This is a genomic window from Xanthomonas sp. NCPPB 1068, assembly GCF_041479385.2.
In the GTDB taxonomy this organism is placed as follows: Bacteria; Pseudomonadota; Gammaproteobacteria; order Xanthomonadales; family Xanthomonadaceae; genus Xanthomonas; species Xanthomonas cannabis.
Genome location: NZ_CM192986.1, coordinates 3152730 through 3614102 on the forward strand (window position 1 = coordinate 3152730; position 461373 = coordinate 3614102).

The window sequence follows — 461373 nt, forward strand, 5'->3', positions numbered from 1 at the left end:
GCCCGATCACCGCACCGATGCCGCCGTAATTGAGCGCCGGATCGGCCTTGGGATCGAAGAACGGCGGCTGCAGGATGGCGGCGGGAAACACGATCTCGTTGCGGGTGGCGTTGTAGTACGCATTCACCGTCTGCGGCGTCATGTGCCACTCGCGCTTGTCCACCGGCTTGCCGATCTTGTCGAGCATGTAGCGATAGTTGAACGCCTGCGCGGCCTGCATGTTGGACAGGAAACCATCGCCGCGCGTCTGCAGCCCGGACCAGTCACGCCATTGATCCGGGTAACCGATCTTGGGCGTGAAACTGGCCCACTTCTCCAGCGCGCGCTGCTTGGTCTCGGCGCTCATCCAGTCGAGCCTTTCCAGGCGCGCCTTCAACGCGGCCGACAGGTTCTGCACCAGTTGCTGCATCTGCTCCTTCGACTCGGCGGAAAATGCAGACTGCACGTAGAGCTGGCCCAGCGCCTCGCCCATGGCCTCGTTGACCGCGTTCAAGGTGCGCTTCCAGCGCGGCAGCATGTCCTGCTGACCGCGCAGCGTCCTGGAATAGAAATCGAAGTTGGCCTGCTCGAACGGCTTGGCCAGGTACGGCGCCGCCTCGTCCACGCTGTGGAAGCGCAGATACGCCTTCCAGGTGTCCACCGGGGTGTCGGCGAGCATCGCATCGAGCTCGGCAAAGTACCCGGGCTGGCTGAGCGAAAAAGTGCCGGCCGGCACCTTGAGCGCGCCGAAGAACGCCTGCCAGTCGAAGTGCGGCGTCACCGCATTGGCGCCGGCCACATCGACCGGGTTGTAACGCTTGGCCGGGTCGCGCAGTTCGATCCGCGACAACGAGGAGGCGGCCAGCCGCGTCTCGAACGCCATGACCGCCTTGGCCTGGGTCGCCGCCTGTGCGGCCGGAATGCCGGACAGCTCCAGCACGCGTGCGATGTAGGCCACGTACTGTTCGCGGATCTTGGCTTGCGCCGGATCGGTGTAGTAGCCCTTCTCGGGCAGGCCCAGGCCGCCCTGCCCCGCATAGGCGATCATCTGCTCGGAATTCTTGTAGTCGGCATTGGCGCCGAACGAGAACATGAAGCCCTGGCCCTTGGCATAGCTGTCGCGCAGCCACGCGGCGATGGACGGCGCATCGGTCAGCGCATCGATCGCTTTCAACTGCGGTTGCAGCGGGGTGATGCCGGCGGTGTCGATGGCCGCCTCGTCCGACCCGGTGCGCCACAGGTCGGCGATCTTGGCGTCCACCGAACCAGCCGAAAGATTGCCGCGCGCCAGCTGCTCCACCAGCGCGTGCTGGATGGTCAGCGAGCGCTCGGCCAGCACTTCGAAGCTGCCCCAGCTGGTGCGATCGGACGGCACCGGGTTGGCCTTGAGCCACTTGGCGTTGACGAAGCCGTTGAGGTCCTGGCACGCGTTGATGGCAGGATCCAGATCGCCGCTGCCGAACGCCACGATCGGCGCGTCGAGCTTGGACACATCGACCTTGGTCGGTGCAGCCTGCGGGGTGGTGGACGTCCCCTTGGCCGTGTCGTCGGAGGCGCCGCATGCAGACAACGCGACCACGATGGCCACCGCAAGCGATAACGGGGCGAACTTGCTCAACTTCATTGAATTCTCCAAGGCATGACCGCGCATGCGCAGTCGAAAAAAGTCGGCAGCCCGTCGGGAGCCTCCGGCGAATCGCAGCGCATCAGGCGGCGCGCGCTCCTTCGTCAGTCGCTCTGCAACCGGCCACACCAGATCACTGCAGCGGCACCGCAACACCCTAACGTCCGTTGCCGCGCTTTATAGAAACGTCATTGCAACGACAGGCCGCTGGCGCGTCTGCCACTGACGCCGCGACCGTCTGCTTCACCCAACCCTGCATCCCGGCGCAACGCGCCGTCGCAGGCAGTCACCGACGCGCGTAGAACGGCGCCATCACCACGTACACCGGATACGCCAACACCATCAGCACCAGGGCGACCTCATGCCCGGACGCCGCATCGGCCCACGCTTCCATCCGCCGTACCGGTCCGAACAGACCCATCGCCAGCAACACCGCACCGAGCACGCAGATCAGCAAGGCCAGTGCCAGCCCGGGGCCGGAGATGCTGGCGCCGGTCAACACCGCAACTGCACCGCTTGCACCGGCCAACAACGGCCCTACGGTCACCAGATACGCGCGACAGTACGTGGCAGTCATCTGCTGGGTTCTACGTTTGCCGGACATCATGTCTCGCCTGCACTAGCGCGGCGCGTGCGCGATTCACGCCCACGCGCCGTTTCCATTCACCACGGCCCACAGCCTCCTGCAGCCGCACACCACACACGACAGGCGCTGCGCGCGAGCACGCAGCGCTTGAACGCCAGCAGCGATTACTTCGCCTTGCCCTGGTTGGCTACGGCTTCGGCCGCGCGCTTGGCCGCTTCCGGGTCGCCCAGGTAACGGAAGCTGCTCACCTGCAGGTTGTCGTCCAGCTCGAACAGCAGCGGGATGCCGGTGGGAATGTTGAGCTCCAGGATCTGCTCGTTGGAGACGTCGTTGAGGTACTTGTACAGTGCGCGCAACGAGTTGCCGTGCGCGGTCACCAGCACGGTCTGCCCGGCCTTCAACTGCGGCGCAATCGCGTCGTGCCAGTACGGCAGCACGCGCACCAGCGTGGTTGCCAGCGACTCGGTCCCCGGCAATGCATTGCGGTCGAGCGTGGCGTAACGACGGTCGTGACACGGGTGGCCCGGGTCGGCAACGTCCATCGCCGGCGGCGGGATGTCGTAGGAACGGCGCCAGATCTTGACCTGCTCCTCGCCATGCTTGGCCGCGGTTTCGGCCTTGTCCAGGCCTTGCAGGCCACCGTAGTGGCGCTCGTTGAGGCGCCAGCTCTTGGACACCGGCAGCCAGTCCTGGTCGAGCTCCTTCAACGCGCCCTGCAGCGTGTGGATGGCGCGCTTGAGGACCGAGGTGTGGGCAACATCGAACTGCAGCCCTTCGTCCTTCATCAGCTTGCCGGCCGCCGTCGCTTCCTGGCGGCCCTGCTCGGTGAGTTCCACATCCACCCAGCCGGTGAAACGGTTGTCCAGGTTCCATTGGCTCTGGCCATGGCGCAGCAGTACGAGTTTGCGGGTCACTACGGTTCTCCGATTGGGGGCCGATCAGCCTGCGATTGTAGCTGCAGCGCGTGCATCGCAGGCGTGCACGAGATCGCCACGGCCCGCACGCGATGCTGTGGCCATGCACACCAATGACCCCGTCTTCGCCGGTTGGGACGGCAGCACGACCCAGGCGCGACAGTTGCAACAGCAACTGGCACAGCGCGTGGTGCTACAGGATGAGGTGAGCGCAACGCCGCAGCTGCTTGCAGGCTTCGACGTCGGGTTCGAAGACGACGGCCAGACGACGCGTGCGGCCGCGGTGTTGCTGGATGCGCACACGCTGCTGCCACTGGAAACGCATGTCGCACGCGTGCCGACCTCGATGCCGTACGTGCCCGGCCTGCTCAGTTTTCGCGAACTGCCGGCATTGCTGCAGGCCCTGGCGCTGCTGTCGCGCACGCCGGACCTGGTCTTCATCGATGGCCAGGGCATTGCGCATCCACGCAAGCTCGGCATCGCGGCGCACTTCGGCGTGGTGACCGGCCTGCCCTGCATCGGCGTGGCCAAGCAACGCCTGGCCGGCAGCTTCAGCGAACCCGGCCCCGAACGCGGCGATCACAGCCCGATCCTGCTTGCAGGTGCACAGATCGGCTGGGCGCTGCGCAGCAAGCCGCGCTGCAACCCCTTGATCGTTTCGCCCGGCCATCGCGTCTCCATGCACGGCGCCCTCGACTGGACGATGCGCACCTTGCGCGCCTATCGCCTGCCCGAACCCACACGCCTGGCCGACCGCATCGCCTCGCGTCGTGGCGAGGTGGAGCTGCCTACGCAGACGCGCCTGCTATAGGGCACGCCTGATAGGTGATCACCACCTCGCGCGCGGCGCTCAGCGACATCACCTGCATACGGAACATTCCATCTTGGCCGATGCGCTGCACAGCGCCTGACGTGCATGCGACGCTTTGGCTCCCAGTCCGTCACGAGCCACCGCCATGACCACTCTGATCGCCCCACGCGTACATGACATCGGCGGGCTGGAAGTGCGCCGCGCCGTGCCCACCTTGCAGGCGCGCAGCGTGGGGCCGTTCGTCTTCGTCGACCACATGGGCCCGGCGGTGCTCGAACCGGAGCACGGCATCGATGTCCGCCCGCACCCGCATATCGGCCTGGCCACGGTCACCTTCCTGTGGGCCGGCGAGATCGGGCACCGCGACACGCTGGGCTCGGATCAGGTGATCCGCCCCGGCGACGTCAACTGGATGACCGCCGGTCGCGGTATCGCCCATTCCGAACGCACGCCCGGCCCCGAGCGTGCACGCCAGCACGCACTGCACGGCATGCAGACCTGGATCGCACTACCGCGCTCGGCCGAAGAAACCGCGCCGGCCTTCCATCACCACGCCGCCTCCAGCCTGCCGCAGCAGCGCCGCGATGGCGTCTGGTTGCGCGTGATCGCCGGGCGCGCCTATGGCGAGGAATCGCCGGTGCAGGTGTTCAGCGGCACGCTCAATGTGGCGCTGGACCTGGCACCGGACGCGGAGATCGACCTGGATGCCGGCCACGCCGAGCGTGCCCTGTACATCCTGGAAGGCGAGGCGCAGCTGGATGGCGCCGATATACCGGCGCGCCACCTGATCGTGCCCTCGCCCGGCGCCCGCGGCCGCCTGCGTGCCAGGACGCCGCTCAAGGCGATGCTGCTCGGCGGCGAGCCGCTGGATGGGCCGCGCCACCTGTGGTGGAACTTCGTGTCCAGCTCCAAGGAACGCATCGAGCAGGCCAAGGACGACTGGCAGGCCGGTCGCTTCGGCAGCATTCCCGGCGACGACAAGGAGTTCATTCCGCTGCCGGAAACCCCGGCCCCGAAGCCGGTTAATTACCCTTGAAACCGTGCGCAGCGAACGGTGCGCTTCGCCGCCGGTCACCAGGTCTCGCAATGGGAGTGCCCTGCCGCACAGGCCATGCCACACCAACATGCGACATGGCTTGAGCCAGCTCGCAAAACTGTGGTAGTGATGCAGACGTAGGCGCACGTCGAGTGGACGGCATGCCCAGGCGGGGAGCCTGAGGCGATGCAGCGGCACGGGGTCGACGTCGCTCCGTCTCATCATCCACTGCCCGGGGAACCTTGCATGAAGTCTGCATCCTGCCTAGTCGGCCTGAGCCTGCTGCTGGCCGCCGCGACCACCCACGCCCAGACCTCGCCGGTCTGCCCACCGCTGCCGCCCGCCTCGGGCCTGCAGTGGAACGAGCTGGCAGGTGCCGACTATCTGGTCTGCAAGGCAGTGACGGCCGACGGTCGCCAGGTGGTGGGCGTGATGCTCACCACCCGCGACCCGGCCATGACGCTGGCACGCGACCGCCGCGCCGAAAAGGGCCAGATCCAGCAGGAAGATTTCTACTGGTACAAGCTCGATCTGGGCGGCCGCGAGATGCCTGGCATGGAATCGCGCCGCGTCACCGTGGTGGAGCTGGGCAAGAAACGGTATGCGCAGCTGTGGATCGACGGCGCCAGCACCGAGGAACTGGCCTCGATGCAGTCGTTGGTGCAGTCGATGGATCTGCAGCCGGCCAGTCTTGCGTTGCAGCGCTGAGGCAGCGCGTCGCCGCATTGCTGGCTGTCGATGCAGCAAGCTTGCAGCGCGCCGGTTTGCCCGGCGCGCTGTAGGTCACATCAGGTGGCCTGCTGCAGCCGGCCTTGCCGCCGCGAATCGCCCCACGTGCCCGCATCTTCGCGCCAGCGTCATCCCGGCGCGAGCGAAAACCTACCCGCTGCAGCCCTGAGCCAAGGCGTCGACTGGCGATCGGCACCAGCGTCGCGATCGCGCGTTCCATTCCGATCGCGTCACCGCGTCCCCCGGGCGACTGGCAAGCGTTTGTCAGCCTGCCAGCGTCGTTGCTTGGTCACCCATGCCGGCCGCCTGCAGCTGGCTGTCGATGCGTACTTCGCCAGTCAGCAGGCGATGGATCGGGCACTTGTCGGCCACCTCCAGCAAGCGTGCGCGCTGGTCGTCATCCAGTGCACCGTCGAGCACGATCTCGCGGGTGATCGCCGTGCCGGCGGCACCGCGCTGGGTGTAATGCAGATGCACATGCACCTCCGTCAGCGGCCACTGCTTGCGTGTGGCCACCATCGACAGCGTGATCGCCGTGCAGGCACCCAGGGCGCCGAGCACCTGCGATTCCGGATCCGGCCCGGCATCGGCGCCGCCATTGGCCGGCTGGGTATCGCCGAGCCAGCGGTGCTGGCCGTCGTGGATGGTGACGGTATATGGCACCGCAGTGGTGCCGACGCTGACCGGGCGATCACTCATGTCCCTCTCCTGCGCTGGATGAGGTGGCCGGGCTCAAAACCGGCCTTCCTGGAAATCGACGAACGCCTGCATCAATTCCTGCTTGGTGTTCATCACGAACGGCCCGTGCCGCATCACCGGCTCGTTGAGCGGGCGGCCGGCCACCACGATCAGTTGCGCGCCCTGTGCCCCTGCGCGCAGCGTCAGCCGCTCGCCGCCGCCCAGCACCGCCAGTTCCTGCGCAGGCAAGGGGCGCGACGCGTCGCCCTCGCCCACGACCACCGCGCCCTCGAACGCATACGCAAACGCGTTGTGTCCGCTGGGAAGCAGGTAATCCCACTCCACATTTGGCTCCAAGGCGATATCCAGATACACCGGGCTGGTCGCAGGCTGCACGATCGGGCCGACGACATCGCCCACCGCTCCGGCAATCACCTTGACCGTGACGCCGGACGCCGGATGCGCCACCGGAATGTGGTCCGGCGCGTATTCCTGGTACCTGGGGTCGGTCATCTTGTCGCGCGCCGGCAGGTTCACCCACAGCTGGAAGCCGCGCATGCGCCCGGATTCCTGTTCGGGCATTTCCGAATGGATCAGGCCGCGCCCGGCGGTCATCCACTGCACGCTGCCCGGGGTCAGCAGGCCTTCGTTGCCGTGGTTGTCCTTGTGCCGCATACGCCCGTCGAGCATGTAGGTCACCGTCTCGAAGCCGCGATGCGGGTGGCTGGGGAAGCCGCCGATGTAGTCCTCGGCCTTTTCGGTACCGAACTCGTCCAGCATCAGAAACGGGTCCAGCTCCGGCAGCTGCTGGGTGCCGATGACGCGGGTCAGCTTGACGCCGGCGCCGTCGGAGGTCGGTTGGCCGCGGATGGTGCGCAGCACATGCGCCGCGGTGGTGGTGGTGGTAGTGCTCATGGCAGTGTCCCTGTGCAAGGTGTCGTGCGCCCATCATGGGTGCGCGGGATGCGGCGCCCAACCGCGACCGTTGCAACCGATCGTTCCAAACGCCTGTCCCGCTGGCGCCGCCAGCGCAGCATGCAGGCAATCACTCTACGACCAAAGTTTTACCCCGCCACTGACCCCTGCCATTGACCGCAGGCGGGCACGGGGGGACCCTTGAGTGAATCGTTCCTGAGGGGCATGCATGAAAGGGTTCTCGAAGCTGGCCTGGGGCGCGCTGGCGCTGCTGGCCGCGTTCTGTCTGGGCACCGTGGCGCTACGCCGCGGCGAACACATCAACGCGCTGTGGATCGTGGTGGCGGCGGTGTCGATCTATCTGATCGCCTACCGGTTCTACAGCCTGTTCATCGCCGACAAGGTGATGCAGCTGGACGTCACCCGCGCCACGCCCGCGGTGGCCAACAACGACGGCCTGGACTACGTGCCCACCAACAAGCACGTGCTGTTCGGCCATCATTTCGCCGCGATCGCCGGTGCCGGGCCGTTGGTCGGCCCGGTGCTTGCCGCACAGATGGGCTACCTGCCCGGCCTGCTGTGGCTGGTGGTCGGCGTGGTGTTTGCCGGCGCGGTGCAGGACTTTGTGGTGCTGTTCCTGTCCAGCCGCCGCAACGGCCGCTCGCTGGGCGATCTGGTGCGCGAGGAAATGGGCCAGGTGCCCGGCACCATCGCCTTGTTCGGCGCCTTCCTGATCATGATCATCATCCTGGCGGTGCTGGCGATGGTGGTGGTCAAGGCGCTGGCGGAAAGCCCGTGGGGCATGTTCACCGTCATCGCCACGATGCCGATCGCGCTGATGATGGGCGTGTACATGCGCTACATCCGGGTCGGCAAGATCGGCGAGATCTCGGTGGTCGGCCTGATCCTGCTGCTGGGCGCGATCTGGCTGGGCGGCAAGGTCGCCGCCGACCCGACCTGGGGCCCGGCATTCACCTTCACCGCCAAGCAGATCACCTGGATGCTGATCGGCTACGGCTTCGTCGCGTCGGTGTTGCCGGTATGGCTGCTGCTGGCGCCGCGCGATTACCTGTCCACCTTCCTCAAGATCGGCACGATTCTGGCGCTGGCGATCGGCATCCTGGTGGTCATGCCGGATCTGAAGATGCCGGCACTGACCCAGTTCGCCTCCACCGGCGACGGCCCGGTGTGGAAGGGCGGCATCTTCCCGTTCCTGTTCATCACCATCGCCTGCGGTGCAGTGTCCGGCTTCCATGCCCTGATCGCCTCCGGCACCACGCCCAAGCTGCTCGCCAACGAGGGCCACATGCGCTACATCGGCTACGGCGGCATGTTGATGGAATCGTTCGTGGCCATCATGGCGCTGGTGGCCGCCTCGATCATCGAGCCGGGCATCTACTTCGCGATGAACAGCCCGGCCTCGCTGGTCGGCACCGACACGGTTGCGGTCGCGGCCAAGGTGTCCGAATGGGGCTTTGCGATCACTCCCGAAGTGCTGGAGGCCACCGCGCGCGATATCGGCGAGCACAGCATCCTGGCGCGTGCCGGCGGTGCACCCACGCTGGCCGTTGGCATCGCGCAGATCCTGCATCAACTGCTGCCGGGCGAAGACACCATGGCGTTCTGGTACCACTTCGCCATCCTGTTCGAAGCCTTGTTCATCCTGACCGCAGTGGATGCCGGTACCCGCGCAGGCCGCTTCATGCTGCAGGACCTGCTGGGCAACTTCATCCCGGCGCTGAAAAAGACCGAATCGTGGACCGCCAACATCATCGCCACCGCCGGGTGCGTGGCACTGTGGGGCTATCTGCTTTACACCGGGGTGATCGATCCGTTCGGCGGCATCCAGACGCTGTGGCCGTTGTTTGGCATCTCCAACCAGATGCTGGCCGGCATCGCGCTGATGCTGGGCACGGTGGTGCTGTTCAAGATGAAGCGCGACCGCTATGCCTGGGTCACCATCGTGCCGGCGCTGTGGCTGCTGCTGTGCACGACCTACGCGGGGCTGATCAAGATCTTCGACAGCAACCCGGCGCAGGGTTTCCTGGCGCAGGCGCACAAGTTCCAGGCCGCCATCGCCAGCAACACCATCACCGCACCGGCCAAAACGGTGCCGCAGATGCAGCAGATCGTCACCAACGCCTACGTCAACACCGGGCTGACGGTGCTGTTCCTGTTCGTGGTGGCTTCGATCCTTGTGTACGCAATCAAGACGATCATCGCCGCACGCCGCAATCCGCAGCGGAGCGACCGTGAAACGCCGTACGTGGCCTTGCAGCCACACCAGATGGCGGATCTGTAATGGGCACCCAACTCGTTCTGGCCAGCCAATATCAGGTGCACCGCCGCATCTGGCGGCGCCTGATCCAGACCGCGCGCTTGTGCTGCGGCATTCCCGACTACGACAACTACGTGCGCCACATGCTGGAAAAACATCCGGACAAGCCGGTAATGGACTATCCCGCCTTCTTCCGCGAGCGACAGGATGCACGCTACGGCGGCAAGAGCGGGTTTCGCTGTTGCTGATTGGTGATTGATCGATTCGTGATCGGTTGACCGGTCAAACAAGACGTTGAAAAGCAACAGGGCGCGATGCAAATCGCGCCCTGTTGCTTTGTTGGAGATGCGAGAGTGCCTGGTTTTTGGCGCGCTTGGGTCGCGCGGCAGGTCGGTTGCAGGGCGCTCTCGAAGCTGCGGCTTTGCTGCAGGGCCCGTGCCCGCCCACCATCGCGGAGCACACGGATTCACGGCGTGTCCTGCAAGCGATGAGGGCACCGCGCCCTCGACGCTGTGACTTGGCTGCAGGGCCCTTGCCCGCCCACCATCGCAGGACACGCTGCAAGTACGTCCATGTAGCTCCGTGGCGGCATCCATGCCGCCAAGGGTCCCGCGACGGTGGGCGGGCAAGGACCAGTCGAGTTGGTCGGTGTGCATGGATTTCAACAGCAACTAGCAAGCTGCGACGCGGTGTCTTTGCTTTTCAACAAAACCACCGGCCAACTGTCTGGCGTGGTGTCCTCGCCGATTGCGGGACCGTGTGGCGGCATGGATGCCGCCACCGAGCCCCCATGGTGAAGTGACCCCCAAAAGTTGGACAGTTGGGCAATCAGACGGCCAGCGCGGCTTGTTGCCGGTACTTGACCGGGTTCAGGCCCTTCAACTTCAGCTTGATCCGGTCTTCGTTGTAGTACCGGATGTACTCCACCAGTCCCGCTTCCAGGCTGGCGATGCTGTCAAAGCGGTTGAGGTAGAAAAATTCCGACTTCAGCGTTCCGAAAAAGCTTTCCATGGCCGCGTTGTCCAAGCAGTTGCCGCGGCGGGACATGCTTTGTGTCAGAGAGTGCTGTTCGAGCTGATGCCGGTAGGTCTCGTGCTGGTAGTGCCATCCTTGGTCAGAGTGGATCATTGGCCGAACGTCGGGCGACAGCTTCTTGATTGCCTGATCCAGCATCTGACCCACCAGGTCGAACACCGGCCGGCGTTTCATCTGGTAGGCCACAATTTCGCCGTTGTACAAATCCATGATCGGTGAAAGATAGAGCGTCATGCCCTGCACCTTGAACTCGGTAACATCGGTCACCCACTTCTGATGCGGCATCTGGGCGTCAAACTGGCGGTCTAGTACGTTGGGAACCACGCCGTTGGCGGCGCCCTTGAATGCGCGGTAGCGCTTGATGCGTACCCGCGATTGCAGGCCCAGTGTGGCCATCAGACGCTGCACCCGCTTGTGGTTGATCGCCTCACCCTGATTGGCCAGTTCCAGTGTGATGCGGCGGTAGCCATAGCGTCCTTGGTGTTCATCGTAAATCGCGCGAATGCGCTCACACAGCGCGACCTCGCCCGTATCGGGATGGGCCTGGGCATGCATCTGGTAATAGAACGTGCTGCGCGATAGCGCGGCCGCTTCGAGCAACAGCGGTAGCGCGTGGCTCTGCCTCAATCCTTGGACGGCGCGCGCTTTGCGCGCTGCGCCGCCTGCTCTTGCTGGATCAAGGCATCGAGTTTTTTTAGGTAGGCCGTCTCCGCACGCAGGTAGGCCACTTCCTTGAGCAGCTCATCGCGGCTCATGTCCTCGGCGGGCTTGGACGAGCGGGTCTTTTTCATCGGCTTCTGAGGCGGCAATGGAGGTGGCGCCAACGCCTGGGCGCCACCGTCAGCATACAGCCGTTGCCACTGCGCCACCGCGCCGGCACTGCCGATCTGGAAGTAAGTCGTGGCCTGGCGCGCAGACATGCCCTCCTGGCGCATCTTTTCAAGAACGTCCAGCTTGAACGGCAGATCGTAGGACCGGGCCTTGCGGTGGAAGCCACGCCACCCATGCAGCCGGTAGGTCGCGGCCCAACGCCTGACCGTAGAGAAATCCAGACCATGGCCACGGGCCACGGCCTTGACCGAGATAGAGGTCTTGCAGGCCTCCTTGGCGACCTGAAGTTTGAAGCGTACGTCGTATTTAGTCATGAAATCCTCGGAGTTGGACGGGGTGTCCAACTTCCGGGGGTCACTTCATGGACGGGTTGACGGCGTGTCCCGCGAGCGGTGAGGGCACCGCGCACTCGACCAGATTTGAAGACAGCCAAGTGATCGCAATATGCACAGTGAAGGCGTCTCGACCTGATTGCTCAATACGGACAAATCAGGCGCAAAGCGGATGATCTTTGCCTCTGCTGCAGGGTCCTTGCCCGCCCACCATCGCAGGAAACGCTGCAAGTACGTCCATGTAGCTCCTTGGCGGCATCCATGCCGCCAAGGGTCCCGCGACGGTGGGCGGACAAGGACCAGTCGAGTTGGTCGGTGTGCATGGATTTCAACAGCAACTAGCAAGCTGCGACGCGGTGTCTTTGCTTTTCAACAAAACCACCGGCCAACTGTCTGGCGTGGTGCCCTCGCCGATTGCGGGACCGTGTGGCGGCATGGATGCCGCCACCGAGCCCCCATGGACGGGTCTACGGCGTGTCCCGCGAGCGGTGAGGGCACCGCGCCCTCGACCAGACGTGAAGACAGCCAAGTGATCGCAATACGCACAGTGCAGGAGTCTTGACCTGATTGCTCGATACCGGCAGATCAGGTACAGAGCAGCATGTCAGCTGCAGAGTGCAACGTTGCGCGTTGCCTGCGCCCTACTCACCAAGCCTTTCCCTCAACCAGCGCGCCGTTGCGCCAGCCGTGCGAACAACGCAGGCAAATGACGCATCTCGTCGAACACTTCAAGCACACCGACGCGGCGCAAGGTGTCGCCATGGCCAGGCGGAATGTGGCTGGCACCGATAAACCCAAGTACCTGCATGCCTGCCGCCACGGCCGCCGTGGCACCGGTGGGGCTGTCTTCGATCACCAGGCAGCGCTCCGGCGCCACCCCTGCCGTACGTGCTGCCAGCAGATAGACATCCGGTGCCGGCTTGGGCCGCTCCACCATGTCGGCACTGAACACGCGCCCCGCCGCACGCGCGGTCAGCCCGGCCCGTTCCACCGATGCGATCACGTTGTGGCGGCGGCTGTTGGACGCTACTGCCAACGGCAGCGGAATCTGTTCCAGCGCCTCGCGCACACCGGGTATCGGCTGCACCTCCGCCTGGATCAGTGCCTCGCTGCGCGCCTGGATCTGCGCCAGCAAGGTCTCCGGCAACTGCAGCGCAAAGCGTTCTTCCACGCGCCGCAATACCTCGCGCGTGGTTTGCCCGAACGTGCTCTCCAGCAGATGTTCCAGCGGCTCGGCCGGCACGAATGCTGCCAGCGCCTCGCGCATCACCCGGTCGGCCAGTATCTCGCTGTCGACAAGAACCCCATCGCAATCACTGATCAGTAGCTCGTAGACCATTGCACCCATCTGCTCGCAAAGCGCCATTATGCGGGCCGTGGCGTGACCGCCGGCTGTGGCGCCATGCACGTGCATGTGACGGCAGCAATCGCACGACTGCGACAAAGGCAAACGTATGACCAAGCAGACTGGACCGCCCATGCACGGCCCCAGCCATGTCACGAAATCTTACCGCGCCCGATTTTCGCAGCTGGTAGGATCGGCCGCGCTGCAGCGGGACGTGCTGCGGCGCCACCAGGAATGCGATCAGGACAAGGAGATTTCGATGAAGACGCGATTCCCCACCCTGCTCGTTCTTGCGACCTCGTTTTTCGCGGTCTCATGCACCGCCTCACCCGGTGCCAAGGAGCAAACCACCATGTCAGCTACGCTGCAGGACCATACCGTCGCCTTCCGCGACCCAGCCCTGACCGACATCGCCAACGCCATCGCGCAGGGCGACGTCGCTCGCATCAAGGCACTCGCCCCCACCGTCGATCTGGCCGCACACGGCGATCAACAGGTGACCCTGCTGGAATGGGCGATCTGGAACGAACAACCGCGCGCACTGCATGCCCTGCTCGACGCAGGCGCGGACCCATCGCTGCCGGGCATGGACCAGGAAACGGTCGTGCACATGGCTGCCATGGCCAAGGACCCGGACTATCTGAAGATTCTGCTGCAGCACAAGGCACCGATCGACGTGGTCAGTGCACGTGCCGGCTGGACGCCGCTGTTCCGTGCGGTGCAGAGCAAGCGCGATGCGCAGATCGGCCTGCTGCTGGACGCCGGCGCCGACGTCCAGCGCGTCGACCATACCGGCAATAGCCTGCTGCACCTGGCCGCCCAGAGCGGCGCCGCCAGCCCGGCCGTGCTGCAGCTGCTCAAGGCCGGCGTGGACCCCACGCTGCGCAATGCACAGCAAAAAACCTTCCAGGCATATTTTTTCACCACGCCGGATCGTTTGCTCAATGCCAGCGGCCAACAGGTCAGATCGGACGTGCGCGCGTGGTTGAGCGCCCACGATATTCCCGTGGAAAGCAGCCGCTAAGCGCGCTTTCCGTACGACGAACGCAAGGAGCCGCGCATGAGCCCGTCAGAATCCACATCTTCCACCGCTGCAATCACTCCCTTCGCAGAGTCGATGCGCGGTCAACAACCGCAGCCGCAAGACCGCCAGTTTCCGGAGCTGCTGCAAGATCTCTACAGCACCGCCAATCAGCGCCGCGAAGGCGGCGCCGAAACCTTCGCCCCGCTGGCCAATGGCTGGTCGCGCATGGACGACAGCGCGCTGCAGCAGGCCGGTATCGACCCGGCGCTGCTGCACGATGCCAAGAGCGGCTTCGATGCCGCGTTCTATCGCAACGATCAGGGCCAGGTCGTGCTCGGCTTTTGCGGCACCGACGAAGGCAAGGACTGGAAGCACAACATCGGCCAGGGCCTGGGCTTTGACGATGCGCAGTATGCCTCGGCGATCCAGCTGGGCAGCCAGGCCAGGCAGGCATTCGGCGACCAGGTGGTCATCGCAGGGCATTCACTGGGCGGCGGACTGGCCGCGGCGTCGGCCATGGTCAACGACATTCCCGCAGTGACGTACAACGCCGCCGGCGTCAACGACCGCACGCTCGAACGCGCGGGCCTGGATGCGTCGGCAGCCAAGGATTACGCCAGCAGCGAGTTGATCCGCGGCTATCACGTCAAGAACGAAATCCTGACCCACCTGCAGGAAGACAGCATTCCGCTGAAGTGGACGATGCCCGACGCGGCCGGCCACCAGATCGAGTTGCCGGAACCGGACCCGCTATCGTTCGGCCAGCGTCTGGTGCCCGGCTTGATGCTCAAGCATCGCCTGGATCTGCACGGCATGGACTCGGTGATCAAGGCGCAGGACATGCAGGCGCCCGACCAGGCACGGGCCGCATCGCTGCAGCCCGGCAGTCAGCTGTTCAACGACGCGGTGGTGCAGCTGGATGGCCAACGCGACCGGCTGGGGCTACGCGATGACACGGCGTTTATCAACACGGCCGCTAGTGTGGCTGCACGCGCAGGCAGCGACGGCCTGCAGCGCATCGACCATCTGGTGCCCAACCGCAATGGCGATAGCCTGATCGCGGTGCAGGGGCGCATGGACGACCCGACGCATTTGCGTAGCCATGTCCAGACCGCCTCGGCCGCACACGAACCCGCGCACGGCAATGTCAGTCAGCTGCAGCAGCAAAACCAGCAACATGCCCATCCGCCTGCGCAACAGCAGGAAGAACAGCGCCGCGTCACTCAGCAGTAATCGGCGCCCGCCTTACCGCAGGCGGCACACAGCCGCCTGCGGTGCAGACAACGGCAGTGGCATGCAGAGAGATCGCCATGTCGCATGCGCTGACCCTGCCACGCTGGGCCGGCCGGACCACCGGCCGATCCCCCGCTACCCTGCCCCGGCCATCGCTCGCAGCGTGATACCGACCAGGTACGCCAGGTAAGTGCCGGTGGCGTAGCCCATCGTGCCCAGCAAGACGCCCACCGGCGCCAGCGCGGGATGGAAGGCGGCGGCCACCACCGGCGCCGAAGCCGGACCGCCGATGTTGGACTGCGAACCGATCGCAAAATAAAAGAACGGCACCCGCAGCCAGCGGCCCAGGCCCCACAGCAGTGCGATGTGGACGGCGATCCAGATCAGGCCGAGCAGGAACAGCCAGGGGCGATCCAGTAGCGCCAGCAGATCCATCTGCATGCCGATGCAGGCGATCAGGAAATACAGCAGCAGCGAACCGATCTTGGACGCACCGGCGCCCTCCAGGTTGCGTGCGCGGGTGAAGCTCAACGACAACCCCACACTGGTGGCCAGAACCACCACCCAGACAAAGGGCGTGTCCAGACTGAACTGGCTGGCCCAGCTCAGGTGCGCCTTGCACCACGCCGCCAGCGGGTTGGCCAGCGCATGCGCCAGGCCGACCCCACCGAACGCCACCGCCACGATCACCATCAAGTCGGTCAGGCTGGGAATACGCGCATGCTCGGCCTGAAAGCGCGCCATGCGTTCCTGCAAGGCATCCAGCGCGCGCGTGTCCGCCCCGCTGCGCGCATCGATGGTCCGGGCGCGCCCGGCCAGAAAGATCAGCGCCGCCATCCAGACATACCCGACACCGACATCGACCACCGCGAACTGGCCGAAGGTGGTGGCGTCCACGTTGAACACTTCCCGCATCGCCAGCATGTTGGCGCCCCCGCCGATCCAGCTGCCGGCCAGCGCCGCCATGCCGGCCCAGGTATCGCCGGCCACGGTGGCCGGGTGCAGCCAGCCCATGACCCAGAACGCCACCACTGCGCCCAGCATGATGCTCAGCGACGCGCCCAGATACATGGCGACCAGCTTGGGCCCCAGCCCCAGGATCGCGCGCAGGTCGATGCTCAGGGTGAGCAGGATCAACGCCGCCGGCAGCAACACGTCGCGGGCGATGGGGTTGTAGAGCCGCGTCGTGGCGCCGTCGATCAGGCCCACGGTGTTGTAGATGCCCGGTAGCAGATAGCACAGCAACAACGCCGGTACGACGGAATAGAACCGTCGCCACGGGCCCTGCTCGCGCGACGACGTCCAGAACACCGCGCCAAGCGTGGCGGCGATCAAACCAAAGACGACGATATCGTTTTGAATCAGGGCAGAAGCAGGCGCAGTCACCGCAGGCAGGTATCCGGACAAGGGGCCGCCAATGCGGATCGAACCGGGAGCGGCCGATGACGACGAATCTAGCCGACCATGGCGGTCGCGCAAACCCTGCGGATCAGATCGGGCGCATGACCGCGGTGATCAGCCATGCGATTCCGTGGCGGTCAACGCGGCGGGTGCCCCACGGCGGCCAAGGGCAGCGCCCGGATCCGCAACGACGTTGATCAGCACACCGGCGACGCCATCGCCGACGGCGGCCACCGCCGGCTCTGGCGGCAATCGCGGTGGCGACCCACTGCAGCTGCCGCGGATGGCACCCGGCGAACAGGCCGGCAACGACGAGCGCTGCAGACCTGCGGTTGGAACCTCAGCCGTAACGTCGCACCAGGCGCTCGCCGTCGGCCGTGTTCAACACCACGCCGCTCGGCTGGCCGGTGGTCAGGCAATGCAGTTTGGCCATCAGTTCGGCGTTTTCCAGCGCGCCCTGCTCGCGCAGGTAGCGCAGCGGCGACCACTGCGGGCGGGTGACCCACCAACCGCCCTGCTCGGGATGAATGCGTACGACATAACGGGACTCGTCCATGTGGCCTCCGGCCGGTAGGTGCTGCGCTGGAACAGTGGTGCACTGCAGCGCATCAAGGCGCCCGGCACCGACATCGGGGACGTCGTACGGCTGCGATCACGCCAACATGCCCTTACTCAAGGGGCCGCGGGAGAGTGGCCGAGGGCCCCGCGTTTGGCATAGGCAGCATGCAGGTTTGGGAATGACGGCACTGTCAGGCGGACACTGGCACCCGGGTAGGAAAATTCTCACGTGACACCGGTGACGCCCGCCGCTACATTCCGCCAAAAGCAGTGAGGACGTCGTCACAGCCCGTCACCAGGGCGCGGGCGATGCAGCAGGAGTTGCAGGGGCGCTTGGACACATCCTTGGGGAAGGGGTTGACATGTATCTGCTCAGAAAATTCCAGTTTCCGGTCAAGACCGCGATGGTGCTGGGCTATGTCCTGGTGATCAGGGAAGCGTTGGTGCTGTGGTCCTGAGGCGGCGACGACCATCGGCCCGGTGCGTCGCAGGCTGACCGATCGCGCCAGGCGATACCCGTCATCGCGTCTCACTCCCGGTCGATCCAACCCCGTTGCTGTGCGGCGACCAGATCGACCGGGGTGTCCACATCCAGCGCCAGCGCCGGGGCGCTGACGCAGCCAAGCGCTTGCGCATCCAGACCCGCAAACAGGCCACGCAAGCCGGTGTCGGCCTGCAGTGGCACATCGGCCCAGGCCGCGTGGGTCACCACCGCGGGAATGCCGCGCACGCCGGCGTAGCCACTGGTGGCGCAGCCCGAGGTCGCTCGGTCGGCCTCTTCCAGCAGCGCGCGCAGGTGCGGTGCGTCCAGCGCCGGTTGATCGCACCCCAGAATCAGGCTGCGGCGCACGTCGGGGTCGCCCTGCACATGCCGGCGCAGCGCCGCCAGGCTGGAACCCATGCCGGCGGCCCACCCGGCGTGCACCAGCACGTCCACCTCCAGCCCCTGCAGCACGTCGGCAAGTGCTTCCGCATCCGCACCCAACACCACCACGCAGCGGCGTGGCGCGGTCTGCAGCGCGATGCGTGCGGCGCGACGCAGCAACGGTTCGCCATCGCGCCGCAGCAACTGCTTGGAGCGTCCCAGCCGGCTGCCTGCCCCGGCCGCCAATACCAATGCGGCGTGATCGCCGCTCATGGGCTCACGCTCGGTGTTGCGCACGACCCGCGAGATGGACGTGCTTGCACCAGGGTGATCGACGCGGCGGCGCGTGCGCGGGAGGCATGGGCATGCGGCGGCCGGAACGGTGCAGCATCGATCCTGTTGCGCAATGCGTCGTCATAACGAGGAGCTGGTGACATGGCGACGTCGTACGGAGTGGAGACGACCCCAGCGTAGAAGCCGGACCGTGCGTGCGAAGTGACTGCGTGCTGTGCGCGCGCTGTTTGCTGCGGCATTGGCCGCGTCGATTGCCCCACGCATCGACGCAGCTCGTGCCTGGCCGATCAAGCGCGCGTGGTGTTCAGGCGGTCGCCGGTGATGGGATCGAGGAGCGCTCATCCGCCAGGTGCAGGATCTGCAATAGGGGGACATGTGATCCATGGATCGTGCACAACCACGGTTGGCCGCCAGGCCCGGTCGCCCGACGCGTCGAAGCGCAACAAGTTACCCCGCCACCACATTCGCCTGCACATCCGCCACCGCCTGCGTGGCCTCGGCGATGATGCCCAGCGCAATGGTGTGCGGCGAGGAGCGACCCATGCGCCAGCCAGCAGGCAGGCGCAGGCGTGCCAGCGCTGCGTCATCGTGCCCAAGTGCGCGCAATGCCTGCAGACGCTGTTCGCGCTTGTGTCGACTGCCCAGGATGCCGATGCACGCCACCTCCGATGCCAGGCCACGGCTGGCCACCTGCACATCGATCGCGCTGTCGTGCGCAAGGCTGTACAAGGCAGTGCTTGTGTCCAGCTGGACGTCGTTCAAGGCATCGCCGAGCGCACGGCGGTCGTAGTGCTCGGCCGCCAGGCCGGGGGGCGGCTCGCCCGGGCCGTGCGGTCGCAGCACACGCAGCTCGATACCCATCTGGCTGGCCAGTGTTATCAACACCAGCAACGCCGGATCCGCACCGACCACCACCAGCCGTAACGGCGGGCGATGCATGCGCAGGAACTCGCCGGGACGTACCTCGTGCGCAGTGGCGGGATAGCGCACTGCCCCGCTGGTGCGATCCAGCGCGACATGGAATGCCCGACGATGCTGACGCGCGTTACGCCAGCGCGCCAGATGCTCGGCAAGATCGGGCACCGGCCAGACCAGTACACCGATACGGCCACCGCAGCTGAGCTGGATGTCCAGCACCTCACTGCCCTCGCCATAATCCAGCCAGCGTGGCTGCCCGTCGCGCAGGGCCGCCATCGCCTCGTGCGCCACTGCCGCCTCCACGCATCCACCCGACACATACCCGGCAACCCGGCCATCGGCACCGATCGCCATCTCGCTGCCCAGCGGGCGCGGCGAGGAGCCTTGCACGTCGATCAGCGTGGCGATCGCCACGCGCTGCCCGGCGCGATGCCAGGCGGTCAACACCGGTAAAAGATCGTCGTGCAGTGCATAGCCCGGCCACGCCGGCCACGCCGATTCGGCCGGCGTGACATGCGTGACCGGAGCGACGACTGCGCTCACGCGCGCAGCAACGCGGGCAGATGCGGCAGCAACTTGTCCAGCGTGACCGGGTAATCACGCACCCGCACGCCGGTGGCGTTGTAGACCGCGTTGGCGATCGCCGCTGCCACGCCGCAGATCCCCAGCTCACCCACGCCCTTGGCTTTCATGGGTGACGACATCGGGTCGCTCTCTTCCAGGAACACTACGTCCTGGTGCGGGATGTCCGCATGCACCGGGACTTCATAGCCGGCCAGGTCGTGGTTGACGAAGAAGCCGAAGCGCTTGTCCACCGCCAGCTCTTCCATCAATGCCGCACCCGCGCCCATGGTCATGCCGCCGATCACCTGGCTGCGCGCAGACTTGGGATTGAGGATGCGTCCGGCTGCGCATACCGCGAGCATGCGCCGGATGCGCACTTCGGCGGTGGCGACATCCACGCCCACCTCGACAAAGTGCGCGCCGAACGTGGACAGCTGCTGCTGCTTGGCCAGGTCGCCGAACTCGATCTTGTCCTCCACCACCAACGCACCGTTGGCAGCGGCATCGCCGAGCGCGATGCGTTTGCCGCCGGCACGCACGTGGCCATCGGCAAACTCGGCCTTGGCCGGGTCCAGGCCCAGTCGCGCGGCGATGGCCTCGCGCAGCCTGACGGCGGCCGCGTAGACGCCGGCGGTGGAACTGTTTGCGCCCCACTGGCCGCCGGAACCGGCCGATGCCGGGAAGCTGGAATCGCCCAAGCGCACGTCCACCCAGTTCAGCGGCACGCCGAGCATTTCCGCGGCGGTCTGCGCAATGATGGTGTAGGAGCCTGTACCGATATCGGTCATGTCGGTTTCCACCACCACGCGGCCGCCCTGCTCCAGCCGCATGCGCGCGCCCGAGGTCATGACCGGCGCATTGCGAAACGCCGCGGCCACGCCCATGCCGACCAACCAGCGCCCGTCACGGGTAGCAGCCGGTTTGGCCTTGCGCCTGGACCAATCGAACCGCTTGGCACCGTCCTCCAGGCACTTCACCAGCTGCCGCTGCGAGAACGGGCGCTGCGGATTTTCCGGGTCCACCTGGGTGTCGTTGACGACGCGGAAGGTAACCGGGTCCATCTCCAGCTTCTCGGCCATTTCATCCATGGCAATTTCCAGCACCATCAAGCCAGGCGCCTCGCCAGGGGCACGCATCGCGTTGCCTTCGGGCAGGTCGAGCACCGCCAGCCGGGTGGTGATCAGGCGATTGGCACCCGCGTACAGCAGCTGCGTCTGCGCCGCGGCGATTTCCGGCTCGCCATCGGGAAGGTCGCCAGACCAGCTGTCGTGGCCGATTGCAGTGATCTTGCCGTTGCGCTCGGCGCCGATGCGGATGCGCTGCACCGTGGCCGGGCGATGGGTCGTGTTGTTGGCGATCAACGGCCGCGGCAGCATCACCTTGACCGGGCGGCCGACCTCGCGTGCCGCCAGCGATGCCAGCAATGCGTCGGCGCGCAGGAACAACTTGCCGCCAAACCCGCCGCCGACATAAGGCGACATGATGCGCACGTTTTCCCGCGGGATACCGAGCGTGGTGGCCAGATCGCCGGCGCCCCAGTTGATCATCTGGTTGGAGGTCCACACGCTGAGCTTGTCACCTTCCCACATCGCGATCGAGGCGTGCGGTTCCATCATCGCGTGCGAGTGGTCCGGCGTGGTGTATTCGGCATCCAGTTGCACCGGCGCAGCGGCGAACGCGCCGTTGAAGTCGCCGACATCGCTGTTCGGCGCGCCGCCGGCCTTGGTGACCTTTGCGCTGTCGCGTGCCTTGTCCAGATCGTACACACCGACATGGCGGCCGTAGTCCACCTTGATCAGCTGGCCGGCGGCGCGTGCCTGCTCGAAGGTTTCCGCCACCACCACTGCAATCGCCTGGTGGTAGTGCTGAATCTCCGGCCCGCCCAGCAGCTTGGCCGTGTTGCGCTTGCCCTTCTGCAGCTTGCCGGCGTTCTGCGCGGTAATGATGCCAAGCACGCCCGGGGCCGCCCGTGCAGCGCTCAGATCGATGCTGCGGATGGTGCCCTTGGCAATTCCGGCGCCCACCACGTGCCCGTAGGCGGCATGTCCGGGCAGGTCGTGGTGCTCGTACGCATACGGCGCCTGGCCGGTGGTCTTGAGTGGCCCGTCGATGCGGTCGACGGGCTTGCCGACGAGCTTGAGTTGATCGATGGGGTTGGTACCGGCGGGAGTGTCAAATTTCATATCAGGCCCTCGTGTCGGCCAGGATCGCGGTCAGGGTGCGCTCGACTAGCGGCACCTTGAAGGCGTTGTGTTCGGTGGGCTGTGCGCCGTCCAGCAGCACAGCGGCGATGGCACGTGCGCCCTGCCGCGACTGCGCCTCGGCCGCCTCGCTGCGCCAGGGCTTGTGCGCCACGCCGCCCACGCCAACGCGGGCGCTGCCGTCGCGCTGCACGACAGCGGCCACCGAAACCAGCGCGAATGCATACGAGGCGCGGTCACGCACCTTGCGATACACATGCGTTCCACCCAGCGGCTTGGGCAGGGTCACCGCGGTGATCAGTTCGCCGCGCTCCAGGACGGTTTCCAGATGCGGTGTGGTGCCCGGGGCGCGATAGAAATCGGCCAGCGGCACCGCGCGCGTCTGTCCATCCGGACGGACCGTCTCCACCACCGCGTCCAGCACGCGCATGGCAATGGCCATGTCGCTGGGATGGGTGGCGATGCAGGCCTCGCTGGCACCGATCACGGCCAACTGCCGGTTGAAGCCGCCGATGGCCGCGCACCCGCTGCCGGGCAAACGCTTGTTGCACGGTTGATTGGTGTCGTAGAAATACGGGCAGCGCGTGCGCTGCAACAGGTTGCCGGCCGTGGTGGCGCGATTGCGCAACTGGCCCGACGCGCCCGCCAGCAACGCACGCGACAACACCGCGTAATCGCGGCGCACACGTGCATCGGCGGCCAGGTCGGTATTGCGCACCAGGGCCCCGATGCGCAAGCCGCCATCGGGCGTGGCCTCGATGGTGTCCAGGCTCAAGCCGTTGACATCGATCAGATGCGACGGCGTTTCGATCTGCAGCTTCATCAGATCCAGCAGGTTGGTGCCGCCGGCGATGAACTTCGCACCGGGCTGCCGCGCCGCCTTGGCGGCCGCATCCGCAGGCGAGGTGGCGCGCTCGTAACTGAAAGCCTTCATGCGCGGTCTCCTGCAACATCGTTGATCGCATCGACGATGTTGGAATACGCACCGCAGCGGCAGATGTTGCCGCTCATGCGTTCCTGCAGTTCCGGCGTGGTCAGCCGGGTCCTGGCGGTCAGGTCTTCAGTGACATGGCTGGGGATGCCGCGCTTCACTTCGTCGAGCACGGCAACTGCCGAGCAGATCTGGCCGGGTGTGCAATAGCCGCATTGGTAGCCGTCGTGCTTGACGAAGGCCGCCTGCATCGGATGCAGCTTGTCCGGTGTGCCCAGGCCTTCGATGGTGGTGACCTTGGCGCCCTGATGCATCACCGCCAGCGACAGGCAGGAATTCATGCGCTGCCCATCGACGATGACCGTACAGGCGCCGCACTGGCCGTGATCGCAGCCTTTCTTGGTGCCGGTCAGCTGCAGATGCTCACGCAGTGCGTCCAGCAACGTGGTGCGGTTATCCAGGGTCAGTGTCACCGGCTTGCCGTTGACTTCGAAGGCAACCTGGCTGGAGGCGTTGGCCGGCTCGACTGCCTTCCGCTGCGACATGGCAGTGGCAGCAGTGGCGGCCATCGACTGGGTTGCGGCAACGCTGGCTGCCGACGCCGTGCCAGCGATCAGTACCTCGCGACGGGTCATCTTGATATCTCTCATGGCTGGCATCTCCAACAATGCTGGCTTATTCAGTTCTTTATCAATGTGCAGCGCCGCCGGTCACAAGCGCGTGAGTACCGACGCCTGTTGCTCACACCTTGGGGAACGACCGGTCCAGTGCCGGCACATACAAACTGCAGTGATGTTGCGTCTGCATACATCCATGGAACGTGCTCATCACGGCGCAGCGCCAGCGCATGCGCGGATGCAGTGTCTTGCATGCAACGATGAAGCAGCGTCATTCAGCGTCGACGGCGTTGGAGCTATCGACGCGGGCTGCTGCAGCACCGCAGACATTCTTCGCTACGCATCGCGGTCCTGATGCTGTGATGCAATTTGCAGTGTGCGTTTTATCAGCGTGCCGGCTCCGCGGTCAGTGAGCCGGCATCGCCGGGTGGGCCAAGGCGTCAGAACTCCAGCACGATCTTGCCCAGATGGCCTCCGGACTTCTGCAAGGCGAATGCTTCGCCGATGTCGTCGAGTGCGTAGGCCCGGTCGATCACCGGACGCAGCGGCAAGCTGTCGAGCGCCCGCACCAGCGCCTGCTGATGCCGGCGGCTGCCCACGACCAGCCCCTGCAGACGTTGCTGGCGGCCCATCATCTCCGCTGTCGGCACCGGCCCGGCGGCGCCGGTCAGTACGCCGATCAAGGCGATGTGCCCGCCCACACGCGCCGCGCGGATCGACTGCGCGAGCGTGCCAGGCCCACCGACCTCGACCACATGGTCCACACCACGCCCGTCGGTGATCTCCAGCACCTGCTTCGACCATTCGGCATGCTGGCGATAATTGATCAGATGGTCGGCGCCCAGCGCCCGCAGCTTGTCCAGCTTCTCGTCCGACGACGAGGTGGCGATCACGGTCGCGCCCATGGCCTTGGCGAGCTGCAGCGCAAAGATCGATACGCCGCCGGTGCCCAGCACCAGCACCGTGTCGCCCGCCTTCAGGCCACCATTGGCCACCAGGGCGCGCCAGGCGGTGACGCCGGCCGTGGTCAGGGTGGCGGCTTCGGCATGACTGTAGCCGGCCGGCGCATGGGTGAACGCGTGCGCAGCGGTGACCACCGCCGAGCGCGCGTATCCATCGACCCCGTCGCCCGGGGTGGTGGCGAAGCCCGCATGCAGCGGCTCGCCGTCCAGCCAGGACGGGAAGAAGGTGGACACCACGTGGTCACCCACCGCGAACTCGCTGACGTCCGGGCCGACCGCTTCGATCACCCCGGCGCCATCGGACATGGGGATGCGTCCGTCCGCCGTCGGCATCTGGCCAAGCACGATGCCCAGATCGTGGAAGTTGAGCGAACTGGCATGCAGACGCACACGGATCTGTCCGCGTGCGGGCTGCCCCGGGTCGGCCACATCGACCGACTGCAATGCATCCAGACCGCCGGGTTGCGAGAGACGAATGGCGCGCATGAGAGCTCCTCGGATAACGAATCGACTCCCGGAATACCACGCACAACGTGATGCGGATGCAGTCGAGCTGGCTTGCATCGCGACAGCGGTCACGCCGGACGCTGATGCAGTACCGCCGCGCGACGGCCGCACGCGGCAAGCGGGCTGCAGCGCAGCAGTGCGCTGCCAATCACAGATCGGCACTGTGGCTGCGCGGCTGCACACGGTTGCCACTGCGGCCACGCGTAGGCTGGCACACCGGTTGCATCGCCCTGGTGTCCATACAGGTAGCCACAGTGACGTCAACAACCAAGCGGTGGCGCCAACGTGCACAACGCATCGCGTTGCACTTCGTGCTGACCATTTCGTGGCTACTGCTGCTCGGTTCGGAGTACTGGTCCATCCACGAGGAACGCGCGAGCGCCCTGCGCAGCGCCGAGGCGCAGTCGTTGAATCTGGCCAATTCGCTGGCCCAGCATGCCAGCGACACCCTGTCCATCGCCGACGCGGTGCTGTCGGGCCTGGTCTCGCGGGTCGAACACGATCAAGGCAACAACGGCGCGCACTCGGCGATGCACGAGTTTCTGGTCCGTGAGGCCAGGCGCTCGGACCGCCTGCATGGCATCTTCATCTATGCGGCCGATGGCAGCTGGGTCAGCTCATCGCTGGACAGCACGCCCCGCACCCACAACAACGCCGACCGCGCCTATTTCAGATATCACCGCGACCACCGCGATGCATTGTCGCTGGTGGGCCCACCCGTGCGGAGCCGTTCCGATGGCAGCTGGGTGATGACCCTCAGTCGCCGGCTCAACGACAGCGATGGCGAATTTGCCGGTGTGGTGCTGGTGACGCTGCAGCTGAAGTATTTCCAGCATTACTACAGCACCTTCGAAGTCGGCCCGAACGGCACCATCGGCATGACCAACGACGATGGCATCGTGCTGGTACGCCGGCCCGACAAACAGGACGTCATCGGCACCTCGATCGCGGGCACCTCGATCTACGTCACCATGCGCGCACGCAAGCACGGCACTGCGACCTATCGTTCGCCGATCGACGGCGTGGAGCGCATCTCCAGCTTCGCTCCGGCGCGCCCGTATCCGTTGACCGTGCTGACCGGTGTGTCGGTGGACGATGCGCTGGCCAATTGGCGGCAGGCAGCAAGCCAGCGGATCGTGATTGCCGCACTCGGCTGCATCGTGCTGCTGGGCGTGGGCATCTGGCTGGACCTGCAACTGCGCCGCATGCATCGCAACGAGGCCAAGCTCAGCTCCGAAGCCTGGGTGGATGCGCTGACCGGCATCGCCAACCGGCGCGCGTTCGACTACCGCCTGTCGCAAGCATTGCGCGAAGCCGTGCACCTGCAGTCGCCGTTATCGGTGCTGATGATCGATGTGGACCACTTCAAGCTCTACAACGACACCTATGGCCATGTGAATGGCGATGCCTGCCTGCGCCTGATTGCCGGCGCCATCGCGGCCTGCTCGCGCCGCAGCGAGGACGTGGCGGCACGCTACGGTGGCGAAGAGTTCGGCATGATCCTGCCGCATACCGATGCCGCCGGCGCGTTGCGCCTGGCCGATGCCGTACGCAGCGCCGTGGCCGGTCTGGGCCTGATGCATCTGTCCAGCCCAACCAGCGCGCATGTCACCGTCAGCGTGGGCGCCGCGACCTTCGAACCGGGCGAAACACCGCAGACGCCGGATGCCATCGTGCACGACGCCGATTCGGCGCTCTACCGCGCCAAGCAAAGCGGGCGGGATCGCACATCGGCGTAGTCAGGCGCCAGTCCGGTCGCTGTCTCGCCGACAACGTCATCCGCTGCTGGACAGCGAGCCATCCCGCCAGCCGGTGACGCCCGGTCCCCGATGACACTGAATGCAGAAGGCCCGCACATGGCGGGCCTTCCGGATGACGAGGGCGACAACGCGGCTCAGAACGGGATGTCGTCGTCGGCGAAATCGTCCATCGGCGGCGCCGATTGCTGCTGGGCCGGCTGCTGACGACGCGGCGCGTAATCCTGCCCGCCGCCCTGCCCGCCGCCGTATCCGCCACCGCCCTGCCCGCCACCGCCTTGCTGCTGACGCGGGGCCTGCGAGCGCTGCGGACGATCTCCGCCCATGCCGCCGCCGCCACCTTCACCACGGCCGCCGAGCATCTGCATCTCGTTGGCGACGATGTCGGTGCTGTACTTTTCCACGCCGTCCTGCCCGGTGTACTTGTCGTAGCGCAGCTCGCCTTCGACATACACCTGCGAGCCCTTGCGCAGGTACTCGCCGGCGATTTCACCCAGCTTTCCAAAAAAGACCACGCGGTGCCACTCGGTGCGTTCCTGGTTGTTGCCGTCGCGGTCCTTGCGCACGCTGGTGGTGGCAAGGCTCACGCGGGTGATGGCCATGCCGGCCTGGGTGTACTTGGTGTCGGGATCGTTGCCGAGGTTGCCGACGAGGATGACTTTGTTGATGCCGCGGGCCATAGGTGCTTCCGAGATGATGCGCTGGCGCCGGGAGCGCGCAACGATGAATGTCTGTGCGGCAATGTTACCGCACCTGCCTGTCGGCGGTCGTGGCGGGTTGCCGCGCGGCGCTGCCGGGCAAGCGCCCTGCCGGGGGTCGGGAATCCAGCCCACGCAGGCCTTTGCGGGGCCCGGCCCGGCCCCGCGGGCCGCAAATGTGAAGCCACCGGTTGGGTCCGGCGGGACGGATCCGGCCCGGGCACCTATAATCGACGCACATCACGAACGCCTGCGCATGACCATCGCCGAAGACCTCCCCACCGTGCTGGGCCTGCCCCAGATCCAGTCCCTCGCCGCGCCAGACATGGCCGCGGTCGATGCACTGATCCGTCGCCGCCTGGCCTCGGACGTCGTGCTGATCAACCAGATCGCCGATCACATCATCTCCGCTGGCGGCAAACGCCTGCGTCCGATGCTGGTGATGCTGGCCGGCCACGCCGCCGGCGGCTCCGGCCCGGAGCACCACCAACTGGCGGCGATCATCGAATTCATCCACACCTCCACGCTGCTGCACGACGACGTGGTGGACGAGTCGGACCTGCGCCGCGGCCGCAGCACCGCCAACGCGCTGTGGGGCAACGCGCCCAGCGTGCTGGTCGGCGACTTCCTGTACTCGCGCAGCTTCCAGTTGATGGTGGAGCTGGACCGCATGGAGGTGATGCAGATCCTGGCCGACACCACCAACCGCATCGCCGAAGGCGAGGTGCTGCAGCTGCTGCACGTGCACAACCCCGACACCGACGAAGCCGCCTACCTGCGGGTGATCGAGCGCAAGACCGCAGTGCTGTTCGCTGCCGGCACGCGCCTGGGCGCACTGGCCTCCGGTGCGGACGCCGCGGTGCAGCAGCAGCTGTACGACTACGGCATGCAGCTGGGCTTTGCGTTCCAGATTGCCGACGACGTGCTGGACTACGCCGCGGAGGCAGCCGACCTGGGCAAGAACCTGGGCGACGACCTGGCCGAAGGCAAGGCCACGCTGCCGCTGATCCACGCCATGGCGCATTCGGACGCGCCCACCCGGCAGCGCCTGCGCACCATCGTCGAACAAGGCGATGCAGCGGCGATGCCCGAGGTGCTGGCCGCCATCCAGGCCACCGGTGGCCTGGATTACAGCCGCGCGCGCGCTGCCGAATATGCCGCCGCCGCCGAACGCGCGCTGGACAGCCTGCCGCACAGCCCGGCGGTGGCCGCCTTGCGTGGACTGGCACGTTACGCGGTCGAACGTACGCATTGATCGGGCGCGCTGCGCGCGCCGGACGGGCTTCGGGATTCGGGATTCGGGATTCGAAACGGCGGCTTGGCCGCACGTTGACGAATCCCGGCACCCGATGGCACAGCGCGGTTCAACACAGGCCCCTGAGTACAACCTCACGGGAAGATTCGAAGGAAGGGACCACGCTTTTGCGAATCCCAAATCCCGAATCTCCAATCTCCGCTATCGACCAAACCGCTCCTCAAAGAAATCGCCCAGCATGCGGTAGGCACGTTTGGCCGCGCGCGGGTTGTACAGGCAGCCCGGCGGGCTGTTGGCATCGGCTTCGGCAAAGCAATGCACCGCCCCGCTGAAATTGACGAACTGCCAATCGGCGCCGGCGCCATTCATCTCGGTTTCGAACGCCGCAATATCCGCCTTGGTCACGCTCTTGTCGTCGGCGCCATTGAGCACCAGCAGCGGTGTTTTGGCCGAACCGGCAGCGGCAGGAGCGGGCGTGGCGATGCCGCCGTGCAGGCTGACCACGCCGGCCAGCTGCGCGCCGGCGCGGACCAGCTCCAGCACCGTGGTGCCGCCGAAACAGAAGCCCACCGCGCCGATCCGTGACGCGTCCAGCGGCGCCTTGCCGGCCTGCGCCTTGAGCACATCCACCGCCTTGAGCGCACGTGCCTGCAAGGTGGGCCGGTCATCGCGCAGCTTCTTGGCCTGGGCACCGGCTTCGGTGTCGTCCTTGGGGCGGATGCCCTTGCCGTACACGTCGGCCACCAGCACCACGTAATCGTCGCCAGCCAGCTGTTTGGCCTTGGTCACCGCCGAGTCGTTCACGCCGCGCCAGTTGGGCACCATCACCAGGCCGGGGCGCGTGGCAGCGCCGGCATCGTCGTAGACCAGCACGCCGCTAAAGGTGTCCTTGCCGATCTTCCATTCCAGCGGCTTGGCCTGCATCGCCGCCATCGCCGGAAATGTCAACGACGCCAGAACGCCGACCAGACCCACACCGCTCCACGACCATTGCTTGTGCATGCGCTTGCTCCGGGGATTTGCCGCGAGTGTAGGCCCAGCCGCCGTGCAGGCGTGGTCGCGATGCGCGCCGGCAGCGGAATCGCCTGCCCGATCACCGGCTGGTCGTGAACCGGCTAACGGTTCGCGCCGATACCGATGGGCGGGTTGGCCGCAGACACCAGGGCAACGCGCTTCACTGCACACCGCCTGGAAGTGCGCAGGCATGGACTCGCTGACCTCAGTCAGCTGCGCGACGAGTCGGCCGCACTGCCACCTGACCGCAAGCGATGCGGTGGCGCGGGCAGGCGAACAACGTCCTTACTGCACGCCCAGGCCCGGGATCGCGCTGATCGCCGCAGGGTCGAACCCCGCCAGCTGGGCAAAATGCCGGCCACGCGCCACGTAATCGCTGTAGGCGCCGAAGCTGGGCGCGCCGGGCGACAGCAGCACCACGCCGCCCTGCTCGCCCAGTGCATCGCGCGCCAGCTGCATGGCGTGTTCCAGGTCGGCGGCGGCATGCAGGCCGAACCGTCCCGTCCCGGCCAGTGGCGCCAGCAGCGCATGGATGCGCGGGCCATTGGCACCCATGGTGACGATCTCCAGCGGCGCCTGGTGCGCCATGTGCGCGGCAAACTCCTGCCAGTCCAGCCCGCGGTCATGCCCGCCAACCAGCAACGCAACGCGACGCTGCGCAAAACAGGCCAGCGCAGCCAGCGACGCATGCGGGGTGGTGCTGATCGAGTCGTTGACGTAACTGATGCCATCCACACTGCCGAGCAGCTGCAGGCGATTGGGCAACGGACGAAAGCTCCGCGCCGCCGGCGCCAGCGCGGCGGCATCCAGGCCGAGCGCTTCCACCGCAGCCAGCACCGCGCACAGGTTGCGTCGATTGTGCTCGCCGGGCAGCGGCACATCGGCGGTATCGAACACCGCCTGCGCGCCGCGGTAGACCATATCGCCGCGCAGATGCCAGCCATCGGGATGGTTGAACCAGCGCACCTCGCTGTCGGGCAGTTGCAGTCCGCGCAGCAGCGGGTCGGCGGCATTGAGCAACGCGATCCGCGGCCGGCCTTCGGTCACCAGCGACAGCTTGTCGCGCACGTAGCGCGCTTCATCGCCGTGCCAGTCCAGATGTTCGGGAAACAGGTTCAGCACCACCGCCAGTTGCGGACGTGCGCCGCTGCGCCCGACCTCGCCAGTCTGGTAGCTGGACAGTTCGATCGCCCAGTACGCCGGCGGCGGCTGCGGTGCCAGCACTTCCAGCAGGGGTTGGCCGATATTGCCGACCAGGGCGGTGCGATGCCCGGCGCAACGCAGCAGATGCGCCAGCAACGCGGTGGTGGTGCTTTTACCCTTGGTGCCGGTGACGCAGATGGCGCCCGTCACGGCGCCGTCGGCCTGCGCATGTTCGGCAAACCACAGCGCGGTGCCGCCGATGAACTGCGTGCCGTGCGCGGCTGCAGCGGTGAGCGCCTCGGGGCGGTACGGGCTGATTCCCGGCGACTTCACCACGATCTCGAACCGGCCCAACGCCTGCGCGCTGGCGTCGGTCTCCACCTGCAGCGCCGCGTCGGCCAGCGCAGCCAGCTCACGTGCTTCTTCGGTGGTGCAGAACACCGTCAGCGGCTGGGTGGGCAAGGCACTCCGCAGCGCGCGATAGGCGGCGCGCCCCTCGCGCCCCCAACCCCACAACGCAACCGCCCTGCCCTCAAGCTGCGAAATTCGCACGCACGCGCTCCCACAGCGCCGAAGGAATGCGGTGCTCGCCATCGATGGCCATCAACGGCTCCATCTGCAAGGCCTGCGCATCCAGCTGCGGCTGGATCTCACGGATGAAGCGCATCACCAGCGCGTCTTCCTTCCACTCCGCGCGCGTTGCCAGCAGCGCCATCGCCGCACGCGATTCGCGGCCTTCGCCGACGCATTCGAACGGCTTGTGATCCTGGAATTCCAGCAGCGCATCGTAGCCGCCGGCCTGGCTGGCATCGTCGAGCAGGTTGCGCCCGAAGATCTTGACCAGACGCGTCTTGGGCATGAACGGTGCCAGCGCCAGAAAGACGAAATGGCACTTGGGGCACACGCCGCACCAGCGATGCACCGGCCGCTCGCCCATGATGTGGAAGTTGCGGTTGCAGCTGGAAAAATGCGCGTCGTAGTGATCGGTCTTGGCGAACTGCCGCGCCACCGCCAGCTCCGACAACGGTCGCAGCAACGAGTAGTAACGCAGGTCGGCCGCCACGTGCCGTTGCACGTAATCGCCGAAGGCCTGCTCGAACGCCCAGCCCTTGGACCACTGGTGGTTGACCTCGCCGGTGCCGGGAATCTGGCTGCCATAGCTGGCCGAGCGTTCGTTGGAGAACACCACCTGATCCACGCCGGTCAGCAGCGCCGACAGCACCAGGATGGCCGAATTCACCGCGGTCACCGGGATGTGCCCATTCCAGGCGCCCTGGCGATTGAGCTCGAACAATTCCGGCGCCAGCACACGGCCGATGTTGAGCACCGGCAAACCGGTGCGCTCGGCGCAGGCGCGGATCAGTTGCGAGCCGCCGATCCAGCTGACGGTCTGCTCCACGCCGGCGTGGCGCAGGGCCTCGATGCTGACCAGCGAATCCTTGCCGCCACCGATGGCCACCAGCGCATGCTCGCGCAGGCCGAGCGCAGGCGCATCGGCAGGCGCGTGTGCTGCGACCGGGAAATTGATCTTGCCGTGCAGGTTCAGGCCGTTGCGGTAGGCAAACTCGCCCAGGCCATGCAGATAGACGCTTTCCACCAGCGCAGCGGTGCCGGCATCGATGCTGTAGCTGTCGATGGCGATGGCCGGCGGCACCGCGGCCTTGTAGTAACTCACGCCGGCGATCAGGTGCAGCAGCTGCAGCGCCTGCTGCACGGCGGCAGCGCGCGCGCCGTCCAGCACGAACGGTGCGCCCGGCACGGCCACCGTCTCCACCAGCTCCGGGCCCTGGTCGAAGGCATACACCAGCGTCGCCACGCCGGTCTGCGCGTCGAGCGCGCAGCGCACGAAACGGAAAGTGGATACCTGATGTTTGTCGAAAGCGCTCATGGACACCCTGCAAGACCCCGTTGACGGCGTAGATAACGCCGGCACAAGGCATATTCAATCATGGAAAACGGCACCGCCGCCCACAGCAACGGCAGGCAGCCGATCAGGAACAACAGCAGCATCACGTCCGCACGGATCGCCTTCGCATCGCCGGTGACCAGCAGCGCGACCAGCAAGTACAGCAGCAATGCCGGCAGATAGCCGAGTGCGCTCAACAGCACCGTGCGCAGCGCCATGCCACCGGCGTGCTGCGCCAGCGAGCGGTCCTGGCGGCGTCGCTGCCAGCGCGCCGCACCCCACGCACCGAGGCCGGCAGCGAGCAATGCAGGCAGCAGCCACTTCAGGCTGTCGGTCCACGGCGCCGGCTGCCCGGCCATGTCGATGGCGGTGGAAAACACCATCGCCACACCACCGGCCAGCGTGCTGAGCGCCACGAACTCAGCCAGCGGGCGCATCGATCACCTCTTCGCGCGGCAATTCGCGCTGGTTGTAGGTGCTGGCCATCGAATAGCCGTACGCACCGGCGTCGGCCACCAGCACCACATCGCCCGGCGCGGTGGCCGCCGGCAGACGGCGGCGCTTGCCGAACACATCCGACGATTCGCAGATCGGCCCGACGATATCGAAGCTGCCATCGGCCGGCGCATGGAGCCGGCTGAGGTTTTCGATGTCGTGCCAGGCGTCGTACAACGCCGGGCGGATCAAGGTATTCATGCCCGCATCCAGGCCCACGCGCTGCACGCCGTCCTTTTCGATCACCTGGGTCACCTGCGCCAGCAACACGCCGGCCTCGGCCACCAGGTAACGGCCCGGCTCGATCGCCAGGCGATAGCCCGGATGCACGGCCTTGACCTCGGCCAGGCCCCTGGCCCACACCTCCAGGTCGAACGGCTCGTCCTCGGCGCTGTACGGAATCGGCAGACCACCGCCGATATCGATGGTTTCCACGGTGCCGATGCGCCGTGCAAAACCGGCCAGTTCGTCGTACATCATCCGCCAGTGCTCGCCGGTTTCCACGCCACTGCCCAGGTGCGCGTGCACGCCGGTGATGGTGACCTCCAGCGTGCGCGCCGCCTCCACGAATTCATCCACGCGCGTGGACGACAGGCCGAACTTGGACGCCTTGCCGCCGGTATTGACCTTCTCGTGATGGCCATCGCCATGACCCAGGTCGATGCGCAGCCACACGTTGCGGCCGCGAAACGCCTCCGGCCAGTTGCGCAGCGCTTCGACGTTGTCCACGGTCACCGTCACACCCAGCGCGAATGCCGCTTCGTACTCGGCCCTGGGCGCAAAGCTCGGCGTGAACAACACGCGGCGCGGCGACAACTCCGGCAGCGTCTGGAACACACGGCGCAATTCGCCATGCGAGACGCATTCCAGACCGAAACCGGCCTGCTCCAGCGCCATCAGGATGGCCGGATGCGCATTGGCCTTGATCGCGTAATAGCGCTGGTCCACCGCCGCGATCTGCGCCAGCGCCTGCGCCCGCGCACGCACCGTGGGCAGGTGATAGACGTAACGCGGCGTGCCGGCGCTGGACAGCGACAACAGATGCGCGCGCTCGGCATGCCACCACGGCGTGGGGCGCGGACGCACCGAGCCGATGATCTCGCGCCAACGTGGGCCGAACACGTCGCCTTCGCTCACCGGCATCGCGCCGCTGTCGATCAACTCGGCATGCAGGATCGGCAGCAAACCATCGGCATCGGCCTCGTCGATGACGAAGGTCAGGTTCAAGTCGTTGGACGATTGCGAAATCATGTGCACGCGCTCCTGCCCGAACGTGGCCCACACGTCGGACAGCTTGTGCAGCAGCGAACGCATGCCGCGCCCGACCAGGGTGATGGCCGCGCAGGGAACAATGATCTTGACCTTGCAGATCTGCGACAGGTCCGCCGACAACGCCGCCAGCACATCGGTGTTGACCAGGTTCTCCGACGGATCCAGCGACACGGTGACGTTGGTTTCGGCCGAGCCGATCAGGTCCACCGACAGGCCATGCTTCTTGAACAGCGTGAACACATCAGCGAGGAAGCCGACCTGCTGCCACATGCCGATGCCTTCCATCGACACCAGCACGATGCCGTTGCGGCGGCTGATCGCCTTCACGCCCAGCACCGGCTCGGCATTGCCGTCGATGCTGGTGCCGGGCAGATCGGGGCGCTCGGTGTCCAGGATCGCCATCGGCACGCCGGAATCGCGGCAGGGCTTGATCGAGCGCGGATGCAGCACCTTGGCGCCGGTGGTGGCGATTTCCTGCGCTTCGTAATAGTCCAGACGGGTCAGCAGGCGCGCGTCCGGCACTTCCTTTGGATTGGCGCTGAACATACCGGGCACGTCGGTCCAGATTTCAACCCGGCTGGCACCCAGCAACGCGCCGAAGTACGCCGCCGAGGTATCCGAACCGCCGCGCCCCAGAATGGCGGTACCGCCATCTGCGTGCCGCGAAATGAAGCCCTGGGTGATCAGCAAGCGCGTGGGCTGCGCATCGAAGCGCGTGCGCCAATCGGCATCGGACTGCCACTGGCACGACACCGACAGGCGCTTGGACCACTCGCTCTGATTGGGTTGCGGCGGCAGTGCCGACAACCACTGGCGCGCATCCAGCCAGCCCATGTCCAGGCCGCTGGCATGCAGATACGCCGCGCCGATGGTGGAGGACAGCAACTCGCCCTGCCCCAGCACCTCGGCCTGCCAGTCGAGCGTGCGCGCGGCAGCGCGTGCATCGCCCACCAGCGCATGCAACGCGGCCAGACGCTCGCCCAGCACCGCATCGGCGTCGAGCTCCAGCTCGGCCAGGAAGTCGCGATGGCGTTGTTCCAGCGCTGCCACGCGCTGCACGCTGTCGGCGGCGCCATCGGCAATGGCGGTGAGCTCGTTGGTCACGCCCGACAGTGCAGACACCACCACCAGCACGCGGCCGCCGGTTTCGTTCGCCCGTTTGCCCGCCAGTTTTCCAATCGTGTCCCAGCGATGACGACGCGACACCGAGGTGCCGCCGAACTTGAGGACGATCCAACGATCGGTAGTGTGGGGAGCTGACATGGGGTAGGCGTTTAAGATGGGGGAAAAGCCGGTATGCCGGGCGGAACCCCCGATTCTACTGCCAATACCGCCCGCATGACCCCGTGCCTGGTCGCAGTCCGCAGCGCGTTGCATCTTGCGGCAACGGTTTGCGCTGCAACCATCCGCACCTCTTCCCACCACCGAGTCCGCATCGATCATGAGCAAGCATCGCTATCTGCAACTGGACGTCTTCGCAAGCCGCACCGGCGGCGGCAATCCACTGGGCGTGGTGTTCGATGCAGGCACATTGTCCGGCGAACAGATGCAGCAGATCGCCGCATGGCTGAACCTGTCGGAGACGATTTTTTTCGTGCCCGTGAGCGTGCCCGACGCCGACTATCACATCCGTATCTTCACCCCGCGCGCGGAACTGCCGTTTGCCGGCCACCCCAGCGTGGGTGCGGCGTGGGCCGCAGCGACCCATGGACTCACCAGCTACAAGGCCGACGGCCGGCTGCGTCAGCAATGCGCGGCCGGCGTGCTGCCGGTGGATGTATTCGACCGCCACGGCAGCGTGCAGGTGCGACTGCGCGCACCGCGTGCCCGCGTCATCGCAACCGGTGACACCCACGCGGCAGCGCTGCAGGCAGCCGCTGCCGGCCTGCGCACCGCCCCTGACCTGGCAGCGCTCTGGAACAATGGCCCGAACTGGTGGCTGCTGGAACTGGCCGATGCGGCGGCGGTGCGCCAGGCAGTGCCCGATCTTGCCGCCATCACCCGCCTGACCCAGGCCAGCGCCGCCACCGGGCTGGCGATTTACGCGCCCGCAGACGGCGGCGGCGAAGACCTGGTGGTGCGTGCGTTCTGCCCTGGCGATGGCATCCCGGAAGACCCGGTCACCGGCAGCGCCAACGCGTGCATTGCCGCACGCCTGCACGGCGAAAACCGCCTGCCGGGCGCGGGGCTGCACTATGTCGCCAGCCAGGGCCGCGAGGTCGGCCGCGATGGCCGCATCCATATCGAAGTGGACGCTGCAGGCGAGGTCTGGATCGGCGGAACGACCCTGCAGGTGATCGACGGACGCATCGATTGGTAAGCTGCCGCGCCCTGTCCGCGGATCCGCCCTCATGACCACCCGCCGTTTCCTGCAACTGGATGTGTTCTCCGCCCGCCCCGGCAGCGGCAATCCGCTGGCGGTGGTGCTGGATGCGCAGGGCCTGGACGATGTGGCCATGCAGGCGATTGCGCGCTGGACCAAGCTGCCGGAGACCACCTTTGTGTTCCCCGCGGCTGACGCGCACAGCAGCTACCGGCTGCGCATGTTTTCCCCGCACAAGGAGGTGCCGTTCGCCGGCCACCCCAGCGTGGGCACGGCGCATGCAGTGCTCGAGGCCGGCCTGGCCGCGCCCGACGACGGCGTACTGGTGCAGGACGGCATCGCCGGCCAGTTGCCGCTGCGCGTGGAGCAGATCGATGGCCACCGCAGCATCGCCATCCGCACCCCGCGCGCGCGCGTCGCCGAGCAGGTGCAGGCCGATGACCCGCGCCTGCGAGATGCACTGCATGGCTGGTCGTTGGGTGCCCTGCCGCCCGCACTGATGGACGGCGGCCGCACCTGGTGGGTGGTGGAACTGGCCAGCGAGGCCGCGCTGCGCGGCCTGCAGCCGGAGTGGGAGGCGATCGCCGCGTTGGCCGAATCCACCGGCAGCATGGGTGTGTTTGCGTATGCGCGCGCCGCCACCGCCGGTGCCTACGATCTGGCCGTGCGCGCCTTTGTCGGCAACGGCCGGCGTTTTGAAGATGCCGCCTCTGGCGCGGCCAATGCCGTGCTCGCCGCCTGGCTGGACAGCCGCCACGCACTGCCCGGCAAGGACCGCCGCTACGTGGTCAGCCAGGGGCGCGAAATCGGCTTCGATGCCCTGCTGGAACTGCGCATCGACGGCGACGGTGCCGTGTGGTCGGGCGGCCAGGTCCAGACGGTGATTCGCGGCACCCTGGACTGGGCCTGAGCGCGGCCGACGCTGGGCGGGCGACGGAGCCGTGTGCCGCTGCGGCGAGCGTCGCCACGCCGGGAAGAAGGCTCGACGCGTCGCGTTGCACACGATCGCCGCTGCATCGTCCGCAAGCAGACGTGCGAGATTCGACAGGATCGAACGTCGCCTGCGAGGAGGAAGCGGGATCTGCGCTCCCTGGCACCTCGCAGGAATAAAAAAACGCTGCGGTCTCCCGCAGCGTTCTCGCATTCGCCACATCGCACGGCGTCAGTCGGGGCGCACATCCACGCGCACGCGGATCCGGTCGCCCGGGTTGTAATCGCTGCGGGTGTGGTACGTGCGGCCGGCATATTCATAGGTCACGTCATACCCGTCCACGCGCTCGCGGGTGGTGCGGTACGACACCGGCTCGCATACGCTGACATTGCCCTGATAGGTGCGGTGGTTGGCCTCGTAGATCGAACGCCCCGCCGCAACACCGGCCATGGTGCCCACGGCAGTGCCGACCAGGCGACCGTTGCCGCCGCCCACCTGGCTGCCGAGCACCGCACCGGCAATACCGCCGATCACGCTGGCGACGCCGCGGTTGGACGCATTCGGCCCGCCGTAGCTACCGCCATCGCGGTAGTAGCCGTCATTGCTGGTGTAGTAGCCGTCGGACGGCCGGTTGTAGCAGCGTTCGCTGCTGCGTTCGTTATAGGAATCGGACACGATGATCGGGTCCACGCGCACCACGCGCGCGTATTCGTAACGACCGTCCTCGTAGCCGCCGCGATAGGTGTCGCGGTAGCCGCTGTCGTAGCGCTGCGCTGTGGCGTTGCCCGCCACGGCCAGACCCATTACCAGAGCACCAAGCACAAGAGTTTTCATTGCGGCAGCTTCACAGGGAGGACACGCTGCCGATGCTCGGCCTGCTGCGGTGAAACCGCCCTGAACCGACCCGGGTGGCGAAAGCCCTATTCAGGTCGCCGCCAGCTGCGTGCGCCGGCACGTCGTACCGGCGCCGCGCAGCCTGCTGCCGGTCAGTTGGAAAACTCGCTTTCCAGGCTGATCGGCACCGCACTCAACGCCTTGGAAACCGGGCAATTCTTCTTGGCGGTATCGGCCAGCTCGCGGAACTTGGCTTCGTCGATGCCCGGTACCACGGCAGTGAGCTTGAGGCGGATCTGCGACAGCTGCGGGCCGCCTTCCATCGACAGGTCGACGTCGGCGCGGGTATCCAGCGAGGTGGGCGGAAAGCCCGCTTCGGTCAGCTGCGCCGACAGTGCCATGGTGAAACACCCGGCATGCGCTGCGGCGATGAGCTCTTCCGGGTTGGTGCCCTTCTCGTCACCGAAGCGGCTGCTGAAGGCATAGCGGGTGTTGTCCATCAAGCCGCTCTGCGGCGTGCTGAGCTGGCCCTTGCCGGTCTTGAGGTCGCCTTCCCAGTGAGCGGTGGCGTGACGCGAAATACCCATTGCGGTCTCCTGCGATGAAAGGGACCGCCACGATAGGCGAGCGGGTGTTATGGCGTGGTGCTCGCATTCGGGATTCGGGATTCGGGATTCGGGAATCGGGAATCGGGAATCGGGAATCGGGAATCGGGAATCGTAAGAGCGGACTGCGGAGCGCACTTGGTGGCAAGACTCTGTCTGTTTGCCATGACGACTTCACACGCCGGACGCGACCGCGCTGGCTGGCGGCCGCGTTGCCGGTAACGCTTAACCGAGCAGGGTTTCCAATACCGCCATGCGGACGGCGACGCCGTTGGCGACCTGGCGCAGCACGCACGATTGCGCGCCGTCGGCGACGTCGTCGGTGATTTCGACGCCGCGGTTGATCGGGCCCGGGTGCAGCACGGCAGCATCGCGGCCGGCGCGCGCCAGGCGCTCGCGGGTCAGGCCGTATTGGCTGTGGTAGTGCTCAAGCGATGGCACCAGGCCCTCTTCCATGCGCTCGCGCTGCAGGCGCAGCATCATCAGCGCATCGGCGCCTTCGAGCATGGCATCGAAATCCTGACCAACCACGCAGCCGTCCAGCATGTCGTCATCGGGCAACAGGCTGGCCGGGCCGCACACGCGGATCTCGCCGGCGCCCAGGGTGCGCAGTGCATGCAGGTCCGAGCGCGCCACGCGCGAATGCTTCACATCGCCGACGATGACCACCTTGAGCTTGGAAAAGTCGGTGCCCTTGGCCTGGCGTAGGGTGAGCATGTCGAGCAGGCCCTGGGTGGGGTGCGCGCTGCGGCCGTCGCCGGCGTTGATCAATGCAGTTCCCTCGCCCGCCGCGGCGGCCAGCGCTTCCACCGCGCCATCGTCAGGGTGGCGCACCACAAACCCGCGCACGCCCATCGCCTCGAGATTCTTCAAGGTGTCGCGCGCGGTCTCGCCCTTGCGGGTGGAGGACGTGGACGCATCGAAGTTGAGCACGTCCGCGCCCAGCCGCTGTGCAGCGAGATGGAACGAGCTGCGCGTGCGCGTGGACGGTTCGAAAAACAGGGTGCATACCGCCGTGCCGGCCAGCACGCTGCGCTTGCCGACGCGGCCGACCGCGGCATCGCGGATCTGACCTGCGCGGTCGAGCAGTTGCAGCAATGTCGCGCGCGGCAGTCCTTCCAGGGTGAGCAGGTGACGCAGGCGTCCGTCCGAATCGAGTTGCATGATGGTCATCGCAGGTCGGGAATCAAGGGAGAAGAGTGGCTTGGTCAGGCGCGGCCAACCAGCGTTCGACGATCACGGCGGCGGCCATGGCATCCAGCGCCTCGGCATCGCGGCGGCGCTTGCGCCCGTCGGCACGTTCGCGGGCGAACCGCTGCGCGGCTTCGACCGAGCTGGAGCGTTCGTCGATCAGCACGACCGGCAGCGCGTAGCGCTCGCGCAATTCGCGGGCGAAGGCATGCGCCCGCTTGCGTGCAGGCTGGTCCTTGTCGTCCAGCGTGAGCGGGTCGCCAACCACCAGACCGTCGGGCCGCCATTCCTTGTGCACGCGATCCAGCGCCGCCCAGTCCGGGCCGCTGGCATGCACCTGGACGACGGCGACCGCGCGCGCACCGGCGCCGAGCGCGGTACCGACCGCCACGCCAATCCGGCGCGACCCTACGTCGAAGCCCAGCACCGTGCCATCGGGGCGGATGGTGCCCGCCTCAGGCATGCCCGGAGTAATCCGTCAGCCGGAACAGGTCCACGCCGATGCGACCGGCCGCGGTCTGCCAGCGATCCTCCAGTGCAGTGGCGAACAGCACGTTGGCGTCCGACGGCGCGGTGAGCCAGCTGTTCTCGCCCAGTTCGAACTCCAGCTGCCCCGCGCCCCACCCTGCGCAGCCCAGCGCCACCAGCGCATTGCGCGGGCCTTCGCCGGCCGCCATCGCTTCGAGGATGTCCCGCGAGGTGGTCAGGAACACGCCCTGCCCCACTTCCAGGCTGGAATCCCATTCGCGCGCGTCGTCGTGGATGACAAACCCGCGCTCCGGGTGCACCGGGCCGCCACTGAGCACGATCTGCTCGCACAGCTGCGCATCTTCGGTCGCGATGCCCATCTGCGACAGCACCTCGCCCAGGGTGTACTCGGAGGGGCGGTTGACCAGCACCCCCATCGCGCCGTTTTCGTCGTGCTGACAGATCAGCGCGACGCTGCGCGAAAAGGTAGGGTCCGACAGCGCCGGAAGCGCGATCAGCAGTTGGTTGGCAAGCGGCGTGGGAACAACGGACATGCCCGCATTCTAGCCGTTCGCTCCGCCGCGCGCAGAGCCGCTGCCATACTTGGCCCCGGACGTGACCCCGGAGCGCGAATGCAGACCACACCTACCGCCAGTTGCTGCCCCGCGGGCAGGCGCCCGCCGCGCCAGGCCCGCATGCTCAGCGTGACCGCGCGCCTCCCTGCAGTGAACGCCAGCCGTCGCGGTGCAACCGGGCCGCTGGCGGGCCAACGGCGTCGCCCGCTGCCGGCACGGGCCCCCGCTGCCGAAGCGGTCCACGCGCGGCCGCGCTCCGGCCTGCGCGCGCGCCCACGGGCAACCATATGAGCGGCTACTGCAGCATCGCCCCGGGCCATCCGGTGCACGGCCATTACCACGACCACGAATACGGCTTTCCACAACGCGACGAGCGCGAGCTGTTCGAGCGCCTGGTGCTGGAAATCAACCAGGCCGGTCTGAGCTGGGAGACCATCCTGCGCAAGCGCCGCAATTTCCAGCGGGCCTATGCCGGCTTCGACGTAGATACGGTCGCGGCCTATGGCGAGGCGGACATCGCTCGCCTGATGAACGATGCCGGCATCATCCGCAATCGTCTGAAGATCCTGGCAGCCATCCACAACGCCCAGGTCATCCAGACGCTGCGCCGCACGCATGGCAGCTTTGCACAATGGCTGGATGCACAGCATCCGCTCGACAAGCCGGCCTGGGTCAAATTGTTCAAGAAGACTTTCCGGTTTACCGGTGGCGAAATCACCGGCGAATTCCTGATGAGCCTGGGTTACCTGCCCGGCGCGCATCACCCCGATTGCCCGGTGTTTGCACAGATCCAGGCGCTGTCGCCGCCATGGGCGCAGACGCCCTCACCCGCGCGCACGGTCCAGCGCGGCTAGACGCCTCCTCCACGGCACAGACGAAATGCTGGGTGCATGGCTATCCGCATCGGCATTTCCGGCTGGCGCTACCCGCGTTGGCGCGGCACCTTCTATCCCAGCGGCCTGGCGCAGCGGCGCGAGCTCGAATACGCGGCGCGCTGCTTCCCAAGCGTGGAAATCAACGGCTCGTTCTATTCGCTGCAGCGGCCGGACAGCTTCCAGGCCTGGCACGACGAGACGCCGGGCGACTTCGTGTTTTCGGTCAAGGGCCCGCGCTTCATCACCCACATGAAGCGCCTGCGCGACTGCGAGCAGGCGCTGGCCAATTTCTTTGCCTCCGGCGTGCTGCGACTGGGCTCCAAGCTGGGGCCGATCCTGTGGCAGCTGCCGCCGACATTGCGCTTCGATGCCGCGTTGCTCGATGGGTTTCTCGCCAGCCTGCCGCGCGACAGCGAGGCCGCACTGGCGTTGGCGCGCAAACGCGACAGCGCGCTGATGCACGGGCGCAGTGCGCTTGCGATCGATCGCAAGCGGCCGATCCGTCATGCGCTGGAGGTGCGCCACGCCAGTTTCTGCGATCCCGCCTGCATGCGCCTGCTACGCCGTCACAAGGTGGCGGTGGTGGTGGCCGACACCGCGGGCAAGTTCCCCTATCTGGAAGACGTGAGTGCGGACTTCGTCTACCTGCGCCTGCATGGCGATGCGCAGCTCTATGCCAGCGGCTACAGCGACAGCGCGCTGGACCGCTGGGCCGCGCGCATCGACGCCTGGGCGCATGGCAGCGAGCCGGACGATGCAGTCCGTGCAGGCCCGCGCGCGCTCAAGCGCGCCACGCGCGATGTGTATTGCTACTTCGACAACGACATGAAGGTACACGCTCCCTTCGACGCGCGCGGGCTGCTGCAACGCCTGCACCTGCCGACCGATTGCCCGGCGCGCGCGGGCGGCGTCTGACGCGTGCGCCAATCACACGCCCATGTAGCGATGCGGGCGATGGTTGAACATCAGCACCAGACTGAGCATCAAGGCGCCCAGGGCCGAATACAGCACCTTGTCCGGGGTGAGGATGGCAAATGCCACCAGCATCAACATCGCATCGAAGCTCATCTGCACCTTGCCCGCGCTCCAGCCACGCTCGCGCTGCAGGTACACGGCCAGGATGCCGATTCCGCCCAGGCTGCCGCGGTGACGGATGAAGAACAGGATGCCCAGCCCGGACAGGGCGCCGCCAACGATCGCCGAAAACGCCGTACTCATGTACGCGTAGTCGGCCCAGCGCGGCAACAGGTTGGTCAGCGCGCCGCAGGCGCCGACCGCCGCGAAGGTCTTCAAGGTGAATTCCCAGCCCATGCGACGCACGCTCAGCCAGTAGAACGGCAGGTTGACCAGCACGAACACCAGGCCGAAATTCCAGTGCAGGGCGTAGTGCAGCAGGAACGCCACACCGGCCATGCCGCCGATCATCAGCCCGCCCTTGGCAAAGATCGCCAGGCCCAGCGACGCGACAAGCGTCGCCAGCACCATGCCCTGGGCATCTTCGGCCACCGAGTGGTGATACGCCTGGTCGTCGGCGACGGTCCCGGCCGAATCCGGCGGTGGCGTCAGCGGGCCGGATGTGACCACGGCACCGTCATCGGGCAACGGTTCTTGCTCCGGACGCAGATCGGAATCGGGAAGGCTCACGGGCTTGGGCACTGCAGTGGGGTGCGTTATTAGACACTATCGGCTGGCGCGGTTACATCTGAAACCGCAGTGCCCGACGCGCGCGGCATCCAGCGTCGCCGATCGGCGCGCTTACCGTGGCCGCTGGCGTGCGCCACATCCCTCAGTCATCACGCGCGTGCCGTCGCGGCAGCACTGCACTGGCGGTGCCGGGCGCGCCCGGCGGGCCGCCACTGGCGTTCGACGTGCGTGCGCATCGGCACGCCCTCCGCCTTGCCTCAGCGAACTTCGGCGATCTCCACGCCATCCAGGCCCTGGGCCAGGGTCTTGGCATCGCCGCCCTGCGACAGCTTGATGCGCAAACGCACCTCGTTTTGCGAATCGGCGTAGCGCAAGGCGTCTTCGTAGCTGATCTCGCCGGCCTGGTAGAGCTCGAACAGGCTCTGATCGAAGGTGCGCATGCCCAGGTTGGTGGACTCCTTCATGATCTCCTTGAGCTTGTGGATCTCGCCGTCGCGGATGTAGTCCTGCACCAGCGGCGTGCCCAGCATGATCTCCATCGCCACGCGCCGGCCGCGACCATCCGGGGTCGGAATCAGCTGCTGCGCGACCACGCCCTTGAGATTGAGCGACAGATCCATCAACAGCTGGTTGCGCCGGTCTTCCGGGAAGAAGTTGATGATGCGGTCCATCGCCTGGTTGGCGTTGTTTGCGTGCAGGGTGCACAGCACCAGGTGGCCGGTTTCGGCAAAGGCCACGGCGTGATCCATGCCCTCGCGGGTACGCACCTCGCCGATCATGATCACGTCCGGCGCCTGGCGCAGGGTGTTTTTCAGCGCGTTTTCCCAGCTGTCGGTATCGATGCCCACTTCGCGCTGGGTGATGATGCAGCCCTCGTGCTTGTGCACGAATTCGATCGGGTCCTCGATGGTGATGATGTGCCCGGTGGAATTCTGGTTGCGGTAGCCGATCATCGCCGCCAGCGAGGTCGATTTACCGGTACCGGTGGCACCGACGAAGATGATGATGCCGCGCTTGGTCATCGCCAGCGTCTTGATCACCGGCGGCAGGCTCAGCTCTTCCACGGTGGGAATGCGCGTCTCGATCCGGCGCAGCACCATGCCCACCTGGTTGCGCTGGTAGAAGCAGCTCACACGGAAACGCCCGACCCCGGATACGCCGATGGCGAAGTTGCACTCGTGGGTCTTTTCGAACTCTTCGCGCTGCGACGGCGTCATCACGTTCAACACCAGGTCGCGGCTTTGTTGCGCGGTCAACGGTGTCTGCGTGATCGGGCTGATCTTGCCATGCACCTTGATCGCCGGCGGCATCCCGGAGGTGATGAACAGGTCCGACGCCTTCTGATGCGCCATCAGCTTGAGGAAGGAGGTGAAGTCGATGGTGCTCATGGCGTGCTCCTTCGGAGCCGGGAATGGGGAATCGAGAATCGGGAATTGGAGAAGCCGGGCAACGGACTCGGTGACGGGAACGCGCTTTTACGATTCCCGATTCCCGATTCCCTATTCCCGTATCACTCGAATATCCGCTTGTCCTTGGCGTACTCACGCGCCTGGTTGCGCGTGATCAGGCTGCGCTTGACCAGGTCCTGCAGATGCTGGTCCAGCGTCTGCATGCCGTACTGCTGGCCGGTCTGGATCGCCGAATACATCTGCGCCACCTTGTCCTCGCGGATCAGGTTACGGATGGCCGGGGTGCCGACCATGATTTCCCAGGCCGCCGTACGGCCGCCGCCCACCTTCTTCAGCAGCGCCTGCGAAATGACCGCGCGCAGCGACTCGGACAGCATCGAGCGCACCATCGGCTTCTCGCCGGCCGGGAAAACGTCGATGATGCGGTCGATGGTCTTGGCCGCCGAGCTGGTGTGCAGGGTGCCGAACACCAGGTGGCCGGTTTCCGCGGCGGTGAGCGCCAGGCGGATGGTCTCCAGGTCGCGCAATTCGCCCACCAGGATGATGTCCGGGTCTTCGCGCAACGCCGAGCGCAGCGCCTCGTTGAAGCCGTGCGTGTCGCGGTGCACTTCGCGCTGGTTGATCAGGCACTTCTGTGAGGTGTGCACGAATTCGATCGGGTCCTCGACAGTGAGGATGTGGCCGTATTCGTTCTTGTTGATGTAGTCGATCATGCCGGCCAGCGTGGTCGACTTGCCCGACCCGGTGGGGCCGGTGACCAGGATCAGGCCCTGCGGCTGGTCGATCAGCTGGCGGAAGATCGGCGGGCAGCCCAGGTCTTCCAGCGTCAGCACTTCGGAGGGAATGGTACGGAACACCGCACCGGCGCCGCGGTTCTGGTTGAACGCATTGACGCGGAAGCGCGCCAGCGACGGAATCTCGAACGAGAAGTCGACCTCGAGGAATTCTTCGTAATCGCGGCGCTGCTTGTCCGACATGATGTCGTAGACCAGCGCATGCACCTGCTTGTGGTCCAGCGCCGGAATATTGATGCGGCGGACATCGCCATCGACACGGATCATCGGCGGCAGCCCTGCAGACAGGTGCAGGTCCGATGCCTTGTTCTTGACAGAAAACGCCAATAGTTCAGCGATATCCATGCGCTGCTTTTCCCCTAGGCTGCGATTGGAAGGTACTCCCCGGCCGGCAGTATAGCGTTCTGGATGCCAGCGGGGAGCGCCCCGCCACCGGTTCAGGTCGGCACGGCCGCGCAGGGCTGAAGGCGTTGTCTTTCGGGCATGGGCGGTCCCGGCGCCGGCTTGCGAACGGCTTGCCCGGCCTGGCCAACCCCGCTGCCACGCACGTCGCCTCGGCTGCGGGAACAGACCTGCGCGCCGGCCTGAGCTGCACGTGCCAGGCACGCAACGCGCTGGAAGGAAGCCAGCCGCGTCGGCACACTAGCGCTCCCGTCCTTTCTGGAATGCCACGTGCCGGTTTCGTCGCTGCAGCAGATCCTCGATGCCATCCACGCCGCGGCAGCCGCGCATGCGCGCTCCGATGTCCGTCTGCTTGCGGTGTCCAAGACCAAACCTGCCGAAGCGGTGGCCGCACTGGCTGCTCAGGGGCAGCGCGCCTTCGGCGAAAACTACGTGCAGGAGGCGCAGACCAAGATTGCTGCCCTGCGCGAGCTGGGCCTGGAATGGCATCTCATCGGCCACCTGCAATCCAACAAGGCCGATGTCGCCAGTCAGTGTTTCGACTGGGTGCAGACGGTGGATCGCCCTAAGCTGATTCCGCTGCTGGCGCGCCACCGCCCGGACGATCGCGCGCCGTTGAAGGTGCTGATCCAGGTCAATATCGACGATGAGGACAGCAAATACGGCTGCGCCCCCGAGGCGATCGACGCCCTGGCCGAGGCCATTGCGCTGCAACCGCGTCTGCAGCTACGCGGGCTGATGGCAATCCCGGCGCCGTTCCCGGAGCAGGCGCGGCGTGCCGACGCGTTTGCGCGTATGCAGTCCCTGTTCGCACAGCTGCGGCAGGCGCACCGGCAGGTGGACACCTTGTCGATGGGCATGAGCGCCGACTTCGCCGAAGCGATCGCGGCCGGTGCCACCATGGTGCGCGTCGGCACGGCGCTGTTCGGTACGCGGGCGCCGCTGACCGACACCGCCGCCTGATCTGCGCAACGCCACACCTATTCTTATGACCGGAGTGACCACGATGCCCCTGCCCGTTTCGCCTGCGCCATCGTCCACCCACGCCGCGCCCATCGCGTTCATCGGCGGCGGCAACATGGCACGCAGCCTGATCGCCGGACTGATCCGGCAAGGCACACCGGCAGCCGACATCCGCGTCGCCGAGCCGGTCGCCGACCTGCGTGCCGCGCTGTCGCGTGATTTCGGCGTGGCGGTGGTCGCCGACGCAGAGGCGGCGGCCGACGGCGCAGCCACCTGGGTGCTCGCGGTCAAGCCACAGGTCATGCCGGCCGTGTGTGCGCAACTGGCCGACCTCGCGCAAGCACAGCAGCCGCTGTTGCTGTCGATCGCCGCCGGCATCACCGCCACGCAGCTGCAGCGCTGGTCCGGTGGCGATGTGGCCGTGGTGCGCGCAATGCCCAACACGCCCGCACTGCTTGGCGCCGGCGTCACCGGCCTGTACGCCACCGCGCGCGTGTCCGATGCGCAGCGTGCGCACGCGACCGGCCTGCTGGAAAGCGCCGGCGTCACCGTGTGGATCGACGACGAAGCACAGATGGATGCAGTGACGGCGGTTTCCGGCAGCGGGCCGGCCTACGTGTTTCTGCTGGCCGAAGCCATGGAGGCCGCAGCGCAGGCGCAGGGCCTGCCGGCCGACACCGCACGCACGCTGGTGCTGCAAACCCTGCTCGGCGCATCGCGCATGCTCACCGAATCGGGCGAAGCACCGGAGCTGCTCCGCCGCCGCGTGACCTCGCCCAACGGCACCACGCAAGCGGCCATCGAGACCTTCCAGGCAGGCGGTTTCGAAGCGTTGACTGCCAAAGCGATCGCGGCGGCGACCGAGCGCGGCCGCAGCTTGTCGGCTGCCAACGACTAGTCACATAACAGGCGCACGACGGCATCGACCGCTGCGATGCCGCCGCGCGATCCGCCGGTGACGCCAACGGCAGCGACTCGCCGGCCGCCACCAGGACAGCGTCGCGCCAGGCGCATCCAGCATCGACACGGCATCGATGCCGGTTGCGGGCCTTCAACGCACATGCCGTGCACCGTCCTTGCAATCGATGCCAATGGACATTGCGCAGCACGCACGCAAGGCCACTTCGCCATCGCTCGTTGCAGCGCATGCCACCCAATGCCGACCGAAGCGCAATCGATGCGTGCTTCCCATGCGCGCAAACGCGCACACCTGCCTGCGCAAACCACCTGCTGCCCTGCATCAGATGCCGCACCCACGCGTGCGCCGTGCGTGTCGAGCACTGCGTTTCTGTCGGCGTTTTGCGCCGCCGGTGAACGAATCCCCGTCGAAAGACGCTTTTTTCGTGTTGTTTCATGGTTTGCCTATTGGCGGCGCGCAGCAGTTGCCCTACATTTCGCGTTGCCGACTGGGTCGGCAGACCCAACACCACCAACGAATACGGAACGTATACCTCATGGCAAAAACCGCCGCTAAGAAGGCTGCCCCCAAGAAGGCAGTGAAAAAGGTCGCCGCCACCAAGACTGCGAAGCCGGCCAAGGCCGCTACGTCGGCCGCGCCGAAGCCGATCAAGGAAGCCCTGAGCAAGACCGGCCTGGTCGCCCACATCGCCGAATCCACCCAGCTGGCTCCGAAGGACGTGCGCGCCGTGCTGGCGTCGCTGGAAGCCGCTGCGCATTCCTCGTTGAACAAGAAGGGCGTCGGCAGCTTCACCCTGCCGGGCATGCTCAAGATCACCTCGGTCAACGTGCCGGCCAAGCCGAAGCGCAAGGGCATCAACCCCTTCACCAAGGAAGAGCAGATCTTTGCTGCCAAGGCCGCAACCCGTAAGGTCAAGGTTCGCCCCCTGAAGAAGCTGAAAGACGCCGCGCTCTGATCCAGCGCGCATCCGGTGTCATCGGGACGGCCTTCGGGCCGTCTTTTTTTTTGCGCACGTCATGACGTCAATGCAGTGCCGCACCCACCACACACCTCGCTCATCGCCGCTCCCCTACCCTGGCCGGCGTCCCTGCAAGCAGCATCTTTCGTGACCTCAGCCACTCCAAGCTCCAGCCCCGCACGCCGGCTTCGCCGCTTCTTGCTGTGGATCGCCGTGCTGTGTGTCCTGGCAGTCGCCGCACGTTGGGCGTGGCAATTGCCGATCGCAACACAACTGCGCACTACCTGGGAATTGTCGCGGATGCCACCGCCGGAGCGCCTGGCCATCCCGGTCAAGGACGTGCGTGCGCGACAGATTGCTGACACCTTTGGTGCACCGCGTGGCCGCGACCGTACGCATGCGGGCGTGGATATCTTCGCGCCACGCGGTACACCGGTGGTGGCGGCAACGCGCGGCGTGGTCAGCGCCATCCGCGACCAGGGCCTGGGCGGCAAGCAGGTCTGGCTGCTCGGCCCGGCGATGGAGCGGCACTATTACGCGCATCTAGACGATTGGGCGGCAGGCCTGGCGGTGGGCGATGTGGTCGAGCCTGGCACACAGCTGGGCATGGTCGGCACCACCGGCAATGCGCGCGGCACGCCGCCGCATCTGCACTTTGGTGTCTATGGACGCAACGGTGCGTACGATCCACTGCCGCTGCTGCGTCAAACCCCATCGCCGCCTGCCGACTGAGCGCGCTGGAACACTGCGTCATGGTCCGCACTCTCGAGCGCGCGGCGGCCTGCCCCTATGGTGGCGTCAGTCCAGGAGTGACGCGACCACCATGTCCCGAAAACGCTACCGCATTACGGTCACGCCCATCGAAAACGACGGACGCCCGTGCGACGACCGCTGCACCATCGAGTTCGAACAGCGCTCGCGGGCGGACTGGATGCGCCTGCTCGAAGAACTGCACCTGCGCCGCGACCTGAGCAGCGACGAATGCGCCGCGTTGACGGTGGGCTCGCAGCTGCTGGAGGACCTGGCCGCCCGCCCGCGCACCCAACCCAGCGACGCGCTCGACGCGTTGCGACCAAAGCTGCAGCTCCTGCTCGAACGCCTGCAACGCGTACAGCCAGGCGTCTGAGCACCTGCGCGGTGCACTGCGCAGCTACACTGCGCGTATCGGGGATGGGGACGCGCCATGCGCTGGATTGCAATCGTCATGTCAGTGGCCGCACTTGCCGGCTGCAGTTGTCAGCGCACCGCAGAGCAGGAAACCGCGGCCACTCCACCAGCCTCGCACCAGGCCGATGCCATGGAGCAGGCAGCCATCCACGCCGCGCCGGGCACTCCAGCGCCCACGCCCGCCGAAGATCCCGATGATGCGCAGGCACGCGCCGCGTTCGCCGAAGCAAGCGCCACCGTGCAACGTTACCTGGGCGCGCTGCCCGGTGCGGCACGCGCCGATGCCGATGCGCTGTGGACGGGCGGGCGCCCGGCGCCGGTGCCCGACGATGCGGTCCTGCGCGGTATGAGCGACATCCAGTCGATGCGCATCATGAACGACCCGCCGCTGCCGCTGGATCAGCAGCATCCGCCACGACAGATCGAGGTCCCCGTGCGCATCACCGTCCGCACCCGGTCCGGCACGCAACAATTGGTCGGCGCGTACCGCTTGCAACCACGTGCCGGCAGCGACCGCTGGGAAATCTACTCGGCCACGCTACAGCCGGTGCTGCGCTAACCCGTGGTTCACCGGCGCTGACTAAGGTTGTGTCACCTGTTGCCGGAGTCACTCGATGAAACTGCGTTCGCTTACCGGATCCGTGCTCGCTCTTGCCTTGGCACTTCCCGCCACCGGTGCCTGGGCGGCGCCGCAGATCCAGGGCCGTCAGATCAGCGTGCAGGCCAGCGACTTGCAGCAGTATCTCGGCGGCCGCTTTCCGCAGACGCACGACACGCTCGGCGGCCTGGTCGAAATGACGGTCAGCAATCCCGCGCTGTCACTGCCGCCCGGCGACCGGCTCAAGATGGCATTCGATCTGGCGGTTGCCACTGCAGGCGGGGCGCCGTCGCCGGTGGGTAACGTGACCCTGACCAGCGCGCTGCGCTACGACGTCGCCAAGCAAGGCTTCTATCTCGACCAGCCCAGCATCGACGATTTCCGTCCGGCCCATGCCGGCGCAAAACTCGACCACAGCACCCGTCAGCTGCTCAACACCTGGCTGGCGGACTACGCGCGCAAGGAACCGATTTACCGCATCGACCCGTCGATCGCGGCGGTGATGGGCGCCGTCCAGGTGGAATCGGTCGGCATCCAGAACGGGCGGGTCGCCGTCAACTTCAATCAGAACATCGAGCAGCTGGTGCCGGCGGCGGCACTGTCGGGCAAATAAGCCGCACGCTGCGCCGTGCAGTGCCGATCGACTCGCCATGCGCAACGCAGGCGTCCACACAAAGGCCCGACGCATCAGCGTCGGGCCTTTATATGCGTGCTGCCACCGGCAACGCGCGCGCCCTTATGCGGATAGCGCCTTGGCGACGGCGGCGCTGAACGCCGGAATGTCGTCCGGCTTGCGGCTGGTGATCAACTGCCCGTCCACCACCACTTCAGCGTCCTGCCAGCGCGCGCCGGCATTGGTCAGATCGGTCTTGACCGACGGCCAGGAGGTGACGTTGCGGTCGCGTACCAGGTCGCTCTCCAGCAACAGCCATGGACCATGGCAGATCGCGGCCACTGGCTTGTGCGCCGTGGCGAAGGCGCGAATGAAGGCAATCGCCTGCGCATCGGTGCGCAGCGTATCGGGATTGAGCACGCCGCCGGGCAGCACCAGGGCGTCGTAGCTGTTCGGCGTTGCCTGTGCGAGCGACCCGTCGACGGCGACCGAATCGCCCCAATCGGTATGGTTCCAGGCCCGAATCGTGGCGCTGTCGCCTGGCGCGATCACATCGACCTTGGCGCCCCAGGACTCCAGCAGGCGCTTGGGCTCCGTCAGCTCGGATTGTTCAAAACCATCGGTCGCCAGTACGGCCACGGTTTTGCCAGAGAGCGAATACGACATGGGTGGGCTCCTCTTCAAAGAAGCCCGCACCCTAGGCAGCGCGCCGTTGCGCACCTGTGAACCGATGTATGCGGCGCGTCAGCGCGCGGCGTTCGCCTACGGTCAGCGCTTGGGCTGCAGCATCGTGCCGGTGCAGTTCTTGGAGCCGCAGCGGCATTCCCAGATCTTCTTCAGACGCGGGGTGTGGCGCTCGCTCAAGGTGATGCCGTAGTTGTAGGTGAGTTCCTCGCCGGCCTTGATGGCGCGCTTGGCCTCGATGAAAATCTTGTCCTTGCGACGGTCGTCGCCTTCGGCTTCCTCGATCACCGCTTCGCAATTGGGATTGCAGCTGTGGTTGATCCAGCGTGCGACGTTGCCTTCGTAGTTGGCGTCCAGCACGTAATCGTCGCTGAGCGTGAACAGGAAGGTGTGGCCGCTTTCCACATCGCCGGTATCGTCTGCATCCACTTCGGCATGCGTGCGCAGGCGTCCCTTGTATTGAATGATGCGCTCGCCCTTGCGGAGCGGGGCGAGGGCGAACATGCCATTGCCGTGGATACGTGACTTGCGGGCGGCAACTTTGCGCGACATGTAAGGGTCCGGTGAGGGGGCCGCTCATTGTGACCGCAGCGCGCCCATGCGCCAAGCACAAGCGCACCCACTGCCGCAACGCCGGGTGCTTGCCGGGGGCTGAACCGGGCAGTTGGCCCTGCCCGCGCCAAAAGAGTACAATTTCGGTCCGCTTTAAGGTGCTTCGTCTTTCATGTTGCGCGTCACCAAACTCACCGATTACGCCACTGTCGTGCTGACCGTGCTTGCCGCCCGGTGTGGCGAGGTCCTCAGCGCCAGCGAGCTGGCCGAACAGTCGGGCCTGGAAGCGCCGACCGTGAGCAAGATCCTCAAGCCGTTGTCGCAGGCCGGTCTGGTCGAAGGCCTGCGAGGCGTGCATGGCGGTTACCGACTGGCGCGCGCGGCCAGCCAGATCACCCTGGTGGAAATCGTCGAGGCCATGGAAGGTCCGTTGGCGATTACCGAATGCAGCCAGGACCATAGCCAGTGCGGCATCGCGCAGACCTGCGGGGTGCGCTCCAACTGGCGCCTGATCAACGACGTGGTCGGCGACGCCTTGCGTCGGGTCACGCTCGCGCAGATGTTGCAGCCCCTTTCTCTCCCTGGCGACAGCCGTCGGCGTTCCATCGCCGCACGCGTCGCGACCACCTGACCTGTAGGCAGCCCGATGGCCACCGAACTAGCTCCCCCGCAGAATGCACAGATCCTCGAACGGCTGGGCCGACGTTACGACGCCGGCTTCATCACCGCGATCGAGTCCGATTCGCTCCCGCCCGGCCTGGACGAAGACACCATCATTGCGCTGTCGGCCAAGAAGGACGAGCCGCAATGGATGACCGACTGGCGGCTGGGGGCGTACCGCCACTGGCTGAAGATGCCGATGCCGGAGTGGGCGAAGTTGAACATCGCGCCGATCGATTTCCAGGCATTGAGCTATTACTCCGCGCCCAAGGGCCCGAAGTACGCGTCGCTGGACGAGGTGCCCAAGGAACTGCTCGACACCTACGACAAGCTCGGGGTACCGCTGCACGAGCGTGCCAAGCTGGCCGGCGTTGCAGTGGACGCAGTGTTCGATTCGGTCTCGGTCGGCACCACGTTCCGCAAGGAGCTGGCCGAAAAGGGCGTGATCTTCTGCTCGATGTCCGAGGCCATCAAGGAACATCCGGAGATCGTCCGGCAGTATCTGGGCAGCGTGGTGCCGGTGGGCGACAACTACTTCGCCGCGCTGAACTCGGCCGTGTTTTCCGATGGCAGCTTTGTGTTCATTCCCAAGGGCGTGCGTTGCCCGATGGAGCTGAGCACCTATTTCCGTATCAATGCCGGCCACACCGGCCAATTCGAGCGCACCTTGATCGTGTGCGAAGACAAGGCCTACGTGTCGTACCTGGAAGGCTGCACCGCGCCGATGCGCGATGAAAACCAGCTGCATGCGGCCGTGGTGGAGCTGGTGACGCTGGAAGATGCCGAGATCAAGTATTCGACGGTGCAGAACTGGTATCCGGGTGACGAGAATGGCGTTGGCGGCATCTACAACTTCGTGACCAAGCGTGCCGAATGCCGTGGCGCGCGCAGCAAGGTGACCTGGACCCAGGTCGAAACCGGCTCGGCGATCACCTGGAAGTACCCGTCGTGCGTGCTGCTTGGCGACGATTCGGTGGGCGAGTTCCATTCGGTCGCGCTGACGCACCACCGTCAGCAGGCCGATACCGGCACCAAGATGATCCACATCGGCAAGCGCACCAAGAGCAAGATTGTCAGCAAGGGCATCAGCGCCGGGCGCGGGCAAAACACCTATCGCGGCCTGGTCAAGGTGGACCGCAACGCCGATGGCGCACGCAACTACACCCAGTGCGATTCGCTATTGATCGGCAAGCAATGCGGCGCGCACACCTTCCCCTATATCGAGGTGAAGAACCCGGGCGCCACGGTCGAGCACGAGGCCACCACGTCCAAGATCAGCGACGACCAGCTGTTCTATTGCCGTGCGCGCGGCATCAGCCAGGAAGACGCGGTGTCGTTGATCGTCGACGGCTTCTGCAAGCAGGTGTTCCGCGAGCTGCCGATGGAGTTCGCGGTGGAAGCCAAGAAGCTGCTGGAAGTCTCCCTGGAAGGCAGCGTCGGCTGACACTTATTTCCTTCTCCCTCCGGGAGAAGGTGGCGCGCAGCGCCGGATGAGGGGCGCCAAGAAGATCCTCGAAAGATTGACCATGACAAACGCGTCGCCACGCGCCAGCCAGGGTGAATTGTCGAAGAGCTTCGGACGCTCACTTCAATGGCGCGTGGCGACGCGTTCATTAGTCGCTGAGGCTTTCAAGTTGCTTGCGGCGCCCCCTCACCCCAACCCTCTCCCGACGGGAGAGGGGCTCAATCACTGGATTACGACTATGCTCAACATTCAAAACCTCCACGCCAGCATCGCCGGCAAAGACATCCTCAAGGGCCTGTCGCTGGACATCCAGCCGGGCCAGGTGCACGCCATCATGGGGCCCAACGGCGCGGGTAAATCCACGCTGGGCAACGTGCTGGCCGGGCGCGACGGCTATGAGGTCAGCGCCGGCAGCGTGCAGTTCGAAGGCAAGGACCTGCTCGACCTGCCGCCGGAAGAACGCGCCGCCGCCGGCCTGTTTCTGGCCTTCCAGTACCCGGTGGAGATCCCCGGCGTCAACAACACCTACTTCCTGCGCGCCGCACTCAATGCGCAGCGCAAGGCACGTGGCGAGGACGAGCTGGATTCGATGCAGTTCCTCAAGCTGGTGCGCCAGAAGCTCGCCGTACTGCATCTGAAGGACGAGCTGCTGCATCGCGGCGTCAACGAAGGGTTCTCCGGTGGCGAAAAGAAGCGCAACGAGATCTTCCAGCTGGCGGTGCTCGAACCCAAGCTCGCCATCCTGGACGAGACCGACTCCGGCCTGGACATCGATGCGCTCAAGAGCGTGGCCGACGGCGTCAATGCATTGCGCTCGCCGGAGCGCTCGTTCCTGGTGATCACCCACTACCAGCGTCTGCTCGACTACATCAAGCCGGACGTGGTGCATGTGCTGGCCGAAGGCCGCATCGTGCAGAGCGGCGGCCCGGAGCTGGCGCTGGAGCTGGAAAAACACGGTTATCACTTCCTCAAGGACCGTGTCGTGCCCGAGGTTGCCGCCTGATGAGCGCCCTGCTCGACTCCCTGGCACGCGGCTTCTGCGGTGACGATGCGCGCCGCGCCGAGCTGGATGCCGCGCTGCAGTCCGGCCTGCCCGGCCCGCGCGCCGAAGCCTGGAAGTACACCTCGCTGCGGCAGCTGGAACGACGCAGCTTCCACCCGGCGCCACTGGTACCGACCTTGGTCGATGCCGCCGCGCTGGACGACATTCCGACGCCGCGGCTGGTGTTCGTCAATGGACGGCCATCGGCGGCGCTCAGTGATGTGGCGAGCCTGCCGGACGGTGTACAGCTGGACACCCTGTCCGCCTCGATCGCCGCAGGCGATGACGCGCAGCATCTGCTCGGCCGTCGTTTCGAGGGCAGCGACGAGATCTTCGCCCGCCTCAATGCCGCGCTGGCCGACGAAGGCGTGCTGGTGCGTGTGCGCGACGGCGCGCAGATCGCGCTGCCGCTGCACCTTGTCTTTGTCAGCGTGGCCGGCGAGCACGATCTGTCCTGGCATCACCGCCATCTGATCGAACTGCGGGCCGGCGCAGCACTGAGCGTGGTCGAGCACCATCTGCACGTCGGCGACGCGGCGCACCTGGACAACAGCGTGATGCATGTGCACCTGGGTCAGGACGCGGCGCTGTCGCATGCCCGCGTGCAAGCCGACAGCGCGCAAGCGACCTCGCTGCTGCGCACCGATGCCGTGCTCGCACGCGATGCACGCTACCAGCGCGTGGATCTGGAACTGGGCGCCGGCCTGTCGCGGCACGAGCTCAACGTGCGCCTGGAAGGCAACAATGCACGGCTCACCGCCAACGGCGTGTTGCTGGGCAACGGCCGCCGCCATGTCGATACGCGCCTGGGCATCGACCATATCGCCCGCGATACCGCCTGCGAGCTGGTGTGGCGGGGTGTCGGCGCCGACCGCAGCCGCCTGGTGTTTCATGGCGGCATCCATATCCGGCCCGGCGCCGACGGCACCGACGCGCGGCTGTCCAACAAGAACCTGTTGCTGTCTGCCAACGCCGAGATCGACACCCAGCCGGTGCTGGTGATCGATGCCGATGAAGTGCAGGCTGCGCATGGCGCCACGGTCGGCCAGCTCGACGAAAACGCCTTGTTCTATCTGCGCTCCCGCGGCCTGCCGCAGGCCGAGGCACAGCGCCTGCTCAGCGCCGCGTTTTGCCACGAGCCGCTGCGGGTGCTGCCCACGGCGTTGAGCGCCGTGCTGGCCTTGCAGCTGGACCGCGCCCTGAATTCGGCGGGTGTGGCATGAACGCGCCTGCCGTCGCTGCGGGTAGCGCCCCGGAGTGGGAGCGCGTCCGTTCCGACTTCCCGCTCCTGATGCGGCAGGTGCACGGCAAGCCGCTGATCTACTTCGACAACGCCAACACCGGGCAAAAGCCGCTGCAGGTCATCGCGGCCACCGATGAGTTCTATCGCCGTCAGAACGCCAACGTCAGCCGCGCGGTGCATGCGCTGGGCAGCGAAGCCACTGACGCGTTCGAGGGCGCCCGCAGCAAGCTGGCGCGCTTTCTCAACGTGCGCGCCGACGAGCTGGTGCTGTGCAGCGGCACGACCTTCGCGATCAATCTGGTCGCTTATTCCTGGGCCTTGCCGCGACTGGGCGCCGGCGATGTGATCCTGATCTCGCGCATGGAACACCATGCCAACATCGTGCCGTGGCAGCTGGTGGCCCAGCGCACCGGGGCTACTATCCGTGTTGCCGAAATCACCCCCGATGGCGCGCTGGATCTGGACGCCTTGCGCAAGGCGATGACGCCCGAGGTCAAGTTGCTGGCGATCACCCATGTGTCCAATGTGCTGGGCACGGTCAATCCGGTGCGCGAGATCTGCCGCGAGGCACGCAAGCGCGGCATTGTCAGCGTGGTGGACGGCTCACAGGCGGCGCCGCATCGGCGTATCGATGTGGCCGGCATCGGCTGCGATTTCTATGCCATCACCGGCCACAAGATGTGCGGCCCCACCGGTACCGGCGCGTTGTGGGCACGCCGCGAACATCTGCAGGCCATGCCGCCATTTCTGGGCGGCGGCGAGATGATCAAGGAAGTGAGCTTCGAGAACACCGTTTTCAACGATGCCCCGCACAAGTTCGAAGCCGGCACACCCAACATCGCCGGTTTCATCGGCCTGGGCGCGGCCGTGGATTATCTGGAGTCGATCGGTCTGGACCACGTGGAAGCGCGCGAAGCCGAACTGCTGGCGCACTTCACCGAAGAGCTGCACCGGATCGACGGCCTGCGTATCTTCGGCACCACGCCGGACAAGGCGGCCGTGGTGTCGTTCCTGATCGACGGCGCACATTCGCACGACCTGGCCACCCTGCTCGACCTGGAAGGCGTCGCGGTCCGCTCCGGCCAGCACTGCGCGCATCCGCTGCTGCAGTACTACGGTGTTGCGGCCACCTGCCGCGCCTCGCTGGCGTTCTACAACACGCACGACGAGATCGAGCGCTTTGTTGCGGCATTGAAGAAGGTGCGGACGTTGCTTGGGTGAGTAGTAGACCCGTCACTTCTGTGCGCCGTTCCTTCTCCCATCGGGAGAAGGTGCCCCGAAGGGGCGGATGAGGGTACGTGCGACGCCTGGCGTTGTTCGACTGCACGAGCGCTTCGCTCCGTACCCTCACCCCAACCCGTCTCCCGGGGGGAGAGGGGCTCGCTTCTGCTTCCTCCGGCTTTGCCTGCACTGGCTGCGGATGGCCCAGCAGATCCTGCGTGCATTGCGGGGGCTGCCATACATGTCTACATGCAACAGACCAAGCACCAGCGAATCCCGAATCCCGAATCACCCATTCCCGATTCCCGCTAAACTGCCCTGCATGCAGACCACCACTTTCCGCACCGCCACCGTCGATGACATCGACGCCCTTGTCCAGTTGGTGACCTCGGCCTATCGCGGCGACAGCAGCCGCGTGGGCTGGACCACGGAGGCCGACATTCTCGACGGCGCGCGTATCGATCCTGCAGTGCTGCGGCAGGACATCCTGCGCGAACGCAGCCTGGTGTTGCTGGTCGAGCAGGATGGCCGGCTGGTGGCGTGTGCCCACATCGCCGACGATGAGGGCGCCGGGTATTTCGGCATGTTCGCGGTCGACCCGACACTGCAGGGGAGCGGCCTCGGCAAGACATTGCTGGCCGAGGGCGAGCGCATCGCTGCCACCGAATGGCAACTGCCGGTCATGCGCATGACCGTGATCGATGTGCGCAACGAACTCATTGCCTTTTATGAGCGCCGCGGCTATCGGCGCACCGGCATCCTCAAGCCGTTTCCGTACGGCGACGAACGCTTCGGCGTGCCGCTGCGCCAGGATCTGCGCTTCGAAGTGCTGGAAAAACCGCTGGACGGCGCATCCCCGTGAGCGAGACCTGGACCTTTGTCTGCGCCAGCGCAGCCTTGCTGCCCGGCGAACTGCAAACCGTGTGGGATGAAGTGACCGACGCACCCATCGTGGTGTTCAACCTCGACGGCGAGCTGTACGCGCTGGAAGACCGCTGCAGCCATGAAGATTACGAACTGTCGCCCGGCAGCTTCGACCCGGTGACCGGTACCATCGAGTGCCAGCTGCATAGTGCGCGCTTCGATATCCGCGATGGCCGCCCACTGTGTGCACCCGCGTACACCGCCGTGCCCAAGTTTCCGGTCAAGCGCGAGCACGACGGCATCTGGACCCGCGACGACCGCTGAGGCGACCATCGCCCAGCCCGCAACCCCACGCTAACGCCCGCCATCGACGGGCAGCGTGCGTCGTCGATCGGCGAAGATTGCAAAGAAGAATGATTTGCATTTAAGATCGCAGCCCTTCAGGTCTTCTTAACATCTGACCTGCCTGCGATCCCATGCGCCCTGCCCTGCCCGACACCTCTGATCCGCTTGTTACCGGCCTGCGCTTTTCAGCGCCGCGCCGCCGCGCGCGTGGTGGCAGCCGGCGGGTCGCGGTGGGCTAGCGGCGGCGTTCGACCCTTCCCGCATCCGCCGAGCCATCGCCAGGCTGGAGCATCGCTTTCCTTTTCGAGACATCTCATGACTCCCAGGATTTCCCCGCTCACCTCGGCCGTGCTGTTGACCCTGTCCGCTCCCGCCCTTGCCCAACCTGGCGACGCGCCGGCCCCTCCGGGTGCGGTGGATCTGGATGCCATCCGGGTGCAGCAGGAACGTGCGCAGAAGCCGTCCTCGCCCAAGTACACCGAAGCCCTGCGCGATACGCCGCAGACCATCACCGTGGTCACCAAGCAGACCATGGACCAGCAGAATCTGCTGTCCTTGCGCGATGTGCTGAGCACCCTGCCCGGCATCACCTTCGGCGCGGGCGAAGGCGGCGGCGGCTATGGCGACAGCATCAACCTGCGCGGTTTCACGGCAAGCAGCGACATCACCACCGACGGCGTACGCGACAGTGCGCAATACAGCCGCAGCGACACCTTCAACCTGGAAGCGGTGGAGCTGATCAACGGCGCCAATTCGGCCATGTCCGGTGCCGGCTCGGTCGGCGGCAACATCAATCTGGTGACCAAGACGGCTGGCCAGGGCGACTTCACCAACGTGCTGATCGGTGGCGGCAGCGACCGCTACGGCCGCCTCACCGTCGACAGCAACTACGACTTCGACAACGGCACCGCCGTGCGACTGAACGCGATGGGCCACACCCAGGACGTGCCGGGCCGCGATGAAGAATTCCGTCATCGCTGGGGCTTTGCGCCGTCGGTGGCCTTCGGCCTGGGCTCGGACACCCGCTTCACCCTGAGCTACCTGCACCAGCACGACAACAACCTGCCGCAGTACGGCGTGCCGTTTGCGCTCAGCCCGTTCAACGACGGCCCACTGCCGGGCGTGGACCGCGAAACCTATTACGGCTATCGCAACACCTCGCGTCAGGAGATCGACGTCGACATGCTCACCGGCGTGCTGGACATGGACTTCAGTGACACCTTCAAGCTGCGCAGCCTGGCGCGTCTGCAGCGGGTGGACCAGAGCCTCAATGCCACCGCGCTGCAGGGCACCTGGTGCCTGCCCGATGGCACCGACCCGTACACAGGTCGCGCCTGCGTCGGCCAGCCGCCCGCCACCTGGAACCCGAACAGCGGCCCGCGCGGCCTGGTGCGCGAGACCGAGAATTTCATTGCGCACAGCCAGACCGATCTGACCGCCACGCTGCGTACCGGCGCCATCGAGCATCGCATCGTCGCCGGCGTGGCCTTCAGCAAGGAAGACTTCGAGCTGGACAGCGGTACGACCTTCCGCAATGCCGACGGCTCCACCACGGGCATCACCTACCCGCTGCAGAGCTTCGACAAACCGTACAACATCTGGACCGGCCCGCAGAACTATTTCCGCACCGCTCACAGCAAGGGCAGCCTGACCAACCAGGCGATCTACCTGTTCGATACGCTGCAGTTCAACGAGCAGTGGATGCTCAATGTCGGCGGGCGCTACGAGCACAACGAAGGCGATAGCACCACCTACACCGTCAACGCCGCCGGTGGCATCACCGGCGTTGCCGCAGGTTTCCCGGCCGGCAACGAAGAAGACCTGTTCTCCTACCGCGCCGGCCTGGTGTTCAAGCCGGCCGATAACGCCAGCCTGTATCTGTCCTACGCCAACAGCAAGACGCCCTCCAAGGCGTCGGTCAACGGCTCGTGCACGCCGATCGCCAGCGCCACCGCCGGTGCCAACTGCAATGTCGCCCCGGAAACGGCCGTCAACATCGAACTCGGCGGTAAATGGGACGTACTCGATGAGCGCCTGGCGCTGACCGCGGCGGTGTTCCGCAACGAACGTGAGAACTACAAGGTCAACAGCGGCGACCCGCTGATTCCCGAGCAGGTGCTGGACGGCAAGGCACGCGTGGACGGCATCGCGCTGGGTGCGGCCGGCTACCTGACCGACCGCTGGTCGATCTTCGCCAATTACACCTTCCTGGACAGCGAAGTGCTGCAGAGCGTGTCCAATCGCACCGCCAGCCTCACCGGCGATCCGGTCGCCGGACGCGAACTGGTGCAGACCCCGCGCAATGCCGGCAACATCTGGACCACCTATTCGCTCAACCAGTGGACCTTTGGTTATGGCGTCACCTATCAGGGCGGCTTCTATCCGAACAATGCGTCGGGCGCGGCCTACATCAAGACCGACGATTACTGGGTGCACCGGGCGATGGTCGGCCTGCGCGTCAACGACTGGCTCAGCCTGCAGTTGAACGTCAACAACCTGTTCGACAAGGAGTACTACACCAGCGTGCGCAACAACCTGACCGTCAATGCCGCAGGCACCGTCACCGCCGGAAACGGCTGGGCATTGCCGGGCGACGGCCGCTCGGCAGTATTGAACGCCACCTTTAGTTTCTGACCCCCGGCACGCCGCCCGGCTGGCACGGGCGGCGTGGAGAACACCGCATGTTGCTGCCCATTCCCGATGTGTTGACGCCCGCGCAGCTGCACACGTTGCGCGCGCGACTGGACGCGGCCGATTGGGCAGACGGCCGCATCACCGCCGGCCATCAATCGGCGCAGGCCAAGGACAATGCGCAGCTGCCCGAAGACAGCGCGGTGGCGCGCGACGCCAGTGCGCTGGTGCTGGACGCACTGGCGCGCAGCAGCACGTTCTTTTCGGCGGCATTGCCACGCCGGATCTATCCGCCGTTGTTCAACCGCTACAGCGGCGGGCAGTCGTTCGGCTATCACGTCGACAACGCGGTGCGGTACGACCGCAGTCGCGGTGGCGCCGAACCGGTACGTACCGATGTGTCGGGCACGCTGTTTCTCAGCGACCCGGATAGTTACGACGGTGGCGAGCTGGTGATCGAAGACACCTACGGCACCCAGTCGGTCAAATTGCCGGCCGGGCACCTGGTGATCTACCCCGGCACCAGCCTGCACAAGGTGATGCCCGTGACACGCGGTACGCGGGTGGCATCGTTCTTCTGGACCCAGAGCATGCTGCGCGACGATGCGCAGCGCCGCCTGTTGTTCGAACTGGATGTCTCGATCAGGCGCCTCACACAAGACACGCCCGGCCATCCGTCGCTGGTCCAGCTCACCGGCGTCTATCACAACCTGTTGCGGCAATGGGCCGATGTCTGAGCCTGCGCTGGACCCTGCGCAGTGGATCGGCCTGCTGCGCACGCAGCCGGACCAGGCCATTGCGTTGCTACGCAGGGCCGCGGCCGGTCACGATCCGAATGCACAACTGCTGCTCGCCCAGATCTATGCCGAAGGGCGCGGCATCGCCGCAGACCCGGCCCTGGCAATGCTGTGGTACGAAGTGGCCGCCAATGGCGGGCATCCGGAGGCGATGAATCAACTGGGCCGCTGCCATGAGCTGGGGTTTGGCACTGCCTCCAACGAGACGCTGGCGGCCTTGTGGTACCGCCGCGCCGCCGAGCACGATCTGGTGTGGGGCATGTACAACCTGGCGCATCTGTACGCCTCCGGGCGGGGTGTGGCGCAGGACCACGCGCAGGCCCTGGCGCTGTATCGCCGCGCGGCCGAGCGTGGCCACGCCAAGTCGATGAACTTTCTGGCGCGTTATCTCGACCAGGGCCTGGCCTGCAGCCCCGATCCGCTGGCCGCGCGCCACTGGTATCGCCGCTCCGCCGAAGCCGGCGATTTCCGTGGCCAGGCAAGCTATGCCACCTTGCTGGCAGACAGTGGCGAACTGGACCTGGCCGAACAGTGGATGCGTCGCGCCATCGCCGGAGGACACGCCGGCTTCCTGCGTCAGCTCACGCCGCTGCTGGCCAATGCACCGCAGCCGCGCCTGCGCGCACTGCTGGGCCAGGTGGCCCTGCGGCAGGCGCACCTGCAGCCGTCCGCTCCTGCGGACGTGGCATAGACCCGTATGTCCACTTCGAACGACGCCGTCGCCAACGCCCAGCAACGCCGCGGGTTCTGGCTGCGCATGCTGCATCAGTGGCACTGGATCAGTTCGGCGTTGTGCCTGATCGGCATGCTGCTGTTTACGCTCACCGGGCTGACCCTGAATCACGCTGTACGCATCGAAGCCAGCCCATCGACCGAGCAGCGCGCACTGACCCTGCCGCCTGCGCTGCTGACCACCCTGGGCGACAGGCAAGAGGGCGACGCACCACTGCCGCCACGCGTGGCGCATTGGCTGGAGCGCGAACTGGACATCGGCATCGGCGCGCGCAGCGGCGAGTGGTCCGCGGACGAGGTGTATGTGGCCCTGCCCCGCCCAGGCGGCGATGCCTGGTTGAGCCTGGACCGCCACACCGGCGCGATCGAATACGAATCCACCACGCGTGGCGCGATCGCCTACCTCAACGACCTGCACAAGGGCCGCAACGCAGGGCCTGCCTGGGGGTGGTTCATCGACGTGTTCGCCATCGCCTGCCTGGTGTTCTGCATCACCGGCCTGTTCCTGCTGCACCTGCATGCCCGTCAGCGCAGCATGACCTGGCCGCTGGTCGGCCTCGGTTTACTGGTGCCGCTACTGCTTGCCTTGCTGTTGATCCACTGACCCCTCGTTACCGGAGACGATCATGCGCGCCACCCTGACCATCGCCCTGAGCGGCCTGCTCGCCATGCCGGCGTATGCGGCCACGCTCGACATCAACGTCGAAATCCCCAAGCTCAATGTCGCCGAATATCACCGCCCTTATGTGGCGATCTGGCTGGAAGGCGCCGATCAGAAAGTCGCGGCCAACCTGGCGGTCTGGTACCAGTCCAAGGACACCGCGGAAGGCCACGGCACCAAGTGGCTGCCGGACCTGCGCCAGTGGTGGCGCAAGAGCGGCCGCACCCTGACCGTGCCGGTGGATGGCGTGACCGGCCCCACCCGCCCGGCCGGCGCGCACGCGCTGTCGTTCTCCGACACCAAGGGCGCGCTGAAGGCGCTGCCGGCCGGTCAATACACGCTGGTGGTGGAGGCCGCGCGCGAAGTGGGCGGGCGTGAGTTGGTCAAGGTGCCTTTCACCTGGCCGGCCACGTCTGCGCAATCCGCCAAGGCCAGCGGCAGCAGCGAGCTGGGCACGGTCAGCCTGACTGCCAAACCGTGACGCGCGAGCGCACCGCGGCCAGGCATGCAGCGGCGCGCAGGACGCACGCGGTTTCCTCGCAGCAAACACGCTCTACTTCGCCGGGCCTATTGCCCCCGCAGCGCCGCAGCGTGCTGCTCAACCACGCGCCCCCTCGACCTTATCGTCTTCAAGGAGTTGTCATGACACGTTCGCTCGCCCTGATCGCCATGCTTGCCGCACTTCCTGTCAGCGCGCTGGCCCACAAGGCCTGGCTGCTGCCGTCGCAGACCGTGCTGGCCGGGGAAGCCCCGTGGATCACCGTCGATGCGGCGGTCTCCAACGACCTGTTCTACTTCAATCACGTGCCGCTGCGCCTGGACAACCTGAGCATCACTGCGCCGGACGGCAGCACGCTCAAGCCGGAAAATCCGGCAACCGGCAAATACCGCAGCGTGTTCGACCTGCAACTCACCCAGCCGGGCACCTACAAGCTCGGCATCGTCAACGCCGGCCTGTTCGCCAGCTGGAAGGAAGACGGCAAGCCCAAGCGCTGGCGTGGCAACGAAGCCAGCTTCGCCACCGAAGTGCCGAAAAATGCGCAGGAGCTGCAGGTCTCGCAATCGCTCAACCGCGTAGAGACCTTCGTCACCCGCGGCGCTCCCACCACCACCGTATTCAAGCCCACCGGCAAGGGCATCGAGTTGCTACCGGTCACCCACCCCAACGACCTGGTGGCCGGCGAAGCGGCGCTGTTCTCTCTGCAGCTGGATGGCAAGCCGGCAGCCGGCCTCGAGATCGAAATCGTGCGTGGCGGCACCCGCTATCGCGATGCGCAACATGAAATCAAGCTCAAGACCGACGCCAAGGGCAACTTCAGCGTGACCTGGCCGGAAGCGGGCATGTACTGGCTGGAGACCACCAGCGAAGACACCAGGACCTCGCTGCCGCAGGCCAAGCAGCGTCGCCTGGGCTATGTGGCAACGCTGGAAGTGCTGCCGCAATAAGAGCGGCTGACACCATTGCTGCGCACCATCCGGCAGACGCGGTCGGTGCTCGGCATCTGTCTGTCCTCGTGCACTTTCGGCTCCTGTGCAGCGTCGATGCCCAACTGGCCACTGCTTGCCATCTGTCTTGGCCGCAGTGACGGCAGCGCGCGCAACGGTTCTGGTGACATACCAGGACCGTGCACGAGGGAGCCTTTCGCCCCCCGCTACCGTCCGCGTCGCAACGGTCCACGCGGGGATGCTGGGATGCTGCGCACAGCAGAGGGCATTGATCGCCGAACCGCCAACATACGGATGCAATCGGCTGCGCCGCACCTCACCATGGCGTTCCTGCCGCAGCGCCCGCCCACCAGTCCACGTATGAACTCACCGACTCCCGCAGACGCAACGCTTGCCACCCTGGGCGGCCGCAGCATGGGCACCACCTGGAGCGTGAAGCTGGTGGCGCCACGCACGCGCGACCTGCATCCCCTGCATGCAGGCATCCAGACTGCGCTCGACCGGGTGGTGGCGCAGATGAGCACCTGGGAAGCGGGCTCGGACATCAGCCGCTACAACCGCGCTTCTGCGGGAGGCTGGCATCCCTTGCCGGAGGATTTCCAGCGCGTGCTGCACGCCGCACTGCAGATCGCGCAGGCCAGCGGTGGCGCGTTCGACCCGACCATCGGGCCGCTGGTCGAACTGTGGGGCTTTGGCCCTTCCGGCGGCCGGCGACGCGTGCCCTCCCCCGAGCAGATCGCATTGGCCAGCCTGCGTTGCGGGTGGCAGCGGCTGGAGCTGGATGGCCAGCGGCTGCTACAGCCAGGTGCCGTGTCGCTGGACCTGTCCGGCATCGCAAAGGGATTCGGCGTGGACTGTGTGCACCACGCGCTGATCAAGGCCGATATCGCCAGCGCCCTGATCGAGGTCGGCGGCGAGTTGTTCGGCTATGGACGCAAGCCCGATGGCAGCGCCTGGCGCGTGCTGGTCGAATCCGCGCCCGATGAAGAGGCTGGCGCTGCACTGCCGCCCCGCGTAGTCGCCCTGGACGGACTGGCCGTGGCCACTTCCGGCGATCGCTGGCACCGTTTCGACGCCGAGGGAACGCGCTACACGCACACGCTGGACCCGCGCACGGGTTCCCCGATCGCGCATGCGCCCGCTGCCGTGACCGTGCTCGCGCGCGATGCGATGCATGCCGATGCCTGGGCCACTGCGATGACCGTCCTCGGCGCCGATGCCGGGCTGGCCTACGCACGCAACGCCGACCTGGCCGTGCGCTTTCTGACCCGACAGGACGGCGCCCTGAGCGAAGCGATGAGCCCCGCGTTCGAGCGGCACCTGGCGGCGTCATGAGCGGCGCACCTGCCCGCATCTGGTTTGGCAATGGCGCGCTGCTGCTCGCCCTGGCCGCACTGGGTGCATGGTTTGCCAGCCTGCATGCTGGCATATGGTGGAGCGCGCCCACTCCGCATCGCTGGCAGTGGGCCGGCCTTGGCGTGGCGAGCTACGCAGGATTGTGCACCGCCATCTTCCTCCGCCGCCGCACGCGGACCGGTGCGCCGCACGGACGCGGCAGCAGCCTGCTGATCGCGTGGGCAAGCCAGACCGGGTTCGCACGCGAGCTTGCCGAACGCAGCGCAGCGGCATTCCAGTTGGCAGGCATTGGCGCCCACGCGTTGCCGCTGGAGGCGGTCAGTGCAGAGCAACTGGCGCGCGTACCGCGGTTGCTGTGCATCGTCAGCACCACCGGCGAGGGCGATGCGCCGGATCACGCACAGGTAGTGGAGCGCGACTGGCTCAGCGACGACGGGCTGGCAGCCGTGCAGTACGCGGTACTGGCGCTGGGCGATCGGCGATACGCGCAGTTCTGCGCGTTCGGTCGTCGCCTCGATCATCGCCTGCAGGCGCGTGGCGGCGTCCGTCTGTTCGAGCGCATCGAGGTCGACAATGCCGACCCGCAAGCGCTGAAACGGTGGCAGCACCAGCTGGCAGCACTCACACCTGCGCTCGATGCGCAGCCGAACTGGAGCCTGCCGACCTATGCCGCCTGGCAGCTGCGCGACCGTTGCCACGTCAATCCCGGCAGTGCCGGCGCACCGGTCCATCGGCTTCGGCTCACGCCCTGCGAGGGACCGCTGCCGCATTGGCAGGCTGGCGACATCGCCGAGATCGCCCCGCAAAACCCGCCGGAGCAGGTGGAGGCCTGGCTGCAGCAGCACCAATACGATGGCGCGCGGATGATCGACGGCCGCTCGCTGCGCGACTGGCTCAGCGGCGCGCGTTTGCCAGAAGATGCCGATGCCGATGCCGCGATATTCAATGCAGACCTCGACGTGTTGGTGCACAACCTGGTTGCGTTGCCGCATCGCGAGTATTCGCTGGCATCGATCCCCGAGGAAGGACACGCCGAACTGCTGATCCGCGAACACCGGCAGGCCGATGGACGCCCAGGCGTCGGCAGCGGCTGGCTTTGCCTGCATGCGCCGATCGGTGCGCACATCGCGTTGCGTGTGCGCAGCAATCCGGGCTTTCATCCACCTGCACCGGAGCACCCCATGCTGCTGATCGGCAATGGCACCGGCATCGCCGGGTTGCGCGCGCACCTGGTCGCACGCATTGCAGCGGGCGCGCGCGACAACTGGTTGATCTTCGGCGAACGCAATGCCGCATACGACGCGCTCTACGCCGAAGAATTGCAGCAGTGGCGCCGTGAGGGCTGGATCGCCCGTCTCGATCTGGTGTACTCGCGCGACCAAAACGCCGCGCCGCGCTACGTACAACACGTACTCACCGCCGCTGCCGACACCTTGCGCCACTGGGTCGACCGCGGCGCCTGCCTCTATCTGTGCGGCAGCCTGCGCGGCATGGCACCCGATGTCGATCGCGCACTCGACACCGTTTTAGGAGCCGAACTCAGACAGGCGCTGCTGGACAGCGGCCGCTACCGCCGCGACGTGTACTGAACCTGTGGCCTACTCGGCCGCTCCCGGATACGGGCTCACCCGAATTGCCAGCAACTCGCCACCGCCATCCAGCACGTAGCGACTGCGTGCCGCGGCGCTCAGCCAGGCGGTATCGCCGGCCGCCAACGGCGGCAGCGCACTATCGCGGCCAAAACTGGCCTGACCGGTCAGCAAATGGATCGCCCAGGCGCTGGAAGGGTCGGCGAAAAACAGCATGGTGCCGACCAGGGGCCGATGCAGCAGCTCGGTCCGCACCAGATCGCGCCGCCACATCAGGTTGAAGTCCTGCGTCGGCCCGTCGAGCAGTTCGGCACTCACCGTCTCTTCGCCCGCAAATCGGACGCGCTGGTAAGGCGGCAGCAACGCCACACGACGGCCCGCACGAGAGGCGGCCACGCCAGTAGCCGCGTTGATCAGAAGGTCGCCGCTCTGACCCGTATCTCTACCTGCATCTGCATCTGCCCCTGCAGCATCGCCATGGCCGGCATCACCATCGGCGGCGTGCTCGCCGTTGCCAAACTTCAGCCGCATGCCGTTACCGTGCAGCAGCACCAGTTCGCGGTCGACGCCCGGAAACGCAGAAAACGCAGCGTCCTGCTCGATCTCGGCGATCGACAGGCGTAGCGCCCAGTGCTCGGCGTTCCCAAGCCGCAGGATCTCGCGCGTCCACCCCAATTGATTGCGCCAGCGCTCGCGGCGGTAGTCGGTGGCCGGAATCACCCGGCTGCTCAGGTCTGTCAGCTGCATCGGCGCATTGTGCCCGAAGCCCTGCCGTCACAGCGTCACCCGCCCTCGATGGCCGGGCACGCAGACATCACCGCTGCCCTGCCCCGCCTGCCCGGCACGGCCCTCGCTCATGGAGTGGACCAGTTTCCGCGGAGCCACCAGTTCCGCCTGCCCCAACGAAAAACGCCCGGCTGCACATCCAAGTGCAACACCGGGCGATTCCACGTCCTTGTCGGCTTCCAGCCATCCCCCAGACATCCTGTCCAGTTAGGTTGCGGCCACGCATCCTCGCGTCGAACCGTATCTCGGATCCCTTCCCCTTAACGCCGTCCCACCGGTTTCACCGCCGCCCCCTTGGCAGCCTTCTTGGCGGGAGCCATCGTGGCTCCTACCTCGATCAGGTCGCGATTCCGTTCGACCGTCTTGAGTCCGATGCCCTTGACCAGTGCCAGTTCCTCGGCACTTTTGAAGGGACCGTTTGCCTGACGGTGCTCGACGATTGCCTCGGCTTTTGATCGCCCGACATTCGTCAGCACCTTGTCCAATTCCTCAGCAGACGCGGTGTTGATATCGACCTTCTCAAGCGCGTACGCATTCGAGGACAACAGCAACGCCAGTAGCAGGGACTTCAGGACTACGGTAAATGACTTCATTGCAACGCTCCTTGTGGCTTGGGTGATGGTCCTAGCCAGCATTCCTGCCGGCGGAGCCAGTGTCCCGCGCCACATGCAGCAATCCTATCGCCAACGAACTTTTCACACAGCCGGTGAACTGCGCGCCGCCTTGTAGGGAAATCCCTACCCCATGTCACCGGCGTAGAATGTGCTGCTACGTCACGCATTCGGAGCCTCCATGGACAGCGCCAAGATCGACCAATTCATCAGCGACACCTGGGACCGCGAGATCGTCCCCCAGCTGGTCGATTACATCCGTATCCCCAACAAGTCGCCGATGTTCGACACCGATTGGGTGGTCAACGGATACATGGAGCAGGCCGTCACCCTGATGGAAAGCTGGGCGCGGGCACAGGCGATCGACGGCATGCATGTCGAGGTAGTGCGTCTGGAAGGCCGCACGCCGTTGATCTTCATCGAGATCCCGGCCACCGGCCCGGAATCGGGCGACGACACCGTGTTGCTGTACGGGCACCTGGACAAGCAGCCGGAAATGACCGGCTGGGATGCCGACCTTGGCCCCTGGGAGCCGGTGCTGCGCGACGACAAGTTGTACGGCCGCGGTGGCGCCGACGACGGCTACGCCATCTACGGCTCGCTGGCGGCCATCCTGGCACTGCGCACGCAGGGCCTGCCGCATGCGCGTTGCGTGGTGCTGATCGAGGCCTGCGAAGAGTCCGGCAGCTACGACCTGCCGGCCTACGTGGACCACCTGGCACAGCGCATCGGCAAGCCGTCGCTGGTGGTCTGCCTGGACTCGGGCTGCGGCAATTACGAGCAGCTGTGGTGCACCACCTCGTTGCGCGGCCTGACCGGCGGCAACCTTACGGTGAAGGTACTGGAAGAAGGTGTGCACTCCGGCGATGCGTCTGGCGTGGTGCCGTCCAGCTTCCGGCTGTTGCGTCAGCTGCTCTCGCGCATCGAAGACGAAACCAGCGGCCGCATCCTGCTGGACGGCTTGCATGTCGAGGTGCCGGCGGAACGGCTGACCCAGGCCAAGGCTGCAGCGGCAACGCTGGATACTGCCATTTTCGATAAGTTTCCGATGGTGGATGGCCTGGTGCCGATGCATGAGGACCTCACCGAGCTGGTGTTGAACCGCACCTGGCGCCCGGCGCTGTCGATCACCGGTGTGGACGGCATGCCGCCGCTGGCCTCGGCCGGCAACGTGCTGCGTCCGCAGACGGCGGTGAAGCTGTCGCTGCGGCTACCGCCGACGGCCGACGGCAAGGCCTGCGGCGAGTTGCTCAAGGAAGCGCTGCTGCGCGATCCGCCCAACGGCGCCCAGGTGACGCTGGAGCTGGAGAAGGCCTCGTCCGGCTGGAATGCACCGGCCATGGCGCCGTGGCTGGAAAAGGCCATCGACGACGCCAGCCAGGCGTTTTTCGACAAGCCGGCGATGTACATGGGCGAAGGCGGCTCTATTCCGTTCATGGGCATGCTGGGCGAGAAGTTCCCCGGCGCGCAGTTCATGATCACCGGCGTGCTGGGCCCCCACTCCAACGCACACGGTCCGAACGAGTTCCTGCATATCCCGATGGGCAAGCGCGTCACCGCCTGCGTATCGAAGGTGATCGCCGACCATCACGCGGCCTGTCTGCGAGGCGAAACCAGTGGCTCGCCGGTGGCAGCCGACAGCGGCACCCGGCATGGGGGTCACGGTTGCTGTTGAGTTAGCGGTTGAACCGATACATGCGGTTGGCTTGCATCGGTTGATGGGAAAGCTGAGTGGCGATTCGTGCGGGTGCTTGCCTGTGGTGGTCTGGCTGGCTGGTTGGCGATCAGGCTCCTGGTGCGACTTGGCCGCCTGACGTCACGCGTCGCCTGGCTCCGTACCCTCACCCCACCCCCTTTCCCGATGGGAGAGGGGCTTAGGATCTGCTCGTCGGGGAGGATTTGGCAGTGGCTGGCCGATGCAGAGCCGTTGTTTTCCCCCTGAAGCGTCGCCTGCGATGCCGTTAGGTTTGCAAACTTCATCCGCGACATTTTTCAGCGGACATATCTCCTGGGAGGCGACTGGTCGGGGAGATGGCTTCGCACGAAATCAAGAGCGCACAGCGGCAGAAGCCGATCCCTATGCTCTCTGAAGCCGTTGCATCGGCGCGGTCGCTCCTGCGCCCGCTGCGCCCGCTGCGCCAGGTGGCGACATCCGAAATGCTAGGCTGCCGATCCCGTCCACTCGCGGTGCTGCGATGAACAATCTGTTTGGTAGCGATAGCTGGCTCTACATCCTGCTGGTCGGTTTTGTGGTCGGGCTGCTGGCGCGTTTCATCACGCCCGGTACCCAGCGCCTGGGCTGCCTGCTGACCATCGTGCTCGGGATCGCCGGCGCAGTGGTTGCCAGCTGGTTTGGGCGCTACATGGGGTGGTACCGCGCAGGCGAGCCGGCCGGTTTCCTTGGCGCATTGCTCGGTGCCATCGCCATCCTCGCGCTGCTGCGGTTGTTCAGCGGCAGCAAACGCTGAGCGCTGCCCGCGCGCCTGACCCACCACGACACGACAGCTCAGAACACATGACGTCATCACCTTCGGACACTGCACGCGACGCGCTGCGCCTGCACTGGGCGCGCCAGGCCCTCAACGATCCACACGCCACGCTGCAGCGCGCATCCATGGACGCCGGGTTTCGCAGTTACTGGCGCACGCAGGGCAGTGGCGTCGATCGGATCGTGATGGACGCGCCACCAGCGCTGGAAAATGTAGCGCCGTGGTTGCGCATGCACGGCGTGCTGCGTGAGCACGGCGTGCGCGTGCCGCAGGTGCTGGCGCAGGAGTTGGAGAGCGGATTCCTGCTGCTGGAGGATCTGGGCGTGCCGACGTTGGCGCAGGTGTTGACCGACGCCAACGCCGATGACCTGATCGATGGTGCCATCGCGCAGTTGCTGTTGCTGCAGCAGATTCCGCCGCCTGCCGACAGCGGAGTGTTCGGCGAGGCGCTGCTGCAACGCGATGCGGGACTGTTCGAGGAATGGTTTCTGGGACGCCATCTCGGCGTGCAGCTGGACTGTGGCCATGCCGAGCAACTGCAGTTGGTACAGCGCCGTTTGATGGACAACGCCCTGGCGCAGCCACGCGTGTTCACCCATCGCGATTTCATGCCGCGCAATCTGATGCCGGTGGCCGATGGCCCGGCAGTGCTGGACTTTCAGGATTGCGTGATCGGCCCGATCGCCTACGACCCGATCAGCCTGTTCAAGGACACCTCGGTGAGCTGGCCGATTGCCCGCGTGGACGGTTGGCTGCAGCGCTACCACGCGCGCGCAGGTGCAGCCGGATTGCCGGTTCCGGCGCTGGCGCAATTTCTGCGCGATGCGGACTGGATGGGTGTGCAACGGCATTTGAAGAATCTGGGTATTTTTTCGCGGCTGAGCCATCGCGATGGCAAGCATTGGTATCTGGAGAACGTGCCGCGTTTCATCACGTATCTCGACGAGGTACTGCCTCGCTACACCGAGCTTGCGCCGTTGCTCGGCCTGCTGGACGAGGTGATCAAGCCCGCACTGGCTGCACGCGCGCAGCAGGTCACGGCATGAAAGCGCTGATCTTTGCCGCCGGATTCGGCGAGCGCATGCGCCCGCTCACCGAGCGCACGCCCAAGCCGCTGCTTTCGGTCGGCGGCACGCCGTTGATCGTGTGGCATTTACGCAAATTGGCGGCACTGGGCGTGGACGAGGTGGTGATCAACACCTCGTGGCTGGCCGAGCAGTTTCCCCAGGTATTGGGCGACGGCAGCACGTTCGGTCTACGGCTGACCTATTCCTACGAAGGTGCGACGCCACTGGAAACCGGCGGCGGCATGCTGCATGCGCTGCCGCTGCTGGGCGATGCACCATTTCTGCTGGTCAATGGCGACATCTGGACCGATTTCGATTTTGCCCGCCTGTCGCGTGCGCCGGAGGGATTGGCGCAGCTGGTGCTGGTCGACCAACCTGCATATGCAGCGCGTGCGGATTTCGCGCTGGACGCCGATGGCAAGGTACGCGCCGATCTCCCTGCGACGCATACCTACGCCGGCATCGGTGTCTATCGGCCGGCGTTGCTACGCGATTGGCCATCAGTGATTGGCCCGCTGCCAGCACAGGGCAGCACGGCGCCGCGGTTTGCGCTGGCGCCGATCCTGCGCGCGCAGATGGCAGCAGGCTTGGTCGTTGGCATCCACCATGCCGGGCGCTGGACCGATGTCGGCACGCCGCAACGATTGGCGGCGCTGGATGCGCAGTTGCTGCACGACGGCGGCTGATCGCAACCACACCGCTACAACGCCCGGCCGCGCACTGCGCATTGCGTGAATCACCCACATCGATCATCTCGATGGGCCTTGCAGCCAGCCCGAGGGCCGTCGCACCTACTCTTATCCATGCGCACCGACCATCCCGACGGGCCCTTGCCCGCCCACCGTCGCGGGATCTTGAGCGGCATGGATGCCGCGCCAGAGCCCTCAAGGACGTACTTGCGGCGTGTCCCGCGATGATGGGCGGGCAAGGGCCTTGCAGCAGAGTCCCAGACCCTACGCTCTGTAAGCTCTAGGCGTTGTGCCTCAAACGCCTGGACACTGCCATAGATATGCTGATGGGAATCGCGAAGCAGCTCGGGCCTGCGTAGCGGTGAGCGTGGTAACTCTGTCAGCCGCTCTAAGCCCCACGATCCTCAAGCACCCGCCGCAGGAAGGGCACCGTGATGCGGCGCTTGGCGGCCAGCGATTCGCGATCCAGCCGATCCAGCAAGGCCACCAGGCCGGCCAGTTCGCGCTCGCTATGGGTCAGCAGCCAATCGATCGCCGCCTCGTCCAGAGCCAGGCCGCGCCGCTGCGCGCGGTCGCGCAGCACCGCCGCGCGCGCGGCATCGTCGAGTACCGGCAAGCCGATGCGGATGCATTGCGACAGGCGCGAGCGCAGGTCCGGCAGGACCAGGGCCAGGCCATCGGGCATCTGCCGGGCGGTGTAGAGCAGGCTGATGCCGGCCGCGCGCGCACGGTTGTGGAAATCGAACAGCGCCACTTCGTCATCGCGCTGCCCGGCAATGCTGTCCACGCCATCCAGTGCGACCAGGCTGCGCCCTTCCAACGCTTCGAGCGCGTCGCGCAGCCGTCCAGCGGCCGCATGCAGGGGCAGATACGCCGTTGCGCGCCCGGCCTGCTCGGCCGCAGCGCACACCGCCAGTGCCAGATGCGTCTTGCCGGTACCGGCAGGACCGGCCAGGTACAGCCAGTCGCTCACCTGCCCGGCGGCCAGCGCCTGCAACTGCGCAAGCAGGCCGTCGGGCGCGGCGATGTAACTGTCGAAACGCTGGTCGGATGGCGCGCGCAACGCCAATGGCAACTGCGGCACGCTCACGACCGATCTGCGTCCTTGCTCGGGTCGATGATGATGCTGCGCTCGGGCGTGGACTGCAGCACGATGCCGGCCCGCTCGCCTGCATACAGGTCGCTGCGGGTGTACTGCTCATGCGCATAGCGCAGCAGCACATTGGCCACCGCCGCCACCGGCAATGCCAGCAACATGCCGAGGAAGCCGAACAACTGGCCGCCGGCCATCACCGCAAAGATCACTGCGACCGGATGCAGGCCGATCTTGTCGCCGACGATGCGCGGGGTGAGCACGTAGCTTTCCAGCAACTGGCCAACGGTGAACACCACGCCCACGCCGATCAGCAGCTTCAGGTCCAGGCCCTGCGCCTGCACGATGGCCGCCAGCAGCGCGAGCACGATGCCGGTGGTCGCGCCCAGGTACGGAATGAAGCTGATGAAACCGGCGATGATGCCGATCAACAACCCCAGGTTGAGCCCGATGATGGACAGGCCGGTGGCATAGATCGCGCCCAACGCCAGCATCACCAGGAACTGGCCGCGAATGAAGCCGCCCAGTACGTCGTTGGATTCCAGCGCCAACCGGCTCACCGTGCCGATGTAGGCACGCGGTATCACCGCCGCCACGCGCTCGACCAGCCGGTCCCAGTCACGCAGGAAGTAGAACGCCAGGATCGGCAGCAATGCCAGGTTGATCACCCAGGTCACCATCGCAAAGCCCGAGCGCGACACGTAGCCGAAGAAGGTCTTGGCGGCACCGCCGGCCTGTTCCCAATGGCTGCGGATCCAGTCGATCAGCCGCTCCGGGTCCAGCCAGCCCATCAGCTCCACGCCGGTCTTGGCTTCCAGCCACGGGATGGCGGTGCTGATCGCCCAGGCGCGCATTTGCGGCAGTGCATCGATCAGGGTCATGATCTGGCGTTCGATCATCGGTACCAGGATCATCAGCGCCAGCACGAACAACAGCGTGGCCAGCACGAACACCAGGGCCACCGCCACATTGCGCGAACGCCCGGCGCGCTCGATGCGGTCCACCAGCGGGTCGCCCAGCCACGCAAGCAGCAGGGCCAGCACGAAGGGCGTCAGGATCGGCGCCAGCAGCGAGATCACCCACAGCACACCGACGATCACCGCCGCCCATTTGAGGCGACGCAGGAATAAGGCGATCTCGGCTTCGGGAGTCAAAGTCATTTCAGGCGGTACTCGGCGTGCTCGTTTTCGAGAATGATCGGGCCCTCGGTCGGGACCGACACCGAGACCAGGGGACTGTTGTCGCCGAGCATACGGTTGAGCCCGGAAATGCCCGTGAGCAATTCCAGATCCACTTCGATTCGGTCGCCATTGGCGCTGACCGGGCGGATGCTGCGCACCACCGACACGCCCTGCAGCGCAGCGGCAACCCGCAGGTAATCGTCGGCGCTATGGATGCCGGTGATCACCGCGCGGTATACGCCCGGCACCCCCGAGTCCACGCGCTTGGCATAGCGCTTGACCAGTGCATCGGCCGCGCCGTCGGCACCGGCCGCCATCGCACGCCGCGCATCGCCATCGCTGCTGGTCCAGCTGGACAACACATTGCCGTTGTCCACGAACACCCAGTCGGCGGTCCAGCCGGCGGCATTGCGGTAGAGCTTGCCGATCAGTTGCATCGGCGGGCTGTACTTGGCCGAGGCGCGCGACACCGCGGCGGTGTCCTTGCGCCAGATCGCACCGGCCAGTACCTGCTCGGCAGCGGCGCCGCCCGGCAGGCCGAGCCGGTAGCCACGCTCAATGGCGCGGTCGAGCACGCTGCGGGCGGCGTTGGCCTGGGCAACCCCGACCAGGCGCGGACCGCTGCCGTCATCGATGGCCAACCACAGCACCGGCTTGGGCCGCGGCAGCGGCCAGACCGGCAGACCCAGCGCCGCGATCAGTCCATCGACATCGGACTGCCGAAACCGTGCCACCAGGGTGGTGCGGAAGGTCGGCGCACCGGAGCGCGAAGTGCCCTGATCCTGGCGGTAGTCGTAGTGCTCGACGTAATTGGGCGCATTGCGCAGCGCCTGCGGCACCCCCGGGCGGCTCATCACCGCGCGATCGCCGGAGACCTTGCCCAGCACCGCGCCCAGCGCGCGCGCCAGGGCACCGGGGCGATCGGATTCGCTCTGGCTGTTGACCGGCACTTCGGCATCGTAGGCGCTCTGCGCTTTGGCGACGTCGCCTTCGGTACGCAGATCGGCCTGCGCAAAGGCCGGAACGGCGGGCATGGCGACCACGAGGGCGAGAAAGAAAGCAAGACTGCGGCGCATCGACGGTTCCATGGCGTAGGCGTATCCGGGTGAATTGTTGCCCGAATGGGGCGCTAGCGCCAACGTGGCTGTTAAAATCGCCGCCTTTACTGCCGAGCCACCCACGCCCGTGACCAGCCCAACGCCTTCTACTCCCTCGCCCATGACCTACCGCGACGCAGGCGTCGACATCGATGCCGGCAACGCCCTGGTCGAACGCATCAAGCCGCTGGTCAAGCGCAGCTTCCGGCCGGAGGTGATGGGTGGCCTGGGCGGCTTTGGCGCGCTGTTCGACCTGTCCGGCAAGTACAAGGAGCCGGTGCTGGTCTCCGGCACCGACGGCGTGGGCACCAAGCTCAAGCTGGCACAGCAACTGGGCCGCCACGACACCATCGGCATCGACCTGGTCGGCATGTGCGTCAACGACGTGCTGGTGCAGGGCGCCGAACCGCTGTTCTTCCTGGACTACTTCGCCACCGGCAAGCTGGATGTGGACACTGCGGCTGCGGTGGTGGGCGGCATTGCACGCGGTTGCGAGCTGTCCGGTTGCGCCTTGATCGGCGGCGAAACCGCCGAAATGCCCGACATGTACCCGCCCGGCGAATACGACCTGGCCGGCTTCACCGTCGGTGCGGTGGAAAAGTCGCAGTTGCTGGACGGCGCACAGGTACGCGCCGGCGACGTGCTGATCGGCATCGCGTCTTCCGGCCCGCATTCCAACGGCTATTCGTTGATCCGCAAGATCTACGAGCGTGCCGGCGCGCCGGCCGAACACGTACTGGACGATGGCACCAGGTTGATCGACGCATTGATGGCGCCCACCGCGCTGTACGTCAAGCCGGTGCTGGCGCTGCTGAAATCGCATGGCGAATCGATCCACGCCATGGCGCACATCACCGGCGGCGGGCTGACCGAAAACATCATTCGCGTGATTCCGGATGGCCTGGGCCTGGAGATCGATGCCAAGGCGTGGACGCTGCCGCCGGTCTTCGCCTGGCTGCAGCGCGAAGGCGCGGTGGCCGATGCCGAAATGTGGCGCACCTTCAACTGCGGGATCGGGTTCGTGCTGGTCGCATCGCCCGATCAGGCGGCGGCGCTGGAACAGGCGCTGGATGGCCAGTCGCTCGCCCACTGGCGGATCGGCCAGGTGGTCGCCGCGCACGGCGACGAACGCGTGCAGATCGGCTGACCAGGAACCTCGCATGGACGCTTCCCCACCCCTGCCGGCTCCGTCGGCCAGCGCCGACGACCTGCAGCATCTCAAGCTGCTGTCGATCTTTCATTACGTGCTGGCCGGCATCACCGGGCTGTTTTCGCTGTTCCCGCTGATCCATCTGGTCATGGGGCTGGCCATTGTCACCGGGCAGTTGCCGATGCAGGGCAGCAATGGGGAACCCGCACCTGCCGAGATGCGCCTGTTCGGCTGGATCTTCGTGGTGTTCGCGGCCGCCCTGATCACCGGCGGCCTGACCCTGGCCGGGTTCATGGCCTATGCCGGGCGCTGCATCGCCCAGCGCCGGTGGCATCTGCTCTGTCTGATCGTGGCGGGCATCTCCTGCAGCTTCATGCCGTTCGGGACCGTGCTTGGAGTCTTCACGCTGGTCACCTTGCTGCGCCCCCAGGTCAAGGCACTGTTCGGCGCTGCGCCTGCCGCAGGTTGAAATGAAGGCGAGCCCACGCGCCATGCGCCGTCCGAAGCTGGCCGCGTTGGTCGCCACGCTGGCAGTGTTTGCAGCAAGCTGGCTCGCCCCGCTGTGGCCGCTCGAGCAGGCGCTGCACAGTACGTTGACCGTGGCCGGGCTGATTGCGCTGGTAGGTGTCGACCGTCGCTGGCCGATGGACACCGGTGCCTTTGCAGCGATCTGCATATTCATCTGCATGCACTGCATCGGCGCACGCTGGCTGTATTCCAACGTGCCCTACGAACACTGGAGCCGGCAGCTGCTGCACTGGTCGCCTGCTGCGGCGTTCGGCTGGACGCGCAATCATTTCGACCGGCTGATCCATTTGCTGTTCGGGCTGTGCTTTACCCCGGCCGTGATGCAGCTGGCGCTGCGGCGATGGCCGCGATTGACGCGGCGGCAGGCCTTCGCGCTGACGGTGATGAGCATCATGTGCGTCAGCCTGATTTACGAGTGGTTCGAATGGGGCATTGCGCTGCTGCTGTCGCCGCAGGCCGCCGAAGCCTACAACGGCCAGCAGGGCGACCCCTGGGACGCGCATACCGACATGCTGCTGGCCACCCTCGGCAGCCTGGCGGCCTACCCCGTGGTGAGGACATTGCTCAATGCACGCAACTGACGCCCCGCTCCGCCTGGCCGTACTGGCCTCCGGCCGCGGCAGCAACCTGCAGGCCATGCTCGATGCCATCGCCAGCGGGCGCCTGCACGCAACCGTGGTCGGGGTGTTCTCCGATCGCCCGCAGGCGCCGGCCCTGCAGAAGGTGGAGGCGGCACGGCGCTGGAGCGCCAGCCCGCGCGCGTTTGCCGATAGGGACGCGTTCGATGCTGCGCTGGGCGATGCGATCGCCGCCGTGCAGCCGGACTGGATCGTCTGCGCCGGCTACATGCGCATCCTCGGCGAGCCGCTGGTGCGCCGCTTTGCCGGCCGCATGCTCAATATCCACCCGTCGCTGCTGCCCAAGTATCGCGGCCTGCACACCCATGCGCGCGCGCTTGAAGCCGGCGATGCCGAGCATGGCGCCAGCGTGCATCTGGTGGTGCCCGAGCTGGATGCCGGCAGCGTGATCGCACAGGCCCGCGTGCCGGTGCTGCCTGGCGACAGTGCCGACCAGCTGGCTGCGCGTGTACTGGCCCGCGAGCATCCGCTGCTGCTTGCCACCCTCGACCTGCTGGCCAGTGGGCGTGTGCAGATCCACGGCGATGCGGTCCACCTCGACGGTCAGTGCCTGTTTACGCCACTACGACTAGAGTCCGCTGACACCGCATTCGCCTGAATGCGCCAGACGCCCCCCTCATCCTGCCTCGGACATCCTTGTGGGCCCTGTGCCCCAATCAGCGCATGAACGTCCTTCCGATCGCCGCCGCGCTGTTGACCACCGCCCTGCTCACCCAGGCCGGCCCCGGCCGCGCGCAACAGGCCATCCAAGTCCCCGCGCCCGCCCAGCCAACGCCAGTGCCCCCTGCTGCGGCGGCACCGGCATCTGCCGCCACCCTGCCCGCCAGCACCTGGACGCCGCCACCGCTGGAGCCGTTCGTGGCGACCTACCAGGCGTTCTATCGCGGCAAGGAAGCGGGCGACGCCACGATGCAGGTCAGCCACGGCGACGGCAGCCAGTGGCGCATCGACATGTCGGTACGCGGCCGTAAAGGCTTCGCCAGCATCCTGGGCCTGAACCTGGAGCAGAGCACGGTGTTCCGTGTCGACGGTGACACCTACGTGCCGCTCAGCCAGAGCACCGTGCGCAAGGCGGTGTTCTTCGGCAAGAAGGTCACCGGCGTCTACAACTGGCAGGCCGGCACCGCGCAATGGGATGGCGATCTGAAGAAGGAACGCCAACAACCGATTCCGCTGCAGCGCGGCGACCAGAGCGCGCTCTCCCTGAACCTGTCGCTGATGCGCGACGCGCAGCCCGGCCGCAGCCTGAGCTATCGCTATGTCGATGTGGGCAAGGTGCGCAAGTACGACTACCGCGCCGCCGACACCACCGAGGTGGTGCAGGTCGGCGACCTGAGCTACGACGCGTTGCGCGTGTATCGCGTCAACGGCGGCGACAACGAAACCATCCTCTGGATCGCCAACGGGGTTCCGACCCCGGTGCGCATCCTGCAACGTGACAAAGGTGAGGATCAGGTCGATCTCCGCCTGGTCGAATACCAAGGAGCCTGACCATGACATTCTCTTTCCGCCCCAGCGCATTGATCGCCGCCGCCGCCCTGGCCGTGGCCAGCCTGCCAGCGTTTGCCGTGCAGCCCTTCCAGGCCGACTACTCGGCCAATTACATGGGCATGCAGGCCAACGGCACCATGACCCTGGCCGCGGCCGGTTCCAACCAGTGGCGCTACACGCTCACCATCCAGAACCAGCTGGCCAACCTCACCCAGAGCACGGTATTCGAAGAGGCCAACGGCCAACTGCGCCCGGTGAGCAGCAACGACACCTCGTCGATGATGGTCAAGCGCCGCAACGTCACCGCCAATTACGACTGGAAAACCAGCCAGGCCACCTGGGGCGGCGACATCAAGCCGGACCGTCGCGGTCCGGTCAAGCTGCAGCCTGGCGATATGGACGCATTGCTGATCAACCTGGCAATCACCCGCGATCTAGCCGCCGGCAAGCCGCTCAACTACCGCATGGTGGACGAAGGCCGCATCAAGCCGATGAGCTACAAGGTGGTCGGCAAGGAAACCATCACCGTCAACGGCAAACAGGAACAGGCCACCAAGGTCTCGCGCGTGGACGGCGACAAGGAACTGATCGCCTGGGTGGTCAAGGACCTGCCGGTACCGGCGCGCCTGCTGCAGAAGGAAAAGGGCCAGGACGCGCTGGACCTGACCATCAAGTCGCTGCTGCGCTGAGCGCTCTGCGCTTATCCGACCATTTCGACTGGTCCTTGCCCGCCCACCGTCGCGGAACCTTGAGCGGCATGGATGCCGCGCCAGAGCTTACACGGACGTACTTGCAGCGCGTCCCGCAATGGTGGGCGGGCAAGGGCCCTGCAGCAAGGCGCAGCGTCGAGTGTGCGGTGCCCTCACCGCTCGCGGGACACGCCGTTAACCCATCCATGGGGGCTCGGTGGCGGCATCCATTCCGCCAACGGTCCCGCAATCGGTAAGGACACCGCACCAGATAGTTGGCTGATGGTTTGGGTGAAAAGCGACAACACCAAGTCGCGCGGTTCGCTGGCTGCTTATTGAAACCTTGCACACCAGCCATCTCGACTGGTCCTTGCCCGCGCACCATTGCGGGACCCTGAGCGGCATGGATGTCGCGCCAGGGCTACAAGGACGTACTTACAGCGTGTCCTGCAATGGTGGGCGGGCAAGGACCATCCAGCGGCTCCGCAATCACTCTTTCAACCAAGGCCGAGCGCTTCTCAAGGCTTGCCGGCAGCCTTGTCGTCGCCGGTCGTAAATACGGTGCGGCAGTCCACCCGGATCTGCTCATCCGTGCCGCGCCAATAGAACAGGTCGCAATGGCGCTTGCCTTCGACGGTCTTTTTTACCGCCACTGCATAGAACGATTGCGCGATCTCGTTGCGGCTGGCGGTGCCGTCGCCGTTCCAGTCCATGTCCTTGAACTCGACGCCCTGGGTGATGGCCATGCCCACGCTCCATGCGTAGGCCAGCCACGCCAGGATCAGCACGATCACGCCCAGCAGGATCTTGCGCCGGGTGGTGAAGCGTCCGCGCAGGATCATGCGCTGCGCCGGATGGTCGCGCCCAGCGCCCCCAGCTTCTCCTCGATGTTTTCGTAGCCACGGTCCAGGTGGTAGATGCGATCGATGGTGGTGTCGCCGTCGGCCACCAGGCCGGCCAGGATCAACGATGCCGACGCGCGCAGATCGGTCGCCATCACCGGCGCGCCGCTCAGGCGTTCGGCACCGCGCACGATGGCGGTATGGCCTTCGACCTGGATGTCCGCGCCCAGGCGCAGCAGCTCGTTGACGTGCATGAAGCGGTTTTCGAAGATGGTTTCGTTGATCACGCCTACGCCGTCTGCCACGCAGTTGAGCGCCATGAATTGCGCCTGCATGTCGGTGGGAAACGCCGGGTATGGCGCGGTGGTCAGGTTGACCGCACGCGGGCGCTTGCCGTGCATGTCCAGGGTGATGCTGTCGGCGGTGGTGGTGATGGTGGCGCCGGCTTCGGTGAGCTTGTCCAGCACCGCATCCAGGGTGTCCGGGCGCGCACGGCGCACAGTGACGCTGCCACCGGTCATGGCTGCAGCGACCAGGAAGGTGCCGGTTTCGATGCGGTCCGGCAGCACCGCATGGTGCCCGCCGCCCAGACGCTCGACGCCCTGCACCACGATGCGCGGGGTACCGGCGCCTTCGATCTGCGCACCGAGCGCGATCAGGCAATCGGCCAGGTCGGTCACTTCCGGCTCCATCGCCGCGTTTTCCAGCACCGTGGTGCCTTCGGCCAGCACGGCGGCCATCAGTACGTTCTCGGTGCCGGTGACGCTGACCATGTCGAACACGTAGCGGCCGCCCTTCAGGCGCCCGTTGCTGGTGGCCTTGATGTAGCCGTTCTCCACGCTAATCTCGGCGCCCAGCGCCTGCAGGCCCTTGATGTGCTGGTCCACCGGGCGCGAGCCGATCGCGCAGCCGCCGGGCAGCGAGACTTCGGCGGTGCCGTAGCGCGCCAGCAGCGGGCCCAGCACCAGGATCGAAGCGCGCATGGTCTTGACCAGCTCGTACGGGGCGATTTGATGGGTGACCGAACGCGGGTCGACCAGGATCGAGCGGCCCTTGGCCAGCGTGCCTTCATCGATGGTGACCTCGGCGCCCAGCTCACCGAGCAGCTTCACCGTGGTGATCACGTCATGCAGGTGCGGCACGTTGCTGATTTCCACCGGCGCGTCGGCCAGCAGGGTGGCGCACAGGATCGGCAGCACGGCGTTCTTGGCGCCGGAAATATTGACTTCGCCGTGCAGCGCTTGGCCGCCGGTCACTACGATTTTTGCCATGGGAATCTGAGAAGTCCGAAGTAAGGGTATGTCGGGGGAAGGACGTGCGGCCGGACGGCCTTTAGGCGAACGGCGCTGAGACGGGAAACCGAGCGCCACGCTGGGCATTGCCCGGGACGCGCTGGACACCGGCACGAGGTGATCGTGGACCCAAGCCAGGGAGCCGAGGATGCAGCTGCATGCCGATTCCCGTCCCGGCCCGGGCCGCCTGGCGGCGAGCGCGGTTGCCGGGCTCAGCCTTCCTCGGGGGTCAGCGTCTTGAGCTGCAGCGCGTGGATCGCCCCGCCCATCAGCTCGCCCAGGGTCGCATAGACCATGCGGTGGCGCGCCAGCGGGGCCTTGCCCGCAAATGCGGGGCTGACCACGGTGGCCTCGAAGTGCACGCCATCGTCGCCGTGCACGTCGACGCGGGCTTCGGGCAAGCCGGATTCGATGAGTTTACGGATGGTTTCGGCGTCCAAAGGGCGTTTCCTCATAAAATGAGCGCACATTCTACTCTTCACCCGAGTCCTGCATGGCTGTCTCGCCCCTGCCCATCGCCACCGTCAGCGACGCCAGCCTGGTCGCCAGCGGCCAGCGCGTGCTCCAGATCGAGCAGGACGCACTGGCCAGCGTGGGCGAGCGGATCGGCAGCGACTTTGCTGCCGCCTGCCGGCTGGTGCTGGCCTCGCGCGGGCGCGTGGTGGCTACCGGCATGGGCAAGTCCGGACATATCGCACGCAAGATCGCCGCCACCCTGGCATCGACCGGCACCCCGGCGTTCTTCGTACATCCTGGCGAGGCCGGCCACGGCGACCTGGGCATGATCACCGAGGCCGACATCGTGCTGGCGCTATCGTATTCAGGCGAATCGGACGAAGTGCGCATGCTGCTGCCGGTGCTCAAGCGCCAGGGCAACCCGATCATCGCCATGACCGGGCGCGCAGGTTCCACCCTGGCCCAGGCCGCCAACGTGCACCTGGATGTCAGCGTCTCCGCCGAAGCCTGCCCGCTGCACCTGGCCCCAACCTCCAGCACCACCGCCTCGCTCGCCATGGGCGATGCGCTGGCCGTGGCACTGCTCGACGCCCGCGGCTTCACCGCCGACGACTTTGCGCGCTCGCACCCGGCCGGCAGCCTGGGCCGGCGCCTGCTGCTGCACATCACCGACGTGATGCACGCCGGCGACGACCTGCCGCGCGTGCGCGAGGACGCCAGCCTGAGCGAGGCGTTGATGGAAATGAGCCGCAAGCGCCTCGGCATGACCGCCGTGGTCGATGGCCAGGACCGCCTGATCGGCCTGTTCACCGATGGCGACCTGCGCCGCGCCCTGGACAGCGATATCGATGTGCGCAATGCCGGCATCGCCGAGGTGATGACGCGCAACCCGCGCACCATCGGCGCCGACCAGCTCGCCGCCGAGGCCGCGCGGCTGATGGAGGACTACAAGATCAACGGCCTGATCGTGGTGGACGCACAACAGCGCGCGGTCGGCGCATTGAACATTCACGACCTGTTGCGCGCCAAGGTGGTTTAACAGGTTCAGTTTTCAACCGCCGGACCCCGTTCTTACCGATTCGTGCCGATGCCCTACTCTCCCTTGCAGCACCTTCCCGCCGACCTGATCGACCGCGCCGCGCGGATCCGCCTGGCCTGTTTCGACGTCGACGGCACCCTGACCGACGGGCGCCTGTACTACGACCACGCCGGCAACGAGAGCAAGGCGTTCAACGTGCTGGACGGCCAGGGCCTCAAGCAACTCGAGCATGCCGGCATCCATGTGGCACTGATCACTGCACGTGCCAGCCTGTCGGCGGAAAAACGTGGCCAGGACCTCGGCCTGCATGTGCAGATCGGGGTCAGGAACAAGCGACTGGCGGTCCTGGCGCTGTGCCAGGAACATGGCCTGTCGCTGGACCAGGTGCTGTTCATGGGCGATGACCTGCCCGATCTGCCCGCCCTGCTGGCGGTCGGCCTGCCGGTGGCCCCGGCCAACGCACACCCCTGGATTGCCGAGCGCGTGCAGTGGCACACCCGCGCCCGTGGCGGCGAAGGCGCGGCCCGCGAAGTCTGCGACGTGGTGCTGGCCGCGCAGGGCCAGGTCGAGAGCATCATCGAAAGGTTTTCCGCATGAACTGGAACTGGAGAACCACCCTGGGCGTGGTGCTGTTCGCCGCCGCCGTGATCTCCGGCTGGTCGGCCTGGCAGCAGCGCGCGCGCCCGGTCGCGGCGGCAGTGGACGAGTCGAAGGCGGACTACGTACTGCGCGACTTCGAGCTGATCGCGCTGGACAAGCAGACCGGCAAGGAATCGATGACGCTGCGCGCGCCGGAAATGCACCGCAACCGCGCCGACCAGACCTCGGACATCACCACACCGGTGTTCCTGCTGCCCGACAACGCCAACCAGCCGTGGACGCTGCGCGCCAAGACCGGCTGGGTCAGCCCCAAGGGCGACGAACTGCGCCTGCGCGGCAGTGTCGAAGGCGACAGCCCCACCACCGGCACTACCCCGCCAACCACTTTCCGCACCGAAAGCCTGGACGTGTTCCCGCAGCAGAATCTCGCCAAGACCGCAGCGCCGGTGAGCATGAGCCGGCCGGGTATCATGCAGAGCGGGGTCGGCTTCGAGGCCGATCTCAAATCACGCCAGTACAAGCTCCTTTCTCAGGTCAAGACCCGCTATGAACCGAATGCTGCCCGCTAAACTGGCGTTTGCCGCGCTGCTGTTGCCCGCGATGGCCATGGCCAAGACCAGCGATCGCAATCAGCCGATGGCGATCGACTCCAATGCCAACGATTGCAACATGCTCGACGACAGCGGCAGGTGCCGTTTCAGCGGCAATGTGGTGATCACCCAGGGCACGCTGGAAATCCATGCCGACACCGCCGACATCTTCCAGAAGAACGGGCAGACCGACCGCGTGGTGCTCACCGGCAAGCAGGCCACGCTCAAGCAGCAGATGGACGACGGCGCGATGATGAACGGCCAGGCCGACAACATCGAATACCAGGTCGCCAACGAAGTCATCGTCCTGACCGGCAACTACAAGGTCGACTCGCCCAAGGGCACCAACGCCGGCCAGCGCATGGTCTACAACACCAAGACCGGCAACATGCAGAGCGGTGGCGATGGCAGCCGCGTGCGCACCATCATCCAGCCGAAGACCGCTGCGCCTGCCGCAGCCACGCCGGCGCCGGCCGCCAAGCCCGCGGCCAAGCCGCAGGGGAAGAAGTAATGCTGGTCGCCACCGGTCTGCGCAAGAAGTACAAGCAGCGCGAAGTGGTCAAGGAGTTCGGCCTGACGCTGGAAGCCGGCGAAGTGGTCGGCCTGCTCGGCCCCAACGGCGCCGGCAAGACCACCTGCTTCTACATGATCGTGGGTCTGGTCGAGGCCGATGCCGGGCGCATCGAGCTGGACGGCCGCGACCTCACCGCCGAGCCGATGTACGCACGCGCCAAACTCGGCGTGGGCTACCTGCCGCAGGAGCCGTCGATCTTCCGCAAGCTCACCGTGGCCGACAATATCCGCCTGGTGCTGGAACTGCGCGAGGAGCTGGACAACGCCGGCCGTGAGAAGGAGCTGGTTTCGCTGCTGGACGAATTGCAGATCACCCACGTCGCCGATCAGCTCGGTGCGAGCCTGTCCGGCGGCGAGCGTCGTCGGTGTGAGATCGCGCGTGCGCTGGCGGCCAAGCCGCGCATGATGCTGCTGGACGAACCGTTCGCCGGCGTCGATCCGATTTCGGTCGGCGAGATCCAGCGCATCATCATCCACCTCAAGGAACGCAGCATCGGCGTGCTGATCACCGATCACAACGTGCGCGAGACCTTGGGAATCTGTGACCGCGCGTATATCCTCGCCGAGGGGGGCGTGCTGGCGCAGGGGGCACCGGACGCGCTGCTAGCCAATCCCGACGTCCGTCGCGTGTATCTGGGGGAAACCTTCCGCCTTTGAGCGCGTCGCCGCGCCAACGCTTTTTTCAGTCAGTGCCCGCATGAAAGCCCGGCTCCAGACATCGCTAGGACAACAGTTGGTCATGACGCCGCAGTTGCGTCAGGCGATCAAGCTATTGCAGATGTCCACCACGGAGCTGGAAGTGGAGATCGCCGAAGCAGTGGAAACCAATCCACTGCTGGAATGGGCCGATGAAGCGGCGCATGCGGCCAACGAGCCGGCGCCCGAGGCGAGCGCATCGTCGTCCAGCGAAGAACCGCAGCGCGAAGATCCGGCCCCTGCCGAACGCGACGACGACTGGTCGCAGGACGAACTGCAGTGGAGCGGCTCGGGCAGCGGCGGCAGTTTCGACGACGACGAGTCCGGCGACGCCGCCGAACGTGTGGCCGAGTCCGAGACGCTGGCCGACCATCTGTTATGGCAGCTGCACCTGTCGCCGCTGTCGCCGCGCGACCGCCAGATCGGCGCGATGCTGATCGACGCGCTGGACGAGGACGGCTATCTGCGCGAGCCGCTGTCGGCCATTCTGGAGACGCTGGCGCTGGGCGCGGCGGTGGACGAGGCCGAAGTGCTCACCGTGCTGCACCAGATCCAGCGCTTCGATCCGGTCGGCGTGGGTGCACGTACCCTGGGCGAATGCCTGGCGTTGCAGTTGGCCGTGCTCGACCCCGCCACTCCCGGGCGCGAGCTGGCCCAGCAGATCGTCGCCGGCCCGCTGGAACGGCTGCCGCGCAGCGGCGTGGCCGGGCTGGCACACGAACTCAAACGCTCCACCGCCGATGTCGAGCAGGCGGTGCAGTTGGTGCGCTCGCTGGACCCGCGCCCGGGCAAGCAGATCGGCGAACTGGCGCAGGACACCTATGTGGTGCCCGATTGCGTGATCTGGCGCCAGCGCGGGGTCTGGCGGGCCTCGCTGGCTGGCCGTGCGCAGCCCAAGGTCACCATCCACCGCGGCTACGAGAACCTGATCCGCAGCTGCGGCGAGTCCGACGCCGGCTACCTGCGCGGGCAGCTGCAGGAAGCGCGCTGGCTGCTCAAGAGCCTGGAAGCACGCGGCGAGACCTTGCTGCGGGTGGTGCGCTGCCTGCTGCACCACCAGGCCGGGTTCCTGGAATTCGGTGCGCAGGCGCTGCGGCCGTTGACCCTGCGCGAGATCGCCGGCGAGCTCGGCCTGCACGAGTCGACCATTTCCCGCGCCATTGCGCGCAAGTACGTGCGCACCCCGCGCGGCACCATCCCGTTGCGCTCGTTCTTTGCCTCCGGCATCGACACCGACAGCGGCGGCGAGGCCTCCAGCACCGCCATCCAGGCCATGATCCGGCGCCTGATCGAGGCGGAAAACCCGCGCAAGCCGCTATCCGACGCCAAGTTGGCCGATCTGCTGAAAACCTCCGGCGTCCCAGTGGCGCGGCGCACCGTTGCGAAGTATCGTGAGGCCATGAACATTTCCGCCTCCCACGAACGCGTCCGCATCGCCTGACGTTGCAACCACCGCAACGCCGGCCTGCGCCGGGTTTGTCGGATCACCGGAACGGTTCATTGGCCCACCGACCAATGGAGGTATCCGATGCGCATCGAGACGTATGGCCACCAGCTTGAAGTGACCCCCGCCCTGCGGGAGTACGTGGCAAGCAAGCTGCAGCGACTGCAGCGCCATTTCGACCAGCACTGTGAAGTCCGAACGCAGCTGGCCGTCCGCAAGCCGGACCACCACGTGGTCGCCACCGTCAACCTTCCCGGTCGCACGCTGCACGCAGATGCCAGCGGCTCCACCATGTACGCCGCCATCGACCTGCTGGTCGACAAGCTCGACCGCCTGGTGCTCAAGCACAAAGAAAAGAAATGTAACCACCATGCACGCGAGGTGCGCGACAATCCCGCATGACGCTTCCCGCTTGATGCCCTCATGCCTTTAACCGATCTGATGGCGGCCGTGCGCACCGTGGTGTCGCCGGCCGCCGATCGCGACACCGTCCTGCACACCGCCGCCGATCTGCTGTCCTGCCGCCAGGCCGGCGCAGACGAGCTCTACGCCAACCTGTGCGAGCGCGAGGCCCTGGGCAGTACCGCCATCGGCCACGGCATCGCCATTCCGCATGGGCGCTGCCCCAATCTGACCGAACCCCGCGGCGCCTTGCTGCGGCTGGACACGCCGGTGGGCTTTGGCGGCGACGAGCCGGTGGACCTGATCTTTGCGATGGCCGTGCCTGCGCACTACACCCACCAGCATCTGATGCTGTTGTCGGAACTGGCCGAGCGCTTTTCCGATGCCGACTTCCGCCAGCAATTGCGCGCAGCGCCCAATGCCGATGCCCTGCTCGCGTTGCTGACCGAGGTCCCGCCACCACAGGCCAGCGCGGCATGAATACCAGCATCACCGCACGCGAGTTGTTCGACCAGCAGCGCGACAAGCTGGCGCTGCGCTGGGTCGCCGGGCAGAAGGGCGAGCACCGCGAGATCCAGGCCGGCAGCAACAATGCGCGGCGCCCGTCGCTGGCCGGGTATCTCAACGTGATCTACCCCAACAAGGTGCAGATCCTGGGCACCGAGGAACTGGCCTGGCTGGATTCGCTGGATGCGCGGCAGCGCTGGGAAACCATCGAGAAGATCATCCAGGTACAGCCGCTGGCGCTGGCGATCAGCAAGAACCAGTCCTGCCCGGAAGACCTGCGCGCGGCGGCCGACGAATCCAATACGCCGCTGTGGATCTCGCCCAAGCGCGGCCACGAACTGCTCAACCACCTGTCCTACCACCTGGCGCGCACGCTGGCGCCGCGGGTCACGTTGCATGGTGTGTTCATGGAGATCTATTCGATCGGCGTGCTGATCACCGGTGAAGCCGGCTCGGGTAAGAGCGAGCTGGCGCTGGAACTGCTCAGCCGTGGTCACCGGCTGGTGGCCGACGACGCGCCGGAGTTCACCCAGATCGCCCCCGACGTGCTCGACGGCACCTGCCCGGAACTGCTGCAGGACCTGCTGGAAGTGCGCGGCCTGGGCGTGTTGAACGTGCGCGACATGTTCGGCGACACCGCGGTGAAGAAGAACAAGTACCTGCGCCTGATCGTGCACCTGACCCGGCCGATGACCGAGCCCACGCCGTCCGGCTACGAGCGCCTGACCGGCGATTCCGGCAGCCGCCACGTACTGGATCTGGACGTGCCGTTGATCACCCTGCCGGTGATGCCCGGCCGCAACCTGGCCGTGCTCACCGAGGCGGCCACCCGGCTGCATATCCTGCGCACCAAGGGCATCGACCCGGCGGCGATGTTCATCGCCCGCCACAGCAACCTGCTGGAGCGACGCACGCCATGAGTATCGCGCCCTCCACGCTGATGATCGTGAGCGGGCTGTCCGGCTCGGGCAAATCGGTCGCGCTGAAGACCTTCGAGGATCTGGACTATTACTGCTCGGACAACCTGCCGGTGGAGTTGCTGCCGGACTTCGTCAAGAGCCGCCTGCGTGGCAACCCGCTCGGCGACCAGCGGCTGGCGGTGGGCATCGACGTACGCAGCCGCAGCGACCTGACCCAGCTGGCGCAATGGCGCCAGGCCGCGCAGGAATACGGCATCGAGGCGCGGCTGCTGTTTTTCGAGGCCAGCGACGAGGCGTTGATCAAGCGCTACGCCGACACCCGGCGCCGCCATCCCTTGAGCCATCTTGGCCTGGCCTTGCCGGAAGCGATCACCCGCGAGCGCCAGTTGACCGAACCGCTGCGACTGCAGGCCGATGCCATCATCGACACCAGTACGCTCAACGTGCATCAGCTGCGCCGCCGTGTGGTGACCGAGTTTGCGCTCGGCTCCAATGATCGCCTGTCGCTGTTGTTCGAATCGTTCGCCTACAAGCGCGGCGTACCCGCCGAAGCCGACTTCGTGTTCGATGCGCGCGTGCTGCCCAATCCGCACTGGGACCCGGAGCTGCGCCCGCTCACCGGCCGCGATGCCGCGGTGCGCGAGTATCTGGACAAGGAAGCCGACGTGCAGCGTTACAGCGCGCAGATCGTGGACCTGCTCGACACCTGGCTGCCGCGCTTGCGCAACGACACCCGCAGCTACGTGACCATCGCCTTCGGCTGTACCGGTGGCAAGCACCGCTCGGTCTACATGGCCGAACGCATGGCCCGGCATGCGCGCGAGCAGGGTTGGCCGGAAGTGGCGACGTTTCATCGCGAGCAGGACTGAAATTCCGGGATTCGGGATTCGGGATTCGGGAATCGGGAATCGTTACAGCGGCATTCTGCGAACTGTGTGTGCTGCAGCCACGTTGAGAGAGTGCTTTTTGCAGTGCCTTAGTGTGGGGTGCGATTGCGTGCGGATGGCTTGCGGCTGATGGGCGCTATGCCGGGCGACAACGTTGCACCTGACGCGACTGACTCAGCGACGTCCCAACGCCGCGTGCCGTGTCTGTTCAATCCCCACGCAACACGGCACGACGAACGCGGCGGCGGCGTGTCGGACTGCATGACCACACCGCTGCCGGTCGCCGCGGCAACAGCAGCGCCCGCTTGTGCAGTTGGCCATATTGCTGGCGCTGTGCATGTCGCGGAGCAGTGCCGCACGTTGCGACGCGCTCACGGTATCGGTGCAGCGGAGTCGCTGCAGCGGTCCTAAACGGCTATTCAGTTCGCAACACATCGGTGCGGGCAAACGCTATCGCGCGGTCATGCTGACCTGTTAACGTTTCGGCATGGCCTGTGGCATTCTCCTCATTACCCATCCCGGCATCGGCGCGGCGTTGTTGAACGTGGCGACGGGGCTGTTGCGGCATTTGCCGCTGAAGACCGAAGCGTTCGATGTGCCGTTCGATGCAGACCTGGACGCGTTGTTGCCCCAGGCCTCGGCGGCGATGCGCCGGGTCGACGGCGGCGACGGCGTGCTGGTCATGACCGACCTGTATGGCGCCAGCCCCAGCAATCTCGCCAGCCGGTTGGCCAAGCTGGGCACGCCGGTTCGCCGCGTGTCCGCGTTGAGCCTGCCGATGCTGCTGCGGGTGATGAATTACCCCGAACAAGGTTTGCAGGAGCTGCCCGCCACTGCGGCGGCCGGTACCCGCAACGGAGCGATCATCGACGATGCTTGAACGCGAACTCATTGTGTCCAACCGACTCGGACTGCATGCGCGGGCAACCGCCAAGCTGGTGCAGACGCTGTCGTCCTATCGCAGCAACGCCACGCTGGCGGCCAAGGGCCGCGAAGTGAATGCCAAGAGCATCATGGGCGTGATGCTGCTCGCCGCCGGGCAAGGCACCAGCGTGGTGGTGCGGCTGGATGGCGAAGACGAAGCGCAGGCCTTGCAGGCGCTGGTGGAGTTGTTCGAGCGTCGTTTCGACGAGGACAGCTGAGCATGCGCGGCGTCGGTGCGGTTGCAGCCGACACGGCGCCAGCGCGCCAGGCACGCGCATGAGCCTGCGTTTGCGCGGACACGGCGCCTCGCGCGGCAATGCACTCGGGCGTGCGCGCGTGCGCCAGAGCCACACCCTGGAAGTGGCCGAACAACGCGTGCCTGCCAACCAGGTGGAAACGCAGTTGCAGCGCCTGCACACGGCCATCGAATCGGCACGGGTCGAGATGCAGCAACTGCGCGACCGCCTGCACGGCGCGCTGGCGCGCGAGGTAGGTGAATTTCTCGAGCTGCATGCCTTGTTGCTGGACGACCCGGAGCTGCTGCAGGGGCTGGACGAGCTGATCCGCACGCACCGCTATAGCGCCGACTATGCCTTGCGCGTGCAACGCGACCGCCTGGCGGCGGTGTTCGACGGCATGGAGGATGCCTACCTCAAGAGCCGCATGGACGACCTGGATCACGTCATCGGCCGCATCCATGCATTCCTGCACAAGCGTGCCCCCGACCTCAAAGGCGTGGCCGGCGAGATCCTGGTCTGCGACAACGTGGCGCCGTCCGAACTGGCACAGCTGCAGGCCCAGGGCGTGGTCGGCATCGTCACCACCGCCGGTAGCGCGCTGTCGCATAGCGCGATCCTGGCGCGCAGCCTGCACCTGCCGCTGGTGGTGGGAGTCAGCGACGCCGTCCAGCGCATCGACGATGGCGATGTGTTGATCGTCGATGCCGGCTCCGGCCAGGTGATCGTCGACCCCACCCCCGAGCATCTGCGCGATTACCGCGAGCGGCTGCGCGCGTTGGCCAAGGAGCAACGCGAACTCGGGCGGCTGCGCTCCAAGCCCACGCGCACCCGCGACAACGTCGATATCACCCTGCTGGCCAATGCAGAATCGCTGGAAGACGTCGCGCGTGCGCATGCGCTGGGCGCCAGCGGGCTGGGGCTGTATCGCACCGAATTCCTGTTCCTGCAGCGCAACGAGCTGCCGGACGAAGACGAACAGTTCCAGACCTATCGCGACACGGTACTGGGCATGAGCGGCCGCCCGGTCACCATCCGCACGCTGGACCTGGGCGCCGACAAGGCCGACCGCACCGGGCTGACCCTGAGCGACGAGGACAACCCGGCGCTGGGCCTGCGCGGCGTGCGGCTGTCGCTGGCCCGCCCTGCGGTGGCGCAGGCGCAGCTGCGCGCGATCCTGCGTGCGTCCGGCTACGGGCAGGTGCGCATCCTGGTGCCAATGGTCAGCGGCCGCGAAGAAATCCAGTTGCTGCGCAAGCAACTGAAAAAGCTCGCCGCGCAGCTGCGCGATGAGGGCCACGAGATTGCCGAGCACATTCCGCTGGGCGCGATGATCGAAGTACCGGCAGCGGCGTTGGCGCTGGACTGCTTCATCGACGACATCGATTTCCTGTCGATCGGCACCAACGATCTGGTGCAGTACCTGCTGGCGGTGGATCGCAACAACGAAGCCCTGGGCGAACTGTATTCGCCGCTGCACCCGGCGGTGCTGCGGCTGATTGCGCAGGTCATCGCCACCGGGCGCGCCTACGGCAAGCCGGTGGCGGTGTGCGGTGAAATCGCCGGCGACCCGCGTTTCGTGCCGATGTTGCTGGCGTTGGGACTGACCGAATTCAGCCTGCATCCGGCCACCTTGCTGGAAGTGCGCCGCGCGGTACGCGACATCCATCTGGGCGAGCTGCGCGTGCATGGCGAGAAATTGCTGCGCGCGCGCGACCGCAAGAGCATCGAGAAGTGGCTGGCCGTCATCGCACAGGGCGGCAGCTGCAAAAGCAGCTAGACCAGCGCTGCTGCACGTCCTTCTCCCGCGTGCGGGGGAAGGTGCCCGCAGCGCGGATGTGGGCGCTGCGCCGATCATCGACCTGGCAATCAATCACCGGTCAATGCTGACAGCCAACTCGGGTTCGTCGTGGCTGCACGCAGCGTTTGCCAAGCGCACCAGCAAGCCGGCAGCGCCGATCGACCGTCCGCAAGCGCGCCGGCACTGTATGTTTCGTCACCATGCGCAAGCGATAATGCCGTGCTGACCCAGCACCGCGTCTTCCACTGACGGCGCGTCCACTCTTCCGGGGAGCCGCGCATGGCCGAAGCCGTCCGCCACGACAAGACTGCGCGCCAGCTGCGATTGCTGTCCGACGCGCTGGACAGCGGGCGCCTGGGACCAGTGCGCCGGCTGGTCAATACGCTGGCGCCGGCGGAGATCGGCAACCTGCTCGAATCGCTGCCGCCCGGCAAGCGTGAAGTGGTGTGGGGGCTGGTCGACCCGGAGGACGATGGCGAGGTGCTGCTGCACGTCGGCGACGAAGTCCGCGAGAGCCTGCTGGCCGACATGGACCCGGACGAGATCGTGGCCGCGGTCGAAGACCTGGACATCGACGATCTGGCCAACCTGGTCGAGGATCTGCCCGACACCGTCATCGACGAAGTGCTCAAGTCGATGGACCGCGAGAACCGCGAACGGCTGGAGCAGGTGCTGTCGTATCCGGAAGACACCGCCGGCCGCCTGATGAACCCGGACGTGGTCACGGTGCGCGCCGACGTCAATGTCGATGTGGTGCTGCGCTACCTGCGCCTGCGCGGCGAGCTGCCCGACCACACCGATCACCTGTATGTGGTGAGCCGGCGCCACCAGTACCTGGGCCGCGTACCGCTGGCCGCGCTGGTGACCCACGAAGACAGCACGCCGGTCAACCGGCTGATCGACGACGAGCAGCCGGCCATCGATGTGGGCGATGGCGCCGAAGAAGTCGCGCGGCGCTTCTCCGACCACGACTGGATCTCTGCGCCGGTGGTGGACGACAACAACATCCTGCTTGGCCGCATCACCATCGATGACGTGGTCGACATCATCCGCGAGCAGGCCGAACACCAGGCCATGAGTGCGGCCGGTCTGGACGAAGACGAGGACATGTTCAGCCCGGCGCGGCGTGCGTTTCGCCGCCGCCTGATCTGGCTGGGCATCAATCTGTGCACCGCGTTCCTGGCCTCCAGCGTGGTCAGCCGCTTCGAGGGCACCATCGAAAAACTGGTGGCGCTGGCGGCGCTGATGCCGATCGTGGCCGGCATGGGCGGCAACGCCGGCACCCAGGTCCTGGCACTGATGGTGCGCGGCCTGGCGCTTGGCCAGATCGGCTCGTCCAACGTAATGACCCTGCTCAAGAAGGAACTCACCGTCGCATTGATCAACGGCCTGTGCCTGGGCGTGGGGCTTGGATTGATCGTGCTGGCCTGGTTCCGGCAACCGATGCTGTCGCTGGTGATCGGCACCGCGCTGACCGCGAACATGCTCACCGCTGCGTTCGGCGGCGTGCTGGTGCCGGTGACGCTCAAACGCCTGGGCTTCGATCCGGCATTGGCCGGTGGCGTGATCCTGACCACCCTGACCGATGTGATGGGCTTCCTGAGCTTTCTCGGCCTGGCCACGTTGGTGCTGCTGCCGTGAGCGCAGGCACGTGAGCACGTGCGCGTGACGCCTGGACGCCGGTCGCCGGTCGCCGGTCGCCGGTCGCCGCAGCGCGACGTGCCAGTGCGGATGCATGCGGTGATACTGCAGCACTGTGATCGATGGGGAGTAGTGCGTGATCGTTCGTTGCCTGGTGGTGGGAATCCTGGCGCTGGTGCTTGCCGGCTGCTCCAGCATGGCTGAGCGCCGGCATGACGGCCGGCGCGGCCACTTCGTCACCCGCACCTTGCAGCTGGAGGGCCGGCTGTATCGCTACCAGGTGTTCGTGCCGGCGGCCAGCGCGCCGCAGCCGCGGCCGATCGTGTTGTTCCTGCACGGCTCGGGCGAACGCGGCGACAACGGCCGCGACCAGGCCGAGGTGGGCCTGGGCCCGTACCTGAGCGAACACGGCGCCGACTTCCCTGCGCTGGTGGTGTTGCCGCAGGTGCCCGAAAACGAAGAATGGCTGGGCATCAACGCGCGCATGGCGATCGCGGCACTCGATGCAGCCAGCACCGAGTTCGCTGCCGACCCGCAACGCACCTACCTCACCGGCATTTCGATGGGCGGCTATGGCGCCTGGGAAATCGGGCTGATGCAGCCGCAGCGGTTTGCCGCAATCGTGCCGATCTGCGGCGCGCTCAAGGCGCCGCGCGATGAGCGCCGCACGCTGTACGTCAGCCTGGTGCTCAAGGAAGCCGACCCGTACACGGCGGCAGTCAGCCAGCTCAGGCACGTGCCGATCTGGACCTTCCATGGCGCCAAGGACACCGCCGTGCCGCCGCACGACGACCGCGCCCTGTATCGCGCGGCCAAGGGCATCGGCGCCAACCTGCGCTACAGCGAATATCCCGAAGGCAGCCACAACGTGTGGGACACGACCTACGCCGACCCGGCCATGTGGACGTGGATGTTCGCGCAGCGGCTGCGCTGAACACCGCTGCATGTGAGCCTGGCGCAGGCCGGCGCTGGCCGATCACCCTGCGCCGCCGCGCATGCAAACCGCTCGCCCCGTGGTGTGCGCGGCGCCTGTGACCAGGGATGCGCACGGCCCGCACGCACGGCGTCGAGCGCAGGCAATCAATGGTGGTAGCCGGTGTCGGCGGTGATCTTGCCGCGGAACACGCGATACGACCACACCGTGTAGCCCAGCACCAGCGGCAGCAGCATGACCAGCCCTACCATGGCGAACAGCTGCGATGACGGCGGCGCGGCGGCCTGCCAGAGGGTGTAGACCGGCGGCACCAGGTACGGCCACATGCCCAGCACCAGGCCCAGGAAGCCGAGCACGAACAGGCCCATGGCCAGCAGGAACGGCGGCGTGTCCGCACGCCCGGCATCGCATGAGCGCCACAGCGCATACCCCACCACGGCCACCAGCACCGGCACCGGCAGCAACCACAGGTAATGCGCGCCGGCGAACCAGCGCTCCATCACATGCGACTGCAACGACGGCAGCCAGGCGCTGACCAGGCCGATGAAGACCAGCACGCTGATGGTCAACGGCCGGGTGAGCTGACGCGCGAGCTGCTGCACGTGGCCTTCGGTCTTGAGGATCAGCCAGGTGCTGCCGAGCAAGGCATAGCCGAACACCAGCGCCGCGCCGGTCAGCATCGCGAACGGGCTGAACCAGCCCCAGATGCCGCCGACATAGCGGTCGTTCTCGATCGGCAAGCCCTGCACCAGCGCGCCGAGGATCACACCCTGGGCGAAGGCGGCCAGGATCGAGCCACCCGCAAAGGCATTGCTCCACAACCGCCGCGACCGCTGCGCCTTGAAGCGGAACTCGAACGCCACGCCGCGGAATACCAGTGCCATCACCATCAGCAACACCGGCAGGTACAGCGCCGACAGGATCACCGCGTACGCCTTCGGAAACGCCGCCAGCAGCCCTGCCCCGCCCAGCACCAGCCAGGTTTCGTTGCCGTCCCAGATCGGCGCGGCGGTGTTCATCATCAGGTCCAGCTGCTGCTCGTCGCGGCGAAACGGCGCCAGGATGCCGATGCCGAGCACGAAGCCGTCCAGCACCACGTACATCAGCACGCCGAAGCCGATCACCGCAAACCAGGCCACCGGCAACACGGTCGTCATGTCCATCATGCAGCTCCGTCGATTGGTGCATCGGCCGCCGACAGCGGGCGCGCCGGCGTGTGTTCGCCATGGTCCAGGTGCGGTGCGTCGGCGTGCGGCGTGGGGCCCTGCTTGCCGATCTTGACCAGGTACCAGATGCCCCAGCCGAACACGAACGCGTACCCGGCCACATACACCGCCAACGAGATCGCGGTCATCCAGGCGGACTGCGGGCCGACCGCATCGGCAGTGCGCAGCAGCCCGTAGACCACATACGGCTGCCGCCCGATCTCGGTGACGAACCAGCCCGAGATCAGCGCGATGAAGCCGCTTGGCAACATCCAGCGCCAGGTCGCCAGCAACCAGCGCCACTGCACCAGCTTGCCGCGCCACCAGGCGAAGGCCGACACCCAGGCCACCAGCAGCATCAACGAGCCGATCCCGACCATGATGCGGAAGGCGAAGAACACCGGCGTCACCGGCGGGCGCTCGCTCGCCGGCACCGACGTCAGCGGTGCGATGCTGCCGTCCAGGCTATGGGTGAGAATCACACTGCCCAGGCGCGGAATCGCCAGCTCGTAGTCGTTGCGCTCGGCCTGCGCATTGGGCAGCGCAAACACCACCAGCGGGACGCCCTCGCCCGCTTCTTCGGCGTGCCAGTGCGCTTCCATCGCCGCGATCTTCATCGGCTGGTGCTTGAGCGTATTCAAGCCGTGCATGTCGCCGACGAAGATCTGCAGCGGCACGGTGATGGCGGCAAACGCCACCGCCAGCTTGAGCATGCGCAGCCCGGCGTCGCGATGCACGCCGCGATGCAGGTACCACGCCCCCACCGCGCCCACCACGAAGCAGGTGGTGATGAACGAGCCCAGCGCCATATGCGCCAAGCGGTACGGAAACGACGGATTGAAGATGATCTTCACCCAGTCCGCCGGATGCACGATGCCGTTGATCACCTCGTAGCCGGCCGGCGTCTGCAACCAGCTGTTGGAGGAAAGAATCCAGAACGTAGAGATCAAGGTGCCCAGCGCCACCATGCAGGTGGCGAAGAAATGCAGGCGCTCGGACACGCGCCCCCATCCGAACATCATCACGCCCAGGAAGCTGGCTTCGAGAAAGAACGCGGTGAGCACTTCGTAGCTCAACAGCGGGCCGATCACCCCGCCGGCAATGCGGCTCAGCTCCGGCCAGTTGGCGCCGAACTGGAACGCCATCACGATGCCGCTGACCACGCCCATGCCGAACGACACGGCGAAGATCTTCTGCCAGAAAAAATACAGCTCGCGCCACACCGGCCGGCGGGTACGCAGCCAGCGCCATTCCAGAAATGCCAGCAGGCTGGAGAGCCCGATGGTGAAGGCCGGAAACAGCACGTGGAACGCGATGACGAACCCGAACTGGATCCGCGACAACAGCAGAGCGTCCATGGAGAGCCCTCCAGGAAAGTGGGGTTAACCGTCAGCGTGCAGGTCGCACATCGATCGCCGGTAGACGCTGCGGTGGTCGATGTGGCGCTGCTGCGCTACGTGATAATGATAGGGACGGTCGGGCCCGTTCCCGATGCGACACGGCGTCGCATCTGCGGCAAAACGTCGCTTGTGCGCTTTGGAGCGTCTGACAAATTACGTTATGCCGGTCTGCTGTGGGCCGGCTGATCTGCGGCTTGGCTGAGGGACGCTGATCCGCGGCTTGGCTGCAGGGCCCTTGCCCGCCCACCATCGCAGGACACGCCGTGAATCCGTCCCTGGAGGCTCTGGCGCGGCATCCATGCCGCTCAAGGTCCTGCGACGGTGGGCGGGCAAGGACCAGTGGAGATGGTCGGCGTGCATGGTTTTCAACGAGTAACCGGCAAGCTGCGACGCACGCCTCGCTCTTCAACAAAACCGCCAGCCAACTATCTGGTGCGGTGTCCTTACCGATTGCGGGACCGTTGGCGGCATGGATGCCGCCACCGAGCCCCCATGGATGGGTTAACGGCGTGTCCCGCGAGCGGTGAGGGCACCGCGCCCTCGACCGACGCTGCACGTTTGCTGCAGGGCCCTTGCCCGCCTACCATCGCAGGACACGCCGTGAATCCGTCCCTGGAGGCTCTGGCGCGGCATCCATGCCGCTCAAGGTCCCGCGACGGTGGGCGGGCAAGGACCAGTCGAAATGGTCGGTGTGCATGGTTTTCAACGAGCAACCGGCAAGCCACGACGCGCTCTTCGTTCTTCAATAGACCACCAGCAAGCTGTCTGATGCGGCCTCCTTGCCGATTGCGGGGTGGGCTTACGGCCTGTCCCGCAAGCGGTGAGAGCACTGCGCGCTCATTCACTCAGCGTTCGACGCTGGACCTACCCGCGCCGCGCCATCGCGCGCCAGCGCGCTGCAACTAAACGGTATGGCTGTTTAGTGCTGGCGACGGATCCGCCGTGCGAGCTCGCTGACCAACGCAATCGCTACGGTCAAACCGACCATCGACAGGAACTGCGCGCGGGTGTCGGGCGAGCTGGCCAGCAGCACGAAGAGCACGGCCAGAATCACCAGGGCCAGCACCGTCAGAGCCGGATAGCCGCGCATGCGGAACGGCAGCGCGATGCCGTCGCGATCGGCGCGCGCGCGCAGGATCAGTTGCGACACCAGCGAAATCGTCCACACCAGCAGGCAGGTCGCGCCGACGATGTTGAGCAGCATCGGCAGCACCTTGTTCGGATACAGCATTTCCAGCGCGGCTGCGGCAAAGCCGAACAGCACACTGGCGATCACCGCCACCAGCGGCACCTGCTCGCCACTGGTCCTGGCGAGCAGGCGCGGCGCTTCGCCGCGCTGCGCCAGCGAGAAGATCATGCGCGAGGCGCCGTACAGGTTGGCATTGAGCGCCGACAGCAGCGCCACCACGGCCACCAAGGTGATGGCGGTGGCCGCACCGGGGATGCGCGCCACTTCCAGCACCGCCGCAAACGGCGAGCTCAGCGCCGTGCTGGTCCACGGCACCACCGCCACGATCACGCTGATCGAGCCGATGTAGAACACCAGGATGCGCCAGGCCACGGTGCGAATCGTGCGTGCCAGGCTGCGCCCCGGGTCGGCCGTCTCCGCCGCCGCCACGGCCACGATCTCGGTGCCGCCGAACGCGAACACCACCACCAGCAAGGCCGCACCCACACCCGCCAGGCCCTTGGGCGCAAATCCACCGTTCTGGGTGAAATTGGACAGCCCCGGCGAGGCCACACCGGGCAACCAGCCCGCCAGCAAGGCCATGCCGATCAGCAGGAACACCACGATCGCCACGACCTTGAGGATGGCGAACCAGAATTCGAACTCACCAAAATTGCGCACGCCCAACAGATTGATCGCGGTGAACGTGGCCATGAACAGCGAGGCCAGCAGTGGCACCGGCAGGGACGGCCAGACCGTCGCCAGCAAGCCCGCTGCGCCAACCGCTTCTGCCGCGATCACCACCACGATCTGCAACCACCACAGCCAGCCCACCGTGGCGCCGGCGGTCGGGCCCATCGCATCGGCCGCATAGACCGAAAAAGCGCCGCTGGCCGGCTTGGCGGCCGCCATCTCGCCCAGCGCATTCATCACGATGATCACCAGCGCCCCGGCAATCAGGTAGGACACCAGTACCGCCGGCCCCGCCGCATGGATGCCGACCCCCGAACCCAGAAACAGCCCGGCGCCGATTGCCGTGCCCAGGCCCATCATCATCAATTGCCGGGGTTTGAGCGCATGGCGCAGGGCAGGCGCGGCGGTCGAAGCGTTCTGGGCAACAGGATCGTTCGGAAGCGACATGGACGGGATTTGAGAAGTGGCAGCGCGACACGATACCGCGTCGCGACGCCTGCCGCGCCTCTTGACGGCATGCCAGCGACCGGGGTGCGGGGCGCTGCTGCACTGCAGCTTGCAGCGACGTCCCGACCGGAACCACGCGGGATCGGGGAACCGGCGCCTCACCGGCACGCGCTACGCGCCCATGACCTGAGCCCGGTCATGGCACGGCGGACGGCGGCGTTGCACAGACAAATCCCCGGGCAGGCCGGGGATCTGTCACTGCAGTACCGCGCGAACGTTACTCCGCCAGATTCTTGCCTGCGCCGGCGGTGGCAATCACCTTGGCCTTGACCTGTGCGGCCGGGGTGACGGTGTAGATGTAGCCCAGCGATTCCGGGAACACCTTGGAGCTGACCCAGTTGGTGGCATTGGCGTACGGCTTGCTGCCGTCCGGGGTGCCCCAGGTGATGCCGCTGCCGACGTAGTTGTTGATCAGGTCCCAGTAGCCGATCTCGCTGCTGTCGCGCGAGGTGACCGGGTTCTTGATGTTCTCGAAGTAGTTGGATTCGATCTTGGCCACGCCACCCATGCGCACGTTGATGCCGGACGTGAACACGTTGTTGAAGTAGTTGTTGTAGATGTGGCTCAAGCCGCGGCGCTGCAGCGGCACGCGCGACTCGACGTTTTCGAAGCGGTTGTGGTGGTAGGTGGTACGTGCGGCCGAGTTCTTGGTGTCGCTGTCGCTGTAGCCGTTGAGCGCGACCTTTTGATAGTTGTAGACGTAGTTGTAGGACACGGTGACGTGGTGCACGCCCTTCTTCATGTCGATGCCGCCATCGAAGGAGGCATCGCCGGCGCCCGAGCACTTGGTCAACGAGGCGAACACGGTGTTGTGGTCGACCCAGATCCTGGACGGCTCGCCGCTGGAGTTGCCTTCCAGCGAAATCGAATCGGCATCTTCGCCCCCTTGCAGCAGGCCGATGGTCATGTTCTGGATGATCACGTTGTGCGCGTTGCCCACCACGCGCAAGCCGAAGTTCGCTGCCGAGCCGTTCGCACCCTTGATGGTGACATCGCTCTTGTCCTTGATCTGCACGGTCTTGGCTGGCAGCTTCCACTGCGCACAGACGTCCTTGATGGTGCCGAAGTCGAACTTGCCGGTGTAGTTGAGTACCAGCCCGCCGCTGCCGGAGTAACTGTCGATGGCCGCCTGCATCGCCTCGAAGGTAGCGACATTGACCGGTGTCTTGTTGCCGCCGCCGGTGGTGGCGGCACCGTACCCGACCGGGCCGGCGATGGCGCCTGCTGCGCACGTGGACAGCGCAAGCGCGAGTGCGCCCTGGAGCATCTTGCTAATCATGCAGCCTCTCCCAAAGAAGTCGATAAGCGATGCGTGCCGTCTGCGCAGTGGCGACGACGACGACAAAGCGGGCGTGGGGGCCGCATTCTTCGCGCGATTTAAAACATAAAACAATTATCCATCTTTGAAAGTTTGACGCACCACGGTGTTCTCTTTGCAGGACATGCAAAAGAGACAGCGAGGGACAGGCAGGACAGGACACCGCTGCAGCAACGGCTGCGGTAACGCGAGCGATTGACTGCAGCGCTTATCGGCAGTGCAGATGCGACTGCAGCTTCATCAACAGCTGAAGCTGGCGCAGCTGGCAACACGGCCGGCGCACACCGCGTTGCTGCACTGCCGCGCAACCTTCACCAGCACGCACGTCGATGGATGTGCCATGCAGCCGGCGTGGATGCGTTCGACATCACCAGATCCAATCGGTGACGATGCATGAGGACCGCTTTTTTGCGACAGGCGCGCGGGACAGTGTGAGTCCGGCACCACCGCTGTGGAGCTGTCGGCATGAGGCTGCACCGGACGAGGGACGCGGACGGCCGGCGCTCGATCCGAACCGCGTTCAATCATGCACACAGCCGCTGGGGCGCAGGCCGCAGCATCAGGCAGCCCGGATACGGCCCGACCGCCAGAGGTCGGGTGGCACCCGGACTGGAATCTTGATCGGTAAAGGTGCGCGCGTTGCAGGTGGCGTGATCACTGCAGCGTCAAGCGCAGCGCAACCAGCGAACGCCCAAGGCCGCCGATCCGCCGCTGACTGATGCACTTGTGTCAGGCGCACCACGCGATTGACACCAGATGCCAGCGACACAGGTTGGATGCCAACGCCATGTTTGCGGCCGCGCACCGACGCCGACGGCGCCGTTTACCGTGCTGCCCACCAACAGGCACGCCAATGGTTGGCGCAGCCACTCACACCGCGCGACTGGCCAGCGCCGGCACGTGGGCAAGTTCGCCACCCGGCCAGGGCGTATGGTCCTCAAGGAAATCGCCCACCAGGCGCATGCAGGCGATGCGTTCTTCCACATGCGGCATGTGGCTGGAGTTGGCGAATACATGCCAGCGCGCATCGGGAATCAGGCGCGCATACGGTTCGACGGTTTCCGGCGTGGCCTCGTCATACCTGCCCGACAGCACCAGCGTCGGCACCGTGATGCGATGCAGGCGCTCGATGATGCTCCAGTTGCGCAAGCTGCCCACCACGTGGAATTCGGTCGGGCCGTTCATGGCGTGGTACACCGTCGGGTCGGCATCGATGGCGGCAAAGGTGCGCGCCACCTCGTCGGGCCACGGGACGATGCGGCACACATGCTGCGCGTAGAACACCTGGCTGGCCGCGCGGTAGGCCGGATGATCCAGCGTGCCGGCGGCTTCATGTTCGTCCAGCGCGGCCTGGACCTGCTCCGGCAAGCCGGCGCGCAGGCGCAGGGCCGCCGCACGCCACAGGCCCATCGATGCCGGCGAATTGGCGATCACCAATGCACGCAACCCACCGGGACGACGCACCGCATGTTCGGCGGCCAGCATGCCGCCCCACGACTGGCCCAGCAAGGCGTATTGCGACAGCCCCAGGTGGTCGATCAGCATTTGCAATTCATCCAGAAACAGCCCCACGCTCCAGAATCCCGGGTCGGCATTGGGCAGGTGCGTCGAACGGCCGTTGCCGAGCTGGTCGTAATGAATCACCGCGCGGCCGCCGGTGGCCAGGTCCTTGAAGCTGTCGACGTAGTCGTGCGTGCAGCCGGGCCCACCGTGAGCGATCACCAATGGGCAGGCATCGCTGCGCAGGTCACCGGTGATGCGGTACCAGGTGCGATAGCCGCGAAATTCGACATAACCTTCGGTGGACTGCATGACCTGCGCCTGCTTACGGCAATGATGAGCGCCGAGCCTAGCGAGCGGCACGGCCCGCGTTAACTGGCAAATCTCACAGGTTTGTGCGGTCGTGCCACCTCGCAGCCAGGCGGGCACGCGCCAGGTGGGCAGATGGGCAGATGGGCAGATGGGCAGGCTACAGAGACCGGAGCCGGGAGCGGCGATGCAGCCTGGCGATTGCGCGCGTCGATCGGCCAGCGTGCGTTCTGCATAAGCAGCAATCGCCGCGTGGTGCTCCACAAGTGCGGATATGCGCCTCGCGCCAGCTGCCTGGGGGCCGCCGCTCGCCACACGGCAGCTGAGCCTGGCGCTGCGCACGTGGGCCAATGTAGGCCAGCTGCGCTGCGCACGCCCGCGTGCATCGATCAGAGGACTTTGCGCTGCCGCATTCAGCCGGCACGCCGTACGCATCCGCTCATCCGCTCAGGGCTCCAGCAACCGATAGTGCATGCCGCGTACCACCGCCTCGACGCGGTTGCGCGCACCCAGCTTGCGCGCGGCCGAGTTCAGATGCAGGTTCACCGTCGCCGTGGAGCGATTGAGCGCAGCGGCGATGCTCTTGGCCGTCAGCCCCCTGGCCGAATACTGCAGGCACTCGCGCTCGCGCCGGGTCAGTGCGATGTGGTGGCAGCGGCGCTCCTGCGGGTCCAGCAACTCCTGCGCGCGCGCCTGGAAGGCATGGGCCAGCAACAGGAAGGGTGACAGCTGCGCCTCTGCCAGGCGTGGCGCTTCGGCGGCCACCGCATCCACCGCACCACTGAAGGTCGCAAATGCGCCACCAGGCAGGTGCAGTGGCACGGTGACACCGGTTGCCATGCCGCTATCGCACAGGTAACGCGTGACCTGGCGGTGCTGCGCGCCAACGTATTCAACCCCGTCCCTGTCGCCATCGGTGCGATACGACCACACGAACGGCGTGGTACGTCGCGTGGCACGCTGCTGGACCGGGTCATGCTGGTAGTAGCCGTGTTCGCACCACACGTGCTGCATGTCGCCCGGCGCATTGCGCTGCATGAACACCGTCGGGATGATCAGCGCGCCTTCCATGCTGAGCGGCACTGGCGCGTAGTCGTACACCAGCGACTGGAATCCCAGCGCGCAGACGTCGCTGAACACCCGGTCCAGACAGGCGTTGAGCGTGTGCAGTGCCTGCAGGTCACGGCCCAGGCTGGCCAGAGTGTCGAACATGGGGGTCCTTCGAAGCGAGTGACGCCACTGGATGACATCCAGCACGGAAAACCTAGCACTTTTACCAATGGATGGGCTTGCCGGCCACATTATCGTCACAATGCCGGTCACACGGCTGCAGTGCCGCAGCGACATCGCCGTGCCCTCGCCTGCACCCAACGGCCCTCTCCTAGCGGACATCTGCATGACCGACTCACCCCGCCGCGACGATGCAGCCACGCTGGAACGCTTCGGCTACGCCCAGGAACTCAAACGCCAGCTCACGCTGAAGGATCTGCTGATCTACGGCCTGGTGTTCATGGTGCCGACAGCGCCGTTCTCGATCTTCGGCGGGGTGTTCGACATCAGCGCGGGCATGGTGCCGCTGACGTACCTGGTCGGCTTCGTGGCGATGCTGTTCACCGCGTTGAGTTATCAGCAGATGTCGCAGGCGTTTCCGGTGGCCGGCTCGGTGTACGCCTATGTCGGCCGAGGCTTGCACAGCGGCATGGGCTTTCTGGCCGGCTGGGCGATCCTGCTGGATTACCTGCTGGTGCCGACGCTGCTTTACGTGGTCGGTGCCAATGCGATGCACACTGTGCTGCCGGCGGTGCCGCAGCCGGCCTGGATCGCGTTCTTTGTCGTGCTCAATACCGTGGTCAACCTGCGCGGGATCGAAACCACCGCGCGCGCCAACCGGTTTTTCCTGTTGGCGCAGCTGGTGGTGCTGGCGATTTTCGTGGTGCTGGCCACGCTCGCCATCCAGCGTGGTGTCAACGGCGCGCACTGGAATCTGCGCCCGTTCTACAACCCGCAGGCCTTTTCGCCGCAACTGATCTTCAGCGCGTTATCGGTGGCGGTGGTGTCGTTTCTCGGCTTCGATGCGATCTCCACCTTGTCGGAGGAAGCCCGCGGTGGCCATCGCGTGGTCGGCCGTGCCACGCTGCTGGCGCTGGTATTGGTCGCGGGCCTGTTCGTGCTGCAGACCTGGCTGGCCGCGCTGCTGCAGCCTCACCTGCAGCGCTATCCCAGCGTACAGGCGTCCAACGATGCGTTCTTCGAGATCGGACGGCTGGTTGCCGGGCCATGGCTGCAGATCGTCATCGCGCTGACAGTGGCCATCAGTGCCGCGATCGCCAACTCACTGGTGGCGCAGGCGGCAACCTCGCGGTTGTTGTTTGCGATGGCGCGCGACCGCCAGTTGCCGGCGTTCCTGCGCTATATCCACCCCCGCACCGGCGTGCCGCAGCGCGCCATCGTGTTGGTGGCGGCACTGAGCATGGTCTTGGGCGAAGTGTTCGTCGGCCAGATCGCGCTGCTGTCGTCGTTGTGCAACGTCGGCGCGTTGACCGCATTCGTGCTGCTGCATGTCGCGGTGCTCTGGCACTTTCGTCAGCAAGGCAGGCGTGTGCTGCACGGAGCGGTGCCGTTGATCGGTATCGTGATCCTGGCGTACGTACTGATCAACGCCGACCATCACGCGCAACTTGGCGGCACCGCGTGGATGGTAGTGGGGCTGACGGTTCTGGCCTTTCTGAAAATCAGCGGTCGCTCGACCGAATTCCGCGCCAGCGACGCGCTGGAATAACGGCCGCTGCGCTGCGGCGCTGATGCACCGGCTCGCTGACGTGGTGCCGTGCGTTGCGCACCCCCGATGCGCAGGAGCGCCGGCAAAACCATCGTGGCGTTGCCTGCGCCCAGCTCGCATTTGCTGCGCTGCGGGCGTGCTGCGTGCGTGTTGCTGCACGAAACGAGACGACACCATGCGTGTGCAAGTGCAGGCGCACTGCATCGCCTTGCAAGCATGATGATCCACTTTCGCTGGAGCAGCCACGCGCGAAGCCGATACGCGTGCGCCCACTCGCTTGAGTGCCACGCGCACAACGTGTGCGCTGCGCCCGTTCGCTGCATGCAAACGCGATGCTATTTTTATTGACTGTCGATCTCCGAACGAGATTTTCAGCACATATTCAGTTTTAAACATTCGCTAGTCTCGTTCCGCGCCACCGATGGCGCCGCAGCTGCCGGCCCCCGCCGTCGCCTGCCGTTCCCTGACGAGAAGGACTACCCATGATTCGCAAGAATGCGTTGTATCTCGCGCTGCTCTCTGCCGTTTCCGGCGCCGCGCTGGCCGCGCCGCCCACCGAGATGGATGCCGCACCGGTCAGCACTGCGCCGCAGGCCGCCAAGCTCGGCGCAGCCACGCTGCAGTCGGCAGGCCTGCGCGGCGGCATCCTGCCCACACAGGTGGCGCAGCTGGCCGCACCCAGCAGCAAGGAACTCGGCAGCGTGCGTGAACGACGCATTGCGCAGGTCAAACACGGCCAACCGCTGCAGATCGGCTTTTCGCGCGCGGTTGCACAGCCGCTGGTAAACCTGGCCAAGCTCGATTGGCAGATGGCCGGCGACGGCTCACGCGTGGCAACCCTGAAGCTCGGCTCTGCACAGGCCGCCTCGCTGCGCGCGGCACTGGTCTTGGGTGGTGCCGGTGCAACGCCGGGGGATCCTTCCCGGGTGACGCTGCGCTTTGCCGGCGACGATGGCCGCGTGTTCGAGCAATCCGGCGCCAGCTTCACCGGCACCGGCGATGCCATCGGCTGGTCGCCGACCGTGAGCGGCGAACACCTGCTGGTGGAGCTGTCATTGCCGGCCGGCCTGTATCCGGAAAACTTCAGCCTGAGCATTCCGCAGCTGTCGCATCTGGACATCAGCCCCACCGCCAGCCCGCGCGACATGATGACCATTGCCATTGGCGAGAGCGACTCCTGCCAGAACGACATCGTGTGCCGCGCCAACCCCACCACGGGCTTCACCAGCGCCGCCAAAGCGGTGGCGCGCATGGTGTTCACCACCAGCCAGGGTTCGTTCCTGTGCACCGGCACCCTGCTCAACAACACCAATACGCCCAAGCGCAACCTGTTCTGGACCGCCGCGCATTGCATCAGCACCCAGACCGTGGCCAATACGCTGCAGACCTACTGGTTCTACGACGCGGCCAGCTGCAACGGCAACACCGCCAGTTCGCAGGCCACCACGCTGACCGGCGGCGCGTTCCTGCGCCATGCCAACACCACGCGCGATACCGCGCTGCTGGAGCTGAAGACTGCACCGCCCAGCGGCGCGTTCTACGCAGCCTGGAACAGCGCGGCGATCGGCGCGACCGGGACCTCGATCGTGGGCATCCACCACCCCTCCGGCGACGTCAAGAAGTATTCACTGGGCACGGTCACCGGGTTGAACACGTCCATCGACGGCCAGAGCCCGTTCTATCGCGTTGCCTGGAACGATGGTGTCACCGAAGGCGGCTCGTCCGGCTCGGGTCTGTTCACCATCGCCAGCGGCGGTGCGTATCAGCTGCGCGGCGGCCTGTATGGCGGCTATTCGTACTGCACCGCGCAGACCGATCCTGATTACTACTCGCGCTTCTCGGACGTGTACTCGTCGATCTCCACCTTCTTCGGGCAGTAAGCACGCGCGATGCGTGGCAGGCGCCGTGCCGCCTGCCACGTTGGTCCACATGCACCCCTGGCTGGCGCATGTCAGCACGCGAGCACGATGCATCCTGCGGCCCCATTGCCGACGGTAGCCAGCGGGGCATCCCGGCCTGCAGCGTCGTCACTGCGCGACGGTGATCCATCGCGCCTGCGGTGCAGCATCTCGAAACCGGCTGCACTCTCTACAACGCATGCGGCCCTCTTCCCCGGCCGTTCGGTCACCGGGCACTGCGATCCAGCGGGAAAGCGCGCTCACCGGGATGGTGCACAGACCAGGCCTGTCCCCCCGGCGATGCCGTCAGCATCGCGATCAATGGGCAGCACGGCGGCTGCGCTGCGGGTTGCCGAGCGTGCGGCTATACGTGCGTCATGGCGGCGGCGGCATTGGTGGCGCTGCCCGATGCGCAACGCGGTCACGTGCGGCACGCGGCCTCAGCGCGATGCACCGCTGCAACAGGCCATCAGGTTCGGGCAGACTTGGGGTTTGTTCGCGGAGAGATGCCCCATGCCGTTTCATCGTCATCGCCACGTGGTGTGGATCGCTGCACTGGCAGCACTGACATTGCAGGGCAACGCACTGGCCGCAGGCAAACCGGCCAACCCGGACGAGGTCAAGGCCTATGCATTGCAGCGCTGCCTGGACACCAACTACGTGCGCAGCGGCAAGTATGCGCAGGACCAGTTGCGCGACCGCTCGTACCTGCTGACCACCTACGCAATGGACAATGCCAAGGCCGGGGCGACCGATCGCCTGCATCGATTCGTGGATGCCAGCACCGCAGAGTTCGATCGCAGCGAAGTACCGATGAAGGACGAAGCACGCCGCGGCCCGTTCAACGCCATCTTTGCGCGTTGCATGGGCTTTTACCGCTCACCGGCACTGGCCGACTTCATCGCTCGCCAGCTGTGAAGCGAGTCGCCGTGGTGCATCGCACAGCGTAAGGCCCCGCTGGCCCGCGTTGCTGCAGCCAGACCGCCCGCCGGCCCGCATCACCCAGGGCCGCCCGCTTGCGCCCACGGCGTGTTGCATCTGCTGTAGTGGCACGGCCACGCTGCTGTCCAGGTGGGCGCACCGCGATGGCGGCGCGGCACCACTCCCGGCACACTCACCCCTCCGGCGCCCAAGGAGTGTCATGTCTAAGCCTCTTCCGCATTGCTCCCGTCGCGCGGTGCTGCAGCTGACACTGTCCGCAGGGCTGTTGACCGCCGTCGGCCCGCTCGCGGCGGCGTCCACATCCGGCGCCAGCCACGCGCCCGCCAGCGGCAGTACGGCAGCCCCCGTGCCGTTTCCGGCCAAGGGCAGCGTGCTGGTGTTGTTGGGCACCAAGGGCGGGCCAACACCATCGTCACTGCGCGCAGCGGCGGCCAATGCGCTGGTGATCGACGGGCAGCCCTACCTCATCGATTGCGGCAATGGCGTAGCGCAGCAATTGGCCAAGGCCGGCATCCGGCTACCGGCATTGCGCGATGTCTTTCTCACCCACCATCACTCCGATCACAACGCCGATCTGCTCAACGTGGTGTGGCTGGCCTGGGCCAGCGGCCTGCAGACACCGGTGCATCTCTACGGGCCGCCGGGAATCGCCAGGATGGTGGATGCGTTTGTCGAGATGAACGCCATCGACATCGACGCGCGCATCCGCGAGGAAGGCCGCCCACCGTTCAAGCAGCTCATCCATGTGCACGAGTTCGATCAGCCCGGCACGGTGTTGCAGAACGACCAGGTCACCGTGACCGCCACCCTGGTGGACCATTACACGCTCAAGCCGGCCTTTGCCTACCGCTTCGCCGCGCGCGACCGCACGGTGGTGTTCTCCGGCGACACGCGTTACCTGCCTGCGCTGGCGGCGTTTGCCGAGAACACCGACATCCTGGTGCACGAGGTGATGTACCTGCCCGCACTGGAAAGGATGCTCAAGACCAACGACAACGCGCCCAGCTTGCTCGAACATCTGCTCAAGAGCCATTCCACCAGCGAAGAGGTCGGAAAGATCGCCGCGGCCGCCCGTGCACGGCAGCTGGTGCTCACACACTTCGTGCCCGGCGGCGACCCGACCATCACCGATGCGATGTGGAGCGAGGGCGCGCGCAAGCACTACAGCGGGCCGATCGTGGTGGGCACCGACCTGATGCGGCTGTAGCGCAACGGTGACCTGGCAATCGGCAGGCCACGCGCTGCACGACGCGGGCTAGGCGATGGCCGGCTTGCGCGCTCCCCAGACCTCCGGCCTGGCCTGGCAATAGCGTTCGATGAAGGCCTGCTGCGAAGGGAACTGATCCACCGCATGCCGGATCGGCTGCGCGATGCCGTTGAGCAGGCCTTGCAGATCCCGGTCGGAAAACGCGCGCGTCAGCGGATGGTGCTGTTCCGGCATCAGGCCCTGACCCATGAGCACATGCGTCCAGGAATCGACGCGGAACAGTTCATCTGCGGCCTGCCAGGCATGCGCACTTTCGCGCCATGCGCGCAGGCGCAGTGCCAGCGACTCGGGCAGTTCCATCTCCCGGCATTGCTGCCATAGCGGCTCGTCGCGCCGGGTGGCGTGGTAGTGCAAGGTGACGAAGTCGCGCACGTGCTCCATCTCGGCGCGGCTGACGTCGTTGAACAACTGCACCTGCGATGGCGCGATGCCCTCTGCCGGAAACAGCGTCAGCAGCCGCACCACCGCAGAGATGGTGAGGTGGATGCTGGTCGACTCCAGCGGCTCGATGAAGCCGCTGGCCAGGCCCAGCGATACCACGTTCTTGTTCCATGCCTTGAGCCGACGGCCGGTGCGGAACGGCACCATCCAGGGGTCTTTCACCGCCGGGGCGGCAACATCGCGCAGCAACTTGGCGTGGGCCTCGTCGTCGGACAGGTGGCGGCTGGAGAACACCAGGCCGTTGCCGACCCGGTGCTGCAACGGGATATGCCAGCGCCAGCCGGCTTCGTGCGCAATGGCGCGGGTGTACGGTACCGGCGGGCCGAGCGCTTCGGTCTGCACCGCCACGGCGCGGTCGCACGGCAGCCAATGGCTCCAGTCTTCGTAGCCGGTATGCAGCGTCTGCTCGATCAACAGCCCCCGGAACCCGCTGCAGTCGATGAATAAATCGCCAGCAATCGCCTGGCCGTCTTCCAGCACCAGGCTGGCGACATCGCCACTGTCCGGATGTTGCGTCACCTGCTGGATCCTGCCTTCGATCCGCTGCACGCCGCAGGCCTCGCTGCGGGTGCGCAGGAAGCGCGCGTACAGCGCCGCATCCAGGTGATAGGCGTAATTGACCGCCGGCTCGCGCGGCAACGCAAACCGGTCTTCGCGCGAGGCCACGGTCTCCAGGCAGTAGTCGCCAAAGCTGCCGCGCATGCCGCGGCGCTGGCTTTCCAGCCACAGATGATGGAATGCGCACACCAGGGTGCTCTGCCCGGTGATGCCGAACGGGTGGATGTACCGCTCGCCCTGGCGCAGCCAATGTTCGAAAGAGATCGACAACTTGAAGGTGCCGGCCACCTCGCGCAGAAATTCCTGTTCGTCGATCTGCAGGAAGCGATGGAAGGTACGGATCGGCGGCACCGTCGATTCGCCCACGCCGACGGTGCCGATCTGCTCGGACTCGATCAGGGTGATGTCGAGCAGGTTGCGGAACTGATGCGACAGCGCACATGCAGCGATCCAGCCGGCGGTACCGCCGCCGGCGATGACGACCTTGCGAATTTGAGCCTGGGTCACTGCGAACTCCCGTAGATGGATAAGAGGTGGCTGAAGCGATGCAGGGCATCAAGGCGGCTGAAGCAGCCGGTGCGTAGGCCGCTGACGCAGGGTCCAGCACGGGCGTGCGATGCTGCCTGCTCTCCCGGCAGGACGACCGATTGCCTGACCACCTGCATGCAGGACGCGCCGCCCGTCAGCGGTTGAGCCTGCCGATCAGCATGGCGCGCAATTGGCGCGCCAGGATCGGATCGATGGGCCCCAGCGCCTGCCGCGCCTGCTCGGGCAGATGCGCACCGGCACGTTCCGCAGGCCCGAACACGTAGTAATCGAACAGCGCGCGCCATGCGTCCTTTTCCGCGGCCGGCCGGTCGCGGATGGCCCACAGCGCGTGGTACAGCGCCGGCATCGCGGCGGGCAGCTGCGCGGGCGCGCTGCTCCACCAGTAATTGACCAGCACATTGAATGGCTGCAGCGATTGCACGTGATGCCACCACATGCCGGGAATGAACAGGGCATCGCCCGGTTCCAGCACCGCGGTGCGCGCATGCGCCAGCGCCTGCGCGAAGCGTGGATAGCGCTGCAGATCCGGGTTGGCGACATCCACCATGCTCACCACCTGGCCGCCGGGCGTGGGCTCGAGCGGCCCCGGGTACAGGTTGGCGACCTGCTCTGGCGGAAACAGGGTGAAGCGGCGCTGCCCCACCGCGCAGCAGGCCAGGTTGTCGGGCGCGTCGTAATGGCAGGAGGCAATGACGCGATTGCCGATCCAGATGCTCGGCTGCACGGCGATGCCGCCGGCGGCAACCGCCAGGTCGTTGTGCGCGCGCAGGCCGGGCAGGTGGGCGTCGATGGGCAGCGAGGCCAGGTAGTACGTAGGCGGCTGCGGGTCATCGCGATGCGCGGCAATGGCATCCAGCAAGGCGCTGATGCTGCCGCGCCTTACCTCGAAGTTCAGTGCGCTGCAGTCGTCGGTGTAGAACGGCCGGCCGGCAATCTCCGGTCCGCCGTAGGAGTACTGCAAGGTGCGTCCGTCATCGTGCGCGCGCAGTTGCGCCATGGCCTGCTCCGGGCTGCGCAGGCCGGCCTGCACCAGCGACCAGTCGCGTGCGAGGCCACGCAATACCACCGGCTCGGCTGCTGCGCAGAGCGCGGCTAGCGGCAAGGCGTCGGGCCGGCAGTCGTTGCGCTCGGCAATGCCGGCGATCGCTGCAGCGGGCGGATGCAAGACAGCGGCGGCCATGCGATCAGGCGTATGCAGCTGCAGGCGCGGCGTGCGCCTGCAGCAGACGGCGCTGCTTCTCGGCCATCAGCCGACGCAGGTTGTACTGCGATGCCAGCATCAGGAACGCGCCCTCCAGATAGCCGGCCTGGTGCAGCTGTTGCAGCGCCTGCGCATCGAGCGCGGCAAGCCGCTCGCGGTCGATGGCAAACAGGCCTTCCAGCTGCGCGGCGTGGGTCGCGTCCAGCGCCACGTCCAGGCGCACCGGCTGGATCAGACCGAGCGCGTCGAACGCGGCGGCCATGGCCTGCCCGGCGTCCACGCCCTCGCGGATGCCGCGCAGCACGCCGATGATGTGGTCCAGGTAGGGGCTGTGGCCGCCCTGTGGCAGGAACACCGCTTCGCCTTCGCTGCGGCTGACGCGCGGATGTTCCAGGTCGATGTGGATCACCGGCTCCTGCACCAGCGCACCGTCGATGCGCTGCTCCTGGAAGCCGATCAGAAACGGGCCCTTGGCCACGATGCCGGGCAGATAGCTGGCGTTCCAGCGCCCTTCCTGCAGGAACAGGTTTTCGTCTTGGGTAAAGCCCAGCAAGGCCACGGACTGGTAGCCGCTGCCGGCGGGGTCCTTGCGGAAAAACAGCGGGTACTCGCGCTGCAGGTCGGCGTATTCGGTCACGAACGCGGGCACCAGGCCAATGGCATCACCGAACTCGGGGCCGAAGCGCAGGATGACGCGCAGGTCGTGATGCGTCACGTTGTTGAGTACGGCGTATCGCGTCATCTGGTACTCCGGCAGGCATCCATCGGCGCACTGCAGTGGGAAAGGGATCGATCGCACGCCCGGCGCGCCTGCGAACGCCGAGCATTGCCAAAAACAAGGAGGCCGGCAAGCCGCAGGGCAGCATGCGCGATGCGCGAGCGAATGCCCGCGCATCGCGTTGGGGCTGCTTGCATCCGCCGTGCAGCCACACGACTGCGGCCGCACGACGAACGCAGGCAGGCGAACCCCGCCGCAGTCACCCGGTCGCGGCCGCCATCCGAACAGGACGGCCACCCCGAGCTGCCGGTGCGCGCCTGCGACGCGGTGTCAGAACGCGTAACGCACACCCAGGGTGTAGCGCGGCTGCTGATCGATCAGACGCACGATCTGCTTCTCCGACCGACCATGCCAACGCACGTCTTCGCCGGTGAGGTTGATCGCCTCAAAGCCCACCGACAGCTGCTTGTTGAGCGCATAGCTGACGCTCAGATCGAACTGCTGGTACGCCTCGACGTAGTACGGGTTGCGGTTGGAGGCATCCTGGTTGGCCGCGATCAGGTACTCGTCGCGCCAGTTCCAGGCCAGGCGCGCGCTCCAGCCGTACTTCTCGAACATCAGCATCACGTTGGCGGTATCGCTCAGGCCCAGCAACGCGAACTGGTCGCGGTCGATGACGTTGTTGTCGAAGGCCACATCGCCTTCGACGATGGTGTAGTTGGCATAGATACCGAAGCCGGTGCTGCCGAAGAAGTACTGCCCGCCCAGTTCCCAGCCGTGGATGTTGGCCTTGTTCTGGTTGATCGGACGCGACACGTCGAACTGATACAGCGGGTCGGCCGCAGTGCCGACCAGGTCGTAGGCGTTTTCCAGGGCGAGGCTCTGCGCAGAGCTGCCGTTGTAGGCGCCCAGGCCACCGGTGGCCGCGGCGTTGCGCAGCAGGGCCGTAGCGGCGAACAGGGAGGTGTCGTTGGCCGAGCAGGCCGCCGCCACGTCATTGCCGGCCGCGCCGACCTGCGCGGCGCAGGCACCGCTTTGCAGGAAGGCCAGTGCCGCCTGCGCATCCGGGCCCGAGGTGGGGTCGGTCAGCCCGTACAGGGTCTCGCGCGAGACGGTGGTGCCGATGAAGTTGCTGACGCGCTTGTTCCAGAAGGTCGCCGACACGTAACTGGCATCGGCGAAATACCATTCCAGCGCCAGGTCGAGGTTGTCCGATTCCAGCGGGTCCAGCGTCGGCGTCTGCGAATCGCCGCTGGCGCGGTTGGACGGGTTGATCAGGATCGAGCCGGCCGGCGTATTGGGCGTCGGCCCGGCGAGCAGGTTGTTGTACGGTGCGCGCGCAATGGTCTGGCCAAACGACGCACGGCCCTTCAGCTGGTCGGTGATGTCCAGGCTGAAATCCAGATTCGGCAGGATGTAGTTGTAGCTGGTCTTCTCGCTGAAGGGCTGCTGCTCGGTGGAGCGCAGCAGCTGGAAGTCGTTGTTGGCCTGCCATTGCAGCGCCGTGGGCGTGGCAACCTGCGAGGTGGATTCCACATCGGTGCGCTCGTAACGCAGGCCCAGGCGGGTGTTGGCGGTCATGCCGGCGATATCGCCGGTCAATTCCAGTTGCACGTAGGCGGCACGGGTCTTTTCTTCGACCTGGTTGTTGGCGCTGTACAGCGGGTTGTAGCGCGTCTGCGCGCCGTACTGGCTGCCACCCCACAACGCCAGCTGGCTGGCATCGCCGCGCCAGGCATTGCGCGCGGCGCCGTTGGCATTGAAGTCGTCGAACATGCCCACGATGCTCACCGGCTGCAGCAACGCGACCATGCCCGGCTCGTTGCCGGCATTGGCCACGCCCCAGTCGCCCAGCGTGGAGTAGTTGTCGCTGGTCAGGCGGTGCATGGTGGTGTTGGACGAGCTCACGCCGAACTGGAAGCGCCCGTCATCGAAATCGAACTTGCCGTCCAGGCGGCCTTCCTTGGTTTCGGTGACCTGCTTTTGATAGTAGATGCGTTGCACCTGCGAGCCGAGATTGTTGGGCGTGAAATCCGGATTGACCACGCCGTTGGTGCCGGCCAGCGAATCGGCGACGGTGGGATACCACGTGCGCGCGCCGATCGGCAGCGAATTGTTGAACCACAGCTCCTGCCCCCACTGGCCGCCGCACGAAGGACCGTTGACGCAGTTGTTGGTGCCGGCAAAGCTGAAATAGGTCGCGCTGCCTCCGGTGACCGGATCGTTGGGCAGGCTCTGGGTCTTGGAGTTGTGCGCATCGAAGGTCAGCTGGAAGCGGTCGCTCACCTGCCAGTCCGCATTGAAGCCGAGCGAGCCGAGCGTGTACTTCTGCTCGTTGCGCTGCTGCTCCATGCCGAAGTCCTTGGCACCGTTGGGCACATCGCGCAGGTACACCGGCGTGGCCACGGTCTGGCCGGTATCGAAGGTGAGGTTGGTGAAGCTGTTGGCGCGTTGCAGCCAGATGCCCTGCTCGCCGCGTTCTTCGCGGATTTCGTTGGCCGAATAGGTGTAGTCCAGGGTCAGCGTCAGGCTGTCGGTCGGTGCGAACTGCATCACCGCCTGGCCGTTCATGCGCTCGCGCTGGAAATCGGCAAACGCGTAACGGATGTCGTTGGGCATGCCGTAGAGCTGGCCGATCGCCGGTGCGTTGGTCACCACGGTGTCCGGCCGCAATGCCGGGTCGGTGCCGGTCCAGCGCTGGATGTTCCAGCGGTTTTCGGTGGCCTGCACCGAACCGCCGTGACGCTTCTGGTAACTGGCGCTCAAGCCGATGCCGAAGGTCTTGTCAGGGTTGGTGTAGCTGAAGATGCCCGACACTTCCGGGGTGAGCGAGTCGCCGAACGGCTGCGAGCGGTCGGACACCATCTTGGCGCCTGCATTGGCCACCACGCCCTCGTGATTGAACGGCTTGTCGGTCTGGATGTTGATCGTCGCGCCGATACCGCCGCTGGGCGCGGTGGCGCGGCTGGTCTTGAACACCTCGATGCCGGTGATGGCTTCGGAGGCGAGCTGGGCGAAGTTGAACGCACGCGTGCCCACGTCCACGCCGCCGATCGGGGTCTGCCCGGGCGCGCCGAATGCGTCGGCGCCGGGGATCAGGCGGCCGTTGAGGGTGACGGTATTGAACTGCGGCCCAAAGCCGCGCGCGGTGACCTGCGCGCCTTCGCCATCGCGGCGTTCGATCGAGATACCGGTGATGCGTTGCAACGACTCGGCCAGGTTGGTGTCCGGAAACTTGCCGATGTCTTCGGCGCTGATCGCATCCACCACACCGGCGGCATCGCGCTTGATGCCCATCGACTGATCCAGGCTGCTGCGGATGCCGGTGACGTTGACGGTGTCGAGCGTGGTGGCGGCATCGCTGCTGGACTGCGGCGCGGGCGTCGGCGGAGCGACATCCTGCGCAAACGCGGGATTGATGACCAACAGGCCACCAACGAAGGTGAACATGGCCTTCGACTTGAAGCTGTTCAACGTACGACGCATCGATGTGTCCTCGGGAGTGGAGTCCAACCGCCTACGGCCGATGTCGCGGCATGCGACACGGCAGTGTCATGACCACTGCCCGACGGGGCAGTGGCGAACAGTACTGCTTTGAATAAGGTCCCCTGACGCGCATGCCGGCGATCGCCCCTTCGATCGTCGCCCTGCGTTGTGCGGTGCATGCTGCGGGCGTCACCCACCCCATGGTGTCGGCGGCGCATCCGCGATGCATGCCCTGCACTGCATGCCAGCCAGTGATAGCGCTAACACGCCGCGCAGCCTAGTCAGGCGATAAAGGCCTTGTCACCGTGCGTTGCAGCATAGTGATTGGCCTGCACGGTTACAGCCGATACGGTAGCCGCTTGAGTCCGCAAGCCGTTTTCAATGGCGGCGCGGCTGTAAGCGTTATCAACGGATTGCGCAAAAACCGACGACAGACACGGCGAACTTTGCACAATGCAACGGCCTTGGCGCAGCGCGACGCAGCGACTGCGCAAATGTCGAAAAGGCCTGCGGCAGCGACGCCCGCGTTCGCATGGCTGCGGTGGCGCGCACGCGGTGGACGCGATGCCATCGCCATCGACAGGCGCAGGCGTGCAACGGCGCAGCGTGGTCCATCGCGTTGGTGAGAACGGCAGCCACGTCGCAATCGATTGCGGGCCACGGGGTGCGTGCAGCGCCTGGTGGCAACAGGCGTTGCCGACCGGGATCGGCAACGCCTGTCCCTGCCGGCAACGCATGCTGGCGACGATCAGCCGATCACATCCACGCGATCGTCGCTGCGATCGGCATCGGGCACTGCGTGATCCGGATCCAGGGTGACGTGCAGGACTTTCTGGGTGGTGGGCAGCGTCAGCGTCGGCGTGGTGGTCTGCAGCCAGCTCTCCACCGGCACGCGACGGTCCAGATGGCTGCCATCGGCCAGATCCACGCGCACGGTGACCGGCATCACCAGCGGCTGCCGGCTGCGCAGGGTGAGTTGCAATCCCTTGGCCGGGTCGTGATCGATGTACTGTGCCCTGGCGATGCCCATGTCCAGCTGCCAGTTGTTGAAATACCAGCCGCGCCACCACCAGCTCAGGTCTTCGCCGCTTTCGCTTTCCATCAGCCGGAAGAAGTCCGACGGGGTCGGATGCTTGTAGGCCCAGGTGGCGATGTATTTGCGAAACGCCGGGTCGAACCGTTCCGGGCCCAGGATCTGCTCGCGCAACAACACCAGGCCCAGCGCGCCCTTGAAGTAGGTCAGCGGGTGGCGGTAGGTTTCGCTGGTGGCATCGGCGATATCCATCAAGGTCGGTGCCCTGCGGTCGGCCAGCAACGGCAGGATCTCCTCCACCGGGTTACCGCCCTTGGGCGCATATTCCGAATCGCGTTTGGGCGCGTACTCGCCCTTGTTGAAGGCGTCCGATGCATAGACATCGATGAAGGTGTTGAAGCCTTCGTCCATGAACGCATGCCGGCGTTCGTTGGAGCCCACGATCATCGGGAACCAGGTGTGGCCGATCTCGTGCGCGGTAATCCAGAACAGGTCCTTGCCGCCATCTTCGAAGCCATCGAAGACGATGCCCGGATATTCCATGCCCGCACCGTAACCGCCCAGGTTGATCGCCGCCGGCCACGGGTAGGGATACCACTGCGAGAAATGTTCGATCGCGCCCTTGACGTACTCGGTGGAGCGGTTCCACTTGTCCGCGCCCACGCCTTCCACCGGATACACCGACATCGCCAGCGATTGCTTGCCGCCCGGCAGGTTGATGCGCGCCGCATCCCAGACGAACGCCGGCGATGCGGCAAACGCCACGTCGCGAGTGTGCTCCATATGGAAGCGCCAGGTGCGCGTGCCCTTGCCCGCCCGTGGAGCGGCCTGTGCGGCCACCTCCGATGGCGTGCGGATCAGCACCGTGCGGTCGCTGTTGCTGGCCTGCTGCAGGCGCTGTTGCTGGGCGCGGCTGAGCACCTGCTCCGGGTTGGTCAACGCACCGGAGCCGGCCACCACAAACCCGTCCGGCACGGTCACCGCGTAATCGAAGTTGCCGTATTCCAGATAGAACTCCGAGCCCAGGTACGGTTGCGTATCCCAGCCGCGCAGGTCGTCGTAGACCGCCATGCGCGGGTACCACTGCGCCATCTCGTAGATCTCGCCGTGCTTGCTGGCACTGTAGGCAGTGCGCCCGCCCCAGGTGCCGGGAATGCGGTAGCGGTAGCGGATATGCAGGGTCAGTGCCTTGCCCTGCCCGGCCAGCGGTTGCGGCAGATCCACCCGCATGCGGGTGTCGTCGACGATGAAGTGCGCGGCCGTGCGACGGCCGCCGGTGTCGATCTCCACACCGGCGATCTGCATGCCATCGCTGAACTCGGTGCGCCGCGAAGGACGGCTGGCGGCCGCGCGCGCGTCGGCGCGATACATGTTCTGGTCCAGCTGCAGCCACAGCACGTCCAGTGCGTCCGGGCTGTGGTTGGTGTAGTGGATGGCGGCCTCGCCAGTGAGCGTGTGGCCGGCCGGGTCGATGGTGGCCTCCAGCTGGTAATCGGCGCGGTTCTGCCAGAACAGCGGCCCCGGCACGCCACTGCCGCTGCGGTAGGCGGTGGGCGCATCCGGCAATTGCAGCGGTGCGAACAACGCCAGCGGGTCGAACGTGCCTGACGGCGCGGCGGCATCTGGCACGGCAACCGCAAGCGGGGGTGCGCTGGCACACGCCAGCGATACGGCAACGGTGAGCAAACGGCGCATGGTGGGGAACATGCTCGGGTCCTGCGACGGGGGGACACCCATCCTACGGCGCCGCTCGCCGGGCACGGCACTGCCATTGGTCCCGGTTGGCGGCATGCGAGGTGGCGGGCCGGCCATGACACGGAGAACCCGCGCGCGATGGGGCGCCGAGGCGCGTTGATGACGGCGCCAGCGCCCTTCAGGCGCTTGATGCAGGCGGCCATCGCCTGGCATCGCTGCGATCGACGGCGGTGATCGACACGCGACCGCCCGATCATCAATTCATCACCACACCGATGCGGACGAGGTACGCGTAGTGCTGAGGTCGATGGAAGACATGCGCAGCGCGGGCAGACACAGAAGGCAGGCGTGCCGATTGCGGCCATCGCTCCTGCCGCACGGCAGCACCACGCTGCCGCGCGCCCGGCTAGCCCGGCGTCAGGCTACCCAGTCGTAACGCGCCATCGCCATCGTCGCCCAGTGCATCGTCGGGATTGCTCAAGCGACAGCGGCGCAGCGACAGGCAGCCACAGCCGATGCAATCGGTGAGCTGGTCGCGCAAGGCCTGCAGCTCGCTGATGCGCGCATCCAGCTGGCCGCGCCAGCGCGCGGACATGCGCGCCCATTCCGCCCGCGTGGGCGTGCGCTGATCGGGCAGCACCGAAAACGCGTCCAGCACCTGCTGCAGCGGCACGCCCAGCCGTTGCGCAACCCGGATCACCGCAATCCGCCGCAGCACATCGCGCGCATAACGGCGCTGATTGCCCGCGGTCCGCAGGCTGCGGATCAGCCCCTTGCGCTCATAGAAATGCAGCGCCGACACCGCCACACCGCTGCGCCTGGCCACTTCGCCCACGGACAACTCACGCTGCATTGCCTTGACCTCAACCTTGGTTGAGGCAGGATGCTGCGCGGCCGTGACCGACGCAAGCGCTTCGGGTCACGCCCATGCTCACTCGCTCTGGATGTTCGATGCCCACCGATACCGCCTTGCCCGCCGCCCCCCGCGACGACGCGCCGCCCACCTCGATCCTGGCAGCCCCTTATCGCGCTGCCACGCTGGGCATGGTTGCGCTGGTCTCGCTCAACGCTTTCGAATCGTTGGCCGTCGCCGCCGCCATGCCGACCGTGGCGCGCGAGTTGAACGGCTTGCCGCTCTACGCCCTGGCCTTCGGCGGGACGCTGGCCACCAGCGTGGTGGGCATGACCGCGGCCGGCCGCTGGAGCGACCGCCACGGCCCCGCCGCTGCCCTGGGCAGCGGCCTGCTGTGCTTTGTGATCGGCCTGTTGATCGCCGGCCTGGCGCCGGACATGCACTGGCTGATCGCCGGGCGCCTGCTGCAGGGGCTGGGCGCCGGTGCGTATTCGGTGGCCCTGTACGTGATTGTCGGGCGGCTGTATCCGGAAGCGTTGCGGCCACGCGTGTTTGCCGCGTTCTCTGCCGGGTGGGTGGTGCCCTCGTTGATCGGCCCGGGCATCAGCGGGTTGATCGTGCAGCACATCGGCTGGCGCTGGGTGTTCCTCTCGGTGCCGCTGCTGGCGATTCCGGCCGGGTTGATGCTATGGCCGGCGCTGCGTGGGCGGCGCTGGTCCGGCGCGCGGTCCAGCCAGTCCGGCGCACTGCTGGGCTGGGCCATCGGCGCGGCACTGGGCGTGCTGGGCGTGTACCTGGGCGGCCAGCTGCATGGCCTGCCGGCGCTGATGGCGATGGTGCCGGCGCTGGTGCTCACCGTGGCATGTGCCTGGCGCCTGCTGCCCGCCGGCACGCTGACGCTGGCACGCGGGCTGCCCAGCGTGATCGCACTGCGCGGCATCGCGGCGGCGGCGTTCTTCGGCTTCGAGGCGTTCCTGCCGCTGCTGCTGTCGCGCGAGCGCGGGCTGTCGCCGCTGCTGGCCGGGATCGCGTTGAGCGTGGGCGCGTTGGGGTGGTTCAGCGGCTCGTGGTACCAGGGCCATAGCCGCGCCGGCTGGTCGCGCCCGCGCCTGCTCAAGACCGGCGCCTTGCTGATGATGCTCGGCATCGCGATCAGCGCGGGCGCGGTCTGGCCGGTGATTCCGGTGCCGGTGGCCGTGGCCGGCTGGGCGTTGACCGGCCTGGGCATGGGGCTGCTGTATCCCAGCCTGTCGGTGCTGACGCTCTCGTTGTCGCCGCCCGCGCAGCAAGGCGCCAACAGCTCGGCACTGCAGTTGAGCGAGGCGATCGCGGTGGCCGGCATGCTGGCCCTGGCCGGCGCGCTGTTTGCCGCGTTGCTGGCTTCGGCAACGCCGGCTGCTTATCTCAGCGTCTTCGCACTGGCCTGGTTACTGGCGGTAGCGAGCTTCGTGGTGGCGCGGCGGGTGTGATCACCGCAGCGCTGCTGCACGTGGTGTGTGGCCGTGCCCACGCGTGTGGAGATGGTGGCGGTGTGCGGCAGGGCTGGACGGAAACAGCGCGCGGTTCGCAGAGCTGCCATGCCTGGCTGGCGCAGCGCACCGCTGCGACCCCGGGTGCGCCTCGCAGGACTTTGCCGATTCTGCCGGGATCGCTGCGAAAACCACGGCCAATCGTTCCATGCGAACGACTGGTCATTTTTTCGCCACCCATCTTGACAGCGTTGCAGGCCGGGGCCTGCACGCAGTTGTCCACAGCCTTGTGCAAGTTCCATCCACAGGGGGTGTGGAAAAGATGCAGCGCCCTGCAGCCAACCGAGGCCTTGCGCAACGCCGGCGCCTGTGTCACGCACGATACGCACGGCCTGCGCCGCTGGGTGACATGCACTGGCAGCAGTCCTCGCCAACCTCCGGCACACCGGGGTCCGGTGCACCACACAAGACGATGGATCACGCACGTCACACCGCCACCTGGCAGTGGCGATGCCCGCGCAGCTGCCGGTCAATCGACGATGACGTGCGGCACGAAGCGGGAGGTGTCGCGGGTGATCGGGCCATCGTCGTCGCGCATGCCCAGCCCGGCCGGGCGATCGGCCACCACCCAACTGCCCACCAGTGCATGGCGGCCGTCGAACACCGGCAACGGATGGTGCGCCTGCAGGATCGCCGGGCCATCCACATACGGGCCGTCGGTCTGCGCGGCGTCGCCCTGTGCCGTGACCAGCGCGATGTTGGCGCCCTCGCGCGACAGCAGCGGCTTGCGCACCCACCCCGCAGCCGGCGCTTCGCCGGCCTGCGCAAAACGCGCCGCCAGCAGGTTCGGGTGCCCTTGGTGGCGCTCCCACAGCAGCGGCAGGATGCCCTTGTTGCTCAGCACCGATTTCCATGCCGGTTCGATCAGCCGCACGCGGTTGGCGATCAACGCCGGGCCGAAGCGTTCTTCCATCATGAATTCCAGCGGATACAGCTTGAACAAGGTCTGGATCACCCGGTCCTGCTCATCGGTGAACCAGCCCTCGGCACTCAGGCCGATGTCCTCGATGGCCACTTCTTCCGTCGCGATGCCGACCTGATGCGCGCAATCGCGCAGGTAACGCACGGTGGCGCGATCTTCCAGCGAATCGCGGACCGCAGCGAAATGCATCTGCGCCCCGATGGCGCCATCTACCGCCAGCGCGCCCAGCGTCTCGCATAGCAGGTCCTGGATCAGGTTGTACTGATCGGTACCCCTGGGTAGCACACCGCTGGCGATCTGCTGCTCCAGCCACAGCCACTGGAAATACGCGGCCTCATACAGCGAGGTCGGCGTGTCGTAATTGAGCTCGTACAACTTGGCCGGGCCATTGCCCGAATAGGCCAGATCCATGCGCCCGTACAGGTGCGGGTCGCGGTTCTTCCACGAGGTGGCGATCCAGTCCCAGTAAAACGGCGGAATGGCCAGCTGGGTCAGCAGCTGCTCGGAGCCCACCACCTCGTCCACCAGCTGCATCGCCATGTCGTGCAGGTCCTGGGTGGGCGCTTCGATGTCCTCTTCGATCTGCTGCAATGAAAACGCGTAGTAGGCGCTCTCGTCCCAATACGGCGCGCCGTCGATGGTGTGGAAGTGGAAGCCCAGCGATTCGGCCTGCGTGCGCCAGTCCGCGCGTTCGGGGATCAGGATGCGTTGCATGTCAGCCGCCGTACCCGGAGCTGCGCCCACCGCTACCGAACGAACTGCGTGCCGCCGCGCTGGAGCCAAAGCCCGAGCGCGACACGGTGATGGCGCGCGTCGGCATGTCGATCGCACCGCTGCGCCCGCGCACGGTGCCGATGCGGTTGCTGGCCAGATCGCCATTGGGCTTGTAGAAACCGCCACTGCGGTAATCGCGATACAGCGGAATCGCACCGCCATAGCGATAGCCGCCACCGCCGGTCATGTTGCCCAGCGCATAGCCCAGCAAGAACCCGCCCATCGGCGGAATCCAGCTCTGCTGACCCTGCGGGTTCTGGACGGCCGTGCAACTGCCGAACTGCTCATCGCACTCGTAGCGCGTGTTGAAGCGCGGCGCGGCCTGCTGATGCTTGGTCACCGCCTCGTCATACGCCTTGAGGCATTGCTGGATGTCGCTCTGTTCCTGCTTGACCTGGTAGCAGTCGGACGCCGACTGCAACACCACGCCGGTTTCCGGCTCCGAGCCGCAGCCGGTGACCAGGGCCGCCGGCAAGGCGGCCATCAGGGTCAATTTGAGATTGCGTGATCGCTTCATGGCGCAGGCTCCGTTACGGCGTGATCGCCGCGGCGTTGATCAGGCCCACGGCGATCGACACGCCCGCAGAAAAGATGCCCGCAGCGGTGACGTTGTCGGTGATCTGGCGCGAGATGCGCCCGGCGACCAGATTGGCCAGCAGATACGCCACCACCTGGATGCCGCAGGCCACCAGGCCCCAGATCAAGGCATCGACCAGGCTCACCGAGTGGGTGATGGCCGAATGCAGCGGCAGTGCCACGCCGATCAGGTTGCCGGCCAGCGACGTGGCAGCGGCCACGTTGCCCTGCCGCAGCAGGGTGAAGTCCTTGTGCGGCGTCACCAGGGTCACCAGTACCACCGAGACGATCAACACGCCCAGGCCGGTGCCGAAATACGAAAGAAACGCGAGAAAACTCTGCAGGTTGATCGGGTTCATGACAGGACCGGTTGAGTGAAGGGCGAGCGCACGCTCAGGTGATATCCAGATCGGCGACGGTGACATCGATGCCGACTGCGTAGGTCACGCAGAATTCGTTGGGGCCGGAATCTTCGCCGGTGACCAGCAGAAACTCCTCGCGCTGCAGCTCGGGCACCTCGCGGCTATAGAGCATGGCGTAGTGGGTCAGGTCGCCATCGCGACGTGGCGGCTGGTAGCGGTACAGCACTTCGTCGTAGGCGATGGGCGGGATGCGCGCGGTGTCGTCGGTGGATTGCGTGGCGCGTTGCCAGCGCTTGCCGGCGTAGTCGATCTGCGCCGCGCCCAGGTGGGGGTGCTGCATCACGAACTCCTGAAACGCCTGCTTGCTGGGCGGGTTCACCGTCTCGCAGTACACGAACGCCTTCATCGCTTCCAGATCGCCGCCCACGGTGGTGACCTGCAGGAACGCATCGTCATCCAGATAGAAGCGGTGCAGCGAATACCCATCGCCCAGATTGACGTGGCCGTAGCACGGAATGCCCTGGTGACCGCCCGGCAGCTCGGCGGTCATGGCGTCCGGCGCCATGCGGTACAGCGTGGTGTCGATCTCGACCTGCCCGCCCACGCGCAGGCCCAACGGCAGCGCGTGCCCGATCGCACCGGTGCCGGAGGTCGGCAGCGGCGGCGGTTGCGGTTGGCCAAACAACTTGCTGAAAAAACTCATCGTCAGACACCTCGTGGCGATGCGGAAATGGGGGATTCGGCGCGCAGCGCGGCCCACGCGATGGCCTGTGCAGGCACACGCTGCTCGGCCAGGTAGTACAGCATGGCACCGGCGGCGACAGCGGTGCGTGCTGGCGGGTTCAAGCGCAGCGCGCCGTCGGGCGCGCGCAGGCCCAGCAGCAGGGCGCCGCGCTGGCTGAAGTCGGCCGCGAGCCGGCTGTAGTCCAGCGTCTCGACAGTGGCGGGCACGGCAAGACTGAACTGGGTGGGGCCATCGTCCACCGACAGCAGCTCGGCGGTGATTGCGGCGCTGCCCGGGTCCTGCGCGGCGCGGGCCAGGATCTCGGCGGTCATCGGGCGCGTGCACTCGATGGCCGGGTAATGGCAGTTGACCAGGCGTGCGGCGCTGGCCGAATCGAAATGCGCCACCACATGCGCAGCCGGCGCATGCGCCATCAACGCAAAGACCGCGGCCAGGGTCTGGTCGTCGGACGGCGGGTTGACGATCACCCGCGCGGCACCCGCGATGCCGGCTCGCAGATAGACCTCGGTGTGGGTGTAAGACTCGGCCGCCACGAAGCGCATGTGGTCGGGCATCGGGTTTTCGCTGATGCCTTCGGCGATCAGCACCACGCCTTCATCGTCGGTGGCGGTATCGGACAGCAGCAGGTCCAGCAGGCGGCTGGACGCGGCGCCCTGCCAACCGATCAGGATGGTGTGCCCGCGCAACGCGTCGTAGGCCATCTTGCCCATGTAGTGACGCCTCCAGAAGGTGATGAGCACCGCACTGGTCTTGGCCAGCACCGTGGCAAACAACGCCACCGCGCCCGGCATCAACACGAACGCGGCGATATAGCGCCCGGCCACCGAGCCCGGCGACAGGTCGCCGTAGCCGATCGTGGTGGCGGTGGTCATGTAGTAATACGGAAACGCGTCCAGGCCGACGAGCTTGTGCTCGCCGGCCAACCGCAACAGTGCCCAGCTCAGGCCCATGTGGGCCAGCAGCGCGAGCGCCACCATGCCCCAGCTGACGCGGCGCACATGCCGCCGCAAGACCCGGTACAACCGGCCGACAATGATCATGGCGCGTCCTGTGCCGTGGCGCTGCGGTCAGCTGTCGCTACGCGGAACCTGCTGCACGTCGCGCACCTGGCCGATCAATGGCGCCGTGCCGCTGGTGGTGTCGTGGCCCAGCTGCGCGGCGGGCTTCTTGAAGCGCGCCAGCACGGCGGCCGCGTTGGACTCGCCTTCCATCAGCCCGGCCGCGGCCAGACGCCGATTCAGATCGCCGTCGCCGCTGGACGCTTCGAGTTCTTCGGCCGATTCGATGCGCGCCGAGGTTTCGGCCTGCCGCGCCTTGATGCGCTCCAGCGATTCCAGTGCCGAGCCCATCTTGCTGCTGGCGCCGGAATGCCGCGCGGCGATCGCCGCCTGCGCCTTCTGCACCGCATCGGTGGCCTTGACCGTGTCGATCTGCTGGCGCATGCCGCGCAGCTGGTTTTCGGTCTTCTGGATGGTGGCCTTGAGCGTCACCACCGACTGGTCCAGCGATGTCTTGGAGGCCTTGTCGCCGGCGTCTTCGCTTTCCAGCGCGGCCAGCTTGACCGCCACGTCGTGCGCCAGCGCTTCATCGTTCTTGGCCAGCGCACCTTCGATATAGCGCGTGTACTCGGCCATCTTGCCGGCGCGCGCGTCGATCTTCTGCTGGGCCAGCTTGCTTTGCGCCATCAGCTTGGTCAGTTCTTCGCGCGAGCGCGTGAGCTGGGCGCCGGCATCGCGCATTTCCTGGTCCAGGATGCGCAATGCATTGGCATCGACCGCCTTCTGGCCGGTCTCGTGTGCGGTGCCACGCAGCAGCGTGATCAGTTTGGAAAAAATACTCATGACAACACGCCTTTAGGAAAAGAACGGCTTGAGAGATTCGGCGGCATCCAGCGTATTGGCCGCCAGGGTCTGGATTTCCTCATCGATCTGGTCGAGCGTGGACGACGCCGACAGCTCGCCGAAGACCACGTAGCTGTCCTTGCCGTCGACCTGCACCAGACCCAGGTTGGACAGGGGATTGAGCGGATTGAGCCGCAGGCAGGCGTCGTTGAACGCGGCGCGGTCGTTGACCTGATCGGCATTGGCCAGCAGCGTGGACACGAATACCTGCGAGCCCGAGGCGGCCACCTGGATCTGCATGTCGCCGTGGTCGGCCAGGGTGAGGTTGATCGCCGGCTCCAGCCCGTCGATGAGTTCGACCTCGATCGGCTGGCCGCGGTAGCGCTCGGCCAACAGGCCGTGCAATTCGACAGTGGTGTACTGCGTCATACGATGTCCTGTCCTTTGGAAACAGTGGTCAAGCAATGGGCGGACATACTACAGACTGTTCGCGACCGGCAGAACGTGCCGTTCGGCACCGGTCAGGCGGCATCAAGTGCCGGCGTTCGACCGCTGGCACCGCCCGGGTGCGCCCCGTTCCGGCGCATGCCGCATAGCGCTGCGCCGCGTGGCCGCTGCACACGCCGCCGCGCGTGCCGGCCCTGCCAGGCGAACGCATTGGGTGCGGCAGCGGCCCCCGGCACCGCCGCGCCAACGATGCGGCCGCCAGCGTGCGCGCCGCCGCGTCGGGCGGGCGTTACGGGTAGAGCATCCGCTTGGTCCAGTGGCTGGCCGCATCGGCCTCGTACCGCCAACGCTCGTGCAGGCGGAACTTGGCGCCGTACCAGAACTCGAACGCCTGCGGCACCACCCGGAAGCCGCCCCAGCCATCCGGCCGTGGCACCTGCCGCCCGTCGAAGGTGGCCTCGACCTTGGCGATCGCCGCGTCGAACTCGGCGCGCGAGCCGAGCGTCTGCGATTGCAGCGAAGCCCAGGCGCCGATCTGGCTCATGCGCGGGCGTGACGCGAAGTAGGCATCGGCTTCGTCTGCGCTGACCAGCTGCACGCCGCCCTCGATGCGCACCTGGATGCCGGCCTCGCGCAGGCTGCGCCACAGGAACAGCAGTGCCGCCTGCGGATGGGTCTGCAGGTCCCGCCCTTTGGCGCTGTCCAGATGCGTGTAGAACACGAATCCGCGCGCATCGAAGGCCTTGAGCAGTACGGTGCGCGCGCTCGGCCGCCCATCCACGGTGGCGGTGGCCACGGTCATGGCGCTGGCTTCCAGCTCGGCGCTGTCCTGCGCCTCGGCATACAGCGCGGTAAAGGTGGCAAGGGCTTCTGCGTACAGATCGGGCATGGCGGTGCGTGGCGGCAGGAGGGGGCGTCCATTGTGGGCGCATCGCCGGCACTTGTCCTACGCCCGGCTGTCGCAGCCGGCGTGGCTGGCCCAGGGCACGGGCGCGCGACATGCGGCGTTGCAGGGCTACCGCACCGCGCGGCGTGCTGGCGGCCGCGATGGATTCGGCGCGCGTCAACCGGCCCGGTGCGCAAGCGTGAATGCTAGGATCCCTGCGCATGAACCCCGCTCCCAATCTCGTGATGGTCGGCCCGATGGGCGCCGGAAAAAGCTGTATCGGCCGACGCCTGGCCGAGCGCTTCGGGCTGGATTTCGTCGATGTGGATCAGGCCATCGTCGACCACGTGGGCAGCAGCATCGCGGCCATCTTCGAGCAACACGGCGAAGCACGCTTTCGCGAGCATGAGGCGCAGACCCTGCAGGCGCTGCTGCAGCAGGACAACAAGCTCATTTCCACCGGTGGCGGCGCGGTGCTGGATCCGCTCAACCGCGAGCGTATTCGCGCGCGCGGATTCGTGGTGTATCTGCACGTGAGCGTGCCGGCGCAACTGACCCGCCTGGCGCGCGACCGCAACCGCCCGCTGCTGCAGCGCGCCGACCGCGAGCAGGTGCTGCACACGATGGCCGCGCATCGCACCCCGCTGTACCAGGAAGTGGCCGACCTCACCCTGGAAACCGATCACTTTTCCCCCGCCGAAGCCACCGCGCAGCTGGTGCTGCGCCTGGCCGCGCAATGGCGCATGTCGAGTACCCCTGCATGACACTCCCCCGCTCCAGCCGCAGCGTCGATGTCGACGGTGCACAGCCTTACACCATCACCATCGCGCCCGGCCTGCTGGCCGACGGTGCACGCTTGGCCAGCCATGTGCGCGGTCGCCACGTGCTGGTGCTCAGCGACACCCAGGTGGCACCGCACTACGCCGCCGGCGTGCGCAGCGCGCTGCTGCAGGCGCGCCCGGACCTGCAGCTGGGCGAGCTGGTGATCGCCGCCGGCGAAGCCTCCAAGACGCTGGACAACTTTGGCGCTGCGATTGCCGCACTGGCCGAGCTCGGCGCTACCCGCGACGCCTGTGTGTTCGCACTCGGTGGCGGCGTGGTCGGCGACCTGGCCGGCTTCGCCGCGGCCTGCTGGATGCGCGGGGTGGACTGCGTGCAGCTGCCCACCAGCCTGCTGGCGATGGTGGATTCGTCGGTCGGCGGCAAGACCGCGGTGGATATCCCGCAGGGCAAGAACCTGGTCGGCGCCTTCCACCCGCCACGCGCGGTGATTGCCGATACCGACACCCTGCACACCCTGCCCGCGCGCGAGCTGCGCGCCGGCCTGGCCGAGGTGATCAAGTACGGCGCCATCCGCGACCCGCTGTTCTTCCAATGGCTGCATGCCGAACGCCGGGCGTTGCTGGAAGGCGATGCCGACGCCCTCGCACAGGCGATCGCACGCAGCTGCGAACACAAGGCCGACATCGTGGCGCGCGACCCGCTGGAAAAGGGCGAGCGCGCCCTGCTCAACCTGGGCCACACCTTCGGCCATGCGATCGAGACCGAACAAGGCTACGGCGCGCCCGGCAACGACAACCTCAACCATGGCGAAGCAGTCGCGGTGGGCATGGTGCTGGCCGCGCGACTGTCGGCCGCGCTGGGCATGAGCGATGTGCAGGACACCGAGGCGCTGCGCGCCCTGCTGCAGGAGTTCGAGCTACCGACCGAGATCCCGCCCGGCCTGGCGCCGCACGCCCTGTTGGGCCGCATGCGGCTGGACAAGAAGAACGTCGCCGGCCGCCTGCGCCTGGTGCTCTGGCGCGGCATCGGCAAGGCCGAAGTGGTGCCGGACGTGGACGAGGCTGCGGTGCTGGAGATCCTGGCCGGCTGAGGCCCGCCGGCCAGGCAGGCACGCAACGCTGCATGGCCGCACGCAACTGCCGTCGACCGCCCCGACGCCCGCTCCTTGTAGGAGCGCACCTAGGCAATCCCTGCTTGCCAGCGCTCCCGGCGCAACCCGGCGTGCCCACTGCCTCCCAGCCTTCAGCAGCGCCCGGCTACAATCGGTGACATGCGCATCCTCCTGCAACACGATTCCGGCGGCAACGAGCCGCTCCGCTATGTCCAGCTGACCCTGCAACCGGATCTGTTCGGGGGCTGGGAACTGCTGCGCGAGAGCGGCCAGATCGGTGGACGCACGCAACTCCGGCGCGACCAGTACCTGCTGCAGGACGAGGCAGACCGGGCCTTCGAAAAGGCCCGCGACACCCAGCTCAAGCGCGGCTTCCAACTCATCACCGGCGGCGCCGACGCGCCGCGCTGAGGACACACCTTCCCATGCTCAAGAACGATCGTCTGCTGCGCGCCCTCAACCGCCAGCCCGTGGACCGCACCCCCGTATGGTTGATGCGCCAGGCCGGCCGCTACTTGCCGGAGTACCGCGCCACCCGCGCGCGCGCCGGCAGCTTCCTGGGCATGGCCAAGAACCCGGACATCGCCTGCGAAGTGACCCTACAGCCGCTGCAGCGCTTCCCGCTGGATGCGGCAATCCTGTTCTCCGACATCCTGACCATCCCCGATGCGATGGGCCTGGAGCTGTACTTCGTCGAAGGCGAAGGCCCCAAGTTTCGTCACCCGGTGCGCGATGCCGCCGCGATCCATCGCCTGGGCGTGCCGGATATGGAAACCGAACTGCGCTACGTGATGGACGCGGTGCGCGTGATCCGCCGCGAGCTGGACGGGTCCGTGCCGCTGATCGGCTTCTCCGGCAGCCCGTGGACGCTGGCCTGCTACATGATCGAAGGCGGCGGCAGCAAGGAGTACGCGCGCATCAAGGCCATGGCCTTCAACGCGCCGGACCTGCTGCACCACCTGCTCGGCACCGTCACCGATGCGGTCATCGCCTACCTGTCCGCGCAGCGCGCGGCCGGTGCGCAGGCATTGCAGGTGTTCGACACCTGGGGCGGCGTGCTGTCGCCGGCGATGTACCGCGAATTCTCGCTGCCCTACCTCACCCGCATCGCGCGTGAGCTGGAACGCGGCGATGGCGCCGAGCGCACCCCGCTGGTGCTGTTCGGCAAGGGCAACGGTGCCTATGTGGCCGATCTGGCCGCCAGCGGCGCCGAAGCGGTGGGCGTGGACTGGACCATCTCGCTGGCCGATGCCGCGCAGCGCGCCGACGGCCGCGTCGCCGTGCAGGGCAACCTGGACCCGGCCACCCTGTACGGCTCGCCCGACGCGATCCGCGCCGAGGTCGGCAAGACCCTGGACAGCTACGCCCAAGGCAACGGCGGCTCGCGCGAAGGCCACGTCTTCAACCTTGGCCACGGCATGTCGCCAGACATGAATCCGGAACACGTAGGCGTGCTGGTCGAGGCAGTGCAGAGCTTGAGCAAGCGCTGACGGGCCCCTGCAACCAACGGCACCGCGCGTGCTGTCGGTTGCCGCAAAATCAGGCCGGAACACGTTCGTGTGCTGGCCGAGTAATGCAGCATCCAGTACGCGCTGACGGGCCGACACCGCCCGCGTCGGACGCTGTCTTCATCACCAGCATCGGGTCGTCGTAACGCCGCGCATCAACGCCGATGCGTCAGCCTTCTGGACTCGCTCCCGCCGACGCCGCGGCGTCGGTCGTGGCATCCCACCCATGCCAAGCGCTGCCCACACGCGCATGCCAGGCGATACCGCAGGCCAGGGCAGGCAGCCCACAGCCGGCCTCTGCATACGCGTACCGATTTGTGACGGCGCTCATGCTGTCAGTCGATGCGCTGCGGCTGCAGCGTCACAGCCGATTCGTCTGATCTCTCACCAGCGGCACGTAGTGCGGCTGGCGCAAGACAGCGCAACGCGAAGCCCGCTGGCAGCCGGCCCAGACGATGCACGTCCTCGCGCATTTCGCTGGGTGTTTTTGTAAACCCGGTTGCGATTTGCCGATGAATTCACCGCACCGCGTTCCAGATCGCATCGCCCCCTCGCCTGCCGCTCTCAAGCCGGTTCGGCTTCACGTCGATAACCCCGGCATTGCCGTCGTTTGCGCCAATTCTTCGAAAGCACAGCGATCTACTGTTGCTCCACGGTGATGCGGTGCCACCGCAACACATCTCCAGCCAGGCAGGCCGCCTGCACAACCTCGACACCGTCACGTTTGTTCCAGCGCTTCAATCATCCGTACATCAGGGAGAAAAGCATGGCCTTTCCAACTGCCGTCAACGACCAGATCACCGACTCCGTCACACAAGCCAATACCAAGGTGCTGGGCGATGCCCCTGCCATCGCCATGGGCAATCTTTACCAGGCCACTGCACAAGCGCTGGCCAATGCCGCCCATAACGCGACCAACGCGCAGCAGCAGAGCTATGTCACCGCGCAGTCTTCAACCACGATGGGGGTCGCCACCCTGTACTCCATCGATACCGCCACCACCGGAGTGGCGACCAAGCAGGTTCTGAGCACTGGCGTGAAGGGCCTGGGCTAAGCCAATCGTGATTTCTGGCACATAAGGAGCAAGCAATGGCATTTCCAACCGCAGTCAATAATCAGATCACCGATTCCGTTACCCAGGTAAATACGAAGGTCCTGGGTGATGCACCGGCGATCGCGATGGGCAATCTGTATCAGGCAACCGCGCAAGCGTTGGCCAATGCTGCCCACAACGCAACCAACGCGCAGCAGCAGAGCTATGTCACTGCGCAATCGGCTACCACGATGGGAGTGGCCACGTTGTACTCCATCGATACCGCGACCACCGGCGTCGTTACCAAGCAGATCCTGGGCGTCTGAAGGCCCGGCTAACGCCAAGGACATCCACCAATGGCATTTCCCACCGCCGTCAACGACCAGATCACCGACTCGGTTACCCAGGCCAACCTGCAGGTGCTGGGAAGCTCGCCCGCCGCAGCCATGGGCAATCTGTACCAGGCCACCGCGCAGGCGCTGGCAAACGCGGCCCACAACGCCACGCTCGCGCAACAGCAGATGTATGTCACCGCACAGGCAGCGACCACCATGGGCGTTTCGCTGCTGTATTCGCTCGATACCGGCACCACCGGTGCCGCCACCAAGAAGATTCTCGGCTAACCGCTAACGCCGCAGCGTCTTCGTTCTTTCACTACCTCAAGGAGCTATCACCATGGCCTTTCCGACCGCCGTCAACAGCCAGATCACCGATTCCGTTTCCCAGGTCAACACCAAGGTCCTCGGCGATGCGCCGGCGATTGCAATGGGCAACCTGTTCGTCGCCACCAGCCAGGCGCTGTCCAACGCCGCGCACAACGCCACCAACAACCAGCAGCAGTCCTACGTGACGATGCAGGCATCGACCACCCAGGGCGTGTCCACCCTGTACTCGATCGATACCGCGTCCGATGGCGTCGCCACCCGGGAAATCCTGAGCGCCGGGCTCAGGTAATCGGCAGCCAGGCGCCGCTGCCACAGGGTGAGCGGCGCCTGGTTCGATATGCCAGACCCATAAAACTCACACGCAGTTCGCCGGCCGAATCGAGAAAGGACGCCCCATGCTGCAACTACGTCATATCCCCACGTCCAACACCCTGGACGTCTTCGTCAGACTGATCAGGGGCCGCACCATCGTGGCGACCTTCGCGCCGCACCAGAAGGCAGTGATGAACGTCGAGTTCGACGGAATTCTTCCACTGATTCCCGGTGTGCAGCCGCTGGTGTATCGCCAGAAGCTGGACGGCGTGATCGATGTGCCGCACGGCAATTTTGCCTTCCTGGAATCCGTGCGCAATGGCGTTGCCCTGCAATACGCAGGCAAGCACGAGCCACAAAACACCGTGCTGTTCTCGGCGTCGGCTGGCATTGAACAGCGCAGGCCGTCGTTGGCCTAGAGTGCAGGGCTAGTGCCCCGTCATGCAGCCAAGCGCGCGTGCCGCAAGCGTCGCCAGCCTGGTCGGCCCTGCCGTCGGCAAAGCGCCAAGCGTGCATTCGGCTCTTGATCGAACGCTCCCCTCGCCCGCACTCGGTCGTTCCCCCTCATGTGAGACGACGCTCGCTTGCGGTGACAGGTCCGGCGACAGGCGCAAAAAGATTTCGCCAGCAACGCAACCACTTGGTGCAAGCCAGATCTGGCATTAGCACGCGCCCGCCGTCCGTTCCCGATGATTCGTGGCATCCGGCTTGCCCGCGATTGGATTGAGTGAGGTGCGTCTCACTCGCCGCGAATGGGGCCAGGCGCGCTGCGGCGGACTCAAGCAGCGCGGCAGTACAGCGTGTTGCAACGCTCTGCACGCGCGCGCGGAGATAATGCGCTGCCCTCCCGATAGCGATGCCCATGCCCTCTTCCGCCCCTGCCGTGCGCGCCTACGCCGAGGTCAAGCCGTTGCTGTGGCTGGTGTCGCTGGCGATCTTCATGCAGATGCTGGATGCGACCATCGTCAACACGGCGTTGCCGTCGATGGCGCGCAGCCTGCGTGAAAGCCCGCTGCAGATGCAGTCGGTGGTGTTCAGCTATGCGCTGGCGGTAGCGATGTTCATCCCGGCCTCGGGCTGGATTGCCGACCGCTTCGGCACGCGGCGTACCTTTCTTGCCGCGATCATCGTGTTCACCTTGGGCTCGCTGCTATGCGCCGCTGCGCAACAGCTGCCGCAGTTGGTGGCCGCGCGCGTGGTGCAAGGCATCGGCGGGGCGATGTTGCTGCCGGTCGGGCGGTTGGCGGTACTCAAGACGGTGGCGCGCGAAGACTTCCTGCGTGCAATGAGCTTTATCGCGATCCCCGCGCTGATCGGCCCGCTGATCGGCCCGACCTTGGGTGGCTGGCTGGTCGAAGTCGCCTCGTGGCATTGGGTGTTTCTGATCAACCTGCCGATCGGCATCATCGGTTTTATCGCTGCATTGAAGATCATGCCGGACCATTACGGCGATGCACGCCGGCGCTTCGATCTGGTCGGCTATCTGATGCTGGCGTTTGGCATGGTGGCGTTGTCGTTGGCGCTGGATGGCATCGCCGAACCGGGCATGCGCCATGCCTTCGTGATGTTGCTGGCGATCGGCGGGCTGGCCGCGCTTGCCGGTTACTGGTTGCATGCCGGTACGGCCGCCAATGCGTTGTTTCCGTTGGCGTTGTTCAAGGTGGCAAGCTACCGCATCGGCATTCTCGGCAACCTGTTCGCACGCATCGGCAGTGGCTCGATGCCGTTTCTGATCCCGTTGTTGCTGCAGGTCGGCATGGGGATGAGCCCGATGCGCGCCGGGCTGATGATGGTGCCGGTAGCGCTGGCCGGCATGGCCGCCAAACGCGCCGCGGTGAAACTGGTGGGGCGCTTTGGCTACCGCAACACGCTGATGGTCAACACCGTGCTGGTAGGCCTGGCGATGGCCAGCTTTGCACTGATCGAGGCCGGCCAGCCGCTGTGGCTGCGCCTGCTGCAACTGGCTTGCTTTGGCGGGGTCAATTCGTTGCAGTTTACCGTCATGAATACCGTGACCCTGCGCGATCTGGACCGCGAGCAAGCCAGCCCCGGCAACAGCTTGTTGTCGATGGTGATGATGCTGGCGACCGGATTCGGCGCCGCAGCAGCCGGCAGCCTGCTGGCCGCGTTCAACACGCATCTGGGCGATACGCACGGCGCCACCGCCGCGCTGCATGCCACCTTCCTGTGCGTGGGCGGCATCACCCTGACCTCTACGCTGATCTTCTGGCAGCTGGCCGAGACCCGGCCGCATCCCAGGGACGTGGAGGCAGTGGCGGAGTAGACACCGCCACCGTGGCTGGTGCGGGCAGCGGGACGCGGTGTGTTCGCAAGTCACTGCCCGACTGGCGCAGTGGTCACGGCCTTGCACGAGGATGGCCGACGGCTTGTTCAAGACCCGGTGCAATCAACGCCGGCCTGCACCGATGCCGGCTCGCCCATCGCTCGCCACCCATGGCCCATCACCCATCAACAGGACGCTGCCGTGCTGCATCACCGCCGTTGTCAATCGTTGAGCGGCCAACTAGATCTCGTCGCGCGTACGCACACGCCGCAGCGCCTCGGCAATGGTGTCGGCGAGCAAGTCGCCAGTCAGCGGCTTGCGCAGGAAACTGTCGAAGCCGGCCTCCCTGGCCGCGGGTTCGGCCGCCTCATCCGAACGCGCGGTCACCGCAATCAACGGCATCTCGTAACCGAACACGCGCAGTTGCTGCGCCAGGGCGAAGCCGTCCAATCCGGGCAGATCCAGATCTAGCAGGGCCAGGTCGAAGGCGTTGTCCGCGGCCTCGGTGAGCGCGGCCAGGCCATGCGGTGCGTGCACCACCGAATGCCCCTGCGAGCGCAGCAAGCCGACGATGACCTCGGCGATGGTCAGGTCGTCCTCCACCAGCAGGATGCGTTGTGGCGGGACCAGTGCACTGGCACGCGTCACCTCGCCGCTCAGTGTGGCATTGGAGGCCACCCAGCGCAGCGGCAGGTCGACCACGAAGCGGGTGCCCAGCCCAAGACGGCTGATCACCTCGATATGCCCGCCCATCGCCAGCGCCAGTTCCTGGCAGATCGCCAGGCCCAGGCCACTGCCGCCATAGCGCGAGGTGGTCTTGGCACCATCGCCCTGTTCGAAGCGCTGGAACAGACGCGCCTTCTGGTCGGCATTGATGCCGGGGCCGGTGTCGGCCACTTCGAAGCGCAAGCCTTGGTACGAGCCCAACGTGGTCAGCTTGAGCCCTACCACGCCGCGCTCGGTGAACTTGATCGCGTTGTTGAGCAGGTTGAGCAGGATCTGCCGGATGCGGGTGGGGTCGCCGCTGGCGGTGATGTCGCCCAGCAAACCCACTTCCAGGCTGAAACGCAGTCCGCGCTCCTGCGCCAGCGGTGCCATCAGGCCTTCGACCTCGGCAACCAGCTGGCGTACCGAGAACGGCTGCAAATCCAGCTCCAGCCGCCCGGATTCGATGCGTGCCAGATCCAGCGCGTCGTTGACCAGCCGCAGCAGGTGCGCGCCGGCACGGCGGATGGATTCGGTGTAGCTGCGTTGCTTGGTATCCAGCGTGGTCTTGAGCAGCAATTCGCTCATGCCCAGCACGCCGGTCATCGGCGTGCGCACTTCGTGGCCCAGTGTCGCGAGAAAACGCGTCTTGGCCAGCGACGCCTGCTCGGCCAGTTCCTGCTTGTGCACCGCCAATTGCCACGCGTTCAAGCGGCGCAGGCGACGGCGGTAGAGCAGCACCGATGCGATCACAATGCTGAGCGCGAGCAGGCCAAACAGGGTCATGCCCCAGGGCGACCACCACCACGCCGGCAACACCTGAAACCGCAGCTGCTGGCTTTCCGACCAGATGCCGTCGGCGGTACGCCCCTGCACTTCCAGTGTGTAGTGTCCGGCGGGCAGGCGCGAAAACAGGCGCTCGCCGCTGGAGCCGACATCGATCCAGTCCGGGTCGTAGCCGCTCAAGCGAAAGCGGTAGCTGGTGGACTCGGGATTGGTGAAGGTGGGCATGCGCGCGACGATGTGCAGGTCGCGGTCGCCGTCCTGCATCTGCAGCGGCGTGGTGCCGGTGACATCCAGGCTGCGTTCGCCACGCCGCAGGCCCACACGTTCGATCAGCAGCTGCGGCCGGCGTACGTTCGGCCGCATCGTGGACGGATCGAACACCACGACCCCATCGGAGGTGCCACCCAGTATCTGCCCGGTGCGGGCCTGCACCAGCGTGGCGATCTGCATGGGCGAGCTGGGCAGGCCGTCGTGCACGTCGTACACGCGTACCAGCCTGCTGGCAGGGTCGACGCGAATCAGCCCACGGTGACTGGACACCCAGGCCACCCCACCGGCGTCGATCACCATGCCGGTCGGTGCCACCTTCGGGAACTCCTGCTCCCTTCCTGCGGTATCCAGGTGCTTGAGCTGGGCGCCATTCCATAGATACCGCCGCAATTCGCCGGCCAGCCCCACCCAGACGATGCCGCCATCTCCCAGGCGGAACACATACGTTGGCAGGGCAGCCGCGCCGGGCACCGCAACGAAGCGGTCCGCCTTCGGGTCCCAGCGCCACAGGCCGGCCTTGTTGCTCAGCCAGACCTGTCCATCGGGCCCGATCCGCATGTCCAGCACGGTCAGCGCCTTCAGCCCATGGGTTCCGTAGTCGATCGTCCTGAGCAGTTGCCCCGCGTCGCTCCACTGCTGGATGCCCTGCGTCATCAGCGCCACCCAGATGCGTCCCTGTGCATCTTCGACCATCTTGCCCGGCCTGCCCGCATTGTCGGGGTCGACCGTGGGATCGATATCCTGCAGCAGCGGCCAACGCTTGACCTGACGCGTGCGCGGGTCGTAGCGCATCAGGCTTTCCTGTACGCCGATCCAGACCATCCCCTGCCTGCTTTCGAAGACGGTATCGGGGACGCGCGTTGGATCGATCTTGGCCACATGCCGCGTCACCTTTCCGCTCAGCGGATCGAAGTACTCCAGCACGCCTCGCGTCCCCGCCATCCAGACACCGCCCGACGCCGAAGGCGCCATCGCAGCGATCGACGGATTGGAGAGCGACTGCGGATCATCCTCATGATGCGAGAACACCGCGAAGGTGTCCCACCGCGGCGGCAGATGCCACAGCCCGCCCTCGAGGCTGGCAAACCACAGCCCCCCTTCCCGGTCCTGATAGGAGGCGATCCAGTTCCGGTTGACCAGCCCGTGCGCCGAGGCACTGTAGATCGGCACTTTTTTGATGGGCGCGTCGCCACTGCTGATGCCCAGACCAGCACTGGTGTCCAACCAGTAACGCCCGCGCGTGTCGCGCAGCAAGACACCTCTTACCTGCGGCCCGGTGGCAGCGATCTGCCACGGACGCGATGTGGCGTGCGTGGCGGTGTCCAGCCGGAACGTGTTGCCCAGCAGATCGGCGACCCATAGCACCCTTCCGCCCGATTCCAGGTAGATCCTGTTGACGGACTGGTCCGCGACCGGGAGCGGCACGCGCTGCATGCGTTCGCCGTCCCACCGCACGAGTCCGCCCCAGGTGCCGATCCATAGCGTGTCGGACGCAACCTCCAAATTGACGATGCTGTCGGACGGCAAGCTGTTGGGATCGGCACCGGTGGCGGCAAAATGCTGCATGCGCCCGTCCGCCCGATAGCGGTACACCCCCTGCTTGCCGGTCCCGATCCAGAGGTCGCCGTTCGGTGTCTGCGCCAATGCCCACACCATGGCATCGCGCAGTTCCGGAAACTGCGGATCTTCCAGCCGCTTGAAGGTGCGTGTGGTTGCTTCCAGGAAGCCGACGCCGCCATCCTCGAAGCCCATCCACACCCGGTCCCTGGCATCCACATGGACGGCCCAGACCACGTTGCTGGGCAGGCCATCTTCCATTCGCCAGATGCGGTAATTGCGGCCATCGAATCTGGCCAACCCGTCATCGCTGGCTAGCCACAGATAGCCTTGCTTGTCCTCGGCGAAGTCATTGACCGTGTCGGACGGCAGCCCGTCGGCAACCGTCAACTGCACGGGCGCCGGTGTAGCCGGCATGCGCGCCTGTGCCGGAAGCACAATCAGCCACAGGCACAAGCAAAGCGCAGCATGCAGCCGATAGGCGAAGCGGGATGAGAGGCGCACCGGAAGAGTTTCACGACAAGTCGGCGCATAGTGGGGGCCACGCGCGGTACGGGCAAGCCCGCGCATGCGCGTGTGCGACTCATCCCTCTGTTTCGGGGCGGCACGCACAGGGCTGACCGCTGCCCTTGGTCAGTGCTGCAACGCTCCGCAGCCAGGCGTGCAAGGCGACTGCTGCCTGAACAGGGCCGATGCCTGGCGAAATAATCGCCACATCGCATCGATGCTAAACCGTCGTGTCACTCACTCACCCCGCCGCAGGCTTCCCGCAGCGCTGTCGTGCGGGTGGACTAGCGGGCGCCATCGTACGGCCGCGCCTTTCGCAACGCGTCTGCAATGGTGTCGGCCAGCATGTCGCCGGTCAGCGGCTTGCGCAGGAAACTCTCGAACCCGGCCTCCCTGGCCGCAGGTTCGGCCGCCTCGTCCGAGCGCGCGGTCACCGCGATCAACGGCATCTGGTAACCGAACACGCGCAGTTGCCGCGCCAGTGCAAACCCGTCCAATCCGGGCAGATCCAGATCCAGCAGCGCCAGGTCGAAGGTGTTGTCCGCGGCCTCGGTGAGCGCGGCCAGGCTATGCGGTGCATGCACCACCGAATGCCCCTGCGAGCGCAGCAGACCAACGATGACCTCGGCAATCGTGGGGTCGTCTTCCACCAGCAGGATGCGCTGCGGGGCGACCGCAGCGCTGGCGCGCGGCACTTCGCCGCCCAGCGATGCATTGGAGGCTACCCAGCGCAGTGGCAGGTCCACGACGAATCGCGTGCCAGACCCGAGCCGGCTGATCACTTCGATATGCCCGCCCATCGCCAGCGCCAGTTCCTGGCAGATCGCCAGGCCCAGGCCACTGCCGCCATAGCGCGAGGTGGTCTTGGCACCATCGCCCTGCTCGAAGCGCTGGAACAGACGCGCCTTCTGGTCGGCATTGATGCCGGGGCCGGTGTCGGCCACTTCGAAGCGCAAGCCCTGGTACGAGCCCAACGTGGTCAGCTTGAGTCCCACCACACCGCGCTCGGTGAACTTGATCGCGTTGTTGAGCAGGTTGAGCAGGATCTGCCGGATGCGGGTCGGGTCGCCGCTGGCGGTGATGTCGCCCAGCAAGCCCACTTCCAGACTGAAACGCAGCCCGCGCTCCTGCGCCAGCGGTGCCATCAGGCCTTCGACCTCGGCAACCAGCTGGCGTACCGAGAACGGCTGCAAATCCAGCTCCAGCCGCCCCGATTCGATGCGTGCCAGATCCAGCGCGTCGTTGACCAACCGCAGCAGGTGCGCGCCGGCACGGCGGATGGATTCGGTGTAGCTGCGTTGCTTGGTATCCAGCGTGGTCTTGAGCAGCAATTCGCTCATACCCAGCACGCCGGTCATCGGCGTGCGCACTTCGTGGCCCAGTGTGGCCAGAAAACGCGTCTTGGCCAGCGATGCCTGCTCGGCCAGTTCCTGCTTGTGCACCGCCAATTGCCACGCGTTCAAGCGGCGCAGGCGACGGCGGTAGAGCAACACCGCGGCGGCGATGATGCAGAGCAGCAGCAACCCCAGCGCGGTCAGACCCCAGGGTGACAGCCACCACGGCGGCATGACGCGGAAGCGCAGCGTCTGACTTTCCGACCAGATGCCATCGGCGGTGCGTCCCTGCACTTCCAGCGTGTAGTCCCCGGCGGGCAGGCGTGAGAACAGGCGCTCACCGCTGGGACCGACGTCGATCCAGTCCGGGTCGTAGCCGCTGAGGCGGAAGCGGTAGCTATTGGATTCTGAATCGGCAAAGCTCAGCAGGCGCGCCACGATATGCAGGTCGCGATCGCCGTCCTGCACCAGCAACGGCTGGACATGACTGACATCCAGCCCGCTCTCGCCGCGTCGCAGCCCTACCCGCTCGATCACCAGCGGAACGCGGTGCTCGTTGGGCTTGAGCTCGCGGGGATCGAAGATCACCAACCCGTCGGGGGTGGCACCGACAATCATGCCCTTGGAAGATTGCACCAGCGAACGCGCCACGAACTGCGGGTTGGGCAACCCGTCATGCACGCCGAAGACGCGCACGCCACGTGTGGCCGGATCGACGCGGATCAGGCCACGCATGCTCGACAACCAGGCCACTCCGTCGGCATCGATCACCAGACCTTGCGGTGCCAGTGCCGGAAACTGCTGCTCGGCACCGACCGTATCCAGGTGCTGCAGGCGGCCGTCCTTCCACAGGTAACGCTGCAGCTTGCCCAGGCCGGCCAGCCAGGCGACCCCACTGTCGCTGAAGCGAAAGGTAAAGATCTGCTCTTCAGGCGCACCGACGATCGCCTCGAAGCGGTCGCTGGCCGCATTCCAGCGCTGCAGGCCCCGGCTTCCGGCCAGCCACAGCACGCCGTCGGGGCCGTTCTGCAGATCGTGCACCACCACGTCGTAGTCCAGGCCATGGCTGCCGCGCCGCAATTGACGCAGCACGCGTCCCTCCTCGTCGCGTTCCTGCAGCCCGGTCGTGGTGCGCACCCAGATGTGTCCATCGGCGGTCTGCTGCAGCGCTTCCATCGCTGCATCCGGTGTTTCATCCTCGTCGTCGCCCTGCGATTGCTCGTCGGCCATCTTCCAGCGCCGCAGCGCGCCGCTGGACGGGTCGTACCGGACCAGTTCTCCAAAATGGCCAACCCAGACCCGGCCCTTGCGATCTTCGAGCACGCTGTAGGACCAGCTGCTCACTCCCAAGGTTGGCAACACGCGCTCCATCTTGCCCACCGCAGGATCGACCCGCTCGAGCACGCCGGAGGTTCCTACCAGCCAGAACCGCCCATCGCTGGATTTGGCTGCGGCCTGGATAGCCAGGTTGCCGCCATGGTTGCCGTCTTCCTTGGAATTGAACACCACCGCGAATCGGCGCCAGTTCGAGGGTAAATGCCAGAGCCCGCCGTTGGGACTGGCGAACCACACGCCGCCTTCGCGATCCTGATAGGCCGACTCCCAGTTGGGACGGATGCGACCATGCGCCGCCAGGCTGTACAACGGCACGTTGCTCACCTCCTCGCCGATGGCGTGGCCAAGCCCATCCATGGTGTCGAGCCAGTAACTGCCGTCGTGGTCACGCAGCAGCAGGCCGAGCACCGGAAATTTGGCGGACACCTTCCACTGATGCGAATGCAGGGAGCCCTCGGCGTCGCGTCGAAACAGCTGGTCGTCACCGGTTCCTATCCACACGCTGCCGTCGGTGTCGGCAGTGAGCCGGGTGATGATCTGCGACGTGCCGCGCGGAACCGCCTGCCGCTCGAAATCCGTGCCGGTCCAGTGCGCAGCGCCGTCAGCGGTTCCCACCCACAGCACGCCGCGGGTGTCGACCTCGAGCCGGTAGATGGCGTTGTCGGGCAAGCTGCGTGGATCGTCGGCGCGATGCACGAAGTGGTCCAGCGCCCCGTCCGGCCGCAGCCGATACAACCCGTTGCTTTCAGTTCCGAACCAGATGCTGCCGTCGTCGGTGGACTTGATGTTCCAGATCGCTGCGCCGCGCAGTGCGGGGTAGCGCGTGCCGTCGTAGAAGGTGAACCGGTGCCGCGACGGGTCCAGCATGGCCAGGCCCGCCATCCCGGTGCCGACCCAGACGCGGTTGTGCCTGTCGACGTGCACCGCCCACACCTGGTTGTCGCGCAGCCCATCTTCGATTCGCCAGATGCGGAAGTTGCGGCCGTCATAGCGCGCCAGTCCATCGCTGCTGGCCAGCCACAAATAGCCGTTGGCATCCTCGTCGAAGCCATACACCACGTTGGATGGCAGACCGTCGGCCACCGTCAATTGACGCGGCTGCGGCAATACCGGGACACCGCCCAATGCACGTACCGGCCATGCGCACACCGCCACCAGGCACAACAGCAGCATGCATCGCGTCATCAGCGAGGCCGGCAGCACGCGACAGGGAAGGCAGTTGGGGGGCGACATGCGGTTGTTGTTTCCTTTGGGCCCATAGTGCGGACAGCGCACCATGCTGGCAACACGCGACCGGCTAGATGTACGGTCGCGATGCAGGGCCCCGCATGGCCCGCGTTGGGGCCCCTTGCCGGTCCTGCGTCAGCGCCAGCACCATGCGCGACGGCAGCCCCTCGGCCGGACCGAACCGGCGCATGCGTGGCGTCTCGATCTGGGTCACCGCCGCCGCGTCCATGCCGATCAACAGCACCATCGCCGCAAGCACGAACAGCACTCCCTTCTTCATCGTCATCCCTGTCCCGGCCATTCGCACGGTTGCGCGCACTCCCGCGCCGGACTGCACTGTACCTGCTCTGCCGCCTCTGGCGGTCTAACCGCGAGTGTCGCCGCCCTGCGCATCCTCGGCGTCGGCGAGCGCGCGCGCCAATGCCGTGGCCAGCAACTCACCGGTCACCGGCTTGCGCAGGAAGCCATTGCACCCGGCCGCCATCGCCTGCGGCTCCGCATCGGCATCGGCACGCGCGGTGACGGCCACGATCGGAAAGCGCACTCCGCGCGCGCGCAACTGCGCCACCAGCGCCGCGCCATCGATGCCAGGCAGGTCCAGGTCGCACACGCCGGCGTCGAAGCTGCGGGTGCTCACCTCGGCCAACGCGGCCAGACCGTGCAGCACATGGGTCACCTGGTGCCCGCGCGTCTGCAGCAGGCCGATCATCACCTGCGCCACGGTCGGGTCGTCTTCGACCAGCAGCAGGTGCAACGGTGCCTGCTCGCTGGCCGGCACCGCACGTGCCGCCGCTGCCGCCACCGGCAATGCGGCCACCCAACGCAGTGGCAGCTCCACCACGAAACACGCGCCCTGCCCCAGTTCGCTGCTGACGCTCACCGCACCGCCCATGGCCGCCGCCAACTCACGGCAGATCGCCAAGCCCAACCCGCTGCCGCCGTGCCGGGCCAGGGTCAATGCGCCTTCGGCCTGCTCGAATCGCTGAAACAGCCGCCCGCGCTGCTCCGCGCTCATGCCAGGGCCGGTGTCGCGCACCTCGACCCGAATTCCCTGGCCAGGACTGTGCGGCACCGCCAGCACGCGCAGGCGCACGCTGCCACGCTCGGTGAATTTGACCGCGTTGAACAACAGGTTGAGCAGGATCTGCTGCACCCGGCTGGCATCGCCGTGCAGGGCCGGCGGCAGCGCGTCGTCTAGGTCGCACTCGAACGCCAGCTGCTTCTGCTCGGCACTGGGGCGCACCAGCTCCACCACCTGCCGGATCAACTGCCGCAGATCGAAATCGCGGTAATCCAGCGGCAGCTTGCCGGCCTCGATGCGGGCCAGGTCCAGGGCATCGTTGACCAATCGCAGCAGATGCTTGCCAGCGGACTGGATCGCCCCGGCATAGCCCTGCTGGCGCGCGTCCAGCGGCGTCTGCAAGAGCAGCTCGCTCATCCCCAGCACCCCGGTCATCGGGGTGCGGACCTCGTGGCCCAAGGTGGCCAGGAACCGCGTCTTGGCCAGCGAGGCCTGCTCGGCCAGCTCGCGCTTGTGCTGCGCCAGCTGCCATTGCGCGCGCATGCGCACGCGATGCCGATAGGCCGCGGCCAGCAGCGCACCGAGCAACAAACCCAGCATGCAGATCAACGCAATGCCCACCTCGCTGCGCCACCAGGGCGGCAACACCGTAAACCGCAGCGATTGCACCTGCGAAGCATTGCCGAGCGGATCGATTCCCTGCATCTCCAGATCGTAGTTGCCCGGCGGCAATGATGAGAACTCGCGCATGCCCGCAGCGCCAAGCTCAACCCACTCGGTGTCGAAGCCCTGCAGCCGGGTGCGGTAGTGATTTGCCATCGGATCGACGAACGACAACAGCCTTAGGTTAATGCGCAACTGACGATCGTCTGGCGCCAGCGAGAAGCCACCACCGATCGGCAACGCACGACGTCTGTCGGCCTGCAAGACGCTTACTGCCTCCAGACGCATCTGCGGCGTGAACGAGGGAATGTCAGGCGCCTTGGTATCGATCAACAAGGTAAACCCGTCCGCGGTCCCACCGACCAGGACACCGTCATTGGACATCAACAAACAGCGACGACTGAACTCCTGGCTCGTCAGTCCATCGCGCGCACCGAAACTGCGAATCTTGGCGCGTGCCGTTCGCGGATCGATACGCCACAGGCCACGCGCGCCGGCCAGCCACACGCGACCGTACATATCCAGTTCAAGACCATACGCGTCCATGGCCGGAAAGCCTTCGGCAGCAGGTATGCGACGGACCCGTGTCCAGCTTCCGCCACGAAGCTCCCAGTGCTCGATGCTTCCCGGGATGTAAAGCCAGACGTGATTCTGATCCTGGACGACAAAGCGCTGAATGAAATCGCTATCCAGTCCTGGCAGCCGCGTAAATCGATGGCTTCTCGTGTCCCAGGCACGGAGTCCGCCACTTCCGCTGATCCAGACGCGTCCATCGGGCCCGGTGCCGATCTGGTAATGAACCGCCTCCTGCAGACCATGCAGATCCGTTTGAGAAATGGTCTCCAGAACACGCCCTGTTGCCAGGTCACGCCGCTGTATCACCTGCTCGAAAGCGGCCCAGATAGAGCCGTCACCGGGCTCTCCAAGCCAGAGCACAGCCTCGCCTGGCCCATCGCTGCTGAAATGGGTCAGCTCGCCGCTGGTCAGGTCCAGTCGCGACAACGCATGGCGCCCGTTACCGAGCCATAGCTGTCCGCGGCTGTCTTCCAGCGCTGATGAAACCTCCATATCGCCCAGGTCATCATGCTGGATACCGGTCTGTATCAGTGCACCGGACGAGGTGTCGTAACGCAGCAGCCGCCCGTTTTTATCGAACTGCCACAGCCCGCCAGAACGATTGGCTGGCGCAAGACTGCAACTGATCCCCTTGCCTTGATCGTTCACCTGCTTGAAGACTGCCGTACGACGCCAATCTTCACGCAGGTAGGCAAGGCCGCGACCATGCAACGGCACCCAGATGCCACCATGCGGACTGCGCCAGATGGTGGCGACATGTCGATTGGATACCAACGGGTCGTCGCCGTTGTTCACCGGCATCGGTGGATGACCGGGTCGGGTATGCCAAAGCCCCTGCTCGGTGCCCAGCCAGAATTCGCCATCCCCTGCATCGGCCACGGTCCAGACACGGTTGCCCGTCGCAAACATCGATGCCCAGCTCGGCGTATGCCAAGCGCTGGAGGCATCCATATAGCGCAATCCCGAATCCATGGAGGCCCACAGTCGTTGCCCGACCCACTGCAGTGCATTGATACCGCTGGCATCCCCATCTGGCCAAACGCGGTGCACCGCCTGCCCGTCGTGATACGCCAGACCGGCGAGCGTGCCGATCCACATGCGTTCACGTTCGTCCAGCGTCAGGGCATAGACCGGACTGGGCTCCAGCGGATGGTCCATCTTCGACAGATCGAGCGAGCTGAAATTTCCCTTGGCATCCAGCCGCAAGACGTTGCCGGTCGACATGCCAAGCCAGATCTCATCCCCCCGCCCGGCGATGGCGTAGATGTCCCCCTGCGACAGTGCAGGCACGTCGTCAGGCAGATAGGCGGTCAGCTTGCTGCGGTCGGCGCTCAACATCGCCAGCCCGGCGCCGGCCAGCGCCAGCCAGATACGGTCCTGATCGTCGATATACATCGCTTGCAGAACATTGCTCCGCAGCGAATAACGGTCGGTCGGATTGTTGCGCCATACCTTGAAGTCGGCGCCGTCATAGCGCACCAGCCCATCGGAGGTCGTCATCCACAGATAGCCGGCACGGTCTTGTGCAATTGCGGTAATCATGGTCGAGGGCAGGCCCTCGGCGGCACCCACGATCCGGAAACGTGGGATAGCCGGAACTCCCGCAAGCACCGGGAACGCCGTCAGCAGCAAGACCAGCACCAGCAACACACCACGCATGCAGGAATCCCTTCCTCGTCCAGCCGGCATGCTCGCAATGGATCGTTGCAAGCGCAAGCCGCGCGCGTGCCGCCGGGATGTGTCTAGAATCCGCCCATGACGCCTCTTGCCCGCCTGCTGCTCCTTCCCGCCCTGGCATTGACCAGCCTGGCCGCTACCGCCGCGCCGGTGCGTTATGCACTGGACCCCGTGCACACCCGGGTGCTGTTCGCGGTCGAACATGCCGGGTTTTCCAAGGCGTTGGGCACCGTGTCCGGTAGTAGCGGCACGCTGGTGTTCGACCCCGAAGACTGGGCGTCGGCGCGGCTGGACGTCACTGTGCCGCTGCAGCGCGCCGACCTGGGCGATGCCAAATGGAACCAGGCCACCCTGGCACGCAACCTACTCGATGCCGAGCGGTTCCCCGACGCGCATTTCGTCTCCACGCACGTGGAAACCAGCGGCGAGAACCGTGCCAGGGTCACCGGCAACCTGACCTTGCGCGGCGTCACCCGCCCCGTGACCCTGGACGTCACCCTCAATGCGCTCAAACGCCACCCGCTGCCACCGTTCCGCCGCACCGCCGGTTTCTCGGCCACGGCCACGCTGAGCCGTGCGGCGTTCGGCGTGGATGCGTGGAAATCGATGATCGGCGACACGGTCGAACTGCGCATCGAAGCCGAAGCCGTCCGCGAAGGCCGCGCCGACGATGACGCGGCCCCACCGCCAGCCACCTCCCCAGCACCGCCCGCCAGCCAGGAATCCGGCACATGAGCCTGAAGAACATCGAACGCTGGGGCGGCATCAGCCAGACCCTGCACTGGTTGATCGCAGGTCTGATCCTGGTCCTGGGCATCGTTGGCCTGAGCATGGGCGAGCTGCCCAAGACACCGAAATATTTCTGGGTCTACACCGCGCACAAGTCGCTCGGACTGACCGTGCTGGCACTGGTGATCGTACGGCTGGGCTGGCGGCTCCATGCGGGGGCGCCGCCACCGGTGGCAGGCACGCCGCGCTGGCAGGAGCGCATCGCCGGGCTGACCCACTGGCTGCTGTACGCCATGATCTTCGCCCTGCCGCTGTCCGGCTGGCTATACGACTCCAGCAGCGGCCTGCGTCCGTTCCGGTGGTTCGGCCTGTTCCCGGTGCCCAAGCTCAGCGCGCCGGACGAGCAACTACGCGCCACCTCCCACGCCATCCACGAGTGGGGCTTCTGGCTGCTGATTGCCGTGGTGCTGGCGCACGCCGGCGCTGCGCTGTACCACCATCTGTTCCAGCGTGATGCCACCCTGTCGCGGATGCTGCCGCGCGGTTGGCTCTCCCCCAAATCCTGAGGAATTCCCATGACGTCCAAGCTGTTCGCCTCTCCCTTGCTGGTCGCCGCGTCGCTGGTCGCCACCTTCGCCAGCGTGCCGGTGCTGGCGGCCGACTATGTCCAGGCCCCTGGCTCGACCCTGGTATTCGCCAGCAAGTACGACGGGGAAGTGTTTACCGGCAAATTTCCCGGCTTCGACACCACGCTGAGTTTCGATCCGGCCAATCTCGCCGGTGCCAAGCTCGATGTGCGCATTCCGCTGGCCGGCGCGATCAGCGGCAACAACGACCGCGACTCGACCCTGCAGGGGCCGGATTTCTTCAATGTCGCCAAGTTCGCCACCGCACGCTATCGCGCCGACAAGTTCCGCGCCCTGGGCGGCAATCAGTACGCCGCCGACGGCACCCTTGAACTGCGCGGCGTCAGCAAGCCGGTCACGCTCACCTTCACCTGGACCCCCGGCGCGCAGCCGGTGCTGGCCGGCAAGGCGGTGGTCAAGCGGCTGGACTTCGGCGTGGGCGGCGGCGACTGGGCCGACACCAAGACCATCCCCAACGAGACTGCGATCAGCACCAAGGTCGTGTTGAAGGCGAAGTAACGCCGCAGGCCGCAACCGGACGCGGCCACTGAGCGGCGGGCCACTCGTCGGGTCCGCCGCTTTTTTTGCCCATACGTTGGATGACACCGTAAGACAGCTAGACTCGGCCACCACTTCAGGACGCCGACGATGCGCACCCACGGAACCTTGACCCGCTGGAATACCGACCGTGGGTTCGGCTTCATCACGCCCGCCCACGCCGGGGATGACGTGTTCGTGCATGTCTCCGCATTCCCACGCAGCCCGGAGCCGCCGCGCGTGGGCGAGTTGATCTCCTTCGAAACGGAACCGGGTCCCGACGGCCGCCGCCGCGCAGTGCGCATCATGCGCGCCGCTGGGCATGGCGCCGGACCCGTCCGCTCCGCGCCACGCGCGGCCTCGCCCGCCAATCCCGCACAAGGACTGAGCCTGGGCAAGGTGCTGCTGCTCATGCTGCTGGTCGGTGGCGGCGCAGTGGCCTATCAGCAGCGCGATCGGCTGGCCGACCTGGTTGCACCAACAGCGGTCCCCGACCAGACACCCGCACCGTCACGCGTACCAGCGACCGCCGCTGCGGCATCGCCGCAGTTCAGCTGCGCAGGACGCACGCATTGCTCGCAGATGAACTCCTGCGCCGATGCCAGGTACGTACTGCAGCATTGCCCCGACACCCGGATGGATGGCGACGGCGACGGCGTGCCTTGCGAAGACCAGTGGTGCCGCTGACGCGAGCAGACTGGCCGGCCTCGCCGTCAACCAGCTTCGCCGTCGCCCCTTGCGCTGCCACCTGCAGATCGTTGAGGCGCCGGATCGGCTGGCTCAGCTGCCGGCGCCCTGCAGCCACGCCCGTAGCGTGGGTACATCGAACGGCCACGCCAGCTCGCGTCCGCGGGCATCGCGCAGCACCGGCACCCGCGCACCGTAAGCGGACTCCAGCGCCACATCGTCGTCGATGAACACGCTGCCGAACTCGCCCGCGCGCGCCTGCGCCAGCACTTCCACCGCCTGGTCGCATAGATGGCAATCGTCGCGCTGGTACAGGGTCAGAGCCACCGGACAGGTCTCATGTTGCGCTGCAGCCGTGCCGCAATCGTCGAGCGACTAGAATAGCCGGCTTTACGCTCACCTCTCCGGCACGCATGGCTGTCAGCACGTTCGACCTGTTCAAGATCGGTATCGGTCCGAGTTCCTCTCACACCGTGGGGCCGATGCGTGCCGCCGAGCGCTTCGTGCACCGGTGGCTGCTCGATGCCGGGCGCCTGCAGGACGTGGTGCGCATCCGTGCCGAAGTGTTTGGCTCGCTGGCCCTGACCGGCCGCGGCCATGGCACCGACAAGGCGGTGCTGCTCGGGCTGGAAGGCCATCGCCCGAACCTGATCGATCCGGACATCATCCCCGCCACGCTGGAGCGCATCCGCACCAGCAAGCGCATCACCCTGATGGGCCAGCACGCGATTGGCTTCGACGAAAAGCGCGACCTGCCGATGAACAAGCGGCAGAAGCTGCCGTACCACACCAACGGCATGCGCTTTACCGCCTACGACGCCAATGAGGCGGTGATCGCCACGCGCGATTACTACTCGGTGGGTGGCGGTTTTGTGGTCAATCAGGACGACGCTGCCGACGACCGCATCGTGGCCGACGAGACGCCGCTGCCCTACCCATTCCTCAGTGGCGACGAATTGCTCGCGCAATGCGCACGCAGCGGCCTGAGCATCGCCGCGCTGATGTTCGAGAACGAAAAAAGCTGGCGCAGCGAGGACGAGATTCGTGCAGGCCTGCGCGAGCTATGGAGTGCAATGCAGTCCTGCGTGGCGCGCGGCATCCGCGAGGAAGGCACGCTACCGGGCGGCCTGAACGTCTCGCGCCGCGCACCGGCGCTATACCGCGAACTCTCGTCCAAACCCGAAGCGGCCATGCGCGATCCGTTGACCACGCTGGACTGGGTCAACCTGTATGCGCTCGCGGTCAACGAAGAAAACGCGGCCGGCGGGCGCGTGGTCACCGCGCCCACCAACGGCGCGGCCGGCATCATTCCATCCGTACTGCATTACTTCGACCGGTTCTGCGCCGGCGCCTCCGAGCAACGCATTTTCGATTTCCTGCTCACCGCCGCGGCCATCGGCATCCTCTACAAGGAAAACGCCTCGATTTCCGGCGCCGAAGTCGGCTGCCAGGGCGAGGTGGGCGTGGCCTGCTCGATGGCCGCCGGTGGCCTGGTTGCCGCACTCGGCGGCAACCCGGGACAGATCGAAAATGCCGCCGAAATCGGCATGGAGCACAATCTCGGCCTGACCTGCGACCCGATCGGCGGGCTGGTGCAGATCCCGTGCATCGAGCGCAACGCAATGGGCGCGGTGAAGGCCATCAACGCCAGCCGCATGGCCATGCGCGGCGACGGCAAGCACAAGGTGTCGCTGGACAAGGTCATCAAGACCATGCGCGACACCGGCCGCGACATGCAGGACAAGTACAAAGAAACCAGCCGCGGCGGCCTGGCGGTAAACGTCATCGAATGCTGAGTCAGTCGTGGGCGAGAGTGGCACCGAGTGAGCGCTTGGAGTGTCGAAACAATCCACCACACAGGCGCGCGCCGATCTCCAGGCGAAGGTTTGCCAGGCGCGCGTTGATGTAAGGCCCCTGTCTCGCAAGCAGAAGAGGGGCGCACAGCTCGAATCACAAAACACCTGGCGTGAACAGCTGCACTCCCCTTCTCCCGCAGTCGGCAGAGGGCGCAGAGCGCCAACGTGGCAGCACCTAGCGCGAACCGGTGCATTCCCCTTCTCCCGCGCAGTCAGCACAGGGCGCAGAGCGCCAACGAGGCAGCACCCTGCGCGAACCGATCCACTCCCCTTCTCCCGCACGCGGGAGAAGGTGCGCGAAGCGCGGATGAGGGCAACAGGCATCGGCGCCTGCACTGGTCACCCAAGCCATCGCCAGCAACGCGCCGGCAGCGCCCGCCAAACGTTACCCGGCTGTACGTCCCCACCACATCTCCGGCTGTACCGTCACAGGCTGGATTCGGATGGAGATCACGATGCAAAAGCGCGCTTGCACCCTCACGCTCGCCCTGGCCTGCAGTCCGCTGATGGCGCAGGAAGCCAGTTATGGCCCGCGCCTGGAAGGCTTCGACTACCCGCACCCGGTCAAGACCTACGCATTCACCTCGCAACGGCAGCCGCTGGAAATGGCCTACCTGGATGTTGCGCCAACCGGCACACCCAATGGCCGCACCGCGGTGCTGCTGCATGGCAAGAACTTCTGCGCCGCCACCTGGGAAACCACCATCGCGGCCCTGAGCAAGGCCGGCTACCGCGTGATCGCACCGGACCAGATCGGTTTCTGCAAATCCAGCAAACCGGCGGCCTATCAGTTTTCGTTTGCGCAACTGGCCGACAACACGCATGCGCTGTTGGCCAAGCTCGGCATCGAACATGCGGTGGTGGTCGGCCATTCGATGGGCGGCATGCTGGCGATTCGCTATGCGCTGATGTACCCGCAAGCCACCGAACATCTGGCGCTGGTCGACCCCATCGGCCTGGAAGACTGGAAAGCCGAAGGCATCCCCTGGCGCAGCGTCGACGCCTGGTACGACAACGAACTGAAAACCAGCTTCGAGCGGATCAAGAAGTACCAGATGGACGTGTACTACGCCGGCCAATGGAAGCCGGAATTTGAGCGCTGGGCGCGCATGCAGGCCGGCATGTCGCTGGGCAGCGGCAAGCAGGCGGTCGCCTGGAATCAGGCACTGACCTACGACATGGTGTTCAACCAACCGGTGGTCTACGAACTGCCAAAACTGGCGGTGCCGACCACGCTGTTCATCGGCCTCAAGGACCGTACCGCCATCGGCAAGGACGCCGCACCGCCGCAGGTCAAGGCGCGCGTCGGCGATTACACCACGCTGGGCAAGCGCGCGGCGGCCGCAATTCCGAATGCGACACTGGTCGAATTCGCCGACCTGGGACATTCGCCGCAGGTGCAGGACCCGACACGCTTCAATGCCGCGTTACTCAAGGCGGTGACGCGGTAAGCAGCACCGGCGGCAACACCACTTGCATGACCAACGCGTCCTTGAAAGCAACAGCTCGCGTACCGGCGAGCTGCTGCTGGAGACGCTTGCAATCGCGGCGTGCAACCAGGTCATCCGCGCAGTCGATGACGCCATCGACCGCATGCGCGCTGACGATAGACCCCAAGGGGAGCCGCGCCGCCCACGCTTTCTCAATCAGCTACCCGGCCACGATCCGCAACACGTCATCCAGCAACGCGGCCGCCGTTACCTCGGCACCCGCGCCCGGTCCCTGGATCAGCAACGGCTGCGCGCGATAGCGATCGCTGCTGATGGCGACACGATTGTCGGTGCCGGCACCACCTGCCAGCGGGTGATCCAGCGCCAGCTCCCGCAGGCCTACGCTTGCGCCATGCGCGTCCACCCGGCCGACAAAGCGCAGGCAGCGCCCTGCGGCGCGCGCCTGCTGCCAGCGCGCACCAAGCCCGGCATCCAGCGCCTCCAGGTGCGCATGCAGTTCGCCCAACGGCACGTTGGCGAGGCCGGCAGGCACCAGCGATTCCACATGCACCTGCTCGGCCTCCAGCTGCCAACCGGCCGCGCGTGCCAGGATCAACAGCTTGCGTCGCACGTCTTCGCCAGACAGGTCGATGCGCGGATCCGGCTCGGTATAGCCGGCTGCCACCGCTTCACGCACGCAGCCGGAAAACCCACCACTGCCGTCGTACCGGTGAAACAGCCATGCCAACGATCCCGACAACACACCTTCGATCGAATGGATATGGTCGCCGCCCGCCACCAGCGCACGCACGCTGCTCAACACCGGCAGGCCGGCGCCCACGGTGGCGCTGTCGCCGTAATGCGCGCCGGTGGCATGGCGCGCGGCCTGCAGCGCCTGCGCACGCGCCAATGCCGTGCCCTGGCCCAACTTGTTGGCGGTGACCACGTGGACGCCGCGGCCCAGCCATTCCACATGCCAGTCGGCCACCACGTCGCTGGCGGTCGCGTCCACCAGCACATCGCCGGCGCGCAGCGCCACCGTTTCTGCCCAGGGCTGCAACACCGCCTGCCCGCGCGGGGCGGCATTGGCCTGCTGCAGCGCCTGTTCCGCACTTACGCCACAGTCGTGGGCAATGCGCGAATTGGCCAGCCAGTCGAAGCGCGGCAGCCGGAGCTGCCGCTGCTGCAACGCGGTGTAGCGCGTCACGAAGGCACGGCCCACGGTGCCGGTACCCAGCAGGGCCAGGCGTGGGGTCGGGGTCACCGATGCAGCCGATGCACGACGCGACTCGGGCAGCACGCTGCTCACGCGTCGACCTGTTTGCGGGTGTCGGTGGTCAGGGTGGCCTCGGCGCGCGCCAGACCGGCGCGTAGATCGATCAGCAGGTCTTCGGCCGATTCGATGCCGATCGACAACCGCAGCAACCCATCGGAAATTCCGGCCGCAGCGCGCGCTTCGGCGGTCATCGCCGCGTGCGTCATCGAGGCCGGATGCGCGATCAGGCTTTCCACCCCGCCCAGCGACTCGGCCAGGGTGAAATAGCGCAAACCATCGACAAACGCGCGCACCGCCGCTTCGCCACCGTTCAATTCGAAACTCATCATCGCGCCAAAGCCCTTCTGCTGGCGCGCGGCCAGCGCATGGCCCGAATGCGCCGCCAGTCCCGGGAAATACACCTGGTTGACCACCGCGTGCCCATCCAGCAATGCAGCGATCGCATCGGCGTTTTCCTGGTGCACGCGCAGCCGCGCGTCCAGTGTGCGCAGGCCGCGCAAGGTGAGAAAGGCATCGAACGGCGAGCCGGTCAGGCCCAGCGCGTTGGCCCACCACACCAGCTGCTGATGCAGCTCGGCATCGCGTGCCACCACCGCGCCACCCACCACGTCGCTATGGCCGTTGATGTACTTGGTGGTGGAATGCAGCACCAGGTCGGCACCGAATTCCAGCGGCTTCTGCAGCGCCGGCGACAGGAAGGTGTTGTCCACCACGGTCAACGCGCCGACCTTCTTCGCCGCTTCGATGACAAAGCGCAGATCGGTGATGCGCAGCAGCGGATTGGACGGGGTTTCGATCAGCACCAGCTTGGGCGACTGGGCCAGTGCATCGGCCAGCGAACGCGGATCGGTGAGGTCGGCGGTGATCAGCGCGAAGTGGCCTTTCTTGGCCAGCGCATTGAACAGGCGCCAGCTGCCGCCGTAGGCATCGTGCGGCACCACCAGTGTGTCGCCGGGCTGCAGCACCGCGTTGAGCACCAGGTTGATCGCGCCCATGCCGGTGGAGGTGATCACCCCGCCCGCGCCGCCTTCCAGTTCGGCCAGCGCTTCGCCAAGCAGGTCGCGGGTGGGATTGCCACTGCGGGTGTAGTCGTACTGGCGCTTGTTGCCGAACCCGTCGAAGGAAAAGTTCGACGACAGCACGATCGGTGGGGTCACCGCACCGTAGGCGGTGTCGCGGTCGATGCCTGCGCGCACGGCGGCGGTAGCGGCGGTACAAGGGGCGTCGGCAGGGTCACGAAAGCTCATGCGGTTTCTCCGGTGCTGCGAAGGGCAGTAGTGAGGATCGCGTCGATGCGATCGATTTCTTTCAGGAAGGCGTCATGCCCATACGGCGAACGCAGCACGCGCAGGCTGCCGCGCGGGCCCAGGCCTTCGACCAGGCTGACCAGGTCGGCCAGCGGCACCAGACGGTCGCCTTCCACCGCTACCACGACGGTGGGCACGCGCACCTGCGCCGGCTCGATGCGGTGCAGGTCGATCGATTCGGACAAGCGCAGGTAAGCGGTGACAGGCGTGCGCGCCACGTACTGTGCGCCGGCGGCATCCAGATAATCTTCGGCCGCCACACGCACACGGCCATTGATCACTTCCGGTGGCGCGTCGAAGCGTTCGCTGAATTCTTCCGGCGTGCGATAGCTGAGCATGGCGAACTGCCGTGCCAGCGCCAGCCCGTGATGCTCCGCGCATTGCAGCTGGCCCAGCGCCACCGCGCGACGCTGCAATGCGCGCCAGGCCGCCGCGTACGGATGCGCACGATGCGCCCCGCTCACTGCAATCAAGGTGCCCACGCGGCCGGAATGACGGGTGGCAAACTGCAGGCCGACCAGCGCACCGTACGAATAACCGACAAAGCCGTGCAGACGCGCGATACCCAGCGCATCCAGCAACGCGGCAATCGCGTCGGCCTGGTCGGCGGTATCGATCGGCGCATCCAGCGTGCCATCGGCGCCAAGAAAATCGAATGCCAGCAACCGGCGCCGCGCCGGGTCCAGTGCACGGCCCGCGCCCACCAGACCCTCAACCCAGCCCTTCTCCGCAAAGACCTCGCTGGCGGCCAGATGCCGGTGCGCCGAGATGCCGCCGGCCACGAACACCACCGGCGCAGTGGCAGCACCGATCAACTCGTAGCGCAGGCGCACCTCGCGCATGCCGGCATGGCGCATCGGCAAGGACACGGCAATGTCGCCGCGCACAGCGAGCGGGCCGTCGATCTCGGCGGCGTGGGTATCTGGATAATCAGTGGTAGTTGGCGATGCTGTGGTCACGAGGCTCATGGCGATATCCGGGGTGGATCGGCCATCGAGCTTCGCGGGAGCTCGCGTTCGACGTGCGGAAGGCACGAGTCGAACCATCTTTCGGCGGACGCGAAGGTCCCCGCAGGATTTGGCACCAAACGCGGGCGCTTGCGCGCTCCGCTGGCTGCCCCGGCATCAAAGGGCCTGTCCCTCCGCCGGTCTCGATGGTGAGGCAAAGATGCCACCGGCCTTGTGCGATGTCAATCTCTTCATGCGGATGGAAAGATATATTTTCATCCGATACCACCCAGCACTGTGATGGGCGGCATACTTGCGCCCCCACTCGTCCAAGCCAATCGCGTGCCTCACCGCGTTTCTTACCCGTGTTCGCCCGTGCGTCTGGCGGTGTGGCTGGCCGCCTTGCTGAGCGCTGCACTGCCTGTCCAAGCGCAGCAGCGCTGGCATTGGGGCAGCGATGCGACCATGAAGCCGGCGGCGGCCATCCCGGCGCCGACTGGCGCTGCCCCGACCGGCGCCGGTCCTGCCCTGCAGCTGGAATGGCAGGCGCCGGTCTATCTGGCGTGGGTGACCAATCCGCTGGACGGGCCGGCGCAAGTGCGCCTGAGTGCGCCACCCACCGACGACTATCGCGCCGTGCCGCAGCTGCCGCAGACCCTGTCGCTGGCCGCACGCGAGCGTCGCCTGCTCACGCGGCTGTATCCGGCCAGCAACCAACGCACGCTGGACGGGCTGGGCCTGAAGCTGGACCTCGTCCCCGGCGATCCGCGCGCCCAGCCCCGACCGGTGCACTACCAACTACCGTTCCGCGACGTGCCGATCCTGGTGGATCAGGGGTTTGGCGGCCAGTTCAGCCACGCCGATCTGCCCAACTGGTACGCCCTGGACTTCGCCCTGCCGCAGGGCACGCCGGTACTGGCGGCGCGCGAGGGCGTGATCATGGAGGTGCGCCAGGACGTGAGCGAGGGCCGTGCGCACGACCCGCGTGCCGGCGGCGGCAACCTGGTGCGGGTGCTGCACGCCGACGGCAGCATGGCGCTGTACGCCCATCTGGCTCCGAACGGGGTGGAAGTGGGCGCCGGCCAGCGCATCGACAGCGGCCAGCGGCTGGGTACCTCCGGCAATACCGGCTACAGCACCGGTGCGCACCTGCACTTTTCGGTGCAACGCAACGCAGGCCTGCAGCTGGTGTCGGTGCCGTTCCGCATGCTGGGCCCGCAAGGCGAACTGCAGTTTCCCTCCCCCGCCCCCTGAGCGGCCTTGCACCGGGCGGCGACTCACCCGGCCTCGGCAGATCACCCGGCAGGGCCTGCCCGCCGAAGCCGCTATAATCATCGGCTTCCTCAGTTTCCGCAGGCGTCCGACCGGGCGCGCCCAGCCCATGTCCGAAGTCTCCAACGAAGCCGCGCGCCGCCGCACCTTCGCCATCATTTCCCATCCCGATGCCGGCAAGACCACGCTGACCGAAAAGCTGCTGCTGTTCGGCGGCGCGATCCAGATGGCCGGCTCGGTGAAGGGCCGCAAGGCCGCCCGCCACGCCACCTCGGACTGGATGGCGCTGGAAAAGGAGCGCGGCATCTCGGTGACCTCCTCGGTGATGCAGTTCCCGTACGAGGGCAAGATCGTCAACCTGCTCGACACCCCCGGCCATGCCGACTTCGGCGAGGACACCTACCGCGTGCTCACCGCGGTGGACTCGGCGCTGATGGTGATCGACGTGGCCAAGGGCGTGGAAGAACGCACCATCAAGCTGATGGAAGTCTGCCGCCTGCGCGACACCCCCATCATGACCTTCATCAACAAGCTCGATCGCGAGGGCAAGAACCCGATCGAGCTGCTGGATGAAGTGGAAACCGTGCTCGGCATCCAGTGCGCGCCGGTCACCTGGCCGATCGGCATGGGCCAGCGCCTCAAGGGCGTGGTTCATCTGATCACGGGCGAAGTGCATCTGTACGAACAGGGGCGCAATTTCACCCGTCAGGACTCGACCATCTTTCCGTCGCTGGATGCACCCGGCCTGGCCGAAAAGATCGGCGAGCAGATGCTGGCCGAGCTGCGCGATGAGCTGGAGCTGGTGCAGGGCGCAAGCAATCCGTTCGACCTGGAGGCCTATCGCGCCGGTCAGCAGACGCCGGTGTTTTTCGGCTCGGGCGTCAACAACTTCGGTGTGCAGCCGCTGCTGGACTTCTTCGTCGAACACGCGCCGCCGCCGCAGGCACGCGACACCACCGGCCGCCGCGTCGAAGCGACCGAGGCCAGGCTCAGCGGCTTCGTGTTCAAGATCCAGGCCAACATGGACCCGCAGCACCGCGACCGCGTGGCGTTCATGCGCGTGTGCTCGGGCAAGTTCACCGCCGGCATGAAAGCCCTGCACGTGCGCAGCGGCAAGGACCTCAAACTCGCCAACGCGCTGACCTTCATGGCTTCCGACCGCGAGATCGCTGCCGAAGCCTGGCCGGGCGATGTCATCGGCATCCACAACCACGGCACCATTTCCATCGGCGACACCTTCACCGAAGGCGAATCGCTGTCGTTCACCGGCATCCCGAACTTCGCGCCGGAACTGTTCCGGCGCGCGCGCCTGCGTGATCCGCTCAAGCTCAAGCAATTGCAGAAGGGCCTGGCGCAGCTGTCCGAAGAAGGCGCCACCCAGTTCTTCCGCCCATTGATGAGCAACGACCTGATTCTCGGCGCCGTGGGCGTGCTGCAGTTCGACGTCGTGGCCTACCGCCTCAAGGACGAATACGGCGTGGATGCCATCTTCGAGCCGGTGAGCGTCACCACCGCACGCTGGGTGCATTGCGCCAATGCCAAGAAGCTGGAGGAATTCCGCGAAAAGAATGCCGGCAACCTGGCCATCGATGCGGCCGGCGAGCTGGTCTACCTGGCACCGACCCGCGTCAACCTGCAGCTCGCGCAGGAACGCGCACCGGACGTGCGCTTCTCGGCCACCCGCGAACATGCGCATGCCAAGGCAGTCGATTGACCCACGCTTGAACTTTCGCAAGCGTACGCTACTGCCTGCAATGCGAATTGCGCGCAGTTGCGGTACCTTTTTGGCATGAATGCAGACGCTTCCCCCTCGACCGACCTGCGCGACGAAATTGCCAGTGCCGTGACCCACGGCCTGGGTGCCATCGCCGCCCTGGCGGGCGGCTCGGTGCTGATCACCCTGGCCGCCATCTATGGCGATGGCTGGCAACTGGCCACCTCCATCGTCTTCAGTGCCACGCTGGTGCTGCTCTACGTCGCCTCCACGCTGTTCCATGCCATTCCGCATCCAGGCGCCAAGGCGCGTCTGCAGGTGCTCGATCACTGCGCGATCTATCTGTTGATCGCCGGCACCTACACCCCGTTTACGCTGATCAATCTGCGCGGCCCCTGGGGCTGGGGCCTGTTCGCCGCGATCTGGACGATTGCCGCGGCAGGCGTGATCTTCAAGCTGTTTTTTACCGGGCGCTTCCGGTTGCTGTCGACCGTCCTGTATCTGGCGATGGGTTGGCTGATCATCGTGGCGATCCAGCCCCTGCTTGCCTCGGTCGACACCTGGTCGCTGTGCTGGCTGCTGGCCGGCGGGCTCTTCTACACCCTTGGAACGTACTTCTATCAACGCGATACGCAGCGCTACTTCCATGCCATCTGGCACCTGTTCGTGCTTGCCGGTAGCGCTTGCCACTTCGTTGCGGTGATCGAACAAGTGGTGTGATGGCGCGCGGCGTGTTCGCGCCCCGTGCACGAGGCATCGCCAACCATGCGCACGTGAACAACGTGACCCCTGCCGCTGCTGCCCACACCTCCCGCCCACCGCGTCGCCGCCGCTGGCTGATCGGGTCCGGCATCGTTGCCGCCATCATCGTGATCTTCGTGCTGGTGTTCGACTGGAACTGGCTCCGCGGCCCGGTCGAGCGCGTGGTCAGCGCCAAGACCGGTCGCGAGTTTCGGCTGGGGCACCTGGATGTGGACCTGGGCCGCACCACCACCGTCCGCGGCGAGCGCATGCGGCTGGGCAATGCATCCTGGTCCAAGCGTGGCGCAATGGCGGAAGTGAATGCTGCCGAGATCGATGTCGAGCTATGGCCGCTGCTACGCGGCAAGGTGCGCCTGCCGGAGATTCGTCTCGAGCAGCCGTCCGTCCTGCTGGAAGCCGGCAACGACACACATCCGGGAAATTGGGTGTTCGACCAGAACGATGGCGGCGGCAGCATGCCGCGCCTGGGCCGTCTGTTGGTCAGCAACGGGCGGCTGCAATACGTCGACGATGCCAACCGCTCGGACATCGACGTGGCAATCAACAGCCTTGCACCGCCTCGCAGCGACCAGCGCGCCGCACCGATCGGCATCGGTGGCAAGGGCCGCTGGAAGGGCTACCCGTTTACGTTGAAGGGCGATACCGCTTCGCCGCTGGAGCTGAGCCAGAGCGAACACCCCTTCCGCATCGATCTGCGCGGCAGCGCCGGCGCCACCCGTACGCATGTGCGCGGCACCTTGACCAATCCGTTCCAGTTCCGGGTGTTCGATCTGCAGATGGCGCTCAGCGGCCAGGACATGGAAGACCTGTACCCCCTGACCGGCGTGGCCATGCCGTCCACACCGCCCTACACCCTCGACGGCCGGCTGCGCCGCGATGGCGACGTGTGGCGCTACGAAAAGTTCACCGGCACCGCTGGCGACAGCGACCTGTCCGGCACTGCCGAAGTGGACCTGCGCAACAAGCGTCCACTGTTGCGCGCCGACCTGGCGTCCAAACGACTGGATTTCGACGACCTGGCCGGTTTCGTCGGTGCACCGCCCAAGACCGGTTCCAACGAGTCGGCCAATGCCGAGCAAAAGAAGCAGGCCGCGCAACTGGCCGCCAGCGCGCGCGTCCTGCCCACCACGCCCTACGACCTGTCCAAGCTGCGCGCGATGGATGCACAGGTGCGTTGGCGCGCGCAGCGCATCAATGCGCCTTCCTGGCCACTGGACGACATGGATGCGACGCTGAAGCTGAAGGACGGTCTGCTGCAGCTGGACCCGCTCAACTTCGGCGTTGCCGGTGGTGACATCCGCTCCACCATCCGCATGGATGCGCGCAACGAGGTCATTACGACCCAGCTGAAAGCCGGCATTCGTGGCATCCGCCTGGACCAGTTGTTCCCCGATGCCACGCTCGCCAAGCAGGCCTCCGGTGCGATCGGCGGCGAGCTGGACCTGCGCGGTCGCGGCAACTCGATCGCTGCGATGCTCGGTACTGCCGACGGCTCGATCGGCGTTGGCATGGGACGCGGCCATGTGGGCAACCTGATCATGGAACTGGCGGGCCTGGACATTGCCGAATCGCTGAAATACCTGGTCACCAAGGACCGCCAGATTCCGGTGCGCTGCATCTTCGGCGACTTCGGCGTGCAGGACGGCCTGATGCAATCGCGCGCATTGGCCTTCGACAGCACCGACACCATCATCGTCGGCGAAGGCACCATCAGCCTCAAGAACGAGACGCTCGACCTGCTGCTGCGCCCGCGCCCCAAGGACCGCAGCATCCTGAGCCTGCGCTCGCCGCTGCGCATTGCCGGCACCTTCAAAGACCCCAGCTTCCGCCCGGATTTCAAGGCACTTGGCGTCCGCGGCGCCATTGCGGTGGCGCTGGGCAGCATCGCGCCGCCGGCGGCGCTGCTGGCGACCTTCGAGCCCGGCCCGGGGCAGGACAGCGATTGCGGCGGCAAGTACGCGCAGTAACAGCGAGCAAACGGACGGCGGCACAGTCGTCGTCACGACATCTGCCTGCAACCGGGCGATGCAAGCCACGCCCGGTGCCACGCTGCCATCGTCAGATACGCCGCCAATCAGCAGCACGCCTCAGGCGTTCAAGCTGCTTCGACCGCGACAACGCAGCGGGATCAGCTGGCGATATAACGCTGCAATTGATCGATATCGCGCTGCTGGGTCTCGATCACCGCCTTGACCAGATCGCCGATCGAGACAACGCCCTGCACGCGGCCGTTTTCGACCACCGGCAGATGCCGAAAGCGCCCGTCGGTCATCAGCTGCATGCAACGCTCCACCGAGTCCGATGGCGAAACCGTCACCACTTCAGTGCTCATGATTTCGGCAACGCTGGTGGTCGATGACGACCGATCGCGTAGCACCACCTTGCGCGCGTAATCGCGCTCGGACACGATGCCGACGAGGCGCTGCCCGTCCATCACCAGCACCGCACCGATGCCTTTCTCGGCCATCAGCCGGATCGCCTCGATCACCGCGGCATCGGCCGCGACGGCAAATACCTCAACCTGCTTGGTCCCCAACAGCTGTCGTACGGTCTGCATGGCCCGCTCCGCGCTTGGTCTGATCGTCGCAGCCTACTCCCACCGCGCCGTGGTGGGTATCGACCAGGTACAGCGGGCGCTGCTTGGCTTCGTCATACAAGCGCCCCAGGTATTCGCCGATCAATCCCAACGCAATCAGCTGGATCCCGCCCAGGAACAGGATCACCGACATCATGGTCGGCCAGCCGGCCACCGGGTCGCCCATCAGCGCCGCCTTGACCACCACCCACGCCCCGAACACAAAGGCCGCCAGCGCTGTCAGCAGCCCGAGATAGGTGGCGGCGCGAAGCGGCACGGTGGAAAAACTGGTGATGCCGTCGAGCGCGAAATTCCACAACCGCCACACGGTGAATTTGCTGCGCCCCGACAGCCGCGGCGCGCGCCGGTACGGTAATGCCACCTGACGGAATCCAACCCAGCCGAACAATCCCTTCATGAACCGGTGGCGTTCGCGGAGCTGCTGCAAGGCCTGCACCACACGCGGCGACAGCAAGCGGAAATCGCCGGTATCGGCTGGAATCGGCGTGCGCGACAGGCGCCGGATCACCCGGTAAAACGCGTGCGCTGCGCTGCGCTTGAGCCAGCTCTCGCCTTCGCGGAACACCCGCGTCCCGAAGATGTTGTCGTATCCAGCACGCCATAGCGCGACGAATTCGGGGATCAATTCCGGCGGGTCCTGGCCATCGGCATCGAGCAGCACCACGGCACCCGGCAACACATGGTCCAGACCGGCAGAGACCGCCACTTCCTTGCCGAAATTACGCGACAGCCGCACCACGCTCACCTGCGTATCGGCCTGAACAAGCGCCTGCACGACGTCCCAGGTGCCATCGGTACTGCCGTCATCGACATACAGCACACGGGTCTGCAGGTCCTGCAGGCCCGCCAGCACGGCGCACAGCCGCGGATGCAGCAACGGAATGCTGGCCTCTTCGTTATAGGCCGCGATCACCACCGTCAGGCGCGCGGCGGCATCCGGTGGCTGGGCTGCGTCGACGATGTGCATGCTCACGGCGCCTGCAGATACGCAGCGCCGCCCAGCTGGCGCGCCTGACGCTGGATCCAGGCCGTGCGCCGCTGCACATAGGCACCCGGGCGGCGTGCGTCATAGCGACGGGGCGAAGGCAGCACCGCTGCCAGACGCGCCGACTCGGCGGCCGACAGGCCGGCGGCATCCTTGCCCCAGAACTGCCGCGCAGCTGCCTGTGCGCCGTAGACCCCGTCGCCAAACTCGGCCACGTTGAGGTACATCTCCAGAATGCGTTGCTTGGGCCAGAGCAGTTCGATCAGCACCGTGTACCAGGCCTCCAGCCCCTTTCTCACCCAGCTGCGGCCTTGCCACAGAAACACGTTCTTGGCGACCTGCTGGCTGATCGTGCTGGCACCACGCACCCGCCCGCCGCGCGCGTTGTGATCGCGCGCTTTCTCAATGGCCTGCAGATCGAAACCGTGGTGGATCGGAAACTGCTGGTCTTCTGCAGCCACCACCGAAATCGGCAGGCTGGCGGCGATCTTCTCGTAGTCGCGCCATTGCTGGTGCAGCGAAAAACTCCAGTCGCCGTCGCCCCACGCCTCCAGATAGCGGCCCACCATCATGCTGCTGACCGGTGGATCCACCACCCGCAGCACCAGCACCTGCAGCACGCTGGCCGCCGCAAACAGCAGCGGTGCCGCCAGTATCCAGCGCAGCCAGCGCCTGCGCCGCCCGGGCGCACCCTGCTTGCCATCCAATGCATCCGTCCCCATTAGTGTGCTTCGACCTTCAATCCCGATGCCTGCCACATTATCCGGCAACCGGCGTCCCTTACGTCCGATGTCTCCATGACCGATCACGATCAGCTTTCCCGCTTCCTGCTGCCCGCCGCCGGCGTACGCGGTGTCCATGTGCGTCTGACCCAGGCCTGGCACGACATCCAGGGCGCCGCCGAGTACCCGCCGGCGGCACGCCAGCTGCTGGGCGAAGCGGCGGTGGCGTCGGCCCTGTTCACCGGCCATACCAAGGTCGACGGGCGGCTGTCGGTGCAATTGCGCGGCAACGACACCCTGCGCACCCTGTTTGCCGAATGCACCGCTGCCGGCACCTTGCGCGGCATCGTGCAGTTGGCCGATGGCGCGGATGCTCCCACCGACCTGCGCGAGCTGGGCGAGAGCGCACTGTTGGCCATCACCATCGAGAACCCCGGCCTGGACCCGCGCGAGCCGCAGCGCTACCAGAGTCTGGTCGGCCTGCAGGCCCCCGATCTGGCCGAAGCCTTCGAAACCTACTTCCAGCAGTCCGAGCAGCTGCCAACACGCCTGCTGCTGGCGGCCGGCCCGGATCAGGCTGCCGGTCTGCTGCTGCAGAAACTGCCCGGCGACGAAGGCGACAACGATGGCTGGACCCGCATCGGTGCACTATTCGACACCCTCGGCGCGCCGGAATTGCTGTCGGTGGCCGGTGAGGACCTGCTGCATCGCCTGTTCCACGAAGAGGACGTCCAGCTGCTGGGCAACAGGCCGCTCAGCTTTGGCTGTTCCTGCTCACGCGAACGGGTGGCTTCGATGCTGCAATCGCTGGGCGAGGCCGAAGCGCGCGCCGCCGCCGAAGACACCGGCGAGGTAGAGGTGCGCTGCGAGTTCTGCGGCCGTGAGTATCACTTTCCGTTGACCGAACTGGACGTACTTTTCAGCGCAGCGCAGCCCTCCCAGCAGGCGCCGGAACGGTTGCAGTAGAGAGCATCGCGGGCGCGTTCTGGGGAGCGTGACTACTTGTTAAATAATCATAAACACCCTAGCATCTTCCCTGCCCGCTCTCGGGAACTTAACAACTGCCCCTGGGTCTGATCTCTGGTATGCGACACCTTCTGCGCCTTCCGCTCGCTCTGCTGGTTGCCCTTGCGGCAGCCACGGGTGTGCATGCGCAGTCGACGTCCCAGCAGCTCCGCGAAAGTACGATCCTGCCGGTGTGGAACAAGGGCAGCGGCAAGGTGGAAGCCTTTCTGTACCTGGAGCCCACAGGCGAGCAAAAAGCCGGTGCGCGCTGGCATTTCGGCCGTAACTCGCTGGACGCTGCGTTCGGCCTGACCTCGGGCGATTCGCTCGGCCTGCTGTGCAATAGCAGCCGTGGCACCAACATCAGCGGGCTGGCCAGCCACTGCCTGCTCGCCGGGATCGGCGACGAGGAAGAAGACAGCGCCGCTGCCGCGCGTCGCGTTTCCGGAACGTTGAGCTTCAACCGTGCCGGTGGCCGCCTTGGGGTCACTGCAGGAACCGGTCGCGACACCCTGCCCGCCTGGTTGGTCGGCGCAGGCAAGGCTCCGTTGACCCGGGTCGAACAGAACGACCTGACCGTCTTCGGCCAGAAGAACATCGGCCGCGAAGGCTTCGTCTCGATCGGCGGCACCTATGCGCGCGCCCGCCTGGTTCCGCTGGCCGACGTCTCTCCGGCGATTGCCGACCAGTGGGACAGCAAGACCCTCAGCGTGGGCGGTGGCTATGGGGCTTTCAGCGCGAATGTGATCGGCCGCGTGGTCGACGTCCCCGGCCAACCGGAAAAATGGGAAGGTCTTGGCCTGGGCCTGACCTGGCGTACCCCCTGGAGCGGCCAGCTGACCGTCGGCGCGGAGAACGTGATCTCCCGCGGCAAGAACCCCTTTGCCCCGAACAACGACAGCAACAGCGACGGCACCATCCCGTACGTCAGGTACGAGCAGGACCTCTAACCCATTAATTTAAAAAGATTTTAAAATGCGCCACCGAGCTTCCGCCGGTGGCGTTTTGCGTTGTGGCCTCCCTCCACTGCACATCCTTTCACAGCTTTCTTCTTTTTCGTTAACGGGACTTTAATTTCCCGCACAACGCATATACCATCGGTTCACCCTGACGTTTTGGATCCGCACTTTCGGAACCCCCGGCAGGCAAACAACCCTTGGCAGTACCCAAGATCACTTGGAGAGAGAGCTAATGAATTGCAAGTCCAACAAGCTGCGCGATGCAGTTGTCCTCGCGCTTGTCGTGGGCGTGGGCGGTACCGGTACCGCCATCGCTCAAGACGCCGGCACCACCAACCTCGACAAGATCGAAGTGACTGGTTCGCGTATCAAGCGCGCAGACGTCGAAACGTCGCAGCCGGTCTTCAGCATGAGCCGTCAGCAGATCGAGTCGCAGGGCCTGACCTCGATCGGCGACGTGATCCAGAACATCAGCTCGGGCGGTTCGGCGCTCAACAGCAACGTCAACAATGGCGGCAACGGCGAAACCCGTGTCAACCTCCGCAACCTCGGCTCCAACCGTACCCTGGTGCTGGTCAACGGTCGTCGCTGGGTCGGCGGCACGGGTCTGGGCGGTGCGGTCGACCTCAACACGATTCCGACTGCTGCCGTTGAGCGCATCGAAGTCCTGAAGGACGGCGCTTCCACGATTTACGGTTCCGACGCCATCTCCGGCGTGATCAACATCATCCTGCGCCAGAACTTCGATGGCGCCGAAGCAAATGCTTATTACGGCCAGTACGACAAGGGCGACGGCAGCCGTGAGTCCTACGACTTCACGATCGGCTCCACTGGCGATCGCTGGCACGCCACGTTGGGCGTTGGCTACGTCAAGGAAGAGCCGGTGTGGGCGGGCGATCGCGAAATCTCGTCGGTCCCCGTGTTCGGCGCCGTTGCCGGAACCGGCAACAGCACCACGATTCCTGGTGGTCGCTTCGGCATTTTCGGGCCGACCGGCACCAGCGCCACCGGCACACCAACCTTCGGCGCAACGCGCTTCAACGGCACGCCCGGCTTCTCGATCACCAACGATGGTGGCACCACGCAGCGCAACTACACGGCTGCCGACAGCTACAACTTTGCACCGGCCAATTATTTGGTGACCCCGCAGGAACGCAAGTCGGTGTTTGCCGACGCCGGCCTGTCGATCACCGACAACGTGCGCTTCAAGACCACCGTGACCTACAACGAGCGTGAGTCGAGCCAGATCCTCGCGCCGATGCCGGTCGTGCTGGGCCGTTCCGCGCCGGGCACCAATGGTGCCGACATCGTCATTTCGGCAGCTAACATCTACAACAACACCGGCCGCGATATCGATTACATCCAGTACCGCGCAGAAGAAACGGGTGGTCGTATCTTCACCCAGAACGTCAAGACGTTCGGTTTCAGTGGCGCCTTTGAAGGCGACTTCGAAGTTGGCCAGCGCTTCTTCAGCTGGGAAGCCGGTATGTTCTACGGCAAAAATGACCAGACCGATCGCACTACCGGCCTGTTCAATATCTCTGCGCTGCGCAATGCACTTGGCCCGTCGTTCGTCGATGCAGGTGGTGTCGCACGCTGCGGCACCGCCGCCAGCACCATTGATGGCTGCGTCCCGATGGACATGCTGAGCGGCCCCGGCTCGTTGACCCCTGAAATGTTGAGCTATGCCGGATTCAATGCGCATGACCTGTACGGCTATGAGCAGAAGACCTACTTCGGCAACATCGGCGGCGAACTGTTCGATCTGCAGGGAGGCGCGTTTGCATTCTCCTTGGGCGCTGAACACCGCGAAGAGTCGGGCTTTGATGATCCGGACGCGCTGATCAACTCCGGCGACACCACCGGCAATGCGCGTACCGCCACCAACGGCGGCTACAAGCTGGACGAAGCCTACCTCGAACTCGCCGTGCCGCTGCTGGCCGACCTGCCGGGCGCACAGTTGCTCGATTTCAGCCTGGCAACGCGCTATTCGGATTACAGCAACTTCGGTGACACCACCAACAGCAAGTTTGGTTTCCGCTGGAAGCCGATCACCGACTTGATGATCCGTGGTAACTGGTCGCAAGGCTTCCGCGCCCCGTCGATCAACGAGCTGTTCCAGGGCGTGAGCGATACCTTCGAAGACGTACGCGATCCTTGCGCGGGCTCCTTCAGCGATGGCTCCGTCAATGGCACCCGTCCGGGCTCGTGCGGCGCAGTGCCGGCTTACGCTCAGGCCAACCCGCAGGTACGTACTGCAACCGGCGGCAACCCGAACCTGCAGCCGGAAACGTCCACATCCAAGACCTTGGGCTTCGTCTATAGCCCGGGTTGGGTGACCGGCCTGGATATCTCGCTCGACTGGTGGAACATCGAGATCGAAGATGCCATCGACACGCAGACCGTGCAGGAGACCCTGGACAGCTGCTACCTGGCCGGCATCGCCAACGCCTGCTCGCTGATCCAGCGCGAGCCGACTGGCGAAGTCTCCAACCTGCTTGCAGTGCCCAACAATATCGCCAGGATCGAAGCGGAAGGTTACGACCTGACCGTGGGCTATCGCCTGCCTGATACCGCATGGGGCAGCTTCAGCGTGGTGTGGGACTCGACCTACATGAGCAAGTTCGTGGTTGAGAAGCCGCTGCAGGATCCGGAAACCCGCGTTGGTCTGTACCGTGGCGGTTCGGCACGTGACAACAATTGGCGCATCCGCTCCAACCTGATGCTGAACTGGGAATTGGGTGATGTCGGCGGCTCGGCATCCATGCGCTATTACAGCTCGCAGGTTGAAAACTGCACCGGCGCCAATGTCGCTACTCCGGCCAACGTTGCACTGCTGTGCTCGGATCCGAATCGTAGAACTGATGCTGGCGCTGCTCCGCGTAACCACGTCCCGAGCGTCACTTACACCGACCTGGCCGCTTACTGGAAGGCTCCGTGGAATGCCCGCGTTACCGTCGGCGTGAACAACGCTTTCGACCGCGATCCGCCGCAGGCCGCAACAGCGTTTGCAAATAGCTTCGACTCGCAGTACGAAATCCCGGGTCGTTTCTATTACATGCGCTACACCCAGAAGTTCTGATAAGCAGCTTGCGTAATCTGTAATCAAAAAGCCGCGACTCGAAAGAGTCGCGGCTTTTTTGTGAGTGTCGGCTTGAGTTGCCTGGGCGCGTTCTGCGATATGCCAGCCGAATCCTCTAGCCCGGAATCAACGTCTGAATCACATGCTCGACGTAGGATTCGAATTCTTCGCGTGCTTGTTTGGGTTGTTGCAGCTGCAGCGATAGTTGCAGGAAGCCGACGTAGGCGGCGTAGGCAAGGCGGGCGCGGTGTTGGGCGTCGGTGCGGGACAGGCCGGCCTGGCGGAACGAGGCGATCAGATAATCGAGGCGGCGTTGCGAGACGCGGTCGATGACCGGGCGCACGGCCGGGTGATCGAGCGCCTTGAGCAGTTCGCTATAGATGACATGCGGTTTAACTTCGTGCGCGACCAATTGAAACAGCGCGCGCAAGCGGGCGCTGGGGTCGGGTACGTCTTCCAGGCTGCCGAACACTTCCTTTTGTTCGAAGATCTCCCAGCGCTCCAGGGCGGCCTGCAGCAGGGCGTCACGCGAGGGGAAATGCCAATAGAAGCTGCCTTTGGTGACGCCGAGACGGCGTGCCAACGGCTCCACCGCAACTGCGCCCACGCCTTGTTCGGCGATCAGGTCCAGCGCGGCCTGCGCCCAATCGTCCGCGCTGAGGCGGTTGCCGCGACCGGAACTGGCGCGGGGCGTGGTGGGGCTGGCGTCGGTAATGTCGTTCATGGCGCGATTTAACCATACGCCTGGGTCAGTTGCAGTATGCATCACAAAAACGCCACACAATCGCCACGATTCAACGGCTTAACCGTCCATACCAAGGAGTATTGACAGGGAACAGGCGGCATCCATACCATTAGGTATGGTCACCGTCCCCTCTACGCTTGCACACCCTGCGCCCGTGTCGCCTGTCAGCGTTGGCGACGCAGCGCTGGCGGTGTCGGTGCAAGGCGCCGAATACCGGCAGACGGTATTGCTCGCGCATGGGTTCGGACAGACCCGGCATGCCTGGGAGGCGACCGCAACAGCGCTGGCGCACGCCGGCTACCGTGCGCTGTCGTATGACGCACGCGGGCATGGCGATTCGAGCTTCAATGACGCTGCCCTGCCCTACTCCGCCACCCAGTTCACCGACGACCTGATCGTGTTGGCAGGTGAGCAACCCGAACCGCCGGTATTGGTGGCTGCCTCCATGGGTGGCCTGTTCGGCCTGCTTGCGGAGGCACGCTGGCCGGGCCTGTTCCGGGCGATCGTGTTGGTGGATATCACCCCGCGCTGGGATACCACCGGCGTGGAGCGCATTCTGCGCTTCATGACCGCGCATCCGGACGGGTTTGCCTCGCTTGACGCCGCTGCCGATGCCATCGCCACGTACCTGCCGCATCGCCCGCGCAAGACGGCAAGCCAGCTGCAGGGCCTGCTGCGCCTACGCGACGATGGCCGTTGGCAGTGGCACTGGGACCCGCGCCTGGTCGACGAACTGGCGGGGCAGGATCCACAGCTGCAGCAACAGGCCTTGCTGGAAGCCGCCGCGCAGGTGCGGTGCCCGATGCTGCTCATCAGCGGCGGGCGCAGCGATCTGGTAACGCCGGCCAACATCACCGAATTCTTGTCGATTGCGCCGCACGCGCAGCATGTGCAGGTGGCCGATGCCACGCACATGCTGGCCGGCGACGACAACACCACGTTTACCGCCACCGTGTTGCATTATCTGGACGCACTGCCCTCGGTTGGCACCATTGCAGCGTCCAACATCACCGAGCATGTCACTGGAGCAAGACCATGAGCATCGTTGCACCGTTCCTCCTCGTCATCCTGGCGGCGGGTATCGCTGCCTATCACCGCATGCGCCTTGCCACCTGGGTTGCGATCAGCGCCTGCGTGCTGGTGGGGTGCTGGTTGCTGGGTGCCAATCTCACCGCGACGATCGCCGCCGCCGCGCTGGTGGTGCTGGTGGCCGCTCCGGTGCTGTTGCCCTTCCTGCGCAAGCCGCTGCTGACCACGCCGTTGATGGCCTTTTTCCGCAAGGTGCTGCCGCCGCTGTCGCAGACCGAGCGCATCGCGCTGGAAACCGGCTCGGTGGGTTTCGAAGGCGAGCTGTTCACCGGTGATCCGGATTGGCAGAAGCTGCTCAACTATCCCAAGCCGCAGCTCACCGCCGAAGAGCAGGCGTTCCTGGATGGCCCGGTGGAAGAGCTGTGCAAGATGGTCAACGACTGGGAGATCACCCACGTCCACGCCGACCTGCCGCCGGAGCTGTGGGACTTCATCAAGAAGAACAAGTTCTTCGGCATGATCATCCCCAAGCAATACGGTGGCCTGGGCTTCAGTGCGCTGGCGCACCACAAGGTGATCCAGAAGCTGTCCTCGATCTCCAGCGTGGTGAGTTCCACCGTCGGCGTGCCCAACTCGCTCGGGCCGGGCGAGCTGCTGCTGCATTACGGCACGCCAGAGCAGAAGGACTATTACCTTCCGCGCCTTGCGGTCGGTGCGGAAGTGCCGTGCTTCGGCCTGACCGGCCCGTTCGCCGGTTCCGATGCCACCTCGATTCCGGACTACGGCATCGTGTGCAAGGGCGAGTGGAATGGCGCCAACGTGCTCGGCGTCAAGCTCACTTTCGACAAGCGCTACATCACCCTGGCGCCGGTCGCATCGCTGATCGGTCTGGCGTTCCGCGCCTATGATCCGGAAGGCCTGATCGGCGACAAGAAGGACATCGGCATCACGCTGGCATTGCTGCCGCGCGAAACGCCCGGTGTGGAAATCGGCCGTCGCCACTTCCCGCTCAACTCGCCGTTCCAGAACGGCCCGATCCACGGCGAAGAAGTGTTCATTCCGCTCAGCCAGTTGATTGGCGGCGTGGAGATGGTCGGCAAGGGCTGGAACATGCTCAACGAGTGCCTGGCGGTGGGCCGTTCGATCACCCTGCCCTCTACCGCCAGCGGCGGTAGCAAGGCTGCGGCCGTGGTCACCGGTGCGTATGCGCGTATCCGCAAGCAGTTCGGCCTGTCGGTCGGTCGTTTCGAAGGCGTGGAAGAGGCGCTGGCGCGTATCGGCGGCAAGGCGTACGCGATCAGTGCGTTGTCGCAGGCGACCGCCGCAGCGGTGGATCGCGGCGATGTGCCGTCGGTGCCGTCGGCGATCGCCAAGTATCACTGCACCACCATGGGCCGCGAAGTGGTCAGCGACATGATGGACGTGATCGGCGGCAAGGGCATCATCCTGGGGCCGCGCAACTTCGCTGGCCGTGCCTGGCAGGCTGCGCCGATCGGTGTGACCGTGGAAGGCGCCAACATCATGACCCGCAGCCTGCTGATCTTCGGCCAGGGTGCGATCCTGTGCCATCCGTGGGTGATGAAGGAGATGCAGGCGGCGCAGGATCCGGACACGCGTCGTGGCCTGGAAGTCTTCGACCAGAGCCTGTTTGGCCACATCCGCTTCGGTATTTCCAATGCGGTGCGTTCGTTCTGGTTCGGCATCACCGGTGCGCGTATCGGCGCGGCGCCGGGCGATGCCTACACCCGCCGCTTCTTCCGCAAGCTGGACCGTTACTCGGCCAATCTGGCATTGATGGCCGACGTGTCGATGCTGATGCTGGGCGGCAAGTTGAAGTTCAAGGAGTCCTTGTCCGGCCGCCTGGGCGATGTACTGAGCCACATCTACCTGACCAGTGCGATGCTCAAGCGCTATCACGACGAGGGCGCGCCGGCCACCGACCAGCCGCTGCTGGCCTGGGCCTTCCACGACAGCGTGCACAAGATCGAAACCGCCTTGTCTGCGGCGCTGCGTAACTTCCCGATCCGCCCGGTGGGCTGGTTGATGTGGGTGTTGATCTTCCCGCTGGGCCGTCGTGCCGAAGCGCCGGGTGACCGTCTGGGCCACCGCGTCGCGTCGATCCTGATGGCGCCGAACGAGGCGCGCGACCGTCTGGCGCAGGGCGTATTCCTGACCCCGTGCGCCAACAACCCGGGCGGCCGCATCGCCAGCTACCTGACCAAGGCAGTGATGGCCGAGCCGGTGGAGCGCAAGTTCCTCAAGGCGCTCAAGACCAAGGGTATCGAGGCGCTGGACTTCACCGCACAGCTCGACGAAGCAGTGGCCGAGGGGGTGATCACCCTGGAAGAGCGCAAGTTGCTGGAAGAATTGCGCGAGATCATGATGGACACGATCACCGTCGACGACTTTGATCCGCATGAGTTGCGTGCGGCCAGCTTCTACGACAAGCCGCAGATGCAGCAGCCGCGCGAAGCGGCATAACGGCACGGCCAGGTGATGCGGGCAACGGCGGGCTTCTGGCCCGCCGTTGTCGTTTGTAGGGCCGCGCGCTACGCGCCGGCTGCAGCCGTGGGCCGCAAGTGGTCAGGTCTCTTGCCGCTCGACACACGGAGGCGGGCTTGCCCCACGATGAGGCATTGTTGCTATACGCCTGAGTGAGGCCGCTGGTAACACGCTGTCGCGGTCAGGCCCGCTCCACGGGAGACGACCCGCTGCCGAAAACGCCAGTGTGGGAGATCGCTGGTCATGCCTGATCGCGGTCAGGCTCGCGCCTGCACGAGGCGACTCGCTGCCGGACATGCCTCAGTGCGGCAGCCACACCAGGCATAGTGCGATCAACGCAGGCAGGGCCTGCACGAAAAAAATGCGGCGATTGACGCTGTAGGCACCATAGCAACCCGCCACGATCACGCAGCCCAGGAAGAAGCTCAGCACATCGGCGCGTGCCGCCAGTGCACCCCAGAGCAGACCGGCGGCCAGAAAGCCGTTGTAGAGCCCCTGGTTGGCCGCCAGTATGCGTGTGGCCCGGGCATTCTCCAACGTGTTGCGGAAGGTCTTCAGGCCCAGTGGGTGCGTCCACAGCGCCATCTCCAGCACCAGGATGTAGACATGCAGCAGGCCGACAAGGACACCGGCAACGATCGCGAGCAGGGACATGGCGAAAAGATCTGATGGACGTGCGGCAAGCATAGCCGCGATGCCGTTGCGGCTGTCTGGCAAGACGCGATGCCTGGTGACCGGATGGCGTCACCAGCTCGGCAAACCCGCGCGTAATGACCAGGTTGCCTGGGCCATCGATCGATCACCGTGGGCGCAGGCCTGCAGCCGCTAAGAAGCGGCGCGGACGGCACTCCGAGCTAGCCACCGAAGCATGATCGGCGCCCGCGCGTTGTCAGTCGTTTGCCCTCGGCAGGACGGCCTGGGTCGAGGCATGGAGACGGCAGGGGGCACGTCGATTGCACCATCAACCGCACAGCCTCAGCACCCTGTCGATGGCACCCTGGCCGGAGCCGACAGACGCAACGACACGCACCTGCACGACCCGATACTGATCAGCCCTGCGATTCCGCCACGCGCTCACCCGCTCCGCCATCGCGCTCTGCCGGCAGCTTGCGTGCCTCACGCAGCAGCCCGAACGCGCCCAGCGTCATGCCGGCGGCGGCCAGCAGGCCGACGACGAAGACGGCGCTCGAGCCCAGGGCCGACACCAGCTTGTGGATCCAGACAAAGCTCAGGTCGCCGCCGCGGTAGACCACAGTGTCGATTGCCGCGCCGGCCTTGTAGCGCCATTCGCGATGCACGCGTGTGTAGAGCGTTTCGCGCGCAGGCTTGGCCAACGCAAACTCGCTGGAGCGGGTGATCACCTGCACGATCGCGATCATCATCGGCAGCGGCGACGCGGCGAGCACCGCATAGCCCAGGGTGATGGCGACTCCGGGAATCAGCAGCGCCGGCGCAATGCCGAAGCGCGACAGCAGCGCGCGGGTTACCAGTAATTGCAGCACCAGCGTAAGCGCATTGACGGCCAGGTCGATGCCGGCGTAATACGCGGTGCTCGCTGCCGCATCCGTGTACAGGCGCCGCACCAGCGCAGCCTGCTCGTTGTACAGCAAGGTACCGACGCCCACGCCGAACAAGGTCATCAGCGCCAGCCAGCGCAGCAGCGGCTCGCGTACGATCAACTTGAGCCCGCCAAACACATCGCCGCCCATCGGCACTTCGCCGGAATCGAGCCGAAGCTCCTGTTCGCGCGCCACCGCCCACAGCCGCAGGCGCAGCACGCAGACCACGCAGACCGACAGGAAGCCGGCCGACACCAGCATGAGATGCGCGATGCCGATGCGCTCGACCAGGGTGCGGGTCAGGATCGGCCCGAGAAACGCACCCAGCGTGCCGGCCGCGCCGATGTAACCGTAGTAGCTGCGCGCCTCGGCATTGCTGAAGACATCGGCCATGAAGCTCCAGAACACCGCCACCGCAAACAGGTTGAACACGGTCACCCAGAGGAAAAACGCCATGCCGCGCCCGGGTACGTCACTGTTGAACAGCGCGTAGAACAGCAACAGGGTGGCGATGAAGAAGCCGTACACCGTCGGCAGGAACACCCGACGCGGGAACCGGCTGACCAACGCGCCGTAGATTGGCTGCAGCAACAACATGATCAGGAAGGTGCAGGTGAACAACACCTGCAGGGCCAGATCCTTGAGCGGCATGCCGTGCGCGGCGAAGAAAGCGATCATGCCGGCGGGGAAGATCGCCTGCAGGTCCGCCGAGGCGCCCATCGCCTCGCGCACCGGGCGCAGCACGTAATACCCGCTGAGCAGGCAGAAAAAATACAGGAACGACCACGCCAGCGGCGGCGAGTTGCGCAGCGCTGCGCCCAGACGGCCAACCGCAGAGCGCGGCGCAGACGGAGCGGTCATGGTGTCAGCGCCTGCGCGAACGAACCCGACAGCAAGACCATGGCGGTGGTGGTACCCGACTAGAAGTAGCGCGCACGTTAGCCGATGCCGCGCTGCACCACCAGCAGCGCTGGCCCGCTGCGGCCATGCCCGCGGACGGCGCCTGCGGCACGTGGCTTGCAACCTTCAACTCAGCGGCCACTGCCGATCGCCAACGCTCTGCGATCGGCTCGCTTTCTGAACCCAAATCGTCAATAGGATCAATATGATGCCCATTCATCTTCCGGCAGTTTGTGCTATTGCGAAGCGCGGCGCTAGAATCGCCGGAGGCAGTGGATCAGGCGGGAAAACCATGACAGTAATGCGCAGGCACCGACGGTTCCGTCCGTTGGCCATCGGGCTGCTCGGGGCGTTATTGCCTCTGGCCCTTTCTTCCACGGCACAGACGCCTGCGCCCACCGCTTCGACCCTGCAGCCGGCAACCGTGGTGCAATCGCCCACTGCCCCGCTCCCGTACCGCGCTTCGCTGCCCGCCAGCAAGGTGTTGGCGCCGGCCGCCGGCTTCGATGTGGCGGCCTTCGAATCGATGGCCGACCAGCTGACCTACGGCAATCGCTTGCCGGGCATGGCAATGGCCATCGTGCAGGGCGGCAAGGTGCTTAGCGCGCGCGGTTATGGCGTCACCGACGTCAATCATCCGCAGCCGGTCGATGCGCACACGGTGTTCCGTCTTGCCTCCCTGTCCAAGGCCTTTGCCGGCACCATGGCCGGCCTGCTGGTCAACGACGGCGTGTTGCGCTGGGACAGCAAGGTGGTCGACTTCGTGCCCGGCTTCCAGCTCAGCGACAACCTCGCGACCCGTCAGCTGACGGTGGCCGAAGTGCTCAGCCATCGCGTCGGCCTGACCCGCAATGCCTACGACCGCGATATCGAATCCAACGTCGATTACTACTCGCTCAGCCACAAGCTGGCGACCGCACCGCTGCGCTGCGCGCCGGGCGATTGCTACGCCTATCAGAACGTGGCCTTCAGCCTGGTCGGCGATGTGGTGTTCGCCGCCTCGGGCAGCTTCTACGAGCAATCGGTGGAGCGGCGCATCTTCAAGCCGCTGGGCATGAACGATGCCAGCATGGGCCTGGCCGGCATCCAGGCCAGCCCGCGCTGGGCGCGGCCGCACGTGCGCAGCCGCAACGGCTGGGTGTCACTGACGCCCAAGCCCACCTACTACCGGCTGGCGCCTGCCGCCGGCGTCAACGCCAGCGCCAGCGACATGGCGCAATGGCTGCTCGCGCACACCGGCCATCGCACCGACGTGCTGCCGGCGCCCCTGCTGGCCACCTTGCACGCACCGCTGATCTCCACGCCGGGCGAAATGCGCTCGGGCTGGCGTCACGAGCGTGTGGATGCAGCCAGCTATGCGCTGGGCTGGCGTGTGTTCGACTATGCGGGCCATCAGGTGGTGTTCCATGCCGGTGCGGTGCAGGGCTACCGCGGACTGGTGGCGCTGTTGCCCGAGCGCGACCTCGGCATCGCCATCATGTGGAACGGCGAAAGCGGCCTGCCCTCAGGCATGCTGCCCACCATCCTCGATCGCGCACTTGGCCTGCCGGCCAAGCGTTGGCTGGATATCGATGTGGACGGTGACTTCGGCAGCGAGAACATGCTGGCCGAAAAGCCCGACCCGGCCGGCAAGGGCACCTCGTCCGGCAAGTCGGTGGCATCGCCGCGCTGAGCCGCCTGCCGCGCCGGCACTGCATACCTGCAGCGGTAGCGCGCTGCATGCTCAGACACAGGCGGCTTCGGCCGCCTGCGTTGTTTCTGGCTGTCGCCGCGCTACGCCTGGTTCCACGCTGAGCCCGAGGGCGCCTTGGGAAGTGGTCGATGTCGATCTGCATGGTCGGGATCCCGGGCGTGGACTCCCCTTCGAACGTTGACCGCAGCGCCGTCGCTTTGCTCCGGGCAGTCCATGCACGCACAAGCGTTCCGCGCGATGGATGTTGCGGGGCCGCGGTGCTGCCGTCGAGAACGATGCGCTGGGTCCGCCCACGTACCGGATCGGACGTGCGTGCTCGATTGAATCCAAGAATCCTCGACGCTGGCCACGTTGGGCCTTTGCTCGCTGCTTCGCGCGCACCGGCCGTCCCGCACGACGAATGTCGTGAGAGAGCGCTTGGGCGCCGCAAACGACGAACCCTGCCCGCCTGCCGCTCCGGCTTGCGTGCCGGCTACGACCGAGGGACTCACGCTGGCAGATGTCGTGACTGCTGGAAGAGCCATGGCTGCACGGCGCTGCAAAGCCACCATGACGGCGCAAACCAACGCAAGGCTCGCCCGCACCACGCCTGCCCTGCACCAACGCATGATCGACCGCCGTGCCGACGACGGTCACTGCGTGATCACGGCCTCGCGCCCGGCCCGGACGGCCGTGCAATAAAAAAGCTCCCTCCCCGCTGGGCGTCGGGGAGAGAGCTCGATGTTTACGGCGATCGGGTGTTGCAGATCAGATCAGCGGTGCCGGGGTGGCGGGCAGCGCGACCGGAGCGGCCTTCTTCTTGCGAGCGGCCGGCTTCTTCTTGGCGACCTTCTTCACTGCAGGCTTCTTGGTAGCGGACTTCTTGGTGGCGGACTTCTTGGTCGCCTTCTTCGCTACGGCCTTTTTCGCAGTCTTCTTGGCGGTCTTTTTGACGGCCTTCTTGGCGGCAGTCTTCTTGGTCGCCTTCTTTACGGTCTTCTTCACTGCCTTCTTGGCGGTTGCCTTCTTCGCAGTCTTCTTGACGGCCTTCTTGGCGGTTGCCTTCTTCGCAGTCTTCTTGACGGCCTTCTTGGCGGCGGTCTTCTTCACTGCCTTCTTGGCGGTTGCCTTCTTCGCGACCTTCTTGGTCGCCTTCTTGGCGGCGGTCTTCTTCACTGCCTTCTTGGCGGTGGGTTTCTTTTTCGCAGCTTTTTTAGTGGCCATGTAATTGGCTCCTCGTCAGTGAACTATGGAGATGAAACGCCCAGTTGAACCAAACCCCGCGCCGGCATGCCGTCGTCGGGAACCGTCCGCAGATGATGCGCGACGGGACGGATACAGAAACACCCGCATCGAACGGCGACACGGGTGCGTGATCGAAACGACAACTGCTTTTCTGGAGAGAAGCGGACCCGACTCCACCAGTGATCGTGCTTCGGTGGACGTCTTGAACAAGCGTGTCGGCTTGATGTCGATTCTGCTCACTCTCTTTCGCAGCAATGTCTGCTGGGCGAAACCTAATCACGCTTTTTTTTACTGTCAACACTCTTTTGCATTTTTTTTTCAGTTCGCCATCGCCATGCCTGGCATCGACGTCCGGCAAGCGCACCATGCGCGCGGCACGGCGCACCGCCAACGCGCGCACCGCTGCGTCGCTGCCATCAAAAAAGCACTTCTTTTCTGCTGTTTTTCTAAATCGCTGCAACGACGCGCGTCGTGCGCCGCCACGACGCTACGGCGGTGCACTGCACCTGGCGGCATTGTTCGCCGCCTGTCCGCCAGCTGAAAATTTTTTGTCCGGCGACTCCACTTCCGGTGTCGCACACGCCCAAATGCGCAAACTTATTGCGTCGTTTGATCGCCGCATGCGTGTCGTTACGCGCTGGTCGCCACATGCAGCGCGCGCTGGCTCGCTTGGTCGACGCGCGTTGCCACGGGCAACTTTTTCACCAGGCGCACGCCAGATCCTCACGGGTGACTCACGTCAGAAATCCGACGCGCGTGTCCGCTTGTGTTGGCATCGGATCACCGCGCCATGGATGCCGCCATCCGACGTGGTCGCGTTGCCGTCGGCGCTTGATGCGCATGGCCGATCGAGCGCGCGCACAGGCGACTATCCAAGCGCCCACCCGGTCATGCTCGCGCATCGGCATCTCCCGCATCGCGCAAAAAAATGGCCGCTCCAGGAGCGGCCATTGGAGTGCAGCAGGCGAGATCGCCTCAGTGATCGTCGTCTTCGAGCAGCTCGGCATAGTCGTCGGGCGACAACAGTTCGTTGAGCTGGTCCTTGTCGTCGAGTTCGACGACGAAGATCCAGCCTTCGCCGTAGGCGTCTTCGTTGATGGTTTCCGGCTTGTCGCCCAGCGCGCTGTTGACCTCGACCACGGTCCCGCTGACCGGGCTATAGACATCGGACGCCGCCTTGACCGACTCGACGACCGCGGCGCCGTTGCCGGCCTGCACGGTGTCGCCGACGCCCGGCAGTTCGACGTAGACCAGATCGCCCAGCAAGCCCTGTGCGTGATCGGAGATACCGACGGTCACGCGGCCGTTGCTCTCGACGCGGGCCCACTCGTGGGATTTGAGGAACTTGAGGTCGCCAGGAATCTCGCTCATGGGTGTGCTCCGGGAAAGTTGGGTCAGGGAATGGGGTCGGGACAGGTGGTTAGTTTAGACCGCGCGACAAGACAGGTGCACGCGCGGCGGTATGGCTGGGTTGCATGCGATTGCATGATGCCGGCCAGCGACGGCCGACATCGTCGGGCTCACTCGCCCAGGACGCCGGGCTGCGCCTGGCCGTCGCGCACGAACGGGAACTTCACTGCGCGCAACGGCACCTGCTTGCCACGGATGTCCACGCGTAGCTGGTCGATGCTGCCGGCCGGCACGCGTGCAAAGGCAATCGCCTTGCCCAGCGTCGGCGAGAACGTGCCCGACAGGATTTCGCCCTGACCGGCAGCGGTGAGCACGGTCTGGCCGTGCCGCAGCACGCCTTTCTCATCCATCACCACGCCGATCATCTGGCGCGGCGCACCTTGCGCCTTCTGCGATTCGAGCACGGCACGGCCGATGAAGTCGCGGCCTTCGTCGAGCGTGATCGTCCAGGCCAGTGCGGCCTCATACGGAGTGACCGCGTCGTCCATGTCCTGGCCATACAGGTTCATGCCAGCCTCCAGCCGCAGGGTGTCACGTGCTCCCAGGCCGGCCGGCTTGACGCCCTGCGCGAGCAGCGCATTCCAGAACGTCACTGCAGCATCCTGCGGCAGCACGATCTCGAAACCGTCTTCGCCGGTGTATCCGGTGCGTGCCAGGAACAGTTCGATGCCATCGCGCGATCGGGTCTGCAATGCGGCAAAACGGCTGAGCTTGCTCGCCGCGGCGGTGTCGGCAGGATCAAGCAGGTCGATGACCTTGGCGCGGGCGTTGGGGCCTTGCACCGCGATCATCGCGAAGTCGCCGCGCTCTTCCACGCGCACCTCGAAGCGGGCCGCCTGCTCGCCGATCCACTGCAGGTCCTTCTCGCGGGTGGCGGCGTTGACCACCAGGCGGAAGAAGTCTTCGCGCATGTAATAGACGATGAGGTCGTCGATCACTCCGCCCTGCGGATTGAGCATGCAGGTGTACAGCGCCTTGCCGGCGACCTTGAGCTTGTCCACCGAGTTGGCCAGCAGGTAGCGCAGGAACTCACGCACGCGCGCACCGTGCAGGTCGACCACGGTCATGTGGCTGACATCGAACATGCCGGCGTCGCGACGCACCTGATGGTGCTCGTCCAGCTGCGAGCCGTAATGGATCGGCATGTCCCAACCGCCGAAGTCGACCATCTTGGCGCCGAGCGCACGATGGGTGTCGTTGAGGATGGTCTTCTGGGTCATGAGCGCCGGTCCAAGGGAAAGACGCCCATTATCGCCGCCCAGCCGCACTTGCGGGGAAGCCGTGCATCCGCACAGCCGGAATCCAGGGCGCGCGTGCCTGACACTGCCACCCCGCACTGCAGCATCCGGAGCAGCACGCTATCTGCACACGCATCAGCCGGCCGCTTCCACCAGCAGGGTCATGCCATCCACACCGACGATACGCACCGGTGCGCCGGCCGGCAGCTCCGGACCGCTGACCACCCAGAACGCGTCGTCGACCTTGGCGCGACCGCGGCCATCGTGGATGGGCTGATCGAGCAGCACGCGACGGCCGATCAATTGCTCGGCGCGCCGGTTGAGCAACGGCCGATCGCTCTGCCGGCCCTTGCCGCGAAACCAGCTGCGATAGACCTGCACCGACACGAAGCTGAGCAGCACGAACGCCACGATCTGCACCAACAGCGACATGCCCGGCATTGCGAGCACCAGCAGGCACACCGCCGCCGCGGCGATGCCCATCCACAACAGGAATGCACCCGGCACCAAGGTCTCGGCGGCGATCAACAGCAACGCAAGCACCGCCCATACCACCACATCCCAACGCATGGCTCAGACTCCCGCGCGCGGCGGCATCGGCGGCACGCGTACGCCGGCGGTATCGGGTTTGCCCAGCGCTTCCTTCGCCAGGTCGGCGATGCCGGCAATCGAGCCGATGATGCCGCTGGATTCCATCGGCATCAGCACGAACTTCTGGTTGGGTGCGGTGGCCAGCGCCTTGAACGCCTCCACATATTTTTGTGCAACAAAATAATTGATCGCCTGCACGCTACCGTTGGCGATCGCATCGGACACCACCTGGGTGGCGCCGGCTTCTGCCTCGGCCAGCCGCTCGCGTGCTTCGGCATCGCGGAAGGCGGCTTCCTTGCGGCCTTCGGCTTCAAGCACGGCGGCCTGCTTCTCGCCGTCGGCGCGCAGGATTTCCGATTGCCGCGAGCCTTCGGCTTCGAGAATCTGTGCGCGCTTTTCGCGCTCGGCCTTCATCTGCCGCGCCATCGAATCGATCAGGTCGCGCGGCGGCTGAATATCGCGGATCTCGATACGAGTGACCTTGATGCCCCAAGGATTGGTGGCCTGGTCGACGACGCTCAGCAACTGGGCATTGATGGTTTCGCGCTGGCTCAGCGATTCGTCCAGGTCCATCGAACCGATCACGGTACGGATATTGGTCTGCACCAGCGCGATCGTGGCGATTTCCAGGTTGGAGACCTCATAGGCGGCCTTGGCCGCATCCAGGACCTGGAAGAACACCACCCCGTCCACGCGCACCACGGCGTTGTCCTTGGTGATGACGTCCTGGCTGGGCACATCCAGCACCTGTTCCATCATGTTGATCTTGCGGCCCACGCCGTAGACCACCGGCACGAGAAAGTGCAGCCCGGGACTCATGGTGTGGGTGTAGCGGCCGAAGCGCTCCACCGTCCACTGGAATCCCTGCGGCACCATGCGCACGGTCTTGAACAACACGATGACGCCGGCAACCAGAACGGCGATGGCCAGAAACGAAGTTGGAAACATGTGCAGCCCCTTTGCAGTGACGAGTCGGTCCTGCGCGAAGTATGCACCCGCTGCACACACCACACTGGCGGCAACGGACAAGGCTGCGCAGCGCTACGTCGGCCGGCGTGCGCGACCAGCGCCTACCCGGCTCAGGCGTTGCGTGGCGCGAACATGATGACCGCCATGCCCAGCAGGCAGCAGCCGGCACCGAGCAGGTCCCAGCGCGTGGGCGTGATGCGGTCCACCCACCACAACCACAGCAGCGCACTGGCGATGTAGACCCCGCCGTAGGCTGCGTAGGTGCGTCCGCTGGCAGTGGGATGCAGGCTCAACAGCCACACGAACAACGCAAGGCTCAGTGCGGTGGGCAGCAGCAACCACGCACTGCCGCTCTTGCGCAGCCATAGATAAGGAAGGTAGCAGCCCACCAGCTCGGCCACGGCGGTGGCGACGAACAGCAGCAGCGTGCCCAGCGCGGAGTTCATCGGCGTGCCACAGGGTCGGAATCGGGCATCGGGGCTGCAGCCGCTTCGTCCCGCTTGACCTGTTGCCACAATGCTTCCTGCGCGCCCAGCGGCAGCGCGTCCAGTCCGGCGCCCTGCGCATGCGCCAGCGCTTCCATTGCGCGGAAGCGACGTTCGAACTTCAGGTTGGCGTGCCGAAGTGCCGCGCCCACGTCCACCTTGGCATGCCGCGCGAGGTTGGCGCAGACGAACAGCACGTCGCCGAGTTCGTCTTCCAGACGCGCCTGATTGTCGGCCACCGGGCCACGCGCGAATTCCACGCGCAACTCGTCGAGCTCTTCCTGCAATTTATCCAGCACCGGCGCCGGGCCCGGCCAGTCGAAGCCGACCCGCGCCGCACGCGACTGCAGCTTGGTGGAGCGCTGCCACTCCGGCAGACCGCGCGCGATGCCGGCCAGCGCCGACTCGTCCTGATGCCCGGCGGCGCGGCGCTCCTGGCGCTTGATCTGTTCCCAGTTGGCGCTCACCGCCTGGGCGTCGTCGGCCGCCTGCGCTGCGAAGACGTGCGGGTGGCGACGCACCAGCTTGTCGCTGAGCGTGGCGACCACCTCGGCAAACCCGAACGCGCCCTGCTCGGACGCCATCTGCGCATGGAACACCACCTGCAGCAGCAGGTCGCCCAGCTCGTCGCGCAACCCCGGCAAGTCGCTGCGATCAATCGCGTCGGCCACTTCGTAGGCTTCTTCGATGGTGTACGGGGCGATGCTGGCAAAGGTCTGCTCCACATCCCAGGGACAGCCGTGCTCGCGATCGCGCAGGCGTGCCATCAGCTGCAGCAGGCGTTGGATGTCGCCGGTGGGCGGAGTCTGTGACATGGTGTCTTCCTGAAAACGGTGGGCAGGCGCACAGCGCCGCCGCGATGCTCCATGCGCAATGCGGCGGCAGCGTGGCGATCGCGCATGCGTGCAGCGGATGAACCTCAGGCGCGCAAGGCTGCCGCAGTGTACCTGTCGGCCGATACGGGGCTGACGTATCCGTCGATGCGCGGGTAGCATCGCAGGCACGCCGCACAAACGCGATACGGGCCGCACCCGAGCGCTCGGCGTGCGGGTGCGGCGTGCCACGACGGGCGCGCATGCGTTAACAGACCGGCACACCGACGCTGCCGGCCATCGCCGGGCATGCTTACGCCAGCCAATCGCGCCAGGGCAGATTGGGATCGCCCATCGCGATGAAGTCGCCATTGAGCAGCGTGTCGCGACGGTTGTAGCGGAACGGTTTGCCGGAGCCGCCCGCCAGCAGCACGCCACCGGCGGCGTGCAGCACGCACTGGCCGGCCGCCGTGTCCCACTCGGAGGTGGGGCCGAAGCGCGGATAGACATCCAGGTCGCCTTCGGCGATGCGGCAGAACTTCAACGACGACCCTTGCGCGACCACGTCGATCTCGCCCATGCGCTCCAGCGCGGCGGCGGTGCGCGCATCGCGATGCGAGCGGCTGGCCGCCACCCGCAATGGCGTGGCGGCCGGGGTGCGGGTCTGCAGCATCTCATCGCGATCGCCGTCGCGGCGGTAGGCATTCTCGCCGCGCGCGGCGTACCAGACCCGGCCATCGACCGGCGCCTGGACCACGCCGAGCACCGGCGCGCCCATGTGGATGAGTGCGATGTTGACGCTGAACTCGCCGTTGCGTTTGACGAACTCACGCGTGCCGTCGAGCGGATCGACCAACCAATAGCTGGTCCAGTACTGCCGTGTTTCCCAGGCGACATGCGCAGACTCTTCCGAGAGCACCGGCACGTCGGGTGTGACCCGGCGCAGGCCGTCGACGATGACGCGGTTGGCAGCCAGGTCGGCCTGGGTCAGCGGGCTGGCATCGTCCTTGATCTCGACTGCGAAATCCTGCGCGTACACCTGCATGATGGCCTCGCCGGCCTCACGGGCGATGGCGATCACGGTTTCGCGCAATTCCATCGGGATGCGGATCACCGGTTGCGCTCCAGCCACTCGCGCGCGATGAACAATGCCGCCAGCGAGCGCCCCTCCGAGAAATCCTCGCGCAGCATCAACTCGTCCAGACGCGCCAGAGGCCAGGGCACGACTTCCATCTCTTCCGGTTCGTCACCCACCAGGCGCTCCGGGTAGAGATCGCGCGCGAGCACCAGCCAGGATTGGTGACTCATATAAGTAGGAGCAAGCGTCATCGCGCGCAGCACCTGGACCTGGCGCGCGCCATAGCCGGCTTCTTCCTTGAGCTCGCGGTCGGCGGCCTGCTCCGGGGTCTCGCCGGCATCGATGCGCCCCTTGACCAGGCCCAGCTCGTAGCGATGCACACCGGCCGCGTATTCGCGCACCAGCAGCACCGTCGTCTCGTCGAGCATCGGCACCACCACGACCGCGCCATGACCCTGGCTGAGTTGGCGCTCGTACAGGCGGCGTTGCCCGTTGGAAAACTCCAGATCCAGCTGCTGGCGACGGAACGGCCCGTCCCCCAGATCGGTGATCTTGTGGATGGTCGGCAGACGCGGGCTCATGCGTGGCACGCAGCCGCGGAGCGGACCGATAGAATAGGCAGATGCATCGACATGTTCATGAGCCCGAAATCCTAGCAGACCCTGCAGCCTCCGAAGCTGCCCAACAGTGGCGGCAACGCGATCTTGCGGTGGTGTGGCACCCGTGCACGCAGATGCGCGAGCATCCGCACACGCTTCCCCTGGTGCCGATCGCAAGCGGCAGCGGCGCGTGGCTGGTCGGCCACGATGGCCGCCGCTATCTGGACGCGGTCAGCAGTTGGTGGACCAACCTGTTCGGCCACGCCGAGCCGCGCATCGGTGCGGCCATCGCGCAACAGGCCGGCACGCTGGAGCAGGTGATGCTGGCCGGCTTCACGCACGCACCGGCGGTGCAGTTGGCCGAGCGCCTTCTGGCCATTGCGCCACGCCAGCCCGACCGCGCGCCGTTGTCCAAGGTGTTCTACGCCGACAATGGCTCGGCCGGCGTGGAAGTGGCCTTGAAGATGGCCTTCCATTACTTCCACAACCGTGGCGAGCATCGCCGCACGCGGTTCATCGCGCTGGAAAACGGCTACCACGGCGAGACCATCGGCGCGTTGTCGGTGGGCGACATTCCGCTCTACCGGCGCGTGTATGCGCCGCTGTTGCTGGAAGCGACCTTCGCCCCCTCGCCCGATGCCTACCTGGCCGAGCCCGGGCAAAGCGCAGAAGCGTACGCGCTGCAGGCCGCCGATGCGCTGCAGGCACTGTTCGAGCAAGCGCCCGGCGAGATCTGCGCGCTGATCCTGGAACCGCGCGTGCAATGTGCCGGCGGCATGCGCATGTATCACCCGGCGTATCTGCGCCGCGCACGCGCCTTGTGCGATGCGCACGGCGCATTCCTGATTGCCGACGAGATTGCGACCGGCTTCGGCCGTACCGGCACCTTGTTCGCCTGCGAGCAGGCCGGTGTGATGCCCGATCTGCTGTGCCTGTCCAAGGGCCTGACCGGCGGCTTCCTGCCGTTGGCGGCGGTGCTGGCCACCCAGCAGTTGTACGACGCGTTCCTGGACGATTCGCGCGAACGCGCCTTCCTGCACTCACACAGCTACACGGGAAATCCGCTGGCCTGCGCGGCCGCGTTGGCGACCTTGCAGATCTTCGCAGACGACGACGTGATTGCGCGTAACCAGCACACCGCCGCGCACATGAGCACCCTGGCCGCGCAGATCGGCGAACACCACGCGGTGGCCGACGTGCGCCAGGCCGGCATGATCGTCGCCTTCGAACTCACCCATGGCGGCGACAAGCGCACGCCTTTCCCCGCGGCCGCGCGCGTCGGCCTGAAGGCGTATCGCGCCGCGCTGGAACGCGGGGTGGTGCTGCGGCCCCTGGGCGACGTGCTGTACTGGATGCCGCCGTACTGCGTGGACGAGGCGCAGCTTGCCTTGCTGGCGGCAACCACGCGCCAGGCCATCGAGGAGGCCGTCGCATGCGCGTGACCCGCTCCCATGTTGCGCTGCCGCTGCAGTGCGACCAGGAAGTGACATTGCCCGAGGAATCGGCCAACCACCTGCTGCGCGTGCTGAGGCTGCGCGAGGGCGATGCCTGCATCCTGTTCAATGGCGATGGCAGCGACTACCACGCACGCATCACCGTGGCCGGCAAGCGCGAGGCACGCGCGATGGTGGAACGTGCCGAGCCGCTGGCGAACGAATCGCCACTGCGCATCACCCTGATACAGGGCATCGCCCGCGGCGAAAAGATGGATCTGATCCTGCAGAAAGCCACCGAGCTGGGCGTTGCAGCCATCGTGCCGGTGAACGCCGAACGCACCGAAGTGAAGCTGGATGCGGCGCGCCTGGAAAAACGCGTGGCGCACTGGCGCAGTGTGGTGGTGTCTGCCTGTGAGCAATCCGGCCGGGCGCGCGTCCCGGCGCTGGCAGCACCGACCGGCCTGCAGGAGGCGGCAGTGGCCAGCGACCCGCAGGCGCTGCGGCTGACCCTGGACCCGCAGGGCGAGCATCGCCTGGGCAGCTTGAGCGCGGGCACGCAGCGGGACGTCATCGTGGCGATCGGGCCGGAAGGCGGCTGGTCACCGCGCGATCGGGCGACACTGGCCGACGCCGGGTTCACCGGCCTGCGCCTGGGGCCGCGCATCCTGCGCACCGAAACCGCCGGGCTGGCCGCCATTGCCGCATTGCAGTCGCGGTTCGGGGATCTGTAGGGCGCCGACGTGGCGGATGGATCGTTTGTAGGGCGTAGGACAGCCCGACGCAGGCAGCGCTCCGGTAAGGCGTAGGAGCGCACCCGGGCGCGATGGGCCTTCCCGCGGAGCGACGTTTCCGATAGTCCTGGCGTTTGTCGGTAAGGCCTCTCGCGCCCAAGGGCGCTCCTACGAAGCTTTTGCGGTCGCGAGTTTGTAGGTCCGTGGGACAGCCCGATGCAGGCAGCGCCCTGGTAAGGCGTAGGAGCGCACCCGGGCGCGATGGGGCCTTCCCGCGGAGCGACGTTTCCGATAGTCCTGGCGTTTGTCGGTAAGGCCCCTGCGGCCGCAGGCGCTCCTGCGGCGTGGATGCGATCCGGGGGTTCTGGCCTAGCGAGCGTGCTGGAGAAGCCAGCTGGCCGCGCCGATGACGCCGAGCTGGCCGTGTTCGACGATGCGCACCGGCACCTGCTGCAGCGCCGGGCGCAACGTGCCCTTGTCGAGCAGGCGGGTGACGAAGTCGCTGGCGGCGATGAAGTCGGCGATCTGCGGCAGGAATCCGCCAGCCAGATAGACGCCGCTGCGAATGCCATACAGCAGCATCATGTCGCCGACCACGCTGCCCATGAAGCCGCAGAACGCCTGCAGCGCGTCGCGCGCGAGCACGTCGTTGCCGGCCAGCGCAGCGGCGGTGACATCGGCCGGGCCGGCATGGGTGGCCCGCTCGCCGCGCAACACGGCCAGTGCGTGATAGAGATTCAGCAGCCCCGGGCCGGACAACAAGGTCTCGGTGCCGACATGCGTGCGGGTGCGCCGCAGTTCCTGCAGCAGGGCCACTTCCAGATCGCTGGCGGCGGCGAGCGCCGCGTGGCCGGCCTCGGTCGGCAACACCACCGGATGGGCGCCATTGGGGATCCATACCGCCGCGCCCAGGCCGGTGCCCGGGCCCAGCACCAGCGCCGGGCCGGGCGCGCCCTGCGCCGGGCCGGAGAGCTGCATCACCTGACTGCCGGTCATGTAGTTGGCCGCGTAGCCGACCGCCTCGAAATCGTTGACCAGATGAAGCACCTGCATGCCGAGCTGGCGACGGATCTGTTCCGGTGCCAGCACCCACGGCAGGTTGGCCGTGATCACGCTGCCGTCTTCGAGCGCGTATCCGGCACTGGCGATCACGCCGCGCTGCACCGGCGCACATCCCAGTTCGGCGAAGAACGCGGACATGATGTCGGCCAGGCCCGGGTAATCGGCGCAGCGGTACTTGCGGTAGTCCAGCACCGTGACCGGCTTGCCTGCATCGGCGCTTTCGCAGACCAGCGCCAGGCGCACATGCGTCCCTCCCACGTCTGCGGCAACGAAGGTGTCGGGGCGCGGAAAGGCCACCGCTTCCATTGGGCTGCTTGCGCTCACGCATTCTCCTGTTAAGTGGCAGCGGGCTGGCGTCGAGTCCCGTTGTCCGACGAACGGCAGCGGGTAGACAACGTTGTCAGTAATTGCCGTGTAACGCAACCGTGGAGCGCACAATCACGGCGATCCAGGGCCGCCCCCATCATCCGCGAAAAATCCGCACGCATGACAACGATTCCGGCACAAATTTCGCCAGACGCTGCGACACAAAACGTTTCCAGCATTGAAAGCGCCAATCGACCCGGCACGGCAGACGCACGGGCACGCGCGGCTGGTCGACTAAGTCGACGATCGCGCTGCAAAAATGCTGCATTGCAGCGCAATCGCAGCTGCATCAGAGATCTGTGACGACGTGTTGACAACGCTGTCAGCGCTACGCGAGACTCGGTCCAAATCGGGGTTCTGGCAGGAGGGGCCATGGACTGTTCGGTACTGAAGAACGGCTCTTCCCTTCCCTGCTGATTCCAGGTTCGCGGGTCCTGCGTCATCAGACGCCGGGCTCGCCGATATCGCGTTCGCTCCACCGCTTCACCACACGGGGGACACCTCCTCTACCACGCGAATCGACACCGCCCGCTGCCGTTGCCGAGCACGGAGTTGCGATCACCGCGATCGGTCAGGGCGTGTTGTTTTGCCGGCCACGCCGAGCGCGATGCCTTTCCACGGTGCGCGCTCACAGCACTAACCAACGAGGTTTAGCCATGCACAGCCGCACCACGACGTTAGCACTCTGTATCACCGCCGCTCTGTACTGCTCCGGCTCTGCAATGGCTGCCGGACAAGAACAACAGGCGCCTGCGGGCGCATCCTCGGCCACCACCGAGCTGGACACCATCACCGTCACCGGCTATCGCGCATCGCTGGAAAAGAGCCAGGCGGTCAAGCGCTCGGCCAACTCCATCGTCGATGCCATCAGCGCCGAAGACATTGGCAAGTTCCCGGACATCAATGCGGCCGAATCGCTGTCGCACCTGCCAGGCATCAGCGTCGACCGCCAGTTCGGCGAAGGCGAAAAGGTCAGCATCAACGGCACCGACCCGGCGTTGAACCGCGTGCTGCTCAACGGCCAGACCATCGCGTCCGGTGACTGGGGCGGTAACCCGACCGACACCAGCGGCCGTACCTTCAACTACACCCTGCTGTCGCCGGAAATCATCGGCCTGATGGAGGTCTACAAGACCCCCGAGGCGCGTATCGACGAAGGCTCGATCGGCGGTACCGTGATCGTGCATACCCGCAAGCCGCTGGAGCTGCCCAAGAACACCATCCGCGGCTCGATCGGCTACAACTACAACGATCGCTCGGAAGAAGGCAATCCGCGCGGTTCGGCGCTGTGGAGCTGGAAGAACGACGACGAGACCTTCGGCGCGTTGATCTCCGCCACACACGACAAGCAGGACCTGGCGCGCGCCGGTATCGAATACTTCGGCTACACCACCGGTGCCGGCATTCCGCCGACCGCAACCATCACTGGCGACGGCAGCGATGTGGCTACCGCACGTGTGCCCGCCGGCATCAGCAGCGCGTTCTTCCAGCAGACCCGTGAGCGCAGTGGCCTGCAGGGCGCGTTGCAGTGGAAACCCGACGAGCAGAACGAGTTCAACCTGACCGGTCTATACATCAAGGGCAAGTACAACAATTTCAGCCAGGCGCGTTATGTGTGCCCGGCCTGTAACGACGACCGCCAGAAGATCACCCAGGCAAACGTACAGAACGGCGTGGTAACCTCGGCCACCGTCAGCGACGGTGCCGCCGGTCAGCCGTATGCGCAGCTGGATGCCAACTACCGCGAAAGCACCGTCACCACCAAGAGCCTGAACCTGCGTCACGACTGGTCCGGCGAAAAGTGGGTGTTCACCACCCAGGCCGGTTACACCGAAGCGACCGGCGGCAAGAACCCCGAGTACCTGATGAAGTTCCTGATGCAGGACGGCGGGTACAACTACGCGTTCGACGGCCGCAACACCTCGGTCAACTACGACAACGGCGGCGCCTCCAACTGGGCATTGCCGGGCAACCCTGCAGGTCTTGCGCCGGGCCAGGAAGGCAATATCCCGGGCACCAACACCGGCATCATGCAGGCCGGCGGTATCGCTTACCAGAAGAGCAAGGACGATGAGAAGTACTTCCAGTGGGACGCTTCGCGCGATCTGGAATGGGGCCCGTTCACCAAGCTGCAGTTCGGCTACAAGTACATCAACCACAACAACGGTGTGGACGCGCGCGGCAACCGCATCAACACCACCGACCCGGTATCGTTGACGCAGTTCAATCCGGGCACCACGCCGAGCAGCCTGTACGACGGCCTGGGCGCCAGCGGCGACCTGACCACCTGGCCGACCGCCAACCTGGGTGCCGTGCGCAGCTACCTGCTGTCGCAGCCGCAGGGCGCATACCGCACCGACTTCGGCGCCTCGTTCGACGTCAAGGAAATCACCCAGAACGTCTATACGCAGTTGAACTTCGAGTCGGGCCAGTGGCGCGGTAACGTCGGCGTGCGTCTGGTGGACACCACCGACAAGTCGCAGTTCTGGCAGAGCAACGACGGCGGCACCAGCTTCCAGCGCGTTGCCGAGACCAACGACTACCGCAAGGCGCTGCCGAGCTTCAACATCGCCTACGACATCACCGACGACACCGTGCTGCGCTTCTCGGCGGCCAAGGTCATCGCACGTCCGCGTTACGCCGACCTGGCCGGTACATTCACCGTCAACAGCGGCAACGGCAACCTGACTGCCAACGGCGGCAACCCGGATCTAAATCCGTACGAATCCACCAACTACGATCTGGCGGCCGAGTGGTACTTCGCACCCTCCAGCATGTTGTCCGGTGAAGTGTTCTATCGCGACATCAGCTCCTACATCGTCAACACCACGGTCACCCAGCAGCTGAATCCGGCACCGCCGGCCATCGCTGGCCTGTACCAGGTGACCACGCCGGTGAACGTGTCCGATGCCAAGGTCAAGGGCGTGGCGGTCAACTACCAGCAGACCTTCGGTCTGGGCTTCGGCTTGCAGGCCAACTACACGTTCGCCGAGTCCGACTCCAGCTCCGGTCTGAACCTGCCGTACCTGTCGCGCGATACCTACAACGTGATCCCGTACTGGGAACACGGCGACTGGACCGTGCGTGTGAACTACAGCTACCGCTCCAAGTACTTCACCCAGATCGGCCGCCTGGAATCGCGTGACTTTGCCGATGCCTACAAGCAGCTGGATCTGAATGCCTCGTACCAGATCACCGATTACATGGGCATCACCTTCGGAGCGACCAACCTGCTGGATTCCACCTACCGGGTCTTCAGCAACACGCGTGATACCCCCACGGCGTTCTACAAGAACGGCCGCGGCTATCAAGCCCAGCTCAACTTCAAGTTCTGATGTAGCACCGGCGCGCCACCGACCCTCCACGGTGGCGCGCTTTTTTTGAGCTGTGCGTTGCATGCAGCGCACAGCGCGATGTTGTAACAAGGAGTGGTACTGGCCACGCCCCTTCGCGGTTGAGGGAGCATGGCCAGGCCCGCTTTTGCCATCCACGCACGGTTGCAACATGGCCGACGCGTTTCGCTTACAGGAGTGCAGTTCCCATGACGACCGATAGCCGCGTGTTTGCGGCTCCATCCCGCCGCCACGCCGGAGCTGCACCCAGGAGTCTAGCGCTCGCGCTCGGTCTGCTGCTCGCGTTGCCCGCCGTGCATGCGAGTGTCGCGCAATCGCCCACCGCGTCGACCGCCACCACGCTCAGCCCTGAGGTGATCGACCAGCAGTGGCTTGATGCCACTGCCAAGTACGCGCCCGAACGCGAACGCCTGGTGCACGAAGCCGAGGCCGGCGCACGCAGGGGACCGTTCCGCCCCGACTGGGCCGCGCTGAAGGCGTATCAATCGCCGTCGTGGTACGACAATGCCAAGTTCGGCATCTTCATCCATTGGGGTGTGTTCTCGGTGCCGGCGTTCGGCAGCGAGTGGTATTCGCGCAACATGTATCTGCAAGGCTCCAAGGAATTTGCCCATCACGTGGCCACCTACGGCCCGCAGGCCAGCAGCGGCTACAAGGATCTGATCCCCAAGTTCACCGCGCCCAAGTTCGACCCCAATGGCTGGGCCAAGTTGTTCCGTGAGTCCGGCGCACGCTATGTGGTGCCGGTGGCCGAGCACCATGACGGCTTTGCGCTGTACGACTCCAAGCTGTCCGACTGGACCGCGATGAAAATGGGGCCCAAGCGCGACCTGCTGGGCGAGTTGTCCAAGGCGATTCGCGCGCAGGGGCTGCACTTCGGCTTGTCCTCGCACCGCGCCGAACACAACTGGTTCTTCGATGGCGGGCGCAAGTTCGACTCAGACGTCAACGACCCACGCTATGCCGCGCTGTACGGCCCGGCGCAGGTACGCTTGCCGGGCAAGGACGACGCCGACGTGGCCAACGACTGGACGCCGGTCTCGCAGGCCTGGCTGGACGACTGGCTGGCGCGTACCACCGAGTTGATCGACACCTATCAACCGGACCTGATCTATTTCGATTGGTGGATTGCCCATCCCACCTTCCGCCGCAGCCTGCCGACGATGCTGGCGTATTACTACAACCAGGGCGCGGCGCGTACCGAGGCCGACCGCGGAGTGGTGGTGAACTACAAGCTGGGCGCCTTCCCGGAAGGTGCCGGCACGCTGGATATCGAGCGCGGCCAGCTCACCGGCATCCATCCCACGCATTGGCAGACCGACACCTCGGTGAGTAACGCCTCGTGGGGCTATATCGAAAACGACACCTACAAGTCGCCCACCTTCATCATCCACATGCTGGCCGATGTGGTGGCCAAGAACGGCAACCTGATGCTCAACATCGGCCCGCGTGCGGATGGCTCGATACCCGACACCGAGCGCGGCATCCTGCTGGCGATCGGTCGTTGGCTCAAGACCAATGGCGGCGCGATCTACGACAGCACGCCGTGGCGCGTGTATGGTGAAGGCCCCACCGAAGTGGTGGGCGGCACCTTCCAGGACGTCAAGACCAAGCCGTACACGGCTGAAGATTTCCGCTTCACCACCCGCGATGGCGCGTTGTATGCGATCGAGCTCGGCTGGCCGAGCAATGGCGAAGCGGTGATCCGCTCGCTCAACGCCGCCGATGGCGTGCGCGCAGTGACCTTGCTGGCCAACGGCAAGAAGATCCCGTTCGAACAGCGCGCCGATGGCCTGCACCTGCGGCTTCCGGTCAAGCCGGTCGGCGAGAGCGCGTATGTGTTCCGCATCGACCTCTCTTCCCCCACTCCCTGACGGATGTTGTCTTTCATGAGCAAGCGATTGACCTGGATGTTCCTTGCGCTGGCACTGGCCTGCGCCCCGGCCCTGGCCAAGAATCCCACGGCGTTGTTCTATCTGATGAACACGCAGAAATCGACCAACTCGTTCATTGCCAATGTCGACAAGATCGATGTGGTGGTGCCCACCTGGTACGGCGTTGACCAGAACGGCCTGGTCAACGGCACGCCCAATATGTACCTGTACGACATCGCCAAGCAGCACAAGTTGCGGGTGATGCCGATCCTGTCGATGACCACCGGCCGCGACGGCTTTCACAAGCTGATGCACGACGAAGCCGCCAAGAAGCGCATGATCGAATCGCTGCTGATCCACGCCAAGCAGCACAAGTACTACGGCTTCCAGTTCGATTTCGAAAACATCGCCTGGACCGATCGCGATGCCTACACCTTGATGGTGAAGCAGACCGCAGACGCGCTGCACAAGGCCGGTTTCAAGATGTCGGTGGCGGTGGTGCCCAATGCACCGGGCCATGCCGAAGGTGGCCAGTTCTCCAAGTGGATGTGGGAATACTGGCGCGGTGCCTACGACCTCAAGGCGCTGGGCCAGGCTGCGGATCTGGTCAGCATCATGACCTACGACCAGCACACCCGCTGGACCACGCCCGGCCCGGTCGATGGCATGGTGTGGATGAAGAAGCACCTGGATTACGCCATCACCCAGGTGCCGAAGGAAAAGCTGTCGCTGGGTATCGCCACCTACGGCTACCGCTGGTACACCGGCAACCCGGTGAAGGAAGACGGCACCGAAGCGTCGAACATCGCAGCCGCGTATATCGATGCCGACGAATCCTTCCCGCTGGCGATCGAACAGAACGCCACCGTGCAGTGGGATCCAGTCGAACAGGAGTCGTGGTTCTATTTCTATCGCGACGACATGCGCGAGTGGGTGTTCCGCCCGGACGCACGCAGCTTCAAGGCCCGTTACGAGCTGACCAAGCAGTACGGCCTGGAAGGTTTCAGCTGCTGGGTGCTGGGCGCCGAAGACCCCAAGGTGTGGGACGAGCTGCCGACTGCGCAGCGTTGATCATCGACTGCAGGCGGGCGCGCGGCGATGAAGCGTGCGCCAGTCCCTGCGTGATCCGTGGCGGCCTTGCTACTGTGCAGGGCTGCCGCGCTTCGATGTCTTCGGCAGGATCGAGCAAGGCTGTCGATGCGATATGGTGTCGTTCCACTTGGCTGCGCGCATGCAACAGTGCGGCCATACGCTCTCCGTCATCCCGGGATGTGATTGCATGATGTCCAACCTCAGCCGTACGCCGCGCATGCTGTTGTCGAAGGCGCTGTTGATGGACAGGCGAGCAGCGTACCTGCCGTCACTCACGACATTACCGTTGCGGTTGCTTGCGTTGTCGCTGGCCGTACTGGCGCTGGCCGGATGCGGCAAGCGCGAGGCAGGCACGGCGCCGGCGGTGGCAAGCGCGGGCGCTGCGGTGGCGCCGGCGTCCGCCACGGCACCGTTGCCGCTGATTCCCGCACCGGTGGAGGCCAAACGCAGTGCCGGCAGTTTTACCGTCGGCACCGGCACGGTGATTTCGATCCCCGCTGGCGATGCCGACACGCGGCGCAGTGCCGAGCATCTTGCCGGCCTGCTCAAGCGTACGCGTGGGCTCGCACTGGAAGTGCGTGCAGAAGCAACGCCCTCGCCCGCCAGCATCCGTCTGCAACGCAACGCGCAGGCCGCGGTGACACACCCGGAAGGCTATCGCCTGGACGTGGATGCCAACGGCATCCGTATCGACGCGCGCGACGGTGCCGGACTGTTCCATGGCGCCATCAGCGCCTGGCAGTTGATGACCCCGGATGCGCGCAAGGGCGCGGTGGCCGTGCCCGCGGTCGCCATCCGCGACTGGCCACGTTTCGGTTGGCGTGGCCAGCATCTGGACGTGGCCCGTCACTTCCACGATGTGGACACGGTCAAGCATGTGCTCGATGCGATGGCCGTGCACAAGCTCAACGTCCTGCACTGGCATCTGACCGACGACCAGGGTTGGCGCATCGAGATCAAGCGGTACCCCAAGCTCACCGAGGTCGGTGCCTGGCGCACGCCGCCGGGTGCCGGCCGGCACGGCACGCCGGAGCGCTCCGGTGGCTTCTACACGCAGGAACAGATCAGCGAAATCGTCGCGTATGCCGCACGCCTGCATATCACCGTGCTGCCCGAGCTGGACATGCCCGGCCATGCGCAGGCAGCCGTTGCCGCCTATCCGGAAGAAGTGGGCGTGCCCGGTGTGCGCACCCAGGTGGGCGTGGACTGGGGCGTCAACCCGTATCTGTTCAACACCAGCGAACGCAGCCTGACCTTCATCACCAATGTGCTGGACGAAGTGTTGACATTGTTCCCCTCGACCTACATCCACATCGGCGGCGATGAGGCGGTGAAGGATCAGTGGGAAGCCTCGCCTGCGGTGCGCGCGCAGATGCGCAAGCTCGGGGTCAAGGACGCCCACGCAATGCAAGGCTGGTTCAACGAGCAGCTGGCCGCCTACCTCACCCGGCACGGCCGGCGCATGATCGGCTGGGATGAAATTCTGGAAGGCGGCGTGCCGACGAGTGCGTCGGTGATGTCGTGGCGCGGCGTCGAAGGTGCGGTGACCGCGGCCAGGCAAGGCCACGATGTGGTGCTGGCACCGGGCGACTGGCTGTATCTGGACAATTTGCAGACCACGCGCAGCGACGAACCGAACGGTCGCCTGACGGTGCTGCCGTTGTCCAAGGTCTACGCGTTCGACCCGGTGCCGGCCGATCTCACCGCCGACCAGGCCAGGCACGTGCTGGGCGCGCAGAGCGCGTTGTGGTCCGAATACATCCCCTCGCGCTGGCATGTGGATCACGCGTTGTTTCCGCGTCTGTCCGCGGTAGCAGAGATGACCTGGTCGCCGGTGGCAGCGCGCGACTGGAACAACTTTCTGGCGCGCCTGCCGGCACAGCTGCAGCGCTACAAGGCGCTGGGCATCGACTACAGCGACGGTGCCTTCGCCGCGGAGATCGCCCTGGAAAACGGCCCCAACCCGGTGCTGGCCGGCGGCCCGGCCAAGGTGGCGCTGAGCACGCAGACCGGCGCCGGCGTGCTCCACTACACCGTAGACGGCAGCGACCCGACGCCTGCATCGCCGCGCTACCAGGCACCCTTCGCGATTCAATTGCCCACCACGGTCAAGGCCACTGCGTTCACCGCCGATGGCATGCCGCTGGCGGCGACGCGCAGCCGTAGCTTCGATCGCACCTCACTGTTGCGCGTGGACACGCAGGGACTGCGCCATTGCGTCGCGCAGGGCGTACTCGGCCTGCGCCTGCCGCTGCTGCCGGAGATGACCGGCGCCGACACGCCGGTCTACAACGTCGACCTGTTCCATGCCTGCCGCATGTATCCGCAGGCACGCCTGGATGGCGTCGGCGCCATCCGCATCGACGCCGCACGCCTGCCCAACAACTTTGGTCTGGCGCACGAGCAATCCAAGGTGGTGCAGTACCCGGCCAACACCCGCGGCGGTGAACTGGAAGTACGCCAGGGCTGCGAGGGCGAGCTGATCGCCAGCGTGCAACTGCCGCGCAGCGACACCGTGGGCGAGCAATTCACCCTGGAAGCGCCACTGCCTGCACGCACCGGCGTCCACGATCTCTGCCTGCGCTTCACCGCGCCCATTCGCGGCCCGTTGTATGCCATCGGCGCCGTTCAATTGATTGAAACCACCGCGCAGGCGCCCCCCGCCGCCACGCGCTGATCCATCCAAGGAGATCCACCCATGCCCCTGTCGCACCGCACTGCCCCCGCCTCGTCCATGCTGACGCCCGCCCGGCTCGGGCTTGCCCTGGCCTTCGCGATCTCACAGGCCTGGGCGGCACCGCCCACGGCCGTGACCCTGGACAGCGGCTGGCAGGTGCGCCTGGTGCCGGGGCAGGAACAGGCCAAGACCTACCCCAAGGCCGCCAGCTGGATGCCGGCGCAGGTACCGGGCGTGGTGCAGACCGATCTGATCACCGCCAAGGTGGTGCCCGACCCGTTCCTGCGCGACAACGAAGGCAAGATCCAGTGGGCGGGCTTAAGCGATTGGCAGTACCAGACCCGCTTCATTGTGGATGCGGCGATGCTCAAGCGCGAGCATGTGGAACTGGTGTTCGACGGCCTGGACACGCTGGCCGAGGTCACCCTCAATGGCAAGAAGCTGCTCAGTGCCGACAACATGTTCCGGCAGTGGCGCGTGGACGCAAAGCCGCTGCTCAAGCGCGGCGACAACGTGCTGGAAATCAAGTTCCTTTCGCCGATCAAGAAGATCCAGCCATGGTTGGCCAAGCAGCCGTATGCGCTGCCGGGCGCCTACGATTCGGCGTTCGGCGATGAGCCCGATGGCCGCCATAGTTCGACCTATGTGCGCAAGGCGCCGTACAGCTACGGCTGGGACTGGGGCCCGCGCATGGTCAATGCCGGCATCTGGAAGGACGTGCGCGTGGAAGCGTGGGATGCGGTGCGCGTGGACGGGCTGCATATCGCCCAGCAACGCGTGGACGCCGACGCTGCGCAACTGCAGGCGCAACTGGAACTGCAGGCCGGCCGCAGCGGCCCGGTGCAGGTGACGCTGGATGTGCTGGGCCCGGATGGGCAAAAAGTCGGCCAGTTCACCCAGGACGCGGTGGTCGACCCGGGCCAGAACCGCATCGATCTGTCGGTGCGCATCGCCAAGCCCAAGCGCTGGTTCCCGGCCGGCTACGGCGCGCAGGACCGCTACACCTTTGTCGCCAACGTGCGCGACGCCGATGGCGACAGCCAACAGATCAAACGCGTGACCGGCCTGCGCTCGGTGGAGCTGCGCCGCGAGAAGGACAAGTGGGGCAAGAGCATGGAGATCGTGATCAACGGCATCCCGATCTTCGCCAAGGGCGCCAACCTGATCCCGCTGGACGCCTTCCCCTCGCGCGTCACCGCCGAGCGCATGCGCAGCACCCTGCAGGACGCGCGCGATGCCAACATGAACATGCTGCGCATGTGGGGCGGCGGGCATTACCAGGACGATCACTTCTACGAGGTGGCCGACGAGCTGGGCATCATGATCTGGCAGGACTTCATGTTCGGCGGCGCGGTGCCGCCGTATGACGTGGAGTTCCGCGAGAACACGCGGCAGGAGGCGATCGAACAGGTCAAGCGGCTGCGCGACCACCCCAGCGTGGTGCTGTGGTGCGGCAACAATGAAGTACAGACCGGTTGGGAAAACTGGGGTGACCGGGTCAAGTTCAAGCAATCGCTGGACCCGGAAGAACGCGCCCGGGTGGAACGCGGCATGACGACCTTGTTCGGCACGGTGTTCCGCGAAGTGGTGGCCACCTACGACAGCGATGTGCCGTACTGGGCGACCTCGCCGGGCACCAACTTCGATGGCGCTGCCGACCAGACCAATGATGGCGACATGCATTACTGGAAGGTGTGGGGCGGCCCTGCCCTGCCGGTCACCGAATACCTCAACGTCACCCCGCGTTTCATGTCCGAGTACGGACTGCAGTCGTTCCCGGACATGCGTACCGTGCGCGTGTTCGCCGATGCGGCCGACATGGACCCGGAATCGCCGGTGATGCGCGCGCACCAGAAGTTCGACAAGGGCAATGGCAACAAGCGGCTGATGCTGTACATCCGCCGCGAGTTTGGCGAGCCCAAGGATTTCGAGAGCTTCGTCTACCTGAGCCAGTTGATGCAGGCCGAAGGCATCAACCTGGCCGCCTCGCATCTGCGCGCCTCGCGCCCGCAGTCGATGGGCTCGCTGTACTGGCAGCTCAACGACGTGTGGCCGGGCGCGTCGTGGTCCAGCGTGGATTACTACGGCCGCTGGAAGGCGCTGCAGTACCACGCGCGCCGCTTCTACGCGCCGGAAATGATCGCCGCGCTGCGCAACGACAAGGGCCAGACCAAGGTCTCGCTGGTGTCCGACCGCACCACGGCCCTGGATGCGCGCTGGCGCATGCGGGTGATGGGCATGGACGGCAAGGTGCTGAGCAAGCGCGAGCAAAAGGCCACCCTCAAGCCGCTGAGCAGCCTGCAGGTAGGCGACTTCAGCGATGCGCAACTGCTGGGCAAGGCCGACCCCAAACGCAGCTATGCGGTGTTCGAGCTGCTGGAAGGCGACACGCTGCTCTCGCGCGAAGTGGTGTTTTTCGCCCCAGCCAAGCAGCTGGCCTTGCCGACTGCGAAGATCGACAGCCAATGGCGCGCCGATGGCGATGGCTACGCGCTGACCCTGACCAGCGACACGCTGGCGCGCGAGGTGTGGCTGTCGTTCGGCGATCTGGACGTGACCGTGGCCGACAACGCGTTCGACCTGCTGCCGGGCGAGCCGCTGACGCTGCACGTGGCCAGCAAGCTGCCGATGGCGCAGGTGCAGGCTGCGTTGCAGGTACGCGACCTGGCATCGACGCTGGCCGGTGCGCCGCCGGAGCCACCGGAGGCAGCGGCGGCGAAATGAGGGATGGGATGGCCCTCATCTTGAGGAACGGAATGGCCCTCATCCGCCCTTCGGGCACCTTCTCCCGCCAGGCGGGAGAAGGAGACGATGACCTGCCAGGCGAGAGGAGGAGGCGACGTCCTGCCATGCGTGCGCTCGGATGCGTGCCTTGCTCCTCGCTTGCGTGCCATCGGATGCCTGCCTTTCTCCTCGCTCGCGTGCCCTCGGATGCCTGCCTTGCTCCTCGCTCGCGTGCCCTCGTCTCGCGCTGGATGTCCTTCTCCCGCTGGCGGGAGAAAAGGAAGCGATGTTCTGCCATGCGTGCGCTCGGATGCATGCCTTGCGCCTCACTTGCGTGCCATCGGATGCCTGCCTTCCTCCTCGCTCGCGTGCCTCGTCTCGCGCTGGATGTCCTTCTCCCGCTGGCGGGAGAAGGTGCCCCGCAGGGGCGGATGAGGGCGCACCGCGCCGCCAGCAACAGCCACCCACCCAACGGCGCGCATGACACCGCCGCGCCGCATCCCCACCCTGCCGCAGCCCCTTGCGGCACTCACAGAACAACGCCCGGCGGATCTCACCGCTGCGCAGGAGTAGATCGATGTCATCCGTGTTTGTCTCGCGTCTTGCCATGGCACTGAGCCTGAGCCTTGGCCTGCCCTGTCTCGCACTCGCCACGCCCGCCGACCGCGGCAGCACGCCCGAACAGCGCGCCGCCGCGCTGGTGGCGCAGATGAGCCGCGACGAAAAGGTCGCCCAGGCCATGAACGATGCACCGGCGATTCCACGCCTGGGCATCCCCGCCTACGAATGGTGGAGCGAAGGCCTGCACGGCATCGCCCGCAATGGCTATGCCACGGTGTTTCCGCAGGCCATTGGCCTGGCGGCGAGCTGGAACACCACACTGATGCAGCAGGTGGGCACTGTGGTCTCCACCGAGGCGCGCGCCAAGTTCAACCAGGCCGGCGGCCCCGGCAAGGACCACCCGCGCTACGCCGGGCTGACCATCTGGTCGCCCAACATCAACATCTTCCGCGACCCGCGCTGGGGCCGTGGCATGGAAACCTACGGCGAGGATCCTTTCCTCACCGGGCAACTGGCGGTCGGTTTCATCCGCGGTTTGCAGGGCGATGATCTCGACCACCCGCGCACGATCGCCACGCCCAAGCACATCGCCGTGCACAGCGGCCCGGAGCCGGGGCGGCATGGGTTCGATGTGGATGTCTCGCCGCGCGATGTGGAGGCGACTTACACGCCGGCCTTCCGCGCGGCGCTGGTCGAGGGCCAGGCCGGCTCGGTGATGTGTGCGTACAACTCGCTGCACGGCACCCCGGCGTGCGCGGCCGACTGGTTGCTCAACGGCCGCGTGCGTGGCGATTGGGGCTTCAAGGGCTTTGTGGTCTCCGACTGCGATGCGGTGGACGACATGACCCAGTTCCATTACTTCCGCCCCGACAATGCCGGCTCGTCCGCCGCAGCGCTCAAGGCCGGGCACGATCTCAACTGCGGGCATGCCTATCGCGACCTCGGGACCGCCATCGAACGCGGCGAAGTGGACGAGGCGCTGCTGGATCAATCGCTGGTGCGCCTGTTTTCCGCACGCTATCGGCTGGGCGAACTGGAAGCCCCGCGCAAGGATCCGTATGCGCGGCTGGGTGCCAAGGACATCGACAGCCGCGCCAACCGTGCGTTGGCCTTGCAGGCGGCTGCCGAATCGATCGTGCTGCTCAAAAACGCCAATGCCACGCTGCCGCTGAACGCCGGCACGCGGCTGGCGGTGGTCGGCCCAAATGCCGATGCACTGGCCGCACTGGAGGCCAACTACCAGGGCACCTCCGCTGCGCCGGTGACGCCATTGCTCGGCCTGCGCGAGCGCTTCGGCATCCAGCAGGTGAGCTACGCGCAAGGCGCGCCGTTGGCTGCCGGCGTGCCGGGCATGATTCCGGAGACCGCACTGCGCAGCGACGGCAAACCGGGGCTGCGTGGCGAATATTTCGACAACGTGGACATGAGCGGCGCGGCACGCGTGGTGCGGCAGGACCGCGTGGTGAGCTTCAACTGGGACCAGGTCGCCCCGGCCAAGGGCGTACCGGCGGATCGTTACGCCGTGCGCTGGAGCGGCGAACTGCTGCCGCCCGGTGCCGGCGACTACACCCTGGCGGTGCGCGTGGCGCGCTGCTTCGATTGCAGCGGCCACGACCCGGTGCGGCTGTACATCGACGACAAGCTGGTGGTTGCCGGCAATGCCGAAGACAAGCACGTGCCGGCCGGCATGCACAACGCCGACGGCCGCAGCGTGGAAACCGTGCTGCATTTCGACGATACCCGCCCGCGCAAGATCCGCCTGGAAATGGAACACCGCGGCCAGGACCAGGGCGTGCGCCTGGAATGGCTGGCTCCTGCCGCGGCGCAACTGGCCGAAGCGGAGCAGGCCGTGGCACAGGCCGACGCGGTGGTGGCGTTTGTCGGACTGTCGCCGGATGTGGAAGGCGAAGAGTTGCGCATCGATGTGCCCGGCTTCGACGGCGGCGACCGCAACGACATCGCCCTGCCCGCCCCGCAGCAAGCCCTGCTTGAACGCGCAAAGGCCTCCGGCAAGCCGCTGGTGGTGGTGTTGATGAGCGGCAGCGCCGTGGCGGTGAACTGGGCCAAGACCCACGCCGATGCGATCGTGGCCGCGTGGTACCCGGGCCAGTCCGGCGGCACCGCGATTGCCCGTGCGCTGGCCGGTGACGACAACCCCGGCGGGCGCCTGCCAGTGACGTTCTACCGCTCCACCAAGGACCTGCCGGCGTACGTCAGCTACGACATGAAGGGCCGCACCTATCGCTACTTCAAGGGCGAGCCGCTGTTTCCGTTCGGCTACGGGCTGAGCTACACCAGCTTTGCGTATGCGCCGCCGCGCCTGTCCACCACCACGCTGCAGGCCGGCAGCACGCTGCAGGTGACCACCACCGTGCGCAATACCGGCACGCGCGCTGGCGATGAAGTGGCACAGGTGTATCTGCAATACCCGGACCGCCCACAGTCGCCGCTGCGCAGCCTGGTCGGCTTCCAACGCGTGCACCTCAAACCGGGCGAACAGCGCGAACTCAGCTTCACGCTGGATGCGCGTGCGCTGAGCGACGTGGACCGCGCCGGACAACGCGCGGTGGAAGCCGGCAACTACACGCTGTTTGTCGGCGGCGGGCAGCCGGGCACCGGCGTAGCCGGCGATGCGGCGGCGTTCTCGATCTCGGGGCGTTCGCCGTTGCCGAAGTAGGCGCCGCATCGAGCGGACGCACGCGGTCGCCGGCCATGCCGGCGCAGGTGGACAACAGGTGCGCGGACGTCGGTGAAGTGTCGACGGCGCACCACGCCTGCTGGAGGCAGCGACGTGCATGCCTACGCCCCCCTGTCGGCGCGTTGATCGGCACTGACGATGCCCGCTGCAAGGCGGCCGGAGCGAGTGCCGATGTGCGGGCTGCAGCCCGGAGGCCGTGGCGCCCGGCGGGCGTTCTCGAAGACGGGTCGCGGCCTGCGTGCAGGTGGGCAGCCGCGGACCAGCCCGCCACTCCGCCATCGAAACGGTCCGCATACGGCGACGAATTGTGCGGACGCACTATGCACATTCGGCGCACACGTTGTATGGTCATCGAGAATTGGTCATGCATAGGTCTCATCGTGCCGGCTGCCGTGTGGCGGCCGCCAGCGCAGGGATGAGGGTCGTGCGGATCGCAGGTCGAACCATGGAGTCTTGAGGTCATGCATACCCGCCGCGACATCCTTCAGCTGCTCGGCGCCAGCGCCGGCGCCGGCTTGCTGGCCAGCGCCCTGCCTGCGTTCGCGGCCGCGCCTGCCGCAGGTGCGTCCGCTGCCGGCGGCGCATTCGTCAGCAAGCGCCCGCCCAAGGCGCAGCGCCGCTTCGTCAGCAAGGCGGTCGAGCAGCAGATCGTGCAGATCAAGGCGCAGATCGCCGACCCGGAACTGGCCTGGCTATTCGAGAACTGCTACCCCAACACGCTCGACACCACCGTGGAAACCGGCACCCGCAACGGCAAGCCGGACACCTTCGTCATCACCGGCGACATCCATGCGATGTGGCTGCGCGATTCGTCCGCGCAGGTGCACCCGTACGTGCCGCTGGCCAGGCGCGACCCGGCGTTGCGCCGCATGTTCCATGGCCTGATCCAGCGCCAGGCCGCGTGCATCAAGCTCGACCCCTACGCCAACGCCTTCCTCCCCGATGGCCAGACCCAGCGCCTGAAGTGGTCGCTCAACGACATCACCGAGATGAAGCCCGGCGTGGGCGAGCGCAAGTGGGAAGTGGATTCGCTGTGCTACCCGATCCGCATCGCGCACGAATACTGGCGCGCCACCGGCGATGCCGCACCGTTCGACGACGACTGGCGCGAAGCGATGCACGTGGTGGTGCGCACCTTCCGCGAGCAGCAGCGCAAGGACAACCGCGGCCCGTATGTGTTCCAGCGCCCCTCCCCGCTGGCCACCGAAACCCTGGTGCTGGAAGGCTACGGCCAGCCGACCAAACCCAACGGCATGATCCATTCGATGTTCCGCCCGTCCGACGACGCCTGCGTGTTTCCGCTGTTCGTGCCGGCCAACCTGTTTGCGGTGACCTCGCTGCGGCAATTGGCCGCGATGAGCACGGCATTGCATCGCGACACGACTTTCGCCGCCGACTGCACCGCACTGGCCGATGAAGTGGAAACCGCCACCCGCCAGTTCGGGCAGCTGCGCGACAGCGATGGGCAGGCGTACTGGGCATTCGAAGTGGACGGCTTCGGCAACCAGCTCTTCATCGACGACGCCAACGCCCCCGGCCTGCTCAGCCTGGCCTACCTGGGCTGCTGCGATCGCGCCGACCCGGTGTTCCTGCGCACGCGCCAGCTGGCCTGGAGCGAGCGCAACCCATATTTCTCGCGCGGCACCGCCGCAGAAGGCGTGGGCAGCCCGCACAGCGGCATGGGCACCATCTGGCCGATGTCCATCGTGCAGTACGCGCTGGTCAGCGACGACGACGCACAGCTGCGCCAATGCCTGCAGTGGCTGAAAACCACCCACGCCGGCACCGGCTTCATGCACGAGGCGTTCGACAAGGACACCCCGAGCACCTTCACCCGCGACTGGTTCGCCTGGGCCAACACCTTGTTCGGCGAACTGATCATCGACCTGCATCAACGCAAACCCCAGCTGCTGCGTAGCGCCTGATGTTGCGAAGGGCTCGACCGCCCTTCGCATGCGTCACCGCGCAGCGCTTGATCTTCCCTTCTCCCGTCGGGAGAAGGTGCCCGAAGGGCGGATGAGGGGACGGCGCACCCACTTCGCGACATCAGAGACCACACACATGGCAACACGACGCGGTTTTCTCCAAGGCGCCATCGCCGCCGCCCTGTTCGGCAGCGTCGGCCTGCCCGGCATGGCCCGCGCGCGCGCCGGCAACTACGCGCTGCCGGCCGACGCGCGCACCCGCGCCGATCTCACCCGCCATGTGGATGTGTTCATCGGTACCGGTGGCCACGGCCACACCTTCCCCGGCGCCACGCTGCCGTTCGGCATGGTGCAGCTGAGCCCGGACACCTACAACGCGGTATGGGATTCGTGTTCGGGCTATCACGAGTCCGACGGCTCGATCATGGGCTTCTCGCACACGCATCTGTCCGGCACCGGCATCGGCGACATGCTGGACTTCCTGCTGGTGCCCGCCACCGGCGAAGTCAGGCTGGTGCCCGGCCCGCTCGACAATCCGGACGCCGGCTACCGCTCGCGCTACGACCATGCCGATGAAGCCGCATCGCCCGGTTACTACCGCGTACGCCTCAAGGACAGCGGCGTGCATGCCGAGCTCACCGCCACCGCGCGCGCAGGCCTGCACCGTTACCACTTCCCCAAGGGCAAGCCGGCCCACGTGCTGCTGGACCTGTGCCACGGCATGCAGGACAAACCGGGCATCCCCACCCGCGTCAGCGATGCGCAGCTACGCGTGGTCGATGCGCAGACCCTCACCGGCGGGCGTCGCGTCTATCAATGGGCCAAGGGGCGTTACATCTACTTCGCGCTGCGCGTCTCACGCCCATTCGCGCGCGTGCAGCTGTACAACGAAGACCAACCGCTGGCTGCCGATGCGCGCAGCAGCGACGGCGTGCATCTCAAGGCCGCACTGCACTTCCTCGATGCATCCGACGCCCCGCTGCTGATCAAGGTCGGCATTTCCGCGGTCAGTGCCGACAACGCATTGGCCAACCTCGACGCCGAATTGCCCGACTTCGACTTCGCCCGCGTGCACGCACAAGCCGTGGCCGCCTGGGAAAAAGAACTGGCCCGCGTACGCATCGACAGCGACGACGACGCGCAACGGCGCATCTTCTACACCGGCCTGTATCACAGCCTGCTGGCGCCCACGCTGTTCTCCGACGTGGACAACCGCTACCGCGGCATGGACCTGCAGATCCACACCGCGCCTGCCGGCTACCACAACTACAGCACCTACTCGTTGTGGGACACCTACCGCGCCGCGCATCCGCTGCTCACGCTGGTGCAGCCCGAGCGCTTGCCCGACCTGGTGCAATGCCTGGTGCGCGGCGCCAACGAATGCCCGGACGGCGTGGGCATCTGGCCGCTGCAAGGCGTGGAAACCGGCTGCATGATCGGCTACCACTCGGCCGTGGTCCTGGCCGAAGCGCACGCCAAGGGCTTCACCGGCATCGACTACAAGGCCGCGTGGCCGGCGTACCGCAAACGGGCGATGGACGACACCACGCACGGCCTGGGCGAGTACCGCAAGCTCGGCTACATCCCTGCCGACAAGGTGGACGAAGCGGTCAGCCGCACGCTCGAATATGCCTACGACGACTGGGCCTGCGCACATCTGGCGCAAGCCGCAGGCGCCAGCGACGATGCACGCGCATTGCGTGAACGCTCGCGCAATTACCGCAACGTCTTCAATCGCGACAGCGGCTTCGTGCAGGCGCGGCTTGCCGACGGCAGCTGGGCCACACCGTTCGACCCGCGCGGCATGGGGCACATCGCCAAGTGGCGCGATTTCACCGAGTCCAATGCCTGGCAGGCCACCTTCCTCAATCAACACGACCTGTACGGCTACATGGACTTGTACGGCGGCCGCGACGGCTTCGTCGCCAAGCTGGACGAGCTGTTTTCCACCAGTTCCGAACTGCCCGCCGACGCACCGCCGGACATCGACGGCCTGGTCGGCCAGTACGCGCACGGCAACGAGCCCAGTCACCACGTGGCGTATCTGTTCGCCTACGCCGGGCAACCGTACAAGACCCAGGCGATGGTGCGCCGCTTGCTGCGCGAGCAGTACCACGACGCGCGTAACGGCCTGTCTGGCAATGAAGACTGCGGGCAGATGAGTGCGTGGTTCGTGCTCAGCGCGCTCGGCCTGTATGCGGTGGATCCGGTCAGCGGCAACTACATCGTGGGCAGCCCGCTGTTCAAGCGTGCCACGCTGGATGTGGGCAACGGCCGCACCCTGCGCATCGTGGCCAACAACAACAGCGCGCAGAACGTGTACGTGCAATCACTGACCTGGAACGGCAAGCCGCTCACCCGCGCCTGGCTGCGCCACACCGAGCTGGCCGCCGGTGGCACGCTGGAATTTGCGATGGGACCCAAACCGAACCCGGCCTTCGGCGCTGACAAGAAGGATCTGCCACCGTCGTTTGCGTAACGTGATTGCACAACTGCCGCGTGCTCCCGCAAGCGGGCATTGCTTTCCCGTCTCCCGCAAGCGGGCATCGCCTTTTCTTCTCCCGCAAGCGGGGCATTGCTTTCCCCTCTCCCGCAAGCGGGGCATTGCCTTTCCTTCTCCCGCAAGCGGGGCATTGCTTTCCCCTCTCCCGCAAGCGGGGCATTGCCTTTCCTTCTCCCGCAAGCGGGAGAAGGTGCCCGCAGGGCGGATGAGGGCAGAACGCAAACACCAGTGCCTCCATCCACCCGCACCACCGGCCCCACCTACATCGAGACCTCCATGCTGCGTACCACTCTTGCTCCCCTGGTCCTGGCCCTGGCGCTCGCGCTGCCCGCCGCTGCTGCAACGCCCCAATCCTGGCCGGCCTTCGGCACGCAGGGCACGCAGTTCGTGCGCGACGGCAAGCCTTACCAGATCCTCTCCGGCGCCATCCACTTCCAGCGCATCCCGCGTGCCTACTGGAAAGACCGCCTGCAGAAGGCGCGCGCCCTGGGCCTGAACACCGTGGAGACCTACGTGTTCTGGAACCTGGTGGAGCCGCAACAAGGCCAGTTCGATTTCGACGCCAACAACGATGTCGCCGCGTTCGTGCGCGAGGCCGCCGCGCAAAGCCTCAACGTCATCCTGCGCCCGGGTCCCTACGCCTGCGGGGAGTGGGAAGCCGGCGGCTACCCGGCCTGGTTGTTCGGCAAGGACAATATCCGCGTGCGCAGCCGCGACCCGCGCTTCCTCGCCGCCAGCCAGGCCTATCTGGACGCGGTAGCCAAACAGGTGCAGCCGCTGCTCAACCACAACGGCGGACCGATCATCGCCGTGCAGGTGGAGAACGAATACGGCTCCTACGCCGACGACCACGCCTACATGACAGACAACCGCGCCATGTACGTCAAGGCCGGCTTCGACAAGGCGTTGCTGTTCACCTCCGATGGCGCCGACATGCTCGCCAACGGCACCTTGCCCGACACCCTGGCGGTGGTGAATTTTGCGCCAGGCGAAGCCAAGAGCGCGTTCGACAAGCTGATCAAGTTCCGCCCCGAGCAACCGCGCATGGTGGGCGAATACTGGGCCGGCTGGTTCGACCATTGGGGCAAGCCGCATGCGGCAACCGATGCCAGGCAACAGACCGAAGAACTGGAATGGATCCTGCGCCAGGGCCACTCCGCCAACCTCTACATGTTCATCGGCGGCACCAGCTTCGGCTTCATGAATGGCGCCAATTTCCAGGGCAATCCCAGCGATCACTACGCGCCGCAGACCACCAGCTACGACTACGACGCCATCCTCGACGAGGCCGGGCAGCCCACGCCCAAGTTCGCGCTGATGCGCGACGCCATCACCCGCGTCACCGGCGTACAACCGCCCGCATTGCCCGCGCCGATCGCCATGGCCGCCCTGCCGGAAACCCCGCTGCGTGAATCCGCCTCGCTGTGGGACAACCTGCCCGCCCCGATCGCCATCGACACCCCGCAGCCGATGGAGCACTTCGGCCAGGATTACGGCTACATCCTCTACCGCACCACCATCACCGGCCCGCGCAAGGGTCCGCTGTATCTGGGCGACGTGCGCGACGTGGCGCGTGTGTATGTGGATCAACGACCGGTCGGTAGCGTCGAACGCCGGCTGCAACAGGTTTCCATCGATGTGGATATTCCGGCCGGCCAACACACCCTGGATGTCCTGGTCGAAAACAGCGGCCGCATCAACTACGGACCGCGCATGGCCGACGGCCGCGCCGGCCTGGTCGACCCGGTGCTGTTAAACAACCAGCCACTCACTGGCTGGCAGGCCTTCCCGCTGCCGATGCGCGCGCCCGACAGCATCCGCGGCTGGACCCGCAAGCCGGTGCAAGGCCCGGCCTTCCATCGCGGCACGCTGCGCATCGGCACGCCCACCGACACCTACCTGGACATGCGCGCCTTCGGCAAGGGTTTCGCCTGGGCCAACGGCGTCAACCTCGGCCGCCACTGGGCCATCGGCCCGCAGACCGCGCTGTATTTCCCTGCGCCGTTCCAGCGCAAGGGCGACAACACCGTGGTGGTGTTCGACCTGGACAGCACGGTCAAGCCGGTCGTGCGCGGCGTGAAGCAGCAGGTGTGGATCAAACCGAAGGACTAAAGCCCGGCCAAATCGCGCGTTAAAGGTCTGCGGCTATCGGTGGTTGGCTAGTGGTGAACCCGGCGCACGCGCAGCAGCCGGCGTGCCCAGGCACCCACGCCACCCCCAACACCAGGCAACTGCCGCAACAGCAGCACCCGACGCGGCCTTCAGACCGCGCCGCACCCGCCGTTATCAGAACGTCCGGTGCCGCTGCGCCGCCCGTACCACCAGGTATCGGACGGCGCAGATTCCAGGCAAGATCACCGGCTGACACCGTTACGGGGGCGCTCTGGTTGCTACGTGGACGGCTTGATTGCAGGTTCCAGGAGCGTTGCATGTCCTCGTCCACCGTTACGCAAGAATCCGTTCCCGCAGGTCCGGAGCACACCCAGCACGCGTTCGCAGAGCAGGTCCACAGCAAGCCGATGGGCAGCACCGAAGCGGCGCACATGATGACCTTCTTGTGCCAGACCCAGTCGGCCAGGAAGCCGCAGACACTGTTGCCGCCGCAAGTGCGCGACGACAGCAACGCCTGAGCAGTCGTCTCGATGACGGACGCCGCAGGCCAGGCCTGTGGCGGGCTGTGCGTGGGCGGCACACTCACACGTACGAACGCCGTGCTTGAACACGGCGCGTGCAGACAGGCGTTGACGCCGGCCCAGCGTGCTGACGGCCAACACATCCAGCCACGGTGACGGCCGCGCGAGTCACCTCACCGCAATCGAGAGCGACCGGCGACGACTGCCCGGCGCATCGCCCTGCCTGCGCGCTTCATGCAATGGAGTTTTCATTCAGACGCTGACGGCGATGCACCGCCACTGCCACGTGCGGCCAGCCGGCGCAGCGGAATGAGCGGGTGTCATGCGATCGTGACGTGCGCCGTGGTCGGCGACCACATGCTCCGGGAATACTGACTACACGCGGTCTTTGATGGATGATAAGAGGCTTCACATCCGCACGGGACTCGACCACGATGCGTCTGCCATGCCTGCTGATCAGCGCTGTTGCCAGCCTTGCCGCATGCACTGCGCACGCACAGGCGCCGCTGCCGCCAATCGTGCTCAGCGAGTTCATCGCCGACCCCGCACCCACACCGCAGGCGCATGCCTCCACGTTGTTGGAAACCCGCGATGGCCACCTGTTGGCCGCCTGGTTCGGCGGTGCGCATGAAGGCGCAGCGGACGTCGGCATCTGGCTCAGCCAGCGCGACGCGCAGCACTGGCAGTTACCCCGCCGCATCGCCGACGGCGCGCGTGCCGGCACCGATGGCGCGACTGTGCCGGCCTGGAACCCGGTGCTGTTCCAGTCGGCCAGCGGGCCGGTGCAGCTGTATTACAAACTCGGCCCCAACCCGCGGCAGTGGTGGGGCCTGCGCATGACCTCCAGCGACGACGGTGCGCACTGGTCGTCTCCGCAATGCCTGCCCGACGGCATCCTCGGGCCGATCAAGAACAAGCCGGTGCAACTGCCCGGCGGGCGCATCCTGGCACCCAGCAGCAGCGAAGACCGCGGCTGGCGCGCACATCTGGAATGGAGCGACGACGATGGCGCGCACTGGCAACGCGGCATGCCGCTCAACGACCCGGCGCTGATCGGCGCGATCCAGCCCAGCCTGTTGCTGCATGCGAATGGCCGCGTGCAGGCGCTGGGCCGCAGCCAGCAGAACAAGCTCTTCAGCACGTTCTCCGACGATGGCGGCCTGCACTGGCAGCCAATGCAGTTGCTCGATGTGCAAAACCCCAATTCCGGCACCGATGCGGTGCTGCTGCGCGATGGCCGCTCCCTGCTGGTCTACAACCCGGCAGTTGCCGGCAAGGACTGGTGGGAGGGACGCGGCACCCTGGCCGTGGCCGTCTCTGACGACGGCCTGCAATGGCGGCGCGTGCTGACGCTGGAAGACAGCGCCAAGGACGAATTCTCGTATCCCGCAGTGATCCAGACCCGTGATGGCCTGGTGCACATCAGCTACACCTGGAAACGCCAGCGCATCAGGCATGTGGTGATCGATCCGGCACGGCTGGGCTCTGGCGACGATGCCAGCGCTGCCAACGGCGCTGCACTGCCGCTACGCCGGTGATCGCGCCTGCGTGATCGCGGTACACGCGATGCCTTGATCGCTCGCACGTGCCGCCTGCACGCGCGCATGCCGTGGGGAACGTTGGTCATGCGTGGCCTGGCTGGGCTCAGCAGGACGGCACTGCCCGATCCATCACGCGCACCCGCGACGGCAGACCAAGGGATTCGCAAGCCGGCTGCCGCAGTCCGGGTCGGGTTCGGCAAGCCCCCTCGCACGACAAGGCATGCGCAAGGCCAGCGACTTGCGTTCGATCAATGCGGGCTGCGATCCGGCGACGTAGCTTGGAATTCCCCTCCACGCAGGATCGAACATGTCCACAGTCCCCCATCCTCCTGTTTCGCAGGACAGGCCGACGCTGGCTGTCGAAATCGTCAGCCTGGGCGGCGCCGTGTGGACGGGCCAGGCCCGGCAGGTGGAGCTCCCCGGCACGGCCGGCCGCTTCGGTGTCATGGCCGGGCATGCGCCCATGCTGGCAACCCTGCAAGAAGGCATGGCCATGATCCGCCTGCCCGACGCGCAGGCGCTCTGGATCTACGTGTCTGGAGGAGTGGTGGAAGTGCAGCCAGACAAGGTCACGGTCATCGCGGAACTTGCCGCTCCATCGCAGACCATCGCGCAGGGCCGCCTGGCAGTGGCAGCGTCGATGGATCAATCACCGATGGCCGGTGCCCTTGCGGGCAGGGCAACCGGCGAGCGGACTGCCTGAAGCAATCGGCGCGCCCGGCATTCACTCCACGATGACAGGCCGCCTGACGGCATGCGACCGACGCGTTGCGGTCGTGCGCGATGCGCCGATCCGCGCAGGCCAGACGCTATGGCGGGGCCTCGCGGACAGGCGTGCATCCCGTGACACCCCATGAGGAACCGCATATGAAAATCCCCCGGCGTCTGCAGGCTGCAGTGCAGTATTTTTCGGGTGTTGTCCCGTTTCGCATCGCACCTGCGGTGGCGACCACGGGAGTCTTGATCACCTTGCTGCTGATCCCCACACCGCAGGGGCTGAGCGAGAACGGCTGGTCACTGTTGGCGATCTTCCTGACCACCATCGTTGCGATCGTGCTCAAGGTGATGCCCATTGGTGTCATGGCGATGATGGCCATGACGATCATCGCGCTGTCCGAGGTCACCTCGGAGTCGTCGAAGGGGGCGATCGCCGACGCACTGGCCAGCCTGTCCAACCCGCTGATCTGGCTGATCGTGGTGGCGGTGCTGATCTCAAGAGGGTTGAAGAAGACGGGATTGGGAAACCGGATCGGCCTGATCTTCATCTCGCTGCTCGGGCGCAGGACGTTGGGCATCGGCTATGGACTAGCTGCATGCGAATTGATCCTGGCGCCCTTTACGCCAAGCAATACTGCCCGGGGCGGCGGCATCGTCCACCCCATCATGAAATCCATTGCGTCTGCATTTGGCTCCGAGCCGGCGCAAGGGACCGAACGGAAGATGGGTACATATCTGTCGCTGGTGAACATGCACGCCAACACCATCACCTCCGGCATGTTTCTGACCGCAACGGCGCCCAATCCGCTGGTGGTCGACTATGTGGCGAAAGTCACCAACCAGACCTTCCACCTGTCATGGACAACGTGGGCATTGTGCATGGCACTGCCGGGCCTGCTCTGCCTCGCACTCATGCCGTTGTTGTTGCTGCATATTGCGCCGCCGGAAGTCACATCCACGCCCGATGCCGTCGTATATGCCAAGACCGAGCTCACGCGCATGGGCCCGATGTCGGGCAAGGAGCGGGTCATGATCGCGACCTTCCTGCTGCTGCTCACCCTGTGGGCAAACGTACCGGCCATGCTGTTCGGACCGGCGTTGACCCTGGACCCCACCGTCGTGGCCTTCGCAGGCCTGTTCGTGCTGCTCATTACCGGGACCATCGACTGGGACGACGTGCTCGCCGAGAAAAGCGCATGGGATACCCTGATCTGGTTCGGTGCCCTGGTGATGATGGCCGAGCAACTGAACAAAACCGGCGTCATCGCCTGGTTTTCCGCTTTGCTGCGCGACGGTATCCAGGCCTCGGGCATGGGATGGGAGACCGCAGCGACGGTGCTGGTCCTGCTGTTCGTGTTCTCCCATTATTTCTTTGCAAGCACCACCGCGCATATCAGCGCAATGCTGCTTGCGTTTCTGACAGTTGGCGCCGCGCTGGTGCCCCCTGCTTATCTGATCCCGTTCCTGCTGATGATGGTGGCCGGGTCGACGATCATGATGACGCTCACGCATTACGCCACCGGCACCTCCCCCATCATCTTCGGCAGCGGCTACGTCCCGCTTGGCATGTGGTGGCGCGTCGGCCTGACCATGTGCGTGGTCGAGCTGGTGATCTACGCAACGGTAGGCAATGCATGGTGGAAGCTGTTGGGCCTCTGGTAGAGGCAAGACCGGCCTGCTGCGGCGGGTGCGTGGCGGGGACGCTTTAATCCCCCGGCTGCCGCAGTAGCTCCACCATCCGCCGCACGCGCGCCACGTCGGTGCGCTGATAGTCGCCGCCGAGATCGGTGATATGAGGATGCGGCCCAGGCACCTGCGCCGCGACCGCCCCGCGTGCGGAGGCGTGGAATTCGCAGGCGCCGGTCCTGGTCCGCAAGGCAGCGATGTTGTGTTCGGACACGCCGGCACCCGGCATGATGCCGATGCGGCCGGCCGCCTGCTGCACCAGCGCGGCGATGACGTCCACCCCCTCCACGGCGCTGGGACGCGCACCGGAAGTCAGCACACGCTCGCAGCCCAGCAAGATCGCATCCTCCAGCGCACGCGCGGGGTCCGCACTGACATCGATCGCGCGATGAAAGGTCACGCCCAGCGTGCCCGCTGCGGCGATCAACACGCGCATCGTGGCCAGATCGACCTGGCCATCACGATCCAGCGCCCCCAGCACCACGCCGTCGCAACCGATGCGCACGCACTGCTCCACATCGCGGCGCATCACCTCCACCTCGTCGGCGTTGAACACAAAATCGCCCACGCGCGGGCGGATCAGCACATACAACGGGATCTGCAGGCGCTCGCGCACCACCGCCAACGTGCCGAACGAGGGCGTCAGCCCACCGCCGTCCAGACCGCCGCAGAGTTCCACGCGCATCGCGCCGCCTTGTTGCGCTGCCACTGCCGAACCGATGGAATCGGCAGCCACCTCCAGGCCGGCCGCGCTCATGCCGCGCGCTCCTGGGTGTAGTGGCTTTCACCGGGCACCAGCAGATCCTGCCGCTGCGCATCGCACACCGCGTAGCTGAAGCCTTTCTGGATGGCGAATGCTCCCACCTCGCCACGCTTGTTCATCGCCAGAAAGCCGACCTGCAAGGTGCGCGTCAGCTCCGGCTTGCGGCGGATCAAGCGCATCACCACCTCGCGGCATGCGTCGGCAGGCGACTTGCCTTGCCGCATCATTTCCACCACCGCAAAACTGCCGACATTGCGGATCACTTCCTCGCCCACGCCGGTGGAGGTCGCACCACCCACCTCGTTGTCCACGTACAAACCCGCACCAATGATCGGACTGTCGCCGACCCGGCCGTGCATCTTCCACGCCATGCCGCTGGTGGTGCAGGCACCGGACAGGTTGCCGTGCGTATCCAGCGCCAGCATGCCGATGGTGTCGTGGTTGTCCTTGCCGCCGGGCAACTTGGCATCGCGCCAGGCGCGGTTTTCGACATTGGCTTCCGGCGAATACTTGGACGTCTTCAGCCATTCCTTCCAGGCGGCTTCCGAGCTTGGGGTGAGCAGCCTGGTTTTCGGGAAGCCCTGCTCCAGCGCGAACTGACGCGCACCATCGCCCACCAGCATCACGTGCGGCGTTTTTTCCATCACCGCGCGCGCCACCGAAATGGCGTGCACCACATCTTCCAGCGATGCCACCGCGCCGCAATTGCCCAGGTGATCCATGATGCAGGCGTCCAGCGTCACCCGCCCGTCGCGGTCCGGATAACCGCCCAGGCCGACGGTAGGATTGGTCGGGTCCGCTTCTGGCACCCGCACACCGGCTTCCACCGCATCCAGCGCAATGCCGCCGCTGCCGAGAATCTTCCAGGCCTCCTGGTTGGCGGCAACGCCAAAGTCCCAGGTGGAAATCACCCGCGCCGCACCACGCGGCAGCGCTGACGGCGGCACACCCGGCGTGGCGCCCACTGCGGCCTGCGCGCGTGCGCCCCAGCCGGCCAGCCCGGAAGCGATCGCGCCCAGCGTGGCGCTCTTGAGGAAGTGACGACGTTGGATCATCCGGGCAACTCCATGATGGAAACGAACGGCCGCGCAGTGCGGCACCAGCCTTCCATCATGCGGCAGCGTGGCGTGCGGATAAACCGTATTGCGGCGCTGTCGTGTGCGGATCCGCGCACAACTGTCGCGTGACTGGGCCGAGCCTGCCTGGGCCGCCGCGTGTCCGATGCGTGGATCGAACTGGCGGCCGGCAACGGAGGGCGCCGTGCGCAGCGATGCCGAATCGCGCCTGGCCGCGCAGATGAGGCAGCCGACGCTGTCCTCTTCGCCGCGCCCTCATCCGGCGCTGCGCGCCACCTGCTCCCGGTGGGAGAAGGGAGTGAGGCCGGTCACGACACGGTTACCGGCAACGGTCCAGCTGCACTGCCGCAGCGCATCCAGGCCCGGCGAAAAAATCTTTCGTCCGGTTAACCCCATTCGCTGCGCTGGCCCGTTTCACTGACAGAGGCGCAGTGCACGGCGACCTCGGGCTGCCCGGTTGTTCACTCATCCCACTTCGTCACGCAAAGGAGTTCCCATGCCACGTCATAGCCTGATCGCGCTCGCCTTGTTGCTGAGCGCCTGCTCGCACGAACCCACTGCAGCGATCGACGAGCCGTCACGCGCCGAATCCTTGCCACAGCCCGCGCAACCGCAGCAACCCGACCAGATCGACTCGCTCCCGGAGGTCAGGCCGCAAGCGCAGCTCGCAGCACCCGCCCCTGCACATGTCCTGGAAGCGCCATCGGCCCCCAGCCCCCCGCAGCCGCCCGTCCTTGCGATGCCAGCGATGCCTGCGCCGGTCAGCAGCAGCCTGTCACGTCAGGCACCCGCCGCCACGTTGATGGCGCATCGCCCGGTGCTGGATAACCGCATGCCGATGCCACCGGTGATCCCGGCACCTGCCGAAGACCGCGAGCGCTACCAGCACATCGACGACAACGCCATCGTGCAGGCCGCCCAACAGCCCATTTCCACCTTCAGCATCGATGTCGATACCGGCAGCTACAGCAATGTGCGGCGCTTCCTCAGCGCAGGCAGCCTGCCGCCGGTGGATGCGGTGCGCGTGGAAGAACTGATCAACTACTTCCGCTACGACGACCCGGCGCCCACCAATGGCCAACCGTTCGCCGTGCGCACCGAACTGGCGACCACACCCTGGAATAAAGACAGCCTGTTGCTGCGCGTCGGCATCGCCGGCCGCGACATCGCCACCGCGAATCTGCCGCCGGCCAACCTGGTCTTTCTGGTCGACGTCTCCGGCTCGATGGACGCGCCGGACAAGCTGCCGCTGCTGCAGGCCTCGCTCAAACTGCTGGTGCGGCAGCTGCGTGCCGAAGATCGCATCACCCTGGTGACCTACGCCGGCAACACCGCGGTGGTGCTGCCGCCCACGCCGGGCGACCAGCAAGCCCGGATCGTCGAAGCCATCGACGCCCTGCAATCGGGCGGCGGCACCGCAGGCGCCAGCGGCATCGAACTCGCTTACAAAGCTGCGCAGCAAAGTTTTCTGCGTGGCGGCATCAACCGCATCCTGCTCGCCACCGATGGCGACTTCAACGTGGGCGTCACCGATTTCGATCAGCTCAAGGGCATGGTCGCCGAAAAGCGCCGCTCCGGCGTCGCCCTGTCCACGCTCGGCTTCGGTACCGGAAACTACAACGACACGCTGATGGAGCAGCTGGCCGATGCCGGCGACGGTGCCTATGCCTACATCGACACACCGCTGGAAGCGCGCAAGGTGCTCACTCACGAGCTGGGTGCCACGCTGGCCACCATCGCCCGCGACGTCAAGATCCAGGTGGAATTCAACCCGGACACCGTCAAGGAATACCGCCTGATCGGCTATGAAAACCGTGCGCTGCGCGATGAGGATTTCAATAACGACCAGGTCGATGCAGGCGACATCGGCGCCGGCCATACCGTCACCGCCTTGTACGAAATCACCCCCGCCAACGCCAACGGCAACGCATCGGTGGACCCGTTGCGCTATGCAAACGCCGCGGCACGTCCGCAGGCGCGCGCCCTCAACGGCGAGCTGGCGCACGTCAAACTGCGCTACAAACTGCCCGATGCGCAGCGCAGCCGGCTGCTGGACACGGTGGTCCGCCGCGATCAACGCCGGGCACTGAGCGCCACCAGCGATGCCTTCCGGTTTTCTGCGGCGGTGGCCGGGTTCGGGCAGCGTCTGCGTGGTGGCAACCAGCTGCGTGGCTGGGATTACCCGCAGGTACGCGCACTGGCCGCCAGCAGCCTGGGCGAGGACCGCTTCGGCTATCGCGCCGACTTCCTGCAGATGGTGCAGCAGGCCAACGCGCTGAGCACCCGGCCCGTTGCCACCACCGACTGATGCGCGCGGCGCTTGCCTATACTGCGCGCATGCACCCTGCCGATCTTGCGCATCTTCCCGACGAGGAGCTCATGCTCCTCGTCGCCAATGGCTTTGTCGAACAACCGGCAACCGAGTTGTTCACGCGCCACAACCGCGCCTTGTTCAACTTTCTTGCCTGGTTGTGCGAAGGCAATCTGAGCGAGGCCGAAGACCTTGCGCAGAAAACCTGGGTCAAGCTGATGACCCGTTGCAGCGATTACCGCCCCGGCGCATCCGCATTCACCAGTTTCCTGTTCCAGATCGCGCGCAATGCCTGGATCGATACGCGCCGTCGCGCCGACACCACCACCTCGGTGCCGCTGGAGGACAGCCACCTTCAGCTGCCCGACGAGGACCTGTCCACCGAACAGATGGCGATGCTCGGCCAGCAGCAACAGCGCGTGCGCACCGCGGTGATGGCGCTGCCCGACGCGCAGCGCGAAGTGATCGTGTTGCGCTTCTTCGCCGGCCTGTCCGTCGAAGACATCGCGCAGGTAGTCGGCGAAGGCTTCGAAACCGTCAAGAGCCGGCTGCGCTATGCGTTTGCCAAGCTGCGCCTGAGCCTGGACGCCGCGCAATGAAGCCGGTCGTCGAACGTTTCATCGCGGGCGAAGACGGCATGGCCACGCTGCTGCGTGCCCTGCCCACCCATACACCGCCGGCCAGCATGCAGGCATGGTTTGCGCAGGCCGCCAGGCATGCCGACCGTGCACGCAGCGCCGCTGGATCTGGATCTGGATCTGGATCAGCGCAAGATCCCGGCACCCTGCAGTTCGAACCGCCCGCATCGATGAACGCCGTCTTTGCTGCCGCAGCCGCGCAGGCCGAGCAGGCGCAGGCTGCACAGCGTGCAGCCATTCAAGCACGCATGAGCGACGGCGAAGACGCAGCGCAGGCCTTGGGCGCCCCGTTGCACGACACCACGCGTGCGTGGCTGCAGCAGCACACGCCGTCGCCACCCACGGCCGCGATGCCTGTGGCTCCGGTGTTGCAGGGCAGCGTTGATGACCAGACACCGGCCGGCGATGGCACTGCGCCAGCCGGTGTACAGCAGGCGGCGAATCGCGCGTCGTCCGATAGCTCGCCACGCACGGCTTCGCTGGCTCCGCCGCAGGCCGCGGCAACGCCGTCGTTCACCTCGCCAGCGGCGGCGCCCGGTGGCGCCGCGCCGCCACATGCTGCGCTGCACGGCCATGCCCCGGGTCGCGCGCGCCGCCAGCGGTGGATGCCGGCAGTGGCACTGGCTGCCTCGGTCACGCTGGTGGTCGGTGTTGGCCTGCGCTGGCAGTCAACTGCGCCGCAGCAGGCCCCGGCCGACGCGTACGAGCCGGCGCCGGCTTCAGCGCAAGTCGAAGCCGAAACCGAAACCGGAGCAACGGCGACGGCAGCCGACGGCAAGCAGCCTGCGACAGGCCAGCGCCTGCCCGCGCCACCAGACCAGGGGGAGGCTGTTGAGCGCATGCCCCAACCTGCGCCTTCCCCGATGGCTGCACCGCCGCCGATGCCTGCACCCGCAGCGGTTGCAGAATCCCCCCCGATGCCTGCACCCGCTTCGCGCGCGGCGCCCATCGGCATCGCGCGCCCATCGCCTGCCGCCGCGCCCGCGCCGATTGCACCGCCACCTGCAGCTGCGTTGGCGCCGCCAGCGCTGCCGGCACCGCCAGCGCCGATCGCCAGCACCACAGTCGAGCAGAGGCAGTCTTCAAATACCGACGGTGTTGCGCCTGCGTCGATGGCCGATGGCACGCTGGCGTCGCCGCGTACTGCGACGCCCCAGGCAGCCCCGATGCCGGTCGGCACGCGGAGCAATGCGGCATCGGCCGTCGATGTGCAACGCTCCCAGGCAATGGACGCCAATACGCTGGTGTCCTCCGCGCAGCACGGCGCGACCACACCGCAGGCACTGCAGGACGCGCGGCGCTTGTCGCTGCCGGCGCCGCACGAGCGCATGCCGGTGCCGAAGGACGCTGCGGTGCAACCGGGCGCTCGGGAAGATGCCAAAGCATCCGCTGCCGCCAAGCCGGCGGCGCCAGCCGGCGCCTCCACGACAGCCGCTACTGAGAGCAGCGTCCCCACGCCGGGCACATCGACACAGCTGGTGGCGCTATCGGCGCCGCCGGATGCGTGGGTCGACCAGTATCTGCATACCCACCCAGGTGCACCCGCGCGACTGCGCATCTGGACGGGCGAGCCGGAGGCCACGGCCTTCAGGCAGTGGCTCGATCGACTGCGCGCGGCAGCTCGACAACACGACTGGTCCACGCCGGTGGACGTCATCCGTGAACCACGCCTGCCGCCAGATCGTGTCCGCATCGAAGTGATCAGCACGGCGCAACCATAAGCGCGCCTGGTCCAACCGGACGCAGGTACGGGCATATGCGCGCTGCGCGAATGTGGCGCCAGACAAGCGCGATGCGTCTACCGATGCGTGGAGCGCTGCCGTATCCAGTTATTGCGACGCAGTGACCCCGAGTTGGTAGATGTCGCCGCAGCATCGCTGCAACCAGGCTGTCTATGTTCGACCACACCGAGATGCGGCACCCGCAGGATGCAGCGCCCGAATCACGATGCAGCGCACCGTCTGGGCTGCCGTCGACGCACCTTCGCCGGACCTGCGCACGCTTGCGCGGGCGCACTGCGCCACCTCGTCATCAAAGCCAAGCAGTTGCCCAAGCGCACGCGGCACACGCGAAACGCAAAGCAGTACTTCCGATACGACTCATGAGGAGCCGCGCCATCGGCGCGATCTGCCGGTCGCACGAAGCGCATCGCGCATCAGCCCTCGCCACCCTCCGCATCCTCGCGCAACAGGCTGGTCAGCACATGGTCGCGCCAGACGCCGTTCAACTGCAGGTAGCGACGCGCGCGGCCTTCGATCTGGAAGCCCAGCCGCGCCAGTACCTGGGCGCTACGCACATTGTCCGGCACGTATTGCGCCATGACCCGGTGCAGCCCCAGCGGGCCGAACACGAAAGCGATGCCATGCGTGGCCGCCCACTGCATCACACCGCGCCCCTGCCAGCCGGCATCCAGCCCGTAACCGAGATGGCAGGCCTGAAATGCGCCCCGCTGGATCTGGGTGAACCCCACCGTGCCGATCACCTCCTGCCCGGCCTGCAGGACAAGTTGCAACTCGCGCTCGCCGGGCACCGACATGCGGTACGCACTGCATATCCGGCGCCACCCTTCGGCGGTGTAGAACGCGGGCGGCCGCAACGGCATCGCCTCGACCAGGTGCGCCCGGTTACGTGCGTGATACCCGGCCACGGCGAGCGGATCCACACCGGACAGGTCGGAGAGCACCACGCCATCGTCGCGGCACACCGGGCGAAAAGCGGGCAGGCTCATGGCCGCCCCCCTCCCGTGTTGACTGTCTGCTCCACGACGCCCGGCATCCATCCACCAGCACGCTGCAGATGCGGCCACGACACGGCCATCGCACCGCCCACCCACGCACGCGCCTGCGTGTTGGATATCTGCTCCACGAAGCCGGCCATCCACCAACCAGCGCGCCGTAGATGCGGCCACGACACGGCCATTGCGCCGGCTACCCAGGCATACGCCGGTGTGTGGATATCTGCCCCACGAAGCCGGCCATCCACCAACCAGCCCGCCGTAGATGCGGCCACGATATGGCTATCGCGCCGCCCGCCCAGGCACGTGCTCGCGTGTTGGATATCTGCTCCACGAAGCCGGCCATCCACCAAGCAGCACGCCGTAGATGCGGCCACGACACGGCCATTGCGCCGGCTACCCGGGCACACGCCTGCGCGCCGACATGCACCCGCCGTATCGATCCGGATTTCAAACGGCGTGGCCAGCAACGCCTGGTCAGCACCGGCCAGCGTGGCACGAGGGCGATGCGTCAGGCGCGCTGTGCAGATGAGCCGTGGCCGCTGCGGGCCGCGTTTGCGCAGGCTTGGCAGCTGTGGTGCGGAGCTGTTGCCTGCCACCCTGGAGTGCCCGACACACCCCAGCCAGCCGTCGCCAACCACGTGCGCACGGCGCACAGGACCGCCGTGTCCGCGTGGTCCATGCCCACTCCACGCGCCGGCCGCGCCCGCATGGCGGCGAGCGCCGTGGTCTTGTTGGACGCTCTTAGGCGGCAGCAGCCGAGTCAAGCGCCTGCGCCACCTGCCACTCGATGGCATCCAGGTTCGGCAGCAACGCGCTTTGCTCGCCGAGCAGCACGCGCATGTGCACGCCGTCCGGCAGCGCCTCTTCCGAGGCGTCGGCCAGCAGGCCGTCGCGCGGCACCGAGATCAGCTGCGGAAACGAAGCCGTCAGCAAGGCGAAATACGGCAGCGCAGGATTGCCGCCCAGCGCCTTCAGCACGATGACCTTGTTGTTGACCGCAGTAGGTTCATCGCCCAGGCCGCTGAAGCGCGCGAACGACAGCAGCGGCACCTTCCAGCCGTACCAGTCGATACGCCCGACCACCCAGCGCGGCATGTCCGGCAGCGCTTCGACCGCCACGCGCGACATCACCTCGGCCACCGTGGCGTTGGGCAGCAGCACGCGTTCGGTGCCGGCCTGAATCAGGACGCCGCGGATTTCGTCATTGTTGGCGTAGCTCATTGCAGGTTTCCGATCTGAAAGGGAGCGCCCGGCTTACGCCGGCCAACGCTGTGCCAACGCCTGCGCCAACTGCGCGGGATCGCCGGTCAGGATGCCTTGCCGGGCCAGGCGCGCGGCAGCGGCCGGGTCGTAGCAGCCATCGGCGGACTGACCCGCCAGCCAGCCGCCCTGCCCGGCCAATGCCAACGATGCGTCCACCAGCGCCTCGTTGGCGCCGCTGAGCAGCAGCACCGCACTGTCGCCGGGCGGCAGCGCGGCAATCAGCCCGGCAGCATCGCTGTGCGCCACGAAGGCCAGCGCGCCGGCGTGCTGCTGCACACCGACGTCGTCGGACAGCACATAGACCTTGCCCGGGGCGACCACCTGGCCAGCCTCGCCCAGCTCCACCGGCAGCGCCGACACGCGCCCCATCTGGCGCACCAGGTTGCCGTACTGGCCACCATCGAGGGTCATGCGCACCAGCACCGCGCGTGGAAACTGCGGCGGCAGCGCGGCCAGCAGGCGACGGATCGCATCCGGTCCGCCGATCCCGGCCATCACCAGCACCGCGCCGGTCACCTCGCCACTGTGTTCCAGATCCACCAGCGACAATCCGCCGGTCGACAAGGCTGCAACGTCCAGCTCGGCGCGCGGGCGCACCACCACGGTGACGTCGTCCACCAGGCCCCAGGTGCTGGAATCGCCCAGCGTCAGGCCGGGCGTGTCGGCGGCGGCCGGGGTCCCGGCCTGCGCGACCGTGCGAGTAAACAACGCATCGCCCGGCATGTTCTCGAATGCGTGCGCGGCGGCTTCCAGATGCTGATCCAGCTGCAGGTCCGAATGCTGGCGTGGTTCCAGCGCCAGGCCCGGCTCGGGCTGCAGCGAGGGCTCGCTTTCGGTGCCCGGCGGCAGCACGTCGGCGTGGCCGTGCAGCTTGGCAGCCAGATGGCGCACCCAGCGCTGCGCTTCCCAGCCTTCGCGCCGCACGGTGAGCTCGGCTTCGTCGAAGATCACCGTCACGCCGGGCATGTTGAAGGCCGGCTCCAGCGCTTCGAGCGCGTCTTCGATGGACGGCTCCAGTGCAACCAGCACCGCCACCGGCTCGGCGTCGCGCAGCATCTGCACGTCGACTGCAGACGGTTCGTCTTCCAGCACCACCTGCGCACCGGCCAGGCCGAGCGCTTCGCGCAGGCGCTCGCGCGCCTGACCGGGCCGGCCCAGCAGGGCAACCGGAGTTCCCATTGCGCCATTAGTCTCGGACACGGGCGATCCCCAGCAGGTCATACACGTTTCGCATCAGATCCAACTCTTGGTAAGGCTTGCCCAGGTAACGCTGCACGCCGATCTCGAAGGCGCGCTGGCGGTGCTTCTCGCCACTGCGCGAGGTGATCATCACGATCGGCACCGCTTTGAAGCGCGGATCGGCGCGCATCGCGGTCGCCAGCTCGTAGCCGTCCATGCGCGGCATTTCGATATCCAGCAGCATCAGGTCGGGCACGCGCTCTTCGAGCAATTCCAGTGCCTCGACACCGTCGCGGGCGGTGGTGACGTCCAGGTTGTGGCGTTCCAGCACGCGGCTGGTGACCTTGCGCATGGTTAGCGAGTCGTCGACCACCATCACCAACGGCACCTGCCGCTGTGCTTCGGCGGGGCTTTCCAGCGCCGGACGCGCCGGCTGGCTGAGGTAGCGACGCACCAGCGGTGCCACGTCCAGGATCACCACCACGCGGCCATCGCCGGTGATGGTGGCGCCGTAGATGCCCGGCACCGAGGCAATTTGCAGGCCCACCGGCTTGACCACGATTTCGCGGTTGCCCAGCACCTGGTCGATCGCCACCGCCGCGCGCAGATCGCCCGCACGCACCAGCAGCAACGGCACCTGCGCCTGTCCATCGGCACGCGCGGCGGCCTGGCCGACCAGCGAGCCGAGATCGTGCAGCACGTACTCCTCGCCGGCGTAGTGGTAACCACCCTCGCCCGACTCGTAGCGGGTGCGCGAGATACGGCCGATACCGCTGACCGACGCCACCGGCACCGCAAAGGTGGTCTCGCCGATGCGCACGAACACCGCCTGGGTGACCGCCAGCGTCTGCGGCAGGCGCAAGGTGAAGGTGACGCCCTGGCCACGCACCGAGTGGATATCCACCGAGCCGCCCAGCTGACGCACTTCGTTGCGCACCACATCCATGCCCACGCCACGGCCCGCCAGCTGGCTGACCTGCTCGGAGGTGCTGAAGCCGGAGGCAAAGATCAATGCATCCAGTTCGACATCGCTGAGCTCCTGCCCGGGTTCGATCAGGCCGCGCTGCTCGCCACGGCGACGGATCGCCTCGCGGTCCAGCCCGGCGCCGTCGTCGGCCACTTCCAGCACGATTTCCGAGCCTTCGCGGCGCAGGCGGATCGCGATGCTGCCTTCTTCCGGCTTGCCCGCGTCGCGACGTTGTTCCGGGCTTTCCAGCCCATGCGCGACCGAGTTGCGCAGCATGTGTTCCAACGGCGCGACCATGCGATCGAGCACGTTGCGATCGAGTTCGCCCTGGGTGCCTTCCAGCACCAGATGCACCTGCTTGCCGGTGTCGCTGGCCGCCTGGCGCACCACACGGCGCAAACGCGGCACCAGGCCATCGAAGGGCACCATGCGCGCGCGCATCAGGCCGTCCTGCAACTCGGAGCTGACGCGCGACTGCTGTTGCAGCAGGCCGTCGTACTGACGCGAGAGATCTTCCAGCACGCCCTGCAAGCCGCCCAAGTCGGCCGCCGACTCGTTCAGCGCACGGCTGAGCTGCTGCAGGGTGGAGAAGCGGTCCAGTTCCAGCGGATCGAAGGTGCGATCGCCCTGGTCCTGCTCGCGCTGGTAACGCGCCACGATTTGCGCTTCGGTTTCCAGATCCAGTCGGCGCAGCTGGTCGCGCAGACGGGCATTGGTGCGATCCAGTTCGCCCATGGCACCACGGAACGCGCCCATCTGCTGTTCCAGACGCGAGCGGTAGATCGCCACTTCGCCGGCGTGATTGACCAGGCGATCGAGCAGGTCGGCGCGCACGCGCACCTGTTCCTGCTGGGTACGCGGCATCAGCTCTTCTTCGGCCTGGCCTTCGACCGGGATCGGCGCCGACAACGGTGCCGGCTCCACCGACGCCTTGGCGATCGCGCGGACATCGGCGTCGCTGGGCGGGGCCGCATCACGGCCACGGGTACGGGTTTCGAAGGCTTCCACCAGGTCGGTCGGCATTGCCACCGCGCGGTGCATGCCGGTACGGGTCAGCAGCTGATGCAGACGGTCGAAGCCACGCTCGAACAGGCGCACGTCATCGCGGTCGATGTCGGTGCGGTTGGCCGCCACCGCTTCCAGCAGCGATTCGATCGCATGGCCCAGGTCGCCGATCGCGTTGATGCCGGCCATGCGCGCGCCGCCCTTGAGCGTGTGCAGATCGCGCTGCAGTCCGTTGAGGACATCGCGGTCTTCGGGCACTTCGCGCATGCGGGCGATCAGACCATCGCAATGGTCCAGCAGATCGCGGCCTTCTTCGACAAAGATATCGACCAATTCGCCATCGAGCTGATCGAAGTTGAGCGGGCCGATATCGAACGCAGCGCCCACGTCGTTGGCTGCGGTCTCCACGCGTGCGGCATCTTCCACCGGTGCGCTGAAGGCGGCGGCGGTGTCTTCCGGCACGACGGTGCTGTGGTCGGTTGGCTCGTGCGCGCTGGCGGCTGCGTGCTGGTCTGCAGCGTCGTCGGCGCCGGCATGCTGATCGGCGTCGGTGTGGACGCCGGCATCCGTGTGATCGGCATGTGCTGCATTCCCGGTCGCGGCAACCACGTCCCCGGCTACATCCGCGTCGGCATGTGCTGCAGCGTCGGCGCTGACAGCCCATGCGTCGTGCAGGTCCGGCGCGGTGTCCGATTGCGGATCGCCTGTCTCTTCGACCTGGTCGGCCGCATGCGCCATTTCGAACGCCTGCACCGATTCGATGGTGTGATCAGACAGGGCGTCGGCGTCGGCCTGCGCAGTCTGTGCGTACTCGGCGTGCGCAAGCTCCGCGTCGGCCTGCTCGGCGTCGGAGTGCAGTGCTTCGGACTGCTCGACGTCGGTGTGCTGGTGCGCGGCAGTCTGCTCGGCTTCGGCCGCATGTTCGTGCGCAGACGTGTCCGCCTGCGACTGCTCGCCGGCATCGACGTGCTGCTCCGCCTGCATCTGCCCGCCTGCGTACTGCTGCGCGTCCGAAGCCGCGTCCTGGTCCGCATCCGCGTGCTGAGTCGACGCGTGTTCTGCCGCCGCTGCATGCTCGTCAGACTGCGCGAGGTCCGCAGAATGCGGCTGTTCGCCCGCAAGCGTTTCACCAGCATGTGGCAGTGCTGCATCGCTGTGCTGCAACGCCTCGTCCGCCGGCTGTTCGCCAGACAATTCCTGCGTGTCGGCCTGTGCGTGCACGTCCTGATCGACCGCGTGGCCGTCCTGGTCGGACGGCACGCTGTCCAGCGCCGCGGTTTCCGGCGTCCAGTCTTCTGCGGTGGTTGCCTGCGGCTGTGCGTCCAACGCAACGTCGGCGTGCACGGCTTCCAATGCTTCGATGGTCTCGACCGCGTCGTCCGGGCGTGCTGCTGCGTGCTCGTCGTGCGTCTGCGCATGCGCGGCCTGCGCATCCATTGCCTGCTCGGCATCGGCATCTGCGGTGGCCAGCGTCTGCGCCTGGCCCAACGCAGCTTCTGCGTCGGCCAGCTCGTCTACCGCAACGCTGTCTGGTTGCGTGCTGGTCGCATCAGTGTCGTGCTCGCTGGACACACCATCAACAACTGCCTCGCTCGGCGCCTCTGCAGCGTGCTCGCCCGGTGCTTGATCGTGCGGCGCGGTCTGCGCATGTTGCAGCTCGGTCGCATCCCAGGCGTCGGCCTCGACCAGCGGCTCGTCGGCCGGCGTGTCGTGTGCGTCGGCACCCTGCGCTACGGCCTGGTCTGCCTGCTCGTGCTGCGCGGCATCGCCATGCAGCGCATCGGTAGGCTGCCCGGAATCGGCAACCGGCACCAGCGCATCATCGCTCGCTGCGTGCGCAGCGTCGGTAGTCGCGTCGACGTGTTCGTGTTCGTGTTCGTGTTCGTGTTCGTGCGGCGCAGCGTGACCGGCATCGTCGACGGCGTGCGGTGCAGGCGCGTCCAATGCAAGCGCCGAATCGTGCTCGGCTTCAGCCTCGGCCAGTTCGTCCACTGCGATCGGCGCATCGGCCGACTGCGGCTGCGCGTCTTCGGCATCGGGCGTCGGTGCGGCGGTCTCGGGCGGCAGTGCGCTGGAATCCAGGTACTGCGATAGATCTTCCACGCCGGTCAGTTCGACCGGCACAGCGTGCCCGGCAGCCGCGTCGCTGGTCGCATCGAGGTCGTCGAGCTCTTCCAGGAACGCCTGCGGCGGCCACTGCGCTTCCGGCAACGTCTCGACCAGGGCGCGCAGGCGCTCGGTCAACGGCGCAAACGACGGGATCAACGGCGCGTCGGCGCGCAGTGCAGTGACCGTGGTGGCGATGGCTGCGGCGGTGGCCGCGATCGCGTCGATGCCTTCGGACGACGGTGTGGCCGATGCAGCGAGCAGGCGCTTGACGTAGCTTTCGGCCGGCGTGGTCACCAGGGTGATTTCCGGCACATCGGTCATCGCAAACGCGCCACTCATGGTGTGCACGGCGCGCAGCAATTCTTCGGTCGCCAGTTGCGGCGCGACGCGGGTGGCCTGCAGCCAGGCATTGACCGTGTCCAGATGCGTGGCGACCTCGGCTTCGAGGATCTCGCGCAGCACACTGTCCACCGAGGCCGGCGTGCCACCGCTCGCAGCAACCGCACTGGTCTGTGCAGAGATCGGGGCGATCTCGGGCACGGCCGGCGTGGCCGGTGCGGGCACGTAATAGACCTCTTCGCCGGCTGCAACGCGCTCGGCAATGGCCTGGATTTCAGGCAGATCCGCGCTGATGCGGCCCTGGTCGCGCAGCGCGGCATTGAACTGCGGCAGCACCTCGTAGGCCAGTTCCACCATCGCCACGACCGCCGGGCTGGCCGAGCGCGAATTGTCGAGCACGCGGTTGAGCATGCTCTCGATCTTCCAGCTGAACTCGCCGAGCACGCTGGCACCGACCAGTCGCCCACTGCCCTTCAGCGTGTGGAAAACGCGACGGATCGGACGCAGGTTGTCCGGGCTGTTCGGGGCGGCGCGCCAGATGGGCAGCAACTGCCCGAGGTTGACCAGTTCCTCGTCGAACTCTTCAAGGAAGACATCACGGATGTCGTCATCGATATCGCTGTCGCCGAAGCCGCCGAAAATGCCGGCATCGGCAGCCACCGGAGCCGGCTCGCTGAACGCGACAGGCGCGACCTCTGCAGCCTGGTCGTTGCGCACGGGCGCATCCTGCGGCCGCTCCACATCGAATTGCGCAGCAGCGGCGTCGAGCCGGGCCAGGAACGCGGCCGAGGCATCGTCCAGCTCGAATTCGCTGACCGTGGCCTGCTGCACCCGCGCGAGCGTCTGCTCGGCGCTCGCTTCGGCCGGTGCGTCGTCTGCCTCAGGGGTGGACTCGACGAACGGGTCGTCGTGTTCCGGCGGTGCAACCGGCGGACTCGGCGGCGGCGAGAACGCATCGTCGATGCTGACCTGCGCGCGACGCGCCTGGTTGTCGGCAATGAAGTCCAGCGGCGCGTCGGCCTGGTCGGCATCGCCCGGCAGATCGATGTGCGTGATCTGCAGCGGTGCCTCGTCGGCGGGCACGGAGACGGCGGCCTGCTCCTGTTCCAGCGCACTCAGGTCGACGGTATAGCTGACCTGCGCGGCCTCGCTCGCGACGTGGCTGTCCTGCTCGGCCGAGACCGGGTCGAAGGCGGAGCTTGCAATCGGCGCCGTCTGCCCGGTGGTCTCCAGGTGCCAGTCGCCCGGCGCCTGCGCACCGTCGTCGTCGGACAATTCCAGCGGTGCGACCGTAAACGGCACGTGCGCCTGGCCGGAGCGGGTTTCTTCCGCAGCGACAGGGTCGAACGAGAACACCGTATCGGTGGCCGCTGCGCCGGTGTCGTGCACGACACTGGCGGCAAACGGCGTCTCGACCACGGTTTCATTGGCCCATTCCAGCGACGCGGCAGGCACCGCATCGTTGGCCGCCGCAGCCGGCGCGCCGGCATGCGCAGCAGGCGATGCTGCCAGCGGCTGCAATGCGGCAACGCTGCCGGGCTGGTCGGTGCCGACCGGCAATTCGGACGGCTGCCCGGACGGCAGAGGCCAATACCGCAGCGTTTCCAGGCTGTTGCGGGTGATGTCCAGAATCTCCTCGCGGCCGGGACGGCGCTCGCGCAGGGCTTCCAGGTAGTACTCCAGGCTGGCCATCGCATCGGCCAGGGTGTCCAGCTGACGGCCGCTGGGCACGCGCTGCTTGCCGATCAACTCCAGATCGACATAGCGCCGCACGCCTTCCAGGTAATCGGCGGCCTGCGGCAATTCGAGAATGCGCAGTGCGCCACCGACTTCGCCCAGCAGATGCGGCACATCGGCCAGGCGCGCGTGGTCCCAATTGGTTTCGATGAAGGCGACGAAATGTTCGCGCGCCGCACCGAAGTTGGCGATCGCTTCCTGCGCCAGCACGTCCACGGTGCGGCGCACTTCCGAGGAGGTGGCACTGTTGCTGGCTTCGTTGCCATCGCCGAGATCGGCGCCAAGGCTGGCGACCTGATCGTCCAGCGACGCATCCACGTACAGCAGCGCGCCGGCGATATCCAGCAGCACGCCTTCGTCCATCTGCACCTGGCCGTCGACCACGCGCGCCAGCGCGTCGCGCTGCTGCACGACGACATTGCGCGCAACGCCCAGGCCCATCATGCCCAGCGTGTCGGCAACGCTGCCCAGATCCTTGACCTGGGTCTGCAGCTCGGCGATGTCGCCACCGGTGCGCAGATGCAGGTCCAGCGCGTCCTTGACGCGCAGCAGTTCTTCCTTGACCGCGCTGCCGACGGTGTCGAGCAGCTCGCGGTTACGCCCGGAAAGGCTGCCGCGGGCGTGATCCAGCTCGGCTTCGGTGGCAACACCGGCCTGCGGGTCGAACGCGAACAACACGCTTTCATTCAGGCCGGGCTGGCCACGGGTGGCGCGGATCTCATTGAGCAGCGGCAGCAGCACGATCGGAATGTCGCGGTGGCCGTTCTGCAGGCGCTCCAGATAATCGGGCAGCAGCACGGTGCCGCGCATCAGCATGGCGCACGCTTCGTCGCGGTCGGCGACTTCGCCGACCTGCACGGCCTGGGCCAGCAGTTCGAGCTCTTCGGCCACCATGGCCGGCGCATACAGCTCCACCATGCGCAGCGTGCCCTGCACCTGGTGCAGATAGCCCGCGCAGAAGCGCATCCGGCTGGTATCGGACGGTTCTTCGGCGAAGTATTCGATCTCGTTGCGCGCCTGGCGCAAGGTCTCGTCCAGCTCCGGCTTGACCCAGCCCAGTGCGGCGTGGCTCATCGCATCGCGAAGCGCGCTCATTGCAGCCCCCTGACAACGGCCGGCTCACCGCTGCTACGGTCACCGGTCACTTCCTGCATCGACGTAATGCGACTACGCGCCATCTGCTGATCCTTTCCCGTTCCGCGTCGTGGTCACGCCGGCAGCTTGAAGTCGGCGACCGAACGGCGCAGATCGGCAGCAAGCTCGGCCAGGTTGCCGATCGACTCGGCCGTCTGCTCCGCACCCTGCGATGTCTGGCTGGTGATCTGTCGGATCACACCCATGGTCTGAGTGATGTCCGTCGCCGCGGCCGACTGCTGGTGCGCCGCGATGGAGATGTTCTTAATCAGGTTGTTCAAGGCGTTGGACACGCGCTCGATTTCGGTCAGCGCGGTGCCGGCGTCTTCGGCCAGGCGCGCACCGGACACTACTTCGGAGGTGGTCTGTTCCATCGAGCTGACCGCTTCGTTGGTATCGGCCTGAATGGTCTGCACCAGGCCTTCGATGCGTCGGGTCGCACTCGAGGTGCGCTCTGCCAGGCGTTGCACTTCGTCGGCCACCACCGCGAAACCGCGACCGGCCTCGCCTGCGGATGCCGCCTGCACCGCGGCGTTGAGCGCCAGGATGTTGGTCTGCTCGGAAATGTCGTTGATCAGTTCCACGATCGAGCCGATCTCCTGCGAGGATTCGCCCAGGCGCTTGATGCGCTTGGAGGTTTCCTGGATCTGGTCACGGATCTGGTCCATGCCCTGGATCGTCTCGCGCACCACGCCGGCACCCTCGGCGGCGATGACCACCGAGCGCTGCGCCACTTCGGCCGACTCGGTGGAGTTGCGCGAGACCTGTTCGATGCTGGCAGCGATTTCGCTGATGCGCTCGGACGCAGTGGTGATCTGGTTGGCCTGCTGGCCGGCCGCTTCGGCCAGCTGCATGGCCGTTGCCTGGGTTTCCTGGGTCGACACGGCCACCTTGGCGGAGGTGTCGTTGATGGTGGTCACCAGGTGGCGCAGTTCGTCCACGGCGTAGTTGATGGCGTCTGCAATCGCGCCGGTCATGTCCTCGGTCACCGAGGCCTTGACGGTCAGGTCGCCCTCACCGAGCGAGCTGATTTCGTCCAGCAAGCGCATGATCGCCTGCTGGTTGCGGCTGTTGAATTCCACCTGCGCCTGGTAGCGCACGTCCTGCTCGCGGGTGCGTACCCGCACCGAGCTCCATACGAAGCCGATGATGGCCAGCAACGCGACCAGGCCGGACACCACGCCCAGCCAGAAATTCGGGAACAGGCGGGTGTCGCGGACCGAACCGAACGCCGAAAACGCATCGAACAGCTTCTTGCTGTCGTCGAGCATCTTGTTCGAGCCGGCGGTCAGTGCGGCCGCCGACGACTGCGCGGCAAACAGGTTGCGCGAGCTGGCGAGGATGGCGTCGATGTCCTTCTTCATCGTCGCCCACTGCGCCTGCGACTGCTCCAGCGCCGCCAGCGCGGCCGGGTTGCGCACCGCGGCGATGCCGAGTTCTTCGTTGCCTGCGCGCAGGCCGTCCAGCATCTGCGTGAACACCACCGAGTCACGCGCCAGCGCGTCGCCCGAGGCGGCCGCATTGGCGCCACCGGCACGCATTTCGGTCACCCGGCGCGCCATGGTGCCGGCGACCACGACCTGCTGCAGCGTGTTGTAGATCTGCGCGGCGGGCGCGCCGCTGACGGTCATCGCGCGCACCACTTCGTTCAACTGCGCCTGCAGCTGCGGCACGCTGCCGGAGAAGCGTTCGGCGTTGCCGGCCAGGCCGAGCACCGCCGGTTCGCTGGCGATGACCTGATCGGCGTTCTTGCTCAGCGGCACCCAGGTCGCCTTGAGCTGCGCCATCGAACTGGCCACCGAACCTTCCTGGCCGTAGCGGCCATCGAGTTCGCTCACCGTGCTGTCGATGCGGCCCTTGGTCTCCTTGAACGCGGCGAATGCCTTGGCGTCGCCGGACACCGCTTCGCGGCCCTGGTTGGCCAACTGCTGCGAGAGCACCTGCAGGTCGGCCGCGCCGGTGCCGGCACCGGCCAGGCGGCTGCCCTGCCAGGTGGCGACGCCGGTGTTGGCGCCAAACACGATCATCGACAACACCAGCAAGCCAAGCCAGAAGCTGGTGCTGACGCTGCCGAGCTTGTTGGTCTTGCGGGCGTCCGGGGCGGTACTCATGGTTCGACCTCGATCTGTATGACGTGGCGGGGTCGCGGCTTAGGCCGCGGCCTGCCGGAATTCAGGAGTGCGCGACAGCAATGCCAGGGAGAACACACCCCAGTCCTGCGTCTCGTTGCGGAAGGCACGCTCGATGAAGTGGGCGTAGCGGCCCTGGGCCAGCTCGCCGGGCTCGACTGCCTGCGCCTGTTCGAAACTGCGCTGGCCGTAGAGCTCATCGATGGTCAGCGCGACGTCGCCGCCGCTCTGACGCATGATCAGCACGCGTTGGCCTTCCTGCAGCACCGTGCGACGGCCCTCCAGGAACTGCTTCAGATCGATCACCGGAAACAGATTGCCGCGCAGGTTGCCCACGCCCAGCAGCCAGGGCTGTGCGCCCGGCACCGGGGTGACCGGCGGCATCGGCACGATTTCCGCTACCTCGCGGAAGTCAGAGACCAGGCGCCGGGTACCGACGCGATAACCCACACCGCGCCAGATATCGGCCGAGAACTGACGTTCCGGCAGCGGCGTGGCGTGCGCAAGACTACGACGCTCGTAGTCTTCGAGAATATCGAATGGAGAACGCATCAACGCACCAGTTGTTTGATGCGTGCGATCAGATCGTCTTCGCGCGGCGGCTTGACGATGTAATCGCTGGCACCTTGTCGCAAACCCCAGGCCTTGTCGGTTTCCATGCCCTTGGTGCTGACCAGCAGCACCGGGATGTCCTTGGTGGCCTGGTCGCGCGCAAGTGCACGCGTTGCCTGGAAGCCGCTCATGCCGGGCAACACCACATCCATCAGCACCAGATCGGGCGCCTGGCTGCGAACCAGCTCAAGTCCCGCTTCGGCGTTGTCGGTGGCGACGACCGTATGGCCAGCTTTTTCCAGCCATTGACTGAAGACTGCCCGATCGGTGGGCGAGTCCTCGATCAATATAATTCGAGCCATGTTGCCTTTCCCCCTGGTCAGGCGTGGACGTACGTGCGGATCGCGCTCAGTAGTTCTTCACGGGTGAACGGCTTGGTCAGATATTGCTCGGAACCGACGATGCGGCCGCGTGCCTTGTCGAACAGGCCATCCTTGGACGACAACATGATGACCGGCGTCGACTTGAAGAGCTGGTTGCCCTTGATCAACGCGCACGTCTGGTACCCATCCAGGCGCGGCATCATGATGTCGACAAAAATGATCTGAGGTTGCTGGTCCGCAATTTTGGCCAGTGCCTCGAAACCATCCGTTGCTGTCACTACTTCACACCCTTCCCGCTTCAGCAGCGTTTCGGCGGTGCGGCGAATGGTTTTCGAATCATCGATCACCATCACCTTCAGTCCTGCGAGTTCCCCACCCGCAGCAATGTTTTCACTCATGCAAATATCCCCGGGCGCGCGACGCTTCATCCCTTCCGACGTCGCTACGAAACTGCATGTATATCCCAAGACCCGCATCGACTGTCAAGGGCGCATTGCCGGGGCCCCGCCAGGCGGACGTTCCGACCACGTCTGGGCGCGTCCAAACCGACGAGTCGCGCATCTGCGACCGCCCAGGCACGCCATCGCCCACCGCTTGAAGTTACCATCGGCAGCCTGTTCGAAAGGTTTAGCCCCATGTCGCTCGACGTCGTTGTGGTGATGGATCCCATCGCCTCCATCAAGATCGTAAAAGACACCACCTTCGCCATGCTGCTGGAAGCCCAGCGTCGTGGGCATCGCCTGCATTACGTGCGCCCCGGCGGACTCAGCCTGCGCGAAGGCCGCGCGGTGGCGCAGGTTGCGCCGCTGAGCGTGCGCGAGGACAAGACCAGCTGGTTCACCCTGGGCGAGTTCGCCGAACTGGCATTCGGCCCCGGCCAGGTGGTGCTGATGCGCAAGGACCCACCGGTGGATGCGGAGTTCGTCTACGACACCCAGGTGCTGAGCGTGGCGCAGCGCGCCGGCGCGCAGATCGTCAACGACCCGCAAGGCCTGCGCGACTACAACGAGAAGCTGGCCGCGCTGCTGTTTCCGCAGTGCTGCCCGCCGACCCTGGTCAGCCGCGACGCGGCCGCGCTCAAGGCCTTCGTGCTGGAGCACGGCCAGGCGGTGCTCAAGCCGCTGGACGGCATGGGCGGGCGCTCGATCTTCCGCAGCGGCACCGGCGACCCCAACCTCAACGTGATCCTGGAAACGCTGACCGACGGCAACCGCAAGCTGACCCTGGCGCAGCGCTTCATCCCCGACATCACCGCCGGCGACAAGCGCATCCTGCTGGTGGACGGCGTGCCGGTGGACTATTGCCTGGCGCGGATTCCGCAGGGCGACGAGTTCCGCGGCAACCTGGCCGCCGGCGGACGCGGCGAAGGCCGCCCGCTGTCCGAGCGCGACCGCTGGATCGCCGCGCAGGTTGGCCCGGAAATGCGCCGTCGCGGCATGCGCTTCGTCGGCCTGGACGTGATCGGCGATTACCTCACCGAGGTCAACGTCACCAGCCCCACCTGCGTGCGCGAGCTGGATGCGCAGTTCGGCCTGAACATCGCCGGGCTGCTGTTCGACGCCATCGAGGCCGGCGCCGCGCAATGAGCACGGCGGCGGCCCTGCCTGCTTCCATGGACCAACGCCGGCGGCTGACCACCACGCTGGTGATCTCGTTGCTGCTGCACGGCGCGCTGATCCTGGGCGTGGGCTTTGCGGTCAGCGAGGACGCGCCGCTGGTGCCGACCCTGGATGTGATCTTCAGCAAGACCAGCACGCCGCTGACGCCCAAGCAGGCCGACTTCCTGGCCCAGGCCAACCAGCAGGGCGGCGGCGACCACGCCACCGCGCAGCGCCCACGCGACAGCCAGCCCGGCGTGGTGCCGCAGGACCGTACTGGCCTGGCCCCTCAGGCGCAACGCGCCACCAGCGTGAACGCGCCGGAGCCGACCCAGACCCGGGTGGTGAGCAGCCGCCGCGGCGAACAGACGGTGCCGAACCCGCAACCGAATCCGCAGACCGACCCGCTCACCCCGGCCGATGCACAACGCGTGCAGCGCGATGCGGAAATGGCCCGGCTGGCAGCAGAAGTGCATCTACGCTCCGAGCAGTACGCCAAGCGCCCGAACCGCAAGTTCGTCTCGGCCAGTACCCGCGAATACGCCTACGCCAACTATCTGCGCGCCTGGGTGGACCGTGCCGAGCGCGTGGGCAACCTGAACTACCCCGACGAGGCGCGGCGCCGCCGGCTGGGCGGTAAGGTGGTGATCAGCGTGGGCGTGCGCCGCGACGGCAGCGTGGAAAGCAGCCGCGTGCTGATCTCCAGCGGCGTGCCGGCGCTGGACGATGCCGCCTTGCGCGTGGTGCAGCTGGCACAGCCGTTCCCGCCGCTTCCCACGACCAAGGACGACGTGGACATCCTGGAAGTCACCCGCACCTGGCTGTTCCTGCCCGGTGGCGAGCTACACGACGACCGGTGAGGCGGTGCGCGCCTGATCGATGCGCGCACGGTGCCGCGCTGCGAATGGGGTGACGGTGCTGCCCGGCGCGCAATGCGAACGGGCCGCCGCCGCGCATGCGGTCGATCGGCGTGAAGCTACCCGGCGCGCAGAATTCCAGCGTGGCGCCCAGCGCATCGCCGAGTGCCAGGCCGAGCAGGCACCTGCGAAAACGGGCGCGTTGTGCAGCGCCGGTCATGGCGTCGCGCCGGCCGCCTTGGCGGCGCGGGCGGCCTGTTGCTCGACCAGGGTGAGTGCGACGTTGTCGCGCAGGTAAGCCGGCTCCACCCGCTCCGGCGCCACGCCTTCGCCGCGCCGCAACGCCGGCACCGCGAGCGTGAGCAGATCGGCCGCACGTGGCAGCGCGGTGGCATCGACACTGGTCAGGCGGGCCGCAAAACGCTGTTGCAGCAGTGCGTCGGCCGCGGCGAAACCGGTGCCGACACCGGCCATACGCGCGGCGCTGTCGGGCAGCACGAGCGCGTCCGGTGCGCACACCACTTCCGGTGCCAGTTCCAGCAAGGTGTCGCCACTACGCGCAAACACGCCGGCATACACCTCGCCCATGCGCGCGTCGATGCAGGCCAGCACATGCGGTGCATTGGCCGGCGCGCGCAGGGCCAGCACCTGCAGCGTGGAGATGGCCAGCACTGGCAGATCCAGCGCCAGGGCGATGCCTTGCGCGATGCCGATCGCCAGACGCACGCCGGTGAACGCACCGGGGCCACGGCCCACCGCAATCGCATCGAGCTGGCGGCGCGCGATACCGGCCTCGGCCAACAGCTGCTCGGCCCACGGCAGTGCCAGTTCGGCATGACGGCGTGGCGCCAGTTCGAAACGCTCGATCACGCGGCCATCCACATGTAGCGCAACGGAGCAGGCTTCGGTGGACGTTTCGAATGCGAGGATGTTCATGGGAGAGCCGGAACCGGGGACCCGGGACTGGGAACCCGGAAAGGGGCAAAGTTTAACTGATCGATTCGAAGGGCCGGGCCCGTGCCCGCGCGTGCCAACGATCCATGCGGGTAGGTATGCGCAAGCGACTGCGCGGGCCGACCGGCAATGCGGCATTCGAGACGGCCATTGCACAGCAATGCGGCATTCGCGGCTGCCCCTGCGTACTTCGCTCTGTGCCTAGCCGGGTTCCCGGCGAGTCGCGGCATGCAGATCGCACCGCGCCGGCAACCCAGCAACCCGACACATGCGACGGCACCACCAGCGCGCCCTGCGTTTATCCGGGCTCCTGGTCCCCAGTCCCCGGTCCCGCCCCCTGCGGCTCAAAAAACGCCTGCACATCGGCAATCTCGCGCGTGCGCGCAAACGGCGGCAGCGACTTCATGAACGTGCGTCCGTAGCTCTTGTTCACCAGCCGCGGGTCGCACAGCACCAGTACGCCGCGGTCGGTTTCGCTGCGGATCAGCCGGCCCACACCCTGCTTGAGCGCGATCACCGCCTGCGGCAGTTGCTCGTCACGGAACGGGTTGCCGCCGTCCCGGCGGATCGCATCCAGGCGCGCTTCGAATACCGGATCGTCGGGTGCGGCAAACGGCAGCTTGTCGATCACCACCACGCTCAAGGCATCGCCGACCACGTCCACGCCCTCGCGGAAACTGGCCGAGCCCAGCAGCACGCCGTTGCCGGAATCGCGGAAGCGCTGCAACAAGGTCGCGCGCGGCGCTTCGCCCTGCACGAACAACGGCCACGGCGCGCCACGCAAGGCCTCGGCCGCTTCGCGCAGCGCCCGATGCGAGGCGAACAACAAGAACGCGCGGCCGTTGGATGCTTCCAGCACCGGCGTCAGTGCCGCGATCAAGGCGGTGCCAAAACCACGCGCGGCCGGGTCGGGCAGATTCGGCGGCAGATAGCACAGCGCCTGGCGCGCCCAGTCGAACGGACTGGGCTGCAGCAGGGTCACCGGATCGCTCAGGCCCAGCCGTAGCGCAATGTGGTCGAACTCCCCGCCCACCGCCAGCGTGGCCGAGGTGAACACCCAGGCCGCCTGCGATTTTTCGCGGTGTTCGCGCAGCGGGCCGGAGACATCCAGCGGTGTGCGCTGGCAACGGAATCCGCGCGGACTCAGTTCGTACCAGAGCACATCGTTGTCGACCGTCTCTTCCGGCGGATCCTGCGCAAAATCGGGGATCGGCACATCCTCGCCCAGCCAGCGCGACAACCGGTTCAGGGCGTCCTGCGCACGCGCCGTGCAGCCATCGAAACCCGGCGACGCCTGGCGCAGCGGCAACAGCGCCTCGCCCAACCGCGCCAGGGCCGACAGCACTGCATCGAAGCCTTCGCGCACCTGCGGCTTGGCCAGTGCACGCCATTGCGTGCCACGTGGCGGCAGCCCCTCCATGCCGGCACGCAGCGCGCGCAATGCCTCGTCCAGCGCCAGGATCGGTGCCTGCAGGCTGGCTTGCGCGCCGGCCACCAGCCGCGCTTCCACCATGCAATCGCGCGCCAGTTCCTGCCAAGGCCGCATGCCGAAACTTTCGCCGAAGAAATTGGCCGCCAGCTCGGGCAGCTGGTGCGCCTCGTCGATGACGAAGGCTTGCGCGCCCGGCAGGATTTCGCCGAAACCTTCCTGTTTGAGCGCCAGATCGGCCAGCAGCAGATGGTGGTTGACCACCACCAGATCGGCCGCCTGCGCGCGCTGACGTGCCTGCACCACGAAGCACTCGCTGTAGAACGGGCATTCGGTGCCCAGGCAGTTGTCGACGGTGGAGGTCACCATCGGCAGCAGCGGCGAGTCGTCCGGCAAGGCTTCGAGCTCGGCCATGTCGCCGTACTGGGTGCGCCCGCTCCAGGCCACGATGCGCTGGAACTGCGACACCTGCTCGGGCGTGGCAAAGCGCGGCTCGCCACGCGCCTGCTGGGTGCGGTACTTGCACAGATAATTGGCGCGGCCCTTCAACAGTGCGCTGCGCAGCCCGACACCCAGTGCGGCACGCACGCGCGGCAGATCGCGATGGAACAGCTGATCCTGCAGCGCACGCGTACCGGTGGAGACGATGGTCTTGAGCCCGGACAACAGCGCAGGCACCAGATACGCGTACGTCTTGCCGGTGCCGGTGCCGGCCTCGGCCAGCAATACATCGCGCTGCTCGAAGGCCTCGGCAATGGCGCCGGTCAGGCGCAACTGCGCCGTGCGCGGCGCAAACGCATCGAGCTGACGCGCCAGCGCCCCGCCCTCGCTGAGCGCCTCGATGCTGGCAGTGACAAGTTGGGACATGGGACCGAACGAAGAGCGGACAGGAAGCACGACAGCCTAGCGCGTGCGCAGTGATGCTGCCTGGGTCCGGCTTGCAGCAGCCGGTAAACATGTCATCGCAGCGACGAGACTGCGGTGGACGCGGGGCGCATCGATTTCATGATTGCGCCATGCCAGCGACAGCGGTCGATGACTGCCGACAAGGTTCAGGCGCCTTTCGATGCCGGACCACGCGATGGCGCTTGCGTCATCCGCTTGGTCCGGCAGGCTGTTGCACCTTCGTTGCTACAGATGCCCCGCCCCATCCAGGCACGTCAGACCCAGGACCAAAGAGGCCGAGGGCGCTCGTCTTGCGTTGTGCTGCGCGGGCTGGCTCACGAAGCGACGCTGCCCGCCCACAGGAGGCAGCCGACCGAGCCGGTCGCGCTGCTGGCAGCACGACCGCTGCCGTGCGCACTCAGTACCGCTTCACACCCGGCACGGTGCAGCCGGCGATCTGCGCCTTGGCAGAGGCTGCATTTTCCTTTTCGCCACGTGCCAGCCGCGACTGCTCGATGGTGGCCCAATGGCGACGGCACAGCGGGCCGGTCTTGGAGCCAAGCTCGATCGCCTGCTTGGCGAAGCGCTCGGCGGCCGGCCAGTCGGCCTGCAGCACGGACACTTCCGCGCGCTCCTGCAGGATCGCCGGGTCGCCGGACACCAGTCCCAGCGCTTGATCCAGCGCGGCAGCGGCGCCGGGCAGATCGCCGGCCTGGCGCTTGCTCTTGGCGGTCTCGCGCAGATCGTCCACCTGCGGGTCGCGTAGCGGCTGCACCGACAGTTCGGTGTCGTCCACGCCGGCCTCGCGTTCGATCAGCAAAAACCGCTGGGTCGGGGTGGTCGGGTCCACCGGGGCCGGCGGCGGCGGCGGCGGCGCGCTGACGCAGGCGGTAAGTGCGGTCAACACGCCAACCAGGGCAAGCAAGCGGTGGATTCGGATCATGGGGTCACTCCAGTCAATGCGCAGGTGGGGCCGTGGCAGGTGCGGGGGCGGGTTCTTCGGGCTTCTTCTCCAGACCGAAGAAGCGGCGCCAGCCGCCACCGCTGGATTGCTCGGCGGGTGCGGTGGCCTCGCCGGGAACGCCCTCGATCGACGGCGCGTTGCCGGCGCAGGGAGCATACGCGGGCGTGAAGCCGACCACGAACGGGAACTGCCGCGCACCGGGGCAACCGGCGTCGGTCACGCCGGTCCCGGCGGCATCGACAGGCTGCCAGTCCAGCCCCTTGCCGCTGACCTTGAGCGGCGCGCTGGGCAGGCGCGCGAAGATGCTCGACCACACCCGCATCGCGCCGGTGGCGCCGTACAGGCCGGTCTGCTCGTTCTGGTCGTTGCCCATCCAGATTACCGCCAGATGATCGCCGGTGTAGCCGGCATACCAGCTGTCGCGGCCATCGTTGGAGGTACCGGTCTTGCCGGCCGGCGACAGCCGCCCCAGCCCGTCGCTCAGCAACTGACGCGCGGTGCCGCCGCTGACCACCTGCTGCAGCGCGATGCTGATCAGGTTGGCCGCCACCGAATCGCCTTCCTGTGCCGGTGCCGGGGTCTTGTCGTAGCGCTTGAGCAGCTTGCCCTGTGGGTCGAGCACGCCACGCACCGCATGCAGCGGCTGGATCTCGCCGCCGGCGGCCAGGAACTGGTACAGCTGCGCCATGCCGTACGGGCTCTGGTCGGTGGCGCCCAGGATCAGCGAAGGATTGGGGTCGGCCTTGATCCCGGCCAGCACCTGGATCAGCTGGGCGATGCGGTCGGCACCGACCTGCATGCCCACCCGCACCGTGGCCTGGTTGTAGGAATGCGCCAGCGCATCGATCAGCCGTACCGTGCCGTGGCTGCGGTTGTCGGAATTGCCCGGCGACCAGGTCTTGCCGCGGCTGAGCTGCACGGTCACCGGCGAGTCGTCGACCCAGCTGGAGAGCGCCCAGCGATCCGGCGAGGCCAGGGCCAGCAGGTAGACGAACGGCTTGAGCAGCGAGCCGACCTGACGCTGCGCTTCCACCGCGCGATTGAACCCCGGCTTGGCCACGTCGCGACTGCCGACCACCGCCAGCACGTCACCGTTGTGCACATCGGTCAGCACCAGGCCGGCCTGCAAGGGCGGGCGCTTCTTGTTGTCCAGGCGCTTGATGGTGCCGGTCACCGCGCCTTCGGCATACGCCTGCGCAGACGGCGACATGCCGGTGAGCACGCTCATGCCGGCGCCCTGCAGCACGCCTTCCGGGTAGTCGTGCGCCAGCTGGCGGCGCACCAGATCCACATAGGCCGGGAAGCGGTTGGCCGCGACCAGGCCCGGCTCCTGCGGCACGCCCAACGGTGCGGCCAGCGCGCGCTTGTATTCGGCATCGTTGATCAGGCTGTTTTCGTGCAGCTTGCCCAGTACGAAATTACGCCGGTCCAGCGCGCGTTCCGGGTTGCGGCGCGGGTCGTAATACGACGGCCCCTTGACCAGCCCGATCAGCAGGGCGATCTGCTCGGTGGTCATCGAATTCAACTCACGACCGAACCACAGCTCCGCGCCCGACGACACCCCGTGGATGGCCTGCCCGCCGCGCTGGCCCAGGTAGACCTGATTGAGATAGGCCTCCAGGATGGTGCGCTTGTCGTAGCGCGCCTCCATGATCACCGCGTACAGGATCTCGTTGAACTTGCGGGTGAGTGTCTGCTCCTTGCCGATGCCGAGCAGGCCGCTTCGGGCCAGCTGCTGGGTCAGGGTGCTCGCGCCCTGCCGCACCTGGCCGCCGGAGCGCAGCATGATCCAGGCCGCACGCACCATGCCGCTGAGATCGATGCCGTGATGGCTGTTGAAGTCGCGGTCTTCCACCGCCTGCAAGCCGGTCACCAGCAACTCCGGCACTTCCTCCATGCGCACCAGGCGGCGCTCTTCCTGCTTCTGTCCGTACAGGGTGGCGATGCGTGCCGGGTCCAGACGTGCGCTCTTGAGCGCCTTGCGGTCGCCGGCATCGCGCAGGCTGGCCACGCGGCCACCGGACAGCGCCACCTCGACACGCCGCGCGGGCACACGTCCGTCCACGTCGATATAGCCGCGGCTGGCGATGGTGAAGCGGCTGCCGTCCTGCTGGTAGGTGCCGGCCAGCTTGGCCTGGCCGTCGTCGCGGTAGGACGCCGCATCCAGCTCGGTCTTCAAGGTGGCCGCATCCAGCGCATTGCCGGGCGCCAGCACCAACGGCCGCCCGTAGACGCGGGTCGGAATCTGCCAGCGCAGTTCGCCGAATCGTTGGCTGACCTGCTTGTTCAGATACACCGTGTAAGGAATCAGGAAACCGAGCGCCAGCGCGATGCCGGCAAAGCCCCAGACAATCAGTCTGCGCTGCCAGCGGGAGCCTTGCTCGTCGGTGTCGTCCTGGAAATCGTCGGAATCGTCGTGGTCGTAGCGTCGGGGCACGGGAATGCGAGAATGTAGAGTCCGGCGAGTCTAGCGCAGCGGTGTCATGGTTGCGGTTCACCGGGCCTGGCGACTTAAGCGCGGCTAACAAACGCCGACACGCCCTGCGCTGTGGTCCCGGCGATGCTCGGCGCGGCATGGCCCGCTCGGTACACTGCGCGCTCAGGCCCGCCTTGCCCCATCCGGCGACGGCTCGCCCTGTGTCACCCGTCTCTACGCTGGAGTTCCAACGGAATGTCGATGTCCCTGGCCGATGCGCGCTACCTGTTCAATCGCGTGCTTGGCCTGATCCACCGCAGCGTGGCGAGCATGCGCACCCGCGGGTGGCGCGCCACCTGGCAGCGCATTCGCGTGCACACGCAGGCGCCGCCGGTCGCGCTCGGCACCCCGCTCTGGTTGCCCGACGCCACGCCGTTCGACGTACTTGCGGTACCGCACAGCGCCGCACCACGGGTGACGGTGGTGATTCCGGTGTACAACCACATCGCCCATACGCTGGCCTGCCTGCGCGCGCTCGCCGCGCACCCGCCACGGCTCGCCATCGAGATCATCGTGGTGGACGATGGCAGCAGCGATGCCACCGCGGTGCAGCTGCCGCAGGTCGAGGGCCTGCACTATCACCTGCGCGCCAGCAACGGCGGTTTCATCGCAGCCTGCAACGATGGCATTGAACTTGCGCGCGGCGATTACGTGGTGTTGCTCAACAACGACACCATCCCGCAGCCCGGCTGGCTGGACCGGCTGATCGCCACGTTCGACCAGCACCCGGCTGCCGGGCTGGTCGGCGCGCAGCTCGTGTACCCGGACGGACGCCTGCAGGAATCCGGTGGCGTGGTGTTCGCCGATGGCAGCGCCTGGAGCTATGGCCGCTTCGAATCGGCCGAGGACCCGCGCTACGCCTATGTGCGCGCGATGGACTACTGCTCGGGTGCGGCGATTGCCCTGCCACGGGCGCTGTTGCAGACACTGGGCGGGCTGGATCGCCGCTACATGCCGGCCTACTACGAAGATACCGACCTGGCGTTTGCGGTGCGCGCCGCCGGCTATCAGGTACTGGTACAGCCGGCCAGCGTGGTGGTGCATGACGAAGGCACCAGCAATGGCACCGATACCCGTACCGGGGTCAAGGCCTACCAGGTCCGCAATCAGGCGGTCTTTGCGGACAAATGGCAGCAGGTGCTGACCCGGCAGTTGCCGGTCGGCCGCGTGCCCGGCCCCGCGCAGCTGCATCGCGGGCAGCGCCAGGTACTGATCCTGGACGAATGCGTGCCGCAGCCGGACCGCGACTCCGGCTCGTTGCGGCAGTTCAACCTGATCCGTCTGCTCTGCGAAGAAGGCGCGCACGTGGTGTTCGTGCCGACCCGCCGCGAACATGCCGGACGCCACACCCAGGCGCTGCAGCAGTTGGGCGTGGAGGTCTGGTACGCGCCGTTCCTGGAGGGCATCGGCAGCTGGTTGCGCACGCATGGGTCGCGCTTTGCGGTGGTGCTGCTGGTGCGTCATCACGTGGCGCATGCCTGCCTGCCGTTGCTCAAGCAATACGCGCCACAGGCACGCACCCTGTTCGATACCGTCGACCTGCATTACCTGCGCGAACGCCGCGGTGCCGAGCTTGCCGGCGATGCCAACCTGCTGCGCAGCGCAGAGCGCACCCGGGTGCGCGAACTGGAGATCATGGCCGCCACCGATGTCACCCTGCTGGTGTCGGCCGCCGAACAGGCGCAGCTGCGCGCGGACGCACCGCAGATCCGCACCGCCCTGCTGTCCAACCTGCATGATGTCGCCGGCAGCGGCCACCGTTTCGAACAACGCCGTGACCTGGTGTTCGTCGGAGGGTTCCGTCACGCGCCGAACGTGGACGCGGTGCAGTGGTTCATCAGCGCCATCTTCCCGCAGGTCCGCGCGCAACTGCCCGGCGTGGTCTTTCATTGCATCGGCGCCGATCTGCCCGAAGCGCTCAAGCTGCTGGCCGACGAATGCCCGGGCGTGCAGTTGCACGGGCATGTGCCGGACCTGGTGCCGTTCATGGACAGCGCGCGCCTGTCGGTGGCACCGCTGCGCTTTGGCGCCGGCGTCAAGGGCAAGATCAACCTGAGCATGGCGCACGGGCAACCGGTAGTCGGCACCACCTGTGCAGTGGAAGGCATGCACCTGCGCGACGGCGAAGATGTCTGCGTGGCCGACGACGCCGACGCGTTCGCCAGCGCCATCGTGCGGCTGTATCAGGATGCGGCATTATGGCAGCGCCTGGCGGACAACGGCCTGCGCAACGTAGCCCGGCATTTCTCGCTGGAGGCCGCACGCGACACGGTGCGCGCGTTGTTCATCGCGCCTTGACCGGGCGGTGTCGCGCGTGTCGCCTGGCCGGCCGGGGCTCTGCAACCGACCTTCACTCACTCCCCGTCGACGCATGCCTCAGCGCTGCTCGGCCACAGCCCGCACCCGCCGCGTGAACTCGGCCAGCTCCGGCAAGCCTGGATCCAGCTGATGCGCCTGGTCCTGGGCACGTCGGGCGAACGCTGCATCCTCCTGCCCCAGCCGCTCGCTGCCGACCGCAACCCAGCGTTGCGCCAGGCGCCGACGTGCGCCGGCCAGCGCATCGCCGTTGGGCGTCAGCGCCTGCCAGGCATCCAGACACCCGCGTGCCGCGCGCAGGCGGTTGTTGCGCAGTTCGTCTTCGAAACAGCGTTGACTGGCAGGCACCACCCGCGCGGCCGCCTGCACCACACGTGGATCGCGCGGCGCCAGCGCCTGTGCGGCGCGCACGGCATCGTATGCACTGGCCCCGGGCGGCGTCATCCACTGCTGGCGTGCTTCGGCGTCGGCCACGCGTTGCAGCAACACGCGCAGGCGGCGCTCGCGCACTGCGCGCGACAGACCGGTCTGCGGGCCGCGTTGCGCATCGCGCGCACGCGCGATCGCCTGCTCGGCCTGCGCGATCGATGCAGCGCCCGGCACCAGGGCCTGCGCCTGCTGCAGCGACTGCATGGCTTCATCGAAATGGAAATCCGCAGCCTGGCGACCCGCCTGTGCGGCGTATTCGCCGGCCACCCGTTCGAGCCCGCGCTGCGCCCCGGCATCTGCCGGCTCGGCGGCCAGCACCGCGGCAAAATCGCGCGCTGCCGGGGCCAACCGGCCGCGGCGCAGCAAGGCCTGTGCACGTTGACGGCGCTGCTCGAGCAGACGGTGATAGTGCCCCTCGGTCAGCGGCAGGTCGGCATGCCCGGCGTCGTAGCGCTTGGCAGCGGCCAGCAGGGCGGCCGCATCGGCAAGTGCGTCGCGTGCCAGCGCATGGCGCGCCTGCGCCAGCAGATCGGTCAGGGCATCTTCGCGTCCTTCCAGCGCGTCGGTGCGGTCCGGGGCCAGGGTCAGGATGCGCTGGTAAAGCGGCAGCGCGCTGTCGGGGGTTCCATCCAGGCGCCCCTGTTGCTGGGCGACCACCGCCTGCGCGAGCAAGGCATCGAGTCCGGCACGGCGCGCCTGCAGGTCGCGCAAACGCAGCGCGACCGGGGCGGTCTGCGCCTGCGGCACCTCCAGCGCACCTGCCAGTGTCAGCGCGCGCTGCGCGCCGGGCGCATCGCCGGCCGCGATGGCCGCACGCGCCTGCACCACGGCGGCGGCACCGGTACGCGCCAGGCCGGTCCGCGCCTCGGTGCGATCGCTGTCCAGCGCGAGCGCAGCGTTGAACAATTCGCGCGCCCCGGTGCCGTCGGCTGCGCTGAGCCGGCCGCGCAGCAAGGCCGCATCGCCGCGTTGCAGCAGCTGCTGGATGCGCGTATCCGGCCACAGCCAGTCGGCAAGCGGCTTGCGCAGCACGATGACGCTGAGGAGCAGGCACGCGGACAGCGCCAACACCACGCGCCACAGCGCGCGGCTGCGCAACGGCGCCCAGAGGCGGGGCGACCTGGCCCAGCGCGGCAGCGGGAACATGCGGTGGCGTCCATCCTTGGCGCGACCTGACGGGGACGCGTTCACCCGACTATGGTAGCTGCCTGCTGCGAAGACGATGTGCGTTTCGGGAATCGGGAATCGGGAATCGTCAGGCAAAGATGGCTGATCGGCTGATGGGCTTTGCAGATCCACGGATAAACGGTCGTGACACGGACAGCATGGCGGCGCAGCGACTTGCACCGCATGGCCTCCATCGTCCGCTTGCTGACCATCGATGGATGCCACGGCATGCGCTCTGACGATGACGCCGCTCGTCTGTGCGGCGCCCGTCAAGCGAATGCCACCGCCTCATTACCCAGCCTCAGCCCAGGCGCCGGACCTCGTTGACGCCGGGCAAGGCGTCCAGTTTGCCGAGCAGGGCCGACAACTGGTCGTAGTCGCTGACCTTGAGCCGCAGCCGCAACTGCGCTCTGCCGGTGTCGCGCACGTTGTCGCTGTTGATCTCCAGCACGTGGGCGTCTTCCTGCGCGATCAGGTTGGTGATGTCCTTGAGCAGCCAGCGGCGGTCCACCGCACGCACCTGCACATCCACCTCGTAGCCGCTGCCGGCCTTGCCCCACTCCACCGGCAACACGCGCTGCGGGTGGGCGGCGGCCAGGCGTGCCAATGCCGCGCAATCGGTACGGTGCACGGTGATGCCGCGGCCGCGGGTGAGGTAGCCGGCAATCGGTTCGCCGGCCACCGGCTGGCAGCAGCGCGCCAGCTGCACCAGCAGGTTGCCCACGCCCTGCACAGTGAATTTGGACTTGCCCAATCCATCGCGACGCGCAGTCGGGCGTGGCGGCGCCGGCACCGCCGGTTGCGACGCGGCGCGCTCGGCTTCCAGCAACGCGCGGCTGACCTGGTTCGGGCCGGTATCGCCCAGCGCCACCTGGATATACAGCTCGTCGATGTTCTCGGCGTGGAATTTGCGTGCGGCCACGCCCAGATCGGCATGCTGCAGGCCCAACCGCTTGAGCTCGCGATCGAGCAGGTCCTTGCCGGCCTGCACGTTGCGCGCGCGGTCGAGCTTGTGGAACCACGCACGCACCTTGTCGCGCGACCGCCCGCTGGCCAGAAAGCCGTTGGACGCCAGCAGCCAGTCGCGGCGCGGGTCGGCTTCCTTGGCGGTCATGATCTCCACGCGGTCGCCGCTGCGCAGCCGATACGTCAGCGGCACGATGCGGTCGTTGACGCGCGCGCCCCGGCAGCGATGCCCCACCATGGTGTGCACGTGATACGCAAAATCCAGCGGCGTGGCGCCCTGTGGCAGATCGATCACCTCGCCCTTGGGGGTCAGCGCGTACACGCGGTCTTCGATCAGCTCGGCATCCAGCGCGCCGGCCAGCTCGCCGTGCTCGCCTTCCTGCACCTGCTCCAGCAACTGGCGCATCCACAGGATCTTGCGGTCGAAGGCCTTTTCGGCGCCCTTGCCACCTTCCTTGTATTTCCAATGCGCGGCCACGCCAAGTTCGGCCTGGGCATGCATCTCGAAGGTACGGATCTGGATTTCGATGGTGCGCCCTTCCGGGCCGACCACAGCGGTGTGCAGCGAGCGGTAGTCGTTGGCCTTGGGACGGGCGATGTAATCGTCGAACTCGCTGGGCACCGGCGCCCACAGCGAATGCACCGCGCCCAAGGCCGCGTAGCAGGCCGCCACGTCGTCCACCATCACGCGTACTGCGCGCACGTCATACAACTGGTCGAAGGACAACCGCTTTTTCTGCATCTTCCGCCAGATGCTGTAGATGTGCTTCGGCCGCCCGCTCACCTCGGCCCGCAGCCCCTGCCCGGCCAACGCGCTGGACAGGCTGCGCTTGACCGCTTCGATATAGCGCTCGCGTGCAACGCGGGTTTCATCCACTTCGCGGGCGATGCGGCGGTAGGTCTCCGGCTCCAGGTGACGGAACGCCAGATCTTCCAGTTCCCACTTCACCTGCCAGATGCCCAGCCGGTTCGCCAGCGGGGCATGGATGTCGCGGGTGAGCTGGGCCAGCGCGCGGCGCTGTTCCTCGTTGAGGCGGTCGGCCACGCGCATGCGCGCCAACTGCCGCGCCAGCAGGATCGGCACCACCCGCAGGTCGTGGATGATCGACAGCAACAAGCGGCGCAGGCCCTCGCTGTTGCGCCCTGCCTCGCGCCCGGCATGCAGCGCCCAGACCTGGTCGGCCGCATCCAGGCCATCGAGCAGTCCCTCCACCGCCACGCGCCGCTCCGCCGGTTGCCACGGCAGGGCGGCAACGGTGCCGCGCAACGCCGGCAGGTCGAACAGCAGCGCCGCAATCAGGGTGGCCTCGTCAGCCGCCAGCAGGGCCAGCGCATCCAGCGTGTCGCCGAGCAGCGACCACGGCACGCTATCGGCTGGCGCGGGCGGCATGTCCTGCCAGGCCTGCGCAAGCGCGTCCCGCAGGGCGGGTGCGATCGAGGCGACAGCCGGGCGCTGCAGCACTGCCTGCAGGCGTTCAAATGAGGAACTGGTCACAACGGTGGACACGGTGGCGGCAACAACAAGGGGCTGATAGCTACGGTAACGTGCGCGTCACCTTCTCCACAACGCGAAATTTCGGTGCCCGTGCGTTGCCGCACGACCGCCGTGCTTATGGTCGGTTCACGCGCCAACGTCTTGATTCGCAACCGCTCGGCGCAATGCGTCAGGCTCCATCATGGTCCATCTGCGCCGCATCCGCCGCTTTTTACGTGCTCTTTACAACTCGCCCAAACCGGCTGCCTATGCTCCCTGCACGTCGTCGCTGCCGTGCGCAGCGGCGACGTCACTCACCCAACTGCGAGGTAGCCGATGAAAACCTGGAAGAAGCCTGTCGTTCGTGAAGTCAACTGTGGCGCCGAAATCAACTGCTACGTCTCCGGCGAGTTTTGATCCGGCCCGTTTCACACACACCTGCCGCCCTTCCTTCTTGATGCATGTCCGGCAGTTGCCGGCAGATTAGGTAACAGTTCTCCATGCGCATCATTGTTCTGGGATCGGCGGCCGGCGGTGGGCACCCGCAGTGGAATTGCCACACACCCGCCAGCCAGCGGGCGTGGCAACAAGCAGACGGTGCCCAACGTCGTACCCAGGCCAGCATCGCCGTCAGTGCAGATGGCCAGCGCTGGGTGTTGATCAATGCCTCTCCTGATTTCCGCCAGCAGATCCTTGCCACGCCCGCGCTATGGCCACAGCAGGGGCTGCGTCACTCGCCGATCGAGGCAGTGCTGCTGACCAGTGGCGAAATCGACCACATCGCCGGGCTACTGTCGATGCGGGAGAGCCAACCATTCTCGTTGCATGCCAGCAGCCGCGTGCTTGATCTGCTGGCACAGAATCCGATCTTCGACGCAGTCAACCCGCACTACGTCACGCGCACGGCCTTCGCGCTCGATACACCCTTACCGCTGCTCGGCCTGCAGCTCACACCGTTCTCGGTGCCGGGCAAGGTGCCATTGTTCATGGAATCGCGCAGTGGCGGCGACCTCGCCGGCTCCAACGAGGAAACCCTCGGGCTCACCATCGACGACGGCCGGCACCGGGTGCACTACATTCCCGGCTGCGCCGCCATGACCGATGCACTGCGCGCGCGCCTGCAAGGCGCCGAACTGGTGTTCTTCGACGGCACGCTGTGGCGCGACGATGAAATGGTGCAGCTGGGCGTCAGCCAGAAGACCGGCCAGCGCATGGGCCATCTCAGCATCGACGGACCCGCGGGCACCATCGCCGCGTTCGAAGCGCTGAACGTGGCGCGCAAGATCTTCATCCATATCAATACCACCAATCCCGTGCTCGATATCCACTCCCCGGAGTACGCCAGCGTGCGTGCCAGCGGCTGGGATGTCGCCCACGACGGCCTGGAGATCACGCTGTGACCGCCCTGCTCACCCCCGACCAGCTGGAAGCAGACCTGCGTGCCATCGGAGCACGCCTGTATCACGACCAGCACCCCTTCCACGCGCTGCTGCACGACGGCAAGCTCGATCGCGGCCAGGTGCAGGCGTGGGCCTTGAACCGCTTCGAGTACCAACGCTGCATTCCATTGAAGGACGCTGCGATCCTGGCGCGCATGGAAGACCCGGCGCTGCGGCGCATCTGGCGCCAGCGCATCCTCGATCACGACGGCAATAGCGCGGCCGATGGCGGCATCGCCCGCTGGCTGCATCTGACCGACGCCCTCGGCCTGGACCGCCAGCTGGTGGAATCGGGGCGTGCGCTGCTGCCCGGCACCCGCTTTGCGGTGCAGGCGTATCTGCACTTCGTGCGCGAAAAGAGCCTGCTCGAGGCCATCGCATCGTCGCTGACGGAATTGTTCGCCCCCAACATCATCGGTCAGCGCGTGGCCGGCATGCTCAAGCATTACGACTTCGTCTCGGCCGAGGCGCTGGCCTACTTCGAGCATCGCCTGACCGAAGCGCCGCGCGATTCGGATTTCGCGCTGGACTACGTCAAGCAGCACGCCGACACCATCGAGAAACAACAGCTGGTCAAGGACGCGCTGCATTTCAAATGCTCGGTGCTTTGGGCGCAACTGGATGCCTTGCACGTGGCCTATGTTGCGCCCGGCATCGTGTGGCCGGACGCCTTCGTGCCGGCGCGCGACGCCACCCGGGCCGCCGCGTGAGCAGCATCACGCGCGACAGCCAGCCGGCCCTGCGCGCGGGCGTACGTCTGCAGCATGACCGCGCACGCGACCAATGGGTGCTGCTCGCCCCCGAACGCGTGGTCGAGCTGGACGACATCGCCCTGGTGGTGGCGCAGCGCTTCGATGGCGTCAGGTCGCTGGCGCAGATTGCGGTGGAACTGGCCGCCGAGTTCGACGCCGACGCCACCGAGATCGAAGCCGATGTGATCGAACTGACGACTACCTTGCATCAGAAGCGTCTGCTGCGGCCATGAACAGTGCACCGCCGCCGCTGTCGGTGCTGCTGGAGCTGACCCATCGCTGCCCGCTGGCGTGCCCGTATTGCTCCAACCCGATTGCACTGGCTGCACTGCGCGAGGAGATGGACACCGCCGGCTGGCGCTCGCTGCTGCAGCAGGCCGCCGACATGGGCGTACTGCAGGCGCATTTTTCCGGTGGCGAGCCGATGCTGCGCAAGGACCTGCCCGAACTGGTGGCGCATGCGCGCGCGCTCGGGATGTACAGCAACCTGATCACCTCCGGCGTGGCGGGCGGCGAGCCGATGCTGGACCAGCTGCAGGCCGCCGGGCTGGAGCACGTGCAACTGAGCGTGCAGGACGTCGACCCGGCCGGCGCCGACCGCATTGCCGGCTATCGCAACAGCCTGGCGAAGAAACGCGAGTTCGCCAGCGCCGTGCGTGCGCGTGGCCTCCCGCTGACCCTCAACGCGGTGCTGCACCGGCATAACGCCGAGCGCGTGCCCGGCATGATCGCGCTCGCGCTGGAATGGCAGGCCGAGCGTATCGAAGTCGCCCATACCCAGTACTACGGCTGGGGCCTGCGCAATCGCGCGGCGCTGATGCCCAGCCGCGAGCAGTTGATGGCCACCATCGAGGCAGTGGAAACCGCACGCCGCGAACTCGGCGACCGCCTGGCGATCGACTTCGTCACCCCCGACTACTACGCGCGCCAGCCCAAACCCTGCATGGGCGGCTGGGGCCAGCGCTTCGTCAACATCTCCCCCCGCGGGGACGTGCTGCCCTGCCATGCCGCCGAGACCATCGACGGCATGCGCTTCGACAATCTGCGCGAGCGCTCGCTGGCCGATATCTGGAACAACGGCGAGGCGTTCGTGCGCTTCCGTGGCACCGCGTGGATGCCCGAGGTCTGCCAGGGCTGTCCCAAGCGCGAGATCGACTGGGGCGGCTGCCGTTGCCAGGCGCTGGCGCTCAGCGGCGATGCTGCTACGCTGGACCCGGTGTGCGAACGCTCGCCCACCCATGCGCAGGTGCGTGCCACCGCCGAACGCGAAGCCGCCGCGCCAGCGCCGGACTTCGTCTATCGCCGGCCTGCCCGCCCCGCGCGTGCACAACCTGCCACTGCAAGCGGCACGGACTGACCTGCGGTGGCCGGCGCAGAACAGCGTCTACACTAGCCACCTCTTTCCTCCTGGATGGCTTCCATGTCGCTCGCGCGCCGCATTCCCCTGCTGGTCTGCCTGACCCTTGCGTTGTCTGCCACCCCGGCCCTGGCGCAGCGTGCCGTCCAGGGCGATCTGCAGTCGCAGATGAGCGCCGAGCAGTTCAAGGCCGCCGGCCTGGACAAGCTCGACGCCAGCGAACTGGCCGCGCTCAACGACTGGCTGCAGGGCAAGGTGGCCAAGGAAGCGGCCGTGGTGGTCGAGCAGGCCAAGGAGGCCGGCCGCCAGGAGGTCATCGTCAAGAATCGCGGCTTCTTCGATTTCGGCAGCAAGGAGCCGATCGAAAGCAGCATCGTCGGCGAGTTCAAGGGCTTCTCCAAGGGCCGCGTCTACACGCTGGCCAATGGTCAGGACTGGGAACAGACCGATGCCGCCAGCCTGTCCGGCGTGCGCAAGGACGCACCCAAGGTCAGGATCAAGCCCGGCCTGGTCGGCGTCTGGTATCTGCAGATCGAGGGCTACAACACCCCGGCCAAGGTACGGCGAATCAAGTAAGCACTGGTAACTGCGCGGCATGGGTGAGTCCTGCCGTGCAATGGCAGCGTGGGCTTCGTCCCACCCCGCTGGCGGCCTTGGCACCGCGACCCGGACGTTCGTAACGTGCAAGACTTGCCGTTACGTCCCGGCGCGCCATGTGCTTTCCGCTCGACCTGCCCATGACTGCGCTGGCGCGTTGCACCGCTTCCGGAGGACACCGATGCGCTTGATGACACGTTGCGGTCTTGCCCTGCTGGCCCTGCTCTCCTGCCCGGCGTTGGCCTCTACCGCGGCCGAGCGATGCGCCACCTCGACGGAGGTCGGGTTTGATCAGGCCCTGGTCTGCTATCACGACGCGGTGGAACAGCAGCCGCTGGTCTACACGCGGGTGGGCACCAGCCGCGTTGCTGGCGTGGAACGGCGCGACTACCTGCTCACCTCGCAGACCTGGTCGCCCGAGGCGCGTGTCACGCCGGCCATCTGGCAGCACGATGTGGCGATCTATGTGCCGTCCGATGCCTTGCCGACCCGCGCGGTGCTGATCTCCACCAACGGCACGCGTCACCCGGCAGACGGCGGCGCGGCGCAGCCGGCCAGCGAGTTGCCGCCGGAGGCGCTGGCTGCGCTGGCGCAACGCAGCCGCACCGTGGTCATCGCATTGAGCGACATTCCCAATCAGGCCTTGCGCTATCAGGGCGACGCCGCGCCACGGCGCGAGGACGACAGCGTCGCCTACACCTGGTCGCTGTTTCTCAAGGCGCCACAGCAACGCAAGACCATGCCGCTGCATGTGCCCATGGCCGCGGCAATCGCACGCACCATGAGCCTGGCCGAGCGTGAGCTGGCGCCACTGAAGATCCACCGCTTCATCCTTGCCGGTGCGTCCAAGCGCGGCTGGGCCAGCTGGCATGCCACGATCGCCGACCCGCGCGTCGAAGCCGTGGTGCCGTTCGTGATCGACATCCTCAACATGCCGGCGGTGCTGGACCACATGTACCGGACATACGGGGGCAACTGGCCGATTGCGTTCAATGCCTACGCCCGGCAAGGCATCACCACGCAGCTGCAGACGCCGGCGTTTGCGCAGCTGGTGCAACTGCAGGACCCGCTGAGCTACCTGCACTCGCCGTACCGCAAGCGGCTGTCGGTGCCCAAATACATCGTCAATGCCAGCGGCGATGATTTTTTCCTGCCCGACAACACGCAGTTCTTCTATGCGGCGCTGCCTGGCAGCAAGGCCTTGCGTGTGGTGCCGAACAGCGCGCACAACGGCATCCGTGCCGCAGTCGTCGACACGTTGGTGCCCTTCGTGACGCGGCTGCAGCAACAGCGCCCGCTTCCGCAGCTGAGCGATACCTTGCGCAGGGGCGCCGCGCCGCAGATCCGCCTGCGTTCTTCCGAGCGACCGACGCGGCTGCAACTGTGGACGGCCAGCAACCCGCAGGCACGCGACTTCCGCTACGCCTGTGGCATCCGCTATCACGCCAGTCCGCTCGTTGCGGGCCGCGGCCACACGATCGCCGTGCCGGTGCAGGTGCCCGAGACCGGCTGGAGCGCGTACTTCGTCGAAGCCACCTATGCCGATGGCTTTGTCGCCACCAGCCAGACCTACATCCTCGGCAAACAGCAGTATCCGCAGCAGGCGCCGCCGACCGACAACGCCGCCTGCAGCACCTTGCCGGGCATGCAAAGCAGTGCGTCTACGCGTTGATGTCGTGCACCGCCAACCTGGCTGAGACAGCGTTGCCGCAGGTGTCGCCAGCGAAGCGCAGCCCTGGGTGGCGCTGATCCGCGTGTGCGTCCGATGCCCGCGGCTTCCGAACGGCAGTGAGATGTCGTAGCGGTGACTGCGCAGGTCGCCATTCCACCTGCCTGCGTGCTGTCGCGGCGACGGCCGAACTGCCGCCGCACCCGCTGCATGCGCACCAATGGCAACCGCCAGGTTGGCTTGCTGCCGACTGGCGGTACCGCTGCGGTTGACCAAGTGGACACTCTTGACCGACTTGCGCAACGAAGTCCGCACAGAACCGTACCCAAGCCCCGATTTGGCACTTGAGCCCGCCAGCAAGATCGATCCAACCCGACTGGACCATTGACATCGTTGTCACCAACTCCTAAACAGCCGTGACGCGCTGATGGCATCGGCCAATCGGACGGATCAAAGGACTGCATGTGGCTGCGACCTCGCGTTCTGCTCACGCTTCTACCTCGCCCGCGGTGTCCGCTGCCACCGGCTTCGTCGCGGCCGACGTCGGCGGCACGCATGTCCGGCTTGCCCACGTGATGCAGGCCGACGACGGCGCGGTGGAGCTGTCGCACTACCGCACCTATCGCTGCGCCGAATACGCCAGCCTCGACGCCATCCTTGCCGAGTTCCTGCCGCAGGTGAGCCGTGTGGAGGCGGTGGTCATCGCCAGCGCCGGCGTTGCGCTGGACGAGGACACCTTCATCAGCAACAACCTGCCGTGGAGCATGTCACCCAAGCGCCTGCGCACCACGTTGGCGCTGCGCAGCGTGCACCTGGTCAACGATTTCGAAGCCGTCGCATACGCGGCGCCGCACATGGAGCCGCGTGCGGTGCTGCAGCTGAGCGGCCCCACGCCCCGGCATGTCCGCAGCACCAGCCCGATCCTGGTGGTCGGCCCCGGCACCGGGTTGGGCGCGGCGGTGTGGATCGATGCCACACCCAGACCGCTGGTGCTGGCCACCGAAGCCGGCCAGGTCGCGCTGGCCAGCACCCACGACCACGAACTGCAGCTGCTGCACATCCTGCTGCGCGGTCAGCACTATCTGCCGCTGGAGCACGTACTGTCCGGCCCCGGTCTGCTCCGGCTCTACACCGCTGTCTGCCAACTCCATGGCGCCTCGCCACGTCATCAGTTGCCTGCTGCCATCACCCAGGCCGCCTTGCACGAGGACGACGCGCTGGCCGGCGAATGCCTGCAGGTGTTCTGTGCGCTGCTCGGGCATGCCGTCGGCGACATGGCGCTGGCCTATGGCGCGGGCGGCGTCTATCTGGCCGGCGGCATCCTGCCGACGATCGGGCACTTCCTGACCACCAGCCAGTTCCGTGCGCGCTTCCTGGCCAAGGGCAACATGCGCGAGGTGCTCGAACGCATCCCGGTCAAGCTGGTCGAGCACGGGCAACTGGGCGTGCTCGGTGCGGCCAATTGGTACCTGCAGCACCACGCTGACGTGTCGTAGGCGATCTGTCGCGCGTTGTTGAGAACGCGCGGTGGCAACACCCCGCATCCGGCGAGCAGCCGCCCGCCGTCCATCCCTGTGCGTGATGAGGAGAGACATCATGAAATACAGCACCACCCTGCTGTCCAGTGCGATTGCGTTGTCGTTGACATTCAGTGCGCATGCCCAGCAGAGCGATGGCCAGCACGCCACCGACCTGGATGCGGTCCAGGTGGTCGGCATCCGTGCCAGCCTGGAAAAATCGCTCGACACCAAACGCAACAACACCGGCATTTCCGAGGCCATCACTGCCGAGGACATCGGCAAATTCCCGAGCACCAACGTGGCCGAAGCGCTGTCGCAGATTCCTGGCGTCACCCTGGATCGCCGTTTTGGACAAGGCGAACGCGTAAGCATCGACGGCACCGATCCCAGCCTCAACCTGTCGTTCCTGGACGGTCACCCGGTGGCACAGGCGATCTGGCTGTACGGCGAACAACCCAGCCGCGGCTTCGACTACACCTTGCTGGCACCGCAAATCCTGGGCCGCGCGGAAATCCTCAAATCCTCCGAAGCGCGACTGACCGAAGGCAGCCTGGGCGGCACGGTCCTGATGCATACGCGCCAGCCGCTGGACCTGGAGGCCAACGAGATCGCCGGTTCCATCGGCTACAGCTACAGCGACCAGGCCAGCACGGGCAAACCCAACGCGGCGCTGCTTTACAGCTGGAAGAACGCTGCAGACACCTTCGGTATCGCGGTCTCCGCGCAGCATTACCAAGAGCGCGTCGACCGCCGTGGCATGGAAGTCTTCGGCTACGCACCAGCCAGTACCTTCGCCAATGCCGCAGGTACGGTGCTGGCTGATGCGGACGTACCCAACTCGATCAATGCCGCCTGGTTCCAGCAGGACCGTGAGCGCGACAGTGCCGTGGTCAACCTGCAACTCAAGCCCAGCGATGCGCTGGAGTTCAACCTGAGCGGCCTGTACATCAATGAGAATTTCGACAACTACAACCAGTCGATGTACAGCTTTCTCACCTGGAACGCCGGCACGGTGGCGGCGGTGGACCAGCTGGGCAGCGTGCGCAATGGCGTGGTGACCAGCGGCCACTCCAGCGCCAATGCCGATCCGCTTGGCGGCACGGTGATCTACGACAACAACGTGCGCGAATCGGAAGTCACCACCAAGGGCCTGGACCTGCGCGGCGCGTTCCGCGGTGACGGCTGGGGCTTGAACGGACAGGTGGGCCAGAGCAAATCGGAGAACACCGATCTGTCGCAATACTTCATCGAGCCGTTCTACAACGGCGGTTTCAGCTGGGACACCCGCCGTGGCATCCGCTTCGACGACCCTGCAGCGGCGCGCAACCCGGCCAACTGGGGCTCGGCCGGCGGTTGGTTCGGCAACAACGGCATCTTCTCCACTGACAGCAAGGACACTTACGGCCAGCTGGACCTCAACCTGCAGTTCGACAGCGTGTTCAACCAATTGCTGCTGGGCGTGCGCCATGGCAAGCATGAAGAGCGCTTCGAGCTCAATGTCTATGGCGGTGTGACCCCGGGCACCCTGGCCGATGTGGGCACCATCGGGCTCACCGATCTGCAGGATTTCCATCCCGATCATGGCCGGCATGTGCAGGCGGGCCGCAACAATGTGCTGAACTGGATCCGCAACAGCCCGGTCGATTACGGCGCACCGGATCCGGCCAGCTATCTCAACAACAGCTGGGCGCTGGAGCAGACCAACAACGCAGCCTATGCGCAGCTGAATTTTTCCGGCGGCGGTGTGCGCGGCAACCTGGGTGTGCGCTATGTGGATTCCAAGACCGAGGGCAGCGGTTTCGTCTACAGCGGCACGCCCTCGCTGGCCAACGCCGACAGCCTGTGGCAGACCCGCACCCGCAAGGAAGACTTTCTGCTGCCTTCGCTGACGCTGTCGTACGACGCCGCCGACGATTGGGTGTTCCGCTTTGCGGCCGCCAAGGTGATCGCCTGGGCGCCCTACAACCAGATGGTCAACAACACCTTCCTCAACGACACCACCTTGACCGGCAGCGGCGGCAACGCGGAGTTGTCGCCCTACGAATCGTGGAATTTCAACCTGTCGGCCGAGTACTACTTCGCGCAGCAATCGGTGGTGGCCTGGTCGGTGTTCTACAAGAAGATCGACAACTACATCGACACCAGCGCCAGCGTGGAGCGCCAGTACAACGCGCTCCGCGACACCGCGCCGCAAAGCTGGGCGCAATTGCTCGGCAGCAACGGCTGTACCGCCGACGGCTATTGCGACTACAGCATCCAGCGGCCGCGCAATGCCGGCGACGGCAAGGTCAAGGGCTTCAACATCTCCTTCCAGCAACCGTTCGGCGACAGTGGCTTCGGCCTGACCGCCAACTACACTTACGCCAACGGCGAAAACAACACCGGCGACGCCCTGCCCTACCAATCGCGCAACAGCGTGGCGTTCAGTCCGTACTACGAAAAAGGCCCGCTCAATGCGCGGCTGACCTACAACTGGCGCGACAGCTACCTGGCCGGCGGCTATGTCGCCGGCGCGGCACCGGCCAGCGTGGACGACTATGCCGAATTGGGGGCAAGCATCGGCTATGCCTTCAGCCCCAACTGGTCGCTGCAGGTGGATGCGCAGAACCTGCTGGATGAAGAATACCTGCAGTATCTGGGCGACAAGGATCACCTGGCCGGCCGTTACAGGAGTGGGCGCCGTTACATGGCCAGCCTGCATGTGAAGTTCTGAAACGGGCAAGCAACGGCCGCACCAGCCATGGGTCGGTGCGGCCGTTGCTTGATGGGTTGGCAGCCGGCGCGGGTTTGCTGCGTGTCTTGTGTGCGCGCATAAGCCATTGCCGCCGACACCACGCCACGACGCTTCGGCCGTGTGAACTGCACGCCTGCTGGGGGTGCGTTCCTGGTTCGGCGTGCGCGCCCGACGACGGGCAACGCGCTGCCACACGTCAATTGCCGCTCAGCCCCGCAGCGCCGCGACGCGCTGCGACAACTTCTTCGCAGACACGCCGGACTTGGCACCCAGTTCCTGCGCAAACACCGACACACGCAGCTCTTCCAGATCCCAACGCAGCGATTGCCATTCCTCGCGCTGCTGCAAGCCGCGCGCGGCCGCGTCATCCAGCGCATCCACGAAGGGCTTGAGTTCGAGCATGCGCGCCTGGTCGCGCGCCGGGTCGCGCTTGGCCCGCTCGGTACGCAGGATCATCGCCCTGAGGTAACGCGGATAGTTGGCCAGCGCCTCGGCCGGCGTGTCGCGCAAGAACCCGGCATGCACCAGCGCACGCAACTGCTGCTCCATGTCGTCCAGATTGCCGCGTGCCCAGCCCATCAACGGCGCTTCCAGCAAGGGTTTGAGCTCGGCGACCGCCCCCAGGATGCTTTCGGCCAGGGTCAGCCGCGCCATCGCCTCGCCGAACAGCCGCTTGGTGGCATCGTCGCGACGTTGCGCAAATGCGGCCGGGTCGCGAATCGCAGCCAGCCCCTCGGCCAGCACCGCATTGAGCGCGGCATCGACCAGATCGCCACGCAGGCGCTCCTGCGATTCGATGGCCGCGTACAGCAAGCCGGTCTTGGGCGACACCGGCAATTGCTTGCGCGCCTGCTTGATCTTGTCGGCGAGCGCGATTTCCAGCAGACGCCGCACCCCGCGCGGATGCGCGCGCGCCGCCTCGTTGCGGTCGGCGAAGATGCGTAATGCCGCGTTGTCGCCCTGATCCACCAGTGCCGGATAGGCCGGCACACCGGCCTCGCCGGCCACCTGCTCGGGGATCGCGGCGGCCGGAAAATCGCGCAGACCTTCGGCGGCCAGCGCACGCCCGGCCCGAGCGGCAAATGCCTGGCCGGCGCGCTCGCCGAAGCGCGCGCGCAGCCCGTCCAGATCGCGCGATTCGGTGAGCACCTTGCCGTCGTCGTCGCGCAGGCGCAGGTTCATCAGCAGATGCGTGTCCAGCGACTCCTCATCAAAATCCAGCGCCGCCACCTGCACACCGGTGGCCTTGGACAAAAACCGCGCCAGCTCGCCGCGGATGTCGTCGGCCGAGGGCAGGCTGTAGGCCTCGTAGAACGCACGCCCGAAGTCCGGCGCCGGCACGAAATTGCGCCGCAACGCCTTGGGCAGGCTGCGGATCAGCGCCGACGCCTTGTCGGCCACAAAGCCCGGTGCCAGCCACGACAGGCGCGCCGGGTCCAGCGCGTTGAGCAGGTGCAGCGGCACTTCCAGGGTGACACCGTCATCGACGGCACCCGGCTCGAAGCGGTAGTGCAACGGCAGCCGCGCATCGCCAAGCGGGAAATACTTCGGAAAGCGGTCCGCCTCGCTGCCTTCGCCCGGCAGCAGGTCGTTCAAGCTCCAATGCAGGCTGCGGCGCTTGTCCGGCGGCAGGGTCTTCCACCACGCATCCAGCCCGCTGGCCGAATGCAGTTCGGCCGGGATGCGATCCAGATACCAGCGCGCCTGCCAGCCCTCGTCGGCCATGATGCCGGCACGCCGCAGCTTTGCTTCTTCTTCACGTGCCTGCTCCAGCACCTTGAGGTTGTCGGCAACGAAGGCCGCGCGCGTGTTGATCTCGCCGGTCACCAGGCCCTGGCGCACGAACAACTCGTGTGCGCCGGCCGGGTCGATCTTGCCGTAGTGCACCGGCTTCTTCGGTGCCAGTACCAGGCCGAACAGGCTGATCTGTTCGGAAGCAACCACCTGCCCCTGGGCGCGCGACCAATGCGCATCGAAGTGCTTGCGCGCCAGCAGGTGCCCCAGCTCGGCGATGGCCCAGTCCGGCTCGATCGCCGCGTTGGTCATGCCCCAGACCTTTTGGGTGTCCAGCAGCGTGGCCGCCAGGATCCACGGTGGCGGCTTGCGCGCCAGGGCCGAGCCGGGGAACGGCACGAACCGCCGCTGCCGGGCCGCCAGAAAGTCGCCCTTTTCGGTGCGGTGGCCGATCTGCGTGGGCAGGCCGGCCAGCAGCGCGCGATGCAGCGATTGATAGGCGGCCGCGCGTTCGCGCTCGCTGGTGCGTGCCGACACCTCGGCCGCGTCGGCCTGCCGGCCCGCCGCCGCAGGCGTGCGCTGCAGCGCCGGCGCGGTGGGATCGGGCTTGCCTTCGCGCGCCAGGCGCGCGGCGCGATGCAGTTGCCCGCGCGTGGGCCGGTTGGCGTTGTGGCCGTCTTCGCGTGCCGGCGCACTGGCACCGGCCAGCAGCGGCGCCAGCACCGCAGTGGCCGGCTCTTCGCTCCAGCCGAGCTCCTCGCACAGCAGCCGCAACTGACGATGCAGCTCGCGCCACTCCCGCATGCGCAAGAAGCCGAGGAAATGCCGGCCGCACCAGTCGCGCAACTTGGATTGGGTGAGATCTTCGTGCACCTGCCGGTACGCTTCCCACAGGCGCAGGATGCCGACGAATTCCGAACGCGCATCGGCAAACAGCGCATGCGCGTTGTCGGCGGCCTCGCGTGCTTCGGGCGGGCGCTCGCGCGGGTCCTGGATGCCCAGGAAGGAGGCGATGATGATCATCTCGCGCAGGCAGCCATGCTGCTGCGCGGCCACCAGCATGCGCGCCAGCTTGACGTCCACCGGCAGGCGCGCCATCTGCCGGCCGATCGCGGTCAGACGGCGTTCGGCATCGATCGCACCCAGTTCCAGCAACTGCTGCCAGCCATCGGCCACCGCACGTTCGTCCGGCGCTTCCAGAAACGGAAAGTCTTCGATCCGCCCCAGCCCCAGCTGCAACATGCGCAGGATCACGCCAGACAACGAAGAGCGCCGGATCTCCGGGTCGGTGAACGCCGGGCGCGCAGCAAAGTCGGCTTCGGCATACAGCCGGTAGCAGATGCCCTCGGCGATGCGTCCGCAGCGGCCCATGCGCTGGTTGGCGCTCGCCTGCGAGATCGGTTCGATGTGCAGGCGGTCCAGCTTCTGGCGCGGGCTGTAGCGTTTGACCCGCGCAAACCCCGGGTCCACCACATAGCGGATGCGCGGTACCGTCAACGAGGTCTCGGCCACGTTGGTGGCCAGCACCAGGCGCCGCCGCGGGCCGGGGTTGAAGACGCGGTCCTGGTCGGCCGCCGACAACCGCGCATACAGCGGCACCACTTCGGTGTCGCGGTATTTGCGCCGCTCCAGCGAATGATGCGCATCGCGGATCTCGCGCTCGCCCGGCAGGAACATCAGCACATCGCCACGCGGGTCGATGCGGGTGATTTCATCGATGGCCGCCACGATCGCATCGTTGACGGTGCGTTCGCCGTCACGCCCGTTGCCGTCGTCCTCCTCGCCGCCGGCCTCGCCCTCCAACGGGCGGTAGCGCACTTCCACCGGGAAGGTGCGCCCTTCCACGCTGATCACCGGCGCATTGTTGAAGTGCTGGGCGAAGCGCTCGGTATCGATGGTGGCCGAGGTGACGATCAGCTTCAGATCGGGGCGCTTGCTCAGCAATTGCTTGAGATAGCCCAGCAGGAAATCGATGTTGAGGCTGCGCTCGTGCGCCTCGTCCACGATGATGGTGTCGTAGGACGACAGCCAACGGTCGCTGGCGATTTCAGCCAGCAGGATGCCGTCGGTCATGAACTTGATGCGCGACTGCTCGCTCACCCGGTCGGTGAAGCGCACCTGGAAGCCCACCGTGGTGCCCAATGGGGTCTTCAACTCGTCGGCCACGCGTGCCGCCACCGCACGCGCGGCAATCCGGCGCGGCTGGGTACAGCCGATCATGCCGGCCGCGCCGCGCCCGGCCGCCAGACACAGCTTGGGCAACTGGGTGGTCTTGCCCGAGCCGGTCTCGCCGGCAATGACCACCACCTGGTGGTCGCGGATCAGCGCAATGATGCGTTCGGCCTCGCGCGCAATCGGCAGCTGCTCGTCCAGCGTGATGGCGGGCAGTTGCTCGGCGCGCGCCTGGCGCTGCGCCTGCGATGCCGCCAGGGCTTGCTCGAACGCCTCGCGCACCTGCACATTGCCGGGCTTGCCCTGCCAGCGCGACCATAGGCCCAGCAAACGGCCACGGTCGCGGCTCATCGCGCCATCCACGGCACGGCGGCGCTCGCGCAAGGTATTGGCAAGGTCGGTATCGATAGCGCTCATTGATCGGAAAATGTGAAAGATTGAATGACGTTTGATCCTTTAGCCTGTCTATTGTGACGCCATAACTGTTCTGTCAGACACCAACCCTCAGAGGGACCATTCCATGTCCAAGAAAAAGAACGCCAACAAGCCCGTCATCGTCAACGATGCCCTGCCGGTTGCAGCCGCCTCGGCGCCGCATATCGATATCGGGATCAAGGACACCGATCGCAAGCAGATCTCCGACGGTCTGGCTCGCTACATGGCTGACGCCTTCACCCTGTATCTGAAGACCCACAACTTCCACTGGAATGTCACCGGGTCGATGTTCAACTCGCTGCACACCATGTTCGAGACCCAGTACACCGAGCAGTGGGGCGCGCTGGACGAAGTGGCCGAGCGCATCCGCGCCCTGGGCTACAACGCGCCGGGCTCGTATCGCGAATTCGTCGCGCTGACCTCGATCCCGGAAGAACCGGGCCTGAGCGACAGCGCCGACTGGCGCGAAATGGTGCGCCAGCTGGTCAGCGGCAATGAAGCGGTCTGCCGCACCGCCCGCAAGGTGCTGGGCACCGCCGACGACGCCGGCGACGATCCGACCGTGGACCTGCTGACCCAGCGCCTGCAGACCCACGAAAAGTACGCATGGATGCTGCGCTCGCTGCTGCAGTAAACCCTTGGGGCTTCGCCCCTTCGGGTTTGCCCAAGGTTTCGCTGTTGCGAAACCTTGGGCCCCTGCTCAATTGCCTGCCACACCCCGCGCCTTCGGCGCGCCCCCTGACTCAGGGGGCGCAGCCATCTCCGCTTCGCGGACATGTCCCCCAACATTTGCGTTGCAAACATTGGGCCCCGCTACGCATCTCCACACCCCGCGCCTTCGGCGCGCCCCCTGACTCAGGGGGCTATTGGTGTTAGGTTCACGACGAGAGCGCATGGTGTACAGGCCTGCAGGACGCAGCGGTCTTCTGCCACACCCGCTGCATCGATTACCGGAAATTGAGCCGCTGTCCCAGCGGGAGCGGCGTTGGGGTGAGGGTATGGGGCGAAGCCTCATGGCGCTTACTCCGCACAAGACTTCACACACTGCCGGCCATCCCCGTAGCCGCATCACGGCAATCCCTGATGCCGCATCGCGCAATCCCGCACAGCATCGCACCAACCAGGGCTTGACCCGCACGGTATCCTAAGCGGATGTCTTCCCCCGCTCACGAACTGCTCGGCCGCGTCTTCGGTTACGACGACTTCCGCGGCCCGCAGCAGGCCATTGTCGAACACGTCGCTGCCGGCAACGACGCCCTGGTGCTGATGCCCACCGGCGGCGGCAAGTCGCTGTGCTACCAGGTGCCGGCACTGCTGCGCGATGGCATCGGCATCGTGGTCTCGCCGCTGATCGCGCTGATGCAGGATCAGGTCGAAGCCCTGCGCCAGCTCGGCGTGCGCGCCGAGTTCCTCAACTCCACGCTGGATGCAGAAAACGCGCAGCGGGTGGAGCGCGCCTTGTTGTCCGGCGATCTGGACCTGCTCTATGTCGCACCCGAGCGCCTGCTGACCCAGCGCTTCCTGTCCTTGCTGGAACGCAGCCGCATTGCGCTGTTCGCCATCGACGAAGCGCACTGCGTATCGCAGTGGGGCCACGATTTCCGCCCCGAATACCGCCAGCTCACCGTGCTGCACGAGCGCTGGCCGCACATCCCGCGCATGGCGCTGACCGCCACCGCCGACCCGCCGACCCAGCGCGAAATCGCAGAGCGCCTGGATCTGGTCGAGGCGCGCCACTTCGTCAGCTCCTTCGACCGCCCCAACATCCGCTACACCGTGGTGCAAAAGGACAACGCGCGCAAACAGCTGCAGGAATTCCTCACCCGCCATCGTGGCTCGGCCGGCATTGTCTACGCGATGTCGCGGCGCAAGGTCGAAGAGACCGCCCAGCAGCTGTGCGCGCAGGGCTTCAATGCGCTGCCCTACCACGCCGGCCTGCCGGCCGAGGTCCGTGCCGAAAACCAGCGCCGTTTCCTGCGCGAGGACGGCATCATCATGGCCGCCACGATCGCGTTCGGCATGGGCATCGACAAGCCGGACGTGCGCTTCGTGGCGCACGTGGACCTGCCCAAGTCGCTGGAAGGCTACTACCAGGAAACCGGCCGCGCCGGCCGCGACGGCGACCCGGCCGAGGCCTGGCTCTGCTACGGCCTGGGCGATGTGGTGCTGCTCAAGCAGATGATCGAACAGGGCGAAGCGGCCGAGGAGCGCAAGCGCCTGGAGCGCGCCAAGCTCGACCACCTGCTCGGCTACTGCGAATCCATGCAGTGCCGCCGCCAGGTGCTCCTGGCCGGCTTCGGCGAGACCTACCCCAAGCCCTGCGGCAACTGCGACAACTGCCTGACCCCGGCCGCCGCCTGGGACGCCACCGTTGCCTCGCAGAAGGCGCTCAGCTGCGTGTATCGCAGCGGCCAGCGCTTCGGCGTGGGCCATCTGATCGACATCCTGCGCGGCAGCGAGAACGAGCGCATCAAGCAGCTCGGCCATGACCAGCTGAGCACGTATGGCATTGGCCGCGATCTGGACGAACGCACCTGGCGCGGCGTGTTCCGCCAACTGGTGGCGGCCAGCCTGCTGGAGGTCGACAGCGAAGGCCATGGCGGCCTGCGCCTGACCGATGCCAGCCGTCAGGTGCTCAAGGGCGAGCGTCAGGTGATGATGCGGCGCGAGAACCCGGCCGCCGGGCGCGAGCGCAGCGCGCAGCGCACCGGCCTGCCGGTGCAGCCGCAGGACCTGGTGCTGTTCAATGCCCTGCGCGGCCTGCGCGCAGAACTGGCCAAGGAGCAGAACGTGCCGGCCTTCGTGATCTTCCACGACAGCACCCTGCGCAATATCGCCGAACAACGGCCTACCAGCATCGACGCACTGTCGCGCGTCGGCGGTATCGGCGGCGGCAAACTGGCACGTTATGGCGCGCAACTGATCGAGATCGTGCGCGAGCAGGGTTGATGCAACAGCGTGCGTCATCGCGGTGGCGGGGCCGGCGCAAAAAATCCACGGAATCGACAGCGCGCATTCAATCGGCCGTTGCTAGTTTCACAAGGCGATCCAGCACGCGCTGTCAGTCCCTCTTGATGAGAGTCCACCCGATGAAACGCAGCCTGCTTTTCCTGGTCACTCTGTTTGCTGCCGGCAGCGCGCTCGCCCAGACTGGCGACGGCAGCGCCGAGCCCGCCAGTGCGCGGTCGCTGGACCTGAGCGTTCCGCAGGCCCCGGTGCAGTATCGGTCCGACCCGGAATACAGCACCGACCCGCCGGGCACCTACTACGGCGACAAGAGCGGGCCACGGCCTGCCCTGGCGCGCCCGAGTGCGGCATCGATCGCCGCCGAACGCGCCGAGCAATGCCAGGGCAAGCTGCATGGCGCTGTGGAGACCGGCATGGGCTACTCCAGTCGCGGCGGCAACAGCAACTGGCAGGCCGCCAATCTGAATTCCTGCAAGACCTATTACGACGATGACGGCAAGGCGCACCAGATCGGCGTCAGCATCAGCGTCGGGCGCGGCGAAGGCCCGGTCTTCGGCCCACGTTACGCCCCCGGTGGTTATGGTCCGGGCCCGTTCGGCTGGTAACCATACGGCTCCGTTTGCGTTGACGAGGGGTTCACTGCCGCATCGCTGAGAATGTGGCTTGCCTTACGAGACGCGCTCATGTCACAGAACAAGGAACGGCCGGTTGTATTCGTTGTCGAGGACGGCGACGGCACCCGACAACTCAGCTGCCTTGTCCTGGAAAGCTATGGCTTTACCTGCCGCAGTGCCGGCTCGGTCGAGGAAGCGCTGACCCTGATTGAAAGCGACCCGCGCGTAGACGTGCTGTTTTCGGACATCCATTTTCCCGGTGGCCTGACCGGTGTGGATCTGGCGCTGAAGACGGCGCATGCACCGTACAACCTGCCGGTGCTGCTGACGTCCGGCTTGGCGGTGGAATATGTCGAAGAGATCCTGCCCGACGGCGTGGCCTTCCTCGAAAAGCCCTACACCCCCGAGCAATTGTTGACCGCGATCCGAAGCGTGATGGCCAAGCGCCGCGTGCTTGCGACGACGCCAAGCGCTTGATGCGTCGGGCCCGGCTGGACCGCGGCCCGCGCTTCCGGCATGACGCCTCAACGTCGCGCGATGCGGCGGCGACCGGATTGAGCACGACACGCCGTGCCAGGGCTGCGTGGGCCACTGCAGCTTGCCGATGACAGCTTCACTGCGGCCTGCCATGGCGCCGCACTGTCCAGATCGATTGCTACGGACTCTGCCGCACTTCGATCCTGCGATAACCTGCAACGGTTACGCCCGGAGGCCGACATGGCGAGGGAAATCCATCGTAGGGATCGCCCCGATAGGCTGTCGGCGCCTTCCCGATTTACGTGACGCAGCTCGCATTTAAACTGCAGCGACCGGACGCGAGGCCTGTTGGGCCGCTCAACTCGCGAGGCGCCGAGCACGCCCCTGCCGGGACACTGCCATGGCAGTGCCAGCGCCATGTCGTGTTTCTTGCAGCGGCGCCAGGCAACACATATCTGTCGCCACGTGGGCGACGCGCTGTCAGTCCGCATGCCCCGCCAATGCAGGCAGCGTGCGGACGCTGTCGCTAGCGCGCGCGTGATCCGGCGAGCATGCTGCTCCCTCGACTCATCTCTCGATCGCCTGTCGGACAGGCCGATCGCATCGATCCGCCGACCTGTCGCGCCGTGTACAGCGCAGCGACGCCTCACGCAGGCGATCCGAGCGGATCTGCGCAGCTGCTGGACGATCGGCGCCGACGCGCCATGCGCGGTGCAGGGAATGGGTCATCCCGCATGCGTGATTGCACGCAGCGCTCCGTCACCCATGGGCGGATGGCCTCGCTGGAGTGCGTCCAGCCCTGCCACTGCGTCGCGCCAACGCAGCGCGTCGATCTGCACCTGCAGCGTATTTCACGCTATCAAGCAGGCCGCTCGCTAGGCTAACGCCAGTGCAGTGCTTCGCTGCAGACGACTTCAGGAGATCCTCATGGGCGACAATTCGTTTCTATCACCGGCTTTCGTCATCCTGGTGATCGGCATCATCGCCGTCGTGTTCTGGCTGGTGACCCGCGCCAAGAAAAAGCGCAACAAGAAGTAAGCGTTCGGACACCGGCCCGCAACGCATGCCGCCGTGCATGCAACGCGCGGCCGGTCAGGCGCCGGTCGACAGCAGTCGGCCTTGGTCTGGCCACTTCCAGCACGGCAGCAACGTCGCGGTTAGTGGCGACAACTTGCTTGCCGGCACCGCCGGCCTGTTGAAGCCGGCAACACTGCCGGAACAGCGGACAGCGTCAACGCCGTCTGCGCACACCAGATGCAACCTCCGCCGCGCTTGCTCAAAAGCGCTCGCCTGCCGGCAGATAGCGCCACTGGCCGATGGCCAGCTTGCCCAACGAAACACGACCCACGCGCAAGCGGCGGATGCTCACCACCTCCAGCCCCACCTCGCCGCACATGAAACGCAGCTGGCCAGGCTGCACGTGCTTGATGGCAAAGCGCAGCCGCTCTTCGTTCTGCCAGCTCACCTTGCACGGCGGCAGGGTCCGTTGCTGATAGACCACCCCCTGCGCCAGCCTGGCCATGCCATAGGGACGCAATGCGCCACGCACCTCCACCAGGAATTCCTGCTCGATCGCGCTGGCATCGGCACTCAACCTGCGCAGCACGCGCCCGTCCTGGGTCAGCACCAGCAGGCCGCTTGCCTCGTCTTCCAACGGCAACGGCGTAGTGAGGCGCAGGAAGTGGCGCCTGAGCACGCGCGTCGTGGAGTGGTCCAGCTCGCTACGCGACTGCGGGCTCGCCAAGGCCACCGCGGCGTCGGCGGGCATGCCGGCCGGCTTGTGCAGCAACAAGGTGGCAGGCTCCGCCGGTGCCAGCACAGCGTCGGCGGCCAAGGTCACCTGCTCCGCCGTCGCCAACGCCTGCGGCTCTTCGACCACCACGCCATCCACACTGACCCAGCCGCCTTCGATGTACTGCTGCGCCTCGCCACGCGAGCAGCCGTAGCGCGCAGCCACGCATTTGTCGAGACGGATCGGATCGGACATCGGGCGAGCTCAGCATCAGGACACGGCAGTGTACGTGCTGGCTCTGCGGATGCGTGAGGCACCGGTCTGCAGCGCCCGCCATGGCAATGGCGAAGCCGCTCATGTACCGCCCTTGCCTGCCTGCCGCGTACGCCGGTGCATGCTTCTTCCATGCACGCCAAAATGGGAAACTCGGCGCTCACACAGGAGATCGCAGATGTTCATCCAGTTCGGCACCACCCGGGTCCGCCTCAACCATATTTCCGTCATCAGCGATCCGTTCAACGCAGGCGAAAACTTCGGCTCGTACTGCCACTCGGTGCGGGTCGGCCTGATCTCCGGCGAAGAGGTCTTTGCACGTTTCAACAGCGAAGCCGGTGCACAGCAGCTCCACGCCGACGTGTTGAAGGCGCTGGAAGGCTGACCTGCCGGCACCACATTGCATCGCGCGCGCCGGCTGGCGCTGCAGATCAGCGCCAGCATCGCGCTGCATGGAGCTGAGGTTTTCGCCCTATCGCAGCAGGGCGGCACGCTGCTCGGTGAAATGCGTTCGCCCGCTGTCCTGACGCGCGTTGTGCAATGCGGTGCCGTCTGATGCTGTTGTCGCCCGTGGGTGCGGCAAAACCGCTGTTCTGGGCCACCAGCAAACTGTCCATCGTTCTGCAGTTGGCACGCTACGGCCCATGCAAACACATCGAACGCGCCTGCCGGATCAGGCGCTGTCAGGGCCAGCTGGACAGCTGTCGGGGAATGTCTTGCGCGGGGTGAATCCGCTCTAACTATTTTCAGAACGGAAGCTTTAGCTCGTCCAGATTCTGCCGCTAGCTGGGCAAGACGCCAGAGCGGACGCACCCCGCATCCGCCAGGCGAAGCTGCACTACCTGGATGTGGAAATGAACGATTATCTGCAACGCCTCAACGTCGGCCGTCGCCTGGGCGCGGCCTTCGGCATCCTGATCCTGCTCTCTGGCCTGCTCGTGGCCGCCGGCCTGATCACCATGTCCAACGCCCGCTATGAGCTGGACACCATCGTCAACAACAACATGGAGCGGATCCGACTTTCTTCCGACATGCTCGATGCCAATACCAATGTGGCGATCGGTCTGCGCGACATCGTGATGGTCTCCGGCGAGGCGGCCAACCGCCGCGCCATGCAGATGATCGAAGACAATCGCACGCGCTACCGCCAGGCCCACGATGCGTTGGCGGCCATGCCCAGCAACGCTCGGGAAAAGGATGCGCTCAAGCTGGTGCAGGACAAGCGCGACGTCTCGGTCAAATTCAACAACCAGATCCTGGACTACGGCATCCACGACCAGAATCAGCAGGCACAGGCGCTGTTGCAGGGCGCTGCCGCCACCGCAATGAACGAACAGCAGGCGGCCATTGGCGCCAATGCCGCGCTGGAACGACGCCTCAGCAAGGACGCCTATGCAGTGGCAGTCGCATCGATGCATCGTGGCAAGGTCATCCTGGCAAGCGGCGGCATCGCGGCGCTGGTCATCAGCACCTTGCTGGCATGGCTGATCACCCGCAGCCTCACCAGGCCACTGAGCCAGGCCACCCGCACTGCCGAAGCCATCGCCGCCGGCAACCTGCACAACGACGTCCACACCACCGCCAACGATGAAACCGGCCGTCTGCTGCAGGCGATGGACAAGATGCAGCTGCAGCTGCGCAACCTGATCACCGCACAGACCGACATGGCCAGGCGCCATGACGCCGGCCAGATCAGCTTCCGCATCGACGCCAGCGCATTTCCAGGCGACTACGGCCGCATGGCCAACGACACCAACCTGCTGGTGGCCTCGCACGTCGCCGTGCAGACCGATCTGGCACGCATCATGGGCCGCTACGCGGTGGGCGAGCTGTCCGAAGACATGCAGCCCTTGCCAGGCGAAAAAGCCGTGTTCAGCGACACCATGTCGCAGGTCAAACTCAACCTGTCGGCCATGAATCACGAGATCAAGCATCTGGCGCAGGCCGCGGCCAATGGCGACTTCAGCGCACGCGGCGATGTAGAGCGTTTCCAGTTCGACTTCCGCATCATGGTCGAAAGCCTCAACCACCTGATGTCCACCGCAGACGGCAACCTGCAGTCCTTGTCGTCGCTGCTGCAGGCAATCGCCGCCGGCGACCTCACTGCACGCATGAGCGGCGAATTCCGCGGCGTCTTCGCGCAGATGCGTGACGATGCCAATGCCACCGCCAGCCAGCTGGCGCAGATCGTCGGCAACATCCAGCAATCGGCGGTGTCGATCAATGCGGCGGCCAGCGAGATCGCGGCGGGCAATCAGGATCTTTCGCAACGCACCGAACAGCAGGCCGCAAACCTCGAAGAAACCGCTGCCTCGATGGAAGAGCTGACCTCCACGGTCAGACAGAACGCCGAGAGCGCGCGCCAGGCCAACCAGCTGGCCATCGGCGCCGCACGCGTGGCCTCGCAGGGCGGCGAAGTGGTGGGCAGGGTCGTCGAGACCATGAGCGGCATCGAAGCCTCGTCCAAGAAGATTTCCGACATCATCTCCGTCATCGACGGCATCGCGTTCCAGACCAACATCCTGGCGTTGAACGCTGCGGTGGAAGCCGCACGTGCGGGTGAGCAGGGCCGCGGCTTTGCGGTGGTGGCATCGGAAGTCCGCACGCTGGCGCAGCGCTCCTCCGGTGCGGCCAAGCAGATCAAGGACCTGATCGACGATTCGGTGCAGCGCGTGGCCGAAGGCTCGGCGCTGGTGCACAGCGCCGGCAAGACCATGGGCGATGTGGTCGCAAGCGTGCAACGCGTGACCGACATCATGGGCGAAATTTCCGCAGCCTCGCAGGAACAGTCTGCCGGCATCGAGCAGGTCAACCAGACCATCACCCACATGGACGAAACCACGCAGCAAAATGCGGCGCTGGTGGAAGAAGCCACTGCCGCCGCACGCGCCATGGAAGAACAGGCCGTCCAGCTCACCGATGCGGTGGCCATCTTCCGGATCGAAACAGCCGCAATACGGCAAGCCGACCCGCGCGCAGCCACACCGGTCGCGCAGCTGTTGAGCAAGGTCCGCAGCGCCTAGCGCCGCGGCGCTGCGTTGGCTGGCAGCGATGTCGGCGCTGGCCGACATCGCTGCCAGCTGCGGGCGTCGACAACACACCGGTCCAAGCGCCTTTCCGTCTGCACTCGGCGCGTGATCGGGGGCAGACGCAGCTGCCAGCGGTGATGCGCGCGCTGGGAATGGGCTCACGCGCCGGCGCCTGAGTCGCTCTGATTCTCTACCGGGCCAGTGCGCGCACGGTCTTGACGTGCGTGCACGGCAACCCGATCATCCGACTTTGATGCCCTGCTCCAGAAGCGACAACGCCTGTTGCAGGTCACGGAACTGGAACGGCTTCTGCAGCCCATGCCGGTGCCGGAACTTCTCCGGGATTCCGCTCTGCGCATAGCCGGTCACGAAGATGTACGGCACGCCGCGCGCATCCAGTTCTTCTGCGATGGGAAACGACAGCGTTCCGCCCAGGTTGACGTCCAGCACCGCCAGATCCAGGTGGCCTTGCTGCACGACCGCCAGTGCCGCATCGACGTCACCGACGGTCGCTGCGACTTCGTAGCCCAGCTCGGCCAGACAATCTTCCAGCAGCATCGCAACCAGCGATTCGTCTTCGACCAGCAACACGCGCATGGTCACGGCTGCACCTCGGCAAGCTCGACCGGCAATGGGATCGATACGCGGAAGCACACGCCGGCAGGGTCGAACGACAGCTCCACTTCGCCCTTGAGATCATGCTTCAAGCCGCGCTCCAACAACCGCGAGCCGAAGCCCTTGCGCGTCGGCGGTTGCACGAGCGGCCCGCCGGACTCCTGCCAGACCAGCTCGAGCAGCGCCTGTCCATCGCGGACGTGGCGCTCCCACACGATCCGCACCGCACCTTCGGACGAGGACAGCGCACCGTACTTCAGCGCATTGGTGCACAGCTCGTGCAGCGCCATCGACAAGGCCAGTGCGCGCCGCGGATCGAGACGGCAGGACTCGCCCTGCAGGGTGAAGCGCTGGCTGTCGCGCGATTCGTAGAGCGTCGCCGCATCGCGGGTGAGCTCCAGGATATCGGCGCTGACCCAGTTTTCCCGCGTCAGCGTATCGTGCGCACGCGACAGCGCCAGCAGGCGCGCATCGATCTTCTCCTGCGCATCGGCCAGGCTGTCGGCATTGTTGAATGACTGCCGCGCCAGCGACTGCACCATCACCAGCGAATTCTTGACCCGATGGTTGAGCTCGTTGATCAACAGCTGCAGGTGTTGCTCGTGCTGTTTGTGTTCGGTGATGTCGCGCGTGGCGCCGGCAATGGCCTCCACCTCGCCATCGGGCCCGAAGACCGGCGTAAAGATGTAATCGTAGATCCGCAATCCCTTGACCGTATGCGGAAATGGCACTTCGCCACGCAGCGGCTGGCCGGTTGCGATGACGCGCTCGATTTCTTCGTCGTGCATCGCGGCATGCCAGGGCTCATACCCGATCTCCAGGCAGGTCTTTCCACATGCCTCTTCCCAGCGCATGCCCCACATCGTCAGCAACGCCTGATTTGCGTAGACGAAACGGTGCTGGGTGTCGAACACATATAAAAGGTCCGGCGTTGCCTGCAACAAGGCCTCGTAGATACGAGACTTTGCGGCGTCTTCCTGGTGCTCGGCCATTTACGTCGTGGTCCTGAAGTTGGACGGCACAATAATGCGATTGCCGTGAACGCACGATCATGCCTATATCGGCATCAGCAGGGGCCGACGCGCCAGGCCTTATCCTGACTAATATGCTTTTATAGTTATATCAATTCGGTTCGCTCCGAATGAAGCGGACTCAACAAATCGGTTTGGTCCACACTACGCCGCACCTGTGCACGACACCCTGTAGCGACATGACGCCTTGTCGCACCGTGCGCGCAACCTCGCTTAGCCATCGACGCCAGATACGCGGCATGCACACGTTTGACCCAGCATTGGGAGCCAACGCGGCGCCGGTTCATCGACGCGACCCGATCACGCCGGGAGGGTTCCGGTTGGTCACTCAACCTGACGACTTACCAACCGCATCCGCCTGCTTCATCGAATGCAATTACCGGGGCTAGCCTGTTTTTTTTCTGCCTCAAACAAATCCTCGCGACAGATAGGGTGTTGCGATATGCGAATCAGCGACGCGCCGTTTTTCGCTACATCGTTGCGCCAGATAATCGCATCGCCGGCATACAGCCTTCAGCGTGAGATGTCGATCGGGCTTGGCCAGCGACCGCCTAATCCGTAGTTTTATCGCCTCTGCCGACGCCAAAGCAGCCGTGCTCTGAATGCCCGAATAACCCATTAGCCAAGGCAAAGCCATCGTCATATGAGCGACTTGTCCGCGCCGTAGCCTCGCGCCTGGATTCAGTGTCTCCACCCACTCAGCAGGGTCGCCCAGATGAAAACATGCGCGTGTTCGTCCAGAAACTTCTTTCAGAACGCCATGCTGTTCGGCGTCCTGATGTCCGCTACGTTGGCCACCGCGGCCTCTGCGACATCGTTGCATGCCGTTTCCCGTACCGATCAGATGAGGTCATTCAAAACCGGCGGGCCGAGCAGATCCGAAGTCTTCCATCAACAATGGGCAGAAGGCGCAGCGCAATGCCGTGAGTCCTTTCCGCAGACCACATCGGTGCAGCTGGGCCGGGTCGACAGCCGCGCGATCAATGCAAGAACGTTTCAGGTCACCGGAAAGTGGATCTGCAGGGGTTGATCGCTCGGCAGTCGGTGGCCATGCCCGTCGAGCTGATGCATGCCCTGGTGATGCAATCGCCCCCGGCGCTTGTGCTGTGCCTGCAGACGCAGCGCAGCGCAGCGGTCGCCGCGCACCCGTCCAGTGAGTGTCAGCGCGTGGGGCCGCGGTGCATCGAATCACATGACCTGCAAGCACGGCCCGATCCCAATCGCCGTCGGGCGTCACGCATGCCACGACCGTGGCCAGCGTTTTCCGTCTCATGATGAAGCGCCATGCATCCATCGGCGGCACGATGCTCTACCCGACAGGATCACTGCGCCCTCGCACGGCGGCAGGCTGGTCGCGCGTATCGCCGTTGCCGCCATGCGCGGCGATAAACATGGCCACGGCCGACCGGCAATAGCTGTGGATTTCGGTAGCGTCCTGCGCCTTTGCCTCATCAAAACGCGCGATCATCAAAAGATCGGATCCTTTGATGAGCGCCGCAAACAAGCGGGCAGACCGGGCAGGATCGGGCACGTGCAGGGCCGCCTTCGCGTGCAGCTGCCGCAACAGCGTCTCGATGCTGGCAATGATATGGCCGGCGCCGGCGGCGTAATGCAGCTTGCTCAATTCCCGTTGATTGGTCTTGTCCGCCATGACCATGGCCTCGACACCGCGCACATCCGCACGCATCAATGTGCGAAGCAACAATGATCCCGCCGCCACGAGCTGATCCTCGGCTGAGCCGTCGGTGCATTCAAACAGCCCCTGAGGTACGAGCTGATGGCAGCGCGCGGCGATGGCAGCGCTGAACAGCGCTTCCTTGTTCTCGAAGTGCCGATAGATGCTGAGCTTGGAGATCTTCGCGCGCTGGGCCACCTTGTCCAAGGTCGCCGCTTCGAAACCCAATTCCATGAAGAGGTCGAACGCCGCGTCGGCAATCGTCTGGCCGAGCGCCGCATTGGCGGGTCGGCCACGCCGGGGCTGAGCGCTGTTGTTCGCCACAATTGAGTCCTTGACAGTATCCGAATTCCGCAATTAGGATACCACGCAGTTTCTTAAATCTGGACGTCTTACGGTGGATCGATGCTGTCCTCGAAGTCGCTACTGAACCGTCTTGCGGCATCAAAGGCGACCTCGTCAAGGGTATCGGCGGACGTCTCTGCCCGGATCACCATGTCTTGCCATCGCTGTCTGGGCAAGCAGCAGCCAACGATCATGTGCCAACTCATTTCCCTCCCGCTGCAACACGGAACTCTCTATGGATGACGTCATCATCATCGGCGGCAGCTTCGCCGGTCTCGCCGCCGCGCTGCAGTTGGGTCGTGCCCGCCGGGCGGTCACAGTGTTGGATACCGGCCTGCAGCGCAACCGCTTCGCCGGCCACTCGCATGGCCTGCTCGGCCACGATCACAAGCCGCCATCGGACATCCTGGCGGAAGCACGCAAACAGCTGGAGCGCTATCCCACGATCAGGCTGGTCAATGCCCGCGCCGACAGCATCTCCGGCGCCATCGACGATTTCTCCGTGCGTGTTGGTGAGGAAGGCCGTCTCACCGCGCGCCGCCTGATCCTGAGCTATGGCGTCGCCGATCAGATGCCGGATATTCCGGGTTTTGCTGAAGGCTGGGGCAAGTCCATCGTGCCCTGCCCCTATTGCGATGGCTATGAAGTCGCCGACAGGCACTGGGGCCTCATCTGGTCCGGCCCGCAGTCGCTGAATCATGTCCGCCTCTACCGCGACTGGACTGACACGCTGACGGTCTTCGCCGATGGTCACGACATTCCAGCCGAGGTCCGGGCGGACCTGGCGCGCCGCAAGCGACCTGTCGTCGATGGCCGGATCACCGAGATTGCTCATCAGGGGGGCCACAACGCTATCGTCAACGTCGATACCGGCGCTGCCGTCCCGGTCGACATCCTGTTCGCGCATCCGCGCAACACGCCGTCCGCGAGCCTGCATGAGCCACTCGGGCTGGACACGGTCACGACCCCGCTAGGCGTCGCCATCAAGGTCGACGAGCGCCGCGAAACCAGCACGCCCGGCATCTACGCCGCGGGCGATCTTGCAAATCCCGCGATGGCCTCGGTCACCCTGGCAGTCGCGCATGGCGCGACAGCGGGCATCTCTGCCCAGCAGTCGATGCTGGTGTAAGCCCGAGCCCTGGCACGTGCGCCATCCACGCAACACGCTTGCTGCAGTCGCGCAGCGCGACGCGGCTTTCAGTTTCTCGTACAAAAACAAGGATCAAACTGAGGCGCAGCTTGATCGGGGACTTTGATGCCGCATCGGCCTTCGCAACGTGTGCCAGTGGCAGAGCGACCCCGGCGCAACGAGTGGCCATGACGTTGCTCCACTCGCTTCGTCGCGGAGTCCTTACGGCAAGATTTCGCGGGGCACAAAAAAGGCGCCCAAGGCGCCTTTCAAGCTGGTGATTCGATTGGTGGGCCGTGATGGATTCGAACCATCGACCAAAAGATTAAAAGTCTTCTGCTCTACCGACTGAGCTAACGGCCCATTGCCCGACTGTGCGTCGGGGTGCGCATTCTACCCTACACCGGCGTCAAGACGAAATCGCGTAGTGCGTGGGATCCTGAACTCCCGCGTCGGCGAAGCCGGCTGCGCGCAGGCGGCAGGCGTCGCAGTGGCCGCAGGCACGTCCGTCGGCATCGGCGCGGTAGCAGGACACGGTCAGCCCGAAATCCACGCCCAGGCGCTCGCCTTCGCGCACGATGTCGGCCTTGCTGAGGAACTGCAGCGGGGCGTGGACGCGCAAGCCTGCACCTTCCACACCGGCCTTGGTGGCCAGATTGGCGAGCACTTCGAAGGCGCGGACGAACTCGGGCCGGCAGTCCGGATAGCCGGAGTAGTCCACGGCATTGACGCCGCAGAACAGGTCGTTGGCACCCACCACTTCGGCCCAGCCAAGCGCCAGCGACAGCATGATGGTATTGCGTGCGGGCACGTAGGTGACCGGAATCCCCTCGCCGCCTGCATCGGGCACCTCGATGTCGTCGGTCAGCGCCGAGCCGCCGATGCTGCGCAGGTCCACATCGACCACCTTGTGCGCCGCCACGCCCTGCGCCGCCGCCACCCGTGCGGCCGCATCCAGCTCGGAGGTATGGCGCTGACCGTAGCGCACGCTCAGCGCGTAGACGGCAAAGCCCTGCTCCTGCGCGAGCGCAATGACGGCGGCAGAATCCATGCCTCCGGACAACAACACGACAGCTTTTTTCATGACCAATCAGACGATGACAACAGAAAGGGAAGGCTAGCAGGCTCGGTCCGCGATGGGTTAACGCAGCCGATGGCGCCGACGACTTTTGGTCGTCTGGTCGATGACGCGGCCCCATCCCGTCGCGACCATCAAGACGCGTCGAGTCGACAGGTAGCGACAACGCTTACCGCGCGATCCCGCGCGCAGGCATCAGTGCAGCGGCATCGACAGGCAACGCCATGTCCAGCTGCAAGAAGCCTCGGTGGACGACGCGCCGATCCAACAGGCGCCGCGACGATGTGGTAGATGCTGTCCGCCACCCCGCAAAGGACAGACCCGCACACGCCATGGTCCGCGACGGTCATGCGGACTCGATCATCCGGACCAAGAACCATGTGAACGGTGAGGGTCAGGAACCGACGCTCCCGACCCTCGCCGCGTGATCGGGCATCAGCGCCCCGGCTCGTCGTTCCAGAGAATCTTGTGCAACTGCATCTGGAAGCGCACCGGCACCCGATCGGCCACGATCCAGTCGGCCAGCTGGCGCGGCGTCACCTCGCTCTTGCTGGGCGAAAACCACACCGTGCAGCGGCGATCCAGCGCATGGGCCGCCACGATCTCGCGCGACCAGTCGTAGTCGGCGCGGCTGCAGATCACGAACTTGATCTGGTCGCGTGCCGTCAGCAATGCCAGGTTGTCCCAGCGGTTGCGATGCGCCTCACCGGATGCCGGCGTCTTGATGTCGACCACCCGCGAAACGCGCGCATCGACCTCGGACACATCCAGCGCACCGGAGGTTTCTAGCGAGACATCAAAGCCGGCATCGCAAAGCTTCTGCAGCAGCACCAGGCAACGCTTCTGCGCAAGCGGCTCGCCGCCGGTGACGCAGACGTGGCGAACGCCGTGGCTTGCAACGTCGGCAACGATCGCGTCGATGTCATGCCACTGCCCGCCATGGAAGGCGTAGGCCGTGTCGCAATACTGGCAGCGCAACGGACAGCCGGTCAGGCGTACGAATACGGTCGGCCAGCCGGCCGTCTCGGCTTCGCCCTGCAGGGACAGGAAGATTTCGGTGATCTTCAATCGCGGCAATGGCGATTGGACGATCTCGCTGGGGACGGCGGCGACGTTCATGGGCAAGGTATGCGCCGCGCCAACCGGCAACGACGCGCGGGCTCAGCGCAGCTGCTGGCCGAGACGAATGGATTGCAGACGTTCCTGCGCGACGCGCGCGGCATCGGAACCGGGATACTGCGCGACGACCTGTTGCAGGGTCTGCTGGGCTTCGTTGTTCTTGCCTTCGCCATATTGCGACAGGCCGAGCTTCAACAGACCGCCGGCGGCCTTGTCATGCGTGGGATAGCGGCCGACGAGATCGCGAAACTGCGCCTCGGCCAGCTGGAAATTGCGGGTGGCGTAGTAACTCTCACCCAGCCAGTACAAGGCATTGGGGGTGTAGACGCCATTGGGATAGAGCTCCAGGAAGCTCAGGAACAGCTGGGACGCATCGTCGTACTTGCCGTTCTTCAGTGCATCGAACGCCACGTTATAGGCCGTGCGCTCGTCATTGCTGACGGCCAGGGTGCCTGGGTCGCCATGCACGCTCGGCGGCTTCTCGGAGGTAGCCGCCGTTGCAGGCCGCGCGGCCGGAGCCGGGGCTGGGGTGACGCTGCCGGTGGCAGGAGGCAGCGGGGGCGTTGCGCCACCTGCACCTTCCAGCCGGTTCAGACGTCCGTCCAGGTCCAGATACTGGTCCTTGGACTGCTGCTTGAGTTGCTCGTTGTCGTGCTGCAGCTGTTCAACGGTCGCGCGCAACGCCTGCAGGTCGGAACGCGCCTGCTGCAGTTGATTGAGCAGATCGTTGTTGGCCTGACTGTTGGCCTGCTGCTGCTCGAGCACCGCCACACGATCAGCGAGACTTGCTCGCTGGGCGTGAGCCGGCGCGGCGACCACAAGGGCCGCCGCGACGAACAGGGATGTCACTCGAAAGCGCATCGCTTCTTACTGAGCCGTGTACACGATTTCGACGCGACGGTTCTGCGACCAGCAGCTTTCGCTGGTTTCGGTGCAGACCGGACGCTCTTCACCGTAGCTGACGACGGTCAGCTGGCTGGCCGAACCACCGGCAGCCTGCAGTGCGGAGGACACGGCATTGCCGCGGCGCTCGCCCAGGCCCATGTTGTACTCGCGCGAACCGCGCTCGTCGGCATTGCCCTGCAGGGTGATGCGCGAGGAGGGACGGTCACGCAGGTACTTGGCGTGGCACGCCATGATGGCCTGGAATTCCGGCTTCAGGGAGTCCTGATCCAGATCGAAGTAGACAACGCGCTGACGCAGGCAGGCATCGGTATCCAGGTCGCCCGGGCCGTACAGGCCAGAGGTGGCCGGGCCGGTCGGAACGGAGGAACCAGCGGTGGTGTCGGTCGGAGCAGGCGGAGTTTCCTTCACCTTCTTCGAGCAACCAGCCAGCACGGCAACGGACAACAGGGAGACAAGCAAGACGCGGGTGGACTTGTTCATGGGATACCTATGGAGGCTCTGGGCCAATGAGTGGTTTAACGCAGCGAAATATTAACATTAATGCGCGGTTCGGTAAGGCCCCCAAGCAGGTTCTCTCACATCACCGTCGGCCAGAACCAGGCGCTGGCGGACCCGAGCGTCGGCGGACACCGCATAAAGGACGCCACGACCACCCTCACGTGCCGCATACAACACCATGCTGGCGTTCGGCGCAAAGCTTGGCGACTCGTCCAGCGACCCCGGCGAGAGCGTGCTCCAGCTGGGCGAACCCAGGCTGCGGTCCATCATGGCGATGCGGTAGCTGTTGCCGCTGCCCTGCGCCACGGCGATCTTCTTGCCGTCGAACGACACGCTGGCAGTCGCGTTGTAGTTGCCCTGGAAGGTCACGCGGTTGGCGCTGCCGCCGCTGGCGGCCACCTGGTAGATCTGCGGGCGACCGCCGCGATCGGAGGTGAAATAGATGCTGCCGCCATCCGGCGCCCAGGTCGGCTCGGTGTCGATGCCGAAGTGGTTGGTCAGCTGGGTCAGCTGCTTGCTGCCCAGATCCATCACATAGATCTCAGGGTTGCCGCTGCGCGACAGGGCCAGCGCCAGGCGGCGGCCGTCGGGCGAGAACGCCGGCGCGCCGTTGATGCCGCGGAAGCTGGACACCAGCTCACGGGCGCCGGTGGCGATGTCCTGCAGATAGATCGACGAATTGCCACGCTCGAAGCTCACGTACGCAAGCTTCTTGCCGTCCGGGCTCCAGTTCGGCGACAGCAGCGGTTCGGCCGAACGCACGATGGTCTGCGGGTTGTAGCCGTCCGAATCGGCCACCATCAGCGCATAGCGCATGGCGCCACCCTTGCCGCTGGCGGTGACGTAGGCGATGCGGGTCCAGAACGCGCCGCGCACGCCGGTGATCTTTTCGTAGATCGCATCGGCCATCTGGTGCGAAACATCGCGCATCGCGTTGGCGCGCGCGGTCATCGCCAGACCGAGCAGGCGCTCGCCCTTGGCCACGTCGAACAGTTCGTATTCGACACGATACGCGCCCTCGCCTGCATCCATCACGCGGCCGACGACGATGTAGTTCTGCTTGAGGGTACGCCAGGTCGGGAACTGCACCTCGGTCCCGCGGGTCGGCTTTTCGACGATCTGCGCGGCCGGCAAGGTGCGGAACTGGCCGGAGCGATCCAGGTCGGCACCGACCACGGCGGACACGTCGGTCTGCGGCGCAGCGCCGGAGCCCTGATACGGCATGGGGATGACCGCGATCGGCGTGGCCGAGGCGCTACCGCCCACGATGTCGATGGTAAGACCCTGCTGCTGCGCGAGCGCGCTCAGCGGCAACAACAGGGCGGTCAGGGCAGCTAGCCAACGCAGCGGTTTTTTCATGGACGGCTCGGATCGGGCAGGAAAAGTGGGCAAGGGATACCAATCAGCGAGTGAACATACTCGCAATCGTGAACGAGACAACGTGAAAATGGAGCGATTGATCGTGTAGCGAATTGGATGGCACTGCCGGCCAGTCGCCGGTGCGCAGCGACTGCGCCACTGCCTGGCGGCGGCCGTCACGCGTACACCGGCTCCGACGGCCCTGCCCTCGTCGCCGGGCTACAGCGCGCGCAGGCAGCCGCGGCCCGGCCAGTACCGACGCCGGTTACTGGTCCTGCGCGGTGAACACGAAGGTCAGATTGCGCTGGAACACCGATTCGAAACCACGGTACGGCAGCGGCTGCGCACTCAATACCGCGGCTTCGATCGAACGCTGGCCGGCCTCGTCATACGGGCAACCCGGCGCGACCTTGGCTTCCATCACGCTGCCACCGGGCAACTGGCGGATGTTGATGGTGCACTTCTGACCCGGCGGCACCGACGGCGGGCGCACCCACTGGGCCAGCACCTTCTGCTGGATCGCGGCGGCGTACTTGGCTGACAGATCGGTACTGGTGCCGTCCTGCCCCGCGGTCGGCTGCGCGCTGCTCGCCGCGGCCGCTGACGCCTGCTGGGCGCGCGCAGCAGCCACCTGCCGCAGCTTCTGTTCTGCCAGTGCCGCTTCCTTGGTGGCCTGCTCGCGCTGCCGGCGGATGTCGGCAATCTTCTTTTCGCGCTCGGCATCGGCGGCCGCCTGCTGCGCGGCGGCCTGCTTTTTCTTGGCGTCGGCCTCTTCCTGCTGCTTGGCCAGGCGCAATTTCTGCTCGGCCTCTTCCTGGCGCTTGCGCTCGGTCAGGTCGATCTGCTCCTGGCGGCGCTTGGCTTCCTGCTCCTGCTTGGCCTTCTCGGCGGAAATGGCCAATGCGTCGACCTTCTCCTGGTCCACCTTGTCCGGCTGGGCCACGCGTTCCTGCGCCTGCGCCTGCTGCGGCGTGGGCGCATCCTGCGGGCGCGGCTCGGGGATCGGCTGCGGTGGCGGCACCGTGTCTTCCGGCGCGGGCTCGGGCAATGGGGCCGGCGGAGGCGGTGCTTCCACCGGCGTGGCCTTCAGTGCCTGGCGCGCGACGCGCGCCTCCGCGGCGGAGACATCCAGCGACGCTTCCATGCTGGGGTCGCCCGCGGCCGGCTCGACCGAGCGTTCGGGCGACCACAGCCAGCCGGCGATGAACACCAGCGCGACCAGGATGTGCACGACCAGGGCCAGCATGACCGGTCGCAGCCAGCCATCCTCGCGCATGCCTTGGGTCGGGAGTGCGTCAGCGTGCATCGCTGCCTGCAGTGCCGCCGGAGTCGGAGATCAGGCCGACCTTCTCGACCTTGGCCTGCTTGAGCACGTCGATGGCGTCCATGATCTTCTGGTACGGCGCGGCGCGATCGCCGGCCACGACCACGCGCGCGTCCTTGTCCTGCGCCACGATGGCGGCCAGCTGCGCCTGCAGGGCAGCGACGTCCATCGCCTGCGGCTTGCCCTTGGGCAGCTGCAACGCCAGCTGGCCATCGGCGGCGACCACCACCACGATCGGGTCCTGCTTGCTCTCCAGCGCCTTGGCGCGCGAGCTCGGCAGGCTGACGTCGGTACTCAGGGTCAACAGCGGTGCGGTCACCATGAAGATGATCAGCAACACCAGCATCACGTCGATGTACGGCACGACGTTGATGTCGGATTTGAGCTTGCGCTTCTTACGGCGGGAAATACCGGAGATCATCGCGAAACGTTCCTAATTAATCCCTCGCACATGCATGTGCGATCTGTCGCGAGTGGCTCGCCTGTGCAGGCCGATGCGCACGTCCGTGCGCTGGCTTGCGCGCGGCGGGCTCCACCCACTGCGGCGCGGCGCCCATGGCCGGATGCGCGAACCGTCACAGGCTTGCAAGGCGCACGCATTACTCGTCCGCGCCGGCCTGGCGCTGCAGGATGGAGCTGAACTCGTCGGCGAAGGTCTCGTAGCGCACCGACAGCCGTTCCACGCGCGTGGTAAAGCGGTTGTAGGCCCACACGGCCGGGATCGCCACGAACAGGCCGATGGCGGTGGCGAACAGGGCTTCGGAGATGCCCGGTGCCACCGCTGCGATACCGGCCTGCTCACCGCTGCTGACCATGTCGTGCATGGTCACCATGATGCCGAACACGGTGCCGACCAGGCCGACGTAGGGCGCGGTGGAACCGATGTTGGCCAGCAGTTCGAGATTGCGCTCGAGCTGGTCGACCTCACGGGTGAAGGCGGTACGCATGGCGCGCTGTGCACCTTCCAGCTGCACGCGTGCGTCCAGGCGGCGGCGGTCGCGCAACCGCGAGAACTCGCGGAAGCCGCTCTCGAACATCGATTCCAGGCCGCCGACAGTGCGGTTGCGATCGGTCGCCGACGCGTACAGCTTGGCCAGATCGGCGCCGGACCAGAAGCGGTTTTCAAATTCGTCGGCCTCGCGGTTGGCCTGCTTGAACGCGCGCGCCTTGCGAAAAATGATGACCCAGCTGATGAACGAGCCGATCAACAGCAACAGCACGATGATCTTCACCGGGATACTGGCCCGCAGGATCAGATCCACGTAGTTGATGCTGCTGTTGTGCGCCGCCGTGGCGGTTTGCGCCGCGGCCGCGGTGACGTCCTGCGGTAGTGCTTCCACTACCGTGTCCTGCAGGGCCAGGAGCAATGCAATCGACATCCGTTCGTTCCTCAGTAATCGGATTCTGTGGTTTCTAAAGCTTTCAACACGTCGTATACCGCATCGTCCATGCCGCGCGGGCGGAAGTCGCTGGCAGCGAGTGCGGCAATCCGCACCTCGGCCGTCAGCAGCACTTCGCCTTCGCGGCGGACCGACTGCGCAAACTGCAGGCTGGCCCGTCTGCACTTCAACAGCACCGCCGACACTGACAGCGCGTCGTCGAGCCGGGCCGGCTTGAGGAAATCCAGTTGCATCGAGCGGACCGCAAACACCAGACCGTGGTCCTGGCGCATCAGGTCCTGCCCGTAACCGGCCGCGCGCATCCACTCGGTGCGCGCACGTTCCAGGAAGGCGACGTAGCGCGCGTGGTAGACGACCCCGCCGGCGTCGGTATCTTCCCAGTAGACGCGTGTCGGCCAACTGAATACAGGCGGGGATTGGGGATCCGGGAATCGTGATTCGGTGGTCATGGGCACGGAATGTCGGTCGGGACGGCCCGGGCGGGCGACCAATGGAGCACCATCAAAACAGCTCTCCCGGTTCGCCGATGCCTGCGGCGCGGTCGCGTGGCGGCTTCAGGCCCAGGTGTAGATAGGCCTTGGTGGTGACCATGCGGCCACGCGCGGTGCGGATCAGGAAGCCCTGCTGGATCAGGTAGGGCTCGATCACGTCTTCCAACGTGCCGCGCTCTTCCGACAGCGAGGCGGCCAGCGATTCCACGCCCACCGGGCCGCCATCGAAATGCTCGACGATGGTGCGCAGCATGCGGCGGTCGAGCTCATCGAAGCCTTCCGGGTCCACTTTCAGCATCTGCATGGCGGCCTGCGCCGCTGGCAGATCGATGTGGCCGGCCGCCTTGACCTGGGCGTAGTCGCGCACCCGGCGCAGCAGGCGGTTGGCAATCCGCGGGGTGCCACGGGCGCGGCGCGCGATTTCGGCGGCGCCCTCGGGTGTGCAGTCGATGCCCAGGATCGCGGCCGAGCGGATCACGATGCGGGTCAGCTCCTGGGGCGAATAAAACTCCAGGCGCTGCACGATGCCAAAGCGGTCGCGCAGCGGCGCGGTCAGCAGGCCGGCACGCGTGGTGGCGCCGATCAGGGTAAACGGCGGCAGGTCGATCTTGATCGAGCGCGCAGCCGGGCCGTCGCCGATCATGATGTCGATCTGGAAATCTTCCATCGCCGGATACAGAACTTCCTCCACCACCGGCGACAGGCGATGGATCTCGTCGATGAACAACACATCGTGCGGCTGCAGGTTGGTCAGCAGCGCCGCTAGATCGCCGGCCTTCTCGATCACCGGGCCGGATGTCACCCGCAGGCTCACGCCGAGCTCATTGGCGATCACATGGCTGAGCGTGGTCTTGCCGAGCCCGGGCGGGCCGAAGATCAGCACATGGTCCATGGCCTCGCCGCGCGCCTTGGCCGCCTGGATGTAGATCTCCATCTGCTCGCGGACTGGCTGCTGGCCGAGATAGTCGGCCAGGCGCTTGGGACGGATGCTCGCATCGGCGGCTTCGTCCTCGCGGGTGGAGCTGCTGGCGATGATGCGGTCCATTCAGGGCGGGGATTGGGGATTCGGCAGACGGGATTGGCAGCACACTAGTATGGGCCGCAGTGCGCCTCCGGCGCTACGCTCTTGCCAATCCCGACTGTCCAATCCCCGATCCCGGGCCGCCACCGGCGGCCTCAGATCTCCACCTGCGCGCCGAGCTCCACCAGGCGATTGCCCGGGATGCGGAAGAAACCGGTGGCCGGCGCGGCATTGCGATGCATCAGCGCGAACAGCTTGTCGCGCCAGATCGGCATGCCGCGGTTGGCGCTGGCCACGATGGTCTCGCGGCTGGCGAAGAAGGTGGTGTCCATCGGATCGAAATGGATACCGCCCTGGTCGCAGGAGCGCATCAGCGCCAGCGGCACGTCGGGCGTCTCCATGAAGCCGAAGCGCACATACACGCGGTAGAACTCGTCGCCGATCGATTCGATCTGCAGGCGCTTGTCCACCGGCGCATACGGAATCGGCAGGGTATCGACGTTGAGGAAGATGTTGCGCTCGTGCAGCACCTTGTTGTGTTTGAGGTTATGCATGAGTGCATGCGGCACCACCATCGGGTCGGCAGTCAGGAACACCGCCATGCCCGGCACGCGCGCCGGCGGGGCCAGCATCAGGCCCGGCAGGAAGCTGTCGATGCGGATACCGTCCTTGCGGATTTCCTCGCGCAGCAGCGCGCGGCCGCGGCGCCAGGTACGCATCAGGGTGAACACCACGATGCCCAGCGCCAGCGGGAACCAGGCACCCTGCAGCAGCTTGGCGCCGTTGGCGATCACGAAGGCCAGTTCGATGATGAAGAACACCACGCACAGGGGCAGCACCCAGTTGCGCCAGCGCGGCCACAGCGCGCGGGCAACCAGGGCCAGCAGCAGGGTGTCGATCAGCATGGTCATCGACACCGAGATGCCGTAGGCCACCGCCAGGTTGGTGGAGCTGCGGAAGATCAGCACCAGCGCGATCACCATCACCATCAGCAGCCAGTTGATGCCGGGTACGTAGATCTGGCCGATGGTGTCGCGCGAGGTGTGCTTGATCAGCATGCGCGGGATATAACCCAGCTGCATGGCCTGACGGGCCACCGAATAGGCGCCGGTGATCACCGCCTGCGAGGCGATCACCGCCGCCAGCGTGGCCAGGATGATCATCGGGTACAACGCCCAGCCGGGCACCGCTTCGAAGAACGGGTTCTTCAGTGCGGACGGGTGATTGAGCACCAGCGCGCCCTGGCCCAGGTAATTGAGCAGCAGCATCGGCAGCACGAAGAAATACCAGCCGTGGCGGATCGGCTTTGCGCCGAAGTGCCCCATGTCCGCGTACAGCGCCTCGCCGCCGGTCACCGCCAGCACCACCGCGCCCAGGATGAACACCCCGTGCCAACCGTGCTCGATGAAGAAGCGGATCGCCCACCACGGGTTGAAGGCCTTCATCACCTCCGGTGCGTCGACGATGTTCCAGGCGCCGATCGCGCCCAGCGACAAAAACCATAGGCAGGTGATCGGGCCGAACACCTTGCCCACGGTCTCGGTGCCGAAACGCTGCACCATGAACACGATCAGCAGCACCACCACGGTGATCGGCACGATGAAGGGATGCAGGCTGGGCGCGGCGATTTCCAGGCCTTCCACCGCGCCCATCACCGAAATGGCGGGGGTGATCACGCCGTCGCCGAAGAACAGCGAGGCGCCGAAGATGCCGAGAATGCCCACCACATACGCCGAACGCGAGCCCTGCTTGAGGGTGCGCTGGGTCAGCGCCATCAACGCCATGATGCCGCCCTCGCCCTCGTTGTCGGCGCGCATGATGATGGTGACGTACTTGAGCGTCACCGTGATCATCAGTGCCCAGAACGCCAGCGACAGCACCCCCAGCACCGTGTCGTGGTCGCTGCTCAGCCCGTAGTGCGGCGAAAACGCCTCCTTCAGGGTGTACAGCGGGCTGGTGCCGATATCGCCGAACACGACGCCGATGGCGCCGATGACCAAGGCCATATGGCTGTTGGCGGGCGCGTGGCCGTGGCCCGCTGCAGGAGTGGAGGTCTGTGACATGAGTGGGCAGGGTATCGCCGAAGGGCGTGAAGAATGGGAAAGGTCGAGGCTGCTTAACGCAGCGCGGCCTGCAGAGCCTTGCGAATGACCATGGCGACGTCGTCGCCTTCTGCCCCGGCCTCGCGTGCCATGCGTGTGGCCTCGGCCGGCTTGTAACCCAGCTGCTGCAAGGCCACCGTGGCTTCGGACACCGCATCCGGGCCGAGCTGGCCGGTGATCGGCGCACCGCTGCTGAAGTCGGCGGCGCGGTCGCGCAGCTCCACCACCATGCGCTCGGCGGTCTTCTTGCCGATGCCGGGGATGCGCGTGAGCGCGGTGATGTCGCCGCTGGTGATCAGGCGGGCGAACTCGTCCACGCTGACGCCGGATAGCACTGCCAGCGCGATCTTGGCGCCGATGCCGGTGACCTTCTGCACGTCGCGGAACAGCCGCCGCTCGCCCTCGCGCAGGAAGCCGTACAGCGCCACGCTGTCTTCCTTCTGCGCGTAATGGGTAAACAGGATGACGTCGCGACCGACGTCGGGCAGGTCGTAGAAGGTGCTCATCGGCGCCTCCAGCTCGTAGCCCACCCCGCCCACGTCGATCACCAGCCACGGCGGCTGCTTGTAGGCCAGGATCCCGCGCAGACGGCCGATCACGCGGCACCGCCTTGGCGGTGCCGGGAATGGGGAATCGGGAATGGGGAATCGAAACAGCGTGCGCTGCTCTGGACCCTGCTCTTGCAATTCCCGACTCCCGATTCCCGATTCCCGATTCTCATCTTTTGCGGCTCCAGGCCTGTTGCGTATTGACGCCCAGACGTTGCGCGGTGGCGCGGACGTGGGCGTGAGTGATGGCCACCGCCAGTGCGTCGGCGGCGTCGGGCTGCAGCTTGCCTTTCAGGTTGAGCATGATGCCGACCATGTGCTGCACCTGCACTTTGTCCGCGCCGCCCTTGCCGACCAGCGCCAGCTTGATTTCGGTGGCAGCGTACTCGTGCACCGGCAGATCGCGCATGACGACCGCGCAGATCGCCGCGCCACGTGCATGGCCGAGCTTGAGCGCCGAATCGGCGCTCTTGCCCATGAACACCTTCTCGATCGCTACCTCGTCCGGCCGGTAGGTCTCGATCAGCTCGCCCAGCCCGTGCAGCAGGCGCTTGAGCCGCTGCGCAAAGTCGCCCTCGCCCAGCAGCACCAGCGGCGCGTGGTGCACATGCCGGCTGCGCCCGCCTTCGTCGATATCGATGATGCCGATGCCGGTGCGCTGCGAGCCGGGATCGATGCCCAGGATGCGGATGGGGCCGGGCCCCGGGACCCGGGACCCGGGACCCGAAGAAGCAATGACAGCCCGGCCGCCGCGACTGGGTGCGGCATGCGCATGTGCAGCCTCCGGCGTCAGTGAACTGCCGTTGCGCGACCCGGGTCCCGGGTCCCGGGTCCCGGCCTTCATAAGATCAGCCCCCGCCACTCAGCGCCGCTTGGTCGACGTTCGAATACACGTCCTGGACGTCGTCCAGGTCTTCGAGCATGTCGAGCAGCTTGCGCACCTGCACGGCGGTGTCGCCGTCCACGGCGATGTCGTTGTCGGCGCGGAAGGTGATTTCGGCATGCGCCGGTTCCAGCCCGGCAGCGACCAGGGCGTCCTTGACCTGGGCAAAGACGTCCGGGGCGGTTAGCACGTCGATGGCGCCGTCTTCCGGGTACACCACCACATCGTCGGCGCCGGCCTCGATGGCCGCGTCGGTGAGGGTGTCCTCGTCGGTGCCGGCGGCAAAGCTCAGCACGCCCAGGCGCTTGAACATGAAGGCCACCGAGCCGTCGGTGCCCATGTTGCCGCCGCACTTGCTGAAGGCGTGGCGCACGTCGGCCACGGTGCGCACGCGGTTGTCGGTCAGGCAGTCCACGATCACCGCCACGCCGCCGGGCGCATAGCCCTCGTAGCGCACTTCTTCGTATTCCACGCCTTCCAGCTCGCCGGTGGACTTCTTGATGGCGCGCTCGATCACGTCCTTGGACATGTTCGCCGACAGGCCCTTGTCCATGGCGGTGCGCAGGCGCGGATTGTTGGACGGGTCGCCGCCGCCGGCGCGTGCGGCCACGCTGATCTCGCGGATGATCTTGGTGAACATCTTGCCGCGTTTGGCGTCGGAGGCGTTCTTGCGGCCTTCGATCGAGGGGCCTCTACCCATGGGTGGTTCCAGACTGGCTTGGATGACAGGGCGCGGATTTTACCTGATTGCTCGCCCGCACCGGGGCGCCGACATGCGCCAGCGGATGTTCAAGGCGCAAAGTGGCCGTTGCGGAGGAAGGCCAGGGCTTGCCGGGCCGCCTCGGGCGAGCGCAACAAGCCGCTGTGGCTGGCCTCCACCACGCAATGGTCGCGCAGGCCGGGCAGGCGGGTCTCGGCCAGCGCAACGGTGCCGTCGGAGCCGGCGTCCAGTGGCGCCAGCCAGCGGCCGACGCCGCGTGGCACGCAGCCGGCCACCTGGCCGATCTCGGCCGGCCCGTCCCAACGGGTGAACCCGTGCTGCAACAGCGCGGCGCTGCGGCCCATGGCCCATACGCCGCCACGCCGGGCGAGGCTGCGCGCGGCGGCACTGCCGCGCAGCGGCGAGCCAAGGCAGACCACCCGACGCACCGGCAGATCGGGCGCGTCCTGCAATGCCTGCAGGGCCACCAGGCCGCCGAGGCTATGGCAGATCAACAGTTGTGCACGGCTGGCGCGCAGCCGCGCGATCAATTGCGGCACTGCCTGCGCCGGACCGCCGAACACGCTGGCATAGCCGAACACTGCAGGCGCCAGTCCCTCGCTCCGCAGCCGCCGGGCCAGCGGCAGCAGCCAGTGGGCGGTGTTCCAGATGCCGTGGACCAGCAGCACGTCGGCGGTGGCGGTGGTCGCCGGCTCGCGCGAGGCGCGCCTGGCTGCACCTGGAAATGCAGCGGCCGCGCCGGGCATCAGCGCGGTTGCCTGCAGGTGGCGCGCAATCGCCGGGCAAGTGCGGACGGTGCCGGCATGCCGTCAATCGGCCGCGATCAGCGGCCTGCGACGCAGGATGTGTTCGCGATCGACAACTTTGCCAACCGGGAAGTCGTACTCGCCCACTTTCTCGAAACCGTAGCGCGCATAGAACCGCTGCGCGCCGAAGTTTTCCGACCACACGCCGATCCACAGGGTGCGCGGGCCGTCGCGCTCCAGCCACTCCAGTGCGGTTTCGAACAGCCGGCTGCCCCAACCGCTGTTCTGGTAGTCCTTCATCAGATACAGCCGCTTGAGTTCTCCATCGGCTGGGCGTACGTCTGCGTGCGGCAGCCCGCAGGGGCCGGCGGCGGCATGGCCAACCAACAAGTTGTCCATCTCCAGCAACCAGATCGCGTAGTCCGGATGCGCCAGCACGATGCGCGCGCGCTCGACCGCATACGTTTCTTCGAGAAAACCACGCAGGTCTTCTTCTGGATACAGATGCCCGAAGGTTTCGGTAAAGGTCTGTGCGGCCAACAGCGACAGCGCTTCGGCATCGTCCGGTGTGGCGCGGCGGATGCGGGTCATGCGGGCCTCTCGTACCGGATGGGACGTGGCAGCTTCTCGCATGCGGCGGCGCTGCTGCAAGTGGAGAATCGGGAATCCGGAAATGCGGCGCCTGAGCGCGGCGCACGGATGGGTCGCCACTACTTCGCCAAGGTCGTTGGCGCCTGGCAGGTCAACACGGCCACGCGCGGGGCGTGGCCGTGCTTTCGCGCAGGTCAGGCCTGCTTGGGGCGCACCTGCACGTGCACCTCGGCCAGCTGTTCGGCGGCGATCGGCGACGGGGCGTCGGTCATCAGGTCCTGTGCGCCGGTGGTCTTGGGGAACGGGATCACGTCGCGGATGGATTCGGTGCCGGCCATCAGTGCAGCGATACGGTCGATACCGAAGGCGATGCCGCCGTGCGGCGGGGCGCCGTAGTTCAGGGCATCCAGCAGGAAGCCGAACTTGGCGCGCGCTTCTTCGGCGCCGATGCCGAGCAGCTCGAACACTGCGCTCTGCATGTCCGGGCGATGGATACGGATGGAGCCGCCGCCGATTTCATTGCCGTTGAGCACCATGTCGTAGCCACGCGACACCGCGGTGCGGGCATTGGCGCGCAGGTCGGCGATGTCGTCCACCGCCGGTGCGGTGAAGGGGTGATGCAAGGCGACGTAACGCTGCGCCTCGTCGTCCCATTCGAACATCGGGAAATCGGTGACCCACAGCGGCGCCCAACCATCGGCGACCAGGTTGAACTCCTTGCCGGCCTTCAGGCGCAGCGCACCCATGAAATCGGACACCTTGTTGTAGCCGCCGGCACCGAAGAACACGATGTCGCCATTGCCTGCACCCACGCGCTTGAGCAGCGCGGCAAACGCCTCTTCGCTGAAGAACTTGGCGATCGGCGAGCTGACCTCACCGGTCTCCGAGAGCTTGACGTAGGCCAGACCCTTGGCACCGTACTTGGCGGCATGCGCGGCGTATTCGTCGATCTGCTTGCGCGACAGCGTGGCGCCACCGGGGATGCGCAGCGCGGCAACGCGACCGTCGGCATCGTTGGCGGCCGCGGTGAACACCGGGAATTCGCTGGATTTGACCAGCTCGGCCACATCGACCAATTCCAGATCGATACGCAGGTCCGGCTTGTCCGAGCCATAGCGACGCATCGCCTCGGCCCAGGTCATGCGCGGGAACTGCGCGGCCAGCTCGACGTCCACCACTTCCTTGAAGATGGCGCGGATCATGTCCTCGACGAAATCCTGCACGTCGCGTTCGCGCACGAAGGCAAATTCCATGTCGAGCTGGGTGAATTCCAGCTGGCGATCGGCGCGCAGCGCTTCGTCGCGGAAGCAGCGTGCGATCTGGTAGTAGCGGTCGAAGCCGGCCACCATCAGGATCTGCTTGAACAGCTGCGGGCTCTGCGGCAATGCGTAGAACTCGCCCGGATGCATGCGCGCCGGCACCAGGAAGTCGCGCGCGCCTTCCGGAGTGGCCTTGGTCAGGATCGGGGTTTCGATGTCCTGGAAATCGCGTGCATCCAGGTGCCGGCGCAGCGCCTGCACCAGCTTGATGCGAGTGCGCTGCATGCGCTGCATTTCCGGACGGCGCAGGTCCAGATAGCGGTATTTCAGGCGGGTGTCTTCGCCGGGGTTCTCGTGCGCGTGGAACGGCAGCGGCGCGGCCTTGTTGAGGATGCTGATGCGCGTGGCGATCACTTCCACCTTGCCGGTGCGCAGCTTGTCGTTGACCGCATGGCGCGCACGTACCACGCCTTCCACCTGCAGCACGTCCTCGTAGCCGAGGCTGGCTGCCACCTTGAACAACTCTGCGCTGACGTCGTCGCCAGCCACCGGCTCCACCGTCACCTGCACGATGCCTTCGTGGTCGCGCAGGTCGATGAAGCACACCCCGCCCAGATTGCGGGCCACGTCGGTCCAGCCGGCGAGAGTGACGGTTTGGCCGATCATGGTCTCGTCGACCAGGCCGCAGAAGTGGGTACGCATCGAAAGCTCCGCTGAAAACCCGACGCAGGACAGCGCCGGAAAGCCGGATATTCTGGGGCCGGCGGGCGGCAGGAGCAAATGCGGCGGCGGTCACCGGCGCTTAAGTCGGCGCCCGGCTGAATAGGCGCCACGCCCCTCCCGCACCAAGGACGCCACGATGCTGCGCACCGCCCTGCTGATCTCCGGCTTCAGCCTCCTCGCCTTCGGTGGCGCGCTGGCCAGCCGTCCCGCCGCCGCGCAGGACCGTGGCTGGAACGGCCAGACCGTCACCTGTTCCAGCAACGACAACCGCCGCCGCGAATGCGACACCCCTTTCCGTGGCCGCGCGGCGCTGGTGGAAAACATTTCCGGCACGCGCTGCATCGAAGGGCGCAACTGGGGCAGCGACCGCGGCCGGATCTGGGTGGACAACGGCTGTCGCGGCCGTTTTGCCGAGGCCCGCGGCGGCTGGGGCGGTGGTGGCTGGAATGGTGGCGACGATCGCCCCGGCAACGCCGCAGCCGGCACGGTGCGCTGCGAGAGCCGCGACCAGCGCCAGGCGGTCTGCAATACCGGTTGGCGGCGCGCAATGATCGTGCGCCAGCTCTCCGGCACCCCCTGCGTGGAGGGCCGCAACTGGCATCAGGAACAAGGCCGCATCTGGGTGGACGACGGCTGCCGGGCCGATTTTGCGCAGGCCCGTGGCGGCGGCTGGGATCGGGATGACCGCGGCGGCGGCCCTCGCGGCGATTACTCGGTGACCTGCAACAGCGACGACCGCCGCCTGCGCACCTGCAAGTGGGACGCGGACGCCGGCCGCCCGATGCTGACCCGCCAGCTATCGGACACGCGCTGCGAGGAAGGCCGCACCTGGGGCTACGACTCGCGCCGCTCGACGGTCTGGGTCAACGATGGCTGCCGCGCGCGGTTCGATGCCCGCTGAGGGTTGAACGGGGGCCGTTGCAGGCGGGAATCCACAGGTCGGTCCGGCGTGGGCCGGCCTGCGTCGTTTTCGTCGCGCAAGTCGTGCAGGTGTCGCCGCCTGGCAGGGTCGCCGTCACGCCGCGCCGGATGCCGGCTTCGCCGCTGCTGCGGCCGGTGCAGCTGCTGGCTTGCTGTCGCCGGCCGCGGCAGGCTTGGCCTCGCCGCCTGCGCTGCTGCTGTCGGTGAGGTTCTTCTTCTTTTCGCCGGCCGACTTGAAATCGGTCTCGTACCAGCCGCTACCGGACAACCGGAACGACGGCGCGGTGACCTGGCGCTTGATCGTGGCCGCGGCGCAGGCCGGGCAGCTTTGCGGATCGGGGTCGGCCATCTTCTGCAGGCGGTCGAACGAATGGCCACAGGTGGTGCACTGGAACGCGTAGATGGGCATGGCAGAAGATGAGGAAGACGATGCAGGGGCGCAGATTCTAGACGGATGCGGGTGCGTCGGCGCAATGGCCAACCGGTGCGCGCGAAGATGGGGCCTGATGCGTTGGCACGTCGCACTGCGTGATGCGCGGAGACGCCGGCGACGCGATGCGATGCCGCAGTGGCCAGCCGGTTGAGACAGCACGCCGGCAAGTACGACAGCCGCCACGCGATCATCCGGTCCGACTGCTCCGTGGCAACACGGGCATCGCGTGCGCGGGTCGCCCATCCGCACCCACATGCGATGTAGTTCATGCCGGTGCGGGCGACCGTCGCTGCAGGCTGCGCGCGGCGAGATCCGGACTGAGCCGCATTGCCCGGGCTGCTACACTCGAATACGTGATCGACGCGCCTTTCCCCCCACGAGGGCCGCATCCATGCTGCGGCTGACTGCCTTATTGCTCGGCGTTGCCCTGCTGCTGACCGGCAGTGGGCTGCTTGGCACCTTGCTCGCCGTGCGCGGTGGCCAGGCCGGCTTCGATGCGCGTGCGCTGGGCCTGATCATGTCCGGTTACTTCGCCGGTTTCTTCCTCGGCACCTTCTTCGCGCCGCCGTTGATCCGCCGCATCGGACATATCCGTGCATTCGCGTTCTACGCATCGCTTGCGGCGATTGCGGTGCTGCTGCATCCGATCTGGCTCGATCCCTGGGGCTGGGGCGTGTTGCGCCTGGTCACCGGCGCGGCGCTGGTCGGCCTGTACACCGTGATCGAAAGCTGGCTCAACGCCGAGCCGGATGCGCGTCGGCGCAGCCGGGTATTTTCGGTCTACATGGCGATCAATCTATCGGCGCTGGCGCTGGGCCAGATCCTGCTCAGCATCGGCGATGCAGGTGCACCGGCGATGTTTACGCTGACGGCGATCCTGATCTGCGCGGCGGTGATGCCGGTGATGACCACGCGGCTGATCCCGCCCGAGGTACCGCAGGTCTCGCGCCTGCGACTGAAAACGCTGTACGCCTTGGCGCCGGTGGCGACGGTTGGTGCCGGCCTTTCCGGACTGGCGATGGGTGCGTTCTGGGGTCTGTTGCCGGTTTACGCCAGCCGCATCGGGCTGGATGCCGACGGCGTGGCGATGTTCATGCTCGCTGCCATCGTGGGCGGTGCGGTGCTGCAGTGGCCGATCGGGCGCATCAGCGACGGACATGACCGCCGCATCGGCCTGGTCACGGTGAGCGTACTGGCCGCCGGTATCGCCATCGCTGCCGCCATGCCGATAGTGCAGACGCAGACCACCGTGTTGTTCGTGCTGTTTTTCGTTTACGGCGGGTTGGCGTTTTCGCTGTACCCGTTTGCGGTTGCGCACATGCTCGATTACCTGCCGCGCGAAGACCTGCTGTCCGGTTGCAGCAGTCTGTTGCTGGTACACGGTGTGGGTGCGGCGATCGGCCCGGCGCTGGCCGGCGGTGCAATGCAGAAGTTCGGCCCGGCAGCCTTGCCGGTGTATTTCGCGGTGATGCTGCTGGCGCTGGCCGGATTCACGCTGTCGCGGCTGCTGCGCTTCACCCGCCGCCGCACCCATCCCATCTCCTTCCGCCCGATGCTGCGTACCACGCCATCGGCGCTGGAGCTGATGCCGGAAACGCAGCAGGCCGAAGCATCGCCGCACATCAAGGGCGGCTGACACACCTCTTCGCTGTCGTCATCTACAGTGCGAATGAGTTGTCCTTTGCTGTATGACCTTGCCTGCTCACCAGCGCGAGACGTGCCCGCAAGGCAGAGCAGCTGGTAGACAACCTGGTGGGTAGATCAGCAGTGGAGCACTCGATCTGCTGCTTGATTGCAGGGCTCTTGCCCCGCCCACCATCGCAGGACACGCCGCAAGTACGTCCATGTAGGCGCTGGCGCGGCATCCATGCCGCCAAGGGTCCCGCGACGGTGGGCGGGCAAGGACCAGTTGCGATGGTCGGTGCGCAAGGTTTTCAACAAGCGACAGGCAACCAGCAACCTAGTGGCGCGGCGCCCTCAGTTCTTGAACAAAACCACCAACCAACTGTCTGGCATGGTGTCCTCACCGAGCCGGCGCTGACGGATTCATCGCGTGTCCCGCGCGCGGTGAATCCGCCGCGCGCTCGCCCGGCTCGGCTTTGAACCAGACCTCCGACGACAGATGACGTCGTCTCGTATCGGAGATCTCACCGGAAGGCTGGGAACACCAGCGTCCACTAGGGATGGTCTGATCAACGAGACCTGAGGATGAGCAACATGCGTTGCTCCGAGGAGTCGCGTCCGGATAGGCGGATTTACACCATTTCCGGCGCAGTCCGGAGGTCATCTCCGGATTACAGGCACACGCCTCCCGCAGTCGGCAGTAACTGCTTTCTCTTCATCCACAGGTTCGACAGCGCAAACAACGTCATCACCTGCGCGGTGTTCTTGGCCAAACCGCGATAGCGCACCTTGGTGTAGCCAAACTGCCGCTTGATCACCCGGAATGGATGCTCCACCTTCGCACGCACGCTGGCCTTGAAGTGTTCCCAACGCTGCTCCCGAGCACGCTCGTGTTTGTTGCCGATGGCTTGGACTGTCGAAGGCCTGGCGGCGATGAAGAATGCAGCCTCGCAGCGCTGCAGCTCGTCGCGTTTTTCCGCACCGGTATAGCCGCTATCGCCGAACACGCTGTCTTCCTTGCCATGCAGCAACGCGTGCATCACCGTCACATCGGACACATTGGCGGCCGTGCAACGGACGTGGTGCACCAGCCCAGAAAACTCATCTACGCCGATGTGCGCCTTCATTCCGAAATACCACTGGTTGCCCTTCTTGGTCTGATGCATCTCAGGGTCGCGCGCATGATCGGCATTCTTGGTCGAGCTGGGCGCAGCGATCAGCGTCGCATCGACGATCGTTCCCGCCCGCAGGCTCTGGCCCCTGCGCGCCAGATGCGCGTTGACCGCTTCCAGCATCCGTGCAGCAAGGTCATGGGTCTCCAGCAGGCGCCGAAAGTTGAGAATCGTGGTCTCGTCGGGAGCGTTGTCCAAGCCGCCGAGCTGGGCAAAACGCCGCAGGGTTGGGATCTCGTGCAATGCCTCTTCCATCGCCGGATCACTCAACGCATACCACTGCTGCAGTAGATGAATCCGCAACATTGTCGCCAGTGCGTACGGCTGCCGACCGGGCCTCCCTGACACCGGATAGTGCGGCTCAATCAGACCAAGTAATTGCTGCCACGGAACGACCCGCTCCATCTCGGCTAAAAAGATCTCGCGGCGGGTTTGCTTACGCTTGCCCAAGCCCTCGGCGTCACCGAACGTCAGTTGCATGCATGCCTCCTCGCTCCAAACCGGTAGTGTCGCGCTTTTGTGGCCCGTTGTTCAGAGATTCCCTAGACATCATCCTGTCGCTGTAACTCGACGCATCGCTATGCGTGATCGCAGCCCCATCCGTAGCGCGGTCATCATCACGCAACGCAAGCGCGGCAGTCTTTGAACACCCCCCCGCTTGCTGGATTGCAATGGATTCGACGTCCTCCTCGCGCGTGCGCCACCCGGCCACGCTTGCGTTACTGCTGGTTCCACTCGCCGTGCCCGCTTATGCGCAGCAAGCTCCTGACGGGGCAACGTCAGGCCGGGTTGCGAGCGACGCACCGACCGGCACTGGCGAGCAAGTGTCCACGTTGGATCAGGTGCAGGTGGTCGGCCAGGCGATGACGTATTCCAAGACCTCCGTCGGCAAGGAAATGCTGGACCGCCAGTTCGTGCTGGGCAGCGTCAACGATGCGCTCAACGAACTGCCCGGCGTGGTGGTGACCGAGGCCGATGCATTCGGCTCGTCGGATTGGGGTACCCAAATCAGCATGCGTGGCTTCGTCAGCAATCGCGATACCCAACAGATCGGCACCACCATCGACGGCGTGCCCAATGGCGGCTCGGCCTATGGCGGCGGCTCCAAGGCCAATCGCTTCATCGACATGCCGGATCTGGAAACGGTGGAAGTGAGCCAGGGCACCGCCGACATCGCATCGCGCTCGAACGAAGCGCTGGGCGGCACCTTGAATTACCTCACCGGCGAACCGCTGGACACCCAGCGTGTGCGAGTGATCGGCGGCATCGGCGACAACCAGGCACGCAAGTATTACGCCCGTTACGACACCGGGCTGCTAGGCGGCACTACGCGCGCCTGGATCAGCGGCTCGTCGGCGCGTAACGACGACTGGATCGACGGTAGCGGCCACACCAGCCGCGATCACCTGGCCGGCAAATTCGTCAGCGCATTGAACAAGTGGATGCTCAGCGGCTACGCGTCCTACGACGATGCCGACGAATCCGAATACACCAGCGTGACACCCGAACAGTTCGCACGCGACCCCGAGCACGATCTGTTGACCGGCACGCTCACCGGCATTCCGTATCTGGACCAGAACTACCGCTCCGGCTCGCGCGCGTTACGCAAGAACACCTTCGGTTACCTGCGCGGCGCCTTCGATGGCGGCAACGGCTTCAAGACCACATTGACCGGCTACGCGCACCGCATGCAAGGCCGTGGCGACTGGATTCCGCCGTATCTGGTGGACGTCACCAACGACGGCGCCGGCGCAGTGGAATCCGAGGCGCGCGGTGGCAACACCGTGTATGCCGGCAGCGACCTGGGCAAGCTGTATTACCTCACCCCCGGCGGTGCGGCCGCGACGATGCTGGCCGGTTGCGCCGGTAGCGATGCGGTGCCGGCCGAATCCAATCCGGCCTGCTACCCGGCCGGCTCGGTACCGGTGCAGTCGTACCGCCACAGCCACTACGACAACCGCCGCGCCGGCGCGATGGCCGATGTGGAATGGCGTGCAGATCTCGGCGCCATCGACAACACCGTGCGCGCCGGTGCCTGGCTGGAGCGCTTTGAGCGCAGCGTCACCCGCGACTGGCACCGCCTGCTCAATGTCGGCACCAATATCAGCTTCGATCACCAGCCGTACTGGGTGCAGTTCAAGGACGACTACCAGACCGACGAACAGATGTACTACGTGGAAGATGTGATGCGCTACGGCGCGTTCGCCTGGCGCGTCGGCGTCAAGCAGTTCTTTCTCGACCAGACCCGCGACCGCCGCATCGGCGAGGCGCAGCATGTGCAATCGGATGCGCATTCGGACCCGCTGCTGTCCGCCGGCCTGACCTGGACCACGCCGCTGCAGGGCCTGGAAGCCTTTGCCGGTTACTCGCAGAATTTTGCCGCCATCCCCTCCGGGGTGCTGGGCGAAACCGACCCGATCGCACTGAGCCGGGTCAAACCGGAAACCGCCGACAACGTCGAACTTGGCCTGCGCATCAGCCGCTGGCCGCTGACCGGCAGCGTGACCTTGTACGACATCCGTTTCGACAACCGCATCGTGTATGTGCCGGCCAACTTCGTCAGCGGTATCGACTACCTGGGCGAAACCGATGGCGTGTACGAAAACTTCGGTGGCGTGCATGCACGCGGCGTGGAAGCGGCGCTGGGCTACGGCTGGGACAACGGTTGGCGCATCAATGGTGCCTACACCTACAACAAGGCCGATTATCTGGGCAGCGGCGATGCCGCGCGCGATACCGCACTGGAGATCACGCCCGGTGCGCAGGTCATCGGCCAACCGCGCAATACGCTGGTGGTCTCGGCCGACTGGCGCGGCCAGGCCTGGCGCTTCGGCATCTCCGGACGCTATCTGGGCAAGCGCTATCTGGACGCGTCCAACCGCGCCGCGCTCGATGGTGTGACCACCTTCAATGCGAATCTGGGGCTGGAGCTGGCGCAGCTCTCGCCGCAGCTCACCGGCCTGCAGCTGGCGCTCAACGTCAGCAACCTCACCGACAAACGCTACCTGGAAGGCGTGGATGGCAGCGACAGCGCGTTCATCGCGGCGCCGCGCACGGTCGGTTTGACGCTGACGCTGGATCTGTAACGGCGGATCGACCGGTGCGCGGTGCACGGGCGCTGCTGCTGACTTACGCTAGTCAGAGATTTTTAGGTGCGGGTACTGCGCCCCCATCCGCCCTTCGGGCACCTTCCCCCGCAGGCAGTGGAAGGGACTCGTGAGGGTTCAGCCAATCAGGTGACACGATGATCGATCTTCCCCGCCGCCGCGTTCTGCAGGCCGGACTGAGCGCCGGCACGACGGCACTGCTACCCAGCATCGCGCGGGCCGCAGCCATCGCGCCCGATCGCCGCAGCGGCACGCTGGAAGATCTGCAGCATGTAGTGATCCTGATGCAGGAAAACCGCGCGTTCGATCATTACTTCGGTGCCCTGCCCGGCGTGCGCGGGTTCGGCGACCGCTTTCCGATTCCGGCGCCGCCGTTGCCGGGTGCTCCAGCGCGGACGGTGTGGCTGCAACCCAGCGAGGACGGCAAGCAATGGCTGACGCCGTTTGCACTGGACACCGCCGCGCAGTTCGGCTTCATGCGCGTCAAGGGCACGCCGCACAGCTGGCCGGATGCGCAGCAGGCCTGGGACCATGGCCGGCTCGGGCACTGGGCGGCAGCCAAGCACAATCACGCGCTGGGCTACTACGGGCGTGCGGATATTCCCTTCCAGTACGCGCTTGCCGATGCGTTCACCCTCTGCGATGCGTACCACGCCTCGATCCAGACCGGCACCAATTCCAATCGCGTGTTCCTGTGGACCGGCGGCAACGACCCGCAGGCGCGTCATGGCGGGCCGGTGATCGGCAACTCGCACGACAACTTTCCGGAACTGGGCGGCTTTGCCGAGCCGTATCGCTGGGCCACCTATGTCGAACAGCTGCAGCGCGCGGGTGTGTCCTGGCAGATCTACCAGGACATGGCCGACAACTTCACCGACAACCCGCTGGCCGGCTTCGACGCGTTCCGGCAGGCGTACCGCAACAGCCCTGGTCACGACGCGCAGTTGCGTGCGCGTGGCATCAGCACGCGTGGTGTGCAGCAGCTACGCGCAGACGTGTTGGGCGGCCGGCTGCCGTCGGTGAGCTTTGTCATCGCCGATGCGGCCGGCAGCGAGCACCCCGATCCGTCCAGCCCCGCCCAGGGCGCGGCCTACACCGCAGGCGTGCTGGATGCGCTCACCGCCGATCCGGCGGTATGGAGCCGCACGGCCTTGCTGCTGATGTTCGATGAGAACGACGGCTTTTTCGACCACATGCCGCCGCCCGCACCGCCGTCGCCGGATCCGCGTGCCGCCGGTGGATTTGCCGGCGCATCCAGCATCGCCACCGACGACGACTACCACCGTCACCCGGCGCCAGGCGAACAGAAGGTGGATCTGCCCGAGCTGCGCGGGCGCCCGTACGGGCTGGGGCCGCGCGTGCCGATGTATGTGATCTCGCCATGGAGCCGTGGTGGCTGGGTGGACTCGCAGGTGTACGACCACACCTCGGTGCTGCGTTTGCTGGAACGCCGCTTCGGCGTGCCCGCAGCGGAGATCACGCCGTGGCGGCGTGCGGTGTGTGGCGATCTGACCAACGCGTTCGATTTCCGCAGTGCCGATGCACGCCCGTTCGCCGCGGCGCTGCCCGATGTGGGCGATGCCGCAGCGCGTGCAGCGGCCCTGCGCGAGCACACGCTGCCACCACTCCCGGCCACCTTGCAGCCGCCCACGCAGCCATTCGGCCTGCGCTGCTCGCGCGCCGTACCGTATCGCCCGAGCGTGCAACTGGCACATGCACAAGAGCGCGGCGAGGTGCGGCTACGCATGGGCAACAGCGGTGCAACGGTGGTACTGCAGGTCTACGACCGCTACGACCTGGCGGCGGTGCCGCGCCGCTACACAGTGGGCACCGGCGCCATCCTGGAAGGCGACTGGACCACCTGCGATGGCCGCTACGATCTGTGGTTGATCGGCCCCAACGGATTCCATCGTCACTATCGCGGCGACCTGAGCGCCCCGTTGCTGATGACCGAGATCAGCCAAGATCCGGACGACGCCACATCCGTGTTGCTATCGCTGCGCAATGGCGGCAGCGCTGCCGTGCAGGTGGAGCTGCAACCAGGCGCCTATGCAGCCGCGCAGCCGCACGAACGCCTAAGCATTGCACCCGGCGCGACCAAGCAACGCCGTTGGAAAGCGGCAGCAACCGGCGGCTGGTACGACCTGTGGGTGCACCACCACGGCGCGGCCCAGCGCCTGGCAGGTCGCATCGAAACCGGCGCCGACAGCGTCAGCGATCCCGCCATGGGTGGACCGGCGCGGCTGCAGCAGGAAAGACCTGTCGCGATCGATGCGCTGGGCTGAGTGGCCGTGCCAGGTTGAATGTTGCCGCTGGCCAGCGGCAACCATCGCTCCGCATCACCGCTGCTGCGTGGAGGAACGTCGCAACTTCGCCGGAATTGTGCCTGCCCAATCGACATGCGCCGCTATCGCCACGTGTCGCGTCGGCAGGCTCACCTTGCAAACCATTCCCGCACCGCGACCGCCACCGCTTTCAGCGCCGCATCGCGTGCAGCAGCGTCGACCTTGGCTCCGTTCAAGTATGTCGTCAGCAGCAGCGGCGGCTGGCCCTTCGGCGGCCAGAGGATGGCGATGTCGTTGCGGGTATCGGTGCCGTTGCTACCGGTCTTGTCGCCGATCTTCCAGTCGGCCGTGAGCCCCGCGCGCAGGCAATCGTCGCCGGTGCGGTTGTCGATCATCCAGTCGGTCAGCTGCTTGCGCGAGGCAGGCTGCAGCGCATCGCCAAGCAGTAGCGTGCGCAGCGTGGACGCCATCGCAGCAGGCGTGGTGGTGTCGCGCGGCTCGCCGGGGGCGAACCCGTTCATCTCCGGCTCGTAGCGGTCACTGCGGGTCTTGGCATCGCCGATGCTGCGCAGGAAAGCGGTCAATCCGGCCGGGTCGCCGACCAGCGGAAACAACAGGTTGGCGGCCGGGTTGTCGCTATGGATCATCGTGGCCCGGCACAGTTCGCCGACACTCAGCGTGCCGCCGACATGCCGCTTGGTGACCGGCGCATGCTCAAGCATGTCCGAGGCACGGATCTTGACCGGTTGCGCCAGCGTGAGCTTGCCCTGATCCACCCGCCGCAGCACCGCCGCAGCCAATACAAATTTGAAGGTACTGCACATCGGAAAGCGCTCGTTCTCGCGCTGCCCGAGGCGCCAGCCGGGGGCGCTGCCGAGCAGGCTGATGCCCAGGCGACCACCGGTGCCGCGTTCGATGTCCGCCCACTGTGCCCGCAGCATGTCGTCCATATTCACCGCCGGACTGAGCGCCAGTGCGGGTCTGGACGCCGCAAACAGCATGCCCGCGCCGGTTGCGTACAAGAACTCTCGCCGATTCAACATGCGTTTGCCTCCTTGAGGGAGCCCGCAGTATCGATGCGCATGGCGCAGCCGACCATCGCGATGTTTCGATCCCAGGCATGAATTGAACTAATCTCTTCCGATGCCCCGCCCCCGCCTCCCACTCAATGCCCTGCGCGCGTTCGAAGCCGCCGCACGCCATCAAAACCTGACCCGTGCGGCGAACGAGCTGTGCGTGAGCCAGGCCGCGCTCAGCCACCAGATCAAGGCGCTGGAGCAACAGCTGGGCACCAGCCTGTTCCACCGCCTGCCACGCGGGGTGGCGCTGACCGACGAGGGCGCGGCGCTGGCGCCGGTGCTGGGCGAGGCCTTCGACCGCATCGCCGCCACCCTGGAGCGCTTCGCCGATGGGCGCTATCGCGAGGTGCTCAGCGTGGGCGTGGTGGGCACCTTCGCCACCGGCTGGCTGCTGCCGCGATTGCCGACCTTTCATGCCGCGCATCCGGATATCGAATTGCGCCTGTCCACCCACAACAACCGGGTCGATCTGGCCGGCGAAGGGCTGGATCTGGCGATCCGTTTCGGCGATGGCGACTGGCAGGGCCAGATCGCGCATGCGCTGATGGAGGCACCGTTTGCGCCGGTATGCGCGCCCAGCATGGCGCGCGGCCTGCACACGCCGGCCGATCTGGCGCGGGTGCCGTTACTGCGCTCGTATCGGCTGGATGAGTGGCCGCAGTGGTTTCGTGCCGCGGGAGCGGCGAGCGTGCCCGCGCGTGGGGCGATGTTCGATTCGTCGTTGACGTTGGCCAGCGCTGCGGCGGCCGGCGCCGGTGTGGCGTTGTTGCCATTGCCGATGTTTCGCCAGGACCTGGATGCCGGGCGCCTGGTCTGCCCGTTCCCGATCACGATCGATGCGGGACGCTATTGGCTGACGCGGCTACGTTCGCGGCCTGAGAGTGAGGCGGGGAGGAGGTTGCTTGCGTGGTTGCTGGTGGAGCAAAGGCTGGGGTGACGTTGGATGCGTGGTGTGTTGACTGCGTGCGTATGCTCGACACAGCCTTGACCGTATGCGATGGCTGGGCCGCACCTTATCTGGCCCCTCCATCAAGATGGCTGTCTTCCGCCGTACCCTCACCCTAACCCTTCTCCCGCAGGGAGAGGGGCTTTTCATCACCAGAGCTGCGGCTTGCGCCCTTCTCCCGCCGGGACATTGTCCTCCTTCGTGGGGGACAAGGTGGCGCGTAGCGCCGGATGAGGGTACGGGCGCGAAGCGCAACGCATTCTGCGGCGACTGCCCTACCCACCTGGGATCCAGACACACCCGATGAGCAGCACACATGCTCGGTCCAGACACTGCTCCGTCGACGCATGATGCAGAACATCAAAGCCGTGCACCGCTGAAAACCACCTACCGCAAGCGCGAATCGATCAGCACGATCAACACGCAGCAGCATCATCTCGTCCCGCCTTACGCGCCGTCGATCAGCTCCATCCACGCCGCTTCGGCGGCGGCCAGCTGCTGGGCGGTTGTTTCGCGGTTGCGCCCCAGCACCGCCATCTTGTCGCTGTCGGCATAGTTGCCCGGGTTGGCCAGCTCACGATCCAGCGCGGCCAGCGCCGCCTCCAGCTCGCCGACGCGCTTTTCGGCGCTGGCCAGCTTGTGCGGGTTGACGGCCTTCTTCGGCGGCAACGGCTTGGTCGGCGGTGGCGGGGTCGGTGCCACTTCGGCCATCTTCTGCTTGGTGCCCTGCGCCGCCGGGCGGCTACGCAGCCAGGCGGCGTATTCGTCCAGATCGCCGGCGAATGGCTCGACCACGCCATCGGCCACGCGCCAGAAACTGTCGCAGACCAGGCCGATCAGATGGCGGTCGTGCGAGACCATCACGATGGCGCCTTCGAAGTCGCTCAACGCTTCTGCCAGCGCCTCGCGCATTTCCAGGTCCAGGTGGTTGGTCGGTTCGTCCAGCAACAGCACGTTGGGCTGCTGCCAGGCGATCAGCGCCAGCGCCAGACGCGCGCGCTCGCCGCCGGAGAAACCATCCACCACCTCGAACGCGCGGTCGCCGGCGAAATTCCATTTACCCAGGAAATCGCGGAACGCCTGGTTGGAACCATCCGGCGACAGGTCGCGGAAGTGGTCCATCGGCGACTGGCCTTCATGCAGCGACTCCACCGTGTGCTGGGCGAAGTAGCCGATGCGCAGGTCCGGATGCGCGCTGCGCTCCCCCGCCAACGGCGCCAACTCGCCCACCAAGGTCTTGACCAGCGTCGACTTACCCGCGCCATTGGGCCCCAGCAACCCGATGCGGTCGCCCGCCTCCAGGCCGAAGCCGACGTCGTGCAGGATGACCGTGGCAGCGTCGTCCCCATCCGCCCTGCGGGCACCTTCCCCCGCACGCGAGGGAAGGGAGGTCGGAGCCGGATAGCCGGCCTGTACATGATTCAAGCGGATCAACGAAAACGGCAGCCGATTGGGCTGCGCGAACTGGATGCGGAACTCGCGCTCGGCGCGCACCGCTTCGGTACCGGCCATCTTGGCCAGGCGCTTCATGCGGCTCTGCGCCTGCGTCGCCTTGCTGGCCTGCGCCTTGAAGCGGTCGATGAAGCTCTGCAGATGCGCGCGTTCTGCCTGTTCCTTGTCGTGGGCGATCTGCTGCTGGCGCAGGTGTTCGATGCGCTGGCGTTCGAAATCGGTGTAGCCGCCGACATACAGCTTGGCGGTGCCGCCGTGCAGGTGCAGGGTGTGGGTGGCGACGTTGTCGAGGAACTCGCGGTCATGCGAAATCAGCAACAAGGTGCCCGGGTACTTGAGCAGCCATTGCTCCAGCCACAGCACCGCGTCCATGTCCAGGTGGTTGGTCGGTTCGTCGAGCAACAACAGGTCGCTGGGCATCATCAGCGCGCGCGCCAGATTCAGCCGCACGCGCCAGCCGCCGGAGAACGACGAGACCGCGCGGTGGTGCGTATCGGCCGGGAAGCCCAGGCCATGCAGCAACTTGCCGGCACGCGCCTCGGCGTCGTACGCGCCAAGCTCGGCCATCTTCTGGTGCGCGTTGGCCACCGCTTCCCAGTCTTCGCGCGCGGTCGCGTCGGCCTCTTCCTGCAACACCGCGGACACCTCGATATCGCCGCCAAGCACGAACGACAGCGCCGGGTCGGGCAGCGACGGGGTTTCCTGCGAAACGCTGGCGGTGCGCACCTTGCCGGGCAGGTCCACGTCGCCCTTGTCGGCCTCCAGCTCGCCCTTCACCGCGGCGAACAGGCTCGACTTACCGGTGCCGTTCCTGCCCACCACGCCGACGCGGTAGCCGGCATGCATGGTCAGGTCGACGTTGGACAACAGCAGACGCTCGCCGCGTCGCATGGAGAAGTTGCGCAGGGAAATCATTGATGGACAGTCCGATAGAACGAAAAGGAATGAGCAGATGAGCAGCATTCCTGCGACGCCATTCTAGCGTTAACGAATAATTAGCGCCTTCAGGTAGGCCGCCGCCGTCTTCGCCCGCTCGCGACCACCCCTGCCTAGCCTTTAGCGGCCGCACACGGCCCCACAGTTTTCGGAGTTGTCATGACCATCCCCCTTTCCTCGCTTGCGACCGCCGTGGTCGCTGCACTGCTTGCCGCGCCGGCCCTGGCGCAGGACGCCGCCGCCCCGGCAACCGCCAACACCCTGGACACGGTGATCGTCACCGGCACCCGCGTGTCCGACCGCACCGTGGCCGAGTCGCAGTCGCCGATCGACATCATCAGCGCCGAGTCGCTGCAGGCCACCGGCACCCCGGAACTGGCCACCGCGCTGGCGCGTGCCCTGCCCTCGCTGAACTTCCCGCGCCCGGCGCTGAGCGACGGCACCAGCGCGATCCGGCCGGCGCAGCTGCGTGGCCTGTCGCCGGACCAGGTGCTGGTGCTGGTCAACGGCAAGCGCCGCCACACCTCCTCGCTGCTCAACCTCAACGGCACCATCGGCCGCGGCGCCGCCGCGGTGGATCTGAACACCATCCCGGTGGCGGCGATCGCGCGGGTGGAAGTGCTGCGCGACGGCGCCTCGGCGCAGTACGGCTCCGACGCCATCGCCGGCGTGGTCAACATCGTGCTCAAGGGAGCGGAGAAGGGCGGCAGCCTGCAGGCCGGTTTCGGCCAGTATTCGGCCGGCGACGGCAACAACTACGAGCTGTCCGGCGACACCGGCGTGGCGTATGGCGGCGACCGCGGCTGGCTGCATGTGGCGGCCCAGCTCAACCAGCAGGACCCGACCGACCGCGCACGCGGTTATGCCGGCGCGCCCAGCGTCTCGCAGCCGGCCGTGGGCCAGAAGGCGTTCAAGATCGGCGACCCGGACGTCAATGCCCAGGCCGCCTCGCTCAACACTGAGTACCAGTTCAGCGACAGCATCACCGGCTATGCGTTTGCCACCGCCAGCAACCGCGACATCACCTCGTTCGCGTTCTTCCGCGCGCCGGGCAGTTCGCAGAACCTGTTGTCGATCTATCCGCAGGGCTTTTTGCCGGAGATCCAGAGCTACGCCAAGGACCGCTCGCTGGTGGCCGGCGTGCGCGGTTCCACCGCCAGCGGATGGGATTGGGACGCCAGCTACAACTATGGCTACAACCGCATCGATTTCCACACCCGCAACACGCTCAACGTGAGCCTGGGGCCGACCTCGCCCACCTCGTTCTACGACGGCGCGCTGGAGACCACGCAGAACATCGTCAACCTGGACGTCAAGCGCGGCTTCGACTGGGGCCTGGCCTATCCGGTGACGGTGGCCTTCGGTGCGGAATACCGCAACGAGAAGTGGAACCAGTCGCCGGGTGAAGTGGGCTCGTATTTCCAGGCGGGCACGTTGGCCGGCGGCGCGCAGGGCTTTGGCGGCTTCGCGCCGAGTGTGTCGGGCCAGTACTCGCGCAACAGCTATGCGCTGTACGCCGATATCGAAGCCGATTTCACCGACAAGTTCTCTTCCGGCCTGGCCGGCCGCTACGAGGACTACGACGACTTCGGCAGCCAGGCCTCGGGCAAGTTGTCGGGCCGCTATGCGTTCACGGACAAGATCGCGTTGCGCGGCACGGTGTCGTCGGGCTTCCGTGCACCGTCGCTGGCGCAGCAGTATTTCCAGTCCACCAGCACAACCTTCCTGGCCGGCAACCCGAACCCGTTCGAGATCCGCACCTTCCCGGCCGACAGTAACGTGGCGCGTGCCTTCGGTGCCGAGCCGCTGGATGCCGAGACCTCGCTGTCCTACAGCCTGGGCCTGGTGCTGCAGCCCACCGATGCGCTCTACCTCACCGTGGATGCGTACCAGATCGATGTGGACGACCGCATCGTACTGTCGTCCAACCTTACCGGTGCCGGCGTGCGCAGCCTGCTGGAAGCGCAGGGCATCTTCGGCATCAACGGCGGGCGTTACTTCACCAACGCGGTGGATACGCGCACGCGTGGCGTGGATGTGGTGGGCAGCTATCGCTGGCAGCTTGCAGCCAGCAGCGTGGACCTGACCGCCGGTTACAACTACTCGGAAACCGAGGTGCGCAGCGTGGCGGCCAACCCGGCGGCGTTGTCGGCCAACGGGCTGAGCCTGGAGCGTATCGACCGCACCGAGCGTGGCCGTATCGAAGAAGGCTTCCCGCGCGACAAGTTCCTGATCAACGGCAGCTGGAACTCCGAGCACTGGACGCTGGCGCTGGGCGCGACGCGCTATGGCAAGTACAGCACCCGCCCGGCGGCGGCGATCAACGACCAGACCTTCGGTGCCAAGTGGGTGCTGGATGCCTCGGCCAGCTACAAGGTCGACCGCTGGACGCTGACGCTGGGCGCGGACAACCTGCTGGACGAATACCCGGACGAGAACAACTTCGCCAACTCCACCAGCGGGCAGTTTCCGTACAGCAACCTGTCGCCGTTCGGCTTCAACGGTGCGTACGTGTACGGGCGCATCAACTACCGTTGGTAAGCGATGCGCACAGGCAGCGGCAAGCGCCGCTGCCGTCGCGAGGTGCGGCAACGACGGCCTGCACTGCGCGTGGCGCAGCGGATCTGGCAACGCCGACCGTGCCTTGCGATGCGGGCAGGCTGACGCATTTGCTGGCGTCAGCGCTGCAGCTTCGCCGTTGTCGTTCGACCACACGCCCCGGCCCTGTTCGGGGCGTGTGCGTTCAGGCGATTGCGACACACGCGTCAGCGGCCGCAGGCGCCTGCTGAGGGCTGCATCGCACGAGTAGACGTACACACGGCGCTTCCATTAGCACGCGGCACCGCGCCGCCGCCCCGCCCCGTCCGCATACCAGCCGGAACGATGACGGCGCCTGCGCCTGCGCCGTGCTATGAGCGGTGTTCCTGTCATTGCCGGAGCATGCAGATGGACGCATCGAACGTGTGTCGCGGTCGCTTGATCGATCACCTGCATCTGGTGGTGCAGGACCTGCCGGCAAGCCGACGTTTCTATCAGGCCGTGCTCGATGCGCTCGGCGTCCCGATCGGCGGCGAGGGCGATGGGTTCTTCTGGGCCGACGAACTGTTCGTTTCCGACCGGCACACCGTCGCGCAAGGCGTCCTGACCGGCCGCCACCATCTGGCCTTCCAGGCCCGCGACATCGCCATGGTGCACGCCTTCCATCAGGCCGCACTCGCCCACGGCGGCCGCGATAACGGCGCGCCGGGCGTGCGCCCCTATCACCCGAACTATTACGCGGCGTTTGCGCTCGATCCCGATGGCAACAACATCGAAGCGGTCTTCCATGGGCCTGCGCAACGCAGTGCCGAGATGGTGCAAATCACGTTCTGATGCAGAACTTTCATATCTGTTATCGATGTCCATGATGGTGCAAGCAAACCCGCGGGGCAGTAGGTCCGGTGCAAGCGATGCATCACCGTGGTGCAAGCTGGCACCGTTTTCATGCGCATATTTCCGATGACGGTTGCACGCGCAACGTAACCAAAATTTGACATGCGGTTACACGTGGTTAATGGTTGGGAACGCACCGCAGCTGCCGCCACGGACGCGGCCTGGGAGGGGGCCCACTGCGCTGCATCCGTTCCCCACTCGGAGTTGTCACCGCATGAATTGCAAGTCCAGTCCACTCGCAGTCGCTGTCGTTGTCGCCTTGTCGTTTTCCGCTTCAACCGCAGCCGCGCAGTCACAGGCTCCTGCGCAGAAAACCCTCGACACGCTGATCGTGACAGGCACCCGTGTGGCCGACCGCACCGTGGCCGAATCGGCATCGCCGATCGACATCATCTCGCCACAGGCACTGGAATCGACCGGCACCACCGAGTTGGCAACCGCGCTGTCACGCGCGATCCCCTCGCTGAATTTCCCGCGCCCGGCCATCTCCGACGGTTCTGACGCAGTGCGTCCTGCACAGCTGCGCGGCCTGTCGCCGGATCAGGTCCTGGTGCTGGTCAACGGCAAGCGCTATCACAGCACTGCGCTGATCAACCTCAACGACACCCAGGGGCGCGGCTCTTCGCCGGCCGACCTCAACACCATTCCGATCGCGGCGGTGGAGCGCATCGAAGTGCTGCGCGATGGCGCGTCGGCGCAATACGGGTCGGACGCGATTGCCGGCGTGATCAATGTCGTGCTCAAGGGCAGCGGCGAAGGCGGCAGCGTCAATGGCCGCTATGGCAAGTACAGCGCCGGCGACGGTGAGCAATATCAGCTCTCCGGCGATGCCGGCTTCAGCTTCGCCGGCACCGGCAAGGTGCACCTGGCCGCGCAGGCCGGGCATTCGGACCAGACCAACCGCGCGCTGCCGTTCGGCGGCCGCGTGGAGCAGCGCTACGGCGATCCGGAGATCGACCAGGGCGCCATCTCGTTCAACGGCGAATACAGCCCCACCGATTACCTGACCTTCTACTCGTTCGGCATGGTGAGCCGCCGCGAAGTGCTGTCCAACGGCTACTTCCGCTTTGCCGGCGACAACCGCAACCGCCCGGAAATCTATCCGGACGGCTTCCTGCCGCAGATCTACAACGTCAGCAAGGACGTGTCGTGGGTGGGCGGCTTGAAGACCTCCACCGAGGGCGGTTTGAACATCGATCTGAGCTACAACTACGGCCAGAACAATCTCACCTTCGATGTGCGCAACAGCTTGAACAACAGCTTGGGTCTGGCCAGCCCTACCGACTTCCACGCCGGTACGCTGGAAGTGACGCAGAACGTGCTCAACGCCGACTTCACCAAGACGCTCGATTGGGGCCTGGCCTATCCGGTCACGCTGGCGTTCGGTGCGGAATGGCGCGGCGAGAAGTTCAACCAGTCGCCGGGCGATGCGGCGTCATCGGCCAACGGCGGGATTCCCTCCGCGAACGGGGCGTTGATTCCGGGCGCGCAGGTGTTCCCGGGCTTCAAGCTCTCCGATGCCGGTTACTACAACCGCAACAGCCACTCGGCGTACGTGGACCTGGAAGCGGACCTCACCGAAAAGCTGTCGGCCGGCCTGGCCGGGCGCTACGAGAAGTACAGCGACTTCGGCGACACCGCCACCGGCAAGCTGTCGCTGCGTTACGCGTTCACCGACAAGGTGGCGCTGCGTGCCACCGCGTCCACCGGCTTCCGTGCCCCGTCGCTGCAGCAGCAGAACTTCCAGTCGATCGCCACGCAGTTCCTCAACGTAGCCCAGCCCAATGGCAGCGTGACGGCGATTCCGTTCGAGATCGGCACCTTCCGCACCGACAACCCGGCCGCGATCGCACTGGGCGCCGAACCGCTCAAGGCCGAGGAATCCAAGAACTACGGCCTGGGCGTGGTGCTGCAGCCGGTGGATAACCTGTACATCACCGTCGATGCCTATCGCATCGATATCGATGACCGCATCGTGCTGTCGGAGAACCTCACCTCCACCGCTGCGCGCAACTATCTGCAGGCCAACGGCTTCCCGGGCATCGGTGGCGGGCGTTACTTCACCAATGCGGTGGACACCAAGACCCAGGGCGTGGATGCGGTGGGCACCTACCGCTGGGCCCTGGATGGCGGCAGCGCGGAGCTGACCACCGGCTACAACTACAACAAGACCGAAGTCGAGCGCATCGCCGCCAACCCGGCTGCACTGGAAGCCATCGACCAGGGAGCGGTGCGCATCGGCCGCGCAGAACTGGGCCGCATCACCGAAGGCACGCCGCGCGACAAGTTCTTCCTGGGCGGCACGTGGTCGCCGGGCAACTGGTCGTTCACCGGCACCGCCACGCGCTGGGGCGAGTTCAGCACCTTCGGCACCAACGCCGGCAGCGACCAGACCTATGCAGCCAAGTGGACGCTGGACCTGGCCGCGTCCTACAAGCTGGGCGCGTGGAACTTCACCGTCGGTGGCGACAACGTGCTCAACGAATATCCCGACCGCCAGGAAGCGGGCCTGGGCACGCGCACCTACCTGCCCTACAGCAGCGCCTCGCCGTTCGGCTTCAACGGTGCGCTGGTCTACGCCAACGTGAACTACAAGTGGTGATGGGCTGCGCCGGTCGGTAGCGACCGGCGCCTGCCTTGCACGGCAACGCAGGACCATGCGTTGCCAACGCCGTCGCGCGTGCGCCATGCACGTGCCGGCCATTGCGTCACACCGCAGATGGATCGTCATGTCCCGCACGGATGCGCCCGGCAAGGATGCCTGCCGCGTCACACCTGCGTTGCAGATCGCCGCCGCTGCTTCCGTCTGCGCCACTGCAACGCGCGGCTTGCAGGCAGGCCAGCCTGCGCACTCCGCTGCATTCCCCTGCATCACACGCGTCACCGCTGTTCCATCATCCCCTTTGAGCCTTGATTCCCATGCACACCTCCAACGCACTTTCGCTGGCGATTTCAGTCGCACTCACGGTCTGTTCGTTCGCTGCCAGTGCGCAGTCGCAATCGACCGAACCGCAGAAAACCCTGGACACCCTGATCGTCACCGGCACGCGCGTCAGCGACCGCACCGTGGCCGAATCCGAATCGCCGATCGACATCATCACCGAGCAATCGCTGCAGGCCACCGGCGCCACCGACATCGCTACCGCGCTGGGCAAATTGCTGCCCTCGCTGAACTTCCCGCGCCCGGCGATTTCCGACGGTAACGACGCCGCCCGCCCGGCCACGCTGCGCGGGCTCTCGCCCGACGCGGTACTGGTGCTGGTGGACGGCAAGCGCTATCACACTTCTTCGCTGATCAACTACAACCCGTACGTGGGCCGCGGTTCGGCGCCGGCGGATCTGAACTCGCTGCCGATGTCGGCGATTGCACGCATCGAAGTGCTGCGCGACGGCGCCTCGGCGCAGTACGGCTCCGATGCCATCGCCGGCGTGGTCAACATCGTGCTCAAGCACGGGGCCGATGCGGGCAGCAACAGCGTGTCGATCAACGGCGGCCTGATGGACAAGGGCGATGGCGCGCAGAACGGTATCGACGGCTCGATCGGCCTGCCGTTCGGCGGCACCGGTGGCGATAGCGCACCGGGCTGGGTGCGGCTGTCCTGGAACTACCAGAACACCATGGACACCAACCGCAGCGAGAACACCAACCGCGCCACCACCATCGCCGGTGCGGCCAACCCCGGCGGCGTGCCCTACCAGCGCCACGGCGATCCGGATTCGACCTTCTACCAGGGGCTGGCCGCCTTCGGCTACGCGTTCTCGCCGAACGTGGAGCTGTACGGCCATGTCAGCGCGAGCCGGCGCGAAGTCACTTCCAACGGCTACTACCGCGCCTTCGACAACACCAGCCGCAACGTGCAGGCGGTGTATCCGAACGGGTTCCTGCCGCAGATCTACAACCCGGTCAACGACCGCTCCGCGGTGCTGGGCCTGAAGGGCACCACCGCCAGCGAGTGGAACTGGGACGTGTCGGCCACGTACGGCAAGAACGACATGAGCTTCAACATCCTCGACAGTATCAATACCAACCTGTACTGGACCACCGGCAGCTCGCCGACCCGCTTCAATTCCGGCGGTTTCGAGACCGAGCAGGGCGTGGTCAATCTGGACATCAACAAGTCCTTCGACTGGGGCCTGGCCTATCCGGTCAATGTCGCCTTCGGTGCCGAGCATCGCCAGGACCGCTACGAGATCACCGCCGGCTCGCCGGACTCGTATTTCTTCGACCCCAACACCATCAATCCCGACACCGGCGCCCCCTACCCCGGTGGCGCGCAGGTGTTCTCCGGCCTGGAGCCGTCGGTGGCAGGCCGCTTCGGCCGCCACAGCAATGCGGTCTACGCCAACCTGGAAGCGGATCTGACCGACAAGCTCTCCGGCGGCATCGCCGGGCGCTACGAGAAGTACAGCGATGCCGGTTCCACCCGCTCGGGCAAGCTGTCGGCGCGCTATGCCTTCACCGATACGTTTGCGTTGCGCGCCACCGTCTCAAACGGCTTCCGCGCGCCCTCGCTGGCACAGCAGAACTACGCCTCGGTGGTGACCCTGATCCAGGACGGCGAGCTGGTTCAGGTGGGCACCTACCGCACCTCCGATCCGGTTGCGGTGGCGCTGGGCGCACGCCCGCTGAGCCCGGAAAAATCCTCCAACTACAGCCTGGGTGGCGTGTGGCAGCCCACCGCGGACTTCACTTCCAGCCTGGACGTCTACCAGATCCGCATCTGGGACCAGATCCTGTATTCGGACCAGCTGCAGCTGGCGCAGCCGATCGGCCAGGTGGCGGCGGTGCAGTTCTTCGTCAACGGCGCCACCAGCCGCACCCGCGGCGTGGACTGGATCAACAGCTACCAGGCCGACCTGGGCAGCTACGGCAAGCTCAATCTCAGTGCCAGCGCCAACTACAACAAGACCACCATCCTGGAGCTGTCCAACCCGAACTTCGGGCGCGCCAGCCAGGGCCTGCTCACCGATGCCACGCCGCGCACCAAGTACATGGCCGCCGCGGATTGGTCGATCGGTGGGTTTGCGCTGAACTTCAATGCCACCCGCTACGGCGCGATCAAGCGCATCAGCGACCCGGCCGATGGCAGCCAGGACCAGACCTACGACGCACGCTGGCTGCTGAATCTGGCCGCCAGCCAGACCTGGGACGCCTTCACCTTCACCGTGGGCGCGGACAACCTCACCAACCAGTACCCCACCAAGGCGCAGCTGACCACCGCCTACGACGACCGCGCCGGCGGCCTGCAGTATTCGTCGCTATCGCCGTTCGGCTTCAATGGCCGTTACTGGTATGGCCGCGTGACCTACCGGTTCTGATCGGCGAGCGAGTCGCCTGCGCTGACCGACACGTCGGTCGGCGCAGGGGTGCAGGCATCACCGGTCGGCGGTGATGCCTGTTTGTTCGCGTCGACGCCTGCATCGGCCTGCGCGCTACGAGCGGCCATGCCTTGCCATGGCATCACCAGGACGCGAGCAAGGCGTCCACGCCCCGCAGGTTGGAGCGGTCGTTCCAGGTCAGCGTGTCGAGTTGATCCAGGCGCAACGCCGGCAGATGTTGCAGCAGTGCCGCAAGCGCGGCTTCCAGTTCGATCAAGGCCAGCCGGTTGCCCAGGCAGTGGTGAATGCCGCCACCGAACGACAAGGCACGGCCCTGTTGCCGGCGGATGTCCAGCAGATGCGGGTCGGTGAACTGCACGGGATCGTGATTGGCCGCACCCAGCATCAGATACACCATGGCGCCCTCGTGCAGGGTCACGCCATCGACTTCGAACTCCTGCAGCACCGTGCGTGTGGCCATCTGCACCGAGCTGTCGTAGCGCAGGCATTCGAGCACCGCATTGGGCATCAGGGCGGGGTTCTGCCTGAGCAATGCCAATTGGTCCGGATGCCGATGCAGGGCCACCAGCGCATTGCAGATCATGTTGGAGGTGGTTTCGTGGCCGGCGAAGAACAGCAGGATCACGTTGGAGACGATCTCGTCGTTGCTCAAGCGGCAGCCGTCGTCCTCTGCGCGGATGAAGCGCGAAATCAGGTCATCGCCGTCGGCGCTCCGGCGCTGCTCGATCACGTCCTGGAAATAACGCTCCAACTGCAGGTACGCCGCACTGGTGGCCTGCAGCTCATCGGGCGTCATCATCGGGTCGAACACCTTGGCCAGCGCGCTGGTGGCATGCCCCACCGTGGTGGCGTCGGCCGCATCGATATCCAGCATGCGGCAGATGATGCGCACCGGTAGCGGGAATGCGAACTCCTGCAGCACATCGCAATGGCCGTTGGCGTGGAAGCTGGCGATCAATGCAGCGGCGGTGTCGCTGGCCACCTGGCGCACGGACTCGATCTGCCGCGCGCTGAAGGCCTGGGTCATCAGGCCGCGCAGGCGCGTATGCGCCGGCGGATTGACCAGCAGGAACATGCGGCTCATTCCCTGGAACAACGGCATCTGCGGCGCATCGTTGCCGTAGCGCAGGCGAATGCTCTCCAGATAATCGCGGCCCACGCGTCGGTCGCTGAGCAGGCTGTCGACCACGCTGTAACGCCCGCTCATCAGCCGGCGCTCGGCCACTTCCACCAGCGGCCCCTCGTCGCGCAGGCGCGCATAGGTGGGATAAGGGTCCTGGCGAAACTGTGGGGTAGCGAGATCGCGAAGGTGCATGGCCTGGGCTCGTGGGGCCTGGTCGCCGGGCGCGGCGACAAGGTGTGGACGTGGGGAAGATGCGAGGCGTGTGCGCCGCAACGCCCGGATTGTCGGCCGCCGTCGCGCATGCGCCATGCCCGGGCGCGAAGCCTTGTCGTCAAACTTGAATCGATGTGCTGCAGCGATGCAGTTGCGTGATCGAGCGCGTGGACCGGACACGCGGTTGCAGCACGTTGCGGCCGCAGGCGACGGCGCGCGCGTCGGGCGCGTGTGGGCAACCGGCCGCCACCGTGAAGTGCACTGTTTACATCCAGCGCAGTGCTCATGCAGCACTGTGTGCGCAACCGCACCCTGTGCACGGGCGTGTCACCTGCGCATCCGCAAATCGCCAGGTCATGCCGCGCTGCGCCACGCGCACTGGCTTGCGCCACCAGTCGTGCACCTGGCGAGGGTCCGAGGCGTGGCGAAAAAGTTGCCACTACCCTGATGCCCACCGGTGCGTTGCCACCCTGCGCACGCTGCGCGGCGCAGGCAGCTGCATTGCCTGCCTGCGCCGCATGTCGCATCGCGTTAATCATGTGCTGTGTACTATGGGCGTCCGGCCAACCGGACCAGCAACGCGGTCCTGTTCCCCTCGCGCCGATCTCAGCCATGACCATGCAATGCCCGCAGGCGACGCCCGGCGCAGTGCCGTTGGCTGGGCCTGCCCGCCTCGTTCTCCCGGACACTCTCACAACGGATTGGAATGCATCACGACACCAGCCTCATCGACATCATCGCCGTCGGCCTCGCGGTCGCCTTCATCCTTGGCACGCTCGCGCAGAAGGTGAAGCTCTCGCCGCTGGTCGGCTACCTGTTGGCAGGCGTGTGCGTCGGGCCGTTTACGCCGGGCTTCGTAGCCGATCAGACCATGGCCAACCAGCTGTCCGAGCTGGGCGTGATGTTGCTGATGTTCGGAGTAGGGCTGCACTTCTCGCTCGAAGATTTGATGGAAGTGAAGTGGATCGCGGTGCCCGGTGCATTGGCGCAGATCGTGGTGGCCACGCTGCTCGGCTGGGCGCTGGCCTGGAGCATGGGCTGGCCGCTGATCCACGGCCTGGTGTTCGGCCTGGCGCTCTCGGTGGCCAGCACCGTGGTGCTGTTGCGCGCACTGGAAGAACGCCGCTTGCTGGACACCCAACGTGGCCGCATCGCGGTGGGTTGGCTGATCGTCGAAGACCTGGTCATGGTGCTGGCGTTGGTGTTGTTGCCGGCACTGGCGGATGTGCTCGGTACCGGCGCGCCGTCGGCGGCGCACGACGGCCAGTCCACTTCGCTGCTGGCCGCGCTCGGGTTGACCCTGCTCAAGATGGTGGCGTTCGTCGCGGCGATGCTGGTGATCGGCCGCCGGGTGATTCCGTGGTCGCTGGAAAAGGTCGCGGCCACCGGCTCGCGCGAACTGTTCACCCTGGCCGTGCTCGGCATCGCGCTGGGCGTGGCGTTCGTGTCGGCCACGCTGTTCGGCGTGTCGTTTGCGCTGGGCGCGTTCTTTGCCGGCATGCTGCTCAAGGAATCCGAACTCAGCCATAAGGCCGCCAGCGACTCGCTGCCGTTGCGCGACGCATTTGCGGTGCTGTTCTTCGTGTCGGTGGGCATGTTGTTCGACCCGATGATCCTCATCGCCCACCCCTGGCAGGTGCTGGCCACGTTCCTGACCATCACCGTGGGCAAGTCGCTGGCGGCATTCCTGATCGTGCGCGCCTTCGGCCACCCGACCGGCACCGCGCTGACCATTTCCACCAGCCTGGCGCAGATCGGCGAGTTTTCTTTCATCCTGGCAGGGCTCGGTGTGCAGCTGGCGATCCTGCCGGAGACCGGGCGCGATCTGATCCTGGCCGGCGCGCTGTTGTCGATCGTGGCCAACCCGTTCCTGTTCTCATGGCTGGACCGTTGGCAGGCCAAGCAGGCGCAGGACGCACCGGCCACGGCGCAACCGGAGCTGCCGCCTGGCCCGCCGTTGCCGGCCGACGGCCATGCCATCGTGATCGGCTACGGCCGCGTCGGCAGCGCGCTGGCGCAGCTGCTACGCAGCCGCGGCGTGCCGGTGCTGGTGATCGACGACAACGGCGACCACGTGGCCAAGGCGCATGCAGCGGGAATTCCCGGCATCCGGGGCAGCGCGGCAGCGGATCGGGTGCTGGCCGAGGCCCGCCCCGAGCACGCCAAGATCGCGATCCTGGCCATCCCGCAGCCACTGGAAGCCGGCGAAGCGCTGGCCAAGCTGCGCGCGATCAACCCGTCGCTGACCTTGCTGGCGCGCGCGCACAGCGATACCGAGGTCAAGCATCTGCTCGAACACGGCGCCGACGGCACAGTGCTGGCCGAGCGCGAACTGGCCTATTCGCTGGCCGAGATGGTGATGTCCACCCCGCCGTACCGGGCGTTGAATGTGCCGGCGTCGTGACGCCGGCGGCTTGTTTCGGTAGCGTCTAGTTCATCGCCAGACCAACTGATGCGCATGAAGCAAGGCGTCGGCGATGGAGTATGTTGTAGCTACTTTGCGCAGAGCGTTTGCGCAACGCTTTGCAAGGCGATAGGCAAGACCGCAGTCGACGCCGACATCAGCGGGATTTGACCGGTCGATACTGACGACGGTCGCCGTAAGCGGCACCTTTGGTCTCCACATTGGCGCATAACCGGTCGCCGCATAGCACTACGTCTGCGGCGTTGTAGGCGCGCAGCAGCTCCGCACGCAACTGATTGTCGCGGATCTCCTGGCGATACTGGCTCAGTAACCATCCGCCGCCTACCAGCAGCAGCAGCAGACTCCCCAGGACAACTGCCGCGCCTTTCCAGAGCAGCAGGCGCTGCCCGCGTTCGATACGCTTGAGTTGATCAGACAGCGACTGCGCGCCTTCGCCGATCAAACCGCCCGCTTGCTGTAGCCGCTTTTCGAACCCGGCGACAGGTTGGTCCAACCCCTGCTGGATGCTTCGAATCAACGTGTCGGGCACGCGTTGTAGCGTTTGTTCGGCCGAACGCGTCACTACATTTGGCAGCGACTGCGCTACCTGCTCCAACTGCTGCGCAAGACGGCGTTGCAGTTGCTCCAATTCGGCACATCGGCGCTCGAACTGTTCCATCAAGGCAGCGGTCTTGCTGGCCAGCTCCATCGGGTCGTGTGTGCTCATCGTGCGTCCTGCCTTGCTGGTGATGACGATTACAGGCTGCGCGCACCGACGCGCATGGTTTCCTGCTGTTGCGACTCGGCCTGTTGCCGCTGTGCCTGCATCGCCTGCTGGGCCGCCTGTTGTTCCTGCTGGTTTACCGCCTCGACCGCCTCGGCGCGCAAGCCGCGGCCGGGCGGTTCGTTGGCCAGGGTATGAGTCATCTGACGGAACTGATCACGGTCGCCGTTCTGTGCGGCGGCCAACATGCGGTCGAGAAATGCGCCGGGGTCGTCCTGCAGGGAGGACGGCTTGCCGCCGTGTGTCGGCGACGCCGCGCGCACCTCCTGCGTATCCTGCTTGAGCGGGACCTGCCAGGTCTGTGGCGCATGGCTGCGCTCGCGGTCTTGCTGAAATTGTTGCATCTGCTGCTGCCAGCTGGGCGCATCCATTTCCCGACGCCCGGCGCCCGACTCCGCTGGACCGCGCAGCTGGTCGACGCCATCACGGACAAGGCCAGGGATTCCACGCGAATACAACGTCAAGCCCGCCCGCAGCGTTTCGACGTCGCCGCGATACTTCTCGATCATTGGCGCGTACTGCTGCGCGAGCTGACGTGTTGCGGGATCGTCCAATACGGAACGATCCGGCTTGCCGTCCGCATCGACGGGGAGAAAGTTATGCATAACGTGCGAATCGCCCAGCTTGGCTGCCGCTAATAACGGAAGGCGCGCATCCAGCACTTCATTGTCGTTGGCGTAATCAGCTCTCTTCAGCGTGGCGATCTCTTGCGGCGTAGCGTATATCTCCACGCGCCCGTAATGCCGGCTGGCGGCGCTGACCGCATCGCCAGCCATTACGTGATTAATTACCTCGTTACCACCCTCGGGAATTCGCCGATCCAGGCTCGTCGCTCCGTAGGCGTTGAATGTCTGTCCTTTCAACCCGAAATGGTGCGCCGTGACCTGAGTCAGTCCGCCGCCAAGGGAATGCCCGGTGACAGTGACTTCGGGCTTATGCCCATCGCGCTTCGCTAGACGCTCTGCCAGCTCGATCGCCCGTTGTGTCAGCTCGATGGCGTCGTCGACCTGGGGATTATGACGCTTCACCACCATGCTGCCATCAGCATAAGCGCCATCTTTCAAGAGCTGTCTATCAGGCTCGGTACCGCGATGTGCAACGATTACCTCCCTAGTATCCACGCTCCGATAGACGACCCCCTGATATCCCGAAGGGCGATCCATATACTCGAGGCGCTGATATCGACCCTCTCCAATTGAAATAACGGGACTCTTTAATCCAACCATATCAGGCCGATTATAAGAATCATTTGCCAGCGCTGCGTAATCTCGGTCAGTTAGAGTCACGGCACTTCCTTCCTGGCAGATAATGTCACCTTAAACAATTCTCCCCGCAACTCATCCTTGAATTTAGCAGGATCGCCCTCACCAGTATCTGGAAAGTCTTCCAACTCGTCCCGCGGGTAGCCACCCCTCCAAAAATAAGTCGTCTTTTTGCCTGAACTTAGAATCTGATCTTTTTCCAGACTAGGCGAAAAGTTCGTCTCCTCTTTCTTGCCATTCGCCTTTAAAGAAATGCCGACACCCATCAATTCCCAATGACACACGCCCTTTCCATAATAATCTGCGTCAATCATGCCGTCTGCAAAAATCGTCGCAACATAGGTCGTGGCATCGATTTTCTTGAAAACTGCAGGAATACTATCTTCTTTTTGCTTTGACCAGACGCCGGCAATCGGCTCAATCGGGGTGCACAGCGTATGGTTAGTCATCTGATAAAAAGCCGCGCCATCTACAAAATCGAACGGTCCTGGCGCATTCTCGATGGTCATGGTGATTCGATAGGCTTGCGTAGGGCGCGGATTCTTTCGATAGATCGGATCACCGTCAGCGTCGCGGGCCTGCATGTCCTTGGATTGCATGGTGGTCTCCTTTGCTCCGCAAGCGCACAGCAATGCGGCCAGGGAGATGCATAGCAGTGTGATGGAGGCGCGATACACGATTGGATTTGGCCAATAAATGCTTGATAGCAGAGCCTACGCCGTTTTTATAGTCGTCTCAACAAGATTCGTCAGGGACGCGATTCAGCCGCTGGCCCATCGCGCTCTGCCTGAAGCTCCGCCGGTCGATTGACCGTTGGATCAGCTCGATTGCATCGTCGACCTAGGGATTATGCCGCTTAACCACCATGCTGCCATCAGCGCAAGCTCCATCCTTGGAAAGCTATCGATCAGGCTCGGTGCCGCGGTGAGCGACGACTATTTTGCGGGTATCCTTTCTCTGGTAAATGATACCTTGATACCAGATGGATGGCCCACATACATTAGCCGCTGGCAAGGAACCCCACCAATATCGATAATCTGGCTTCTTTCTCCAGTCTCACGCGGCCCATCGCGAGCAAGCACCGCCTATTACTGACTTTTAAAACTCATGGCGATTCCTTTACAGATTGCAGGGTGACCTTGAAGAGATTGTCGCGCAGTTCCTTCTTAAACGCTTCTAACACTAGGAAGCACTGTATCCGGGTAGTCCGCCACATCTTCCTTACGATACCCACCAGATCAAAAAAACAGCCATTGGTTCAAAAGCAAAAAAATCCTTCTTATCCAGACGTAGCATGAAGTTTGCCTCACCCCGTGCACCGGTCGCCTTGAGCGAAACGCTTACCCCGCCAAAATCCCAATGACAAATCCCTTTTCCATAATAAACCGCACCCAACATTCCATCCGAATAAACGATCGCAACGTACGCCCCGTTGTCTACTCTTTGAAAAACTATTGAAATTCCGTTTTATTTCGGTTTTGTCGACATGCCCAAAGCGGGATCGAACGGCGCACGTTCACCGCGATTTGTCATGTCATAAAAGGCTGTACCTGACATTGACCCAAACGGTCCTGGCGCATTCTCGATGGTCATGGTGACCCGATAGGCCTGCTTTGGATACGGGTTCTTTCGATAGATCGGATCGCCGTCAGCGTCGCGAGCCTGCACGTCCTTGGATTGCATGGCGGCCTCCTCTGCTCCGCAGGCGCACAGTAAAGTCGCGAGGGAAATGCATAGCAGCGCGACTGAAGTGGGATACATCGTGTAGTTGGCCGATAAACGCCCTGTTTCTACAAAGCTACGTCCTTTCCTGGACAGCAACAATATTTTTCCTGGCGCAACGCCAGTGCTGCTAATCGAATCGGGCGGCATAGCTCCGGCGGTATCGATGCCTATCTCCAAATTCAGTCCAACGAGTCAAGCCACCTCTCCTGGTTACCCAAAAAGACCGAAAGACACACTTGATAATCATTCCCATCAAGCGCAGGATGAGCGCCCGTTTCCCTGGCGGCCTCTACCATGGCGTATGCAGTCGGCCTTCTCAATGCGTTGCCCAGCGTGCAGCTGTGCGAGCTGCTGGGCCGCATCGGTTGTGGATTCGTGGTGCTCGATCTGGAGCACGTGCTGCGTGCGCCGGAGCAACTGGAACATGCCATCCGCGCGTGTGAGCTGTCCGGCTGCGAAGCCTGGGTGCGGGTGCCGGAGGTGGACGAAAAACTGATCGGCCGCGTGCTGGACGCCGGTGCGCGCGGCATCGTGGTGCCACGCGCCGAATCGGCGCAGCAGATGGCGTGCGCGGTCGCCGCCGCGCGCTTTCCGCCGCTGGGCCGGCGCGGCATCACCGGCGGTCGCGTCACCGGCTTCGGCAACACCGACCTGCCGACCTATATCGCGCAGGCCAACCGCGACATCCGCATTGTGCCGATGATCGAAAGCGCTGCTGGCGTGGCCGCATTGCCCGACATTCTTGCCGTGCCCGGCGTGGCGCTGGTGATGGAAGGTGCGCTGGATCTGGCACTGGATCTGGGCCTGGGTCCGCAACCCACCCATGCGCAGGTGTGGGAGTTGCTGCTGCAACTGCAGGCGCACTGCCGCGCGGCCGGCGTGCCGTTCTGCCCCAATCCACGCACCGACGCGCAACGCGCGCACTGGCTGCAACAACCGGATCTGCGCTGGCTGCTGGCCGGCGAAGACCGCGCCCTGATCCAGCGCGCGTTGCGCGGCCATCTGGCCACGTTCGACGCGCCCGCCTCCCTACCCGCCTGCAGGAGCACGCCGTAGATGTCGACGTTCCGTTTCCACACCCTGACCACTGCCGTCATGGCCGCGCTCACCTTGAGCGTGTCGCCGTCTGCGTTCGCCACCGATACGCCCGATGCCGCCGGGCTCGATGGCGAGACGCCGATCCGTGCGCTGGACGCGATCCAGGTGCAGGGCAGCCTGCTCGGCCGCTCCAGACCCGACGACGTGCAACGCTACGCGGGCAGCCGCCAGGTGATCGACCGCGAGCAGCTGCGCAATGGCGGCAACCGGTCGCTCGACGATGCCCTGCAGCGCGTGCCTGGCATCAAGATCTTCGACGAAACCGGCACCGGCGCATTGCCGCAGCTCATGCTGCGCGGCCTGTACGAAAGCCGCAGCGGCCGCGTGCAGGTGCTGGAAGACGGCATCCCGCTGGCACTGGCGCCGTACGGGCAAACCAGCCTGTCGCTGTTTCCGGTGGGGCTGAATCAGATCGACCGCATCGACATCGTGCGCGCGGGCGCGGCGGTGCAATACGGGCCGAACAACGTGGGCGGGGTGATCAATCTGGTCAGCAAGGAGATCCCCAGCGAGTGGAGCACCACGCTGGCGCACAAGGTCACCGCCGGCGGCCAGGGCCAGTTCCTGCAGGACAGCGCGCTCAGCAGCGGCGGTTACCTCAGCGACAATTTCGGCATGCAGGTCGATGCCAATCGCACCTACGGCGATTATTGGCGCGCGCATAGCGACACCGACATCAGCAGTCTGCGCGTGCGTGCGGAGTGGTGGCTGGACGACACCAAGTCGCTCAAGGCCAGCGTGCAGCGCTACCTGGTGGACATGGATCTGGCCGGTGCCCTGAGCCCGGCCGATTATCGCCGCGATCCGCGCCAGGCCACGCGCCCGCTGGACACCTTCAACGGCCGCACCACGCGCGCGTCGTTGAGCTATGAGCAACTGCTGGGCGACTGGGGCCCGCTGCAGGACGTGCGCCTGGACTGGACCAACTTCGGCGCGCGCAGCAGCCGCAACTTCATCGTCGGCATGCGCCAGGCCGCCACCGAAACCTGGCGGTCGGACCTGCCGCCGCAACTGCGCCAGACCGCGCCGCGCGACTTCCGCGTGGTGGGCAGCGAGCCGCGCCTGAGCTGGAGCATGGGCAGTGCCGGCGGCGTGCGGCAGCAATGGACGGCCGGCGTGCGTGCGGTGCGTGAGGACATCGATTTCCTGGTCGGCAACCTGCGGCTGCGCGATGGCCTGTTCACCACGGTGCGCGACTGGCAGTTCGAAGACCGCGCGCTCGCGGCGTATGTCAGCAATGCCATCACCTTGCCGGACGAGCGCCTGACCATCACGCCCGGCCTGCGCTACGAGCGCCTGGATTCGCGCTATTTCAACCACGCCACCGGCGTGAGCACGCTCAACCAGACTCGCGACGTGCTGCCGGGGCTGACGGTGGGTTTCCAGGCCAATGAACAGTGGTTCCTGTATGCGGACGGGCAACGTTCCATGCGCGCGCCACAGGTCACCCAGATCATCTTCGGCAACAATCTCGATGCCGAGCTGGCGTGGAATTACGAAGCCGGTACGCGCTATCAGCCCAACGACCGCACCCGTATCCAGGTCGGCGCCTACCTGATCGACTTCGATCAGCAGATCCAGCTGGACAACACCACCCGCGTGTTCCGCAATCTGGGCAAGACCCGCCACCAAGGGGGCGAGGTGGAACTGCAATGGAGCCCGGAGAACCTGCGCGCGCTCACCCTCAACGCCGGCTATGCGTATCTGGATGCCAGCCAGGAATCGGGAACATTCCGTGGCTTGCGCGTGCCGTTTACCTCGCGCAATCAGATCACCTGGGGCGGCACCTACGCGCTCGGTCATACCACTGTCGCGCTGTCGGGGTACTACTTCAGCAAGGCCTTCAGCGATGCCGCCAACACCGTGCAGGAAAACGCCATCGCCTCGGTGGGCCAGCTGCCGGCGTACATGGTGTGGAACACGCAGGTGAGCCATACCTTGTTCGAACGCGATGGGCAGAAATTCAGCGCCTCGCTGGCGATCAACAACCTGTTCGACCGGCAGTACTGGTTCCGTGGCGTGGACACCAGCCCCTGGGGCCGTCAGGCCGCGCCCGGCCGCACCGTCACTGCCGGCCTGGAGTACACGTTCTAACGACTGCGCCCGGTGCGCGGTGCGGGCCGCAGCAAGCCGCACGCGGCGTGAGACGCGTTGCGGTTCTGCACCGGCACGCACACCTGGCCGATGTCGGCATCGCTTGATCGGCGTCGCTGCAGCAACCCGCAGCGGCACGACGCGACCACTGTGCAGGGGCAGTGGTCGACCACGATGGCCATGGCGCTCACGCCATCGCCATCGCCCACCACATGGCGTGCATGAGGCACGCATCAGCGCCGCAGCATGCGGCAGTGCGATCGCTGGATCGCAGGCCACCCAACGCCCGTTCGCGGCGCCAGGCAGCCCGTTTACCTATCGGTTTCCCCACCGCCCTGTCGAACGAGAGCTGCCATGAATGCTGTACCCGACGCCCCCCTGGTGATCCTCACCCATGTCTGCCACCCGGCCATCACCGATGGCTTCTTGCCGGCCGCGCACGCGCAAGGCATTCCGGTGTGGCTGCTGACCGACCATCGGCTCGATCACCTGGCCTATTTCCGCGACCACCCCACGCATGCGCCGCAGCGGGTGATCGAATGCGACGTGTTCAATCCGCTCGGCGTGCTGGATGTGCTGCACGACGCCGCGCTGCGGCCACGCGCGGTCTTCAGCAACAGCGATCATCTGCAGACCAGCACGGCGCTGGTTGCGGCCGGCCTGGGGTTGCCGGGCAAGGATTGGCAGGTCTGCTACGCGGCCAAGAACAAGGCCGCGATGCGGCAGCGCCTGCGTGCACGCGGCCTGCCCTCGCCGTGGTTCTGCACCCTGGCGCCCGGCGCCGCGCCACCGGACGAGATCCCGTGGCCAGTGGTGGCCAAACCGCGCGAAGGCGTGGCCAGCCTGGATGTGCGCCATTGCGCCGATGCCACGCACCTGCAGGACTATCTCGATGAGGTCTGGCAGCGCCACCCGCAGCGCACCGTGCTGCTGGAAGGCATGTTGCAGGGGCCGTTGTTCACGCTGGAAACGCTGGGCGACGGGCAGACGCTGCAGGCCATCGGCGGCTTCAGGGTGCGCCTGTCGCCGCCACCGCATTTTGTCGAGTGCGAAGCGCAGTGGGATGCCCGGGTCGATACCGCAGTGGTTGCGCAGGCGCTGCAGCAACTGCGTGCCTTCGGCGTCAACTTCGGCCTGTGCCATAGCGAATTCATCCTCACCGACCAGGGCCCGGTGCTGGTGGAAATCAACTACCGCAGCATCGGCGACCGACGCGAATTCCTGCTCGACGGCATGTTCGGCGGGCACTGGTTCGCCGCTGCGCTGGCGCCGCATCTGGGCCAACCGCTGCCGCAGCTGCGCAGCGAGCGTGCGCATGCCCTGCTGCGTTACTACGTGGCCGAAACGGAAGGCGAGCTGGTCACCGCCAGCGAAGACCGCCGCCATCGCGACGCGCACAGCGACGTGCAGTACCGGCGCATGCGCGCACCGGGCGAACGCATCCAGCTGAGCCATTCCAACAAGGATTACCTGGGCGTGCTGAGTGCGGTGGCCAGCAATGCGCAGGCGCTGGAGCAGGCGGTGGTGCAGGCCGAGGCCGGTCTGCACTGGCGCATCGACACCGCGCAGGTGCACGCATGAGCCGCGCCGACGACCAGCGCTACATCACCACCCGCATCATCGACGCCTGCCTGCGCGAGGATCTGCGCGGAATCGTCAGCCGCGGCCAGGCGGCCACGCCCGACCCGGGCGTGCTGGCGCAGTGGCCCGACCCCGGCCCGGTGGGCGGTTGGTGGCGCATCACGCATCTGCCCGGTGGCACGTTGTGGCTGCCGATCCACCATGGCGGCGTGCTGCAGGACTTCAGCGCCTGCAGCGATCGCTGGGTGGTGCAGACGGCCGACGCTGCGCAACTCGAACAGGGCGCGCGGGCCTGGCTGCAGCGCATGGGCGCCGAGCTCGATGCGCAGACCATGCAGCTGCACCGCGCCTATGCCGACGAGGCCGACTGCGCCGCAGCGCACCGCGGCCTGGCACGCCAGGCCTATGATGCGCAGGCACCGGCGCTGGCCACCGCCCTGCAGCACGCAGACCCGGCCGAACGCGCCTACCGTTGCGACCAGCTGGCCAGTTACCGCGACCATCCGTTCTATCCCACCGCGCGCGCCAAGGCCGGGCTGGAGGCATCGGAGTTACGCGACTACGCGCCGGAGTTTGCGCCCACCTTCGCGCTGCGCTGGCTGGCGATCCCGCATGCACTGGCCAGCTGCACCAGCACGCCGCCGGCCGCGCTGTGGCCGGACATGGCCACGCTCGGCCTGCCGCCGGCGCTTGCGCACACCCACCTGGCCTGGCCGGTACATCCGCTGGTGTGGGAACGACTGGAACAGCCCGGCTTCGAGCTTCCGGCCGGTGCGGTGCGTGCACCGCGGGCATGGCTGCAGGTGCGCCCCACCCTGTCGGTGCGCACGCTGGTGCCAGTGCAGCAGCCGCACCTGCACCTCAAGCTGCCGATCCCGATGCGCACGCTGGGCGCACTGAACCTGCGTCTGATCAAACCGTCCACGCTGTACGACGGGCACTGGCTGGAGCGCGCGTTGCGTCGCATCGATGCGCACGACAGCGCCCTACGGGGCCGGTGCGTGTTCGTGGACGAGTCGCATGGCGGGCATGTGGGCCAGACCCGGCACCTGGCCTATCTGCTGCGGCGGTATCCGCCCCTGGACGACGCCACGCTGGTGCCGGTGGCCGCGCTGTGCGCTTTGTTGCCCGATGGCCGGCCGATGGCGATCCACCTGGCCGAGCAGTTCGCCCACGGCGACGTGCAGGCCTGGTGGCGCGACTACACCGAGTTGCTGCTTGCGGTGCATTTGCGGCTATGGCTGCGCTACGGCATTGCATTGGAAGCCAATCAGCAGAACAGCGTGCTGGTGTATGCCCACGGCCAACGCACCCGCCTGCTGATGAAGGACAACGACGCCGCGCGGATCGCCATGCCGCAACTGCGCGCCCAATTGCCGGACATCGACACGCTGGGCCCGCTGCACGATGCGCGGATTGCGGTGGACGATGCGCAGGCGCTGGCGCAGATGTTCTGCACCATCGTGCTGCAACTGGATCTGCAGGCGGTGCTGGAAGGCCTGGCCGAGTGGCAGCCGGCGCTGCGCGCGCCGCTGGCGGCGCAGCTGCAGGCGCAGCTCGCGCGGACGCTTGAACACCTGCACGCCGAGGGCATCGATACCGCGCCCGCGCGTGACCTGCTCGCCATGCCCCGGTTGCCGGTGAAGTACCTGCTCAGTGCCGGCAGCCTGCTCAGCAAGCAGCTCACCGGTGCGAGCGACATCAACAAGTTCTACGGCAACAGCGCGCCCAATCCGTTCGGCATTGCGTTTGCGCAACAGCCGCGCCATCAGGCCGGTGGTGGGCGATGAAGCGCATTCTCGGCCCGGTGCTGGCAGCGCACTATCTGGCCGCCTTCACTGCCCTGGGCATGCCGCTGTTCCTGCCGCAGGTGCTGGCCGAACTGGCACCGGGCGCGGCGGTGGGCTGGAGCGGCGTGCTGTACGTACTGCCGACGCTGTGCACCGCGTTGACGGCCGGCACCTGGGGGCGGCTGGCCGACCGCTACGGGCGCAAGCGTTCGTTGCTGCGCGCGCAGCTGGGGCTGGCGCTGGGCTTTGCCATCGCCGGCTTCGCACCGTCGCTGCCCTGGCTGGTGGTTGGCCTGGTCGTGCAGGGCGGCTGCGGCGGCTCGCTGGCCGCGGCCAACGCCTATCTGGCCAGCCAGCCGCAGGCCGGCCCGTTGGCGCGTGCACTGGACTGGACCCAGTATTCGGCACGGCTGGCAATGGTGAGCGCACCCGCGCTGCTGGGGCTGGCCCTTGCCTTGGGCCCGGCGCAATCGCTGTACCGCGCGCTCGCGCTGCTGCCGCTGATCGCGTTCGCGCTGACCTGGCGGTTGCCGGCGGATCACCCGGCACCACGGCCAGTGGCCGCACGCAGCGCCGCGTCGGGTCCGGCGCCATTGCAGGCCACTCCAGCGTCATGGCCTGCGCTGCTGCTGGCGCAGTTCCTGTTCTGTTTCGCGATGGTGGTGACCTTCCCGTATTTCATTCCCTACGCACTCGCGCGTGGCGCCGGCCACGATGCGCTCGCCGGCCTGCTCTACAGCCTGCCGCACCTGGTGTACCTGGTGGTGCTGCCGTGGTGGCGGCGCGGCGATGGCCATGCATGGCTGGTGCCCGGGCTGTTGCTGTTTGCGCTTGCCTGCCTGTGGCAGGCGCTGCTGCACGACGCCATCGCGCTGGTGGCGGCGCGGCTGCTGTTCGGCCTTGGCATGTTGTTCGGCCTGCGTGGGCTCAACCGCAGCCTGGCCCTGGTCGCCAACGGCCACGGCGCCGGGCGCCTGTTCGGCCGGTTCGATGCCTGCGGCAAGTGGGCCGGCGTGGCCGCCGGCGCCGCCGCCGGTGCGCTGGCCCAGGCCGCCGGCCCGGCCAGCCCTTTCCTGGCCGCCGCGCTGGCGGCCGCCGCTGCTGCGCTCACCGTCCTGGTGCGCTTTCCTTCGAGGAGATCTGCCGATGTCGCTGCACACGATGCATGACCCCTGGTACGACAGCATGGCCGACGCCCAGGCCTGCAGTTGCTGGTTGAACTGCTACCTGCGCGAGTTCGCCATCCCGCAACATGCCGCCGATTTCGATTACCGCGGGCTGGATCGCCCCGGCCCGCGGGTTGCCGAACAGCGCTGGCTGCGCATCGCGCTGGGCGCCGCCGGCACGCTGTGCGTGCGCATTGCCCATGCCGACCGGCTGGGCCGCTGCCGTTTTGCGTCCACGCCGTTTCTCAAGAGCGCCGGCCAGCCGTGGCAGAGCCTGGATGCGCACGCCCTGGCACGCTGCCTGCTGCAATCGCTGGGCAGCAGGCAGGCGGTGAATCCGGAGCTGCTGGCACAAAGCGCCAACAGCGTGGCGGTCACCGCGGCGTTGTTGCGGCAGGCCCAGTGCAGCGCGGCCAGCGGCGAGGCCATGATCGATGCGGAGCAATCGATGCTGTGGGGGCATGCGCTGCATCCCACGCCCAAAAGCCGCGAAGGCGTCGCACTGGAGCAGGTGCTGGCCTGCGCCCCGGAAGCGCGCGCGCAGTTCCAGTTGTTCTGGTTCCGCATCGACCCGCGCCTGCTGCGCGTTCAGGGCCAGGACGTGCGCACCAGCTTGGCCCAGCTGTCCGGCGACCCGGCGCTGTATCCCTGCCATCCGTGGGAGGCGCAACGCCTGCTGGACGACCCCTTGCTACGCACGCTGCAATCGCGCGGCCTCATCGCACCGGTCGGCCTGCGTGGCGCTGCACTGCGCCCCACCTCGTCGGTACGCACGCTGTATCACCCGGCGCTGGAGTACTTCCTCAAGTGCTCGGTGCATGTGCGCCTGACCAATTGCGTGCGCAAGAACGCCTGGTACGAACTGGAAAGTGCGGTCGCCCTCACCGAGCTGCTGGCGCCGAGCTGGCAAGCGTTGGCCGCGCAGGTGCCCGGCTTCGATGTGATGCTGGAACCTGCGGCAACCTCGCTGGATGTGGCGCAGGTCGATCGCGCGTTGCACGACGCCGACCCGCACGCCGCACGCAACCTGTCGGAGAGCTTCGGCATCCTGTACCGCAAGACCATCCCCGCCGCGCAGCGCGCGCACTGGCAGCCACAGGTGGCGGCAGCGTTGTTTACCTGCGATGCGCAGGGCAATAGCGTCTGCGCCCGCCAGCTGCAGGCGCTGAGCCGCACGCCGATGGATCGCCGCACCGCCACACTGCGCTGGTTCGGCGCCTATGCCAGCGTGTTGCTGGACGGCGTGTGGAGCGCGTTGTTCCAGCATGGCATCGCCCTGGAGCCGCATCTGCAGAACACCGTGATCGGGTTTGCCGACGGGTGGCCGACGCGGGTGTGGATTCGCGACCTGGAAGGCACCAAGCTGCTTGCCCACCATTGGCCACCGACACGGCTGCACGGCGTCGGCGAGCGCGCGCGGCAATCGCTGTATTACACGCCCGAACAAGGCTGGAACCGCGTGGCCTACTGCGCCCTGGTCAACAACCTGGCCGAGGCCATCTTCCATCTGACCGAAGGCGACGGCACGCTCGAAGCGCAGCTGTGGCGCCGCGTGGGAGAGATTGCCGTGCGTTGGCAGCAGCGCCACGGCGCACAGCCCGCGCTGCAGGGGTTGATCGACGGCGCGCCGCTGCCGGGCAAGAACAATCTCGGCACCCGTCTGTTGCAACGCGCCGACCGTCAATCCGACTACACCGCCCTGCCCAATCCCATCGCGCCGCTCGTCCGCGCACGGCAGGTGGCGGCGTGAGCCTGCAGATCGACACGGGCCGCGTCATCGCTGCGTTGCCGCAACTGCGCGCCAGCAGCGATGGCCCGGTCTGCGCGTATGTCTACGATCTGGCCGCGCTGCACGCGCATGCGGCGTGGATGCGCGCGCAGCTACCGGCGCCGTGCGAGCTGTTCTACGCGGCCAAGGCCAATGCAGAGCCGCCGATCCTGCGCACGCTCGCGCCGCTTGTGGACGGCTTCGAGGCCGCATCCGGTGGCGAACTGGCCTGGCTGCATGCACAGCAACCACAGGCAGCGCTGCTGTTTGGCGGGCCCGGCAAACTCGACAGCGAACTCGCCCAGGCGGTGACCCTGCCCGACTGCAGCGTGCACGTGGAAAGCCTCGGCGAGCTGCAGCGCCTGGCGGCCATCGCCGCGGCTGCCGGCCGCTGCGTGCCGGTGTTCCTGCGCATGAACATCGCCGTGCCCGGCGCCAAGAGCACGCGCCTGATGATGGGCGGACAGCCCTCGCCGTTCGGGCTCGACCCGCAGGACCTGGACACCGCCATGCAGCTGCTGCGCGCAACCTCGGCGCTGCGCCTGGAAGGGTTTCATTTCCACCTGATGTCGCACCAGCGCGATGCCGGCGCGCAGCTGCACCTGATCGCCGCCTACCTGCGCACCGTGCAGCAGTGGCGACACGCCTACGGTCTCGGGCCGCTCAGGGTGAATGCGGGCGGCGGCTTCGGCGTGGACTACCTGACGCCGCAGGCCTCGTTCGACTGGGCCGGCTTCTGCGCGGGGCTGCCGGCGTTGTTGCGCGAGCACGGCGATGCGGTGCGCCTGCGCCTGGAGCCGGGCCGCTATGTCAGCGCCAGTTGCGGCTGGTACCTGATGGAAGTGCTCGACCTCAAGCGCAGCCACGGCGCCTGGTTTGCAATCGCGCGCGGCGGCACCCATCACTTCCGCACGCCGGCCGCGCAGGCGCACGACCACCCGGTCCGCGTGCTGCGCGGGGCGCACCCGCCGGTCGTCAGCGACACCGCGGTCACCCTGGTCGGCCAGCTCTGCACGCCCAAGGACGTATTGGCCCGCAACCAACCCGTCGCCGCACTGGCCCCCGGCGACTGCCTGGCCTTTCCGCTGGCCGGCGCCTACGCCTGGAATATTTCGCACCAGCAGTTCCTGATGCACCCGCCACCGCAGCAGCTGTTTTTGCCGGTGGTGGGTTGACTTACGAATCGCGCACAAATAATGCTCGAGGCTGCAACTGACAAGCCTGCCCTGCGATCTATTGGCGGCTGCAGTAAGCTCAGTCGGTCGACATAGCTTTATTGATCTTCATAGAAATTTCCCGGGCAAATCACGCCAACTGACCAGGTCCTAGAGGCCGATAAATGGAGTTTCGGTGAAGAAGCGTGTTTCGATCTCGTTGGCAGCGCTGTTCCTGACGGCACTTGCGGTTTTTCTCATGCGCACAACCCCGGTTGCCGGGGAAATGCCATCTCAATCAGCTCCACAGGGTGCGACCAACGACGATAGCACTCTAAATTCTGTCCAAGTCGATGGAAATTCTCTTGCGCACCGCCAGAAGAGCTGGGCATCGGCATCCAGCGGACAGATCGATCAAGATTTTCACGACACCAGGACCAGAGCAGAAGCAGGCGACCCAGTCGCACAGCGGCAGCTTGCCGAGATGTACGAGCGCTGCGCTCTGTACAGCATTTCTCCAGAAAATTTCAACAGCATGTTGAAAATGTATGCGGATGCGGACAAACAGAATGCAGGCCGCTACTTCGCCACAGGCAAGCGGTTTTCGCACTACTGCAACTCGATTGACAACGGCAAGAAAATTCCACTGATCGCTCATCAACTGTGGTACGCGGAGGCAGCAAAGCGGGGAGACCTGATAGCACAAATCAAGGTTGCGTCAGCTCCAGACAGCCAAACGGACGAGGCCACTTATCGCTCGCTCGTCGAAAAGGCGTTCGAAAGTAAAGATCCTGACGCAATTTTCGCACTCGGCGACATGCTGTCCTTGGCGAAGATACCGATCGAGCTTGGAAACTATGGGCATCCGGCGGGCGCGGATTATTCCGAGTATGCATGGGAGCTTGCGGCCTGTCGTGCGGGCGCAAGCTGTGGCCCCGGCTCATTCCGCATGGACGCCGCTTGTATATCTGGGCTGTGCAACGCTCCAGATTTCGAAGCAGTGATCAAGCGCAACTTTATCCCTCCGGCACAGCTGAAGTTTCTTGAGAGAGACGCAGAACGCATCCGGTTTCTCCGTGAAAGCGCACTCAGGAGAACGCCACGCACCGCTGCAGTGCGGAGGCCACCACCACATTCCAATCACCCGCTGCAGTAGCCATGCGTAGGTGCTGCCACCCCGGTTCGGTCAGCGGGTCCTCGAACTGGCCGCGCTCACTGCGCTGGCGGTATCGCATGCCGCAGCAAGGTGGTCCGCACGCTCATGCGTCGGATACGCCGGCCTCGGCAAAGGTGGCCATGCCGTTGTGCAAGGCGCAGGCGCTGCGCAGCAGCGGAATCGCCACCGCCGCGCCGCTGGCCTCGCCCAGGCGCAGATCCAGCTGCAGCAGCGGTTCGGCATCGAGTGCGCGCAGCAGCGCAGCGTGACCGCGTTCCTGCGAGCGATGCCCGAACAGCAGCCATTCGCGCACGCCAGGGTTGAGACGGGTGGCGACCAATGCCGCAGCGGTGGAAATGAAGCCGTCCACCAGCACCGGGATGCCGGCCTGCGCAGCGGCGATATACGCACCGACCAGGGCGGCGATCTCGAAGCCACCGAGCCGGCGCAACCGTTCCAGCGGGGTAGCCGCATCGGCGTGCACGGCTAGCGCACGCGCGATCACCGTGGCCTTGTGCGCGATGCCCTCGGCATCCAGGCCGGTGCCGGCACCGGCCATCGCCTGCGGAAATTGGGACAGCAAGGCGCAACTCAGCGCGGCGGCGGCGGTGGTATTGCCGATCCCCATCTCGCCGCCGACGAACAACTGCGTATCGCAACTCCTGGCCTGCGCGATGCTCTCGGCGCCGGCGGCAAGCGCATCGCGCAACTGCGCCTGAGTCATCGCCGGCTGCTCGCAGAGATTGGCGGTGGACGGCGCGATCCACGCACGTCGCACCCGTGGCAGCTCGCCCGGGTCGTTGACCACGCCCAGGTTCACCACTTCCAGCCGTGCGCCGAGCTCGCGCGCCAGCACCGCGATGGCTGCGCCGCCGCGTGCGAAGTTGCGCACCATCTCGCCGGTGACCGCCTGCGGAAAGGCCGAGACACCTTCGGCGGCAACGCCATGATCACCGGCGTACACCGCAATCCACACCCGCTGCACGGTCGGGTGCGCGTTGCGTTGCCAGGCGGCCAGCTGCACCGCCAGTTGCTCCAGCCGCCCCAGCGCGCCGTGCGGCTTGGTCAGCTGTTCCTGCCGCGCCAGCGCCGCAGCGCGCACGCGCGCATCCGGCGTTGCGCATGCAGCAAGGATCCAGTCGCTACTCACACCGCTTCTCCCGTCAGCACCATGGGCAAACCTGCCACCACCACCATCGCAGGCCCGCACTGTAGCGCCAATGCCTGGCGCCGCCGGCCGGCTTCATCGACAAAACGAGGCGTGAGTTCGCCCGGCGGTACATCGCCGTGCCCGCCCGCGTTGCTGACCAGCACCCCCTGCCCGGGCAACTGCGGCAGCGGTGTGCAACAGGTCACATTCGCGCATGCAGGCGCCCCGCATCCGGGTGTCCCGGCAGGCGGGCGGGCTGCGTCAGGGCGGCGGTCTCCGGAGGCGTTGCAGCGCGTCACCCGGACGGGCGAGCGAGCCGCCATGCAGCGCGGCATGAGCCGGGGGACGCAGCACGGCCAATCCCCCCAGCCCGGCAAAGCGGCCAGCGCCTGCGGACCGTCGGCACCCGCCGCAGCGCATCCCGCCTTCGCGCGACGAAAGATCGCGTTATTGCGCTGGCTGGTAGCGGAAGGTGAGCAGGTAATTCCGCCCGGGCTGCGCATACCAGCGCGCGGTTTCGTAGCGGCGGTCGAACACGTTGTTGGCGGTGAACTGCACCTTCCAGTCCGTGTTGATCGCATAACTCATGCGCAGGTCCAGCAGGCCGTAACCGGCCAGGCGCTCGGTGTTGGCCAGGTCATCGAAGCGCTCGCCCGAGCCGAACAGGCTTGCGCCCACGCCGAACGCGCCGACGGTGCGGTCGGCATCGATGCGCCCACTCTGGCGGGCGCGACGCGGCAGCCAGTTGCCGTGCCCGACCTCGCCATCGGCCTGCGGCGCCAGCCAGGTCAGCGCGCCACGCAGCGTCCAGCCAGCCAGCGCAGTCTCGTAACCGGCTTCGGCGCCACGGATGCGCGCCTTGTCGATGTTGTTCGGCTGGCCAAAGGGGTGGGCAGCATCCACCAGCGAGGCGTCATAGGCGATCAGGTCGCTGATGCGGGTCTGGAAGGCGCTGAGCGTCCAGGTGCCCCAGTCGTAGCGCCCCCGCAGCCCAAGCTCCGCACTGTTGGACGTCTCCGGCCCGAGCAGCGGGTTGCCGAAGTCCGGGTAGTACAGCTCGTTGAAGGTGGGCGCCTTGAACGCGGTGCCGTAGCTGGCGGTCAGGCGCAGGTGCTCGGCAACGTCCCAACCCCACAGCAGGCTGCCGGTGGTCTTGCCGCCGAACTGGCTGTTGTCGTTGCGACGCAGGCTGGCCTGCACCGACTGCGCACCGAAGCTCTGCTGCCACTGCGCAAATGCCGCGCGGTCGATGCGGCTGTCGGCGTCGTAGTTGTCGCTGCTGGCGATGGCGTCGCGCTGCCAGTCGAAGCCGACCGTCAACAGGCCCGGCGCCGTGGTGATGTCGGCCTGCAACGAGCCCTGCTTGCGGCGGGTGTCGTAGGTGGAGACGTACGCACCGTCGTAATACGCATCGCTGAAGTCGGAACTGCCGCCGACACTGGCGGTGAACTTGAGCGCATCGGTGGGTGCGTAACGCACACGGCCACCGACCGCCTGCTGCACGCCCTTGGACAGGTTGCCGCCAAAGACAGAGCCGTCGTAGTCGTTACGGCTCTGCGCACGCAACGCGTGCACGTCGGCATCCCACTGCCGGTTGAAGCGCCAGCCGCCCTGCACGCTCAGCGAATCATTGCGGTACCCATCGCGATCCGGGTCGTAGGCGCTGGAACTGGTGTCCAGATACGCATTGATGCCGTCGGTTTCGTCATGCACTGCGTTGACCGAATACCACCCGCCGGCCTCGCCCAGATCGCCCTCGCTCCGCCCGGCCAGGCCGGCACCGTAGCGGCGCGCGGTGTTGCTGCCGGCAGCCACGCTGAGCATCGGCACGAAGCTGCCCTGCGGGCGACGGGTGAAGATCTGGATCACCCCGCCCAACGCTTCGGAACCATACAGGCTGGAAAACGGGCCACGCACGATCTCGATGCGTTCGATCTGTTCGATCGGCAGGTCCTGCAAGGCCGCCCCACCGGAGGTGGCCGAGCCAATGCGCACGCCATCGATCAGCACCACCACCTGGTCGGATTCGGTGCCGCGCAGGAACAGCGAGGTCGGCTTGCCCGGCCCGCCGTTGTTGGCCAGCGACACCCCGGCTTCGCCACGCAGCAGATCCTGCAATGCTGTGACCTGGCGACGCTCGATCTGCGCGCGGTCGATCACCGTGACCGGCGCCAGTGTCTGGTCCTGGGTCTGCGCGGTGCGCGAGGCGGTGACCACGACTTCGTCGAGATCGACGGCGGCCTCGGCCCGGGCCAGGTTGGCCATGCACAGCGACAGCCCCACGGCCAGCACGGCGCGGGTCGGCAAAACGGAAGAAACGGACATCGACTGCTGCTCCTGGAACCGCGCCTACCCGCGCGGGGGCAATGGGGGCGGCAGACAGCAACGGGCCAGGCGCCCAACGCCGCAGCGCCAGACGATCAAGGCCACGCCCACCGCGTGCCGGGTCTTGTCCCTCAGGCCGGTCTCCGGGCTCGCGAGTGGAAGCGGACGCTTCCCAGGCCTGCGCCTTCCCATGCAAGCACAGTGGCGTGACGTGCAGACCCTTATCTCGCCCACCGTTGCGGGGGCAGCTCCGGAATTGCGACCCGCCCAAGGCGAGCCGCGCACCGGATTCCCGTTTAAACCACCGCAACTGCGGCAGTCACCTCAGGGGCGCGCATGGTAGCAGGCGCCTCAGAGGTCTGCGACCACCGGCCAAGCCAAGCGCGTCTCCACGCGCTGGGCGGTGAATGACCGCTTCCTTCTCCCGTCGGGACATTGTCCTCCTTCATGGGGAGAGGGGCTAAACCTCACGCCCCCTGCAGCGCCTGCTCCAGATCCGCCAGCAAGTCATCGATATGCTCGATGCCGATCGACAGCCGCACGGTGTCTTCACTCACCCCGGCATGCTCCAGCTCGGCCGGGCCCAGCTGGCGGTGCGTGGTGGACGCCGGGTGCGTCGCCAGCGACTTGGCATCGCCGATATTCACCAGCCGGGTAAACAGCTGCAGCGCATCCAGGAAACGCGCGCCGGCCGCACGCCCGCCTGGCAGACCAAACGTGAGCACCCCGGACCCGTGGCCGCCCAGATATTTCTGCGCCAACGCATGCTCGGGGTGATCCGGCAACGCGGCGTAGTTGACCCAGGCAACGCGTGCGTGGTGCTGCAGATACCTCGCAATGGCCAAGGTATTGGCGTTGATGCGCTCCATGCGCAGCGGCAATGTTTCGATGCCTTGCAGGATCAAGAACGCGTTGAACGGCGACAGCGCCGCACCGGTATTACGCAGCGGCACCACCCGTGCACGCCCGATATACGCCGCCTCGCCCAAGGCCTCGGTATACACCACGCCGTGGTAACTCACATCCGGTTCGTTGAGGCGCGGAAAGCGTGCCTTGTGCGCCGCCCACGGAAAGCGCCCGCTGTCCACGATCGCCCCACCGATGCTGTTGCCGTGCCCGCCTAGATACTTGGTCAGCGAATGCACCACGATGTCGGCACCGAAGTCGATCGGCCGCAGCAGCGACGGCGTGGCGACGGTGTTGTCCACGATCAACGGCACGCCGTGGGCATGCGCCACGGCCGCCACCGCCTCGATATCGGTGATGTTGCCGCGCGGATTGCCGATCGACTCGACGAACACTGCCTTGGTGCGTTCGTCGATCAAGCCGGCAAACGCCTGCGGGTCGCGATAGTCGGCAAAGCGCGTACTGATGCCGAACTGCGGCAGCGTATGCGCGAACAGGTTGTAGGTGCCGCCATACAAGGCGCTGGACGAAACGATATTGTCGCCGGCCTCGGCGATGGTCTGGATCGCATACGTCACCGCGGCCTGCCCCGATGCCAGCGCCAAGGCGCCGATGCCGCCTTCCAGCGCGGCCACGCGCTGCTCCAGCACGTCGTTGGTGGGGTTCATGATGCGGCTGTAGATGTTGCCCTGCACCTTCAGGTCGAACAGGTCCGCGCCATGCTGGGTATCGTCGAACGCATACGCCACCGTCTGATAGATCGGCACCGCCACCGCGCGCGTGGTCGGGTCGGGGCGATACCCGCCATGCACGGCGATGGTTTCAGGCTTCCACTGCGGATCGGTCATGGCACGGCTCGCTGCTGGACGGAAGACAGCGACGATAGCGACGTTGCACAACAACCGTGCTAACCGAGCGTTATCAGCTTATGCCGACCAGTCTCCTCCAAGCGCCGTGCGTACCAACAACGGTCAAGCACATGCGATCCCACTGCACCTCTCCCGCGAACGGAAGAGGTGGACAGACGAGGCAATTCATAACGCATCCCGCACATGCGTTACAGCGCCCCGTCATCGGCTTGTCAGCTCTTGCCGAACTCCAGCCGCCCGCCCTGCGCGCGCACTTGCACGGTGTCGCCGCTGAGGTACTGCCCCGACAGGATCTGCTGCGCCAACGGGTTCTCCACCTGCGACTGGATCGCGCGCTTGAGCGGGCGTGCGCCATACACCGGGTCGAAGCCGACATTGCCCAACAATTCCAGCGCGGCATCGTCCAGATCCAGCTTGAGGCCGCGCTCGGACAGGCGTTTTTCCAGCCCATGCAACTGGATGCGCGCGATCGACTTGATCTGCGCCTTGTCCAGCGGGTGGAACACCACGATGTCGTCCAGCCGGTTGATGAACTCCGGGCGGAAATGCGCCTGCACCACGCCCATCACCGCCGCCTTCATCTGCGTATAGGCCTCGGCGCTGCCGTCGCCGGACAGCTCCTGGATCTGGTGCGAGCCCAAGTTGGAGGTCATCACGATGACGGTATTGCGGAAGTCCACCGTGCGGCCCTGCCCATCGGTGAGGCGGCCATCGTCGAGCACCTGCAGCAGGATGTTGAAGACATCGGCATGCGCCTTTTCCACCTCGTCCAGCAGGATCAGCGAATACGGGCGCCGGCGCACCGCCTCGGTGAGGTAGCCGCCCTCTTCGTAGCCCACGTAGCCCGGGGGTGCACCGATCAGGCGCGAGACCGAGTGCTTCTCCATGAACTCGCTCATGTCGATGCGGATCATCGCCTCGGTGCTGTCGAACAGGAAATCCGCCAGCGCCTTGCACAACTCGGTCTTGCCCACGCCGGTCGGCCCCAGGAACAGGAACGAGCCGCTGGGGCGATTGGGATCAGACAGGCCGGCGCGCGAACGCCGCACCGCGTCGGAGACGACCTTGATCGCCTCGTTCTGACCGACCACGCGATGATGCAGCTCCTCCTCCATGCGCAACAACTTGTCGCGCTCGCCTTCAAGCATCTTGTTGACCGGAATGCCGGTCCAGCGCGACACCACTTCGGCAATTTCCTCGGCCGTGACGCGGTCCTGCACCAGCTTGAAGTCGTGGTGTTCGACTTCGTTGGCCAGCAGCATCTGCTTCTCCAGCTGCGGCAGCACGCCGTACTGGATCTCGCTCATCTTGGCGTAGTCCTGGCGGCGCTGCGCGGCCTCCAATTCCAGCTTGGCGTGCTCGATCTGCTCCTTGATCTTGGTGGTGCCCTGCAACGCGGCCTTCTCCGATTTCCACACTTCGTTGAGGTCGGAGAACTCGCGCTCCAGCTTATCGATGTCGGTTTCCAGATCGGCCAGACGCTGACGCGAGGCGTCGTCCTTTTCCTTCTTCAGCATCTCGCGCTGGATCTTGAGCTGGATCAGGCGGCGCTCCAGGCGATCGAGTTCCTCCGGCTTGGAGTCGATCTCCATGCGGATGCGCGATGCGGCTTCGTCCATCAGGTCGATGGCTTTATCCGGTAACTGGCGATCGGTGATGTAGCGGTTGGACAGCGTGGCCGCGGCCACGATTGCGGGGTCGGTGATCTCCACCCCGTGATGCACGGCATAGCGTTCCTTCAGCCCACGCAGGATGGCGATGGTGTCTTCCACCGTCGGCTCGCCCACGAACACCTTCTGGAAACGCCGCTCCAGTGCGGCGTCCTTCTCGATGTACTTGCGGTATTCGTCCAGCGTGGTGGCGCCGATGCAATGCAGCTCGCCGCGCGCCAGCGCCGGCTTGAGCATGTTGCCGGCATCCATCGCGCCATCGGCCTTGCCCGCGCCCACCATGGTGTGCAGCTCGTCGATGAACAGGATGATCTGGCCTTCGTTCTTGGACAGGTCGCTGAGCACCGCCTTCAGGCGTTCTTCGAATTCGCCGCGGAACTTGGCGCCGGCAATCAACGCACCCATGTCCAGCGACAACACGCGCTTGCCGCGCAGGCCTTCGGGCACTTCGCCGTTGATGATGCGCTGGGCCAGGCCTTCGACAATGGCAGTCTTGCCCACGCCGGGTTCGCCGATCAGCACCGGGTTGTTCTTGGTACGGCGCTGCAGCACCTGGATGGTGCGGCGGATCTCTTCATCGCGGCCGATCACCGGATCGAGCTTGCCGCTTTCGGCACGCGCAGTCAGGTCGATGGTGTATTTCTCCAGCGCCTGGCGCTGTTCCTCGGCGTTTTCCGATTGCACGGTTTCGCCGCCGCGCAGCTTGTCGATGGCCGCTTCGATCTTCTTCTTGTCGCCACCGGCCGCGCGCAGGGCCACGCCCAGCGGGCTGGCATCGTCGGCGGCAGCCAGCACGAACCACTCGCTGGCGATGAAGGCATCGCCATGTTGCTGGGCCAGCTTGTCGGTCTGGTTGAGCAGGCGATTGAGGTCGTTGCCGATCGACAGGTTGCCTTCCTGCCCGGAGACCTTGGGCAGCGTGTCCAGCGCCTCGCCGAGGCGCTCGCGCAGCAGCGGCACGTTGACGCCGGCCTGCGACAGCAGCGGGCGCGTGCTGCCGCCGCTCTGGTCGAGCAGCGCGGCCAGCACGTGCACCGGCTCGATGATGTTGTGGTCGCGGCCCACGGCCAGCGATTGCGCGTCGGCCAGTGCCTGCTGGAACCGCGAGGTGAGCTTGTCCATCCGCATGGGAAATCCTCTGAACGGGTGGCCGGCGACGCCGGCGATACCGTGCAGATGCGGTTGCCGGGCGGGGTTTCAAGGCTTGCCGGTGCCGGAGCCGGGCCGCAGCGACGCCGGTGCCCGGCTCCAATCAGCAGTGCCAGGCGGCGCACGCAGCCGGTGTGCGGTTGCGATGGCGCACCGCAGCCTCTTGCCTGCTGGTTGAGGGAGGACGCGTAGCGCAGGGCGCGGCGGCGGAGCCTTCGCGCCCGACGCCGGCTGCTAGACGATCCGCTGCAGCGGTGCCCCTCCGTGTCGCGCAGCCTCACGCGTGGCGTCGCGCCGCACATCGGCCTTCGCCGCAGCCGCCTGCTCGGAGGTCTGCGCAGCTCCCAGCAGGCGCGACAGTACCTGCGCCTGGATCGCCGCCAGGGCCGGTGACCCGGGCGCACGCGGGTGCGCCACCGGCACCGCGACATCCAGGCCGACCTGACCCTGCTCGACCACCACGATGCGGTCGGCCAGCGCGCAGGCTTCGGCCACGTCATGGGTCACCAGCACCAGGGTGAAGCCGTAGTGCCGCCACAGCTGCACGATCAGCTGCTGCATTTCGATACGGGTCAATGCATCCAGCGCGCCCAGTGGTTCGTCCAGCAGCAGCAGCCGTGGCCGATGCACCAGCGCGCGCGCCAGCGCCACGCGCTGCCGCTGGCCGCCAGAAAGCGCCGCTGGCCAGTCGCCGCCACGCGTGCCCAGCCCCACCGCATCCAGCGCGGCCTGGGCCTGCATGCGGCCGGCACGGCCCAGCCCCAGCGCCACGTTGTCGATCACCCGCTTCCACGGCAGCAACCGCGCGTCCTGGAACATCAGCCGCACTGCATCGCGCTGCGCGGCAAGCGGCGCAGCGCCGCTCTCCACGGTGCCGCTGTCGGCCGCTTCCAGCCCGGCAATCACCCGCAGCAGCGTGCTCTTGCCGCAGCCGCTGCGGCCCACCACCGCGACGCAGGCGCCGGGGGCGATCTGCAGATCGATGCCGCGCAGCACCTCGCTGTCGCCATAGCGCTTGCCGATGCCGCGCAGGCTCAGCGGCAGGCCGGTGTCGGTCGCGCTCATCGGCGCACCTGCGCACGCTGCTGGTGTGCCGGGTGCCAGCCCAGCCACCAGGCTTCCAGGCCGCGTGCGGCCAGGTCGGCCAGCTTGCCGAGCAGCGCGTACAGCACGATCGCCACCACCACGATGTCGGTCTGCAGGAACTCGCGCGCATTGGTGGCCAGATAGCCGATGCCGGAACTGGCCGAAATGGTCTCGGCCACGATCAGGGTCAGCCACATCAGCCCCAGCGCGAAGCGCAAGCCGACCAGGATGGAGGGCAGCGCGCCGGGCAGCAGCACATCGACAAACAGCTGCGGCCCACGCAGGCCGTAATTGCGCGCCATCTCGATCAAGGCCGGGTCCACGCTGCGGATGCCGTGATAGGTATTGAGATAGATCGGGAAGAACGTGCCCAGCGCCACCAGGAACAGCTTGGCGCCCTCGTCGATGCCGAACCACAGGATCACCAGCGGAATCAGCGCCAGATGCGGCACGTTGCGCAGCATCTGCAGGCTGCTGTCGAGCAACCGTTCCGCCACCTGCGACACGCCCGTCAACAGGCCCAGTGCCAGGCCGATGCTGCCGCCGATGGCCAGGCCCACCGCCGCGCGCCAACCGCTGATGGCCAGGTGCTGCCACAGCTCACCACTTCGCACGAGCGTGATGGCGGCACGCAGTACCGCATCGGGCGCAGGAAGAATGCGCTGCGGCAGCCAGCCCGTGGCCGCGGCAATCTGCCATGCCAGCAGCAATGCCAGCGGCAGCAACCAGGGCACCAAGCCAGTGCCCAGACGGCGTGCGCGGGCGCTCATTGCAGCACCGTGGCGGCGGCGCATCGCATTACCGCGTGTTGCATCGACACGTGGGCGCTCACCTGCGCGCGCGCAGGTTTCCGGTGCCGCATTGCACACGTGCATGCCATCGAGCGCATCACTTGCCCGCCGGCTGTGCAGCGGCAGGTGCAGGCGCGCGCCACACCGCCGGTGCCACCAGCACGCGCTTGGGCAGCAGGCGCTGTGCATGAAACAGGTCGGCGGTGGCTTGCTGGGCCTTGATGACCTGCGCATTGAGCGGCTGCACGCTGGCCGGCGGGCGGTGCGCCAGTGTGCGTTCGACCACCGCAGGCGGCAGCCCGCTCACCTGCGCCAGCACCTTGATGCTGCCGGCGCGGTCGCGCTCCAGCAGGCCATCGGCCTGGTTGAGTTGCACCATCACCTGTTGCACGAACGGACCCCACGCGGTGGCATAGCGGCGCGACGACAGGAAGAACCCGCCGGTCAGCCCCAGCCCTTCGCCGTTGGCGAGCAGGCGTGCACTGCCATCCAGGGTCAGGGCCGAATACCACGGGTCCCAGATGGCCCACGCATCCACCTGCCCGGCCGCGAAGGCCGCACGCGCGTTGGCCGGCGACAGATACAACGGCGTGATGTCGCGCAGGCCCAGGCCGGATTTGGCCAACAAGCGCAACAACAGGTTGTGCGCGCTGGAGCCTTTCTGAAACGCGACGCGCTTGCCCTTGAGGTCGGCCACGGTGCGCAGCGTGCTCTTGGCCGGCACCAGGATGGTTTCGGCCTTCGGCGTGGGTGGTACCCAACCCACATACAGCAGGTCGGCCCCGGCAGCCTGCGCGAACAACGGCGGAATGTCGCCGGCGCCGCCGAGGTCGATGCTGCCCACGTTCAAGGCCTCCAGCAATTGCGGTCCGGCCGGAAATTCCACCCAGGTGATCCTGGTGCGGGGAAAGCGCTGTTCCAGCAAGCGATGCTGCTTGGCCAGCACCAGACTCGACACCGCCTTTTGATAACCGATGCGCAACTGCGCCGGCTCGGCTGCGAGCGCAGGCTGCACAGACACGATGCTGAAGAACAGCAACGCAGACACCCACACGGCCACCCAGCCCGCGCGCGCAGCTGTCAGCCGGCGGCGCGCCGCACGCAGCCAGCGCTTTGCACCTACCCTACCCGCCGCCTGCGTTTCGCCGCCACGCGCGGCCAACGGCTGCGTGGCCGTTTCGATTGTCGTTACTGAAACGCAGTGACGCATCGGCAGCTTCCTCATTGCCAATCGGTGGAGGGTTTTTCCCAAAGATTGATCCCGCCCTCGACCGCATGGCGGTCGATCTCGGCCAACTCTTCTGCAGTGAACGCAGGCGCCTGCAATGCCGCCACGTTTTCCACCAGTTGCTCCGGCCGGCTGGCACCCAGCAGGGCCGAGCTCACCCGTGGATCGCGCAGCACCCAGGCCAGCGCCAGCTGCGCCAGGCTCTGCCCGCGCCGTTGCGCAATGGCATTCAGGCCGCGTGCGCGTTGCAGGTTGTCGTCGGACAGGTGTTCGGGCCGCAAGGATTGACCGCCGGGGCGATTGACGCGCGCATCCTCGGGAATGCCCTCCAGATACTTGCCGGTAAGCAGACCCTGCGCCAACGGCGTAAACGCAATCACTCCGGCACCGAGGTCGGCGGTGGTGTCCAGCAACTCCTGCTCCGGCCAGCGGTTGAACAGGTTGTAGGCCGGTTGATGGATCAGCAGCGGCACCTTCCACTCGCGCAGCAGCGCGGCAATCTCGCGCGTGCGCGCTGCCGAATACGACGACACGCCCACGTACAGCGCCTTGCCCTGCTGCACCGCACTGGCCAGCGCACCGGCGGTCTCTTCCAGCGGGGTGTCCGCATCGAAGCGATGCGAATAGAAGATGTCCACATACTCCACGCCTAGCCGCTGCAGGCTTTGATCCAGGCTGGACAGCAGATATTTGCGCGAGCTGCCGCCCTGCCCGTACGGGCCCGGCCACATGTCCCAGCCGGCCTTGGTGGAAATGATCAATTCGTCGCGATACGGCCTGAAATCTTCACGCAGCAGCCGGCCGAAGTTGATCTCCGCGCTGCCGTACGGCGGGCCGTAGTTGTTGGCCAGATCGAAGTGGGTGATGCCCAGGTCGAACGCGGTGCGCAGCAATGCGCGCTGGGTGTCGATCGGCGTGCTGTCGCCGAAGTTGTGCCACAGGCCCAGCGACAGGGCCGGCAACACCAGGCCGCTGCGGCCGACGCGGCGGTAGGCGATACGGTCGTAACGGTCGGGATGTGCGAGATAGCGCATGAGTGGTTCCGATTGATCAGCGAGCGCTGAAGCGATTGACGGGGCGTGCCAGCCCCAGATGATCGCGCAGCGTGCGCCCGGCATATTCACGCCGGAACAGCCCACGCCGCTGCAGCTCCGGCACCACGTGCGTGGCCACATCGGCCAGGCCGCCGGGCAGATGCGGCACCAGCACGTTGAACCCGTCTGCAGCGCCCTGTTCGAACCAGGCCTGCAACTCGTCGGCAATCTGCGTGGGCGTGCCGATCAGGCTGTAGTGGCCGCGCCCGCCGGCAATGCGCCGGCCAAGCTGGGCGATGCTCAGCTGTTCCTGCCCGGCCAGCTCGGTGAACAATTGCTGGCGGCTGCGCTGGCCGGTTTCGGTGAGCGGCAATTCCGGCAGCGGACCATCGGCCGGATAGCCGGACAGGTCGAAGTTGCCCAGCATCCGCGACAACAGCGCGATGCCGACCTGCGGCTCCACCAGGTCCTGGAACTGCTCGAATTTTTCTTGCGCCTCGGCCTGGCTCTGCCCCACCACGATGAACACGCCCGGCAACACCTTCAGCGCATCGCGCGTGCGGCCGAACTGTTCCAGTCGTCCCTTGATGTCGGCATAGAAAGCCTGCGCCTTGGCCAGCGACGATTGCGCGGTGAACACCACCTCCGCGGTCTCGGCGGCCAGCGCACGCCCCGGCTCGGACGAGCCGGCCTGCACCAGCACCGGGTGGCCCTGCGGTGCACGCTCAATATTGAGCGGGCCACGCACCTGGAAGTGCGTGCCGCGGTGGTCCAGCACATGCGCACGCGCCGGGTCGTGATGCAGGCCGGCCGCCTTGTCGGCGATGAAGGCATCGTCGTCCCAGCTGTCCCACAGCCCGGCCACCACCTGCTGGAACTCGCGCGCCCGCGCATAGCGCTCGGCATGCACGTAATGCGCATCGCGATTGAAATTGAGCGCCTCGTCGGCGGCATCGGAGGTGACCAGGTTCCAGCCGGCACGCCCGCCGGAGAGATGATCCAATGAGGCGAACTTGCGCGCCACGTGATACGGCTCGTTGTAGCTGGTGGTCATGGTGGCGATCAGGCCGATGCGCTCGCTCACCGCTGCCAGCGCGCTGAGCAGGGTCAGCGGCTCGAACAGGCTGGAACGCGCCATCTGCGGGGCGACCGGCCCGCCCGCTGCGGCCAGGCTGTCGGCGACGAACACCGCGTCGAACCTGGCGGCTTCGGCAATGCGCACCATCTCGCGATATTGCGCAAAATCCAGCGTCTGCGCACTGACCTGCGGATGCCGCCACGCCGCCACGTGATGACCGGTGGCCATCAGGAACGCACCCAGCGACAGCTGACGTGGCGCACTCATCGTGGACCACCGCACGTGTCGCAACTCACCGTCACGTTCAAACCCATCGTCAGAAATCCTTGCGCACTTGCAGGCCCAGGTAACGCCGATCGTCGCGCGGTACCAATCGATAGACATTGCCGGTGGCGTTGGCCAGCAGCGGCGCGTACGACCGATCGCCGAGATTGCGTCCCAGCACCGCCACCCGCCAGCCGTGCGCATCGTCGGCCAGCGCGATGCTGGCGTTCCAGATCGCATACGGTCCCTGGATGGTCTGCGGAGTCTGGCTGAGGTCGTACTGCACGCTGTCCTGCCAGCTCACATCGCCGTTGAATTCGAGCGCCAGGCTGCCATGCAGCGGCAAGCGATAACCTGCGCGCAGATTGCCCTTCCAGTCCGGCGAAAACGGCAGCGGCCGGCCATCGACATTGCAGTTGGCCGCAGCCGCTGCCGGGCAGGCGAAGCGCTGGATGCGTGCCTGCGTATAGGCCAGCGAGGCGGCCAGGCTGAGCCGCTCGGTCGGGCGGTAGTCCAGGTCCAGCTCCAGGCCCTGCGTGCGCACCTGGCCGGCGTTGATCAGCCGCGTCACCACCTGCCCGGCCACGGTGTCGAAGAAGTTGGCCTGGTAATTGGCGTATTCGGTATGGAACAACGCCACGTTCGCACTCAGCCGGTCATCCAGGGCGCGCGCCTTCAAGCCCAGCTCCCAGGCGTTGGAGGTTTCCGGCTTCAGTGCCGGCGTGTCGCGCGGCTGCATGTTGAAGAACACGTTGTAGGCCGGGCCCTTGTAGCCGCGCGAATAGGTGAGGTAGCCGGTGGTGCGCGCATCGAAGTCGTACTGCAGGCCGGTGCGACCCGAGACGCCGTTTTCTGCGGTGCTGCCGCTGCTTGCGGTGGCCGGCTGGATGCCGGTGACCGCCGTTGCGGACGTGGACGCGCGCCGATGGTCATAGTCCAGCGTGTCGCGGGTGACGCGCACACCCAGCAAGGCGCGCAGATCCGGGCGCCAATGCCAGGTGGCTTCGCCGAACGCGGCATAGGTCTGCGCACGGGTGGCGTAGTCGGCCACGCCGACCGTGCTGGCAGTGGGCGAGGTGACGGTGCGGCGATAGGTTTCATCGCTGCGCGCGTGCAGGTAATACAGCCCGGCCACCGCCTCCACGGCGCGGTCGCGCGGGGTCTGCACGCGCAGTTCCTGCGAGTACTGCGTGTAGCCCAGATCGCCCCGGTCATGCGATGCGGGAAACGCCGCACTGCGCTGGGCGGTGCGGTCGCCATCCTGGAATTGCGTGTTGTCCCATTGCCGCCATGCGCTGATCGAGGTCAGCACCAGCTCGCCGATGTGCTGATCCAGCTGCAGCGAGGCGCCCTTGTTGATGTCGTCCAGAGACGTGGGGAAATCGCTGTTGATCTGCCGGTTGTCGGCCCCGGCCCGCACCGGCGCCAGGGCGGCGGCAAAGTCGGCACGCGTGCTTGCCACCACTACCCCGCTGGGCGCATCGCTGTGTGACTGCAGGTAATCGGCCAACAGGGTCGCCGTGAAGTCGGGCGTGGGGGTGAGATCCAGCCGCAGCCGTGCACCGGCGCGTCGGTAGCCATTGACGGTCTGCCCATCGGCCACGTTGCGCACGTTGCCGCCGTACTCGGCCCACAACGCCGACACGCTGGCCTTGAGCACCTCCGGCAGCAACGCGCCCCCGATGCTGGCACGCACGCGGTCTTCGTCGCCGCCACCAAAGTGCGAGTAATCCACATAACCGCCAACTGTCTCCGGCGCCGGCTTGCTGACGATGTTGAGCACCCCGGCCGAAGCATTCTTGCCGAACAGGGTGCCCTGCGGCCCGCGCAGCACCTCGATACGTTCGACATCGAGCAGATCCAGCGTGGCCTGCCCGGGCCTGCCCAGCACCACGCCATCGATCACCGTGGCCACGCTGGGTTCCACCCCCGGCGAGGTGGAAATGGTGCCCACCCCGCGCAGGAACAACGAGGTGTCCTTGTTCGACGCGCCGGTGCGGAAGGTCAGGCTGGGCACCAGTGCCGGCAGGTCCGCCACGCTGTTGCGGTTCTCGCGCTCCAGCGTCTCGCCCTGCACCACCGACACCGCCACCGGCACCTGCTGCAAGGTGGTTTCGCGCCGTGTGGCCGTGACCGTCACTGCACCGAGCGTCTGCGCCGCGCCGGCCGGCGTCGCGGGTTCACCTACTTCATCCGCCATGGCCGGCGCACACGCCAGCGCCAGGCTCCATGCCAATCGTTGCGGGGTAGCCAACCACCTTGAAGCAGAAGCGATCCCGGCGGGGATCCGGTGTTGCACAGGCATGGAGGTCCTTGTGGGTGGGCGATATGGCGTATTCCGAGCGCGTTGCGGCCAGTTGTGCGCGCGTCGCTTGGCGTTCTGTCGCCAAGCCGGCCGGACCGCGCATGGCAGTAGGGCATGCTGTTTGCCGGCGCCGCGAGCGTCAAATAACCAATGTTTAGGTGGTTATTCACTCGCGCGTTGCGTGGTCGGGCCGGCCCGCACCGCCATCGTCGGTGCGCTGACGCTGTGCAGGCGCCGGCCAGCGGCGATAATGCGGCCATGGATGCACCCAAGCCCTGGTATCTGTATCTGCTGCTGTGCCGCAACGGCAGCTATTACGCCGGGATCACCAATGATCTGGAGCGGCGTTTCCAGGCGCATGCGCAAGGCACCGGCGCGCGCTACACGCGTGCCAATCCGCCACTGCAGATCATGGCCAGCCACCGCTACCCGGACCGCAGCAGCGCCTCGCGCGCGGAGTGCGCGCTCAAGCGTCAGCCGCGTGCGCGCAAGCTGGCGTGGCTGCTGGCGCAGCCGGCGGCTGTGGCCGGGTCACAGCCCGCTGACGCTGCGGTCACGCCCGACTAGCCGCGCATTGCTTAGGCTGCAGCGCCATTCGAACGCGGAGCAGCGCATGCACTATCAGCTCTACTACTGGACCGGCCTGCAGGGACGCGGCGAATTCGTCCGTCTGGCGTTGGAGGATGCAGGCGCCCGTTACACCGATGTGGCGCGCGTCGACGGCGATGAGGCCATGACAGCATTCCTGCAGGGTCGGCAGGACGGTGCACAGCCGTTCGCACCGCCCTTCCTGCGTGCGGGCGATGTCGTGGTGGCACAGGTGGCGGCGATCCTGCATTTCCTGGGGCCACAGCTGCAGTTGGTGCCCGAGGCCGAGGCCCAACGGCTGCAGGCGCTGCAACTGCAGATGACCATTGCCGACCTGGTGGCCGAAGTGCACGACACCCATCACCCGATCGGCGTCGGGCTGTACTACGAAGACCAGAAAGCCGAAGCGGCCAAGCGCGCTGCGGACCTGCGCGAGAACCGGTTGCCCAAGTTCCTGGGCTATTTCGAGCAGGTGCTGCAGCACGCGGGTGGCGCGCATGCGCTGGGGGTGCACTCGTACGTGGACCTGTCGTTGTTTCAGCTGGTCAGCGGGCTGGACTACATGTTCCCCAGGCGCATGGCGACGCTTGCCAAGGACCTGCCTGGCCTCAAGGCCCTGCAGCAGCGCGTGGCCGAACGGCCGCGGATTGCGGCCTATCTGGCCTCCGAGCGCCGTGTGGCGTTCAACACCAACGGCATCTTCCGCCACTACCCGGAGCTGGATGCCGACTAGACATCTGCCTGAAGCCTTCGCATGGCGGCCTGCAATCGTTGACGCGTGCGTCGAATGCGCTCATCGCACTCGCCGCCGCTGTCTTCAAACCGCTCGAAGACATGACAGACCGGGCCGCACGTGTGCGCCGCTGGTACAACGCACCCATCACTGCCATCAGCGTCCCTGCAACAGTGCCACGCGTATGGCGCGCAACTGCGCCTTCACTGCCTGCGCCTGGCTTGGCCCCAGGCGCAGGATCGCCTTCTGCCCGACCGATAAGCCTTCCAGCGCCGGATCCACGAAGCGGTAGCGGCCACGCTCGTCGCGCACGACGGCAATGGGCTGGCGTGGCTCGGGGGTCCGCAGCAGATGGTCGATCACATCGATCACGCGATCGTTGAAGTAACGGTCGGGCGCGCCCAGGTTGGCATAGGCCTGCTGAAACAACGGGTAGAAGCGCACATAGCTGCGGACCAGTGCCTGCGCATCCACCGTGGTGAACGCGGTGACATACGGCGCGTAGCGCGCGGCGTTGGCCTGATCGATGACACTGTGATCGGCAGCGCTGCTGACCTGGAACTCGCCCGGCACCGGCTGCAGCACCAGGGCACGCCGGCTGATGCTGGGCTGGGTCAGATTGTCGATCATCACCACCACGCGCTCGATCAGGTGCGCACGCAGCACGATCGACAACGCGTCGTCTTGCTGCACCAATGCCTGCAGTGCCTGCCACGCGGCCTCATCGCTTTGCGCCAATGCCGGAATCGCTGCGTCCGCCGCATCGGGCGGTGGCGTCTGCACCGGATGGCGGGGCCCGGCCGGCGCCGGCGTTGCCGGAGTGACCGCCGCCGCCACTGCGGTGGCGGTTCGGCTGATGGGCGCAGGCAGTGCGCCCGCCTGCTCGGATGGCCCGCTGAACAGCCACCAGGCAGCGCCGGCGATCACTGGCACGGCCAGCAGCCATGGCCAGCGCGAGGACGGTGTTTGCATCGTGGAACTCCTTACGTCGACAACATCCAGGGTGTGACCATGGGATGGCGCAAGGGTTCCATCGCTCTATGGCCGCACGCGCATTCATCGCGCACGCAGGCCCACGCAGGGCACCGCGGCATGCACGGAGTTGCCCGTATTCCAGCGCAAAACCGCGTCATCCCGACCTGGGACCTGCAGCACCACGCTGCAGGCCACGCATCCATGGTGCATGGGCGCACGCACGCATGGCGCTGCAAACGAAGCGTTACCGGCGCCCGGCCGCGCTCATCCGGCGAAATCCAGCCGCGCATTCACCCACGCCGCCACGATGGCGGCCGCGGCCTGCTCGGCCTGTTTTGGCGGCAGCTGCTTTTCGCGCACCAGCCATGCGGCGGTGTCTGCGCGCACCTTCGGTAACAGCGCGCGCACCGCCTTGCGATCTGCGGCCGGCCAATCGCTGTCATCGCCGCTCCACGCCGCAATCGCCTTGTCCGGGTCATTGCCGTAGCGCTTGCGCAGTGCCGGCTGCAGGTACAGCAATGGCGAAACCGACGCCCGTAGCGCAACGACTTCCCACTCGGCGTAGCTCGCATAGCGAATGGTGCCGGCGTCCTTGCTCATGGCCTCGATCATCCCCGCAAAGCCGGCATCGAGCTGTTTCCAGCTGGCAAGCGCGAACAGCCCGCCCGGCGGCGCGCAGATCGGCGCGAACCCGTCGCGCGTGGAGCCGTACAACGGCCCGAATGCGTCGTACGCCGGCTCGCCCACTGCCGCGAAGATGAAGCAGTGCACGTAGGGTCGTTGATCGCCATTGTCGCGCTCGATCCACATCCGCAGCAGGGTCAAGACGCGTTCCTGCGGTGAGCTGGGCGGTGCACCGGCCACGTCATCGAGCAGCGACGCCGCAAACCCATCCACCTTGCGCAGCGCCGTGCGTGCATGTGCAAACCGCGCATCTGCCAGCGCGGCATCCACACCGGCGGCCGGCACGAACTGATGCAGGTACGCCAGCCACGCCGACGCCAGCGGCGCGTCGTAGCCCTGCAACTGGCGCGCCGCGTCGGCAGGGGCGGCGGGAATGCTGGCGATGATGCGGTCCAGCCCCTGTTGCTGGGCGGTGAGCGCCTTGCTCAGCACATCGGCCCTGGCCGTGAGGCTGCGCTGCAGGCAGTCATCCGGCTTGGCGTCCTGCGCGCAGGAATTACGCTGCCGCAGCCAGCCGCGCTGTTGCTCGCGTATGCCGGCCACTGCAGTACGCGGCGCAGTCTGCACCAGCGCCTGGTAGCTCTCATCCAGCTGCTCGTCCAGCAGGCCAAGCGCAGGCACCGCACACAGGCGCTTTTCCACCAGTGTGCTCGCCTGCTTGCAGTCGAACGACGCTGCCCACGCGCCGTTGGCACCCAGCACCAAGGCACCGCCAAGCAGCCACCGCAGCGCGAGTGCCGGGCGCGTCATTGCACGGCCTGCTTGCGCACCGGCAGCAGCGACAGCAGCAGCAAGGTCACCGCCAGCGCCACGTAGGCACCGACGAACTGCCAGCTGATCACCCGCGCCAGGCCGTGCAGCGACCACGGCAGATAGATGCCGCCACGCGGGTCCACCGAATGGATCAACCCGAACAGGGTCAACCCCGCGGCGACCAGCAGGAACACCGCACCGCGCCGCAGCCGGCCATCGATCATCGCCGCCACCGTGGCGATCCACAGCATCGCGGTGATGATGAAGCCATTGCCCAGTGCGAAGATCACTGCCAGCTCCGGCAAGCCATGGCCATCCAGCTTGGTTGTCAACGCCACCAGCTGCTCCGGCGCGATCCAGCCCGGTGCCTTGATGGTCAGCAGGTACGCCACCGACGGCAGGAACCCGAGCACCATCGCGCCAGCGTGATGCCTGGGCGTGGCCTGGAAGGCCTGGGTGGTGATGTCGATGGACACATACACGATGATCGGCGCCAGCACCGCCAGCGGCAGCCACTGCACCAGCCCGCTGATCACTCCGAGCATGCCGCCAATGCCGACGAACAGCCCCGTCAGCAGCGTGTAGCCCGAGCGCGCGCCCATGTGCTTGTAGGCGGGCTGGCCGATGTAGGGCGTGGTCTGCGCCACGCCGCCGCACACGCCGGCCACCAGGGTGGCGAAGGCTTCCACCAGCAGGATGTCGCGGGTGCGGTAATCGTCGCCGGCGGCCCGTGCACTTTCGCTGACGTTGATGCCGCCCACCACCATCAACAGCCCGAACGGCAGCAGCAACGGCAGATACGCCACCGTCGCCGGCAGCCCGTCGATGAAGCCCAGATTCGGCAGCGGCAGCACGATCTGCGGCGGCGTCCACGCCGGCACCGTGAAGCCCGGTGCGCCCAATCCGGCCAGGCCAAGCCCGTAATACAGTGCGGTGCCGATCACGAATGCCACCAGCACGCCGGGCAGCTTGGTCGGCAGGCGGCCCTTGGCCAGCAGCACGTACAGCAGCAGGCCCAGGGTGACGAAACCGGCCACCGGCGAGCGCAGCGTTTCCAGCAGCGGCAACAGGCCCATCAGCACCAGCGCGATGCCGGCGATCGAGCCGAGCAGCGCCGCACGCGGCAACGCCCGCGTCACCGCCTCGCCCACGAACGACAGCACCAGCTTGAGCAGGCCCATCACCACCAGCGCGGCCATGCCGAGCTTCCAGGTGGCGATTGCCGCCGCCTGCGGGTCCAGTCCCTGCGCCTTGAAACCGGCGAACGCCGGGCCCAGCACCAGCAGCGCCATGCCGATGCTGGTGGGCGCATCCAGCCCCAGCGGCATGGCGGTGACGTCGTCGCGCCCGGTGCGTGCGGCCAGCCGCCGCGCCATCAGGGTATAGAGCAGATTGCCCACCAGCACGCCGAACGCGGTGCCCGGGAACATGCGCCCGAACACCACTTCCGCGGGGAACTGGAAGATGCCCACCAGCGCCATCGCGATGAAGCCGAGGATGGAAAGATTGTCGACCACCAGGCCGAAGAAGCCATTGAGGTCGCCGGCGACGAACCAGCGCGGCGAGGCCGCAGGACGCGAAGAGGGAGCGGACATGGAGGTCTGCGAGACGTGGGGACAGGCGATGGTAGCCGCTGCCTGGTACGGGCGACAGCGGCCCGATGGAACGAGGTGTTGGCGCACCCCGTATGGACGCGCACGGCCGTCAGCAGGATCCTGCACGGGCTCTTGCACACACTGCCAGCGCGTTACGACGGCTTGCAGGATCCGCCTGCGCGATCAGCCAGCAATCCGCTGCGCAGGCCGTGCCAGCGATGCGACAGAGCCGGCACATTGCACAGTCGCCAGCTACATGCAGGCTCGCTTGCAGCGCATCGCACGGCTGCCAGTGCCGATTCACCGCCGTAGCCGCGCCGGCCCCGACAATCAGCTGGGATGCCTGCGCGCTACTGCTGGCGCAAGGCGTCCACACTCACCCAGCCCAGCATGTCGCCTGCCGTGGCGCTGCGGTAACGCAGCTTGATGCGCGTGGCATCGGCGCTGACATCCAGCGCGTCGGCGCGATCGCCGCGCACCAGATAACGCCGCGTCGTGGACGCGGTTGCCGTAGCGTAGAAGGGCAGGCGCGCCACCTGCACCCGCAGTTGCACCGGCATCGGCGACTCCAGAGTTTCGCCGATGGCAGTGGCGATCACGACGCCCTGCGGGTCGAAGGTGGACCTACCGACAGCGGGTACGCGTCGTCGTCGTCGCGCCCAAGCAACGCCTGGATGTCAGGCGCGTTGATCGGCTGCTGGGAGCGATAGACATAGAGCCGGCCAGCGCTATAGCGATATTGGTCGCTGTACTACATCGGCCCGCTACGGCAGGAGCTGGTCAGGCTGCGCTCCTTGGCATCGGGGGTCAGATTCCACAGCCCATCGCATTGCACCGCCGGGCGCGTTGGCGCGGCCAGCGGCTGAAAGCGCCGTTGTACCGGGTCGAAGAGGAACACCAGCGTCGCTTCATTGACCTGGCCCAGCATCGCGGTCACCGCAAGATCGCGGTGCCCGTCGAAGTCGTAGTCGTCGCTGCGCAGAGCGCTCCCGCCTTCGCCGTCATCCACATCCGCGTCCAGCCACTGCGAACTGCCACCCGGCGACAGCACCACCTGCAGGCGCGTGCCGACCAACGTGGCGGTGGCCTGGGTGTGCGCATCGATGCGCAGCTGCATGCGGGTGTCGTCGGCCGCAGTCGCCGCGCCGGTGGACACTCCCAGCGCCACGAACAGGAACGCGGGCCCGCAGTGATGGGCGTGCGGCCAACGCCATCGCGGCCTGTTGGTCACCATGCGCGATGTCCTCAGAACGACACCTCCACCGCCTGCCGCGACCACAGCACCGACTGGTGTCCGGTGGCCTGCTTCCAGGCCAGGCGGATCGCCTCGATGTCGTTGCGCCGCTGCGGGGTGTCTTCGTGCAGGATCACCAGCACCTTGGTGCCCAACCGGTTCGGCTCCTTGGCGCCGCGGAACAACCACTGGCCGTAGGCATCGAGCACGGTCAGCCCGTCCGGAAAGCGCGGAGTCACTTCCTTGTCCAGGAAGGCGCGCCACTGGGCTTCGTCGATGGTGCGGGTCTGCGGGCGGTCGGCCGGGCCGGTTTCTTCGCCCACGCCGAAATACAACTCGCTGCGCACCCAACCCCGCGCCGCCGCCGGCCGCGCCGCATCGCCCTGCAGGCTGGCGGTGGCCGCTGCGGGCGCACCGCCGGGCGTGGTGGCGCAGGCGGACAACGCCAGCGTGGCGGCAAGCAGGCAGGACGGCAGCAGCTTCATCGACTTCTCCGGATCGGGGGGCAGGCTCATGCGGGCCGGGCATCAGCTGATGCCGGCGTGCGCGCACTGTGCCACCTCGCGCCGGCCTGAACAACGCGATAATATCTCTCCATCCGGATGAATGTGGACAATCCGACCCCTTTGCGCCCCAGCCCGGCCGGATGCCAACCGCGTGGCGCGTTGCATTTGCAGGAGAGAGAGCATGACCCGCCCCACCCTTTCGGTGATCGGCCTGGCAGTGGCCGCGGCACTGAGCGCCAATGCGCAGGCCCAGCAAGCCGACCCCGGCGCCACCACCCTGGACACCGTGATCGTCACCGGTACCCGGGCCAGCGACCGCACCGTGCTGGAATCGACCGTGCCGGTGGACGTGCTCACCGCCGAAGACATCCGCAAGGCCGGCGTGGTCAACGGCGAACTGGGCAGTGCGCTGCAGGCGCTGCTGCCCTCGTTCAATTTCCCGCGCCAGTCCAACTCCGGCGGCGCCGACCACATCCGCGCCGCCCAGCTGCGCGGGCTCTCGCCCGACCAGGTGCTGGTGCTGGTCAACGGCAAGCGCCGCCACACCTCGGCGCTGGTGAACACCGACAGCAAGATCGGCAAGGGCACCACGCCGGTGGATTTCAATTCCATCCCGATCAACGCGATCAAGCGCATCGAGGTGCTGCGCGACGGCGCCGGCGCGCAATACGGCTCCGATGCCATTGCCGGGGTGATCAACGTGATCCTGGACGACAACCCCGAGCGCGGCGAGCTGGAAGCCAGCTTCGGCGCCTACAACACCGATGTGGAACCGATCAATCGCCGCGTCACCGACGGCCAGACCAGCTACGCCAGCGCCAAGGTCGGCTCGCTGCTCGGCGATGACGGCGGCTTCTTCAAGGTGGGCCTGGAGCTGAAGAACCGCGAGGCGACCAACCGCGCCGGCTTCGATCAGATCCCGCCGTTCGAGGAGCAGACCCCGGCCAACCTGGCGCTGGCCGGGCAGCGCAATTACGTGCTCGGCGACGGCGCCACCAAGGGCTTGAATGCCTGGCTCAACACCAAGGTCCCCTTCAGCGACAGCGGCGAGTTCTACGCCTTCGGCACCTACAACCAGCGCGACACCGAAGGCGCCAACTACTTCCGTTACCCGGACAGCAGCGCCAACTGGCGCGAGATCTACCCCAACGGCTACCGGCCGATTTCCGAAGGCGAAAACCGCGACCTGCAGATCGTCGCCGGTGCGCGTGGGCAGTGGGGCAACTGGGACTATGACGCCAGCGTCAACCACGGCCGCAACGATTTCACCTACCGCCTGCGCAATTCGCTCAATGCCTCGCTCGGCCCCACCAGCACCACACGCTTCAAGACCGGCGACTTTGCGTTTTCGCAGACGGTGGGCAACCTGGACCTGACCCGCGTGTTCGATGCGGCCGGCGGCACCCATACCTTCGGCACCGGCGCCGAGTTCCGCCGCGAGCAGTACCGCACCCATGCCGGCGACCCGGCCAGCTACGCCGCCGGCCCGTTCACCGACCGTCCCACCGGCTCGCAGGCTGGCGGCGGGCTCACCCCGCAGGACGAAGCCGACCTGTCGCGCAACGTGGCCAGCGCCTACGCCAACGTGTCCAGCCAGTTCGGCGACAAGTTCTCCACCGACCTGGCCGGCCGCTACGAGCATTACCAGGATTTCGGCAGCCAGTGGACCGGCAAGCTGGCCGCGCGCTATGCGTTCGCCCCGGCGTTTGCGCTGCGCGGCGCCATCTCCAACAACGTGCGTGCGCCCTCGCTCAGCCAGATCGGCTACGAAGCCACCTCCACCGGCTACGACGCCGCCGGCCGGCTCACCCAGGGCCGCCTGCTGTCGGTCAACAACCCCATCGCCCGCGCGCTCGGCGCCACCGACCTGAAGCCGGAAAAGTCCGTCAATTACAGCCTGGGCTTCACCAGCAAGCTGGGCGATCACTTCGACCTGTCGCTGGACTTCTTCCAGATCGATATCGACGACCGCATCGCGCTGTCCGAAGACATCACCGGCGATGCGCTGACCAGCTTCGTGCAGCAGAACTTCGGCGTCACCGGCGTGCAGAGCGCCAGCTACTTCCTCAATGCCGCCGACACCCGCACCCGCGGCGCCGAGCTGGTCGCCAACTGGCGCCAGTACGCCTTCGGCGGCGACCTGCTGCTCACCGGCACCTACAGCTACGCCAAGACCGAACTGGAAAACATCATCGCCACCCCGGCGCAGCTGCTGGCGTTGAACCCGGACTACGTGCTGTTCGGCGTGGAAGAAAGCAATACGCTCACCGATGCCGCACCGCGCACCCGTGCCGCGCTCGCTGCCAACTGGAGCAACGAACGCTGGAACCTGCAGACGCGCGTCAACCGCTACGGCAGCGCGACGCGTGTGTTCGACTTCGGCGGCGGCTTCGTGCCGCGCCAGACCTACGGCGCCGAATGGCAGCTGGATCTGGAAGCCGAATATCACCTGGGCACGCACTGGACGCTGGCCATCGGCGGGCAGAACATCCTGGACAACTACTCGGACCGCTCCATCGACGACATCGCCTACTTCGGCAACCTGCCCTACGACGTGCTCTCGCCGATCGGCAGCAATGGCGCGTACTGGTATGGGCGGGTGCGGTACTCGTTCTAACTGACGCCGGGATTGGCGGATTCGGGATTCGGGATTCGGGATTCGGGATTGGCAAGCGCAGATCGTCGCGAATCCCCACTCCCGAATCCCCAATCCCGGCCGTTGCATAACCTGAATATCACACTGCCTTGCGCACACTAGCGCGATGGCAGACGTGCACTCCCCCCTTCCCTCGCCGCCATTGCTGGACGATGCCTGCGCATTGTTTCTGGACGTGGACGGTACTCTCATCGACTTTGCCGACAGCCCCGAGGCTGTTCGGCTGCTGCCCGAGGTCCGCGAGGCCATCGGGCGCCTGAGCGATCGCCTCAACGGTGCGGTGGCGCTGGTCAGCGGCAGACCGCTGTCGCAGCTCGACGCCTTGTTCGCGCCGCTGGTGCTCCCGGCTGCCGGCCTGCACGGACATGAACTGCGCAGCGACGTCGATGCGCGCGCCGCCATGCCGCAGGACACCTCCGCCTTTCTGCATGGCCTGCATCAGCGGGCCGCTGCACTCACGCATACGCACACGGGCGTCCTGGTCGAAGACAAGGGCGTCAGCGTGGCCTTGCATTGGCGCGCGCAACCGCTTGCCGGCCCCGACGTGCTGGCATTTGCGCAGCAGGAAATCGCCCAGCTGCCCGGCTATCGCCTGCAGCCCGGAGACCATGTCGTCGAGTTCGTGCCCGAAGGCAGCAACAAGGGCCTGGCCGTCGAACAGCTAATGCAGCAAGGCGCCTTTGCCGGCCGCACCCCGGTGTTCGTCGGCGACGACCTCACCGATGAATTCGGCTTCGAGGCGGCCAATCGCCTGGGCGGGTGGAGCGTGCTGGTCGGCGATCGTGTGCAGACCAGCGCGCGCTTCCGCGTCGCAGGTACCGCCGCCGTGCACGCCTGGCTGCAACACAACGCGCGCACCGCATAACCGCAGGCGCGCCTCCTTTCGTCACTACAGGAACGTTTGCACTTCATGACCGAGCCAAACCTGGATCTGGGCGTCATCGGCAATTGCAGCTTTGGCGCGTTGGTCGATCGGCAGGCACGCGTGGTGTGGAGCTGTCTGCCCGCCTTCGATGGCGATCCGGCCTTTTGCACGCTGCTCTCGCCCAAGACCGAAGGCGGCGACTTTGCCGTGGAGCTGGAAGACTTCGCCAGCAGCGAGCAGCACTACCTGCCCAATACCGCCGTCTTGCGCACCGTCTTGCGCGATCGCCACGGCGGCGAGGTGGAAGTCATCGACTTCGCTCCGCGCTGGCGCAATAACGGCCGTTTCTATCGGCCGGTCAGCATCATCCGGCAGATCCGCCCGCTGGCCGGCAACCCGCGCATCGTGGTGCGCGCGCGCCCGCTGGCCGACTGGGGCGGCCGCACGCCGGACACCACCTGGGGCAGCAACCATATCCGCTGGGTGCTGCCGGAGTTCACCCTGCGCCTGACCACCGACGTGCCGGTACGCTTCGTCCGCGACGGGCTGCCGTTCGTGCTCAGCCATCCGGTGAGCCTGGTGCTGGGCGTGGACGAGTCGCTGACCCGCTCGCTCACCGGCTATGTGCAGGAAGCGCAGGAGCGCACCGAAGAATACTGGCGCGAATGGGTGCGCTATCTGTCCATCCCGCTGGACTGGCAGGAAGCGGTGATCCGCAGCGCCATCACGCTCAAGTTGTGCCAGTACGAAGACAGCGGCGCCATCATCGCCGCAATGACCACATCGATTCCGGAAGCGCCCCATACCCCGCGTAATTGGGACTACCGCTACTGCTGGCTGCGCGATGCCGCCTTCGTGGTGCGCGCACTCAATCGGCTCGGCGCCACCCGCACGATGGAGCAGTTCATCGGCTACATCTTCAACATCGCCACCAGCGACGGCACCATGCAGCCGCTGTACGGCATCGGCTTCGAGTCGCAGCTGGAAGAGCATGAAGTCGACACCATGGACGGTTACCGCGGCATGGGTCCGGTGCGACGCGGCAACCTGGCCTGGATCCAGCAGCAGCACGATGTCTACGGCAGCGTGGTGCTGGCCTCCACCCAGCTGTTCTTCGACCTGCGCCTGAAGGACCAGGGCGATGCCGACACCTTCCGCCGGCTGGAGCCGCTGGGCGAGCGTGCCTACGCGCTGCACAACGTGCCCGATGCCGGCTTGTGGGAATTCCGCGGCCGCGCCGAAGTGCACACCTATACCGCCGCGATGTGCTGGGCCGCGTGTGACCGCCTGTCCAAGATCGCCGACCGACTGGTGCTGCCGGAGCGCGTGGCGTACTGGCGCGAACGCGCCGACAGCATCCGCGAACGCGTGTTGACCGAGGCGTGGAGCGACGAACACGGCCATTTCACCGATACCCTCGGCGGCCATCGGCTGGATGCCTCGTTGTTGCTGCTGGCCGATATCGGCATCGTGGCCAACGACGACACCCGCTTCGTGCGCACGGTCGAAGCTGTTGGCCGCGTGCTCAAGCATGGTGATGCGCTGTACCGCTATATCGCACCGGATGACTTCGGTGAGCCGGAAACCAGCTTCACCATCTGCACGTTCTGGTACATCGATGCGCTGGCCGCGATCGGGCGCAAGGACGAGGCGCGTGAATTGTTCGAGCGCATCCTCTCGCGCCGCAATCACCTCGGCTTGCTGTCGGAAGATCTATCGTTCGAAGACGGCGAAGCCTGGGGCAACTTCCCTCAGACCTATTCGCATGTCGGTTTGATCATCGCAGCGATGCGCTTGTCGCGGAGCTGGCAGGAGGCGTCATGAGTCGTTTGGTGGTGGTATCCAATCGTGTTGCAGTGCCCGGCGAAAATCGCGCAGGCGGTCTGGCGGTCGGGTTGTTGGCAGCGCTCAAGGAGCGCGGCGGCGTGTGGTTCGGCTGGAGCGGCAAGACCGTGCGCGGCGACAGCGGCGGCATGCACGAGCAGACCGAAGGTGACATCAAGTTCGTCACCATGGACCTCAACAAGCGCGACATCGATTCGTACTACAACGGCTTCGCCAATCGCACGTTGTGGCCGCTGCTGCACTTCCGCCTGGACCTGGTCGATTACGACCGCGCCACGCGCGAAGGCTATATGCGCGTCAACCGCCTGTTCGCGGAAAAACTGGCGCCGTTGCTGAAAGACAGCGACACCTTGTGGATCCACGATTACCACATGATTCCGCTGGGCGCGATGCTGCGCGAGCTGGGAGTGGGCTGCAAGATGGGCTTCTTCCTGCACGTGCCGATGCCCTCGGCCGATCTGGTGCAGGCCATGCCCGATCACGCGCGCCTGTTCAGTACCTTCTATGCCTACGATCTGGTCGGCTTCCAGACCCAGCGCGATGCAGAACGCTTCAAGGCCTATGTGCGCCTGTTCGGTGGCGGGCGCATCCTGGAAGGCGATCTGGTGGAAGGTCCGGGCGGGCGTCGCTTCACCGCATCGTCGTTCCCGATCGGGATCGACACCGATCTGATCGCCACCCAGGCCAAGGCCGCAGTCGGCAAGCAGGCGGTACGCGACCTGCGCGAGAGCCTGCGCGGTCGGCAGCTGGCCATCGGCGTGGATCGGCTGGACTACTCCAAGGGCCTGCCGGAACGCTTCCAGGGATTCGAGCGCTATCTGGAGCGCTATCCGGACCAATCCGGCAGCCTCACCTATCTGCAGATCGCACCGGTGTCGCGCGGCGATGTGGCCGAATATCGTCAGTTGCGCGGGCAGCTGGAACAGATTGCCGGACATATCAACGGTGGGCATGCGGGTCCGGACTGGACGCCGTTGCGCTACGTCAACCAGAACTTCAGCCACGCCACCCTGACCGGCTTTTATCGCGCCGCGTCGGTGGGCCTGGTCACACCGCTGCGCGATGGCATGAATCTGGTCGCCAAGGAATTCGTCGCGGCGCAGGATCCGGAGAACCCGGGCGTGCTGGTGCTGTCGCTGTTGGCAGGTGCAGCCGACGAGATGAAGGAAGCGCTGCTGGTCAATCCGCACGATCTGGACGGTGTGGCCGATGCAATCGCGACAGCGGCCAGCATGCCGCTGGCAACGCGTATCGAGCGGTGGCGCGCGATGATGGATCATCTGCGCAAGAACAACATCAACGATTGGCGCCAGCGTTATCTGCAGGCCCTGGCCGACGTCTGACCTCTCTTCCTGCAGCTGAGGGCGCTGCAGGGCCGATAAGGGACGAGGGTACTGTCTCAGCGTTGCGGCGGAGCCCGCGCCATTTGCCCCCCGCTGCACGACACGCACGCGATAACGCTCCCATCTCCTCCGGGATCCTCCGGGAAAAGGTGCCCGATGCGATACCGCTCCCTTCCCCTCCGGCAGAAGGTGCCTGATGCGATAGCGCTCCCTTCTCCCACCGGGAGAAGGTGCCCGATGCGATAGCGCTTCCTTCTCCCGGTGGGAGAAGGTGCCCGAAGGGCGGATGAGGGTACGGCTGAAGAAGGCGCCCGACGTTTGTCGCCAAAACGCGACAACGCGGGGCCTCAAGCAAGACCACCGCCGGATCAAACGATTCGATGCCTTCCGACGCTGGTGCTGCACCCAGCGATGCTTGCAGCCACCATCCTCCGGAGTAGGCGCCGGTCATCAACCCGATGCGTGCCCACACCGCGTTGGGATCTTCGACTTCCATGCAAATCCGGTGCAGCGGGCGTGCAGGTTGGAACGGTGGTTCCCATTCCGTCACGGACAGGCGGCGCGCGGAGGTCTAAAATATTCACATGAGTAGCGCTGAGGACCCTGGGAGGGGCTGCGCGTTCATATCCAGGTCGCCGGCAGCCCTGTGCCAACGGGCGACCTCTCTCCCTCCACGACTTGTCGCCCGGTGCGGCCCCAAGTCCTTCCTGACATCTCAAAATGACTGATCAATCCTCAAAACGTGGGCTAGGCACCTGGTTGCTGGTGGCCTATGCGGTGGTGATCGCCGTGCTCGGTGCGGTGCTCGCCTACGAAGGCGGCCGCCTGGTGGCCGTCGGTGGTTCCTGGTACTACCTGCTCGCGGGCATCGCCCTGCTGGCGGCCGGTGTGCTGCTGGCACTGGGCAAGCGCGCCGGCCTGTGGCTGTTTGGCGCCACGCTGGCTGCAACGATCGCCTGGGCGCTGTGGGAAGTGGGCCTGGACGGCTGGGGCCTGGTCCCGCGTCTGGCCTGGATTTCGGTACTGGGGCTGGTGCTGCTGCCGTTCTGGGGCGTGGCGCGTCGCCGCATGCAGCCGTTGTCCGGTGTGGGCTACGCCATTGTCACCGGCGTGCTGCCGGTGCTGGGCGCCGGCCTGATCCTGTGGCCGCTGTTCCTGCCGCGCAATGTCGAGCTGGCCGACGCCTCCAAGCAGGCCGCCAACCCGACCGCCTTCAGCCGCGGCAGCGTACCCAGCCCGGACGGCAATGTGGCGGCCAACCACGACGCCAGCAATTGGACCGCCTATGCCGGCTCCAATCTGTCCAACCACTACACGCCAGGCGCCCAGATCACCCCGGACAACGTCAAGAATCTCAAGATTGCCTGGGAGTTCCACACCGGCGACCTGAAGCCGAAGGACTCCAAGCTGGGCTACGCCTTCCAGAACACCCCGCTCAAGGTCGGCGACCTGCTCTACATCTGCACGCCCACCCAGAAGGTGATCGCGGTGGAAGCCGCCAACGGCAAGGAGCGCTGGCGCTTCGATCCGCAAACCAACCCGAAGGCGATGGCTGGCGTTGCCGCCACCACCTGCCGTGGCGTGTCGTACTACCAGGCGCCGGAAGGCACCGCCGAGTGCCCGACGCGGATCTTCTGGCCGATGGTCGATGGCCGCCTGGGTGCGCTGGACGCGCAGACCGGCAAGCTGTGCGCCAGCTTCGGCAACAACGGCTATGTGGATCTGAATGCCGGCACCGGCAACACCAAGCCGGGCTTCGTCGGCCCGACCTCGCCGCCGGTGGTGATGCGCGGCGTGGTGATCCAGCCGACCGGCCAGGTGCGAGACGGCCAGGAAGGCGATGCGCCGTCGGGCGTGGTGCGTGGCTTCGATGCGCTCACCGGCCAGCTGCGCTGGGCCTGGGACCTGGGCAACCCGGCGATCACCGCCGAGCCGCCGGCCGGCCAGACCTATACCCGCTCGACCCCGAACGTGTGGTCGCTGATGGCCGCCGACGACGAGCTGGGCCTGGTCTACCTGCCCACCGGCAATGCGTCCGGCGATTTCTTCGGCAAGGGCCGCACCCCGCAGGACGAGGAATACACCGCCTCGCTGGTGGCCGTGGACGCGGCCACCGGCAAGGAGCGCTGGCACTTCCGCACCGTCAACCACGACCTGTGGGATTACGACATCGGCCCGCAGCCGAACCTGGTCGACTGGCCGGTGGCTGGCGGCGGCACGCGTGCTGCGGTGATCCAGGCCACCAAGTCCGGCCAGGTCTTCGTGCTGGACCGCGCCACCGGCGAGCCCATCATGCCGGTCAAGCAGATCCCGGTGCCGCAGGGCACCGATCATGGCGACTGGACCGCTGCCACCCAGCCGATCTCGCCGGGCATGCCCAATACCGTGGGCGCGCCGAGCCGTGAGTTCGAAACCATCATCGAGTCCGATGCCTGGGGCATGACGCCGTTCGACCAGCTGGCCTGCCGTATCCAGTTCAAGCAACTGCGCTACGAAGGCATGTTCACCCCGCCGACCCTGCAGGGTTCGCTGGCCTTCACCGGCAACCACGGCGGCATCAACTGGGGCGGCGTCTCGGTCGATCTGCAGCGCGGCATCATGGTGATGAACAGCAATCGCCTGCCCTACACCCTGCAGGTCTACACCCGCGAAAAGATGGACGAGCTGGGCGTGGTGTCGGTGTTCGACGGCAAGAGCAAGACGCCGGGCTACATGGCGCAGAAGGGTCTGGCCTACGGCGCCCGCAAGGAGCCCTGGATGTCGCCACTCAACACGCCGTGCGTGGCACCGCCGTGGGGCTATATCGCCGGCGTGGATCTGCGTACCCAGCAGGTGTTGTGGCGCCGTCCGCTGGGCACCGGTTACGACCAGGGCCCGATGGGCATCCCGTCCAAGACCAAGTTCGAGATCGGCACGCCCAACAACAGCGGCTCGCTGACCACCGCTGGCGGCGTGACCTTCATCGGCGCGACGCTGGACGATTTCCTGCGCGGCTTCGATACCCGCACCGGCAAGCAGGTCTGGGAGACCCGCGTGCCGGCCGGCCCGCAGGCGGCCCCGCTGAGCTACACCATCGATGGCAAGCAATACATCGTGGCCGCCGTGGGTGGGCACGACCGCATGGAAACCAAATCCGGCGACAGCGTGATCGCCTGGGCGCTGCCGGACGATGCGCCGGCCGCGCCGGCGAAATAAGCGCCTGCCGGACGATGCAGTGACACACAAGCCGGCCGTCGTGAGACGGCCGGCTTTTTTATGGGTCTGCCGCACCGAGCGGATGCATTGCTTCATGGGCTCGGGTGCCAGAGCAGCGCGCCATGCAATCTTCCCGACCTCTTTCTGGCGGGTGGACCTTTGCACGTTGCCGCGCAGCAGTTGCTGGCCCCGGCGACGCAAGGTCGGCTGCATGTCGCCGCTCCTGTAGGCATTGGGTGGCACCGCCGTCGCATCTCCGCCAGCAGGAACCGCCCTGCCCGTCGCCCCGGTCGATGCAGTGCCAGGCGCGATGGCCGCGGACGCCACGCAGCCTGTTGCCAGCCGCAGGCCAGGCGCTTGGCGCGCTCCGGCTCATCCCTGCACCTCGCCCCCGATTCAGCGGACCGATACGTTGCCGTATCCGCATCGGGCGTCGGGTACGCACCGCTGCCGCGTCACAAGCCGGTCGGCACTACCGGGCCACGCACTGCAAGCGCTGCAGGAATGTGGCTCGACCGATCCAAAGCGCGCGGCACACCATCAACGATGCTCTGCCGGACGATGTCGAACGGCACGGAGCGACATCGTGATTTCACCCGATATTTACATTTTGATGTTAGCGCAAACACATCCCCCGTCCGCTGCTGCGGCCTCGACAATGACTGAAACCGCTTCCAAATCAAGGATTTCCAGCACTTTACGGTCTGCTCGGCCTTATTCCGACAAACGGTACCTTCACGCCATCATGATTCGGGCTCAGCCGCCGATACCCCCCTTGCAGCCACGCACTGCCGGACACCGATCCATTCCCTCAGATCACCTAGTTGGACTCAGCCTATGTCGCCTTCACAAGATGCCGCCCACGTTGCCCGCCCATCGGCCGGCCCCGACGTCGCGCGCACCCGCTGGGCTGCCGGGCTGCCCGCCGCTGCGCAGATCGGCTTGCTGGCCTTGCTGACGCTCTACGCCGCCACGCTGGTGCCCGGCGGTCTGGCAAGCGCCCTGGCAAAGCTGCTCCCCGCGCTGTTGGTGCTGGGCGCGGCCAGCGCCGGCCTGTGGTGGTGGGCGCGACGTCGCAGCAACGTGCAGCTGCAACAGGCCGTGCGCGCGATCATCGCAATCGGCGAAGGCCGCTTCCACCGCCTGAACCTGCGCAGCGCCTCCGGCGAACTCGCGCCGCTGCTGCATGCCTTGCAGGACACCCAGGACAAGCTCGCCATCCGCCTCGACGTGATGGAACAAGGCCTGCGCCACGGCCAGTTCGTGATCAAGGCTCTCGACGATCTGGACACCATGATCCGCATCGCCGACGACGACGGCCAGGTGCTGTTCGCCAACCGCAAACTGCTCGCGATGCTCAAGCTGATCGAGCCGGACGTGCAGAGCTTCCGCCCCAGCTTCCACGCTGAAGGCTTCGTTGGCGGCAGCATTGGCGACATCTATCCGGACAGCCAGGCCGCGATCGACCGCATGCGTGCGTTGACTGCATCCAAGGCCGTGCGTGCGCCGTTCTTCGGCCGTCAGATCGACTTCGTGTACAGCCCGATCATCGCGGCCGACGGCGCCAAGCTCGGCACCATTGCGCAGTGGATGGACGTCACCGCACAGGTCAACGCCGAGCAGGCGCTGATCCAGATCATCGATGCCGCCGCAGCCGGCGATTTCAGCCGGCGCATGCAGATCGATGGCATGGACGGGGTGTTGCTGTCTTTGGCGCAGGGCATCAACCGTATCTACGACTCGGTGGAAACCCACCTGGCCGCGTTGGCGCGCGTGATCGGTGCGCTGGCCGAAGGCGACCTCACCCAGCGCGTGGAGGGCGACGCGCACGGCATCTTTGCGCGCCTGCGCGACGACACCAATCAGACCGTAAGCCGCCTGACCGAAATCATCGGCGGCATCCAGACCGCGTCCGACACCATCCGCCAGGCCGCGGTGGAAATCGCCGCGGGCAATACCGACCTGTCCGAGCGCACCGAACAACAGGCCGCCAACCTGGAAGAAACCGCCAGCTCCATGGAGGAGCTCACCTCCACCGTGAAGCAGAACGCCGAAAGCGCGCTGCAGGCCAATCGCCTGGTCGTGGGCACCGGTGACGTCGCCCAGAGCGGCGGCCAGGTGATGGACGACGTGGTCGCCACCATGAGCCAGATCAGCACCGCCTCGCGCAAGATCGGCGAGATCATCGGCGTCATCGACGGTATCGCGTTCCAGACCAATATTCTGGCGCTCAACGCCGCGGTGGAAGCTGCGCGCGCCGGCGAACAGGGCCGCGGCTTTGCAGTGGTGGCCTCGGAAGTGCGTGCCCTGGCGCGGCGCTCGGCCGATGCCGCCAAGGAGATCAAGACGCTGATCGCCGATTCCACCGACAAGGTGGAACTGGGCTCGGGCCTGGTGCACCGCGCCGGCGCGACCATGCGCGAGATCGTCGGCTCGGTCAAACACGTCACCGACATCATGAGCGAGATCACCTCGGCCAGCGCCGAGCAGTCCAGCGGCATCGAGCAGGTCAACCGCACCGTGGCGCAGCTGGACGAAGTGACCCAACGCAACGCCGCGCTGGTGGAAGAAGCCACCGCCGCCGCGCGCAGCCTGGAAGAGCAGGCAGTGGAACTGGCCGATGCGGTGTCGATCTTCCGCCTGCAGGCCGCGCACAGCGGCAACCCGAAAGCAGTGCACGCAAGCTTCAAACACGCAGCCGCGTAAGCCGCCGTCACCCCACGCGCAGAATCACCGCAGGAGCGCACCCGGGCGCGATTAGCTTTCCCGGTAATGCCGCATCGCGCCCAGGTGCGCTCCTACACCAGACTGACGTGCCTGTCCGCCACCACAGATCCAACGCACGCGGCCGAACAGCACTCCGTATCAACAAGCCATCATAGAAATCAGCGCGCAGTCGTAGGAGCGCGCTTGGGCGCGACGGAGCTTTGTCGGTAATGCCCGATCGCGCCCAGGTGCGCTCCTACGTCTAGTTGGGGCGCTAGTCCATAAACCGCTCGCGCTGCTGCGGGGTCGGCAGCATGCAGTGCTCGGTGCGACCGAACCAGCGGTAGCGGTTGCGTGCGATCAGGCGGTAGCCGATGTCGCGCACACCGCGCGGCAGCACGCGCGCCAGCGTGGCCAGCCGCCAGAAGCCGCCCAACCCGGACAGCACCCGCACGATCGCGTCGCTGTCGGTCCACGCACCGTCGGCATCCACCAGCAGGAACGACAGCGGGTCGTCCGGATCCAGCCCGTGCTGCTGCAACAACGCGCGCCCGGCCTGGCCCTGCATCGCCGCAAAGCGATAGCGCCCGCGTCGATCGTGGCGCAACAGAAATTTGACCCAGCCGTTGCAGAGCAGGCACACGCCATCGAACACGATGGTTACGGGCGCAGCGCGTGGCTCCCCGCCGGGCGGCGCCCCACGAGGCGGCTCCGGGCACGCCGGCTCCAGGTGGGCGCGTTCAACGCCCGGCGGATCAACGCGGTTCAAGCCAGCCCTCGTAGCGAATGAACGGCCCTACCAGCGGCAGGTGCACGTCGACGAAAAATCCGTAGCGGCCGGTGTCGGCATGCTCGCGGCAGCGCACCTGCTCGAACCAGCGTGCAGGCAGCGGAATCCAGCCAAACGCCCACACGCCGGTCGCCTGCCAGTACAACGCATCGGCATCGGCGTGCAGCGCAAACTCGAACCGGACCGCGCCAAGGTGCTCGCGCAGTGCACGGCCATGCCGCCATAACCTCGAATGCATCGGCAGGCCGTCAAATCGGCGATGCCAGCGCTCGCCCTGCGCATCGACCAGAAACTCCACGTCCACCGCGACCGTGCCGCTGCGTGGCAAGCGGCTCAGCAGCGCCAGCAACGGCACCAGGGCATGGCGCCCGCGCTGGATCTGCGCCCTGCCGGCGAAGGTCTGGCGCTGCTGCACCGAATGCAGCGCACGCACCGGCGCGGGCAATTGCGCGAATGCGGCCTGGCCCAGCACCTGCGCGAACAGTGGCGTGCTCAGGGCGCGATCCAGGCCAGCGTGGCCATGCGCCCGCTGCGGTGATCGCGGCGATGCGAAAAAAAGCGCCCGGCATCGGCAATGGTGCACAGCCCGCCGCCATGAATCGCCGCAGCCGGCACGCCGGCACGCTGCAGGCGCTGCCGCGCAAGCGCATACAGATCCACCCGCCAATGGCCCGGACGGGTGGCGACAAACGCCACCTGCGCCTGCGCGTCGCCGCCGACGAAGGCGTTGAACACGTCTTCGCCGATCTCGTACATGTCTGGCCCTGCCGCCGGTCCCAGCCACGCCATGACCTGTGCTGCCGGCGTGCGCATGGCGGCGACGCTGCGCTCCAGCATGCCGTCGGCCAGCCCGCGCCAACCCGCATGGGCGGCAGCCACCTCGCTGCCATCCCGCGCAGCCAGCACCACCGGCAGGCAATCGGCGGTCAGGATCGCCAGCACCACGCCCGGCACCGCGGTCACCGCCGCATCGGCGCTGGGCTCGTGCGCGCCCGGCACTGCATCGCCGCCGCCCCCTGGCTGCGCCACCAACCCGGGCGGTGGCGTCTCCACCCGCAAGACCTCGACACCGTGCACCTGCCGTAACCACCACGGCGCGCTGGGCAAGGCCAGCGCATCCGCCAGCAGCGCCCGATTGCGTTGCACCCGCTCGGGCGCATCGCCCTGGGCACTGCTGCGGTTGCCCAGATTGAGCGTGTCGAACGGGGGCACCGATTCGCCCAGGCCGTAGCGCAAGGTGGTCAGGGCCCGGATGCGAGGGGGCGCCGGCCAGTCGGCGGGCAGGACGAACGGCGCGGACCCGGTCACTTCAGCGACGCGCCAGTTCGGCCGCGCGTGCGCTGTCCTCGCGCAGGGCGGTCATCAGGCGCTGCAGATCGGCCGGCACCGGCGCGGTGGCGCGCACTGGCTGGCCGCTGACCGGATGCAGGAATTCCAGGGTTTCGGCGTGCAACGCCTGCCGCTTGAAGGTCCGCAGCTCGTGCACCAGCGCGTCGGTGGCCCCCTTTGGCAGCTTGAGCGCGCCGCCGTACAGCGGGTCGCCGACGATCGGCGATTTCAGGTGGGCCATGTGCACACGGATCTGATGGGTGCGCCCGGTTTCCAGACGGCATTCCAGCGCGGTATGCGCCCGGAAGCGCTCGCGCAGGCGGTAGTGGGTGACCGCATCGCGGCCGTCGTCGCGCACGGCCATCTTCAGGCGATCACGCGGATGGCGGTCGATCGGCGCATTGGCGGTGCCGCCGGACACCAGCGCACCGACCACCACCGCCAGATATTGGCGATGCACATCGCGCGCAGACAGCTGCTCCACCAGCGCGGCCTGCGCCTGCACGGTGCGCGCCACCACCATCACGCCGCTGGTGTCCTTGTCCAGGCGGTGCACCACACCGGCGCGCGGCACCGCCGACAGCGCCGGGTCGCGGAACAGCAGCGCATTGACCAGGGTGCCGTCCGGGTTGCCCGCGCCCGGATGCACCACCAAGCCGGCCGGCTTGTCGATCACCAGCACCTGGTCGTCCTCGTACAACACGTTCAGCGGGATGTCCTGCGGCGCGGCGTGGGTCTGGGTTTCCAGCACCACCTGCAGCTGCACGCTCTCGCCGCCGCGCAGGCTGTCGCGCGGACGCGCGATTTCGCCATCCAGCAACGCGTCGCCGGACTTGATCCACTCCGCCAGCCGCGAGCGCGAGAATTCGGGAAACAGCTCGGCCAGCACCGCATCGAAACGGCGCCCTGCGGCGCTGTCGGGCACGGTGGCCTGACGGATGGACGGGTCGGTGAAGTCGGCAGAGGGGTCGGACATGGACACGGGCACTCAGGCAAAAACGGGAATTTGGGGGTCCGGACGGCAGGAGTCAGTCGCCGGACAGGCCACTAGGCTATCATCGCGCTTTCGTTTTCCTGATGCGTCCTGCCCAGACCCATGATCCGACGGTCCACGTTTTCCGCGCCTGCGCGCCTGATTGCCCTCATGCTGGTCATGGCGTTCGTCGTCACCGGCTGCCACCGCGGCGCCAAGGACAAGAATCCCGACGAGGGCATGCCGGTCGAGCAGCTCTATGGCAAGGGCCATGGTCTGATGGAGAAAGGCAACTGGGCCGGCGCCGAAGCCAGCTACAAGCGGCTGATCGCCCAGTACCCGTATGGGCCCTACACCGAGCAGGCGATGATCGAAACCGCCTACGCGCAGTACAAGGCCGGCAAGCACGACGACACCGTTTCCAGCGTCGACCGCTTCATCCGGACCTACCCGACCCATCGCAACATCTCGTATCTGTACTACCTGCGCGGGCTGGCCAACAGCAACCGCGACACGGTGTTCCTGCGCCGGGTGTGGTCGCTGGACCCGAGCCGCCGCGACCTGTCCTCGCCGCAGCAGGCCTACAACGATTTCAACACCGTCACCGACCGCTACCCGAACAGCCGTTACGCCGCCGATGCGCGCAAGCGCATGATCGAGCTGCGCGACATCTTCGCCCAGCATGAGCTGGACAATGCGCTGTATTACCTGCGCCGCAACGCGTGGGTGTCGGCGGCCGGCCGTGCCAACTACCTGCTGGAAACCTATCCGCAGAGCGCCTATCAATACGATGCGGTCGCCGTGCTGGCCGAGGCCTACACGCACCTGGGCAACAAGACCCTGGCCGCCGACGCACGCCGCGTGCTCGAGCTCAACAGCCCGCAGCACCCGTGGCTGACCGGCAACTGGCCGAAGTACCCCTGGGCCATCCGCAAGCTCAACCCGTTCGCCGGCGAGAAGTCCGCCGCCACCGGGCAGCGCAACGCACAGATGAATCGCGACTGAGATCTTCGACCGTCGCGTGAAGCACAACAAGGGGCCGCAAGGCCCCTTTGTTTATTGGGCAGGTCCTGCCAGCGTGAGGGAGGCCGCCGCCACGCGCGCGCCGGCAACCAGTTCTACGACATTGCCGCAACGGGGCCTTGGGAGCGTTACTGCCCGCTATAGCCGTTGGTGATCGGGTAGCGCCGCTCGCGCCCGAACGCACGCCGCGATACCTTCGGCCCCGGCGCAGCCTGGTGACGCTTCCACTCGTTCAGCCGCACCAGGCGTAGCACGTGCTCCACCGTGTCGGCCGCGTATCCGGCAGCGACGATGTCATCGCGCGACTGCTCCTGATCGACATAGCGATACAGGATGCCGTCCAGCACGTCGTACGGCGGCAATGAATCCTGGTCGGTCTGGTTGTCGCGCAGTTCGGCAGAGGGCGGGCGCGCGATCACCGCCGGCGGAATCACCGGCGCCCCGCCCACGGTGTTTCGCCACTTGGCCAGGCCAAACACTTCGGTCTTGTACAGGTCCTTGAGCGGGGCATAGCCACCGCACATGTCGCCGTAGATGGTGGCGTAGCCCACCGCGTATTCACTCTTGTTGCCGGTGGTCAGCAACAGCCCGCCGAACTTGTTGGACAACGCCATCAGGATCACGCCGCGGCTGCGCGACTGCAGGTTTTCCTCGGTGATGTCCGGCTGGGTGCCCTCGAACATCGGCCCCAGCGCGGCGAGCAGCCCCTCGAACGCCGGCTCGATCGCGATGGTTTCCAGCTTGACGCCCAGCGCGCGGCATTGCTCGTCGGCCAGGTCGTTGGACAGGTTGGCGGTATAACGCGAGGGCAGCCGCACAGCGGTCACGTTCTCCCCGCCCAGCGCATCCACCGCCATCGCCAGCACCAGCGCCGAATCGATGCCGCCGGACAGGCCCAGCCACACCTTGCTGAAACCGTTCTTGCGGCAATAGTCCTGCAGCCCGCGCACCACCGCACGCCACGCCAGCGCGTCCATGCTTTCGTCGCCGTCGTCCACCCACACCACCGGGGTGAAGCTGCGCTCGCCGGCCGCGTAGTCCACCACCAGCCATTGATCCACAAACGCGGCAGCGGCCGGGTGCACGGTACCGTTGCCATCGGCCACCACCGACGCGCCGTCGAACACCAGCGCATCCTGTCCACCGACCACGTTGAGGTAGGCAATCGCGGCCCCGCTCTCGCGGGTGCGCTCGGCCAGCAGCGCATCGCGCTGGGCGTGCTTGCCGCGCTCGTACGGCGAGGCGTTGGGCACCAGCACCAGCTCGGCGCCGGCCTGCACCGTCTTGGCCAGCGGCTCGGCGAACCACAGGTCCTCGCAGATCACCACGCCCACCTGCACGCCCTTGACCGTGACCACGCAGCTGTCGCCATCCGGATCCACGTCGAAGTAGCGGCGCTCGTCGAACACCGCATAGTTGGGCAATTCGCGCTTGCGGTAGGTCGCCTCGATGCGCCCGTCGCGCAACACGCTGGCCGCGTTGTAGACCACGCTGCCGGCACTCTGCGGCCAGCCGACCACCGCCACGATGCCGCGCGTGGCGGCGGCGATCCGCGCCAGCGCCTGTTCGCAATGCGCCAGGAACCCCGGACGGAGCAGCAGGTCTTCTGGCGGGTAGCCGCTGATCGCCAGTTCGGGAAACAGCACGATGTCCGCATCGAACTCGTCGCGTGCGGCTGCGATGAAGTCGATGATGCGATCGGTGTTCTGGGCCACCGCGCCGACCGGGAAGTCGAACTGGGCCATGGCGATGCGGAGCGTCTGGGACATGTCAACGGCCTTGTGCGTGTGTTTTCCGAAGCACGGAAGCGGGAAGGGAGGAACGAGCCGCAAGCAGACCCCGCGCGATCATCTCGCAGACGTCGTCGCCGCTGGCCAGAACTGCATTATTCCAGAAGCGCAGCACCTGGAAGCCCTCGCAGCGCAGGAAGGCATCGCGCGTGGCATCCGCGCCGGGCAGCAGGTGCTGGCTACCGTCGATTTCGACGATCAACGCCCGGGCGAGGCAGACGAAATCGACGATGTAGGGCCCTACCGGAAACTGACGCCGGAACTTGAAGCCGAGCAGGCGTCGATCTCGCAACCGATACCAAAGCGCGCGCTCGGCGGCGGTCATTTCACGACGCAGGTGTTTGGCGAATCCTGTCTTGGCGGCGTGGCGCATGGACATTTCCGGCAGGAGGATGGCCAAGATGGCTTGCGCCGCCCGGGTGGCGCTATCGGTGTTGATGGCGCTTTGGCGTGGGAGATCGCCTCGTGGGAGGCTGCCCTCACCCCTACCCCTCTCCCGCAAGTGGGAGAGGGGATGTCGCAGCCGGCGGGGGTTGAGCTGCGAAAGTTGCGTGGCCGTGACGTGCTCTGTCTATCAAGCAGGCAACGATCGGCCCGGCATTTCTTGGACCACGATCCAGCAGCATCTCTTGCTGTTGCTCTTGCTCTTGCTCTTGCTCTTGCTCTTGCTCTTGCTGTTGCTCTTGCTGTTGCTCTTGCTGTTGCTGTTGCTCTTGCTGTTGCTCTTGCTGTTGCTCTTGCTGTTGCTCTTGCTGTTGCTCTTGCTGTTGCTCTTGCTGTTGCTCTTGCTGTTGCTCTTGCTGTTGCTGTTGCTGTTGCTGTTGCTGTTGATGTTGCTCTTGCTCTTGCTCTTGCTCTTGCTGTTGCTGTTGCTGTTGCTGTTGCTCTTGCTGTTGCTGTTGCTCTTGCTGTTGCTGTTGCTCTTGCTGTTGCTCTTGCTTCCTTCTCCCGCCTGCGGGAGAAGGTGCCCGAAGGGCGGATGAGGGAACGCTTCCAAACACCCACAAAAAAGGCCGCCCGAAGGCGGCCTCTCTAACGCTCACACGCGTACGCGCGCGGGACGTTGCTTACTTCACCAGCGCAGCGATCGCCGCACCCAGATCGCCCGGCGAACGGACGGTCTTGACGCCGGCGGCTTCCATCGCCGCGAACTTGCCTTCGGCAGTGCCCTTGCCGCCCGATGCGATCGCACCGGCGTGGCCCATGCGCTTGCCGGCCGGCGCCGAGGCACCGGCGATGAAGCCGACGACCGGCTTCTTGACGTGGTTCTTGATGTACTCGGCACCGGCTTCCTCGGCGTCGCCACCGATTTCGCCGACCATGATGATGCCTTCGGTCTGCGGGTCTTCGTTGAACAGCTTGAGGCAGTCGACGAAGTTCAGGCCGTTGATCGGGTCGCCACCGATGCCGATGCAGGTGCTCTGGCCCAGGCCCACTTCGGTGGTCTGCTTGACCGCTTCATAGGTCAGCGTGCCCGAACGCGACACGATGCCGATCTTGCCCGGCTTGTGGATGTGGCCCGGCATGATGCCGATCTTGCACTCGCCCGGGGTGATCACGCCGGGGCAGTTCGGCCCGATCAGCACGGTGTCCGGATGCGAGCGGGTCAGCACGTTCTTGACGCGCAGCATGTCCAGCACCGGAATGCCTTCGGTGATGCACACGATGACCTTGATACCGGCCGCAGCCGCTTCCAGGATCGCGTCGGCCGCGTACGGCGGCGGCACGTAGATCACCGATGCATCGGCGCCGGTGGCCTCGACCGCATCGGCAACGGTGTTGAACACCGGCAGATTGATATGGGTGGTGCCGCCCTTGCCGGGCGTCACGCCGCCGACGACCTGGGTGCCGTACTCGACCATCTGAGTGGCGTGGAAGGTGCCCTGCTGGCCGGTGAAGCCCTGCACGATCACCTTGGTGTTCTTGTTAATCAAAACGGACATGGATAGTTCCTTCGGTGTCGTGAATCAGGCGGCGTTCTTGACAGCTTCGACGACCTTCTTGGCACCGTCGTTGATGTTGTCGGCCGGGATGATGGCCATGCCGCTGTCGCGCAGCAGCTGCTTGCCTTCTTCCACGTTGGTGCCTTCCAGGCGCACCACGACCGGAACCTTGACGCCCACTTCCTTGACCGCGGCGATGATGCCTTCGGCAATCATGTCGCAGCGGACGATGCCGCCGAAGATGTTGACGAAGATGCCTTCGACCTTGTCCGAGGACAGGATCAGCTTGAACGCTTCGATGACGCGCTGCTTGTTCGCACCGCCGCCCACGTCCAGGAAGTTCGCCGGCTCGCCGCCATTGAGCTTGATGACGTCCATGGTGGCCATGGCCAGGCCTGCGCCGTTGACCATGCAACCGATGTTGCCGTCCATGGTGACGTAGTTGATGTCCAGCTCCGAAGCGGTCACTTCGGTCTCGTCTTCCTGCGTCTTGTCGCGCATGGCGACCAGCTGCTTCTGACGGAACGCGGCGTTGTCGTCGCTGTCGAACTTGCCGTCCAGCGCGTACAGGTTGCCGTCGTCCAGGATCGCCAGCGGGTTGATTTCAACCAGCGCCAGGTCCTTTTCGTTGAACAGGCGGTACAGGTTCACCATGATGCTGGCGAACTGGCCGGCCTGCTTGGCGTTCAGGCCGAGCTTGAAACCGAAATCGCGGCCGTGATAGCCCTGCACGCCTTCGACGAAATCGACGTTGAGCGAGTGGATCAGCTCCGGCGTTTCGGCCGCCACCTGCTCGATCTCCACACCACCCTCGGACGAGGCGATATAGGTGATGGTCTTGGTGCCGCGGTCGACCAGGATCGACAGGTACAGCTCCTTGACGATCTCGCCGGCGGTGGTCACCAGCACCAGGTTGATCGGCAGCTCGACGCCGGCGGTCTGGTAGGTCGACATCTTGGTGCCGAGCATCTTGGCCGCTGCGGCCTTCACATCGTCGGTGGTCTTGCAGAACTTGACGCCGCCAGCCTTACCGCGGCCGCCCGCGTGGATCTGCGCCTTCACCATCCAGGGGCCCTGGCCCAGGGAATTGGCGACTTCAACCGCTTCGTCCGGGGTCGCCGCGACCTTGCCGGCCGGAACGGGGATGCCGTACTCGGCAAGCAGCTGTTTTGACTGGTATTCGTGGAAATTCATGCGTCACCGTGGGAAAAGGAAACGACCGCTGCGTGCAACGCAGTCCGCCTAGGCGGCACGTCATGGGACGCGAACGGGCCGCCTATTGTGGCCGACCACGCCGTGCGGCGCAAAATTCGCCGGAATTGGCCGTGCAATCGCACAGCTTGCGCGCCGCCCGGCAATGTGCGCACACGCTGTGCATGCCGCCGCACCTGCCTATACTCGCGGCTTGTTACGGCGGGGAATCGGCTTGGCATCCAGCGCATCGCTCATCGACCGGATCCAGTCCGCGCCGCAGCGCGAGCTGTACTTCTTCTCGCTGTACCGGGTGCTGGTGGCCGGCCTGATCGCCGCGCTGGTGTTCAGCCCCCTGTCCGACGCCATCCCGGAGCCGCGCTACCCCCGGCTGGGCGCGGCGGTGGCGATCGGCTACCTGTGCCTGGCCATCCCGCTGCTGTTCTGGGGCCGCAACGAACGCCGGCTGACCGCCACCGTCCTGTGTGCGGTGATCGCCGATATCCTGGCCGCGACCCTGGCCACGCATGCCCTGCCTGGTGCCAGTGCGGGCATCGCGATGATGCTGCTGTTCAACGTGGCGGCCGCCTCGATCCTGCTGCGGCTGCGTTACGGCATGGGCATCGCGGTGCTCGCCAGCAGCGGCATGGTGCTCGAATACCTGTGGACGTTGCTCGAAGGCGGCGGCGCCACCCGGCCGCTGGCCGAGCTGGCCATGTTCGCCACCAGCTACGTCGCGGTGGCCTTCATCTGCGAACAGATCGCCTCGCGCGCGCGCAGCAACCAGGTGCTGGCCGAAGAACGCGGCGCGCAGGTCGCCAATCTGTACGAGATCAACGAGTTGATCATCCGGCGCATGCGTACCGGCGTGCTGGTGGTGGATGCGCACAATCACATCAGCCTGGCCAACGAAGCGGCGCTGGCGCTGTTGGGCGATGGCGACCAGCGCAAGGCACCGACCGACCTGTCGCTGGCCGCGCTCACCCCGGAACTGGCGCGCCGGCTGCAACGCTGGCGCAGCGGCTGGCGGCAGGAGGAAGCGCCACTGCAGCTCGGCGCCGACCGCCCCGAGGTGCAGCCACGCTTCGTCCGCCTGCTGGCCGACAGCGACCTGGTGCTGGTGTTCCTGGACGATGCCACGGTGGTCTCGCGCCGCGCCGAATCGCTGACCCTGTCGGCGATGGGCCGCTTCTCTGCCAGCCTGGCGCACGAAATCCGCAACCCGCTGGCGGCGATCAGCTACGCCTCCCAGCTGCTGGAAGAATCGCCGGACATCGGCGACGCCGACCGCCGGCTGCTGCAGATCATCCACCAGCAGTGCCAACGCACCAACGGCATCGTCGAAAGCGTGCTCGGCCTGGCCCGGCGCGAACGCGCCAGCCCGGAGAATCTGGACCTGGCCGCGTTCGTGCGTCGCTTCGTGGTCGAGTACCGGCAGACGCTATCGATGGAAACCGACATCCTGGAAGCCAGCATCCAGGGCAGCTCTGTGCATGCCCTGGTCGACCCCAAGCATCTGCACCAGATCCTCACCGCCCTGGTCCACAACGCCCTCAAGTACGGCCGTGTGCTGGACGAACCGGCGCGGGTGAAGCTGCGCGTCGAACGCCTGGAGCGCACCGCAGTGATCGACGTGATCGACCGCGGCCCGGGCATTCCGGAAACCGTTGCCGCACAACTGTTCCGCCCGTTCTATACCACCTCCGAACATGGCACGGGGCTAGGCCTGTACATCGCCCAGGAGCTGTGCCGCGCCAACCAGGCACAACTGGACTATGTCTCGGTGCCGGGTGGCGGCGCCTGTTTCCGGATCGTCCTGCAGGCACCCAACGGCTTGCTCGGGAAATAAGCAGGACGGTAAGGAGCGACATGCGCACGTTCGGCTGGCGGGATTGGCTGGTTCGCAGTGCCGGGCATCGTCAGTGCCGTGGGCATCAATGGCCGCAAACGATGGCGACACCTTGCCGCATTGAGCATGTGAGCTGCAGCGGTGGCCGCACCTCTCGCTGCGCCAGACCAGGGCCGAAGGGCTGCCGCCCGAGCGCAGCTCGCGCCAGTTGCAGCGCGTGTTACGCACCCAGTTCCGGCGCATCCCGCAAGGCGATGATCGGGCCAGCGAGCAGAATCAGCCGCTCACCGCGCGGCATCGCGCGACACAGGTCCGGCCCGAGTGGTGAAGCCTGAAATGGCTCACGCCCGCACGTCCCTTGCGGAGGTGGACTGACCCAGCGTTGGAAAGCACCGGCTCTTCCGCAGCTTGGGCTCCGCATACGCTGCCCACGCCGCCGCCGAGTCTCACAGCGATGAAGCGCAGTCGAGCTGCGTGCACCAAGTGAATCGTTGAGCCCGAAGGGCGCGGCAATTGTCGATTGTCATCGCGCTGGGCTATCGTGCGCAGGATGAACGAACCCAAAAGCGCCCTGGTTGTCGATGACGAGCGAGATATCCGCGAGTTGCTTGTTCTCACCCTGGGCCGCATGGGCCTGCGCATCAGCACCGCCGCCAACCTGGCCGAAGCGCGCGAGTTACTGGCCAACAACCCGTACGACCTGTGCCTGACCGACATGCGGTTGCCCGACGGCAACGGCATCGAACTGGTCACCGAAATCGCCAGGTACCACCCGCAGACCCCGGTGGCGATGATCACCGCCTTCGGCAGCATGGACCTGGCCGTGGAAGCGCTGAAGGCCGGCGCCTTCGACTTCGTGAGCAAGCCGGTGGACATCGGCGTGTTGCGTGGCCTGGTCAAGCACGCGCTGGAATTGAACAACCGCGACCGCCCCACCCCGCCACCGCCGCCACCGGAACAGGCCAGCCGCTTGCTGGGCGATTCGACCGCGATGGAAAGCCTGCGCGCCACCATCGGCAAGGTGGCGCGCAGCCAGGCGCCGGTCTATATCGTCGGCGAATCGGGCGTGGGCAAGGAGCTGGTGGCGCGCACCATCCACGAGCAGGGCGCGCGCGCGGCCGGCCCCTTCGTGCCGGTCAATTGCGGCGCGATCCCGGCCGAATTGATGGAAAGCGAGTTCTTCGGCCACAAGAAAGGCAGCTTCACCGGCGCACATGCCGACAAGCCGGGCCTGTTCCAGGCCGCACACGGCGGTACGCTGTTCCTGGACGAAGTGGCCGAGCTGCCGCTGCAGATGCAGGTCAAGCTGCTGCGCGCGATCCAGGAAAAGTCGGTGCGCCCGGTCGGCGCGTCGAGCGAAACCCTGGTGGACGTCCGCATCCTGTCGGCCACCCACAAGGACCTGGGCGACCTGGTCTCCGACGGCCGCTTCCGTCACGACCTGTACTACCGCATCAACGTGATCGAACTGCGCGTCCCGCCGCTGCGCGAACGCGGTGGCGACCTGCCGCAACTGGCCGCTGCCATCATCGCCCGGCTGGCGCACAGCCATGGCCGCCCGATCCCGCTTCTGACGCCCTCGGCGCTCGACGCGCTGGACCAGTACGGCTTCCCCGGCAACGTGCGCGAGCTGGAAAACATCCTCGAACGCGCCCTGGCCCTGGCCGAGGACGACCAGATCAGCGCCAGCGACCTGCGCCTGCCCGCCCACGGCGGCCACCGCCACGCCGCCGCCCCCGGCAGCGCCGCGGTCGAACCGCGCGAAGCCGTCCACGACATCGACCCGGCGTCCGCCGCACTGCCCTCCTATATCGAGCAGCTGGAGCGCGCCGCGATCCAGAAAGCGCTGGAAGAAAACCGCTGGAACAAGACCAAGACTGCCGCGCAGCTGGGTATCACGTTTCGGGCGTTGCGTTACAAGTTGAAGAAGTTGGGGATGGAGTAGGAAAGCTGGGAATCGGGAATCGGGAATCGTAACAGCGCAGGCGCAGGCCGCAGTGGTTCCCGCGGGAGACGCCGCCATGGCTCGGCTCATGCATGCATCACCTTGCCTGTAGCCCGCTGCAATGGTTGACGCTTATCCAGCCAAAAAGGCCCAGGACGTACAGATCCCAGGCTTTTCCCATTCCAGTTCCCGTTCCCCATTCCCGAATCCCCAATCCCTTCTCGATTCCAATCCCCGGCCTTTAGTCCTTGATTACGCGATCGATCTTGGCCAGGCGAGTCACCCGTGCGCAACCTTCATCAAAACCGCATGCCGCGGATCGCGGATACCGATCTTCTGCAAGGCCTCAGCGATTGCATCGCATTTACCACCGCCTCCTTCTCCCGCCTGCGGGAGAAGGTGCCCGAAGGGCGGATGAGGGCCGTCAGTCCTTGGTCACTCGATTGATCTCAGCCAAGCTGGTCACCCCGTGCGCAGCCTTCATCAACGCCGACTGCCGCAGATCGCGGATACCGATCTTCTGCGACGCCTCGACACTCTGCATCGCATGCCGCCCGCTCCCTTCTCCCGCCTGCGGGAGAAGGTGCCCGAAGGGCGGATGAGGGCGCTCAGTCCTTGGTCACTCGATTGATTTCAGCCAAGCTGGTCATCCCGTGCGCAGCCTTCATCACGCCGGCTGCCGCAGATCGCAGATCGCAGATACCAATCTCCTGCGACGCCGCGGCGATTGCATCGCATTACCCCCCTTCTCCCGCCTGCGGGAGAAGGTGCCCGAAGGGCGGATGAGGGCCCTCAGTCCTTGGTCACCCGATTGATCTCAGCCAAGCTGGTCACCCCGTGCGCAGCCTTCATCAACGCCGACTGCCGCAGATCGCGGATACCAATCTTCTGCGCGGCCTCGGCGATCTGTATTGCATTGCCGCCTTCCAGCACAATGGCGCCAATCTCATCGGTCATCGGCATCACCTGGTAGATACCGGTGCGCCCCTTGTAGCCTTCGGTGCATTCGTCGCAGCCCACCGCCTCATACAGTTCGATCCCGGCAGCGATCTGCTCTGGCGTAAAGCCTTCAGCAAGCAACGCATTTTCAGGCAGCGACGACTTGCGCTTGCAATGGTTGCACAACCGCCGCGCCAGGCGCTGCGCGATGACCAAGGTCACCGACGAGGTGATGTTGTACGGCGCGATCCCCATGTTCATCAAACGCGCGATGGTCTGCGGCGCATCGTTGGTATGCAGCGTCGACAGCACCATGTGACCAGTCTGCGCCGCCTTGATCGCAATCTCGGCCGTCTCCAGGTCGCGGATTTCGCCGACCATGATGATGTCCGGATCCTGGCGCAGGAATGAGCGCAGCGCCGCAGCAAACGTCATGCCGCGTTTGACGTTCTGCTGCACCTGATTGACGCCAGGCAGGCGGATTTCGACCGGATCCTCAGCCGTGGAAATATTACGGGTCTCATCATTGAGGATGCCCAGCGCCGTATACAGCGACACCGTCTTGCCCGAACCAGTCGGTCCGGTCACCAGCACCATGCCATAAGGCTTGTGGATCGCTTCCAGGAACAGCTTTTGCTGATCCGCCTCGTAGCCCAGCTTCTCGATACCCAACTTGGCCGCACTGGCATCCAGGATACGAAGCACCACCTTCTCACCAAACAAGGTCGGCAAGGTACTCACACGGAAGTCGATCTGCTTGGTCTTGGACAGATTGAGCTTGATGCGCCCGTCCTGCGGCACCCGTTTCTCGGCGATATCCAGCTGCGACATCACCTTCAAACGCGCCGCGATGCGCTGGTTCAGCTTCACCGGCGCCTTCGCCACGTTCTTCAGCAGTCCGTCGATGCGCAAGCGCACCCGATAGTCGTCTTCATAAGGTTCGAAATGGATGTCGGAGGCTCCCCGCCTGATCGCATCCACCAGCACCTTGTTAACGAACTTCACCACCGGCGTGTCGTCCCCCTTGGCATCGACCCCGGAATCCCCGCCGGCGCCCATGTCCTCGTCCCCGGCCGACACATCCAGATCACCCATGTCGTCGTCGTCGCTTCCCAGCGACGAACCAAGCGACGCATTGCTGGCCTGCCATTGCTCAAGTGTCCGGCGGATCTGATCCTCGTCAACAAGAATCGCCTCAACTACCAGGTTTGTATGAAACTTGATGTCATCCAGCGCCCGGGTCTGAGTCGGATTGCTCACCCCCACGAACAACCGGTTGCCGCGCTTGAACAGCGGCAGCACTTGGTACTTTTGGAGCAACTCTTCACTAACCAGCTTGAGGGCACTTTGGCTGGCGTCGAACGCTGATACGTCCAGCAAGGGCATGCCAAACTCAACCGCATTCGCGGCGGCCAGCTGTGCCGCGCCTACGACCTTGTTCTGGGCAAGCCATATTGGGAGTGGCAGCTTGGCTGCAGCTGCTTTCTCCATTGCATCGCGAGCAACGGCTTCATCCAGCGCTCCGTCTTGGACCAAGCGGCGCGCTAGGCCAGTGATTCCGACAAGGTTAGCGGTACTGACAACGTTCATTCGTATCCTTTACTGAGTCCGAGGCGCCGTGCATGGCGACCGAGGCATCGAATCTGAGATGACATCGTAACCGCCTAATCCCTTATGTACTCTGGCAAACCATCCAACAGCCCTAGAAGATCTGCGCACGATGCCAACGCCAGGCACTATCGATGATGCTGGTCATATTCTGCCATTGGCACCTCCAGCCCAGAACATGTCGGGCCTTAGCGCTGGATGCCACAAGTCGCGCCGGGTCACCGGGCCGTCGTCCGACCAGTTCAAATGGCACGGGTCGCCCTACAACCTGCTCAGCCGCTGCGACGATATCCATGACGGAATAGCCCTGCTCGCTGCCCAAATTGAATTGATGCGCCCCTGGACTGCGCTCAAGAAAAGAAACTGCAAGCGCATGAGCACTAGCAATGTCTTGGACGTGCAAGTAATCACGGATACAGGTGCCATCCTCCGTGGGGTAGTCCGTGCCAAATACTTTCAGCGGTGGCGCTCGTCCCGCGGCTGCCCTTAAAGCGTTGGGGATCAGGTGAGTCTCGCATACGTGTGCTTCACCAATGCCATGCTCAGCCAATGCACCTGCGGCATTGAAGTAGCGGAGTGACACTGAGGACAGGCCATAGGCCATCCACGCATCGGCCAGAATACGTTCTACCATTAACTTACTGGAGCCATATGGCGTGATCGGATGCATCGGTTGCTGCTCATCGATCAGCACCATCGGTGATTGCCCAAAAACCGCCGCAGTAGAAGAGAACACCAACTTGCCGACATCCTGCCGGCGCATCTGCGCGAGAAGGTTCAATGTGCCCGTCACGTTGTTTTGATAGGTCGTCAGTGGATCGTCCACGGATGCTGCCACCAGCGACTTAGCGGCAAAATGCATTACAACGTCGTAAGTACGTTTTGCGAAAACGGGCGCGAGCGACGCCTCATCCAGCAGATCTGCCTGAATAAGTTCTCCCCACTTCACTGCCTGCCGATGGCCGGTTGAAAGATTGTCCAGCACAGTCACTGAGTGCCCTTGGTCGGCTAGCCACTGCGACATATGGCTGCCGATGTACCCAGCCCCCCCACAGACAAGGACGTTCCACATCTGGCTGACTCCACGTTCGGTCAATCATTCCCTAGAATTCTGCATATCGCCCCAGCTAGGGGGCCGCTCACTACTTGGCGCTGCTTTAACCTGTGCGTGGGCATACCCTTCCAAGCCAGCTGATCACACGCGACCCTTGCCATCGTTAACGATCAGAATCTGATCCATCACCATCTCGGCCTCCCACCGTCGAATGATACTAGCTGTGGCAAGGGTGCACGAGATTACTTTCCGTAAAATATCTACTAGCGCTGGCGACGGACGTCACGCCCCTCCCTATTTGCGCATTGCCCCATTGACAAACCTATTCTGCCGCAACGCTCATCGACCCGTCGCCCCTACCTTCCTTGACCACTGTAGGCTCAGCAGTCAAGCTGGCACGATTTCTAATGCCCACTCAGTGCAGAGAGTCGGGCTGAACGACCTCTTGTTTTCGTCCACTACTGGGCAGCCTGCGAGCAGCCGGCACCCCTTAGCCAGCATATTCCACTGAGACCTGCAGGCCCCCCATTGAAAACTGAAGACGCGTCATACTCAAGCCACCTGCAATCACGCTCTTCCGCTTGGTGGAAGCGGGTCCTGCCAGTGCAGTACCCATATCAACGGCTCGTGCGTCGTATCTTCCCCAAAGGATGCATTCTGGATGTCGGCTGTGGCTTCGGGCGACTGTTGAAAGTTCTCCCGCCAGGCTCCGTTGGCGTTGATCACAATATCGACATGGTAGGTGCTGCGCGCTTGCGCGGCCTGGACGTGGTCGATACAACAGCCTTCGGTCAACGATTCCATGCATCGGGGGCTTGTTTCGACGGTCTCCTCTGTGCCCATATGGTCGAACACCTAACCGCTCAGCAAGGGCACGAGATCTTGTCGGGGTATTTGACCAAGTTACGGCCTGGCAGCAAGGTCTTGCTGATCACCCCTCAAGCACGTGGCTACAGAGCAGACCCCACTCACTTGAGCTACTACAACCTGGCGGCGCTGATGGAATTTGCAGATCGCTTGGGCTTACAGGAAATTGAAGGCATTTCGTATCCATTCCCAGAATGGGCTGGAAGTTGGTTTACCTATAACGAGAACATCGTGACCGCGCGCATCGTGGACTAAGGATCAACCGCGATAGGCAATCAGCAATACGCCCGCAGATATCAGACACATGCCCAACCACTGCGCCATGGATAGCCGCTCTGCATAAAAAATCCAGCCTGCCAAGCCAACAACCAAGTAAAAGAACGAACCAGAAATTGCGAAAGCTACAGCCATCTTCTCCCTGCTTAGCACCAATAGCCAAATCACATAGCCGCAGACCTGGATTGCGAGCGCCAACCAAGCGAACGGATTACTCACGACATGAGGGATAAAATCCAACACCCCCCCCTGCATGGCAAGCCGGGCCTCTGGCGCTCCCACGACGCGTTTCAGCAGCAACTGGGCAACCAACGTGCACATCGTACTAGCGGCCACAAGCAAGTAGAGAAAACTCTTCAACTGTCATACCCGGAATGAGAGAACCGATAGAAAAACAAAATGAGTGAGGCCAACCAGGACGGCCATAGCGAATCAAAAACTAGCCGATCCTCAGTCAGGCGCGCCCCATCGGATATACACTGACTAGTAGCGCTTTGCATATGAACGCGACGAGTGAGCAAGCAATGCTTGAGGCGAACAACAGTTTTTCGCTCAGATAGTTGCAACCAAGCTATCCAGTCCATGTTGGTACGCAGATCTTCGCGAAAACGAAATATTCTGCATTGCCTGCGATTGAGTGTGACTGAAGCACATATCACAGGATTGCCGAAGCCGAGCAAAAGACGCCGTTTTATGCGCCCCCTCACTTGATGCCCAGGCCAAGTCGCCAAAGACACCATCACCTGCTTAACCCAGTGATTGAATGGAAACTTGCGCTTGCTACCGTCCCCCCATACCTCATCGCTATCACAGAAAGCGAACACCGCCTTCTCATTCCTGGAAAATGCCATCAGTGTCTGGGCGGCAAAGCTGGGAGAATACAGGTCATCCTGATGCACCAATGTCACTAGATCCGTATCGGTAGCATCGAGCGCCTCATTCCAGTCACGACCGATTCCGCGATTGGGACCATGCACGTGAAGACTCGCACCAAATGAACTGGCAATCACGGAAAGCCCATCAAACGGGGTCGAAGTGGAGATGACCACCGGCGAAGGCCGCGTCTGCGCGGCCAACGAACGCAGGCAATCGACGAGATGCGGCGACTGCCCGTGCGCGACTACGACAAAGCTATGTGTCAGCGGCACTTCAAGTCTCGGTACGCGACGGCTGGCGGATAGCCTCGATGACGAATGCAGAAAGCCCCAACTCGCCTCCAACCGCCAGTAAAGTCACCGACGGGATAACGAGGCGCATCATCGCTCGCGGATCTAGCGCTCCAAAATCATGCGCCGCCCAGGTAGTTAATGCATAGCCGGACAGCCCCAAACCTGCCAGAAATGCCGCACTTGCCAGAAGCAGCCCAACTTCCAGGCTAAAATGCGTAGCGAACCACTTGGTAAAGTCACTTTCGGGCAACCAACCGCGCTGGGCACCCACATAGCGAGTGAGTAAGGCGAACAGTAGCATTTGCACACCAAGTGTAATGGCAGCACCTGAGTAAGACAGGGTATGGATATCCAGTCCAAGACCTCCTACAAGCCACGAATGTGCGCCGATAGCGATCATCGCCACCAGTCCCATCAGGGTCAGAAGCGCACCGGGAAGTAGAAATAACCAACGCGGACTATGCAGCAGCAGAAATTTCAAATGTCGCCAACCATCACGCCAAGTCCGTAAGTGAGGAGGACGACCACGCTTATCTCTGTGTAAGGTCACGGGCACTTCATTGATACGCAATCGATGCAATGCGCTCTTGACAACCATCTCACTGGCGAACTCCATACCGTCCGAGTTTAGGCGCAAACTGCGAATCGCATCGGCACGAAAACCGCGAATACCGCAGTGGAAATCGCCAATATTGTTACGGTAAAACAGCCGACCGAGGAAACTCAGTACTGGATTGCCGAGATAGCGATGCAGGAAAGGCATCGCCTGCGACTCGATACCGCCTTGAAAGCGATTGCCCATCACCAAGTCAGAACCATTACGCAGTGCTTGCAGCATACCCATGAGTGCGGAGAAGTCGTAACTGTCATCAGCGTCGCCCATGATCACGTAGCGACCGCGCGCATGCGCGATCCCGCTACGCAACGCAGCGCCGTAACCCCGTCGAGCCACTGACACCACCCGCCCGCCCGCCGACTCGGCCAATGCCTGAGACCCATCGGTGGAACCATTGTCCGCTACCAATACCTCACCTCTCACGCCAAAAGTGGCCAAGAAGCCGAGTGCCTTGTGCACGCACAGCGCTACGCTATTAGCCTCATTGAGGCACGGCATCAGCACCGTCAACTCGAATGCCTCATCGACCGCCGCCTCTTCTGCAATCTCACTCATGCTGCCCTACCTCCGCTGCAAATCCCTTGTAGCCGCGCAACCCGCCATAGGGTAGTCGGCAATCAAACTTCTTGAGGTCTTCTTTCCACGTCTCTGGGGTGCCAAGCACCACTCCGTTGAACTGCCCGGTAAGCAGATAGGAGATGTAATGCTTGTCATAACTGACGATGAGCACTGCACTGTCGTATTTAGGATATACGCGCACCCATACGTCCCCTACTAGCTCGATCTGAGGTCGACGCGGCACGAACAGATCTCCACATTTATCCTCAAAAGCGTTCATGATCTGTTCGGCCCTCGCCCTTGGGACAGCGTACCGCGTTGGCGAACGCACTGCATCGCAGATCAACAGGTCCTGGCCGCGCGGCATGGATAAATTACGATTGAGACCTATGCGATAACCGGGAGCCTTGTTCACGGCCACAGCAATACAACTACCCGGCACGATGCGCAACGATACCCGGTCCAAGTAGCTGTCCCCCTGCTCCACCAATCGCGGAACACCAATTTTCTGGTCCAGCAATTCAGGCTTCTGCAGGACCACTTTGGCTCGGCCGCCAAATCTGTCTAAAAGACGCCAAAAAGGAACAGAAGCCGGACCAGTGCTGGGCACAGTAAAATGCCCATTGTTCAAATGGACGAAAGACGAGTCTGGATGCAAATACGGCACCAGATTCGATTGCGACTGCAACGCCAGCGAAATGAACAGCGCCGGACGATTCCGCAGGCTAGCCGGCACATCAACTGACAACCACTCCTGTGCCCATTCTTGGCTGCGCCAGCGGATGATCCGTGCATCCCAGGTCATGAATAATTGAAAGAGCAACACCAACCACACCACAAGAACCGCGAAGCGTTTCACACACAATGCATTGAGCAGCAAAGCCAATACTGGACCAGCCAACAAGAACAGCGGCAACCCATAACGGGCATTGCCTGAGGTAAAAGCCCACAGCACCGCAGAAACTACGCAGAACAGGAGCAACTGTACCGTGGGAGTAGCTGCCTCCAGCACCGGACGACGACAGCGCATCAACACGAGTAGCCACTTCCCGGCCAACGCGAGACCAACAGTGACAACCGCCAAAGGCACGATCGTCGGGGCTGGCAGCTCCAGATGCGCCCAAGAGGTGTACCGCGCCAGATCCAGCGGGATGGTCACGAATTCCTGGAAATCTGCTGGTACAAACCGGCCCACCGACTGGGATTGAGTGGGAATCAACGGCGACTGAAACAAGCCATTGAAAAAAGGAAAAACCGGGTTGCCGGTCAAGGCATACAGCTTGTAGCTCCAATACCCCTGGAACACCGCTAAACCCAGCGCGCCGCCCGCAGCAAAGTAGACGCACTGACGCACGCCCTCGCGCGCCCCCAAGTGCCTTAACGCCAATAGCAGCACTGGCAGCATCGCCATTGCAAAAACAACATTGGAAAGCTTGATGGCAAGTGCGGCGGCGATGAAGACCCCGGCGCCAAATTGCCGCCGCGGCGTAGAGGGAGACAGGGCCAACCAGACGGCGCCCAGCACACAGGCTGAACCGATGGGATCGGTAAAGGTGCTACCCAGATGCGAAAGCAGGAGGGGCGAGACCATGCCCAACACACAGCCCGGAATCAGCACACTGGTCAGTGAAGGGCTAAGGCGCGCCAAATGCCTGCAGATCAGCAGCAAGAAAATGCCGTTCATGGCATGCAACGTCGCCAGCAGCAAGCCAGTGGCGATGCTGTTAAAGCCGGCCAATTGGGTCAACGCGAAGGGCAGGAACCCGATCGGGTTCATATAACCTTGTAGGCCGGCCGCGAAGTAGTCTTGTGCCAGCCGATCATGGAACAACAGGTAGGCCGAATATGCGTGGTAGCTCAAGTAATCCCAGGGCGTGTCACGACCGGCCTTGAGTACTAAAATCATGGCAGCAAGGACAATGAACGTGCAATACAGCGCAAAACCTTCTGGCCTATGCCAGGAAAGTCGTTTGGAAATTTGCGGTTGAATTCCTGGAGCCATCAGAAAGAGTCCGATCTTGAAATTCCTAATCGTTACAGAGCACTGATACAGCGCAAAAAAAGAGCCCCGCATCGCGGGGCTCTTTTGATTACCCGATTTTCAAGTGCATATTAAAAATTGGCTGCACAGGCTACCGTCAAACGATCACGGACCCTGGCAGGTACCCGGACGATACTTAGCGGGAATCGAGCCACCACAAGTCCAATCGATCTGCTGGGTGGTAGCGTTCATGTTGGCAGTGAGAGTGATATTACCTGACACACTCGGGATGCCCTGTGCTGTGGCAGTGATCTTAGAGCCATCCCAGGCGATGCCATTGACATACTTTGAGGACTGCGTTTCAGGTGTCCAGCTGGCATTCGGCAGCGCGCCGGTACCGGCAGCAAACTCGGCGACAGCGGTACGAGCCGAGGAAGCAGCCAAGATCACTTCGGACACCTTCGCCTTCTTCGTGTAGTCGGAATAGGCCGGCAGCGCGATAGCAGCCAGGATGGCGATGATCGCAACAACGATCATCAATTCGATCAGGGTAAAGCCCTGCTGATTCTTCTTCATGAGTACATCCCCTAGAGAGTGAGTTGGTGAAACGGCTTTTGCGGGACTTCCGACGTCAGCAACATCGCGCCCTGCGGGAGGTCCTGCCAAAAATTAAAGCAAATTGCGTGCCAACTTTACACCGATACACCGGGAAGAGATGTCGTACCGATGTTCGGCAGTTGTGGCAAGGAATGTAAGTCGAATGGGAAAAATCTGCTACTCACCCTACGAAGTGACGCCAAGCGTCACTTCCCGACAAAACGGGTGGTAAAGAGCGGTCACTGTAGGCCTACTAAACATGTCGACCAATTCGGCAAGAGCAACCGTGGGTAAGTTTTAAGGCCCGCCCGTGCCAGGCTCGCAGGAACCAGCTACCATGAGCACTTACTCCGGCCTGGGGATGGCTGGACTTGGGGAATGAACATGTCCGCAACGCGCAGTGCCATCAAAAAACAGCCTATCGACCGCAGCACAAGCTTGGTGCAGACCTTTGTGTGGGAGGGCATAGACAAACGCGGCGTCAAGATGAAGGGCGAGCAATTGGCAAAGAACGCCAACTTCCTCCGGGCCGATCTACGACGCCAAGGGATTGTGCCGAGCATCGTTAAGCCCAAGCCAAAACCACTTTTCGGCAGTGCTGGCAAGCCAATCAAACCGAAGGACATCGCGTTCTTCAGCCGCCAGATGGCAACAATGATGAAGTCGGGCGTGCCTATTGTCGGCTCGCTTGAGATCATTGGCGATGGACAAAAGAACCCAAGGATGAAAAAGCTGGTCGGGGAAATCCGCACCGACATCGAAGGTGGATCATCCCTATACGAATCCATCAGCAGGCACCCGGTCCAGTTCGACGAGCTCTACCGCAACCTGATCCGCGCTGGCGAAGGCGCTGGCGTACTCGAGACGGTTCTAGATACAATTGCGACGTACAAGGAAAATCTGGAAGCACTCAAATCCAAGATCAAGAAAGCCTTGTTTTACCCCGCAATGGTCGTCGCAGTATCGATCATTGTAAGCGCCATCCTATTGATCTTCGTCGTACCCCAGTTCGAGGCCGTGTTCCGCGAATTCGGCGCCGAATTACCAGCGTTCACGCAGATGATCGTTGCTGCCTCGAATGTAATGGTGTCTTACTGGTGGGTGATGCTGATTTTAAGTGTAGGCTCCGTGGTCGGCTTCCTCTTTGCCTATAAGCGATCGCCAAGAATGCAGCATGGCATGGACCGGGTGATTTTGAAGGTGCCGGTGATCGGACAGATCATGCATAACAGCGCTGTCGCGCGCTTCGCGCGCACTACGGCCGTCACCTTTAAAGCTGGTGTCCCATTGGTGGAAGCGCTAGGCATCGTCGCCGGCGCCACTGGCAACAAGGTCTACGAAGAAGCCGTGCTGCGCATGCGCGATGATGTATCGGTCGGCTACCCGGTCAACATGGCCATGAAGCAGATCGGACTGTTCCCTCACATGGTGGTGCAGATGACCGCTATCGGCGAAGAGGCCGGTGCGCTGGACACCATGCTGTTCAAGGTTGCCGAGTATTTCGAACAACAGGTCAACGATTCTGTGGACGCGTTGAGCAGTCTGCTAGAGCCGATGATCATGGTCTTCCTTGGCACCATCGTCGGCGGCATGGTCATCGGCATGTATCTTCCGATCTTCAAACTCGGCGCAGTGGTTGGATAAGACGTAATGGCATTTCTCGACCAGCATCCCGGTCTCGGCTTTCCTGCCGCGGCCGGACTGGGACTGCTGATCGGCAGCTTCCTGAACGTGGTGATCCTGCGCTTGCCCAAGCGCATGGAGTGGCAGTGGCGGCGCGATGCGCGCGAGATCCTGGAGCTGCCGGACATCTATGAGCCACCGCCGCCGGGGATCGTGGTGGAGCCCTCGCACGACCCGGTCACCGGCGACAAGCTCAAGTGGTGGGAGAACATCCCGCTTTTCAGCTGGCTGATGTTACGCGGCAAGTCGCGCTACAGCGGCAAACCGATCTCGATTCAGTACCCCCTGGTGGAGTTGCTGACGTCCATCCTGTGCGTGGCCAGCGTCTGGCGCTTCGGCTTCGGTTGGCAAGGCTTCGGCGCGATCGTTCTGAGCTGCTTTTTGGTGGCGATGTCGGGCATCGACCTGCGCCACAAGCTGCTGCCGGACCAGTTGACTTTGCCGCTGATGTGGCTGGGCCTGGTCGGCTCGATGGACAACCTCTATATGCCGGCCAAACCCGCCCTGCTGGGCGCGGCGGTAGGCTATGTGTCGCTATGGACCGTGTGGTGGTTGTTCAAGCAGCTCACCGGCAAGGAAGGCATGGGCCACGGCGACTTCAAGCTGCTGGCCGCGCTTGGTGCGTGGTGCGGGTTGAAAGGCATCTTGCCGATCATCCTGATCTCCTCGCTGGTCGGCGCCATCCTGGGCTCGGCCTGGCTGGTGGCCAAGGGCCGCGACCGCGCCACCCCGATCCCGTTCGGCCCCTACCTCGCCATCGCCGGCTGGGTGGTGTTCTTCTGGGGCAACGACCTGGTGGACGGCTACCTGCACTTCGCAGGCCTGCGTTGACCAGGGCACGACGATGAGCGACTTCATCGTCGGCCTCACTGGCGGCATTGCCTCCGGCAAGAGCGCCCTCGCCGCCGAGTTCGAGAAGCTGGGCGCGCCGGTTGTCGACGCCGATACTGTTGCACGGCAGGTTGTCGCGCCGGGCCTCATCCTTGATGCAATCACGGCCCGTTTTGGTCGAGGCATCTTGTTGCCGGATGGCACGCTGGACCGGCAGACCTTACGCAAAATCGTCTTCGGCGATGCAGCCCAACGCAGAGCACTAGAGGCGATCACTCATCCTGCCATCCGCGCTGAGCTGCAACGCGCCGCACAGGAAGCTGTGGGCCCTTACGCCATCGTCGCAATCCCCTTGCTGACCGAAGCGGGTGGCCGAGCAACTTATTCCTGGCTGGACCGCATTCTTGTCGTCGACGTGCCGGTGGAACTTCAACACGCTCGCCTGATGCAGCGCGATGGCGGTACATCGGCACTGGCTGATCAGATGATTGCTGCCCAAGCCTCTCGCGAACAGCGGTTGGCCATCGCCGACGACATCGTCAGCAACGAGGGCAATGCGGAACTGTTAGCGCAAAGCGCTCAACGATTGGATGCGGTTTACAGAAACGCGCTTCAAGCACGTCGAAGCCAGCTCTGAGCGCCTGAAAACTCTGTATTCGAAATTCCGCTGCGGTGAATCTGCAGTCATTGCCGCCTCGCACAGCGTGCACGCCCACGCGGTGCACGGCAGGTAGAGTGTCTACGAAGTAGAGCGCGGCCGGTCGCACAGCCAGCGGGTTCCCAGCGTGCGCCTGCGCGGGCTGTGGCCGGAGCAGTTGGGGTTTTCGGTTGGCTGCAAGCTGCAGATCACGGCGCGCGAGGGCGAACTGGTGGTGACGGTGGTCGAGCGCTGAGCTGTGTTTTGGTGCGGTTGTTGGCTGAAGCCGCTGCCTTGGGGCGCTATGGGCAAGGCTGTCGCGCCCGGGTGCGCTCCTACGGGAGTGCGGGTGGTTGGTCAGCGATGGAAGGCCAGTGTGGCGATGACGCCGCGCTCCTGGCCTGGGCGCACGCTGACGCGCCAGCCGTACAGGTCGCACAGGCGGCTGACGATCGACAGGCCGATGCCGCCGCCTTGCGAGTGGCCGGCGTGGGTGCCGCGGTAGCCGCGCTGGAACAGCTTGGCGGCGTCTTCTTCGCTCAGGCCGGGGCCGGAGTCGATCACCTCGACGGCATCGGCCAATACGCGCACGCGCACTTGGCCGTCCTGGGTGTATTTGACCGCGTTGCCGATCAGGTTGCCCAGCGCCACCGACAGGGCAGATTCGGGGGCGTCGATGACCAGGTCGCGTTCGCCTTCCAGCAGCAACTCCAGTGGTTTGCCGCCGAGCTGGGCGCGGTGCGCGTCGATCAGTTGTTCGGCTACCTTGGCCACGTTGCTACTGCCCTGCCCGCGTTCGTTGCGCGAGAGCAGCAATAGCGAGCCGATCAGGTCACTACATTGCTGTTCGGCGCGCTGGATGCGCTGCAACCGCTGCAGCACCTTTTCGTCGAGATTGGGCTTGGTGAGCAGTAGTTCTGTGGCGCCGCGGATCACTGCCAGCGGGGTACGCAGTTCATGGCTGACATCGGCATTGAACTCGCGATCGCGCTGCACCACCTCGGTGAGGCGCGCGGAGTAATCGTCCAGCGCCTCGGCGAGCTGGCCCACTTCGTCATCGGGGAAATGCGCGGCCAGCGGCTTGGGCTCGCTGGTGCCGCCGCGGTAGGCGCGCAGGCGTGCGGCCAGGTCCGACACCGGGCGCATCACCTTGGACGCCGACCACCAGCCGATCAATAGCGAAAACCCGCTGAACACCAGTACCGACAGCATCAGGGTGCGCTTGAGCTGAATCTCGCCCTTGAGCGTCTGGGTCATGTCATAGGCAAGGAAGAACCACTCGCTGGGCGTCTTGCGCACAGCCAGTTTGTACGAGTACGCATTGCCGTTTTCGTCTACGCCGGAAATGGTGTGGATGCCATCGGGAAACTGGTACCACTCCGGCTGCTCGAGGCGCAGCGCTTCGAACTTGTCGCTCTTGACCACGCGCCCACGCATCTGCTGTACCGGCAGATCCGGATTGTGCAGCGGGTCGGAATAGAACCGCTGCGCGAATGCGTCGATGTTGCGGTTCATCACGTCTTCGACCAACTGATTTTCCACGCGCGCGCGTGCCCAGTTGGTGGCGAAGGCGAACAGTGTGGTCAGGCAGAAGCCCAACAACACGAACGACAGGATGATGCGGCTACGCAGGCGCCGCCGGTAGCGGCCACGCCTGCGCGCCGGGCGCGCGCTTGTGCGTTCAGGCATCAGGCGACGCGATGCGGTAGCCGATGCCGTGACGGGTCTGGATCATCGGCACGTCGAAGGGCTTGTCGACCACCGCACGCAGGCCATGGATATGCACGCGCAACGAATCCGAATCCGGCAGCTCTTCACCCCAGACGCGGGTTTCCAGCTCCTGGCGGGTGACCACGGCCGGCGAAGCTTCCATCAGCGCCTGCAGGATCTTCAGCGCGGTCGGATTGAGCTGCAGCAGCTTGCCGCGGCGGCGCACTTCCAGCGTGTCCAGGTTGTATTCCAGGTCGCCGGTTTCCAGCACGCGGGTGTGCACGCCCTTGCCGCGACGCGACAGTGCGTTGAGGCGCACTTCCACTTCCTGCAGCGCGAACGGCTTGATCAGGTAGTCGTCCGCACCGGAGTCGAAGCCGGCCAGCTTGTTGTCCAGCGAGTCGCGCGCGGTAAGCATCAGCACCGGGGTCTGCTTGCGTGCTTCGTTGCGCAGCTTGCGGCAGACTTCGATGCCGTCCATGCCGGGCAGGTTGAGATCCAGCACGATGGCGTCGAACTCGTGCACCACGGCCAGGTGCAGGCCGGTCACGCCATCGGCGGCGAAGTCCACGGTGTGCCCACGGTCTTCGAGATAATCGCCCAGGTTGGCGGCGATATCGCTGTTGTCTTCAATCACTAGAATTCGCACTGGAACCTCATTCGTTAAACTGTTTTTAGCGCTGGCGCCGAGAAATATCGTGTCATTCACAGTGGTCAGACTGCACGCCAGGCGAGCGTCATGCACTGCTTCGTACTCATCTGCACACCAGGTGCTCGCTCGCGCCAGCGTTCTGCCGGCCATCTTCGCTTGCCCTGGACAAAATTCGGGTGACGAGCTCCGGAGGGTTGCAGGTGGCTATTGGCTGGTTTGGCTGCAGCTCCTGTCGCTCCGGCTGCGCCACCAATACCGCTCCCACTCCGACCAGGCACCCCGCTACCTTAGCGCGCTGTTCCTGACTGACATCGGAGCCATTACTTGCTTGCCCCCTGTCGCTATGCCTGTGCCTTACCCGCAGCCGGCAGCGTGCCTGCGCGGTCGGCGACACCGACGTGACGCGCGCTGATCGCGCGCACGGCAGTAACACGTTCAATTGCCTCGCCATACGACCCTTCCCTGCGTCTGACCGGATTTAACAATTGGGGAATGTAGACGCGAACCTCCGGAGCAGCAAGCCATCCACAAAAAGGCCCAAGTGCGACACCGCACTTGGGCCAAAAGTTCATCCCGATCACCGTCACTGCCGAGAGCGGAGCTACGGTTGGGAGAGGCTAGCGAGCAAAGGATTAGATTTTAGTTAAATTTTCGATAAGGCCATCGAGGCGCAGATCAATGGACGGACTGCTCCAGGTGCTGGATGATCGCCGCCGCCACATCGACGCCACAGACCCCTTCCACCCCCTCCAGCCCGGGGGTGGAATTGACTTCGAGCACCAGCGGACCGCGTTTGGAGCAAATGAGGTCTACCCCGGCCACCGCCAGGCCCAGCGCGCGCGCCGAGCGTACCGCGACCTCCTGCTCCTGCTCGGTGGCCTGCGCCACCGCGGCGGTCCCGCCCAGGTGCAGGTTGGAGCGGAAGTCGCCCTCGGCCGCCTGCCGGCGCATGGCCGCAACGACCCGGTCGCCGACCACGAAGCAGCGCAGGTCCGCACCTTCGGCTTCGCCGATGAACTCCTGCACGATGAAGTTGGCATAGAGCCCACGCAGTGCCTCGACCACGCCGCGCGATGCGCTGGCCTTTTCGGTAAGGATCACCCCGGCCCCCTGGGCGCCTTCGTTCAACTTCACCACATGCGGCGGCGGGCCGAGCATGGACAACAGGTCCTGGGTATCGTCGGGGTTGTCGCCGAACACAGTGACCGGCATGTCGATGCCCTGCGCGGCCAGCAGCTGGTGTGCACGCAACTTGTCGCGCGAACGCAGGATGGCGTCGGAGGGATTGGGCGTGTAGGTGCCCATGAATTCAAGTTGGCGCAGCACCGCGGTGGCGTAGCGCGTCACCGAGGCCCCGATGCGTGGGATCACCGCATCGAACCCGGTGATCGGCTTGCCCTTGTAGTGCAGGCTGAAACCGTCGGCAGCGATGCGCATGTAGCAGCGCAGCGGGTCGAGGATGCGCACGGTGTGGCCACGCTTGCGTGCGGCTTCGATGAGCCGCCGGGTCGAGTACAACTTGCTGTTGCGCGAAAGAATGGCGATTTTCATCGCAGCAGGGACACGGCGCGGCCTGGACATGGTCGGAGTCTGATGACGAGGTGACCCAAGTCCACGCATATGCCGGTCGCGCGCGCGCAGGACGCCTATGCCCTGCTCGCGCCGCGTGACCCGGTATGCGACGGCCCCGAGGATGGAAACGCGCAAGCGTTTCGGCGGTGTTGCAGCAACGCAAACGCTGCGCAGCCTCAACCGGATCGATGCTAGCAGGGCGCGCGCGCAGCGCTCAAGCAGCACGCACCCTTCGACTCGGTCGACGGCCCGCAGCCTGCGCATTGCCGGTCGCGGCGCGTCGTGCGTCACTGCTCGCTTGCGGCTGCCATTGGTGACGCACAAGCGAGCGCCACTGCTCCACTGCGTGACAATGCCCTTGACGGCGCACGGTCTGGCGCCCGCCCTCACGCCGCACCCGTATTGCCGTAACGCGTTTTGCACAGTTGAAACCGCAATGCTTGAGCCTCCTCAATGCCGGCATGCCGGCGCACCCGAGACTCTCCATGCGACGTCCAGCAAGCGCGGCTTATGCCAACCCCTCCCGCATCCGTCAGGGGCGCCCGTTCCCCCGCGGTGCCGTCTTCGATGGCAAGGGCACCAACTTTGCGCTTTTCTCCGCGCATGCCACACGTGTGGAGCTGTGCCTGTTCGACGAACACGGCAACGAAACCCGCGTCGACCTTCCCGAATACACCAACGAAATCTGGCATGGCTACCTGCCCGATGCCAAACCCGGTCAGCGCTACGGCTACCGCGTGCATGGCCCCTACGAGCCGACCGAAGGCCATCGCTTCAACCACAACAAGCTGCTGCTCGACCCGTATGCGCGTGAACTGGAAGGTGACCTGATCTGGGCCGACGAGCTCTATGGCTACACCGTCGGCCACCCGGACGGCGACCTGAGCTTCGATGAGCGTGACAGCGCTCCGTTCATGCCCAAATGCGTGGTGGTCGAAGACACCTACGATTGGGGCGACGATGCACGCCTGCTCAAGCCGTGGAACGAGACGGTCATCTACGAAACCCACGTGCGCGGCTACACCATGCGCAACCCGCAGGTGCCCGAAGCGGTACGTGGCACGTTCGCCGGCCTGGCGCAGCCGCAGGTGTTGCAGTACATCAAGGACCTGGGCATCACCGCGGTCGAACTGCTGCCGGTGCACGCCTACCTGGACGACCAGCATCTGCTGGACAAGGGCCTGCGTAACTACTGGGGCTACAACACCATCGGCTTCTTCGCACTGAAGTCGCGCTACCTCTCCAGCGGCCATCGCGATGAATTCCGCGACATGGTCAAGGCCATGCACAAGCAAGGCCTGGAAGTGATCCTGGACGTGGTCTACAACCACACTGCAGAAGGCAGCGAGCTGGGCCCGACACTTTCGTTCAAGGGTATCGACAACGCCAGCTACTACCGCCTTGCCGAAGACAAGCGCTATTACATCAACGACACCGGCACCGGCAATACGCTGAATCTGAGCAATTCGCGGGTGATCCAGTTCGTCAACGATTCGCTGCGCTACTGGGCCGGCGAGATGCACGTGGACGGCTTCCGTTTCGACCTGGCCACCATTCTTGGCCGCGAGCCAAGCGGCTTCGACCAACGTGGTGGCTTCCTGGATGCCTGTAATCAGGATCCGCTGCTGTCGGAGGTCAAGCTGATTGCCGAGCCGTGGGACTGTGGCCCGGGCGGGTACCAGGTAGGCCACTTCCCGCCGGGCTGGTCGGAGTGGAACGACAAGTTCCGCGACAACGCACGCGAATTCTGGAAAGGCGAAGACGGCAAGCTGGCCGAGTTTGCCACCCGCTTCACCGGCTCGGCCGACCTGTTCGACCGCCGGGGTCGCCGCCCGTGGGCGTCGGTGAACTTCATTACCGCGCATGACGGCTTCACCTTGCGCGACCTGGTCAGCTACAACGAGAAGCACAACATCGACAACGGCGAAGACAATCGCGACGGCTCGTCCAACGATGGCTCGTGCAACTACGGCGAAGAAGGCGAGACCGACAACGCCGACATCCTGCAGATCCGCGAGCGGCAGATGAAGAATCTGCTGGCTACGCTGCTGTTGTCGCAGGGCACGCCGATGATGCTGGCCGGCGACGAGCGTGCGCAGTCGCAAGGCGGCAACAACAACACGTATTGCCAGGACAATGAAATCACCTGGCTGGACTGGGAAAACGATCCGACCGACGGCCGTCTTACCGACTTCGTCAAGGCATTGACCCGGCTGCGCAAGCGCTACCCGATCCTGTCGCGCGGCCGTTTTCTCAACGGGCAGTACAACGAAGAAGCCGGCCTGCGCGATCTCACCTGGCTCAATCCGGGCGGCACCGAGATGGAGGATGCGCACTGGACCGACGCAGGCGCGCGTTCGGTCGGTTTGCTCCTGGAAGGCAAGGCGCAGACCTCCGGCGTCAAGGAGTTGGCCAACGACGACACCTTGTTGATCGTGATCAATGCCTACCACGAGGGCGTGACCTTCACCCTGCCCTCCACCGATGAGCCGGTGCACTGGAAGCTGGTGCTGTCGACCGACGAAGCGCTGGAGGTGGACATGATGCCGGCAGGCGCCAGCGAATTCCTGGCGCCGCCGCGCAGCGTGTCGGTGTTCGAGTGCAAGAGCGACCAGTAAAGCGCGCTTGCTGATGTGGCTCGCTGTCTGCCGGGAGGTGGGCAGCGAGCTTTTTTATGTGCAGGGAACGGTCATACGGCGTTGAAGTTGGTCGGGTAACTGCTCACGCACGATCCAACGTTGGTCATCCGGCTTTCGAACCTGGCCAAAGCAGCATTGCCAGGCCGCGCATCATCGATGCGCGCATGGTGTGCGCTCCAATTCATGCGCTGATGCAATCGCCAAGCCACTTCCCCAGCGCCGATGAGGCAACCTGCGTATTGCGTAACGACATGCACCGGACCAACGGTGGAGGCCACAGCAAGCCAGAACGTGTTCGACGAATCCGCTATCCGGTTGACTGAAGACTCAACCCGGATACAGCGGAAAACGCTTGTCCGGATGCTTGGACTTCCATTCCTTGTAGGAACTGGTGCCTTCCCACGCCTTGAACGCCCGCGGGGTGCGGCCACGCCCGGACCAGGTCTCGCCCGAGTGCGGAAGCCAGTATTTGGCGGCCACTTCACCGGTGGAGGTCAGCGGCCCCTTGGACTTGCCGGTCATGGCCAGCGAGGCGATCTGGGATTTCTGCTTTGCATTGAACCGGCTGCCGAACTGGGTCAGCACCTCGACCACCTGGTCGAAGGCTTCCAGGGTCTGGGCATACTTGAGCTGAGCTTCTTCCTGCTCAAGCTTGCGCAACTCTTCCAGCAATTGGGCTTTGGCGGCAGCTGAGGATGAAGCGGGCGGAACCTGGCGCATTGACAAAAACTGAGGTTAGGCGGGTCAACGAGTATTGCCGCTATGCCGTCCAGCGTAAAGCGCCCGGCCCTTTCCGGGTCGACTTGCGCTCAGCCATGCCGCAGCAAGGCGTGTTCACGGGCCATGGTCAGCACCGGCCCGATGCGTCCGGCGCGAATCAGCTCGCTGCAATGCTTGCCGACAAACTCCACCCGGGGGGCGGTGAACCATTGCACCACCCGGTCCAGCTGACCGGCGTTGATCGACCACGCGTGGCAGACCGTTTCGCCCAATTCTTCCACCCCGATCAGTCCCATGTGGCGAATCTGTTCGGGGTCGAGCTTGAACATTTCGAGCACCTTGCCGGCAGTGTCAGGCGTGCCCGGGATGCTGGCCTTCGCCGGCAGGCCCGGGCGATGGGCGATCGAGGCCGCCTGCGCGGATTCGGCGCGACGCATGCCCTTGATCAGCGCACCAACCAGCTGTGAATGAGTCGTTGTCATGATGACCGCCAAATGATGGGGACACTATGGCTGCCAGCCCGCGCTTGCTCAATCAGGAGCTTCCTGACTGCCAGGAAGGAAATGACGAAGCTGTAGTGCCATTTTCACCGGGAAAACCGCCTGCAATCGTCGTCATTGCAACTCGTTCGACGGGATGTGCGATACACGCATCATGCCCGGATGGCGCAACGCCGGGCCACAACGCAGCGACCCGCTCGCAGGGGAAAGCGCACCAGCACGATCCGCGCGCAGCTCTGCCAGCGCCATCGCCGCCCAGTGCGCATGGACAGGCCACGGGCACCCGAACCTCGAAGGACCAAAGGTGCCGCCAATCTGCCCCCTACGTGACCGCGGCGCACATCTTCGCTGCGCCCGACCTCAGCCCTGGAGGATCTTTTCGATCTCCTTCAAGGTGCGCTCGTAGGAGGCGCGCTCGGCTGCGCTCAGAAAACCCTGCTGACGGACACGCTTGGGAACCTCCACCGCCATCTTCGATAGTTGCGCGTTCATGGTTTTTGCCTGACGCCCGGTAATCGCGTTGCTCTTGCGCGCATCTGTAATCGCGCTCTGCAAGGTCTCGACACGCTCGGCAAAATACAGCTGTTGCGCGCGATTGACGCGCCAGTGATCGCTGGCGTAGTCCGCCTCCAGACCGCTCCCGCGAACCGATTGGATGAATGCCTGATCGGCGGTGAAGGTTCCACTCAAGGCCTGTACGCGCTTGTCCTGCAGCAGCGACGGATCCACCTCCACCGCGCATCCCGTCTGGTGGGCCAGATCCTGCAATCGTTCGTCCAGCCGCTGCGCCGACAGCGCAAGCGTGAACGGCCCAGGCTGACAGGCAGCCATGACCGGCCCGGCACACATAACAGCACCCACTGCAATGACGATCGAGGACAAGCGACGGCGAACAGCAGACATGACAGCACCCGAAACACACAGACATCCGTGCGAGGCCAACGCTAGACGCTCGACTCCGAACGGAACCGGAATCAACCGCGCCCCACCGCCATGGTGCGGAGATCGCCAATGACCTGGTTGGCCTGCGCCGACGCGCTGCTCAGGCCGGGAGGCCCGACCACTCAGCTTCCGGACGCACACTGCCTCAAGCCACTCGCCAGATGCCCCGATCCATGCCGGACGAAATCCTGTGCTCCCGGACTTACGCGATACACCAGGCGGCAATGGCAGCCTGGCCCGCGAGTACGTCGGACAAGGACGCCCACACGTTCCGATGACTCCTTGCAAGAGTCTCGGTGACGTCAGCCACAGCTCGACCATGCAGCGTGCAGCGCACGCCTACGTCGGTGGCAACCAAAGATCTTCAAGGGAATGTCGATGACCCAACCACACGCCATTGCGGCAGTGGAGCGGGCGATGGGAACAGAATCCTCCCGCGCCAACCAATTGATTTTCCTAACTTATCCCGAGATGGGGTGATCCAAAAATGATACCCCGCGTGATACCCGATCATAGCCAAGCGAGCGGCAGCGCTTCAAGGCCCTGGGCCCGCGAACCTTGGACTTCTTGGGGACCGGTTAGGCCCCGAAGAGAGGGTAGCCGCCCGGTCTCCCAAGCCTGGTAGGCGCGTCTCCTCCAGCAATGCAGAACCCACTATTTCCCAGCTGACCAGGAGAGCGACGCCGCTTTACCTATCAGCATTGGGCATACTAAAAATGAAAGCCTCCCTCGTATTCAAATTTGTGAAATAAGCCCACAAGCGAGCTCTTGCGCAGCCAGGAATTGTTGATTGGATGAGGACTTCCCCACACGCAGGAGTTTTCATGACCACCAACCCCCAACAACTTGAGATCGCCGGCCACTTGCTCGCCGGGCTGATGAGCCAGACCCTCTCCGACGAGCCACTGGTGCGCCAAAAAAATGTTTGCAATGCCTGGGCGTCCGCCGGCGAACTGATCGTCTACAGCCAGAAGAAGCCACCAAGTGGGAGCGCCGCCGCCCAATCCTTGGAGCATGCCCCGCCCCAGCCATCCCAGGCTGTGCGCACCCGGGAGGCCGTCATCGTTCGGGAGCTCCCATCGATAGACGAATGGCGCGCAGGCCGGACGCCCAAAGACTCCCAGCTGGATCCAGTGCGCAGCAAGAAGCGCCCGACCCTCCACTGAGCCGGCCAAGCGCCCGCAAACATTGAGCCCCGCAGTGCGGGGCTCTTTGGTTTCAGTGGAGGCGCGGCGGTTTGGGAACGTAGACAGGTGCAGGGGCAGGAGGGGCGGAGACGGCATGGCTTGGACCGGGCCCATCCTGCTTGGGTGCCATGTCGAGCTGGAGGGAATAGCGCTGGAGCATGTCTTGGCTCCACACCTCCAGGTGCGCCGCGCTGGCCGACGCCTCTCTCTCGCAGAGGGCTTGCTCCTCCGGGGTCACCCGAGCCCTTGCATCGGCCAGCTCTGCGGTCCGGCTTTCCAAGGTGCTCAACCGGCGCCCACGCCGCTGCGTCCACTCCCCCTGCATCCACGATGGACCCGGCTCGGGATTGTTCGCCAAAAAGTCGTGCCACGCGTTCTCGGCCATGTGGTGCAGCTTCTCGGCTCGGCGCACCGCCAATAGCCTCCGGGCGAACTTCATGGCGGCGGCCTTGAAGCGCCGCAGTCGACGGAGCAACTCGTTGAGGTCCGGGCGTAGCCGGGCCTCTTCGGCGAAGGCAGCCACGTGTTCCCTGATCCACTGAAGCAAGGTCAGTGTGGCCTGGAGCGTCTGAGCCAAGCGGGGATCCGCTTGAACAACGACTCCCCATTCGTCGCTGGCCTCCTCCGCGAGCTCGGAGACCGAACGTGGCTCGCGCGACGGCTTGGCCTCCTCCGCCTCCATCAGTCCCAGCCCACGGGCGATGGGCGCCATGCTGCTCGACATCTCGATGTGCCCCGCCCCGCGGCCCAATGGCAGAGAGATAGCGTCGGAAGGGCGGCGAGCCTCGCGCTCGGCCTGGGCCTGGCTGTGACCGTCGGGCACCGGCATGGCGCGCCCTTCTTTTTCGAACGCCGCAATCAGCTTCTTAAACGTCGTCTCGTTGGTTTCTTCGATTCGACGGTTTGCGTCCGAACGCTCCGACGGCTGGCCCCGTCGAGCCAGCGCGGTGCCGTTTTTGCCGACGTGCTGGGTCGGCTCGCGGGACAGCATGGCAGCCGCGGCTAGGTCGCCACGCGCCAAGGCGTCACTTGCCTGTGCTTCCAGGCTGCGATGGTCCACCCGAATCTCAAGCGCGGCTTTCTCGAGGTGGGCGTTGATAATGGAGGCAATGAGTTCGCGCACCCACTGCACCTCGACACGTCCCGACGGCCCGCCGTCCAGTTCCTTGGTTTTGTCCGTGAGACCGTCTGGCCCCATGCGCCGAGTCGTTGCCAGGACGTGGACATGCCAGTTCAAGCCGTCCTTGCTGCCTGGGCTGTGGATGCTCGCTTGGGCCGCGAACCCGTAGCGACCGACCAGCGCACGGGTGACTTCCACGGCCAAGTCGGAACGCTGGAGGTCATCGAGTTCGTGGGGCAAGGCAAATTCAAACTCGCGCGCAACCGTGGAGTCTTTGCGGCGCTCAGCCGCCTCCGCCGCCGGCCAGAGCTGGGCGGGGACCAGGGCCCAGTCGGGTGCGCCTTCGGGTGCGATGCAGCGCGTTTCGACCACGCCGTCCCGGCGGCGGTAGTCGTGGCGCATGCCAGTGATGGCGTCCTCAAGCAGCAGGCCGGCGCGGTAAGCGGCCGCTGCGATCGAGGAATGCCCTTTGGCGCGACTGAAGGTTTTGACGTTGGCGTGGTAGATGGCCATGAAGCATGGGTCCCGAAGCGGTTGAGTTCGCTTCGTTTATGCCGTGGATTCAGATTTTCGCAAGGGCTGAAAGCACTTGGGGTTCAAGGGGCGAAGACCCTTGCGCACGTGTCACGCAGTGACACCTAGGTGCGCTCTTGCTTCTTTCTTTCAAGCCTCGTTTTTCAGCTTTTTTGATTCTCGGGGCGGACGAAATTCGAGACCAGCCCAACGCTTGACGCAAGCCGTTTTCCTGGTTGACTCATTTCCACCAGGCAGGAGAAACGCATGACCGCAACGAATCACTACCGAGACCAAATCCAAAGAGCCACGGAACGCTTGGCTCAGCATCAAGCGCGCGAGCTTTTAGCGCAACAGCGCCAAGCGGTGAAGGCCAAGGAGATGCAACGCCGCGAAGAAGCCAAGCGACGCACGCGGGTGGCAGAGCTCGTGTTTCTTGCGGGAGCAGAATCCCTGGAGGATGCCGAGTTGGTGGGTGCGCTTTTGGCCCACGTAGGAAATCGGAGTGACGCGGCAATCCGTAACCAAGCGAGCTCCCTCGGCGCGTTGCGAATGGAAATCTCGAACGCCGAAGAAGGTCACAGCACGCATTGAGCCTGCTCGCCTGCCCTGCCCATCGCGCGTCGAAGGGTTGCAGACGCACTTGTATCGCAGGAAGACGAATGGGGTTGTGCGGCTGCCTGCGTGGCATCGATCTTGGACATCCCATACCAGCGGGCAAAGCGCTTACTGGAGAAGGAAAAATCGGGCGGAATAGACGACCACCCGGAAGGCTTTGAGATAGACGAGATAGCCAATGCTCTTTACAAGAAAGGCGTAAAGGTCGTTGCAGACTGGAACCCTCCCGCGAAGCTGCCCAGTGGCACCATCGTGTGTATCCATAGCCGGGGCAGATATAAGAGCTATCACTACCTGCTCAAGGTTCCAGGCGGCTACATGGACCCTTGGTTCGACTTGAAAGATGGAGTCATGGAAGCGCAACTGCGCGCGGAACTACCCAAAGGGACCAAGCTTGTAGTGGCCCTTATTCCGAGCAAGAAATAAGGCTCTTAAGAGGAGCCGTGGCTTGGTGGATGTGAACCTTGAGGGCGGCAGCACGGGACTGCCGCTGTCGTCTGCTTCTAGGGACAGGTATGAGGGGGCGGGCTATGCCCACCCCCTACTGGCCAGGCTGACGTGCTGCCGTCCACCGATGACCAGGTGGTCGAGGATCCGGATGTCCATGAGGCCGAGGGCTTCCTGAAGACGCTGAGTGACCTTACGGTCTGCTTCGCTCGGCTCCGGAGTGCCCGAAGGGTGGTTGTGAAACAAGATGAGCGCGACCGCGTTGAGCTCCAGCGCGCGCTTGGCAACGACTCGGGGATGAACTTCGCAGCCGTCGATGGTACCGCTGAAGAGATGCTCGGTGGCCAGGATGTGGTGCTTATTGTCGAGGAAGACGACGCCGAAGATTTCGTGGCTCAAATGTGCGCAGCGGGCCACTAGGTAGCTGCCGGCTTGGTCGGGGCTGTGAATGCGGCCTTGGCGTTGAAGGCGCTGTTCCAGGATGGTCGCGGCGGCGAGCAAGATGCCCTCCTCGTCCATCTGAAGTTGATATTGAGGCTTCAGGTCTTGGGTGCGCTTCATCGGTTTGTCTCCACCGGCGCGACAGGCGCCTCGTGGGAACCGACAGGCGAAGCGTCCGGCCCTACCGCACCCGAGAGCGAGCACCGCGCAAGCGGCGCACAGCGAAGGGCCGCAACAAAGCGTCAGCGTCGAGAAGGAGGCCTGTCCTTGCGGATAGGGACAGCGAAGCTAGGATTCCCTTCAAGAGGCCCAGCGCTGGTAGAGATGAAATGCGCTGAAACCCAACCCAAGCAGCAGTACCGACCCCAGTGGACAGGAGGACGGCAGGAGTTCTCGGCCAATGAGCTGATGGGTCAGCGCCCTGAGGACTTGGCCTTTGCGCGTTGAATTTGCGGCGCGTTTGCGTGCCTGAGGCAAACTGGACGCATGGATATGATTCGGACCTACCATCCTGACGACTTCAACGCCTGCCTGGCGCTGTTCGATGGCAACGTGCCGGCGTTCTTCAGCGCGGAGGAACGCCCTGGCTTCGTGCGATTTCTAATGCACCATGCTGCCGCTTGGCACTACCAAGTCATTGGACGTGCGGGCGAAGTGATTGCATGCGCGGGCTACTCAATCAGCACGGATGGGAAGACGGCCAGCCTCTGCTGGGGCATGGTCCACTCGAAGCTGCAGCGACAAGGGCTGGGGACAATGCTGCTCTTGGCTCGGCTGGAAGCCTTGCGCCTGAGGCAGGACATCAAACAAGTCGTGTTGGACACCAGCCAACACACCCAGGCCTTCTACGCTCGCTTCGGCTTTGTCGTGAAGCGAGTAGTGCCAGAAGGCTATGGTGCGGGCTTGGACCGGTGGGATATGGCACTCAACCTAAAGGCACCGGCATAGCGCTGCTCAGACGATCTGTAGGATGAGCAGCTATTAGTCCAGCTCCGCACAAAGGGCGCTTCGTGAATCACCAAGTGTCCCACTCCAGGCATCAGGAATTTCTAAGCCAGCAGCATCGCTTCCATCCTCATAAAATTAAATAAAACTAACAATAATAGGCTAACATTTAATATATATTCATCTTAAATGCGCATTCTCAACACTGTTTAGTTAGCTTATTTAATGCAAACAGTACGCAATTGACTGCGATAAATCGATACAAATTCTCTTGAAACCCTTGGCTTACAAGGCTTCTCACCGGATAACGAATTGGCGGACCCGGGAAGCACTCCATTGGGAATATCCCAACACCTAAGGACTGCGCCGCCGCCGCAAATTTTTGTATCGACCCCGTTGACGAATTTTCGTCCTGTCATATCCCTACTTCCATCTCCGATGGAAGTGACCCATGACCGCTCTACCCTCCGCAGCACTCAACGATTACATCGCTTCGCCCTTCGGCCTCCTGCATTTGGAAGGCATCCACGTTGGACGGTTTCGCATCGACCGCGCCATCGTCCGCGGCCGGGAAGCCGCCATCAATCTCCAAGAATGCATCCTCGCCGCGCTCGACGAAACCGGGCGGAAGAGCGGCCTGAAGAACAACACACGCTATCCCGCCCAGCTCCCTATGGGCACCCCGTCGCGCCCTCTGGCCAAGGAGATCGAGGATCACCTGGAGGACATGCGTCGCCGCCAGCTTGACCCGAAGACCGTCCAGTCCACCGAGCGCACCTTGAAGCTGCTCCTTTTGACCTGCGGCAACATCTCCGCGGCTCGAGTGGACTATCACCACATCCAAGCGCTCTGGACGCTGCTGCGTTGGGCTCCGAGGAACCTGGTGTCGGATCCGCTGCTCAAGGACCTCACCTTCGACGAAGCCATCGCCATGGGGAAAGCGCAGGACGTGCCACCGCGGGCGCCTGCCACTGAGGAGCGTCATCGCCGGTTCCTCGTCGCTTTCTTCAACCACCTGGTCAACGGACAGGCCATCGTTTCTTCGCCCATGAAAGCCTTCCGGAAGATCAAGCAGGACGACACCATCGATCCAGAGAAGGCCATCCGGCTGTTCGAGGACGAAGACCTGCAGGCTATTTTCGACCCCGAGACATTCATCTCCTGGGCAAAGAAACCCCAGTATTGGTGGGCGCCGATGCTAGGCTTGTATACCGGTGCCAGGGTCAACGAAGTCTGCCAGCTGAAGTTGACCGACATCATTGAGGAACGCGGGGTCTGGTGCATCGCTTTCCAGAAGACGTTGGACCACGACTTGGCCGCGGACCCGAAACGCCGGCGGCGCAGCCGGCAAAGCATGAAGGGCGCGGGCTGCATGCGCATCGTCCCCATCGCCAAGCCGCTATTGGAAGCAGGATTCCTGGAATTCGTGGAAGACATGAAAGCCACCGGCCATCCCCGACTGTTCCCGCTGCTTTCCGCTGGTGTGAACCGCAGGACAGGCGAAACCAATGCGCGTTACAGCCAGCAGTTCGTGGTGGACTTTGGCCGCTACCTGAAGACCCTTGGGTTCGAGAAAGGAATCGGCTTCCATGCCTTCCGCCACACCTTGGCCACCGAACTCGATGCAATCGACGTCCCCGAGAAGGAGATTGCCATGGTCACGGGCCACAGCACCGATCCCCGCGAACGGGTTCCAGTGCTGCGCAAGCACTACTTACACAAGCGATCGCAGGCGACGCGCAGCAAGCAGATCAGCGCACTGGAACTGTATCAGCCCAACGTGGAGCTGCCGCGCTACCAGCGGGGGCAGTTTGCCACTTGCTTGGCTGATCCGAGCAAGTTCTACCCGTAGCCGCGCGAAGCGGCCGGCCGAAATATAATTCGGCCGGCCTAGGCATCAGAAAATGATCCGTGGCAGCGCCGCCCTGTGGCTCCCTCCACGCCATGCCCAAAAAATCATAACAACGAGCTCTTCTATAATTTCTCTATGCCCCCTTCTTGTGCTTATGGGGCTTAAGCCCGGGAGTATTTCCCGGCGTGCCTTTGTTATCGCGTTGACGCTGATCTGGCTTGCCGGTCGACTTGGCAATGCGTTTTGGACCTGGCTTGATGCTCATGAACACACTCCACTTGTCGCCGGCATTTAAAAAAGGCCGCTCGGCGTCGCCTTGAAACGGTCATGCCGAATTACGCGGGCAGGGCCAACTATCCTCATACTTAGTTATAAGCCACGGGCACATCAGGGCACCCTATCGAGAGCGCTCAAGAGACGCTCGGCATACGTATAAGCAGCGCTTTCAACCCGGGAGTGGCTAAAGCTGGTGACCCATAGCAACAGCATAATCCCTGACGCAGCCAGAGTGACCCCACCTTCAAAACCAGGGTGCAGTAAGGATCCCCAACTGGCTCCCAATGGGTTCAGCGCAAAAACGTTAGCCATGAAAAGTCCAATGACTAGGCCAATCACAGAGGTAGCAATGCCGAATGGCCGCAACGCGGACATGTTTCGAAAGAAGCCGTAGGAGACGTTTTCCTTCAAAACCAGCGGTTCGGTCGCCCTGGTTTTATCCCGAAGGACCGCCACTGCCGCTTCATATGTATGGTCCGCTTTGCGGGGATCAAGGCGCTCTCTCGCCGCCGTGGGCACGGTCAACCCAAGCTTGTCCCTAATCACGCCGTGGTAGCGCGCCTTTGTCTGCGGATTCAGACGCCCGTCCCGATGACGGAGCAGAATTGTAGAAGGCATACCTCCCCACTTCTCTACCAGTTTCGCCTCCAGCTGCTTTCCTTGAAATCTCGCGATACTGCTAAGTAGAAATGGAGCACAGAAGGTCACCATCATGGCAGCCAGAATCCTCATAGCATCAAGGTCTTCACGGCACGCCACGATGAACGACACACTCAAGGGCATCAGCACAATGAGAGCTGGCGCAAGCCTCGCTTTCCGATCGTAGGGATCGGTCACCAAGGGAATCAGTTCGGTTAGCGTATTTGTATTGGACATTCAGGCTCCGGCTTACCCAGTGACACTTGATCCGCAGCGTCTACTCGCTTACGGGAACAACAGATTGACCCAGCGAGATGCTGACTGCATCAGCGGAAACGATCACCATCAGAGCCGGAACACCGTCGGCTGCCAACCGGTCGGCGAGTGTGCTCAACAGCACTACGTCTGTTGGACTAGGGTTGGCGGAACATCCCTCGGGATGAGCGTGCCACTCTCCCACGTAGCTTGCCATCCTTGCCGTCAGCACCTCACACCGTTCAACATATTCTTGACTCCCTTCCTTGCCTCGCACGAAGCTGACGCTGTCGGCAACGCTGTCAGTCGGGGCCGCTGAAGCATCCACAATTGTCAAAGTCCGCAAAACTTGGTCGACCACTCCAACCAAGACTCCCCCCGTCTCATTCGGCAGTTGCTCCATTCTCATCCGGCGGAGCTTTTCTTCAAGGCCATCGTCCCAGCGGACACGCCAATCTCCTCTCTGCACCTCCTTGGTTCTGCTTAACTGGATGCAGTCAGTGGAGAGGGCGCCTGTGGCATCGTCCAACGTCCAGACTTGGGCGCAAGCATCCGAGTTAGCGACACTCATGCGGAGACGCCGCGCAAGGTGGGCGGAGTGTAGTTTTGCTAGATCGACGGGCAATCGAATGCTGTGATCGCGACACCCGCGACCAACTCGCACCTGATCTCCTTGCCGCAAATGGTTAGCTCCCCATTCTTCGTTGATTACCGCCCTGTAATACTGCGCCTCAAGTGATGCAAGGCGGATCGTGCGTCCAGCATCCTCAAGCAGCATCACGGCACTCAAGCCGTTGTGGGTGAAAAACACAGATGCACTTCGAGGAAGCTCACGCTCGGACCAGTCACGAGGCACATCGATGGTCGTAGAGGCATCCACAAGGAGATCTGCACTCTCCAATGCCGCCGTCACTGCTGGGTTAGACCAATCGTTAGCTTCAGCCACGATGGCAGAGGGCGTAGAGTCTTCTGTTCCAAAAACAAGGCCTAGTTGAGCACAAACTGATACGGCTTTGGGATGCCCCACCGCTTTGGAATTCACAATGTGCCTAATCAGGTTATGTGGCTCAACATAATCGGGATCGACACACGTCCACCGCCCCCAACCTTCTCTGACCCACGTGTCGACCAGCCCGCTACCCAAGGCCCCTACTCCGGCCAATACAGCGGAGAAATTGGCTCCTGTTTCCGATATTCCTGAGAATTGAAGGGCGTCCGAGCGAAGGGGAATGGTCTTGATGTCGGCAAGCACAATCTCCGCCGCTTTCCACCGCTCATCGGGTGGTTCCGCGGCGGCTCCCAGAAGTCCATCAACGGCGAATGGAGCACCGCCGGGAGTGGGCCGGAACAGACTTCCAATCTGAAGTCCCAGACTATTGATGTCCACAGTTGTAAGAAAGGCGCATGTATCGATGCGCTCCACCTGACCGTTTCGAAGTCGGGGTAACTGCAAGATCAACAGAGCTTTTCCGCTCGGACGTCCTGCCGACAGGTTGCTTCGGAACTGACGACGCACCGCCTCGCGCAAGGGTTCAAGTATGGATATCCCAAAGGAAGACAGTGCTTCATCGAGTCCACCTAAGTCTGTAGGCGGGCGCTGAATCGGGAGGTGCTCGACAGGCGATAGCTCTACCAGCAGCGGCTGGATTGGCACTCGGTTAGCAATATGCGCTGGGTCTGATGCAACAAGGCATAGGCCCAGGCGATTTCTTTCCAGTGCTGATAGGCAAATGGCCCCCAGGTCGTCGGCCGACTGGGTTTGGAAAGCCGCCGGCAATATGACGGTATGGCCAGTGCCGTAGAACAATGGCTCTAGCGGCTGATCAGCGGCATGCAAAGATCCCCTGGCAGTCTCACGTAGCCACCACAGAATTCGGCGCAAGTGACGTTGGGCAGTCCACTGACGCTCTTCATGAGCCCAGTTCTCATACAAACAAAGGGACGCCGGCTCATTGCTAGCGACCGCATTGAGATGGAGCAAGCTGGGAAACTGGCACCGCAATGCGCGAACCTCTGGCGGCCGTTTGCCAGATGGATCGAAACTTAGCCAGAGCCGCTCCCTTGGCTGGATGCCAACCTGATTGCCGGGGGCAACGCTGCCGTCGCCTACGTCAACGATGATCCCAAGCTGGCCTGGGCTTCCTCGTCGAAGCAGTCCAACAACCCTTACATCCGAGTGCTGCTGGCATGCCTCCAGCAGCTCAAGAAATCGCTGGCCTTCAGCCTCAGCATCGGCCATCTCCGCCGGCTGTCCCCATTCGTAGTAGTCAGCCATTTAAATGGAGCCAGCTCGCGGCGCGGCGGCCGCGGCAGTGGCGGCTGCAGCGGTGGCTGCTTCCACCGGACAAACCCGTGGGCCGTCGGTGGTGATCTCGATCTCAATAGGCTTGGGCGACCAGGTAAATGGCGTCTCCCCGGTGCACAGGAACTTGCCGCACTTGTCGTCGAGAATGTCTTCGTATTCCCGCTTAGCACGTGTGCAAGGCGGATCGCCATCGTCGTCTTTTACCGGCTTGCTGCTGGCAATGATCTTAGCCCCGTAGCGCGCCTGGCCCAGCGCAGAACGCGCGTCCGCAGAAACCTCGGCGTCTTCACCGCACTCGGACCAGCTGTCGCACGACAGCACGTGCCAAGAACAGTGATGAGGAGCTTGTAGAACGTCATACGCCAGCACTTCTGGCGCATCCTTGTGCTTGTTCCACAAGCGCTCCCAGATGGCCACTTCTGCATCACCGGCCGTTAGGAAGCGGAACTTTGCGTGGCCGGCCCAGGTCGCATTGATTTCAATGTTAAGGATGACACTGGACTGGTTCTTCGCTCGCAGCAAGACTTCCTCGTCGTCGTCGCAAACCAAGCTCGGCGCCAGCAAATGAGCAGAAAAATTGGAGTTTTTAACACCATTGAGCTTGGTCACAAACTCGCCGCTGCGGACGAGGATGGCCTCTAGACCCTTGGTCTTTTCGCCCTTATCTTCACCCATGATCTGGATTTGGTCACCCGCACCGGCCCATCCGAACTCTTTGAAGTGAGCTACGCGCCTACGGGCTTCGGTTGCCCAAGCCTTCGCATCGTCGCACAGCACATGCAGCTTGGAAGCCCGGCGGAACACAATGGGCGACGACCACATTTCCCGGATGACGATCCGCTTCTCGGCGGCCGGCTTCTTGTCGTCGGGGTAGTCCTCCAACTTGCCCAAGTAGAAGTGATTGCGGAGCCCGCGACAATGATCCTCATCCGGATGGCTCAGCAAGAAGGCATCCACATACGGGCGCCCGTTTTCGTCCAGCTTGAGTCGCTGCCGGAGGTCCTTGGCGACGTCGCGCGCCGTGGAGTCGGCAGGGTCATCGGCGGCCAGGCGGATGTTGCAATCGATCAGGATGGCGCTCCCGTCGACAAGTTGAACCAACGTCATATCGCCGTTCCCAACAGGGAAGAAGGTGAGCATCGGGGTCATATGAAACCTGCCTATTCCTGAGGCGGGCGTCGCATCGGCCCGCGGTGTAGAATAAGTACACTCACTAGATGCACCTAGTCAATACGCGAATAGTGAATCACCCCTTTCTCATTTGATATTGCGACTATGCAACCGATTGCAGCAAACCGTCGAGGCCGTTGGGGTCAAGACCGGCGCCTAGAGTTCATCGACTCCCGCCTGCAGTGGAGTGGGCGTTTGAACCGTTCCTCTTTGACTGAATTTTTCGGCATTTCGATTCCTCAGGCCTCCTTAGACCTGAGCGAATACCAAGCTCAAGCGCCGGGAAACATGGTCTACGATCGAAGCGAGAAGTTGTATCGCGCTACACCCGACTTCCGCCCCCTACTCATAGACCCCACAAGCAGCAGATATCTAGCTGAGCTTTACGCGCTAAATACGGGCATGATTCGCGCCGACGTTAGCTTTCTAACGGACGTTCCAAAGACGGCAGTTGTGCGACATCCCACAAGATCCGTCCAAACCGACCTCTTGCGAGCGGTATTGGCCGCGATTCGAGCGGGGGATAGCATTGAGATCAACTACCAGTCCATGAGTCGACCTGAGCCAACGCGGCGTCAGATCAGCCCCCGCGGGCTGGCTTACGATGGGGCCCGCTGGCATGTGCGCGCGTTTTGCCACAAACGTGAGGCTTTCTGCGACTTTGTCTTCGCTCGCGTGATGGACTATGTCGCTCCGCTGCCCGCCCAGCACGTTCCAGAAGTAGATGAGGAATGGGAGCGTCTGCTTACGATCGTGATCGGACCTCACCCGGGGCTGTCACCAGGGCAGCGAAGGGCTATCGAGCTCGACTACGAAATGGCCGATGGGCAGCTGGCTATCCCAACTCGCCAATGCTTGGCCTACTATCTCCTGCGGCGTCTTGGAGTTCATCGTCGAACGGAAGACTTACCAGGAAACGAACAGCAAATCGTTCTCCTGAATCGCGCAGAGCTTGCTCAGCATGTCCCAAGCCTTCTTGAACCATGACGCGCGGCCAGGCTGTGGAACTGTAACTGCGGCAGAAGCGGCCAGGCTGTGGACACTGTAACTGCGGCAGAAGACGTAATTAAGATGCCGCAGTGATATTCACATGGATTGACGAGTAGCGTCTCAGGTTGCTAGGCGTAAAGACAGCCGGCGCTGATATGGCGCAGCTAACATCAACTTCCCGCCGACTCCGCCATCTCGCGCAGACGCTTCAGCGCCTCTTTTTGCTTGGCGACAGGCAACCGAGACACGATCAGGATGATGTCAGCCAGCACGTCGGACGTGGCATGGAAATAAGCAACCGGAAGATTCAACGCCTTCGCTAGTGCCTCGGCTGTCGCCGGGTCAGGGTCATGTTGCCCCGTCTCGTAGCGGCTCACGCGAGTGGCTCCGGACACCGAGTCCACCATCCCGATGCGCTCCGCCAACTCGGCTTGGGTCCAGCCCATGACCATCCGCGCATGGCGCAGACGCGTGCCATAGACCGTGGCCGGTGTTTTGGGTTTGGGCATCGAGAAGATTGCACGAAAGCTGAATTCCCTCAGTGTGCCGCTTGGAAGCGGGCTTCTCATCTGCGATTATCGTAAATGCTGCCAGACCGGCGGTCTACAGGGGCTTTTCGTATGAAGCACACAGGACAAGGAGCGTTCGCTGCGCTCTTGGCGTTGACGCTCGTCTCGCCGTTCACCACTCAAGCTCAGGACGCCCAGCCGCAGAAGCCCGGCTTCTTCCGTCAGCTCGGAAAAAGCCTGGCCGACTCTGGCAAGCAGATGGTCGGTATCCAGCCGAACCCGGGCAGCAAAACACGCGCGCAAGGCACTGGCGCCATCTACGCTTCCCTTAACGGCGCCGGGAAGCTGCCCGGGCTCTTCAAAGGCGACAACCACCAGCAGGCCCAGCTCGGAAAGTTGGAGTGGCCCCGTGTCGCGCTCACGTTTACTGAGTGGGGCGCCTCCCTGCCCTGCTGGACGGTGGAAGCGCGCATCTGGACCAGCCCGACTGCCTCGAGCACCGAGACGTTTCGCACCTGTTTCGATGCAGCCGTGACGGAGACCGATGACTTGGGCGAGACCGCGGAGCTCAACACCTCCGCTCTGTGGAAAGGCAGGGATACCCTCAACGGCGTCCGCGTGCCTCCCAGCAAGCCCAACACGGGCGCCCAGCGCTCGACCGGCCCCAACCCCCGGCCCAGCCCTTTGTCGTCAACGTAAGCCGGCCAGGGGTTGCTGACCGTGCCGTGGACGTGTCGCTGCGCATCGCTTGGGTCGCCGGCTTTATTCAGACTGCCGACCTGCACCCGGGACCCTCCGGAATGCTGACGCCTTTCAAAGACACCAGGCTCTGGATCGCGGGCTTTAAGCCCGACGGCAACCGCGACAAGTAAGGCCCGCTCTCTCCCTTTCCATCTCACTCAGCAAAGGAACGACATGAAGAACACATGGATCGGCTTGGTCGCATTGACCATGGCCTTGGGCCTAACTGCCTGCGGCGGCAAGCCCTCGTCTGACAACGCCAAGGAAGCCTTCGTCCGGCTTTTGAAAGAAAGCGGTGCCGGCCAGGTCACCGATATCCATCAATTCGAACTTTCCGGCTGTGTGGAAGCCGAGGGCGCGGACGGCTACCGCTGCGACACCCGCGGCCAAGCCGTGCTCAACATGGAGGGCCGGCAAGTCCCCATCCCCGTGAGCAAGAACCTGCGCTACGCCAAGAGCGATGGCACCTGGAGGGCCTACGCCAAATGAAGACTCAACCGAACTCGATGATGGGAACGTCAGCCAGCGCTGCGGGTAGGATTGATGGGGATGGGGACGGCGCGCAGCGCGCTGCTCCCAAGAAAACCATGACGCCTCACAACCGATTCTTCTGGTGGTTCTCGCTGACCCTGCTCTTCATGGGTCCGCTTGGTTTTATCGTCGGGCCGCTCATGGCTCGCCGGGGCCTGCGGAGGGTGGAGCACCTTTACGCTTTCGAGGCCCATATGGCACGTCAGCGTGATCGTGGCTTCAGCTGGTGGCAGTGGTGGATCATGACGCCGCTGACCGTCATGGGGGCTTTTTGGGTTACCTCGGTGCTGAGCGGGCTGCCCATGGTGTTGGTGGTGCTTTGGCTGCAGCTAACCAGGTGACTATACAAGCACTCTTCGAAGGCAGCCGTCGTCTGCATCAGGCCACTTCGCAAAAAACTCACAGAATAAGCAAGTAAATTGCAATTTACACCCTATCCAAAAATTTACCGGCCAACCTCAAAATTCTTTTAGCGAACACCCCTAAATAAAAATATAAAAAGGGAGATGAACGAATTGTCGACAGGATAGTGGATCCATTTTTACGGATGACCACCTTACGCTCCATCGAACTATCATAAGGTGTTATCGAAACTATGTTTTTCTGCTTGAAGTATATTGGAATCGAAGTGGATTTATCGAAATCTGGATAAACATTTTGAAATTTTACCGACAAGTCGTCTTTATCTCTGTATCCACTCATTAATGGCCAGATAGCGACATCTTCATCTACGCCAGAAGCCTCTGTCGGAGACCCAATTGAGGAAACTACGCCAACATAGATCTTTCGGTCAGCCATCGAGATCATTACAGGTTCAAGCTCCGCAGCGATAAGCTTGTCCATTAGCAAGCGCAACATCGGCAAGTGGCTTACTGAGCTTTGCAGTAGAAATCTGTCGACAATGTCGTAATCAACCACCTCACCGGTCTTTTTTTCCAGCCTTTTCTTGTAACGCCTATACTGCATCCACGCCAATGGATATGGAGCAACCAAAGTCCCCAAACCCGCAAGGATCATGAACGTATAAAACTGACCCTTATTTAATTCCACCAGACCAAAAGAAGAAAAAACTTTCGCACCCAACGCCAAGTAGTCGGTGGAAAAGGCAGGGGTGCAAATAGATTTAGAAAAAAACAAGCACCGCAATGGCCAATCATGAGAAAACAACAAGCTTAGGATTGCCACCGAAAATAATGCAGCAAGTAAGCAAATAAAACCATTATAGGCCACCAATAGATAGAGGAGCTGCCCTTCGTATCTATGAAGCCTGAACCTTATAATCGGATTTCTAAAACAAAAAATGTAACCACTAACAAGCAGGGGCAAGATTAGAAGTAATCCCATCTCCGCCTACTTCTTCATATTCCTTAACATATCTTCGCGAAGCTTGCGCATCTGCTCTTCAACTTCTCCCGCTTCCAAATACATCATGCCGCCAGAAAGGCGCAGCGCCTTATTGGCTTTAAGAGCGCGAATAGCCTTCTTATCTTCAGCATCCTGACGCTCGCTGCTACGCGTAGGAATGGATGGCATAAAAAACATAGCTGATCCTCTTATCTGCACCCCGAATCTATCACAGAACCTGCCAACCTGGCAATACCAGCGATATCAAGGATATGGCCTGAGGCGTGAACGCCAAGATCTGAGGCAGATTGTGGTCAAGTTCGAAGATGAGTCTGCACTCATCATCCCCAACAAGCGCCTCGTCGCCTCCTGAGCGCCATGCTCGCGGCCGCACAGCATGTTAGACACCATAGATGCGAGCCTAGGCCACTGAATTGCTATAAGTTGCCCGAAAACTGCCCAAGGCAATATACGGGAAGCATGACGGGCGGGCTGAACTTAGCGAGCGTCGCCACCCGATCCGGCAAGCTCCTGCGATCAATGTAAAACTTCTCCAGCACCGTCTGCCCGGTCCCGTGGCCTGTAATCGCTGCAATGGCCGATGCTGACACCCCCGCCTCGTCGAGCTTTGAAGCAATGGTGTGGCGGAACCCGTGGAAGCCCTGCCCCTTCTCCGACACCCCTTGCCGCTTGATGTAGACGGAGAACTGGCGGCTCAGCTGCCGCCCATAGCCCAGTCCTGTCGAGTTGGGCAGGTCCGGGAATAGCCGCTCCACTCCAGCCTGTCGGGCCTCTTCCACGTAGGTCAGGAAGCCGCAATCGATCACCGGTTGAGCCAGCGGGATGAACCGCCGGCTGTGCTTGTTCTTGATGCTCTGCTTCTTCCCGATCTTCCGGACGAAGAAGCCGGGCACCCCGTCGATGGTGTCGATATCCTCCAGCCGGAGCTGCGCGATCTCGTTGACGCGAGCGCCTGAGTAGAGCCCCAGGATCGGGCCAAACCACCGATGGGGGTATTTCGACGCCCACTTCGGGAACTCCACCGGGTCAAAGATCGCCTTCAACTCGGCGTCGGTGAAAGGCGAACCGGTGTCTTCCGAGTCCGGCGTGGAAATCGCCCGAATGCCCGCCAGCGGGTTTACCGCCAGATGTTTGCCCTGGACTAGCGACACCAGAAAAACGCTCAACCGTTGCCGGTGCTTCGCCATGGTCCACGCCGCCGGCTCCGGTTCCTGGTTCTTCTTGGCCAGCTTGATGACCTCGGGCACCGACAGGTCTCGATAGGCCGGCCGCTTGGTCGCGTTCGAGGGCCAGTAACGCACGCCCTCGAAGAAGGCCCGCACGTGATCCTGGGTCAGCGAGGCAACGGGAATGTCCTTACCAACCAGCCCTTCAAACAGCCTGAGCGTGTGGCGGCTTTCCAGCACGGTCTTCTGATGCAGACGGGCCCCGGCCAAGTCCCTCAAATGATCGGCCATCGCCTTGGACAGCATCAGCGCCTTGGGGGCATCGCCGGAGATGCGTTGACTGCCCTCGCGCAACTGTTGCCGACGCTTGGCCAGCCTGGCCGCCATGACCTCGGTGGGCTCTGTCTGGCGCGCCCGCACCATCAGGTCTCCGAACAACCCAGCATCGGCGGGGTTGTCCAGCTGCGCTTGCGCGATGCGCGTGCCGTCCGGCAGCGTCACATCTTTCAGGGTCAGCTCTTTGATGTCCCCATTGCGAACCTTTTCCAGCAACTCTTCCAGATCCACGGTCATCCCTTTCCGCATGGCATCGAATGCCATCGATAGTGCCATCCCCATCGTGGCCGCCGCCAGCCTGGCGTGGTCACCACGACGGTTTCCCAGCGATCGGACAAGGTAACGCGAGCCAATCGAGGCTCGGAGATCGGTAGGGACAAAGAAGCGCGCATACAGGCCAGCCGAGCGCGACATCATCAGAGGCTTAGGCAAGATTGATACCTCAATTGATACCTCGAAGGGCATCGCTCGGAATCATCAATCGGCCTAATTTTCCAACTCAATCAATCACTTGCGGACTGAGTGGAAGCTCTGGAGCGGGCGATGGGAATCGAACCCACGTCAGTAGCTTGGGAAGCTACAGAATTTATCGTTCAGATCAAGGGCTTGAGTGAATTTGATGCTCCGCAAACCGTGGCTCGATTGGCAATAAATCCCCGTGTTTGCGATAGGATCGTGACGGTTTGCGGAGCGCTGTATCCACCCCTGAGACGGCGATCGGTCAGCCTGCCTGCATGCCTCGCCGTCCCCTGCAACCCGCCTGCCGCTGGGTCCATGTCTCCGCCGATGAGGCGCTGATGCACTTCAACTTCGGGTCCGTGGCCCATGTGACCCCAGGGCAGATATGGCTGCGCTGGCGCGGGATCACCATCAACGAGCCTCATCGCGGCAGCCTTCGTCAGGGAATGCGTTTCGCTGAGCGATGGATTGCGGCGCGGACCGGCCTGCCTGGTGTCAGGAAGGCGCCACGCCGTAGACCAGACGATAGCCAGCGGTGGCTCCTGCTTGCCGGTTGGCCGGCTAGGAAGTCGATCGGCCCAGCAATAAGGTATCGAGGTAGCTGCCAGGAGGACCTGATAGCTATGGAAGCGTCCCACCTGCCGCCCTACGTCCTATCCAACGATGCCTGGCCGTGAGGCACGTGCCCATGGCGAATCAGGCAGACAGTTCATCAACACATCACCGCCGGCGGCGCCGCTTGGTGAAAGTCGCCGGATCGAGTTCAGGATGGGCACGTGCAGCCGCTGCGGCAGCCATCTGCAGCCGGGAGGACTCAACCTCGTTGTTTACCTCGCTCTTCGCTATCCCATGCCACTTCAATAACCAAGCGTTCGCATAGCGAAGAGCGCCAGCCTCAGTCGCCATGCGGCGTTGCACGGTAGGCCCTTCACTGTAGGCGCGCGTCCGTATGAGGACAGTTCCATCCTCCTGAGCGTGAATTCGAATTACCGGTATGCCCTGGTAGATCAAATCCAGCCGCTCCTCCCACCGCTTCCAGTGCATAGCTGGGTCAGGAGAAACCGGCACTCGGTCATCCTCGGCGCTCATGCCGCCAGCCGATGCTCGTAGAACGGATGTCGCTTGTCGTCGAAGATCTCCTGCAGGGCCTGGAGGTTGGCCGGATCCGGATTGAGCCACGCGTCGACGTGCTCGGGCTTGATGTTGATGATGGTCCGGTCGTGCCCCACCGCTGCTACCTCGGGCTCAGGCTCATCGGTGATGGCCGCGAAGCTCAGCAGGTCCGGCTGCTCGCCGGCGGGATCTGTCCAGCGGGACCACAGGCAGGCCACCAGCATTGGCTCGCGGTCGCTGGGCTGGAACTGCACCACACGGTTCTTGCCGTCCGGCCCCTCAACGTTCTCGTAGAAGCGGCCGACGACCACCAGCCCGTGCGTATAGCCGAACTGCTCGCGCCAGAAGCCCTGCAGGTTATCCCGGCGGGCGTTGTACGTACCGGGATACTTTGTGTCGTAGATCGGGGGCTTGCCAGCAGGGCGGCACTGGTAGCGCATCGGCTTGATGACGCGCTGGCCGCCCTCAGAGATGATCACCGGTGCGTAGTAGCCCGGGAAGATGCGGTAATCCCGCGCCTTGGGCTCGGTCCGCTGCAGGTCCGCGATGCGGCCCTTGATCTGCTCGATCTTGGTGGTGGCGATGCGCTGGTCTGTCGCCGCCTTTTTGGTTGGCTTGCCGCTGGCCAGCACCCGCTCGGCATCCGCCAAGCGCCGGGCCTGCTTGAACAGCTCCTGCTCCAAGGCCTGCATGTCCTCGGCGTCCCACGCGGACAGCTCGGCAGCGATCGCGGCAACCCCGCCCTCCCCGCCCGCGCGAAATGCATCGTCCAATGCCTTCGGGGTCTTGGGACGCTTCTCCGCCGCGCCCTGCCGCAGCCACAGCTTCGAGAACTCCTCGATCGACATGATCGCGCCGAAGTTGCGCACCAGCTTCCGGTAGTCGGCCTGGATCTCAGCGGAGTAGCACATGGGAGCCTCTCAACAGTCGCGGTCGCAGTGCTCAAGGCCATGCCAAGCCAAGATCTCATCGAGCCGCCGGGAGACGAATTGGGCATCCTCCGCCGTGATGGCGCCGTCGCCGACAACGTCTGCCATCCCGGCGAACGCCTGCCAGAAATGGCAACGGTCGGGGCTGCTCTTCAGCAGCGGCTGCACCGCCGCGTCGAGGTTTTCCAGGTGGGTTCGGAGTTCGGTTCTGTCCATGCCGCCAGTATCGACTGGACCGTCTCACGGCTTGAGACGCTGGGCCGTACACTGATTTTCATGGAAACCAGCACCCTGAGCCTGTTCGAACAACTGCAGCAGCGCCTGGCCTGTGCCTCTGAACCGCTGGAGGTGCTCAATCAGTTCGAAGCTGAGCTGCTCTATGCATTCCCTGCTGACGCGCCAATCATCGTTGAGTTGGTGGCATCATGGGGCCATCGCCTGGGCGTACTGTCGCGCGAAGACTTGCAAGGCTTCGTCTAAGCGCCAGGCTCGTTGTTGATCCATCTCATGGTTGGATGTTTCCCCATGGACCCAGCCGCCGCCCCGGAAGCGGCGCGCCATCTTTGCATTGCCCGTCTTTCGTCAGGCGTCACAGCAGCAGGTGGCGTTGCTGGTATGGCCAGGATGCCTATCTGGCGCAGCCTAGGCCATCAGAAAGCCACCCGCTGCAACATCAGGCTTATCCTGATCACCGCCTGCGGCCAGCTAGTACCCCGTGACTTCCCAGTCGATCAACAGCGTGCCGGACGTGGCCGTGGTGGTGTACGAGCCCGTCACGTTCGCCTGGGCTCCGATCGTTCCATACGAGCTGTTGGTGTAAATGCTGGCCGTGGTGGTGCCGGGAAGGCTGCCGAGGCCGCAACGCGCCGACAGCACCTTTCCAGCCAGGGCAACCGGTAAAGCCGAAGTCCAGTTGAAGGTGCCTGCAGCCGTGACGTTGATGGCCAGACGCCCGAAATTGCGTGTGACCAAGCGCCTCTGGCCATCAACCACTGCCTCATATTGCTCGAAGCCGCTGCCGAAGCGTCGGACGACTTCACCGGCGAACTGGCTGGTAGAGAGCACTGGCCGGTAGATCGTGTCCGCGACCAACGAGGATGGGTGGTTGAAGCCTGAGCCACCGAACTCACCATTCGGGTTTGGGCTCGTCGGCCTGCCGAACAGATCGTTGCTCTTCACAGTCGGCTTATTGAGCGCCGGGTAGATCTGCCCAAAGTCGCAAGACACTAGCGCTCCGGCCTGCACGCCGCCGGCAGAGAACTGGAATCGCCCGCCCATGCTCACCAGGGCCACTTCCAACACCGGGTCGCGATGCTCGCCTGAGTTGTAGGCTCCGACCATGTCGTAGACGGCAAGGTTCGAGCCGAACCGCTCGACCTTGATGACCAATTGGCCGCCGGTGTTGTTGAGCGTTACGGCCTGATCCAGCTGCTGCACACCGGCATCGCCGTAAACCGAGTTGCCGTAGTAGACCCGCAGCCGATACTGGCCCGACGCCACATCCCGGTAGATGTGCAACGCCTCCTCACTGCCATAGCCGTATTTGACCGTGACCGGCTGATAGGTGGCTCCCTGGGCGGGGATCTTGGTGCCATCGATGACCAGCTGTGCGGTGAAGCCCACCGTGGAATACATGGGCGCCGGGAATGCGCCGGCCACCGGAGCAATGGGGTTGCGCTGCTGTACATAGCCGCGGGTCGGGTCGAACCCGTCGCGCGCCATGCACGTGGCACGGTGGAAATCGAGCAGGCCAAACCCGCTGCGCCGCGCGTAGCTGCGAATCAAGCCAGCGGAGCGGTCACGTGCCTCCTGCTCTTCGATGCTGTTGTGGGACGTGGCCGGATTCGGCACAAGGTTGGTGCAGAAGATTCGGTCCGGGACCTTGGCCCACGCAGCCATCTTGGAAACGATCGACTCGATCGCGGACCTGATACCTCCGGCCGGATTCATGCCGAAGGAGAAGATCACCACATCGGGATTGAGCGATTGGATGTACGACAGCCACGAATTTGCGGTGTTGGTGTACCACTCCGGATAGGTCGCCAGGGTCGGCTTGCCATCCAGGTCGGTATAGGTGGTCCCGCCGATGGCCCGGTCGTAGAACGTCACCGCCTTGGGGGCGAGCTGCTGACGCATCTCGGTGCGAACGCACTCGGTGAGCATGCCGACCACGTTGGCGTTGCTGTTGGCATAATAAGTGCTGATGCTGTCGCCGACGATCACCACGACCGGCGCCGCCGCGGCCTGAAGCTGCGGCAGGTGCTTGGGCAGCAGGTCCCGCGCGGAGAACGTGAAATCCGGCGCTGAATCGGGGATCACGTTCTTGCGATAGAGCCCACTAACGCGGCCGGATCCAGTAAGGACCGTATCGATGTAGCTGGACAAATTGCCGTCGGTCTCTGGGATGTCCAGTGAACCCGCCACGTCCAGCTTGCGGGTTGCCTGCGCTGCCGGATACAGCGCCACAGCACTGTTAACCTTGAGGCCGTTGTACTCGACCACCGACTCCTGAAGAGCGGCCTGGCCGATCGAGATGTCCTCGATCGCCTCGATCATGCCAGGCGCCGGCGGCAGCAGCGCAAGCCGGGCTCGGACCGATTTGCCGTCGCGCAGCAAGCGCAACTCGTCGGTCAATGCGGGAGCAACAAGACCTAGATCGCTTTCGGGGATCACGTCATTGAGGTTCATCAGAGCACCTGTGCTGCGTCGACCGTAGAGGTGACGTTGTTGATGGAAATGGCATTTCGGATGCTGACGTCGCGGAGTAGGTCTTCACCCCACTGAACTACCGAGACCGGCTCGCCCAGCACCGCCAGTAGGCAGTCGCGAGCAACCGCGTCGGCCGTAGCTGCGTCGCGCCCCTGGTGGGTCAAACTTGTCTCGATCGGAATTCCCAATGCGCTGAGTTGCGCGCTTCCATCAGGGTGGATAGCTCTGGCGCTAGCCGAGAAAATAATCACCGCGCCTGCGGCGGCTCGCGTGCACATAACGGCTACCAAAATGCCTGCATCAAGCTCGATCGCTGCCTCAAGCAGTCGCACAGGCACGTCATCTCGTTTGCTGTAGCTCATAGGGCCTGTTTCGCGTTGTGATGGGGAAATAAATATTTCTGGTCGTCGCCGACGAGAAAAACACGATCCGACCATTCACCGGCGCAGCTGATGTGCTGCACCTCGATGTGGCCCAGCGCTTCGACATTAAGAATTTCATCGGCGCCGGAGCCATCGATCATCACGAGCTTGCCGCGAAGGTCTTCGGCGGGAATGAAGTCGCCGTTACACACCAAAATCGGCGCATCCATAGAGCACGTGAGCTGGTGCCTCCCGATCTCTGACGTGATGCACACGCCTTCGGCCTGCTTACGCTGGCTATAGGTCACTCGCACCCATGCATCGCCGACGCCGCGCAGAAAGTCGCCCACCTGCACCTCATGCGCGCGGATAACTCCTCGCGCGCGCTCAATCACCCATGCGTTGACGGACGGGCATGACCCAGCGCCACCTGATCCGCCGCCACCGCCGATACTGCCGCCACCGCTACCTGATTGGCCAGCAGCTGGAAACGTGACCGTGATCGGCGCTAGCGCGATCCGACCGTCGACATTTGCAGAATCGACGATGTTGCTCGCCAGGCCCATGACCTTGCTTCCACCCGTCAGCTGAGGGTCGTCGTAGTACAGGTAGTACTTAACGACCTGCCCTGCTGCTCCACTCACGGTTGCACTGGACGGTCCATAGTTGATCGTCTTGCTTCCGATTACGAGGCTGCCAGCGGATGCACTGATCGTGGCAGTTGCAACGCCCTCAGCTGTAGTGCTGGCAGCGTAGGTCACTGAGGTCGCCAGCCCCCACATGCTGGCTTGATTCGCCACCGCGTTCGTTGGCAAAGCGGCGGCACCCTCCCTGTTCGTCGTCGCCACTGTGCTTGTCACATTGACCCAATTGGATTTGCGTCCATTTCTAGCGACGGCACGGATCTGGATTTCATACTGAGCACCTCGGGTCAGACCATCCAAGGTGACATCGCTGCTTGCGGCAACTACTTGAACCACCCACTCCGTTGGTTCAGCGCCGATGATGCGATAGCGGACTTCATGAAACTGCGCGGGAGCACTCATTGCATCACCATGCTGACTTCGAACCCCGAGCCTTTGCGTAGGCCGATCGAGACGCGTGGTGTGCGAATACCTGCATCGTCTGTAGTGCCATTGACCAGGTTCGATACAACAGCGATCACCTCGGGGTCATCGGGGCCGTCGTACAGCGCGCCGGATATCTCAGATGTGATTTCAGTGGGAGGATCAGCCCAATACGGACCCATGCGCGGGTCGTTCTCCACCGCACTGAAGGTGGTGTTCAAGTCCTTGTCGCATTTCCAGGATGTAACCAGCAGCGACTTCGTTTCCTGGTTGGTCAGCCCTACGATGCACGCGTCGCCGGGCCTTACATCGGTGGGTAATTCTTGAAGTGCGAACACGTTAGACAGGCCCCCGGCACCGATAATCCGAACCACTTCCACGTCTCCGGTCGATAGCCGTAGCTGGGCGCTGTAGCTGCTGCCGGCAACGGTCTCTATCGACTCATCCAACACGATTAGCGCCGTTGCCCCGGGGATGTCTGTGACCTGCTCTAACCTCAGCACCCTGCCCCACCCGGTGCCCCATTCCGTCACGTCGTGGGCAACATCGACCAGATCGCCGCTGGTCACGCCTAACCCTGCGATGTCAGAGCGCCAGGTGATGTTGTTCTGACGGAACTTGCCCTGACCCATGTGGTAGCGCGCCAGTTGCCAAGCCTGGAATGCATCCATCTCCTGCTCAATCTTGAGCGTCTCGTACAGACTGGGCTCCGGTGCGGTGGAGGGATTGCCGCGCGCGTCCACTCCGCGGTAGCTGTAACCATCGTCCAGCACGATGATCTCATCCTCTTGCCAGTCGGCCGCCGGGTTCTTGAACTGCACGCGCAGGGCGTGCGGCAGATCAGTGAACGTGCGGCTGATCGATAGGTTTTTCGTGTCCAGCGGAGAGAAGCTCATGCTGCGCACCTGCTCGCCGCTGTCGTACACGATGCAATACTTCCCGTTGCGGTTACCCAGACGGCCGAGCGACCCCGCCAATAACCCCTTGATCAGCTCCCACGCGGTGGTGGCGCTGTCACAGACTTTGCTCGCTGTGAAGCCCTTTGCCTCGACCCATTCTGCATAGTCGGCAAACGAGTCCAGATCGATGCGTGATGCATCGACATGCACCGACAGTGCCGGGCACTCGCGCATCAGCCAGTACACGTTCCACGCCGCGTTGGTGCATGGTTGTGGTGCCGACCAAGTGCCGACTGCCCGCGAGTAGATCTTGACTCGCTGCCGCACCCTGCAACTCACTGTCTGCAACGTGCCGGTCAACTGGTCGGTGCCCTTGATCCGCATGGCCAGCTTCCAAGTCCCAGTGGTCGACGGGTTGGTGTATTTCACCGAGCGAAGGATTGCCCAGGTGCAGGCATCAACGTAGGTGTTGTCAGCACTACCTCGCCGCGCGGCAAGCCGCGTGACCTGCACGTCGTACTGCCCCGCCGGCACGTCCCAGGCCATGCCGGCTGAAAATGGCTTCTTGCTTTCCTTACTAACGAAAGCGTTGCAACCGGGGATGTTCTCGCTCGCGTAGGGAGGCGCTAGCCCGCCCCAGCGGACGTTGGTGGGTTGCAGCCACGCAGTCGTCCCGGTCTGCCGATAGAGAACCTTGAATGCGTTCGACAACCCGAAGGTCTTGTTGCTGGTACCAACTCCGAACAGACCCTGCGGGTGAACGATATCGATGCTGATTGCCTGCGTTCCAGGCGAGGTGGTGCGCTGAACAACGTCTCCATTCTCCATCGAAGACCCGACGGAGGCCTCGAACACATCATTGGTGTACAGCGTCGGCGTGCGGGTGACTTCGTACTGCACATCGTCGTAAGACTCGATGGAGGTATCCCCAATCTTGATCTCCGATACTTCGATGTCCCCGTGACCAAGATCGAACATGCAATGGAAATAGGCGTTCTCGCCCACGACCTCGTTGTACTGCACGGCCGCGATAGTGGGAAACAAGCGGCAGTCGCCGATTACGAACGGGATCACGCCCCAAGGGTTGTATGAGTTCGACGACCCCGTGAGCTGGTTCCATTGCCCTGCAGTTGCGTTAGATCCCCCGGACGGCGTGGGCGGGGCGATCAGCGCGTTCACTGCAAGCGAGGCAGCCAAGGTGATTGCAGCGCCCCACGTTGCAGCGGTACCGAAACCGGCTGCACTGGCAGCTGCCCCGCCCAGGTACGGCGCGAACCAGGCCACGACGATCAGCACCACTGCACCTAGGATCTGCTTCCACCCACCGCCGCTCCCAGCCAGTGAGTTTCTGGTAACGGTGATGCATGCCCCCGCCTTCGGCCTCAGCTTCCCCCACCATGCGCGAGGAACGATGTAGCCGGCGACACGAACCTCGATGTCGTCCGATATCTCAGCCCCACCACTGGCTTGATTGAGCATTTGCAGCAGCGTCTGGCCAGCCGCGACGGGCACGCATCCAGGCTCTGCCAGCGGGTGCGTGCGAAGAATCATGTCCACTAGTCGATGCACCTGTAAAAGCCTTCGATCCGGGAGGACCACATCGGCGAGTTGAGTCGTTCAATGCGTGAGGTGCGGCCCTCTTCGCAGTGCAGGAATCCGCCCCGGCCGTCGCAGATGCCAACGTGCCCCGGCTTGCCTGCAATGTTGAAAACCACCACATCGCCCTCTTGCGGGGATGCAGTGGCGATCCAACCTTGCGCCTGCGCCGGAGAGTCAACGATCGGCAGCGCCCTTCCCTGGTCAGCCAACACCTCGGCGACGAGCACGCGGCAATACTTATCTCCTGTATACGGCCGGCCAACGTAGCTGCCGAGATTCATGGCCATAGACCCCGCGAGTTGCTTGGCGTGTAGGTCTGCGCGGGGACGCCTTGATTGGCGTAGTTCTCGATGTAGCCGGCCGTCAGCGATACGGTCATCACGTCGATGTCGGAGCCGAGAATCGAGAAGTCGAATGGGCCGATCTCAACCACATCAGGCGACGAAGCCATCACCACCTCCAGCGTGCACGTGGGGATGCCGCTGAGGTTTCTGATCAGGCGCGCCACTTCCCGATCAATGTTGTCGATGCTGATCGTGATGCTGCTGGGTGCCTCTTCGCTGTCTTCGGGCAAATCTGCCGTGAACGGATACGGCACGTATTGGCCCACCGCACGCATCACGGCGTCGGTGTTATGCACGATGCGAATGGTTTCAATATCCGGATGGTTGATCGTCAAGCACTGGAGAAATACCTCGTCGGTATCGGCTGCCAAAATCGCGCGGGTTGCAGCAGGAGAGAGGGTTCGCATCAGGTGGTCAACCCATTGTTGTCGACGTCAATCAGCACACTGCGATTTTCATCGCTGAGCAGGAACTTCCCATTGAGCTGGCTAAATAACTTCAGTTGGAGCGAGGCGCGGAAGAGCCATGGAGTTTCGTCCGAGATAGAGGGCCGCTGCTTGAATTGATAGATCGCGGGGCGTCGACTTGGGTCTCTGAAGTCCACCCATTCAAATCGATGAACTTCTCTCAATGTGATCGAGAAGAAGTCCAGCAGGACCTGTACCCCAGATGCCGGCAGCAACATGGCAAACGTGACGTCTTCCGTAGTGCTGGTGAAGCGGCGACGTCCCTTATCGGCCGCGTCCATTTCTGACCAAACAACGTTGGATCTAGTCGGAACCCACGTCGAACCCTGCCGCAGCGGCGCGCCAAGGGAGGATGGCCATTTTTGTAGGTCAGCCACGCCTTGCCCCCTTCGGCACGACGCCGAATCGTTGTTGCATTGATTTATCGACACCACCTGAAGCGATGGCCTGGCTCACCTGGTTCTTGATAAATGCCTGGATATCCAAGCCGCCAGATTCATTGGGGCTCGACACCGCACGGTCTTCGTCGGCGCCCTTCTGAATAACCAGGTTGAACATCGGCTTCACAACGGTCGCAGCTCCGGAAGCTGCTGCAGTTGGTGCAGCGGGGACGACCTGCCCGCGATTGCCAGGAATCAGGTAGCTGCGGCCGCCTTGCTGGAACAACTCAGGCTTGCCGCCCTCTCCAACTTCGTACAGAGAGCCCGGAGAAACCGGGCCGCCTTTCGCCCTGCCGCCACCGAAACTGGTCCAGCCGCCGCCGGCGAACGAATCGGCATTGCTGCCGAAGTTGAGGTTGCTGCCAGCTCCGGCGCTGGTGCCAGTCCATGTGGACGCCGCTCCGCCACCCATGAACCTACCTAGCAGGCTGACTGCTCCCTGCTTGTAGAGATATCGAGACAGGTCCGCAATCATCGAATCGATCAAGCTGCTGAAGGATAGCTTCCCGGTCTGAGCGAACTGCACGAACGCGTCTTCGCCAGCACTCAGGCTGTTGGACAGGAATGAGCCGGCCTGCTCCGATGCGTTCTGCGCGGCGAAGGCGTAGTCCTCCCAGACGCGGGTGAAGCCGGTGCGCCAGTCGCCGAGCAGCTGCATGCGCTGCTGCTGGTAGTTGCGCTCGATGTCGAGCGACCGCGCGAGGCTCCCATCTAGTTCCGCAATTTGGGAGTTGTACGCGCCGGGGCTCAGCGCAGTGTTCTTGTCCAGCTGTGCTTTTTCGAGCTTCTCGCGCTCGCGCAAGTACTCTCGTTGAATCTCCAACTGACGCTGCAGCATTTGCGTGGCGTCGGCGCCACGGCCGATGCCCATGAGATCGACATTGGACTGCTCCTGTCGCTGCTTCTCAAGCTGTTTTAGTCGCTCGGTGAGAGCTGCCTGGGCTGCCAGCTCGCGCTGAGTGCGGAGCGATGCGTCGTTTATCTTCTCCTGCGTCACCAAGTGAGCAAGCTTCGCGTCGACCAGATCCTTTTCGGCCCTCGTGGCTTTCTGGTACGTATCCCCGGCCCGTGTCCTTTCGGCGAACTTCTCTGCTGCAGTCAGCTTGTCCGTCGACAACGCCTGAGCATCTATCGCCGCCGTCTGCTGGTTGATCTGGTTGATCAGCGTCGCGAACGACGTGTCCTTTCTTCCGATGCCCTCTCGCTGGTTGAACTGCTTGTCGATCTGGGCGTTGGACTGCGCGATGAGGCGCTGCATGGAGCCGTCGGTCAGACGCGAGTCTGGATTGCCTTCGTTGTCGCGATAGCCCTCCAGCTTGTTGTAGATCTCGATGATTTTATTGCGTGCTGCCAGCTTGGCGGACTCGCGATCAAGGCCGGCGAGCCTTCCCTCCAGTGCTTCCCGTGCAGCGGCGGCCGCTGCCTGTTGCTCCTTCGCCACTGCCGCCAGCTCTTCGTTGTACTTACGGTTGTCGGGCCTCTCTTCGTTGATAGCGGCCGGCAACCCGTACGGATTGCGCGCCTGGGCCGATAGCCGGTTCATCTCTTCCTTCAGGCCGGCCAAGAAGGCGAAGCCGGTGCGCGGTCCTGCGCTGGCCAGCTTTGCAATCCAGGAATCTTGAAGCCCATTGGCGCGGCTCACCTCACCGAGCGCCCCGCTGAAGTTCACCAATGCGCCCCATGCGCCGCTGATCTCGTCCTTGATGGTGCGCCAACCTTGCGCCATCCCGGGCATGACGGCCTCGGTCTGGTTCGCAACGTTGATGGACCGCTCGTAGTAGAGCTGAAGTGCTTCAGCCACCGCCTCCTGCTGCCTACCCTCTTCCTGCAGCGTGATGATCCGCTGCAGCTGTGCGGTGTTGAGAAAGCCTTCCTGCTTGTTGAGCTCCACCAACGCATCCACAGGATCACGTGCGATGCGCTGGAATGCCTCGACGGTCTTGCTGGTCGCCTGTCCGGTGGACGCCTCCATGCGTGCCGCTGCTTCGGACACCATCAGGAACTGCTTGCCCGCAAACTGGCCCGACGCAGCGACGGCAGTCAGCGCGTCCACAGCGCCGCCGCGCGTCACACCGGCCAGCTTGTCCAGGTCCGACACCAGGCCGCGGAACTGCCCGCCACTGATGTCTGCATTGCGACCGGTGAGGATCAGGTTCTTCTGGAAGTCGAACAGTTCATCCTGTCCCTGCTTCAGGGCCACCGCCAGCGCCAACGCGGCGGCGGCAGACACCGTCAACGGATTGACCATGCCCATCACGTAGGACGTCACCGCCTTCGCTGCCGGGCCGATGCCGCCGAGCTGGTCCTTCAGCTGGCCGCCCTGCTGGATCGCCACCATCCAGATCGGCTGCCCGCTCACGATGCTGGTGACGATGTCCGTCATCTGCGCCGGGATCATGCGCATCGCTGCTGCCGTCTGGCGTGCCGACATGGCGTACTGCTCGTTGGTGTTCTTCGACTTGAGCAGCGCCTGCCGGCTTGCTTCGATCTGCGCCTGGTACTGCTGCATCACCTGCGGCTTGATCAGGCCCAGGTCGCCGGCACGTTCCAGCTTCTCCTCCATTTCGGCCAGGCGATTGAGCCCGGCCACGGTGGGATCGATCTGGGCGAGCAGGCGCTTGAGGTTGAGTTCCTGCACCTCCGCCGCGCGCGCCGCCTCCCTGGCCTGATTGGTGGTGCGCGCCTCTGCCTCCTGCAGTGCGCGTGCCCGCGCGACCATGCGTTCCTGTTCCGTGCCTGCGCGCGACAGCGCTGCCGCCTGGTGGTCTATGCCGGCAGCCGAGTCGCGAGCCGCCTCGGCCAGCGCACGGTCCGACACGTTGGCCGTGCTCTGCGCCTGCGCATACGCCATGGCCTGCTGCGCGACGCTGCGGTAGCGCGCCTCCTGCTCGGCCAGCTGACGCTCCAGCTTCTCCGATGCGCTGGCGGTGGCCATGGCACCGGCGGCGGCGTCCTTGCCCGCAGCGCTGTACGCCTGCAGACCGGCAGCAGTACCGGCCAGCCGGCCCTCCATGGCCACCAGCGCGCTGACGATCTCGGCCTGTGCGCGGTTCATGCCCTGCAGCTCGGCAATGACCGTGCCGGTACCGACGCCGATGCGATCCAGCGCGCCACCCAGGCGGTCGCCCAGCACCACCGCCGAGCGGTCGATTGAGCGCGACATGGACTGGAAGTAGCGCTCCAGCCGGTCCGCCGAGCCGCTGGCCTTGTCGGCGGCGGCCGCGTTCTGGTCCAGCGCCTTCGTGCTTTCCACAAGGCCACTCGAATCGACCCGAAAGCCAAGTTCGGCGATATCCATCAATCAGCTCCAGGTGTTGCTCGGTTCGGGCGACCGCTCACGGGCCGCTGTTTGTTCTTCGCGCACAGCGCGCAGGTAGGCGTCATCCATCGCCATGAGCATTGCCACCTCCTGCGGCAGGACGTCGCAGGCGGCCATCTCCTGCCACGCGCGCAACTCGGCATAGGACAGGGCCTCAGGACCGCTACGGCGCCGTCCGGAGAGCAGCCAGAACCAATCCCAGACATGCGCCGCCTCTTCCGGCATGTCGACGTCAGGCGTTGGCTGCTCGAAGCGCGCATTGCGCGCGCGTCGTGTCTCGCCCTTCGCGTCCGGCATGTCGTACCGGACGGTCAGATACGTGGCGTCAGCTATCCGCGTCTTCAGCGCTGCGAAAAAACTCCGCGCGATTGCCCAGCTCCACCTCCAGCTGGTCGCCGATCCACGGCAGCTCCTTCAGCACTTTGCGCAGGGCTTCGTCGGTGAGCGGCGGCTTGGCACCGTGGAAGGTCAGGTCGCCCTGCCAGTCCCAGGCGCCCACGGAGGCGACCAGCATGTCGGTGCGGCCCTGCTCCATCTTGGCGGCAGTCACCTTGCCCTTGCCCTGCAGGCGGTCGTCCAGCGCCTTGCGGCTGGCCGCGCGCACATTCGGGTGGGTGTCGGGCAGCAGCGTGATGCGCAGGCCCACTGGAGCCTCGGTGGCGGGGTGCTTGATGTCGATGGCGCGCTCGGCGGCCACGATGGTGGTCAATTCGGTCATGAGTGATCCTTTGCGATCGATCCTGGAGGTGAAGCAGGAGAAGCCGGCCGGATCAGATCCGGCATGTCAGGCGGCCGCCCTATCCCCTGCTGTTCGGTTACGGGGTGACGGGCGCCGGAACCTCGATCGGTTCCTGGTTCAGGGCGAGCGAGTAGACGTGCAGGACGAAGTCCTCATTGCGGCCGCCGGGCGTGCGCGGACCGGCGACCAGGCCGCGCATGTACTCGGTTTCGCCGCTGGGGCGCTCGACCTTGAATGCGTAAGCGCTGGCGACATTCGGACGGCCTGCGGCGCGCATGGCGATCTGTCCCGGGTCCGCCAGATTGCGGGCCATCTCCACCTCGGGATCGCCGGCGTTCGAGATGCCCTTCCCCTTCAGGGCGACCGTGGTGTCCCACGTGTCGTAGGTGACAATGTTGGTGGTCAGACCGCGCTCGCCGACGCTGCCGACCTTCTTCACCTGGACGTAGGTCAACGCCTCGAACTGGGTCTTGGTCAGATCCTCGTTCTGCGGCGTGACGCAGATGTAGAGCTTGGAACCGCTGTTGGTTTGTGCCTCAGCCATTGCTGATATCTCCTCGCGTTGGGCATAAAAAAACCCGCCACGGGGCGGGGTCTTGGGGTGTTGCATGGGTCTGGCGTATCAGGCTGCGAACAGCTGCGGCGTCACCTTGGATTCCAGGGCTAGGCGCCGCGCCCGCAAATGCGGCAGAGCGCGGCGGCGCTCAAGCATGGCCAGCGCGCCAGCCGACGCCTTCGCCTTCGACTCGCGATCGTCGGCGTCGACCTGCTGCAGCTGCTGCCAGTAGCTCAGCGCGTGCGCCGCGCCGTTGCGGCGGCAGTTACTGAAGGCTTGGACCAGAGCGATCTTCAGGGACCGCACGCGGTCGGTGTTGCGGCTGAAAGACAGCAGCAGGTAGCACTGGTCCTCGTTGAGCAATGCGATCTCCTGATCGCCGCCGCCATGCTGCCCCCTGGGTCTTGCCCGGATTTCAAATCCGACCAACCCGAAAGATTGCAGGTCGGGTAGGTAGCGCCTGATCAGCTTGATCGTGCTGGCGTGGTCCGTGCCAAGGTTCTGCGCGATCTGGATGCTGTCCACGCGCGGTTCGCCGGCGGCGACCGCCAGCTGGATGACGTTGTTCATGTGCATGCTCCGATGCGTCTCCGAGGAAAGGCGCACGGCAAGGCGGATGGAGACAGTCCACCTTTCGGGAGCGACCCTATGCCGTGCTTTTGGGCGGCGTCAGCGGAAGCCGCGCCACATGATGGTCACCGGATGCATGTGCCGCTCCGGGTCTTGAATGATGGTTGAGGTCCAGGGCATGCGGTACACGCGCATGCCGGCGAAGGTCGTCCCCTTGGCGAAGGCAGTGATGATCTGATCGGTGATGCGCGTGCCCACCATGATCCCGTTGCCGGGGCGGTAGCACGCTGATAGCTGGCCGAAGCCCTGAAGCAGCGACGGGCCATCGTCGGCCATGCCGTAGTTCTGCGTTTCGTTCGGGAACCACTGCAGCTCCAGCCATGCGCCATCTGCCGGCGGCGTGAACGCCAGCCCCGGATAGGAACACGGCAGTCCCTGCGCTACGGCGAAGGCGCCGACCAGATCGGCGAAGGCGTCGTAGATCTCGGTGTTGCTCATGGGATGCGCGCCTTCACCTTCGCGGTGATCTCGTTGACGATGAAATCCCAGTTCTGCGCGGCTGCGCGCATGAAGCCCTTGCCCCCCTGTTCGTATTGCCGGCCCAAGCTGTCCTTGCCGCTGAAGCCATGCTCCATGCGCAGTGCGTAGGCAGCGGTCCAACCGGCCCACACCGATTCGCCCAGCTGCAGGGCAGCGAAGACCAGCGCCGGGTCGCCGCCCTCCGATGTGGCTGGCCCGTCCTTCGACGCCACTGCCGAGTTGCGTAGGAAGCCGGTATCCACCGGCATACGCCCGCCCCTGCCCTCGGGCGTGTTCGCCTGATCCATCACAGCCTGCGCGGACTCGCGAAAGATGGCCTCTTGCCGCTGCTTCGCCTTCTCCGCGAATGCCCGCACCTGGTCACCGAACTTGCTTGCCACGTAGCACCTCCGCCGTCATGTCGATCCGGAACTGCTTCGTGCAGCGGCAGCCCACGATTTCATCCGGGCCAGCGCCGAGGCTGGTGTCGCCCGGGTAGTTCATCCGCGCACCGCTGGGCGATTCGAAGGGCTCGCCGAACATCCGCCGCTGCCCGTTCATGGCCTTGTGCGTGTGGCGGGTGCGCTTGTCGCCCGTGTCCGACCAGGTGCCGATCACGTTCTCCGCTGCCAGGGCGCCGGATTCGATCTGCTGCCGGTAGGCCTCTTCCCGCCCGGCGTTCATGCTCGCGATCGACTCGGTGCGGGCGATCATCTCGCCCCGCAGCTGAAGCAGCCGGTCGGCATAGCGCCCGGCGATCTTGTCGATGTCGGCCTGGGACACCGGCTTGCCGGCGGCGATGGCGCGCTTCACGATGCCGTCCAGGCGCTTATCGCGGCGCTGCCGCCCGAAGTACTTCGCCATCTCCTGCGGGTCGCCGCTGGCCAGCTGCTGGCGCATGTTGGTGACGAACTGCCCCTGCTGGGCGGTGAGCCCCACCATGCCGCCGCTGCGCCTGCCGTTGGTCCCTACCCTGCCCACGATGTCCAGAGCGCTCTGTCGCGGGTTTTGCCCGGCCGCCATGCCCTGCACCAGAACGCCGCGAATCAGCTCACGCTGGTCGTTCACGATGCCGGTGACCAGCCTTGACGACGCCTCGCGCAGCCGCCGCTCTGCTGCTGGGTTCCGCAGATCAAACTTCGGACGCAACGCCGGCGACTGCACGGCCATCCTCGGGCGGTAGTTGCCGGTGATGATCGGATCGAGGGACAGGCGCAGCTTCGGCAGCTCCGACACGCCCTGCTGTCCCCCGGCGCTGTAGGCACTGCGCAGCGCTTCCGCCAGATCGGCAAAGCGCGGCTCGTCCAGCCCCATGACCGTCAGCACGTCGTCTACCCGGCCGGCCTGCAGCAGGTCGGTGATGAGCTGCACGCCCACCTGGTTGGTCACCTCCCGGATGGCGCGCAGGAACGCGTCACGGATCGCCGGCTCCAGCCGCGTCGCCAGCTGGTCAAGTTGGCGGGCGGTTGCAGTGGCCATCAGATGTGTTTCCAGGACTTTCGGTTGATTATTCGTGACACGGCGGACGAGCTAAGTCCGTAACGCTCGCAGATGCGTGCCTGGGCGTTGCCAGATCGAGCAGAGGCGCGTATCGCCAGGACTGTCACATCGTCTAGTTTCGCCAGCGGGTGACCCTCTCCCTTGTGTTTCAGTCCTTCGTGTGTGCCGTGGGCGACCGAATCCATTTGGTTCTCGGAAACTGTTGCCCATCTGATGTGCCGCGGGTTGATGCACCCGAGGTGCCCATTACCGCAGGAGTGAGCCGCTTGGTGGGCATCGGACGGAGCCTCCCCGTGCGCCAGCTCGCACATGAAGCGGCTCGCAACCATCTGCTTGCCGCCGAAGGTGACTGCGCCGTAGCCCTTGCTGTTTCGACCGAAGGGCCACTGCAAGCAACTGGGATCATCGTGTTGAACATTTGCCTTGAGCCATTCGATCCGCTTGCTGTGTCTCTGCTTCATCGCCGCGCCAAGAATTCGTAGAGCAGCACCTGCCCGCCGGGCGACAGAGGCTGCAGGTCAATAAAGGTAAACAGATCGTTACCCAGCACAATCCGGTCGCTCAGGGCGGGCACGGTATCGATCGCGGTGCTGATCAATCCCAGCTTGTCGCCCTTGAGCACCAGGGTGGCGTCCCGGTTGGTGAGGCTGTATTCCAGCTCCACCACCTTGCAGTCGTGCTGCGTGGCTGGGCCCGGCTGTGGGTTGTGCGGTGGACCTGTCGGGGCGCCTGCACGCTGCAGCTGCGCCGTGTAACCGAACTCGGCGATCAGCTCCTCCGCTACCGCCCGCATCTCATCGTAGAACTCGCTCATACGACCATCACCGCTGGGCCTACGTACGGGGTCCGCAACAGCGGGCCGAGGATCTCATCGATTGCTGTCACCACCGGGCGATTCGGTACACCGTCATCGGCGCCCTTCTCGCTATATGCCACCTCGATGGGGCCGACCTTCTTGCGGATCGCCTGGGCACTCGCCACGAAGTCAGGCGACAAGCTCCCCGGCTTGACCAGCTCCCGGAGGGCCGCCTCATACGTTGCCCGCTCCACCTCGCCCGGGATCTCCTCCGGACCAATGGAGGCGCCTGTGTTGTCGGTTGCACCGGTGCGGGGCCACTCGTTCCGCTGGCCCCGCCCTGCGGTACGCACGCCAGGGAACAGCGACTGCCACCGGCCCGACGCGAGCAGCACTCGGTACCGGCCGTCGATGTAGTCGGTACCGCGCACCAGGGCTGCAGTGCGTGCTGCCTCGCTGCCCGCGGCCCAGGCGGCATTACCCCGGGCCAGGTGATAGTCGTCTGCTCCTGCCAGCGTGCCGTACATCGGTCAGCTCCCGGTCTTGGTCTTCGCGTCGTCGTCCAGCGCGGCCTGCAGCTTGTCCACGCCCCAGCGCTTGTCGTGCTTGATGCCGCCGGCTTCCAGCTTGGCGATGAGGTCGACCTTCCGCTGGTCGGCCGCGGTCTGCGCATCGATCACCGCCTGGGCGGCTGCCGCGGCGTCGGCCTTCAGCGTGTCGAGTGCGGTGCTGATGTTCGCCTCGCGCTCCAGCTCCGGCAGCGAGTTCCAGTCCTCCAGGGACAGTGCCGAGGCCTTGAACGCGTTCTGCACCACGTCGTCGCGGGTGACGGTGTCGCCGCCTTCGATGAGCAGGATGGTTTCGGGCAAGTTGAAGGTGCCGAGCAGGAACGGCTCCGCGTCGTCCTTCGATTCGCTCAACACATTGGCAGCGAGCCACGCCTGGACGACGGCGTTCTTCTTGATGGTCGGCCAGTTCGGGACGGTTGCCGGCGAACCCGGCACGAGGGTGGTCCCGTCGGGCAGGGTCAGGGGCGACATGTGGTTGTTGCTGATTTGCATGTGGTGACTCCGGTATGGCCCCGGCGATGACGCCCGGGGCCGTGGTGGATCAGATGCCGTCGACGTAGACGACCTGCTTGGGGAGGCGCACGTCCAGGCCGCCCAGGCGCATCACGCCCGGGATGTCCCAGCGCAACGGGCCGGACTGCCACGCGGGCAGGAAGCGGTGCGGCATCGGCATGTGCAGCTTCAGCACGTTCGCGTCGTAGCGGTACGCGATCAAGCGGGGCACGCCGCCGACACCTGCAGTGTCCAGGCCGCGCTGGCCGCGTACGGTCAGTGGCTGCCCGGTCTGCACGGTGTAGACGTTGTTCGCCAAGAACCATTGCAGGATGGTCATGTCGCTGTTGTCGCTCATCTTGCGAGTGGCGATGAGCAGGTAGCGCGACCAGGGAAGCAGCAGTCGATCTGCGATCGCTGCGGTGTTCGTGCCATTGAACACATTCAACAGCGACTGGTTCATGTCGCCGACAATCTCGTCGGGAGTGGCGTTGGGCCAGTCGCCAGTGGGTGCCGCTACCGGAGTGACACCTGCCGCGTTGAACAGACCGCTGAACCCTTTGCTGGCATCGCCGAGCAGCGCGACGCGATCGACCATCTCTTCCGATGCACGACGCGCGACGGCGGCGTCCTCGTTGGGCAGGTTGATGCCGAGCAGCTGAGCGCGGCCGATCTCTTCCCAGCCATAGCCGTAGCCGATACCAGCGGTGTGCACGCCGGTCTGGAACTGCGAGCGGTTGGTGCCGGCCTTCGGGATGTCGTCGGCGTTGCCGTTGATCCAGTCGGCCTTGCCGTACTGGTCCTGCGAGTAGTAGGTGACCGACGTGGCGAATTCGCTGCCGGAGGTGTCGACCGGGATCAGGTCGCGGTACTGGATGTCCGGGTAGACGGTCCGGTAAACGCCGGGTTCGATGATCGTGGTCTGCGCGACCACGAAGCCCATGACTACCTGGGCGTCGAAGAGTGGATGTGCACGCATGTGGCTGGGCTCCTTAGCCGAGACGGACGACGGCCAGCTGGGCCGCCGCGGTGGTGCTGGTGTCCCAGCGGGCGCCGTTGATGGCGGTGTTGTTGGTGGCGACGTTGGTGAACGCGCCGGCTGCGGTGAGGTACACCGGGTCGCCAGCAGCGACGGCGACGGCAGCAGTCACCCAGATGTCGCCCTTGGTGATGAGGCGCGCCGATGCGCGCTGCGGGAACAGATCCAGGCCCGTGGCGGAACGATCCAGCAGCGTGACGCCGACGTACTTCAGATTGGCGCCGCCGAACGCAACGATGCCCTTGTCCGCAGCTCCCTGTGCCGCGGCCCGACCGAACGCGAGGCCTGCGACATCCTCGACGTTGCGGGAGATGATCGTCGCCGGCAGCATCGTGGCCTGCATGCCAAGGGTGGCTGCAGGCTGGGTGTCCGGATAGTTGGTTTGCAGTGCCATGGCTTAGGCCCCCTGGTTCTTGGTGCGGTAATCGAGGCCGGCGACGGACGCGGCGTAGCCGTTGTCCTGCACGACGGTGCGGTGTGCGGCGCCATCGCTGAGTGCGCGCGCGACCGGATCAAACGGCTTGACGCTGTCGGCGAGGATGTCGAAGCGCGCCTCGATGTAGGCGTCGCCCTTGCCGGCGATGGCGGCATCGCCGAGCTTGCCGATGACGGCAGCCTTGCGGACGTCGGCGTCGCTCTTGCCGCGATAGTCGGCGTCGTGGATCGCCTTGGCCGTGGCCAGCAGATCGCCGCGCGCCTGCACGCGCTCATCCAGTGCAGCGTCGGTCAGCATCTTGGTGCGCAGGTCGTCGATGGTGGCGTCGCGCTTGGCGATCTCGCCATCCTTCAGCGCCAGGGCTGCGGTGTGGTCGGCCGTCTGTCGCACGGCGGCGATGTTGGAGTCGTTGAGCTGGCGCTGCAGCTTGTCGATGGCCTGGGCGCCGGCGTCGGTGGTTTCGACGGACAGCCCATCGACCAGGACGGTCCGGGTCTTGATGTCAGGCATTGTTGATTTCCTCAGTGGGTTGTCGTCGCCGATACGAAGGTGTTCACCGCCGCGCGCCCGGTCGACTAGCGCGAGATGGTTGTTTCGGATGTTTCGTTGCACCGCGTCGTACGGCTCGCCTTCGGTCGTCACGCCGTCCTCGAAGACAATCTCCGCGGTGTAGCCCTGCGACAGCTCAACCTTTCCGGCCTCCCAGTCGGCAATGGCGTCTTTGTCCATGAGCACCAGCGGCACGCGCACGAACTTGTCGTCGTGCCGCACCTCGTCGCCGGTCTGGCCGACGGCGTACTGCTTCCAGTTGCTGGCGTCGACCATCACCGGTGGGTGGTCGTTGGTCATCGGCCGGTGCGCGAAGCTGCGCAGCGTGCCGTCGGAGAAGACCTCCTCGGGCGGTCGGTACAGCCGCACGATGGGCATATCCGGCTTGCCGACCTCCGACCCCAGATAGGTCTGGATGCCGGTGCGCGCCACTTTTGCGTCGGCCACGAGGTAGCCGTCCGCGGTGCGGCGTGGCGCCGACACCGAGACTCGATCTGTCAGAAACATGGTTCAGTCCTCGCGGATCTCTTCGAAGATTTCCGGGCCCAGCACGATGCGGCCGCGGTATGGCTCGACTTTCGATAGATCGATGGGCGCCTTGGTCAGGCTGATGTGCGGCGTGTAGTCCGGGAAGTCGTGAGACGCCCCTGCGCGGACGATTTCTTCATGGCGCCATGCAAGTTGCGTCGATGCGAACAAGATCACCGCCGACATGCCGCCCAGCGGCTCAGTGGCGCGCGGGCCACCGGGCGGAATGATCAGCTCGGCGTTCCCATCGTTGCTCCACTCGCTCGCATTTCCCGCCTTGATCCAGTCGAAGGCCTGACGTGAGTAAGCCACCGTGACATGCAGGTCGTCGGCGATGTCGGTGATGCCCTGCTCCCGTGCCCATGCCCCGATCTCTGCAGCATTGAGCACATCGCGGCGCACATACAACGAACGCAGCTCGGCGTCGTTCAGCGCGTTGCCCTCGCTCCTCGCGGTGGCAGCCAGCTGCGCCGCCGCACGCTCCTCTTCCGCCTGTTCCTCCTGCCAGTCCGGGTTCTCCCTGCTGAAGTCGTCCATCGCCGATTCCAGGCCAGGCGCTACGCCTGCCTCGGTCAGCATGTTTACGGCGACCTCGGCCAGCACCTCGTCGGGAATGAGCTTGGTGTCGGCGAGGGTCTTGATCGTGTCGGCGGTGGTCTTGCCGTTGGTGGCGCGCTCGGTGTCGCTGGTCTGCCACAGGCTGCGCCAGCTGTAGAACACATCCTTCGGTCGGCTGCCGAGCGCCGAGTAGATCAGGCACTCATCCAGCACCGACATGGCCGGTGTGTAGATCAGCTCCTGGCTTGCCTTGATGCGGTCGTAGTAGTTCCGGATGTCGTTGTCGCCGGTGCTGTTCAGACCGCCGGGCGACTGCCCCAGCAGACGCGTCAACGGGATATCCGCCGCGCCCGACACCTGCTGCAGGAAGGCCAGCATCACGTCGACCAATCCGCTGAAGGAGGCCGACTTCTGCGTGTACGTCTCCTCCCCATCCAGCACCAGCATGCCGTTGATGCCCTTGGCCATCGCCGCGAGCTGCAGGCGCTGAAGCAGCTGCGCCTCATACGCAGGATCTGCCAGCTGCGACATGAGATTCGGGATGTTCAGCACATCGACCTTCGCCTCGAACACCAGGCTGTCGATGTTGGCGCTCGTGTTGTCTGCCCGCTTTACCGAGTCGCTCACCGCCATCAGTACCGAGTCGCCCCAGCCGTCACCGTTATCGATGTCCGGATCTGGTCGATGGGCACCGTGCAGGATGACCAGCCGCGAGGGATGAATCTGGACCTGGCCAGCTCGGGCTGAGGTGAGCGTGTAGAACGCAGGCTGGCCGAAGCTGGGCGACTCAGCGTCGCGATCCAGCTCGCCTGCGCTCAGGATGCGCTTGGTCAGCACGTTGAGGTGCTTGACGCCCTCCTTCCTTACGCGCGTCGGGTCCAGCGGTTTGCTGACATCCGAGTCGCCGGTACCGATGTAAATCGCAGCGCCACCGAACAGCCGCGCTTTGGTGTGCGCCTGAAGCAGCTTCACCTGCAGCCCCAGCCGCTTCTCCTCCGCTTCGATGGCGCTGATCTGGCTCTGATCGGCGTTCCATGTCCGCCAGTTGCGGCAGCCGTCGAGCGCAGGGATGTCGATAATCTTGCGAGCGAGCCACGTGCCGCGGTAGGCGTTGCTGGCATCCAAATCACTCAGCGGTGCGAGCGCGTAATGGCTGTGCACCGCCTTGTCGCGTGCAGTGCCAAGGTTGGCCACGAGATTGACCAGCCCGTCCTTAAATTGTGCGAGCTTGCCCATCAGAGTGCGTTTCCAAGGTTGTAGGTGCTGCCGGTGACCAGCTCAGCGAATGCGCCAGATAGCGCGTCCACCTGGTCGTCGTGTTTGGCGTTGGGGAACTCGGCGATCTCGTCGAGGAAGGCCGCCACCCAGGGGCCGCTCACCAGCTTGATGTTCCCGGCCTCGGCCTGTGCTTCCACCGGCGTCGCTCGGACCTCCTTCGATCCGGATTCGAGCGCTGCCTTGATGTCCCAGCCCGCCAGCAGCTTGATCTGATGCGCGGCATTGGACTTGCCGGCTGCGCCGGGATCCTGCGGGATGCGCACCTTGATCGTCCTGCCGTCCTGCCGCGCCGTGTTCGTCAGCATCCGCTCCACGCCGGCGGGCGACACCTGGTCGCGGACGACATCGAGCACGTAGTAGATGCCCGCGACCTCCCCCAGCAGCAGGCCGACCGTGTAGTCCGGGTCGCTGCTGGTCTTCTCCTTCGGATCGGTCGCCGCGAAGTCCCAGCGCCGAACCTTGCGCGCCGCCGAGATAGCCGGCGCCGCTTCCACAACCTCGAACCATTCCCGCTTGAACGTGCCGCCATCGCGCGGCGTCGGCCGCTGCTGGTACTGGCCGGCATATGCGTAGCTGCCTTTTGCGCGCTTCAGTCGATCGACCTCGGCGCGCGGGAAGCGCTCAGGGAACAGGAGCTCGCCGTCCTGGGTGCGCGGATCCTCGAAAAACAGCTCCCCCTCGACGTAGGTCCGGCATGGGCCGCCGGTCTTCTTGCCGTCGTTGTCTATCCGCTCCTCCTCGAACTCCATCGGGAGGTTGAGGTGGACGAACCCCAGATCCAGCTCCATTGCCACCGCGGCAATGTCCCGCTGGTGCAGGCGCTGCATGATGATGACCATGGCCGACGACGTGATGTCGTTGAGGCGGTCGGTGATGCCTTCGCGGAAGATGCGCACCGCGGTCTTGCGCTCGGCGTCGCTTTCGGCGGTTTCGGTCGAGTGCGGATCGTCGACCTTGACTCGGTCTCCTCGGCCGCCGGTCATTGAGCTGAAGGGGCGAGCCTCGCTGAAGCCGTTGTCGGTGTTCTCGAACTTGCCCTTGGCGTTCTGGTCGCCGCGCAGCTTCATCGGCCAGGCCGCCTGGTACTGCGCACTATCGATCAGCCGGCGCAACTTGATGTTGTCGCGTAGCACGTTCGGCTGGCTGTACGAGGTGGCCAACGTCTGCAGATCAGGGCGACCGCATGGCCCCCACTCCCAAGCCGTCCAGAACACCAGCACCAGCGACTTCATCATGCCCGGCGGCACGGTGATCAGCAGGAACTGGATGCGCCCTTCTGTGACCGCCTCCAGGTGCTGGCACATCGCCCGCAGCGCCCAGCCAATCTTCAGCGGCCGCGTCGGCTCCAGCACGCGCCAATGTTCTCGGATGAACCCTTCCAGCGACTGCGAACGCGCCCTGATGCCTTCGACATCTTCGGCAATGCGCTGGCGCTCCCGCTCAGCTGCCCGTCGCGCCCTCTCCGCTCGGATCTCCGCCAGCGTCGGCAAGCGGACCGAGGATCTGTTCAAGGCGGTCGAGTTCATCGTCAGTGATCTTGGTCAGGTCGTAAGTGCCGATCGCCCCGGTGTGATGCCGCTTCTCGACCAGCAGGCCGGCCAGCTTGCCCTTGCCCATGGTCGCGGTGACCGCAGCGCTGGGCTGCTTCTCCTTCAGCGCCATGCGGCGCGCCTGCTCAAGCTCTGCCATTAGACTGTCGACGGTCACCTCCGCCTTAGCGGCAAGGCGCTTCTGTCCGGCGCGTACCGCCGCGGCAACGGCCGGCAATTTCAGAAGGCGCGAACCCTGCTGCTTGGCCGTCTTCTCGCTGTACCCGGTGCGGATCGCCGCCTGCGCGGCGTTCTGGTCCTTCAGGTACTCAGCGACGAATTGCTGCAGCTTTGGTGTGAGCGCGCTACGGCGCCCGGGCGTTGTTTTGGCCATGGGTCACGGAAGCACAGTTATCTGATGATGATTGAGTGCGGGATCTCATCCGCACGTGCTAAAAACGACCTCCATTCAAGGAGGAACACAATGTTTAAAAAATGCGCCATTGCTCTTCTAATTGCTGGCCTTGCTTCGGCAGCCAACGCCGCCCCGTATCGCGGCGGCTCGAATTACGGTTGGTTCGGAATCGACGGCTGTAGTCGGGAACCGTATGGGGTTGTTGCGAACTACCACGTGGCGGAAGACGTGGTCAAAGCACAACTGGCCGAGATGGCGGCCAACGGACAGCAGCGGCTTCGTATCGGAATTTTCCATGCACGCAACGCGAACACCGGCACAGTCATCCCATCGGCTGGCGGCAACCTTCCGGAACAACAACGCCAGAACCTTCTCAACCTTATGAAAGCGGCAAAAGATGCTGGCTTCGTTGAGATAATCGTGGGGTTCTTCCCCCTGCTTGATAATGCTCCCAATACCTGGACAGGTACCACTTGGACCCCCTGGCACGAGGAGTACTTCCAAGAAAACTGGAATCTCGTTTTTAACCTGATGCCAGTGATGCGCGCGGCCAATGTAAAATTTTTGGTAGACCTGGGTAACGAAGGAGTCCCGGCCCAAAGTTCGTCAGTGCTCTGGAAGCAATATGCTTCTAAGCTTTGGTGGAACTTCAGCCATGTCTTTGGCCTCTCTGAGACGGTAGGTTTTTCGGTTCCGACCAATAGTGCAGACCGCATTGCGGTACTGCCGGAAATCTACGGAGCGAACCCGCCATACGTGCTCGACTTCCACCTATACGGAGCAGAAGCACAGCAATTGCGCGCTATCGATGCTGGGCTTGCGCGGATCAGATATCCGCAGGGCATCGTCATCGGCGAGTCGTATTACAACGATGCCAGCTCCGCATCAGAGATGGCAGCTGCAATTCCTGGAATGGGACGGGCAGTGTTTTTCACACTCCAATGGCCGCTGACCCGGACGAGTTCCTGCTCGGATGTAAACATCGCTCCGCCATCAAGCTTTTCCAACTACATTTCGCGCGGGCTGTAGGCAACGCCACGTCAGCTACCCGCCTGCCAAGCTCTTACCACGGCTTGGCAGGCGCGGAGCTGGTCGTCGGCGTCGACGACGATTCGAATAGCAGCTCCCGCAACTTCTGCTCGGAGCTGGGCGGGCGCATCACGTTCGACGGCGCCGGCGGCAGCCTGGGACAGCTTGTCGGTGTTGCAGGTCGCGAGATCGTTGCGCAGCTTGAGATTGCCATCGCGCAGGTCAGCCATAACAGCATCAGGGACGGCCTGGGCCGCTTGCCGGTCTTCTTCATGCTTCGCTCCGATGTCGGCCAGTGCTTCGGCCTGTTTGTGCTCGGTGGATCGGGCGGCCTGCTCACCGGCAAGCGCGCCGAGGGCATCGCCCGCTTTCTGCTCGCTGGTGGCACCTTCGGCGCGGTCGCCGCGCCAGGCCCAGCCGGCACCGAACATGGCACCCGACCACAACAGCGCAACGATGAGCGCGATCGCCGCGCGGTTCATGCGGTCACCGTGTGCAACCACGGCTCTACCATCTGCCATAGCCACGGAATTAGCCAAAAGGCCACGGCGAAAATGGCGCCACCAACCAAGGCGCAGACGGTCGCGAAACATCCGATCATTCCGTCGAACGAGTTCCCGTACATGCTCAAATCCTCGTGTTGCTGTAGGTGATCCAGATCCAGGCCAGCATCGCGAGCAGCACTCCGCACAGCACAGTGATCAGCCAGCCAGGTGGATCGCGTGGCGGCGGCAGGCCGCGGTCCCAGTTGTCGGTCATGTCAGGAGCCCGCCTCTCGCTGCGCCCGGTAGTAGTAGCCACCGATGGCACCCATCAGCGGCCCCAGATTCCCCAGGAGCAGCATCAGTACGTCCTTATTGCCCGCCGGGATCTCCGAGTTGACGAGCACCGCGATGGCCAAGCCGTAGAGCAGGAACACGATCAGGGCGATGCCGAGTCGTGCTGTGCCCATGTTTCGGCTGATGAAGGTCATGGCGTGACCGCCGATGCTCCCATCACCAAGCGCATGACCAGGCGCGACACTGCGCGCTTATCGCGCTCGGTGGCATCGCTGAACATCTCCCAGCGGAACTCCTGGATCACTGAGCCGAACTCAAGCCAATCGCCCTTGCGTGCCGCTGCCCACAGGTCGGCACTGTCGCGCACCACGGTGGCGCCGATGATGTCGGCGATGGCGATGATGTACGGCAGCGAGCCGCGCATTTCCGGGTGCACCGCCAGTAGCTCGAAGAATCGACCGCGCAAGGTCTCCTGGGCTTCCATGACGTCCTCGGTCAGCTCCAGGGTGGCGGCGCGCTCACTCTGCTCACGGGTTTCGATCGCCCGGCCGTAGCCCAGACGCAGCACGTGCCGGCTGTCGCGACGTGGACGGGTTGTCCGGCCCCAGCATTCCTGCAGCAGCAGCACGGCCTCGTTGAGCGATTCGCGCTCTGCGGTCAGCAGGGCTTCGTCGTCCAGGTCCGGCATCGTCATGCGCTCCCGACCTTGCCGCCGGCCTTCTTGTACGCAGCGATAAGCTTCTCGATCGCGTGCTCGGGCTGGCCGTAGCCGGCGCCCGGTAGGCTGGCCCACAGGTTGCGCACCTTCGCCACCGCTTCCACGAAGCGGCCGGCCTGGATGTCGGCGATCGCGCGCCGCTCCTTGATCAGCTGCAGCGCCCACCTGTCCTGCGAGAGTGGGCCGAAGTCCGGCAGCCTCAGCAGGTCTCGGTAGTGCGCGTAATCCTTGAGCATGAACTGGTAGCGGCCAGACGCGTTGCTGGTCAGCCCCCTCGTGTTGATCGCCTTCGACTTGCGGCCGCCGGCGAACGGATGCCGGGTGTAGTCGGTGAAGACCTCCGGCTTGCGATCAGCGCCGGTGACTATGACGTCATACCCGGCGTTCTTCGTGGCCGGGCTGGTGGACGTGCCCTCTGAGTGCGCGAGCATGTCCAAAAAGGCCACGACGTTGCGGCCACCGGCTTGTTCGGGCGTGATGACCGCCATTGCTGCCTCCAAACAAAAAGCCCCGCCGGCTGGCAGGGCTGGAGCCGCGCGTCGGCGGCAGGAATAGGTGCCGGTTACGGTTCCGGCGCTGCATGCGCAGCCGTCACCCGGGCGTCTCTCGACGAGCCGGAGGTGCCGCGACCGGGTACTCCCAGTCCAAGCGGCGATAGGTGCCCGCCCCGCTGCCGGCTGGGGCATTGAAGAACGGCGAGCACCGCCGCAGTGGTCCTGTCCCTTCAGCAGGTCCGCTGCGCCGCGCTGGTCCCGTCCAGCTGGGCAGATCGCGGCAGTGCTCTCCGATAGGTACCGACCGCCGCCAGCGGATTGGTGGGCGGCGTCATGTCGCCGGCCCGTGCGCGATCCCGGCGCGCAGCGCCTCGCTTCTCGACGAGGACCTGGCACGCTGGCAGCGGTCGGTATTGGGGCCCAAAAAACGCAAAAACCCGGCGCTTGGCCGGGTTTCAGGGGGAACTATTGACAGTTGCAGAATTAGGGCATTTGCGTGTGCAACTTGTCAAGCGGCAGAATCCGATCCACCTCTAATGCTCTAAAGGATGACCACGTGGCTAAGGGAATCAAGCTCAAAGACGGCCGAATGATCAATGCCGAATACATCGTGCTTGTAAGCGCACTTGTTCGTAACGATGAGAATTCTGGCTTTACCATCGAGTTCAGCAATGGATCAAAGATGTACCTCAGCGGAAGCGAGTCCGAGATGCTTGAGAATTACATCGACGTACGCCGAGCAATTGGCATCCCTGATCCGGATCTCAACCGCTAAGCCGCCACAGCTAGACCGCCGAGCCAATCAAGCCCTCGTTGTAACTCGCGGCGGTACTGCCATACGGAGATAGTGCCGCCGTACTGCTCCACGACCAGTCGGGCCTTTACTGCCTGGCTTGCCGCCACTGTGAACTCGGTGCGCACGACCAGAACACGCAGCGGGAACTGCCTCGACATCGAAGCCAGCGCCCTGTCGATCCAACGCAGGTCGTCGGGGATGCCGATGTCGACGGCGACCTCCGGATTGTCGTGCGGGCGGTCAGCGTCGTTCCGCGCGCGCACCGGATCCACGGCCCATGCCGGGATCTCGCCCAGCCCTTTCAGCCCTGCCCGCTCGGCCATGAAACGCCGCCGCTGGCGACCGTCGCGCTCCACCAGCTCGCAGAAGGCCTGCTCCACCGTCTTGGGCGCATAGTCCTTAGCGTTTTCCAGCACGTGCCGGCTACGGTCGGCCCGGCTCAGTGTGTACCGGTTTGCGTGGGCGTATCCCCAACGGCGCAGCTCATTGAGCAGCGGATCCTCGTTACGCCGCATGGCGAAATTCCTCCAACGTTTCATCATCCAGCCGGAACTGCGGCAGCCTGCCGTCGTCCTGGCACATCCCCATCTGCCTGCTCTCGTTGCCATGGCAGTGCACGATCCCCAGCGTTCGATCGCGGCAGCTGCAGAACGCGCACAGCCCGCGCTTGCGCACTGCCGCCGCGTACCGCTTCCGCAGGAGCTTCTCGTAGTAGGCCTCGGGCCGGCTCAGGTTCGTCGGGTTGAGCGTCATGTAGCGAGGGCTCCCGGCTGGCTCTTTTGCTCGTGCCACAGCGCCAGCAGCAGCGCCTCGGCGCGGCCGTCGTCCTTCTTGCGCTGCAGCTGCGGTGCGGCGGACGGGAAACGACGGGTGGCCAGCTGCCGCGATGCATCCTTGTCCCGACCGATCAGCCCGAAATGACGCTTCCAGCTCTGCGGCTCAGCCAGGCTGAAGGGAATGCCCATTACCTCAAGCACCGCTTTCGCCTTGGCGTAGCTCTCGCCGAAGTTCATCGACGACTGCGCGCCGGCCTGCCGGCCGTCCTTGGGCGGCATCGCGCGCACCCGCTCCACGCAGCCGGCGAACACC

General features: G+C 65.5%; 383 protein-coding genes, 1 tRNA gene, 8 pseudogenes and 2 riboswitches (2 of these 394 running past the window's edge). Of the genes and pseudogenes, 178 read left to right on the forward strand and 214 right to left on the reverse strand.

Going from position 1 to position 461373, the window contains the following annotated elements; all coding sequences use genetic code 11:
• The 3 genes from ACCQ12_RS13360 to gpmA form a co-directional block, all read right to left on the reverse strand.
• Positions 1 to 1603, reverse strand: the 5' portion of a protein-coding gene (locus ACCQ12_RS13360; RefSeq protein ID WP_372381946.1) for a M13 family metallopeptidase. 500 nt of this gene lie to the left of the window's left edge; 1603 of the gene's 2103 nt are visible here — the first part of the coding sequence; its start codon is at positions 1601 to 1603; its stop codon lies beyond the left edge, outside the window.
• 286 nt (positions 1604 to 1889) lie between these two features.
• Positions 1890 to 2207, reverse strand: coding sequence for a hypothetical protein (locus tag ACCQ12_RS13365; RefSeq protein WP_372381947.1), 318 nt, complete (start codon positions 2205 to 2207; stop codon positions 1890 to 1892).
• Positions 2208 to 2353: 146 nt separating this feature from the next.
• Entirely contained in the window at positions 2354 to 3103 is a 750-nt protein-coding gene (gene gpmA / locus ACCQ12_RS13370) for a 2,3-diphosphoglycerate-dependent phosphoglycerate mutase (protein WP_184555375.1), read from the reverse strand.
• A gap of 103 nt (positions 3104 to 3206) precedes the next feature.
• Between gpmA and nfi the strand changes: the two genes are divergently transcribed.
• From nfi to ACCQ12_RS13385, 3 genes are all read left to right on the forward strand, one after another.
• Positions 3207 to 3914 (forward strand): deoxyribonuclease V, encoded by a 708-nt coding sequence (gene nfi / locus ACCQ12_RS13375; protein WP_372381948.1) that lies wholly within the window; start codon positions 3207 to 3209, stop codon positions 3912 to 3914.
• A gap of 145 nt (positions 3915 to 4059) precedes the next feature.
• Positions 4060 to 4950, forward strand: a complete 891-nt coding sequence (locus ACCQ12_RS13380) for a pirin family protein (RefSeq protein ID WP_372381949.1) — start codon at positions 4060 to 4062, stop codon at positions 4948 to 4950.
• Positions 4951 to 5196: 246 nt separating this feature from the next.
• Complete coding sequence (locus ACCQ12_RS13385) at positions 5197 to 5658, forward strand: hypothetical protein (protein ID WP_184555383.1); 462 nt, start codon at positions 5197 to 5199, stop codon at positions 5656 to 5658.
• Positions 5659 to 5943: 285 nt separating this feature from the next.
• On the opposite strand, the gene ACCQ12_RS13390 is transcribed toward ACCQ12_RS13385, so the two are convergent.
• Positions 5944 to 6378 (reverse strand): OsmC family protein, encoded by a 435-nt coding sequence (locus ACCQ12_RS13390; protein ID WP_372381950.1) that lies wholly within the window; start codon positions 6376 to 6378, stop codon positions 5944 to 5946.
• A 33-nt stretch (positions 6379 to 6411) separates the two neighbouring features.
• Positions 6412 to 7272, reverse strand: a complete 861-nt coding sequence (locus ACCQ12_RS13395; protein ID WP_372381951.1) for a pirin family protein — start codon at positions 7270 to 7272, stop codon at positions 6412 to 6414.
• A gap of 229 nt (positions 7273 to 7501) precedes the next feature.
• Between ACCQ12_RS13395 and ACCQ12_RS13400 the strand changes: the two genes are divergently transcribed.
• Both ACCQ12_RS13400 and ACCQ12_RS13405 read left to right on the forward strand, forming a co-directional pair.
• Positions 7502 to 9574, forward strand: coding sequence for a carbon starvation CstA family protein (locus ACCQ12_RS13400; RefSeq protein WP_184384972.1), 2073 nt, complete (start codon positions 7502 to 7504; stop codon positions 9572 to 9574).
• A complete protein-coding gene (locus tag ACCQ12_RS13405; RefSeq protein ID WP_005926176.1) occupies positions 9574 to 9798 on the forward strand; it encodes a YbdD/YjiX family protein in 225 nt (74 codons plus the stop codon). Before ACCQ12_RS13400 ends, ACCQ12_RS13405 begins: the two co-directional genes overlap by 1 nt.
• A 580-nt stretch (positions 9799 to 10378) precedes the next feature.
• Here the strand turns inward: ACCQ12_RS13405 and ACCQ12_RS13410 are convergent.
• Positions 10379 to 11730 (reverse strand): IS3 family transposase gene (locus ACCQ12_RS13410; RefSeq protein WP_372381952.1). Its coding sequence is split into 2 segments (ribosomal slippage): positions 10379 to 11283 and positions 11283 to 11730, totalling 1353 coding nucleotides; the frame shifts between segments, so codons are not numbered across the junction.
• Positions 11731 to 12409: 679 nt separating this feature from the next.
• Positions 12410 to 13114, reverse strand: a complete 705-nt coding sequence (locus ACCQ12_RS13415; RefSeq protein ID WP_184374941.1) for an HAD family hydrolase — start codon at positions 13112 to 13114, stop codon at positions 12410 to 12412.
• A gap of 193 nt (positions 13115 to 13307) precedes the next feature.
• Between ACCQ12_RS13415 and ACCQ12_RS13420 the strand changes: the two genes are divergently transcribed.
• Positions 13308 to 14117, forward strand: coding sequence for an ankyrin repeat domain-containing protein (locus tag ACCQ12_RS13420; protein ID WP_184387947.1), 810 nt, complete (start codon positions 13308 to 13310; stop codon positions 14115 to 14117).
• 36 nt (positions 14118 to 14153) lie between these two features.
• On the forward strand, positions 14154 to 15350 hold the full coding sequence (locus ACCQ12_RS13425; protein ID WP_372381953.1) for a Tle-like phospholipase domain-containing protein: 1197 nt from the start codon (positions 14154 to 14156) through the stop codon (positions 15348 to 15350).
• Between the two features lie 135 nt (positions 15351 to 15485).
• Here ACCQ12_RS13425 and ACCQ12_RS13430 read toward each other — a convergent pair whose 3' ends face one another.
• The 8 genes from ACCQ12_RS13430 to ACCQ12_RS13465 form a co-directional block, all read right to left on the reverse strand.
• Positions 15486 to 16736: a DUF819 family protein gene (locus tag ACCQ12_RS13430; protein WP_047697497.1), complete on the reverse strand. Its 1251-nt coding sequence runs from the start codon at positions 16734 to 16736 to the stop codon at positions 15486 to 15488.
• A gap of 355 nt (positions 16737 to 17091) precedes the next feature.
• Complete coding sequence (locus ACCQ12_RS13435) at positions 17092 to 17307, reverse strand: hypothetical protein (RefSeq protein WP_039414022.1); 216 nt, start codon at positions 17305 to 17307, stop codon at positions 17092 to 17094.
• A gap of 531 nt (positions 17308 to 17838) precedes the next feature.
• Positions 17839 to 18447: a nucleotidyltransferase family protein gene (locus ACCQ12_RS13440; RefSeq protein WP_372381954.1), complete on the reverse strand. Its 609-nt coding sequence runs from the start codon at positions 18445 to 18447 to the stop codon at positions 17839 to 17841.
• 468 nt (positions 18448 to 18915) lie between these two features.
• A complete protein-coding gene (locus ACCQ12_RS13445; RefSeq protein ID WP_372381955.1) occupies positions 18916 to 19929 on the reverse strand; it encodes an XdhC family protein in 1014 nt (337 codons plus the stop codon).
• Positions 19926 to 22133, reverse strand: a complete 2208-nt coding sequence (paoC, locus tag ACCQ12_RS13450; protein WP_372381956.1) for an aldehyde oxidoreductase molybdenum-binding subunit PaoC — start codon at positions 22131 to 22133, stop codon at positions 19926 to 19928. Before paoC ends, ACCQ12_RS13445 begins: the two co-directional genes overlap by 4 nt.
• Before the next feature lies 1 nt (position 22134).
• The gene (locus tag ACCQ12_RS13455; protein WP_179454281.1) at positions 22135 to 23085 is read right to left on the reverse strand and encodes an FAD binding domain-containing protein; all 951 of its coding nucleotides are present in this window, start codon (positions 23083 to 23085) and stop codon (positions 22135 to 22137) included.
• Positions 23082 to 23732 (reverse strand): aldehyde dehydrogenase iron-sulfur subunit PaoA, encoded by a 651-nt coding sequence (gene paoA, locus ACCQ12_RS13460; protein ID WP_184438978.1) that lies wholly within the window; start codon positions 23730 to 23732, stop codon positions 23082 to 23084. Before paoA ends, ACCQ12_RS13455 begins: the two co-directional genes overlap by 4 nt.
• Before the next feature lie 407 nt (positions 23733 to 24139).
• The gene (locus ACCQ12_RS13465; RefSeq protein ID WP_372381957.1) at positions 24140 to 25147 is read right to left on the reverse strand and encodes a zinc-dependent alcohol dehydrogenase family protein; all 1008 of its coding nucleotides are present in this window, start codon (positions 25145 to 25147) and stop codon (positions 24140 to 24142) included.
• Between the two features lie 212 nt (positions 25148 to 25359).
• On the opposite strand from ACCQ12_RS13465, the gene ACCQ12_RS13470 reads away from it, so the two are divergent.
• A complete protein-coding gene (locus ACCQ12_RS13470) occupies positions 25360 to 26907 on the forward strand; it encodes a GGDEF domain-containing protein (RefSeq protein ID WP_179454496.1) in 1548 nt (515 codons plus the stop codon).
• Positions 26908 to 27062: 155 nt separating this feature from the next.
• Here ACCQ12_RS13470 and ACCQ12_RS13475 read toward each other — a convergent pair whose 3' ends face one another.
• Positions 27063 to 27605 (reverse strand): single-stranded DNA-binding protein, encoded by a 543-nt coding sequence (locus tag ACCQ12_RS13475; protein ID WP_372381958.1) that lies wholly within the window; start codon positions 27603 to 27605, stop codon positions 27063 to 27065.
• Positions 27606 to 27879: 274 nt separating this feature from the next.
• On the opposite strand from ACCQ12_RS13475, the gene ACCQ12_RS13480 reads away from it, so the two are divergent.
• Positions 27880 to 28878 (forward strand): polyprenyl synthetase family protein, encoded by a 999-nt coding sequence (locus ACCQ12_RS13480; protein ID WP_166745308.1) that lies wholly within the window; start codon positions 27880 to 27882, stop codon positions 28876 to 28878.
• A gap of 201 nt (positions 28879 to 29079) precedes the next feature.
• Here the strand turns inward: ACCQ12_RS13480 and ACCQ12_RS13485 are convergent, their stop codons facing one another.
• The 5 genes from ACCQ12_RS13485 to ACCQ12_RS13505 form a co-directional block, all read right to left on the reverse strand.
• Entirely contained in the window at positions 29080 to 29880 is an 801-nt protein-coding gene (locus tag ACCQ12_RS13485; protein WP_146093176.1) for a dienelactone hydrolase family protein, read from the reverse strand.
• 297 nt (positions 29881 to 30177) lie between these two features.
• Entirely contained in the window at positions 30178 to 31587 is a 1410-nt protein-coding gene (gene murD, locus ACCQ12_RS13490; RefSeq protein ID WP_166745307.1) for a UDP-N-acetylmuramoyl-L-alanine--D-glutamate ligase, read from the reverse strand.
• Entirely contained in the window at positions 31568 to 32923 is a 1356-nt protein-coding gene (murL, locus tag ACCQ12_RS13495) for a UDP-N-acetyl-alpha-D-muramoyl-L-alanyl-L-glutamate epimerase (protein ID WP_184438975.1), read from the reverse strand. The genes murD and murL overlap by 20 nt, the downstream gene beginning before the upstream one ends.
• On the reverse strand, positions 32920 to 33378 hold the full coding sequence (locus ACCQ12_RS13500) for a hypothetical protein (protein WP_184374930.1): 459 nt from the start codon (positions 33376 to 33378) through the stop codon (positions 32920 to 32922). Before ACCQ12_RS13500 ends, murL begins: the two co-directional genes overlap by 4 nt.
• On the reverse strand, positions 33362 to 35971 hold the full coding sequence (locus ACCQ12_RS13505; RefSeq protein WP_372381959.1) for a bifunctional aspartate kinase/diaminopimelate decarboxylase: 2610 nt from the start codon (positions 35969 to 35971) through the stop codon (positions 33362 to 33364). Before ACCQ12_RS13505 ends, ACCQ12_RS13500 begins: the two co-directional genes overlap by 17 nt.
• A gap of 178 nt (positions 35972 to 36149) precedes the next feature.
• On the opposite strand from ACCQ12_RS13505, the gene ACCQ12_RS13510 reads away from it, so the two are divergent.
• Positions 36150 to 37028, forward strand: coding sequence for a PhzF family phenazine biosynthesis protein (locus tag ACCQ12_RS13510; RefSeq protein ID WP_372381960.1), 879 nt, complete (start codon positions 36150 to 36152; stop codon positions 37026 to 37028).
• A gap of 31 nt (positions 37029 to 37059) precedes the next feature.
• A complete protein-coding gene (locus ACCQ12_RS13515) occupies positions 37060 to 37941 on the forward strand; it encodes a PhzF family phenazine biosynthesis protein (protein WP_184438967.1) in 882 nt (293 codons plus the stop codon).
• Between the two features lie 252 nt (positions 37942 to 38193).
• Here the strand turns inward: ACCQ12_RS13515 and ACCQ12_RS13520 are convergent, their stop codons facing one another.
• The 5 genes from ACCQ12_RS13520 to ACCQ12_RS13540 form a co-directional block, all read right to left on the reverse strand.
• Positions 38194 to 38796, reverse strand: coding sequence for a glycine zipper 2TM domain-containing protein (locus ACCQ12_RS13520; protein ID WP_047693774.1), 603 nt, complete (start codon positions 38794 to 38796; stop codon positions 38194 to 38196).
• A 152-nt stretch (positions 38797 to 38948) separates the two neighbouring features.
• Positions 38949 to 39383, reverse strand: coding sequence for an OsmC family protein (locus ACCQ12_RS13525; protein WP_039404806.1), 435 nt, complete (start codon positions 39381 to 39383; stop codon positions 38949 to 38951).
• A 243-nt stretch (positions 39384 to 39626) separates the two neighbouring features.
• Positions 39627 to 40574: an aspartate carbamoyltransferase catalytic subunit gene (locus ACCQ12_RS13530; RefSeq protein WP_372381961.1), complete on the reverse strand. Its 948-nt coding sequence runs from the start codon at positions 40572 to 40574 to the stop codon at positions 39627 to 39629.
• A gap of 13 nt (positions 40575 to 40587) precedes the next feature.
• Entirely contained in the window at positions 40588 to 41055 is a 468-nt protein-coding gene (ruvX, locus tag ACCQ12_RS13535) for a Holliday junction resolvase RuvX (RefSeq protein WP_039404802.1), read from the reverse strand.
• Positions 41048 to 41614, reverse strand: a complete 567-nt coding sequence (locus ACCQ12_RS13540; RefSeq protein WP_039404799.1) for a YqgE/AlgH family protein — start codon at positions 41612 to 41614, stop codon at positions 41048 to 41050. The genes ruvX and ACCQ12_RS13540 overlap by 8 nt, the downstream gene beginning before the upstream one ends.
• Before the next feature lie 308 nt (positions 41615 to 41922).
• Between ACCQ12_RS13540 and ACCQ12_RS13545 the strand changes: the two genes are divergently transcribed.
• Both ACCQ12_RS13545 and ACCQ12_RS13550 read left to right on the forward strand, forming a co-directional pair.
• Positions 41923 to 42489, forward strand: coding sequence for a DNA-3-methyladenine glycosylase I (locus ACCQ12_RS13545; protein WP_372381962.1), 567 nt, complete (start codon positions 41923 to 41925; stop codon positions 42487 to 42489).
• A gap of 36 nt (positions 42490 to 42525) precedes the next feature.
• Positions 42526 to 43425: a DUF72 domain-containing protein gene (locus tag ACCQ12_RS13550; protein ID WP_355604317.1), complete on the forward strand. Its 900-nt coding sequence runs from the start codon at positions 42526 to 42528 to the stop codon at positions 43423 to 43425.
• A gap of 12 nt (positions 43426 to 43437) precedes the next feature.
• On the opposite strand, the gene ACCQ12_RS13555 is transcribed toward ACCQ12_RS13550, so the two are convergent.
• The 3 genes from ACCQ12_RS13555 to ACCQ12_RS13565 all read right to left on the reverse strand — a co-directional run bounded on the left by ACCQ12_RS13555 (position 43438) and on the right by ACCQ12_RS13565 (position 46702).
• Entirely contained in the window at positions 43438 to 44112 is a 675-nt protein-coding gene (locus tag ACCQ12_RS13555) for a YitT family protein (RefSeq protein ID WP_372383617.1), read from the reverse strand.
• Positions 44113 to 44411: 299 nt separating this feature from the next.
• Complete coding sequence (locus tag ACCQ12_RS13560; protein ID WP_016902355.1) at positions 44412 to 45542, reverse strand: PilT/PilU family type 4a pilus ATPase; 1131 nt, start codon at positions 45540 to 45542, stop codon at positions 44412 to 44414.
• 122 nt (positions 45543 to 45664) lie between these two features.
• Entirely contained in the window at positions 45665 to 46702 is a 1038-nt protein-coding gene (locus tag ACCQ12_RS13565) for a type IV pilus twitching motility protein PilT (RefSeq protein WP_104543511.1), read from the reverse strand.
• 327 nt (positions 46703 to 47029) lie between these two features.
• On the opposite strand from ACCQ12_RS13565, the gene ACCQ12_RS13570 reads away from it, so the two are divergent.
• The 7 genes from ACCQ12_RS13570 (at position 47030) to ACCQ12_RS13600 (ending at position 51977) form a co-directional block, all read left to right on the forward strand.
• Positions 47030 to 47722, forward strand: a complete 693-nt coding sequence (locus ACCQ12_RS13570) for a YggS family pyridoxal phosphate-dependent enzyme (protein WP_355581652.1) — start codon at positions 47030 to 47032, stop codon at positions 47720 to 47722.
• Positions 47723 to 47765: 43 nt separating this feature from the next.
• Positions 47766 to 48620: a pyrroline-5-carboxylate reductase gene (gene proC, locus ACCQ12_RS13575; RefSeq protein WP_372381963.1), complete on the forward strand. Its 855-nt coding sequence runs from the start codon at positions 47766 to 47768 to the stop codon at positions 48618 to 48620.
• Positions 48621 to 49176: 556 nt separating this feature from the next.
• Entirely contained in the window at positions 49177 to 49596 is a 420-nt protein-coding gene (locus tag ACCQ12_RS13580) for an HU family DNA-binding protein (protein ID WP_039404742.1), read from the forward strand.
• Positions 49597 to 49746: 150 nt separating this feature from the next.
• Complete coding sequence (locus ACCQ12_RS13585) at positions 49747 to 50331, forward strand: M23 family metallopeptidase (protein ID WP_355604323.1); 585 nt, start codon at positions 49747 to 49749, stop codon at positions 50329 to 50331.
• Between the two features lie 91 nt (positions 50332 to 50422).
• On the forward strand, positions 50423 to 50725 hold the full coding sequence (locus ACCQ12_RS13590; RefSeq protein ID WP_047693789.1) for a DUF3861 family protein: 303 nt from the start codon (positions 50423 to 50425) through the stop codon (positions 50723 to 50725).
• Positions 50726 to 50782: 57 nt separating this feature from the next.
• Positions 50783 to 51325, forward strand: coding sequence for a hypothetical protein (locus ACCQ12_RS13595; protein ID WP_047693791.1), 543 nt, complete (start codon positions 50783 to 50785; stop codon positions 51323 to 51325).
• A gap of 55 nt (positions 51326 to 51380) precedes the next feature.
• Complete coding sequence (locus ACCQ12_RS13600) at positions 51381 to 51977, forward strand: YceB family lipoprotein (RefSeq protein WP_166745298.1); 597 nt, start codon at positions 51381 to 51383, stop codon at positions 51975 to 51977.
• Between the two features lie 123 nt (positions 51978 to 52100).
• On the opposite strand, the gene ACCQ12_RS13605 is transcribed toward ACCQ12_RS13600, so the two are convergent.
• Together ACCQ12_RS13605 and ACCQ12_RS13610 are read right to left on the reverse strand one after the other, a co-directional pair.
• Positions 52101 to 52643 carry a type 1 glutamine amidotransferase domain-containing protein gene (locus ACCQ12_RS13605; protein WP_372381964.1) on the reverse strand — a complete coding sequence of 181 codons (543 nt, stop codon included), beginning with the start codon at positions 52641 to 52643 and terminating at the stop codon, positions 52101 to 52103.
• A 102-nt stretch (positions 52644 to 52745) separates the two neighbouring features.
• Positions 52746 to 53213: an SET domain-containing protein gene (locus tag ACCQ12_RS13610; RefSeq protein WP_039404726.1), complete on the reverse strand. Its 468-nt coding sequence runs from the start codon at positions 53211 to 53213 to the stop codon at positions 52746 to 52748.
• 172 nt (positions 53214 to 53385) lie between these two features.
• On the opposite strand from ACCQ12_RS13610, the gene ACCQ12_RS13615 reads away from it, so the two are divergent.
• The 15 genes from ACCQ12_RS13615 to ACCQ12_RS13685 all read left to right on the forward strand — a co-directional run bounded on the left by ACCQ12_RS13615 (position 53386) and on the right by ACCQ12_RS13685 (position 69265).
• Positions 53386 to 53844 (forward strand): SUF system Fe-S cluster assembly regulator, encoded by a 459-nt coding sequence (locus tag ACCQ12_RS13615; protein ID WP_372381965.1) that lies wholly within the window; start codon positions 53386 to 53388, stop codon positions 53842 to 53844.
• 15 nt (positions 53845 to 53859) lie between these two features.
• Entirely contained in the window at positions 53860 to 55317 is a 1458-nt protein-coding gene (gene sufB / locus ACCQ12_RS13620) for a Fe-S cluster assembly protein SufB (RefSeq protein ID WP_372381966.1), read from the forward strand.
• 259 nt (positions 55318 to 55576) lie between these two features.
• On the forward strand, positions 55577 to 56341 hold the full coding sequence (gene sufC, locus ACCQ12_RS13625; RefSeq protein WP_166751907.1) for a Fe-S cluster assembly ATPase SufC: 765 nt from the start codon (positions 55577 to 55579) through the stop codon (positions 56339 to 56341).
• A complete protein-coding gene (gene sufD / locus ACCQ12_RS13630) occupies positions 56341 to 57603 on the forward strand; it encodes a Fe-S cluster assembly protein SufD (protein ID WP_372381967.1) in 1263 nt (420 codons plus the stop codon). The genes sufC and sufD overlap by 1 nt, the downstream gene beginning before the upstream one ends.
• Positions 57600 to 58844: a cysteine desulfurase gene (locus ACCQ12_RS13635; RefSeq protein ID WP_372361074.1), complete on the forward strand. Its 1245-nt coding sequence runs from the start codon at positions 57600 to 57602 to the stop codon at positions 58842 to 58844. Before sufD ends, ACCQ12_RS13635 begins: the two co-directional genes overlap by 4 nt.
• A 322-nt stretch (positions 58845 to 59166) precedes the next feature.
• Positions 59167 to 59706 (forward strand): GNAT family N-acetyltransferase, encoded by a 540-nt coding sequence (locus ACCQ12_RS13640; protein ID WP_047693804.1) that lies wholly within the window; start codon positions 59167 to 59169, stop codon positions 59704 to 59706.
• Positions 59703 to 60032 carry a Rieske 2Fe-2S domain-containing protein gene (locus ACCQ12_RS13645; protein ID WP_184374921.1) on the forward strand — a complete coding sequence of 110 codons (330 nt, stop codon included), beginning with the start codon at positions 59703 to 59705 and terminating at the stop codon, positions 60030 to 60032. Before ACCQ12_RS13640 ends, ACCQ12_RS13645 begins: the two co-directional genes overlap by 4 nt.
• 336 nt (positions 60033 to 60368) lie before the next feature.
• Complete coding sequence (locus ACCQ12_RS13650) at positions 60369 to 62687, forward strand: TonB-dependent receptor (protein WP_372381968.1); 2319 nt, start codon at positions 60369 to 60371, stop codon at positions 62685 to 62687.
• 47 nt (positions 62688 to 62734) lie between these two features.
• A complete protein-coding gene (locus ACCQ12_RS13655; RefSeq protein WP_179454313.1) occupies positions 62735 to 63421 on the forward strand; it encodes a Fe2+-dependent dioxygenase in 687 nt (228 codons plus the stop codon).
• Positions 63414 to 64172 carry a tetratricopeptide repeat protein gene (locus tag ACCQ12_RS13660; RefSeq protein ID WP_372381969.1) on the forward strand — a complete coding sequence of 253 codons (759 nt, stop codon included), beginning with the start codon at positions 63414 to 63416 and terminating at the stop codon, positions 64170 to 64172. Before ACCQ12_RS13655 ends, ACCQ12_RS13660 begins: the two co-directional genes overlap by 8 nt.
• 6 nt (positions 64173 to 64178) lie before the next feature.
• Positions 64179 to 64817: a PepSY-associated TM helix domain-containing protein gene (locus tag ACCQ12_RS13665; RefSeq protein ID WP_179454317.1), complete on the forward strand. Its 639-nt coding sequence runs from the start codon at positions 64179 to 64181 to the stop codon at positions 64815 to 64817.
• Positions 64818 to 64839: 22 nt separating this feature from the next.
• Positions 64840 to 65355, forward strand: coding sequence for a DUF2271 domain-containing protein (locus tag ACCQ12_RS13670; RefSeq protein ID WP_228314146.1), 516 nt, complete (start codon positions 64840 to 64842; stop codon positions 65353 to 65355).
• A 161-nt stretch (positions 65356 to 65516) separates the two neighbouring features.
• Positions 65517 to 66320, forward strand: coding sequence for a DUF4198 domain-containing protein (locus tag ACCQ12_RS13675; protein ID WP_372381970.1), 804 nt, complete (start codon positions 65517 to 65519; stop codon positions 66318 to 66320).
• 360 nt (positions 66321 to 66680) lie between these two features.
• Positions 66681 to 67655: an FAD:protein FMN transferase gene (locus tag ACCQ12_RS13680; protein WP_372381971.1), complete on the forward strand. Its 975-nt coding sequence runs from the start codon at positions 66681 to 66683 to the stop codon at positions 67653 to 67655.
• A complete protein-coding gene (locus tag ACCQ12_RS13685; RefSeq protein WP_372381972.1) occupies positions 67652 to 69265 on the forward strand; it encodes a sulfite reductase subunit alpha in 1614 nt (537 codons plus the stop codon). Before ACCQ12_RS13680 ends, ACCQ12_RS13685 begins: the two co-directional genes overlap by 4 nt.
• Before the next feature lie 9 nt (positions 69266 to 69274).
• Here the strand turns inward: ACCQ12_RS13685 and ACCQ12_RS13690 are convergent, their stop codons facing one another.
• Positions 69275 to 70012, reverse strand: coding sequence for a HutD/Ves family protein (locus ACCQ12_RS13690; RefSeq protein ID WP_372381973.1), 738 nt, complete (start codon positions 70010 to 70012; stop codon positions 69275 to 69277).
• Between the two features lie 299 nt (positions 70013 to 70311).
• Positions 70312 to 70686, reverse strand: coding sequence for a ComEA family DNA-binding protein (locus ACCQ12_RS13695; RefSeq protein WP_005993268.1), 375 nt, complete (start codon positions 70684 to 70686; stop codon positions 70312 to 70314).
• Between the two features lie 157 nt (positions 70687 to 70843).
• Here ACCQ12_RS13695 and ACCQ12_RS13700 point away from each other — a divergent pair, with 157 nt between their 5' ends.
• From ACCQ12_RS13700 to murU, 4 genes are all read left to right on the forward strand, one after another.
• Positions 70844 to 72337, forward strand: coding sequence for a M20 family metallopeptidase (locus tag ACCQ12_RS13700; protein ID WP_372381974.1), 1494 nt, complete (start codon positions 70844 to 70846; stop codon positions 72335 to 72337).
• A gap of 520 nt (positions 72338 to 72857) precedes the next feature.
• A complete protein-coding gene (locus ACCQ12_RS13705) occupies positions 72858 to 73130 on the forward strand; it encodes a GlsB/YeaQ/YmgE family stress response membrane protein (RefSeq protein WP_039404677.1) in 273 nt (90 codons plus the stop codon).
• A gap of 47 nt (positions 73131 to 73177) precedes the next feature.
• Entirely contained in the window at positions 73178 to 74197 is a 1020-nt protein-coding gene (locus ACCQ12_RS13710) for an aminoglycoside phosphotransferase family protein (protein WP_372381975.1), read from the forward strand.
• Positions 74194 to 74904: an N-acetylmuramate alpha-1-phosphate uridylyltransferase MurU gene (murU, locus tag ACCQ12_RS13715; RefSeq protein ID WP_372381976.1), complete on the forward strand. Its 711-nt coding sequence runs from the start codon at positions 74194 to 74196 to the stop codon at positions 74902 to 74904. The genes ACCQ12_RS13710 and murU overlap by 4 nt, the downstream gene beginning before the upstream one ends.
• A 391-nt stretch (positions 74905 to 75295) precedes the next feature.
• Here the strand turns inward: murU and hda are convergent, their stop codons facing one another.
• From hda to ACCQ12_RS13730, 3 genes are read right to left on the reverse strand one after another with little or no spacing between them, the layout of a single operon-like run.
• Entirely contained in the window at positions 75296 to 75997 is a 702-nt protein-coding gene (hda, locus tag ACCQ12_RS13720) for a DnaA regulatory inactivator Hda (protein WP_047693831.1), read from the reverse strand.
• Entirely contained in the window at positions 75994 to 77160 is a 1167-nt protein-coding gene (locus ACCQ12_RS13725) for an AI-2E family transporter (protein ID WP_039404666.1), read from the reverse strand. Before ACCQ12_RS13725 ends, hda begins: the two co-directional genes overlap by 4 nt.
• Entirely contained in the window at positions 77157 to 78269 is a 1113-nt protein-coding gene (locus ACCQ12_RS13730) for a DUF2066 domain-containing protein (protein ID WP_372381977.1), read from the reverse strand. Before ACCQ12_RS13730 ends, ACCQ12_RS13725 begins: the two co-directional genes overlap by 4 nt.
• Positions 78270 to 78291: 22 nt before the next feature.
• Between ACCQ12_RS13730 and purM the strand changes: the two genes are divergently transcribed.
• From purM to ACCQ12_RS13760, 6 genes are all read left to right on the forward strand, one after another.
• On the forward strand, positions 78292 to 79425 hold the full coding sequence (gene purM / locus ACCQ12_RS13735; protein ID WP_179454331.1) for a phosphoribosylformylglycinamidine cyclo-ligase: 1134 nt from the start codon (positions 78292 to 78294) through the stop codon (positions 79423 to 79425).
• Positions 79426 to 79438: 13 nt separating this feature from the next.
• On the forward strand, positions 79439 to 79897 hold the full coding sequence (locus ACCQ12_RS13740) for a hypothetical protein (protein WP_372381978.1): 459 nt from the start codon (positions 79439 to 79441) through the stop codon (positions 79895 to 79897).
• 22 nt (positions 79898 to 79919) lie between these two features.
• Positions 79920 to 80537, forward strand: coding sequence for a DUF2238 domain-containing protein (locus ACCQ12_RS13745; RefSeq protein ID WP_372381979.1), 618 nt, complete (start codon positions 79920 to 79922; stop codon positions 80535 to 80537).
• Positions 80524 to 81192: a phosphoribosylglycinamide formyltransferase gene (gene purN / locus ACCQ12_RS13750; protein WP_047693837.1), complete on the forward strand. Its 669-nt coding sequence runs from the start codon at positions 80524 to 80526 to the stop codon at positions 81190 to 81192. The genes ACCQ12_RS13745 and purN overlap by 14 nt, the downstream gene beginning before the upstream one ends.
• A 65-nt stretch (positions 81193 to 81257) precedes the next feature.
• Positions 81258 to 82085, forward strand: a complete 828-nt coding sequence (locus ACCQ12_RS13755) for a DUF3108 domain-containing protein (protein WP_372381980.1) — start codon at positions 81258 to 81260, stop codon at positions 82083 to 82085.
• Positions 82086 to 82087: 2 nt separating this feature from the next.
• Positions 82088 to 82774: a DUF3108 domain-containing protein gene (locus tag ACCQ12_RS13760; protein WP_166745282.1), complete on the forward strand. Its 687-nt coding sequence runs from the start codon at positions 82088 to 82090 to the stop codon at positions 82772 to 82774.
• Positions 82775 to 83292: 518 nt separating this feature from the next.
• On the opposite strand, the gene ACCQ12_RS13765 is transcribed toward ACCQ12_RS13760, so the two are convergent.
• From ACCQ12_RS13765 to ACCQ12_RS13775, 3 genes are all read right to left on the reverse strand, one after another.
• The gene (locus ACCQ12_RS13765; RefSeq protein WP_047693841.1) at positions 83293 to 83616 is read right to left on the reverse strand and encodes a hypothetical protein; all 324 of its coding nucleotides are present in this window, start codon (positions 83614 to 83616) and stop codon (positions 83293 to 83295) included.
• A complete protein-coding gene (gene murA, locus ACCQ12_RS13770; RefSeq protein WP_372381981.1) occupies positions 83613 to 84887 on the reverse strand; it encodes a UDP-N-acetylglucosamine 1-carboxyvinyltransferase in 1275 nt (424 codons plus the stop codon). The genes ACCQ12_RS13765 and murA overlap by 4 nt, the downstream gene beginning before the upstream one ends.
• A 233-nt stretch (positions 84888 to 85120) precedes the next feature.
• Positions 85121 to 85348, reverse strand: coding sequence for a BolA family protein (locus tag ACCQ12_RS13775; RefSeq protein ID WP_046964476.1), 228 nt, complete (start codon positions 85346 to 85348; stop codon positions 85121 to 85123).
• Between the two features lie 53 nt (positions 85349 to 85401).
• On the opposite strand from ACCQ12_RS13775, the gene ACCQ12_RS13780 reads away from it, so the two are divergent.
• From ACCQ12_RS13780 to rapZ, 10 genes are all read left to right on the forward strand, one after another.
• The gene (locus ACCQ12_RS13780; protein WP_372381982.1) at positions 85402 to 86403 is read left to right on the forward strand and encodes a KpsF/GutQ family sugar-phosphate isomerase; all 1002 of its coding nucleotides are present in this window, start codon (positions 85402 to 85404) and stop codon (positions 86401 to 86403) included.
• A 48-nt stretch (positions 86404 to 86451) separates the two neighbouring features.
• Entirely contained in the window at positions 86452 to 87000 is a 549-nt protein-coding gene (locus ACCQ12_RS13785; RefSeq protein WP_184384920.1) for a KdsC family phosphatase, read from the forward strand.
• Entirely contained in the window at positions 86997 to 87572 is a 576-nt protein-coding gene (gene lptC / locus ACCQ12_RS13790) for an LPS export ABC transporter periplasmic protein LptC (RefSeq protein WP_184438913.1), read from the forward strand. The genes ACCQ12_RS13785 and lptC overlap by 4 nt, the downstream gene beginning before the upstream one ends.
• Positions 87550 to 88104: a lipopolysaccharide transport periplasmic protein LptA gene (lptA, locus tag ACCQ12_RS13795; RefSeq protein ID WP_372381983.1), complete on the forward strand. Its 555-nt coding sequence runs from the start codon at positions 87550 to 87552 to the stop codon at positions 88102 to 88104. The genes lptC and lptA overlap by 23 nt, the downstream gene beginning before the upstream one ends.
• Positions 88104 to 88823: an LPS export ABC transporter ATP-binding protein gene (gene lptB, locus ACCQ12_RS13800; protein ID WP_372381984.1), complete on the forward strand. Its 720-nt coding sequence runs from the start codon at positions 88104 to 88106 to the stop codon at positions 88821 to 88823. The genes lptA and lptB overlap by 1 nt, the downstream gene beginning before the upstream one ends.
• Before the next feature lie 40 nt (positions 88824 to 88863).
• Complete coding sequence (locus tag ACCQ12_RS13805; protein ID WP_047693853.1) at positions 88864 to 90303, forward strand: RNA polymerase factor sigma-54; 1440 nt, start codon at positions 88864 to 88866, stop codon at positions 90301 to 90303.
• A gap of 87 nt (positions 90304 to 90390) precedes the next feature.
• Positions 90391 to 90708, forward strand: coding sequence for a ribosome hibernation-promoting factor, HPF/YfiA family (gene hpf, locus ACCQ12_RS13810; protein ID WP_005913379.1), 318 nt, complete (start codon positions 90391 to 90393; stop codon positions 90706 to 90708).
• A 21-nt stretch (positions 90709 to 90729) separates the two neighbouring features.
• Positions 90730 to 91188, forward strand: a complete 459-nt coding sequence (locus ACCQ12_RS13815; RefSeq protein WP_372381985.1) for a PTS sugar transporter subunit IIA — start codon at positions 90730 to 90732, stop codon at positions 91186 to 91188.
• Complete coding sequence (gene hprK, locus ACCQ12_RS13820) at positions 91185 to 92135, forward strand: HPr(Ser) kinase/phosphatase (protein ID WP_005993219.1); 951 nt, start codon at positions 91185 to 91187, stop codon at positions 92133 to 92135. Before ACCQ12_RS13815 ends, hprK begins: the two co-directional genes overlap by 4 nt.
• On the forward strand, positions 92132 to 93004 hold the full coding sequence (rapZ, locus tag ACCQ12_RS13825) for an RNase adapter RapZ (RefSeq protein ID WP_039409288.1): 873 nt from the start codon (positions 92132 to 92134) through the stop codon (positions 93002 to 93004). Before hprK ends, rapZ begins: the two co-directional genes overlap by 4 nt.
• 433 nt (positions 93005 to 93437) lie before the next feature.
• Here the strand turns inward: rapZ and ACCQ12_RS13830 are convergent.
• Positions 93438 to 93695, reverse strand: a pseudogene (locus tag ACCQ12_RS13830) (hypothetical protein); the annotation flags it as partial.
• Between ACCQ12_RS13830 and ACCQ12_RS13835 the strand changes: the two are divergent.
• The 5 genes from ACCQ12_RS13835 (at position 93579) to ACCQ12_RS13855 (ending at position 98558) form a co-directional block, all read left to right on the forward strand.
• Positions 93579 to 93902 carry a PTS sugar transporter subunit IIA gene (locus ACCQ12_RS13835; RefSeq protein WP_355508476.1) on the forward strand — a complete coding sequence of 108 codons (324 nt, stop codon included), beginning with the start codon at positions 93579 to 93581 and terminating at the stop codon, positions 93900 to 93902. The pseudogene ACCQ12_RS13830 and the gene ACCQ12_RS13835 sit on opposite strands and share 117 nt — an antisense overlap.
• A complete protein-coding gene (locus ACCQ12_RS13840) occupies positions 93895 to 94164 on the forward strand; it encodes an HPr family phosphocarrier protein (protein ID WP_039409292.1) in 270 nt (89 codons plus the stop codon). Before ACCQ12_RS13835 ends, ACCQ12_RS13840 begins: the two co-directional genes overlap by 8 nt.
• Before the next feature lie 58 nt (positions 94165 to 94222).
• The gene (gene ptsP / locus ACCQ12_RS13845) at positions 94223 to 95962 is read left to right on the forward strand and encodes a phosphoenolpyruvate--protein phosphotransferase (RefSeq protein ID WP_047693858.1); all 1740 of its coding nucleotides are present in this window, start codon (positions 94223 to 94225) and stop codon (positions 95960 to 95962) included.
• 300 nt (positions 95963 to 96262) lie between these two features.
• Positions 96263 to 97624, forward strand: a complete 1362-nt coding sequence (gene mgtE / locus ACCQ12_RS13850) for a magnesium transporter (RefSeq protein WP_039409298.1) — start codon at positions 96263 to 96265, stop codon at positions 97622 to 97624.
• A 196-nt stretch (positions 97625 to 97820) separates the two neighbouring features.
• Positions 97821 to 98558, forward strand: coding sequence for a carboxylesterase family protein (locus ACCQ12_RS13855; protein WP_372383618.1), 738 nt, complete (start codon positions 97821 to 97823; stop codon positions 98556 to 98558).
• Between the two features lie 146 nt (positions 98559 to 98704).
• Here the strand turns inward: ACCQ12_RS13855 and cydB are convergent, their stop codons facing one another.
• From cydB to ACCQ12_RS13885, 6 genes are all read right to left on the reverse strand, one after another.
• On the reverse strand, positions 98705 to 99721 hold the full coding sequence (gene cydB, locus ACCQ12_RS13860; RefSeq protein WP_047693860.1) for a cytochrome d ubiquinol oxidase subunit II: 1017 nt from the start codon (positions 99719 to 99721) through the stop codon (positions 98705 to 98707).
• Positions 99721 to 101121: a cytochrome ubiquinol oxidase subunit I gene (locus ACCQ12_RS13865; RefSeq protein ID WP_047693861.1), complete on the reverse strand. Its 1401-nt coding sequence runs from the start codon at positions 101119 to 101121 to the stop codon at positions 99721 to 99723. The genes cydB and ACCQ12_RS13865 overlap by 1 nt, the downstream gene beginning before the upstream one ends.
• 961 nt (positions 101122 to 102082) lie before the next feature.
• Positions 102083 to 103471 carry an amino acid permease gene (locus tag ACCQ12_RS13870; protein WP_372381986.1) on the reverse strand — a complete coding sequence of 463 codons (1389 nt, stop codon included), beginning with the start codon at positions 103469 to 103471 and terminating at the stop codon, positions 102083 to 102085.
• A gap of 277 nt (positions 103472 to 103748) precedes the next feature.
• Positions 103749 to 104810 carry a pectate lyase family protein gene (locus ACCQ12_RS13875; RefSeq protein ID WP_372381987.1) on the reverse strand — a complete coding sequence of 354 codons (1062 nt, stop codon included), beginning with the start codon at positions 104808 to 104810 and terminating at the stop codon, positions 103749 to 103751.
• Positions 104811 to 105719: 909 nt separating this feature from the next.
• A complete protein-coding gene (locus ACCQ12_RS13880) occupies positions 105720 to 106661 on the reverse strand; it encodes a proline iminopeptidase-family hydrolase (protein ID WP_372381988.1) in 942 nt (313 codons plus the stop codon).
• 444 nt (positions 106662 to 107105) lie between these two features.
• Positions 107106 to 107870, reverse strand: coding sequence for a LuxR family transcriptional regulator (locus tag ACCQ12_RS13885; RefSeq protein WP_372381989.1), 765 nt, complete (start codon positions 107868 to 107870; stop codon positions 107106 to 107108).
• A 184-nt stretch (positions 107871 to 108054) separates the two neighbouring features.
• On the opposite strand from ACCQ12_RS13885, the gene ACCQ12_RS13890 reads away from it, so the two are divergent.
• The 4 genes from ACCQ12_RS13890 (at position 108055) to ACCQ12_RS13905 (ending at position 113484) form a co-directional block, all read left to right on the forward strand.
• Positions 108055 to 109437 carry an APC family permease gene (locus ACCQ12_RS13890; RefSeq protein ID WP_372381990.1) on the forward strand — a complete coding sequence of 461 codons (1383 nt, stop codon included), beginning with the start codon at positions 108055 to 108057 and terminating at the stop codon, positions 109435 to 109437.
• 482 nt (positions 109438 to 109919) lie between these two features.
• Positions 109920 to 111317, forward strand: coding sequence for a trypsin-like serine peptidase (locus ACCQ12_RS13895; RefSeq protein ID WP_372381991.1), 1398 nt, complete (start codon positions 109920 to 109922; stop codon positions 111315 to 111317).
• A gap of 531 nt (positions 111318 to 111848) precedes the next feature.
• Complete coding sequence (locus ACCQ12_RS13900; RefSeq protein ID WP_047693867.1) at positions 111849 to 112253, forward strand: hypothetical protein; 405 nt, start codon at positions 111849 to 111851, stop codon at positions 112251 to 112253.
• 223 nt (positions 112254 to 112476) lie between these two features.
• Positions 112477 to 113484 carry an MBL fold metallo-hydrolase gene (locus ACCQ12_RS13905; protein ID WP_372381992.1) on the forward strand — a complete coding sequence of 336 codons (1008 nt, stop codon included), beginning with the start codon at positions 112477 to 112479 and terminating at the stop codon, positions 113482 to 113484.
• Between the two features lie 48 nt (positions 113485 to 113532).
• Here ACCQ12_RS13905 and ACCQ12_RS13910 read toward each other — a convergent pair whose 3' ends face one another.
• The 6 genes from ACCQ12_RS13910 to soxR form a co-directional block, all read right to left on the reverse strand.
• A complete protein-coding gene (locus ACCQ12_RS13910; protein ID WP_372381993.1) occupies positions 113533 to 115050 on the reverse strand; it encodes a tryptophan halogenase family protein in 1518 nt (505 codons plus the stop codon).
• A gap of 175 nt (positions 115051 to 115225) precedes the next feature.
• Positions 115226 to 116272, reverse strand: coding sequence for a cupin-like domain-containing protein (locus tag ACCQ12_RS13915; RefSeq protein WP_372381994.1), 1047 nt, complete (start codon positions 116270 to 116272; stop codon positions 115226 to 115228).
• A gap of 4 nt (positions 116273 to 116276) precedes the next feature.
• The gene (locus tag ACCQ12_RS13920) at positions 116277 to 117035 is read right to left on the reverse strand and encodes a SapC family protein (RefSeq protein WP_228334008.1); all 759 of its coding nucleotides are present in this window, start codon (positions 117033 to 117035) and stop codon (positions 116277 to 116279) included.
• Positions 117036 to 117341: 306 nt separating this feature from the next.
• The gene (locus ACCQ12_RS13925) at positions 117342 to 120497 is read right to left on the reverse strand and encodes a TonB-dependent receptor (protein ID WP_039409335.1); all 3156 of its coding nucleotides are present in this window, start codon (positions 120495 to 120497) and stop codon (positions 117342 to 117344) included.
• Positions 120498 to 121245: 748 nt separating this feature from the next.
• Positions 121246 to 123237: a M1 family metallopeptidase gene (locus tag ACCQ12_RS13930; protein ID WP_372381995.1), complete on the reverse strand. Its 1992-nt coding sequence runs from the start codon at positions 123235 to 123237 to the stop codon at positions 121246 to 121248.
• Between the two features lie 394 nt (positions 123238 to 123631).
• A complete protein-coding gene (gene soxR, locus ACCQ12_RS13935) occupies positions 123632 to 124078 on the reverse strand; it encodes a redox-sensitive transcriptional activator SoxR (RefSeq protein ID WP_039409341.1) in 447 nt (148 codons plus the stop codon).
• Between the two features lie 98 nt (positions 124079 to 124176).
• Here soxR and ACCQ12_RS13940 point away from each other — a divergent pair, with 98 nt between their 5' ends.
• Positions 124177 to 125547, forward strand: coding sequence for an MFS transporter (locus ACCQ12_RS13940; protein WP_372381996.1), 1371 nt, complete (start codon positions 124177 to 124179; stop codon positions 125545 to 125547).
• A gap of 529 nt (positions 125548 to 126076) precedes the next feature.
• Here the strand turns inward: ACCQ12_RS13940 and ACCQ12_RS13945 are convergent.
• The 8 genes from ACCQ12_RS13945 to pdxH form a co-directional block, all read right to left on the reverse strand.
• The gene (locus ACCQ12_RS13945) at positions 126077 to 127243 is read right to left on the reverse strand and encodes a glutathionylspermidine synthase family protein (protein WP_372381997.1); all 1167 of its coding nucleotides are present in this window, start codon (positions 127241 to 127243) and stop codon (positions 126077 to 126079) included.
• 1 nt (position 127244) lies between these two features.
• On the reverse strand, positions 127245 to 127820 hold the full coding sequence (locus ACCQ12_RS13950) for a DUF1190 domain-containing protein (protein ID WP_047696477.1): 576 nt from the start codon (positions 127818 to 127820) through the stop codon (positions 127245 to 127247).
• A 13-nt stretch (positions 127821 to 127833) separates the two neighbouring features.
• The gene (locus tag ACCQ12_RS13955) at positions 127834 to 128238 is read right to left on the reverse strand and encodes a DUF350 domain-containing protein (RefSeq protein ID WP_039414407.1); all 405 of its coding nucleotides are present in this window, start codon (positions 128236 to 128238) and stop codon (positions 127834 to 127836) included.
• 34 nt (positions 128239 to 128272) lie between these two features.
• The gene (locus tag ACCQ12_RS13960; RefSeq protein WP_184368145.1) at positions 128273 to 128950 is read right to left on the reverse strand and encodes a YjfK family protein; all 678 of its coding nucleotides are present in this window, start codon (positions 128948 to 128950) and stop codon (positions 128273 to 128275) included.
• Complete coding sequence (locus ACCQ12_RS13965) at positions 128947 to 130026, reverse strand: potassium channel family protein (RefSeq protein ID WP_047696481.1); 1080 nt, start codon at positions 130024 to 130026, stop codon at positions 128947 to 128949. The genes ACCQ12_RS13960 and ACCQ12_RS13965 overlap by 4 nt, the downstream gene beginning before the upstream one ends.
• 27 nt (positions 130027 to 130053) lie before the next feature.
• Positions 130054 to 130827, reverse strand: coding sequence for a PspA/IM30 family protein (locus tag ACCQ12_RS13970; protein WP_047696482.1), 774 nt, complete (start codon positions 130825 to 130827; stop codon positions 130054 to 130056).
• Positions 130828 to 130839: 12 nt separating this feature from the next.
• Complete coding sequence (locus tag ACCQ12_RS13975) at positions 130840 to 131256, reverse strand: YjfI family protein (RefSeq protein WP_039414395.1); 417 nt, start codon at positions 131254 to 131256, stop codon at positions 130840 to 130842.
• Between the two features lie 307 nt (positions 131257 to 131563).
• Positions 131564 to 132163 (reverse strand): pyridoxamine 5'-phosphate oxidase, encoded by a 600-nt coding sequence (gene pdxH, locus ACCQ12_RS13980; protein WP_039414416.1) that lies wholly within the window; start codon positions 132161 to 132163, stop codon positions 131564 to 131566.
• A 218-nt stretch (positions 132164 to 132381) separates the two neighbouring features.
• Here pdxH and ACCQ12_RS13985 point away from each other — a divergent pair, with 218 nt between their 5' ends.
• The 10 genes from ACCQ12_RS13985 (at position 132382) to mdtD (ending at position 139856) form a co-directional block, all read left to right on the forward strand.
• Positions 132382 to 132924, forward strand: a complete 543-nt coding sequence (locus tag ACCQ12_RS13985) for a shikimate kinase (RefSeq protein WP_047696486.1) — start codon at positions 132382 to 132384, stop codon at positions 132922 to 132924.
• On the forward strand, positions 132921 to 134033 hold the full coding sequence (gene aroB / locus ACCQ12_RS13990) for a 3-dehydroquinate synthase (RefSeq protein WP_123137280.1): 1113 nt from the start codon (positions 132921 to 132923) through the stop codon (positions 134031 to 134033). The genes ACCQ12_RS13985 and aroB overlap by 4 nt, the downstream gene beginning before the upstream one ends.
• A 180-nt stretch (positions 134034 to 134213) precedes the next feature.
• Complete coding sequence (locus ACCQ12_RS13995) at positions 134214 to 134465, forward strand: WGR domain-containing protein (RefSeq protein WP_039414382.1); 252 nt, start codon at positions 134214 to 134216, stop codon at positions 134463 to 134465.
• 14 nt (positions 134466 to 134479) lie between these two features.
• Complete coding sequence (hemE, locus tag ACCQ12_RS14000; protein WP_372381998.1) at positions 134480 to 135544, forward strand: uroporphyrinogen decarboxylase; 1065 nt, start codon at positions 134480 to 134482, stop codon at positions 135542 to 135544.
• A gap of 784 nt (positions 135545 to 136328) precedes the next feature.
• Complete coding sequence (locus tag ACCQ12_RS14005) at positions 136329 to 136616, forward strand: RebB family R body protein (protein ID WP_039414376.1); 288 nt, start codon at positions 136329 to 136331, stop codon at positions 136614 to 136616.
• Positions 136617 to 136651: 35 nt separating this feature from the next.
• Positions 136652 to 136921, forward strand: coding sequence for a RebB family R body protein (locus ACCQ12_RS14010; RefSeq protein WP_022973269.1), 270 nt, complete (start codon positions 136652 to 136654; stop codon positions 136919 to 136921).
• A gap of 30 nt (positions 136922 to 136951) precedes the next feature.
• Positions 136952 to 137218, forward strand: coding sequence for a RebB family R body protein (locus ACCQ12_RS14015; protein ID WP_039414371.1), 267 nt, complete (start codon positions 136952 to 136954; stop codon positions 137216 to 137218).
• A 52-nt stretch (positions 137219 to 137270) separates the two neighbouring features.
• On the forward strand, positions 137271 to 137549 hold the full coding sequence (locus tag ACCQ12_RS14020) for a RebB family R body protein (RefSeq protein WP_022973268.1): 279 nt from the start codon (positions 137271 to 137273) through the stop codon (positions 137547 to 137549).
• Positions 137550 to 137655: 106 nt separating this feature from the next.
• Entirely contained in the window at positions 137656 to 137991 is a 336-nt protein-coding gene (locus ACCQ12_RS14025) for a hypothetical protein (protein WP_039414365.1), read from the forward strand.
• Positions 137992 to 138428: 437 nt separating this feature from the next.
• Positions 138429 to 139856 (forward strand): multidrug transporter subunit MdtD, encoded by a 1428-nt coding sequence (mdtD, locus tag ACCQ12_RS14030; RefSeq protein WP_372381999.1) that lies wholly within the window; start codon positions 138429 to 138431, stop codon positions 139854 to 139856.
• Positions 139857 to 140096: 240 nt separating this feature from the next.
• On the opposite strand, the gene ACCQ12_RS14035 is transcribed toward mdtD, so the two are convergent.
• The 4 genes from ACCQ12_RS14035 to ACCQ12_RS14050 form a co-directional block, all read right to left on the reverse strand.
• Positions 140097 to 143591: a hybrid sensor histidine kinase/response regulator gene (locus ACCQ12_RS14035; RefSeq protein ID WP_372382000.1), complete on the reverse strand. Its 3495-nt coding sequence runs from the start codon at positions 143589 to 143591 to the stop codon at positions 140097 to 140099.
• Positions 143592 to 143965: 374 nt separating this feature from the next.
• Positions 143966 to 147583, reverse strand: coding sequence for a hybrid sensor histidine kinase/response regulator (locus tag ACCQ12_RS14040; protein ID WP_372382001.1), 3618 nt, complete (start codon positions 147581 to 147583; stop codon positions 143966 to 143968).
• Positions 147584 to 147647: 64 nt separating this feature from the next.
• Positions 147648 to 147863 carry a hypothetical protein gene (locus ACCQ12_RS14045; RefSeq protein ID WP_158255438.1) on the reverse strand — a complete coding sequence of 72 codons (216 nt, stop codon included), beginning with the start codon at positions 147861 to 147863 and terminating at the stop codon, positions 147648 to 147650.
• Positions 147864 to 147941: 78 nt separating this feature from the next.
• Entirely contained in the window at positions 147942 to 151496 is a 3555-nt protein-coding gene (locus ACCQ12_RS14050) for a hybrid sensor histidine kinase/response regulator (protein WP_372382002.1), read from the reverse strand.
• A 96-nt stretch (positions 151497 to 151592) separates the two neighbouring features.
• On the opposite strand from ACCQ12_RS14050, the gene ACCQ12_RS14055 reads away from it, so the two are divergent.
• The 4 genes from ACCQ12_RS14055 (at position 151593) to ACCQ12_RS14070 (ending at position 154093) form a co-directional block, all read left to right on the forward strand.
• The gene (locus ACCQ12_RS14055) at positions 151593 to 152249 is read left to right on the forward strand and encodes a YceI family protein (protein WP_123137285.1); all 657 of its coding nucleotides are present in this window, start codon (positions 151593 to 151595) and stop codon (positions 152247 to 152249) included.
• Positions 152246 to 152809, forward strand: coding sequence for a cytochrome b (locus tag ACCQ12_RS14060; RefSeq protein ID WP_166749065.1), 564 nt, complete (start codon positions 152246 to 152248; stop codon positions 152807 to 152809). Before ACCQ12_RS14055 ends, ACCQ12_RS14060 begins: the two co-directional genes overlap by 4 nt.
• 9 nt (positions 152810 to 152818) lie before the next feature.
• Complete coding sequence (locus tag ACCQ12_RS14065; RefSeq protein WP_166744568.1) at positions 152819 to 153388, forward strand: YceI family protein; 570 nt, start codon at positions 152819 to 152821, stop codon at positions 153386 to 153388.
• Positions 153389 to 153517: 129 nt separating this feature from the next.
• Positions 153518 to 154093, forward strand: a complete 576-nt coding sequence (locus ACCQ12_RS14070) for an excalibur calcium-binding domain-containing protein (RefSeq protein WP_372382003.1) — start codon at positions 153518 to 153520, stop codon at positions 154091 to 154093.
• A 93-nt stretch (positions 154094 to 154186) separates the two neighbouring features.
• On the opposite strand, the gene ACCQ12_RS14075 is transcribed toward ACCQ12_RS14070, so the two are convergent.
• Entirely contained in the window at positions 154187 to 154420 is a 234-nt protein-coding gene (locus ACCQ12_RS14075) for a glutaredoxin family protein (protein ID WP_047697417.1), read from the reverse strand.
• An 86-nt stretch (positions 154421 to 154506) separates the two neighbouring features.
• Here ACCQ12_RS14075 and ACCQ12_RS14080 point away from each other — a divergent pair, with 86 nt between their 5' ends.
• The gene (locus ACCQ12_RS14080; RefSeq protein WP_047697415.1) at positions 154507 to 155889 is read left to right on the forward strand and encodes an L-serine ammonia-lyase; all 1383 of its coding nucleotides are present in this window, start codon (positions 154507 to 154509) and stop codon (positions 155887 to 155889) included.
• A gap of 503 nt (positions 155890 to 156392) precedes the next feature.
• Positions 156393 to 157400, forward strand: a complete 1008-nt coding sequence (locus ACCQ12_RS14085) for an alpha/beta fold hydrolase (RefSeq protein WP_372382004.1) — start codon at positions 156393 to 156395, stop codon at positions 157398 to 157400.
• 199 nt (positions 157401 to 157599) lie between these two features.
• On the opposite strand, the gene ACCQ12_RS14090 is transcribed toward ACCQ12_RS14085, so the two are convergent.
• Genes ACCQ12_RS14090 through metX form a run of 3 tightly spaced genes read right to left on the reverse strand, consistent with a single transcriptional unit; the run spans position 157600 to position 160930 of the window.
• The gene (locus tag ACCQ12_RS14090) at positions 157600 to 158688 is read right to left on the reverse strand and encodes a homoserine dehydrogenase family protein (RefSeq protein WP_166751949.1); all 1089 of its coding nucleotides are present in this window, start codon (positions 158686 to 158688) and stop codon (positions 157600 to 157602) included.
• Positions 158685 to 159902, reverse strand: a complete 1218-nt coding sequence (locus ACCQ12_RS14095) for an O-succinylhomoserine (thiol)-lyase (protein ID WP_372382005.1) — start codon at positions 159900 to 159902, stop codon at positions 158685 to 158687. The genes ACCQ12_RS14090 and ACCQ12_RS14095 overlap by 4 nt, the downstream gene beginning before the upstream one ends.
• Complete coding sequence (metX, locus tag ACCQ12_RS14100; protein WP_123137288.1) at positions 159899 to 160930, reverse strand: homoserine O-succinyltransferase MetX; 1032 nt, start codon at positions 160928 to 160930, stop codon at positions 159899 to 159901. The genes ACCQ12_RS14095 and metX overlap by 4 nt, the downstream gene beginning before the upstream one ends.
• Positions 160931 to 161001: 71 nt before the next feature.
• A riboswitch (SAM riboswitch) is annotated at positions 161002 to 161122 on the reverse strand.
• A 129-nt stretch (positions 161123 to 161251) separates the two neighbouring features.
• On the opposite strand from metX, the gene ACCQ12_RS14105 reads away from it, so the two are divergent.
• The 4 genes from ACCQ12_RS14105 (at position 161252) to ACCQ12_RS14120 (ending at position 166624) form a co-directional block, all read left to right on the forward strand.
• Positions 161252 to 162163, forward strand: coding sequence for a M23 family metallopeptidase (locus tag ACCQ12_RS14105; RefSeq protein WP_372382006.1), 912 nt, complete (start codon positions 161252 to 161254; stop codon positions 162161 to 162163).
• A 127-nt stretch (positions 162164 to 162290) separates the two neighbouring features.
• The gene (locus tag ACCQ12_RS14110; RefSeq protein WP_047697401.1) at positions 162291 to 163895 is read left to right on the forward strand and encodes a peptide chain release factor 3; all 1605 of its coding nucleotides are present in this window, start codon (positions 162291 to 162293) and stop codon (positions 163893 to 163895) included.
• Positions 163896 to 163970: 75 nt separating this feature from the next.
• Positions 163971 to 164615 (forward strand): PAQR family membrane homeostasis protein TrhA, encoded by a 645-nt coding sequence (gene trhA / locus ACCQ12_RS14115; RefSeq protein WP_166751950.1) that lies wholly within the window; start codon positions 163971 to 163973, stop codon positions 164613 to 164615.
• Between the two features lie 116 nt (positions 164616 to 164731).
• Entirely contained in the window at positions 164732 to 166624 is a 1893-nt protein-coding gene (locus tag ACCQ12_RS14120) for an AsmA family protein (RefSeq protein ID WP_372383619.1), read from the forward strand.
• Between the two features lie 161 nt (positions 166625 to 166785).
• Here ACCQ12_RS14120 and ACCQ12_RS14125 read toward each other — a convergent pair whose 3' ends face one another.
• Genes ACCQ12_RS14125 through mtgA form a run of 3 tightly spaced genes read right to left on the reverse strand, consistent with a single transcriptional unit; the run spans position 166786 to position 168960 of the window.
• A complete protein-coding gene (locus ACCQ12_RS14125; RefSeq protein WP_039413432.1) occupies positions 166786 to 167214 on the reverse strand; it encodes a CBS domain-containing protein in 429 nt (142 codons plus the stop codon).
• Positions 167174 to 168220, reverse strand: a complete 1047-nt coding sequence (locus ACCQ12_RS14130; protein ID WP_372382007.1) for a glycosyltransferase family 2 protein — start codon at positions 168218 to 168220, stop codon at positions 167174 to 167176. The genes ACCQ12_RS14125 and ACCQ12_RS14130 overlap by 41 nt, the downstream gene beginning before the upstream one ends.
• A 2-nt stretch (positions 168221 to 168222) precedes the next feature.
• A complete protein-coding gene (gene mtgA / locus ACCQ12_RS14135; protein ID WP_184556597.1) occupies positions 168223 to 168960 on the reverse strand; it encodes a monofunctional biosynthetic peptidoglycan transglycosylase in 738 nt (245 codons plus the stop codon).
• Between the two features lie 75 nt (positions 168961 to 169035).
• On the opposite strand from mtgA, the gene hslO reads away from it, so the two are divergent.
• The 3 genes from hslO (at position 169036) to ACCQ12_RS14150 (ending at position 174006) form a co-directional block, all read left to right on the forward strand.
• Positions 169036 to 169926, forward strand: a complete 891-nt coding sequence (hslO, locus tag ACCQ12_RS14140; protein ID WP_047697393.1) for an Hsp33 family molecular chaperone HslO — start codon at positions 169036 to 169038, stop codon at positions 169924 to 169926.
• A gap of 152 nt (positions 169927 to 170078) precedes the next feature.
• The gene (locus tag ACCQ12_RS14145) at positions 170079 to 170915 is read left to right on the forward strand and encodes an XOO1806 family protein (RefSeq protein ID WP_372383620.1); all 837 of its coding nucleotides are present in this window, start codon (positions 170079 to 170081) and stop codon (positions 170913 to 170915) included.
• Between the two features lie 241 nt (positions 170916 to 171156).
• Positions 171157 to 174006: a TonB-dependent receptor domain-containing protein gene (locus tag ACCQ12_RS14150; protein ID WP_104579825.1), complete on the forward strand. Its 2850-nt coding sequence runs from the start codon at positions 171157 to 171159 to the stop codon at positions 174004 to 174006.
• Between the two features lie 115 nt (positions 174007 to 174121).
• On the opposite strand, the gene ACCQ12_RS14155 is transcribed toward ACCQ12_RS14150, so the two are convergent.
• A complete protein-coding gene (locus tag ACCQ12_RS14155) occupies positions 174122 to 174730 on the reverse strand; it encodes a TetR/AcrR family transcriptional regulator (RefSeq protein WP_039413419.1) in 609 nt (202 codons plus the stop codon).
• 136 nt (positions 174731 to 174866) lie between these two features.
• Between ACCQ12_RS14155 and ACCQ12_RS14160 the strand changes: the two genes are divergently transcribed.
• Positions 174867 to 175790 carry an alpha/beta fold hydrolase gene (locus ACCQ12_RS14160; protein ID WP_199859847.1) on the forward strand — a complete coding sequence of 308 codons (924 nt, stop codon included), beginning with the start codon at positions 174867 to 174869 and terminating at the stop codon, positions 175788 to 175790.
• Positions 175787 to 178261, forward strand: coding sequence for an acyl-CoA dehydrogenase (locus ACCQ12_RS14165; protein ID WP_372382008.1), 2475 nt, complete (start codon positions 175787 to 175789; stop codon positions 178259 to 178261). The genes ACCQ12_RS14160 and ACCQ12_RS14165 overlap by 4 nt, the downstream gene beginning before the upstream one ends.
• Before the next feature lie 321 nt (positions 178262 to 178582).
• Here the strand turns inward: ACCQ12_RS14165 and ACCQ12_RS14170 are convergent, their stop codons facing one another.
• Together ACCQ12_RS14170 and ACCQ12_RS14175 are read right to left on the reverse strand one after the other, a co-directional pair.
• On the reverse strand, positions 178583 to 178936 hold the full coding sequence (locus tag ACCQ12_RS14170; protein WP_372382009.1) for a DUF1304 domain-containing protein: 354 nt from the start codon (positions 178934 to 178936) through the stop codon (positions 178583 to 178585).
• A 395-nt stretch (positions 178937 to 179331) separates the two neighbouring features.
• Positions 179332 to 180702, reverse strand: a complete 1371-nt coding sequence (locus ACCQ12_RS14175; protein WP_372382010.1) for an NTP/NDP exchange transporter — start codon at positions 180700 to 180702, stop codon at positions 179332 to 179334.
• A gap of 331 nt (positions 180703 to 181033) precedes the next feature.
• On the opposite strand from ACCQ12_RS14175, the gene ACCQ12_RS14180 reads away from it, so the two are divergent.
• The 3 genes from ACCQ12_RS14180 (at position 181034) to ACCQ12_RS14190 (ending at position 184199) form a co-directional block, all read left to right on the forward strand.
• On the forward strand, positions 181034 to 182413 hold the full coding sequence (locus tag ACCQ12_RS14180) for a serine hydrolase domain-containing protein (protein ID WP_166744581.1): 1380 nt from the start codon (positions 181034 to 181036) through the stop codon (positions 182411 to 182413).
• 820 nt (positions 182414 to 183233) lie between these two features.
• Positions 183234 to 183641 carry a hypothetical protein gene (locus ACCQ12_RS14185; RefSeq protein WP_372383621.1) on the forward strand — a complete coding sequence of 136 codons (408 nt, stop codon included), beginning with the start codon at positions 183234 to 183236 and terminating at the stop codon, positions 183639 to 183641.
• 219 nt (positions 183642 to 183860) lie between these two features.
• Positions 183861 to 184199, forward strand: a complete 339-nt coding sequence (locus ACCQ12_RS14190) for a hypothetical protein (RefSeq protein WP_372382011.1) — start codon at positions 183861 to 183863, stop codon at positions 184197 to 184199.
• Between the two features lie 434 nt (positions 184200 to 184633).
• On the opposite strand, the gene gcvH is transcribed toward ACCQ12_RS14190, so the two are convergent.
• The 8 genes from gcvH to nudE all read right to left on the reverse strand — a co-directional run bounded on the left by gcvH (position 184634) and on the right by nudE (position 190822).
• Complete coding sequence (gene gcvH, locus ACCQ12_RS14195) at positions 184634 to 185029, reverse strand: glycine cleavage system protein GcvH (protein WP_104579830.1); 396 nt, start codon at positions 185027 to 185029, stop codon at positions 184634 to 184636.
• 149 nt (positions 185030 to 185178) lie between these two features.
• Entirely contained in the window at positions 185179 to 186288 is a 1110-nt protein-coding gene (gene gcvT, locus ACCQ12_RS14200; protein WP_228333976.1) for a glycine cleavage system aminomethyltransferase GcvT, read from the reverse strand.
• Positions 186289 to 186441: 153 nt separating this feature from the next.
• Complete coding sequence (locus tag ACCQ12_RS14205) at positions 186442 to 186876, reverse strand: NfeD family protein (RefSeq protein WP_039408890.1); 435 nt, start codon at positions 186874 to 186876, stop codon at positions 186442 to 186444.
• 3 nt (positions 186877 to 186879) lie between these two features.
• Positions 186880 to 187845 (reverse strand): SPFH domain-containing protein, encoded by a 966-nt coding sequence (locus ACCQ12_RS14210; RefSeq protein WP_372382012.1) that lies wholly within the window; start codon positions 187843 to 187845, stop codon positions 186880 to 186882.
• Positions 187846 to 187976: 131 nt separating this feature from the next.
• Complete coding sequence (locus ACCQ12_RS14215; RefSeq protein ID WP_104579833.1) at positions 187977 to 188312, reverse strand: YnfA family protein; 336 nt, start codon at positions 188310 to 188312, stop codon at positions 187977 to 187979.
• Positions 188309 to 189166 carry a nucleoside triphosphate pyrophosphohydrolase gene (gene mazG, locus ACCQ12_RS14220; RefSeq protein WP_372382013.1) on the reverse strand — a complete coding sequence of 286 codons (858 nt, stop codon included), beginning with the start codon at positions 189164 to 189166 and terminating at the stop codon, positions 188309 to 188311. Before mazG ends, ACCQ12_RS14215 begins: the two co-directional genes overlap by 4 nt.
• Before the next feature lie 310 nt (positions 189167 to 189476).
• Entirely contained in the window at positions 189477 to 190277 is an 801-nt protein-coding gene (gene cysQ, locus ACCQ12_RS14225; RefSeq protein WP_039408880.1) for a 3'(2'),5'-bisphosphate nucleotidase CysQ, read from the reverse strand.
• A complete protein-coding gene (gene nudE / locus ACCQ12_RS14230) occupies positions 190274 to 190822 on the reverse strand; it encodes an ADP compounds hydrolase NudE (protein WP_039408877.1) in 549 nt (182 codons plus the stop codon). Before nudE ends, cysQ begins: the two co-directional genes overlap by 4 nt.
• A 41-nt stretch (positions 190823 to 190863) precedes the next feature.
• Here nudE and bioA point away from each other — a divergent pair, with 41 nt between their 5' ends.
• Together bioA and ACCQ12_RS14240 are read left to right on the forward strand one after the other, a co-directional pair.
• Positions 190864 to 192282, forward strand: a complete 1419-nt coding sequence (bioA, locus tag ACCQ12_RS14235; protein WP_372382014.1) for an adenosylmethionine--8-amino-7-oxononanoate transaminase — start codon at positions 190864 to 190866, stop codon at positions 192280 to 192282.
• On the forward strand, positions 192273 to 193007 hold the full coding sequence (locus ACCQ12_RS14240) for a 16S rRNA (uracil(1498)-N(3))-methyltransferase (protein WP_047697366.1): 735 nt from the start codon (positions 192273 to 192275) through the stop codon (positions 193005 to 193007). Before bioA ends, ACCQ12_RS14240 begins: the two co-directional genes overlap by 10 nt.
• Positions 193008 to 193376: 369 nt before the next feature.
• On the opposite strand, the gene ACCQ12_RS14245 is transcribed toward ACCQ12_RS14240, so the two are convergent.
• The gene (locus tag ACCQ12_RS14245; protein ID WP_372383622.1) at positions 193377 to 194375 is read right to left on the reverse strand and encodes a glucokinase family protein; all 999 of its coding nucleotides are present in this window, start codon (positions 194373 to 194375) and stop codon (positions 193377 to 193379) included.
• A gap of 716 nt (positions 194376 to 195091) precedes the next feature.
• Here ACCQ12_RS14245 and ACCQ12_RS14250 point away from each other — a divergent pair.
• The 13 genes from ACCQ12_RS14250 (at position 195092) to ACCQ12_RS14310 (ending at position 220395) form a co-directional block, all read left to right on the forward strand.
• On the forward strand, positions 195092 to 197770 hold the full coding sequence (locus tag ACCQ12_RS14250; protein ID WP_372382015.1) for a TonB-dependent receptor: 2679 nt from the start codon (positions 195092 to 195094) through the stop codon (positions 197768 to 197770).
• A gap of 206 nt (positions 197771 to 197976) precedes the next feature.
• Positions 197977 to 199662 carry an alpha-L-fucosidase gene (locus ACCQ12_RS14255; protein ID WP_372382016.1) on the forward strand — a complete coding sequence of 562 codons (1686 nt, stop codon included), beginning with the start codon at positions 197977 to 197979 and terminating at the stop codon, positions 199660 to 199662.
• Between the two features lie 3 nt (positions 199663 to 199665).
• Entirely contained in the window at positions 199666 to 200733 is a 1068-nt protein-coding gene (locus ACCQ12_RS14260; RefSeq protein ID WP_372382017.1) for a glycosyl hydrolase family 18 protein, read from the forward strand.
• Positions 200734 to 200995: 262 nt separating this feature from the next.
• On the forward strand, positions 200996 to 203431 hold the full coding sequence (locus tag ACCQ12_RS14265; protein WP_372383623.1) for a family 20 glycosylhydrolase: 2436 nt from the start codon (positions 200996 to 200998) through the stop codon (positions 203429 to 203431).
• A 21-nt stretch (positions 203432 to 203452) separates the two neighbouring features.
• Positions 203453 to 206155: a beta-mannosidase gene (locus ACCQ12_RS14270; protein ID WP_372382018.1), complete on the forward strand. Its 2703-nt coding sequence runs from the start codon at positions 203453 to 203455 to the stop codon at positions 206153 to 206155.
• Positions 206156 to 206732: 577 nt separating this feature from the next.
• Complete coding sequence (locus tag ACCQ12_RS14275) at positions 206733 to 209393, forward strand: glycoside hydrolase family 3 C-terminal domain-containing protein (protein ID WP_372382019.1); 2661 nt, start codon at positions 206733 to 206735, stop codon at positions 209391 to 209393.
• A 482-nt stretch (positions 209394 to 209875) separates the two neighbouring features.
• A complete protein-coding gene (locus ACCQ12_RS14280; RefSeq protein ID WP_372382020.1) occupies positions 209876 to 211339 on the forward strand; it encodes a glycoside hydrolase family 125 protein in 1464 nt (487 codons plus the stop codon).
• A gap of 136 nt (positions 211340 to 211475) precedes the next feature.
• Positions 211476 to 213818, forward strand: coding sequence for a GH92 family glycosyl hydrolase (locus ACCQ12_RS14285; protein ID WP_372382021.1), 2343 nt, complete (start codon positions 211476 to 211478; stop codon positions 213816 to 213818).
• A gap of 300 nt (positions 213819 to 214118) precedes the next feature.
• Entirely contained in the window at positions 214119 to 215954 is a 1836-nt protein-coding gene (locus tag ACCQ12_RS14290; protein ID WP_372383624.1) for a glycoside hydrolase family 35 protein, read from the forward strand.
• Positions 215955 to 216271: 317 nt separating this feature from the next.
• Positions 216272 to 216472 (forward strand): hypothetical protein, encoded by a 201-nt coding sequence (locus ACCQ12_RS14295; protein ID WP_372361153.1) that lies wholly within the window; start codon positions 216272 to 216274, stop codon positions 216470 to 216472.
• Between the two features lie 437 nt (positions 216473 to 216909).
• Entirely contained in the window at positions 216910 to 218013 is a 1104-nt protein-coding gene (locus ACCQ12_RS14300) for a sialidase family protein (RefSeq protein ID WP_372382022.1), read from the forward strand.
• A 310-nt stretch (positions 218014 to 218323) separates the two neighbouring features.
• A complete protein-coding gene (atpC, locus tag ACCQ12_RS14305) occupies positions 218324 to 218719 on the forward strand; it encodes an ATP synthase F1 subunit epsilon (RefSeq protein WP_372382023.1) in 396 nt (131 codons plus the stop codon).
• A 164-nt stretch (positions 218720 to 218883) separates the two neighbouring features.
• Positions 218884 to 220395: a DASS family sodium-coupled anion symporter gene (locus ACCQ12_RS14310; RefSeq protein WP_372382024.1), complete on the forward strand. Its 1512-nt coding sequence runs from the start codon at positions 218884 to 218886 to the stop codon at positions 220393 to 220395.
• A gap of 43 nt (positions 220396 to 220438) precedes the next feature.
• Here the strand turns inward: ACCQ12_RS14310 and ACCQ12_RS14315 are convergent, their stop codons facing one another.
• Both ACCQ12_RS14315 and ACCQ12_RS14320 read right to left on the reverse strand, forming a co-directional pair.
• Complete coding sequence (locus ACCQ12_RS14315; RefSeq protein ID WP_372382025.1) at positions 220439 to 221176, reverse strand: copper homeostasis protein CutC; 738 nt, start codon at positions 221174 to 221176, stop codon at positions 220439 to 220441.
• Complete coding sequence (locus ACCQ12_RS14320) at positions 221173 to 222237, reverse strand: glycosylasparaginase (protein WP_372382026.1); 1065 nt, start codon at positions 222235 to 222237, stop codon at positions 221173 to 221175. Before ACCQ12_RS14320 ends, ACCQ12_RS14315 begins: the two co-directional genes overlap by 4 nt.
• Positions 222238 to 222754: 517 nt before the next feature.
• On the opposite strand from ACCQ12_RS14320, the gene ACCQ12_RS14325 reads away from it, so the two are divergent.
• The 3 genes from ACCQ12_RS14325 to ACCQ12_RS14335 are packed head-to-tail and all read left to right on the forward strand — an operon-like array spanning position 222755 to position 226928.
• Positions 222755 to 224566 (forward strand): vWA domain-containing protein, encoded by a 1812-nt coding sequence (locus ACCQ12_RS14325; protein WP_372382027.1) that lies wholly within the window; start codon positions 222755 to 222757, stop codon positions 224564 to 224566.
• 29 nt (positions 224567 to 224595) lie between these two features.
• On the forward strand, positions 224596 to 225168 hold the full coding sequence (locus ACCQ12_RS14330; protein ID WP_166749515.1) for a sigma-70 family RNA polymerase sigma factor: 573 nt from the start codon (positions 224596 to 224598) through the stop codon (positions 225166 to 225168).
• Positions 225165 to 226928, forward strand: coding sequence for a hypothetical protein (locus ACCQ12_RS14335; RefSeq protein WP_372382028.1), 1764 nt, complete (start codon positions 225165 to 225167; stop codon positions 226926 to 226928). Before ACCQ12_RS14330 ends, ACCQ12_RS14335 begins: the two co-directional genes overlap by 4 nt.
• A gap of 434 nt (positions 226929 to 227362) precedes the next feature.
• On the opposite strand, the gene ACCQ12_RS14340 is transcribed toward ACCQ12_RS14335, so the two are convergent.
• The 8 genes from ACCQ12_RS14340 to pilG all read right to left on the reverse strand — a co-directional run bounded on the left by ACCQ12_RS14340 (position 227363) and on the right by pilG (position 241139).
• Positions 227363 to 227935: a GNAT family N-acetyltransferase gene (locus ACCQ12_RS14340; RefSeq protein ID WP_372382029.1), complete on the reverse strand. Its 573-nt coding sequence runs from the start codon at positions 227933 to 227935 to the stop codon at positions 227363 to 227365.
• Between the two features lie 750 nt (positions 227936 to 228685).
• Positions 228686 to 229165 carry a chemotaxis protein CheW gene (locus ACCQ12_RS14345; RefSeq protein ID WP_039412173.1) on the reverse strand — a complete coding sequence of 160 codons (480 nt, stop codon included), beginning with the start codon at positions 229163 to 229165 and terminating at the stop codon, positions 228686 to 228688.
• A gap of 33 nt (positions 229166 to 229198) precedes the next feature.
• Positions 229199 to 230386 carry a chemotaxis protein CheB gene (locus tag ACCQ12_RS14350; RefSeq protein ID WP_372383625.1) on the reverse strand — a complete coding sequence of 396 codons (1188 nt, stop codon included), beginning with the start codon at positions 230384 to 230386 and terminating at the stop codon, positions 229199 to 229201.
• Positions 230387 to 230393: 7 nt separating this feature from the next.
• A complete protein-coding gene (locus ACCQ12_RS14355; RefSeq protein WP_506191663.1) occupies positions 230394 to 237638 on the reverse strand; it encodes a hybrid sensor histidine kinase/response regulator in 7245 nt (2414 codons plus the stop codon).
• Between the two features lie 113 nt (positions 237639 to 237751).
• A complete protein-coding gene (locus tag ACCQ12_RS14360) occupies positions 237752 to 239788 on the reverse strand; it encodes a methyl-accepting chemotaxis protein (protein WP_047697324.1) in 2037 nt (678 codons plus the stop codon).
• Between the two features lie 39 nt (positions 239789 to 239827).
• The gene (locus ACCQ12_RS14365) at positions 239828 to 240358 is read right to left on the reverse strand and encodes a chemotaxis protein CheW (RefSeq protein ID WP_039413900.1); all 531 of its coding nucleotides are present in this window, start codon (positions 240356 to 240358) and stop codon (positions 239828 to 239830) included.
• Entirely contained in the window at positions 240358 to 240720 is a 363-nt protein-coding gene (locus ACCQ12_RS14370; protein ID WP_039413898.1) for a response regulator, read from the reverse strand. Before ACCQ12_RS14370 ends, ACCQ12_RS14365 begins: the two co-directional genes overlap by 1 nt.
• 17 nt (positions 240721 to 240737) lie before the next feature.
• Positions 240738 to 241139: a twitching motility response regulator PilG gene (pilG, locus tag ACCQ12_RS14375; protein ID WP_005913706.1), complete on the reverse strand. Its 402-nt coding sequence runs from the start codon at positions 241137 to 241139 to the stop codon at positions 240738 to 240740.
• A gap of 237 nt (positions 241140 to 241376) precedes the next feature.
• On the opposite strand from pilG, the gene gshB reads away from it, so the two are divergent.
• Both gshB and ACCQ12_RS14385 read left to right on the forward strand, forming a co-directional pair.
• The gene (gene gshB / locus ACCQ12_RS14380) at positions 241377 to 242327 is read left to right on the forward strand and encodes a glutathione synthase (protein WP_047697318.1); all 951 of its coding nucleotides are present in this window, start codon (positions 241377 to 241379) and stop codon (positions 242325 to 242327) included.
• Positions 242324 to 243199 carry a TonB family protein gene (locus tag ACCQ12_RS14385; protein ID WP_372382030.1) on the forward strand — a complete coding sequence of 292 codons (876 nt, stop codon included), beginning with the start codon at positions 242324 to 242326 and terminating at the stop codon, positions 243197 to 243199. Before gshB ends, ACCQ12_RS14385 begins: the two co-directional genes overlap by 4 nt.
• 1 nt (position 243200) lies before the next feature.
• On the opposite strand, the pseudogene ACCQ12_RS14390 reads toward ACCQ12_RS14385, so the two are convergent.
• From ACCQ12_RS14390 to mrcB, 5 genes and pseudogenes are all read right to left on the reverse strand, one after another.
• A pseudogene (locus tag ACCQ12_RS14390) lies at positions 243201 to 243416 on the reverse strand (ADP-ribosylglycohydrolase family protein); the annotation flags it as partial.
• Positions 243413 to 244132, reverse strand: a complete 720-nt coding sequence (gene tsaB / locus ACCQ12_RS14395; RefSeq protein WP_372382031.1) for a tRNA (adenosine(37)-N6)-threonylcarbamoyltransferase complex dimerization subunit type 1 TsaB — start codon at positions 244130 to 244132, stop codon at positions 243413 to 243415. The gene tsaB and the pseudogene ACCQ12_RS14390, both read right to left, overlap by 4 nt.
• A gap of 316 nt (positions 244133 to 244448) precedes the next feature.
• Positions 244449 to 246446 (reverse strand): DNA repair helicase YoaA, encoded by a 1998-nt coding sequence (yoaA, locus tag ACCQ12_RS14400; RefSeq protein WP_372382032.1) that lies wholly within the window; start codon positions 246444 to 246446, stop codon positions 244449 to 244451.
• Positions 246447 to 246882: 436 nt separating this feature from the next.
• Complete coding sequence (locus tag ACCQ12_RS14405) at positions 246883 to 247407, reverse strand: tetratricopeptide repeat protein (protein ID WP_372382033.1); 525 nt, start codon at positions 247405 to 247407, stop codon at positions 246883 to 246885.
• Between the two features lie 13 nt (positions 247408 to 247420).
• Positions 247421 to 249865: a penicillin-binding protein 1B gene (gene mrcB, locus ACCQ12_RS14410; RefSeq protein WP_166749101.1), complete on the reverse strand. Its 2445-nt coding sequence runs from the start codon at positions 249863 to 249865 to the stop codon at positions 247421 to 247423.
• Positions 249866 to 250099: 234 nt separating this feature from the next.
• Here mrcB and ACCQ12_RS14415 point away from each other — a divergent pair, with 234 nt between their 5' ends.
• Positions 250100 to 252202, forward strand: coding sequence for a glycosyltransferase (locus tag ACCQ12_RS14415; protein WP_372382034.1), 2103 nt, complete (start codon positions 250100 to 250102; stop codon positions 252200 to 252202).
• A gap of 78 nt (positions 252203 to 252280) precedes the next feature.
• Here ACCQ12_RS14415 and ACCQ12_RS14420 read toward each other — a convergent pair whose 3' ends face one another.
• Both ACCQ12_RS14420 and ACCQ12_RS14425 read right to left on the reverse strand, forming a co-directional pair.
• Positions 252281 to 253795 carry a hypothetical protein gene (locus ACCQ12_RS14420; RefSeq protein ID WP_372382035.1) on the reverse strand — a complete coding sequence of 505 codons (1515 nt, stop codon included), beginning with the start codon at positions 253793 to 253795 and terminating at the stop codon, positions 252281 to 252283.
• Between the two features lie 322 nt (positions 253796 to 254117).
• Complete coding sequence (locus ACCQ12_RS14425) at positions 254118 to 256277, reverse strand: RelA/SpoT family protein (protein ID WP_166749104.1); 2160 nt, start codon at positions 256275 to 256277, stop codon at positions 254118 to 254120.
• Between the two features lie 315 nt (positions 256278 to 256592).
• On the opposite strand from ACCQ12_RS14425, the gene pqqA reads away from it, so the two are divergent.
• The 9 genes from pqqA (at position 256593) to ACCQ12_RS14470 (ending at position 266303) form a co-directional block, all read left to right on the forward strand.
• Positions 256593 to 256673, forward strand: a complete 81-nt coding sequence (pqqA, locus tag ACCQ12_RS14430; RefSeq protein ID WP_002812057.1) for a pyrroloquinoline quinone precursor peptide PqqA — start codon at positions 256593 to 256595, stop codon at positions 256671 to 256673.
• A gap of 83 nt (positions 256674 to 256756) precedes the next feature.
• Positions 256757 to 257656, forward strand: a complete 900-nt coding sequence (gene pqqB, locus ACCQ12_RS14435) for a pyrroloquinoline quinone biosynthesis protein PqqB (RefSeq protein ID WP_372382036.1) — start codon at positions 256757 to 256759, stop codon at positions 257654 to 257656.
• Positions 257653 to 258405, forward strand: coding sequence for a pyrroloquinoline-quinone synthase PqqC (gene pqqC / locus ACCQ12_RS14440; RefSeq protein ID WP_104579866.1), 753 nt, complete (start codon positions 257653 to 257655; stop codon positions 258403 to 258405). The genes pqqB and pqqC overlap by 4 nt, the downstream gene beginning before the upstream one ends.
• The gene (pqqD, locus tag ACCQ12_RS14445) at positions 258291 to 258680 is read left to right on the forward strand and encodes a pyrroloquinoline quinone biosynthesis peptide chaperone PqqD (protein ID WP_506191664.1); all 390 of its coding nucleotides are present in this window, start codon (positions 258291 to 258293) and stop codon (positions 258678 to 258680) included. The genes pqqC and pqqD overlap by 115 nt, the downstream gene beginning before the upstream one ends.
• A complete protein-coding gene (pqqE, locus tag ACCQ12_RS14450; RefSeq protein WP_372382037.1) occupies positions 258677 to 259804 on the forward strand; it encodes a pyrroloquinoline quinone biosynthesis protein PqqE in 1128 nt (375 codons plus the stop codon). Before pqqD ends, pqqE begins: the two co-directional genes overlap by 4 nt.
• A 63-nt stretch (positions 259805 to 259867) precedes the next feature.
• On the forward strand, positions 259868 to 260380 hold the full coding sequence (locus tag ACCQ12_RS14455) for a hypothetical protein (protein WP_104579868.1): 513 nt from the start codon (positions 259868 to 259870) through the stop codon (positions 260378 to 260380).
• A gap of 202 nt (positions 260381 to 260582) precedes the next feature.
• Complete coding sequence (locus tag ACCQ12_RS14460) at positions 260583 to 262073, forward strand: PhoPQ-activated pathogenicity-related family protein (protein ID WP_372382038.1); 1491 nt, start codon at positions 260583 to 260585, stop codon at positions 262071 to 262073.
• A gap of 461 nt (positions 262074 to 262534) precedes the next feature.
• A complete protein-coding gene (locus ACCQ12_RS14465; protein ID WP_372382039.1) occupies positions 262535 to 263566 on the forward strand; it encodes a glucokinase family protein in 1032 nt (343 codons plus the stop codon).
• Between the two features lie 100 nt (positions 263567 to 263666).
• The gene (locus ACCQ12_RS14470; RefSeq protein WP_372382040.1) at positions 263667 to 266303 is read left to right on the forward strand and encodes a TonB-dependent receptor; all 2637 of its coding nucleotides are present in this window, start codon (positions 263667 to 263669) and stop codon (positions 266301 to 266303) included.
• Positions 266304 to 266531: 228 nt separating this feature from the next.
• Here the strand turns inward: ACCQ12_RS14470 and hrpA are convergent, their stop codons facing one another.
• Positions 266532 to 270647, reverse strand: a complete 4116-nt coding sequence (gene hrpA / locus ACCQ12_RS14475) for an ATP-dependent RNA helicase HrpA (RefSeq protein ID WP_372382041.1) — start codon at positions 270645 to 270647, stop codon at positions 266532 to 266534.
• A 103-nt stretch (positions 270648 to 270750) separates the two neighbouring features.
• On the opposite strand from hrpA, the gene ACCQ12_RS14480 reads away from it, so the two are divergent.
• The 4 genes from ACCQ12_RS14480 (at position 270751) to ACCQ12_RS14495 (ending at position 274723) form a co-directional block, all read left to right on the forward strand.
• Complete coding sequence (locus ACCQ12_RS14480; protein WP_039410975.1) at positions 270751 to 271299, forward strand: Dps family protein; 549 nt, start codon at positions 270751 to 270753, stop codon at positions 271297 to 271299.
• A gap of 518 nt (positions 271300 to 271817) precedes the next feature.
• Positions 271818 to 273614, forward strand: coding sequence for a DNA helicase RecQ (gene recQ, locus ACCQ12_RS14485; protein WP_372382042.1), 1797 nt, complete (start codon positions 271818 to 271820; stop codon positions 273612 to 273614).
• A gap of 140 nt (positions 273615 to 273754) precedes the next feature.
• Positions 273755 to 274237: a hypothetical protein gene (locus ACCQ12_RS14490; protein WP_372382043.1), complete on the forward strand. Its 483-nt coding sequence runs from the start codon at positions 273755 to 273757 to the stop codon at positions 274235 to 274237.
• A gap of 78 nt (positions 274238 to 274315) precedes the next feature.
• Entirely contained in the window at positions 274316 to 274723 is a 408-nt protein-coding gene (locus tag ACCQ12_RS14495; protein WP_372382044.1) for a response regulator, read from the forward strand.
• Between the two features lie 1276 nt (positions 274724 to 275999).
• Here the strand turns inward: ACCQ12_RS14495 and ACCQ12_RS14500 are convergent.
• The gene (locus tag ACCQ12_RS14500) at positions 276000 to 276710 is read right to left on the reverse strand and encodes an rRNA pseudouridine synthase (RefSeq protein WP_372382045.1); all 711 of its coding nucleotides are present in this window, start codon (positions 276708 to 276710) and stop codon (positions 276000 to 276002) included.
• A gap of 196 nt (positions 276711 to 276906) precedes the next feature.
• Here ACCQ12_RS14500 and ACCQ12_RS14505 point away from each other — a divergent pair, with 196 nt between their 5' ends.
• Both ACCQ12_RS14505 and ACCQ12_RS14510 read left to right on the forward strand, forming a co-directional pair.
• Entirely contained in the window at positions 276907 to 277113 is a 207-nt protein-coding gene (locus ACCQ12_RS14505) for a hypothetical protein (RefSeq protein ID WP_039410964.1), read from the forward strand.
• A gap of 469 nt (positions 277114 to 277582) precedes the next feature.
• Positions 277583 to 279751, forward strand: a complete 2169-nt coding sequence (locus tag ACCQ12_RS14510) for a methyl-accepting chemotaxis protein (RefSeq protein WP_372382046.1) — start codon at positions 277583 to 277585, stop codon at positions 279749 to 279751.
• 246 nt (positions 279752 to 279997) lie between these two features.
• On the opposite strand, the gene ACCQ12_RS14515 is transcribed toward ACCQ12_RS14510, so the two are convergent.
• The 3 genes from ACCQ12_RS14515 to ACCQ12_RS14525 form a co-directional block, all read right to left on the reverse strand.
• Positions 279998 to 280360 (reverse strand): response regulator, encoded by a 363-nt coding sequence (locus ACCQ12_RS14515; RefSeq protein WP_372382047.1) that lies wholly within the window; start codon positions 280358 to 280360, stop codon positions 279998 to 280000.
• On the reverse strand, positions 280357 to 281364 hold the full coding sequence (locus ACCQ12_RS14520; protein WP_228333932.1) for a sensor histidine kinase: 1008 nt from the start codon (positions 281362 to 281364) through the stop codon (positions 280357 to 280359). Before ACCQ12_RS14520 ends, ACCQ12_RS14515 begins: the two co-directional genes overlap by 4 nt.
• A 1348-nt stretch (positions 281365 to 282712) precedes the next feature.
• Positions 282713 to 283402: a TetR/AcrR family transcriptional regulator C-terminal domain-containing protein gene (locus ACCQ12_RS14525; protein WP_221194467.1), complete on the reverse strand. Its 690-nt coding sequence runs from the start codon at positions 283400 to 283402 to the stop codon at positions 282713 to 282715.
• A gap of 256 nt (positions 283403 to 283658) precedes the next feature.
• Here ACCQ12_RS14525 and ACCQ12_RS14530 point away from each other — a divergent pair, with 256 nt between their 5' ends.
• Positions 283659 to 284552 carry an NAD(P)/FAD-dependent oxidoreductase gene (locus ACCQ12_RS14530; RefSeq protein ID WP_184374857.1) on the forward strand — a complete coding sequence of 298 codons (894 nt, stop codon included), beginning with the start codon at positions 283659 to 283661 and terminating at the stop codon, positions 284550 to 284552.
• 287 nt (positions 284553 to 284839) lie between these two features.
• Here ACCQ12_RS14530 and ACCQ12_RS14535 read toward each other — a convergent pair.
• The 18 genes from ACCQ12_RS14535 to aspS form a co-directional block, all read right to left on the reverse strand.
• Positions 284840 to 284915: transfer RNA gene (locus ACCQ12_RS14535), tRNA-Lys, on the reverse strand.
• Between the two features lie 46 nt (positions 284916 to 284961).
• Positions 284962 to 285636 carry a 7-cyano-7-deazaguanine synthase QueC gene (gene queC, locus ACCQ12_RS14540; RefSeq protein ID WP_372382048.1) on the reverse strand — a complete coding sequence of 225 codons (675 nt, stop codon included), beginning with the start codon at positions 285634 to 285636 and terminating at the stop codon, positions 284962 to 284964.
• A 429-nt stretch (positions 285637 to 286065) separates the two neighbouring features.
• A complete protein-coding gene (gene queE / locus ACCQ12_RS14545; protein WP_372382049.1) occupies positions 286066 to 286749 on the reverse strand; it encodes a 7-carboxy-7-deazaguanine synthase QueE in 684 nt (227 codons plus the stop codon).
• A 42-nt stretch (positions 286750 to 286791) separates the two neighbouring features.
• Positions 286792 to 287610: a tol-pal system protein YbgF gene (gene ybgF, locus ACCQ12_RS14550; RefSeq protein ID WP_047695286.1), complete on the reverse strand. Its 819-nt coding sequence runs from the start codon at positions 287608 to 287610 to the stop codon at positions 286792 to 286794.
• Positions 287611 to 287616: 6 nt separating this feature from the next.
• A complete protein-coding gene (gene pal, locus ACCQ12_RS14555) occupies positions 287617 to 288135 on the reverse strand; it encodes a peptidoglycan-associated lipoprotein Pal (protein WP_039415542.1) in 519 nt (172 codons plus the stop codon).
• A 57-nt stretch (positions 288136 to 288192) separates the two neighbouring features.
• Positions 288193 to 289512, reverse strand: a complete 1320-nt coding sequence (tolB, locus tag ACCQ12_RS14560) for a Tol-Pal system beta propeller repeat protein TolB (RefSeq protein WP_047695287.1) — start codon at positions 289510 to 289512, stop codon at positions 288193 to 288195.
• 265 nt (positions 289513 to 289777) lie between these two features.
• Positions 289778 to 290818: a cell envelope integrity protein TolA gene (gene tolA / locus ACCQ12_RS14565; protein WP_372382050.1), complete on the reverse strand. Its 1041-nt coding sequence runs from the start codon at positions 290816 to 290818 to the stop codon at positions 289778 to 289780.
• Complete coding sequence (gene tolR, locus ACCQ12_RS14570; protein WP_039415386.1) at positions 290808 to 291257, reverse strand: protein TolR; 450 nt, start codon at positions 291255 to 291257, stop codon at positions 290808 to 290810. Before tolR ends, tolA begins: the two co-directional genes overlap by 11 nt.
• Positions 291258 to 291435: 178 nt before the next feature.
• Positions 291436 to 292215, reverse strand: coding sequence for a protein TolQ (tolQ, locus tag ACCQ12_RS14575; RefSeq protein ID WP_039415390.1), 780 nt, complete (start codon positions 292213 to 292215; stop codon positions 291436 to 291438).
• 11 nt (positions 292216 to 292226) lie between these two features.
• Positions 292227 to 292685 (reverse strand): tol-pal system-associated acyl-CoA thioesterase, encoded by a 459-nt coding sequence (gene ybgC / locus ACCQ12_RS14580; protein ID WP_166744628.1) that lies wholly within the window; start codon positions 292683 to 292685, stop codon positions 292227 to 292229.
• Positions 292686 to 292737: 52 nt separating this feature from the next.
• Positions 292738 to 293772 carry a Holliday junction branch migration DNA helicase RuvB gene (ruvB, locus tag ACCQ12_RS14585; RefSeq protein ID WP_372382051.1) on the reverse strand — a complete coding sequence of 345 codons (1035 nt, stop codon included), beginning with the start codon at positions 293770 to 293772 and terminating at the stop codon, positions 292738 to 292740.
• 131 nt (positions 293773 to 293903) lie between these two features.
• Positions 293904 to 295811 carry a potassium transporter Kup gene (locus ACCQ12_RS14590; protein WP_039563631.1) on the reverse strand — a complete coding sequence of 636 codons (1908 nt, stop codon included), beginning with the start codon at positions 295809 to 295811 and terminating at the stop codon, positions 293904 to 293906.
• Between the two features lie 53 nt (positions 295812 to 295864).
• Positions 295865 to 296449, reverse strand: coding sequence for a Holliday junction branch migration protein RuvA (ruvA, locus tag ACCQ12_RS14595; protein WP_039413813.1), 585 nt, complete (start codon positions 296447 to 296449; stop codon positions 295865 to 295867).
• 118 nt (positions 296450 to 296567) lie between these two features.
• Complete coding sequence (gene ruvC / locus ACCQ12_RS14600) at positions 296568 to 297089, reverse strand: crossover junction endodeoxyribonuclease RuvC (protein ID WP_372383626.1); 522 nt, start codon at positions 297087 to 297089, stop codon at positions 296568 to 296570.
• A gap of 157 nt (positions 297090 to 297246) precedes the next feature.
• Complete coding sequence (locus ACCQ12_RS14605; RefSeq protein WP_372382052.1) at positions 297247 to 297981, reverse strand: YebC/PmpR family DNA-binding transcriptional regulator; 735 nt, start codon at positions 297979 to 297981, stop codon at positions 297247 to 297249.
• 89 nt (positions 297982 to 298070) lie between these two features.
• The gene (locus ACCQ12_RS14610; protein WP_372382053.1) at positions 298071 to 298748 is read right to left on the reverse strand and encodes an alpha/beta fold hydrolase; all 678 of its coding nucleotides are present in this window, start codon (positions 298746 to 298748) and stop codon (positions 298071 to 298073) included.
• A gap of 63 nt (positions 298749 to 298811) precedes the next feature.
• On the reverse strand, positions 298812 to 299339 hold the full coding sequence (locus tag ACCQ12_RS14615) for a GNAT family N-acetyltransferase (RefSeq protein ID WP_372382054.1): 528 nt from the start codon (positions 299337 to 299339) through the stop codon (positions 298812 to 298814).
• Positions 299340 to 299533: 194 nt separating this feature from the next.
• Positions 299534 to 301300 carry an aspartate--tRNA ligase gene (gene aspS, locus ACCQ12_RS14620; RefSeq protein ID WP_372382055.1) on the reverse strand — a complete coding sequence of 589 codons (1767 nt, stop codon included), beginning with the start codon at positions 301298 to 301300 and terminating at the stop codon, positions 299534 to 299536.
• 157 nt (positions 301301 to 301457) lie between these two features.
• On the opposite strand from aspS, the gene ACCQ12_RS14625 reads away from it, so the two are divergent.
• Positions 301458 to 302222: a DUF3011 domain-containing protein gene (locus ACCQ12_RS14625; protein WP_047695296.1), complete on the forward strand. Its 765-nt coding sequence runs from the start codon at positions 301458 to 301460 to the stop codon at positions 302220 to 302222.
• Between the two features lie 114 nt (positions 302223 to 302336).
• Here ACCQ12_RS14625 and ACCQ12_RS14630 read toward each other — a convergent pair whose 3' ends face one another.
• Positions 302337 to 302651, reverse strand: a complete 315-nt coding sequence (locus tag ACCQ12_RS14630) for an FmdB family zinc ribbon protein (protein WP_047695297.1) — start codon at positions 302649 to 302651, stop codon at positions 302337 to 302339.
• A 415-nt stretch (positions 302652 to 303066) separates the two neighbouring features.
• On the opposite strand from ACCQ12_RS14630, the gene ACCQ12_RS14635 reads away from it, so the two are divergent.
• Complete coding sequence (locus tag ACCQ12_RS14635) at positions 303067 to 304311, forward strand: MFS transporter (RefSeq protein WP_372382056.1); 1245 nt, start codon at positions 303067 to 303069, stop codon at positions 304309 to 304311.
• Positions 304312 to 304969: 658 nt separating this feature from the next.
• Here ACCQ12_RS14635 and ACCQ12_RS14640 read toward each other — a convergent pair.
• A complete protein-coding gene (locus tag ACCQ12_RS14640; protein ID WP_372382057.1) occupies positions 304970 to 305950 on the reverse strand; it encodes an IS5 family transposase in 981 nt (326 codons plus the stop codon).
• Between the two features lie 191 nt (positions 305951 to 306141).
• Between ACCQ12_RS14640 and ACCQ12_RS14645 the strand changes: the two genes are divergently transcribed.
• Both ACCQ12_RS14645 and ACCQ12_RS14650 read left to right on the forward strand, forming a co-directional pair.
• Positions 306142 to 308556, forward strand: a complete 2415-nt coding sequence (locus tag ACCQ12_RS14645) for a TonB-dependent receptor domain-containing protein (RefSeq protein WP_372382058.1) — start codon at positions 306142 to 306144, stop codon at positions 308554 to 308556.
• Between the two features lie 158 nt (positions 308557 to 308714).
• Complete coding sequence (locus tag ACCQ12_RS14650; protein ID WP_372382059.1) at positions 308715 to 310862, forward strand: phosphocholine-specific phospholipase C; 2148 nt, start codon at positions 308715 to 308717, stop codon at positions 310860 to 310862.
• 149 nt (positions 310863 to 311011) lie between these two features.
• Here ACCQ12_RS14650 and bla read toward each other — a convergent pair whose 3' ends face one another.
• Complete coding sequence (gene bla, locus ACCQ12_RS14655; protein ID WP_047695301.1) at positions 311012 to 311905, reverse strand: class A beta-lactamase; 894 nt, start codon at positions 311903 to 311905, stop codon at positions 311012 to 311014.
• A gap of 100 nt (positions 311906 to 312005) precedes the next feature.
• Between bla and ampR the strand changes: the two genes are divergently transcribed.
• Positions 312006 to 312878: a LysR family transcriptional regulator AmpR gene (gene ampR / locus ACCQ12_RS14660; protein WP_039405648.1), complete on the forward strand. Its 873-nt coding sequence runs from the start codon at positions 312006 to 312008 to the stop codon at positions 312876 to 312878.
• A gap of 456 nt (positions 312879 to 313334) precedes the next feature.
• On the opposite strand, the gene ACCQ12_RS14665 is transcribed toward ampR, so the two are convergent.
• Positions 313335 to 315254: an ABC-F family ATP-binding cassette domain-containing protein gene (locus ACCQ12_RS14665; protein ID WP_372382060.1), complete on the reverse strand. Its 1920-nt coding sequence runs from the start codon at positions 315252 to 315254 to the stop codon at positions 313335 to 313337.
• Positions 315255 to 315434: 180 nt separating this feature from the next.
• Between ACCQ12_RS14665 and ACCQ12_RS14670 the strand changes: the two genes are divergently transcribed.
• The 4 genes from ACCQ12_RS14670 (at position 315435) to ACCQ12_RS14685 (ending at position 324026) form a co-directional block, all read left to right on the forward strand.
• A complete protein-coding gene (locus ACCQ12_RS14670) occupies positions 315435 to 317816 on the forward strand; it encodes a TonB-dependent receptor plug domain-containing protein (RefSeq protein WP_372382061.1) in 2382 nt (793 codons plus the stop codon).
• 405 nt (positions 317817 to 318221) lie between these two features.
• Positions 318222 to 318647 (forward strand): VOC family protein, encoded by a 426-nt coding sequence (locus tag ACCQ12_RS14675; protein WP_047695575.1) that lies wholly within the window; start codon positions 318222 to 318224, stop codon positions 318645 to 318647.
• Between the two features lie 274 nt (positions 318648 to 318921).
• Positions 318922 to 321309: a TonB-dependent receptor plug domain-containing protein gene (locus tag ACCQ12_RS14680; protein ID WP_372382062.1), complete on the forward strand. Its 2388-nt coding sequence runs from the start codon at positions 318922 to 318924 to the stop codon at positions 321307 to 321309.
• 317 nt (positions 321310 to 321626) lie between these two features.
• Complete coding sequence (locus tag ACCQ12_RS14685) at positions 321627 to 324026, forward strand: TonB-dependent receptor plug domain-containing protein (RefSeq protein WP_372382063.1); 2400 nt, start codon at positions 321627 to 321629, stop codon at positions 324024 to 324026.
• Between the two features lie 142 nt (positions 324027 to 324168).
• Here the strand turns inward: ACCQ12_RS14685 and ACCQ12_RS14690 are convergent, their stop codons facing one another.
• Positions 324169 to 325362 carry a cytochrome P450 gene (locus tag ACCQ12_RS14690; protein WP_372382064.1) on the reverse strand — a complete coding sequence of 398 codons (1194 nt, stop codon included), beginning with the start codon at positions 325360 to 325362 and terminating at the stop codon, positions 324169 to 324171.
• Positions 325363 to 326089: 727 nt separating this feature from the next.
• Here ACCQ12_RS14690 and ybaL point away from each other — a divergent pair.
• Positions 326090 to 327787, forward strand: coding sequence for a YbaL family putative K(+) efflux transporter (gene ybaL / locus ACCQ12_RS14695; protein ID WP_184385501.1), 1698 nt, complete (start codon positions 326090 to 326092; stop codon positions 327785 to 327787).
• A gap of 157 nt (positions 327788 to 327944) precedes the next feature.
• Here the strand turns inward: ybaL and ACCQ12_RS14700 are convergent, their stop codons facing one another.
• The 5 genes and pseudogenes from ACCQ12_RS14700 to ACCQ12_RS14720 form a co-directional block, all read right to left on the reverse strand.
• Positions 327945 to 328514, reverse strand: coding sequence for a relaxation protein (locus ACCQ12_RS14700; protein ID WP_372382065.1), 570 nt, complete (start codon positions 328512 to 328514; stop codon positions 327945 to 327947).
• A 29-nt stretch (positions 328515 to 328543) separates the two neighbouring features.
• Positions 328544 to 329797, reverse strand: a complete 1254-nt coding sequence (locus ACCQ12_RS14705) for a Tle-like phospholipase domain-containing protein (RefSeq protein WP_372383627.1) — start codon at positions 329795 to 329797, stop codon at positions 328544 to 328546.
• A 56-nt stretch (positions 329798 to 329853) separates the two neighbouring features.
• The gene (locus ACCQ12_RS14710; RefSeq protein WP_372382066.1) at positions 329854 to 330432 is read right to left on the reverse strand and encodes a hypothetical protein; all 579 of its coding nucleotides are present in this window, start codon (positions 330430 to 330432) and stop codon (positions 329854 to 329856) included.
• A gap of 304 nt (positions 330433 to 330736) precedes the next feature.
• Positions 330737 to 330915 (reverse strand): annotated as a pseudogene (locus ACCQ12_RS14715) (lipase); the annotation flags it as partial.
• Between the two features lie 23 nt (positions 330916 to 330938).
• Positions 330939 to 331516: pseudogene (locus tag ACCQ12_RS14720) on the reverse strand (hypothetical protein).
• 336 nt (positions 331517 to 331852) lie between these two features.
• On the opposite strand from ACCQ12_RS14720, the gene ACCQ12_RS14725 reads away from it, so the two are divergent.
• The 8 genes from ACCQ12_RS14725 to ACCQ12_RS14760 all read left to right on the forward strand — a co-directional run bounded on the left by ACCQ12_RS14725 (position 331853) and on the right by ACCQ12_RS14760 (position 343365).
• Entirely contained in the window at positions 331853 to 332614 is a 762-nt protein-coding gene (locus ACCQ12_RS14725; RefSeq protein ID WP_047695569.1) for an HpcH/HpaI aldolase family protein, read from the forward strand.
• Positions 332615 to 334750, forward strand: a complete 2136-nt coding sequence (locus ACCQ12_RS14730) for a TonB-dependent receptor family protein (RefSeq protein ID WP_372382067.1) — start codon at positions 332615 to 332617, stop codon at positions 334748 to 334750.
• A 354-nt stretch (positions 334751 to 335104) separates the two neighbouring features.
• Complete coding sequence (locus ACCQ12_RS14735) at positions 335105 to 336331, forward strand: siderophore biosynthesis protein PvsA (RefSeq protein WP_372382068.1); 1227 nt, start codon at positions 335105 to 335107, stop codon at positions 336329 to 336331.
• Positions 336328 to 338121 carry an IucA/IucC family protein gene (locus ACCQ12_RS14740; protein WP_372382069.1) on the forward strand — a complete coding sequence of 598 codons (1794 nt, stop codon included), beginning with the start codon at positions 336328 to 336330 and terminating at the stop codon, positions 338119 to 338121. Before ACCQ12_RS14735 ends, ACCQ12_RS14740 begins: the two co-directional genes overlap by 4 nt.
• Positions 338118 to 339290 carry an MFS transporter gene (locus ACCQ12_RS14745; RefSeq protein ID WP_372382070.1) on the forward strand — a complete coding sequence of 391 codons (1173 nt, stop codon included), beginning with the start codon at positions 338118 to 338120 and terminating at the stop codon, positions 339288 to 339290. The genes ACCQ12_RS14740 and ACCQ12_RS14745 overlap by 4 nt, the downstream gene beginning before the upstream one ends.
• Positions 339268 to 341037, forward strand: coding sequence for an IucA/IucC family protein (locus ACCQ12_RS14750; RefSeq protein ID WP_372382071.1), 1770 nt, complete (start codon positions 339268 to 339270; stop codon positions 341035 to 341037). The genes ACCQ12_RS14745 and ACCQ12_RS14750 overlap by 23 nt, the downstream gene beginning before the upstream one ends.
• The gene (locus ACCQ12_RS14755; protein WP_372382072.1) at positions 341034 to 342230 is read left to right on the forward strand and encodes a type III PLP-dependent enzyme; all 1197 of its coding nucleotides are present in this window, start codon (positions 341034 to 341036) and stop codon (positions 342228 to 342230) included. Before ACCQ12_RS14750 ends, ACCQ12_RS14755 begins: the two co-directional genes overlap by 4 nt.
• Before the next feature lie 175 nt (positions 342231 to 342405).
• Entirely contained in the window at positions 342406 to 343365 is a 960-nt protein-coding gene (locus tag ACCQ12_RS14760; protein WP_372382073.1) for an SEL1-like repeat protein, read from the forward strand.
• A 103-nt stretch (positions 343366 to 343468) separates the two neighbouring features.
• On the opposite strand, the gene cobT is transcribed toward ACCQ12_RS14760, so the two are convergent.
• The 11 genes and pseudogenes from cobT to ACCQ12_RS14815 form a co-directional block, all read right to left on the reverse strand.
• Complete coding sequence (gene cobT / locus ACCQ12_RS14765; RefSeq protein ID WP_184367313.1) at positions 343469 to 344515, reverse strand: nicotinate-nucleotide--dimethylbenzimidazole phosphoribosyltransferase; 1047 nt, start codon at positions 344513 to 344515, stop codon at positions 343469 to 343471.
• Positions 344512 to 344703: pseudogene (locus ACCQ12_RS14770) on the reverse strand (bifunctional adenosylcobinamide kinase/adenosylcobinamide-phosphate guanylyltransferase); the annotation flags it as partial. The gene cobT and the pseudogene ACCQ12_RS14770, both read right to left, overlap by 4 nt.
• Before the next feature lie 259 nt (positions 344704 to 344962).
• Positions 344963 to 346840, reverse strand: a complete 1878-nt coding sequence (gene btuB / locus ACCQ12_RS14775) for a TonB-dependent vitamin B12 receptor (protein WP_372382074.1) — start codon at positions 346838 to 346840, stop codon at positions 344963 to 344965.
• A gap of 117 nt (positions 346841 to 346957) precedes the next feature.
• Positions 346958 to 347182, reverse strand: a riboswitch (cobalamin riboswitch).
• A 125-nt stretch (positions 347183 to 347307) separates the two neighbouring features.
• Positions 347308 to 348594, reverse strand: a complete 1287-nt coding sequence (locus ACCQ12_RS14780) for an O-acetylhomoserine aminocarboxypropyltransferase/cysteine synthase family protein (protein ID WP_104579905.1) — start codon at positions 348592 to 348594, stop codon at positions 347308 to 347310.
• Positions 348595 to 348827: 233 nt separating this feature from the next.
• Positions 348828 to 351413 (reverse strand): ATP-dependent chaperone ClpB, encoded by a 2586-nt coding sequence (clpB, locus tag ACCQ12_RS14785; RefSeq protein WP_372382075.1) that lies wholly within the window; start codon positions 351411 to 351413, stop codon positions 348828 to 348830.
• A 255-nt stretch (positions 351414 to 351668) separates the two neighbouring features.
• Complete coding sequence (locus ACCQ12_RS14790; RefSeq protein WP_372382076.1) at positions 351669 to 352499, reverse strand: ATP-binding cassette domain-containing protein; 831 nt, start codon at positions 352497 to 352499, stop codon at positions 351669 to 351671.
• Entirely contained in the window at positions 352496 to 353290 is a 795-nt protein-coding gene (gene ssuC / locus ACCQ12_RS14795) for an aliphatic sulfonate ABC transporter permease SsuC (protein WP_372382077.1), read from the reverse strand. The genes ACCQ12_RS14790 and ssuC overlap by 4 nt, the downstream gene beginning before the upstream one ends.
• Before the next feature lie 118 nt (positions 353291 to 353408).
• Positions 353409 to 354536: an aliphatic sulfonate ABC transporter substrate-binding protein gene (locus tag ACCQ12_RS14800; RefSeq protein WP_372382078.1), complete on the reverse strand. Its 1128-nt coding sequence runs from the start codon at positions 354534 to 354536 to the stop codon at positions 353409 to 353411.
• Positions 354533 to 355573: an L-glyceraldehyde 3-phosphate reductase gene (gene mgrA, locus ACCQ12_RS14805; RefSeq protein WP_372382079.1), complete on the reverse strand. Its 1041-nt coding sequence runs from the start codon at positions 355571 to 355573 to the stop codon at positions 354533 to 354535. Before mgrA ends, ACCQ12_RS14800 begins: the two co-directional genes overlap by 4 nt.
• Positions 355574 to 355589: 16 nt before the next feature.
• The gene (locus ACCQ12_RS14810) at positions 355590 to 356918 is read right to left on the reverse strand and encodes an LLM class flavin-dependent oxidoreductase (RefSeq protein WP_372382080.1); all 1329 of its coding nucleotides are present in this window, start codon (positions 356916 to 356918) and stop codon (positions 355590 to 355592) included.
• A gap of 49 nt (positions 356919 to 356967) precedes the next feature.
• On the reverse strand, positions 356968 to 359115 hold the full coding sequence (locus ACCQ12_RS14815) for a TonB-dependent receptor (protein ID WP_372383628.1): 2148 nt from the start codon (positions 359113 to 359115) through the stop codon (positions 356968 to 356970).
• Positions 359116 to 359478: 363 nt separating this feature from the next.
• Here ACCQ12_RS14815 and ACCQ12_RS14820 point away from each other — a divergent pair, with 363 nt between their 5' ends.
• Positions 359479 to 359787 carry a GIY-YIG nuclease family protein gene (locus ACCQ12_RS14820; RefSeq protein ID WP_039405696.1) on the forward strand — a complete coding sequence of 103 codons (309 nt, stop codon included), beginning with the start codon at positions 359479 to 359481 and terminating at the stop codon, positions 359785 to 359787.
• A gap of 46 nt (positions 359788 to 359833) precedes the next feature.
• A complete protein-coding gene (locus ACCQ12_RS14825) occupies positions 359834 to 360541 on the forward strand; it encodes a glutathione S-transferase (RefSeq protein ID WP_166749147.1) in 708 nt (235 codons plus the stop codon).
• Positions 360542 to 360697: 156 nt separating this feature from the next.
• On the opposite strand, the gene ACCQ12_RS14830 is transcribed toward ACCQ12_RS14825, so the two are convergent.
• The 5 genes and pseudogenes from ACCQ12_RS14830 to ACCQ12_RS14850 all read right to left on the reverse strand — a co-directional run bounded on the left by ACCQ12_RS14830 (position 360698) and on the right by ACCQ12_RS14850 (position 366267).
• A complete protein-coding gene (locus tag ACCQ12_RS14830; RefSeq protein ID WP_372382081.1) occupies positions 360698 to 361513 on the reverse strand; it encodes a DUF3014 domain-containing protein in 816 nt (271 codons plus the stop codon).
• 267 nt (positions 361514 to 361780) lie between these two features.
• The gene (locus ACCQ12_RS14835) at positions 361781 to 362950 is read right to left on the reverse strand and encodes a lysozyme inhibitor LprI family protein (RefSeq protein ID WP_372382082.1); all 1170 of its coding nucleotides are present in this window, start codon (positions 362948 to 362950) and stop codon (positions 361781 to 361783) included.
• Complete coding sequence (locus tag ACCQ12_RS14840; protein ID WP_166749150.1) at positions 362947 to 364548, reverse strand: hypothetical protein; 1602 nt, start codon at positions 364546 to 364548, stop codon at positions 362947 to 362949. Before ACCQ12_RS14840 ends, ACCQ12_RS14835 begins: the two co-directional genes overlap by 4 nt.
• 350 nt (positions 364549 to 364898) lie before the next feature.
• A pseudogene (locus ACCQ12_RS14845) lies at positions 364899 to 365762 on the reverse strand (XAC2610-related protein).
• A 31-nt stretch (positions 365763 to 365793) separates the two neighbouring features.
• Entirely contained in the window at positions 365794 to 366267 is a 474-nt protein-coding gene (locus ACCQ12_RS14850; RefSeq protein WP_184385463.1) for a DUF3574 domain-containing protein, read from the reverse strand.
• 202 nt (positions 366268 to 366469) lie between these two features.
• On the opposite strand from ACCQ12_RS14850, the gene ACCQ12_RS14855 reads away from it, so the two are divergent.
• The 6 genes from ACCQ12_RS14855 (at position 366470) to ACCQ12_RS14880 (ending at position 378898) form a co-directional block, all read left to right on the forward strand.
• The gene (locus ACCQ12_RS14855; protein WP_372382083.1) at positions 366470 to 368905 is read left to right on the forward strand and encodes a TonB-dependent receptor plug domain-containing protein; all 2436 of its coding nucleotides are present in this window, start codon (positions 366470 to 366472) and stop codon (positions 368903 to 368905) included.
• A 145-nt stretch (positions 368906 to 369050) separates the two neighbouring features.
• The gene (gene otsB, locus ACCQ12_RS14860) at positions 369051 to 369809 is read left to right on the forward strand and encodes a trehalose-phosphatase (protein ID WP_372382084.1); all 759 of its coding nucleotides are present in this window, start codon (positions 369051 to 369053) and stop codon (positions 369807 to 369809) included.
• Positions 369810 to 369854: 45 nt separating this feature from the next.
• Positions 369855 to 371633, forward strand: a complete 1779-nt coding sequence (locus ACCQ12_RS14865; protein ID WP_372382085.1) for a glycoside hydrolase family 15 protein — start codon at positions 369855 to 369857, stop codon at positions 371631 to 371633.
• Positions 371630 to 372997 (forward strand): alpha,alpha-trehalose-phosphate synthase (UDP-forming), encoded by a 1368-nt coding sequence (gene otsA / locus ACCQ12_RS14870; RefSeq protein WP_039405569.1) that lies wholly within the window; start codon positions 371630 to 371632, stop codon positions 372995 to 372997. Before ACCQ12_RS14865 ends, otsA begins: the two co-directional genes overlap by 4 nt.
• A 759-nt stretch (positions 372998 to 373756) precedes the next feature.
• Complete coding sequence (locus ACCQ12_RS14875; RefSeq protein ID WP_208413211.1) at positions 373757 to 376192, forward strand: membrane-bound PQQ-dependent dehydrogenase, glucose/quinate/shikimate family; 2436 nt, start codon at positions 373757 to 373759, stop codon at positions 376190 to 376192.
• 837 nt (positions 376193 to 377029) lie between these two features.
• Positions 377030 to 378898, forward strand: coding sequence for a methyl-accepting chemotaxis protein (locus tag ACCQ12_RS14880; RefSeq protein ID WP_372382086.1), 1869 nt, complete (start codon positions 377030 to 377032; stop codon positions 378896 to 378898).
• 274 nt (positions 378899 to 379172) lie between these two features.
• Here ACCQ12_RS14880 and ACCQ12_RS14885 read toward each other — a convergent pair whose 3' ends face one another.
• From ACCQ12_RS14885 to rluD, 4 genes are read right to left on the reverse strand one after another with little or no spacing between them, the layout of a single operon-like run.
• The gene (locus ACCQ12_RS14885; protein WP_372383629.1) at positions 379173 to 379628 is read right to left on the reverse strand and encodes a thiol-disulfide oxidoreductase DCC family protein; all 456 of its coding nucleotides are present in this window, start codon (positions 379626 to 379628) and stop codon (positions 379173 to 379175) included.
• A 25-nt stretch (positions 379629 to 379653) separates the two neighbouring features.
• A complete protein-coding gene (locus tag ACCQ12_RS14890; protein ID WP_338121476.1) occupies positions 379654 to 380160 on the reverse strand; it encodes a DUF4166 domain-containing protein in 507 nt (168 codons plus the stop codon).
• Positions 380161 to 380180: 20 nt separating this feature from the next.
• Positions 380181 to 380996, reverse strand: coding sequence for a peptidoglycan editing factor PgeF (pgeF, locus tag ACCQ12_RS14895; RefSeq protein ID WP_372382087.1), 816 nt, complete (start codon positions 380994 to 380996; stop codon positions 380181 to 380183).
• Between the two features lies 1 nt (position 380997).
• Positions 380998 to 381993 (reverse strand): 23S rRNA pseudouridine(1911/1915/1917) synthase RluD, encoded by a 996-nt coding sequence (rluD, locus tag ACCQ12_RS14900; RefSeq protein WP_372382088.1) that lies wholly within the window; start codon positions 381991 to 381993, stop codon positions 380998 to 381000.
• Positions 381994 to 382113: 120 nt separating this feature from the next.
• Between rluD and ACCQ12_RS14905 the strand changes: the two genes are divergently transcribed.
• Positions 382114 to 382995, forward strand: coding sequence for an outer membrane protein assembly factor BamD (locus ACCQ12_RS14905; protein ID WP_104579921.1), 882 nt, complete (start codon positions 382114 to 382116; stop codon positions 382993 to 382995).
• A gap of 146 nt (positions 382996 to 383141) precedes the next feature.
• Here ACCQ12_RS14905 and ACCQ12_RS14910 read toward each other — a convergent pair whose 3' ends face one another.
• Together ACCQ12_RS14910 and ACCQ12_RS14915 are read right to left on the reverse strand one after the other, a co-directional pair.
• Positions 383142 to 384782: an NAD+ synthase gene (locus ACCQ12_RS14910; protein WP_047695069.1), complete on the reverse strand. Its 1641-nt coding sequence runs from the start codon at positions 384780 to 384782 to the stop codon at positions 383142 to 383144.
• 1 nt (position 384783) lies between these two features.
• Positions 384784 to 385176, reverse strand: a complete 393-nt coding sequence (locus tag ACCQ12_RS14915) for an endonuclease domain-containing protein (RefSeq protein WP_184388242.1) — start codon at positions 385174 to 385176, stop codon at positions 384784 to 384786.
• A 141-nt stretch (positions 385177 to 385317) separates the two neighbouring features.
• On the opposite strand from ACCQ12_RS14915, the gene ACCQ12_RS14920 reads away from it, so the two are divergent.
• Positions 385318 to 385839 (forward strand): hypothetical protein, encoded by a 522-nt coding sequence (locus ACCQ12_RS14920; RefSeq protein WP_372382089.1) that lies wholly within the window; start codon positions 385318 to 385320, stop codon positions 385837 to 385839.
• Between the two features lie 31 nt (positions 385840 to 385870).
• On the opposite strand, the gene sucD is transcribed toward ACCQ12_RS14920, so the two are convergent.
• Positions 385871 to 386746 (reverse strand): succinate--CoA ligase subunit alpha, encoded by an 876-nt coding sequence (gene sucD, locus ACCQ12_RS14925; protein WP_005921370.1) that lies wholly within the window; start codon positions 386744 to 386746, stop codon positions 385871 to 385873.
• Between the two features lie 24 nt (positions 386747 to 386770).
• Positions 386771 to 387940, reverse strand: a complete 1170-nt coding sequence (gene sucC, locus ACCQ12_RS14930) for an ADP-forming succinate--CoA ligase subunit beta (RefSeq protein WP_039405518.1) — start codon at positions 387938 to 387940, stop codon at positions 386771 to 386773.
• Positions 387941 to 388172: 232 nt separating this feature from the next.
• On the opposite strand from sucC, the gene ACCQ12_RS14935 reads away from it, so the two are divergent.
• Entirely contained in the window at positions 388173 to 389786 is a 1614-nt protein-coding gene (locus ACCQ12_RS14935; RefSeq protein ID WP_047695066.1) for a sensor histidine kinase, read from the forward strand.
• Positions 389787 to 390336: 550 nt separating this feature from the next.
• On the forward strand, positions 390337 to 391731 hold the full coding sequence (locus tag ACCQ12_RS14940) for a sigma-54-dependent transcriptional regulator (protein ID WP_372382090.1): 1395 nt from the start codon (positions 390337 to 390339) through the stop codon (positions 391729 to 391731).
• 424 nt (positions 391732 to 392155) lie between these two features.
• On the opposite strand, the gene ACCQ12_RS14945 is transcribed toward ACCQ12_RS14940, so the two are convergent.
• The 3 genes from ACCQ12_RS14945 to galE all read right to left on the reverse strand — a co-directional run bounded on the left by ACCQ12_RS14945 (position 392156) and on the right by galE (position 395350).
• Entirely contained in the window at positions 392156 to 392275 is a 120-nt protein-coding gene (locus ACCQ12_RS14945) for a pilus assembly protein (protein WP_104579922.1), read from the reverse strand.
• Positions 392276 to 392523: 248 nt separating this feature from the next.
• Entirely contained in the window at positions 392524 to 394260 is a 1737-nt protein-coding gene (gene pilB / locus ACCQ12_RS14950; protein WP_372382091.1) for a type IV-A pilus assembly ATPase PilB, read from the reverse strand.
• 112 nt (positions 394261 to 394372) lie between these two features.
• Positions 394373 to 395350, reverse strand: a complete 978-nt coding sequence (gene galE / locus ACCQ12_RS14955; protein WP_372382092.1) for a UDP-glucose 4-epimerase GalE — start codon at positions 395348 to 395350, stop codon at positions 394373 to 394375.
• 609 nt (positions 395351 to 395959) lie between these two features.
• On the opposite strand from galE, the gene ACCQ12_RS14960 reads away from it, so the two are divergent.
• Complete coding sequence (locus ACCQ12_RS14960) at positions 395960 to 396454, forward strand: class I SAM-dependent methyltransferase (RefSeq protein ID WP_372382093.1); 495 nt, start codon at positions 395960 to 395962, stop codon at positions 396452 to 396454.
• A gap of 3 nt (positions 396455 to 396457) precedes the next feature.
• Here ACCQ12_RS14960 and ACCQ12_RS14965 read toward each other — a convergent pair whose 3' ends face one another.
• The 5 genes from ACCQ12_RS14965 to ACCQ12_RS14985 form a co-directional block, all read right to left on the reverse strand.
• Positions 396458 to 396835 carry a DMT family transporter gene (locus ACCQ12_RS14965; protein ID WP_372382094.1) on the reverse strand — a complete coding sequence of 126 codons (378 nt, stop codon included), beginning with the start codon at positions 396833 to 396835 and terminating at the stop codon, positions 396458 to 396460.
• Positions 396832 to 397623: a glycosyltransferase family 2 protein gene (locus ACCQ12_RS14970; RefSeq protein ID WP_372382095.1), complete on the reverse strand. Its 792-nt coding sequence runs from the start codon at positions 397621 to 397623 to the stop codon at positions 396832 to 396834. Before ACCQ12_RS14970 ends, ACCQ12_RS14965 begins: the two co-directional genes overlap by 4 nt.
• A gap of 1 nt (position 397624) precedes the next feature.
• On the reverse strand, positions 397625 to 398815 hold the full coding sequence (locus tag ACCQ12_RS14975; RefSeq protein ID WP_372382096.1) for a glycosyltransferase family 2 protein: 1191 nt from the start codon (positions 398813 to 398815) through the stop codon (positions 397625 to 397627).
• Complete coding sequence (locus ACCQ12_RS14980; RefSeq protein WP_372382097.1) at positions 398808 to 400892, reverse strand: MFS transporter; 2085 nt, start codon at positions 400890 to 400892, stop codon at positions 398808 to 398810. Before ACCQ12_RS14980 ends, ACCQ12_RS14975 begins: the two co-directional genes overlap by 8 nt.
• A 72-nt stretch (positions 400893 to 400964) precedes the next feature.
• Positions 400965 to 401375: a pilin gene (locus ACCQ12_RS14985; RefSeq protein WP_249048336.1), complete on the reverse strand. Its 411-nt coding sequence runs from the start codon at positions 401373 to 401375 to the stop codon at positions 400965 to 400967.
• A 405-nt stretch (positions 401376 to 401780) separates the two neighbouring features.
• Here ACCQ12_RS14985 and ACCQ12_RS14990 point away from each other — a divergent pair, with 405 nt between their 5' ends.
• The 4 genes and pseudogenes from ACCQ12_RS14990 to ACCQ12_RS15005 form a co-directional block, all read left to right on the forward strand.
• Positions 401781 to 403040: a type II secretion system F family protein gene (locus ACCQ12_RS14990; protein ID WP_372383630.1), complete on the forward strand. Its 1260-nt coding sequence runs from the start codon at positions 401781 to 401783 to the stop codon at positions 403038 to 403040.
• A 6-nt stretch (positions 403041 to 403046) separates the two neighbouring features.
• The gene (locus tag ACCQ12_RS14995) at positions 403047 to 403910 is read left to right on the forward strand and encodes a prepilin peptidase (protein ID WP_046343941.1); all 864 of its coding nucleotides are present in this window, start codon (positions 403047 to 403049) and stop codon (positions 403908 to 403910) included.
• A gap of 13 nt (positions 403911 to 403923) precedes the next feature.
• Positions 403924 to 404547 (forward strand): dephospho-CoA kinase, encoded by a 624-nt coding sequence (gene coaE, locus ACCQ12_RS15000; RefSeq protein WP_372382098.1) that lies wholly within the window; start codon positions 403924 to 403926, stop codon positions 404545 to 404547.
• A gap of 47 nt (positions 404548 to 404594) precedes the next feature.
• Positions 404595 to 404803: pseudogene (locus ACCQ12_RS15005) on the forward strand (SymE family type I addiction module toxin); the annotation flags it as partial.
• A gap of 101 nt (positions 404804 to 404904) precedes the next feature.
• Here the strand turns inward: ACCQ12_RS15005 and ACCQ12_RS15010 are convergent.
• From ACCQ12_RS15010 to rimK, 3 genes are all read right to left on the reverse strand, one after another.
• Positions 404905 to 406236, reverse strand: a complete 1332-nt coding sequence (locus ACCQ12_RS15010; protein ID WP_166744818.1) for a sensor histidine kinase — start codon at positions 406234 to 406236, stop codon at positions 404905 to 404907.
• Entirely contained in the window at positions 406229 to 406906 is a 678-nt protein-coding gene (locus tag ACCQ12_RS15015) for a response regulator transcription factor (RefSeq protein WP_003490678.1), read from the reverse strand. The genes ACCQ12_RS15010 and ACCQ12_RS15015 overlap by 8 nt, the downstream gene beginning before the upstream one ends.
• Before the next feature lie 678 nt (positions 406907 to 407584).
• Positions 407585 to 408460, reverse strand: a complete 876-nt coding sequence (rimK, locus tag ACCQ12_RS15020; protein WP_506191665.1) for a 30S ribosomal protein S6--L-glutamate ligase — start codon at positions 408458 to 408460, stop codon at positions 407585 to 407587.
• 506 nt (positions 408461 to 408966) lie between these two features.
• Here rimK and glgX point away from each other — a divergent pair.
• On the forward strand, positions 408967 to 411099 hold the full coding sequence (gene glgX, locus ACCQ12_RS15025) for a glycogen debranching protein GlgX (protein WP_047693009.1): 2133 nt from the start codon (positions 408967 to 408969) through the stop codon (positions 411097 to 411099).
• Between the two features lie 348 nt (positions 411100 to 411447).
• Here the strand turns inward: glgX and ACCQ12_RS15030 are convergent, their stop codons facing one another.
• The 3 genes from ACCQ12_RS15030 to ACCQ12_RS15040 all read right to left on the reverse strand — a co-directional run bounded on the left by ACCQ12_RS15030 (position 411448) and on the right by ACCQ12_RS15040 (position 413318).
• Positions 411448 to 411840, reverse strand: a complete 393-nt coding sequence (locus tag ACCQ12_RS15030; protein WP_047693010.1) for an H-NS histone family protein — start codon at positions 411838 to 411840, stop codon at positions 411448 to 411450.
• 89 nt (positions 411841 to 411929) lie between these two features.
• Positions 411930 to 412322: a hypothetical protein gene (locus tag ACCQ12_RS15035; protein ID WP_047693099.1), complete on the reverse strand. Its 393-nt coding sequence runs from the start codon at positions 412320 to 412322 to the stop codon at positions 411930 to 411932.
• 378 nt (positions 412323 to 412700) lie between these two features.
• Positions 412701 to 413318, reverse strand: a complete 618-nt coding sequence (locus ACCQ12_RS15040; RefSeq protein ID WP_372382099.1) for an STN domain-containing protein — start codon at positions 413316 to 413318, stop codon at positions 412701 to 412703.
• A 788-nt stretch (positions 413319 to 414106) separates the two neighbouring features.
• Between ACCQ12_RS15040 and ACCQ12_RS15045 the strand changes: the two genes are divergently transcribed.
• On the forward strand, positions 414107 to 414448 hold the full coding sequence (locus tag ACCQ12_RS15045; protein ID WP_372382100.1) for a hypothetical protein: 342 nt from the start codon (positions 414107 to 414109) through the stop codon (positions 414446 to 414448).
• A 52-nt stretch (positions 414449 to 414500) separates the two neighbouring features.
• Here ACCQ12_RS15045 and ACCQ12_RS15050 read toward each other — a convergent pair whose 3' ends face one another.
• Positions 414501 to 416102, reverse strand: coding sequence for a MobA/MobL family protein (locus ACCQ12_RS15050; protein WP_372382101.1), 1602 nt, complete (start codon positions 416100 to 416102; stop codon positions 414501 to 414503).
• A gap of 267 nt (positions 416103 to 416369) precedes the next feature.
• On the opposite strand from ACCQ12_RS15050, the gene ACCQ12_RS15055 reads away from it, so the two are divergent.
• The gene (locus ACCQ12_RS15055; RefSeq protein WP_104579937.1) at positions 416370 to 416696 is read left to right on the forward strand and encodes a hypothetical protein; all 327 of its coding nucleotides are present in this window, start codon (positions 416370 to 416372) and stop codon (positions 416694 to 416696) included.
• A gap of 102 nt (positions 416697 to 416798) precedes the next feature.
• Positions 416799 to 417146, forward strand: coding sequence for a hypothetical protein (locus ACCQ12_RS15060; RefSeq protein WP_372382102.1), 348 nt, complete (start codon positions 416799 to 416801; stop codon positions 417144 to 417146).
• 102 nt (positions 417147 to 417248) lie between these two features.
• On the opposite strand, the gene ACCQ12_RS15065 is transcribed toward ACCQ12_RS15060, so the two are convergent.
• Complete coding sequence (locus ACCQ12_RS15065; protein ID WP_372382103.1) at positions 417249 to 417728, reverse strand: JAB domain-containing protein; 480 nt, start codon at positions 417726 to 417728, stop codon at positions 417249 to 417251.
• 366 nt (positions 417729 to 418094) lie between these two features.
• Between ACCQ12_RS15065 and ACCQ12_RS15070 the strand changes: the two genes are divergently transcribed.
• Both ACCQ12_RS15070 and ACCQ12_RS15075 read left to right on the forward strand, forming a co-directional pair.
• Positions 418095 to 418556, forward strand: a complete 462-nt coding sequence (locus tag ACCQ12_RS15070) for a GNAT family N-acetyltransferase (RefSeq protein WP_372382104.1) — start codon at positions 418095 to 418097, stop codon at positions 418554 to 418556.
• Positions 418557 to 419004: 448 nt separating this feature from the next.
• A complete protein-coding gene (locus tag ACCQ12_RS15075) occupies positions 419005 to 420405 on the forward strand; it encodes a site-specific integrase (RefSeq protein ID WP_372382105.1) in 1401 nt (466 codons plus the stop codon).
• A 387-nt stretch (positions 420406 to 420792) separates the two neighbouring features.
• Here ACCQ12_RS15075 and ACCQ12_RS15080 read toward each other — a convergent pair whose 3' ends face one another.
• From ACCQ12_RS15080 to mblB, 3 genes are read right to left on the reverse strand one after another with little or no spacing between them, the layout of a single operon-like run.
• Complete coding sequence (locus ACCQ12_RS15080) at positions 420793 to 421557, reverse strand: hypothetical protein (protein ID WP_372382106.1); 765 nt, start codon at positions 421555 to 421557, stop codon at positions 420793 to 420795.
• Between the two features lie 40 nt (positions 421558 to 421597).
• On the reverse strand, positions 421598 to 423850 hold the full coding sequence (gene cap2-3 / locus ACCQ12_RS15085; protein ID WP_372382107.1) for an anti-phage 6A-MBL system cap2_3 protein: 2253 nt from the start codon (positions 423848 to 423850) through the stop codon (positions 421598 to 421600).
• Positions 423851 to 425029: an anti-phage 6A-MBL system MBL-fold protein gene (gene mblB / locus ACCQ12_RS15090; RefSeq protein ID WP_372382108.1), complete on the reverse strand. Its 1179-nt coding sequence runs from the start codon at positions 425027 to 425029 to the stop codon at positions 423851 to 423853. It lies immediately after the preceding gene.
• A gap of 216 nt (positions 425030 to 425245) precedes the next feature.
• On the opposite strand from mblB, the gene ACCQ12_RS15095 reads away from it, so the two are divergent.
• Positions 425246 to 426037, forward strand: coding sequence for a helix-turn-helix transcriptional regulator (locus ACCQ12_RS15095; RefSeq protein WP_372382109.1), 792 nt, complete (start codon positions 425246 to 425248; stop codon positions 426035 to 426037).
• 173 nt (positions 426038 to 426210) lie between these two features.
• On the opposite strand, the gene ACCQ12_RS15100 is transcribed toward ACCQ12_RS15095, so the two are convergent.
• Entirely contained in the window at positions 426211 to 426549 is a 339-nt protein-coding gene (locus ACCQ12_RS15100) for a helix-turn-helix domain-containing protein (protein WP_228963092.1), read from the reverse strand.
• Positions 426550 to 426660: 111 nt separating this feature from the next.
• Here ACCQ12_RS15100 and ACCQ12_RS15105 point away from each other — a divergent pair.
• From ACCQ12_RS15105 to ACCQ12_RS15115, 3 genes and pseudogenes are all read left to right on the forward strand, one after another.
• Positions 426661 to 427421: pseudogene (locus ACCQ12_RS15105) on the forward strand (hypothetical protein).
• 43 nt (positions 427422 to 427464) lie between these two features.
• Complete coding sequence (locus tag ACCQ12_RS15110; RefSeq protein WP_372382110.1) at positions 427465 to 427779, forward strand: hypothetical protein; 315 nt, start codon at positions 427465 to 427467, stop codon at positions 427777 to 427779.
• Positions 427776 to 428162, forward strand: a complete 387-nt coding sequence (locus ACCQ12_RS15115) for a hypothetical protein (protein WP_372382111.1) — start codon at positions 427776 to 427778, stop codon at positions 428160 to 428162. Before ACCQ12_RS15110 ends, ACCQ12_RS15115 begins: the two co-directional genes overlap by 4 nt.
• An 85-nt stretch (positions 428163 to 428247) precedes the next feature.
• Here the strand turns inward: ACCQ12_RS15115 and ACCQ12_RS15120 are convergent, their stop codons facing one another.
• The 5 genes from ACCQ12_RS15120 to ACCQ12_RS15140 form a co-directional block, all read right to left on the reverse strand.
• The gene (locus ACCQ12_RS15120) at positions 428248 to 429165 is read right to left on the reverse strand and encodes a hypothetical protein (protein WP_372382112.1); all 918 of its coding nucleotides are present in this window, start codon (positions 429163 to 429165) and stop codon (positions 428248 to 428250) included.
• A gap of 6 nt (positions 429166 to 429171) precedes the next feature.
• Positions 429172 to 429363, reverse strand: coding sequence for a hypothetical protein (locus ACCQ12_RS15125; protein ID WP_180314282.1), 192 nt, complete (start codon positions 429361 to 429363; stop codon positions 429172 to 429174).
• 239 nt (positions 429364 to 429602) lie between these two features.
• Complete coding sequence (locus tag ACCQ12_RS15130; RefSeq protein ID WP_372382113.1) at positions 429603 to 431153, reverse strand: tyrosine-type recombinase/integrase; 1551 nt, start codon at positions 431151 to 431153, stop codon at positions 429603 to 429605.
• Positions 431154 to 432232: 1079 nt separating this feature from the next.
• The gene (locus ACCQ12_RS15135; RefSeq protein ID WP_372382114.1) at positions 432233 to 433171 is read right to left on the reverse strand and encodes an SOS response-associated peptidase family protein; all 939 of its coding nucleotides are present in this window, start codon (positions 433169 to 433171) and stop codon (positions 432233 to 432235) included.
• A gap of 9 nt (positions 433172 to 433180) precedes the next feature.
• Positions 433181 to 433405, reverse strand: a complete 225-nt coding sequence (locus tag ACCQ12_RS15140) for a hypothetical protein (RefSeq protein ID WP_372382115.1) — start codon at positions 433403 to 433405, stop codon at positions 433181 to 433183.
• Between the two features lie 60 nt (positions 433406 to 433465).
• Between ACCQ12_RS15140 and ACCQ12_RS15145 the strand changes: the two genes are divergently transcribed.
• Positions 433466 to 433669, forward strand: coding sequence for a hypothetical protein (locus ACCQ12_RS15145; RefSeq protein WP_372382116.1), 204 nt, complete (start codon positions 433466 to 433468; stop codon positions 433667 to 433669).
• A gap of 225 nt (positions 433670 to 433894) precedes the next feature.
• Here the strand turns inward: ACCQ12_RS15145 and ACCQ12_RS15150 are convergent, their stop codons facing one another.
• The 24 genes from ACCQ12_RS15150 to ACCQ12_RS15265 all read right to left on the reverse strand — a co-directional run bounded on the left by ACCQ12_RS15150 (position 433895) and on the right by ACCQ12_RS15265 (position 456447).
• Positions 433895 to 435877, reverse strand: coding sequence for an SGNH/GDSL hydrolase family protein (locus ACCQ12_RS15150; RefSeq protein WP_372382117.1), 1983 nt, complete (start codon positions 435875 to 435877; stop codon positions 433895 to 433897).
• Positions 435877 to 436260, reverse strand: a complete 384-nt coding sequence (locus ACCQ12_RS15155) for a hypothetical protein (protein ID WP_372382118.1) — start codon at positions 436258 to 436260, stop codon at positions 435877 to 435879. The genes ACCQ12_RS15150 and ACCQ12_RS15155 overlap by 1 nt, the downstream gene beginning before the upstream one ends.
• Entirely contained in the window at positions 436257 to 437306 is a 1050-nt protein-coding gene (locus tag ACCQ12_RS15160; protein WP_372382119.1) for a fibronectin type III domain-containing protein, read from the reverse strand. The genes ACCQ12_RS15155 and ACCQ12_RS15160 overlap by 4 nt, the downstream gene beginning before the upstream one ends.
• Complete coding sequence (gene gpJ, locus ACCQ12_RS15165) at positions 437303 to 439777, reverse strand: TipJ family phage tail tip protein (RefSeq protein WP_372382120.1); 2475 nt, start codon at positions 439775 to 439777, stop codon at positions 437303 to 437305. The genes ACCQ12_RS15160 and gpJ overlap by 4 nt, the downstream gene beginning before the upstream one ends.
• A gap of 5 nt (positions 439778 to 439782) precedes the next feature.
• Entirely contained in the window at positions 439783 to 440106 is a 324-nt protein-coding gene (locus tag ACCQ12_RS15170; protein ID WP_372382121.1) for an NlpC/P60 family protein, read from the reverse strand.
• On the reverse strand, positions 440103 to 440576 hold the full coding sequence (locus tag ACCQ12_RS15175; RefSeq protein ID WP_372382122.1) for a DUF1833 family protein: 474 nt from the start codon (positions 440574 to 440576) through the stop codon (positions 440103 to 440105). Before ACCQ12_RS15175 ends, ACCQ12_RS15170 begins: the two co-directional genes overlap by 4 nt.
• Entirely contained in the window at positions 440576 to 440917 is a 342-nt protein-coding gene (locus ACCQ12_RS15180) for a hypothetical protein (RefSeq protein ID WP_372382123.1), read from the reverse strand. Before ACCQ12_RS15180 ends, ACCQ12_RS15175 begins: the two co-directional genes overlap by 1 nt.
• An 88-nt stretch (positions 440918 to 441005) precedes the next feature.
• Positions 441006 to 444374: a phage tail length tape measure family protein gene (locus ACCQ12_RS15185; protein WP_372382124.1), complete on the reverse strand. Its 3369-nt coding sequence runs from the start codon at positions 444372 to 444374 to the stop codon at positions 441006 to 441008.
• A 3-nt stretch (positions 444375 to 444377) separates the two neighbouring features.
• Positions 444378 to 444692: a phage tail assembly chaperone gene (locus ACCQ12_RS15190; RefSeq protein ID WP_372382125.1), complete on the reverse strand. Its 315-nt coding sequence runs from the start codon at positions 444690 to 444692 to the stop codon at positions 444378 to 444380.
• Positions 444693 to 444720: 28 nt separating this feature from the next.
• Positions 444721 to 445113: a hypothetical protein gene (locus ACCQ12_RS15195; RefSeq protein ID WP_372382126.1), complete on the reverse strand. Its 393-nt coding sequence runs from the start codon at positions 445111 to 445113 to the stop codon at positions 444721 to 444723.
• 97 nt (positions 445114 to 445210) lie between these two features.
• Positions 445211 to 445678 carry a hypothetical protein gene (locus tag ACCQ12_RS15200; RefSeq protein ID WP_372382127.1) on the reverse strand — a complete coding sequence of 156 codons (468 nt, stop codon included), beginning with the start codon at positions 445676 to 445678 and terminating at the stop codon, positions 445211 to 445213.
• Between the two features lie 78 nt (positions 445679 to 445756).
• Positions 445757 to 446260, reverse strand: a complete 504-nt coding sequence (locus ACCQ12_RS15205; RefSeq protein ID WP_372382128.1) for a Rha family transcriptional regulator — start codon at positions 446258 to 446260, stop codon at positions 445757 to 445759.
• 99 nt (positions 446261 to 446359) lie between these two features.
• Positions 446360 to 446758 carry a phage tail terminator-like protein gene (locus ACCQ12_RS15210; RefSeq protein ID WP_372382129.1) on the reverse strand — a complete coding sequence of 133 codons (399 nt, stop codon included), beginning with the start codon at positions 446756 to 446758 and terminating at the stop codon, positions 446360 to 446362.
• Positions 446755 to 447180, reverse strand: coding sequence for a hypothetical protein (locus ACCQ12_RS15215; protein ID WP_372382130.1), 426 nt, complete (start codon positions 447178 to 447180; stop codon positions 446755 to 446757). The genes ACCQ12_RS15210 and ACCQ12_RS15215 overlap by 4 nt, the downstream gene beginning before the upstream one ends.
• Positions 447161 to 448258, reverse strand: a complete 1098-nt coding sequence (locus ACCQ12_RS15220; RefSeq protein ID WP_372382131.1) for a phage minor head protein — start codon at positions 448256 to 448258, stop codon at positions 447161 to 447163. The genes ACCQ12_RS15215 and ACCQ12_RS15220 overlap by 20 nt, the downstream gene beginning before the upstream one ends.
• Before the next feature lie 478 nt (positions 448259 to 448736).
• Positions 448737 to 449093 carry a hypothetical protein gene (locus ACCQ12_RS15225; RefSeq protein ID WP_372382132.1) on the reverse strand — a complete coding sequence of 119 codons (357 nt, stop codon included), beginning with the start codon at positions 449091 to 449093 and terminating at the stop codon, positions 448737 to 448739.
• Entirely contained in the window at positions 449090 to 449602 is a 513-nt protein-coding gene (locus ACCQ12_RS15230; RefSeq protein ID WP_372382133.1) for a DnaT-like ssDNA-binding protein, read from the reverse strand. Before ACCQ12_RS15230 ends, ACCQ12_RS15225 begins: the two co-directional genes overlap by 4 nt.
• 3 nt (positions 449603 to 449605) lie before the next feature.
• The gene (locus ACCQ12_RS15235; RefSeq protein WP_372382134.1) at positions 449606 to 450136 is read right to left on the reverse strand and encodes a hypothetical protein; all 531 of its coding nucleotides are present in this window, start codon (positions 450134 to 450136) and stop codon (positions 449606 to 449608) included.
• A gap of 49 nt (positions 450137 to 450185) precedes the next feature.
• Positions 450186 to 451115 carry a DUF2184 domain-containing protein gene (locus ACCQ12_RS15240; RefSeq protein ID WP_372382135.1) on the reverse strand — a complete coding sequence of 310 codons (930 nt, stop codon included), beginning with the start codon at positions 451113 to 451115 and terminating at the stop codon, positions 450186 to 450188.
• A 13-nt stretch (positions 451116 to 451128) separates the two neighbouring features.
• Positions 451129 to 451569, reverse strand: a complete 441-nt coding sequence (locus ACCQ12_RS15245) for a structural cement protein Gp24 (protein ID WP_372382136.1) — start codon at positions 451567 to 451569, stop codon at positions 451129 to 451131.
• Between the two features lie 3 nt (positions 451570 to 451572).
• Positions 451573 to 452667, reverse strand: coding sequence for a DUF2213 domain-containing protein (locus ACCQ12_RS15250; RefSeq protein WP_372382137.1), 1095 nt, complete (start codon positions 452665 to 452667; stop codon positions 451573 to 451575).
• Between the two features lie 3 nt (positions 452668 to 452670).
• A complete protein-coding gene (locus ACCQ12_RS15255; RefSeq protein ID WP_372382138.1) occupies positions 452671 to 454482 on the reverse strand; it encodes an anti-CBASS protein Acb1 family protein in 1812 nt (603 codons plus the stop codon).
• Positions 454482 to 456050 carry a phage terminase large subunit gene (gene terL / locus ACCQ12_RS15260; protein WP_372382139.1) on the reverse strand — a complete coding sequence of 523 codons (1569 nt, stop codon included), beginning with the start codon at positions 456048 to 456050 and terminating at the stop codon, positions 454482 to 454484. The genes ACCQ12_RS15255 and terL overlap by 1 nt, the downstream gene beginning before the upstream one ends.
• Positions 455965 to 456447: a terminase small subunit gene (locus ACCQ12_RS15265; protein WP_372382140.1), complete on the reverse strand. Its 483-nt coding sequence runs from the start codon at positions 456445 to 456447 to the stop codon at positions 455965 to 455967. Before ACCQ12_RS15265 ends, terL begins: the two co-directional genes overlap by 86 nt.
• A gap of 90 nt (positions 456448 to 456537) precedes the next feature.
• Here ACCQ12_RS15265 and ACCQ12_RS15270 point away from each other — a divergent pair, with 90 nt between their 5' ends.
• Positions 456538 to 457497, forward strand: coding sequence for a hypothetical protein (locus ACCQ12_RS15270; protein ID WP_372382141.1), 960 nt, complete (start codon positions 456538 to 456540; stop codon positions 457495 to 457497).
• Positions 457498 to 457508: 11 nt separating this feature from the next.
• Here the strand turns inward: ACCQ12_RS15270 and ACCQ12_RS15275 are convergent, their stop codons facing one another.
• The 5 genes from ACCQ12_RS15275 to ACCQ12_RS15295 all read right to left on the reverse strand — a co-directional run bounded on the left by ACCQ12_RS15275 (position 457509) and on the right by ACCQ12_RS15295 (position 459482).
• The gene (locus ACCQ12_RS15275) at positions 457509 to 457979 is read right to left on the reverse strand and encodes a lysis system i-spanin subunit Rz (protein WP_372382142.1); all 471 of its coding nucleotides are present in this window, start codon (positions 457977 to 457979) and stop codon (positions 457509 to 457511) included.
• 145 nt (positions 457980 to 458124) lie between these two features.
• Positions 458125 to 458256, reverse strand: a complete 132-nt coding sequence (locus tag ACCQ12_RS15280) for a hypothetical protein (protein WP_372382143.1) — start codon at positions 458254 to 458256, stop codon at positions 458125 to 458127.
• 1 nt (position 458257) lies between these two features.
• Positions 458258 to 458470 carry a hypothetical protein gene (locus ACCQ12_RS15285; RefSeq protein WP_104559101.1) on the reverse strand — a complete coding sequence of 71 codons (213 nt, stop codon included), beginning with the start codon at positions 458468 to 458470 and terminating at the stop codon, positions 458258 to 458260.
• Positions 458467 to 458970 (reverse strand): hypothetical protein, encoded by a 504-nt coding sequence (locus ACCQ12_RS15290; RefSeq protein ID WP_127159223.1) that lies wholly within the window; start codon positions 458968 to 458970, stop codon positions 458467 to 458469. The genes ACCQ12_RS15285 and ACCQ12_RS15290 overlap by 4 nt, the downstream gene beginning before the upstream one ends.
• Positions 458967 to 459482: a glycoside hydrolase family 24 protein gene (locus tag ACCQ12_RS15295; RefSeq protein ID WP_372382144.1), complete on the reverse strand. Its 516-nt coding sequence runs from the start codon at positions 459480 to 459482 to the stop codon at positions 458967 to 458969. Before ACCQ12_RS15295 ends, ACCQ12_RS15290 begins: the two co-directional genes overlap by 4 nt.
• A gap of 562 nt (positions 459483 to 460044) precedes the next feature.
• Between ACCQ12_RS15295 and ACCQ12_RS15300 the strand changes: the two genes are divergently transcribed.
• Positions 460045 to 460263: a hypothetical protein gene (locus ACCQ12_RS15300; RefSeq protein WP_372382145.1), complete on the forward strand. Its 219-nt coding sequence runs from the start codon at positions 460045 to 460047 to the stop codon at positions 460261 to 460263.
• Here ACCQ12_RS15300 and ACCQ12_RS15305 read toward each other — a convergent pair.
• The 3 genes in view from ACCQ12_RS15305 to ACCQ12_RS15315 are tightly spaced (each overlapping or abutting the next) and all read right to left on the reverse strand, a layout consistent with a single transcriptional unit that may run on beyond the window.
• A complete protein-coding gene (locus ACCQ12_RS15305) occupies positions 460260 to 460799 on the reverse strand; it encodes a hypothetical protein (protein WP_372382146.1) in 540 nt (179 codons plus the stop codon). The genes ACCQ12_RS15300 and ACCQ12_RS15305 overlap by 4 nt on opposite strands.
• Positions 460789 to 461037, reverse strand: coding sequence for a hypothetical protein (locus ACCQ12_RS15310; RefSeq protein WP_372382147.1), 249 nt, complete (start codon positions 461035 to 461037; stop codon positions 460789 to 460791). The genes ACCQ12_RS15305 and ACCQ12_RS15310 overlap by 11 nt, the downstream gene beginning before the upstream one ends.
• Positions 461034 to 461373 carry the 3' portion of a RuvC family protein gene (locus tag ACCQ12_RS15315; protein ID WP_372382148.1) on the reverse strand. Its footprint extends 134 nt past the window's final position, so 340 of the gene's 474 nt are visible here — the last part of the coding sequence; the start codon falls outside the window, past its right edge — the gene reads right to left on this strand; it ends in the stop codon at positions 461034 to 461036. Before ACCQ12_RS15315 ends, ACCQ12_RS15310 begins: the two co-directional genes overlap by 4 nt.

What these genes read in the sequence shown, in the direction of transcription:
- paoA (WP_184438978.1), bottom strand. Translation starts at nt 23,732, where the DNA reads ATGAGAGATATCAAGATGACCCGTCGCGAGGTACTGATCGCTGGCACG.
- hemE (WP_372381998.1), top strand. Translation starts at nt 134,480, where the DNA reads ATGCTCAAGAACGATCGTCTGCTGCGCGCCCTCAACCGCCAGCCCGTG.
- ACCQ12_RS14085 (WP_372382004.1), top strand. Translation starts at nt 156,393, where the DNA reads ATGGAGATCACGATGCAAAAGCGCGCTTGCACCCTCACGCTCGCCCTG.
- ACCQ12_RS15050 (WP_372382101.1), bottom strand. Translation starts at nt 416,102, where the DNA reads ATGGCCATCTACCACGCCAACGTCAAAACCTTCAGTCGCGCCAAAGGG.
- ACCQ12_RS15030 (WP_047693010.1), bottom strand. Translation starts at nt 411,840, where the DNA reads ATGCGCCAGGTTCCGCCCGCTTCATCCTCAGCTGCCGCCAAAGCCCAA.
- ACCQ12_RS14175 (WP_372382010.1), bottom strand. Translation starts at nt 180,702, where the DNA reads ATGACCGCTCCGTCTGCGCCGCGCTCTGCGGTTGGCCGTCTGGGCGCA.
- ACCQ12_RS14615 (WP_372382054.1), bottom strand. Translation starts at nt 299,339, where the DNA reads ATGACCCGCATCCGCCGCGCCACACCGGACGATGCCGAAGCGCTGTCG.
- ACCQ12_RS14310 (WP_372382024.1), top strand. Translation starts at nt 218,884, where the DNA reads ATGAAAATCCCCCGGCGTCTGCAGGCTGCAGTGCAGTATTTTTCGGGT.
- ACCQ12_RS14180 (WP_166744581.1), top strand. Translation starts at nt 181,034, where the DNA reads ATGACAGTAATGCGCAGGCACCGACGGTTCCGTCCGTTGGCCATCGGG.
- ACCQ12_RS14840 (WP_166749150.1), bottom strand. Translation starts at nt 364,548, where the DNA reads ATGTCCGCTCCCTCTTCGCGTCCTGCGGCCTCGCCGCGCTGGTTCGTC.
- ACCQ12_RS13970 (WP_047696482.1), bottom strand. Translation starts at nt 130,827, where the DNA reads ATGAGTATTTTTTCCAAACTGATCACGCTGCTGCGTGGCACCGCACAC.
- ACCQ12_RS13805 (WP_047693853.1), top strand. Translation starts at nt 88,864, where the DNA reads ATGAAAGCCCGGCTCCAGACATCGCTAGGACAACAGTTGGTCATGACG.
- ACCQ12_RS13435 (WP_039414022.1), bottom strand. Translation starts at nt 17,307, where the DNA reads ATGGACGAGTCCCGTTATGTCGTACGCATTCATCCCGAGCAGGGCGGT.
- ACCQ12_RS13880 (WP_372381988.1), bottom strand. Translation starts at nt 106,661, where the DNA reads ATGCAGTCCACCGAAGGTTATGTCGAATTTCGCGGCTATCGCACCTGG.
- ACCQ12_RS14045 (WP_158255438.1), bottom strand. Translation starts at nt 147,863, where the DNA reads ATGACGATGAAGAAGGGAGTGCTGTTCGTGCTTGCGGCGATGGTGCTG.
- ACCQ12_RS14035 (WP_372382000.1), bottom strand. Translation starts at nt 143,591, where the DNA reads ATGCCGGCTACACCGGCGCCCGTGCAGTTGACGGTTGCCGACGGGCTG.
- ACCQ12_RS14355 (WP_506191663.1), bottom strand. Translation starts at nt 237,638, where the DNA reads ATGAGCGCGCTTCGCGATGCGATGAGCCACGCCGCACTGGGCTGGGTC.
- yoaA (WP_372382032.1), bottom strand. Translation starts at nt 246,446, where the DNA reads ATGTCCCAACTTGTCACTGCCAGCATCGAGGCGCTCAGCGAGGGCGGG.
- trhA (WP_166751950.1), top strand. Translation starts at nt 163,971, where the DNA reads ATGAATGCAGACGCTTCCCCCTCGACCGACCTGCGCGACGAAATTGCC.
- ACCQ12_RS14705 (WP_372383627.1), bottom strand. Translation starts at nt 329,797, where the DNA reads ATGGTTGGATTAAAGAGTCCCGTTATTTCAATTGGAGAGGGTCGATAT.
- ACCQ12_RS14080 (WP_047697415.1), top strand. Translation starts at nt 154,507, where the DNA reads ATGGCTGTCAGCACGTTCGACCTGTTCAAGATCGGTATCGGTCCGAGT.
- ACCQ12_RS14945 (WP_104579922.1), bottom strand. Translation starts at nt 392,275, where the DNA reads ATGCAGAGTGTCGAGGCGTCGCAGAAGATCGGTATCCGCGATCTGCGG.
- ACCQ12_RS15230 (WP_372382133.1), bottom strand. Translation starts at nt 449,602, where the DNA reads ATGTACGGCACGCTGGCAGGAGCAGACGACTATCACCTGGCCCGGGGT.
- ACCQ12_RS14625 (WP_047695296.1), top strand. Translation starts at nt 301,458, where the DNA reads ATGCTGCGCACCGCCCTGCTGATCTCCGGCTTCAGCCTCCTCGCCTTC.
- ACCQ12_RS13635 (WP_372361074.1), top strand. Translation starts at nt 57,600, where the DNA reads ATGAACGCGCCTGCCGTCGCTGCGGGTAGCGCCCCGGAGTGGGAGCGC.
- ACCQ12_RS13745 (WP_372381979.1), top strand. Translation starts at nt 79,920, where the DNA reads ATGCGCCGTCCGAAGCTGGCCGCGTTGGTCGCCACGCTGGCAGTGTTT.
- ACCQ12_RS13965 (WP_047696481.1), bottom strand. Translation starts at nt 130,026, where the DNA reads ATGATCATTGTCGGCCGGTTGTACCGGGTCTTGCGGCGGCATGTGCGC.
- ACCQ12_RS15275 (WP_372382142.1), bottom strand. Translation starts at nt 457,979, where the DNA reads ATGAACCGCGCGGCGATCGCGCTCATCGTTGCGCTGTTGTGGTCGGGT.
- glgX (WP_047693009.1), top strand. Translation starts at nt 408,967, where the DNA reads ATGCGACGTCCAGCAAGCGCGGCTTATGCCAACCCCTCCCGCATCCGT.
- ACCQ12_RS13870 (WP_372381986.1), bottom strand. Translation starts at nt 103,471, where the DNA reads ATGTCGCTTCCGAACGATCCTGTTGCCCAGAACGCTTCGACCGCCGCG.
- ACCQ12_RS14645 (WP_372382058.1), top strand. Translation starts at nt 306,142, where the DNA reads ATGGATTCGACGTCCTCCTCGCGCGTGCGCCACCCGGCCACGCTTGCG.
- ACCQ12_RS13565 (WP_104543511.1), bottom strand. Translation starts at nt 46,702, where the DNA reads ATGGATATCGCTGAACTATTGGCGTTTTCTGTCAAGAACAAGGCATCG.
- ACCQ12_RS15035 (WP_047693099.1), bottom strand. Translation starts at nt 412,322, where the DNA reads ATGACAACGACTCATTCACAGCTGGTTGGTGCGCTGATCAAGGGCATG.
- murA (WP_372381981.1), bottom strand. Translation starts at nt 84,887, where the DNA reads ATGGCAAAAATCGTAGTGACCGGCGGCCAAGCGCTGCACGGCGAAGTC.
- ACCQ12_RS14650 (WP_372382059.1), top strand. Translation starts at nt 308,715, where the DNA reads ATGATCGATCTTCCCCGCCGCCGCGTTCTGCAGGCCGGACTGAGCGCC.
- soxR (WP_039409341.1), bottom strand. Translation starts at nt 124,078, where the DNA reads ATGCAGCGTGAGTTGTCCGTGGGCGAAGTGGCCAGGCGCAGCGGTGTG.
- ACCQ12_RS14050 (WP_372382002.1), bottom strand. Translation starts at nt 151,496, where the DNA reads ATGCGTGGTGTGTTGCTGGTGCTGGTCTTGCTGCTGACGGCGTTCCCG.
- ACCQ12_RS13510 (WP_372381960.1), top strand. Translation starts at nt 36,150, where the DNA reads ATGAGCAAGCATCGCTATCTGCAACTGGACGTCTTCGCAAGCCGCACC.
- pqqD (WP_506191664.1), top strand. Translation starts at nt 258,291, where the DNA reads ATGCTCGGTGCTTTGGGCGCAACTGGATGCCTTGCACGTGGCCTATGT.
- ACCQ12_RS14160 (WP_199859847.1), top strand. Translation starts at nt 174,867, where the DNA reads ATGGTCACCGTCCCCTCTACGCTTGCACACCCTGCGCCCGTGTCGCCT.
- ACCQ12_RS15195 (WP_372382126.1), bottom strand. Translation starts at nt 445,113, where the DNA reads ATGACCGAATTGACCACCATCGTGGCCGCCGAGCGCGCCATCGACATC.
- ACCQ12_RS14040 (WP_372382001.1), bottom strand. Translation starts at nt 147,583, where the DNA reads ATGTCGCCCCCCAACTGCCTTCCCTGTCGCGTGCTGCCGGCCTCGCTG.
- murL (WP_184438975.1), bottom strand. Translation starts at nt 32,923, where the DNA reads ATGAGCGCTTTCGACAAACATCAGGTATCCACTTTCCGTTTCGTGCGC.
- ACCQ12_RS14260 (WP_372382017.1), top strand. Translation starts at nt 199,666, where the DNA reads ATGTTGTCTTTCATGAGCAAGCGATTGACCTGGATGTTCCTTGCGCTG.
- sufD (WP_372381967.1), top strand. Translation starts at nt 56,341, where the DNA reads ATGAGCGCCCTGCTCGACTCCCTGGCACGCGGCTTCTGCGGTGACGAT.
- ACCQ12_RS14680 (WP_372382062.1), top strand. Translation starts at nt 318,922, where the DNA reads ATGAATTGCAAGTCCAGTCCACTCGCAGTCGCTGTCGTTGTCGCCTTG.
- ACCQ12_RS15110 (WP_372382110.1), top strand. Translation starts at nt 427,465, where the DNA reads ATGAAGAACACATGGATCGGCTTGGTCGCATTGACCATGGCCTTGGGC.
- ACCQ12_RS15210 (WP_372382129.1), bottom strand. Translation starts at nt 446,758, where the DNA reads ATGAGCAACACCGAGATCTACGACGCCTTCGCCGATCTGGTCGGCGCC.
- ACCQ12_RS14345 (WP_039412173.1), bottom strand. Translation starts at nt 229,165, where the DNA reads ATGAGCTACGCCAACAATGACGAAATCCGCGGCGTCCTGATTCAGGCC.
- ACCQ12_RS14385 (WP_372382030.1), top strand. Translation starts at nt 242,324, where the DNA reads ATGAGCACGGCGGCGGCCCTGCCTGCTTCCATGGACCAACGCCGGCGG.
- metX (WP_123137288.1), bottom strand. Translation starts at nt 160,930, where the DNA reads ATGAGCCTCGTGACCACAGCATCGCCAACTACCACTGATTATCCAGAT.
- ACCQ12_RS14350 (WP_372383625.1), bottom strand. Translation starts at nt 230,386, where the DNA reads ATGGGAACTCCGGTTGCCCTGCTGGGCCGGCCCGGTCAGGCGCGCGAG.
- ACCQ12_RS13865 (WP_047693861.1), bottom strand. Translation starts at nt 101,121, where the DNA reads ATGGACGCTCTGCTGTTGTCGCGGATCCAGTTCGGGTTCGTCATCGCG.
- ACCQ12_RS15125 (WP_180314282.1), bottom strand. Translation starts at nt 429,363, where the DNA reads ATGTTTTTTATGCCATCCATTCCTACGCGTAGCAGCGAGCGTCAGGAT.
- ACCQ12_RS14125 (WP_039413432.1), bottom strand. Translation starts at nt 167,214, where the DNA reads ATGCAGACCGTACGACAGCTGTTGGGGACCAAGCAGGTTGAGGTATTT.
- ACCQ12_RS13855 (WP_372383618.1), top strand. Translation starts at nt 97,821, where the DNA reads ATGGCTGAGCGCCGGCATGACGGCCGGCGCGGCCACTTCGTCACCCGC.
- hrpA (WP_372382041.1), bottom strand. Translation starts at nt 270,647, where the DNA reads ATGAGCGCTATCGATACCGACCTTGCCAATACCTTGCGCGAGCGCCGC.
- ACCQ12_RS13780 (WP_372381982.1), top strand. Translation starts at nt 85,402, where the DNA reads ATGGCTGTCTCGCCCCTGCCCATCGCCACCGTCAGCGACGCCAGCCTG.
- ACCQ12_RS14725 (WP_047695569.1), top strand. Translation starts at nt 331,853, where the DNA reads ATGGCGTATGCAGTCGGCCTTCTCAATGCGTTGCCCAGCGTGCAGCTG.
- ACCQ12_RS14480 (WP_039410975.1), top strand. Translation starts at nt 270,751, where the DNA reads ATGTCCAAGAAAAAGAACGCCAACAAGCCCGTCATCGTCAACGATGCC.
- ACCQ12_RS13440 (WP_372381954.1), bottom strand. Translation starts at nt 18,447, where the DNA reads ATGAGCGGCGATCACGCCGCATTGGTATTGGCGGCCGGGGCAGGCAGC.
- ACCQ12_RS14800 (WP_372382078.1), bottom strand. Translation starts at nt 354,536, where the DNA reads ATGAGGAAGCTGCCGATGCGTCACTGCGTTTCAGTAACGACAATCGAA.
- ACCQ12_RS13580 (WP_039404742.1), top strand. Translation starts at nt 49,177, where the DNA reads ATGGCAAAAACCGCCGCTAAGAAGGCTGCCCCCAAGAAGGCAGTGAAA.
- ACCQ12_RS15290 (WP_127159223.1), bottom strand. Translation starts at nt 458,970, where the DNA reads ATGACGATGCCGGACCTGGACGACGAAGCCCTGCTGACCGCAGAGCGC.
- ACCQ12_RS14610 (WP_372382053.1), bottom strand. Translation starts at nt 298,748, where the DNA reads ATGCCCGGCGCGGCCGCTGCATTTCCAGGTGCAGCCAGGCGCGCCTCG.
- nudE (WP_039408877.1), bottom strand. Translation starts at nt 190,822, where the DNA reads ATGAGCCCGCGTCTGCCGACCATCCACAAGATCACCGATCTGGGGGAC.
- ACCQ12_RS14025 (WP_039414365.1), top strand. Translation starts at nt 137,656, where the DNA reads ATGCTGCAACTACGTCATATCCCCACGTCCAACACCCTGGACGTCTTC.
- galE (WP_372382092.1), bottom strand. Translation starts at nt 395,350, where the DNA reads ATGTGGAACGTCCTTGTCTGTGGGGGGGCTGGGTACATCGGCAGCCAT.
- ACCQ12_RS14500 (WP_372382045.1), bottom strand. Translation starts at nt 276,710, where the DNA reads ATGTCCGATCCGATCCGTCTCGACAAATGCGTGGCTGCGCGCTACGGC.
- ACCQ12_RS13700 (WP_372381974.1), top strand. Translation starts at nt 70,844, where the DNA reads ATGGACAGCGCCAAGATCGACCAATTCATCAGCGACACCTGGGACCGC.
- pqqA (WP_002812057.1), top strand. Translation starts at nt 256,593, where the DNA reads ATGAAAACCTGGAAGAAGCCTGTCGTTCGTGAAGTCAACTGTGGCGCC.
- ACCQ12_RS13530 (WP_372381961.1), bottom strand. Translation starts at nt 40,574, where the DNA reads ATGACCATCATGCAACTCGATTCGGACGGACGCCTGCGTCACCTGCTC.
- ACCQ12_RS13540 (WP_039404799.1), bottom strand. Translation starts at nt 41,614, where the DNA reads ATGTCCGTTGTTCCCACGCCGCTTGCCAACCAACTGCTGATCGCGCTT.
- pilG (WP_005913706.1), bottom strand. Translation starts at nt 241,139, where the DNA reads ATGAGTGAAAACATTGCTGCGGGTGGGGAACTCGCAGGACTGAAGGTG.
- tolR (WP_039415386.1), bottom strand. Translation starts at nt 291,257, where the DNA reads ATGATCTCCGGTATTTCCCGCCGTAAGAAGCGCAAGCTCAAATCCGAC.
- ACCQ12_RS14420 (WP_372382035.1), bottom strand. Translation starts at nt 253,795, where the DNA reads ATGTTCCCGCTGCCGCGCTGGGCCAGGTCGCCCCGCCTCTGGGCGCCG.
- ACCQ12_RS14920 (WP_372382089.1), top strand. Translation starts at nt 385,318, where the DNA reads ATGTCGCAGCCGGCGGGGGTTGAGCTGCGAAAGTTGCGTGGCCGTGAC.
- ACCQ12_RS13480 (WP_166745308.1), top strand. Translation starts at nt 27,880, where the DNA reads ATGACCATCGCCGAAGACCTCCCCACCGTGCTGGGCCTGCCCCAGATC.
- ACCQ12_RS15150 (WP_372382117.1), bottom strand. Translation starts at nt 435,877, where the DNA reads ATGAACCTCAATGACGTGATCCCCGAAAGCGATCTAGGTCTTGTTGCT.
- ACCQ12_RS14290 (WP_372383624.1), top strand. Translation starts at nt 214,119, where the DNA reads ATGCTGCGTACCACTCTTGCTCCCCTGGTCCTGGCCCTGGCGCTCGCG.
- ACCQ12_RS13415 (WP_184374941.1), bottom strand. Translation starts at nt 13,114, where the DNA reads ATGGCGCTTTGCGAGCAGATGGGTGCAATGGTCTACGAGCTACTGATC.
- queC (WP_372382048.1), bottom strand. Translation starts at nt 285,636, where the DNA reads ATGAAAAAAGCTGTCGTGTTGTTGTCCGGAGGCATGGATTCTGCCGCC.
- aspS (WP_372382055.1), bottom strand. Translation starts at nt 301,300, where the DNA reads ATGCGTACCCACTTCTGCGGCCTGGTCGACGAGACCATGATCGGCCAA.
- tolQ (WP_039415390.1), bottom strand. Translation starts at nt 292,215, where the DNA reads ATGTCGATTGCATTGCTCCTGGCCCTGCAGGACACGGTAGTGGAAGCA.
- ACCQ12_RS14665 (WP_372382060.1), bottom strand. Translation starts at nt 315,254, where the DNA reads ATGATTTCCCTGCGCAACTTCTCCATGCGACGCGGCGAGCGTCTGCTG.
- ACCQ12_RS15280 (WP_372382143.1), bottom strand. Translation starts at nt 458,256, where the DNA reads ATGACCGACAACTGGGACCGCGGCCTGCCGCCGCCACGCGATCCACCT.
- ACCQ12_RS13840 (WP_039409292.1), top strand. Translation starts at nt 93,895, where the DNA reads ATGCTTGAACGCGAACTCATTGTGTCCAACCGACTCGGACTGCATGCG.
- ACCQ12_RS14155 (WP_039413419.1), bottom strand. Translation starts at nt 174,730, where the DNA reads ATGAACGACATTACCGACGCCAGCCCCACCACGCCCCGCGCCAGTTCC.
- ACCQ12_RS15055 (WP_104579937.1), top strand. Translation starts at nt 416,370, where the DNA reads ATGACCGCAACGAATCACTACCGAGACCAAATCCAAAGAGCCACGGAA.
- ACCQ12_RS14975 (WP_372382096.1), bottom strand. Translation starts at nt 398,815, where the DNA reads ATGAGTGAGATTGCAGAAGAGGCGGCGGTCGATGAGGCATTCGAGTTG.
- hslO (WP_047697393.1), top strand. Translation starts at nt 169,036, where the DNA reads ATGACCGATCACGATCAGCTTTCCCGCTTCCTGCTGCCCGCCGCCGGC.
- sufB (WP_372381966.1), top strand. Translation starts at nt 53,860, where the DNA reads ATGGCCACCGAACTAGCTCCCCCGCAGAATGCACAGATCCTCGAACGG.
- ACCQ12_RS13405 (WP_005926176.1), top strand. Translation starts at nt 9,574, where the DNA reads ATGGGCACCCAACTCGTTCTGGCCAGCCAATATCAGGTGCACCGCCGC.
- ACCQ12_RS15235 (WP_372382134.1), bottom strand. Translation starts at nt 450,136, where the DNA reads ATGCAAATCAGCAACAACCACATGTCGCCCCTGACCCTGCCCGACGGG.
- ACCQ12_RS14265 (WP_372383623.1), top strand. Translation starts at nt 200,996, where the DNA reads ATGGACAGGCGAGCAGCGTACCTGCCGTCACTCACGACATTACCGTTG.
- ACCQ12_RS15080 (WP_372382106.1), bottom strand. Translation starts at nt 421,557, where the DNA reads ATGTCCAATACAAATACGCTAACCGAACTGATTCCCTTGGTGACCGAT.
- rluD (WP_372382088.1), bottom strand. Translation starts at nt 381,993, where the DNA reads ATGTCCGACCCCTCTGCCGACTTCACCGACCCGTCCATCCGTCAGGCC.
- ACCQ12_RS15170 (WP_372382121.1), bottom strand. Translation starts at nt 440,106, where the DNA reads ATGAATCTCGGCAGCTACGTTGGCCGGCCGTATACAGGAGATAAGTAT.
- ACCQ12_RS14245 (WP_372383622.1), bottom strand. Translation starts at nt 194,375, where the DNA reads ATGGAAGCGGTGGCCTTTCCGCGCCCCGACACCTTCGTTGCCGCAGAC.
- sufC (WP_166751907.1), top strand. Translation starts at nt 55,577, where the DNA reads ATGCTCAACATTCAAAACCTCCACGCCAGCATCGCCGGCAAAGACATC.
- ACCQ12_RS13525 (WP_039404806.1), bottom strand. Translation starts at nt 39,383, where the DNA reads ATGGGTATTTCGCGTCACGCCACCGCTCACTGGGAAGGCGACCTCAAG.
- ACCQ12_RS13975 (WP_039414395.1), bottom strand. Translation starts at nt 131,256, where the DNA reads ATGACGCAGTACACCACTGTCGAATTGCACGGCCTGTTGGCCGAGCGC.
- ACCQ12_RS14640 (WP_372382057.1), bottom strand. Translation starts at nt 305,950, where the DNA reads ATGCAACTGACGTTCGGTGACGCCGAGGGCTTGGGCAAGCGTAAGCAA.
- ACCQ12_RS15140 (WP_372382115.1), bottom strand. Translation starts at nt 433,405, where the DNA reads ATGGACAGAACCGAACTCCGAACCCACCTGGAAAACCTCGACGCGGCG.
- ACCQ12_RS14365 (WP_039413900.1), bottom strand. Translation starts at nt 240,358, where the DNA reads ATGCGTTCTCCATTCGATATTCTCGAAGACTACGAGCGTCGTAGTCTT.
- bla (WP_047695301.1), bottom strand. Translation starts at nt 311,905, where the DNA reads ATGTTGAATCGGCGAGAGTTCTTGTACGCAACCGGCGCGGGCATGCTG.
- ACCQ12_RS13680 (WP_372381971.1), top strand. Translation starts at nt 66,681, where the DNA reads ATGAACTCACCGACTCCCGCAGACGCAACGCTTGCCACCCTGGGCGGC.
- ACCQ12_RS14855 (WP_372382083.1), top strand. Translation starts at nt 366,470, where the DNA reads ATGACCCGCCCCACCCTTTCGGTGATCGGCCTGGCAGTGGCCGCGGCA.
- ACCQ12_RS15310 (WP_372382147.1), bottom strand. Translation starts at nt 461,037, where the DNA reads ATGACGCTCAACCCGACGAACCTGAGCCGGCCCGAGGCCTACTACGAG.
- ACCQ12_RS14330 (WP_166749515.1), top strand. Translation starts at nt 224,596, where the DNA reads ATGCACCCTGCCGATCTTGCGCATCTTCCCGACGAGGAGCTCATGCTC.
- ACCQ12_RS13920 (WP_228334008.1), bottom strand. Translation starts at nt 117,035, where the DNA reads ATGACGCGATACGCCGTACTCAACAACGTGACGCATCACGACCTGCGC.
- ACCQ12_RS14590 (WP_039563631.1), bottom strand. Translation starts at nt 295,811, where the DNA reads ATGTCACAGACCTCCACTCCTGCAGCGGGCCACGGCCACGCGCCCGCC.
- pilB (WP_372382091.1), bottom strand. Translation starts at nt 394,260, where the DNA reads ATGAACGTTGTCAGTACCGCTAACCTTGTCGGAATCACTGGCCTAGCG.
- ACCQ12_RS13945 (WP_372381997.1), bottom strand. Translation starts at nt 127,243, where the DNA reads ATGCAACGCATCCTGATCCCCGAACGCGCGGACTGGCGCACGCAGGCC.
- tsaB (WP_372382031.1), bottom strand. Translation starts at nt 244,132, where the DNA reads ATGAACATCCTCGCATTCGAAACGTCCACCGAAGCCTGCTCCGTTGCG.
- hprK (WP_005993219.1), top strand. Translation starts at nt 91,185, where the DNA reads ATGAATACCAGCATCACCGCACGCGAGTTGTTCGACCAGCAGCGCGAC.
- ACCQ12_RS14990 (WP_372383630.1), top strand. Translation starts at nt 401,781, where the DNA reads ATGTCCGCAACGCGCAGTGCCATCAAAAAACAGCCTATCGACCGCAGC.
- ACCQ12_RS14285 (WP_372382021.1), top strand. Translation starts at nt 211,476, where the DNA reads ATGGCAACACGACGCGGTTTTCTCCAAGGCGCCATCGCCGCCGCCCTG.
- ACCQ12_RS14495 (WP_372382044.1), top strand. Translation starts at nt 274,316, where the DNA reads ATGTCACAGAACAAGGAACGGCCGGTTGTATTCGTTGTCGAGGACGGC.
- mtgA (WP_184556597.1), bottom strand. Translation starts at nt 168,960, where the DNA reads ATGGGGACGGATGCATTGGATGGCAAGCAGGGTGCGCCCGGGCGGCGC.
- ACCQ12_RS14070 (WP_372382003.1), top strand. Translation starts at nt 153,518, where the DNA reads ATGCGCACCCACGGAACCTTGACCCGCTGGAATACCGACCGTGGGTTC.
- ACCQ12_RS14685 (WP_372382063.1), top strand. Translation starts at nt 321,627, where the DNA reads ATGCACACCTCCAACGCACTTTCGCTGGCGATTTCAGTCGCACTCACG.
- ACCQ12_RS14735 (WP_372382068.1), top strand. Translation starts at nt 335,105, where the DNA reads ATGAATGCTGTACCCGACGCCCCCCTGGTGATCCTCACCCATGTCTGC.
- ACCQ12_RS14005 (WP_039414376.1), top strand. Translation starts at nt 136,329, where the DNA reads ATGGCCTTTCCAACTGCCGTCAACGACCAGATCACCGACTCCGTCACA.
- ACCQ12_RS14060 (WP_166749065.1), top strand. Translation starts at nt 152,246, where the DNA reads ATGAGCCTGAAGAACATCGAACGCTGGGGCGGCATCAGCCAGACCCTG.
- otsB (WP_372382084.1), top strand. Translation starts at nt 369,051, where the DNA reads ATGGCAGACGTGCACTCCCCCCTTCCCTCGCCGCCATTGCTGGACGAT.
- ACCQ12_RS14280 (WP_372382020.1), top strand. Translation starts at nt 209,876, where the DNA reads ATGCATACCCGCCGCGACATCCTTCAGCTGCTCGGCGCCAGCGCCGGC.
- ACCQ12_RS13930 (WP_372381995.1), bottom strand. Translation starts at nt 123,237, where the DNA reads ATGTTCCCCACCATGCGCCGTTTGCTCACCGTTGCCGTATCGCTGGCG.
- ACCQ12_RS14985 (WP_249048336.1), bottom strand. Translation starts at nt 401,375, where the DNA reads ATGAAGAAGAATCAGCAGGGCTTTACCCTGATCGAATTGATGATCGTT.
- ACCQ12_RS13955 (WP_039414407.1), bottom strand. Translation starts at nt 128,238, where the DNA reads ATGAACCCGATCAACCTGCAGAGTTTTCTCGCGTTTCTTTCGTATTTC.
- paoC (WP_372381956.1), bottom strand. Translation starts at nt 22,133, where the DNA reads ATGAAATTTGACACTCCCGCCGGTACCAACCCCATCGATCAACTCAAG.
- ACCQ12_RS14215 (WP_104579833.1), bottom strand. Translation starts at nt 188,312, where the DNA reads ATGAACTCCGCGCTGGGCACGCTGCTGCTGTTCGTCGCCACCGCCGTG.
- ACCQ12_RS15175 (WP_372382122.1), bottom strand. Translation starts at nt 440,576, where the DNA reads ATGCGAACCCTCTCTCCTGCTGCAACCCGCGCGATTTTGGCAGCCGAT.
- ACCQ12_RS14810 (WP_372382080.1), bottom strand. Translation starts at nt 356,918, where the DNA reads ATGAGTGCGCCACGTCAGCTGTCGCTGGGTGCGTTCCTGATGGCCACC.
- ACCQ12_RS13950 (WP_047696477.1), bottom strand. Translation starts at nt 127,820, where the DNA reads ATGAAGCGATCACGCAATCTCAAATTGACCCTGATGGCCGCCTTGCCG.
- ACCQ12_RS13895 (WP_372381991.1), top strand. Translation starts at nt 109,920, where the DNA reads ATGATTCGCAAGAATGCGTTGTATCTCGCGCTGCTCTCTGCCGTTTCC.
- ACCQ12_RS15240 (WP_372382135.1), bottom strand. Translation starts at nt 451,115, where the DNA reads ATGCGTGCACATCCACTCTTCGACGCCCAGGTAGTCATGGGCTTCGTG.
- mgtE (WP_039409298.1), top strand. Translation starts at nt 96,263, where the DNA reads ATGGCCGAAGCCGTCCGCCACGACAAGACTGCGCGCCAGCTGCGATTG.
- ACCQ12_RS14750 (WP_372382071.1), top strand. Translation starts at nt 339,268, where the DNA reads ATGTCGCTGCACACGATGCATGACCCCTGGTACGACAGCATGGCCGAC.
- ybaL (WP_184385501.1), top strand. Translation starts at nt 326,090, where the DNA reads ATGCATCACGACACCAGCCTCATCGACATCATCGCCGTCGGCCTCGCG.
- ACCQ12_RS13400 (WP_184384972.1), top strand. Translation starts at nt 7,502, where the DNA reads ATGAAAGGGTTCTCGAAGCTGGCCTGGGGCGCGCTGGCGCTGCTGGCC.
- ACCQ12_RS13485 (WP_146093176.1), bottom strand. Translation starts at nt 29,880, where the DNA reads ATGCACAAGCAATGGTCGTGGAGCGGTGTGGGTCTGGTCGGCGTTCTG.
- ACCQ12_RS13665 (WP_179454317.1), top strand. Translation starts at nt 64,179, where the DNA reads ATGTCCACTTCGAACGACGCCGTCGCCAACGCCCAGCAACGCCGCGGG.
- recQ (WP_372382042.1), top strand. Translation starts at nt 271,818, where the DNA reads ATGTCTTCCCCCGCTCACGAACTGCTCGGCCGCGTCTTCGGTTACGAC.
- ACCQ12_RS14165 (WP_372382008.1), top strand. Translation starts at nt 175,787, where the DNA reads ATGAGCATCGTTGCACCGTTCCTCCTCGTCATCCTGGCGGCGGGTATC.
- ACCQ12_RS13610 (WP_039404726.1), bottom strand. Translation starts at nt 53,213, where the DNA reads ATGTCGCGCAAAGTTGCCGCCCGCAAGTCACGTATCCACGGCAATGGC.
- ACCQ12_RS14745 (WP_372382070.1), top strand. Translation starts at nt 338,118, where the DNA reads ATGAAGCGCATTCTCGGCCCGGTGCTGGCAGCGCACTATCTGGCCGCC.
- btuB (WP_372382074.1), bottom strand. Translation starts at nt 346,840, where the DNA reads ATGTCCGTTTCTTCCGTTTTGCCGACCCGCGCCGTGCTGGCCGTGGGG.
- ACCQ12_RS14850 (WP_184385463.1), bottom strand. Translation starts at nt 366,267, where the DNA reads ATGAAGCTGCTGCCGTCCTGCCTGCTTGCCGCCACGCTGGCGTTGTCC.
- ruvX (WP_039404802.1), bottom strand. Translation starts at nt 41,055, where the DNA reads ATGCCTGAGGCGGGCACCATCCGCCCCGATGGCACGGTGCTGGGCTTC.
- lptB (WP_372381984.1), top strand. Translation starts at nt 88,104, where the DNA reads ATGCTGGTCGCCACCGGTCTGCGCAAGAAGTACAAGCAGCGCGAAGTG.
- ACCQ12_RS14915 (WP_184388242.1), bottom strand. Translation starts at nt 385,176, where the DNA reads ATGCGCCACGCCGCCAAGACAGGATTCGCCAAACACCTGCGTCGTGAA.
- ACCQ12_RS15160 (WP_372382119.1), bottom strand. Translation starts at nt 437,306, where the DNA reads ATGAGTGCTCCCGCGCAGTTTCATGAAGTCCGCTATCGCATCATCGGC.
- ACCQ12_RS14325 (WP_372382027.1), top strand. Translation starts at nt 222,755, where the DNA reads ATGCCACGTCATAGCCTGATCGCGCTCGCCTTGTTGCTGAGCGCCTGC.
- ACCQ12_RS14340 (WP_372382029.1), bottom strand. Translation starts at nt 227,935, where the DNA reads ATGAGCCTGCCCGCTTTTCGCCCGGTGTGCCGCGACGATGGCGTGGTG.
- ACCQ12_RS15200 (WP_372382127.1), bottom strand. Translation starts at nt 445,678, where the DNA reads ATGGCTGAGGCACAAACCAACAGCGGTTCCAAGCTCTACATCTGCGTC.
- ACCQ12_RS13765 (WP_047693841.1), bottom strand. Translation starts at nt 83,616, where the DNA reads ATGATCCTGCGCGGACGCTTCACCACCCGGCGCAAGATCCTGCTGGGC.
- ACCQ12_RS14270 (WP_372382018.1), top strand. Translation starts at nt 203,453, where the DNA reads ATGCCCCTGTCGCACCGCACTGCCCCCGCCTCGTCCATGCTGACGCCC.
- ACCQ12_RS14700 (WP_372382065.1), bottom strand. Translation starts at nt 328,514, where the DNA reads ATGAGCACACACGACCCGATGGAGCTGGCCAGCAAGACCGCTGCCTTG.
- ACCQ12_RS14825 (WP_166749147.1), top strand. Translation starts at nt 359,834, where the DNA reads ATGCACTATCAGCTCTACTACTGGACCGGCCTGCAGGGACGCGGCGAA.
- ACCQ12_RS14490 (WP_372382043.1), top strand. Translation starts at nt 273,755, where the DNA reads ATGAAACGCAGCCTGCTTTTCCTGGTCACTCTGTTTGCTGCCGGCAGC.
- gpJ (WP_372382120.1), bottom strand. Translation starts at nt 439,777, where the DNA reads ATGATTCTTCGCACGCACCCGCTGGCAGAGCCTGGATGCGTGCCCGTC.
- ACCQ12_RS15205 (WP_372382128.1), bottom strand. Translation starts at nt 446,260, where the DNA reads ATGAACAACGTCATCCAGCTGGCGGTCGCCGCCGGCGAACCGCGCGTG.
- ACCQ12_RS13365 (WP_372381947.1), bottom strand. Translation starts at nt 2,207, where the DNA reads ATGTCCGGCAAACGTAGAACCCAGCAGATGACTGCCACGTACTGTCGC.
- gcvH (WP_104579830.1), bottom strand. Translation starts at nt 185,029, where the DNA reads ATGAGCGAGATTCCTGGCGACCTCAAGTTCCTCAAATCCCACGAGTGG.
- ACCQ12_RS14940 (WP_372382090.1), top strand. Translation starts at nt 390,337, where the DNA reads ATGAACGAACCCAAAAGCGCCCTGGTTGTCGATGACGAGCGAGATATC.
- ACCQ12_RS14130 (WP_372382007.1), bottom strand. Translation starts at nt 168,220, where the DNA reads ATGCACATCGTCGACGCAGCCCAGCCACCGGATGCCGCCGCGCGCCTG.
- ACCQ12_RS13615 (WP_372381965.1), top strand. Translation starts at nt 53,386, where the DNA reads ATGTTGCGCGTCACCAAACTCACCGATTACGCCACTGTCGTGCTGACC.
- ACCQ12_RS13590 (WP_047693789.1), top strand. Translation starts at nt 50,423, where the DNA reads ATGTCCCGAAAACGCTACCGCATTACGGTCACGCCCATCGAAAACGAC.
- ACCQ12_RS14780 (WP_104579905.1), bottom strand. Translation starts at nt 348,594, where the DNA reads ATGACCGATCCGCAGTGGAAGCCTGAAACCATCGCCGTGCATGGCGGG.
- ACCQ12_RS13730 (WP_372381977.1), bottom strand. Translation starts at nt 78,269, where the DNA reads ATGGAACCGTCGATGCGCCGCAGTCTTGCTTTCTTTCTCGCCCTCGTG.
- ACCQ12_RS13515 (WP_184438967.1), top strand. Translation starts at nt 37,060, where the DNA reads ATGACCACCCGCCGTTTCCTGCAACTGGATGTGTTCTCCGCCCGCCCC.
- ACCQ12_RS13600 (WP_166745298.1), top strand. Translation starts at nt 51,381, where the DNA reads ATGAAACTGCGTTCGCTTACCGGATCCGTGCTCGCTCTTGCCTTGGCA.
- ACCQ12_RS15070 (WP_372382104.1), top strand. Translation starts at nt 418,095, where the DNA reads ATGGATATGATTCGGACCTACCATCCTGACGACTTCAACGCCTGCCTG.
- ACCQ12_RS13740 (WP_372381978.1), top strand. Translation starts at nt 79,439, where the DNA reads ATGGACGCTTCCCCACCCCTGCCGGCTCCGTCGGCCAGCGCCGACGAC.
- ACCQ12_RS13455 (WP_179454281.1), bottom strand. Translation starts at nt 23,085, where the DNA reads ATGAAGGCTTTCAGTTACGAGCGCGCCACCTCGCCTGCGGATGCGGCC.
- ACCQ12_RS13660 (WP_372381969.1), top strand. Translation starts at nt 63,414, where the DNA reads ATGTCTGAGCCTGCGCTGGACCCTGCGCAGTGGATCGGCCTGCTGCGC.
- ACCQ12_RS15120 (WP_372382112.1), bottom strand. Translation starts at nt 429,165, where the DNA reads ATGGGATTACTTCTAATCTTGCCCCTGCTTGTTAGTGGTTACATTTTT.
- ACCQ12_RS15100 (WP_228963092.1), bottom strand. Translation starts at nt 426,549, where the DNA reads ATGCCCAAACCCAAAACACCGGCCACGGTCTATGGCACGCGTCTGCGC.
- ACCQ12_RS14830 (WP_372382081.1), bottom strand. Translation starts at nt 361,513, where the DNA reads ATGCAAACACCGTCCTCGCGCTGGCCATGGCTGCTGGCCGTGCCAGTG.
- ACCQ12_RS13900 (WP_047693867.1), top strand. Translation starts at nt 111,849, where the DNA reads ATGCCGTTTCATCGTCATCGCCACGTGGTGTGGATCGCTGCACTGGCA.
- ACCQ12_RS14865 (WP_372382085.1), top strand. Translation starts at nt 369,855, where the DNA reads ATGACCGAGCCAAACCTGGATCTGGGCGTCATCGGCAATTGCAGCTTT.
- ACCQ12_RS14980 (WP_372382097.1), bottom strand. Translation starts at nt 400,892, where the DNA reads ATGCGGGGCTCTTTTTTTGCGCTGTATCAGTGCTCTGTAACGATTAGG.
- ACCQ12_RS15010 (WP_166744818.1), bottom strand. Translation starts at nt 406,236, where the DNA reads ATGCCTGAACGCACAAGCGCGCGCCCGGCGCGCAGGCGTGGCCGCTAC.
- ACCQ12_RS14020 (WP_022973268.1), top strand. Translation starts at nt 137,271, where the DNA reads ATGGCCTTTCCGACCGCCGTCAACAGCCAGATCACCGATTCCGTTTCC.
- ACCQ12_RS14415 (WP_372382034.1), top strand. Translation starts at nt 250,100, where the DNA reads ATGTCGATGTCCCTGGCCGATGCGCGCTACCTGTTCAATCGCGTGCTT.
- ACCQ12_RS14790 (WP_372382076.1), bottom strand. Translation starts at nt 352,499, where the DNA reads ATGAGCGCGACCGACACCGGCCTGCCGCTGAGCCTGCGCGGCATCGGC.
- ybgC (WP_166744628.1), bottom strand. Translation starts at nt 292,685, where the DNA reads ATGACCACCGAATCACGATTCCCGGATCCCCAATCCCCGCCTGTATTC.
- ACCQ12_RS15270 (WP_372382141.1), top strand. Translation starts at nt 456,538, where the DNA reads ATGTTTAAAAAATGCGCCATTGCTCTTCTAATTGCTGGCCTTGCTTCG.
- ACCQ12_RS14240 (WP_047697366.1), top strand. Translation starts at nt 192,273, where the DNA reads ATGCGCGTGACCCGCTCCCATGTTGCGCTGCCGCTGCAGTGCGACCAG.
- tolB (WP_047695287.1), bottom strand. Translation starts at nt 289,512, where the DNA reads ATGAAAAAACCGCTGCGTTGGCTAGCTGCCCTGACCGCCCTGTTGTTG.
- ACCQ12_RS15220 (WP_372382131.1), bottom strand. Translation starts at nt 448,258, where the DNA reads ATGGCCACTGCAACCGCCCGCCAACTTGACCAGCTGGCGACGCGGCTG.
- ACCQ12_RS13815 (WP_372381985.1), top strand. Translation starts at nt 90,730, where the DNA reads ATGCCTTTAACCGATCTGATGGCGGCCGTGCGCACCGTGGTGTCGCCG.
- ACCQ12_RS14835 (WP_372382082.1), bottom strand. Translation starts at nt 362,950, where the DNA reads ATGACGCGCCCGGCACTCGCGCTGCGGTGGCTGCTTGGCGGTGCCTTG.
- ACCQ12_RS14300 (WP_372382022.1), top strand. Translation starts at nt 216,910, where the DNA reads ATGCGTCTGCCATGCCTGCTGATCAGCGCTGTTGCCAGCCTTGCCGCA.
- ACCQ12_RS15045 (WP_372382100.1), top strand. Translation starts at nt 414,107, where the DNA reads ATGACCACCAACCCCCAACAACTTGAGATCGCCGGCCACTTGCTCGCC.
- ACCQ12_RS13705 (WP_039404677.1), top strand. Translation starts at nt 72,858, where the DNA reads ATGAACAATCTGTTTGGTAGCGATAGCTGGCTCTACATCCTGCTGGTC.
- ACCQ12_RS13395 (WP_372381951.1), bottom strand. Translation starts at nt 7,272, where the DNA reads ATGAGCACTACCACCACCACCACCGCGGCGCATGTGCTGCGCACCATC.
- otsA (WP_039405569.1), top strand. Translation starts at nt 371,630, where the DNA reads ATGAGTCGTTTGGTGGTGGTATCCAATCGTGTTGCAGTGCCCGGCGAA.
- ACCQ12_RS13595 (WP_047693791.1), top strand. Translation starts at nt 50,783, where the DNA reads ATGCGCTGGATTGCAATCGTCATGTCAGTGGCCGCACTTGCCGGCTGC.
- ACCQ12_RS13520 (WP_047693774.1), bottom strand. Translation starts at nt 38,796, where the DNA reads ATGAAAACTCTTGTGCTTGGTGCTCTGGTAATGGGTCTGGCCGTGGCG.
- ACCQ12_RS13695 (WP_005993268.1), bottom strand. Translation starts at nt 70,686, where the DNA reads ATGCTGGCTAGGACCATCACCCAAGCCACAAGGAGCGTTGCAATGAAG.
- ACCQ12_RS15155 (WP_372382118.1), bottom strand. Translation starts at nt 436,260, where the DNA reads ATGAGCTACAGCAAACGAGATGACGTGCCTGTGCGACTGCTTGAGGCA.
- ACCQ12_RS13785 (WP_184384920.1), top strand. Translation starts at nt 86,452, where the DNA reads ATGCCCTACTCTCCCTTGCAGCACCTTCCCGCCGACCTGATCGACCGC.
- ACCQ12_RS13690 (WP_372381973.1), bottom strand. Translation starts at nt 70,012, where the DNA reads ATGCAGCTGACAGACCTGAGCAGCCGGGTGATTCCGGCCACCGACTAC.
- ACCQ12_RS15265 (WP_372382140.1), bottom strand. Translation starts at nt 456,447, where the DNA reads ATGGCCAAAACAACGCCCGGGCGCCGTAGCGCGCTCACACCAAAGCTG.
- ACCQ12_RS14690 (WP_372382064.1), bottom strand. Translation starts at nt 325,362, where the DNA reads ATGCACCTTCGCGATCTCGCTACCCCACAGTTTCGCCAGGACCCTTAT.
- ACCQ12_RS14505 (WP_039410964.1), top strand. Translation starts at nt 276,907, where the DNA reads ATGTTCATCCAGTTCGGCACCACCCGGGTCCGCCTCAACCATATTTCC.
- ACCQ12_RS14815 (WP_372383628.1), bottom strand. Translation starts at nt 359,115, where the DNA reads ATGGCGGATGAAGTAGGTGAACCCGCGACGCCGGCCGGCGCGGCGCAG.
- ACCQ12_RS14740 (WP_372382069.1), top strand. Translation starts at nt 336,328, where the DNA reads ATGAGCCGCGCCGACGACCAGCGCTACATCACCACCCGCATCATCGAC.
- ACCQ12_RS14710 (WP_372382066.1), bottom strand. Translation starts at nt 330,432, where the DNA reads ATGCAATCCAAGGACATGCAGGCCCGCGACGCTGACGGTGATCCGATC.
- lptA (WP_372381983.1), top strand. Translation starts at nt 87,550, where the DNA reads ATGAACCGAATGCTGCCCGCTAAACTGGCGTTTGCCGCGCTGCTGTTG.
- ACCQ12_RS13505 (WP_372381959.1), bottom strand. Translation starts at nt 35,971, where the DNA reads ATGTCAGCTCCCCACACTACCGATCGTTGGATCGTCCTCAAGTTCGGC.
- ACCQ12_RS14110 (WP_047697401.1), top strand. Translation starts at nt 162,291, where the DNA reads ATGTCCGAAGTCTCCAACGAAGCCGCGCGCCGCCGCACCTTCGCCATC.
- hpf (WP_005913379.1), top strand. Translation starts at nt 90,391, where the DNA reads ATGCGCATCGAGACGTATGGCCACCAGCTTGAAGTGACCCCCGCCCTG.
- ACCQ12_RS13760 (WP_166745282.1), top strand. Translation starts at nt 82,088, where the DNA reads ATGACATTCTCTTTCCGCCCCAGCGCATTGATCGCCGCCGCCGCCCTG.
- ACCQ12_RS14675 (WP_047695575.1), top strand. Translation starts at nt 318,222, where the DNA reads ATGGACGCATCGAACGTGTGTCGCGGTCGCTTGATCGATCACCTGCAT.
- ACCQ12_RS14730 (WP_372382067.1), top strand. Translation starts at nt 332,615, where the DNA reads ATGTCGACGTTCCGTTTCCACACCCTGACCACTGCCGTCATGGCCGCG.
- ACCQ12_RS15295 (WP_372382144.1), bottom strand. Translation starts at nt 459,482, where the DNA reads ATGGCGGTCATCACGCCCGAACAAGCCGGTGGCCGCAACGTCGTGGCC.
- terL (WP_372382139.1), bottom strand. Translation starts at nt 456,050, where the DNA reads ATGAACTCGACCGCCTTGAACAGATCCTCGGTCCGCTTGCCGACGCTG.
- ACCQ12_RS14360 (WP_047697324.1), bottom strand. Translation starts at nt 239,788, where the DNA reads ATGAGTACCGCCCCGGACGCCCGCAAGACCAACAAGCTCGGCAGCGTC.
- ACCQ12_RS15245 (WP_372382136.1), bottom strand. Translation starts at nt 451,569, where the DNA reads ATGGCACTGCAAACCAACTATCCGGACACCCAGCCTGCAGCCACCCTT.
- ACCQ12_RS13465 (WP_372381957.1), bottom strand. Translation starts at nt 25,147, where the DNA reads ATGCGCGCCATTCGTCTCTCGCAACCCGGCGGTCTGGATGCATTGCAG.
- ACCQ12_RS13915 (WP_372381994.1), bottom strand. Translation starts at nt 116,272, where the DNA reads ATGGCCGCCGCTGTCTTGCATCCGCCCGCTGCAGCGATCGCCGGCATT.
- ACCQ12_RS14405 (WP_372382033.1), bottom strand. Translation starts at nt 247,407, where the DNA reads ATGATCCGAATCCACCGCTTGCTTGCCCTGGTTGGCGTGTTGACCGCA.
- ACCQ12_RS13605 (WP_372381964.1), bottom strand. Translation starts at nt 52,643, where the DNA reads ATGTCGTATTCGCTCTCTGGCAAAACCGTGGCCGTACTGGCGACCGAT.
- ACCQ12_RS13655 (WP_179454313.1), top strand. Translation starts at nt 62,735, where the DNA reads ATGTTGCTGCCCATTCCCGATGTGTTGACGCCCGCGCAGCTGCACACG.
- ssuC (WP_372382077.1), bottom strand. Translation starts at nt 353,290, where the DNA reads ATGAGCGCCCGCGCACGCCGTCTGGGCACTGGCTTGGTGCCCTGGTTG.
- ACCQ12_RS14630 (WP_047695297.1), bottom strand. Translation starts at nt 302,651, where the DNA reads ATGCCCATCTACGCGTTCCAGTGCACCACCTGTGGCCATTCGTTCGAC.
- ACCQ12_RS13550 (WP_355604317.1), top strand. Translation starts at nt 42,526, where the DNA reads ATGGCTATCCGCATCGGCATTTCCGGCTGGCGCTACCCGCGTTGGCGC.
- coaE (WP_372382098.1), top strand. Translation starts at nt 403,924, where the DNA reads ATGAGCGACTTCATCGTCGGCCTCACTGGCGGCATTGCCTCCGGCAAG.
- ACCQ12_RS14880 (WP_372382086.1), top strand. Translation starts at nt 377,030, where the DNA reads ATGTCGCCTTCACAAGATGCCGCCCACGTTGCCCGCCCATCGGCCGGC.
- ACCQ12_RS13890 (WP_372381990.1), top strand. Translation starts at nt 108,055, where the DNA reads ATGACCGACTCACCCCGCCGCGACGATGCAGCCACGCTGGAACGCTTC.
- pdxH (WP_039414416.1), bottom strand. Translation starts at nt 132,163, where the DNA reads ATGCCCGATCTGTACGCAGAAGCCCTTGCCACCTTTACCGCGCTGTAT.
- ACCQ12_RS14275 (WP_372382019.1), top strand. Translation starts at nt 206,733, where the DNA reads ATGTCATCCGTGTTTGTCTCGCGTCTTGCCATGGCACTGAGCCTGAGC.
- ACCQ12_RS14210 (WP_372382012.1), bottom strand. Translation starts at nt 187,845, where the DNA reads ATGTTTCCAACTTCGTTTCTGGCCATCGCCGTTCTGGTTGCCGGCGTC.
- mdtD (WP_372381999.1), top strand. Translation starts at nt 138,429, where the DNA reads ATGCCCATGCCCTCTTCCGCCCCTGCCGTGCGCGCCTACGCCGAGGTC.
- ACCQ12_RS14335 (WP_372382028.1), top strand. Translation starts at nt 225,165, where the DNA reads ATGAAGCCGGTCGTCGAACGTTTCATCGCGGGCGAAGACGGCATGGCC.
- queE (WP_372382049.1), bottom strand. Translation starts at nt 286,749, where the DNA reads ATGAACGTCGCCGCCGTCCCCAGCGAGATCGTCCAATCGCCATTGCCG.
- ACCQ12_RS14150 (WP_104579825.1), top strand. Translation starts at nt 171,157, where the DNA reads ATGAATTGCAAGTCCAACAAGCTGCGCGATGCAGTTGTCCTCGCGCTT.
- ACCQ12_RS14605 (WP_372382052.1), bottom strand. Translation starts at nt 297,981, where the DNA reads ATGGGTAGAGGCCCCTCGATCGAAGGCCGCAAGAACGCCTCCGACGCC.
- ACCQ12_RS15135 (WP_372382114.1), bottom strand. Translation starts at nt 433,171, where the DNA reads ATGTGCTACTCCGCTGAGATCCAGGCCGACTACCGGAAGCTGGTGCGC.
- cap2-3 (WP_372382107.1), bottom strand. Translation starts at nt 423,850, where the DNA reads ATGGCTGACTACTACGAATGGGGACAGCCGGCGGAGATGGCCGATGCT.
- ACCQ12_RS13500 (WP_184374930.1), bottom strand. Translation starts at nt 33,378, where the DNA reads ATGCGCCCGCTGGCTGAGTTCGTGGCGCTCAGCACGCTGGCCGGTGGT.
- ACCQ12_RS13940 (WP_372381996.1), top strand. Translation starts at nt 124,177, where the DNA reads ATGCCCACCGATACCGCCTTGCCCGCCGCCCCCCGCGACGACGCGCCG.
- ACCQ12_RS14670 (WP_372382061.1), top strand. Translation starts at nt 315,435, where the DNA reads ATGACCATCCCCCTTTCCTCGCTTGCGACCGCCGTGGTCGCTGCACTG.
- ACCQ12_RS14995 (WP_046343941.1), top strand. Translation starts at nt 403,047, where the DNA reads ATGGCATTTCTCGACCAGCATCCCGGTCTCGGCTTTCCTGCCGCGGCC.
- pqqB (WP_372382036.1), top strand. Translation starts at nt 256,757, where the DNA reads ATGCGCATCATTGTTCTGGGATCGGCGGCCGGCGGTGGGCACCCGCAG.
- lptC (WP_184438913.1), top strand. Translation starts at nt 86,997, where the DNA reads ATGAACTGGAACTGGAGAACCACCCTGGGCGTGGTGCTGTTCGCCGCC.
- ACCQ12_RS13390 (WP_372381950.1), bottom strand. Translation starts at nt 6,378, where the DNA reads ATGAGTGATCGCCCGGTCAGCGTCGGCACCACTGCGGTGCCATATACC.
- ACCQ12_RS13650 (WP_372381968.1), top strand. Translation starts at nt 60,369, where the DNA reads ATGACTCCCAGGATTTCCCCGCTCACCTCGGCCGTGCTGTTGACCCTG.
- sucD (WP_005921370.1), bottom strand. Translation starts at nt 386,746, where the DNA reads ATGTCCGTTTTGATTAACAAGAACACCAAGGTGATCGTGCAGGGCTTC.
- ACCQ12_RS15185 (WP_372382124.1), bottom strand. Translation starts at nt 444,374, where the DNA reads ATGGATATCGCCGAACTTGGCTTTCGGGTCGATTCGAGTGGCCTTGTG.
- ACCQ12_RS14460 (WP_372382038.1), top strand. Translation starts at nt 260,583, where the DNA reads ATGCGCTTGATGACACGTTGCGGTCTTGCCCTGCTGGCCCTGCTCTCC.
- ACCQ12_RS13725 (WP_039404666.1), bottom strand. Translation starts at nt 77,160, where the DNA reads ATGACTTTGACTCCCGAAGCCGAGATCGCCTTATTCCTGCGTCGCCTC.
- bioA (WP_372382014.1), top strand. Translation starts at nt 190,864, where the DNA reads ATGCATCGACATGTTCATGAGCCCGAAATCCTAGCAGACCCTGCAGCC.
- ACCQ12_RS15115 (WP_372382111.1), top strand. Translation starts at nt 427,776, where the DNA reads ATGAAGACTCAACCGAACTCGATGATGGGAACGTCAGCCAGCGCTGCG.
- ACCQ12_RS14910 (WP_047695069.1), bottom strand. Translation starts at nt 384,782, where the DNA reads ATGTCCCAGACGCTCCGCATCGCCATGGCCCAGTTCGACTTCCCGGTC.
- rapZ (WP_039409288.1), top strand. Translation starts at nt 92,132, where the DNA reads ATGAGTATCGCGCCCTCCACGCTGATGATCGTGAGCGGGCTGTCCGGC.
- ACCQ12_RS13985 (WP_047696486.1), top strand. Translation starts at nt 132,382, where the DNA reads ATGAACCCCGCTCCCAATCTCGTGATGGTCGGCCCGATGGGCGCCGGA.
- atpC (WP_372382023.1), top strand. Translation starts at nt 218,324, where the DNA reads ATGTCCACAGTCCCCCATCCTCCTGTTTCGCAGGACAGGCCGACGCTG.
- ACCQ12_RS13670 (WP_228314146.1), top strand. Translation starts at nt 64,840, where the DNA reads ATGCGCGCCACCCTGACCATCGCCCTGAGCGGCCTGCTCGCCATGCCG.
- ampR (WP_039405648.1), top strand. Translation starts at nt 312,006, where the DNA reads ATGCCCCGCCCCCGCCTCCCACTCAATGCCCTGCGCGCGTTCGAAGCC.
- ruvB (WP_372382051.1), bottom strand. Translation starts at nt 293,772, where the DNA reads ATGGACCGCATCATCGCCAGCAGCTCCACCCGCGAGGACGAAGCCGCC.
- ACCQ12_RS14315 (WP_372382025.1), bottom strand. Translation starts at nt 221,176, where the DNA reads ATGAGCGCGGCCGGCCTGGAGGTGGCTGCCGATTCCATCGGTTCGGCA.
- ACCQ12_RS14530 (WP_184374857.1), top strand. Translation starts at nt 283,659, where the DNA reads ATGGATGACGTCATCATCATCGGCGGCAGCTTCGCCGGTCTCGCCGCC.
- ACCQ12_RS14370 (WP_039413898.1), bottom strand. Translation starts at nt 240,720, where the DNA reads ATGGCTCGAATTATATTGATCGAGGACTCGCCCACCGATCGGGCAGTC.
- pal (WP_039415542.1), bottom strand. Translation starts at nt 288,135, where the DNA reads ATGAACAAGTCCACCCGCGTCTTGCTTGTCTCCCTGTTGTCCGTTGCC.
- ACCQ12_RS13640 (WP_047693804.1), top strand. Translation starts at nt 59,167, where the DNA reads ATGCAGACCACCACTTTCCGCACCGCCACCGTCGATGACATCGACGCC.
- sucC (WP_039405518.1), bottom strand. Translation starts at nt 387,940, where the DNA reads ATGAATTTCCACGAATACCAGTCAAAACAGCTGCTTGCCGAGTACGGC.
- ACCQ12_RS15145 (WP_372382116.1), top strand. Translation starts at nt 433,466, where the DNA reads ATGGAAACCAGCACCCTGAGCCTGTTCGAACAACTGCAGCAGCGCCTG.
- ACCQ12_RS14520 (WP_228333932.1), bottom strand. Translation starts at nt 281,364, where the DNA reads ATGGCCGAGCACCAGGAAGACGCCGCAAAGTCTCGTATCTACGAGGCC.
- ACCQ12_RS13475 (WP_372381958.1), bottom strand. Translation starts at nt 27,605, where the DNA reads ATGGCCCGCGGCATCAACAAAGTCATCCTCGTCGGCAACCTCGGCAAC.
- ybgF (WP_047695286.1), bottom strand. Translation starts at nt 287,610, where the DNA reads ATGCGCTTTCGAGTGACATCCCTGTTCGTCGCGGCGGCCCTTGTGGTC.
- proC (WP_372381963.1), top strand. Translation starts at nt 47,766, where the DNA reads ATGCCCCTGCCCGTTTCGCCTGCGCCATCGTCCACCCACGCCGCGCCC.
- ACCQ12_RS15075 (WP_372382105.1), top strand. Translation starts at nt 419,005, where the DNA reads ATGACCGCTCTACCCTCCGCAGCACTCAACGATTACATCGCTTCGCCC.
- ACCQ12_RS14905 (WP_104579921.1), top strand. Translation starts at nt 382,114, where the DNA reads ATGATCCGACGGTCCACGTTTTCCGCGCCTGCGCGCCTGATTGCCCTC.
- nfi (WP_372381948.1), top strand. Translation starts at nt 3,207, where the DNA reads ATGCACACCAATGACCCCGTCTTCGCCGGTTGGGACGGCAGCACGACC.
- mblB (WP_372382108.1), bottom strand. Translation starts at nt 425,029, where the DNA reads ATGACCCCGATGCTCACCTTCTTCCCTGTTGGGAACGGCGATATGACG.
- ACCQ12_RS15285 (WP_104559101.1), bottom strand. Translation starts at nt 458,470, where the DNA reads ATGACCTTCATCAGCCGAAACATGGGCACAGCACGACTCGGCATCGCC.
- ACCQ12_RS15065 (WP_372382103.1), bottom strand. Translation starts at nt 417,728, where the DNA reads ATGAAGCGCACCCAAGACCTGAAGCCTCAATATCAACTTCAGATGGAC.
- ACCQ12_RS13995 (WP_039414382.1), top strand. Translation starts at nt 134,214, where the DNA reads ATGCGCATCCTCCTGCAACACGATTCCGGCGGCAACGAGCCGCTCCGC.
- ACCQ12_RS13560 (WP_016902355.1), bottom strand. Translation starts at nt 45,542, where the DNA reads ATGAGCACCATCGACTTCACCTCCTTCCTCAAGCTGATGGCGCATCAG.
- clpB (WP_372382075.1), bottom strand. Translation starts at nt 351,413, where the DNA reads ATGCGGATGGACAAGCTCACCTCGCGGTTCCAGCAGGCACTGGCCGAC.
- ACCQ12_RS13885 (WP_372381989.1), bottom strand. Translation starts at nt 107,870, where the DNA reads ATGTTCGACACTCTGGCCAGCCTGGGCCGTGACCTGCAGGCACTGCAC.
- ACCQ12_RS13905 (WP_372381992.1), top strand. Translation starts at nt 112,477, where the DNA reads ATGTCTAAGCCTCTTCCGCATTGCTCCCGTCGCGCGGTGCTGCAGCTG.
- pqqE (WP_372382037.1), top strand. Translation starts at nt 258,677, where the DNA reads ATGAACAGTGCACCGCCGCCGCTGTCGGTGCTGCTGGAGCTGACCCAT.
- rimK (WP_506191665.1), bottom strand. Translation starts at nt 408,460, where the DNA reads ATGAAAATCGCCATTCTTTCGCGCAACAGCAAGTTGTACTCGACCCGG.
- ACCQ12_RS14820 (WP_039405696.1), top strand. Translation starts at nt 359,479, where the DNA reads ATGGATGCACCCAAGCCCTGGTATCTGTATCTGCTGCTGTGCCGCAAC.
- gshB (WP_047697318.1), top strand. Translation starts at nt 241,377, where the DNA reads ATGTCGCTCGACGTCGTTGTGGTGATGGATCCCATCGCCTCCATCAAG.
- aroB (WP_123137280.1), top strand. Translation starts at nt 132,921, where the DNA reads ATGACACTCCCCCGCTCCAGCCGCAGCGTCGATGTCGACGGTGCACAG.
- gcvT (WP_228333976.1), bottom strand. Translation starts at nt 186,288, where the DNA reads ATGACCCAGAAGACCATCCTCAACGACACCCATCGTGCGCTCGGCGCC.
- ACCQ12_RS14455 (WP_104579868.1), top strand. Translation starts at nt 259,868, where the DNA reads ATGTCGCTCGCGCGCCGCATTCCCCTGCTGGTCTGCCTGACCCTTGCG.
- tolA (WP_372382050.1), bottom strand. Translation starts at nt 290,818, where the DNA reads ATGCACGCTGACGCACTCCCGACCCAAGGCATGCGCGAGGATGGCTGG.
- ACCQ12_RS14470 (WP_372382040.1), top strand. Translation starts at nt 263,667, where the DNA reads ATGAAATACAGCACCACCCTGCTGTCCAGTGCGATTGCGTTGTCGTTG.
- ACCQ12_RS15190 (WP_372382125.1), bottom strand. Translation starts at nt 444,692, where the DNA reads ATGCCGGACGCGAAGGGCGAGACACGACGCGCGCGCAATGCGCGCTTC.
- ACCQ12_RS13925 (WP_039409335.1), bottom strand. Translation starts at nt 120,497, where the DNA reads ATGCGTCGTACGTTGAACAGCTTCAAGTCGAAGGCCATGTTCACCTTC.
- ACCQ12_RS13425 (WP_372381953.1), top strand. Translation starts at nt 14,154, where the DNA reads ATGAGCCCGTCAGAATCCACATCTTCCACCGCTGCAATCACTCCCTTC.
- ptsP (WP_047693858.1), top strand. Translation starts at nt 94,223, where the DNA reads ATGAGCCTGCGTTTGCGCGGACACGGCGCCTCGCGCGGCAATGCACTC.
- cydB (WP_047693860.1), bottom strand. Translation starts at nt 99,721, where the DNA reads ATGGACATGACGACCGTGTTGCCGGTGGCCTGGTTTGCGGTGATCGGC.
- ACCQ12_RS14170 (WP_372382009.1), bottom strand. Translation starts at nt 178,936, where the DNA reads ATGTCCCTGCTCGCGATCGTTGCCGGTGTCCTTGTCGGCCTGCTGCAT.
- ACCQ12_RS14055 (WP_123137285.1), top strand. Translation starts at nt 151,593, where the DNA reads ATGACGCCTCTTGCCCGCCTGCTGCTCCTTCCCGCCCTGGCATTGACC.
- ACCQ12_RS13685 (WP_372381972.1), top strand. Translation starts at nt 67,652, where the DNA reads ATGAGCGGCGCACCTGCCCGCATCTGGTTTGGCAATGGCGCGCTGCTG.
- ACCQ12_RS14095 (WP_372382005.1), bottom strand. Translation starts at nt 159,902, where the DNA reads ATGAGCTTTCGTGACCCTGCCGACGCCCCTTGTACCGCCGCTACCGCC.
- ACCQ12_RS15130 (WP_372382113.1), bottom strand. Translation starts at nt 431,153, where the DNA reads ATGCCCTTCGAGGTATCAATTGAGGTATCAATCTTGCCTAAGCCTCTG.
- ACCQ12_RS14010 (WP_022973269.1), top strand. Translation starts at nt 136,652, where the DNA reads ATGGCATTTCCAACCGCAGTCAATAATCAGATCACCGATTCCGTTACC.
- mgrA (WP_372382079.1), bottom strand. Translation starts at nt 355,573, where the DNA reads ATGCGCTATCTCGCACATCCCGACCGTTACGACCGTATCGCCTACCGC.
- ACCQ12_RS14295 (WP_372361153.1), top strand. Translation starts at nt 216,272, where the DNA reads ATGTCCTCGTCCACCGTTACGCAAGAATCCGTTCCCGCAGGTCCGGAG.
- ACCQ12_RS13710 (WP_372381975.1), top strand. Translation starts at nt 73,178, where the DNA reads ATGACGTCATCACCTTCGGACACTGCACGCGACGCGCTGCGCCTGCAC.
- ACCQ12_RS13875 (WP_372381987.1), bottom strand. Translation starts at nt 104,810, where the DNA reads ATGATTAGCAAGATGCTCCAGGGCGCACTCGCGCTTGCGCTGTCCACG.
- ACCQ12_RS13385 (WP_184555383.1), top strand. Translation starts at nt 5,197, where the DNA reads ATGAAGTCTGCATCCTGCCTAGTCGGCCTGAGCCTGCTGCTGGCCGCC.
- ACCQ12_RS14250 (WP_372382015.1), top strand. Translation starts at nt 195,092, where the DNA reads ATGCACAGCCGCACCACGACGTTAGCACTCTGTATCACCGCCGCTCTG.
- ACCQ12_RS13675 (WP_372381970.1), top strand. Translation starts at nt 65,517, where the DNA reads ATGACACGTTCGCTCGCCCTGATCGCCATGCTTGCCGCACTTCCTGTC.
- murU (WP_372381976.1), top strand. Translation starts at nt 74,194, where the DNA reads ATGAAAGCGCTGATCTTTGCCGCCGGATTCGGCGAGCGCATGCGCCCG.
- ACCQ12_RS14510 (WP_372382046.1), top strand. Translation starts at nt 277,583, where the DNA reads ATGAACGATTATCTGCAACGCCTCAACGTCGGCCGTCGCCTGGGCGCG.
- ACCQ12_RS13545 (WP_372381962.1), top strand. Translation starts at nt 41,923, where the DNA reads ATGAGCGGCTACTGCAGCATCGCCCCGGGCCATCCGGTGCACGGCCAT.
- ACCQ12_RS14255 (WP_372382016.1), top strand. Translation starts at nt 197,977, where the DNA reads ATGACGACCGATAGCCGCGTGTTTGCGGCTCCATCCCGCCGCCACGCC.
- ACCQ12_RS14635 (WP_372382056.1), top strand. Translation starts at nt 303,067, where the DNA reads ATGCTGCGGCTGACTGCCTTATTGCTCGGCGTTGCCCTGCTGCTGACC.
- ACCQ12_RS15250 (WP_372382137.1), bottom strand. Translation starts at nt 452,667, where the DNA reads ATGTTTCTGACAGATCGAGTCTCGGTGTCGGCGCCACGCCGCACCGCG.
- ACCQ12_RS13755 (WP_372381980.1), top strand. Translation starts at nt 81,258, where the DNA reads ATGAACGTCCTTCCGATCGCCGCCGCGCTGTTGACCACCGCCCTGCTC.
- ACCQ12_RS14015 (WP_039414371.1), top strand. Translation starts at nt 136,952, where the DNA reads ATGGCATTTCCCACCGCCGTCAACGACCAGATCACCGACTCGGTTACC.
- ACCQ12_RS14065 (WP_166744568.1), top strand. Translation starts at nt 152,819, where the DNA reads ATGACGTCCAAGCTGTTCGCCTCTCCCTTGCTGGTCGCCGCGTCGCTG.
- ACCQ12_RS15225 (WP_372382132.1), bottom strand. Translation starts at nt 449,093, where the DNA reads ATGAGCGAGTTCTACGATGAGATGCGGGCGGTAGCGGAGGAGCTGATC.
- ACCQ12_RS15180 (WP_372382123.1), bottom strand. Translation starts at nt 440,917, where the DNA reads ATGGACGCGGCCGATAAGGGACGTCGCCGCTTCACCAGCACTACGGAA.
- purN (WP_047693837.1), top strand. Translation starts at nt 80,524, where the DNA reads ATGCACGCAACTGACGCCCCGCTCCGCCTGGCCGTACTGGCCTCCGGC.
- ACCQ12_RS13380 (WP_372381949.1), top strand. Translation starts at nt 4,060, where the DNA reads ATGACCACTCTGATCGCCCCACGCGTACATGACATCGGCGGGCTGGAA.
- ACCQ12_RS15255 (WP_372382138.1), bottom strand. Translation starts at nt 454,482, where the DNA reads ATGGGCAAGCTCGCACAATTTAAGGACGGGCTGGTCAATCTCGTGGCC.
- ACCQ12_RS15305 (WP_372382146.1), bottom strand. Translation starts at nt 460,799, where the DNA reads ATGCGGCGTAACGAGGATCCGCTGCTCAATGAGCTGCGCCGTTGGGGA.
- ACCQ12_RS14205 (WP_039408890.1), bottom strand. Translation starts at nt 186,876, where the DNA reads ATGCGTTGGGATGTGGTGGTATGGGCGGTGCTTGCGTTGCTGTTGATC.
- ACCQ12_RS14320 (WP_372382026.1), bottom strand. Translation starts at nt 222,237, where the DNA reads ATGATCCAACGTCGTCACTTCCTCAAGAGCGCCACGCTGGGCGCGATC.
- mazG (WP_372382013.1), bottom strand. Translation starts at nt 189,166, where the DNA reads ATGTCACAGACTCCGCCCACCGGCGACATCCAACGCCTGCTGCAGCTG.